The following is a 409,124-nucleotide window of genomic DNA, read 5'->3' on the forward strand; positions in this document are numbered from 1 at the left end:
CGTATTGATTTTTGGGTTTTGCTGCAAAAGCAGAAAGCATTGAAAATGTACAGATGAACAATAAAAATTTCTTCATTTAAATGGTGTTTGAGGCTAAATTAAGCTAAAAAATGAAATTCAATAAATAATGGGGTTTATTATTCGGTTTTTTTTAACATACATTTGTATTAATGAAGTTAAAACAAAAAATAGCACTTTCTTTGGCCGTATTCTATGCGGTTAGTGTTATGGGTTTGGCTTTAAGCTTGCATTTCTGCGGCGGTAAATTAGAGAACGTAAAACTGTTCAGCAATGAGATTTCTTGTAAATTCTGTAAGGATATCCCTGCTGAAAAGAAAAAAGATAATGGTTGCTGTAAAAACACACAGGTAACTGTTAAGGTTAAGGATAGTCATCAAACTGAGGCACAAATACAAATGCCGAAGTTATTTGCTATTCAACTTTTTCTTCATCCACCAGTTTTAGAGTTCCTATCGAATATCAGTCCAAAGTTTTATAGCAAAATCTCCAATAAAGCTCCCCCACTTTCATCAAGGGTAGCTTTGCATGTTTTCAATTGTATTTTTAGGAATTAGGATTAATCGTTTAGCCTATTAATGTTAGCAATAGCATTTTAACAGGCTCAATGTTACATTTTCTTAAATTCTAATTCAAAAAAATCATGAAAACGATTAAATTATTTAGCATCATTATGCTTCTTTTCGCCGTAAATGTTTCGGCACAACAAATATCAACTGCAGATTTACAGGTAACAGGTTTAACCTGTTCCATGTGTTCTAATGCCACACAAAAATCTTTAGAAACATTAAGCTTCATCACGTCAGTAAAACCTGATTTAAATAAAAATATCTTTGTACTTACTTTTAAAAAAGGTGCTGATATCAACTTGGATATGGTGCGTAAAAAAGTGCAGGATGCTGGCTTTTCTGTAGGTGGCTTAACTGCAGATTTTACCTTTAACCAAGTTAAGATAGACGATAAAGGTCAGGCCATTGTAGACGGAAATGTTTATCGTTTCGTAAATGCAAAAAGCAAAACCCTAAATGGAACGGTAAAGGCATCAATTGTAGATAAGAATTTTATTTCTGGTTCTGCATTTAAAAAGCAAGCCAATGCAGTATCATCTGATGCTTATGCAAGTGGAACAGCTGTTGTAAACGGAAAGAAAACGCGTGTTTATCACCTTATTCTTTCCTAAATGAGACGACTGATTATTATGGTGCTGGTCGTCATCAGCACGATGCAATTTGCTTTTAGTCAGGAATTATATGTGTTCACAGAGCCTGCAAGTAATATGCCTACCAAATCTATTGGTGTTCGTTTAACCAACGAGGGTATGTTTAATAATCCGGGTTTTGTGAGCAGGACAATTCCAGAAGTAATGTTTGGCTTTAATAAAAACCTGATGGCGCATGCGCAGGCTTTTCTTTCTGATATGGATGGAAAGTATCGTTTAGAAGGTGGCAGTTTATATGCGAAGTACCGCTTTCTTTCTATTGATGAAGCACATAGTCATTTCAGGGCTGCTGCCTTCGGAAGAATCAGCACCAGTAAACGGCCAACCTACACCAGAGATATTAATTTAGAAGGCGATAACAGTGGCGCCCAGGGTGGTTTCGTGTTTACGCAGTTGTTACACAAATTAGCCCTATCCGCAACATTAGGTTATGCTCATGCTTTTAAAGATAGCGACAAACAAATTACGGGAATGCCGAGACCAAATAATATGCTTTCATATAGTTTATCATCTGGTTACCTGGTTTTACCTTTCGTTTATAAAAACTATAAGGAACCTAATTTCAACGTATACTTTGAAATGTTGGGTAAAACGGACCCAAGCTCTGGTCAAAGCTATTTAGATTTAGCTCCAGCTATTCAGGTAATTCTAAATAGTACCACCAGAATTGATTTGGGCTACCGTTTTCAAGCTGCAGGAAATATGACTGACCGTTATACCAAAAACATGTATCTGGTAAGGGCAGAGTTTAACTTTTTTAACGTTTTAAAATAAAATTCACGATGAATCTTGACGGTGTTTAGCACTCGCATAAAATTCATTATCACTACATAATATAAATCACAATGAAAAAAACTATAATCCTAATGGCCATCATTGCCATAGCAACAACTAAACTAACCTTTGCACAAAGCAAAACAGATGTAGCTTTTAACCAATTATTAACAGCTTATTACGATGTAAAAAATGCTTTAGCAACTGATAAAAAAGACACGGCGACAGAAAAAGCCAAAGTTTTATTAACTAAGGTTGATGCCATTCCACACAAAGATTTACCCGCAGCACAACATGCACTTTGGATAGAACAAGCTAAAATTATCAAAGCAAAAGCGAGCGAATTAGCCGTTGCCAAAGACATTAAGTTACAGAGAAAATCTTTTGAAAGCCTCTCATCTGCCATGATTAAGACCATTAGAACGATCGGGTTTAATAATGCTACGGTTTATGTTCAGCATTGCCCGATGGCAAAAGCCAGTTGGTTAAATGAAAAAGAGAACATTGAGAATCCATATTATGGTAGTATGATGTTTGATTGCGGAGACATTTCTGAAACCATAAAACCCAAATAATGATTTTGCATATCAAAAATATGGTATGCGACCGTTGTAAAATGGTGGTTAAGGCCGAACTTGAAAAGCTTGGCCTTAACCCTGTTTCGGTTGAACTAGGCAAAGTTGTATTGGCTGAAAATATCCAGGCAGATGATCAACTTAAAATTGCTGAAAGTTTAAGCCATTTTGGTTTTGAATTATTAGCAGATAAAAAAACTCAACTCGCTGAACAGATCAAAACCTGCATCATTAATCTGATTCACTATTCAAAAGAACCACTTAAAGTTAATATGTCAACATATTTAAGTGAGCATATCCAACTTGAATACACACAGATTAGTACGATATTTTCTGAGGTTGAAAATCAAACCATCGAGAAATATTTTATCGCTCAGAAAATTGAGAAAGCTAAAGAAATGCTTACCTATGGCGAGTTAACATTAGGTGAAATTGCCTATCAGTTAAATTATAGTAGTGTGGCTCATCTTTCTGCTCAATTTAAAAAAGTGACAACATTAACGCCTACAGTATACAAAACTCTTACATCTGATCTGCGGAAAACGTTGGATGAAATATAATTTTATGCCTGAAACCTAGCCACTGGATATTCTATCTTGTGACAAGAAAACTTAACTCATTATAATAAAGCAGATTACAGATGATTTAATTTTTTCTTATCATACATCAACACTACAGCCTCAGCTGTAAGCATACCTTTGTAAGAAAAACAAGACATGAAAAAATTATTCTTATTCTTAGTAGCTGCTTCTATTAGCATCTCTTCATTTGCACAAACCAGCTGGAAAATAGATCCAATGCACTCATTTGTTAACTTTTCAGTTAAACATATGGGCATTTCATTCGTTGATGGATCATTCAAAAAATTTGATGGTACAGTTACTGCATCTAAACCAGATTTAACTGATGCTAAAATTGCATTTACAGTTGATGTAAACAGCATTACCACCGGTGTTGAAATGCGTGATGGCCATTTAAAAACAGATGATTTTTTTAATGCTGAAAAATTTCCGACTATGAAATTTGAAAGCACATCTTTCAAAAAATTAAGCGGTAACAATTATGAATTAAGCGGTAAATTAACCATTCGTGATGTAACCAAGGATGTGAAATTTGCAGTAGTATATGGCGGAACAGCAAAAGATCAGCAAGGAAATACCAAAGCTGGTTTTGGCGCTACCACCACAATCAACCGTTTAGATTATAACATTAAATATGATCCAACTGGTGCGGGTGTTGCTAAAGATGTAACCATCAAATTGAACTTAGAATTTGTTCAAGCAAAATAATGATTAGACCGTCATTTCGATTGAAAAATAATTGAGAAACAGTTTAAAAGATTTCTCCAATCAGTCGAAATGACGTTTTAAAAATATGTATCATGTCAGCTTTATCCCAATTTAGAAATTTCACTCAACGTTTGCCACAAACAGATCTTATGCCTACGATCTTTATCGGTCATGGTTCGCCTATGAATGGTATTGAGCACAATGAGTTTAGTGAAAGTTGGGTAGATCTGGCAAAAAACATCCCTGTACCTAAAGCTGTTCTGGTTGTTTCAGCACATTGGTATACACACGGAACTTTCGTTACGGCGATGGATTTCCCTTCAACTATCCATGATTTTGGTGGCTTTCCAAGCACTTTTTGATGTTCAATATCCGGCGCCTGGCGATACGAAATTAGCCAAAGAAATTTCTACCCTTATTCAGTCTGCGCCTGTGGGTATGGATCATGACTGGGGATTAGACCATGGCACCTGGACAATTGTAAGACATATGTACCCAGATGCAAATATTCCTGTTCTTCAGTTGAGTATTGACTATACCAAATCTCCTGCAACGCATTATGAAATTGCGAAAGAGATTTATGCACTTCGAAAAAAAGGTGTTTTAGTTATCGGTAGCGGAAACATGGTACACAATCTACGGATGATCAGCTGGGAAATGATCAATTGTGGCGGATACGATTGGGCAAATGAAATGAATGATAAGTTTAAAAACCTCATTGCGAATGGCGACCATAAGCCATTAATTAATTATCGTAATCTGGGGTCGGATGCGATGCTGGCCATTCCAACGCCAGAACATTATTTACCATTGATTTACACTTTAGGTTTAAAAAACGATGAGGAAGAGCTCTCTTTCTTTAATGATAAGGCCATTGGTGGTTCACTGACCATGACTTCTGTTTTAGTGGTATAATAGGGTTTAGGGTTTAGGGTTTAGATGAAACAAAGATTGTTTTAAGTATTTAACCAAGTTCAACCTTAACCTTCTTAATTCCTTAATGGTGAGAATCTAATAACCATTAAGGACGAAAAGAAACTTAAAATTTCCAACTCCAATCTACTGTTCTTATCCAGATCATATAATCTAAAATTTTATAAAACTTTATGATTATTCTGTAACGGTTCTCACCTGTACTATAGGTAAATTTGTGTAAACATTTTATCATGACACATACCTATCAACTCACGGGCATGACCTGTAGCGGTTGCGAAAATAAAGTAAAAAATAACCTTTTAATTTTACCTGAAGTTTCTTCTGTTGAAGTTTCGAAAGAGGCCAGTTCAGCAACGATAAGCATGGATAAACACATTAGTTTAAATGCTTTGCAACAAGCTTTGGGTGGCCAGGAGAGTAAATATCAAATTTCTGATGCGACACCTAATGAAGTGGTTGAAGAAACGAAATCCTGGGCAGCTACCTACAAACCTATTTTATTAATTTTTGGATATGTTACAGCTATCTCCCTAATAGTTTCATTGCAGAATAGCATGATAGACATTATGTTGTTTATGAGGGTTTTCATGGCTGGTTTCTTCCTTACCTTTTCGTTTTTTAAAATGCTAAACCTAAAAGCATTTGCTGAAAGTTATGCGATGTATGATATCGTTGCTAAAAAATTCAGTCCTTGGGGATATATTTATGCCTTCATTGAACTGGGATTGGGCTTAAGTTTCGCACTTAACTTATCCCCTGTTATTGTAAACTGGGTTACATTAATTGTGATGATAGTGAGTATTTTTGGTGTATTAGAAAGCGTTTTAAATAAGAGAAAGATTCAATGTGCTTGCCTTGGCGCTGTTTTTAATTTACCCATGAGTACAGTAACTATTGTTGAAGATGCCATTATGATTGCGATGAGCGCAATGATGTTGATATTGATGTAATAAAAATATTAAATTGATTATTTATTACTATTTATGATTCATTGTGCTTACATGGTAAAATCAAAGACTTGTTATACTCGAATTTTAACAGTAAAATAAGCTAACTATATTGATTTAACCATGCAAGGCATCTAAGATATCTATTGTATAGCTGTGTTCAAATTACCTTTCATTGTATGCTCAATATGAGCCAGGTGATGTTTTCCATGCCAGGCGTACATGCCTAACATATTTGCCAGGCTTATTTCTTTTCCTTGCGCAGGGTGGATATATTTTCTTTGATAATCTTCCAGTTTTAAAGTCTTTAAAAAGGATACCAACCGTTGGTGTAAAGCGGTTAATAAGGCGACTGACATTTCAATATCGCCATCCTTTGCCTCCTCCGTTTCTGCCCATCTTTCCTCGTCATATGGTCTGATGACTGGAACATCTTCAGTGATAGCCTGCTTAAAACGAATGTATGCATTCATGTGACTGTCTGGAAGATGATGTACAACCTGTCGCAATGTCCAGCAGCCAGGACGATAGCTTTGATTCAATTCTTCCTTACTTAAATGTGCTGTGGCTTGTTTAATTTGAGCCGGAAGCGCTTCAATTTCAGCAATCCAGATATTGGCCTGGTGTTTATCGAAAACTTCAGGCATTATGAATTGTCCGATAGGGTATTTAAGTTGTTCTAAATCCATAGCACCAAAATATGTTTTTTACTTTGCATTCTCCAGCTTATTTAAAATGAATACGCTTGATCATAAAAAATTCATGCTTTTAAAGCATATTGCAATGAATTTAAAATCCACAGATGAAGAAGTTATTTTTTGCTTTCGCATGTTTGATTCCTACACTCATTTTCGCACAAACTATTAAAACGGATGTATTAATATTAGGAAATGCTGATGCCGCCTATTCTTCAGGTCTACAGGTTTCACGTTCTAGTGCCAGTGTGGTAATTTTAACTCAAAGCAATCCTTTTAGTCTGGATAAAATTAAAGAGACAAAATCAGCAGAGATCTATAAAATTTATGAAAATGTACAGCTGAGGGGAATTGCATATATCAAGGATTTAGAAAAAAAATCAACCCAAACAAAAAAGAAAAACACAGGAAAAGATAAGGTAGATGGCATTAAATTGTTTAAAATTATAAATGACACGCCTATTGTCGCTATTGAACGTTCTGGTAGTGGATGGGAGGCCAAAATCAGTAAAAGTAAAAGCATAAAAGCTAAAGTCCTGGTTGTGGCAGACAACAATGATAAGCTTCTTTCTAATTTAAACATTACCAATTTAAAACCAGTGCGCCTAAGCGCTTTAAATTATACCGAAAACTTATACCGCACAACCATTTCCGGAATTACTGGTACTCCAAACTTTTTATCTTTATATCATCTATTAATTCCTGATCAGGAAAACTTATTATACATTAACCCCAATAGCATAGAGATTGGTCAGGCAGCTGGAGCTACCTCAGCCTATGCAGCCTTTTTTAAAACGAAAACCAGCTTATCTAATTTAAAAGCAATTCAAGGCGAACTCTTAACCTATAAACTACCATTGATGCCTTTTGTCGACGTAAAAGTCGCTGATTCGAACTGGCTAGCCATCCAGAAAATTGGGATTACTGGCATTCTAAAAGCAGAGATCAAAAATGAAAGGGCGTTTTTTAATCCAGAAAAGGAAGTTACTAATGAGGAAATTAAACAACCGATAAAAGATTACTATTATAAGGCACAAATATGGTTCGATGACCATAAAGATGTGCCAATTAATCTGGAAAATACCATCTTACTGGTTTCATATGTGGGCAATAAAGCTGTTGAGGCCACTAAAACAGAACTACAGAAAAAATGGAATAGCAGCTATAAATTTCCTTCAAAATATGATTTGAAAAGAGTTTTAACCCGAAGAGAATTTTCGGTAATTATTAATGAATATTTAAAGCCGTTTGATCAGGTAAATGTGGATAAAACCGGAAGAGTGATCAGATAAGTTACCTTTGAAGAACTTTGCCGCAGATGCCTAGATTAGTTATTTATGGACATTGAGCATTTAGTAAATTAATCTGCGAATCTGCGGCCAGCTAAATCAATATATCCTAAACCTGTGGTTGAATTTAGTTGTAACATTTCCATTTCCTTAATGAATTGGCTTATGCAATATCTAAATTGCAGCATCCAATCCAAATTCATGAAAAAATATTTATTTTTCCTTTTGCTCTGCACGGGCGAATATACTTTTGCACAACAAATTGCCCCCTTAACAGTCGAAAAAATTATGCGAGACCCTAAATGGATGGGAACTTCGCCAACTAATTTCCGCTGGACAGCCGATAGTAAAACACTTTACTTTAACTGGAATCCTGAAAATAAGGCTAAGGAAGAACTTTACAAAGTTACCACTTCATCCCCTAAACCTATTAAAGCTGCAGATAAAGAAGATGAAAAACTGTTAAGTTTAAACTATGTTTATAATCAAAATCGCTCACTTGGTTTAGTGGAGAAAAGCGGAGATATTTACCTTCTACAAACTAAATCCAATAAAGAAACCCGCCTAACGAATACATTGGAGCGTGAAAGTAATCCGATTTTCCTGGTTAATGGAAATGTCGTTTATCAACAGGGAGATAACCTCTTTGAAATCGATTTAAAGTCTGCGGAGACCACACAGCTTACTAATTTTGTTAAAGGTAAAAAAGCTGGGAAAGCAAAATCGCAGCCAGCAACGGAACAAGATCAATGGTTGAAGGCGGAACAAACAACATTATTCGATATCATCAAAAAAAGAAATTCAGAAACAAAGGGTAGCAACCGCTCAGTCAGAGGTCGTTTTGGCACTCCTCCTACCGATACAAAATCATTGAAAGAATTATATACTGAAGATCAATTTCTGAACGAAGTTGTGATCAGCCCCGATGGCCGTTATGTTACTTACAAACTCACCACGCCTGCACAAAATAACCATAACACCATCATCCCCAATTACGTTACTGCATCAGGATATACTGAAGATATTCCAGGGAGAACCAAAGTTGGTGAAAATGAAAATGTTTCTCATGGTTTTATTTATGATAGGGAAAGAGATTCTGTATATGCCTTTCAGCCATCAACCATTCCGGGGATAAAGGATCTGCCTGATTATTTAAAAGATTATCCGAAAGCGCTTGATACCCTGAAAAAGAAAAATGCTGACCGTCCTGTAAATTTGTTTGGTCCGTTATGGAATGAAAATGGAACTTCAGGGATTGTCATCGCTACATCTCAGGATAACAAAGACCGCTGGGTTTTAAAATTAGAAGCTTCTACAGGTAAGTTTTCTTTAATTGATCGTCAGCGCGACGAGGCTTGGATTGGCGGGCCGGGCATTAGCGGATTTTACCAGGGAAATACAGGCTGGGTAGATAATAATCACATCTATTACCAAAGTGAAGCAACAGGTTATTCACACCTTTATGTAGCCAACGTTTCAACTGGTGAGAAAAAGCAGCTTACATCAGGCAAATGGGAGGTTCAGTCTGTACAGCTTTCTAAAGATAAAAAAACCTTCTATTTTAAAGCCAATAAGGAACATCCCGGCATTACAAATTTCTTTAAAATCAGCGTTAGTGGCGGTCAGCCTATTCAAATCACAATGATGAAAGGCTTAAATGAAATTATCCTTTCACCTGATGAAAAATATGTGTCCATCAATTATTCGTACATGAATAAACCTGGTGAGTTATATATTCAACCCAATCAAGTTGGTGCAAAAGCTACAAAAGTGACAGAATCTACATCAGCTGAATTTAAGTCTTACCCATGGCGTGAACCAGATCTGGTAAGTTTCAAAAACCGTTATGGTGCTGATGTTTATGCCAGGGTTTATAAATCTGAAAAGCCACATCCCAATCATCCTGCAGTAGTTTTTGTACATGGTGCTGGTTATTTGCAAAATGTTCACTTTGGCTGGAGCACATACTTCCGGGAGTTTATGTTTAATAATTTACTGGCCGATAATGGTTACACTGTAATTGATATTGATTATACCGGAAGTTCTGGTTATGGTCGCGATCACCGCACAGGTATTTATCGCCACATGGGTGGAAAGGACTTAACTGATCAAGCAGATGGAGTAAAATTTCTGGTCGAGAAATATGGCGTAAATCCTAAACATGTAGGTTTATATGGTGGATCTTACGGTGGCTTTATTACCCTAATGGCGATGTTTAATGAAGCTGATGTTTTTACCAGCGGTGCAGCTTTACGTTCTGTTACCGATTGGGCACATTACAATCATGGTTATACCTCAAATATTTTAAATGAACCATTCAATGATCCGATTGCCTATAAAAGAAGTTCGCCAATTTACTTTGCGGACAAATTAAAAGGAAATTTACTCATGGCACATGGAATGGTAGATGTGAATGTTCATTTCCAGGATATTGTTCGTTTGACACAACGTTTTATTGAGCTTGGAAAAGACAATTGGGAGTTGGCGGCCTACCCGGTGGAAGATCATGGTTTTGTAGAACCAAGCAGCTGGACCGATGAATATAAACGCATATTCAAGTTATATGAGCGTACTTTGAAAAAGTAGTTAAAAGCAACTTCTATTAAAACCAGAAAAGGTTTTATTTGCAGCAACCTTGAATGTACTGTCATGCTGAGGCACGAAGCATCTGTAACCGATGAAACAGATGCTTCGTGCCTCAGCATGACAGAAGTTCTTTAAAAGATTGTAACGAATAGCAGGGCTTCTAAGCCTAAAAGCATCATCCATTTATTACCATAACAAAAACATAGAAAATTGCTATACATATTTATCATAATATAGTTTTCATCTATATCATTATCAATAAATACAATGAACTATTAATAAACATGGGTTGATTTGGATGAGTTTTAGCCGTACCTTTGTCGCATAAAATTAAAGACAAAATATTATGGCAATAGTAGGTAAAAAATTCCCAAGTGTTAGTATTGATGCAATGTCAGACATGGGTGATGACTTGAAAATCAATGTATTTGAAGAAGCTGTAAATAAAAATAGCAAAGTATTATTATTCTGGTATCCAAAAGATTTTACATTTGTTTGCCCTACAGAATTACATGCTTTCCAAGCGGCTTTACCTGAATTTGAACAAAGAAATACCATCGTAATCGGCGCATCTTGTGATACAAACGAAGTTCACTTTGCCTGGTTAAATACGCCAAAAGACAATGGTGGTATTGAAGGTGTTACTTACCCGATTTTGGCTGATACCCACAGACAATTATCTGGAATTTTAGATATTTTAGATCAAGAAGTTAACTATGACGAAGAAGGAAATGAATCTTTCTCTGGTTCAAACGTTACTTTCAGAGCCACCTATTTAATTGACGAAACGGGTAAAGTTTTCCACGAAAGTGTAAACGATATGCCATTGGGTAGAAATGTTAAAGAATATTTACGTTTAATTGATGCTTATACTCACGTTCAGAAACATGGCGAGGTTTGCCCTGCAAACTGGGAAGAAGGAAAAGAAGCAATGAACGCTAACAGAGATGGCGTTGCTGAATATTTAGCCGCTAACTAATAAAATAAACATTATGTTTTTAGAATTAACTGAGGATAATCTTCAACAATATTTAGCCGACAACTCCAAAGTAATGGTTCAGTATGCCGCATCATGGTGTGGTAACTGTAGAATCATGAAACCGAAATTTAAAAAGCTGGCTGCAGAAAATGAAGATGTAGCTTTCTTAATTGTGGATGCCGAAAAACTTCCAAACTCACGCAAATTTGCAAACGTTGATAATTTACCAACTTTCGCAGCTTTTGAAGGTGGTAATTTGGTTGATCAGGTGCAAACCAACAAAGCTGAAGGTTTGATTGAACTTTTTAACAAAATAAAATAATGAAGATTCCGGTTATAAGACAATTGTTTCAAAACACTACGCCTGCTCAATTGGAAACTACTTTAGAGGTTTTAGAGGCTTTCTGTGAATTCAGAGGTGTTAGTGAGCATGAGGTTGATGTTGCAGGCGAGATGATTACCAATATTTGTGGCGCTTTAGAAGTACACCAAATGGTAAGCGATGGTGCAGCTGAAAAAGACGCATTAAATGCCTTCGGCCAAAAAGTTATGGGCTCGATTGATCGATAGTCTAACTTAAACCCGTAAGGTTTTAAAAACCTTACGGGTTTGCAGACTTAAAAAAATAAACCCTTGTAGATAAAATCTGCAAGGGTTTATTTTTTAGGTATAACGTCATTGCGAGGCACGAAGCAATCCTACTACGTTCGCAACATATCGAATTAAGATTGCTTCGTGCCTCGCAATGACGATCTTTCTTATTTGACTAATTAAACTCTAAGCCAAATTCCTTCCGGCATTCACAATTCCAAATACTGTTCTCACCGCCAACTTTTCTAAAGCGGTTTGATCACTTTCATTTTGATTGTGCTGCAGTTTTTCAAGCGCAAAATGCTGAATTAAAACCAATGGTAAAATGATTCGCTCACGTGTTGCAATCGATCTTTTATCTACCGGATAATTAGCCATTAGTGTTTCCTGCCCTGAAAGCTTTAAGAGCATTTTCTTCGTTAATTCAAATTCTTCATGCAATTGTGTCCAAAAAGCACCAAACTCCTCGTCTGCGGCTAAATGAGCTGTTATAGCGAAGTCTGATTTGCTCATACTCATCATACAGTTATCCACGATTGTTCTTAGGTAATCAGAATCTTCGTAAACTTTAATGACTTTATCCCAGTTTCCGGCTTTCTCCTGATTACTTAATGCAGTTCCCATTCCATAAAAACCAGGAACATTTTGCTTTAACATGCTCCAGGCTGTTACAAAACTGATTGCCCTTAAATCTTCCAGTTTCATTTCGCCGCCACCATTTCTTTTTACCGGTCGGCTACTGATGTTTGCCTGAGACAATAATTTCAGTGGTGATAATTTTTCAAGATAGCTAACGAACAATGGATGTTCACGCAAATCAACAAAACCTTTGTAAGCATCATTAGCCATTTCATCAAGCAATGTTTTATTTTCAGGATCTAAAAGTACATTGTGTTTCTCTTTTAAACCAGATGAAATTCCGGCATTGATTAACTGTTCAATGTTAAACTCAGCACTTTCCACCGAGCCATATTGTGAACTGATGGTTTGTCCCTGAACAGTTAACTGCATATTCTTATTGGCGATTTCTTTCCCCATTGAGGCGTAGAAACGATGTGTTTTACCACCACCACGCGCCGGAGGCCCACCCCGTCCATCAAAAAATGCCAATTGGATATTATGCTTTTTAGCAACAGCGGTTAATGAAGTTTTTCCATTAAAAATAGACCAATTGGCCATTAAATAGCCCCCGTCTTTTGTACTGTCGGAATAGCCAAGCATAATATCTTGTTTATTACCTCTGCTTGCTAAATGTGCCTTGTAAAAAGGATTACTGTATAAGATATCCATAATATCAGCAGCGCCTTTTAAATCCGTTACCGTTTCAAAAAGCGGCACAAAATCTATGGTTAATGTATCCTTGCTCCAGCCGTTCCAAAGAAATAGTTCAATTAATTGAAGTATATCGGTTGCTCGCTGACAATTACTAATAATAAACCTATGACAGGCTTTTTCGCCATTGCGTTTCTGAATGCCTTTGATTTCTTTTATCGTTTGGATGGTATCTTTAATCAGATCATCTCCATCCGTGGCATAAACGGGTGTAGCTTCTTTAAAAGAAATGAGCTTAAGTTTTTCTCCTTCAGAAAGCTGATCATAATTTTCCGGATACAGTGAAGAAATAGGCTTGTTTTGACGGCAATATGCATGAACACTTCTCAACACGCGGCTGTCCTGGCGGATATCCAAGGATGCGAAGTAATTGCCGTACAAATCAATCTTTCTGATTAAATCATTAACCAGTTCAACAAACAAACCTTCATGCTCTGTAAGCAGTGTATCTTTAATTTTATTCAGGTTTTCTCTTAACTCGTCAGAAATATCATGTAACTCACAGGCCTGATCGAAAGCATTTTTATAAAGTACATCATGCAAAATAGCGATGTTTTCTTCAACTCCCCTAAAGGTGATCCGGCGTTTAATTACCCTGAAATCGCGATAGTAACAGCGGAATAAAATCTGACGCAACATTTTAGAAACTTCCAATGTGGTATCTGCATGGATATTTGGATTACCATCACGATCACCTCCCGGCCAAAAACCCAATTCTAAAATCTTCTTGGTTTCAAGATTATATTCATCCAGATTTTGATCAATCTCTGCCTGAATATTCGCCGCAGCAAAGTAAAAGGTATTTTCTAAAAACCAGGCTAAATTCAAAGCCTCATCTACAGGTGTTGGAGATTTCTTGTTAAAAAAAGGCGTTTTTCCAAGTTGCTGTAGCAGCGAATTCATTGAAGTGATGTTATTCTCACGAATGGCATGAGTTAAATCGGTAATGATCGCTAAAACATTGCCTGGATAAAACTGAGTAGGATGTGCCGTTAAAACTAAACGCAATGATAACTCATCAATCAACTTCTCAATTTTGGAAAGCATTGGTTTGTTATCAGCATTCTTTTTTAAAATGAAGGCAAGTGTACTTTGCTCATCAGTTGTATTCAACTTTGTAAATGAAGCATCTTCTACAGCATCAAAAAGTACGACCTGACGTTCAATATATTGTATAAAACGGAACAGTAAATCAATAATATCTTTCCGCTCTGTATAATGGGTATACTTGGTGAAAAATTCTTCAATCACCTGAGCCGGCTTCTGTCCGTTGGATATTCCTTCTTCACAACTTTTAAAAAATAAGGGCAGTAATGTTCCTGTATCTTTTATTTTATAAAATGGAAGGGTTAAGAAAAGACTGTTGAAGAGCTCAAATTTCGAGATGACCTCATTATTAAAGATAGATTCTCGCTGTGTAGTCAAACGGAGTTTTGGCATAGCTTAAGCAATAGTTTTGTATAGGGTAATACTACAAAAAATGCATAAGGTATTAAAATTCTAGCGCTTACAATTTGGATAATTGTAGAATAAATTTTAATTTTAAAATCTTATTTGGTTACTAGCTAGCGAAGTAAGAATATTTGCAATGTTTAAGGGCATTGCATTGATTGTTAATTTTTTGGGTTAAAACAGCCGATGTACAAAATACACCGGCTGTTTTGTTTAGTCCCACCTAAATCTTCCCCGGAAGGGAGGACTTTAAGGCAGAAGTATATGAATTTCTAGTATAACTTAAGCTTAGTGATTGCCTTTAACAGGGCAATACTTAATGCGCATCTGTAACAATATTAGCGTTTTTCTTAAATTTCTGAAGATATAAAAGTGGAATAGAGAACAACATAATTAGTCCTGCAACCCAGTAAGCATCACTATAAGTAAGCAACATGGTTTGTTTAATTACGGTACCTTCAATTGCTTTCATCGCCATTAATTTTGCATCTAAGAAAGAAGTTCCTTTAGCCATAAAGCCGCTGATTAAAGCATTAAACTTCTGCGTAAAAGCCGGGTTGTATTCATTGATGTTGGTTAACAGATTATTTCTATGGAAACCAGCACGAACGTGAATTAAAGTTGTTAATGCTGCAATTCCAAATGACCCTCCTAACTGCCTGCTCATGTTATTTAAACCTGATCCTTGACCAATCTCCGCCCCTGATAAATCTTGCATAGCCAGCGTGGTTAAAGGCACGAACAGTAAAGCCATACCAAAACCCCTAATCACTAGCGGCCAAAAGAAATCACCTGTTCCGGAAGCTAATGTTGAATTACTCAGCATCCAACAGAAAACGAAGAATAAAAACATTCCTCCGGTCGCCATAAATTGTGCAGGAACACCTTTTTTAAGCATAATACCAATAAACGGCATCATGGCAATGGTACAAATACCACCGGCAATAAATAGCTTTCCGGTTTGTAGAGGCGTAAAGCTTAACAAATTCTGCGCAAATACCGGGAAAACGAAAACCGAGCCGTAAAGTCCGAATCCTAAAATAAAAGAAGTAAACATTCCGATAGAAAAGCTTCTTTTTTTCATGATCCTAAGGTTTACAATAGGAAACTCAGTAGCAGTTTCCCTCCAGATGAAAAGCAGCAACCCAAAAACAGATATTACAGCTAATGCGGTAATGTATGGTGTTGAGAACCAGTCTTCGCTTTCTCCTTTTTCTAAAACGGTTTGTAAACTACCAACAGCTATTGCCAATAAAGCAATTCCCCACCAATCCACGGGCTTCCCTTTCCCATCTTTTGGCGTCTCTCGAATAAAGGTATAGGTACAATAGGCCGCGAGTATCCCGACGGGAATATTCACATAAAAAATCCATGGCCAATCTGCCACTTCTAAAATATAACCTCCAATGGTAGGACCAACAGTAGGACCAACAACGGCACCTAAACCAAATAAAGCTGTGGCGATACCCACATCTTCTCTAGGCCAGGTTTCAATTAGAATTGCCTGTGCAGTAGAAATCAATCCACCACCGGCTACTCCTTGTAGAATCCTAAACAGAATCAGTTCATTTAAAGATGTGGCATTACCACATAAAAATGAAACCAATGTAAAAACGATAATGGAGGTTAAGAAATAATTTTTACGCCCGAAACGACTACCTAACCACCCCGACATAGGCAGGATAATTACGTTCGCAACGGCATAACCAGTAGATAACCAGGCGATATCCTCAAGGGTAGCGCCCAGGTTTCCCTGTATTTGAGGGATTGCTACGTTTACAATGGTCGTATCAATCAACTCCAGTAAAGAAGCCGTGATTACCGTAAATGTAATAATCCATTTTTTTAAACCTACTTCGGCCATTTTAAATTTATTTAGTAGAAACTGAGGCCTTAACGCTCATTCCTGGGCGTAACTTGGCTAACATTTCTTTTGATGGATGAATTTTAATTTTTACAGGAATACGCTGAACAACTTTAACAAAGTTACCTGTAGCATTATCTGGAGGTAATAATGAACCTTTAGCACCAGTTATTGGTGAGAAGTTATATACTTCACCCTGAATTTTTTCATCAGGGTAGGCATCCACTTCAATTTCTACTTTAGAACCTGACTTAATTTTTTCTAACTGTGTTTCTTTAAAGTTCGCTGTTACGTAAATACTGCCATCGTTCACAATAGAGAATAAAGACTGACCAGGCTGAATCAATTGTCCTTTTTGAACATTCTTTTTAGAAACTAAACCTGTTGCAGGTGCTTTAATATCAGTGTATGATAATTGTAATTTAGCAAAATCGATATCACTTTGGCGCTGACTAATTACATTGCTACTTACCGCCAGTTGAGATTGAGTTGTTCCTACTTGTTTAACTGCAGCATTATATTGATCCTGAGCAGCCTGAAAAGCAGCTTCTGCTGATTCTTTCGATGCTTTTGCCTGATCAAATGCTTGTTGCGTGATGGAACCATCTTTTATTAAGTTTGCATAACGGGCATAATCTTTATTTGCCAGGTTTAGCTTTACTCTTGCAGCCGTTACATTTGCTTTTGCTGTACTGGTATTGGCCTGAGTAGCGGCAATTTGCGATTGTGCAACACCAACTCCTGCACTCGCCCCTTTTTGACCAGATTGCGCCTGCTCTAACTTTACTTTATAATCATTATCATCAAGTTTCACTAAAACCTGACCTTCGGTAACATGTGTATTTTCTTCGAAATTAATATCCTTAACATAGCCACCTACCCGTGCAACAACAGGACTGATATCTCCATCAATCTGCGCATCATCCGTATCTACGTGTTTGCTATAATAATTCCACTCTACGATACCAAAAACGATACCTATTACTAGTAAAACCCCTAAAATGATTGGTACTACTATATTCTTTTTTTTCTTTTCAGTTGTCATTGCTGTATTTATTGCGTTATTTTTCCAGTTGATTTTAATAATGTGTAGTAAGCCAAACCTGCATCAGCTTTTGCGATTTCTAAATTGATCTTCGCCTGATATAAAAGCGTTTCTGCATCAATTCTATCGGTAACAGAGGCTACGTTGTTTTTATATTTTGATGCAAGTAACTTGTCGTTTTCTGTAGCCTGAGCGATTGAAGTTTCCAGAACCTGAATCTTATTTACAGCAACCTGATAAGTTTGAAAGTTTTTGTTAATATCCGTTTTAACCTGATCTGTTAGAATATCCTTTTGAAAAGTGATGGCATTTTGCTCAATTTTAGCCTCACTCACTTTGTTTTTATTTGTCCAAAGGCTACCGATGTTCCAGGAAACAGTGGCACCAACGGTTACCGGCATTAAATATTGATTAACCGGAGGAATAAAGCTACCACTTGGATTAATATAATATAAGTTTGCGCCAACTGCTACAGTAGGTAAGGTATTGGCCTTAACCGTTTTAATGTTATAATCAGCCACCTTGTTTTGCACATCAAGTTGTTTCAACTCCTGGCGGTTCGTCATGGCCTGAGCAATATATTCATTTAAAGAACCAATAGATTTCAAACCCACGCTCGGATCGGCAATATTGATTTCAGTATCTTCTGGTAAGCCAAGAAGAATATCCAAATTATAATTAATGATTTTGCGATTGCTTTCTATATCCATTTGGTTAAGGGTTACGTTAGCCTGTTGCAATTGGAACCGCAATACATCATTTTTAGTTACGATACCTTGCTCAAAAAAACGTTGTGCCTGTTTAATCTGGGCGGCAATTGATTCTAAATTCTGATCAACAACTTTTTTACTTTGCGCTATCTTATATAAGGCATAATAGGTATTAATTACAGCATAAGTAATTTCTTCCTTATTTTTATCAGCATCTAACCGGGCTACATCAGCCAATAATTTTGTTGATTCCTTGGCGTATTTAAGTTTACCGCCTCCGTATACCAACTCCTGAACTGCCGCAGTTCCTACAAAGGCATCAGCCCTGTTGGGTAAGTGAAAAGAAGATCCACCTCCGGGTAAGGTAAAAGTGGTGGTCGGGATTTCGGCGTGATTGTAAATGAAGTTAGCATTCGCTGATGGTAGCGCATTATCTTTAACTACTTCAAGCTGTGCCATAGCCTGATCTATTTTATTTTGAGATAATTTTAAGTTTTTACTATTGGCTATGCCAAGTTCAATTGCCTGATTGATGTTTAATTCCTTTGTACTCTGTGCAAATAAAGCCATTGGAATTAATGATGCCACAAGCAGTAATTTAATGGATTTGGGTATCATTTTTTTGTTGTTAAATAAACGGTTAAGAGATCTTGTAAGTAAGTGATGGTACGTTCTTTAATATTTTTTTTATCCTTCGGATTGTTCAAATCAAAGGATGAGAATGGCATAACTTTGTGTGGGGAGATCACAATGTTTGTAATCGTACCCATAATGGTTGCAATAACCATTCTTGCGTCAACCTGATTAAAACTACCATCTTCGATTCCATCGGCGATAATGCGATCCATGATTTGCATATTCTGGCTCATGGCATCTTTAATTTTATCATACATTTCAGGTCGCTGTGTTAGTGACAGTTCTCTGTGCATCATTTTATGAAAGGCAGGATTACTTAAAATCCTATTTACATAACCCTCAATTATTTTATGCAATTTTTCAAGTGATGATATTTTATCTTCGTTAATGATTTTTAACTGAGATCCAAAACTGGCTATTCTGCCATTCATAATCTCAATAAAAACACCCTCTTTAGACCCGAAATAATAATTAATCATCGCCATATTGGCACCCGATTCCTTTGAAATCTGGCGGGTGGAAGTACCCTCGTAACCTGTTTCACAAAACAGCTTTTCGGCGGCATCCAGAATGGCCTGTTTTTTATCTATTTTTTCTGCTTTCATTTCTTATTCTGCCGCAAAATTAATCAATCGTTTGATTAATATCCAAATGTTTTCATACTTCTTTTACATTAGTCTGATAAAACATGATTTTTAAGCAAAAAGGGTATTGTACTCGTTGAGAAATTTATCATTCAAGATAGAAACTGGCAGCATATAAATTGTTAATGCTTAACACCAACACTTGAAAATTTCAACTTCGTGATTTAAAATAAGATATACCAATTTAAAATATTTCATAAATACTGCCTCCGAATGACAATTTCAATCCTTTATTAAAAAATTGAAAGCTAATCGCAAATTATAATTTAAAATAAATACTAACTTTGCCTCCAAATATTTAAAACATGAGCTTACAAGAAAACAGCAGCAATAATTTCAACTGGTTATATTACGCATTAGGTTTAATCTTCGGAGTTTTAACTGGTGCAATCATTACGCAGAATTACATCTTCGCATTATTAGGTGGCGTTTTAGGTTTATTAACCGCTGGATTATTTTTAAATGCCATTGTTAAAGGTAGAAAATACTAATAGCTAAATCTTCATAACCTTTTTGAATTAAAATGAACTCAAAGCAAATGAGAAATATTTTTGTTATTGTTTTCGCTTTGTTGTGCTTTAGTGCAAAAGCTCAGGAAGGTTTACCTGCAGAGGTAAAATTTCCTATCGCCGATCCAAGTCCGGCTGATATTCTTTATTTCCCCATCAATACGCCAAAAGCTAAAGAGGGTGAAAACTTAAAACCCGTCATTAAAATAATTTATTCACGCCCTCAGAAAAAGGGTCGTGATATTTTTGGTGTGCTGGAGCAATACGGTAAAGTTTGGCGTTTTGGTGCAAACGAGAGTACAGAAATTCGCTTTTATAAGAAAGTAACCGTTGGTGGCAAAAAAATTAAGGCTGGTACTTACAGTTTATTTGCCATACCCAATAAAGATAAATGGACTATCATCATCAATAAGCAAACCGATAAGTGGGGTGCTTTTACATATGATCAATCTATGGATATCGTTCGTGTTGATGTTCCGGTCAAAAACTTAAACAAGCCAATTGAATATTTCTCCTTAACATTTAGTCCGCTTCCGCAAGGCGCTGCATTAGTTGCTGCCTGGGATAGAACACAGGTTGAACTACCAATCGCTTTTTAATTCGCGAAAACTCCATTGCTGGGAGAACAAATTAGCGATTTTCACACTCTTTTTCTTAGCCCTTTCCCTTTCAGGGGGAAGGTGCCGATAGGCGGATAGAGGTTCTAATACCCTTCGTCGGCTAACAGAGCCTTCTCTCAATTAAACAATTACCCTTACACTACATTCCCCATAAAAGGATCAGTCGTGGTTACCTCTCCGGTTTCTATTTTGCCAGCATAACGGTGACTAAATATTTTATTTCCTGTATGGATAACACTGAAATCGTACCAGTTTGCATTTTTAGATAAATTCAATACCACACTATTGGCTGATTTTGGTTTCAACTGGAGATTTCTTGGTGCCGCTCCATATTTATGGTCAATAATTTGAATGGCCACAGCCATTATACCTTTATTTTCAATGGTGAAAATTAAATTTCCACTAAGCTTTTTACTCACTAAACCGATTTGTTCCGGCTTTGCCTGAATCATTAACTGTGGATTCTTTTTACTCCCCGCGAAATGCCTGTAAAAACCATTTGGTCCTGTAACCCTGAAATCGTAAACTTCATCATCAAAATCTTCAATGCTAATCTTTTCTGTAAGGGTATCGCCAGATTTTACAGCATATGCCCAGGTTTTTCCGGCGACACCTTTAAATTTAGCATTGGTACTCATATTGAAAGGTGCTCCTACCGTTTCGATCTCGCTTCCGAAAAGCGTTTTTGCAGATTGGAAAGTAAGTTGTATTTCATTATTAACCAAATGAGCATCAACCATTAAGTGATAAGGTAATGCGCAAGCTGGTTTGGTTCCGTTTTCCTGTTTTGGGGCGTGAACCGATGTTTGATGTGAGAAAGCTTCAAACTTATTAATTTTATCAACCTCCATTTTATTTAATGCTGTTGGCTCAGCCTGAGCAGGTTTGTTCTTCGCATTGTTGATATTGGTAACCACAGTTTCGCGATTTAAAGGCTCCGGGTTTTTAATTTCTTCTCCATGGAAAGGCCTGAAAGCAGATGACAGATCGCCACAAATATTTCTCCTCCAATCACTGATATTATTACTTTTGATGTTTTTGCCCTCTTTTTTACTCAACCATTTCTCCATGAACATCAATGATGAAGTATGGTCAAATACCTGCGAATTTACGAACCCGCCCTTGCTCCAGGGAGAGGCGATTACCATAGGCACACGGTAACCTAAGCCAATCGGACTTCCTTTTCTCGCTTCAAAATCCGTGGCATAATTTATTCCGGCAGATGCTTTTCCTGTTGACGCATCATTTGGGTTTGGCACCACAAAAGGTGGCTGATGATCAAAATATCCATCATTTTCATCGTAAGTTAAAACGAAGATAGTTTTCTTCCAGACTTCAGGGTTTTTAGTCAGAATATTTAAAGCCTCACTAACGTACCAGGTACCATAAAGTGGAGAACTGGTATGATCAGAAAAACGTTGAGGTGCAACTAGCCATGAAACGGTAGGTAATTTTCCCTGGTCTACATCCTGCCTGAACTGATGGAAAATATCGCCTTTTGGAATATTGATCGTTTCTGATTTTCCCTCATCATTGGTGAAGGTAAAAGGTGTCAGATCTAAATAATCTTTCTGACTGATGTTGGTCTGAAAAGCCTTATCAATCAGGTTCTTTTCCCTTTGGGATAATTGATCATATTTCGCCTGAACTTCTTTTGCACTTAAAGGAGGTTTAACGGTATGATCACCGTTCTTTCTGAAATATGCGGAAAGCTTAACATGGTGCCGGGAAACATATTCAACTGGATTATCGCCATAATTCCCCAACCAGTCATCAACTTCACCTTCAGGCAATTTTGATGTCCACAGTTCATTTTGATAAATGCGCCAATCGATACCATTATCTTCTAAAGTTTCCTGAAAAGTAGGCCAATCTACAAAAACGTTGTTCTGAGATTCTGCCTGGTCGTTATTGACCACGGCGATTTCGATTTCACTTTTCTCCCCACGCACGGTTCCTGTAAAAAAGAATAATCGGTTTGGCGTGGTTCCTGTTAATGATGAGCAAAAATGCTGATCACAAACGGTAAAAGCATCTGCTAAAGCATAATAAAAAGGAATATCATTCCGATCGTAATAAGCTAAGGAAATGGCTGATTTTACCAGAACCCATTTATCATATTTTCCACCATTTCTGGCAGCGACCTGATCATTCCAGGAGTGCGGCAATCCGCCCTGCCAGGTAATTTTGGTTTTGTTAATATCAACATGAAAAGGTGCATAAGTATAACCCTGACCATCCTTTTGAAGCCAAACCTTATTGCCATCTGGCTGAATATGCGGATGCGGATCATTGAAACCCCTAACGCCTTTCATTTTGCCAAACATGTGGTCGAAGGAACGGTTTTCCTGCATCAGGAATACGATGTGCTCCGCATCCTGAAAAGTAGTGCCTGGGTCTGGATCAATCGACATCGCTTTTAGCACCGTTGCCGGAAAAGTATGGGCTGCCCCTGTTGCGCCTGCAAACAGTGCTGCTTTTTTAAGAAATTCTCTACGTGAATCCATAATTTAGTTCACAATTTTCAGTTGATGACTTATGATTATTTCTGGTAAACCCTTACATAATCTACTTTCATCGTCGCAGGGAATATAGATTCATCCACTCCCATCTTTCCACCCCATCCGCCGCCAACGGCAACGTTTAAAATTAAATGAAAGTTCTGATCAAATGGCCATTCTGGCGTACCTTTTCCAGTGTTTTTGAAGCTCAGGTATTTTTGCTCATCCACAAAGAAATCGATACTATCTTTGTACCATTCAATGGCATAAACATGGTAAGCATCGTATGGATTGATTTTAACACCCTTCCCCACTTGCGTATGAATCGTATGGTTAAATTTCTCGGTATGTACGGTTCCATAAACACTATCAGGTTGATAACCGACATGCTCCATAATATCAATTTCTCCACTTTTAGGCCAACCTCCGTACTTTCCTTCAGTAGGCAATGCCCAAATTGCTGGCCATAAGCCCCGCCCCTTTGGTAACATCACCCTTACTTCTACCCTTCCGTATTTGAAATCGAATTTATTTTTGCTCACCAGCCTGGCAGAGGTGTAATGATTGCCTTCTTTATCAGCTTTAACAGCCGTGATATTCAGGTTTCCCTTTTTTACCTGTGCGTTTGCGGAGTCGGCTTCAGTATAATATTGCAACTCATTATTGCCCCAGCCTTTTCCGCCTACATCGTACGACCAGTTTTTACTAAGCGGAAGACCTGTTTCGTAAAATTCATCTGCCCATTTCAATTTCCATCCTAAAGCAGAAGGTGTTTTCTTCAATTCCTCAAAAGTTAATTCAGGTTCGTTTGTGGTAATGTAATCAACCTGATGGGCCAGTAACCATTGGATTTCAGGCGCCGTATTTACTGTCCATGCATTTACGGTTAAGCCTAGCTGATGGGCATTTTCAATCCATCCCTCTTTCTGGTAAATGCTGTAATAATAATCTACACCAGTTAAACGGTCTGCTTTCATTTGTGCTGCGCTGACATCCCCTTTCAGGTAGGCCACCTTCGCATTTGGCACTAGTTCTAAAATACGTTTGCAATAATCGTAATCAAAGCTGATGTATTCAGTCCATGCTACAGCACCAACTTTTTTAACCATTTCAACACATTTATTGGTTACATCGATACCGCGTTCTTTGCTAATTAAAGAAGGTTTTATCTCCAGGATCAATTTAGTACTGCGTTGTTTCATCCCTGCTTTCAAATAATCTTCAAGCGTTGGAATTTTCTCTCCATTGCTCATGGTTTTGGTGAGCAGTTCCTCATATTTAACTTTTTCAATGGTTAGGCCTTGAAATTCAGGGTCATGATTGATCACGAGAATATTATCAGCCGTCATCCATACATCAAACTCAGAACCATAACAACCAAGTTTAATGGCTTCATTTAAAGAGGCTATTGAATTTTGAGGAAAATTATTCTTTTTCCAGGCCCCACGATGAGCAATAACCTGGTTTTTATTCCAGTTAAACTTTTGAGCAAACGATGTGGTAAATACCAATACCATAACTGTTGAAATAATGATTCGCTTCATATTCAGGCTTAATATACAAAATCCAAAAGTAGATTTTTACCTGTACACTCATTTAAAATCTATGTAACCTTTGTATTAACTATCATAAGCAAAACCGGTATGGTCCTAAAAACCTTACAAGTTTATATTAAATTGATGGGAAACAATTTTTACATTTACGTTGATATGGTAAGCAATAACTACAGCGATTTACTGAGGAAGATAGAGGAGTTTATCCATAAATTTTATCTGAACAAGATTTTACGAGGAAGTATCTATGCCGCCGCCATACTTTTAGGCATGTATTTGTTGGTATTTTTGAGTTTGTATTACCTCCATCCTTCTGCCGGTTTTAAAACTTTCTTATTCTTCGCATACCTGTTTATCGGCATTACATTAGTTGGTTTTTTAATCATCCGCCCCTTACTTTCTATGCTTAAATTGGGCAGACACCTTTCTTTTGATGAAGCTTCTGTGATTATTGGTAACCATTTTTACGACATTAAAGATAAGCTTTTAAACACGTTACAACTCCACAAACTATCTGAGCAATTACCTGATAATCAACTGATCATTGCCAGTATAGACCAGAAGATCCTGGAATTAAAACCAGTTCCTTTTTATACCGCCGTGAGGATAAATGACAATCGTAAATACCTGAAATACCTTTTCATTCCCTTATCAATCATTCTGCTGATTGCACTTATTGCACCTGCAATTTTGCGTGAAGGCACCAACAGTTTCTTTAAATATGACGAATACAATGCCCCGAAAGCACCTTTTACCTTCACCGTTTTAAACCGCAATTTAACTGTTACCCAAGGGGGTGACGTTACCATCGATTTGAAATTAGCTGGCGATGAATTGCCTGCGGAAGTATATGTGGAAGATGGCAAGAATACCTATAAACTGGAGAAGGACAATATCAGTAAGTTCAAATACAACATCAAAAATATTCAAAGTGATAAAAAACTAATTTTCAAAGGTGGCGGCTTCAGTTCCTCTGCATTTACAGTTACTGTTAAACCCCGCCCAGAACTGCTCAATGCTACAGCCACATTAAGCTTCCCTTCCTATTTGGGAAAAAAAGCCGAGGTGGTTTCCAATGCCGGCGACTTGCTTTTATCTGAAGGCACCCGTGTAACCTGGGCATTTAAGACCGGACAAAGCAATTCCCTTATTTTTAAATTGAACGATAACGAAAGTGTTTTGCAAGTGGAAAATAACCAATCTACTTATCACGCAACCATTAGAAATAATGCCCGGTACAGCATCACGCCTAAAAATGATTTTGTCACTTTAAAAGACTCTCTTTCCCATCAAATTACGGTAGTGAAAGACCAGTCGCCTGCTATTCAGGTGGAAGAAAAACAGGATTCGATCAGTAACAAAGCTTTGTACTTCAGCGGACAAGTTACGGATGATTATGGCTTCAGCCGATTGAGTTTTAAATACAACATCAAAGAAAACAATAAAATAATCAGTACGGTGAGCAAAAATATTGCGATAAAAGCAAACACCACTGAAAATACTTTTTTCTATTTCTGGGATTTAAAAGCGGTTCCGGCAAAGCCAGGACAGCAAATTGAATATTATTTTGAAGTTGCCGATAATGATGGCGTGAATGGTGCGAAAACAACCCGTTCTGAAATCAAAACCATTAAACAAGCCACGAAAAGTGAAACCGCTGAGCAAATTAATGCAAGCAACCAGGCGTTGAAGCAAAAAATGCAATCGGCCATTCGTTTAGCCAATACCATTGAAAAAGAAAGCAAAAAAGTTGCTGAAAGCCTGATTGATAAGAAACAGATTTCCTTTGAAGATAAAAAGCAAATTGAGGCTTTACTGGATAAACAGAAACAACTGGATGAAGCAGTAAAAGAAATTAAAGAACAAAACGATAAAAATATTCAGCAGCAGGAAGATCAAAAACAAACGGATGAACTAGTAGAAAAGCAAAAACAAATTAAAGACTTGTTTGATCATGTGCTTGATGATAAAACCAAAGAACTTTTGCAGAAGCTGCAAAACCTGATGAATGAGAAAAATAAAGACCAAACGCAAAACGAACTCTCGAAAATGCAATTGGACAATAAAACCCTCAAAAATGAACTGGACAGAATCCTGGAATTGTACAAACAGCTGGAATTTGAACAAAATCTTCAAAATGATATTGACCGTTTAAACGAACTGGCTAAAGAACAAAAAGACTTAGCAAAACAAACTGCTGATAAAAAACAGGATCAGGAATCGCTTAAGCAAAAGCAAGAAGCTTTGAATAAGGAAATGAAGGATTTAAAGGATGACTTGAAAAAACTGGAAGAGAAAAATCAAGGTTTGGAAAAACCAAATCCTTTCGAAAACCCTGAAAAAGAGGTACAGGAAATTCAGAAAGAACAGCAGGACAGTAAAGATGCTTTAGACAAAAAGGATTCTAAAAGTGCCAGTCAGAAGCAGCAAAAAGCTGGCGAGCAAATGGAAAAACTTTCTAAGAAGATGAGTGATATGCAACAACAGGGAGAAGAACAAGAAAATAACCTGAATGCTAAAGAATTACGTCGTTTACTGGAAAATTTATTGAATACCTCATTCGAGCAGGAAAAAGTGATGCTCACGCTGAAAAAAATGACCGCAGCTGATCCATCCTACACAACCAATGTCCAGAAGCAACGGAACATAAAAGACAATCTCAAAACCATCGCAGATAGCTTATATGCCTTAAGCAAACGCGTTCCTCAAATTGAATCGACAGTAAACGAGGAAATGAACAAGATTAACTTTAACCTTGATAAGAGTTTAGAACGCCTGGGCGAACGAAGTACGCCTGAAGCGAACCGTTATCAGCAATTTACCATGACTTCTATCAATAATTTAAGTTTGATGTTAAGCGAAGCATTAAATCAGTTGCAGAATATGCAGAAAAATGCTAAAGGTGGAAGCGGTAAAAAGCAAAAGCAAGGCATGAAACAGCTTTCGCAGATGCAGGAACAGTTAAACAAGAGCATGCAGAAAGCCAAGGAACAAATGCAAAAGGCTGGCGGAAACCAGGGCACAGTTGGCAAAGGACAGATGAGTCAGGAATTTGGAAAGATGGCCCAACAACAACAGATGATCCGCCAGGCATTGGAAAAGATCAATCGTGAAGAAAATAAAGATGGATCTGGTAAAATGGGTAATCTGAATGAAGCCATTAAGGAAATGAAACAAACGGAAAGCGATCTGGTGAATAAACGCCTTCAACAGGAAACCCTGAACAGACAAAAAGAACTGTTAACCAAGCTTTTAAATGCGGAAAAAGCTGAACGTGATCAAGAGGAAGATTCCAAACGTGAAAGCAAAGCTGCAAAAGAATTTCCACCTTCCTACCAAAAAATGCTCGAGCAGTATAAAAAGCAGCAACAAAACGGAAATGATGTGTTACAGAAACTGCCGCCAAGTTTAAACTACTACTATAAAAATAAAATCGCTGAATATCTGAAATCATTAAATATGGAACGATAGGTTTAGCCGCAGATTCGCAGATTATATAGATCATTTCGTCATGCTGAATTCATTTCAGCATCTATTATGTATAAAGACCCTGAAATGAATTCAGGGTGACGACCGTTCATGCATTAGCCTACTTATCACTAAATTTTATTTCTTAAATTTGCAGCCTTAAACAACCGAAAATGCCTGCAATATCATTCTTTACAGAATCCATTCATTATAATTTACCACAAAAACTGAAGATCAAAAAATGGATTAAAGCCACTATTGAAAAGGAAGGATTTAAATTACAGGAGCTCAATTTCATTTTCTGTAGCGACGAATACTTATTAGGTATTAATCAGCAATATCTAAATCATGATACCTACACAGATATCATCACTTTTGATAATTCAGATCAGGAAAAGCAGATTGTGAGTGATATTTTTATCAGCATTGAGCGTGTTAAAGAAAATGCCAAAACTTTCAAAACAAATGATTTTGATGAAGTTTGCCGCATTATGATTCATGGAACATTACATTTACTAGGCTATAAAGATAAAGGCAAAGCGGCTAAAACCTTGATGACGCAAAAAGAAGATGAATACCTTAGTTACAGGAGCGAATCAGGAATTAAGCTTGATTAAATCTTCGCAAATACGATAGCCTCTTTAAATGCATCGTAAATCTTCTTATTATCTCTTCTTAACAAAGTTGGATTCATTTTTACCTTAAAAAACCCATCCTCACGAGGCTGACCAAAAATGATATTATGCTCAGCTCTTAACCTCGAACTAAGTTTATGAGCATCGATGGTTTTGTCTACTGCTACATTAAACTGGTTAGTTCCGTTTTCAAATGGAATAAATTTTAATCCTTTCAGTGGCTTCATCTGCTGCATAAATTCATTGGACTTAGCGATTACTTTAGCCATAACTTCATCAACATTGTTTAAATGATGTAATGCCATTGCCGCACTTGGCCAGTTGGTAAAAATGCCTCCCCCATGGATTTTAATCAGATGATGCATTTGATCAATAATCGCTTTATCACCACATAAAACTGCACCACCTGTGGCACCTAAATATTTATATAGACACATGTAAACGGTGTCAAAATAAGAAGCATATTCTTTAACAGTGGAATGGGTAAATGCAGTAGCCATATGCAACCGGGCGCCATCTAAATGCATCTTATAGCCTTGCTCTTTACACCATGCAGAGATTCTTTTAATTTCACTTAGTGGAACAGCTTGATTAAAGGTTCTTCTTACAGGCGTTTCTATAGACACTACACCAATGGCTCCAACAAAAGCCTCATTATCCTGATGATACTGAACTGATTCCTGTAATTCTTCTAACGTGAAATAAGTTTTGCCAGGAGCAAGCGGAATTAACCTTTTATTATACAATGTTTGTGCTGCATCACCTTCATCTCGATATACATGACTCGTTTCCTGAACGAAAGCCTTTGTCTTATCTCCACACAAAACACTTATGGCGAGTTGATTGGCTAAAGTTCCTGAAGGAAGATATACCGCAGACTCTTTGCCGGTAATTTCCTTGAACTTATTTAATAGCTTTTCTACAGTAGCACCTTCTCCGTAACTATCCCTTTCTATTGCATTTAACGTGTTTATTTCCTGAAGTTTCTGTATAAAATCTTCCGGACGATAGAAAATTCCATCATTAATAAAATATACCGCTTCACTATCTTTTGAAGGCTGCCTGGTTTCTACGCTAAAAGCGTGTAATGGCATAGTCGACGCTATTAATTGCAATGTAGAAAGGGTAGATAATTTTAGGAAATCCCGGCGCTTAAATTCAGACATACATCTTGATTTAGAATCTATCAATTTCTGCTTTTTCTTTTTAAAATCCAACAGTTAATCACATAATAATCATTTAAAGAAATTGTATTCTTTTTTGCCCGTTTGTCTATTACTTGATGGCGTTCGTCGATAATTAGTATAGGCTCGTATAATAGCTTTATCATCCCTGCAACTTTTCGGGCACTTGTTAGTCTTATTTATAGAAAACATCCTGATGATTTGAAAATAGAATTCTGTCATCATCAAAATATAGTTTAGTTTTAGTTAATGATAGAAGCAGCGGCGGAGCGAGTCCAGCCGCTGTTTTCGTTTACATTTTTTTTGCTGCAGATTTATTAATCTGCAAATCTTCGGCTCACTACGTATCAATATTTTGCCATTTTTAGCTGATACTTAGCGGCTTTGAAACATCTTTATACCCTACCAATTATTTTATACTTACTTTTGCACTAATTTTCCTTTATAAATCCGAAATACAAAAAAATTGAGCACACTAATTGCGGCAGAAGGCTTAGGTCATGGTTATCATGATGAATGGCTATTTAAAAATTTAACCTTAGGCATTAACTCAGGTCAGCGTGTAGCGTTGGTTGGAATTAACGGAGCAGGTAAGAGTACCCTTTTAAAATTATTAGCAGAAAGGTTCCCTCCGCTCGAAGGTAAAATTGTGAAAAATAAGGCTGTTAAAATTGGCTTCTTAGATCAGGAGCCTCAGTTTACAGAAGGTTATTCCATCAGTGATCATATTTTTTCTTTAGAGAATAAGCAGCAGCAGTTGATCAAAGAGTATGAGGAATTAATCGAAGATCCGAATCCAGATGAAAAAACATTGAATCGCTTATATGAAGAATTAAGCGAACATAATGCCTGGGAGTACGAGCATGAGATTAAGACCATTTTAAACAGAATGGGCATCACTCATCTACAGCAAAAAATCGCTACGCTTTCTGGTGGACAAAAGAAACGTTTGGCTTTAGCAAAACTGTTAATTGAAGATCCTGAAATTCTAGTGCTGGATGAGCCAACCAACCATTTGGATATTGATACCATTGAATGGTTAGAGAAACTTTTGACTACTGGTCAGAAAACAATTCTATTGGTAACTCACGATCGGTATTTTCTAGATAATGTCTGCAATACAATTATCGAATTAGATAGAGGTAAAATTTTCAATTACAATGGAAACTATGCCTACTTTCTGGAGAAGAAATCCGAAAGGGAAGCTTTAGATGCAACTGTTTTACATAAGAACCAACAGCTATTAAAGAAAGAATTGGAGTGGATGAGGCGCATGCCTCAAGCCCGTGGAACAAAATCTAATGCCAGAATCAATGCTTTTTATGATTTAGAAGAAAAATCTAAGAAAAAGTCTGATAATCAGAGTATTAACTTACAAATGAAGATGTCTCGCCAAGGTGGTAAGATAATCGAGGTGGATCACATCGCAAAATCATTTGATGGCAGACCAATCATTAATGATTTCAGCTATACCTTTAAAAAAGGTGATCGAATTGGCTTGGCTGGTAAAAACGGTACAGGAAAATCGACCCTCTTAAATATTATCACCAGCCAGTTAACTCCTGATGCAGGAAAAGTTGATACAGGTGAAACAACTGTTTTTGGTTATTATAAACAAGGAGGTTTAACCTTCGATCCTAAAGAAAGGGTAATTGATATTGTAAAATCTGATGCTGAATATATCAAGATGGCTGATGGTTCTGTAATAACTGCTTCTGCCCTACTAACGCTTTTTCTCTTTCCTCCAAAGAAACAACATGGCATGGTAGAGAAGTTAAGTGGTGGTGAAAAGAAACGTTTGAACCTGATGAAAGTGTTGATGCAAAATCCAAATTTTTTAATTCTGGATGAGCCGACAAATGATTTAGATATTGATACCTTAAATGTTCTTGAAGAATTTTTAGAAAATTTTCCAGGGATATTAATGTTGGTTTCACATGATAGATATCTATTGGATAAGATGAGCGATCAGCTATTTATTATGGAAGGTGAAGGTGTTGTTAAAATTTATAATGGCAATTATTCTGAATACCGATTAAGTCTCGATCAACCAAAAATTAAAGTAGAAACAAAAAAACCAGCCACACCCGCTATAGAACAAGCTCCAATTAAGGCCACTAAAAAGTTAAGCTTTAAAGAGCAAAAAGAACTTGATGATAGCGAAAAAGGCATGGCTGATACAGAACATAAAATAGCTCAGCTGACTGAAAGTTTATTAAAAATTGAATCAACTAATTATATAAAGATTCAGGAAGTTTCAGATGAAATTGAAAAACTAAAAGTAGTATTGGATGATTACACTATGCGTTGGTTAGAACTTTCTGAATAGTTACTGATCGTAATTATTTAAACTCTAAACAATATGTTTCACGTGGAACATTCAGTATTATTAATAGGTATTCATTCACCTATTAAAGTTTAAAATTAAATTGTTTCACGTGGAACAATTATAGAAATACAAATAAAATGTTTTCAAAATACGATTTGATTGTTGTTGGTGCAGGACATGCTGGCTGTGAAGCCGCTGCCGCTGCTGCTAATCTAGGATCATCTGTTTTATTAATTACAATGAATATGGGTACTATTGCCCAGATGAGTTGTAACCCGGCAATGGGTGGTGTAGCAAAGGGACAGATTGTTCGCGAGGTAGATGCTATGGGTGGGTATTCAGGAATTATATCTGATAAATCTACCATTCAATTTAGAATGCTAAATAAATCTAAAGGCCCTGCAATGTGGAGTCCAAGAGCGCAAATTGATAGAATGCGCTTTGCAGAGGAATGGAGACTAGCATTAGAAAGAACGCCAAACGTTGATATGTGGCAAGATAATGTGGTGGGTCTTTTAGTTAAGAATAATACGGTATACGGCATCAAGACATCATTAGGTATTGAAATAGAAAGTAAAGCTGTTGTATTAACTAATGGTACTTTTCTTAATGGCGTAATGCACATCGGAGAGAAAAAATTTGGAGGAGGTAGAACAGCAGAAAGAGCATCAACTGGAATTACTGAGCAATTGGTAGAATTGGGTATGGAAGCTGGAAGAATGAAAACTGGTACCCCCCCCCGTGTTGATGGAAGAAGTCTGGATTATTCCAAAATGGAAGAACAATGGGGCGATGAAAATCCAGGAAAATTTTCTTTCACAGAAACTGAAGTTTCGAAAGATCAAAGATGCTGCTGGATAACCTATACCAATAATGAGGTACACGAAACATTGAAAGAAGGCTTTGAAAAATCGCCAATGTTTACTGGTAGAATTAAAGGATTAGGTCCGAGATATTGTCCATCTATCGAAGATAAAATTAATCGTTTTGCTGAACGTGACAGACATCAAATTTTTGTAGAACCTGAAGGATGGAACACTTGCGAAATCTATGTAAATGGTTTTTCAACTTCACTACCTGAAGATGTTCAACAACGAGCACTTAGATTAATCCCTGGCTTTGAAAATGCTAAAATGTTCAGACCAGGTTATGCCATTGAGTATGATTTCTTCCCACCTACTCAATTATCTTTAACATTAGAAACAAAGCTAATTAGTAATTTATTTCTGGCTGGACAAATTAATGGAACAACAGGTTATGAAGAAGCCGCTTGCCAGGGTTTCATGGCTGGGATAAATGCGCATCAGAAAATTAATGATAAACATGAATTGATCATGAAAAGATCCGATAGTTATATTGGTGTTTTAATTGACGATTTAGTGACCAAAGGAACGGAAGAGCCTTATCGAATGTTTACGTCAAGAGCGGAACATCGCTTATTACTAAGACAGGATAACGCCGATATCCGCCTCTCTCCTATCGGGCACCAATTGGGATTAATTTCAGATGAACGCTTAGAAAAAGTAAATCACAAAATTGCTAATGCTGAAGCCCTCGTAAAATTTACAAAAGTTCAGGGTATAGAAATGATAGATGCCAATCCAATGCTTGAAAGCTTAGGTTCTAGTCAACTTAATCAAAATGTTAAAATACATAGCTTGGTTGGCAGGCCACACGTTGGCCTACAGGACATTATTAAAGTGAGTAAATCACTGGCTGAAAATACAAAGGATTTAGATAACGAAACCATTGAACAAGCTGAGATCAAAATTAAATATGAAAGTTATTTTGAGAAAGAAAATGAAATTGTAGCTAAAATGTTGAAGATGGAAGACAAAGAAATTAAGCCAGATTTCGACTATAATAAAATAGTTTCCATTTCAAAAGAGGCCCGTGAAAAATTATTTAAGATTAAACCACGTACTTTAGGTCAGGCATCTAGAATTTCTGGTGTTTCACCTTCAGATATCTCCGTTTTAATGGTTTACATAAATAAGTAATTGATTATCAGTATTTTATGTCAAAAATATTTAGACTTTAAATTAAACGATATAAGCCAATAAAAATCATTTTTAATGGTAATAATCCAAAATCATAGAAAATACGTTATATCGACTAAAATATGTCAAATTTAGAAGCTCAATATTTTAATGCAAAAAATATAGTACTCATATTCATGATGATGCTATTATTTGGATGTGCAAGTATTCAAACTCCTCAAGGTGGTCCAAAAGATACCAAACCTCCTAAAGTTTTAAATATGACGCCTAAAGATTTAACCAAAAATTTTAGTGCTAAAAAAATTGTCATTGAATTTGATGAATTTATTAAACTTAATAATGAGTTTAAAGAATTTTCCATTTCTCCAGATCAGGAACGTCCACCTATTTTAAAGGCCAGAAAGAAAATTCTTGAAATACAGCTGCAGGATTCATTAGAGAAAAATACGACCTATACTTTGAACTTCGGTAAGTCAGTAGCAGACATTAATGAAAATAACATCATTAAAAATCTATCTTATGTTTTTTCAACCGGCTCGCAAATTGATTCATTATCCATAAGTGGTAAAGTGAGTAATGCGTTAACTGGAGTATTGGAAAAAGAGGCTGTAGTTTTTATTTTACCTGTTGAACGGGACACATTATTTGGGAAAAAACGTGCATCCATTTATACACTTACTGATAGCTCAGGAAATTATAAATTGAATAATTTACGTAAAGGCACTTATAAAGTATATGCTTTAAAAGAGAGTGAAGGTGGTGGCGATAAGATCTATCAGCAGCTTTCTGATGAAGTGGGTTATATCAAAGAACCACTGCTTATTGATAAAAATATAGAAAATGTAAATCTCCAGGTATTTAAGGAACTTGCACCTGAATTTAGAATTTTAGACAGAAAATTAAATAATGATGGAAGTATATCCTTAATCTTTAATCAACAGTTAAAGGCTCCAAAAATAACGGTAATGGAACCAACTGCAGTTGATGTAGGAAAGAAAATATTGTTCAGCAAAATGAATGATACAGCTAAAATCTGGCTTACAGATCTAAGCTTTGATTCTGTTAAACTGGCTATTCAAGATCAGGGAAAAGTGCTCCAAATGGTTAATTTTAACCGCGGAAAGAAAGATAATTACACAAGGGATTTAACTATAACAGATAATATCACTTCAGGAAAACTCAACCCCTACCAACGCTATACATTAACCTTTAATTTCCCCGTAGATAGTGCAGACCCTTCTAAAATTACTTTATTGGAAGATTCAGTTAAACGGACAAATTTTGAACTTGTTAAAGATAGTGTAGACTTTCTAAAATACTATATAAAATACAGTTGGCGCAACAAAAAAAGCTACGATATTAAGTTTGCGCCAGGCGCTTTTACAGCAATATTTAATGCTAAAAATAAAGAGATTAATAAAAGCTTTAAATTAGAAACCATTGATAGTTATGGAACTTTAGCTTTAAATATTACTGTTCCAGATACCACAAAAAGTTATATTGTAGAATTTATCGATGAAAAGAAAAATGTAATAAAGGCTTATACCATCTCTAAAAATAGTACTATAAACTTTGCTAATTATCCAGCTGGAAAATACTTTATTCGTGTAGTTTATGACGAAAATAAAAATGGCATATGGGATACCGGAAATATAAAAGCAGGTACACAACCAGAGAAAATCTGGTATTCTCCTGATGAAAAATCACTCCGGGCAAACTGGGAAAGGGTAGATAAGTTAACGATCCCACCCCCTCCTAAAGAGTAATTATGGATTGGTAAACCAAGTAGAATACATGATATAATTATCAGGTAATTTATTTAATAAAGCCCTTTGCTCTTCGGTAATGGGCTTTATCTTTTTTGCAGGAGTTCCAGCGTAAAGGTAACCACTTTCGCAAATGGTGTTTTCTAAAACAACTGAACCAGCCGCTATAATGCAATACGATTCAACTACAGCATGATCCATTACAATAGCCCCCATGCCAATTAATACATGGTCCTGAATGGTACAACCATGTACAATGGCATTGTGCCCCACGGAAACGCGGTTACCAATATGTGTGGAAGCCTTTAAATAAGTCGCGTGAATAACAGCTCCATCCTGAATGTTTGATTCATTGCCTATTGTAATGGCATTTACATCACCTCTAATGACGGCATTAAACCAAACTGAACAATGATCACCAATCACAACATCACCAACAATAGTAGCATTTTCAGCTATGAAATTATTTTGTCCTATTGCTGGATATTTATCTTTTACTGGCAGAATTAAAGGCATAAGATTATTTTACGTCACCCTAAATTTATTTCAGGGTCTTTTAAGTATTATTTTATAATAGATGCTAAAATAAATTCAGCAGGACTACACTATTAAAAAACGGTATCCAATAATTTATCAGCATGGTTCGGATAGTCTGTTGTAAAGTGTAATCCCCTACTCTCTTTACGCTGCATAGCTGATTTAATAACGATATATGCGGTTTGAATTACATTTCTCAATTCGCACAGTTTAACAGAAACTTTATTCTTTTTGTAAAACTCTTCAGTTTCCTGATAGATTAAAAACAAACGGCGATGCGCACGTTCTAAACGAAAATCAGAACGTACAATACCCACATAATCACCCATAATTTTCTGCAGCTCTCTAAGGTTATGGGTAACCAGAATATCTTCATCTATTTGTGTAACACCTTTAGCATCCCATTCTGGAATATGCTCAGGAATAACATTATTTTTAAAATTTTCTATGGCATCCTGGTAAATCCGATGTGCAAATACTGTAGCCTCTAATAAAGAGTTTGAGGCCAATCTATTGGCACCATGTAAACCGGTTGAAGAGCATTCACCACAGGCATAAAGATTCTTAATAGATGAACGTCCGTATTCATCAACCAAAATACCTCCACACATGTAATGTGAAGCTGGTGTAACCGGAATATAATCTTTAGTCATATCTATTCCGATGGACAAACACTTGGCATATATATTAGGAAAATGTTTCAAAATATCAGCTTTATTACGCATGGTAATATCTAGATAAACAAAATCATCTCCAGACTTCTTCATTTCATTATCAACTGCTCTGGCTACAATATCACGCGGTGCCAATGATTTACGTTCATCATATTCGTGCATAAACTCTTCACCATTTTTACGACGAAGTACACCACCAAAACCACGAACGGCCTCGGAAATTAGAAAGGACGGATACTCTCCCGGATGGTATAAAGCCGTTGGATGGAACTGAATAAATTCCATATTCCGCACTTTTCCTTTCGCACGATAAACCATCGCCATTCCATCACCTGTTGCAATTACTGGATTTGTCGTGGCCGAATATACGTGACCAGCACCTCCGGAAGCCATTACCGTAACGTTTGCCACAATCTTTTCCACATCGTTAAGCTCTGTGTTAAAGGCATATACACCATAACAGTTAATATCTTCGGTACGTTTATCCACAAATTCACCTAGGTGATGCTGGGTAATTAACTCCAATGCAAAGTAATGTGTTAATATCTCTATGTTGGAATTGTCATGTATTTCATTTAGTAACACACGCTCTATCTCATATCCAGTGATGTCTTTATAGTGCAAAACACGATGTTCGGAGTGACCACCCTCTTTAGCTAAATCATAAAAACCTGAGTTATCTTTATCGAAGTTTATCCCATAGTCAATAATCTCCTGAATGCGCTGAGGTCCCTCTTTTACAACGATTTCCACAATTTTTTCATCACATAAACCATCCCCTGCAATGAGTGTATCTTGAATATGTTTATCAAAAGAATCACCTTTATCAACCACTACAGCTACCCCGCCTTGAGCGTATTTTGTATTGGACTCATCCTCATTTGATTTAGTTATAATTAAAACCTTACCAAATTTTGCAGCCTTAAGTGCAAAACTTAAACCCGCTATCCCTGAACCTATTACCAGAAAATCTACTTTTCTCATTTAAAAAACATTTACTTTATCAACGGTGTTGATAACTATAGAACAACTGTTAGCTTTATGTATAAATTATGCTAACAAATAAATTTGAATGTTTAAAGCTACTCTAAAAAGACAATTTGCCACAATCTTTTGCCCAATTTTTAAGCACATTTACCGAAGTAATTAACTTTCTCACACTTTTAAACAATTAACATTCCAATATTGATAACATTTAAGTTGTTTTTCGATAGTGCTGAAAATCAATCGCATCATATTATAAAAATGTAATCTAAATGTTAGTAAACGATTAACAACTTACATAAACGAATGAATTTTCTAAACTTGCCAACAATACTAACACACTAATAAACAAACAAGATTTATTTATTTAAAATAACTTATTAATTATTGAGACGTGGAAAGCTTTATCTTTGACCAACGTCAAAATTCAAAAAAGGAAAATTTAAAAATGAGCATAGATGTCTTAGAAGAAATCAACAAAAAAGGTTTTGTAGAAGAAGAAATTGATCCTACGCTAGATCTTTTTGTTGAAATTGAAAAATTGAAGAAAGAGAAAAATGCAATTATATTAGCGCATTATTATCAAGAACCTGATATACAGGATATTGCAGATTATATTGGCGATAGTTTGGGTTTATCTCAGGAAGCTGCAAAGACAGATGCAGAGGTGATTGTATTCGCTGGAGTACATTTTATGGCCGAAACAGCTAAAATATTATCTCCATCAAAAAAGGTTTTATTGCCAGATGTTAAAGCAGGATGCTCATTGGCTGACAGCTGCCCGCCACATTTGTTTAAGAAATTTAAGGAAAAATATCCTGATCATTTAGTGATCACCTACGTGAATTGTACAGCAGAATTAAAAGCGCTTAGTGATATCGTTTGTACGTCGACAAATGCTGTTCAAATTGTAGAAAGTTTACCAAAAGATCAAAAAATAATTTTTGGTCCTGATCGTAACCTGGGTGCTTATGTAGCAAAAAAAACAGGACGGGATTTAGTGCTTTGGAATGGAGCTTGTATGGTTCATGAAATTTTTTCACAAGAAAAAATTACTAAACTAAAAGAACGCCACCCAAATGCAAAATTTATTGCTCATCCAGAGTGTGAAGAACCTGTTTTAAGAATGGCCGATTATATTGGATCTACCACTGGTCTTTTAAAATATGCCATTGCTAATCCGGCAACGGAATTTATTGTGGCTACAGAAAGCGGCATTATTCACCAAATGGAAAAGGCTTGTCCGGATAAAACATTTATTCCGGCGCCACCCAATAACAGTTGTGCTTGTAATGATTGCCCATACATGAAGCGAAATACCTTAGAGAAACTTTATTTATGTTTAAAAAATGGTTCTCCGGAAGTAACTGTTCCAGAACACATTATAGAAAAAGCCCGTAAACCGATTCAAAGAATGTTGGATATTTCAGCAGAATTGGGATTGTAGTGATCAAACCTTACAGGTTTTTAAAACCTGCAAGGTTTACTAAATTTAATAATGAAAGTAAACAACATTCTTAAAAATTACGCTGACCTTTTATGGCTTTTGGCAGGAATAACTGTCGGAAGCATTGTCGGCTTAATTTTTGGAAAACAAGTTGAAAGTATAAAACCAATTGGTGATATATTTTTAAATCTATTGTTTACTGCCGTTATTCCGTTGGTATTTTTTGCAGTTTCATCGGCAATTGCCAATATAGACAGGAATAAAAAATTAGGTAGATTATTAACTATTATGGTGTTGGTTTTTCTTTCAACCATATTAATCTCTGCTGTTTTAACACTGGTAGCAACATGGATTTTTCCCATACACCAGGCCCTGGGAAATAGTACCTTAACTGTTGAAAACGAAAAAATTCAATCCTTTGGAGAACAAATGACGCAGCTGTTAACGGTGGGCGAATTTTTTGAAATCGGAAGCCGTAAAAATATGCTGGCGCTGATTATTTTTTCTGTTCTGGTGGGCTTTTCAACTTTATATTCTGGTAAAGAGGGAGATGGATTTAAAAATTTCCTGGTTTCCGGAAATGAAGTGATGAAGAAATTGATCATCCTGATTATGAAACTAGGTCCTGTAGGTTTAGGTGCATATTTTGCATACCAGGTGGGTGTTTTCGGACCTCAACTATTTGGTACTTATGCCAAAGCCTTAGGTTTATATTATGGTGTTGGGGCATTTTATTTCATCGTATTTTTCACGTTATATGCTTTTATAGCCGGTGGATTTAAAGCGATAAAAGTATTTTGGAAAAATAATATAGTGCCCTCTTTAACCGCTGTCGGAACCTGTAGTAGCATTGCAACTATTCCGGCAAATTTAGAAGGGACACTTAGAATGGGCGTTCCGGCCTACATAGCCAATGTGACGATTCCATTAGGTTCAACCTTGCATAAGGATGGGTCCAGTATCAGTTCAATTATTAAAATAGCAGTTGTTTTTGCTATTTTTGGAAAAGATTTGGTCCATGTTGATACCATTATTTTAGCATTAGGCATTACCGTTTTAGTCAGTATTGTAGAAGGTGGGATTCCAAACGGAGGTTATATTGGTGAGTTATTAATGATTTCTGCTTATCAATTGCCACCTGAAGCACTTCCACCAGCTATGATTATTGGGACTTTGGTAGATCCAATGGCTACATTGTTAAATGCCACTGGAGATAATGTTTCAGCGATGTTAATTGCCAGGTTTACAGAGGGAAAGAATTGGATGGAACAAAAGAATTTGTCATCCTGACGAAGGAAGGATCTGCAAGCGGTGAAATACTGGCTTTGCGTATTTAAAGATTCTTCGATACACTCAGAATGACAATTAATTTTAAAAATAAAATCGGGGTTTTTGCTCCTAACTATTGTATATGTTTGAAAATAAAGAGCGTACGGATATTAATGAATTGGGTGAATTTGGTTTAATCAAACACTTAACTAATAATTTCAAAATCAGAAATAATTATTCAGTAAAAGGTGTTGGTGATGATGCTGCCGTTTTAGATGCAAAAGGAAAACAAATTTTAGTTTCTACCGATTTACTTTTAGAAGGAATTCATTTTGATTTGGCTTATGTGCCTTTGATGCATTTAGGCTATAAAGCAGTTCAAGTGAACCTGAGCGATATTTATGCCATGAATGGTAAAGCAAGTCAGATTACAGTCTCTTTAGGTTTGTCTAGCAAATTTCCATTAGAAGCAGTAGAAGAAATTTATAAAGGAATTGAGCTGGCCTGCAATAAGTTTAATATTGATTTAATAGGTGGAGATACATCATCTAGTAAGCAAGGGTTGGTAATTAGTATCACCAGTATTGGTTATGCTGATGCAGATAAAGTAACATATAGAAATGGTGCTCAGGAACATGATTTACTTTGTGTTTCAGGCGATTTGGGTGGCGCTTATGTAGGTCTTCAAATTCTGGAAAGAGAAAAATTAATTTATCTGGAAAATCCACAGATTCAACCAGATTTAGAAGGAAAAGATTATATCATTGAAAGACAATTGAAACCTGAAGCCCGGATGGATATTGTTGCATTATTGGAAGATATGGATATAAAACCCACTTCTATGATCGATGTTTCTGATGGATTGGCCTCAGAAATTTTACACCTGGCTACAGAAAGTGATAAAGGCATCACCATTTACGAAGATAAAATACCTTTAGATCCAATGACTTATGAAACTGCCCGCGAACTGGGAATTGATCCAACTGTTTGTGCTTTAAGTGGTGGCGAAGATTATGAATTGCTTTTTACAATTAGTCAGGAAGATTATAAAAAATTGAAGCACGACGTTGATATTACCGTAATTGGACATGTAACAGATAAAAATTCGGGTTGTAAAATGGTTTCAAAATCAAATAATGTGCATGAGTTAAAAGCGCAAGGCTGGAATGCTTTTAAAAAATAAATAAGAATTTATTAAATTTAGTGGGATCTGCAGGAAAGGAAATACCTTTTTTGCAGATTTTTTTTTGAAATAGTGACTAAAAATTGTAAGCCGGATAATGAGAGAAGAAGAAAAACTAGATAATCCAGTTTGGTTTTCATTGACTGAAACACACCATAATTTTGCCTTAACATACGGAGATATAAAATTTTATCATCCTGATTATTGCCCCTTTGGAGGTTTTATAAGTCAGAAAGATATTTCTGATGGTACAGATCAATATGCAAATGAAACGGCCGACTTTTATATTGTTGGCGAAAAACCAGTTTTAACTGAAGGTTTGAGATTAAATAAAGAGTTGATTTGTAACCAAATGGTTTTAACAGATAAAATTCAAACAGAAATAACTGAAGAAATTGTACAACTTAATACAGATAAAAAAGCAGATTTAATAGAACTGGTGAATTTAGTACAGCCTGGTTATTTCAAAGAAAAAACACCATTACTAGGCAATTATTATGGCATTTATAAAAATAATAAATTGGTTGCGGTTACAGGTGAAAGGATGAAAATGAATGCTTATAGTGAAATAAGTGCAGTAGTTACCCATCCTGATTTTACCGGAAAAGGCTATGCTAAACAACTTATTGCATTTACTGCAAATCATATCTTTTCGGAAGGAAAAGTTCCTTATTTACATGTTGCTGAAACCAATATCGGAGCCATTAAATTATATGAGAAACTGGGTTTTGAAACCCGCAGAAAAATAAGTTTTTGGAATTTAGTGAAGATATAGAATTAACTTATTCATTTAAATATTTTTCATCGGTTGGTATCTTACCAACCGAACAAATTTTACTCCTGATCCAAATACTTCATATCAATCTGCTTAGTTGCTTTGGCACCTAATTTTTTTATTTTTTCTGAAGTATTCACTAAATTTCCTGATCCGTCAGAAAGTTTATTGAGCGCCTTATCGTAAGCATCCTGGCCATTTTTGATGTGTTTACCGATGTTTTCTAAATCATTAACGAAACCAACAAACTTATCATACATAGTACCGCTTAAACGTGCAATCTCCATTACATTTCGATTCTGTCTTTCCTGTTTCCAGATGCTGGCAATGGTGCGTAAAGTAGCCAATAATGTAGATGGACTCACAATGACCACCCGTCTGTCCCATGCAAAATTAAATAATTCAGCATCTTTTTGAACGGCAATACTGAAAGAAGACTCGATTGGAACAAAGAGCAATACAAAGTCTGGAGAATTGATTTTATATAAATCCTGATAATTTTTAGAAGATAATTCCTGAATGTGATTCTTAATTGAAACCAAATGCGCTTTTACATAGCCTTCACGCTCTTCATCTGTCTCTGCTGATACGGAACGCTCATAAGCTACTAAACTCACCTTAGCATCAATTATAAGATGTTTATCATCTGGAAGATCAATAACTACATCAGGTTGATAGCGACCGCCTTCGGCGGATATATGCGATGCCTGGATGCGATATTCCTGATCACGTACTAAACCAGAACGTTCTAGTACCTTTTCTAAAATAACTTCGCCCCAGTTTCCCTGCTTTTTATTATCACCTTTAAGTGCTTTAGTTAAGTTATTGGCATCTTCCTGAATCAGCTTACTCTGAATTTGCAATTCAGATATTACGCCTTTTAGAATGTTTCGCTCATCAGATTCAGCTTTATAAACCTTTTCTACTTTATCTTCAAAGGCCTTGATATTCTCTTTTAATGGATTGAGAATTAAATCTAAATTGGTTTTATTTTGCTCTACAAACCTGCTTGATTTCTCTTCCAGAATTTTATTAGCAATCAGCTCGAAATCTTTATTTAATTTTTGCTGAGATTGTTCATAACTCACTTTTTGTTCTGCTAATTTTTCTTTTTCTGCAATGTAAAATGATCGGGTACTTTCTAACTCCCTATTGGCATCAGCCAATCGATCGCGTTCACTTTGTAATTCATCAATTAAGCGCTGTTGTTCCTGTTTCAACAAATCGGTGATATGTTCCTTTTCTGAACCGATATTAGAAACCCGCTCCTCAGCTTTAGCTAAATTAATTTTCAATACATCATTCTCAGACTTTATTTTATCATAATCTTCAATAGAAATTAACGGAACAGATGATTGTGGTTTTTTTAAGAAAAGGGCAATCAAAACGATTAAAATAATGATAAGAAGGGCAATGGCAGCATATTCCATAATGATAAAAATTTTAGTAAAAATCGATATTAAAAACAGCTTTACCAAAATATTTCGCTAGAATGTTTAGGCACCTCGTACGAATAATCGTCACTGCGAAGCTAATTTTTCATTGGATGAAGCAATCTATTTAGGTGGGTTTCATCCTCTCAATAATGACACTTCTTGATTCGCAGATTATTTTCATGATATCTTTTTTAAAATAATAAGATTTAAGTCATACGTTTAAGAACCAAACTTTGTCAAGATCCTTTTTCTAAGCTTATAAAATATATAACGGCAGTTTTGACTTAATAAAAATTAGATTTAAATCTGCGAATGTGCTGCCAAATTTCTTATCATTGAGCTTTAAATATTACAGATGAAAAAATTGACAATTCTCATATCCTGTCCCGATCAAGTAGGTTTAGTAACCAATATTACCCGAGTATTGGCATCCCACCAACTTAATATTGTTGCCATGCGTGAATTTGTTGATGAAGAAAACAAAGCCTTTTTTACGCGTATAGCTTGTACAGGTGATTTAGAAGAAACTGAAAAGTTAAGAGTGAAACTGCTTGAAAACCTTCCAAATGCAGCTGATGTAAACTTAATTACCGAGCAGGAAAAGCAAGTTGCTGTTTTAGTGACTAAAGAATATCATTGCTTATCTGAAATTTTGATTAAAAATCAGTTTAAAACCCTTGGGGCAAATGTTCAATGTGTTATTGGTAATTATGAAATACTCAGAAATTTTACAGAAATGCTAGGTATTCCTTATTTTCATATCTCTCATGAGAATAAAGAAAAAGAGCAATTCGAATCTGAGATAAAGGAAATTATCAATCAATTCGACATTGATTATTTAGTATTAGCAAAATTCATGCGTATACTATCGGCAGATTTTGTAAAGGATTATGCAGGAAAAATAATTAATATTCATCATTCTTTTTTACCCGCTTTTATTGGTGCAAATCCATATAGGAGGGCTTTTGAACGAGGTGTAAAAATTATCGGTGCAACAGCTCATTTTGTGACCAATAATCTGGATGAAGGACCGATTATTACACAGCATACTACCCACATAGATCATAATTTCGGCGTAAAGGAAATGATTCGGGCCGGAAAAGAGATTGAGAAAAAAGTTCTTCTTGATGCTTTAGAATTAATCTTTGAGGATAGAGTATTTGTGAGTGGTAATAAAACAATAGTTTTTAAATAGTTTTAAAGGCTCTTTCAATTGCCTGATATCTTTGTCTTTCCCTTATTTTTATAATTTTTAATGTTCAATTTTTGATACACAAACTTTTAGGAGTAAATGAGCTAAAAAATTATATACTTTATTAGCAGGGAGATATTTGTCATCAACTTCATTTCGGTGGACTTCTATCGTTTTAAAACAGGCCATTTCAGAGGCTTTTTAAATTATATCAAAGTATTTTAAGCAAATAAAATTTATAATGCAATAAGCCTAAAATGCCTCATTCGATAAAATAAAGCACATTTTTATATGCTAGCTAGACAGAAAGCCTTCATTTTAAAAGAAGTTATTCGATTTTATAAATCTAATAATGGATAAATTAAAGCAATATATATCCATCATGTTCTGTTTAACATCATTCTCTTCAAACCTCCAAAATGCGCTTCATATTGCATTAAAATAAAATTTTACCGTACTGCTATCTCATTAGTATTTATTCCTTTAAATAAATGGGGAACGCTTTTTGATATAAGCTAAACGAAAAACATACATAAGAAAATGGGAGTTTATTTAATATTAATCATCCCGGTATTATTGCTGAGCATGTTTGTACAATGGCGATTTAGAAATAAGTTTTCTCAATATGCCGAAATGCAAATTAGCTCTGGTTTATCGGGCAAAGAGGTAGCTGAAAGAATGCTGCATGATAATGAAATTTACGATGTGAAAGTGATGAGTACCGAAGGACAATTAACGGATCATTATAATCCATCAGATAGAACAGTAAATTTAAGTACAGACGTGTATTACAGCCGAAGTGTTGCAGCGGCAGCCGTAGCTGCACATGAATGCGGACATGCGGTGCAGCATGCAAAATCATACTCATGGCTTAACTTAAGAAGTACTATGGTGCCATTGGTTAGCATATCTTCAAATTTACTGCAATGGGTTTTATTAATTGGTGTAATGTTATTGGTTGTTAATGTTACACCAATCGTTTTGGCCATCGCTGTTTTGGGCTTGGCTTTAGTTACAGTATTTAGTATTATAACCTTACCGGTAGAATTTGATGCAAGTAACCGCGCATTGGCCTGGTTAAAAAATAATCAAGGTGTAATGCAAACAGAGGAAGAAAACAGACAAGCTAAAGATGCACTTTGGTGGGCAGCTATGACCTATGTTGTTGCAGCCGTTGGTGCGCTGGCAAATCTACTCTATTACGCATCTATGTTATTTGGAAGAAGCAGAGATTAGATTAACTTTATTATAAACATTAAATGGCTAGGATTTATCCTGGCCATTTTTATTTAAGGGATAGATGATTTATACAATCACTATCTGGTATAGGAATTATTTGTAATTGAAAAGATTAATTCAATTTATAAGGAGCAACCAATTGAAATTCGGGAATATCAACTTCAAATTCTGAACCGTCAATATCACGCTTCATCAGATAAGTACCTTTCATGCTGCCCATTTCAGTTTTTAAATTACATCCTGAAACATATACATGAGTTTCACCAGGTTGAATCACTGGCTGCAAACCCACAACTCCTTCCCCTTCAACCTTTCTACGGCTGCTGTTGGAATCAAAGATAAACCACTGTCGGCGAAGTAATTGAACAGCGTAATCAGAAAGATTTGCAATTTCTACCCGATAAGCGAACATAAAATGTTCATTCACCGGATTTGAGTATTCTGGTTGATAAATCGTTTCTACTGAAACCTTAACTCCATCTGTAATTGCTGTAACCATGATAATATTGGATGTATTAAATACTTTTCAAAAATCAAGCCAGTACTTTGGTTGCGTCATAGCTGGCAAATTTTTCTGCCACTTCTTCTAAAATACTGTAAATGTTATTAATATCAGGCTCTGCCACCAAACGCATGCGGTAAGGTTTAAAATCTGGCAAGCCTTTAAAGTAATTGGCATAATGCCTGCGCATTTCAAAGATTCCTGTTTTAGGCCCTTTCCATTCCAGGGATTTATCCAGGTGTGTTCTGCAAACCTCTATTCGCTCTTCAATGGTTGGCCCTGGTAAATGAGTTCCGGTATTAAAGAAATGCTTAATCTCCCTAAAAATCCATGGATAACCAATAGCCGCTCTGCCAATCATGATGCCATCCACTTCATATTCCATGCGCCAGTTAGCAGCCTTTTCAGGACTATCTACATCGCCATTACCAAAAATAGGAATTTTAATTCTTGGATTGCGCTTAATTTCCCTGATCAATGACCAATCTGCTTCTCCTTTATAGAGTTGTGCTCTTGTTCTGCCATGAATGGTTAAGGCTTGAATACCGACATCCTGAAGTCGTTCCGCCACCTCATAAACATTTTTACTATTATCATCCCAGCCTAAACGTGTTTTTACTGTAACCGGTAAATGTGAAGCTTTAACTACAGCTTCAGTCATTTTTACCATTTTATCAATATCGCGAAGCAGACTGGAACCTGCGCCTTTGCATACCACATTTTTAACAGGGCAGCCATAATTAATATCAACCAGATCTGGCCCGGCGGCAGATGCAATTTCCGAAGCCTCACGCATGTGATCGATATCACCTCCAAAAATCTGGATGCCTATCGGCCTTTCATACTCAAAAATGTCCAGTTTCTGCCTGCTTTTTGCCGCATCACGAATTAAGCCTTCGGAAGAAATAAATTCAGTGTACATTAAATCCGCACCATTCTTTTTACATACATAACGAAATGGTGGATCACTTACATCCTCCATCGGAGCAAGCAATAATGGGAATTCACCTAAATCTATATTTCCTATCTTAACAGACATTTTCTATCTTCAACGATTAATAATACATACAAAAGTACAAATAATGAATTTTGTAACACCTAATAAGGAAGAAATCAATCCCTTTTTACAATTACTTTTACTTCTATTTTACGGAATTGCGGGCGGACTGGTTTTTGCACTAATTGGATTAGTGATTGCCTTTTTAATGTATGGTACAAATTTGATGAGTAATGTAGCTGGACTTTTAGCAGGTGAACCACCATATCTCAATGGGTTAAAAGTCATGCAAATCTTTTCTTCAATCGGAACCTTCATTGTGCCGGGAATAGCTTTGGCTTTAACTGAGAAACAAAAGGTGACTACATTTTATGGACTTAGTAAACCAAAATTTCCTTTAATTACTATGGTTTTCCTAATTATGATCGCTAGTATGCCACTGATGGAATGGACTGCAATCTGGAACCAAAAGATGATCTTGCCAGAATTTTTAAAAGGAATTGAACATTGGATGAAGGAGAAAGAAGATGCTGCAATGGAAACCACCATCAAACTGCTAACCATGCGCAATAATTTTGATTTCCTGGTTAATCTGGTGATGATTGCAGTGTTGCCTGCCGTTGGAGAAGAACTTATGTTTCGTGGAGGTGTACAAAGATCTTTAAACAGGGCTTTTAATAATCCGCATGTTGCAATATGGCTATCTGCGATCATTTTCAGCGCGATACATCTTCAGTTTTATGGGTTTATCCCTCGGATGCTTTTGGGTGCAGGATTTGGTTATTTATATTATTTTAGTGGAAGCCTCTGGTATGCCATATTAGCGCATTTTATTAATAATGCTTATGCCGTGTGCGCGGCATTTTATATGCAAAAACACAATATGCCATTAGATAAAGCAGATGAACCTATTGGATTTCCTTGGTATGGTTATTTAATTAGTGCGATAATTACCATAGCTTTGTTTAACTTTTTTAAAAACAAAGCAGAACGTGAGTGAAAACTGGATTAAGGTTTATACAACTTCTGATGCATTTGCAGCAGAGGTATTGAAGCAAGGATTAACTGAGGCTGGTATTCCGGCAGTAACCATAAATAAGCAATTATCTGCCTATCATTTAGGTGAAATCCATGTATTGGTAAGCAAAGGCGATTTCAATAAGGCGATTGAATACCTTGTTCAGAATGAAATTGAATAATAGCCTAATCACATCCACATTTTTCATTATCCAAATTAATTTTTCCGCATGAAAACAAGGGCAATAACAGCTTTCTTTTTTACCATTGTAATGTTAGGCTCTATCTTTTTAGGGAGTTATACTTTTACTGTTTTTTATCTAGTATTAAGTATTTTATCGCTTTTTGAATTTTATAAGCTCATCAAAAATTCAGGTATCCGTCCACACCGTAATATTGGCCTTATTGCCGGAGCATTAATATTTTTGATGGCAGCAGGTTTACACTACCTCAAATATGATGTTAAATACCTTTTACTCTGTATTCCGTTAATTTTTTCTGTTTTTATATCAGAACTTTATAAAAAGAATAAAATTCCTTTTGCCAACATCTCTTACACTTTCGTAGGATTTGTATATGTAACCATTCCTTTTTGTTTTTTCCACGCTTTAGGGTTTTTAAAAAACTGGAGTGAATACAATTTTCATTTTCCACTTGCTTTTTTACTGATGCTTTGGGCCAATGATACGGGAGCCTATCTTTTTGGTGTAAAATATGGTAAGCGCAAATTATTTGAGCGTCATTCTCCAAAGAAAAGCTGGGAAGGTTTTTTTGGTGGGATGTTTACCAGTGTTTTAGTGGCATATGGATTGTCGTTTTTATTTCTTGAAAATCCATCATGGGTTTGGGCCGGAATGGCCATATTAATAGCCAGCTTTGGTACGCTTGGGGATTTGGTAGAATCCATGTTAAAACGTAGTCTGGACACCAAAGATAGTGGTGGATTATTGCCAGGTCATGGTGGTTTGTTAGATCGTTTTGATGGATTGTTATTAGCTGCTCCAGTAGTTTATGCTTATCTGTACCTGATTTTGTATTAAGGCATTTGGATTCTTTAGAATATTAACCATATAAGCCATTTGAGGAGAATATAAGGTTTGTAGTTTTATAGTATAGATTTACTTTAGCGCTTATATATACCTTATATTTCTTATGTGATAAAAACATTATTTTGCCAAAATTACCATATAAGCCATTTAAGTGGAATATAAGGTTTGTAGTTTTATAGTATAGATTTACTTTAGCGCTTATACGGACCTTATATTTTTTATGTGGTAAAAACATTCATCTACCTAAATTACCATATAAGCCATTTAAGGAGAATATAAGGTTTGTAGTTTTATGGCATAGATTTACTTTAGCGCTTATACGGACCTTATATTTCTTATGTGGTTAAAAACATTTATTTTGCTAAAATACTATATAAGCCATTTAAGGAGGATATAGGTTTGTAGTTTTATAGCATAGATTTACTTTAGCGCTTATATAGACCTTATATTTATTATGTAGTAAAAAGTATTTATACATACTTAGTTTCTAAACAGGACTTACTGAATCTTAATGGTGAAAACCAAGCTTTATTTAATAACTTGAACTGGTTTTTTATTCTCATCAATAGCCACAAAGGTAAAATCGCCATGTACGGCAAGCTCTCTTCCTCTGGCATACATTTGCTCAATGTAAATTTCTACATTCACCTTTAAACTGGTATTGCCTACATGATTTACTTTTCCTACCAATTCAATAATGGTTCCTGCCGGAATAGGTTTCTTAAAGTCAATTCTGTCACTGCTTACGGTAACCATAATTTGCCTGCTGAATCTCGTAGCTGTAATAAACGCCACTTCATCCATCAAATGCATGGCGGTACCGCCAAAAAGGGTATCATAATGGTTTGTAGTATTTGGAAATACGGCTTTAAAAATGCTTGTTGTTGAGTTTTTGATTCTTTCTTCGAGGGTCATACCAAAATTTATATAAATGTAGCCACGGAAACATGGAAAAACACCAAACTTATTTCTGTATAAGATTGATGTTAACTGTGTATCCGTGGCAAAAATATTAATTAATTTGCGCCTCCTGGGTTAAAACAGCTTCATTTTTACGCATTTCTTTTGCAGCTTCCACCATTTCAATCAGGGCTTTTTTGGTTTCATCCCATCCACGGGTTTTTAATCCACAATCTGGGTTTACCCAAAGTTGATCGCCAGGAATAACCGCCTTTGCTTTTTTAAGCAAATGAACCATTTCTTCCTTTTTAGGCACACGTGGTGAGTGAATATCATACACACCCGGACCAATCTCATTTGGATATTTAAAGTCTGCAAAAGCATCCAAAAGCTCCATTTGAGATCTTGATGTTTCGATGGTAATTACATCAGCATCCATATCCGCAATGTTTTGAATAATGTCGTTAAATTCGGAGTAGCACATATGCGTATGAATTTGTGTTTCATCATCAACACCACTTGCAGAAATTTTAAAGGCATTTACAGCCCAGTTTAAATAAGTCTGCCAGTCTTTCTTCTTTAAAGGTAAGCCTTCTCTGATAGCAGGCTCATCAATCTGAATAATTTTAATTCCTGCATTTTCCAGGTCAACAACCTCGTCTCTTATGGCCAATGCAATTTGCGTACAAGTTTCTGACCGTGGCTGATCATTACGCACAAACGACCATTGTAAAATAGTTACTGGTCCGGTTAACATCCCTTTCATATATTTAGATGTTAAAGATTGCGCATACGAAGTCCATTTCACTGTCATAGGCTGCGGACGTGAAATATCACCATAAATGATGGGAGGCTTTACGCAACGAGAGCCATAACTCTGTACCCAACCATTTTTCGAGAAAGCAAAACCTTCCAGCTGCTCACCAAAATATTCAACCATATCATTGCGTTCAAATTCACCGTGCACCAGAACATCAAGATCTATTTCTTCCTGCCATTTTACCGCTTTGGCTGTCTCTTCGGCAATAAGCGTATTGTATTCATCTTCCGTAAAAGTTCCATTTTTGAACTTAGCCCTCCAGCTTCTTACTTCTGCTGTTTGCGGAAATGAACCAATTGTTGTAGTCGAATACTTTGGTAAATTAAGTTGTTGCTGTTTAATTTTTCTTAAAGAAAAGGGACTTTTACGTTCTGAATCTTCTGCTTTTAAATTGGCAACGCGTTCTTTTATTATTGTATTATGAATTGACTTTGATGTTTTTCTGTTGTTTAAAGCCTTCTTGTTTTCCTCTAGTTTTTGGAAGGTAGATGCAGGGCCTTCATTGGTGATTAACTTTTTGAGAGTAACAATTTCAGCTATTTTCTGTTTTGCAAAAGCAAGCCATTGTTTTACTTCAGCAGTCAGATTTTCTTCATTGGTTTCATTTTCCAAGTTAACAGGTGAATGGATTAAAGAGCAAGATGGAGCAATCCAAACACGTTCTGTACCTATTTTTTCTATAGCCTGATTGATCGTAGCAATGGAATGTTCGAAATCATTTTTCCAGATGTTTCTTCCGTCTACAATACCCAAAGAAAGTATGGTATTTTCTTTAAGCTGAGCCAATACTTCCGCTAACTGGCTTTCAGCCCGTACCAAATCAATGTGTAAAACATTTACCGGAAGTGATGTGGTTAACACCAGATTATTACCTAAACCTTCAAAGTATGTTGCAAGAACCAACTTAATTCTTGGAAAGGCTTTCCGAATTTCCTTATAGGCATATTCATAAGCTTTCTGTTCTTTTTCTGATAAGTCTAAAGCCAGAAATGGTTCGTCAAATTGCACGTATTCAACGCTTAAAGCGTCTAAACGAGTTAAAATTTCCAGGTAAACAGGAAGCAGGTTTTTGATCAGATCAATCTTTTCAAAACCACTCTCCTTCTCTTTCCCAAGTAAAAGGTAAGTTATTGGACCAATTAAAACTGGCTTTGTAGTAATACCCAATTGTTTAGCTTCATAAAACTCATCTATTATTTTAGTAGAGAAAAGCTTGAAAGGCTGGTCTTTTTGAAATTCAGGAACAATATAATGGTAATTGGTATCGAACCATTTGGTCATTTCCATAGCAACAACGTCCAGTCCATCTTTCTGATAACCTCTGGCCATGGCGAAATACAGATCTAGCTCTGTGTTTCCCTTTTTCAAAATCACTTCGTTATACCTCTTCGGAATGGCACCAAAAGTTAACGAATGATCCAGTACATGATCATAGAAAGAGAAATCATTCGAAGGAATGAGGTCGATTCCGGTTTCCTGCTGAAGTTTCCAGTTCTCGTGGCGAATGTTTTTTCCCACCTGAAGTACATTTTTGTAGCCTGTTTTACCTGCCCAGTAATTTTCGCAGATTTTCTTTAATTCCCGGTGACTACCTATTCGCGGATAGCCAAGATTTTGCGTTAGCATTTCTTTTAAAGATTAAGTAAATAAATCGTTTAAAAGCCCTTAATCAATATTTTGTAATGATTCCTGTAAAAATGAAAAGGAAAGGCAGGGGCATATAAAACCCACTCATCAGCCCAAAAGCTTAAAGCAAATTTTAATAAAACGGTTAATTTTATTGTGAACCTATCAGACCTGACCTGTTGCTTTTTTACGCGAAAGCACCGTCAATTCGATATACGGCAGGTCTCCTGACTTATTCCCGATTTTATCGCCTTCCCATCCCGAATAAACGGAACAGTGGCCTTATTGATAAAACCGTTGTCTTTTAATTTAAAAAGACAGAATTTACAGTTGCGCGACAGCTCGTGATTTACACACGATTCCCTTTTAATCTACAGCTAAGTAAAACCTATATCGGTTGATGAAAAATAAAGTTAAGAACTTACATCAAAAGCAAATGTATCGATTATGGAGCAGTAATTGTAGTGTGCGGAAAATTTTATTCTGTTTCGGTTGAATATTATTAATGAAACAGTTAAATATTTGGTGTAGGATATCATGTAACAAATTTACATCACGCAGTTTTTCCACTTGTTTCTCTATTATATTTGATTATCCAACAAACAATCCCGACTATGATAAAAAACTACTTAAAGAAGTTTTCTTTTGCTTTTTTAATGATCACTTCTACTGTGGTTAATGCACAAGAAATTCCATCCCCTAAATCACATTTTGGCTTTGATATTGGCGATAATTACCAGCTTGCTACGTATACACAAACCGAGGCTTATTTTAAAAAATTAGCCGAAACATCCAAGCGTGTGAAACTGGTTGATATCGGTAAAACTGAGGAAGGCAGAAGCCAGTATATGCTGATCGTATCTTCGCCAGAAAACCTTCAAAAACTAGAACGCTATAAAGAAATTTCGCAGCAGCTTGCACATGCAGAAATTACAGCTCAACAAGCAAAAGCCCTTTCTCAGGAAGGAAAAGCTGTGGTTTGGATTGATGGTGGTTTACACGCAACTGAAACAGTTGGTGCGCATCAGCTGATTCAAACTGCTTATGAATTTGCTTCAAAAACAGATCCTGAAACCACTAAAATTCTGGAAAATGTAATTATTTTATTTACCCATGCCAATCCCGACGGACAGGAATTAGTGAGTAACTGGTACATGCGAGAAAAAGATCCGGCAAAGAGAGCATTATCTGGCTTACCTGTTCTTTATGAGAAATATGCCGGACACGATAATAATCGGGATTTTTTTATGCTGAATTTAAAGGAAAGCCAAAATATAGGTCGACAGCTTTTTGTAGAATGGATCCCGCAGATTATGTATAACCATCATCAGGCTGGTCCTGCAGGAACTGTTGTAGCTGGCCCACCCTATCGTGATCCTTTCAACTATGTTTTCGATGCCACACTCTTAACTAGTTTAGATGCGGTGGGGGCGGCCATGCATACCAGATTAAATGTAGAAGGAAAGCCAGGTTATACCCAACGTGGAGGTTCTGTATTTTCAACCTGGTACAATGGAGGATTGCGAACAACCACTTATTTTCATAACATGGTTGGTTTACTAACCGAGATTGTGGGTAGCCCGACACCATCAGAAATCCCATTAGTGCCTTCCCGGTTGTTGCCAAACAGTGATTCGCCCAACCCGGTTACCCCGCGGAAATGGTTTTTTAAAAACTCAATTGACTATTCTGTTTCTCTAAACTACGCCGTATTAAATTATGCGCAGCGACATGCGGATGAATTGCTTTATAATATTTATCAAATGGGCAGAAATTCAATTGAAAAAGGTAAGAAGGATACCTGGTCCTTTTCTCCAAAAAAGATTGAAGCCATCAATGCGGCAGCAAAAAAAGGTGGATCAAATGCTGCAGATGGAGGTGATTATGATTTCGGCGCTAGGCAAATGATGAGTGTAAAATATTTTGATACAGTGATGAAGGCACCGGCAAACAGAGATGCCAGAGGCTATATCCTATCTGCTGATCAGGCTGATTTCAATACGGCGATCAAATTTCTAAATGCACTGATTAGAACTGGAATTATCGTGCAAAAAGCAACTGCTCCATTTACCATTGCCGGAAAAAAATATCCTGCAGGAAGTTATGTCGTAAAAACTGACCAGGCTTTTCGTCCACATGTTTTAGATATGTTTGAGCCACAAGATCACCCGAACGATTTTAAATATGAGGGAGGTGCACCCATTCCTCCATATGATGCTGCCGGATGGACATTAGCCTATTTGATGAATGTTAAGTTTGACCGCATTCAGGACGACTTTACCGGACCATTTGAAAAAAATCCATATGGCAAGTTACTGGTTCCTGAAAATAAACTGACTGGAAAGAATTATGTATTAAGTGCTGCACAAAATGATTCTTATACCGCTGTTAATGATCTACTGAAAAATAAAATAGAAGTTTACCGTTCAAAAGAAAATGGAGATTTTTATGTTTCTTCTGCCGGAAAATCTATTTTAGAAAAGGCGAATGTGAAATTAAAATCTGCTGCAATTCCGAAAGATAAAACTAAAATTTCAGCTTCCAGAGTTGCTTTATGGGATAATTACGGAGGCTCGATGGCTTCAGGTTGGATGCGTTTCATTATGGAACAGTATCATTACAATGCTACCGTTATTTACCCGCAGGATATTGATGCAGGCAGTTTAAAATCTAAATATGATGTAATTATTTTCGTTGGCGGAGCAATTCCGGCATTTCAGGGAGGTGGATTTGGGTCAAGAGCCTTCGGGCCTAAAGCGGAAGATATCCCGGCAAATTATAGAAACCGTTTAGGAAGAGTTACAGCAGATAAATCCGTACCTCAGCTAAAGAAGTTTTTAGAAGAAGGTGGCAATATTGTAACCATTGGAAGTAGTACCAATTTAGCCTATCATTTAAATTTACCAGTTCGCAATGCAATGACAGAGATTGTAAATGGTGAAGAAAAGAGATTACCGGCTGAGAAATATTACGTTCCGGGGAGTGTTTTACAAGTTGAGGTAGATCTTAAACAGCCAGCTAGCTGGGGAATGGAAAATAATGCAGATGTTTATTTTGATAATAGTCCGGTTTTTAAATTAACCGGAGATGCCATCACTGCTGGAAAAATTAAACCGTTGATGTGGTTTAAATCTGCTACACCTCTGCGAAGCGGTTGGGCTTGGGGTCAAGCTTATTTACAAGATGGAGTAACTGCTTTTGAGGCAAATGTAGGGAAAGGAAAGTTACTTGCTTTTGGTCCGGAAATTGCCTTCAGGGCACAAACCCATGGAACCTTTAAATTGATTTTTAATCAGCTATACCAGTAATTTTAAGGGAAAAAGCTAACCAATTGGGTTAGCTTTTCCTTTAAAATGTTTCTTTTATTTAGCGTAGGGAAAATTTCGGGATACTTTTCTCATCATGTGTTCTACCAAATCATCCGTAGAACTGGTGATACTGTCATTCATGGTTTTGAAGAATCTCCAAAGTAGATCGCCAGTAGTACCATTATTTAAGGTAAGCGTAAGGGTTCCGGTACCTGTTTTGCCGCCAAATCCGCCAAATAAAACCGCCGATGCAATAGCACCTGCTTCAGATTTTGTTTGTTCAGTTTCAAAATTTCCACCTAAAATAGCATCAACACCCAGAATTTTTGCCACTTCATCTTTTGTTACTTCATCCAGTTTATCTTGGATGCCTGCTTTCTTTAATAAAATGTTTGTTTTGTCCGGATCTTGAAATTCTACCGTATAGTCTGATGCCTTTCTTAACAGGAAAGTATACATACTGGATTGGATAGATTTAGACATCGTTTTTTCCTGATCTCTGTTGGCTTCTGCGTTAAAATTTCTTGGCTGTTTTTTGTAAGAGATTTTTGTAGCAAAAGGTAGAATGGCTACCAGCTTGTGGTTTCCTTTTTCTGTTTTCAGTTTCGGACTTTCAAAAATTTGTTTTGAACCTTCAAATTGAGCTTTCGCACTAATGCTGGCACCCACTACCAGAAGCATTAAAATAGTTTTTTTCATTTGGTTATTTTGTTTGGAAAACAAACATAAATAAATACTTCATAAAATGTCTGATAATTATGACAAATTAAACCTCTTTTTTTACTTTTTATTAACGACTTCTTTTTTTAAATCGGGTAGTTTTGCTTTATGAAAGTAGAAATTTGGTCGGATGTAATGTGTCCGTTTTGCTATATCGGTAAACGTCATTTTGAACAAGCCATAGAAAAATTGCCGTTTAAAGATGAGATCATAGTGGATTGGAAAAGTTATCAGCTAAATCCTGAATATCATAATACAAACAACGAAACAGTATACGATTATCTTTCGCGAAGTAAGGGAATGCCAATTGAGCAAGCCAGACAAATGACGAAACAAGTGGTAGAAATGGCTGCAAATGCAGGTTTATCTATTGATTTTGATACCAATATTCCTGCGAATACCTTTGATGCGCACCGGTTAATTCATTTGGCAGCCATACACGGTTTGCAAGATCAGGCTGAAGAAAAATTGTTTGAAGCTCATTTTGTAAACAGCAAAAATATTGGTGAAACCGATGTTTTGATCGATCTTGCTGAAGAAATCGGGTTAAATCGTGCTGAGGCAGAAGAAGTTTTAAAAGGAGATCAATTTAGTGAAGCTGTTCGTTACGATATTTATGAAAGTCAGAATTTGGGCATTCGTGGCGTTCCGTATTTTGTAATGGACAGAAAATATGGTGTGTCTGGTGCTCAGCCTGTGGAAGCTTTTACAGAAGCATTAACTCAAAGTTTTAGTGCCTGGAAAGAAACACAACCTAAAACTACGCTTACTTCATTAAATAAAAATGATGATGCCATTTGTGATGAAAATGGATGTGAAATATAGATTTATTTCCCGCAGATTACGCTGATCAATGCAGATTTTTCTGCGTAAATCATTTTTGATCTGCGGGAATATTATGAACCTCGTCATGCTGAATTTACTTCAGCATCTATTAATAAGTTAGATTACGCTCAGGATTACAATTAATTAGGGTAATTACACCTAATTTGATTTACCGCTGCTGATTCTTTAAAGGCGTTAACAGATATTCCAAACCATTCACCCGTATTTCAAACATGGTAGCCATTAAATCACCCAATTTACCTTTTGGAAAGCCCTTGTCTTTATACCAGAGCAGGTAGCTTTCAGGGATATTGCAGATTAGATAGCCTTTATATTTCCCGTAGGGCATTTGCATTTTGACTAAGTCGAGTAATAAAGTTGGATCCATTAAAGTATAAAATCTAAATAGTTTTCTTTGTTAATGATTGAAAATGAGGCGTGTGGATAGTTTTTGGCAAAAAAGCCAGGTATTTTCTTTTTTTGATTACTCCATTTAAAGTCGATTGCCACCATCTCTCCATTTTTAGTTTCGATTAAATCAATTTCCTGCTGGTCATATGTTCTCCAGAAATAATACTGCGCACCTTGTTGTTCGTAGTTGGTTTTTTTTATTCTTTCACTAAACCCATAATTTTCCCATAAAATACCCTGATCATTTCGAAGTGATAATAATCTAAAATCATTGATAATTGCATTCCGGATACCATTATCATAAAAATACCATTTCGAAGATTTGGTAACTTCTTTACGGAGGTTGTTGCTATATCCGCCAACCTTATAAATAATAAATACCTTCGAAAGCAAATCAAGATAACGATCAACGGTATTTTTGCTAATTCCTAATGAACGAGACAGCTCATCAATTGAAACCTCTGAACCAATTTGCAAGGCAATAAGCTTTAACAGATCAAATAGTTTGTTGCTATTTTGAATATTTTCGTAGATCAAAATATCCTTTAACAAATATGATTTTACCAATTCTGTTAGATATTGCGATTTCTCTGCCAACGTTTCCAATTGAAATAGCTCAGGATACGAACCAAAAATTAGTCTTTCTTCCAGATTTTGAGCAGTTTGTAATCCATTTTCATTTTGTGCTAATTCTAATTGTGCAATTGGATATAAATAGTAGGTTATGCTTCTGCCTGTAAGCGGTTCTCCAGTTTGATTGGAGAGGTCAAATGCTGATGAACCACTTGCTATAATCGTTAAATCTTTAAAGCTATCAATTAGCAACTTTAAAATTTTGCCAATTTCAGGAATCACCTGTGCTTCATCAATAACCAATAATTTACTATTACCTAATATTCTTTTGTAGTTAGCTGCAGTTCTGGTTGCAAGTAAGGTTTGAATATCCTGATCTTCTCCGTTTAAAAAAATATATTCAATATTTGCTTCAGCGATGATTTGTTCAATCAGCCATGTTTTGCCAACCCTCCTTGTTCCGAAAAGTAAAATCACTTTATTCTTCCCTATTTTATGGAGAATCGTTGATTTTAAATATCTTGAAATTTGACTTTGCATAAGTCAAAGATAGGCAAATTTAGTTAATTCAGTCAGTCGGCTGACTGAATTAACGTTAATTCAGTCAGTCGGCTGACTGAATTAACGTTTTTAATCAATTAACTCCAAAGTTTGAATGGCTTCTTCAACCGTACTTACATTATCAAAAGCAATGCGCAAAGTATTTTTAACTTCTTTTAAGTTGCACATTCTTGGATGATTCTGAGCAAAAGTTAAAATTCTGGTAAAAGTATTAGAGTCAAAATACTTCGATTGTTTATCACTTAAAAAATATCCTCGAAGGCTATTTTTCTTAAAACTGATCTTCTCAAACCCAAGTTTTTTCCCGAACCATTGCAAACGAACCACACTTAACATGGTTTTTACCTGTGGCGGAACCGGACCAAAACGATCGGCTAAATGTTTTTCAAAAATGGCCAATTCAGTTTCATTGCTTAATTTAGAAAGCTCTGTATACAAATTGTAACGTTCGGTAATATTGGTAATATAGGCATCAGGAATATACAGCTCCAGGTCGGTATCTACCTGCGTAAAGCCCACAAACGGCCGTTCTGGCTCATTCTCAAATAAACCTTTAAACTCGGCTTCTTTCAGTTCCTGAATGGCCTCATCTAAAATTTTATGGTACATTTCAAAACCTATTTCAGCAATAAAGCCACTTTGTTCGGCACCTAATAAATTTCCGCTACCGCGTATATCCAAATCTCGCATGGCTACGTTAAAGCCACTGCCCAAATCAGAAAATTCTTCAATTGCGCTTAAGCGTTTTCGTGCTTCAGAGGTTAAGGTAGAAAGTGGCGGTGATAACAAATAGCAGAAAGCTTTTTTATTGCTTCTACCCACACGTCCGCGCATCTGGTGCAAATCACTTAGCCCAAACATGTGCGCATGATTGATGATGATGGTGTTGGCATTCGGAATGTCCAGACCAGCCTCAATAATCGTTGTGGCAACTAAAACATCTTTTTCACCGTTGATAAAATCGAGCATTACATCTTCCAATGCATCGCCGTCTAATTTTCCGTGGGCAATTCCAATTCTGGCTTTTGGAACGAGCTTTTGAATCATTCCGCCTAATTGCATTAAATCATTTACACGGTTGTGAATGAAGAAAACCTGTCCGCCACGGTCTAATTCAAACTGGATAGCTTCCTGAATCAGTTTATCATTAAATACATGCAACTCGGTACTTACCGGTTGACGGTTTGGAGGTGGTGTGCTGATGATAGATAAATCCCGGGCACCCATTAATGAAAAGTGTAAGGTTCTTGGAATTGGTGTGGCCGTTAAGGTGAGCGTATCAACATTTACACGAACAGCTTTTAACCGTTCTTTTGCTGTTACGCCAAATTTTTGTTCCTCATCAATAATCATGATGCCCAAATCTTTGAACTTCACATCCTTACTGAGCAAACGATGGGTACCAATTAAAATATCAACCTTTCCGGCTGCGGCTTCTGCCAATGTATCTTTAATCTGCTTATTGGTTTTGAAACGATTAATGTAATCTACCGTAACCGGAAAATCTTTCAACCGTGAAGAAAAAGTTTTAAAATGCTGTAAGGCTAAAATGGTTGTTGGTACTAAAATAGCAGCTTGCTTACCTTCTGCAACAGCTTTAAAGGCTGCACGAACAGCTATTTCTGTTTTTCCAAAACCTACATCACCACAAACTAACCGATCCATTGGATGTGGAGCTTCCATATCTTTTTTCACATCCTGGGTAGCTTTGAGCTGATCAGGTGTATCTTCATAGATAAATGAAGCCTCTAATTCGGTTTGTAAATAACCATCAGGAGAGAAAGCAGTACCGGCCTGTGTTTTTCGCAGCGCATAAAGCTTAATCAAGTCACGGGCAATGTCTTTAACTTTTTTTTTTGTAGTTTTTTTGAGCTTATCCCATGCGTCAGTACCGAGTTTATTCATTTTCGGAACACCACTTTCTTTTCCGCTATACTTCGCAATGCGGTTAAGTGAGTTAATGTTTACATAAAGCAAATCGTTATCCGCATAAATTAAGCGAATCATTTCCTGTGTTTTGCCATTCACCTCTACTTTTTCCAATCCAGCATATTTTCCAATACCATGATCAATGTGCGTAACGTAATCACCGGATTTTAATTCCCGAAGATCTTTAAGTGTAATCGCCTGACTTTTCTGATAGCCCTTTTTAAGCTTGTATTTATAGTAACGATCAAAAATCTGGTGATCCGTATAAAAAGCTGTTTGAATTTGAGGATCAACAAAACCCTCACGTAGCATACTGTTAATTGGGGTAAATTTGGCCGATTTATCTATGTCATCTAAAATGGCATATAAACGCTCAATTTGTTTTGGAGAATCGGTAAAGATGAAATTTACAATTCCGGCTTTCTCATTTTCCTTTAAATTATGAATCAGCAGATTAAAATCTTTATTAAAAGATGGCTGTGGTTTGGTTTCAAACTCAAACCGATCATCTGTTTTATAGAAAAATTGCTTTCCAAACTCTATCAATGGAAAATCGTGTAAATGGTCACCGAGTAATTTCTCGTCGCTAAAAGCAAACTTTGGATCAATCCATTCCGGATTTTGCGCCTTATCTGCTAGTGAAAGGGCTTTCCATAATTCCACAGCCTTTTTATAACCTGCTTTAACGATATCCAAGGTAAATTCAACATCCTTTAACCAAAGTTGCGTATCCTGATCAATATAATCGAGAATACTGATGTTGCTTTCCGTTAAGAATTTGGCCTGTACATTTGGAACAATGGTAAGCGATTTAACACTATTTACCGAAAGCTGGCTTTCAATTTCAAAGCTGCGGATACTTTCTACCTCATCGCCAAAAAACTCAATCCGGAAAGGTAAATCCGAAGAGAAAGAAAAGATATCTACAATACCACCACGGATGGAAAACTGACCAGGTTCATAGACAAAGTCCCTTCGATCGAAATCATAATCAATTAAAAATTCATTAATAAAATCGATTCCCAGCTTAGCACCAAGGCTAATCTCCAATGTGTTTTTCTCTAACGCAGAGCGATCAATCACCTTTTCAGCGATGGCTTCAGGATACGAAACCACAATTTTTCCATACTCCGAATCGTGGTTAAGCTCATTAAGTACTTCTGCACGAGCCAATACATTAGCTGTATCTACCTGGGTAAAATCAAAAGATTTACGGTATGAGGAAGGAAATAGTAAAACCTGTTTATCCAAAACGCTCTCCAGGTCAGATTGAAAATAAGCTGCCTCTTCCCTATCTGGAAGAATGAAAAGCATCGGTTTATGAAGTAAGAAATAGGAAGAAAGCGCCACAATGGCATCGGCAGAACCCACCAATCCCTTTAATTGTATCTTCGGGCTTTTAGTGCTGTTTAACGCTTTGGTAAACTCGGTTACCCGATCGTCGGTTTTGTATCTGTTTATTAAATCACGAATGTTCAAGGCACAAAAATAAGCTTATCTTTAACATTAACCCACAATTTTGTTAAAGGTTTTTTAAGTTTGTGCTAAGTTTGTTCGGTGCAGGTACTGATTCGTCGGATTATATTTGCTGTTTGTCGAATAAGCGTCCATCCGTGTAACAAAGCAAGTCTCAAATCCTCTAAAATATATAAATTGAAAGCATGAAATACATTAAAAACTTCCCGTTAGAACTCACGTTCTGGGTGATGGCTTTAGTGTTACTGGCAACAGCAAATGGTCATGAGCATCATTTTACACTTTGTCCGCTAGCCAATTTAGGCTACGAGGGCTGGTGTCCGGGATGTGGATTAGGCAGGTCAATTAGCCATATTTTTCATGGTGAGTTTACCGAAAGCTTTTCCGAACATTGGTTTGGGTTTCCGGCACTTTTAATTATAGTTTATAGAATTTATACATTGATCAGAAATAAGAAAAAATTTAAAATACTAACCTTAAATACATAGAAACCATGGATATATTTCAATCGCCTCTAATGTCGTTACCAGGTATAACGCCAGAAGAATATGCCTACCTACAACAAGCAACAACAGGATTAAACGAGCAACAACTGCGTAACTTTTTAATGATTTACGGCAGCAGAAGAAAGCAGCCATCTGAAATTTTATTACTGGCCTTAATTGGTTTTGTAGGCTTCGCCGGGATACACAGATTTGTCATCGGACAAATAGGAATGGGTATTTTATACTTTTTTACTGGTGGTTTATGTATGATTGGAACCATTGTGGATGTAATTAACCATAAAAGCCTGGCTTTTGAATACAATCAAAAAGCAGTTTTCGAAAGTTTGCAAATGGTAAGAATGGGTGGTGGATTTCAGTAATCTATTTAGCTTATCCTTTCAAAAGAAACAGCTTAGCAGAATTTTCGCCAATACATGGCTCAAAATTTTAAAGTAGAGACAGAAACCTATTTTAGATTAGATTCAACATACGTTACAAGCCTGTTCTAAATTAAAATTTGGAGCGGGCTTTTTGTTGCTGTCAGGTTGAGAATGCGGCGTTCATACTGTTTTTAGATGTAAGGTTCTAAATCAGCCATCTTTTCAATTGGACTGCTGGCGATGTGTAGTTATTTTGATTGAAGCACAGCGGAACAGAGAAATCTTTGAATTATGCTATAATGGCTTTCAATAATGATTTCTTCACGACTCTCTGATAACAGTTTAGACAACATTCCTTTTAAACAAACCCCTAAATTTCTATATTTATACCATGAAATTAGCCGAAATTACCAATTACTTAGAAAGCATTGCGCCATTGAATTATCAGGAAGACTATGATAATTCAGGTTTAATTGTGGGCGATCCAAATATGGATGTTCGAGCAGCCCTGGTTGCTTTAGATTGCATTGAAGCCATTGTTGATGAAGCCATTTCTACAGGTTGTAATCTGATCATTACCCATCATCCGATTATTTTTAAGGGATTAAAAAAGCTAAATGGAAAAAATTACATAGAACGTGTGGTATTAAAAGCCATTAAAAATAATATCGCTTTATATGCCATTCATACCAATCTGGATAGTGTACATACTGGTGTAAATGCCCGCATTTGCGAACGCCTCGGCCTAAGTGGTACAAAGGTACTTTCGCCTAAGGCAGGATTATTAAAAAAGCTGGTTACTTATTGTCCAAATGCGCAGGCAGAACAATTGCGTTCAGCTTTATTTTATGCTGGTGGTGGAAGTATTGGAAACTACAGTGAATGCAGCTTCAATGCAGATGGTTTTGGAACATTTAAAGGCAATGAAGATTCTGATCCTTACGTTGGTGAAAAAGGCGTTCGTCACCACGAAGCAGAAACCAGAATTGAAATGGTTTATCCTGCCCAGGCCGAAAGAAAAATTCTGGTTGCGCTGTTTGAAAACCATCCTTATGAAGAAGTCGCTTACGATATCTATAAATTGGAGAATAAACATCAACAGGTTGGTTCTGGTATGTTGGGCTGGTTGGAATATGACATGGATGCTTATGACTTTTTACACCTGGTTAAGGATAGGATGCATGCAAAGGTGGTGAGGCATACTGCTTTAACTGGAAAAAGAATTAAAAAAGTAGCCATATGTGGAGGTTCAGGAAGTTTTCTATTAAAGGAAGCGATTGCAGCGGGCGCAGATGCTTTTATTACCGCTGATTTTAAATACCATGAGTTTTTTGATGCGGAGGAAAAAATCATCATTGCCGACATCGGACACTTTGAAACTGAACAATTTACCTCAAATTTATTGGTTGAAATTATTCAGAAAAAATTTACTAACTTTGCAATCCGTTTAACGGAGCAAAATACAAACCCCATAAATTACTTGTTTTAATGGAACAAACCGTAGAACAAAAGCTAAAAGCTTTATACGAATTACAGAATATCCACACCAAAATTGATAAAATCCGTCAGGTACGTGGCGAATTACCAATGGAAGTTGCCGACTTAGAAGATGATGTTTTAGGATTAGAAACCAGAATTTCAAAAATTAAGGCCGAACTTGATGATCTGGAAGATTCAATCGTAACGCGTAAAAACACCATAAAAGATGCGCAGTCTTCCATAAAAAAATATGATACTCAATTAAAAGAAGTTAAAAATAATCGTGAATACGATGCTTTAACCAAGGAGATTGAGATTCAAGGTTTGGATATCCAGGTTTCTGAGAAAAAAATTAAAGAGCATGGCTTTGAAATTACCTCAAAAACTGAAATCTATGAAGCTGCAAAAGCGGAATTAGAAGGAAGAAAAAAAGATTTAGAAATTAAAAAAGGTGAGCTTGATGTAATCACTGCTGAAACTGAAAAGGAAGAGCAGGATTTACAAAAGAAAGCAGATAAAGCAGAACCTCAAATTGAGGAGCGTTTATTAGTTGCTTATAAACGTCTGCGCAAAAATGCAGTGAATGGTTTAGCAGTAGTAACTATTGATCGTGATTCATGTTCAGGATGCTTTAACCAGATTCCACCTCAACGTCAGTTAGATATTCGTCAGCGTAAAAAAATTATTGTTTGCGAGCATTGCGGTCGTATTTTGGTTGATGAGGCTTTAACTCATGAAGTTGCAGAAGGTTAATCAGAACTCATAGAAATTTTTAAAAACGTCCCGACAAAATCGGGGCGTTTTTTATTTATGGATGAAACAAGAAAAACATTCTGACGTTAAAGTCTTATTCAGTTTATTGCTCAGGCCATCAATTAAACCAAAAGTATATTACCACAAATGACAAAAACACAGCGTTTCACTGTTCTTTCTGCGCTATTCATATTTCATACAACTTCCCTCTTTGCCAACTTTGATTTTAATAGCAATTGCCTGAAGGCGTATAAAAGTATCTTTGAGTTAAAGCTTGGTAATGCCAGAGCTTACATCTCAACGGAAAAGAAACAACATCCAAATAACGCTATTATCCCATTGCTGGAAAATTATGTGGACTATTTTACTTTATTAACCTCAGAGAGTAAGTCAGATTTTGATCGCTTGAAAGGCAATAAGTCTGCACGTTTAGATCAGATCAGTGATGACGATAAGAATTCACCTTACTATCTGTATGCACAAGCCGAAATCAATTTACAGTGGGCTTTAATTCGTGGCCGTTTTGGTGAGTATTTTAATGCGGCAATGGAGATTAAAAAAGCGAATAGTTTATTACAGGAGAACAGGAAAAAATTTCCAGATTTTCAACTTAATTTTAAAGGATTAGGCCTGATTAATGCTGTTCTGGGCAATCTTCCTGATGGGGCATTAAAAACAACACTCTCCACTTTTGGTATCAAAGGGAATCTTCAGAATGGTCTTGATATGTTTGAAAAATTGGCGGATTATTTGCCAAAATCATCTTATGATGCTTTTTATGATGAGGTAGTTTTTTATTATGCCTATGTATTAACAGATGTAGCCCACAGCCCATTAGCATATGCCAAAACGATGAAATACACAAAAAACATAGCTGATACCAGTCTTTTAAAAAGCTACTTACAAAGTTATGTTTGCTTAAAAAATGCACATAATGATGAAGCGATACAGATTCTAGCCAAGAAGCCAGAAGGGGGAATTTATCAACCCTTTCCTTATCTCGATTACTTAGAAGGCATTGCTCATTTAAATAAACTGGATCTTAATGCTGGTGTTTATTTTAACCGCTTTTTACAGGCGAACAAAGGCGTTAACTGGATTAAGGACGCCAATCTTCATCTGGCTTGGATAGCACTTTTAAAGGGCGATAAATCTGCATATAATGGCTATGTAAATAAAGCCATAAACAATGGCTACCTCTACAACGATAAGGATAAACAAGCTAAGAATGAAGCTTCTGCTCCTGCTCCTCCAGTAGATTTGTTAAAAACAAGATTGTTATTTGATGGTGGCTATTTAATAAAAGCATTACAGATTTTAGCGGATAAAAAAACAGCAGATTATTCAAGTGATAAAGATAGAGCCGAATTTAATTATCGCCTGGGTAGAATTTATGATGGTTTGAATAAAGATGATCAGGCTTTAGCCGCCTATCAGGAAACGATTAATCAAGGTAAAGGCTTAAAGTACTACTTTGCAGCAAATGCTGCGATGCAAATGGGTAAAGTATATGAAGGAAAAAAGAATGTTGCAAAAGCAAGAGAGGCTTTCAATACAGCCATTTCCATGAAAAACCATGAATATGAAAGCAGCATTGAAAGCCAGGCTAAAGCAGGACTAAAAAGGTTGGGTAATTAAAACCTATACACAAAGGCATTGATATGCATCCCCGCGCCTACTGATGCAAAAACAGCAACATCTCCTGCTTTAACCTTATAATCTTTAACTTCTCCTCTTAAAACTAAATCTAACAGTGTAGGTACTGTAGCAACAGAACTGTTGCCCAACCAGGAAATGGTCATTGGAACCAGATTCTCCGGAACCGTATCTTTGCCATAAAGCTTAAATAAACGTTTCATTATTGCCGTGTCCATCTTGCCATTGGCCTGGTGCACAAAAACAATATTTACATCTTCTACACTTAATCCGGCTTTATCAATAGCCTTTTTTATAACTTGAGGAACCTGAACCACGGCAAATTCATATAACTTTCGCCCGTTCATTTTCAAATAGAGATTACCATTTGTTTCTTCTGGGTGAGCACCTTTGCCCATCGTAAGTAAGTTACCATAGTTAACAGCGTGGGTTTCTGTTTTATGTGCGATGATTCCTTTCTTTTGTTCCTCTTCTTCTTGGCCTTCAAAGATTACTGCACCAGCACCATCTGAAAAAATCATGCTGTCACGATCATGTGCATCAATAATTCTACTTAAAGTTTCTGCACCAATCACCATAACCCTTTTGGCATCACCACTTTTAATAAAATAATCAGCCTGTATAGAACCCTGAACCCAACCCGGGCAGCCAAATATAATGTCATAAGCCACACAGTCTGGATTTAAAATACCCAATTGTTGCTTTACCTTTGCGGCTAGTGAAGGAAGAATATCCGTCCGGTTACTACCTAAAGGAATGTCTCCAAAATTATGACAAAAGATGATATAGTCTAATGTTTCTTTGTCAATCCCTGCGTTTTCAATAGCTTTTTCTGCTGCTTTAGCACCAATATGATTGCTTAATTGCTGCTCGCCAACGTATCTTCGTTCTACGATTTCAGTGATCTCAGAGAATTTGTGAATAATCTCAGCAGGATCTTTTTCGATGCGGTTTCCGTTTTCAAAAAAAGTCGAATTCAGAAATTCATTACCAGAAATTATATTTTCAGGAATGTAACTTCCTGTACCGGTTATTACCGTATTTATTGCTTTGCTCATAAATTATAATACCGCATACTAAAACGGTATGTAGTATAAAAATATCAATTATATTCGAATAACGAAAATAAATAAATTTTTAGAGATGTTTATATTCAATTGCAAACTTTAATAATCCGCTTTTACCTGTTACATTTAACTTCTGAGCCATGTTTTTACGATGGGTATCAACCGTATTTAAGCTGATAAATAATTTTTCGGCAATTTGCTGTGAAGTGTAATCATCACCTATTAGGGTTAGTATTTCCATTTCCCTTGAAGTTAGATTATGGCTTTTTTGAAAATGATCTTCAATATTATAATTTGCAGATGATTGAGGAACCGTTCTAACCGGGGTAAAATATTTTTCTCCACACTGAATACCTTCGATGATTTTAAACAGGTTCTCTGCGTCAGTATCTTTCTGAATAAATGCCTTTACCCCTATTTCTTCCAGCTTAACAGTCAGTTTCGTGGTATGATACATTGATAATACCATGATCTTAACATTAGGAAACAATTGTCTGATTTTCTCACAAGCCGTTTCCCCATCCAGTACTGGCATATTTAAATCGATGATCAAAATATCAGGTAAATGATGATTAAGCAGATGCAAAATTTCCTTTCCATTTGCTGCCATTCCGATGATTTTAAAATGAGGCTGCTTAGATAAAATGGCCGATAATCCCTCGGCAAAGAGTTTATGATCATCTGCGATCATTAATGTTATGGGTTTTTGTTCTATACACTCCATTATTTAAGAGGGATATCTATTGTAGTTGTGGTGCCATTTTGATTACTGTCTACCAGGATTTTTCCGTTTAAGTATTTTACCCGGGAAAGGATATTCTGAATGCCTATTCCCTTTTTATCTGTATCCGGATTATAACCAATGCCGTTATCTTCTGCCATAATACTGATATGTTCATCAAATGATAAAATTTGTATGGTAGCTTTTGAGGCATAAGAATGCCTGATGATATTATTAATCAATTCGTTCACCATGCGGTAAATGGTAACTTCCATTGTGCTTTCGATAGGGTGTCCTAATTGAAAAACGAAATCAAATTTAATTTTGCCGGATTCATTTAGTGTTCTGAAATTTTCCTTTAATATTTCAATTAAGCCAGATTGCTCAAAGTTTTTAGGCATGAGATTATGTGAAATCTCCCTCAAGTCTAAACAGGCTTTTTCAATCATACTGATTGTCTTATCATAAAAAACACGCTCATCATCTGTGAGTTGTAAAACCTTGTGTTGAAAGGCTGTAATGTTTAGTTTAATAATAGAAAGTGTTCCCCCCAGATCATCATGAAGATCGCGGGCCAAACGTGTTCGTTCATCTTCCTGTGCATTAAAAATGCCATCGGCTAAGTCTACCTGATGCTTACTTTTTTCTTCGAGCAGAATTTCTTTCTCTTTTTTAAGAAAATTGTAGCGTTGTGTAAGGGCGAACGATAGAAATATAATTTCAGCAGTTAAACCCACCACCAAGCCATTTGGCTTTAATAGATTGAAATTTGTGATTCCCAGCGTGTTAAAAATATAGTTGAATACACCAAGCAAGAGCATTACCGTTGCTATAAAATAATACCAGCCTAACTTGTATCCCGCTTTAATTCTTTCCACCACACAAATAATGATAACAATTACCGTAAGCAGCGCCAGGAAGTTATTGATGTAAAAAACAATTTTTTCGAGTATGATAAACGATTTGAAAAGCATTAATATGGGAATGATTGCCATGACCCAACAAAAGCGTTTATAGTAGTTTGTAAAACGGAACATGCGACTGTTTGATTCATTCTGATTTACAAAAAGCTGCATTACCTGAATCAACAAACCACAGCTCAGTGAGGCCATAATCAGCCGCATATAATCCTGAAGTCCTGGCAAATTAGGATAAATCCACTGGAATGCCAATCCCTCTTCCTCGAGGATAAAGATGAGCATACAAAAAATGTATATGGCATAATAGAGGTGAATATTATCCCTAACGGATGCAAACAGCAGCAAATTGAAGATCATGGCAAATACGAATACACCCGTATAGAATCCAAATAGGGTATGTTGCGGAATTTCTGCCTGAATAATGTCTACATCGCGGCCGATTGACATGGGCATATATAAATTTTGGCCGCGTTTATCAGCCCATAAAAAAAAGGTTGCTTTTTCATGGGCGGCAAGTACCATCGGGTAGATAAAGCTGCGGTTGCGATAAGGACGTTGTTTAAAAGGAAAATGGTCGCCGGTTAAGCCCAATGGATGAATTTTTCCAAGATCATCCAGTTTATATAATTGAAGCTGGTTAATACTGGAGCTGTGCTCTTTAAACATCAGATGAACCGATTGATTCAACGTGTTCTCCACATCGAAAGCAATCCAGTAATAAGATTGCGTATAGCCTTTGCTAAAGACTTTTCCTGGGGTTAACGGGAGCAATTTATTGGCTGCTTTATAACTGACAATAGAATCAATCGTCAGGTTTAAATGCTTGTCTTCATAGAAATATCCATGTTTACTGATGCTGAATTTTTTGGCAGTATCAATTAAAATAGGATTTCCGGTTTGGGCAGAACAAAGGCTGACAAAAAGGAATAAGAGTAGAATAGGGCTGAATAATATTTTATTCATCGGTGGAGCGTTTGCTAGTAAAAATATAGAATTTAAAATGTTTTTGCCAATTTTCTATTTCTCTTCATTTATTATTATCCAATATATAGTGGCGTTAATGCCATAAAAATAAGGTGTTTAGCTCAGGTTAAATATACCGGGTAACGGGTATATGAGGGAGGGATGGGTTGATCTTAATTTTACTGAATCTCAAACAATCTAAAAACGCAATTATGAAAAAGCTCTTAATTTTATTAGTTTATTGCTTATTTATTGGCCAGTCTTTCGGTCAATCAAACGGAAAAAGCAATGATATTATTGGACAATCCTTTGTAACCAAAACCAGCATTTCAGTAAAAGCTTATGATCCTACGATAAAAGAAGTAATTGATCTCTCTTTCTTGCTCAACGATGGAATTAAATTTTATATCTACGATGTTGTTGAGAAAGGTTATGTTCTTTCTGTTTGGAATTATAGCACCAATTTGGAAAAAGAATATTTCTATAAAAATTTACCGAATAGTAATGAAAATAAAATTTATGAACCATTTAATAAGGAGAAACCCAATTATTATAAAATACTAAAACCTGATGTTGGGATTAAATCGAAAGAGATTACTAAAGATAGTCTGAACGCTAGCAAATATAAATACAAAGACCTAGCTTATATTGATTCATGGGCAAATAACTCACATTTTTTTATTTCTCTTAAAGATTTTAATGATAAGTGCGAATCTATTTATCCGCATAAAAGAGGGTTTACCTGGGGTTTTTTGACGTTGCCCATCAAAGCAAGGTTTGGCAATTCAAAGGCTCCATTTACTTTCGAAGAAAAGATAAACTTCGGTATATCTGCTGGTGTAAAGTGGCAACATGTAAATACGGTATATTCTGCTAGCAATTTACTAGGAGGGGTATCAGTTGGTGGTGTTAAGATTGATAAAGATAACTCTGCTTCCGCCATTTCTTTATCTGGCGGCTATATGTATCAATATGATAAATTCCAGATTGGCATATTTACAGGGGTTGACTTTATTGATAAATCTGCTGGAGTTAGCTGGGGTTACCAAGGCAAACCTTGGGTAGGTTTTGCAATTGGTTTTAGTTTGTTTGGTGAAGGTAAAACAACCGTGGCGGGTGAGCAAACTCAGAAGTAAGCTATATTTATTACATATTGAAATTAATAACCTCTCTAGTGAAAAATACTTTATTTATTTTCCTTTTGGTAATTATGCCAATACTTCGCATAAGTGCTCAGGAATCTGGAACACAGATTCATCGAGCAGGTTTACTTCTTGATCAAGACTACTTTTTAAAGTTTATTCATCCTGATCTCAATCAAGATCGAAATTATACGATGGGTGCTGCTTTAATTTTTCAGTATGCCAAAATGGGAGAAAAAGGATGGGTCTATGCTCCACACAGATTTCTGGCCAATTCCATCTTAGGAAAATCAAATGTTGAGGGGATATCTGACGCTACAGTAATGCTGGCAAATACTACTTTTACACCAAGATATCTGGGAAATTCACATGATCCAGAAAGTGAATATAAACGGAATAATGACAGACCATTTGCTAGTTTGAATTTTATCGGAACAAGTTTAAGCGCACTTAGCAACTCTGGGAATGAATTAATAACCGTGGGCATTAATATTGGCGCAATAGGATTGAATGTATCAAAAGCTGTTCAAACCACGATCCATCGTGATCATTGGTTTGGTAATACATCTCCCATTCCATATGGATGGGAGGACCAGATTTCAGAAGGCGGAGAACCTACTTTACTGGTTTCAGGAAAGAAAGACTGGTTACTTATTGGTAAAGTGGATGACTCACCCAATAATCAGCAGCACTTTCAGCTTAGTGCTAATGCAGAATTTTGGTTAGGCTATTATGTAAGTACTGGTTTAGGCATTAATACCAGGCTAGGCTTGCTTGATGGCAAAAATTGGAGTGTAAACAGTCTTCCAATAGCTAATGCAACAAATTTGATTGAAACAAAAAATAATCGTTTTGAACTATTTCTTTTAGGCGGAATTAAGGGCAACGGCTGGCTTTACAATGCGCTACTAATGGGGCAATTTATGGATGGACCTTATCAATTGAGCTTAAATCAAATAAAAAAAGGGACACTTGATTGGAATTTAGGTATTGGAACAAAAATTCCGTTATGCAAGACGCGTGCACTTAAGGCATCTGTAATAGTTGTGGGGCGCTCGCCAGAATTAAATACCCAAATAGAATTTGAACGCTGGCATTCGTGGACAAGTTTTCAGCTCTATTACGAATGGTAATTAACTCAAATCATCAATCATGAATACAAAAAGCTCTTTCGGACCGTGGGCACCTAAAACCAATGTTTTTTCAATGTCTGCGGTTCTACTTGGTCCCGTAATGTTACTGATCATAGAAGGGATTTGATTACCATATTTGTTCTTCAACAATTGAAAGCCATCTTTAAGGTCTAATACCAGCTGACTGGTTTTGGCAATAACAATATGGTGATGCGGAAAAATACTCAGCCTTCTGCCGGCAGCTCCCTGATTACTTACCATAACACTTCCGTTCCGGGCAATTAGCGCTTCGCAAAGTGTAATTCCAACTTCAGCCTGCTCAAAATCTTTATCGGTTTGGTAAAAGGGAAATTCATATTTTGTTAAAAAGGCCTGAAGTTCCGGTTCCCAGCAATATATTTTGCGCCACCTGAACTTGTCTGCAAGCTGGAGCATATTTTCAAAGAAATCGATCCCATCTTCACAAAATATAAAGTTACCCGATATAGCAGTTAACTGTTCCGCAAATAGAATTTCGAGCTCATCTGTATTCTTTTTATACAACGGGCTTTCTTCCAGGTTTGGATAAGGATTTTCACGCTTCTCTAAGAGCGCTTTTCTTATCTTTTTTAAGATTTGCTCTTTCGCTGTTGTATTATCTTTCATTTGGGATAAAAAATGAACCCTTGAACTTTTTGGGTTCAAGGGTTCAAACATATGTATAATTGTGTTGATATGCAATTTAACGCATAACCACCATTACTCTTTTTCTGATGCCGGATTTAAACCGTTAACCTCTTTATTAATATCAGTATCGCTCACACCATCATGAATGAGTCCTTCAGCTGCAGGGCTTTGATCACCTGTTCCATTTACAAATTCATCATAAGTTGTACGTGTATCGAACGGACGTTTACCTAAAATTTCTTCTAAATCAGCTTGGAATAAAATTTCTTTTTCCAATAATTTTTGTGCTAATTTTTCTAAACCATCTTGTTTGTCTATCAATAATTGTTTGGTTTTGATGTAAACATCACCAATCAATTTACGAACTTCAACGTCGATCAATTCTGAAGTTTTTTCAGAATATGGTTTGTTAAAATTATATTCATTCTGAGGATCATGGAAAGAAACATTTCCTACTGCCTCATTCATTCCATAGATACTAACCATTGCATATGCAAGCTTAGTAATCCGCTCTAAATCATTCTGTGCACCAGTAGAGATTCTACCAAAGGTAATATCTTCTGCAACACGACCGCCCATTGTCATACACATACCGTCTGTTAATTGCTCGGTAGTATATAAGAACTGTTCTTTAGGCAAATATTGAGCATAACCTAATGCAGCTACTCCACGTGGAACAATGGAAACTTTAACCAATGGATCTGCATGCTCCAGAAACCAACCTGCAATTGCATGACCAGCTTCATGATAAGCAACTATTCGTTTTTCTTCTGGAGAGATAATTTTGTTTTTCTTTTCTAAACCACCAATTACACGGTCAATGGCATCTTGAAAATCCTGCATATCAACCTGCTCTTTGTTTTTACGTGCAGCGATTAATGCAGCCTCATTACAAACATTGGCAATTTCAGCACCGGCAAAGCCTGGTGTCTGTGCTGATAATTTTTTGGCATCTACTTCTTCTGATGTTTTGATAGGCTTTAAGTGAACATTGAAAATATGTTCACGGCCAACTAAATCTGGTTTATCAATAGAAATCTGTCTATCGAAACGACCTGGACGTAAAAGAGCTGAATCCAATACATCAGGACGGTTAGTTGCTGCCAGAATGATAATGCCCGAATCGGTTCCGAAACCATCCATCTCAACCAACAGTTGATTTAAGGTATTTTCACGCTCATCATTACCACCCATTACACTATTCTTTCCACGTGCACGGCCAATAGCATCAACCTCATCAATAAAGATGATACATGGTGCTTTATCCTTTGCTTGTTTAAACAAATCTCTAACACGTGATGCACCTACACCCACAAACATCTCTACGAAATCTGAACCAGATAAAGAGAAGAATGGTACCTGTGCCTCACCTGCTACAGCTTTTGCTAATAATGTTTTACCTGTACCAGGAGAACCAACCAAAAGTGCTCCTTTAGGAATTTTACCACCAAGGTTTGTGTATTTTTTAGGGTTTTTCAGGAAATCTACAATTTCCATTACCTCTTGTTTAGCTTCTTCTAAACCAGCAACATCATTAAAGGTAATATTAACCTGACTTTCTTTATCAAACAAGGTTGCTTTGGATTTACCAATACTGAAAATCTGACCTCCGCCAGCTCCACCACCGCCCATGCGGCGCATCATGAAAATCCAAAAACCAATTAAAAGCAATAATGGAAGGCCAATATTAACCAGTAATCCCATAAATGGATTGCTGCGGCTGTCTTTTTCTGCCAAAATTGGCTTTTGTCCGGCAGGAAGGTTTTTCTGTGATTCGGCCAATTGCTTGTCTAAGCCGTCCATCGTACCTGCGTTGAAATATACAGTAGGGCCTGTATTTACAGCAGAGAATGTTCCTGTACTTTTATACTTTTTATACTCAGGTTTGTTTTTTAGTGCTTCTGGTTTAATGTAAACCTCTACCTTAACCAGATCTTCTGATCGATAAGCAACCAGACGTTCTACATCTCCGGTTAGAAGCATTTTGCTTTCAAACTCCGGGTAATCTACTTTTTTACCACCATCACCCGAAAATAATAGCTGAGCTGCAATAACAGCAATAATGATGGCTGCATAAATCCAGAAAACATTAAACTTTGGCCCTTTTTGTGGTTTTTTAGGAATGTTAGGTATTTTTCTTCCTATTTTTTTATTGTCGTTTATATTCTGATTATCGTTCATTGTCTTGTTCAAAATGGTTCTAATAGGTTATGCGCTTTGGTAATTTGTACTTTCAGCATCTCCCCACAATTCTTCTATGCCATAAAAGTGGCGCTTTTCAGTTTTAAAAATGTGCACAACCACATCAAAATAATCGAGAATAATCCAATCAGCAGATTCTTGACCTTCTTTATGTCTTGGATCGGCCTGGGTGGCCTTATATATCTCTTTTTCTACACTATCTGCAATTGCTTTAACCTGAGTGCCAGAGTTGGCACTTGCAACAATAAAATAATCAGCTACTGAAGTGTGAATATTTCTAAGATCTAACCGCACGATATCTTCTCCTTTTTTTTCTTGTATGCCTTGTACGGCTAACTCAGAAAGGTAAGTAGAAAGGGCTACTATTTTCTTTTTTACCATTAAAATGCTTTAATTTGGGAATTACAATATTATAAATTCAACACTTGCAAAATAACACTTTTTCGACACTATTTGTTGGTCAAAATTTAATCAAATTAAAAGAGGTTGATTCTACTAATAACTTTTTAAAGGATTTACTGTCAAAATCCGAGCCATTAGCCGAGGGTACTGTTATTATGGCAGATAATCAATTTTCAGGAAGAGGACAACAGCAAAGTGTCTGGCAAACTGAAGCAGGTAAAAATATTAGCATGAGTATCTACCTGAAACCTTCGTTCTTGCCATTGCAGAAGCAGTTTTATTTAAATATGGCAGTTAGTTTGGCCGTAAGTGATGCTTTAGATACATATATTACAGAAGGCATAAAAATTAAATGGCCTAACGATATCTATTATTTCAATAGAAAAATAGGAGGAATACTCATTGAAAATACACTGACAGGTATTGCATTTAAATCTTCTGTTATTGGCATTGGTTTGAACATTAATCAGCTAAATTTCCCTGATCATATTAGCAATAAGGCAACTTCACTGGTGCAGATTTTACAAAAGGAAACTGATTTGATGGGCATTTTAGAGAAAATTTCCATCTTTATAGAAAAATATTACCTGATTTTAAAATCTGGAGGGTATGATATTTTACAGAAAAATTACCTTAAACGATTATACAATTTTAATGTTAAGGCATCTTACTTAGATCATGGAAAGGTTTTTGAAGGAATCATTACAGGAGTAGAAGACGGTGGTCGTTTGGTGATGCATACAGAACAGGGACCTCAAGCTTTCAATTTTAAAGAAATAGAATTTATACACACAAAATAAACACACAATGAAAAAAATCACACTAGCGCTATCTTTGGTATTATTTACCATTGCAGGGGCGTTTGCTCAAATTGAAAAACCTGTAACCTGGTCATATGCTGCAAAGAAGGTTAGCAAAACAGAAGCAATCCTTTATTTAAAGGCTACTATTGAGGACAGATGGCATATTTACTCACAAAATGTGAAAGACGGTGGCCCGGTTAAAACTACATTTACTTTTTCTCCCTCTAAAGATTTTTCTCTGGTAGGGAAAACTACAGAACCAAAGGCCATTACAAAATACGAAGACACCTTTAAAATGAATGTAAGCTACTTCGAGAAAACCGTAATTTTTCAACAGAAGATAAAGTTAAACAAGGCAGCCACAACAGCAAAGGGTAAAGTAGAGTTTATGGTTTGTAATGACAGACAGTGTCTTCCTCCTGAGGAAATCGAATTCAGTATTCCAGTTAAGTAATTGATTACAAAATATTTATAACAGTCCCGACAAAATCGGGACTGTTTCTTTTTAAAGTAAAATCTAAGTGTCTTAGTTCTTTAAAGATTAATCATTTATAAATAATGCTTAATTTCACGGCTTCAAACACACACGAAACACACAAATGAAAAAGGTTTTATTATTGTTATTAATGGCTGCAATGTTTTTAGCCTTGCCAGCCGTTAAAAGTTATGCCATAGTGGTACAAGATACCACAGCAACCGCTCCGCCAGATGATATGGCTTTTACAGAGGTTGGGTCTGCGCAAGATAGCGTGGCCAATGGAATTGTTAAAGATTCTATTAAAAAGGATACGGTTAAGGCGACCACGCCACTTAAAAAAGGCATTGATCAGGATAAACTAACACTTTGGCAAACTTTTATTAAAGGATTATTATTTGGCTTTGCTGCGATTTTAATGCCATGTATCTTCCCAATGCTTCCTTTAACGGTAAGTTTTTTCACTAAAAAAGCAGGTAGCAAAAGCAAGGCTGTTGGTCAAGCTATAATTTATGGTTTATCAATTATAGTGATATATGTGGCCCTAGGAATGTTAGTTACCATCGCTTTTGGTTCTGATGCACTCAATGCACTCTCTACTAACGGAATCTTTAATGCCTTTTTCTTTTTAATGCTGGTTGTTTTTGGTGCGTCTTTTTTAGGTGCGTTCGAAATCACTTTACCTAGTGCATTTGTAAATAAAATTGATGCAAAATCTGATAAAGGTGGGTTAATGGGGATATTTTTTATGGCCTTTAGTTTAGCTTTGGTTTCATTTTCTTGTACCGGACCACTGATTGGTACCTTATTAGTAGATGCAGCATCAAAGGGCGATAGATTGGGCCCGGCAGTCGGTATGTTTGGATTTTCATTCGCTTTAGCAATTCCATTTGCTTTGTTTGCCTTGTTTCCCTCATTGTTAAAGTCATTGCCTAAATCGGGCGGATGGTTAAACAGTGTTAAAGTAGTATTAGGATTTATTGAGTTGGCTTTTGCCTTCAAGTTTTTATCTAACGTAGATCTAGCTTACCATTGGAATTTATTAGATAGAGAAGTTTTCCTGGCCATCTGGATTGCGATATTTACTTTAATGGGAGTTTATTTATTAGGTAAGATTAAATTCTCTCATGATAGTGACTTGCCTTATTTATCTGTTCCACGTACATTTCTAGCCATCTTGGTATTTGCCTGGGTAGTTTATTTAGTGCCAGGAATGTGGGGTGCGCCATTAAAATCCATCAGCGCTTTTTTACCGCCTACAGCTACCCAGGATTTCGATTTAAATAATTTAACAGCCGCACAGCCCGTTACAAGTGCTAAAACATCTATAAAAGAAAAAAAATACGCTGAGCTGTTTCATCGTTTAACACCAAAAGGATTTGACCCTTATTATGATTTTGAACAAGCTAAACAGGCATCCAAAGAACTTGGTAAGCCAGTTTTAATTGATTTTACGGGCTGGAATTGTGTAAATTGCAGGAAAATGGAAAATAATGTCTGGTCAAATGCAGAAGTTGCAAAAAGATTAAAGAACGATTTTGTAATGGCTGAATTAGTTGTTGATGATAAAACAGAACTACCAGTAGAGGAACATTATATTTCTACATTCAGTAAAAAGAAGATAAATACAATTGGTAAAAAGTGGAGTGATTTTCAGGCGGCAACATTTAACAGCAATTCTCAGCCACAGTATGTGATTGTTGATGGAGATGGAAATGTTCTTGTACCGCCTCAGGGAGCTGATTATGAGCCTGAAAACTACATTAAATTTTTAGATAACGGGAAGGCAGCTTTCCAGAAAAAAACGAATGAGTAAGATAAAGAACATTGGTGTTTTAACCTCTGGCGGAGATTCGCCAGGCATGAATGCTGCAATCAGAGCCGTAATAAGGGCCTCAATTTATTACGATATAGAAGTAACGGGATTTATTCGTGGATATGAAGGATTAATCAATAATGATTTTATTCCCATGGATAGAAAATCTGTCGCGAACATTATACAACGTGGCGGAACCATTTTAAAAACAGCGAGAAGCGAATCTTTCAGAACAGTTGAAGGAAGAAAGGCAGCTTATCAAAACCTGAAAGAAAGAGGCATTGATGCTTTAGTTGTGATTGGCGGAGATGGAACATTTACTGGTGCAAATGTATTTGCAAAAGAATTTGATTTTCCAATCGTTGGCTTGCCCGGAACAATTGATAACGATTTAGCCGGAACGGATTTTACTATTGGTTACGATTCAGCTATAAATACTGTAATTGATGCCGTAGACCGAATCAGAGATACGGCAGAATCTCACGACAGACTTTTCATCGTTGAGGTGATGGGCAGAGATTCGGGTTTAATTGCCTTAAGAAGTGGCATTGGTGTAGGCGCCGAGGCCATTATGATTCCGGAAGCCAATATGAATGCCGATGATATTTTACATAAATTAGAACATAGCCGAAAAGATAAAGCTTCTAAAATTATTATTGTTGCAGAAGGCGATGAAAATGGAGGTGCATTTAAAGTAGGTGAAATTTTGCAGGAAAAGTACCCTCATTATGATACGAAAGTTTCCGTTTTAGGGCATATTCAACGTGGAGGAAAACCAACCTGTATGGATCGTGTATTGGCAAGCCAGTTAGGGGTTGCGGCAGTAGAAGGTTTAATAAGCGGGGAAAGAAGTGTAATGGTTGGACAAATGAACAGGGAGATTGTGTTTACACCTTTTGATCATGCGATTAAACATATTGATGCAGAAAAAGTGAGTTCGAAGTGGTTGAAACTAATTGATATCTTATCTTTTTAATGATCAGATCACTCTAAAAAAGAAAAGTCTTTCCCGCACCGGAAAGACTTTCTGTTTTTGCTTAGTTTCGCTATAAGCAATTTCTTAATCTTCTAAAATAACAGCTGTACCATTCGCACTCACCATTAACATACTTCCGCCGCTGCCCACTGTTTCGTAATCTAAATCTACACCAATAATGGCGTTTGCGCCCAAAGCGGCAGCATATTGTTGCATTTCATTCACGGCGGTATCTTTCCCTTCACGCAAAACCCGCTCATAAGAGCTTGATCTTCCTCCAACAATATCTGTAATACCTGCAAATAAATCTTTGAAAATATTTGCGCCGATTATGGTTTCACCTGTAACCAGACCAATATATTTAATAATTTTTCTGCCCTCAACTGTAGGCGTTGTAGTTACTAACATAACTTGATTTTTTAATATTAGAATATTTTACTGGTAAAATGTTACACATACTTACACGAATTCTGGTTATTCAGTTCCACAGTAAAAATTTTCTATTAAAGAAGTAGGCCCGCCACTTCTTCCCAAGTATTTACACGTTCATATTCAGTAATCAATAAATTATGTGGTGAAGTAAATAATAATGGCCGACCAGGAAAATTAACAAAGTTCTTAGTACGGTCATCAATGATGATATCAGCACTCACAATTTTATTTCCGCAGAACATAATGTGTTGCCAATCAATAAATGAAAAATGTTCTGTCAGCCAGTCATACTTATCTACTAGAGAATTTCTAAATTCCATAGCTGCAGAAACAATATAAACATCATATTTTTCTTGCAGTGCTTTGATTACACGCTGACTATCTTCAATCACCTCTAAATCACGAAAAAAGCCAGGTTCATTAATATACTCAAACCATTTCTGGTTCACCTCTTCAGGAACATGATGGAAAATTTCGTTTCCGGCATCGATTTTCAAATCCAGTGGAACATTATAATCCCGGTTATATAGTTTAATAAATTTGCCAACAGCATCAGCAATTACTTCATCCATGTCAATCGCAATTTTTTCCATATAGTATGTGCAAATATTTTGAGCCAAATCTCCTGAAAATAAAGATATTAAACTATGTTTTTAATTTACAGTATTTTAGTTATCTTTGCAGCCCCGCAGTATGTAGCTCCGGGAACTATGTTGAATACATAAATACGAAAAGAAATGGCAACTAAAATCAGATTGCAAAGATTCGGTAAAAAAGGAAAGCCTTTTTTCCATGTTGTGGTAGCAGATTCTCGCTCTCCACGTGATGGTAAATTCATTGAGCGTTTAGGTTCTTATAACCCAAACACCAATCCTGCTACTATCGAAATTAACTTCGAAAAAACTTTAGCTTGGGTTAACAGTGGTGCACAACCAACTGATACAGCTCGTGCTATTCTATCTTACAAAGGCGTTTTATACAAAAAACACTTAGAAGGTGGTGTTAAAAAAGGTGCTTTAACACAAGAACAAGCTGACGAAAAATTCACTGCTTGGGTTGATGCTAAAGCTGGTAAAATCTCTGGTAAAACAGAAGGTTTAGCTACTTCTAAAGCAGATGTGCGTAAAGCAGCATTAGCAGCAGAAGCTAAGAAAAAAGAAGACAGAGCAGCAGCAATTGCCGCTAAAAATGCACCAGTTGCAGAAGAAGTTGTTGAAGAAGAAGTTCCGGCTGTTGAAGCTGAAGCTACTGAAGAAGCACCTGCAGCAGAAGCAACTAAAGAAGAAGGAGCAGAATAATTTTAATTATTTTGATTCAAAAAATAGCGTTCCGAATTTCGGAACGCTATTTTTATATAAAAGAGACTTTAAATTATACAGCTCGTCATGCTGAATTTATTTCAGCATCTATTTATTGAGGTCCTGAATCAAGTTCAGGATGACGATGAGGATAGGCGATATGAAACACGAAGAAGCATTTTACGTAGGTTACGTAACAAAAACAAGAGGTTTAAAAGGAGAAGTACAAATATTTTTCGAATTTGATGAATACGAACAGCTTGAATTTGATATTGTTTTTGCCGATATGAATGGTAAGCTTGTGCCCTACTTTGTTGCGGAATCGAAATTGCAAGCGAATAAAACTGGTTATTTTAATTTTGATGATGTTGATCACATAGATAAAGCGCAGCCTTTATTAAAGAAAAAATTATACCTACCGTTAAGTCAAAAACCGGAGCGTGACGAGAGTGAGTTTTTCTATACCGACCTGAAAGGCTTCATGGCTATTGATGAAACAATGGGCAAACTTGGCGAAATTTTAGAAGTAAACGAATATCCACAGCAATTCGTAGCAACAGTTATGTATCAGGAAACTGAAATCCTTTTCCCTTTGAACGAAGATTTTATTTTTGAAATTGATGATGAAGGAAAAATTCTCAAATTGGATTTACCTGATGGCCTGCTGGATATTTATCTTGTAAATTAAATTTTAATTTTCTTAGACGCTTTAATTGTCGTTGGTTTTCTGCTTCCGTGTAAGGCATTTAAAACTTCGATCCGCTTCGGGGTAATTCTATAGATTATTAAATAGTTGCCGTGGATAATATTCCTGTAGATATGCGTTTTTGTCGGGAGAAAATTACATTCTGAATGTACAAAGTATTCTTCAGATAGCTTATAAATACGATTATATAATTCATCTATAAAAATCGTAGCGGCATTATATGCGAATGTTTCGATTCCATATTCATAAATTTTCTCTAAACTTTCAATCGCAATATTGCTAATTACAACTTCTCGTGTTTTAATTTCCATCCCAAAATCTTCTTTTTTAACTCTTCCATGGAATGAAAAGTGCCATTTTCAGCTTTCCTAATCACTTCTTCCATTTCTTGTTGAGTCATTGGATTTCCGGGGATGGCTAAATTTTTATTATCGGATTTCAATTTGCCCATAATCAAATATAAATAATTTTATTATTATTTGGATATTGCCCTACCTTTGCGCCATGCGTTTCGATATTATCACTGTTTTGCCAGCTCTATTAGAAAGTCCATTTGCTCATTCGATTTTACAACGGGCCCAGAAAAAAGGCATTGCCGAAATTGTTGTGCATAATTTGAGGGATTATTCTACCAGTAAACAAAAGAGTGTAGATGATTATCAATATGGTGGCGGAAGTGGGATGGTAATGAGTATCGAACCTTTTGCGGCCTGTATTGAAAAACTCAAAGCCGAACGGGAATATGATGAGATTATCTTCATGAGCCCAGATGGCGTGACACTTAATCAGAGCACGGCTAACGAACTTTCAATTAAAAAGAACATCATTATTCTTTGTGGTCATTATAAGGGGATAGATCAGCGCATTCGGGATATTTTCGTTACGCGTGAGATCTCTGTTGGCGATTACGTGTTGAGTGGTGGAGAATTACCAGCTGCTATTGTAGTAGATGCGGTTGTACGATTAATTCCGGGGGTTTTAAATGATGAAACCTCTGCCCTCTCCGATAGCTTTCAAGGCGAGCTTTTAGATGCACCCGTTTACACCCGTCCAGCAGATTGGCGGGGACATAAAGTGCCTGATGTTTTATTAAGCGGACATGAGGCCAAAGTGAATGAATGGCGGCATGAACAAGCGTTGGAGCGAACCAGACTACGTCGTCCTGACCTTTTGGAATAGAAGAGTTTACATAGGCTTAATGTGGATTCCTAAAAGATTGTGGAAAAAATAAAATTAGTTTTTTTAATTGAAAAAAAATCCCTAATATTGCAATCCGAATTTCACGGGTTGAAATATCGATTTAATAGCTTAAAATCATGGATTTAGTAAAATTTGTTGAAGAGCAGGCCATCGCGAAAAAAGATTTTCCTGCGTTCAAGTCTGGGGATACAGTGAGCGTACACTATAAAATTCGCGAAGGTAATAAAGAACGTATTCAAATTTACCAAGGTGTTGTAATTCAACGTAACAGTGCTGGTGCTAACGAAACTTTCACAGTTCGTAAAATGAGCAATAGTATTGGTGTAGAGCGTATTTTCCCTATCAATTCTCCTAATATTGAGAAGGTAGAAGTAAATAGCTATGGTAAGGTTCGTAGAGCGAAATTGTTCTATTTACGTGCTTTAACTGGTAAAGCTGCTCGTATCAAATCTTTGAGAAAATAATACTCTTTATTATAAGATATAGCCTTCACGATTAATTTCGTGGAGGTTTTTTTGTTTACGGTATTCTTTTAACAACAAGGTTAAATGAATAAAGATTAATGACCCTTGGATGGGTTAAATTTGTAAATATGTTAGATGCTGCCTTTTTCGATCAGGTGTTTTGGGGTAATACAGTAAAAGCTTATTGCCTTTTTGGTGCGATTCTTTTTTTTGGGATCATCTTAAAAAGAATCATTTCAAAGCTTTTAAGTAAGCTTTTGTTTATGCTCTTCAAGAATTTTTCACAGCAATCACATGATGATGCTTTTGTGGCGCTACTGATCAAACCCATTTCATTACTGATTCAATTAACTACACTTTATCTGGCCATTAACCAATTGAATCATCCACTTGAAGTGGCCATATTTCATTATAGAAAGCTCGTAGGAAAAGTTAAAATCGCTGTGCCAGTAAGTTTAGGTGACTGTATTGACCGGATTTTTCTTTTTCTGATTATTCTTTCCGTATTCTGGATTATTTTAAGGATTATCGATTTCATTAGCCATGTATTATTGTACAAAGCCTCATTAACCAGTAATAAATCAGATGATCAATTGGTTCCCTTTCTCAAAGAATTATTTAAAACACTGGTTATTTTTATTGGCTTTTTTACCCTTCTAGGTTTCGTTTTTGAAGTTAATGTATTAACGCTGATTACTGGTTTAGGAATTGGTGGTATAGCCATTGCCTTGGCTGCAAAAGAAAGTCTGGAAAACCTGATCGGATCGTTTACCATTTTTCTGGATAAGCCATTCGTGGTGGGTGATTTGGTCAAAGTTGATGGTGTAGAAGGAACGGTAGAAAAAGTTGGCTTCAGAAGTACCAGAATCCGCACATCTGAACGTACAATGGCAACCATCCCTAACCGAGGCATGATTGATGGTGTTTTGGAAAACCTTTCCCTCCGAAACTCCCGAAAGGTGTCTTTTATTATCGGTCTTACCTATGAAACCACTTCAGAGTCACTACGAAAAATCATTACAGAAATTGAAAGTTATATCAACAATCACATTGGTACAAGTGATGATGGTAATGCCTCATTCAAGAGCTTTGGTGATTCTGGTTTGAATATCGAAGTGAATTATTTTGTAACCGTATTAAACTATAGTGATTTCCTTAAAATAAGACAAGAAATTAACCTGGTTATTATGGATATCGTAATCAATAACAAATCTGATTTTGCATACCCTACCCAGCGTTTGATCAGTGATCGCCCTGTCGCTTCTGATGTAGAAAAGGAAGTTGGTAATGATGCTATAGATTAATTTGCTTGGGGCGATCGTCATGCTGAATTTATTTCAGCATCTTTTCTGTAGGCCAGACCCTGAAATGAATTCAGGGTGACGACAGAGAAATATAAACCACCGCTCAAATATTTTGTAATAAACAAAGAAGCCGACTTAGCATAAACTAAATCGGCTTTTCTTATATCTCTTATATGCCTTAACTTAATGTTGCTAAGGTGGTTATACCACCTTTTACTACCTGGTTAAGTTCAACATTCACTTTGGTTCCAACAGGTAAGAAAACATCCACTCTTGATCCGAATTTAATAAAACCGAATTGCTCCGTTTGTACCACCTGGTCTCCTTCTTTTACATACCAAACAATTCTACGGGCCAAAGCGCCTGCAATTTGGCGGAATAAAACAGAGGTGCCATTTTTATGTTCAACTACAGTAGTAGTGCGTTCGTTTTCTGTAGATGATTTGGGGTTCCAAGCCGCTAAGTATTTTCCTGGATGATATTTAAAAAACTTCACTACACCTGAAATAGGATTCCGGTTGATGTGTACGTTTACAGGCGACATAAAAATCGACACTTGTAGCCTTTTATCTTTAAAATATTCTCCTTCTTCAGTCTCTTCAATCACCACAACTTTTCCATCTGCAGGGCAAATCACCAGGTTTTCACCATTAGAAAAACTCCGGCTTGGGTTGCGGAAAAATTGAAGCACAATCAAAAATAATGCTGCTGAGAAAATATAGATAAACCATCGCAACAACGTGATGTTGTAGTATTTATAATCAACAACGGCATTGATCACGAAAATGAGTAAAATGGTTATGGCTATTGTGGTATAACCTTCCTTATGTATGGTCATCTTGTTAAAATTATTGGGCAAAGGTGCGAAAAATAAATTAATCCAATTTAAAAATTATGCCTCAGTTGCTCTATAGATGTCTATCAGGTTTCTTCCCAAGCCGTTATAATCTAATCCGTAACCTACAACAAATTCATTAGGAATTTCAAAACCAACATAGGCTAAATCCTCAATTTCATATTTTAAAGCGCTTGGTTTAAGTAAAAGAGAAGCCACTTTAACTGATGCAGGATTTTTCTCTTTTATCATTTTAAGAATGTGTGTAAGCGTTAAACCCGTATCTACAATATCTTCAACTACAATAATATCTCTGTCTTTAATATTGGCTGGTAAGCCAATTAATTCTTTTACCTGACCAGAACTGGAAGTACCTTCATAAGATGCTACACGCATAAATGCCACCTCACATGGGATATTAACTTCTTTGATAAGATCGGCCATAAATAAAAAACTTCCATTTAGTACTCCAATAAATAACGGACACTTGTTTTCATAATCCACATTCATTTGAATGCCCATTAAACGAATTCTTTTATTGATGGTATCATTCTCTAAAAAGATTTCGAATTCTTTATCCTCTACCTGTATTTTGTGCATTCTTTTGTTGTAATGTTTAATGTTGTAAAGTTGGACTATTCATTTGCCAACTGAGAACTATTTAAAGTTCATTTTCCTGTTCTTTCTCTCGCCTTCGCTGTTCTCTCCGCTCTTGCCTCAACTGTTTTTTGGTTTTTGTAGTGTCTGCTTGCTTCACCGTAGACGTGTCACTTTTACTGCCACCAAAAATACGATCGAAAAGGTTTTTGTTGTTATCCTGCATGATTACCGGCGGCATTCCTTCATCATCACCATCAAATGCTGAGGTATCCACAGCTGAAGTATCTGGCGCCAAATACTGACGTAAACCTTCTCTTAAACGAACATTATAAAATCCGTAACCAGAAGTATCCGCAGGCGTTAAACCTCGTCTGGCCATAATGTTTCCCATAAATCTAAAATAGTTAAACATATAAGGTTTCAGACCACCACCAGCCATAAATTTGTACATTGCTGCTTTTGGTTTAGGTACAATACTGGCTAGAAATAATCCATCACCAATGGTTAAATCGGCAGGTTGTTTTCCAAAATAATATCTTGATGCCTCCCCAATTCCGTAGATGTTTTTGCCTAACTCCATAATGTTGAAATATACTTCCAGCATCCTGTTTTTGCTCACCAGGTGATTGTGTTCAATTAACCAGACGATTAATATTTCTTCCGCTTTTCGGGCCAGTGTTTTCTGTCGGCTGAGGTAAACGTTTTTAACCAGCTGCATGCTGATGGTACTTCCGCCTCTCTTAAATTTCTTTTCCTTATAATTTACAGCAATTGACTTCCGGATTGATTCTTCAACAAAACCATTGTGGGTAAAGAAGGAAGGGTCTTCTGCTGTAAGCACAGCGTTGATAAAGTTTTTTGAAATCTGATTTAATGGCGTAAAATTATGGTTAGAAGGGCCGATTGTGATATCTCGCATCGGTTTACCATATTCATAAGGTGTATAAATAAAAGGGTTATTAATTTTTTGAAGATCGGTTTTTCCCCATTTCGTAATTTTAAAATCAACAGGTGTTAATGTTGAATTAAAGCGAACACTATCCGGGATTTTAGTGTCCAGATAAAAATTAAGACTGTATTTTACTTTCCCCTGAACTTTTAAGCCTTCAAGAGACTCAAATAAACCTTGAGGAAAAGCATTCAGAACAGCTTGTGCATCCTGTTCAGGAGCATTTAGTTTAAGTTCGTAAATTTTGTTTTTCCCTAGGGTGTATTTAATAAAGGGATGTATTTCTGCGTTTTTTAAATAAGCTGTAGAGCTGCTATCTAAAGCAACGTAGTTTGGGCCGACTAAAATATCAGCATCTAATTTTGCACTTTGAACGATAATATCATTGGAAGCAATTCTCGGCTGGTTGATCAGCATATTCTTAACAGACCATGAACCAGATATTTTGTAGTCATTACCACTGTATTTTGCATTTTTAAGCTCTGTTTGAAGGGTGTCAAAACTCAGCTTGGCATGAAGCTTATTGTTGAGGTAAGGCAATTCCAGCTTTTTTCCATCCGCATAAGCCGTGAAGCTTAATTCTTTACTGCCTGGGTTCACATAACCATCCACATGCCAGGTAGATTCTCCATTGTTAACATTAATTGTTGACTTTAAATCGCCACCATCAATTACTGCAACCGTGGCAAAACTAAGCTGAGCTGTATCGTGATCATTAAACTTAAAAATCATGTTTTTCACATCCATGTCATCAGGAATTTTATATAAAACCTGATTAAGAATGTTATTTGCAATTTCTGACAGATTGGATTTACCTTTATTCTCTGTACTGTCCTTTTTCTTCCTTTTTAAGATAAAATCGATGTTCGTAGTAGAATCTTTTAAGACTACGCTAACAAAGCCATCTCTCATTTCCACCTCAGATAGTTTAACATTTCCAAAGATTAGTGGAAACAGTTTCACGCCGATGCTCAGTTCTCCAATGTTGGAAAGGGTATCCCGTTCTTTGGGAACTACAGAAATAGCGGTCATTTTTACGGTGCTCAAACCTGTAAATCCGGCAGAGCCGATCTTCACTTCCAATCCGTAATCTTTATCGGCCTTAGCTATTGCTTTAGCCACCATTTTCTTTAACAAGGCCTCTCGCTTAGAATAGGCAACAGCACCCAATGAGATACAAACAATTAAAAAAACACCCAAAACCCAGGCTCCGATTTTTAAATATTTTTTGGGGATCTTGATTTTTGGTATTTGCATATAGTCGTAAAAATGGTTAATTTCTTAAACGTAACAATTAAATGTTTATTTCGTGTTAAAATTACAGTTTAAAAGCCTAAATAAAAGTATATGTAGCGATGTTTTGTTAATTTTGAATTTAAATTAATACAATGCAAATTAGCCCGCAACAAGTTTTAGATGCACTTAAGAATGTAGAAGATCCTGATCTTAAAAGAGATTTGGTAACCTTAAACATGATTAAGGATTTAAAAATAAGTGATCAGCATATAAGTTTTACCTTAGAGCTTACTACACCGGCCTGCCCGATGAAGGAAATGCTTAAAAACGCATGTAACAATGCCATTAAACACTTTGTGTCAGCAACTGCTGAAATAAGCATTAATGTCACTTCCAGGGTTACTCAGCCTGTAAATTCATCTTCATTGGATAACATCAAAAATATTATTTTGGTTTCGTCAGGTAAAGGTGGCGTAGGTAAGTCTACGGTATCAAGTAATCTTGCTGTGGTACTGGCTAGGGATGGTGCCAAAGTAGGTTTAATAGATGCTGATATTTATGGACCATCGGTGCCAACTATGTTTGATTTGGTTGATGCAAAACCTGGTGCAGAAGAAACGGCAGATGGAAAAACCAAAATTATTCCGATTGAAAAATATGGAATTAAAATCTTATCGTTGGGTTTCTTTGCAGATCCCGGTCAGCCGGTGCCGTGGCGCGGTCCGATGGCTTCAAATGCAGTAAAGCAATTGTTTAACGATACCAATTGGGGCGAACTAGACTATTTAATTGTGGATCTTCCACCGGGAACCGGAGATATTCACATTACCATTACGCAAAGTTTCCCAATATCTGGCGCTGTTGTGGTCACCACGCCTCAGCAAGTTGCGCTTGCAGATACACATAAGGGCCTTGCAATGTTTAAAATGCCTGGAATTAATATTCCAATATTAGGCGTAGTGGAAAACATGTCTTATTTTACGCCTGAAGAATTACCTGAAAATAAATATTACATCTTCGGTAAAGGTGGCGGAACTAAACTTGCAGAGCGATTTGATGTGCCATTTTTAGGCGAAATTCCAATTATCCAGAGCATTTCTGAAGCTGGAGATAATGGCAAACCAGTGGCGTTAAACCAAAATCCTTTGTTGGATGTGATATTTGGAAATATAGCAAGTAAAATTGCGCAGCAAATATCCATTAACAATGCACAAATGGTGAATTGCTAAAAAATTACTATTTTTATATTTTAAAAAACCAATAATGAATTTAACAGAACAAGTAGAACAGGCATTAGAAACTATCAGGCCATATTTAAAGGCTGATGGAGGGGATGTTTCTGTTGAAGAAATTACAGCTGATGGTACAGTAAAGCTTAAGTTATTAGGCAACTGTGGTTCTTGCCCAATGAGTTTCATGACCATGAAATCGGGTATTGAACAAGCCATTATGAAAGCTGTACCTCAAATCACTTCAGTAGTTGCCGTGAACATGGCAGAGCAAGCTTAGCTTTAACAATATTTAACAAGGAAGTTTTATTATTAAAATTACTTTTGTCTCAATGAGATATTGTGTTACCTTAATTTGCTTATTTTTTTCCTTTGCTACTTTTGCACAACAAAAGCCGGCCAGGGAAAAGCTTATCCAATTTTCAGGAATTATTACAGATATCGATAGCTCAAATGTAATCCCTTACGTAACCATTACTAACCTCTCTGCGAACAGCAAACGTGTTGCTGCAGATTACCGTGGTTATTTTACCTTTATTGTTAATCCTGGCGATACCATTTTATTTACGGCAATTGGCTACAAAAAATTCTCTACTGTAATACCAGAAGGTACGCCAGACAGTAAGTATACGATTATGGTTAAGTTGAAATCTAACGTAATTGATTTACCTTCTGTTCGGGTTTTTCCATGGGCAACAACAGAAGAGTTTACTCGTGAATTTTTATCCCTGAAATTGGCTGATGATGATATGGCAATTGCCAAAAAGAATCTTTCCCGTTCATCGATAGATGGTTTGATTCAGACTTTACCTCGTGATGGGCAAGAAATTGGCAGTCAGAATTACCGATATAACTTCGATAGGATGGTTAATAAAAATATGGTGCAAACCAATCCTTTATTAAATCCTTTTGCCTGGGGTAAATTAATGCAGCAGATTTTTGACGGCGATAAGAAGCGAAGTGAGAATTAAGTCTTTAGTCTGGAGTTAAGAGTCTTGAGTCCTTGGCGTCAAATCGAAAAATCGTCATTGCTTGGAAGCTTTTTCAGCTGACGAATCAATCTGTTTTGCGATTGAGATTACTTCGTGCCCCTCAATGACGAAATGAATAAAAAAAGGGAAAACGTTTCCATTTTCCCTCTAAAATTTCATTTAAAATCTATCTTTTTTTGCTCTTATTCAAAAACTTCATTTTATAATCTGTTTGAATGTTTCCTTTTGAAATGGCATCCAGCTTGCTTTTCAACATGGTTTTACGCAGCACACTTATTTTATCAGTAAATAGCTTGCCTTCAATGTGATCATATTCATGCTGAATGACACGCGCTGGCATGCCATCTACATCATCGGTATGCTCTACAAAGTTTTCATCCAGATAAGTAATCTTAATATTTGGTTTGCGTAAAACGTTTTCACGAATATCAGGAATGCTTAAACAGCCTTCATTAAACATCCAGGCTTCGCCGGTTTCTTCCAGAATTTTTGCATTGATGAATACCTTTTTATAACCTGGAGTTCCATCTTCTTCATCTTCACCGATATCAACAATAAATAAACGGATTGGTAAGCCAATTTGTGGTGCAGCCAAACCAACACCATTTGCATAATACATGGTGTCGAACATGTTACTGATCAACTTTTCTAATTCCGGATAATCTTTATCAATTTCGGTTCCAACCTTTTTTAAAACTGGGTCTCCGTAGGCAACTATAGGTAATTTCATTATGTAATATCTATTATTATGTCGCAATGACGAAAAAATCAAGCATTGCAAAGGCATTTTTTACAAAAATAACAATTATTCTGCTATTGGTGAGAAAGTAAAAATGTTAAGCTTTTCTATATTTAAAACCTCATCAACGATTTCTGCAACCTGCTTGGTACTTACCGCATTTATTTTCTTAAAAACCGTTTCAAGCGAATCAATTTTATCATGATCAATTAAGCTTTTTGCCATTGAGATTATTAATCCAATTCTGTTTTCTTCTCCTAAAGCAATCTGACCAATAAATTTGTTTTTAGCTTTTTGTATTTGAAGATCATTTAACGGCTTTTCTCTTAATTTTTTAATTTCTTTAAAAATCAGGGATAAAGCTTTTTCTTGTTTTTCTATATCAGTTCCGAAATAAATGGAAAAAATTCCTGTATCACTAAGTGGTGAAAAATTTGATTCAATGGTATAGGCAATGCCGTATTTCTCTCTGATTTGCAAATTTAATACAGAACTCATTCCATTACCACCAAAATAATTATTTAGCAGCATTAATCCGACCTTTTTTTCCTGGTAAGTTGAATAAGTTTGCGTTCCTAAAATGCAATGTGACTGCATAATGGGTTTGTAAATCGTTGTCGTTACTGGCTTTAAAATGGCTGGCTTTGCCCGGTGTTTAGCTGGTGTATTTTCTTCAACATCCGCAAAGTATTTAATCCCTTTTTTAACCACGCTGTTTAAGCTATAGTTTCCAATCACTGCCACTACGATTTCATTGGTGCGGTAATTAGCCTTTCTAAAAGCAATCACATCTTCTTTGGTAAAATTTTGAACGGAATCAGTGGTACCCAGGATATTATTACCTAGCGGATGCCCGGCAAAAAGCATATCTTCAAAATCATCATTGATTGCTTCTTCAGGTTGGTCTAAATAAGAGGCGATTTCATCTAAAATTACACTCTTCTCTTTATCCATTTCTTCTTCCGGGAAAGTAGAATGAAAAATAATATCATTAAAAAGATCTAATGTTCGGTCTAAATAAGGTTTTAAAAACGAAGCGTGAACGCAAGTGTACTCTTTAGTTGTATAGGCATTTAAATCAGCCCCTACGCTTTCCAGTCGATTTAAAATCTGATTGGTGCTGCGTTTCTTTGTACGTTTAAAAATTAAATGTTCAATAAAATGCGCTAAGCCAGCTTTATGTTCAGCTTCATCTCGGGAGCCAGTATTGATAATGATGCAGGCATGCGAAATGGCTGAAGCCGATGGTACGTGCAACAAGCGAATGCCATTGGGTAAGGTGTGAACATTGTATTCCATTGACCGGCAAAGATAGGGCTAATTGATTACAATGTTTCTGTATCAGGATATTGCAATTGTAAAGTGGATATCAATTTATCTTTGGTAGGCCGGTTGCGAATGAGGAAAATTAAGTTCACTGCAGCGAAAATTAAAAAGAAGGCATTTTGTGATACAAATGTACCTACAAGATTAAAAAGTGCACCTCCTTCTAATAATGCTGAACTTAAAATAAAAGCCGTTTGATATTGATTTATTTTTGAATCGACAGTGGCTGCCTGATCTATTTTTGTAATTAAGTTTTTGAACGCAATGATGCTCACCGAGAGCGAAATTAATCCTACAATTGGAAATATGGGGTTGAAAGGTGCAGTATTCGCTGGATTGGCATCAAAATACAATTGATTTCTGTTAATTAAAATAGTTATAATAGCAAACAGGAAGACAAAAAAGCATAAGACCAGGTGAATAATTTGAAGAGGTTTTAATTTAGAATTCATTAGGGAGTTTTTTACTATATATGAAAAGTATAAGTTGAGCGAGCGAAAGAACAATTCGTTTTCCAGCTCACTCAACATTGATATTATAATTACTTCGTAATCCCTTCTAATTTAAAGAAGAAAGCATATCCCAGCGCTTCTTCTTTTAAATAATCGAAACGGCCAGATGCACCACCATGTCCAAATTCCATATTGGTTTTAAGGAACAATACATTTTGATCTGTTTTCATTGTTCGCAATTTGGCCACCCATTTTGCGGGTTCAAAATACTGTACCTGGCTATCATGCAAGCCCGTAGTTACCAGCATATTTGGATAGGCCTTTTTCTCTACGTTTTCGTAAGGGGAATAACTTTTCATGTAATCATAAGCATCTTTTTTCTTTGGATTTCCCCATTCATCAAACTCATTCGTGGTTAATGGAATGCTTTCATCCAGCATCGTATTGACTACATCTACAAAAGGAACATCAGCAATTACACCATTCCATAAGTCTGGTGCCATATTTACAACAGCGCCCATCAATAAGCCTCCTGCACTTCCTCCATTGGCATACAAATGACCCTTTGAAGTATATTTTTGATCAATTAGATACTCACCTGCGGCAATAAAATCAGTAAAAGTGTTTTTCTTTTTCATTAATTTACCGTCCTCATACCATTGGCGACCCATTTCTTGTCCGCCGCGAATGTTCGCAATTGCGAAAACAAAACCACGATCTAAAAGGCTCAAGCGAACGGAAGAAAAATAGACATCAGAATTTGCGCCATATGAGCCATAGCCATAAAGCAGCAAAGGTGATTGACCATTCTTTTCGAAACCTTTTTTGTATACCAAAGCAACAGGAATTTTAGTGCCATCTTTTGCGGTTGCAAAAATGCGTTCTGTTACATAATCTTTAGGATTGTAACCACCCAGAACCTCTTGCTGTTTCATCAGTTTCTGATCCTTTTTCTCCAAATCATAATCATATACTGAACTTGGTGTAGTTAAAGAGGTGTAAGAATAACGTAGGGTTTTACTATTGTATTCAGGGTTAGCGCCAACGCCAGCATCATAAGCCGGTTCATCAAACTTAATGTAATAATCGCCACCATCTTTCTTCAAAATACGCAATTCTGTTAAACCATTTTTACGTTCAGATAGAACGGTATAATCTTTGAATTCTTCTGCACTTTCTAACAATACATCAGCACGATGTGGAATAACTTCCTTCCAGTTTTCTTTTTCTGTTTTATCCAACGGACATTCCATCAGTCTGAAGTTCTTAGCCTTCCAGTTTGTAAGGATTAAAAACTTTCCATCAACAGGCATTACATCATATAAAACATCTTTAGAGCGGGCAGCAAAAACTTTAAAATCAGCTTCTGGATGGTCAGCGTCAATCATTTTATATTCTGAGGTCAAGGTACCCTGTGAGGCTACAAAAATGTATTTGCCATTTTTAGACTTGCCTATACCAATATAATTGGTATTGTCTTTCTCATCATAAACTACCACATCCGCTTTTTCATCAGTACCGAGCGTGTGTTTTTTAATTTTTTCGCTTAATAAGGTGACAGGATTTTTCGAAGTATAAAACAACGTTTTATTGTCGTTTGCCCAAGCACCCGGACCTTCGGTATTGGTGATCGCATCTTTATAAATTTCGCCGGTTTCCAGATTTTTTACCTGAATGGTATATTGCCTGCGGGAAACCTTGTCTACTCCATAAGCCAGCAATTTATTATCCGGACTGATTTTAAAACCCGTTGCACTGAAATAAGCATGTCCTTTCGCCATTTCATCAACATCTAAAAGCACTTCTTCAGGAGCAGATAAACTCCCCTTTTTTCTGCAGTATTTAAAGTATTGTTTGCCATCTTCTGTACGTGAATAATAGAAATATCCATTCCTGAAAACGGGCACGGATTCATCTTTTTCCTTAATCCTCGCTTTCATTTCTTTAAACAAATCAGCCTGGAAGGCATCTGTACTTTTCATCATCTCATCCAGATATTGATTTTCGGCTTTTAGATAATTTACCACTTTCGTACTATCCGGTCCTTTTTTAAAGTAATCAATCATCCAGTAATAATTATCTACTACTGTATCGCCGTGAATTATTCTTTTGTGCGGAATAATTTCCGCCATAGGTGCCTTTACATCAGGCCATTTTATAGGTTCCATTTCTTTCTTTTGCGGGTGATTACATGCTGAAATTGCACTGAGCAAGATCAGGGATGGTAAAATACGTTTCATGTTTGGTTCAAGATTAGGTGAATGCAATTTAATGAAATAGTTTATAGTTTAATGGTCATTGCTTCATAAGTAGCGAGAAGGTTATTTGACACTCTTTAAACGGATTCAAGAAAACTGATAATTGCCATTTTAGCAAAAGTTGATCTTGCAGGGGTATAATTACCTGAATTAAAAAAAATGATATTAAATTGCCACCATAAACTGCTTTAAATCATCATGAAATTAGGGTATAAAAAAATAGTTGTCAAAGTAGGATCGAATGTAATTACACAAGCGAATGGATTACCCGATGAAGCGAGAATCAATCATCTTGTTAACCAACTGGCAGAAATCAAGCAGCAGGGTATAGAAGTTATTCTGGTTTCTTCAGGAGCTGTTGCAGCTGGCAGAAGTTTAATTAAAGTTTCAGAAAAGCAAGACGCGATTACTACAAGACAATTATTAGCTGCCATTGGTCAGGTAAAGTTGATTAATACTTATTCTAATTTCTTTGCTGCACATCAAATAAAGTGTGCTCAGGTTTTGGTAACGAAAGAAGATTTTCGCGATCGGGCGCATTACCTAAATATGAAAAACTGTATGCAAATTTTGCTGCAGAATGATGTTATTCCTGTTGTTAATGAAAATGATGTGGTTTCGGTAACCGAATTAATGTTTACAGATAATGATGAACTGGCGGGTTTAATTGCTTCAATGTTAAATGCGGATGCCTTGATTATCCTGTCGAATGTGGATGGGATTTATGATGGTGATCCTAAAATGGAAGGGTCACAGGTTATTGAAGAGATTTCTGGAACAGTTTCGAATCTGGCTTCCTTTATTCAAACCGGAAAATCACAATTTGGGAGAGGTGGAATGATTACCAAATCAACAATGGCACAAAAGGTAGCTAAGCTTGGGATTACCGTTCATATTGCCAATGGAACAAAAGATGATGTGCTTATTTCTTTGCTTGATCAGAAATTGATTCACACCAGATTCGTGCCTGAAAAAAGTAAATCGGGCAAGAAAAAGTGGATTGCACACTCAGAAACTGCTGCAACTGGAATTGTAAGATTAAACGATGGCGCAAAAACTGTTCTGACATCTGGCAAGGCGACAAGCTTATTACCTGTTGGAATTATAGAGATTCAAACTGACTTTTTAAAAGGAGATATTATTAAAATTGTAGATGAACAGAATCAGCTAATTGGTTTAGGGATTGCAGAATATGGTTCGGACAAAGCGAGAGAAAGAATCGGGCTTAAGAAGCAAAAAGCGCTGGTACATTATGATTATTTTTATTCGGTGATATAAAATTAACCGCAAAGAGAAGGCGCAAAGAAAGAAGAGTAAATACCTCTTGTGTAAAAATGAAGAAAAAGATTAACCGAGCGCACGGAGAAAGGCACCGAGCACCACAGAGCTTATAGTAAAACCTGTTTACCCTCTGTGAAAACTCAGTGTTCTCAGTGATAAAAAATACAAACTGATAAAATCTTAATGCGATCGCTATATTCTGCGCCCAGTCTTGATACTAAATACTTATTACTGAATACTCAAAACATGAACTACTCAACATACTTCGAAAACACCAAGAAAGCAACCAGAAACCTCATTAATCTGTCAAAAGAAAAAGTAAATGCGGTTCTTTCTGACTTAGCAGAGGCTTTGATCGAAAATACAGCAGGCATCCTCCATGAGAACGAAAAAGATTTGGCGAAAATGCCTGTTGATGATCCTAAATATGACCGACTTAAACTAACAGCACAACGGATTTTAGATATAGCCAGCGACATTAAAAGTGTGGCGAATCTGGTTAGTCCATTGAATGAAGTTTTGTCAGAGAAAACTTTAGATAACGGTTTAAATTTAAAAAAGATCCGTGTTCCACTAGGTGTTGTTGGCGTGATCTATGAAGCACGCCCGAACGTTACTGCTGATGTTTTCTCATTGTGCTTTAAAACTGGAAATGTTGCTGTTTTGAAAGGTGGAAGTGATGCTGAATATTCGAACCTATCTATTGTAAAAGTGATTCAGGAAGTGTTAAAAAAGCATGAAATTAACCCTGATGTGCTTACCTTACTGCCTGCAGAGAGGACTGCAACTGAGGCTTTGCTGAATGCCCGAGGTTTTGTGGATGTATTAATTCCGCGTGGTAGTCAGTCGCTAATTAATTATGTAAGAGAAAATAGTAAAATCCCAGTTATTGAAACGGGTGCTGGTATTGTACATACCTATTTTGATGAATCTGGAGATTTAGAAAAAGGCAAAGCGATTATTTTTAATGCTAAAACCAGAAGGGTGAGTGTTTGCAATGCACTGGATTGCGTGTTGATTCATCAAAGTAGATTGAATGATTTGACAGCACTTTTAATGCCATTGGCTGAAAGACAAGTGGAGCTTTTTGCAGATGAAATAGGTTATGAGATTCTAAAATCTTCTTATCCATCAAACTTGCTAAACCAGGCTACGGAAGATCATTTCGGAACAGAATTTCTTGCTTTAAAAATGGCTGTTAAAGTTGTGGAAGATTTTGATGAAGCGATCAATCACATTGCAGATTATAGTTCTAAACATAGCGAAGCTATTATTTCTGAAGATGCGGAAAATATTACAAATTTCTTAAATCTGGTGGATGCAGCTGCGGTTTATGCAAATGCTTCTACAGGCTTTACTGATGGCGCTCAATTCGGATTAGGGGCAGAAATTGGCATTAGTACTCAAAAACTACATGCTCGCGGCCCAATGGGTTTAGAAGAATTAACCAGTTATAAATGGGTGGTTAGAGGTGATGGACAGATAAGGGGATAAAGCCCCCACCCAACCCTCCCCGGAGGGGAGAGCTAATAGTATACAAAGTTTTAGCTAAAGAGGTAGGTATTAGGTTAACGACGACTAATTTTGAGTTACAGCAACGAACAAGTTTATATGCCCACTAAGAAACCTAAACTTTTGCCTTAAAGTCCTCCATTCAGGGGAGGATTTAGGAGGGGCTATTAAATTTCAAATACCTCTCCTCTTTCAGGTGCTACTACATCAAAACCATCTTCCTGCAAAGCAGCTGATAGGCTTTTCAAACTGTTATCTTCACCATGCACAAGAAAAACTTTTTTCGGCTGACCAGTTTGCTTCACTGTCCGCATGAGATCATCGTGGTCACCGTGTCCACTGAGCAAATCTGTTTGGCGAATAGTAGCATAAACCATCATTTCACGGTCTTTAATCCTCACAATGGGTGCGCCACTTAAGAGTTTATAACCAAGGGTACCTTTTGCGCAATAGCCAATAAAAAGAATGGTACAGTAATAATTCTGAATATTGTAATACAAGTGATCCTGAATACGCCCACCTTCTAACATCCCTGCGGATGAAATGATGATGCAAGGGTCAAAATAATTAGAAACATCCTTGCTTTCCTTCATGTTTTGAACGTAAGCTAAATGCTCAAATTCAAATTCATCACCCATGGTTTTATAAAAATCTTTTGCTTCCTGATTTACCAGGTTATGGTGTTTCCGGTAAACATCTGTTGCCAATATAGCCATGGGGCTATCAACAAAAATCTGAACTGGCGGCAATAATTTCTTAGTGAAAATTTGATTTAATGCAAATACAAGCGACTGTGTTCTTCCAATGCTAAATGCAGGAATAATTAATCTGCCTGGGGTTTTAATGCAAGCTTCTTCAATTTCTTTTATCAATCTTTCTTCCAGTGTTTGGTCTTTGGTATGATAACGGCCTCCATAGGTGGCTTCGCAAACAAAATAGTCTACAGCTGGTATAGGGTCTGGTTTTACTAAAACCGGATAATGTTCCCGGCCAATATCACCTGAAAATGCAATGCGCTTTTCTTCACCATGATCATTTATGGTTAAAACCGCAGCAGCTGCACCTAATAAGTGTCCCACAGGGATAAATGTTAGGCTGATATCACCATTAATTTTGAAAGGCTTATTAAAGGCAATGGTTACAAAACGGTCAATGGTATCCATCACATGTTTGTGCAAATACAATGGTTTCGGTCCACTAAAATTACCACGTTTAGTGCGTGGTTTTCTACTTTGTTTACGTAAAAAAAGCTCTACAGAATCAAACAATAATATCGAAGTTAAATCGGCTGTTGGAGGTGTACAAAGCACCTGGCCATCGAAACCCAGGCGTACAAGCGTTGGTAAATTACCAGAATGGTCAATGTGTGCATGGGTTAAAATAACAAGGTTGATACTGGCAGGGTCAAAAGGAAATTGTTGGTTTTCTTCCTGGTAAGTTTCCTTTTCATAATCCAATCCGCAATCTATCAATATTTTATAATGCCCAACTTCCAGCAGGTGCATACTTCCTGTTACCTGTTGCGCCGCGCCCCAAAACGTTAACTTCATCTTCTAATCTTTCGGTAAATTGTTTGTTGTAAAGTAATACAAATGACGGGATTTTTATGCAGTGAGATGTAATTTTTTAATTATTAGGAACATTCACATTCTCTTTCAATCGTTTTGAACACCTCTTTCCAAAAGAAAATAGACATTAACTACTCTTCCTCAGCATGGACTATACTATATTGGATTAGTTCGTTTCTCCGTACTAAATGTTCAAACTTTTCATTTAAAAATGATTATGCTTAAGCAGATTTATGATTTATCTTTATCGAAAATAATCAGCGATGCAAGAACCATTTGATATAGAAATAGGCCCAGTAAATTATTCTGTTTTTCCTGAAGGAAACGATTCATATACCATTTTTAAAGATGGAAGAGAATATATTCAGATTCAAAAAGATACCTCTTCCATTTGGTTGAAAATGGATTATAAAACGGAGCTTCCAATTTTTGAGGAAGATGAAGAGGTAAATGCAATTGGGCAGGCTATAGAAAAATATGTGCCGGAAGAAGATGATGAAGAAGAAGAATTATAAAAGCCTTTAATAACTCTACTGGTTTCTAAATCAGCAACCAGTAGAGTAGATATTTTAACTATTAAATCATTTTTAATAACTCTTCAGCTACTTTCTCTGATGAGGCTGGATTCTGCCCAGTTATCAATAAACCATCTACAACAGCATAAGGATTCCAGTCTCCTATTTTAGAATAAATTCCGCCGTTTTTAACCAACATATCTTCTACCAGGAATGGCACCACATTGGTTAATTCAACACCTTCTTCTTCAGTATTGGTAAAGCCAGTTACTTTTTTACCTTTAACCAAATATTCACCATTCACTTTTACATCTTTTAATACGCCAGGCGCATGACATACAAAAGCAACAGGTTTATTTGCGGTATAAAAATCAACAATTAACTTTTGAGAAGTTGCATTTTCTGCCAGATCCCAAAGCGGACCATGGCCACCCGGATAAAATACAGCATCGTAATCCTCCATTTTCACTTCATCTAATGGAATAGTGTTTTTTAATTTATCTAAAAGGACAGAATCATTATCCATTCTTTTAGTGTTATCAGTCTGAAAAGAAGGTTCTTCACTTTTAGGGTCAATTGGTGGCTGACCACCTTTTGTAGAAGCCAATACGATTTCTACATCCTTATCTGCCAATGCATAATATGGAGCAGCCAATTCTTCTGACCAAAAACCTGTTTTTTTACCTGTATTTCCTAATTCGTCGTGACTCGTAAGCACGAATAAAACTTTTTTATTCATATCATTAATGTTTAATGTTATTCAAATTTAGGGCTAAGTTTTTCACTGACATAGGACTTCAATCACAAAATTCTTGTGCGTTAAATCACACTTTTGATGAAAGTCTGCTTAGGCTTTCTCTTGAAATACCAAGGTAAGCCGCAATTATAGTTTTGGAGAGTCGCTGCCCCAAGTGTGGATATTGGCGGGTAAATTGTTCAAAGCGTTCTTTTGGATTGGTCGTAAGCAAAGAGAGAATTCTTTGTTGCAAGGCCACGTAACCAGAACTATTTTTTACCCTGAAAAAGTGTTCCATTTTATGACTCTCTCTGCATATCTTATCCAGGTCTTCTTTGGAGATATAAAGCAACTCTACATTTTCAAGACAACTGATACTCGTAATAGATTTAACATTATTGTAAAAAGCCTGAAAATCTGAAATCCACCAGTTTTCTGTTGCAAACTGAATGATGTATTCTTTGCCATTTAAATCATTAAATGTTGCTTTTAGAAGTCCACTGATCACAAAATAGATATTGTTTACCTGCTCGTCCTCCTGAATTAAATACTGATGTTTTTTAAGTTGTTTGAGCTTGAAGTGGCTGTTAATATATTCAAACTCCTCATCAGTAAGTGAGACAATCTCTTCAATATGTTTTCTTAATTCAAGGCTCATTCTATAAATCTAAATAAATTTAGAATCTGATTTGCTTTTAGATGGGGAGATTAAAATGTTAGGGCAAAGAAAAAGTCCCGATTTTTGTCGGGACTTAAATTTTTTCTTTAAATCTTATCGGGTACAGTTGGCTGTCCAGGTACCATTTGAATTGGAAACACCAATTTTTAGAGTACTGGCATCAATTGTAATTCCAATTACACCCGTACCAATACTTACGTAAGTATTACCACTTTCCTGAAATTTAACTCCTGTAATATCAGGAATGTTGTTTCCAAAAAAGAAGCTATACGTATCATTAACTTTTGTTACGGTAACTTTGCCGTCAGTGCTGGTGATTTGATTGCTCCCTTGTGTATAAGATACGCTTCCTCTGTAGGTACCTACAAAGAAATCTTTGTCTGCAGGGTCAGTATCTTTCTTACATGATACCATTACTGTTAATGCTATTAATAGCATGCTGAAAATTTGGATTGTCTTTTTCATAAATGTTTTCAATATGAATCTGAAGAAATAGTCTACAGAATCTGGTTAAATGTAACAGGCTGTTTACAACCACTATGCCAAAAGATTTTTTTAAGGGTTAGTATTGTATGCTAAGGCAATGAAATTAAATTCAACTTTTGTAGTTTAACTTGCTGTATAATAGTTTCTTAATGATTATTTTGGCTTCTTTTTTAATTTTTTTAAATGAAATTTTAACCATCATTAATAAATTTCTCTAATTGGGCAAACTGTTTAGTTTTGTAGAAAGAAAAGGTAAATTGAAAATCTGAAAAGATAGGCTGAGATTGAAAATCTTTATCTAAATGATCTCTGGCTTCCAAAATCTTGGTGTAGCTAAGTGATAAAACAAAATGATTAGGCGTATGGGCATATGAATTTAAAGAAACCAGATAAATACAGTGTATAGTAATTTCATCTTGACAGGCCTTTATATTCATAATGTCTTGTTTGATCATGACTGGCCAAGAATAAAAATACCCAACCCCATTGATTATTTAAACAATCTACCTGTAATGTATTGTTTTCACTTAATGCAAATTGAAACTGGTTGTTTTTAAATTTTCCGAATATAAATGGAATTGGTATAATGGTTCGTTTATGAATGGATACAAAGTAATTATTCATCAGCTTACCTTTTAAGATTAATTCCGATTTTTGTTCGCTGCCCAGGAATAAAATTGCCTTTATTTTGCTTTTACTTATAGCCTGGAGTTCAATTCTTTCTCCTTGGTCGCTAGATGTAGAAATTTGACCTAAACTTAACTGATTCCATAGGGAGGATAATGAATCAGGAGAATTTAATTTATTGTTATAGCTGCCGTTAAAGCTACTTAAATCAGTGATTTTTATAATGCCAGCTTGTTTTGTTTGCTTTAAAGAAACACAGCTAGAAAAAAGAATTATACATGATACATAGAGGCACCATTTCATAAGCGAGCGTTTATTTGCTTAAACTTAGCCATTAATGCCAATAGTTTGAAAAATATTATCTGTTATGGAATAAGTTTGATATTAAAAATGTTGTAACCGTATTATATATCGCTGAATTAATCTGTTAAGTTGCGGTAAAAATCATTAACAAAAGTTTTTTGTCCATCATTAAAAATATTGACACAATTGAAATTTATGATCAGTCCCTGAGGTGCTTCTAATAACTTCATATAGGTTAATATTTGGGCTTCAAAAATAGGTTCTATTGTTTTTGATGCTTTTATTTCAACTGCTAAGCAGCCTTCAATAAATAAATCTGATCTTAGATAAGTAGCAATTTCTATCTCTTTATAACATACTGGCATCGAAACTTCTGTCATAAAGTTTATATTTCTAAGCGTTAGTTCATGTTTCATACATTCATGATATACACTTTCTAAAAGACCTGGTCCAAGTGCTTTATGAATTTCTATTGCAGCACCAATAACGTTGTAAGTTATCTCTCGTAAGTATGTTTTAGTCATTGTTTTAAAGGTTTAACAGGATATGAAATTGATTTATTATTTTTTAGTAAATATTCTAATCGTATTTATTCTTGAACTATTGGCATTTAGTTCATGGAGATAATTAGTTTATAGATTTTTGCTATATGTTTAATCATTTTATTGTGGACCATATAGGCATTTAATTCATATAAATTATTTTGCTATATGTTCTATATTCCTATATGGTTTAAGCATATTCAGTTTGAATCATTTCATTTTGGGCCATATAGGCATTTAGTTCATATAGATTATCTTGCTATATGTTCTATATTCCTATATGGTTTAAGAATATTCAGATCATTTATCCAGCCCATCCATCCCGATCTAAACTTCTATAATTAATTGATTCTGCCAAATGCTCTAGTGCTACATTTTCGCTTCCATCTAAGTCTGCAATGGTTCTGGCTACTTTCAAAATTCGATCATAAGCCCTTGCGGATAAGCCCAAGCGTTCCATAGCGGATTTGAGTAATGTTGTGCCAGCTTCATTGATCTGACAGACTTTGCGCACCATTTTTGGACTCATTTGTGCGTTGTAATGTAAATCTTGCTTATCAGCAAAGCGAAGATCTTGAATTTCCCTTGCCCGAATAACGCGTTTCCGGATGTATTCACTTTTTTCCGCTTCGCGGGATGAAGCCAGTTCAGAAAAATTGACTGGTGTAACCTCAACATGTAAATCGATTCGATCTAATAATGGCCCGGATATTTTACTGAGGTATTTCTGTACTACACCAGGTGCACATACACATTCCTTTTCGGGGTGGTTGTAAAATCCGCACGGGCATGGATTCATAGAGGCCACCAGCATGAAACTTGCAGGATATTCAACGGAAAAGCGAGCTCTTGAAATAGCGACCTTGCGATCTTCCAAAGGCTGGCGCATTACTTCTAAAACCGTTCGTTTAAACTCTGGCAATTCATCCAAAAACAAAACGCCGTTATGAGCCAGAGAAATCTCTCCCGGTTGAGGATGTATTCCACCACCAACTAATGCCACATCCGAAATCGTATGGTGAGGAGATCGATAAGGTCGAATGGTCATCAATGCATCTGCAGCAGATAATTTCCCGGCTACAGAATGTATTTTAGTTGTTTCGAGTGCTTCATATAGATTTAATGGCGGTAAAATAGTAGGAAGACGTTTCGCCAGCATCGTTTTACCTGCCCCTGGAGGGCCAATCAAAATTACATTGTGTCCACCGGCGGCAGCAATTTCTAGTGCGCGTTTAATATTCTCCTGTCCTTTAACGTCAGAAAAATCATGTTCATAATTACCAATATTTTTAAGAAATTCCTCCTTGGTATTAATCTTTACTTGTTCAAGCTTTTCACTTTTATTGAAGAAAGCAATTACTTGTGCAAGCGTTTCCACACCATAGGCAATCAAGCCATCGACAATAGCGGCCTCACGAACATTTTGCTTTGGTAAGATAAAGCCCTTAAAGCCATCATTTTGAGCTTGAATGGCAATGGGTAATGCACCTTTAATTGGTTGGATAGCACCATCTAATGAAAGTTCACCCATGATAAAGTAGTTCTCCAACTCTTCTGATGGAATTTGCCCGGATGCGGCTAAAATGCCAATAGCAATTGGTAAATCATATGCTGAACCTTCTTTCCTGATGTCAGCAGGAGCAAGATTAACTACAATTTTTTGTCTGGGCATTCGAAAACCAGCAATGTTGATGGCGCTTTCTACCCGCTGCAGACTTTCTTTAACTGCATTATCAGGTAGGCCAACCATATAATATTTATTGCCGCCACTGATGCTGACCTCAATGGTGATTGTAAGCGCATTTACGCCAAAAACAGCACTCCCGTAAGTTTTTACAAGCATGAATTATACAAGAAATAATCGGGATGTTATATTATTCGGGGATGAATAATTGTTTTCTAATATATAAAGAAATATTTAATAGATCTATAAGGTTTTAAAACCTTATAGATCTAACAACAAAAATCCCAACCATTTCTGATTGGGATTTAAATATCTGCAACATGCTGTCTTCGCTTTAAGCTTTGGTCTTTCTCCTCTAAGCTTAAAAACTATCTTTTTCCAAATGGCATTTTCGGCATACCTTTCATCATTGCTGCTGCTGCTGCTGGATTTGAAAACTGCTTCATCATTTTACGCATATCTTCAAATTGCTTAATCAATTTGGTTACCTCTTCTACCTTGCTTCCAGAACCTTTGGCAATACGTATACGGCGGCTTTGCTGAATGGCATCAGGATTTTCTTTTTCAAATGGAGTCATTGAATTGATAATGGCTTCGATAGATTTAAATGCATCATCCTGGATATCCACATTCTTCATCATTTTACCCACACCCGGAATCATACCCATCAAATCTTTCATATTACCCATTTTCTTGATCTGCTGAATCTGGCTATAGAAATCGTTGAAATCGAATTTATTTTTACGAATTTTTTTCTGTAGTTCGGCAGCTTCCTTCTCGTCGAACTGCATCTGTGCACGTTCTACAAGGGAAACCACATCACCCATACCTAAAATACGAGATGCCATACGATCTGGATAAAACACATCAAGTGCTTCCATCTTTTCGCCGGTACCGATAAATTTAATTGGTTTATTTACAACCGATTTAATGGAAAGTGCAGCACCACCACGGGTATCTCCATCCAATTTGGTTAACACAACGCCGGTGAAGTCTAATCTATCGTTAAATATTTTTGCTGTATTTACTGCATCCTGACCCGTCATGGAATCCACAACGAATAAAATCTCATGTGGTTGTGTCTTCGCTTTTACTTCCGAGATCTCATTCATCAGAGACTCATCAATGGCTAAACGACCGGCCGTATCTATAATAATAACATTGTTGCCATTTTGCTTACCATGAGCAATACCCTCTAAAGCAATGGCTACAGGGTCATTAGATTGACGATTGGCATAAACAGATACACCGACAGAAGTTCCTAAAACTTCCAATTGATCTACCGCCGCAGGGCGATACATATCACCAGCAACCAATAAAGGTTTTTTGCCTTTGCCTTTTAAGTGCAATGCCAGTTTACCAGCGAAGGTGGTTTTACCCGCACCATTTAAACCTGCAATTAATATAACCGTTGGATTTGCTTTAGTATCTAACTCTGTAACCTCACCACCCATTAAGGCCGCAAGTTCATCGTTCATGATTTTGGTAAGCAACTGGCCTGGTGAAACCGCTGTAAGCACGTTCTGGCCTAATGCTTTTTGCCTCACATCATCGGTAAATGCTTTAGCTGTTTTATAGTTAACATCGGCATCCAATAATGCTTTACGAATCTCTTTCATGGTTTCTGCCACGTTGATCTCCGTAATGCTGCCTTGTCCCTTTAATACTTTAAATGCTCTGTCTAGCTTGTCCTGTAAATTATCAAACATCTTTTTATAAGCTAATAGCCCATTGCCTGAAAGCAGAGGCCACTTGTTTTTTAATGAAACGCAAATGTATCAAATTTTGATTGTAAATCTCTGCAACTCAAACTCAAAACTTTGACTGTGAAGTATTAATTTTACCTGTTGGTGCAACATTTTAATTAAAAGCCAGTCTTATGCATGACTAACCTAAATGAATGAAACGCTGGCTCACCTTTTTTCTCTTGTTAATTTATTCGATTTGTAGCGCACAGGATATTGCCAAACAAAGGCAATTGCCAGCATTAAGAACCATAACCTCACCTAAAATAGATGGCATATTAGATGATGCTTGTTGGATAGATGTACCTATAGCCAGCGATTTTATTCAGATCAGGCCAAATCCGGGAAAGATAGAAACTCAAGACAGACGTACCGAAATGAAGGTACTTTATGATGATGTTGCGATTTATGTTTACGCCCGGATGTACGATCATCCTGATAGTGTTTCACATGAACTGGTATCTCGGGATCAGATTGGAAATGCTGATTTTATTTCGATTATTTTAGATCCTTTTTACGATAAAATGAATGGAAATGGTTTTTTCGTTACTGCTGCAGGTGTTCAGTTTGATGCTAAATACTCGCAGGTGGGTGATGAAGATTCGAACTGGAATGCTGTGTGGGAAAGTGCAGTTAAATTAGATGATAAAGGCTGGACTTGTGAAATGAAAATCCCCTATTCAGCCCTGCGCTTTTCTGGCAAAGACATTCAAAATTGGGGAATAAATTTTAGTCGCCGCATTCAACGAACCAATGCACAATCTTTCTGGAATTTTGTAGATCCAAAAGTGAATGGATTTATCAATCAGGAAGGGCTATTTACAGGTTTAAAAGATCTAAAGCCACCCTTGCGGCTTTCTTTTTCTCCATATGTTTCAGGCTATATTAACCATTATCCAGCCAATTTGCCAGGGATTAAAAACACCACTTCACGCTTTAATGGTGGTATGGACGTTAAATATGGCATAAATAACAGTTTTACACTAGATATGACATTGGTTCCTGATTTTGGTCAGGTGCAGTCAGATAACCGCATATTAAACCTGACGCCCTTTGAAGTTAAATTTAATGAAAACAGGCAATTCTTTACCGAGGGAACTGAACTTTTCAACAAAGGTGATTTGTTTTATTCCAAACGGATTGGTTCTATTCCAGCTTATTATAATTACAGTGCAATTGGCGAAACCGATAAGGTGATAAAAGACCAAACTGAAGCCAAGGTTCTAAATGCTACTAAGATTTCTGGAAGAACGGCAAAAGGCTTAGGGATCGGGATTTTTAATGCAATCACCAACAGCATGCAAACGGAAGTAGAAGATGCGCAGGGCAATTTCCGTGAGGTAGAAACACAACCTTTAACCAATTATAATATTTTAGTTTTTGATCAGTCATTAAAAAACAATAGCTCTGCTACGTTTATCAATACCAATGTTTTACGTCAGGGCAGCGCATATGATGCAAATGTTACGGCACTACTACTCAACCTAAACAACAAAGGCAATAAATATTTTATCAATGGAAATGGTAAAATGAGTTATTTGCGTGGTGAAGAAACCAGTACTGGCTACAGTTATACCCTTCGTTTTGGAAAGCAAAGCGGAAATTTTACCTGGAGTTACAATCAGGTATACGCAGATGATCAGTTTGACCCATCGGATATGGGTTTCTTCACCAATAATAATTTTCTGGATCAGCGGGTAGGTTTAGGTTACAATATTTTTAAACCCGGCAAATGGTATAATGAATGGCAAAACTGGTTCAACATGACCTATTCGAGGCGGGCTACTCCAGGCGATTATCAAAGCCTTGGCATTGAAACCGGATCTTATGTGCGGTTTAAAAATTTATGGTCGGCAGAACTGGATGTAAACTATGATGCTAAAGCCAATAACTTTTACGAAGCCAGAAATGGCCAGATTTATAAAGCGCCAGAAAACTACACCATTGGTCTTTATATCAATCCCAATCGAGCGAAGGCTTACAATTTTGGGGGTAACATCCGTTATCAGGAACAACAGCTTTTTAAAGGAAAATCTTACAATTTTTATTTGTTTCAAAACTTTCGATTAAATGATAAAGTGGCATTTGGACTTGATTTAAGCTTCAATCCAAATTATGATTTTGTAAATTGGGTAACCACTCAGGGTAGTCAATCAATCTTTTCCAAATACGACAGAAGAACGGTAGAAAATTCTTTTGATGCCAAATATACCTTCACCAATTTAATGGGCGTTACTGTAGTGTTCAGACATTATTGGAGTGATAGAAGAAACAAAGATTTTTATCTTCTTAAACCTGATGGAAATTTAACAGATTATCAAGGACCGGCTTTAACCGCATTGGATCGGAATTACAATGTATTTAATATCGATTTGATTTACATCTGGCAATTTGCACCAGGGAGTACGCTTTCTGTTTCTTATAAAGATGCCGCAGAAACTTCTGATCCTTTCTACAGACAACGCTACAATAAAAACTTAAGTGGAATTTTAAATGCCCCACAGAATAATAGCCTTTCAGTTAAAGTGTTATATTTTGTTGATTATTTGGATTTAAAGAAAAAACGGAAGAAAGCTTAAACTTTTTTCGTCAGGCGTTTACTCAAAAACTAATGACTGTGGACTCCCAATTAATCTATCTCGCTTTCCCCGGACTCACACCAAATTTCTTATTAAATGCATGGCTAAAATGTTGAACGGACGAATAGCCTAGTTGTTCGGAAATATTTTTAATGTCCAACTGATGATCTGCTAAAAGTTCCTTGGCTTCCATCAATTTATAATCGCTTAAATAACCAAAAACAGTATTATTAAAGGTTTCTTTAAAGCCCTTTTTTAGTTTAAACTCATTAATTCCGGCAGCCTTGGCTAATTCAGTTAAAGATGGTGGATGATGAGCATGTTTCAGCAAATATTCTCTGGCGTAATAAATCCTTTCCTTATCGTAGTCTGATTTTAAGGTCTTAGGCGCTGATTTTTTATTGGCATATTCAAATGCCTGTGCCTGCAGGGCTAATAGCTCAACACATTTAGATTGGAGGAACAATAACTTCAGGCCGCCCGTAAAGGTGCAGTTCATAATATCATTGATGCATGCATACATGGCTATACTGATGGGCAGATTATCAGAAGAAATGGCCATAGGTCTATTGTTCATAATAGTGTCGCCAAATCTCTTTAAAAGGGAACTGCTATCGCTGGTTAAATCCACGAATTTCTCCCGCTGAAAATGAACCTCAAAAAATTTGTGTGATTTTTCAGTGTTAAATTTTGCAATACCATCAAAATATGGTGTATAAATAATATTATGCTGATTGCCTTTAATGGCTATCGTTTTTTTCGTTAGAAAATTCTCTAAAATTCCGTCTCCTTTAATCGAGAAATGAAGCTCAACCAATTCTGCATCGTCAAAAGATTTTATTCGCAACTGGTTTTCCTTTACAATAACATCACCATAAACAATAAAAATTCCTGAAAAAGCAATCTGCACAAGTTCTGCGTCGCCAAATGGAAAACTGAATTTTTCTCTTCGCTCTGTAACCAGTGGAAGGTTTATCTCAGCCTGATCAATCATATGGTCAACAACATATTGCTGGTTTGATTTATCGTAAATACTTAAAGCCATAAAATCCCTTTCATATAAGTTTTAATCCTTTTGGTGTAAAATGTACATGGCATTTGACAATTACTTTTGTTTAATGTTACTAAACAATTAATACGATGCCGAAATTACCATCATGGCTGGCTAATACAATGGAAAAAATGATCAGCAACAAAATATTTGACGTTGAAGTGGTTGATATTAGAATGCTGAGCAATAATATTAAAGAAGTTACGCTTAAAGGCGATTTTTTAAGTCTGGATTTTATACCAGGAAAAGAGGTTTTGTTCAGGATAAATTCAAACGAATATAGGCATTACACCCTCTCTGGTTTTGATCAGGAAGCAGGAACCTGCCAGATCATCTTTTTTTTAAACCGTAAAGGTACAGGGAGCAGCTGGGCGGCAAATATAGAAAAGGGCGACCAATTAAAACTTATTGCAGATCAGGCTAAAGTGAAATACAATTACGATTCGAACCAACATTTCTTTTTTGGTGATGAAACCAGTATCGGTTTGTATGCGTCATTCGGTAAAGTTGCTGAAGATTTACAACACGAATGCTTTGGAATTTTAGAAATGAATGAAGAAAATGATCAAGCTTTAGCCAACATCAGGTTATTGATTGATGTAGTACCCTCAGAAATAACTTCGCCGGCAGGAAATGCGATAGAATGGATGGAAAATATGCACCCCAAATGTTGGGAAATGTGGGAAGACGCAAGCTTTTATCTTACCGGAAGAGGTAAATCCGTACAAAAATTTAAAAAATACCTTAAAGATAGAGGGGTTAGCTATAAACAAATCCAAACTACCTGTTATTGGGAAAACGGTAAAACAGGTGGTTAGTTATCTTGGAAAAACGAAAGCAAAACCTAGCGCCAGGGTTTGACTGGCTTGAATTTTATTTGTGCCTGTATCTTCATCAAATAGCGCGATGCCAGTTATGCTTGTGTTCATAAAGCGGTTAATTTTTGCTGTTAAAGCAATATCAAGTCGATGATCAATTCTGTTCCATCCAAAATCTTCATAAGGAATAAGCATCGCATAACGAGCCTTTAGATTGGTATTGGTAAAAATATCCTTATCAAAAGCAGAAACAATTTGGAAGGCAAGGTCATTTCTAAACGTTTTGCCATAGTCAACGCCGTATACTGATTCCTTAGGTGGTTTTGTCGGATCAGGATCAATGAATAGCGCCTTATCAAGTACAAATGTTTGGCGGGCAGTACCTGTACCAAATCGGGTTGAAAAGTATTTTGATGGTTTATATTCAAAACCAATGGATTCTGTTAAATAACCCGGACCCATAAATTTTGAAATTAGTGTAGCCGTTTCAGCACCATCTACAGTAGCGTAAGAAAAACCTTTATCAAATTGTGATTCAAAGTTGATCGAACCGAAAAAATACCAGTTTTTAGATAATTGAAATGATGCTTTATTATCCCAGAAAATCCTGTCATTAGTTTTCTTTTGCAACTGGTCTTTATTTTTAATTTTACCGTATTGCAGAATAAGCTCACTTACATAGCTATAATTATTTTTGTTGTATTCTGCCTTCCAGTTTAACAAACCGCCAACAGCTACCGAGTTTACCCCACCACCTTTCCAGTTATCACTAAATTGTGCCTGATTTACATTAATGCCTATTGAAGTCTTGGTTTTCCAGTAATTTACCTTTGCATTAACGATATAAGGCGGGATTTTAACAGGTTCGAAGTTTAAAGGTCCCTGCCTGCTTGGTAAGGGGCTACGTTTTAACTTTATATTCAGGTCTTTCGTATTAATTGGAATTGTATCAATTTCCTGTGCATATAAATCTATAGAGCAGATACTTAGAATAAGGATTAGGATAGCTAAACAATTCTTCATGGGTTACAAAGAAAACGAAAAAAATTATAGATCAAAAGTTTTAAGAGAATGAATCTCTGGTTTGTGGCGAATTTGTTCTTAAAATCCAATGGTTAAATCATCCTGATCCATCCATACCAATTGCGTTTTATAAGGTATTCCATGTTCAATTCGTTATGGTATGCCTCTTTCTCAAAAACGATGTTTAAATAAGCTTTATGGTGCTCCTGGTATCGGATTAAATTGATAAAATAATTGATCAGGTATAAAATATAGAACGGTAAAATCAATAGCTCCAATTGTTGGCGGAGATGAATTTTTTCATGATTAATGATGCTTTGGTCTTGCTTAAGTTTTACATGTTTAAGCAAAATAAAGGGAAAGATAGCCATACCTGCCGCAGGTAAGTTTTTTACAATCAAAATAGGTGCTTTCACAGATTTTCAATTGTTATGTTAGGCAATTTTGGTAGTTGCAATGCCTTTGGATTAATGCGATAACTCCTGTATGCATTTTTGATAAATACATTGAAAGAATAGTCATCAGCATCAAGCACAAACTGGTAAGTTGGTCGGTATTGCTGCATGAAGTCAATTAGTTCCGCATCTTTTATTCCCAATACCTGATGCACTAAATTAGGGTTAAAACGATAATCAATTAAATCTTCATGATAATCTTTTTCCAGGATCTTCTGAAGGTGACGGGCATTTCTGCCTTGTTTGCTGAGTAAATTGTAAATGGCATCAATACCCAAACCAACACCTCCGTTCCCTAAGTTAATCAAATCTTTACTGCTGCCTTTTTTGGTTTGATAACGATATTCCTGTACAGATTTTTCATAAAGCTGTTGTGGCGTTAATCTTTTTTGCTGGATAACAACATCCCTTAACCTGATGCCTAAAGATTTCAATTGGAAATAGGCAGTCGGCTGACCGTGGAAAACCAATGTATCTACTCCGTAGCCTGAAAGTGCAGCAACTAGGGTATCTCCTGGAATGGCAGCAGTGCTAAACTCTCCTTTTGTATTGTTGTAAAGCCCATCGCCAGTGCGAAGATTATAAATATAAACTTTTGCTAAACGCTGTTTACTTTCCTTATCAATAACAAGGCCCTGCACAGGTTTGGTTTGTGCATGAACAAGCATCGAAAAGAAGCTAAGTGATAATAGTAAAGCTGCAAAAAGTTTCATTAGTCTACAAAACTACAAATATCCTATATGGAATGTTTAGGCTTAACATTATTTAACCTTAAGCACCTGGCCAAGTTTGATCCCGTCGCTTGTCATTTCATTCAGCATTTTCAACTCGTCAACACTCAGGTTAAATCTTTTTGCAATGTTGTATAAGGTGTCGCCCTTTACCACCGTGTAAGTTCCATCAGCTATAATGGGCTTTGCTCCTGGTGGAGGGGTTTCAACTGGTGCAAATTTTTCTTTTTCTTTCGGAATATTTTGATTGATCTCCGTAAAAACCCGGTCTTCTCTGGCAATTTTTTGTTTTTCGCTTTCCGGTTGATCGTATTGATAGAGTTGATATTTTTCAATCACGCCAATTAATAAATCAGGATATTTTGGGTTAGTAGCATAACCTGCCGTCTTTAAACCCTGGGCCCAGCTTTTGTAATCATTTCTATCCAGTTGAAATAAAAAGCTGTAGCGTTTCCGCTTTAGAAATTCGGAGTGATCTCTAAATGATTCTCGGGCATCTTTATACACCCTGAAGCAATCGTTTTTCTGATCGTCATCTCTGAAATAATTTTTACCCTTCCAGTCTGAGGTACATTTAATTCCGAAATGATTGTTGGCATATTTCGCTAAATCACTGTTGCCACTACCCGATTCCAGAATGCCCTGTGCCAGGGTTATACTTGCCGGGATTCCATCAGAATTCATTTCCTCAATGGCAACCGCTTTAAACTCGTCTATATAACTTAATGTATTGTAGCTCTTGTAAGTATTGTTGTTGGCCTTGTTTGCTGCCTTTTCAATTTGCTTATTGTTTTTTGAGTATTTACGTGTTCCGCAAGCACTTAAAAGCAGCACGGCAAAAGCAACATAGAAGAAGATGAATTTCATAATAATGATCAGATATTAATTGATTTTTTTAAGAACGATATAGAATAACTACAATCTAATTTTTTGTCCAGGTTTTAATTTCGAACTTTTCATGCCGTTTTTTCTCATAATGGCTTTAACTGTTGTGTGCTTTTTCTTGGCAATTAAATTTAAGTTATCGCCAGATTTTACGGTATATCTTGCAGAAACGTTATGCCTCTTTTTCGGGTGATAAACTGGTTTGGCAGGAATGGGTTCAACATAATCTGCAGGGCGATCATCATATTGATAAAGCTCATATTTTTTAACCAGATTAATTACCTGGCTTGCCCATGTGCGGCTTTGTGCATAACCTGATCTTTGAATTCCCTTTGCCCAGCCTTTATAATCATATTGATCATATTTTTCAAACAGATTATTAAAAGGAGCGCGTGTTTCCATGATTTCAACAAAATGATTGTATGAATCTTGATCGCTATTATAATCCCGGTAGGCAGAACGAATTTCAGTGTTATTGTTAGGCCCTTTTACACCAAAATGATTATTTAAATGTTGTGCAATTCTGCTGTTACCTGCTGCAGATTCGTGAATGGCGACCGCTAAAATAATGCTGGCAGGTATTTTATGGTCATGCATTAATTCTTGTGCACATTCCACATGTTCTGAAATATACTCATCTGTATCTTGTGCTTTAGTAATGATTACACTTAAAAGTAAAAGGCAAATAGTAAATATAATTTTCATTTTCTTTTTATTATTGTCATTGCTTCTTGCATAGCAAAGACGAAAGTTTATTTTTTCCTGATCACAAACAGCCCGTCTCTAACAGGTAAGATTAATTTTTCCACACGCTCGTCTGCAGCTATTTTATCATTAAAGTCGGTAATGTTTCTGGTGTCTTTGTCCTGCTGATCCTGAAGAACTTTACCGCTCCACAATACATTATCCACAATGATTATTCCGCCAGGGCGAACCTGATCAAAGATTAAATCATAGTAAGTACCATTATTCTTTTTGTCAGCATCTATGAAAACAATATCAAAGGTTTCATCTAAATCATGTATGGTTTTAGTGGCATCACCTAAGATATAGTTGATCTGATTATGGTGTTTAGATTGTGCGAAATGCTTCCTTACCATGTCCTCTAGTTCAACGTTAATGTCTAAAGTATAAATGATTCCGTCTTGCGTTAATCCCTCAGCGAGGCACAAGGTTGCATAACCAGTAAAGGTGCCAATCTCCAAGATGCGTTTTGGTGCCACCATCTTACTCAGCATACTTAAAACCCTACCCTGATAATGTCCGGAGAGCATCCGGGGCATCAAAACCTTTAAATTGGTTTCCCGATCTATTTGTTGCAGCAACTGGCTTTCAGGCTCGCAGTAATGAATTAGTAAATCTTGTAAGTTGTCGTTTATCAGGCTCATGTATTCGGTTATAAACGGTTAGTTTCCATGAAATATTGTAAAATGATGGTTGCAGCAATGGTATCCACCCGATCTTTATCTCGCCTATCCATTTTTTTTAAGCCACTTTGCATAATGGCCTGATGAGCCATTTTTGACGTAAAGCGTTCATCAACCCAGTGCTGCGGGATGGTGGGAAAGGCCTTTTTTAACAAGGTAGAAAAACCCTTTACATGTTGTTTGGAGTCTGAATCTGTTCCATCCATTTGTTTAGGATCGCCAAGTACAAAGGCTTCAACCTGTTCAGTAAGTAAATATTTTTTGATGTATTCAATTGCATCTTTTGGATGTACGGTATCCAATCCGGTTGCAATAATTTGCAAAGGATCGGTAACGGCAATGCCGATGCGTTTTGTTCCGTAATCAAAAGCCAAAATCCGGGCCATAGAAAAGTTTTTGTACGTAGCCTTTGCATTTAGCAGAAAGGCATATTAAATTAAAAATCCAAAGGTAAGGTTTTTGAAATAACCACTAAACTTTGCGTTTTTAAGTGTCTTTCCAATTTAAAAAACATCAATACAAAGCAAGTTCATCATGACAAATGTGTGAATCTCGCATCAATTTCTTATTTTGCACCAAATGCAATTTAAAGAAATCATTGGTCAGGAAAGAATAAAGCAGCAGCTGGTGCAAACGGTTAAAGAAAATCGGATGAGTCATGCGCAACTTTTTTTATCGCCTGTTGGTTCTGGAGCGGTGGCTTTGGCCGTGGCTTATGCGCAATATGTGAATTGCCTGAACAAAGGTGATCGCGATAGCTGCGGCGATTGTTCCAGTTGTAGAAAATACGAACGACTGATCCATCCGGATTTGCATTTCTCTTATCCATTTTTTGCATCCGCCAGTACAAAAGTTGCGGTAGATGTATTGGATGAATGGCGAAATATGTTTTTGCAGGATCCTTATTTCGATATGGATATCTGGCGTTCAAAGCTCGATGCTGCGAACAAGCAGGCTAATATTCCAATTGCAGAATGCCATGATATTATCAAAAAACTAAGTTATAAAGCCTTCGAAGCAGAAACGAAAGTTTTAATTATGTGGTTGCCAGAATATTTAGATAAAGCAGGTAATGCCTTGTTAAAACTAATAGAAGAACCACCTGCCAATACCCTGTTTATTTTAATTGCTCAAAGTCAGGATCAGATTTTAACAACCATTCTATCCCGGACTCAAATTGTTAAAATACCAAAATTAACTGGCGATGATATTTCAGGATATTTATCACAAAATAGTGGATTAACCTCGCATCAGTCCATTGATTATGCTTTCCTGGCGGATGGAAATTTAATAGAGGCAAAAGCATTAGCTGCGGATACGCAAAATGATAGCTCTGGTACTTTTACGTCCTGGTTAAGAATGGGTTTTGGAAACAAAGTACCCGATTTGATTGATTTTACAGATGTAGCTGCAAAATGGGGACGAGAGAATCAAAAGAATTTTTTAAGGTACGGCATTAATTATTTACGTGAATGCTGTTTAATCATTAGCGGTGCAGAAGAGTTGGTGAAATTACCACCACTCACCTTAGATACTGCTAAGAAATTAAGCACTCATGTACTCAGTTTACCAATGGCAGAGGCCATTATCAGTGAATTGGAAGCGGCGCACTACCATATTGAAAGGAACGCAAACCCAAAAATTCTCTTTTTAGATGTATCTTTACAATTGGTAAAAATTATCAAGTTTAAAACGCTCCCTGCGGGGACTCAATATATATACAATTAGTTATGGGATGTGGAAGTTGTTCAACAGGTGGTGGTTGCACCCCTAATGGATGCAAGAGTAATGGCTCATGCGGTACTGGTGGTTGCCAGACAATGGAAGTTCACGATTGGCTATCCAATTTGGATATGCCCTCAAATTATAAACCTTTTCAGGTTACAGAAGTAAAATTTAAAGGCTCACGTAAGGAGTTTTTCTTAAATCACGATAACATTTATCTGGAAATTGGAGAGCTTGTGGCTGTTGAAGGGCCAACTGGTGGTTTTGATGTGGGCCATGTTTCGCTTACTGGTGAATTGGTGCGTGTGCAAATGAAACGAAGAAAAGCACCTTTGGATCAGGTAGTGAAAAAGATTTATCGAAAGGCTACTGAAGCCGATGTAGAAAAATGGAATGCGGCGAAAGAAATGGAATGGGAAACGATGCATAAGGCCCGTAAACTGGCGCTAGACCTGCGTTTATCCATGAAAATAAGTGATGTGGATTACCAAGCCGATAAGACTAAAGCTACTTTCTTCTACACTGCCGACGGACGTGTGGATTTTCGTGAGCTGATTAAGAAAATGGCAGAAAGTTTCCGTATCCGGATCGAAATGCGCCAGATTGGAATGCGCCAGGAAGCTGGACGTTTAGGTGGAATTGGCTCCTGCGGGCGTGAATTATGTTGTTCTACCTGGCTTACCAATTTTAAAACAGTTTCTACAGCTGCGGCCCGCTATCAGAATTTATCTTTAAATACATTAAAACTTGCCGGCCAGTGTGGGAAATTAAAATGTTGTTTAAATTATGAGTTAGATACTTACTTAGATGCACTAAAAGATATTCCGGATCGCATTGAAAACCTGGATACCGAAGCGGGTTATGCCCGCCATCAAAAGACAGATATTTTTAAAAAAATTATGTGGTTTAGTTACCAGGGCGATGAAAACTGGATTCCGGTTAAAGCGTCACGGGTTAAAGAAATCATGGTGATGAACAAAGCGGGTAAAAAAGCACCTAATTTAAAAGAAGAAGCTGTTCAGATTGCTGCACCGGTTGTGGTTGAAAAATCATTTGATTACGAAAATGTGGTTGGTCAGGATAGTCTTACCCGTTTGGATGAACGTTCAAGAGGTAAAAACAACCAGAATCGTAACCCAAAAGGCAAAACGAATAATAATCAAAACAGAAGAGAGCGGATACCAGCAGGTGAGAAAAATGCGCAGGCTAATCCTAAGCCTCAACAGGCCAATCAGAAACCTCAGTCAAACGGAAAGTCGCCACAGAATGGACCAAAGCCTCAGCAACAAGCTGTTCCAAAACCACAACACGTTAATGGTCCTAAAACTCAGAATAATCAAAAACCTCAGCAGCAAGCGCAAAAACCAATAGTGAATGCAGAGGGTGAAACTGGTGTAGATGGAGCTAGGCCGGAACCAAGCAAAAATAAAAACAGAAATAACCGTAGAAAAAATAATAACCGCAGAAAAGAGAATGGTTCAGATCAAAAGCCAGCTGCTGAATAAAAAAAGAGCATTTTTATTGTTTTTCCTGATAGTTGCTTCGTTTTTAATGGGCTGTACTTCCAGCGTAATTGATTCTAATCATAAGGTTCCGGAGCGGAAATGGACTTATAGAAATCACATCGTTAACTCATTTGAGATCAAGGATAACACTAAAGCCTATAATATTTATTTCAAATTAAGGCATACGGCTGATTACAAGTATTCTAATATTTTTATCCTGGCTCATTTTGGCAACGGAAAAAATGTGATCACCAAGCGTTATCAATATAAACTGGCCAAAAATGATGGAGAATGGCTGGGAAGTGGTTCCGGAAATATTTTCAGTTATATACTTCCGATGCAGACCAATTACCATTTTCCGGGAAATGGAAAATTTAGCATCGAGATTGAGCAAAACATGCGTGATAATCCCTTATTAGAAGTGGTAGATTTGGGTGTTTTGATAGAAGAAACTCCAAATTAAACAAAATTATAATGTATCTAATCAGGTTCGTAAATCCACGAGCCTGATTAGATTCTTATAAAAACTGCAATAAACTTTCCAGCTTCATACCCCTTGAGCCTTTAAGTAATACTAGGCTATCTTTAATTTGCTTTTCCTGAAGGTATGTGGAGGCTTCAGCAGGTGTTTGAAAAAAGGTAGCCGTAATTTCATTTTTATAGGCGTAAAAATCCTTTCCAATCAATATAATTTCATCAATTCCACTTTCTGAAGCTTGTTTTACAATAAGTTCATGCTGTTTTGCAGATTCAGGTCCTAACTCAAACATGTCTCCTAATATTGCAATTTTGTGATCAGCCGTTAAAACAGATAGGTTGTTTAATGCAGCAGACATACTGCTTGGATTGGCATTGTAAAAATCGCAAATTACACTGTTGCTTTCTGTTTGAGTGAGTTGAGAACGATTGTTTTTAGGTTGATAACCAGATAAGCCAGCATTAATTTGTTCTGGAGTCAGATCAAAAAAGTCGCCAATGCAAATGGCCGCCAGGATATTCTCAAAATTGTAGCTGCCTGTTAAGTTCGTCTTTACTGTTGAAGCCACATCATGATTTGTCCAGTCAATCTCAATAAAAGGATCACTGCTTTTTAAGCTTCCTTTAATGGTATTGCCATTTTCAGTTCCATAATAGATGAGTTTGTCTAGACCAGCTTTTGTGCTCATTTCCATAAGGTAAGCATTGTCACGGTTAATAAAAGTGTATCCTCGATGCGCTTTCAGATAGGCATAAAGTTCAGCCTTGCCCTTTTTAACACCTTCAAATCCGCCAAAGCCATCTAAATGTGCCATGCCAACATTGGTAATAATGCCATGCGTAGGTTGAGCAATGGTACAAAGTAATTCTATTTCTTTCTGATGGTTGGCACCCATTTCAATCACAGCAATTTCTACATCTTTTGTAATGGATAAAATAGAAAGAGGTACACCAATATGGTTATTTAGGTTGCCGAAGGTGGCAAAAGTTTTGTATTGTTCTGATAATACCGCATTAACCAGTTCTTTACTGGTGGTTTTGCCATTACTGCCAGTCAGTCCAATGACTGGTATGTTTAATTGTTGGCGGTGATAACGTGCCAGATCTTGTAATGCTGAAAGCACATCATCTACTAATAAGCATTGATCAGACGCAAACTTTTCTTCATCAACTATCGCATAAGAGGCACCTTTTTCAATGGCTTGTTGTGCAAATTCATTTGCATTGAAGTTATCGCCTTTTAATGCAAAAAAGATACAGCCAGTTGAGATGTTTCTGGTGTCTGTAGAAATGATGGGGTTTTCTTGATAATGGCTATATAACTTTTCAGTGGTAATCATGCTTTTGCTAAAAATTTGCAGTAAAATTAAGCTTTCATCGCAACAAATAACAAAATTAGTACATTAGATAAATTTATAATCCTTATGAAGAAAAGCCTTACCTTCTTATTTTTTATTATCACATCGATTTTCTCCGTTAAAGCTCAAATTAAATCTCCGGATGAATTTTTGGGATATGCACTTGGAACACACTTCACGCCTCATTATAAGGTAGCGGAATACTTTCGTCAAGTGGCAGTTGCGGCGCCTAAAAGCATGAAGTTGATCGCATATGGTATGACGAATGAAGGCAGGCCTTTAATGGTTGCGGTGATTTCCTCAGCTACGAATATGGCTAGGATAGAAGAAATTCAAAAAACCAATTTAAAGCTGGCATCTGGTACAACTAATAATATTGATTTAAGCGCTCAGCCTGTAATTACCTGGCTCAGTTATAATGTTCATGGAAATGAAGCCAATTCAACTGAAACATCAATGAAAATGCTTTACACTTTGGTTTCTGGTACAAATCAACAGGCAAATGAATGGTTAAAGAACACAGTGGTAGTGATTGATCCCTGCCTAAATCCTGATGGACGAGACCGTTATGTAAATTATTTTAACAGTGTGGTGGGTAAAACGCCAAATTCGGATCCGGCTGCAAGAGAGCACATTGAGCCTTGGCCTGGGGGTAGACCAAATCATTATTATTTTGATTTAAATCGGGATTGGGCCTGGCAAACTCAAATAGAAAGCCAGCAAAGACTTGCTTTATATAACGAATGGATGCCTCAGGTACATGTTGATTTTCATGAGCAAAGTTATAATGAGCCTTATTATTTTGCTCCGGCTGCAGAGCCTGTGCATCAGGATATTACACCTTGGCAAAAAAGTTTTCAAGTCATTGTAGGAAAAAATAATGCAAAATATTTCGATCAGGAAGGTTGGCCTTATTTTACAAAGGAGCGTTTCGATTTACTGTATCCATCTTATGGTGATACTTACCCTTTATATAATGGATCAATTGGAATGACTTATGAGCAGGGTGGAATCAGGGCTGGTTTGTCTGTAGTGACGAATGATGGAGACACTTTAACACTGAAAGATAGGATTGCGCATCATTTTACCACAGGTATGTCTACGATAGAAGTTTCTTCACAAAATCATAATAGGTTACTGGAGGAATATAAAAAATACTTTCAGCAGGAAATGACAAGTTCGCCCGGCATTTATAAAACCTTTGTAATTAAGGCCGGTAACCTATCCCGCCAGAAGAAATTAGCTGAATTGCTAAAGAAGAATAAAATTGAGTTTGCTTATGGCGGAGAAAAATCTGGTAAGGCCTACGATTACGATACACAGAAGGAAGAAAATTTTAGCTTAACCCGGAATGATTTAATCGTCAATGTTCAACAGCCAAGAGCCGTTCTGGCTAACGTTTTATTGGAACCGCAAACACAGGTTACCGATTCTAATACCTATGATATTACTGCGTGGGCCTTGCCGTATGTTTATGGTTTAAAAAGTTATGCCAGTAAAGAAAGCTTCAAAGGTAAATATGCAGATTTAGCCATAGCTGAGGAAGCATCAAACGATATTGAAAAACCTTTAGCATGGCTATTCCCTTGGGGCTCGGCAGAGGATGCGCAGATTTTAAATGGGTTGCAGCGAGAAAATATAAAGGTACGGCAGGCCGATCAGCCATTTACTGTTTTAGGTAAAGAATATCCTGCAGGAACACTAATCGTATTTAGAAATGAAAATGAAAAATCTGTTAAAGATTTGAGGGCAAAAGTTGTGCGAATTGCAAATCAATTAAATAAACCTATAGTGGGGATTACCAGTGGTTTTGTCGAGAAAGGAAAAGATTTTGGATCGAACGTATATCCCATCCTGAAGCAGCCAAAAGTAGCTATCGTTTCTGGAAATGAAGTCTCTTCTTTAGCCTTTGGTGAAGTTTGGTTTTACCTGGAACATGATCTGAACCTTAGCGCATGTATTATTACTGCAAAAGACATCAATAATTTAGATATTAATAAAGTTAATACCCTAATTCTGCCCGATGGCAGTTACAGTACTTTTATTAATGAGGGCCTAACCGCATGGCTAAATAAGGGGGGACGACTCATTTTAATGGAAGATGCAATAGAAAGTGTATTGGATAAAAAAGGCTTCGAAATTAAAAAGAAAGAAGTGATTGCTAAAAAAGATGAAAAACCAATACCAAGCAAACTGCTTTTTAAAGATAAGGACAAAGATGATTATGAATTTGCTATACCAGGTGCTATATATAAAGTAAATCTTGACGCTTCTCATCCTTTTGCATACGGCTTGGGCAAAACCTATTATACCTTAAAAACCGATCGAAAAATATACGAACCATTCGCAGAAGGCTGGAATGTTGGCCTGGTAAATGACAAAAGCTTAATGGCTGGAGTAGTGGGTAAAAAAGTGCGTGAGGAGTTAAAATCAGGGTTACTAATTGGTGTGCAGAATTTCGGGCGTGGTCAGGTAGTTTATTTGGCTAACGATCCTCTTTTTAGAAATTTTTGGGAGGGTGGTAAGACACTCTTTTGTAATCTGGTATTTTGTAGGTATTAGTCTGGATTTCCCGTGTTTAGCGATTCGTAAATAGTCTTTACTAGGAATACCCTAGGTTTAATTCGTAAGGGCTTTAATTTTTTAGCACCATAGTGTAAATTTTACAATATGTTTGGTTGATTTTGATTTTTTTTAATCAAAAAAATAATTTATTCCGATTAAAATATTTTTTTATCTATAAATGTGTCACATTTTAACGTTTAATTACTTTTTTATTAGGTTCTTTTTGTAAGAACTAAAACGTTTAATGGAATTTTACTTTTTGTAAGTATTTGTTTTTCAGATTCTTATTGTATGCGTTGTGATTTTTTTAACAATGTTAAAAAATGTTAAAATAAATTTTCTTTAGTGATTTTCAATTCTTAGATTAGAAAAATCATTAATCATTAACTAACCTATTATTAAATTATGAAAAAACTTCTACAAAGTTTGTTCATTCTTATGCTTTTTGCTGTAACGGCAATAGCTCAAGATCGAACAATCAGTGGTACAGTTACTTCTGCGGACGACAAACTACCGCTTCCCGGAGTAAATGTGAAAATTAAAGGTGCAAAGGGTGGTACAGTTACTGGAGCAGACGGAAAATATTCTGTAAGAGTACCATCAGGCGTAACAGCACTAGAATTCAGTTCAATTGGATTTACAACTCAAACCAAGACGATTGGATCGGCTGGATCCATCAATGTTGCATTATTAGGTGATGCCAAATCATTAAGTGAAGTCGTAGTAACAGGACTTGGCGGTGCTAGAGATCAAAAGGCACTTGGTTATTCTGTCGCTAAAGTTGATGGGGATCGATTAAACAATGCAAGAATAACCGATGTTAACACTGCTTTGGCGGGTAAGGTTGCCGGTGTTCAATTAAACGGATCTCCTAGTTCGTCATTTGACAATGCTTCAATCATTATTCGCGGTATCAATGGTGTATCATTAGGAGCGCCATTATTTGTAATTGATGGTACGCCTACTACAGCAGACAATGTAAATATGGACAATGTTGAAAGTTTGACAGTTTTAAAAGGTGCAGCAGCAGCAGCGTTGTATGGTCAACGGGCCTATAATGGTGTAGTTGTAATTACTAATAAAAAAGGATCAAGAAGACCGGGAACTTCTGTTGAATTGAATACGGGTTATACAGCAGAGAAAGTTGCATTATTGCCAGATTATCAAAATGAATATGCTGGTGGTTATACAGCTGAATGGCCTATTTTTGAATACAATCCAGCTATACACCCTGCTTCATGGGCTGCATTCAATGGTCAAAAAATGTTAGAATATGGTGCGGATGCAAGTTTTGGACCAAAAATAGACGGTAGCCAATATAGACCATACTATAGTTGGTTACCTGGTGAAAATTTTGGTAAAACTACTGCAATAACTGCTCAGCCAGATAATATTAAAGATTTCCTTCAAACTGGTGGAAACTTCAATACCTCTCTTGCTTTTACAACTGGCGGAGATGCTTATAACTTGCGCGTAGGATACACGAACCAAACTAGAACACTTGTTCAGCAAAACTCAAATAGAAATATTAATATTTTCAATGTTAACGGGAGTTATGATATTAGCAAGAAATTAACAGTTTCTACTGACTTACAGTTCTCTAGAGAGGAAAGAAAAGGACAGCCCTATGAAGGTTATAGAAACGATGGTTTAAATATCGTTCAGGGTTTCAATCAGTGGTTTCAAAGGCAATTAGATATGAAGGAAATGGAGGGTAATCAGGTATTGGCTAACGGAAACCCAACATCCTGGAATATTGGCGATCCAAATGGAAGTGGTGATTTAGATGAAATAAATACACCTCAATATTGGGATAATCCATTTTGGGTAGCAAATAACAATTACCGTACCGCCAGAAGGAATAGGATATTTGGAAACTTAGGATTGAAATATAATATCACTAATGAGTTAGCATTGCAAGGTATAGTCCGTGCAGATGTAAATACACTTTTGGGTGATGAGCGTATGGCTACAGGTGGACTTCAGCAGGATTATTTCAAAACAACCTCAAACAATAACAATGAGTTTAATTATGAATTAAATGCAACTTATAAAAAATCATGGGGAGACTTTAGCTTCGATGCATTACTGGGTGGAAACATCAGACATGAAAGAAGAGAAGGGTTGAACATGGAAACGGCTGGCGGTTTAAGCTTCCGTAATTATTTTAACATTGCAGCTTCGGTTGCAAGACCGATTACCGCAAACACTTTTTATGAGAAAGAAGTAAGAAGTATTTATGGAAAAGCATCATTAGGCTATAAAGGCTTTCTATATCTGGATGTTACTGGAAGAAATGACTGGTCATCTGTTTTTGCGCCTGACTTAAACTCTTACTTTTATCCTTCTGTATCAGGATCGTTCATCGCATCTCAATTTTTCTCACAAGGTGTGAAGAATATAATTTCATTTGCAAAAGTTAGAGCTTCTTATGCGAGAGTTGGCTCTGATTTGGATCCTTTCCAGTTAATGTTGCAATATAATATTAGACAATCTTATGGCGATAATGCGGCCATAAACATTGGCGATCAATTAAGAGACGGTAGAATTAAGCCAGCCTTGTCTGGATCAATTGAAGTTGGTACAGAATTGAAGTTCTTAAACGACAGAATTGGAGTAGACTTCTCATATTATAAGAATAACAATAAAGACCAGATTATTTCGGTTACTGCAAATGGTGCTACAGGTTTCTCAAGCAATTTGATTAACGCAGGACAGCTGACTAACCGAGGTTTAGAATTAGCCTTAACAGGTACACCTGTAAAAACAAGAAATGTATCTTGGGACATATCAGTTAATTATAGCAGAAGCAGAACTATAGTTGATGAAATTACCCCAACTCAAGACAATGTTTTATATGAGAACTCTACTTTTTTTGGAAGCAGTTTGAATTTAACAAAAGGTGAAGAATGGGGAAGAGTATTAGGTAATAAATTTAATAGGGATGCTAATGGTAATATGATTATTGGCGCAAATGGTCAGCCAACTTTCAGTACCGCTCAGTTTATTGGTTTTGCCAGACCGAGGTATAATGGTGGTGCATTCAGTTCATTGAGAGTTTACAATTTTGATTTCTCGTTCTCTTTAGATTTTCAAAAGGGTGGTTTATTTAATTCAACTACGCGTGCATTTAATATGGGAAGTGGTTTATCTACAGAAACATTAGGTGTAAATGATAAAGGCATTGATTGGAGGTTACCTGTATCACAAGGCGGTGGTTATAAATTTGCAGGAGTATTAGCAAATGGGCAGCCAAATAACAGATACATTGAGGCAAGTTCAGCGTTCTATACCGGAATGCAAAACGGAGCTGGAGAGATGTTTATGATTGACGCTTCCTATTTAAAACTAAGAGAAGTAAGATTAGGTTATTCAGTGCCAACTCAATTCCTTAAAAGTAAGTTGGGTTTAGTTAAATCTGCAAACCTAGGTTTGATCGTAGGAAATGCCTGGTTAATATCTGCACCAGGTAAAAAATATGGAGTAGATCCTTCAGAATTAGAAAATTTCTGGCAGGAAGGTGGTCAATTGCCTCAAACTAGAACTTTCGGTTTTAATTTAAGAGTTGGCTTTTAATTGATAATAGAAGAAATCATGACTAAGATAAAACAATATATAGCACTCTCACTTGTTTTTACAAGTGTGGTGCTGAATGGCTGTAAGAAGCCTGGTGATTTTGGGGATATGAATATCGACCCAACGCAAGTGCCAAATCCTACAACAAAATCTCTATTTACAAATTCACTACAGGCACTTTCAGGATCTGTAACTACAACAACAGGTCAGGCACAAACTCTGCCTGCTTTGGTAATTGGCAATAATGTAGGCTTTATTTGGGCACAACACATGTCTGAAGGCCCATATTTAACCAGTTCCAATTACGCCGACGCCGCCGCAGGACAATCATATTGGGCATATTACACAGGAGCATTAATCAATCTTAAAAAAATAATTGATTCAAATAATGCAGGAGGACTCGAAGCCGAAGTAACGGCAAATGGATCTAAAAATAATCAGCTTGCAGCAGCTAGAATACTGAAAGCATTTGTTTTCTGGAAGCTTACTGACAGATGGGGGGATTTACCATATGAGGAAGCCCTTCAAGGGGCCACTATTCTGACACCGAAGTACCAAAAGCAAGAACTTATTTATGCAGATTTATTTAAAGAGCTTAAGGAAGCGGCAGCACAAATAGATGGTGGTTCTGGTATGCAAGGAGATATTCTACTAAATGGAGATATGGCAATGTGGAAAAAGTTTGCTGCTACTCAAAGATTATTTATGGCCTTGAGGTTATCCAAGTTATATCCTGCAGCTGGCGGTTTAGCTGCTACAGAGTTTAACGCTGCTCTTCCTGATGTTATTGGAGCAGGCGAAGATGTTGCATATACTTATTTATCTGGAGATCCAATTAATAATAATCCTTGGTATGTAAATTACTCTGTTTCAAATAGAAACGATTTTGCAATAAGTGAACCTTTAGTACGTTACATGAGGGCAAATGGATCTGGAACTGATCCTAGATTGCCAGTTTTTGCCGAAACACTTCCAAATGGAACAATCCGGGGTTTGGAATATGGTAGAACAACACAAGTAAATATTCCAAATGTTTATAGCCGTTTAGGTACTGCTTTTAGAAGTCAGGATTCCCCTGGTTATTGGTTAACCTATGCCCAAGTGTGTTTTGCAAAAGCAGAAGCAGCTAAACTTGGATGGATTTCTGGTGGTGATGCTTCGGCTAAAACATTTTATGATGAAGGTATAGATGCATCATTAGAACTTTATGGTGTGCCTAATGCAACATTTAAAAATCAAACTGGCGTTGCTTATGTACCAGCAACAGCTATTCAACAGATATCAACTCAAAGATGGATTCATCTGTTTCTTAATGGTTGGGAAGCATGGTCTGAATGGAGAAGGACAGGTTTTCCGGTATTAACCCCCGGTTCTGGAAATACAAATAGTGGCGGCGGTATTCCAAGAAGACAGGCTTATCCAGTAGCCGATAAAACTTCGAACAAAGCTAATTATGATGCAGTTCTTGTGCAGCAAGGACCTGATAATATTAACACCAGGATGTGGTGGGATAAACCAAATCCATAGTAAAAATCAATTAGAGGGAGCCACTAAAGCTCCCTTTTTTAATTTAAAAATAAATGAAAAACATATTATCCCTTATTATAACTCTTTTAAGCCTACAACATAGTTTTGCTCAACAGGATATTCTTCGTTTGAAAAATGTTGTTGGGAAAACACCTTTGAGGACACAACAATATAGTGAGTATGTTGGCAGTGCTTTCTTCAGTGATGTTTGGAGCAAAGGCATTGTTAAAGATGTTAACGGTACGTCAATTAAAGATATCGAACTTAAATATGATGAACTTACAGATGAACTTTTATTTCGTTCAAATGATGGACAGGAACTTGGTTTTGCCGTACAGGTTTCACAATTTGAAATCAATATAAACACATCTGGAAATTTAAAGAAACATTTTTTCAAGAACGGTTTTCCAGCGATAGCCAAGTCTAGTGAAAGATCTTTTTTTGAAATCCTTCACAATGGAAAAATAAACTTGCTGAAGAAGAATTATAAAAGGGTAGAAGAATCAAGAGCATTCAATACCGCTACTGTTACCAAGACAATTATTAATAGACTTAAGTATTTTACTTATGATGGGTTTAGGATAACGGAGTTCAAAAGAGATATTAAATCCTTACAAAAGGTTTTTGGAGAGACATCGTTAGTTGTTATAGAGTATATTAAGAACCAAAAACTAGATATAAAAAATGATGATGATTTAATAAAGGTATTGGAATTTTATTCAGGTTTATAAATAAATGGCAGAACTTATAAGTTTTGTTATTTGTTTATTATATGTATAATATCCCGTAATTGTCTGTTAAACAATAGATTACTTATGATGATTGCAATACAGCTACATATAGATATTAGTATAAATAAATATTTAATAGGTCATTTTTACCCATAAACAATCTATTCGGATAAGTTAATACAATGATATGATTTCAAATAAATGTTGGATTAAAATTTAATGGGTGTACAACAAGGAAGTTTAATTATATGTTTAACATATAAATGTCATTTGTTTCTATGAGTTGTTAAAATGTGTTAAATAATAGTTTTGCAATATTACATTTGCTACCCTAAAAATAATCACATCTAACTTCAAATTCATGAAAAAACTTCTACAAAGTTTGTTTGTCCTTATGTTTGTTGCATTTACTGCGATGGCTCAGGATAGAACAATTACTGGTACAGTTACTTCACAGGACGACAAATTGCCAGTTCCTGGGGTAACCGTAAAAGTCAAAGGTACTTCCGCCGGTGCAGTAACGGATTCCAATGGTAAGTATTCTGTAAGTATTCCTTCTGGATCTAATACTTTAGAATTCAGCTATATTGGGTATGTAACTAAAGAGCAGACTATTTCTACAAAAACTGTTTTAAATATTGTTTTAGTAGCAGATTCTAAGACATTAACTGATGTGGTTGTTGTTGGTTACGGTACGACTACAAAACAAGCTTTTACAGGTTCGGCAAAAACCATTAGTGCAGAACAATTGGGAAATAAGAGAGTGTCCAATTTATCTCAGGCATTAGCTGGTGAGGTTTCTGGTGTACGTGTAATAACGCAAAGTGGCCAGCCAGGTACTGAAGCAAAAGTTCGTATTAGGGGTATTGGCTCAGTGTCAGGTAACCGCGACCCTTTATATGTTGTTGATGGTGTTCCATTTTACGGAAGTTTAAATTCTGTTAATATCAACGATATCGAATCGACAACTGTGTTAAAAGATGCGGCTGCAACGGCTATTTATGGTTCACGAGGTTCAAACGGTGTAATTTTAATCACAACCAGATCAGGAAAAGGTAAAAGTTCCTTCATTGAAGGGGATGTAAATTTTGGAACAAACATGGCATTATTGCCACGTTATGATGTAATCAAATCTCCAGAAGAATTTATTGGTTTAGCATGGGAAGGTTTATATAATCAAGGTAGAGGTTTAGCAACTCCATTGAATGATGCAGCCGCAATTACATATGCTAACAATAGAATTTTTGGCCCAACGGCTGGCGGCTTACCAGCTGCATCTAACATTTGGAATTCTACGGGTGCTAATTTGATTGATCCAGCTACAAGACAAGTAAGATCTGGTGTAACTAGAAAATTTGATCCTGAAAACTGGGAAGATTATGCATTTCAAAACTCGGCCCGTACAGAAGTAAATGTGAGAATTGGTGGCAGCTCTGATAAAACCAGTTATTTTACATCTCTTGGCTATTTAGATGATATCGGTTACTCAATAAAATCTAACTATAAACGCCTGAATGCAAGGTTAAACTTAACGCATGAAGTTAAACCTTGGTTAATTGGTGGCATGAATTTAGGCTATACCAACTCAAAAAGAAACTTTGGTGGTCAAACTTCAGATTCTGGAAGCGTTTTCTGGTTTGTTGATAATATTCCTCCAATTTATCCACTTTTCTTAAGGGATGCAACTGGAGGTATCATTCAAGACCCGGTTTTTGGTGGTAATCAATACGATTATGGTAATGCAGGTAGAAGATTTGGTTCTTTAACCAATGCAATCGCTGACACTCAATATAACACAGATAGAGATGATAGAAACGAATTAAACGGAAATGTTTCTCTAACAGCTAAAATTATTCCAGGTTTGACTTTCGAAAATACTTTTGGTTTACAATACTATAACAATGAGAGTGTAACTAGAAATAATAAATATTATGGTTCTGCTGCTTCTCAAGGAGGTGCAATCTATTTAGAAAATACTAGCTTAATGTCTTATAATCTTTTGAATTTGTTAAGATATAAGAAAACATTCGGCGATAATAGTTTTGAGGCATTAGCTGCTCATGAAGTAACTGACTGGAAATTAAAAACCTTACAAGCTTCAAGATATAATTTAGTTTTAAATGATTCTGAAGATCTAAATAATGGCACAGTAACTAATCCAAGTAACTCTTATAGTGAGCAATATAAATTAGAAAGTTATTTTGGTCAGATTAACTATGATTATCAAAAGAAATATTTCTTATCAGGAAGTTTAAGAAGAGACGGTTCATCTAGATTTAAAACCAATAGATGGGGAACTTTTGGATCTGTAGGTGCAGGATGGTTGGTTTCTAGTGAAGAATTCATGAAGTCTCAAAATATCTTCAGCTCACTAAAGTTGAAGGCGAGTTATGGTTTAATTGGTGATCAAGGTGGTGTTGGATATTATCCAGGATACAATACGTTCAATATTGATAACGTAAATGACCAGCCAGGTCTTTCAATTGATTTGGTAGGTAACCCTGATTTAACCTGGGAAACTTCAAAAATGTTCCAAACAGGAGTTGAATTTAATTTAGGCACTTATTTAACAGGTTCCGTTGATTATTATTTGAAAAATACAGATGATTTAATTTTTGACAGAAGAATAGGTCCATCAAGTGGATATGCTATTGTTAAAGTTAACGGAGGTTCACTAAGAAATCAAGGGGTAGAGTTTGACCTAACTGGCCATATCTTTAAAAAGAAGGATTTTTATCTTGATTTAGGAATTAATGGTGAAATTTTCTCCAATAAAATGACTGCAATGCCAATTGATCCATCAACGGGATTACCAAAACCAATTGATGTTCAAGGCAACTACGCCTGGTCTGTTGGACATTCAATTTATGATTTCTATGTACGTAAGTATACAGGAGTTGACGCCGCAGATGGTAAATCTACTTGGGAAGCTTATTATCTTGATGCTAATAACAATGGTGTTCCAGATGGTGGTTTATTAGAAAATCAGGCAGGTGAGTATATTGGTTCGTTAAGTTCTTATTTAGCTGCTAATCCTGATAAAGAAGGTCAATTAAAGAAAACCACTACAAAAACCTATCAAAATGCTACCCAGCAATATGACGGTCGCTCTGCAATTCCTGATGTAAGAGGTGCAATTAATTTGAGTACTGGTTATAAAGGGTTTGATTTAAGCGTTCAAATGCTTTATAGTTTAGGTGGATATGTTTATGATGGTGCTTACGCAGGTTTAATGGGTAATGGATTAATTGCCAACAATAACTGGCATAAAGACATCTTAAACAGATGGCAATCTCCAAGTCAGCCAGGTGATGGAATTGTTCCTAGAATTTCTAACAACCAAGATGCAAACGTAAATTCAGCATCATCTCGTTTTATTACAAAGGCAGATTATTTTTCACTTAATAACGTACGTTTAGGGTACACTTTCACGAAAAAAATCACTGATAAATTAGGTTTGGCAGGTTTAAGTTTATGGGTTTCTGGAGACAATCTTTATTTAGGTACAGCTCGTGCGGGATTAAATCCAATGACTGCAGAGCCAGCTAACAGTACCGAAACTGGAGGTAGTGATACATACAGATATTCGCCATTATCTACTATTTCTGCAGGTTTAAGAGTTAAGCTTTAATAATAAACTAAAATGAAAAATACTAAATATATATATATCGCATTTGCACTCTTGGTATTGGCAAGTGGATGTAAAAAAAGTTTCCTGGACGAAAGACCAAGTGAAAAAGTTTCACCAGAACAAATTAGTGAAGAAGCTTTAAGAGATCCTACCGTATTAAATGCTTATACACGGGGACTGTATTCGAGCATGTATAATACCGGTACAGGTGGTACAACAGGTCATGATGATTTTGGCCAAAAAGGCTATGATATTTATTCTGATATGTTAGCATCAGACATGGCGCTAGGATCACTTAATTATGGCTGGTATAGCACTGTCGTTAGATATCAGGCTACAAAAGATTTCACTCAAAATGCCGCCTACATTCCTTGGCGTTATTATTATAAAATTATTTTTGGTGCTAACTCTTTAATAGATGTTTTAGGTGGTAACAACGCTACATTTACTAATAAAACTTTAGCATACAGTATGGGGCAGGCAAAAGCCATGAGGGCCTATGCCTATTTTTATCTTACTCAGTTTTATGCCCCCCAGGGTTATGGAACGGGATCTGAAAGAATTCTACCCCTTTACACCGATGCTAAAACAACCAATCAACCACTGGTTACATCTGCTGTTATTTTTGATCAAATGATCAAAGATTTGACTGACGCTTCAACATTGTTAGCAGATTACAGCAGAACTGGTAAGGGAGAAATTAACGCTGATGTAGCAAAAGGTCTACTGGCTTATGTTTATGCTGCTCGCGGTACTGCTGCAGATTTAGCTCAGGTGGTTACTTTAACTGATCAGATCATTCCAAAATTTCCGGTTTTAGCTAAAGCGAATGTGACTACCGATGGATTTAATAATCTGCCAAATAGCGCTAACTGGATGTGGGGAGCTGATCTTCAGATTTCCAGTAATTTAGATCTAATTTCTTGGTGGGGACAGATCGATATTTTTACCTATAGCTATGCATGGGCAGGAGATCCTAAATTTATAGATGATAAATTATATGCTTCTATTCCGGCTACAGATACCCGTAAAGCACAGTTTGATGATAATGCTGATTATGGTGGTCTTCTTCCAACTGGAAAATTCTTTGATCCTGCAAGGATTGAAGGGGGGCAAAGGACGGTTATTACTGATTATGTATATATGCGTGTTGAAGAAATGATCCTCTTAAATGCAGAAGCTAAAGCGAGATTAAATCAGGATGCACCAGCAAGAACGGAGCTCAAGAAACTTTTAATTGAGCGTGTTTCTAACCCTAATTTTATAGATGCATTAAGTGGTAACGATTTAAAAGAAGAAATTTATAAACAAACCAGAATTGAGCTTTGGGGAGAGGGCAAGGTTTATTTAGCAATGAAAAGAAATAAACACTCTATTACTAGAGGAACAAACCATTTGTTCTTTGCTGGCGACACATTTGCCTATGATGCTGATGAATTAACGTTCCCAATACCACAGGCAGAGGTTATTAATAATCCAAATCTTAACAAATAGCGTAATAATATAATTTATGCAAAACGCCAACTTTCGAAGAAAGTTGGCGTTTTGCATTTAAAAAAACTGATAGTGATTAAATTCTAACATTGGACAGGACTTTAGATACCAATCAAAAGGATTCAATATTTTATCATTTTAATGTAAATACCTTTTATATTGGCGTTAAATGTTTTTATTATTTTGGAAATGTTGCGTATTTTTTTTTGATATGTTATAAATTGCGATTTAATTCAATTAATCAAACAAACTAATTTAAATTCATGAAAAAACTTTTACAAAGTTTGTTCGTGCTTATGTTTTTTGCATTTAATGCAATGGCTCAAGACCGAACAATTAATGGAACAGTAACGTCAACAGAAGATGGTATTCCTCTACCCGGTGTTAGTGTTAAAGCTGTAGGTGCACAAACCGTTGCCGTAACCAATAGCGAGGGTAAGTATTCAATCAGAATTTCTTCCTCAGTTCAAAGCCTGCAGTTTTCTTATTTAGGCTTTACAACCAAAACCATTAATGTTACTTCCTCCAGTATAATTAATGTTGGTTTAGTGAATGATGCTCAGTCATTATCAGATGTGGTGGTAGTTGCTTACGGAACACAAAAGAAAGAGGCGTTAACAGGATCGGTAGCTCAGCTCAGTAAAGCCGATTTAGAAGACAGGCCACTCACCAATGTGAATAGCGCCTTGTCTGGAATGGCCCCAGGTATTCAGTCAACTGCTGGTAGCGGACAGCCTGGCTCGAGTGGTTCAATTAGAATTCGCGGTATTGGCTCCATTAATGCTTCAAGCGCACCATTATACGTGGTGGATGGTGTGCCATATGATGGTTCAATTGCAAATTTAAATATGAATGATGTGGAGAATGTTTCTGTATTGAAAGATGCATCATCTTCTGCACTTTATGGATCCAGGGCTGCAAATGGCGTAGTCATTATCACCACTTCAAAAGGTAAAAAGGGTAAAGAAAGCTTAAATTTAGCGCTTAGTCAGGGTTTTAGCACTCGCGGTATTCCTGAATATGATAGAGTTGACGCATTTGAATATTATCCACTGGCTTGGCAGGCTTACAGAAATAGTTTGGTTTATCCGGCATCTGGAACCGGACAAGCACCTGCAGCAGCTGGTGCAGCGGCAAGTAATGCAATCAAAGGATTATTGGGATATAACCCATTTAATGTAGCTGATAACGCGATTGTCGGTGCAGATGGATCGATTAATCCAAATGCAGCTTTAAAGTATAATGACTTCGATTGGACTGAGCCATTAGAGCGTTTAGGTAAAAGAACCGATGTAAATCTAAATTATAGTGGCGGGAACGAAAAATCTGATTATTTTGCCTCTTTTGGTTATCTAAATGATAAAGGATATGTCGTAAGATCAGATTTCAGCAGGTATACAGGTCGTGTAAATGTTAATACAACTCCGTTAAGCTGGTTTAAAACAGGGTTAAATTTATCGGCAAACATTACAAAATCTAATCAGGCAAGTACAGGAGCCAGTTCTTATAACAATATATTTTTCTTCGCAAGAAACATTGGTCCGATCTATCCAGTGTATGAACATAATGCTAGTGGAGATTTCGTATTAGATGCGAATGGAAACAAAGTTTATGATCTGGGTGCGGTAAGAGGTGCTGGTGGAAGTCCAGGTAGACATGTTATCCAGGAAACATTATTAAACTCTGATTTATTCCGTAGGAATGTAATTAGCGCACGTACTTATGGTGAGGTTCGTTTTTTAAAAGACTTTACTTTTACACCAACAATTAGTGTTGACGTAACCAATAATGATGCATCTACCTATGACAATAAAATTGTTGGAGATGGTGCACCAGGAGGTAGAGCAACTAAAAATGCTGCAACCCAAACCAGCTATACTTTTAACCAGATTTTAAAGTATGCAAAAACCTTCTCGAAAAATAATATTGAAGTGCTTGCTGGTCACGAAAACTATAATTTTAAATATGATTATTTGACTGGTTCTAGAAATACACAGGTTTTAGATGGAAATACCGAATTAGGAAATTTCACTACTACAAGTAATCTAAATTCATACCTGAATCGTTATACCATCGAATCTTACCTATCGCAGGTAAACTATAATTACGATGGTAAATATTTCTTGAACGGATCATTCAGGGCAGATGGATCTTCTAAATTCTCTACAGAAACCCGCTGGGGAAATTTCTTTTCAGTTGGAGGTGCATGGTTAATAACCGCTGAAAAGTTTATGGAAAACTTAAGTGCCATAAATTATTTAAAACTAAGGGCTTCATATGGATCTGTGGGTAATGATAGAATTTTAGATGCAGATGGCAATGAAACTTACTATAACTATCAGTCATTTTATAATTTAAACAACAATAATGCCGCTGAACCAGGTTTGTTATTAAATTCATTGCCAACTCCTAATTTGCAATGGGAAACAAACTATTCTTCTGATATTGCTTTGGAATTTGCCATGTTTAATAACAGATTAAGAGGTACTGTTGAAGCATTTGACAGGAGGTCTAGTAACTTATTGTTTAATGTTCCGCTTCCTGTATCTGCAGGTATAGCAACAATTTCAAGAAACGTAGGTACCATGTATAACAGGGGTTTTGAAATCCAACTTGGTGGAGATATTATTAAGAAAAAAGATTTCAACTGGGATGCAACTTTAAATTGGTCCTTAACCAGAAACAAGATTACGCAAATGCCACCTGAACAACCAGGTATTATTAGTGGAACAAAAAAGTTAGAAGTAGGCCATTCTATCTATGATTACTATACACGTATCTGGGCAGGTATAGATCCTACGGATGGATTGTCATTATATGTTCGAGATCCAAAAATTGCTGTTTCAAATCCATCACAAACAAGAGTAATTAATGGAGTAGATTATACAACTAATCAAAGCAATGCTTTGCTTGACTATACTGGTGATACAGCAATACCAGATTTTTATGGAAGTTTCAATAACAACATCAGATATAAGAATTTCCAATTCTCCTTTCTGATAAATTATTCGGTAGGTGGAAAAGTTTATGATTCTGCTTATGCCAGCTTAATGTCGTATTCTTCAAGTAACTATGGAAGTGCATTACATGTTGATGCACTAAATGCATGGAAAAATCCTGGAGACAATACCAATGTACCTCGGTTAGATGTTGTAGCATCAAATAACAATAATGTAACTTCAAGCAGATGGTTGATTGATGCTTCTTACTTAAGCTTACGTACAGCGACATTATCCTATACATTACCTAAAGAATGGGTGTCAAAGGTTGACATGAAAAATGCAAGGATATATGTTAGTGGTGAAAACTTATTTTTACTGTCAAAACGTAAAGGAATGGATCCAAGTTATGCTTATACAGGAGTTACTTCAAATAACTACTCACCAACACGTACAGTTAGTATTGGGTTAAATGTTGCATTCTAAAACTAGATAGAAATGAAAAAATTAAAATACATTATATTTCCATTGATGCTTTTAGTAATCGGAGCACAATCATGTAAAAAAGATTATTTAGAAACAACACCTACCAATCAGGTTGACGATTCTGCAATATTTACCACTACAACTAATGCACTGGCTGCATTAAATGGAATCCATAGATCATTATACAAACAATATGATAGCCAAGATCAGGGTGGTGAAGGCGGAGTAAAAATCAACTTAGATATGTTGGGCGAGGATCTTGTCCAAACAGCAGGAGGAAATGGCTGGTATAATAACATGTATAAGTGGATTAGCCATAGAACCTCAACTGATGGTTCTGTAAAGTTCGTATATAAGTTCTATTATCAGGTTATCGCAAATGCAAATTTGATTATTGAAAATATTGATAATGCAGAAGGCCCTCAGGCAGATAAAAATCTGATAAAAGGCGAAGCGCTGTGTTATAGAGCATGGGCACATTATGTTTTGGTACAATTATTTGGCAAAAGATATGACGCTGCTGTTAATAACACCCAATTAGGTGTTCCGCTTATTTTAACCAGTGGAACTGAAGGTCAGCCAAGATCTAGTGTAGAGCAGGTGTATGCTCAGGTAAATACTGATCTTGACAACGCAGTTACCCTGCTTGGGTCAGCATCGGGCAGACCTAATGCATCACATTTTAATGTGAATGTTGCAAAAGGCTTGCGGGCTAGAGTGGCTTTAACTCAAGGTGCCTGGACAAAAGCAGCTACAAATGCAGCTGAAGCGAGAGCGGGATTTAATCTAATGACAAATGCTCAGTATTTGCAGGGCTTCAACGATTATACCAATCCAGAATGGATGTGGGGAAGTCATCAGGTTGAAGACCAGACACAGTTTTTCTATTCATTTTTTGCATATATGTCAGCTAACTTTGCTTCCACTAATATCAGAAGTAATCCAAAGGCAATTAACTCTACCCTATATAGTCAAATTGCAAATGGCGACGTAAGAAGAGGTCTTTGGGATCCAACTGGAACAAATACTGCTTTTCCAATTCCTTCAAGTGGCCTTCGCAAGCCTTATATGAATAGGAAATTCTTAGTTGCAGGAACCACAAGTGTTGGCGATGTGCCGCACATGAGGGTTGCTGAAATGTATTTAATAGAAGCCGAAGCAAGAGCAAGAGTTGGTAATGCATCTGAAACAACGGCGGCGCAAAATGTATTGTTTACGCTCGCGAAAAATAGAAATTCTAGCTATATTTTGTCTACAAAAACAGGAAATGATCTAATCAATGAAATTTTAGTACAAAGGCGTGTGGAGCTTTGGGGTGAAGGTTTTAGATTTTTAGATTTAAAACGGTTAAATGCACCATTAAACAGAACACTTTCTAACCATACAGTGGCTTTGGCGCAAACTCTAAGCGAAACCCCTGGTGATGCAAGGTGGCAATGGCTTATTCCTCAAGATGAAATCAATGCAAATCCTGCTATTGGTTCTGGGGGACAAAACCCGTAATCGTATCATAATTAATAAATATCACAATCATAAAGGAGGCTGTTTTAAACAGCCTCCTTTTTTTTGAGCATATTTCTGCAATATGAGTTATAGAATTAATGATAAATGCTGAAATACTAAATTTAAATGAGCCTTTTTTAATTTAGCTTATATTTTATTACACGATGAATAACTAATAAATTATACAAAGAAAATTAGCTTGCTTACTAAAAGTAAATCACCATTATTTTATCTTACAGAACAGGTTTTGTAAGATTATATATAACCTAATTATTTAAATCATCGATTATTCTAATAATATTGCTTTTTAAATGAAATAAAATATTTTAATACCGCTTTAATGTATTTGTATCTTCTTCGATAAATAAAACATGCTCAAATAGATTTTTATACTCTTATTTAGTTAATAATTGCATTTATTTTAATGTATTCGGGTTTTTTTATAGAGTTATCTTTTTGTTGTAGCTAATAATGCATTTAATATTTGTTTTGTAAAATTTGCTTTACAAGTTGTTAAATTTTATATTGTGCTCTCATTAACTAAACTAAACTAAACTAATTTATGAAAAAACTTCTACAAAGTTTGTTCATATTGCTATTCGTTGCAAGCAGTGCAATGGCGCAAGAAAGAACAATTACTGGTACAGTTACAGGGAAGGAAGACGGTTTGCCGCTTCCTGGAGTAAGTGTAAAAATTAAAGGCGCATCAGGAGGAACCACAACTGGTGCTGATGGTAAATTCGTTATCAGAGCTACAACAGGTGCAAGTATTGAGTTTTCGTCTATTGGGTTTTCGCCTGTATCTCGCGTTGTTGCCAATTCAAATGTGCTCAATGTAATGTTAACTAATGATGCAAGATCTCTATCTGATGTTGTGGTTGTAGGTTACGGATCAGTAAATAGAAAAGATGTTACTGGTTCTCAAACTAGTGTATCTGCTCAGGAATTTACAGACAGGGCTATTCCTTCATTTGATAAAGCTTTAGCTGGTAAAGCTGCAGGTGTTCAGGTAATTACTGCTAATGGGTTATTAGGTCAGCCTGCGCAGGTCCGTATTCGTGGCACGAATACCATTACATCTGGTCAGGGACCACTTTATGTAGTAGATGGTGTGCCTATTTTCTCAGGAGATGTTGGTGGATTTACATCATCGAATGCTTTGGCAGATATTAACCCTAATGACATTGAATCTTTTGAAGTATTAAAAGATGGAGCCTCAACCGCAATTTATGGGTCAAGAGCAGCAGGTGGTGTTATCTTAATTACTACTAAAAAAGGTAAAGCCGGACAAGCTACTTTTACTTATGACGGCTACTACGCTGTTGGTAAAGTTTCTAAAAGATATGACCAGCTAAATGCAGCACAATTTATAGAAATTGCAAATGAGCGTTTAGTAGCTGCAGGTAATGCGCCACAGGCTTTTTCTATGCCTGATGGGCAAGGCGGTATAGTGGACACAGATTGGCAGGATTATTTGTTCAGAACTGCTCAACAGCAAAACCACAGTGTTTCTGCTTCTGGAGGTACTGAAAAAGCGAAGTATTATTTCTCATTGGGATATAGTGATCAGGAAGGTGTAATCATTTCTAATTCTTTAAAAAGATATTCCTTAAAAGCTAACTTTGATCAAAAGGTAAACAAAGTATTTAGCTTCGGTTTAACCTCTGGTTTTACTTATCAGGATAATACAGGTCCTCAAACAGGAAGCAATACCTTATCAGGTAATATCTTCGGAGGTTTAAGGATGTTGCCTAATGTACCGGTTTACGATGATGCAAATGTTACCGGTTACAATATTGCGCCGAATAAAACTGCATTGGGTAGGGGTAATAACTTAATCACGATCTCAGATAATATTGGTAACCAACGTTTCGTATTGGATAATAACATCAGAAGATCTCAAACCTATCGTTTACTCGCTACTGCATATGCAGAGGTTAACCTTTTCGATGGCTTAAAATTCCGTACCCAGGTAGGTGTTGATAATCAAAATGTAGATGACTTTATCTATACTGATCCTCGTGCAGGAGACGGGGTAAGTAGCAATGGTAGTATGTCTCAAGCATTTACTCCAAGTATTAGGTTGGATCTTCAAAACGTACTATCTTATAATAAAAGCTTTGCAGATGCACATAACTTAAGTGTAACATTGGTTCAAGAATTTCAAAATGATAGAACATCCTTCTATCAAGCCTCTGTTTCGAATTTAACAGATATCTACTGGAACCAAAATATCGTAACTGGTACTTTTGTTACGCCAACAGCGTCTGGAAGTTTAGCAAGAACGGCTTTAGAATCTTATCTTGCCCGTGTAAACTATAACTATAAAAATAAGTATTATATCGGCGGATCTATTCGTTCGGATAAAAACTCTAATCTACCAGCTGCAAATCGCGTAGGTTATTTCCCTGGTGTATCTGCAGCATATCGTGTATCTGAAGAATCTTTCTTTAAGAACTCTTCAGGCTTAAGCTTTATTTCTGATTTACGTCTTCGTGGATCATACGCAGAAGTAGGTAACGTAAGCATTGGTAATTTTAGGTATTTAGGCCAATACAATGCAGCTGTATATGGTGCACAACCTGGAATCGGCTTTAGTAATATTGGTAACTATAACCTTCAGTGGGAATCTCAAAAGAAAGTTGACGTTGGTTTAGAATTGGGTTTATTCGGTGGCAGACTTAATGTAACTGCTGATTATTTCAGGCAGAATACAGATGCTTTAGTTCAAAATGCACCTACAGCACCTTCTTTAGGTGTACCTAGTAATACCATCACCCAAAACGTAGGTAATATTCTAAATTCTGGATTTGAATTTTCAATAGGTGGTGATATTATTAAAAACGATAATTTCTCTTACAATGCAAATTTTACCTTCACCGCTCAAAAGAACATTGTAGAATCTTTAAGAGAAGGCCAAGATCAAATCAGTACATATAATATCATTCGTGTAGGTGAATCATTAAACGCTTTTTATGGATATGAGTATGCAGGTGTAAATCCAGCTAATGGTAATCCATTATATGTTAAAGGTAACGGACAAATTATTCAAGGTAATGTAACCAATCAAACATACAATGTATACGATCCAGCTAACCCAAGTGCAACTGGTGCTTCTGCTATATTATCCGCTTCAACAGATAAAAAGGTTTTAGGTAGTTCGTTGCCCAAATGGTTTGGTGGATTAAACAATACCTTCACTTATAAAGGTTTCGACCTGAATGTGTTTCTTAGATTTCAAGGTGGAAACAAAATCTATAATAGAACACGTGTTGATCAGTTAAATCAAAATTTCGTGAACAACGGAACTGAGATTTTAGGCAGATGGCAGAGTGTAGCTAATCCTGGTGATGGAGTAACACCAAGACAATGGTTTGGAAGATCTACATTTATCAACAGAGATGGTGATGCAACAACACGTTTCCTGGAAGATGGCAAATTTTTAAGATTGGATAATGTAGCCTTTGGATACAAATTGCCAGAGAGTGTAGTAAGTAAATTGAAAGTTAGTGGCATCAGGTTATATGCTTCAGCACAAAACTTATTTGTAATTACAGGTTATAAAGGTTTAGATCCAGAAACCAATACAGCAGCTTCGGCTACTGCAGGATACGGAACGGATTTCAATGGTAACCCTCAACAGCGTACCCTCACTTTTGGCGCTAACGTTAGATTTTAACTGACTAAAGAAATTAACAATGAAAAATAGATATTTCAAAAATAAAAAGGCTTGGGTATTGCCCTTATTAGGCTTAATGTTATTTGCAGGATCCTGCAAAAAGTACACCGAAATTGTTCCGGATAATACCTTCGCTGAAGATGATGCTTATTCTAATCCTCAACGGGCAGCTTTAGCCATTACAGGGGTATATAGTGCAGCCCAGTCAAGTCCATATACAGATAACTCCAACCGTGGGTATCCTTTTGGTGCTGCAAACACCATTCAAGGTGATATGAGAGGTGAAGATATGATGGCTATCCCTTCATTCTTCTTGGTAACATATGAAAACAGTTATGATGCTACGACAGCTAATAATACGGCATTGTGGACAAGCTTATATGCAACAATCAACAGAGCTAATATCGTAATAGCTAAATTAAAAGAAGCTGCTGCTGCTGGTACCATTACAGCTGATGTGGCAACAGCAGGTGAAGCAGAGTGCCGTTTTATAAGGGCGTTGAGCTATCATGAGTTATTAATTCAATTTGCTCGTCCATATAACGAAACTTCTGGTGCAACACATCAGGGTGTTGTAATTAGAACTGTTGGAATTAATACGCCGGAGTTAGTAGATCAATACAAAAATGAGGGACGCAGTACTGTTAAGCAAGGATATGATCTGATTCTTTCAGATCTAGATTTTGCTGAAGCTAATTTAGCTGCGCAATCATCCGCGTCTCTTAGAATTACTAGAGCCACTAAAGGTGCAGCTGTTGCTTTAAAAACACGAGTTAAGTTGCATATGGGTGATTATGCTGGTGTAATTACTGAAGGTACAAAGTTAGGGACATCTGCTGCTGGAACTACTTTCACTTCTCCAACTGCGCTTGGTGGGTATGCATTAACTGCTACACCTGATGGTCCATTTGCCAGTGTTGGTGCGAATTATGGAAATACTGAATCAATTTTCTCAATTGAAAATTCAACGATCCGTAATGCAGGAACCAATGGTTCGTTAAGTACGATGTATTCAAAAGCGCCTGGAAGAGCACTAGCAGTAATATCACCTATCATCTGGAATGATCCATCTTGGAAAGCAACAGATACACGAAGAACATTATTGACAACAACTGATGCTGCCACTGGAGTTGCAGCCAAATATTACTTTAGTGCTAAATACAAAGATCCGGCAACCTGGACTGATGCAAATCCGATAATTAGATATGCAGAAGTTTTATTAAACGTTTCTGAAGCATATGCCAGAACAGGAAATACTACTCAGGCTTTAGCTTTATTAAACGCCGTTAGAAATAGATCAGTATTAGCTGCAGACAGATATACTTCTGCCAGTTTTGCAACTGCTGCTGCATTAATTCAAGGTATTATCAATGAAAGAAGAATTGAGTTTTTAGGTGAAGGTAAACGATGGATGGATATCCATCGCCTGGCAAAAGAAAACCTATATGGTCCTAATGGTATTCCTGCAAAAACAAGTTCTACTGTACCTTTCTCTGCATATAATGCAGCGGCAGGATATACTGGCGTTAGATCTGTTGCTGCGATTCCTTATACAGGTGCCACAACAAGCTTTAGATTTATCTGGCCTATTCCAACTGTTGAAACTCAGGCAAACCCTGTTTTAGCCGGACAACAAAACCCAGGCTATTAACAACTGATTTATAATTAGATTACAGATAAAGTTTGTGACCTCCATTTAGATAGACTAGTAGCCTTTTAAAACGACAAAAGCCAGCAAATGCTGGCTTTTGTCGTTTTGGAAATTTTCCTCACTTCTTATCCACACTATACTTTCCAGGCCCAATAAAAATTAAGCTGAAAAACACAATGCCTAACTCTATGGCATGGCTGGCACCACCCAATCCATCACCTTTACCAAAGTGAACCAAGGCTGCAATAATCATGGTAAAAACCAGGGCTATGCATGCAGGGCGGAAAAATAGACCAACAATTAGTAAAAAGCCTCCAAAGGTTTCGGCAACAGCAGCCATAAAGCCCCAGAATACAGGTAAAAAATTTACCCCCACTACTTTCATACTGCCACCTAATTCTGCCCAACCCGCCGGGCCGCCTGCCAGCTTTGGAAAGCCGTGAACTATAAACATGATGCCAATGCCTATACGCATGATTAATAAACCAGTGTTCCGGTATTTACCTAAACTATCAAAAATTGCCATGTTATAAATATTTAAGTTGAACGTTATGTGTTTCTATTTTTAAAAATACCTCAGCTCCTAAAACCATGGTGAGGTTATGATCAATATGTCCGGTAGGGAAATCAAAGCAAACCGGATAATCGTATTCCTGTATAATATCCCAAATTACCTCGTTTGCAGTTTGTCCGAACGGAATTTTTTCAACTTCTATTTCATTAAATGCACCAATAATTAAGCTTTTTAAATGCTTCAGCTTGCCAGCCCTTTTGAGCATTCGCATCATCCTGTCGATACTGTATTCATGTTCGCCAACATCCTCCAGAAAAAGAATTTTATCATTAAAATCCATTTCCGAAACAGAACCTTGTAACATGGCAAGTAAGGTTAAATTTCCACCAATCAAAAGCCCTGTTGCTTCACCAGATCGATTAGGGAATCCACTTTCGTATTGATAAATCTGTTGCTCGCCAAATAAGGCTTTCTTTAAGGAGTCAAGCGCTTCCGGGGTACTTTCCTCAAATGTATAGGGCATCTGGCCATGAATGCATTGTACTTCGCTTTGCGAAATAATATGAGAAAGCAAAACGGTGATGTCACTAAAACCGACAAACCACTTAGGGTTTAAATTAAATTGAGTAAAATCCAGCTCATCAATAATCCGAATGGATCCATAGCCTCCCCTGCCTGCAATAATCGCTTTGATAGATGGATCATCGAGAAACTGCTGAATGTCTTTTGCCCTTAATTGATCTGTTCCGGCAAACTGATGATGGCTGGCATAAACACTTTCACCTATAATTACCTCCAGTCCCCAACGGCTTAAAAGTGCTATAGCCGTGTCAATAGACTTCGGTAATTTCTTCGCCGGACAAACAAGGGCAACCTTATCTCCTTTTTTTAAATATGGGGGCTGTTTAATCATCTTCAAAACACTTATCTTTGCCAAATTAATAAAAATTGTTTTGGATAATAGTAAAATAAAAAGATATACCGTAACGGCGGCACTTCCTTATACCAATGGACCCGTTCATATAGGGCACCTTGCCGGTGTTTATATTCCTGCTGATATTTATGCCCGTTACCTGAGATCGAATAAACGCGATGTCAAGTTTATTTGCGGATCTGATGAAAATGGTGTGCCGATTACCTTAAAAGCCAAACGTGAGGGGATCACACCACAAGAAGTAGTAGATAAATACCATAAAATTATTGGTGATTCATTTAAAGAGTTTGGTGTTTCTTTTGATATTTACCACCGTACCTCATCACAAACCCATCACCAAACGGCATCAGATTTTTTCAAAACCTTATATGATAAGGGTGTATTTACAGAAGAAGTTACCGAACAGTATTATGATCCTTCAGCCAAACAATTTCTGGCCGATCGATATATTACCGGTACATGTCCGAAATGCGGTAATGAAAATGCCTATGGGGACCAATGTGAAAACTGCGGATCAACATTAAATGCCACAGACCTGATTAATCCAAAATCTACACTTTCTGGTGATCAACCCATTTTAAAAGAGACTAAAAACTGGTTTCTACCGCTAGATCAATACGAAGAAAGGTTAAGAACTTATATAGAAAGTCATAAAGAATGGCGCCCAAATGTGTATGGCCAATGTCAAAGCTGGTTAAATGCGGGCTTGCAGCCACGTGCCATGACCAGAGATTTAGATTGGGGGGTTCGTGTACCACTTCGAGATGCAGAAGGAAAAGTTTTGTATGTTTGGTTTGATGCGCCAATCGGTTACATTTCTGCCACTAAAGAATTGTGTAATTATGCCAAATTGGATGTTTGGAATCCAAAGGCTGAAGAATATTACATCAATAATTTCGATAGCGATAAATGTGGATGGGAAGAGTATTGGAAAAGTGATGAAACCAAACTGGTTCATTTTATCGGGAAGGATAATATCGTTTTCCATTGCATTATTTTTCCGGCAATGCTCATGGCGCATGGTGATTACACCTTGGCTGATAATGTGCCAGCCAATGAGTTTTTAAACCTTGAGGGACAGAAAATTTCCACCTCTAAAAACTGGGCAGTTTGGCTAAATGAATATTTGCGTGAGTTTGAGGGCAAGCAAGATGTTTTACGCTATGTACTTACAGCAACTGCTCCTGAAACAAAAGACAATGACTTTACCTGGAAAGATTTCCAGGCGAGAAATAACAATGAACTGGTTGCTATACTAGGCAATTTTGTTAACCGTGTAATGGTACTTACTCATAAGTATTTCAATGGAAGTGTACCAACTTGTATGGAAATTACGCCGGTCGATCAGGCTGTAATTGATGAGTTGGCAAGCTATCCGGCGAAGATTTCTGCTTCAATAGAAAACTATCGCTTTAGAGAGGCTTTATCTGAAGTGATGAATGTTGCCCGTTTAGGAAATAAATACCTGGCTGAAACGGAGCCCTGGAAACTCATCAAAACAGATGAAGATCGGGTGCGGACCATTTTACACCTTTCCCTTCAAATTGCGGCTAACATTCAGGTGTTAATAGAGCCTTTTTTACCTTTTACAGCAGAGAAACTGATGAATATGCTAAAAAATGGTGGAAATGATTGGGAAGATGCAGGGTCTGTGAATTTAATCAAACGTGGACACGATATCGGCGAGGCTGTGTTATTGTTTGAAAAGATTGAGGATGCTGAGATCGATTTTCAAATTGCAAAACTCAACCAAAGTAAATCGACCAATGCAGCCAATAATGCTGTAGTTACCCCGGCTAAAGAGAACATTAATTTTGATGATTTTTCTGCCCTTGACATCCGCGTAGCAACAATTACTGCTGCAGAGAAAGTTGAAAAAACTAAAAAGCTATTAAAACTTACCGTAAATACGGGTTTAGATGAGCGCACGGTTGTATCTGGCATAGCAGAATATTATAAGCCTGAAGAAATTATAGGGCAGCAGGTGAGTTTGCTCGTAAACTTAGCCCCTCGTGAAATTAAAGGAATTTTATCACAAGGAATGATTTTAATGGCTGAAAATTCAGAAGGAAAACTTACTTTTGTATCACCTGCCGAAAAATTTGAAGTAGGTAGTGTAATCAGATAAGCGCATTAATAATTGCGATTTTAGGTTTTGTTCTCGGAAATCTAAAATCGTAATGCTGCAAATCTAAAATTACCTTTGGTCCCGTAGTTCAACGGATAGAATAGAAGTTTCCTAAACTTTAGATATGAGTTCGATTCTCGTCGGGACCACTTCCTTGGATTCAAACCAGAACATTGTCGCGCAAATCGTTGATTTTCAAGACTTTGTTTTGGTTTTTATAACACATTAAGACCCGTTTTTGACCATTCTGAATGATTAATTTTAGTGAGTCGAAAATTGACTATTTTTTGTAAAACACTGTAGGTCAGTGGATTGATTGAAACATCAAAACCAGAATTATTCCGAAATGTTCGGGTGTTGGATTGTTTTGTAAGATATTGATTTACAGCTCGTTCGACTGATGAACATCTTGATGACTCACTGGCTCAAATGTACATTTGTTTAATTTTAAATGTATCATTATGAGTTACAATTTTCATCTTTTATTCTATCTAAAAAGACCAAAAAATTTTATCAAGGGCGAGATGATGCCCATCTATTTACGGATTACCGTGAAAGGAAAACATTCGGAATATTCTGTTGGCAGGGAAATTATTCCCAGCTTCTGGTCTGCGCTTAAAGGAAAAGGCACTGGCCTGCGCGAGGAGATCCGGGAACTTAATGATTATCTAGATACGCTGGCGTCAAAAGTTCGACGGTTTCATACCACTCTTGTTGAAAAGGAAGATGAGGTGACAGCGGTAGTCTTGAGGGATCATCTTACCGGAAAGAATACGTCTAACCATAGCCTGCTGAGAGTTTATCAGAAGCACAATGACAATATGGAAAAACTGATTGGTAAAGGATACAGTTATGCTACGTTTCAAACCTATCAAAGTTCCATCAGACATGTTAAACAATTTCTTCAGCTCAAATATGAGGTTCAGGACATTAACATCAAAAAGGTGGATTTTAAATTTATCACCGATTATGAGCTATTTCTTAGAATAGATCGGGGAAATAATGCAATGTCTGCCCGGAAATACATTGTTCACCTGAAAAAAATCATGCTGTATTGCTTGGGTGCCGGGTGGATTGTTGGTAATCCATTTTTAAATTATCGAAATACTGCGAAAGCTAAGGCAAGGACTTTTCTAAATATGGAAGAGTTGGATCGGATCAAAAGCAGGGAATTTCCACTCGAACGCTTAAACATTGTTCGAGACATTTTTATATTCAGTTGCTATACAGGCCTTTCTTATATTGATGTAAAGCAGCTTCGGTTGGATCAGATTACGAGAGGCGATGACGGTAATTTATGGATATTCATCAAACGGCAGAAAACGGAAACTCCCTGTCACATCCCCTTGTTGGATGAGGCGAAAGTAATTCTTGACAGGTATAAAAATCACAGGATATGCAGATGGAGAAAAGTGGCGCTGCCAGTGCTCACTAATCAACGCATGAATGGTTACCTGAAAGAAATCGCTGATCTTTGTACCATCACTAAGGTACTCACTTATCATCTGGCTCGTCATACTTTCGCGACGACTATTACGCTTTCAAATGGTGTTCCGATTGAGACCGTATCCCAGATGCTTGGCCACAATAGCTTAAAAACAACACAGCATTATGCGAAGGTTATCGATACTAAAGTTAGTACTGAGATGTCTGCATTACAGGAGAAACTTTTAGACCGACATAAGGAAGAAGAAGATACTGGTGATATGAAAGTTATGAAGCTATTTAGATAAATTGCTTTCAATGTAAACGGAAATCGGTTGTAATTTGTCTTGTCAATCTTAATCTAATTGCCAGTATTTGTATCAACACTAGGCAGATAATTTTCACACAAGGGTTTAAAAAATAAATAATTATTATACTAATAGTATTACTTTTTATGTTTTTTTAAACTGGTATTAAGATGTCTGCATTACAGAAGAAACTTCTAGAAGGATAAAGAGGAGGAGGATGGTGATGTGGTTATGAAGCTTTTTAGCTAGATTGTTAGCTATGTAGCTGTTATAGGCTTTGAATATTGAAGCAATGTTAATTTAGATTCTTCTTAGTTGAGTAAAATCATTAAAATATAGTTATAAAAGGCACTTGCTGTATAGTCATGGCCCATCAAAGATGGGCCATGACTTATTCCTATACTTCAATCATTCTTCTTATGAGCCAAAAAAAGCTAGTATAAAGTGTCACAAATATTTCATAAATTTGTGGCAAAATAATTCATTTTAATATGAAATATTCAGCACATAATCAGATAGTTAACAAGATAATAAAGAATAAGCGCGGAAAGCTGTTTTTCCCAACCGACTTTTCGGATATTGGTAGTGCTGATGCGATCAGGAGCAGCCTGTACAGGCTTGAAAGGGATCATGTACTGGAACGGCTTGCGCATGGAATTTATTTGTATCCGAAGATAGATCCTGTTTTTGGTAGCCTCTACCCTTCTACTGAGGAGATAGCGGAAAGTATTGCTAAGCGTGATCATGCGAGGATTATTCCTACAGGATCTACTGCTTTACATAAACTGAGGCTGACTACACAGGTGCCGATGAATGTTACTTATCTGACTGATGGTGCGCCCAGGAAAATCAAGATCGGAAAGCAGCGGATTACTTTTAAGCCTACAACGGCAAAGAAGCTGGCTACTAAAGGAAAGATCAGTACGCTGGTGATACAGGCGCTTTCAGAACTGGGTCAGAAGAATGTGGATAGCCAGGTGCTAGACCGTTTGAAGTTGGTACTAAAGGATGAAGATAACAGGAACATTGAACATGACGCTAAATTAGCACCGGCATGGATTGCGGTAATATTGAATGAACTCTCTAAATCGTTAGAAAATGATAAACTGGCTTAAATCAACGGCTGAACGTCAGAAAGAATTATTGGGACTGGCCAGTAACAAGACTGGTCTTCCCGCTTATGCGATAGAAAAGGATTGGTGGGTAACTTTGGCGCTGTATGCGATATTCCGGACTCCCTGGTCGGATCATTTGGTATTCAAAGGCGGTACTTCTTTAAGTAAATCCTGGGACCTGATCGAGCGTTTTTCCGAAGATATCGATCTGGTTATTGACCGGTCGGTACTAGGTTTTGGGGAAGAGCTGAGTAACTCCAAGATTAAAGAATTGCGCAAGGCTTCCTGTGCCTTTATTTCAGGGGAATTTAGGGACGGGTTGGAAAAGGAGTTGCTCGATTTGGGCATCCCTGCAGATCTGTTTTCTTTAAAAGTGGCTGAAACGACAGAATCTGACCGAGATCCTCAGGTACTGGAGCTGTATTACGAGTCTGTACTAGAAAAAGGCAGTTATTTAAAAGAGGCTGTACTGATCGAGATTGGTGCCAGGTCGCTAAAAGAGCCTTCAGAACAAAGGGAAATTAGCCCGATTATTTCGCAGGCTTTGGGCGATTTTAACATAGCTGGGGAACCGTTCAGCGTGCTTACTGTTCTGCCAGCGCGTACATTTTTGGAAAAGGTTTTTCTCCTACATGAGGAATTTTGTAAGCCTGCTGAAAAGATAAGAACAGAAAGAATGTCGCGGCATCTATATGATCTGGATAGGATTATGGATACTGAGCATGGTAAACAGGCGCTGGAAGATAAGGATTTATACAAGGTAATAGTGGAACATCGGGCAAAATTCAATGTGATCCGAGGAATTGGTTACGAAAAACATGGGTATCAGGATATCAGCTTTATTCCACCGGTTGAGGTATTGGGAGCTTGGGAAAATGATTATAAGGCCATGCAGGAAAGTATGATCTATGGTGACTCGAAAACGTTTAAAAAGTTGGTCGGACGTATGGAGGAACTGACCAAAAGGTTCCGAGATGTAAAATAACTTCTTTATTTAAGGAGGATAAATTGCCTGCTTTTTTGTTTTAAGGTTTATTCATACCAGCTGGATTTTAGTTTACGAAAATGGGAGTTTTCAGTGATGATCGCCGCAATCCTCCGTTTCGGTAAACCGAATTTGCGTGTCAATGCACCGATTATACCTAATTACTTATAAGCCAATTGATTTTTTAGATAAACAGTGATTAGCTAAATGATTGTTATTTCAATCATTTATGTTGATTAAGTTTGAAATAACAATCATCATACATCGAAAATGCAGTCATCCTTTTTTGTAAAAACGTTAGGAACAATTTCTGTCTGAAAAACCATAATATATTCGAATGTTATCAACTAAAGAAATGAAAATAAAGATAATTAGCGACCTACATCAAGAATTTGGAATCTCAGATTTGGATTTTAGCAATGCTGATCTCATTATCCTGGCTGGAGATACAAACCTGGGGACAAAAGGAATAGAATGGGTAAAGCGAAACATCCCTGATAAACCGGTAATATATTTATTGGGTAATCACGAATATTACAAGGGATCATACCCGAAGACACTCAACAAAATACTTGAAGCATCCAAAAACTCAAATGTAAATGTCCTTGAAAATATTATGGTTGAGTTTGAGGGCATAAGGTTCCACGGTGCAACTATGTGGACGGATTTTTCCTTATATGGAAATCCTGTGGAGTCTGGCATTATTTGTCAAGCCAAAATGAACGATTATGTGCAGATACGCAGAGATCCAGCTTATTCAAAGTTAAGAACAATAGATACCTATCAGATTCACCAGAAATCAAAATCTTGGCTACAAAAAAGTCTTAAAGAATCACGCGGTTATAAGAATGTGGTAATTACCCATCATGCACCTAGCCTGCAATCAATACCCGAGCTTTATAGAGATGATATCTTGTCATCTGCCTATGCTTCAAACCTTGAAGATGTGATTTTGGAGCATCAGCCCTTGTATTGGATTCATGGCCATATCCACACGCCTACGAGATATACTATTGGTAACACTGAAATTATCTGTAATCCACATGGCTATTTGAATGAGAAGTATAATGGCTATGAGAAAGATTTGATCATCAGTATCTAAAATTCTTATACAACTTTCTCATTTATTAGCTTTAGATATTAAATGCTGATTATAATGTTGTTGTATGGTGACCTAGGATGGAGATGTTTCCCATTAGCAAGCGGATGTTTGATTGTATATCATAATGGTTAACGTATTTGAAATACCTCATCTTGCCTTAAGGTCTGTTTTCATAGTCCCCGGAGGAAACGAAGTCCTACACCAGCTTTGAATGCCAATTCCCTGTGTGAGAGTTTAACCAGTTTGCGTTTTATTTTTACAAATATTGATAACGGATTATTCATGATTATACCCTTACGCGTATAAGTGCTGTAAAAAAATAATTAATATACCTAATAGGGTATAATGGCCGTTCATTTTATTTAAATACTATATTGGGTATGGCTTCATGTGTTCAAAAAATCAAACTGTTCATGATACGTGAACAAACATATTAAATGAACATCACCGAGCATTGTTCATACTTAATAACCGAAGAATGAATAGTTAGCTTAAAGAGATTGCAGATGTTTGTGGCATTCGTCAAGGCGCTCACTTATCACCTTCAAATCTCAATTGTTAATCAAGTTCAGCTCACTAGCGATATCTAAATACAATTTTGAAAGAGGTCGGCGATGTAGTTCATGTTCATCTGTATAGTTCCCTACAATTAGCTTGTTGATGTCATGGTCCGTTAGCTCTAGACGTCGATATTCATATTTTAGATATTCCCTATACTCAGGGGAGTATTTCAGACTTGCTTTAACAACTAGGTCTGCAATGTGATCAGTATGTTTATTATATAATCCTTCGAGTTTAAATACTTCCAAATGCTTTTTAGGATGCTTTTCCACTATTACTGAAAAAGCATCCTTATTAAAACTATTTGAATAATCGATTGAATTTATGCCATAATTGAATTTGAAATCCCCGTTTTTAATCAAGTGTGGATTTATTAAGCGTGCCCCTGCTGACAAAGGATCTAAATCACTTTTGCATTCAGGACCGTTGCAAGTTTGGCAACTTGGAATCAAATTGTAAAAACTCATTCCCAGATAAGGATATTTCTTTTTTGGATAAAAATGATCAATCTGAGGTTTGACTTTTTCTGCTTTGGTCAGATAATAAATATAGTTCCTGTTACAATATACACAGGTGTCTACGTTAATCTGCTTTACGAATTCGAATTTGTCAAATTTGTTCAAATAAATATTATCAATGAAGATATAATATAAGATCGATGAACTGGTTGATGTAGAAACTAGTAATGATGGAACTGCCGTAATTACTTCTTTTATTGTTCTCTCTAAGTCCTCAGGCATTGCCGTGATCAAATTAATCAAATGATCTTTCCGTAGTAAGTATTGAAGGTAAGCCTTCAGATCATCTTCTAATATTTTAGCAGGTCTCTTTTTTAGTGCTGTAATGCCGTGGTTAAAGATAACTTTTCGAATTGCTTTTTGAACTTCATTTGTAATCGTATTATAATGCTCAATAGCTTTTGAATGGTCAATTATTAAACTTATCATTTTCTTAGTCGTTTAATTCTGTTTTGCAATTCTTCGATCTCCCTTTCTATAGGACTTCTATCATTGAATTTATGCTGAAACATGGAAAGTAATTTATCTTTTAGAAAAGGTTCGCCGATCATCTTAATTATAGCATTTATGTCCTCTTCCTTGAAAGGATTTGTTATTTCAATATCTTTCTGTAGGCTGTCGATCACGCGTTGTATAATAAGCTTTGCATTCTGCCCTATAAAACCGTGTTCAAAGTAAAAACTATTAGCTAATAGATCGTAAATATTTGCACCAAAAGATTCTTGCTCTATGCCCGCTGGCAATGATTCCCTATTTTCGTCAAGCTGAAGATATAGAACATTATTTTTTGGAATATCAGAAAGGATAAAAGGAGAGTGTGTAATGAAGTTAAAATTGATACTGTCAATTTCTGGGAGATGTGTTTTTCTTAATGTATCCAAAAGGTCATGCACATAGGTTCTTTGCATATCAGGATGGTAGTAGAGTTCTATCTCGTCAAGTATACAAGATACATGTCGGTACTTTCTCAAACCAGATCCGACTGAATTTAAATTGATCAAATGGTATACAATGGAATATGTGCCATATATTTTCTGTTTTTCTCCAGAGCTTAAATCACTGAAGGCACCATGATCAAAATATATGTCAAGCGTGAACAATGGTGGTGGTAGTAAATTTATTACTGGTATATTTTGCTCCTTGCTGTGGTAAAGTGTTAGTTCTGATAATTTTTCAAAAGAGATGTCTACATCCATTTTATTTTTACTGTAGAAATCGTAATTCAAGAAATTGATTGCTCTTCTTAACTTAAAGGTTATGTGGCTATCATCTAAATATAAATCATTTAAGAACCCACGAAATAATTGTTCCCGTTCTTCTCTTTTGCCATTCCAAAGATGCTTCTTAAATAACGACTGATATTTTTCCTTGTAGATGTCATAGTTTTCAGTGATAGACCTAAGCTTGTACATGACGTAGAACTGAGCGTAAAAATTCCAAAGATTTTCCTGGGGCTTAAAATTTCTTTTTCCTAAAAATCGATCATAAACATCTCTCATCCTATAACTGAACAAAAATTCAGATGATACTTTTTTGTGCTTAGGCAGTTTGGGCATACCTGCTTTACGAAATTTATCCTCATCCAAAATCAAGACTAGTTTTCTTGCTATTTTTCCCGGCGCCAGGTGAAGTAGGCTTTTTTCCACATTACCTCCGAAAGGTTGTAAGAGAATAAATAAAAGCCTACTCATTACCAATTCTTTCTCTCTATTAATATCAATATTGCCTTTTTTTCTCCAGGGGTTAATAACTACTGGGGTTTGATATCCATCGTTTTTATGAAATAGTAAGCCTAGCCATCCACCCATATCATTTGTGTTTAATGCATAGAAAGAATAATTGATAACAATTGAGTAGAAGAAGGTTATATCATTAAAAGGTAAACTGACTGTATTTCTTGGGAATTCGCGATAATCCGGGGCGATACCACTATATTTTCTATATGTTATATCCATATCTCGAAAAAAAACATGAAAAATATCATTATCCAATTTGTACAATAGATCGAAGAAAACATCGGTTGGAGGTATCTGCTCCTTAATATTTGTATCAGACTTTGGTTTAGTATCAAGAATCCCCTCCTTCACTGCTAGATTATAAAGGCCAGCAAAAAAAAGTTCGAAGAGTGCACTTTTCCCTGAACCATTTTTTCCAGCAATTGCTGAAATATTGATAGTCATATTGTTGACTTTGAATAAATCCTCAGGATAAGATGGTATATAAGAAATAGAAGAATCGCCAACAATAAAATCTTTACTGAATTGATAAGTTATACCTCCTTTTAGGGACTTCATTAATAAAGGATTGGCTCCAAGAGCTGGTTTGAGAGAAATTATCTTCAAGTCACTATTCATATTGAGCATATAGTTTATGCCCGAAGATAGTTTTTTAGAACAATAATTACCATTCTCTGTTTAAGTCATTGTTTTCCTATCTGTATTTCAAATCGAAAAATGAATTAGAATACTTGTGGCGTTATTGAATTAGGTTTGATCTCAGGTTCTCGGATCTTAAGAACGATAGGCATTGGAAAATCAACACCGGTCAACATTGCCTCCCCAGAACTTAATATTGGAAGAAAAGACAGTGCTGAACGATTTGCTTCAGAACACGCATACTCGATAGCTTCTCTATCCTGTTGATTAATTAGACGGTGAACAATAAATGTTCCCATTTGACTAAGAACTCCCTTTGGGATATCCCTAGGCATTTGAGTGGAAAGGATCAGAAATAGACCGTACTTGCGGCACTCTTTTGCTATACGATCATATGCATCTAGCTCAACTTCTATGGAGTACTCATCTTTTATGCGCTTATCCAAAAACAAATGTGCTTCATCTAAAAAAAGTAAAACACTTTTTTTATTTTTATCTTCTGCGGTAGATTTAAATTTTCCCTTCAATGCCTTTTCCAATAGGAATCTGCCAATTGCATTAACCAGTATCTCGCGCAATTTGTTTTCTGAAGGTATATTGGCAACTGAAATGATAAGAACATTCTTTTTTGCATCATGCTTTAAAAATCCATCGATCATTTCAGAAAGTTCGTTTTTTGCTAGATCGTCGGCTTTAAAACCAAACGTTTTTTTAAAAGCCTCATTGCCTAGTGTCACTAATATTCTGGAGATCATTGATTGACAAAAGCCTGCCGCTGCTGTATCAGATGCACCATAATTTTCACCACCACCAAAATCCCTAACACATTCGTTGAAAACCTGATATGGCAATGCATTGATATCAAAGTTACAACTAACATCAAATACCCCTATGTTTTCTTTATAGGCCTTGGTGATTCGTTGCCGAACATTACCCTCTTTTTTCAAAAGTTTAAATCCCCAAGATTCATTTTCAAGCAGAAAATTATTTCCCGAATCAACGATGTGAGCGTCATTTACTGTCTTTTCTACTTTGCTTTCTAACAAATTGACCAACCTGAGACTCCTCATTGCTTCTTGGAGTTTTGGGATTTGAGCCTGTCCGGTAGGCCTAAAAAGCGCATACAGATCAGTTTCTCGAAGCCGCCTATAGTCAAAATAAACCTCTGTATCGCCGAGGACATTGAATTCTAAGAAAGACACATTGGGATGAGCTCCCAACGTTTTATATTCTCCTGTTGCATCAATTAAGATAGCTTTCCCATTGTTTGCCAAAACTTCCTGAACAAGTTTGGCAACAGTCCAACTTTTTCCACCACCCGTCGTTCCGACTACAGCACAATGTCTTCCAAATAAAGCCTGTGCGGAAACGTTTATGATATGCTCTTCATCCTGAGGAAGATTCGCTAGTTGAATTAGCTTATCTGGCGAACTATTGGTACCACTATTTCCGAATTCAGTCAAAAGTGAACCCAGGAACTGATTTGAGCATAAGTAAACCTTTGCCCCAACGGGTGGCAGTTGGTCCAAACCCTTTTTTGCCTTTAGGTGATAATTATCAAAGCATAGTAAGATCTCAACTTTTCCTGTAGGGTGGAAAGACTCTCTGTCGTACCTAGATTCAGTTAAGCTCAATCTTTCACTTTCGGGCAGTGCAATCTCTATGATCTTTCCCAGAAATCCGTTACCGCTACCTTCAATAATCACATATTTACCTGTTAAGGCATGAAAACCTTCATCAGACTTATAGAATTTTTTAAGTAGTACTGATGAAGGAAAATGGACATTAGTAATACTTGGAGATACAAGGGTTACATATCCGACAAAACTATTATCGGAATACGGACTAATTTGAAGGTTAAACATTTTCTTTGGTCAGTTTTTTTAACTGAAAATTTAATTCCTCTAAAACATCAACCCTATTGTGAGCAATATTTTCAGGAAAGTTCTTAGAAAAATCAACAAAAGTTTCAGCCACAAAAGTTATCCTACTTTGAAGTTCTGCAATTCTATGAAGTTCAATCTGATAACTTTTCTCCGTATAAATAACTTCTGGATAAGTAAGGGCAATAAGATGCAAAGACGGATTTTGTTTTAACGTCTCCAAAATTACCGATGAGATGTGCTTATCCAAGAAACTAAACCCAATTGTGATCAATAACGTATTCTCAACACGAAGAGATTGCTGAAACCTAGCCATCATCTCAAAATAGGGTTGTTCGTAGGAATGCTCATATTTGCTATCCTGAGGAAAAACCATTACTCTTTTGGAAACATCTATTTCGCCGTCTGTTTGTTCAATGTCACCGTCTACATGCTTCCAGTTGAGAGATCCATGCATTTTGAACAAATAAAACAATTTAGGAATTGTACTATCCTTTTTATCTTGTCGATTGTGCCGAGTTTCTATAATGTCATAATCAAAATATTTTCCATTAAAAGTTCTGGGGCTAGAGAATGTGAATCCATCAATAACGGTAAATTTCTCCCTAGCAGCAGACTGCTCAAATAATGTGTCATAATTTAAAGTGAATATTTTTACTCTAGGAAATTTTTGAGGTCGTAAAACTGCCTTTGTTAAAAACTCAATATGCGGAGCATTATCTGGCAATTTTAAGTCACAGAATTCTGCAATTATTTTTCTCGCGGTTAAAATGTCATCGTCGAGCTGTTTTTCTGACTCAACTTTATTTTTCATGCCAGCGATTGATAAGAGCGCTTCTAAATCTTTAACAATATTATCTGAATCAAAACTGCCATCTTCTTCAAGTTTGGAATATTTAGTTGCTTTAATCAATCTAGTCAAACACGCTAAATCCACAGTTTCCATTTTCTGCCATAAACCCGCCATTGTCAAGCCGACATTTTCCTTACCTACACCAACTGACGAGCCGGCTCCAGACAAAACAACTAAATTCTCAATTTCATTATATTTACCTTTCAGAAGGGACTTGTAATAATCCCTTTTGATTTTATCTCCATAAGCGAGGAGACCAATACTCGGTTCAACGGGAACCATATCCGCTGAATTTATAGCTTTGCCGTTTGAATCTTCTTCAAATAATTCTATTTTGCCGTCGCTATATATCACCTGAAGGGTCTTTAAGGTATATTCTGCTTTGCCTTTAATTACTTCTTTTTCATAATTTAAGATTACTGTTTTATTCTGATTTTTCAGAATGGTCATTGGAGCATCAGATTTAGACATATATTTTGAGATTGTTTGGTCAAACTTAATTAATTCGGCTCAAATACCTTGTTAAATAAAATTTTATTTGGCGCAAACTTTATTATCGAAGAAAACCTACAATTGTTGTAATGATTTAAATAGTTTTTTAGAGCAGCTTTCCCATCAATTGAGGAACTTGATTCTATCAGATTTTACCCTATATACAGTTTTGTCTGGAAAAATAAATGTGAGCGTTGCGTTCATTCGAGAAAAGTCAATTTTTACAAAATTTTCAGGTAGTAAAAAGGAGAAAACGCCTTTTTTGCAGTTCGCCAAATTTAGCTTTAGGTAATTTTTGGAATTAGGTAATAATGTATAAAAATAAACAAAGTCACCATTCTTTACTTTTAGAGAATCAATTTTCTCTCCGCCCTTAAAAAAATAAGCTTCTTCACCAACAGCGAAAGTGCGCTCAAAGGTGACCTCATCTTTAAAAACTTTATCCATTGGAAATGTAAAAGACATGATCGCTTTTTCAAACTGCTCTGTTTTTTCAAAAGTATCGACTTTACCTTTTTCATTAACATTTAGTTCTTTTTTGCCTAATCTAGCTAAATTCGTAATAAGGAGGTGGTTTAAAGGCTCAGATTTTAGTCCTTCAAGATAACTTTTTCTGGCACTATCTAATAATCCAAGTCTAACAAAGCTATTTCCTTTGATGAGGCTGCAATATGCCAGAAGTTTGGAATTATGTATTGATAGCTTTCCAGATCGAATGTGATTCACTAGGTCAATGGCGGCTCGATGTTCACAATGGCTAGAAAAAATCAAAGACTGAACCAAATTACTGATAACATCAACTTGTTCTGGCGCTGTTTTAAACTCAATAATTTTAGGGTCTTCAACTCTTATTAATGAATCACCGATCCTAACAGAACTACATTGAGTCATTACATTGTGTAAATAGATATTACAAAAAAATATGCCATCAGTTACGTCCCGGGAACCATAAATAAGAATGGTTTTTTTATAGCATTTTGAAAATTTTGATATCGAATCCCTTAATTGGAATTCTGAAATTGTCGCGAGATGTTTATCCAGTTTATCAATAATAACACCCGTATCCAAGATTTTGGAATGTAAATCGTTCATCATTTGACCAACAAATCCTGGATCTTGTTTCTCTGAAAATTTTGCAACAAAAATCGCCAGCTTATCTTCGCTCTCTTGACAATCCCTCAGTATTTTGGAATGTAGTTGAAAGAATAGAAAAACGGCGATTAAAATCCCTGTTAGAGATATTCCACGAACAACCTTACAAAATATCCGTAATTGAGGGGGATATTTGTATCCTTGACCATTTCTATTAGTATTTCTGTTATTCCTTGCAGAAAGAATCGTACCAGTTATCCGAAAGGTCATAAAAAGAGCACAAATGTAAAGTGTAACTCCCTTAATAAATGAAATATATTCCGGTGGAGTATAAGCTGATATAAAAGAACTAAAAAAAGAAGAAACAACGCCTAAGGCAATACATAGGGCAATGATCAATTCTATAAAACTTGTCCATTGTTTGATTGGATCAAAAGACCCTAATAACTTTTTCCAAAACATATTTGAGAGCGGAATTTTTCTAAGTTGTAAAAGTACTTTACAAAGGCGGATTAGCAAATTGTTTTCTTTAAGTTTTCAGCAAAAGAGAGAATGTCAACCAGAAGTAGTATATTAAATTAGCAGTGCTTTTTTTTTAGACTAAAAAAATCAGTTTGGTTTATATCTCCTTGTATAGATTGCAAACCGTTGAGCTATGATATTAGACACTTTAATTTATTATGACAGAAGGTTTTTTTAAATTTAGATCGAGATTTAACTTTTCTCCACATCCTTATGAGATTGGCAACCCAATATTTTCCAATAGAAAATTAGAGGATAATTTCTTTGCCCTGAAACTTTATAGTCTGCCTGGTGGTAAATATAAAGCATTTTATGACTTTCACCTCGATCATTATCTGCTACGGAATCCAGATGGTCGTGAAGCATTCTTCCGAAAGGTAAACCGAAGTATTCAAAGAAGAATCATTTTTTATTCAGGAAAAAACCCATTCAAATCTGAATACGAAATTCACTCTACTAACTTGGATAAATTAGAAGCATTCCAAGAATTCTTAAATAGCATTGATGAGTGGAATGTAAATACTTCAACAGAAAAAATGCTCAGTCAAAAAGATGCAGAAATTGCGCTACTCAAAATTAACTTGGCAGACTTGCAGGATCGTTTTGATAAAGTCCTGGAGTATGAGGCGAGTGAGAAAATCGTAATCAACAGCGGAAGTATAGCAGCATTCATGGATTTGATGCGCCAGCTTCGAAAACAGGTTTTACCAAACGGCAAAAGGCTCGTGGTTACACAAGGCCACAGTCCATGGTATAAAATGGTCGCGAAGAACTTTGTTCATGGGGATAAACCAATATCATTGGCGACAGCTCAAAATTATTTTTCTCCCGAAAACTCCTCCAAGCATATTTTTATATCCGATGAAGATAAAGCATTTGATATTGTTTCCCATGTGCCTGATAAATAACATTGGGATAGTTGAGCGCATCTATGCCCAAACACCTCTATTGGGCATCTGATTACATGTTTCTGTTCTCACTTTTGATGTGAAATCTCCAAATAGATAGCTTTTTGCTATGGCTAGCTGGAGAGCATTGATCATTAAATTTTAAGAGACATGAATTTAGACCTGGTAACCAAAAGTGATCTGCTTGAACTAAAAAGCGAGCTGATCGAAGAGATCAAAAAAATTAATCCGCTCCAAACGGCAACGCCGGATGAGTACCTCAAAAGTTCTGAGGTTAGGAAGCTGATGAAAATTTCTGCCGGTACCCTGCTGCACTTACGGGTGAGCGGCAAACTGCCCTTTACCAAGATTGGCCGTATTGTATATTTTAGCCGTGAGGATATCAGGCGGATACTAGGTAACGGTACGCCTGAAAATGCGGTTGTTAAACGATTATTTCAGGGGGAGGCACATGGGGAGCATTGATAAAAACCTTGATTATCTCAAAGACCGGATTCAGGCGGATCAAAGGCTTTCAGCGTTTCATGTGAGTCTCCTAGCGGCGCTGATCTTTGCTTCGGAAAATTCCGGGTTGACTCACCCTTTTCAGGTCAGCCGGAGCAGGCTCATGCGGTCATCCAAGATCTACTCTACCTCAACCTATCACAAATGCATCAGTGAACTTCAGATTTTTGGGTACATCTTTTACAGCCCATCCTATAATCCTTTTCTTGGAAGCCAGGTATCCTGGAACCTGGAAGGCGAAGCTGTGTTGAGCTGCAATTTATCTTAAGGATGGTTAAGGATTTTGTGAGTATACTATAATAGTAGAAGCATTTAAAATGGAGCTTATTAAATATTTTTTATGGGAGATCTGTTGGGATGGGTCTCCCACTAAAAGCTTTGAGGGGGTTAAGGCAGAATACAAAAGGTCCTTTTTCATTTCCAGAAAAAGGAGCAAGCGGTGGTTGGGCAGAGCCTCACCATCTTAGCCTTACGCTAGCTTAAAGGCTGTTTGGAGAACCCTCCAGGGGTTCTCTGGCCGCTGGAAGCGGTGGGATTAATGAAAAAGGAACCCTGATGAGGGTTTGGGATATATAGATATGTAAACGCATAGATATCGGCATATCTATAGGGCAATATATACCGCGATGTACATAATAAGTTAATTAATGAACAACGAAGAACTAAAATGGAAACTTTAAGAACCATAAAATATAATATTCAGACCGCGCTCAAAATGGACAGGGTCGCGCAAAAGCTTGGCCGTCCGAACAGGCTGGTATTTGCGCAGATGGTGGATTACTTCTTTCGCAGTAAGAAAGATCCGCTGGATATCAATGATGAGCTGTTAAAGAATACAATGCTCAAACAGCACAAGGATTACATCGGTTTTATCAGGACCCAGGAAAACGACCTGCTAATTCCGATCAAAAGAGAGGTGGATAGGATGACGGGTAATCAACAGGACATCAATAACCTTTTAAGAGAATTGGAGAAAAGAAGCGTTAGCCTGGCCAGTGGCCAGAATGAACTTTTATCAGCCGGCAAAAATTACAGCAGCAAACTATCGAATACTGATGAGATACTCAAAGGCATCCTAATGAAACTATCGACGAGGGAGCAGCTTAAAAAACAGTTCCTGTACGTACTCGGCACTTATATCAAAAGCAGGGATGCCTTTAGTATGATGACTTCAGCTAAGGAGAAAGAGGAACTGATCAGGATAACCAAAAACCAGATTGATCTTTTATAGCCATGTATATCAATATTACGGATAATAAGGAAGCCAGCAACAAGGGTAGCAGCGGTGGTCTGGTAAATTACCTGGAAAAGGAGAACCGTACGGAGGATTTAAAGCAGCCGGAACTATGGTTCAATGGAAACCGTCAGGATGTGGAGCCGTATGAAGTACGCCGGGCATTGGATGGAAACAATGCAAAACTCGGGCGGCATGAGGCTAAGTTTTTCCTGATCAATATCAGCCCAAGCCAAAAGGAACTAGAGCATTTAAGGAAATCGGTTGGGGATCCTGATATGAAGAATGTGCTGAAAGTATATACAGAGAAAGTAATGGATGAATATGCAAAGAACTTCAGACGCCCTGGGATTGGTAGCAATAAGGATCTGCTCTGGTTTGGGAAAGTTGAACGCAACCGGTACTACAGCCATAAGGATGCAGCGGTTAAAGATGGTAGCCGGAAGCGTGGAGAAAAAAAGAGTGGAAACCAGCTGCATATACAGGTAATCGTCAGCCGCAGGGATATCACTAATAGAATCAAGCTCAGTCCTATGAACAGTTCGAAAGGCAGAAACGCTGAGCACTCAAAAAAAATGGGGCAGTTTGACCGGATGGCTTTTAAGCAATGTGGGGAGCGCTTGTTTGATAGTCAGTTCGGCTTTGAGCGTAACCTGAGAGATACGCTTGCTTATGCCAATATCTTAAAGAATGGCACTTTACAGCAGAGGGAGCAACTCGACATTTTGCAAGAGGCGTCTTTGAAAAATTACCAGAGCGGGTCTTTGGTTAATCAACTTGCTTTAGGTGTCGCTGAGGGAATTTTTTCTTCTGTTGGCAACATGCTCGAATCTACCGGTAAAACCGTAGGCGAATTTTTGGAAGTTTTGATGGAGCCATTATATATTCCGGATATCGCGTCTGATACTATTGAAGAAGCAGAAAAGCGAAGAAGGAGAAAAGCAAGGCAACAACAGCAGGGTATGCAGCGTTGAGAGGAATGACTATAGTTTTATAAGAAATCAAAAGGTATGAAAGAGAAATCCCGTCGCGCCTTGCGGCCTGCGAAACCCCGGTTGCACTATCCCAGCATGTTTCGCTTTAGCTTCTACAGGAAAAAAATAACGAAGATAAATAAAAATGAATTTATCTCGCACTAGCAAGCTTAGAGGTTATTCGGACATGATATCAGTTTATTCCTGCCAGATTACAATAACCTGTAGTTCCAGAGGACAGGACTTTCACCTTTACCCACTCTCCCTTTTTTGCAAGCAGTTTTACTTTTTGGTTGCGCTTAAGCGTTTCTATAACGGGATAGGATAATCCTGGCCCTGAGCGAAGACTGATTTCTTTAAGTTTTACCGCGGATAAAGATTCAGAAACGCAACTTTTCATATTGCTCTTTTCAGCACTGAATGAATGCTTTTTCTGCTGACCAGATGCAGATGATCTCGGACTGTAGCTAGATGCTTTTTTGCGGGGGCTAGAGAATACCGGGGTTTGCGATTCAACAGATGAGCATACCCCACAGGTGCCTCCACTCCCGCAGTGGGCACAGCGGGAACAGTTTTTACACGCCGAACAATAAGCCGAACCGGTGCATCTTCCTAGCTTGCTTTCATTGACTGTGCCAAGTGAAGATATCTTTTGGCAATTGCCAAGAAAATAACAGCAAATCAATGTTATTGAAAAAATAAATGCTTTCATGATTTTGTTTTAATATAACGATTTAAACGTTGCTAAAGTAAAATGTAATTGAAGATATATCCGGCAGTCTATTTATGCTGCCAGCATCTGCCGCCTCCGACAACCATCCGTTTGAAATAGCCTCCGGTCTTGTTTTTTGCCCCTCAAACTGAAGAGGTTGGAGCGGTGGTTCCACCTGAGCTGTTCCCGCCGGTTGACGTGGTGGAAACATAACTGCCAAAACTTGAGGTACCGTTTCCAGAAACGGTGTTATAGGAAAGATCCGCATGGTTATAACCGAGATTTCCGTATACCGCTTCCTCGTCCTTTAAGATATAAGCCTGGATGGTCTGATAACTTGAGATGATTGATGAAACGCTTAACTTCAGATCAAAGGAAACCTTTTTCTCAATTTTATAAGTCCATTTGCCTATGTTGCTCGTTACCGTTTTGGTCTGATTGCTTGCATCGATGTAGGAAATGTTACAGTAATCACAGATTACTTCATAAGAAAAAACTACCGGAACTTGCTCCTGCTCTATTACAGTTTCCTGCGCTGCTTTCTTGCAGGAGCTGTGCATCATCACCGCTAAAATAACTAGTGCGGTAGACATTACTGATTTTTTAAAAATTGTGCTCATATTTTTGATTTGAATTAACGTGAGCCAAGGTAGGAGAAACTAAAAAGACGTCATTACGGGTTTCCGTAAAGTTGTCATGAATCCCTCGCAAACTTTACTAAGAGTCTGTTTTTAACCAGTCTATAAATAGAGGGGCTTTTGAACGGCTGACATTTATAGGTTCTGGGGTTTCTGGTTGTAATCTTACTTTAAGGCCTTTGTGTGGAATCTTTACATAACCTTCTACTGCCGCAGATGAGACAATATAACTTCTTGTTGCTTTGAAAAAAGATGCTTCGTCTAGTTTTTTATAGATACTGTCTAAAGCTATAAAACACACATCAAGATCACTGTTATGATGCTGGATATAGGTTGTCCCATTTTCTACATAAATATAGGCAATAGCTGCGGTTGCAATTTTCTTCTCTCCCTTCCCATCAGGAATAAATAGATACAAAACTGGCGCTGGTTTTGGTTTTCCAGCCGTACTATTTAGCCATTCCGAAGATCTATACATATAGTAATAAACCACATGTAGGAGATTGATCATGATACAAATGAGTACAAGTAAGCTGGACATATTCCGGATATACCTTGTTGAGCTGATATTGACGTTGAGGAAATAAAAAGAAATCCAACTGAAAAAATAACAGATCAGTATAGGTGCCATAAATCCTAATAGAATCTGAAAAACAAGCCTTTTCCATAAATCTTTCTCCCAGAGCCACTTTGAATCCAGATAACTTGTGAAAATATTGGTAAAGGTTATCATGATGAAAACGGTTGCAAATGTATTTGCACATGCAATGTGATACCAATCTTGGGTGAAGGTATGCCAAAACCGTGAGTTCATAGTTGGCCAGTTTAAACAAAGCGTTATGCATAGCGAGATCAGCATCATCCAGCCAAAGCTGAAATAATCCGGAAGATTTTTGCCATCTGATTTCTTGCTATGCATAAACTGCCTTATTAGTTTCATAAAATTACAAAAAGACCTTTTTATTGGCCAGTCATTGGGGGCAATTCATCAAAGTGAGGGACAGTTCACCCCCGAAATTGGTGCAGTTGACGGAAAAACGTCCTTTTTGCCTCTATTTTTCTAAATGGATAGGCCTAAATTTATTCAAGTAATCCGATAGGCAATGAACAATGATTTCAATGAACAGCCGTCAGGCCCTGAAAAAAAAGAGTATAAATTTCTTTGGATGAGATTTAAAAAGCCGGAACGCGGAGAAGTTTATCGAAGCCTTTTTGGCATTATCGCAGTTGTCATTGGCGTTGGACTGGCTGTACTATTTCCTCAGAAAAATTGCACATGTGAGGATCAGATAACAGACCTGCGACTGGAAACACTGGCTCGCGAAGGTAATAAACAGGTCATGCACTATCAGCGGGAACGTGAGAGTGTCATTATTTGTGCCGCTAAGAGGGAAGAGCTCCTCAAAAAGCTTGAGCAAGAGAAAAGACGGCGTCCCAATAAAGAAAACAGGCCCGATTGATTTGGGAAAAAATATTGAAATATGGTGGGTAGCACCTGTTTTCAACCGCCCTTCCCGGGCGTTAAGTAGAAAGCGCTAAGATAATCTGCCCAGAAGTTGATTAGGTTATTGGTGCGGAAACCGGCAGGTGCTCGCAAGTTTTGACCGGACTTTATACAGGGGACGCAGGCGCAGCGATAAGCGCGTATATTTCAAAATGGGCATGCAACAGCCAGGTTGTTGTAAAAGGGTAAATGTTAGGCAAAAACAGGAATTATGAAAACTTTAAGGGTAACTATATGGATTGAACGGATACCGGAAATAATTTTCCGAACCGGCCTTTCTGTGCTTGCAACGCTAATCCTTAAAATGATTAAGAAACGTTTAGCTAATGTAGAAGTAAAATTAGGTTCGCCTGCATTAAGTGAGCCCAATAAATACCACGCCAAAAAGAGAGTAGTTGTTTATTTTCCACATGTTCGAAAATATGCGCTGTTCCCGGCGAGGCCGTGAGGCCCGATAAAAGGAAAAAGGCTGTCCAAAGCTGAACAGTCCTTTTCGGAATGCCCGCCACAAGGGCGACCATAATTAAATCATTTTAAATTTAAACAATATCGGTATGTATACCAAATCATTTAATACTAAAAAAACATGGCTTGGAGCTATGTTTTCTTTTGCACTAGTTGCAATTATGGGTTTAACTTTTGCATTTAAACCATCGGATAGTAGTGCCAATAACAAGAAAGTACAGCCAAATCTGTACTGGTATCAGATCAGTTCTTCGGGTACATTACAGACGCAGCTTAACAGCACCCCTCAGACAAAGGATGATTCTATGCCTGGTGGCAGCAATCCCCTTACCTCTTGTGAGGATCAGACTGCTGCTGATTGTATCAGAGGCTACGAAACTGTTCAGACGATTGATGATATCGCTCCCGCTCCAGCGGACAACGACCATCGCGTAGGGTTCAGTAATTAATGATTAAGGGGTGGTAATGGATGGTTATTCCTTCACCACCCCTTTTTCCCTTATTACCAGGACATCAATTGGCCTTTTCTGTTCAACAAGGTCGAGCCCATATTGCTTTAACTGTGCTCTGATTTTTCCCAGATTAAAACTATCAACAGCGTTTCCGTTCAATTCAATGTCTATATTTCCTGAATAACCGGTTTCGTCCACAAATGGCTTTTCTAACCTAAGCGCTACCCATGAGCCTAAAATATTTGAAAAAGTCTTAAAAGGACGGTTGATCAGTCTCCTAACCGAATCAATTTGACTGGTCCGGATATCAGACATCCTAAAATTTGAAGGCCCTGTTTTCTGAGACTTTAGCTTATCCATGTTTCCTACCTTTACTAAAATCATACTACTAATCAATTTTTTTTCTACTCTTGCATCAAATCCAAGATATCGCCTCAGATCTGAACGCATCATAATGAACCTTTCTTCGGCCATATTTTCCGGCAACAGCAGTGCATAGTTGTATAGATTTTTTCTCTTCCAATCGTGAGCCAGTTCTTCCTCTTTAGGTGAAATAAACCGTTGAGTATCGTTCACATCCAATACAATGTTCCATTTCTTGGAAAAATCGTATTTCCCCTGTTCCCCGAAAGCTTCCCTGTATAAATTCATGAGGTCATAGTTATGGAATGATAACCCATTCTTTCCTATCGATCCATTTAAATTCACCCCTGGAATCGCTTTTGAAAGATAGGAATAGCTAATTACGCTGGGCTCATATTCCCTGTCAAAAAGAGATGTCAAGTATTTACGCCTTTCCCGGTAATCCTCTAAATTCACCTTGTTTCCGGCAAGGAAGCGACGAATGGATGCTGCCGTGAGTTCATTGGTCATCTGGTGAAACTTCCCTTCTCCGTCTATCCATGCATATGCAGGATTGGCCCGATTCGGGAATAATTTGTTGATCGTGACGTCACTGGTTGCAAAAGGAATTTGTGGCCTGAAAAGAAATTTGCGGGTCTCAAAAAACCTTCTTGTTGAATCAAGACTTTCCTTGTTAACCAGCACAATTGTTACCTCATCTGCGAAGAGTCGCTGCAGGGAATCTATTTTTGGAAACGACTTTAAACAGGAAATACAGCTTGGGCTCCAAAAATCGAATATGATCAGCTTTCCTCTAATCTTATCAAGGTCAAACGATTTCTTAGGGTAGTTATAAATATTTTGAAGCACGATATCAGGAATCTGTTCGCCTTTTTTTAAAGCGGCCTGGGCCATACCTATCCGTGGAAAGAAAATCAGCATTAAAATTAGGAGAATTAAATGTTGGGTTTTAGCTATGTTAAATTGTCTAATTTGCATATCCTGGATTTTGGGTTAAAAAAATATTGGTCTGCGTTTCTGAAAAAGGAATGGGATATAATGCCATGAAAGGTTTCCAGTTTGGCTTAAGTCTAGTAAGTTTTTGGTCAACTCTGCCGCTTCTTTTCAAATCAAGCCACCGATGGCCCCACTCACAAAAAAGTTCATTCTGACGTTCATGAAATATTGCCTCAGTCAGCTCCGCTTTAGTCAGTATAGTAGAAAGGTTGGGGAGTGGATTTGTTATGGCAGGTGTTGCAGCTGCCCTAGCCCTGGTTCGAACCACATTCAGATCCGAGACCGCCCCACCAAGGTTGTTCTGGGCTAACCGCGCTTCCGCTCTAATCAGGTACTGCTCCGCCAGGCGCAGGACAATAAGACTTTCACTTACCGTGGAATTGGCCCTAACCTTATATTTGTACGGATAGCTATAACTTATACCATTGACAATATTGCTGGACAGCCACCTGCTTTTTCGAAGATCTCCTGCCTCAAATTCATTTAGCAGGTTATCCCTGATCACAAGAGGAGGAACAATAGTACCAGAAGACGGGAGGAAAACGGCTGCTTCTGCGGTATTAGCCGTTTCCCTTACCAATTGCCAGATGGTTTCATTTGAGGAGTTCAGAAAGGTTTTGTTTAGATCCGGCTCCATGTTATATAAACCGGAGGATATTACTGAAGATGCTTCAGCCTCTGCCTCAGCCCATCGCTGGCTGTAAAGATAAACCCTGGCCAAAAGTGCTCTGGCCGCGAATAGATTGGGCCTTGCTTTTGCGCTACTCGGGTAATTTGCAGTTAGGAGAACTTTAGCTTCCTCAAGGTCTTTAATAATCTGGGCGTAAACAATGGCTGATGACGTTCGTGGCATCACTGCGTTCTGCTCAAAGTCGCTTGTAAGCGTAAGAGGGATATCACCAAAAAGATTAACCAGGTAAAATAAATAAAATGCCCGAATGGTAAGGGTTTCACCGGTTAACTGTTTTTTTGTTGCTGTACTTAGTGAGTTTGAAGCATTCAGCCCTTCCAGAATGGCATTTGCGTGGTAAATGTTGCGGTATGCCGTGCTCCAGAAGTTATTGCTGATTATGCCGTTTGAAGAAAGCAGCATATTGGCCGAATATGGATCATAACTGCTGCTTGGCGCAGGATTGAACAGTTCATCTGCCGACAAGCCGAAATATACGCTCAGCCCGCCATTACTCATGCTCAGGTTTAGCGTCACCATCTTACTATAGAGCCCCATCACCGCTGATGTTGCGGTCTCATTCCCAGAGAATACATCTTTGCTCAGGATCAGATTTCCTGCCTTTGGCACCTCAATTAGTTTTTCACATGCACTCCATAAAAAAGCTGTTAATAGCAGACTCCCAAGAAGCAAGCGCCTAAGATGGGAAATAGGCCCTGGGTTTGTTTTAATTACTGTTGTTTTCATAATTATAGTGTTAATTGTAAACCAGCGGTTATTGTCCTTAAGGGTGGCAACACAAACAGATTCTGGCTTTCTGGGTCTGCTCCTTTATATCCTGTTATGGTTAGTAAATTCTGGCCATGAACGTATATACTCAGCTGTTGCAGTTTGAGCTTTTTCACCCATCGCTCCACAAAGGCATAGGTCAGGGATACATTTTTGAGCCTGATAAAAGATGCGTCACTAAACACAGCACTTGAAGCCGGTAAATAACTTCCCGCCGGCGCATAAGCAGCGCTGCTGCCAGAGGCTACGAAACGCTGAATATCTGCAAGGTCTCCAACAGCTTGCCACCGATCCAGTACAACAGTGGGCTGGTTGAAATAAAAGTAGCCTGGGATGAAGGTCGATTGGGTATATAAGTAGTTATATCCGGTCTGTTTTCTGAATTCCAGGAAAATGTCCAGCTTGATATTTTTATAGGAAAAACTGTTCTGAAAGCCTCCATAGAAATCAGGCTGAGTATTTCTTATCAGAATTCTATCAGAAGCGTCATATAAGCCATCGCCGTTTACATCACGAAAGGAGTAAATTCCTGTTGATGGATCTACCCCAAGGTATTCGAGCACTCTTTTTGTCGAAAGTGGTTCGCCGATGATATAGGTATTGGCATAGCTGGAGCGATCGAGGCCACTGAATTTAACAAGTTTGTTTTTTGGAATGCTAAGATTTGCATTAGAGGTCCATTTAAAAGCGCCACTCAGAAAGTTGGTACTTTCAAGACTGATTTCCAGGCCTGAATTCTGCACCACAGCATCGAAGTTTCTAAGAATCGAGGTAAAGCCTGTTTGTATGGGCAGCTGATAATTGATCAGCTGGTTTCCGCTACGGTTTACAAAGTATGCCGCGCTAAGCATGATCCGGTTTTTCAGCACCCCTAGCTCCAGTGCCACTTCAGCTTTATGGTTTGTCTCCCAGGAAAAATCCGCATTATACAGGCTTGAAGGCTGGAGCCCGGCATTTCCCTGGTAAGGCAGGCTGGAATTCGTCCAGGTATCCAGGAACTTATAGTTCCCAATCTGGTCATTACCTGTTGTGCCGTAGCTGGCCCTTATCTTTCCGAAACTAAGCCAGGATAGTTTTTCCCTTATATAACCCTCTCCTGTAAATATCCATGCCATTCCAAGGGCGCCAAAGTTTGCAAAACGCTTTCCCGGTCCGAACCTGCTCGATCCATCACGCCTTCCCGTCAGGTTGATGAGGTACTTATCCGCAAAATTATAATTGATTCTTCCATAAAAGGCCGTGTAGCGGTAAGCGTAATCACTATTGCTTGTGGTTACATTCCCGGCTGCGGCTATTGAGGAAAGCAGGATATCATTCCTGTAATTCTGTGCGGAAACGCTCAACGTATTGCTGTTTGTATTTTGTAAGGTCCCGCCGGCTAGAATGTTTAATTTGCCCTTACCTGAGGTATTGGTATATTCGAGCTGCGGCTCGACAATCCAACTGCCTAAAAATGATCGGCCAAAGTTGGAATAGGGAAGTGTTCCTGAGTTTGGATTTATGGAACTTGAGGGATTAAGCGCCTGGTCATTACCAGATAAGCTATTGTACCCCAGGCTTACCTTTCCTTTTAGTCCGGCTAAGATTTCATAGGCCATATTAACGCTTGTTGTCAGGTTGCTGAACTTTCCGGTATATTTTCTGTTGGCTGCGGCCAAAGGGTTGGTAATTGCCCCTCCAAAAAAAGTGCCGCCCTCTTGCCAGTTCAGGTTGCCTGCATCATCGTATAATCGCATATTTGGTGGCATATTGATATAGGCCGTAAGATCGCCCGAACTCATCTTATTGCGGTCATATAAAAGCCCGCCATTAAAATCGAGGCTAAAGCGGTCGTCCGTTGAGCGGTGATTCAGGTTAATCCGGCCTGATAGTTTATCGTCACGCTGTTCGCCAGGAAATACAGAAGTCTCTCCATGATAGCCTCCGGAAATCAGGAACCTGGTTTTCTCAGTCCCACCGCTTATCGATGACTGTACGTCGGTGGTTTTTGCATTTCCGCCAATCAGAAGATCCTTAAAATTGGTATATCTGGTCTGGTCCCATAACAGGAGATCGGGGGCGTTGGCACTGGTCATAGCAAGCCCGTCATTTTTAAAAGCCTCCCTTCGCATCTTAAGGTAATCTTCTGTTGCCAGCATATCCATTGTTCTGGTGATATGGCTATATCCGTTGTAGATATTCAGGTTTAATCTGCTCTTACCTGCTACACCTTTTTTTGTCGTGATCAGAATTACACCATTCGCTCCGCGGCTACCATATATTGATGTCGCATCAGCATCCTTTAAGATTTCAACACTTTCAATTTCCGAAGGGTTGATGGTACTGAATGGACTCACCCCGCTACTTCCTGTTGCATTGGTAACAGTGTTGATGGAATTGTTGCCTGGGGAAAAGGGAATTCCGTCGATAATAAATAACGGTTCAGAGCCTTGCATCAGCGATCCCTGGCCTCTGATTTGTACCTTCAGCCCAGCGCCATTGATGCCGCTATTTTGTGTGATGGCAAGTCCTGGTATCCTGCCTTGTAGTGCGCTTAGCGGATTTGACACAGGTTGAAGCGTGATTTCTGAAGCGCTTACCTTTCCGATAGCGCCGGTGTTCAGCTTTTTAGTCGTTGTACCATAGGCGATCACCACCACATCATCAAGGGATCCTGCTGTCTCATTCAGGATGATCTCAAACGTAAATTGTGGCCCGTAAGGAGTATTAACAGTCTGGTAAGCAATGCTGCTTATGGTAAGCATTCCATCTGGCTTGTCAACCGTAAGGCTGAACTTTCCTTCTTTATCTGTGAAAGTTATCCTTTCTTTTTCAGAGGTTTTTATGGTCGCACCAAGAATAGGTTTTCCGGCTCTATCCCTCACGGTGCCGGAGAGTTTTATCGGAACAGTCTGCGCATTAGCCCAAAAATTTAGGCATAGCGTAGCCATTACGACTATTTTTATCGTTTTTTTCATGAATTCGGTTAGTTGGTTTTAGAAGAGATAATCCTTGAAAGGAGCGAAAAATAAGACAGGGAGCATTATAAGAACCTATTCTATTTCTATCATTAACCATTGGGGTTCCCTGCCTTATTTTATAGAGCTATTCTGGGGCGCAGATCACCAAAGAAATAAGGTGATTAAAAAGATGTGTGGATTTAAAGTTCATACTCATATAGGTTTATACGAGTCTCAGATAAAAGCACTATAGCAGGCTCCATATATCATCTTGCTAGGCTTCTGACGGCCTTTTGAAACGATTACAATAGAGCCCATAACGCTATAGTGTAAGACGAAATTACACATAATATTGTCATGGGCATTAATCTATTGTCTCGTTCAATCGCAATTGTCAGAATTTAGCAAGCGAGACTCTTATTAATACCAAAAATTAAACAACTTATTAACAATAAGTTATTATGTTTTCAAATATAACAATAAAAGATAAAAAGGACAAATATGTCCTAACATTAATTCTTTTATATTTTGACTTTAGTTCTGTGGGAAAACAGTATAGAGATCAGCCGTATTTAGAAGCCGTTGGACGAAAATTAATTGAAATCAGGGAGAAACAAGGTATCACTCAGGAAAAGCTTGCCGAACTTACTAAATTTGATACTAGACAAATTGGACGAATAGAAAGGGCCGAAACAAATACCTCTATTAGTATGATTAAAGCAATAGCAGATAAGCTCAATATAGGTGTTGATGAAATGCTAAATATCAAGTAGTTAATAAGAAACCACCGAAAATGTCTGATAGTATTCATCTAGTGTAAAGTAAATGCTTTTGCAGAATTATCCCGCTTTTCAAAATTCACACCCTTTCCAGGAGGTCTTTAAGGAGAGCCTTTAGCGTTTAACTATTGACAATCGCAACCTCAGCCCTTTGAGTAGTTTTTCAATACCATTGCCCATGTGATTTGGAGGATTGTCTAGTTGGCTTGAAGAAAATAATACAAGCTTAATATTTGAATTTTTTTTTATTGTGGCCAGCTGAAAATCCTTATTAAATAGTTTATTAAAAATCGAAGTTCTGAGGTTTTATTTACAACATTTTATTGGTCGTGGTTTATATCATACGCAACCGGAAACTTTTAGGGCGTATGCATACTTTGATATCGTATCCAGTACCCTGCCCTGAATGCCAAAAAGATTTAAGGCAGAAAATAACAGAATAAAACAGATCAAAATTAGGAGAATAAAATGATTCTCGATAGCATTAAGAACGATAACCTTGCTGATTCCGGGTATAAGGTTCATTCAGTAAAAAAATCAATTTGCTGATAAATATAGCCTTGACCCTGATTTTTGGCTATATGAACCGTGTTTTCCTTTCTGTAAATAGGTATTAATAAAAGATCGGTGACTATAGCTAGGTGAACGCTGTCGCAAAGCAGGGCAAAAAATTCGGAATCGAAATGACCAAAGTCACATAAACCTCCATTAAATTTTAGACGGCTTCAGTGGCTGGTTTGCGCTTCCGCTTTCTGACCAGCACACCTGTTGAGTGAAGAAATTTTGCCATCGCTTCCGCCATCGCCCTCGCGAGCGGCACGGGGACACCATTGCCGATCATTTTGAATTTTTTGGTCATCGGCACTTCCGCTGAAAGCTGATATTCATCCGGCACACCCTGGATGCGCAGAGTCTCCCGGACTGAAAGCCGACGGTTCAAATACGGATGCAAGTGCACTTCATTATTGCCATAACAGGCCGTGGGACTGTAACGGTATCGATGGAGCCTTTTGAATGAAGGCCTAGTAGTTTCCCCCTCTTTAATAGCCATTAGCCGTTCTGGCGGGAGCCTAAAATTAAAATATTCATTTGCATTAGCAGTTATCGCTTCCTCTCCTTCCTTTACCAAGCAATCCTCCACGCATAGTTCTATGGGCAGCTTTTCAGGCTTAATCGGCTGCCCGCCAAAATCGCTGACTAGGGACCAAGGGAATTTAGTTTCTGCGCCATGGTATTTCTCGTTCAAAGGAAATGGGAACCACGGTCCGTCCAGCGCCTTAGCAATCATCTTGCTCGTTAAACCCTTTTTGCGTAGCCCTACAAAAAATACCCGTTCTCGGGACTGCGGTACCCCAAAATCCAGGGCATTGAGTACAGAATAATCGATAAGGTATTTCTTGCCGACTTTTTTAAGCAATTCAAACAGAAAGGCCTTGGACCCGACATTCCTGATAAGTCCGGTGACGTTCTCCATGATGAAAAAAGTTGGCTTGAGTTCTAGCACTTTCTCCAAATACACTGCGGTCAGCTTCCCTCTCTCGCCGGCAAAGCCTTCCATTTTTCCGTTTATCGTGAAATCCTGGCATGGCGGACCACCAATCATTCCGAAAATTTCAGGTACGCCTGATGGAAACCCATTTTGCAGGATCTCAGAGGTATTGATATCGGTTACCGACCGTGTATCAAAAGCATGGTGACCATCCTCAATTCCGTTTGCTTTTTTCCAGCTACCCATGCCCTGTTGGTTCATCTTCGCAAAGCTGCTGTCAAATTCGTTGCTCCACACCGGAACGAAACCCGCCTGTTGGAATCCCATATCCATAAATCCCCCACCGGAATAAAAAGAAAGTATAGGAATTTTATGTTCAGAGGCGATCATTATTATAATTATTATTCTTTTAGCAATGGCCTTTGCGCCGTTGTCTCACCAAGTGATTTTGTTGTGGGTATGTTTTAAAAGCATTTAGATATCTGGGCCATTTCAGTCCACATGAACATCCGGAACAGCGAGGTCAAATTACTTTTAAGCTGTGAAGTCCTTCATCTTTTCCGTTTTTTGTGCTGCCAAAAGTAGTGATATCGGCTTAAATTTCAATAACTATTTTCTTATGGCAGCTGTTTAAGATTAACATTTCGATTATCTACTGAGCAACTTCTCATAACACCAGCCAGGTCTTCTGTGCAAGTTAAAACTGTCAATGACCTCAAGCTTTCCGCCGCTACTTTCAGCCTCTGTACGCAATTCGGAAAGAATTTCCTGGAACCAATTTTCTGGCTGCTGAAATTGAAGTTTCCAAAACGGATGCACGACAAGTATTATATTTCCACTGTCGGCCCGTTGGGGTATGTATGGCAATCCTTGCCTTTCCAACGGTCCCGGCAATCCGAAGCTTCTGGCAAAGTCCTGGAGCATTTTCATTGCTTGGGATTTCCAGTTCATGAGTTCGGTGAAACTAAAATTTCCGTCCGCACCGCATCGGTAATCCGTACTGCTTAAAATGCGCATCATCGATACAGCCAATTTCCAATCCAGCAAACCATGGAAACTCATATTACGGTATACCTTCAGGCATTCGTAACAGGCGTCTTGGCAACCTGTGGCATGTCCCGGAGCATGAATGCCCCAGAGGTAACTGTCATGCGGACTCGGGTTTATGGCCGTTTGAAGTATTGATTCGAAATCATCATGCAAACGACGCACAAAACCCGACCCGTTGGGCAATTCATCGGTGAGGATGATCTCAGCTGCGAAACGGGCGGGTTCCTCCTGGATTTTCTTTCTTAAGATATCTGCGATTTCTATTTCCGCTGGATCAACATCCAATCGGTCGGCGATGATACGCTGAAGCAAAAAAGCGGCTGAATAGTATCCAGCCCTGACACCATAGCTTTGGGCAACACGTGCCCTGGCGTCCCCGGCTTCGCTGACCATATTCAAATCCAGTGACGAATTGGTCCACCCCGGAGCGATCCGGAGCACCTCAGTGGTTTTACTGCTGGCTATGGCAATGATCTCTTCTTCGCTTTGATCTACTGGAAAAACTTCCATTCTGTATCCATCCTTTAACACTGTGTTGGTAGCGTGTGCGCTGGAAAGCCATTGCTGGCTGAGGCGCTGAAGCGAATTGGCAAAGGGAAAAGTATTGCGGGTATTATACAGCCTTCCGCTGAAAAATCGGTCACCGTTGGTATTTATCCTCCAGGTCACATCTTTATCCCTGATGTCCAGTGTGGCATTGCCAATGGATACCGGGCCAGGGCCATCGCTCTGCCTGGATTCAGCAAATACAGGCGGTCGGGAAAGGATAATGCCCAAATCATCCTGGGAATCCTGCCCTTGGGACAAATCAGTACGGTAGGCCCTAGGGGACTTGAGCATCACTGGAGGCTGGTAAGCTGGACCGTCCTCAGCACATACCTGGCATCTGTTTTCTGCGGATGCGCTTGCTGCCTGGGTTCCATATGTCCGGAAATCGCCGCAGGTTTTGCATCTGGTCATCCACCTGTTTAGGTAAAATGGCCCTGTCTGGAAATTCTGTGCGCCCGTGCCGTTAAATTTTTCAGCGAACTCAGCGGTAAAACCGATAGCGGTATGGATGGCCTTGTCCTTGGTTTTCTGGGCACCGGGTGCGAATTCGTAAATGGCCATCGCTTGGTTTCGGTCGATGGCTTGCGGCTCCATTTCGCTGGTGAGGCCATGGTATAGGTTTTTAACGGTAGTGGGCATTCCGAACATGGGCAGCAACCCGCCTTCGGCAAGTTTTTGCGCAATGTCATCGGTTGAAATCTCCTCATTGCTGATAATGCGCTGGGCATGTGCAATCATTCCTTGCGTACTTTCCAGCTCACAGACCCACTCGACAAGCTCCGCGGAACTATCCCGGAGTTGCCTGCTCAAAAGTATTGATACCACCGTTTCCACAGTTTCCCGGTTGCCTGCTATCCAGCCAGAAAGCTGTTCCTTATACTGCTGCCATTGAACTTCGTCCGCTCCAATCGAACCAAACTGACCATGGATACCCGATTCTCCGCTGATACGGATACCTGCGGAGAGGTAAGCTCGCCTAAATATCTCTTTTGCCAAAAGCCTTTTAACGATCCTGGGCTGGTCCATAGTCAAAAACGGCGTAGGAGGGACATCATTTGTGATTTTTCCAGGATGCAAGAAATAAAATTCATCATGGCTTCGGCCACGGCAAAAGGTGAGAATGGCTGAATAAGCTTGCCCCCGGCGGCCGGCGCGTCCGACCCGTTGCTGGTAATTAAAACGCTGCGGAGGCATATTGGCCAGCATTACTGCCTGCAAGGATCCGATGTCTACACCAACTTCCAAAGTCGTGGTTACGCTCAGCAGGTCAATGGTTTTCACCTCGGCCATTCCCTCGGAAGGCAGGATAACATTCCTGAAGTGCCGCTGGCGTTCAAACTGGTCATCGGTCTGCCCTGTAAGTTCTTCGCAGTGCAGCCGTATGGGTTTGCGCTTCTTCACCAGTGCATGGTAAGCGAGGTAGTTTTTTTCCCAAAGATCCACGCAGGTATCTCCTCCGACAGTCAGCCTGGTCAATGCGGGACCGGATTTGACCGTACCTGCATAGGTGCATATCCCTCCGCATTCATGCAAATGCGGGCGTTTGATGAGCGGGCCGTAATACACTTGATCACCCGGTGAGGAGACGGTCAGGTAGAGCGACTCAATGACTAACCCTTTTACTGCATCCATCACACCCATCTCCGTCAGGCATTCATATAAGGCGTCACCGAGCAGGCCAAAATCTTTGGCATGGAGTTCTGCCACATTCTGTAGCCAGCGCCTCAGCGGCGCCGGAAAGTCCCGGAAGGCCCTGATGGGTTTCTGTTCATAGTTGGAATAATTATGCCTTGATTTATGCCCGAGGATTCTTATCACACCGTTCAAAATCCCAAGGAAACGCCCTTGGGTAAAACCAAGCCTCGCTGCACCTTGATGTACCTTCAGGTTTGAAGGATCGACAGACAGATAACCAAAGCCGGAAGACTCGAAGGAATAAAACAGCTGGCCAAAGAACATTTTGGTGAGCATCGAAAAGGTGTTTTGCCGCAAAGCGCCGATAAAGCCACTAAGTTCTGGATTGCTTTTCCATTCCCCTGATTCAAAATCAATGAGTTCATTCCATTCCCTCCAGATACCTTGCGCAGCCCGCTGCTTGCGCAATGCGATGTCCGGCCCGGCAGGGTTCACTCCTAAACGTGCCAAGGAGACCATTAAGGGGCTGAGAGCAAGGGAAGAGGGACGGTCAACAAGTTCACTTATTTTAAAAGACCCACTCCGGATTTTATCAAGCTCACGCAGCGCGGTAGCTTTTTTTATCGCGTTTGGATGCTGGGTAGCTTCAAAAGTCAGCTCGTAAATGCTTGCATAAATATCAGCTGATTGCCTTTGGAAGTTATTTTTTGTTTCCTCGTCATTTTCATCGAATGCCTGTAAAAGTGTCCTTTGGGCAGCGATGGTTCCATGCAGTTCAATGAGCAGGGCTTCACGCAGCAGGTCTGTAAAATGGTTCCGTTCAATGCCGTTTGCCACTTGGGCCGCATCTTCTCGGCTGTCTGAAAAGACGACGAGTTTACGCTCTTCTGCTTTATCAGGCAGTTGCAGCATCAGTTCTTTGGCGAAAATCTGGCTGGTTTTGGCAAAACCGGTCCTAAATCCCCTCACCGGTGAATTCCGGCTGCGCTTGAGTGTATAATCACTGGCACAACATGGGCAAACGGCCGGCAGTGCCAAATGGGTGTCATTCAGGTTTTGGCTTTCCAGCCATTCCTCCCTGGCCACATCAGAACTGTTATGTTCGATTTTAAAAATGTAGCCAGGTATCCAGTCTTCAGGGTGCTCCATTTCATCCGCAGGACCTGCATCGACATCTCCTGACCGTTTGTTGATTATCGCGCGCCGCCATCGGCATTCATAGCGTCGCTGGTCCCCTGGGTTGGTTAAAGGCTGGACGGTCCAGTGGTCGACGTCATTTCCAGCATTGCTTCCGATGATCTGCGTGCGATGAACAAACTGCTGCCGGCCTGCCGGCCAGAATATGCCATACTCCTGATAGGTCCGGGTTTCCAGGAGTTTTCCGGCTGTTTTCTCAGGAATACCTTCTATCTTGGGACTGGTTGGCAACAGTTCATGGATGCCATTGCGCCCGATGGACCGGCTGCCGCCGAAAAACGTTGTCCCGCAGCTATCGCAATAAAGCAGCTCTAAAACGCGGTTTCCTATCTCAGAGCTGATCCGCATGCTTGTATAGAGGGTTCCAGCGGTCCGTAACCCGTCTCGGTAGGTCGGCTTCCCACCTAATTCAGCCGGATCGACAGACGCCCAGAGACCTTCGATGTTCCGAAGGAAATAATGGAAACGGAACCTGGGAAGCTTGGCAGACAGGTTTACCCCATTGCCCGCCTCTTCAAAAAAGGAACGCGCAATAAGCAGGCCGCGCAAAGCGTTATGAAGCACCTGCGGGTTTGTGTCCGTGCTGAATACCTCGTCGGCATAAAAAGGACCTGGGGAAGCGTCACCTGAAATACGCACAGCTGCTACGGCCTTATAGTCCCCACATGGCGAAAATAAACGCTCCCGGAGCAATAGCCCGGGATGTGCGAGCACGCTACACAATCCTGTGGTACCGTTACCCTCAACAGGAATGGAAAATTGTTTTCCGATGGCCTGAGATAGCTGGTTGCAGGCCCCTATAAACGCTGTAGCGGAGGTGTTTCCTTCGCACTGACTAAATGCTTCAGCGAGCATAGCAAAAGGTTCAGGGCGGAGTTTTTCACTGTCTTGCGGAAGGGTATCCACCGGGGTATTCTCACCTTTGATAATCTTAAAGGGTGCTGTTTCCCAGTCTACACCGAAAAAATCTTCCAGGAATTGTTTACTTTTCTCGCCGTCCGGAGAATCGTCCGCTACGATTGACGCGCTTGAGGCGAGGATGCGCAGCTGGGGATCGCCGGGACGCAGGCCAAGCCTGTCCAGGACAAGGCGAATCAGGTAGGCTACTTCGGTTCCCTGGGTGCCCCTGTACAGGTGCAGCTCGTCAATAACCAGGTTAAAAATACGCTTTGGACGCTCAGCTTCCCTCTGGGATACATCAAGGTCCAAGCCCTGCAACCAATTTTTAGTCTCTTCAAAAATACCGGAATCCACTCCCCGCATCAGCATGATGCTGAGCATAGAATAGTTGGTAATCAAAATGTCCGGAGGGGCGAGCTGCATGTCGAAACGTGAGCGCATTTCCGAGCTGCCGGCCAAACGCTGGAAAAAAGCTTTTAGATCTTTTATCTTTTCGATCTGCTTGGCGGGACTTAACTTTATAAATTCCAGATCCTGGGGAAGCATACCTGATATGTACTCGTCCACCCTTCTTGCGGCCTCCTCAACTTTTTGGAGTTTTTGCTTCAGTTTGTTAACCTTGCGATCGTTACGCCCGCCACTACCGTTGAACAGTCCGCCTGCAATCGGCGTAGCGCCATTATAGCGGCCAAAGTAAATAGCATTACCATGGGCCTTTTGTGCAAACCATGCCCGGGCGTCATCTGAGTCGAGGGCTTTGCGGAGCCTGCTCATCTGGTCTTCCACCAAAGCATTCATCGGGTAGAGTATCAGTGCCCTTACGCCCGAGGGACGTACTTGGTGGGCACGCTGTGCCACCCGGCGGTCCAGGTTCTGGGACATCGGATCACAAATGTGCCTCGGGGTTAATCCGTGATTGCTGGTCCACCAGCTGTCCAGGTCCGGTGAAGGTTCACGTGCAGCGGACCAGTTGCCAAGCTCCGCGGCAAGCTGCGCAAAAAGGGGTAACAAAAAAGATTCGGTTTTACCCGATCCTGTCCCTGAAGTAATGATACAGTTGTGGCCTTCCATCGCTTCCCGCAGCATTTCTGCCTGGTGCTTGTGCAATTTACCCTCAGCTGGGAAAAGTCCTTTTTCAACCAGCCCTACAAAAAGGTTGCGCTGGCTGGCATCGAGTTTGCCTCCGAAATCTTCTTCAGCGAGTTCGCTGACTTTTTTTCCGCTGCTTACATAATCGGCAAGGGGTTCCATCCAGGGACTGCGATAGAGCACTTTGTCTTCATTTAGTTTATCTTCGCGTTCCTGCTCTATTCCTTCAAAAGCGGTCGCGAAGGCGGTTTTTACATAACGTATAAAATTGTCTTTAATGGTATCGAATGCACCTATAGGATCTTTCATAGTGGCTCGTTGATGTTTTGGATTTCTATATTCAGTTTAAATTTAAACAGGTTGTCAATTATTGAGCTCCTGATGTTGCGGTAAAGGTTGAAACTACCGCTTTTCCCTTGCAGCTTTAAGCTTGCAAAGTCCGGTGCGGTACCGGAAAGCTGGATTACAAAACGGGAGAAAAGTCTGGGCAGGGGAAGCTGGGCTGGCAAGGCAAGCGTGTCGGCATTCCGGAACAAACGGTTTGTTCCGGCCAAATTAATTGCCGGGTCGTAGGAATGTACCTTTGGTGAATAATGATGAAAAATCAGATACTTGCCCCAGTTTTTATCTACATGGTAGTAGTCTCCTTTGATCCAGATGCCATACTCGGGGAGGTAATAAGGCCTGCACTCGATTAAGGTAAATTCCCGGTTATGGGCAACTTCCGTGCTAAATAACAGGTTCTCAGGGTTGAAGCTTTTCTGCACAATGTCCACCCCGTCCCATGAAAGGGCAGTGGGGCCGCCAATCAACATCCTACGGTAATCGTCCAAGGAAGGCAGCAACGCTTTTAACTTCAGCAAGTACCATTCATCGAATTCTACCGAAACGCTTTTGGCTATCTTTTCAAGTGTCGAGACATGCCCGCAGTGGAAACTGATGCTAACAGGAATGAGCAGTTGCTGGTTTTTTTCAGAGGCTGGTTGAAACTCCATATTGATTTCATCAGGATACATCTTGCAATAGCCGATTAAGTCTTCCAGCAAGCCGTGTGTCCAGCAGCCGATGAGTTGCCCTTTACGTCCCTTTGAGGCGGGCAGGGTGATCAGCTTTGGTGGCAGCGGTGTGATTTTATCCTTCTGGTAATCGTAATCAATATAGCCCAGGTAATCCAGCAGGTTTACTGCTGATTTGCGCTTTTGCAAAAGCCCCTGTGGCTCGAGGCCGAAACGTTTTCTGTGTATATACTCGAAGGCACGGTTGAATCCCGCTGTATTTGTTTGTTCAATAGTGATGAGCCAATTGAGCAGTGCCTGTTCATCAGCGGGTAGATCCGCAGTATTGCCTCTTATCCACTTGTCGCTGGGAATAAAAGGGTTCCGGTCGGCAACACGCTCAAGGTTGGCTTCCATGAATATGGCATTACCCTGGTATCCCGGAATAGTCCCTTCATCGGGATTTCCAAAGGCATCTTTGAAAGGAACGTTTTCATTTTTCAGCGCCAGCAGGTGAGGCCTTATAATTTCGTAAGTTTTGGCCATCTCTTCCGTCGAACCAGCTAAATGCAGGCAAAACGGTGCTCCGATCCGCAAGGATTCAGGTAGCAGCCACACTCCTCCAAGCGAGGGATGCGAGATGAGGTTTGCTGTTGTTTGATCATCCTGGTATTTTAGCACCAGCTGTTCTTCACCCTGGGCATTGATCAGGATGAACTCAGGCATGTATTGGTTGAGGTATTGGTTATGGCTTACTTTCAGACCGGTTCCTTCCCGGACGAGAATCGATTTTTGCTGTTCAACTTTCAGCATTTCAATCTCTGGATGGCCAGCCCGCGGTTTGTTGAAGCGAAAAAGCGTATAGCCAGGGGGAATACCCTTCAAACCTGACTGGTCGCGGAAACTTCCGCATTCCGCTTCAGCCCAGTTTTTTATGTTTTCAGCCAATTTGTCTTTGCAAAGCACGAACATATCATCCACTCTGGAAAGTTTGGTTGTTTCGATCCAAAAACGGCTGCTTAAGTTAAAATGTGCCGCATTGATGAATAACCTGATGTCCTTAGAACGGGACTCTGCTTTCCATTTGTAGCGTTTGTCGTAGAGAGTGATCTTTTCTTGAAATCCTAGGGCAAGGGTTTTTGACCAATTTTCATCTTGGTACAAGTCCGCTAAATCACCCAGGCAAAGGTCTGTAGGTGGTTCACTGGCAAATGCCGCGCGGTAGGAAAAGTCGATATGTCCAGGGGTGTACTCTTTGAATTGCATCCATAGTGGCACAACAGTTCCACTTAGATAGCTTCGCTCCCCGTGTTCAGTAGTAAATTCGAACTGCTCGCCGGTCCAGCGAGAAAACTCGGACTCAACAAGTTCGGTCAGCGATTTTCCCAGGCCGCTGTCCCCTTGGATAAGGGTGATGGCATCCGCACGCAAGCCAAGCCATTGGACGCCTTTGTCAATTAAAAGATCCTTGAAGGCTCGTTGCGTATAAAAATTTCCTGGAATCAGGCCGGCTTTGGTAAAAAAAGAGGGAAGTTTTTTTATCGTTACCGGCGGAAAAATGCACTGGGAAAGCGGTTTGACGACGAACTTCCATCCCCTGTTCCCAGTATAACCAGCCTGGAAACTCCCCAACTGTCCGTCCATATGGATATTTGCCCATTGGGAGAGCTCGTCCCAAAGGTGGTCTATGTTGCGCAGTTTGTCCCTCAGGTTTTGAAGGCGTTTTGGTTTACTGGCGATTTCGTATAATCCGTTTTCGCTGATAAAATCCTCGAGCCTGTCGTAGTAGTTATTGGTGTTGTAACCGTCCTGGATTTCGATAAGCGGCAGGATGCTGAAAACCAGGTAGCTTAAGTAAGGGGGGAATTGCTGGTCATAACCGCTTAGTCGCTGGTGACGGCCTGCACGCCATTTTATCGCTACCTGCGCGGCCTTTTCAAAGATGTTATCTGCTCCATTAACACCTACAGGTCCTTTTTGCAGTCCTTCCAGGAAGTCCGACCATATTTCTTTGTCCTGGGTTTCTCCTGAAAAGTATATCCGGCCCATAGATATAATCTCTGTTTTGGAGATAAATAGCCTGACCTGGCGGCCGTATTGGCCGGGGTTAAAAAAGTGTTTGGCAAGCAGGTCATTCCACACTAGGAATCTCATGGCTTATTGGTTTGGCAGCTGTGCCGGCATAGCTTTTGCGATCCGGACCCAGTTGGTTTATTTAAATATTTTATAGGGGTAGCAAATCGAGCCCTGACTGGTTAAAGTTTCTATGGTCGGTGGGCCGGAATGTAATTTGATGGAGCGTCATTTGGCTAATATAATAAGTATTCATAGAAAAAGAAACCATTAGTGGAAATTTCCCAAGGTGAGTTGAGACTCCAAAGATATTGATGCATGTCTGCACAGAAATACGGTTTCCCGTAATCATGGCAATGAATTCTGGGTAAAGCATACCTTTGCCAAAGGTATTTACTAAATTCACTGGATGGAAAAATTAAACTGGCAAGAAGATAAAATCACCTTCACGCAGGCTTACTACACAGCAATCAATTCCTGTAATATTGAACTTTTCGGGCTCATCAAAGAAAATTATGATGCCTTGAGCGGGGTGTATCCCATGATAGAATACGTGATTGAGCGGATCAATGCCGTTACGGTCCTGATTAACGAAGAGGTGTTGTGGGATGCAGATATTATTGTCCGTTCGGCGTTGGAGACGTTGGTTAAGTTTGTGTTTCTTGCTGATGCCAGTGAGTCTGAACGTCCCGGTTTGCTCGATGAATTCTGGAATGGCCTATCGGAAGTTTACAGTGTTAAACTTCACGAACAGGCAAAAAAAAACCTGAGGCATACCGCAGAAAGCGAGGTTCACCGCCTGGCCTATTCCCCGCTTGTGCTATCCGAGGAGGAAGTGAGCCGACTGAGGACAAAATGGCCAAAGGCTGAGCGGACCAAACTTGAACAAAAATGGTCCTTCAGCGGGATCGTGAATTTCCTGTCGCAGAAAAATAAGGGTACCCCCATGGAGGTATTCGAATTCCTCACCCACTCTTACCGCATGTCCAGCCACCTGGCCCATGGCGATGAGATGGGGATTTCACTTATCCAGGAGCGAAGGTCCCGAACTGCGGAGGAAGAGTTGGCCGTACATGCAGCTCACTATGTGAGGCTGCTAAGCGACTGCTTTTCCTATTGCCTCTTGACTGCTATCTATACCACCCAGTACCTAAAGGTGTCTCCTGATTATTTCTTGGAACTCGGTTCTTCCCTTTCCGAACTTAACGAACTTATGGAGCAGTATCATAAAGTTCCCTTCGATGATAAGATGTATGATAAGTTCAGGTAAACCTACAAGGCAAATCGGTCATCGTCAGTCACAAGTTGGAAAATTTACTTGAGCTAAAAGTTGCATTGCGATAAAAATCTCTCCATACTCTTGCTGGCTGGGTTTGTATTTTTAGCGAAGCCAGCATTTGGCACTCCACATATTATAATGAAATGATGTAGGCGCCGGTGCGGTCTGGATGCATCCAATTGACAACAAATACTTTGCCCGAATCAAGGAAATTTTCAAAATCAGATTTTAATGCGTTATAGTTTTCGATCTTTATGTCCGAAATATCCAATTTGCTTTTTAGCTTTCCATCATAGGTTTTGATGCTTTTTCCTGAACCATTGAAGATAACCGCTATGTATTTCAGCGCAAAGTATTGGATAACACTGCTGTAGATGTAAGTCGTATGCACGAAGCTGTTTGCCCATGCATTTATTTTTGAAATGCTCGAAACCTTGAAGGGCAATGATATTCTTGAATCTGTTTTACGACATTCGTAAGCGATGAATTTCCAGGCGATTTGGCTGAATTTTTTGACCGGGTTTCCTACAGCATCCTCAATGTCATGATAGCCCAGCAGGTCTTTACCGAAAATCTCTAGGATTTGCCGGATTTGAAACATCACCACAGGTTTTAAGTCCCGTAAGTAAAGTTCCTCCGTTTTTACAGTTTCCTCAATGAAGAAAAGTTCCCGTGCCGCGGAATAGATATCGGTGGGACTCAAATCTGCCCTTCTGCCGCTAAGCAGGTATACTTTATCCACCTTGCGCCGGATGAGCCGTTCTATGTGGACAATAAGCCACTCCAAATCGACATTTAATTCTGATATCGCATGCTGATATCTGGGTATGCTGTCTTTGTTGATTTGCTTAAGCAGATAGGTTACATAATCTTTCGCTACGAATTGGTAACAGCGCAGGAATTGCTTAAATTCAGTTTGAGTCAATTTTCTGGTTACGAACAGTTGTTCAACAATGGTTTCATCTAAAAAGATCTTGCCTTTCAAAACAGCTTCGGCATAGCGCACAAACCAGGAAAGGTAATCTGTTGTTTTTTGGGCATACTCGGCTGACTTTTCAACTGGCATTCTGGGACTTCTCTCAAAATCCTTGAATGTGGCAAATACCGGTTCATCGAGATAGTAGCCTCCATTATCCGATGACAATGTAAATTTTACTTCCATGTCGCAAATTTCAGCCAAAATATTCGAAAAAATCCCATTATCTCAGATTTTTAGCATGAGAATAAAATCCTGCGAAATGCAGGTGGCAGGACCAAAATCTTTTTACTATTTTGCCATGGTGGTTTTGGAAACTAAACTATCCTTTTTGCTTATCCATTTTGATTCATTATCAGTTCTTCTCCAATTATTGATGGGAAGCGTCGATAAAATTCAAGCCGCCCATTATTTTTTTTAATTAGTAATTCGATTCCTGACCATTCAAACCATTATATGCTAAATCAAAAAATAGTGCTATCTTATTATGACTTTCACCGGAAAAGCTTTCAGGGAATGCCCACGGAACTTTTTAAAGGTGTTGACAAGGAGTTTGCATTCGGGTTAATTGATCTGCTAAACCGTGGAGAGAAAGAATATGGTTCAACAGCTGGGCTCCGCGCTTTTCTAGCAAGGTGGTTTTCAGCTTCCAATCTCAATGCCTTCCGGGGTTATGACGACAAAATTGAAGAAATTTCTTCGCGAAAGGTGTTTGAAGGAGCCGAACTTGTAGTTTTCAACCAGCATTCGACCTTGGCATTTATAGAATTCTTACTGCTTTACTTGAAAGATAATACTCCGGTAAGTCTGATTAAACCTACGAATGAGCAAATGGAAATTAATTTGTTGGATGCTTATCTGGTGATCAACCAGGGTTTAAACAGTTCGAAAAACGGCTTTGAGGATTTTCAAAAGAGCCATCCCCGGGAGGCCGTTTACTGGCTTTCAATGAACAAGGCATTCCAATATGCAGATTTGCTCGACAGAAATGCTCAGGAGCTCTTCATCACCGAAATCGGTAAAGCAACCATGCTTTTTGGACTCCTTGAAACGCATGTGCTAGCCAAGCCGATCCTGGATACCTTTTTGGCTAAATATGATTGTTTACATTGGACAGATTATCTTAAGGCAATCGCTGGCATGAGTGCCATTGGTTTTGACACAGCAAACCATTCAGGTAACACGCTGGTTGAAATTGACCCGCAGCTTCCTTTTTACCCCACTTGCCTGAAAATCCTGGACCAGGTTTCTGTTGACATTGAAATGGCCGTCATCAGTGAAGATTTTCTTTACTTGCGCAACCATCCCATCCATAGGCAATGTGAAAATAAATATCAGATTCTCGCCAGGCGCTTCTTTGTTGAAAAGATCTTCAGGGCACTTTATTTCGAGTTACGTGAGATCAATGCTACCCTTGGCATAATGAGTGATACCAAATTCAGGACGGTCTTCTACACTAGTAGTTTTTCTGAAAATACGCTATTTTATGCAGTGCTCGATAAAATCTTCGAGCAATCACCGTTCAAAAAGCAGGGTTTGGAAATGGAAATGATAGATCGTGGTTTCGGTGCTTCAGACTATATTGCTTTCCATAAACAAAGCGTTTTTATCTTCGAATCAAAAGATATTTTGATTAAAAAGGAGGTTAAAGCCAGGCTTTTTATTCCCGAAATGTATGATGAATTCCGGAAAAAATTTTATAAGGACGGAACTGCAGATAAAGCGGTACTTCAACTTGCCAGGAATGTAAAAAAAATGATTGAAGGAGGTTACGGAAAGTTCATGTTCAGTCCTTCAAAGTGCCGTTTTATCTATCCTGTGGTGGTTGTGCATTCAGAGGCTTTCAACATATTGGGACTCAATCAGATTTTAGCCCACTGGTTCAAGGAAGCTTGCATTGAAGTGGGCCTCAGTGCTAAGCAGCGCTACAAAATCAAGCCTGTCGTGATTATTGATGTGGGTACGTTGCTTTATTTCCAGGATAAGATCAACAAGAACAAAGTTGGTCTGGGGTCGATCATCAGCCACTATGCCCGCAGGACTAAAATGCCGCTGGATCCGGCGAGGTCGCCTAATCATATTACCATTTTCCAGGAACGTTACATGATCCCCTTTTCACTGTTTCTGGACAGGCGGATAAAACAGATCAAGCGGTCAGGCACGCCTTTGAGTATTCTGTCAAAGGTCAGGAAAATATTTCCTGGATTTTGATCGTTCGGGGATAGCTTCATTGGTCATTTCCTGGAAGATAGTTTGTTCTTAGCGGTGTGTGGCTTGAGCTATCGGCTGGCTGGGTCATTTTTTTTTGTCAGCACAAAATACAAATCGACGATGCTCCCGATGTTTGCCAGGATGATGTGTGTGAGCATAAATGTATCCAGGCTGAAAAAGATTTTTCCGGTCATGCTTCCGGCCTGGAAAACAAAGGGATAGATAAGATTGAACAATAGTAATATACTTTCGATCAGGATGATGTAAGCGGTCCTGATCAACAGCATTTTGAAAATACTGACTTGTTCGCTGTACAGCATAAAGTCGGTATTGAGTTTCTTGATTTCATCAATATTGGGGTTGGAGGCGGTAATGAGCAAAGTAAACATCGCCACAGTAAAGCCAACAAGCAGGCTCAGCACACTGATGGTATTGTTGACGAACTGGTCTATCAATTTTGGTAAATCCCCGCATGAGGGAAAATAGAGCAGCCCGGCACAGACCAGCAGTGAAAGCAAGAAATTAACCACCAGGGATGTCCTGCTGGTGGTTTTGAAATTTTCAATGAGAACCAATACCCACATAATCGGTTATAAATTTTTAGTAAACGCCTGTAGTGCCCGAAGCATTTCCTTTGACTCTACTTCCCCGGTAACACCATTGACGGAAACATCGATGCTGTCAACCATTTCCATAAAAGAGGTATCCAAGGCAACCTCAGTGTCATTTTCATCACGTCCCTCGATGCGGACTTTTGATATGGAGTCGTTTTTCTTGGAGGAGAAACTGTTCCAAAAATCAATTGCTGTTTCGCTAATATCTTCCCGCTGCTGCGCTTTGACGGTCAATTCCAGGTCTCTTTGAAGGTTAGTTGTACGATTGGAGAAATTTAGGCAGTTGCTACCCAATAACTTTTTATCAAAGAAAATACGTGCCGTTTTAATCCTTTTCATTGACTGTATCTGTGCCAGGAAATCCTTTCTTCCGAGTTTTAATAGCTTCACGCTGAACCCTTTCCGCTTGCCCTGGGCATTGAGGTGTTTTTTTGTGAAGGCGTTGATATACTCAATGATCTGATTCACTGTGAGACCATGGCCGTTGATTTCGACAACCAGAAACAGTTCAGCGGGAGTGAGTTTGAAGGCAAAATGTGTTTTTTCAACGTCACCCTCAGAAAGCCTTTTCGGGCTCAACCGCTCCTCGCCTGTCTCCTTGTCAATTAAATTCGGGCGGAAGGTATGGCGGGCACTTTTAAATAGCCCTGAGATAATCGCATGACCGTCATTATCTTTTTTGGTGGTGGCAGTTTGAAGTAGGCAAAATTTGTCTTCTTTCATTTCAAACTGTCTTTCTTTTTTGCTTAACTTTTTGACAAATGTGATGACTTCATCAATCTCGGAGAATACGCTATCCTCGGAGGTCAGCCATTTTCTTTTGTACACTGAACTGAATGATACTTTTCTGGTCTTTGACATGAGTGTTATTTAGATGAGCTACAAGGTAACGAAAATTTGTGAAATCATATTAATCGATTCCTTGGAAACGGGATAGTACCTTTCAGTTAGCCGGGGATACATGTTCTCTGCCTTATTTGAGCAAACGGGCCCATTAGTAAGAACTTATAGGCGGCCTAGAGTAAGAAGAGCATCTTTGCCGATGCGGATAGGGGGTTGAAGTAGCTCACGCGAATGTCGAGCTGGTTCATCAGAAAAGCGTAGATAAATAATCAGAGTGGCACCTAATGCTTTTGGTAGGCCATTCTTTCAAGTTTATACTTTTTTCCAAAAATTGATAAATATATCTTGTTGTAAAAATTCAATTCATTTCGTAAATTTGAATGAAAACATTTGAGCTCAAAAACGGTCATCTTTAAAGTTAGTGAGTCGAAATAGTGTTTTGCAAGTATTTGATAGTCAGAAAGTTATTTAGATAAAACTTGTTCTGGTTTCGTCGGGAACACTTCTTTTGTTCAATGGGGCTAGAAATAGGCGAGTAAAGTTGAGTTCGCTTTTTAGAATTAAGCCATTCAGCGAATTGTTGTTCATAGCTTGTTTCAGTTTCTTGCATGTGATGTAAAGATATTTTATAGCCTATTTAGGGTAATTGGCTAAAGTGTTGTTTTCGTATTGAAAGTAAATAATCAAATGCAAAAAAAGCGCTTTTAAATTAATAATTAATTAGGACCAGGAGGTTTGCAATTAATCGTATCGCCCGATAAATATTTTTAGCTCAAGTAAAGGATGAATAAAGCATAAAGCAGCATTTGGTTTTCTGTATTAGTGGCCATATCTTCCGCGAAACGTACAATTTGGTGAAGAAATTATCGAATTGAGATTGTAACAATAAATAAATTTTGCGAATACCTAAATAGTCTTTTACTTAAGGTGAAATTATGAATATTGTTTTTTTAAAACTCAGTATGAACTTATTGTTGGAGTAAATTGAGTCATCATATTAGAGAAAACTTTCATCTTTTGCGGTATCCGTGTTTTTCATGCCCGATGTATAATTTAGCAGTTGATGAATTAAAACTTTCGATCCTCCCTTCTCTTTATTATTAGACAAATGATCGATTGTCTTGTTTTGTAGATCAATTTTTCCTTGTTCAACAAGCTGGAGTATTAAAACTGCTTTAAAGGTTTTGATAAAGAGAAAACCTGGTATTTGGTATCATTGGTAATCGGCGAATTGAAATCACGTTCTGCCACACCAAAACTTTTGCGGTAAATCACCTTTGAGTCTTTTTGAATTAGGACTGATCCATTGAATTGGTATTCATTAGTATAATTTTCTACCAGTTTTTTGATAGAATAAGATTACGCTGAAGCATTATTTACAAGATGTTGTGTAACAAATAATTTAGAGATATGATTTTGGGTAATGGTCGTACTTAATTTCAGTCTTGCGAAACTTAGCCTAGCGGTTTTGATCATTCTTAATGGTCATTTAAAGATAATTAGCAGTATTCTGTGACATAGGATGTCACTTAAGTATTGTCATATAAAGTATAAATGATTATTATTTAAAACAGACATTACTTTGTTTTTTATAATTACATTTTCTACCTTCGCAAACCTCAAGTCAATCAACTTAAATGTTTAATACTTTATCAATTAAAATAATTTCACCTCAACCTATGTCGAAGAAGATAGCTTTATTCCTTATTTGATAGCTATGGATTACATAAATCCAGGCAGAAATATTCGTTCTATACACAGGCAATCTTTGTATTCTTCTAAATAATGCAGGCTGCATTAATCTTAATTTATAACGGCTTATTATACTTAAATATACATTATGAAACAAACTTTATTACGAAGCCTAATCGGGCTAACCACTATTATTTCATTACTTTTTAATTCGTGTTCAAAGTCTGAATTGGCTGACAACAAGAACAATACCGAAAATTTTGCCAATCCCAATAAGGTTATGGGGCTACCGTCGCCTAACCTGGCATTTGATCAACTGTCGGCATTTCCTTTTGGACCAACTGAAACTGTTCCTGCTCCATGGGCCGGAGGAACAGGAAGATCATTTCCCATTCAATATCTTGATGATTACAGAGGATCTGATGGGTGGGAATTATATTATAATACTTTTACTACGGCAAGGAAAGCAAATGATCCTTTTTTCATTATCTATAATCGATATAGGGGGCTTATGCGGTTATATTACTACATGGTTCCGAAATCTGGTGCCTCTACTGATGTGGTTACCTTTCAACTTGATTTAAGAGGCACCACCAATACCTCCAGTATTCTTAATTTTGAACAAGGTGAATTGGTCAATTTTGACCAACTTAATACCGTATCTACCAAGGTACAAAATGAAAAAATTGTTCAAAGTGGGACATGGTATGCGGAAGAGTTTGAATTGGCTTATGACCAAATGCTTTCCAGTACAAGCTACGTAGCAAATCAGTTGAGATGGAGCATGTACTCTACTTCTGTAAGCCAAATCACACTTAATGGCACTCAAAAAGGGTCGATTGATGGCACCATCCAGACTCCAAATCCAACAGGTAGTGGTCTTTTTGGAACACTTTTAAAAGGTGCGATATCTGTTGGTGTTGGCCAATTGGGTATTTTAGCTGTGGGTTCTAAGGCATTAGGGAATTTTTTCTCTAAAGATTTAGGGCCTTTCAAATTAGCAGATGTAAAAACAGGGGTAGAGGAAGCTGCTAAGGGAGAAAGTAAAAGTGGCGGTAAGAGTATTTTTAATGCCGTACTTGGCGCTATTAAAGGAGGAAGTAATGACCCTGGATTTAGTGAACAAAAAGTAAATTTAAAGCTGAATACGCAAATCAATCTCAATGGTAGTATCACTCAAAGCCCGGAGGGAATGTTTAACCCTGTGGTATTCATTTCAAATACTCAAGGTTTAGAAAATATAGCTCCAGATTATATCCCTAACTATCCGGCTTCGCTAGGTGTTTTTAATATCAGTAACACGCCTACTGTAAAAATTTATAAGGTTATCCCTCCGGTTGAGGAGCCATCAGATGTGCCCGGCAAAATGAATACTTACATATACAGTTACGGACTCGATCAAGCATCATTTAATGTTGTATTTAATCCCGCAGTTATCAATGGAAACGCTAATGGTGCAACTATTCAGAATTTAAAAAAAGAAGTGGTGTTACTAAGCCCAACCGGAAGCCGTCAACCATCTGAGGTTGTAGGTAATAAAGAATACCTGGATGAATCAACTATCGCTTATACAGATTTCTCTTATATTTCTTTTGTTACCTCACTTAAAACATTTGAAGCACCAGCTAATTTATACGTAAGGATATCATTTGATGTCGTTCCAAATAATAGTAGTGCTGCAAGAACAACAATTATTAAGACCTTTTTGGCGAAACCAGTCAAGCAATACTAGCTAAATATTCAATATTGTATTTTGAATAGCATTAAAGCTAAAATTAGCCCGTATCATCTATCAAAGTTGCTACGGGCTTTATTATTCAACTAATCCCTTTAAATTTGGATATGAAATTCACGATGCTAACGTGGATAAATTAGAGGCCTTCCGAGAAATCTCAAATACCATTAATGAATGGGACATAAATACTTCGAAAGAAGATATGTTGAGTTAAGGGATGTGGAATTGCGCTGTTCAAAGGTGATCTAGCGGATTTACAGGTTCAACTCAATGAAATGTTGCTAATTCTGTAAATATTATCCTATCTAAAATTTGGCAAACTTTAATTCAAAACTACATGTTGTCACAGAATTAGGGTGAATTTTCTTGGTATCTGTAATAGAATTAGGGTAAATGGTATGTGTTGTTGTTGCTAAACTGTTTGCAGAAGTTGTTTTTTAATTTTCTTAATATTTTGTAGCTGGTTGTACTTAGCTGATTTTTCATGTGTTAAACGAATTCATTTCATAAAGTAAATCTTTAGAGTATTTTAAAATGCCAGGCCATGCCCTGTTTAATCATTTCTTGATTGATTACCAGCTTTTATGTTTAATAACCACCGTAAGTATCTTCTGTAGCGGTTGTATTTTTGGTTCTGTATATCTGTCCGAAACTATAAATTGGACAGGCTTACTTGGCTTTTGCCAAATGGCTTTAAGCATCTTTTCTCAAGGCAATCAATAGGTGAGAACTGGATTTTAATGGGATGATCGTGATATAAAACCGCCAAAGTATCGCCATCTTAAATGTACAACAGCAACAGGTTCACTTTTCCCAGCCGCATAGTGTTTTGCCATCTTTTTTGGCTTTTTCGAGATCAATGGTAACCACCCTATAAGTACAATTACTTAAACCGCGGCATTTTGAGTTATTATGGTATTTCTTGGCCTTGGGACTGTTACAGATGTATACAGTTGTGGTTTCTTTGCAGGTAATATTGGCAAAGATGAAGATGAGCAGGGAGAGTGTTTTCATGTTGAGGGATGATTGATGAAAAGTTATGGGGGGTTAGTTTCTCTGTTAATGAAGAGCTTACTAAAATAATAAATAGTTATAAGTTAGCTCATTGTTTATGGCTTCCTTGAATAAAATCTTTAATTACAGGGTCCAAATTAGCAGCTAAATCAGTTGTCCTTAATTCGAATTTCTTTACCTTCATCGCTTTAAACCAATCTGTCCAATATTGTTTAATTACATCTTCTTCGTATGGGTTTTTAGCTGAAGGATTAATGCCTAACACTATAATTTCAAGTTCTTTTAAATTATAAGGGAAGGCAATAAAACCAAGATTCTTTTGCTTCATAATGCTTTGGTAGCTTGCAGTTGTGAGCTTTTGTAAATTCAGAAATTGCGAAGTGATGTAAGAACTTTTACCGGCTTCTTCAATTTTGCTGTCTTTATAGTACATATAGCCATCCGTTAATATCACTAAAATATTCCGATGCTGGGGTTTGATGCAATATTCGCGAACATTGTTTTTAAAAAACTTCCAAATATCGGAGCCAACATAATTATGGTCTTTAATGGCGCTCTGGTAGATTTTAGCAGAGTTATCGGTATAAATCTTATCTATAATCAGGAAATTCTTTTTACTGGTTTTGGGATTAAAATCTACTTTTAATTGTTCACTTAGCTCATTGATATTGGGGATATTGGGCAAGGGATTAAAGAAAACCTGCATCTGATCTTTTAAAAGAAGCATCTTTTTGCCCCTTACATGATTAACAAAGGCCTTTTGTACTGATTTAATATATTGAAGATCGCGTTGGTAAATTCCAGGATTCTTTTTAGGATCAATCCGATCTGACAAATCAAGTAAAAAGCTGATATTAAGGTTCTGGGTAACAGGTTGTGCCTTCGTTTCTTTTGCAAAAGCGGCTGTAATAAACAGCACCAATAAGGTTTGTAATAATTTCTGTTTCATGATCATGGATTTACAAAGTAGTTACATAAACAGAATTTTGCGAATCTTCGCTGGCCCCTACACTTTTAAGGTTTTCGTTGTAACAGGCAATACATTCAGTTTGAAGAACAATTTTTTCATGCATTGAGATATGGAGCTTTTCACTTACAAACGTAATCCAGCCTTTCATGTACTCAGAGGCATAAAGCACATACTCTTTAGTGGGAATAATCACCGCATCGATTATGCCTTGTAATGTGACTACACGTCCCTGTGCTTCAAGTGAGCTTTTCTTAATTTCATTAAGTTCTTCAATCAATTTCGCTTTTTGGATTTCAATATCGGTTATCCTATCCTGATGGATCTGGATGTCTTTTTTTCTCCGCAACTGTTCGTGTTTGACTTTGTCTTTCTCACGGTGTTCTTTCATGATAAAATCAAATACTACTCCCCAGATGAGGTATACCACAAAGCCAGCAAAGATGATTCCCCAAAATTGGATTTTGCCAAAGGCAATAGGGATATTAAATTCAGGTGTATCTAATGTTTTGGTTAGATCATAAATCTTTTCCTCGATCTGATAAGCCAGAATGGCATCGAAAATAAAAGTAATAATTAAGAGCAGGCCAATTTTAATGTAATTCCCAACACTTTTAACCTCTCCAAACATATGGATCAAATAACCCAGTCCTAAAAACACAAAAGGAATAAAAGTTACAAAAGCACCTTCAAGCGATCCATCGTGCCAGGCTTTTTCAAAAGCTTTCGAATCGAGTACATTCATGATGATGGTGCTATTGGCATCAAATGGTTTAAAAAAGGCAGAATAAGAGGTAGAAATATAAAAGGTAAATAGATATAAGCTTAAAGGGATAAGGATGATTAAACCGATCCAAAATTTGCTTGAAGCCCCTTTTGAAGCACTAATGTGGTGTTTTTCGGGATTTCTCGCTAGATCGTTAATTTCGAACTTTAGCTCTTCTATATGATCTTTAACGGCCCTGATATCGGTTTCTACCTTGATAATCTGCTGTTCTTTACTTTCTTTACTGATGACCAATGTTTTTATTTCAGTTTCTTTAGTTTTCTGTTCATTGATATAGGGCTCTTTTGCCAGTTGCTGTTTTTCTACCAGCTCCTCTTCTTCATTTTGAAACCTGGCATAAATGGCATTTAAACAGATCGAAAGTACCAGAGGGCTACCACTGTTTCGAGATCCGTCCCTAAAGCCGGCTTCGTGGTAAGTTCTTTTTCTTACTTCCTCCTCTGATTCGGTAGCCGGCTTTTTAACCTCTACATTTTCGTCCTGCGCCACGTTAGCCACTTTTGGTCGCAACAAATCTTCTATTTGGGAAATCATAACATTAAGTTTTGGGTTGATTTATGATGTGATTATTGTATTTTTTTTTGCCGAAATAATCCGATCTCGAGAGTATGTTTTTTGCTTAGCTAAAATCTCAGCCGCTTTTTCCTCTTTTTTTTCAGGTTCTTTTTGATGATAAAAGACAATAAGTAAAAACAGCAGTCCGGTGATGATATCAAGTGGAATCCAGATGCTTTTTCTATGCAGGTAAATGGGGAATAGGGGATTAAAAAGGATGAGTACGAGAACAAAAATGATGGCTAAGGAATAGTTTTTTTGCTTGATCCAGCTATAAATGAGCAGTGCCGCTCCTAATGAAACAATGGTTCTAAGGAAGGTATAATATTCGATGGGCAACTTCAATATAGCGATGAAACAGCAGATTGAGCAAAGGATTAGGAATGGTTTCATGGCGTAAAAATTTGGAGCCGTTAAGATCGCTGGTTCATTAATTGCTTTAACCTCTGTAAACAATCGCATCATTAAGTGCATTTACAATGCTCTGAACATACAATCTGTCTTTTGACATGATACTATTTACTTCGCCGGCATTTGTACTGATCCTTACCGTGAATTCATTTTTAATAAGGGCTAATATTAAAATACCTATTGCTATAGGAATAAGACCAAAAACCCTTAAATCCACGGTAAAGCATCAGGATACCTAATATGATCAATATAATAGGTGGAGTTTTACTTTTTATAATTTCAAAAATATGAACAGAAGATATGTTCCGCATTGCATATGTTTTTGAGTTGGTTACATACCTTGATTGTGTAACATTTACATCTTGATAAAATGTTACTTCTTTTTGTAATGTTGTTTCCATGTTTAGTTTATAAGAGGGTTTAAATTTATAGATCAAAAGTATACAAGGCCAAGCCCTAAACCTTACGGAAAACCGTAAAATGATAAACTATTTAAGAAAAGATACAGTTTGATTTATAGACAATTATGTCTTTTCATTTGGAATATAAACACTAAAAAAGGATTGCTCCATCTTCTTAAATGAATATGAAACAATCCTGCAATTTTTAAGCACTTAAAAGCTATATCAGTTTTACGTGGTGTGGCAGTCTATAGCACATGTTCTGCAACCGTTTGATTTGCTGTAAATTTTTTTCGCTTCTGTTACCGCACCCTTACATGAAGAAAATTCGCCCAAATACTTTCTGTTATCACTGGAAGGTAAGTAAGTACAATTTTCATCATGAACCTCATGATCGCCATTACTTTGGGCATTTTTGTTTACATAATATTTTTTCATTTTAAATTATTTTAGACTATAAACCTAAAGAGACGATAAGTCTTTTTCTAAAGGGAAACCGTAAAAGGAGAAACTACTAATAATGCGATTGAGAAAATGAGAATACCGGCGGCAGAACTAATAAAAGGAGTCGTCATCTCGACTGTAGCGCAGCGAAATGGAGAGATCTATCAATGCAGATTTGCTTCGCTGAGTACCTTGTGGTTCTCGACTGCGTTGCACTCCGCTCGAAATGAAGGTTACTCAAGCGGGGATTTTAAGCGCAGATCAATTGACTGATGACTATAGATTGAAGACTCAGGACTAATCAAATAATCCCCATGTCTTTACAATAAGCGATCAGTTGTTCATTTTTAGAAAAACCAAGCACTTCCTTCATCAGGTTAAGGCGTTTTTCGATGCTGCTGAGGCCAGATGGTTTAATATTGTTTTCCTGCAGGTAATAAGGAATGTTTTTTTGAGGGGTACCTTCCACCAGTTGAGAGATAATGGCAATATCCAGATCAGTAAAATCGTGTGAATTATTTTCTTTTCTGGCCAGTTTTAAATCGGGCGAAAGGTATTTTTTATGATTATTGATGGCATTGATGGCCAGCTTGAGGTATTGGCCATCGTGGCGGGCTTTTCGTACATAGCCATCAATATTCATTTCATTAAATAGCATATCGATAACTGCCGTTTTACTTTCTCCAGAAAATACCAGTGTCTTTAAATTGGGCTGAATCTCTTTTGCCGCCTTGATGAGTTCGGCACCCCCGGCAATTTTTTGCTGGTTATGATCTTCTTCAAAATAAAGATCGGTAATCAACAGATCGTAAGGTTGATCTGTTTTGACCGCATTTTTTATCCAGGTAAGCGCATCATCGCAATAATAAACATATTCGGGTTTTTCTGCGCCCAAATCCTTCAATGTTTTTTGCAGCGAAATATTTTGTGTTTCTTGATCTTCGGCAATAAGTATTCTTTTAAACATATTAATACAATTAGGAAACCGGAAAAGAGATTTGGATTTTAAGCCCCTTTTCAATTTTAGTATCAAAGGTAATTGTACCACCAATGGCATCAATACGGGAACCCGTATTTGTTAAGCCATTTTTTGGTTGTGGCTTACCTACAATGCCAATGCCGTTATCGGTATAATAAATGTTTATTTTTTGCTGCACCTGTTCAAATTTGATCACCACATCGCTGGCCTGGCTGTGCTTGCCCATGTTTACCATCAACTCCTGAAGGATGTGCGCTATTTCGTCTTTGGCCTGTTCGGAAACTTTTTCCCACAATGGAGCAGAATTCCCGACTAATATTACCTTTGTATTTTCGGAAGCAAAGGATTTTAATGTTTCAGATATTTTTTCGTTAAATGATTGATTTTTCAATCTAGGCCTTTCATAAGAAATATCACGCGATTGCTCGTATAGTTCCTCTATTTCGTTAATAATAGGGTTGTCTTTTAAGGCTTCTTGATTATCGAGTTTGTTCATAATCCGATATAAACCATTGGCAACCCCATCATGAACTTTTTTAACATATTTAAGTTCAGTTTTTTTAACCTCTATTTCTTTTTCCTGTCTTAAACTCTTTTGTCTTCTTTGGTAAAAAATATAGCCTAATATTAAACATATAACCAAAGTGAGAATACCTATATTTCTTAAAAGTATATCTTTTTGTTTTTCAATATTCTCTGCCTGGGCTTTTAGAAAATCGGCTTTGTTCTTTTCTGAATTATAGCGGATCACTGCAAATTGATTCTTGGCAGCGCTACGTACAGTTTGTATGCTATCGCTAAGATTTTGATAGCTTTGAAAATATTGTTTGGTTGCAGAAGGCGGACTAATCCTGATCAGTTTTTGCAAGCCCTCCAATCGATCGTCAACCCGGTTGATCACCTGAGCCACCTGATATCTCTTATTTGCATAGAATAAAGCAGAATCGGGTTTGCTATTCGTATAATAATCGGCAAGGTGGGCATAACTGGCATTAAGTTCTAATAGGAGATTATTTTTCTTTCTTATGGCCAATGCTTTTAATAATTCGGGGGCTGCATTGTAACCTGGATTTTGAAGCCATTTGCTTAGGGCAAGGTTGGATAGTACCTTTGCAAAGGTTTCACTATCGATTGATTGATTTAAAATATCTTGATAGATCACTATTGCTTTTTGATAAGCTTTTCTTTTTCTGTAGATATTGGCGATATTATTTTTGAGAATGGCTTCTGCATTAACACCTGTAGTGTAATTTAAAGCTTCCGTATAAAATACAATGGCCTGGTTATAGTCTTTTAAATTTTCGTAGGCAAGGCCGAGGTTATTAAGGTTCGCCTTGATAAAGATGTGCTGCTTTGGTATCCTTTTATCAAAATATGGGGAGGCATTGACTGATAGTTCTTGTCCACCAAAATAATCGCCATTATCGGTTGAGATCATGGCCATATTTAAAAGGCACTTGGCAACGCCCAAACTATCTTCCTGCTGAAGAAACAAATCTTTCGCTTTATCGAAATAGAAGAAAGCACTATCGGTTTTATGCTCTTCTGCGTATTGAAATGCCTTATCGTAAATCGGGTTATTTTCTTTCGTTTTGACTTTTACATTGGGGCTTTTCTCTGAGCAAGAGAACAGGAGCAGGATGGAGATGATGGTAATATTAAGGCGCTTCACTTTTTAGATTTTAATCTAAATTAAAGAAATTTACTCTGGAATGCACCTATTGCCGTGTTTTTAAAATTGTTAGCGCCAATTGTCTGAATATTTTAGCATATTAAAATTAAAAATAAGGCGGCACATTGCCGCCTTATTGTGCTGTTATTATTTTGGTATTTTGATCTGGCCACCTTCACCACCAGTATCGTCGCCTGGAGGCTGATCACCAGGATCCCCATCTTCACTATTAGTTACATTTACGGTAGTAGATGTTCCGCCGGTGCATGATGTATTTGAAGGACTTACAAATCCTAAGAAAAGAGCAATAAAATATGGTAAAAACATGATTCAAAAATTTAAAAAGTGATGTACACGTAGTTCCCCACGCCCCATGCGTGGGGGTTGCTACAAACTGTAAATCAGAAGGCCTTCTGAAATTTTTGGGAAGTGATGAGTGTCTGTCGCGGGAGCTAATAACTGCTTCCCAAACCGGCTAATAACGACCGCGATTTCTACTCTTTTATTAATCAGTTTTTTATTTTAGCTTTGATAATGAATCGCCACCTGTGCTGATCAACGATACAAATATGGGGGCTTCAAATCGCTAGTTATCAAAAGATTCCGTTCGTTCCTGTCATTCCGTTAGAATTCCGGTTAACCGTAAAAATTCCGGAAATTCCGTCTTATTTTTACGACTAAATTTTTGAAAAATGCCCGAAGAGTATAGAAAAGTTGTATTTGATGCCTATCAAAAGAAAAAGAGAGAAGGCAGTCTTTCGTCAAATTTATTGGATCCAACTCCTGGAAATGTACGCGAAGAATGTTTAATTATTTATCGAGAAAGAGAACGTAATCCTAAAGACGACGAGATCTTCAAACAATTTTTCAAAGGAGTAGATAAGGAAAAAGGATATCTTACTGTTATTGAGAATTCTTTAGCAGAAAAATTTAAACAAATGCCAAAAATTTTAAAAGGAAGTGTACCGAATTATGGGCTAAGGTATGCTGAACTTTTGGCATGGTTAATAGATTTCCAACCTAGACCAAGTACATCTTATTACACAAGTTTTTATAAGGAAAAGCCATTAGATATAGAAGAGGTTATCGATATAGCTGGTGTTAAAATAGATGAAACACTTACTACGATAACAGGAGGAAATGATGACGGAAAGCAGAATCCTAAAAATGAAAAACCAAATAAAGACAAAGGAGAAAATAAACAGGAGGACATAATTGAAGAAGTAAAACAACCCGTTGGAACAACTGATATAGGCGTTACGGAGCAACCTATTGAGATAATAGAAGAAGAAACCACTAAAGTCGATTATATTAAAACAGAATATGTCCGTCTCTTCTCCCCTCGCTATATCACCATTTCCTGTATCCTTTTACTATTTATTGGAACTACTTCTTTTGCGGTTTGGGAACGTAGCGCGACAACTGTTAAAATGCCAAGTAAAGGCGAGGGATGTATGTACTGGAATGAAGATCATTACGAGCCGGTAAAATGCGATACACAAATTGCAAATGCTACAATAATTCCATTAAATCTTAAAAAGTTACAGCGTCAAAGGAAGATTAACCTAACAGATACCCTAACCAGCTATTCGTTGGGTAAGGTGTGGTATAAAGGATTTGTAAAAAATCATGAATTTTTTACCGATAGCGGTGCGTATCCTCAAGATACGCAAAGAGTACTCAAACCACTTTCAAGCACCATCTTAACCAAGTACACTTCTAATTACAGGTATATGCTTACCCGTTTAGTATGGTTTGTGTGCGCCGCTTTTTTTATAGGCGTTTGCGGTTTTGCAGTGAGTAAGCTAGAGAAAGAAGTCATAACAAAAGATGAGTCTGAGCAGCAGGATTCGGAAGCAGTATTGCCATTAGAGGAAGAACCCATAATTGAACAAACCGAAGGCTCTTTGGCCATGTAATTAATTATAGAAATGGTTTAGCGCATTTTATATTGTGCTTATGCGACATGAATTTTACTATTTGAATTATGGCTAACAAGTTTGAGCAATAGCATGCGCTGGAATTAATTTGCCAAAGAAACCCAATTGGCATGCTGCTAGAGGAAAGGCAAAGGATTGCTTAGGTGCGTCATTTTTTAACTGCGAATATTTAAATTTGAGCAAATGCGGATGAAAAAACCACTTTTGATAACATCATAAACGACGATTTTCAACTTGGTTTATGAAAAATCAGCTTTAGTTTTCCAGGGTATAAAAAAATGATAGGAAATAAAGCATCAAGATTCTTGTAAAGAACTACCAGCCAAAAGCAAAGTATAGCTTATAGAGGAAAGAGGCATCAGTATACATAGTATAAAGTATATATTTTATGCTTATCAATACTACGATGTCGTAAATTAAATTAAATATCTATTGTATGAACATTTGTATTATAAATTTGATGATTTGTAGTATTGTTTCCGTGATAAATAGACTTTTTTTGCTTCTCTAACCAATATAATTTTATTATGAAAAAACAAAACTCACTAACAAGAGTAAGCCGGAAGGTTACTCTTGTCGCTGCTGCAACCTTTATGCTTGCCAGCACAGCATGGTTAACAGGCTGTAAAAAAGATGCAAAGATGGAACCCGAAGCCGTTGCAGTAACTGCTACCACACCTCCTTCTGATAAAGCAGTCACGGAATCTTACCAATCGGGTACACATAATGGTTTCTTTTGGTCGCTCTGGAAGAGTGATGGTGCTACAGGTACCGTTAACTATGCAAATGGTGCCGCTGGAAATTACAGCGTAAACTGGAACGGCTTTAATGGTAATTTTACCTGCGGTAAAGGTTATTCAGTAGGCTCAGCAAACTATAAGATCGGGTATAACCTTAGCGCTTATTCTAACTCTGGAGGTGGTACTTTTGGCTGGTATGGATGGAGCAGAAGCCCTTTTTATGAGTACTACGTGAATGAAACCTGGGGTGCAGTTTCACCTCACAGTGGTACTTTCCTGGGTACTTTTGATAGCGATGGTACAGCTTATAACGTATGGACCCGCTGGATGACAGGTAAAAATATTGATGGCGGTGACGGCTTCAGACAGATTTACAGTTCAAGGGTTACAAAAGCTGCTCCCGGACAAAATCGTGTGATTACTTTTGCCAACCACTACAACAAATGGAAAAGTTACGGCTATACACTTGGTCAGCTTAATATTCCAGCCATTATGGTTTCGGAAACATGGGGCACCAATACCAATGGCAATATTAACTGTACCATTTGGGCACAGTAACAGTATTTAATGCTATCACAACTACATCCTGCCTGGCAATAGCCGGGCAGGATGTACTTCAGGTGCTTTCTGATCAATTTACCTGGATTAAAAATCTTTTAATGTTATTTAACAATTAGTTATCATGAGATCCATACTTTATTTTTTAGCTTTTTTCATTTTTGCCCTTTCTGCCTGTAATTCATCAAAGCCTAAAAACATCGATGGAAATAAAAAATCACTCATCGGGAAATGGTATAGGTTTTCTATGGCAAACGGATATAGCGAATTTGATATCGATTCACAATATGTCGTTTTCTATAACCAGAAAGTTGGCCGGTTCAAGCTTGCTTATAAAATGGATAATGATTCCCTAAGGTATCTAACCAAACCATATGTAGCTATGATTACAAACTATGGTGACTCTGTACTGATGCGAGGCAATGACAGTACGGAAGCGGTTTTACACAGGTTTAAAGCACCGAATATTCCTTTTGAAACCATCCCTGAACAAAAGGATTCTTTAAAATTTGCCTCATACATTGCAGATTTTGATAAAAGATTAATCCGTGAGTTTGAGAAAGCAGGAATAAAAATTTCTGACGGTATGGAAAAGCCTGAGGGGCCTGCCTACGAAGAACTGTTAAAGAATAGATTAAATAAGTAAAAGATATTTAACGGTCTTGTATAACTTTCTGTTCGGCGGTATGAGTCGCATTCGTGCCTGTTCCATTGTCTTTGGAATTGCTATTTACATCTGCTACGTCCTGAATTAAAACAATCTTTTGATCCATCTTGTATCGGTGATTTATCCCATAGTTTTTGTTGAAGTTAACAGATGGTTTATCTCTTTCATTAAACCATTACATCATTTCTATTCAGCTTCTGCTCTTAGATCTTTAGATACCGGAAATACAATACCATATTGATGCTGAAGAATTGTGTTTAATTCTGTTCATCTATTGTAGTACTGCAGATCCGGTTTCTGTTTACGATTTGCTAACGCTTGTGCTTTCAACCGGAGGTAAACTATGTGCGATTCAATGTTATAGCCCATAGTAATCCAAACTGATGACCTAATTTGGTTCAGGGAAATAAAACAAAAAAGAATTAATGAACAGATTATAGCGCTCCTGTAGTCTGCTCCAATAACTCAATCAATGCTTTTGCCGCTGGTCCTGCAGATAGTGGGTTTTGACCCGTAATAAGCAGCCCATCGGTTTCTATATGAGAAAGGAAGGGTACCAGTGCCGTTTTTACGGTAGCACCAAGCGATTCCAGTTTACTTTGCAGCAGATAAGGCACATTACCACTCCGGCCTACCATAGTTTCTTCGGTGTCGCTAAAAGCAGCAATCGTTTTATCCTTTAAAAAACCTGGTCTTTGATGCTCCACGTTAAGTAACGCTGCGGGGCCATGGCATACGGCTGCCACCGGTTTGCCCGAATCAAGAAAATCAAGGATTAAAATTCCGCTATTGTTATCAACAGCTAAATCCCAGATTGGGCCGTGGCCACCAGGATAAAATACCGCATCATAATCAGCCGAATGGATCTGATTCAATACCGTAGTGTGCGAGAAAGCTGCTTTAGCCACCTCATCATCCTGGTACCTGCGGTTAGATCCGGTGACGTTTTCTGTTAGCTCACTCATGGGGTCAACAGGAGGTCTGCCACCTTTAGGGCTGGCCAGCGTTAGCTCATAACCGGCATCAATAAATTCATAGTAAGGATCAGTAAATTCACCAAGCCACACGCCTGTTTTATGATCTGTATTTTCCATCTCGCTGTGCGAGGTTAGTACCATCAATATTTTTTTCATAAAGCTGTTTTATTTAATATCCTCCGGATCAAGCTCATTGCCTTCCTCATCTATTTGCTGATGTTCATTCCAATTCGAGTCTTCATGAGGTTTCACTTCTGGATTAACATTTTCAGCTAGTGCTTTCTCCTCTTGTTCTTTGGGATCTTTCATGTTATGCATTTTAGTTTCAATCATAACACGGCTGATGGGGAATGGTTGCAGGAATATTAAAAAGATTAATTTTGCGGGTGATGGGTTTGTAGATAAGCTTGTGCACAATTAAAGGTTTTATGGCTGATGTTATCCATACGTATTTTTCCAGGCCAGCTTATGTTTTAGGTATAGGGGATCGGCTTCAGCCTTTTTCCAGCATTGGTAAAATATTGCTGCAGATGCTGCTTTTTGCGGATCGCCCGTGCCGCGGTCAAGCGGTGCATATTCTTTTTCCTTATCATATTTTCGTCCGCCTTTATAATTGGCATAACGTCTGGCCCTGGTGTATCCCATTTGAAGATATTTTCTAGCCATATCTGCACCAACAAATTCTCCATGTTTAAGGTAGGTATAGAAAAGCGCCATGATCTTTTCGCTGCTAGAGGTGGCGATTTCAGGTGTTTTGAAGCGCCAATGCTGACCGATTTCTGATTTATAAGGCTCACAAATCAGCACACCTTGTTCGCCTTTACCTACTTTGTACTTTTCAGGGTGTTTACGGTAATTGATGTCAGGCTTCCAGGGATAATGGTCTTGGTCAAAGTTAAGGTAAGATGGCTGGTCAGTTGTGCTCATATCTTGGAGGTTGGCAAAATGCAGATAAGCAGTTACAGATGGCTTATCACGCTGTATGATAACAGCCAGACAAGAAATAGGTTTGGAAAACGGGTGAAGGCTAACTAAAAGCGGATAAGGTTATTGATCATCCTGATGTCCCTGTTTTTCATGATCTGCCATTAACAGAAAAAAACTCAATCAGATGGCTTTAACATCCATCACCACCTGATCAAACTCCTCTCCGGATACCAGCGCTTTGGCCTTAATCCGCATTTTATAAATATAAATAGTGTTTACGGAGTATTCCAAAATAGTGGCAATGGCCTGTAAATCAGTGATGCCCAGTCTAATCAGGGCAAAAATTCTCAGCTCGGTATTCAGCAATTGCTGCTGTTTTGGCCAGATCTGGTCTTTGGGTGCAAGCATCGCATTCAACACCGCTACAAAATTAGGGAAAATACTAATGAACACTTGATCAAAAGTATTAAAAAGCACCTCCCTTTCCTTTTTGATATCAATCTCATTCAGCGAATGAAGTGCCTCCTGATACCGGCCAGTCATCAGTTTGCGCTCCATACTTTTTTTCTGTTTGTCTAGCTTCACAATATAGCCTGATATCAAATCAAAAAATTGACCGATATACTTTTCCTTAATTGTAGCATATTCTCTGAGCTTTTCATTAATGGCTTGCAGCTGTTCGTTAACTGCTTTCAATTCATTGTTTTTTTCTTCAATGATCTGTTCCTTAGCCTTGAGCTTCCTGAGCTGAATAAAAATCATAAATAATACCAGCGAAATAATAATGGCAATCAGGGAGATCATGAAGAAATAATTAATGAACTTGTCCTTTTGTTTCTGAGTAGCCAGGTTCACCTGAGTGGCCATTTCGGGCAATAATGATTCAATCTTTAATTTTCTGAGGCGGTTTCCATAAAATCCAGCATCATCACGGGAATGCTGAATAAACAGATAGGCATTGGGCAGGTCGCCATGGTAAAATAAATCTTCGGCCAGTAACAAGGTGGCCAGCGTTTCCTTGGTGGATGAACGGATATCGCAGATGGCAGATTCGGCCAGAACCTGTACCCTTTTTTCATGGTCTGCATCCTGCTGATAAAAAGCCGCCATGGCGGTCAATACCCGGGCACGGTCATGTTCATTAATTTGATCCCTTTCCAGGATCTCCAGAAAGTATAGGGGCGGCTGGCGGGTCTGTCCGGAAACCACTTGCCTGTTACCGAGCGTAAAGCGCAGTTCAAAGGAGTTGGGTGAGCACAGCTTAATGGCCGAATCCAGGTAATGAATGGCTTTCTGGTTATAGCCAGGCGTAAAATTTGCATCACTGTTGTAAATGGCCAGGTTAGAATAAGCACCCGATTTCAGTCCATAATACTCATACTTCATCCTGTTGTCCAGAACAGATACATCAATTTCCTTTAAATAGTCAAAGGTTTCCTTAAACAATCCGGCGTGAAGCAGGAGCGATGCCAGTTTAATCTTGCTAAAGTTAATCTTGACCAAATCTTTTTGCACTATGCTCCAATCAAGCATCTTTTTCCCGTATACAAAGGCAGAATCGAACTTATAATATTCATACGCATGAAACAAGTCTGTATAAACAGCATAATAATTTACAGGTTTGTGGTGTAGCCGGGCTTTGATGCTCTTGATTTGCTGAAGCTTGATCTGATCATAATCCTTCTTTTTCAAAAGCTCTTGTTTCAGCACATTCAGTATGCTATCTCGCGGAGCAGATAAGCTTATCATACAGCAGATGAAAATCAAAAAAAAGCAGAGGTAAAACGATTTCATGTTGAGCTATAGGGTTTATCAAAATTATATTAAAATGTGATAGCAGCATACCCGGCTGGGATAAAAATATAAATCTGCTTCGGCTACATCAACGGCCTTTCTAATTTCCGTTGGCTGATAGAATTATTCCAAACGTGCAATCATGCCGTTCTGCTACCCTAAAAAGAACGACAAAACACCTGCACACTTTTGAATCAGCACCAATATCCAATGATCATTTTGATGAAATCATTTATACATTTTTCAATCCTTTAAAACATAAGGTTCTGATTATTAATAATTTGAATTCCTGAGCGCCTGTGTTTTGGTTATATAAATCCCTCTTCACAGCTTGATCTGGAAGATTCGCAGCGACGATTGGCTATTTTTAGACTCTGAATTTAAAATCCAAATCAACAGGAAATTTATTTCATCAACTAACCAAATACTAACCACTCCAAAGAATGCTTTGTAGAACTGATCTGCAGCACATGTGCGGCTTTTCTTCCTCCATCCGATGGACAAAACCACCTCTCCTATGAGTCAAAACAAGTCACCTTGATTCCATTTTTCTCATCAGAAGGTTACAGAAAAGAAAGGTACTGATGCACAAATGGTGCAAAACAATCTTTTCACACCCCTGAAGAATCCATAACCAACTCACCAAAATTCATTCAAAAAGACCTTATATGTACAAGAATTTTATTCAAATGTTAAGCCTGTGTTGCTTTCTTTGCCTCTGCAATGTGGTTGCAAAAGCACAGAACAGAACCATTTCGGGCACAGTTACCGATCAAACCGACGGATCGCCATTAATCGGTGTCAACGTTACCGATAACCTGAAATCTGACGTTACCACAACCAATAACAAAGGCTCTTTTAGTATTTCAGTACCCGCAAATGCCAAGTCTCTATCCTTTTCCTATATCGGTTATGAGGCTAAAAACATTAACCTTACCCAGTCAAATACCATAAACATTACACTAGGCTCATCATCCAGCCAATTAAATGAGGTGGTAGTGGTGAGTGTCGGCTACGGAACGCTGAACAAAAAAGAAGTATCCAGTGCCATTACGCATGTTTCAGGAAAGGATTTATTAACGGTTTCGGCCAATAATCCCCTCATGTCGCTTCAGGGTAAGGTACCGGGATTAACCATCACCAATACGGCCAGTGCAGACCCAAACTCCAGTCCGGGCATCCAGCTTAGAGGTGTTTCCTCCCGAAGCGCAGGTTTAGGCCCTCTCTATGTCATTAACGGGGTGCCTGGAGGAAACATTGATAACATCAACCAGAATGATATTGAAAGTATAGACGTGTTGAAAGGCGGTGCAGCTTCAGCCATATATGGAACCAGGGGAAGCAATGGTGTGATTATCATCACCACAAAAAAAGGAACCTCACAATCGCAGATGTTTTATGATGGCTTTACCAGTTTTGATTATCTGAATAACCAGCTGGAAAACCTCAGTGCAGAAGAATTTATTGCCAACCGCGTGCAGAATAAGCAGGGGCAGGATTATGGTGCAAAAACAGACTGGTTAAAAGAAGTAACCAATGCACCTGCTTTTGCTCACAAACATACCGTTCAGTTTTCGGGAGGCTCTGCCAAAACCAATTATTTTGCTTCGGCAGATTACCGGAAGGCAGATGGAGTGGATCTCCGGGCCAGTAAAAGAGAGTATGGAGCAAGGTTAAATATTAACCACACCACTGATAATGGCCTTTTTGTGGCTACCTTAACTGCCGCACCCAGAATGATGAACACCAGCAATGCGGATCAAGGGAATTTTAACAACGCACTTACCCTGAATCCAACCTATCCGATTTTCAATAATGCCGGGAAGTATAATTTTATCAATACCGGATTCTTCTCCAATAATCCGGTAGAGAATGCGAACCTGATTAAATCACAGTCGGAGATTAAGGAACTGGATTTGAATGGTTCCCTTAAAATGAACATTCTTCCGAACCTGAATACCATGGTCACCATTTCTCAGATTAGCCGATCATCCAAAAATCTGAATTTCTCACCCTCTACGCTTTCATCAGTAGTAAACTCAAACAAGGTTACCCAAACCAACTTCGCCTCACAGGAACAGCAGGAAAATGATCAGAAAAATATCGAATGGACGGGTAATTATAATCTCGACCTGGGTAAAAATCATTTTAAACTGCTCGGCGGGTATTCTTATTCCCTTTACAATTACAAGCAGGTATATTCCCAGAATTACGATTTTCCTTTTGATACTTATTTATGGAACAACCTCGGTTCTGGCTTGTATAATGGCGGAGCTGCGGGGCAGGGTCAGTCTGCCGTTTCTTCTACCCAGAATGGATCTACTTTAATTGCTTTCTTTGGCAGGCTTAATTATGATTTCAATAATCGGTATATCGTCACTGCCAGCTTAAGAAGAGAAGGTTCCTCAAAATTTGGAGCCAACAACAAATGGGGAAATTTCCCTGCAGTATCTGCAGCATGGAGGATTTCGGAAGAAACGTTTTTCAAAGATAAACTTCCCTGGATGAATGAGCTAAAAATCAGGGCAGATTATGGCGTTACCGGAAATCAGGATTTTGGAAACTACCTTTCACTCCTGTTATATGGTGGTGCGGGTTATTTCCCATTTAATGGCCAGTATTACCAGGTTTACGGACCATCTTCCAATGTGAATCCATTTTTAAGCTGGGAAAAATCAGAAAACTTTAACGTAGGCATTGATTTCTCGCTACTTAAAGGTAGACTGAGTGGCTCTATTGATTATTATACCCGTAAAAATAAAGACCTGCTGGGGGACTACAATGTATCCGTTCCGCCAAATACGCAGGCCACCACCTTTACCAATGTCGGATCGATGAAAAATTCTGGTATTGAAGTGGCATTAAGCGGAGAAGTGATCAAGAGTCCAGATTTCGAGTATAACATCAACCTGGCATTTTCCTATAACCAAAATAAATTCATTTCATTTTCAAACGCATTATACAACGGTGGAACTTTTCAGGATGTAGCGGGCTTACCAGCTCCGGGTTCGCCAGGAAACATCCAGCGGATTCAGGAAGGATACAGCATAGGCGAGTTTTATACCCTGAAATCTGCAGGGGTTAACGATCAGGGCGCACTGTTGGTTTACAAAAAAGACGGATCAATTGTACCAGCCAACCAGGCGAATAATGATGATAAACAATTTGTTGGGAATGGTCTGCCAAAATTCATCGCCTCATTAGGAAACACGTTCAGGTATAAACAATTTGATCTGGGCATATTTTTCAGGGGAACTTTTGGTTATAAAATATTCAATACATCAGCATTTTATCTGGGTACACCCTCCAGCCAAACGGATGCAAATGTGCTGAAATCAGCTTATGATAGTAGTAGTAAATATTCATTACTGAAAAGTACATCCACCACTTCTATTGCATCAGATTATTTTCTTGAAAATGGCTCGTTTTTAAAAATAGATAACGTTTCATTGGGTTACAGGCAGAAATTGAACATTAAATACCTCAAGTCGATCAGGGTTTATAGTGCTGCCAGAAACCTGTACACTTTTACGAAATATACTGGTGGAGATCCGGAGAAGGTAGAAGTTAACGGCTTAACGCCAGGCGTAAACACCTCATTGAATTATTATCCTTCTACCCTGCAATTGATTTTAGGACTTCAGGTAAATTTTTAATACAGAATAAAATGAAAAATTATAAAATATTGATCGGTATGATCCTGTTGATGCTGGCCGGATGTACAAAACTGGATGAAGAAGTATACGACAAAGTCGATGCGGCAAACTTTCTTACCCGTCGGGATGATGTGATCAGGGATTTCTTACGCCCTTTTGAACACGCCTACTGGAGCATTCAGGGAAATGATGTATATGCGGTGGGTGAAAACAGCACCGATGAAATGGGGACATACAACCGCCAGGGTGATTGGCAAGATGGTGGTTACTACCAGCGGATGCATTACCATACCTGGACACCGCTTGATGGTTTTACCAACGGTGCGTGGAGAAACTTCTACCAGGGAATTGTTTTATCTACCAATTCATTACAGGATATGGAAGGTATTTCAGACCCTTCTAAACTCAATGTGACGGTTGCTGAACTGAACGATTTCAAAGCTGAACTTAGAACACTTCGTGCATGGTTTTACCTTCGTGCATTTGATTTTTACCGCAACATTGAAATTGTAACGGATGTAAAAAACACCACGCAAGGCGGCGTGCAAGCCACCCCGCAGGAAACATTTACTTATATCGAATCAGAACTGAGGGCAGCCATCCCTGATCTTCCGGTTAGAGATCAGCTGGGTGCTAATGGTATAGGTCGATGGACAAAAGCTGCGGCGGCAACATTATTAGCCAGACTTTATCTCAATGCTAAGGTTTATATCGGTACCGAGAAATATGCAGAATGTGAAATCCTTTGCCGCGATATCATCAGCGGAAAATATGGAAGCTACACGCTTGATACCCGTTGGGATGCGCCGTTCGATTATACCAACAGCTCATTAAACTCCGAAGTGATTTACGGATTTCCCGGAACGCTTGCCCGTACACACTGGCAATATGATAGCGGAATGTTCTTTTGGGGAATGACTTATGATGCTGCACCATTGTACTGTGGCTTTACTGATTTTGGCAAGTCTAACCCAAGGTTTGCACTGCAACCCGGCCGTGATGTAGACAGTGTGGAATACACGCATAGTTTAGGAAAACCCTTTATAAAGTTCCAGAAATACCCTGATGACGTTCGCCTGAAAAAGTATAAAAACCTGGGAAACAGCAAACGCGAGGGCATGTTTTTATACGGCTACCTGCCATATACAGCCACTACTAACGGCGTTTCAAGGCCAGATACCGTAAGGGGAAATAAAGGCCCGTATGCACTATTCATTCGTGATCAGGTTGGGTTTTTTCTTGGCGCAAAACCTGGCACTCGGATAGCAGATAAGGAATCGAACATGAACCATGCCGACCATAATTCTGGTGTGTTTCTGGTTAAATACCCGGTTTATCCAACACCTGATCCTAACCGGATTACTTCAGCTTATGCAGAGATCCGTCTTTCGGAAGTGTATTACATGCTAGCCGAATGCCGATACCGTGCCGGTGATAAGGCGGGTGCAGCTAACTTTTTGAACCAGGTAAGGCAACGGAATTATCCAGCCGGTTCAGCCAGTATCTATAACACCAGCGGTGCGCAGCTAACTGACCAGGAAATGCTTGATGAATGGGGAAGAGAATTTGTTGGCGAAAACCGACGTAGAACAGATCTTATCCGTTGGGGTGTATTTACATCCGGTACCTGGTGGGATAAAAAACCTGATGCAGACAACCATACCGAAATCTTTCCGATCGGCAGGGATATCCTGGGTTCTAATCCGAAGTTGAAACAAAATCCCGGATATTAATCACAAAGATTTTTGAATAATTTGGTTTAGTTGGGGGTGTTTTCGGTAAAACGGAACACCCTTTTTTGATAAAACATTAATGTGCGCTACCTGATTAAGATCAAGCCCGATCTAATGATGTGTTTATTTGGGGCAACAAGCCAGCAAACATGAACTTATAGTTGCTTATTCTTTCTAATGCCCCTGTCATTCACCTTTCCATACTGAAGCATTTCAAGTTTTGTACCTCCCTGTGCGGCCAAAGGAAAGATTATCGTTTCCGCCAGATAAATAAAGCCTCGTGTTTAAAGATAATAATAGAAAGACTTCATAAAATCCATCATCATGTTATTATGGATATTGCCATGTAGGGCCAGTACCTGTGGGTCTAACCTGAAAAACCCCTGCAAGGTGGCATTCCCATCAAGTGTCATCTTTTCAAAGCCCATCTCCCAGGATTCGAAATGTCGTGTTTCAATCTGCCCCCGTTTAATCAAGGTAACACCATTGTGCCGGCTATCTTTACTGATATTTTGGAAAAGATCATGCACCTCTTCTTCGGGGCCCTCCAACACCTGGATAAAGCGGCATTGATGCACTTTGTCCAGGTTACCTTCAATATAAGCCAGGCAGCCCGTAATATAATGGGCCTTATTCCAATCTCTGGAATATTTCAAAATTTCGATAAGTTCTGCGGGCTGCATCACAGCGGATGCAATACTGGTATAAATTAAGCGATACATATTCCGGGTTTAAATGATTCCATAGCCTGATACACCTCATAACATAAATGCTTTAGTTTAACAACAACAATAAAAGAGGCAGATGGTTTAAATAGCGGCAATATGCCAGGAGAAAGCCAATGGGAAAGGAAGAAGCCCTGGCAAAGAAGCGGGTTTATTTGCTACCCGGGATCCCATCCGGAAGCCCGGGTAAGCATTAAGATGTCCTATCTTCAGGCATCATTTTATAGTCTAAATCGTCCCGTTGATTTAATGCTAATTAAGTGACTTACGAAAATGGCTAAATTTTGGATCAGGAGAGTATGAGATAAGACATTCAAATGATATTTCAGAAATATAAAGATATAAACACTTCGCACTCCCTCTCCTCTGGGGAGGGCCGGGGTGGGGCTTTTTTTAAACGCTTTTACTTCCACTCCTTAGGCTGAGGCTTTTTAGTAATCTTCCGATAAATAAACATTCTTTCAGACTTAACATTAAGGATACATAGTGTTAAAAGTACACACCTAGCTTTGGCGCAATTAAAGCACTCGAAATAATTTTGTGATGTATTTAACTCAATGCCTATGTGAATCCGCTTCTACATGCCTTTGAATATCACGAGAAAAACAAACCAAACAAAAATCATTACTAACAACTAAGAGATGACATCATTTTCTTTTATTGCAGGTTTAAAACCTACCTGCAGGAAATTGCTTTTGCCTATTGGATTACTGGCCATCAGCAATTCGCCAATCATGGCCGCTAGCCTGTATAAAAGCGATCTGGCCATAGTGAAAACCCGGGCTGCTTTTACCATCACTGGTACAGTGACCGACGAACAACATCAGCCCTTGCCTGGCGTAAGTGTTTACGACAAGAAAAATAAAAAAACCACAGTAACGGATGGCAATGGTAAATATACCATTGCATTACAGGAAGAAACCACTTTGGTATTTAGCTTTATAGGATATACTTCTCAGGAAGTAGGCGTAAATGCTGCCCGTACCTTAGATGTAATTTTAAGAGAAAGCAACAATACCTTAGACGAAGTGGTGGCTATTGGCTACCAGAAAGTAAGGAAATCTGACCTTACCGGTGCCATCAGTAGTGTGAAGGCTTCAGAAATGAACCTCACCTCCCCAACAATAGGCCAGGCCTTAGTGGGCAAGGTAGCGGGGGTACAGGTTTCTCAAACCAGTGGGGCACCTTATTCAGGTACTAAAATCAGGGTGCGTGGCGTGGGTTCCATCAACGCCAGTTCTGATCCCTTATATGTAATTGATGGTTATCCCGCAGGAAATAATGTGTCGATCAATCCCGAAGACATCGAAACCATAGATATTTTAAAAGATGCCGCATCTGCAGCAATTTATGGATCAAGGGCCTCCGGCGGAGTAGTGTTAATCACCACCAAAAGAGGGAAAGACGGAAAAGGTCATTTTGAATACGATGTGCAGGGTGGAGTTTCGCAGCTGTCCAAAAAGATTGATCTCCTGGATGCCAATCAGTTTATCCAGTTACTGATCGATGGACGGAACAACGCCTATAAAGATTTATGGGTCAATTCTGGCAAGACATGGAATGATACCATGTTTGGCGACAGCAATGCTACCCGCATCACCAATGTAGGTAATGGAAGTAGCGTAAGTATCCCTGCCGATCTTTACAATTTCTCTACCCAGCAAGCCATCCCGGCACAATACAATACCGATTGGCAGGATGAATTGTATAGAACTGCGGCTTTCCAGCGTCATAACCTCTCTTTTAACGGGGGAAATAAAGATGTGAAATATTTCATGAGCGGAGGTTATCAAGATAACAATGGTATCGTAACCAATACCAATCAGAAAGTGATCAACTTCAGGGCCAATATCGATGGGAATGTGAGTGAGCGCCTGCGTGTAGGCGCAAATATCGCTTATACACAAAATAACAACCGCGAGGTACAGGAAGGACGATACAATTTAAGTCCGATGATGTCTGCACTGCTATACCTGCCTTATCTTCCGGCACGTGATGGCAATGGCAACCCGATTCAGTTTGGCATGGCTTCTCTGGCCTCCCAGTATGGAATTCAAAATCCCGAAAATCCTTTGGCTACTGTAGAACAGTTAAAAATTACCCGGAAAGGAAGCAGAAGCACCTATAATGCCAATGCCACCTATAAAATTTTAGATGGTCTTGATTTTAAAGCCAATCTGGGTACACAAACTTATAATGAGAAATATGATTATTACTTGCCAACCAGCCTGAGCAATGGCAATAACCCACCATATTCTACTGCATCAGTTACGGCCGCTAATGCTGTAGCAAGAACGCTGAGCCAGACCGATCAGCTGGCAGAATTTACGATGAACTACAGTAAAACTTTAGGCAAGCATAAATTAGATGTATTGGCTGGATATTCTGCACAGAAAACCACCAGTGATACCCTTCGAGTTTCGGCTAAAGGCTTCCAGAATGATTATATAGGAGAGATTTCAGATAAAGGCGCCGATCCAAGCTTTTTTACTTTGGATAATGCCGCAAAAGCAACCAACACCTTACTATCCTATTTCGGTAGGGTAAGTTACAATTATGCGGGCAAATATTTTTTAACTGGAACTTTCCGCCGTGATGGCTCCTCCAGGTTTGGCCCTTTAAACCAGTATGGTAACTTCCCTTCCGTTTCAGCAGGCTGGAACCTTTCTGATGAAGATTTTTACCACAACTTTTTGGGCGAACACTCTACCGTAAAAATCAGGGCGAGCTGGGGTTTAAGTGGTAACAACAACATTCCAAATTATAGAACCCAGCAGCAAATGAGTGCACCCGGCGGCGTGGTGATTGGCAATGCAATTGCAACAGCCATCTGGCCAAACGCCATTCAGGATAAAGGCTTGGGATGGGAATCTACTTCCCAGTATAACTTCGGTACAGACATAGGTTTATTCAAAAACCGCCTCTTTATCATTGCCAACTATTACCTCAGTAATTCTTATAACCTCTTGTTTAATCAACCCATTTCAGCAGTTTCAGGCAGCGCTTCCATCCTCACCAACCTGGCAGACAGTAAGGTGCGCAATACCGGTTTCGATGTTCAGTTAGATGGACGAATCATCCAGAACCATGATTTTACCTTAGGGCTAAGCGGAAACATTGCGTTAAACCGAAATAAAGTATTGGATATGGGTGGTGCGAGTACCATTCTAACCAACGGTGCCGAACGTTCTTACATGACCCACATTACCCAGGAAGGCCAGCCAATAGGCATGTTCTATGGTTTCAAAGTATTGGGCCGAATCACGGCAGACAATCTGGGTAAGGTAGCGCCTTCTGCATCAGCTACCAATCCGGCTAAAATTGGCGATTTGTATTTTCAGGATACCAATGGTGATGGAATTGTAAACGATGCGGATAAAACCATTATCGGTACCCCGTACCCTAAATTCACTTATGGTTTCGCCTTAAACGCCTCTTACAAAACGATTGATTTCAGGGCCTCATTTAATGGATCACAAGGCAACCAGGTATTAGATGGGCAGGATTATTACCTGTATAACTTTGAAGGTTCTGGTAACCAGTATGCCGAGGTGGCAGACCGCTACCGGAATGAAGCCAATCCCGGAAGTGGCTTAAACTATAGGGCTTCACGTGCCGGAACACAAAGTAACAATACTCGCTTATCATCTTTCTATCTTCAGGATGGATCCTATTTCAGGTGTACCAACATTACTTTAGGCTATAGTTTCCCTAAAGCCATTGCCAATACACTTAAAGTGAGCAATATTCGCGTGTATGCAAGTGTAGACAATGCCTTCACCATTACCGATTATAAAGGTTATAACCCTGAAGTAGACTATAATGGCGGTTCGAACTTAACGCCTGGTGTAGATTATGGAAATTATCCACTGGCAAGAAATTACAACCTTGGTATTAAACTGACCTTTTAGAATTTAACAAAATGAAAAAATATATTTTAATAGCTGCCCTGGGTACTACAATTTGCTTCAGTGCTTGTAAAAAAGAATTCTTGCAGCAAGATAATCCCAATGCCGTAACAGTAGATAATTATTTTAAAACAGAGAATGATGTATTGCTTGCCGTTAATGGTGCTTACCAGGCCATGAGGAGTAGCAATACCATAGGTGAGAACAGTGGTTTATTTACCGATGAACGCTCAGATGATACCGGAAGAAACGATAACCAGAGTAATGCCGGCGAACCCTTTCAGTTTAACGATTTTTCGCTGTTGCCAAGTAACTCTTACTTAAAAACACATTGGCTGGCCTTGTATAATTCCATCGCCAGAACCAACGTTATTTTATCCAATATTGATAAAGTTTCTTTTGCCAATCCGGCCACCAAAACCAATTATATAGCAGAAGCTAAATTTGTAAGGGCCATCATGTATTTTGAATTGGTGCGCAAGTGGGGGCCTGTTCCATTGGTGACCAAACAATTGGTAACCACCGATGAAGTAACCGCAGCTACCTTCAGGGTGCCGGAAGCAGACGTATACAATCAGATCGTAGCAGATTTAAAAGATGGTTTAAGCAGCACCCTACCCAACTTTCAGCCAACGGCTGGAATTGGCAGGGCCTCAAAAGCAGCCATCAATGCCTATTTAGGCAAAGTTTACCTCACCATGGCTGCTACGCTTGCAAACAACAAGGCTGAAAATCTCGGTAATGCCAATACCTACCTTTTGGCTGCTTACAACATGAAAACCTTCGGAAACTTATCTGAAATTCCATATGCCGATGTGTTTGATGTAAACAAAAAGACAACCTGTAAAGAGTTGATTTTCCAGATTGCCAATAAACAGGGTGATGTAAACTACAGTTCAAGCATTGCCGCAAATAACCAGGCCAAAGGCGAAACCATCAACTCTCTGAAAGTATCAACCGGTATTGGTGGAAACGTGACATTAGATTTAATTAATGAATACGAAGCTTCGGATCTTCGAAAAGATTTCTCGGTAAAATATGCCAATGATCCTATTGTGAAAGATTGGTTCATCACCAAATTCCGTGATGCAAGTTCACTGGCAACAGCAAACGGCTATGGTGGTAATGACTGGATCTTGATGCGCTATGCAGATGTGATTTTGATGTTGGCTGAAGTGAACATGTTACAAGGAAATGATGCCGCAGCCATCCAGTACCTGGATATGGTGAGAACCCGAGCCGGAATGCCAACTTATGCGGTTTCGAGAGCCAATGCTGCTTATGCAACAGCTTTCCCAACATTGAAACTGGCCCTTCTTCATGAGCGCAGGGTAGAATTTGCTTTTGAACACCAGCGCTGGTTTGATCTGATCAGAAATTTTACAGCCACCGAATTGGCCACTTATTTAAAGGCTAAGCCGCAATCTTCTTTCGGAATTGCCAAGCTGGCGAACGTAACCACTAAAGACAGATTCTTCCCGATTCCTTTCGATGAAGTAAAGCTAGATCCGGCTAAAATGTACCAGAACCCGGGCTATTAATTGTTTGTTTGACCTTTTTATTTACTAAATGGTGGCTGTGAAAACAGTCGCCATTTTATCCATTTCCATAGATTTAAAAAAGATGAAATATAAAACCTGTTTAAAGAAAGGAAGCTATCACCTGCTTTTATTAAGCGCACTGATGCTATCATCATGGGCTGCCTCGGCACAACACCCTGAAAAAAGGCTTGCTGTCCTATTTAGTAAAGACAATAAAGAAATTCTGGTTGCTGCCCACCGTGGCGATTGGAGAAATGCACCCGAAAATTCGATGAAGGCCCTTTTAAATAGTATAGAAAAAGGCTTCGACATCATGGAACTAGATGTTAAAATGACGAAGGATAGCCAGATGGTGGTCATGCATGATCAAACCATCGATCGAAGCACCAATGGAAAAGGCAAAGTGAGTGATTATTCCCTTGCTGAAATCCAGCAGTTTAAATTAAAAAATGGCCTGGGTAGAATTACCCCCCATCGTATTCCAACCTTAAAAGAAATGATGCTGGCTGCAAAAGGTAAAATCATCATCAATGTTGATAAAGGCAATGACCACTTGAAAGAAGTATTCCAGGTTCTTCAGGAAACGGAAACCCTCAATCAAACCATTGTAAATGTAGGTGATAACCTAACCTTTGAGTATTTGAAAAGCCATGAAGTAATTCCGGCACAGGCCTACCTGATGGTTGTGGTGAACATGAAAGGTACAGATGCCCTCCCGATTATTCAAAGTTACCTACCCAATAAAAAAAGCATTATTCAGCCCATTTTCGATACCGATACCCTGAAAAACCTTCAGATGCTGCCCGAAATTGCCAAACAACAGGTGCTTTGGTTAAATAGCTTATGGCCTTCATTAAATGGTGGTCATGATGATGACCTAGCTGTGGAAGAAAACAAAAAGAAGGAAAGCTGGGGCTGGCTAATTGAAAAGAAACCTGCTATTTTGCAAAGCGACCGTCCGGCAGAGTTGCTCCTCTATTTGAAAAAGGCTGGTTTACATTTTTAATATGTTCCTTCTGGCTTTAATGGTTAATAGGGTTTCATTTGCTTATGATCATTTTGCCAGAACAACAGATGGGCAAAAATAATATGGCCGGATCTAATGATGCTCAGGAACAGGCATTCGATGAAAAAGCATTCGAAGACCTTTATCGCCGAATGTACCCCACGTTAAAAAAATATGCGGTTTATTTGGTAAAGGATAGAGAAGAGGCGCAACTCCTATTAAATGACGTGTTCATATCCATCTGGAAAAACAAGGTTATACCCAGCAATGAAAAGGCCTATTTATTCCGTGCGGTTAAAAATGCCTCAACCAATTACCACAAAAAAGCCAGGGTAAAACTTTGGCACATAGACGGTGAGGAAGAAACACCTGAAATAACCGACCTCAAAGAAACACCGGCACAAATCTTCCAGAATAAAGACCGGAACCGCATGCTTTATGCCTTCATAGATCAGATGCCAGAAAGGCGGCGGCTGATCTTCTACCTGTACAGGATTGACGGATTCAGCTATAAAGAAATTGCCAATTTATTGGATATCTCCGTTAGAACAGTAGAAGACCACCTGGTAAAAGGTTTTCAGTTTCTTCAACAAAAAGTATTGAAAAACGAATCAGCGTTCAGATAGGTTACTGCTTAACAATTTATTGATGTAAAGTTAACAACTTGCGGCCCGTAGTGCGGCGCTCATTCTTGTCTTGTAGGTATAAAGGCATTAGAATGGATCAGGAAACCTGGAAATTAGTACTTGCATATGTGGCGGAAAAAGAGCGTGCTGGCGGGCGTAATTTAGAAGTTGAATTACTGGAGCAAAGCCTTAAAGATTGGGCAGGTAATGATCCTGATCGGCAAGATCAATTGGAGCAGGCGCTTAGCCTGTGGGAAGATACGGCGGCTATGCCTGAGGATGATTCATGGCAGGAAAGTTTTGCAGGCATTAAACATCAGCTAGAACCAGCAGAAACAGGAAAAATTAAAAGATTAAAATGGTGGACAATTGCAAGTGCTGCCGCAGTAATTGGCGCACTGGTATTTTTCGTTTTTACCAATCAAAAACAACAGTCTGTCTCAGAAAGCCCAATAACCTGGATAACCGAAAAGGCAGGTGCAGGCAAAATAATCAAAGTATTACTTCCCGACAGTTCAGAAATATGGCTGAATGCCGGCAGTAGCATCAGCTTCCCTAAAAACCTTAATCATGCCGCCATCAGAACCGTTAAGCTAAACGGAGAAGCATTCTTTAAAGTAAAGAGAGACCCCGCTCATCCTTTTGTTGTCAGAAGCCAGAATATTCAAACCAAAGTACTGGGTACCAGTTTCAATATCCGTGCATGGAAAAATGATGGGCCAGAAGTAACGGTACTGACGGGCAAGGTAGCGGTTTCGAAAGATTCTGCGGGTAAACAATCAGTGGCCGTTCATCTCTTGCCCAATCAAAAAGCGATTTATGACTTAAAATCCGATCGCTTGAGTTGTCAGAACGTAGAAGACGCACAGGCATCGATAGATTGGAGCATCGGGAAAATGCATTTCGATAAAACTCCAATGGAAGAGGTGTTCCAAACCATCTCTAGAAAATATGCGGTAAAGATCATTTCCGATCAGTCATTTGACAACTGTGAACTCACGGCAAAATTTAATAATGTAAGCATCAAAGAAGTGTTACGCACACTGGAACTCACATTTGATATCCATTACACCATCAACAAACAAACGATTTATATAAAAGGAGGTAAATGTAATTAAACACAAGCTAAAAGAAAGCTGCAGCATGTTGGCGCATGCCGCAGCTAAGAAATTTTAAATTTTATTTTAACCCATCAAGATTAAAACAAACAAAGTTATGAAAAAGTCAGCAGTGACTAGTCAATTAATTTTTAGCGTCATGCGTTTTTTTACCCTTATTTACATTATGCTCTCTGTCATGCTCTTTGTAGGGCAGGCATCACCGGTAAATGCACAACAACTAAACGTTAAAATAAGCATCAACCTTAAACAAGGAAGCCTAACCACACTTTTCAAAATCATCGAAAAGAAAACAGGGTTCTATTTTGTATACACCAATAAAGACGACATAGATCGGCTGTATATCAGTAATTTAAAGGTTGAAGATGAAACCGTAAGCAGTGTCCTCGGCAGGATATTGCCGCCATTGAAACTCACCTACCTGATCGAGAAAAACCAGATCATCATCAAAAAATCAGTACGGATAAAAGGTAAGGTAACCGATGAAAAAGGTTTGCCACTGCCTGGTGTAAATGTAATCGAAAAGGCAGGCAACAACTCTACCACCACTAATCTTAACGGTGATTATAGCCTGAATGTGACCGACCATTCGGCCACGCTGATCTTCCGGATGATGGGCTACCAAACCAAAGAAAGTTCGCTTCGTGGCGCAACCGAATTAAACATTAGCCTCCTTCCGGATGAAACCGCCCTTTCTGAAGTGGTGGTTACCGCCCTGGGCATTAAACGTGCCGAAAAAGCATTGGGTTATTCTATTGCTACAGTAAAAGGAAGCGACGTAAATACGGTAAAGGAAGTAAACGTAATCAATTCTTTGGCAGGAAAAGTGGCTGGTGTGAATGTGGTGAGTACAGGCTCAGATCCTGGATCAACGTCGTTCATCACCATTAGAGGGCAATCATCTATCGCAACAGATAACCAGCCGCTATTTGTGGTGGATGGTGTTCCTGTAGCACATTCACTCCGTGCCACAACAGAAGTTGGTCGTTCATCAGTTGATTATGGAAGTCCGATAGCAGACATTAGTCCGGATGATGTGGAAAGCATTACCATCCTTAAAGGCGCAAGTGCTGCGGCACTTTATGGCAGCAGGGCAGGAAGTGGCGTGGTGCTTATTACCACTAAAAATGGTTCGGCCAGTAAAAAAGGATTGGGCATCAACTTCAACTCCAATGCCATGTATGATCAGGCCTGGATGTTTCCTCACTTTCAGCACACATTTGGTGGTGGCGAATATACCGATGATCCTGCTTCTTCTACCACATCTGCCTGGGGCCCAAGGCTTGATGTGGGCACCAAACATGTGCAATGGAATAGCCCGCTTGATGCCAGCGGAAAACCAATCGCTACAGATTGGGTATCATATGCCAACAATCCTCAGGATTTTTATGAAACCGGAAGCACTTATACCAATAATATTGCCATCAGCGGAAAAAATGCAGATGGTAATTACCGCTTATCCTATACTAACCTCACCAATAAAGGCATAGTGCCCAACACTGATTTAACAAGAAATACCCTTAACCTTTCTGCAACTTATGTGCTGCATCCAAAGCTGAAAATCAGCACCAATGTAGGCTATGTAAATAACCAGAGTGATAACAGGCCATCAGCCTATCGGGAAAGTGTTACCCAGATGTTGTACTCGCTTCCTCCAAACATAAACATCAATGACCTGAAGAATTACTGGAAACCGGGAAGGGAAAATATCGAACAATTTTCAGCAGATGATTCTGATAACCCATACTTTGTAGCTTACGAACATACCAATGGCTATGATAGAAACCGTTTGACTGGAAATGTGCAGGCCGTTTACGATATCACTAAAGAACTGAGTTTAATGGTGCGTACCGGTTTGGATTTGTACAATGAAACGCATGAAACCAAACGTCCTTTTAGCTCAAAAAGATTTAAATATGGCGGATACGGTATAGACAATTCTTTTTTTAAGGAACAGAATACTGATTTTTTACTCAGCTATAAGAAACTGCTGAATCAGGATTGGTCATTTAGCCTTTCGGCCGGTGGCAACCAGATGAGCCAGACCAACAGAAGTACGGCACAGAAAACTGAAAGCCTGAGCATCCCGGGCGTGTATAACATCAGCAACGCACAGGCGGGTACCATTGTTAATTCACAATACAATTCAAGCAAACACATTAACAGTTTGTATGGCCTGGGTCAGGTGTCATTTAAGGATATGGTTTTTTTAGATTTAACAGGAAGAAACGATTGGTCGAGCACTTTGCCAGCCGAAAACAACTCCTATTTTTATCCATCCGCATCATTAAGTACCATCGTAACAGATGTGTTCAAAATCAAATCTGATGCAATTTCGTTTATTAAACTCAGGGCCAACTGGGCACAAGTAGGTAGTGATACCGATCCCTATCAGTTATACAATACCATTCCTTTTAACCAGGACTGGGGAGATGTAAAAAGGGCAACCATCGAGTTTAACCTGAAGAACAACTTTTTGAAACCCGAAATTGCGACCTCATATGAATTTGGTGGCGACCTGCGCTTTTTTAAAAGTCGCATAGGCATAGATGTAACCTGGTATAAAACCAATAAAAGAAACCAGATTATTAATATCCCAACAACCATTGCCTCCGGCGCTTCTAACCGCTTAATCAATGCCGGGAATATCCAGAACAGCGGCTGGGAAATTGGTTTAAATGCTGTCCCTTTTAATGGTGCCTTTAAGTGGGAAACCAATGTAAACTTTACGAAAAACGAAAATAAGGTGATCGAACTTTCAGAAGGTTTGAAGGAATATTCAATGGGCAGTGCCGATGGTGATAACATCCGTTACCTGATTAAGGAGGGAACTAAAATTGGCGACTTTTATACCCCAAGTTATACCAAAGTAACCAGCGGGCCAAATGCCGGGGCAGCCTTATTGGATAAAACAGGGCATTACATCCGCAACAATGCTGAATATATAAAAGTAGGCAACTATAATCCTGATTTTACCGTAGGCTTCAACAATACTTTTAGCTATAAAAACTTCACCTTAAACGTGTTGTTAGACTGGCGCAAGGGCGGTAATTTTTACTCGTACGTGGTTAAAAGTTTAATTAATGCAGGTTTAACCGATAATACCCTTGCAGGCAGAGATGCAGAAACAGGAGGCCTGGCGTGGACGGATTCGCAGGGCAGAAAACGCAATGACGGGATGATCATTCCAGGTTATATAGCAGATGCCAATGGCAACTTGACGGAGAACAAAATCATTATTGCCGCTGCCGATTTTTATAACAATACCTACAATAAATACTATGAAAGGTTAACCTATTCGGCTTCATTCCTCAAAATAAGGGAAGCCTCATTAACCTACGTATTTGATAAAAAGCTTATCCGCAAACTTCCCATCAGCAACCTTTCCCTTTCTCTGATCGGAAGGAACCTATACACCTGGACAGCCAATGGTTTAGGTTATGATCCGGAAACAACCATGAGTGTTACCGAAGGCTTTAAGCTGGGTGTGGGCCATTGGACTTTGCCTGGCACCCGCTCATTTGGATGTAAACTAAGTTGTAATTTTTAATCTGTATAAAAATGAAATTCAAATATATAACGCTTCTGTTTGCCATTGCAGTGCTATTGGCAAGCTGCACTAAAGACTTTGAAAAAATCAATACCAACCCCAATGCACCAGAAACCACCAATACGGAGTTTTTAATGTCTGATGTATTGGTTTCAACAGCCTACGCCTACCAGGAAAATGCAGTTGGCAGAAGACCAGCTTCGGCAGCGCGCTACCTTACACTGGTGCGCAATACTGGTTACGATTTGCTGGATTGGGGACCAGTTGACTGGGATGATATTTATGCCCGTTTAGCTGTGAACAAAACTTTTTTAGAAACCGCTCAAAAGCGATCAGAGAACCAGTATATCGCCATCAGTAAGATCATGAAAGCCTTTAATTTTGGCTATCTAACTGATTTATATGGAGATGTTCCCTATTCACAAGCGCTTAAATCTAAAGAATCCAATCTGATTTATCCGGAATATGATCAGCAACAAACCATCTATCCTGATTTGTTAAGAGAACTTAAAGAAGCCAACGATATCCTGAAAGGCAATTTACAGGAGATCAACGCCAAAGGAGATGTGATGTTCAAAGGGAAGGCACTCGCCTGGCGAAAGTTTGCCAATTCACTCCGTTTACGCATGTTGTTGCGCATCTCTAAAAACTATGCGCCAGCCTTTACTGAAATGCAGGAGATGGTGAATGATAAAACTGCGTTTCCCATTTTTGAAAGCAGTGCCGATAATGCCGAGATCGCATACCTGGGCAACATTGCCACTTACAGCTGGTCAGGTGGCCCTTTAGCCATGATTGATTTTGACTACTTAAAAACCAAAGTGAGTAAGGAACTGGTAGATCGGCTGATTCAGCGAAATGATCCAAGGTTGGCCATTTGGGTAGAGCCTGTAAAAAGTACGGTTGGATCGACTGTGGATTTTAATAAATATGTTGGCGTACCCAATGCTATTGATGCGCCATCAGCATATAACGGTGGAGAAGATCATGTTTCTGTTTTTTCCTCTTCATTCTTCAGGAAAAATGGAGGTACAACCAATCCCTTATTAAAAGCCAGCCTGGTAACTTATACCGAGCAGTGCTTTATTCTGGCAGAAGCCATGCAGAAAGGTAAAATTACGGTTAGTGGAGAAACAGCAGAATCCATGTACTATAAAGGCATCCAAGAATCGATGAGCAGTTATGCGGTATCAGCAGCTCAAACTTACTACAATCAGCCACTTGTAAAATATGATGGTACACTGGAACAATTAATTACGCAGAAATGGTTAGCCATGTTGTTTAAAGGTTCGGAAGGATGGTTTGATCAACGCCGAACGGGCTACCCGGCTTTTGTAACTGGTCCGCTTGCAGCCGGAAGGGGAATCCCTAAACGTTACATCTATCCAGACTCGGAAAGCGCAAAGAACAAAGCCAATTACCAGAAAGCCGTCTCAGTTTTTGGCGCAGACAATCAGTACACGCTCATGTGGTACCTCAAATAATTTAAATCCTCAATCAAAATTAACATGAAATTCTTTATAAAATCACTTTTAATCACATCAGTAATGGTTGGCGTATGGCTAACAAAACTATCTGCACAAAACTTTAGTCCAAGCCAGTACCCTGACCGCGTAATTTCAACCTGGGCAGGAGATCCTGCAACAAGTCAAACCGTTAACTGGCGTACCGATACGACCATAACGGCCTCGAAAGCACAGATTAAGGCTGAAGACGCTAACCCTGCCTTAGAAACAGCAATAACAAGTTACGACGCAAGTTCGACCTTGTTAAATGGCGGAAACAACTATGAAACAGCAAAGTATCACCATGTTACTTTTGCCAATTTAAAACCAGCAACCGTGTATGCTTATCGGGTGGGATCAGGTGAACACTGGAGCGAATGGTTTCAATTTACAACCGCCTCGGCTAAAAATGAACCATTTTCTTTTATTTACCTGGGTGATGCCCAGAATGATATCCGTTCGAAATGGTCGCGTGTTATCCGTAAGGCTTTTTCTCACCAGCCAGATGCACGTTTTATTATTCATACCGGAGATTTAATCAATCGCTCTAATAACGACAGAGAGTGGGGTGAGTGGCACTACGGTGGTGGTTTTATCAATGGCATGATTCCAAGTATTCCTTCGCCGGGAAACCACGAATATGTACGTGATGATCAGCGAAAGCTAATCTTAGATCCACACTGGGGCGTACAATATACTTTTGCTGGTAACGGACCAAAGGGGCTTGAAAAGTCTGTATATTATGTAGATTATCAGGACGTACGCATTATCTCTTTGGATTCACAAATGATCATTCTGGACGAAGCTTCAGCTAAAGCTGAATATGAATGGCTTGAAAAAGTACTGAAAGAAAATAAGAAGTTATGGACAGTGATTACCTTTCATCACCCCATTTTCTCTACGGCAAAAAGCAGGGATAATAAAGAGTTCAGAGAACGCTTCAAGCCACTGTTTGATCAATACCACATTGACCTGGTATTGCAAGGGCATGATCATACTTATAGCCGTGGGCAGAACTTACCCAGAGGTTTATCAGGCCGTGAAGTAAGTGGACCTGTGTATCTGGTTTCAGTTGCAGGCCCAAAAATGTATCAGGTAGATGGAGCCAAATGGATGGATGTATCTTTAGAGAATACCCAGCTTTTTCAGGTGATTCACGTAGATGGTGGAAAACTTAAATTCGAAGCCTATAAAACTTCCGGCGAACTCTTCGATGCCTTTTCATTACAAAAAACAAATAGAGATCATGCGGCAGCATTTACAGATCTGAACCCAGCTTTAAAGCAATAAAAATTATGGGCTTAAAAAAGAATCTGGCTTTATGCATCATCCTGTTGAGCAGTTTTTGTTTACCTGTTTTTTCACAACAGGTGGCAAAGCCCCTGCCAACATCAAAACATGGTTTCATTGTTATTGCACACCGTGGAAGTCACCTCACCAAGCCAGAAAATACCATCGCTGCTATCGAGGAGGCTATTGCATTGGGCGCAGACTACGTAGAACTAGATCTTCGCACCACCCGTGATGGGCAATTGGTCCTTTTGCACAATGACCGTGTAGACCAGGTGAGTAATGGGAAGGGCTTGATAAAAGATCTTGATTTTGAAGAAGTAAAAAAACTTACACTGAAGGGTACAGATGGCAGCATGCACCAGGTGGCCAGCTTTGCTGATGCATTAAAAACCTGCAAGGGCAGGATTAATATTTATCTGGATTTCAAAGCTGCGGATGTAAATCAGGCTTACAAGGCAATTGAAAAGGCAGGGATGGCAGATCAGGTGTTGGTTTATATCAATGAGCTGCAACAATACTATTCATGGAAGAAAGTTGCGCCGAATATGCCTTTAATGTCGAGTCTGGATAAAGCTATTGGTACAAAGGAAGAATTATTAAAGGCGCTGGATAAAATGCCTTTAGATGCTGTAGATAACATCCCGTCTGAAAATCTTTTACCTGTGATCAGATCTTTAGGAATGAGTGTCTTTCTGGATGTTCAAAAGAGAAATGAAACGCCTGATGATTGGATGAATGCGATGAAAAAAGGCATCCAAGGTATGCAGACCGATCATCCAGAAGAATTAATTAAATACCTGAAGCTGAATAAACTTAGAGACGGGCTGAAAATACCTTCCGGTAAGTAATAAAATTATGGCTACTTAAATTAAACTTCTGGATTTTCTGACGTTTGTAATTGTAGCAGAATAAAAGAATGAATGAAGTCATGGCGCATGTAATTTTTATATGACGCCATGACTTTATTTTTTATTGATATAGACAAAATCTATGCTTTTAAATTAATGTATAGTCTGTTTGTTTTGTTTGTCACACTCATTTTCTAATTACCTGAGCTTAATAATTATTTACTGCTTTTTACACCCCGGTTGGTTACGATTGCCATTTCCTTCCTTACTTTCATGCATTTGAAGAATTCAAGGTTGTCGGTCTCTCTATTTAATCTTAAATCGGAAGGTGCACAGTAAATACTGAACTTTGATCCCTTTGGCTTTCCAATAAAATTTTGCCGCCATGTCTGGATATAATATTATGTGCTAAAAACAATCCGATTCCAAAGCCACTAAAGTATTTTTCATTCTGTCCCTCCACTCTGAAAAAGCGCTCAAAAATTTTCTTTTGATCTTTTTCTTCAATGCCTATTCCATAATCTTTTATGGAAATTAATACCTCACTATCTATTGTTGTTTTCACAGAAATATCAACCCTGTTGCTTTTTGGAGAATATTTGATTGCATTTGCAATCAGGTTGATCAGTACCTGACTAATTCTATCCCGATCTGCGGTAATAAATACCTCCACCTCAGTTTCTAAGTTGAAGAAATATTGCTGGTGGCTTAAACGAAAATCTTCTACCACTTCTTTTACCATCGCATCAATTGCGAAATGATCAACTTTCAAGTCCATCCTTCCGGCATCAATCCGGCTAAGGTCAAGCATATCTCCAATAAGTCCTGTTAGTTGCAAAAGCAGTACATCAATACGGGTTAATGATGCGCTTAGTTTTTGTAGCGAGGGAGATAATGTTTCTCTGGACAATAATCTTAAGGCCAGTTGTACATGTCCTTTAATGGAAGTAACAGGAGTTTTGAGCTCATGACTTAACATACTCACGAAATCACTTTTGCGCTGTTCTTCTTCTTTAATCGTTTGAATGTCGGTTGTAGATCCAACCCACATCATCACCTTTCCTTCTTCATCCAAAATAGGTGATGAGATACTTAAATGCCATATATAGTTTCCGTTAGCATCTTTAAAACGCATTTCCGCAACATGCGGAGTGCCATTAACTGCTGCTACCTCCAGTCCTTTTTGAAAAGAAACAATCTCATCGGGGTGCATCATCTCGTAATAACCAAAATCACGAAGATCCTCAAAACTCATTCCTGTAAAATCCAGCCAGTGTTGATTAAAGAAAGTTCCCATTCCATTCGGCAATGCATTAGAGATCTTAGCAGGCACAAGATCGGCAAGCTTTCTGAAATGTTGCTCACTTTGTTCAATTGACCTGCGGGCATGAACTTGTTCTGTCACATCTGCCGCAACAATCAGGATATCAGATACGATTCCATTCTGTCCCACTACGGGTTGATAGACCACGTTAAAGAAGATTTCCTTTAATTCTCCACCATGATTTAACATGGCGCTGATCTCATTGGCGTAAAAAGGCTCGCCGCTCGTAAATACATCATCCAGTATGCCTAGAAAAGGTTGACCGCTTAATTCTGGTAATGCCTGGGAAAGCGGTAACCCGATGATTTCCGAACTTTTACCCCAAACTTCCAGTATCTTCTGGTTAGCGGTTTCAACAATTAATTCTCTGGCATGTAAAACCCCAATGGCCACAGGTGCCTCCTCGATAAAAAACTTAAATCGTGCCTCACTGGTTGCCAGTTTATTGTTGGCAATGGAAAGTGACTCATTTGCCTGGGTGAGCTCAGCCGTATATTTTTCCAGTAATCGCCTAGAAAGTACCCTTTCTGTAATTTCAAAAGACATCACTAAAACACCATTTCTGTTCCCATAGGCATCAGCAAGGGGTTGGTAGGTGTAGTCTACATAAGTTTCTCTGATAGAACCATCGGGCATGGTAAAAAGTACAGGGCTTTCTTTTACGTCGATTACTTCACCGGTTTCCATCACTTTCCGAAGCTGGCCGGCAAAAGGTTGATCCGCAAGGTCGGGCAAGATATCCAGAAACTTTTTCCCCAGAACCGCTTCTTTATTTTTGTTCCAGTATTTTAGGTTGCTTTCGTTAATCATCTCCACCACCAGGTCATAGCCACGAATCACCACAACGGAAGCAGGTAACATATTCAGGATTTGTTCCAGGTTTCTATTGGCTTCCCTGAGCTTTTCCTGAGAGGTTTGAAGTTCTTCATTAGCGGCATTGAGCTCTTCATTTGTGGCTTCGGCTGCTTCATTTAAAGTGGCAAGTTCTGCAGACAGCCTGAATTTTTCCTGTTCCTGCAATTTGCGATGGGTGACATCACGGGTAATTCCAGATATGGCTACAACCGCTCCATTGGAATCAAATACAGGAGAAAGGATATAGTCATAGGTCCTTTTCCCCAATACCGCATGGGGGAAATCTACCTCTCCGCGAATGGCTTTTCCCGTTGCAATAATTTCATCTATTTCTCGCTCATGCATCTCGGCGTGCCAGGGCTCGTATCCATTTTCGAGCAGGGTTTTACCGACTGAATCCTCCATCCGCTTTCCCCACATTTCAAGCAATGCCTTATTAACATAATTAAAGCGATAATCTAATCCGAATACATAAATGAGGTCTGGTGTATTGGATGTTACGGTTTCATACAACCGCTGTTGCTGTTCAGCCTGGTCTTTTGCCCTCTGAAGTTCAATTTCTATCTCTTTGCGAAAAGTAATGTTTTTGGCTGCCCCAAACCATTCTAAAATATCTCCTTTATCATCTAATATCGGCACTGCTCTTGAAATCGTCCAGCCTATGCCACCATCCGGTTGCAAAACGCGGTGCTCCAGCTCAAACATTGATTTCGTCGTAATTGCTTTTGCTATTGCGGCATTTACCAATTGCATATCATCTGGATGAACATTATGTTCTCTCCAGCCGGTAAGAGGTGCTGATGTACTCTTTAAAAATCCCCGGCCATCCAGTTCGTACATCACTTCCCAGTCTGGACTCACCCGATAAACCACGTCGGATGTTGCGGCTACAAGGGCCGCGAAACGGTCCTGATTCGCTGCGATATCGCTCATATATTTAAATGGTAATAATATTCAAAAAATAATGCAATTAAGCAAATATCATAAATCCATATTGCTTCCGAAATACTTCTTAATATAATTTAAAAAGCATAAACACTCAGTAAAAGGCAGATACGTTTTTATAACACCTAATACAGATTAAGTGTTGCAGTATGGTAAAATAATTTAAGGAATTTCCTCCAACTGCCATAAATTGAAGATTTGATCTGTTTAAATACGCCGCCTTATAAAGGCTAAAAAAGAAAACGGGAATCATCCCTAAGGACGACTCCCGTTTAATCTAAATTAACGCTCTCAGGTATAAGACGGTAATTTTAAAAGATTATTGTATGGACTGAAAATTATTTTAAAAATAAGATATTGATAATAACTTAATCATGTCAGAAATCAGGATATTTCTTTTGTGGTATCGCTATAAGGCCTCTTAGCGTATTATATTTAAATGCGGAGAATAACCTTGATAATCTCCGCATCATTTGCGGAGAATAGGTAAATTTTGTGCTAAAAAAGAAAACGGGAATCATCCCGAAGGACAACTCCCGTTTAATCTAAATTAACGCTCTCAGTATATAGACGGTAATTTTGAATCAATATTGTATTACACTAAAAATATTTTTATTTTTCTTTAAACATATCCTGATAAGGCCAGCCATTTAACTTTATAAAATGAATAAATTTAAATATAAAATCTGTATGCAACATTATTCAACATCCTGCGACTACAAGATAGAAACTGCTAAAACGCCGACTAACTAAACGCTCATTGCCACAAAAAGATAACATATCAGATCAGGAATTGATTTCCCTTTGCCTTCAGGGTAAAGATTTGGGCTATACCGGATTGTACAACCGTTATGCCCGTGGGATTTTTAACTCCATTAGCAGACTGATTACACATAGCGCAGAGGCAGAAGACATTTTACAGGAAACCTTTTTTACTGCTTTCAATGATCAGAAGCGACTAAAGGAAATTAATAATTTTGAAGCTTGGGTAAGGAGAATGGCCATTAACAAATCTATTTCTCACATCAGGCGAAAGAAACTGTTGTTTTCAGATCTTGGCGATCATGAATTCAGGGCGGAAGCTGAATACGACATCAGAGATGATGAAATTTTTGAAAGCCGTGTAGAAGATGTCCGCCGTTGTATTAACGAACTTTCAGATGGATACAGAACAATATTAAACTTGTATCTTTTTGAAAAAATGTCGCAGGATGAAATTGCGCTGATGTTAGGAGTTGCCTCATCAACGGTTAGAACGCAATATCACCGCGCAAAAAAGAAAATTTTAAGTTCACTTAAGGATAAAGCATATTATGAATGATCCGATAAAAGATTTTGTGGAAAAGCACCGGGGAGATTTCGATCATCTGGATGCCCCCCAACTAGACCTTGCCGGTTTAAAAGCAAGATTAGCCCAGGCAAATGATCAAAAACGACATAGGCTTTTAAGCGTAAAATCTACCTGGTGGATGGCTGCAGCCGCTATATTATTGGTTTGTGCTGTTGGTTTTTGGTTCTTTAGATTGGCAAATCAAACCGTAAATCCTGAACAGAATTTTGCTGGCACTCAAGATACCCTGCGTCAGCAAAGACCTCAAAAAACGAAAGCTCAGTCTATGCCTGATCAAAACCCTGCGGCAGTGAAATATGTGGCTGCACCAGTTAAAAAGAATAGGCATAGAAAAATGGTTGGGTCTACTGATCAGCTGAATCAATTGCTTAAGCAATTAAATGACAGCACTTCTTCAAGCTCCCGACTAGCGGCGATTTTAACCATTAAAAAAAAGGAATTGATTAGTTATGATATGCTTAACCGCCTGTCTGGTACCATCCAAAAAGATGGTAATAGCAATGTGCGTTTAGCGGCTTTAAGTGTGCTGGAAAAGTATAAGGAAGATGCCTATGTTTCTAATTTATTGGTATCCAGTTTTAATCATCAAGATGATCCCATGGTACAATTGGTGTTGGTTAACTTGCTGGGTAAAATGCCAAATATTCAGATTGATGAAAAGCTTTATGCGCTGGTGAATGATCCATCTACCTTAGAAGCCGTAAAAGACGAAGCCTATCATATCCTCCTCAAAGAAAATAAACTTTAATAAATATAAATATGAAATATCAACTAATCTTATTATTCACGCTGTTAACCATTGGCCTGTCGGCATCGGCACAAAAACAATACAAGGTTGCCAAGAGCAGCGGTAAAATTAACCTCAATATCAGTGGTGTTATTGTAGAGGGTTATAATGGCAATGAAATTATTTTTTCAATTCCTAAAAATGAAGACGAGGAAACAGATGAGCGGGCGAAAGGGCTGACTGTAATTAACAGTTCTGGTTTTAAAGATAACAGTGGCCTTGGTCTGGATGTAACCGTTAAGGGAGATGAGATTAATGTAAACCCGGTAAGTATAAGCAACCAGACTATGGTGACCATTAAATTACCTCAAGACATTAAACTCTCTTTTACCAACAACAGCAATATGTACCAGGATTCCGTAGTGCTAAAAAATCTGAAAGCTGAAATTAACGTGGCCGTGACTGGTAATGATATTGTGTTATTAAATAATGTTGGTCCGATGAATATCCGTACCCTGCACGGATCGGTAGATGCCACCTTCCCTGCTGAACCTAAAGGTCCAATCTCTATTGTCTCGCTAAACGGACATATAGATGTTGCTATTCCAACTACAGTAAAGGCAAATTTGGATGTTGTTACCAGGTCTGGAAAAGTATATGCGGCCGAAGGGTTAAAAATTGTGCTGAATCAGGTAGCTTCAGAAAGAACAAGTACAGGAACACTTGCTGTTACAAAAGCAGGAACCAACCCGCTATTGGCAAGGTCTTTAACTGGAAATGTACAAGTTAAAGTTACCACTAATGAAAATAATTATTCATATACAACGGGTAATGCTATAAGTGCAGACGGAGAAGTGCTTAATGGGAAAATAAATGGTGGAGGAATTGATTTGATTCTGAAATCAACCCACAACAATATTTACATCAGAGAAAAATAGCTGATCGTACTGTGTTTTTAATTATGATATTTACAAACAAGGGGCTTTTTCTGTGAAAAAAAGCCCCTTGTTTGATTCGGGAGGAGACATACGACTGAAATTTAGATTTCGGAAGAATTTAAAAGCATGTTAGCCAACTTAACCGGGTGCTTAGCTTTACATCACTACTGTAGCTTCCAACTCAACTTTTAACGTTTCGAAAAGACTTTTAACTTCCAACACGGTTGTAGCTTGTTTAATCCCATGTTTAATTACCCAGTCTTGTAGCAGGTGAAAACTTTCAAAGAATGCTGCAAAATCAGTATGGTAAACATTCAAGCGCACAATGTTTTTGCATTCGTAGCCTGATGTTATAATGAGTTGCTCCAGGTTTTGTATGGCTTGGGTTAATTGCGTTTTCATATCCGCGTCACTTGATAGGCCTTCAGCATTAATGGCTGTTTGCCCAGCACAATAAAGTGTACCGTTTACCTGCTTTACTTCCACTGCCTGAACATAATTTCTCTGGTCTTGCCATTTCCAGGGGTTGATGGTTTTGATTTCCATTTCAATTTGTGTTTTGATGCAGCAACCATTGCTACGCCACAAAATTGAAGAATGATGGTACAAATGCTGTTGCGTTACATCACCATTTTGAAGTGATGTTTGTCACACTATCCGGCCAGTCGGCTTAATGTTTCTCTGGAAACACCAAGATAAGCAGCCAGTAAAGATTTCGGCACCCGTTGAAATAATGATGGATACTGTTTAAGCAATTGCTCGTAACGTGCCTTTGCATTGGAAGTAAGCAAGGATAAAATGCGGCGTTGTGCCGCAATATTGCCAAAATGGGCCTTTTCCAGAAAAAAAGATGCGATCTTTTGTAGCTGTGAACAGATTGTTTTATAATCGGCAAGTGAAATATAAAGCACTTCAGTATCTTCAATGCATTCCAGGGAAAAGCTTGCAGGCTGTTGCGTAAGAAAGGCATTAAAATCACTCTCCCACCAATCTTCCATAGCGAAAGAAATGATGTGGCTTTTCCCGCTTTCTTCCTGATAAACAAGCTTGGTAAGGCCAGAAATGATGAAATAAGAATATTTAACCATTTCACCTTCCTGAATGATGAACTGGTGCCTTTTGTATTTCCTGCTTTTGAAATGGTGCTGTACAAAATCAAATTCTTCATCCGTTAAAGTGATTTGTTTTTCGATATGTTTGCGCAGGGTTTCGTACATGAAAAGCTTAATTTCTGAGTCGTCTAAGTTAAGAATTTGGAGTATAGAAATTTAAAAACACCAGGCCAGGCAGCCCATTAATTCATTTTTTTTAATGTAATGATGTTTAAAGCCAAAATTTAAACGTGAAGTTTTGGTTTTGGCTTTCGCCATTCCCAGGGCGCTATAGGGTGTTCATCGTGCCATAAGCCTATCCTGTTTTTTCTTGCCGTTATTTCGAGTTGTGCATAAATAACCTGCATCAGTAGAATATTTTTTATAATGCCAGGCCATTCCCTTTCTGATCATTTCCTGGTTGAGCACTTGCTTTTTCTGGTTAATAATCACCGCAATGAGCCTTTTATACCTGTCGTATTTCTGGCCATATATCATAACATTCTGCCCAAAGCATAAATCAGACAGCGCCTGCTTCGCATTCTTACCAAAGGGTTGTGAACGTCTTTTTTCAGGGCAATCAATATGTGCTAACCGGATTTTTATTGGGGTGTTTTTGTACAAAACTTCCATCGTATCACCATCCAAAATGCGAATCACCTTCGCACTGAAAGTTTGGTTTTTGAGATTTATATCTGGTATTTCTGTTCTTTTGAAAAAAGGCTGAAGGAATAGTAATAAAATTATTGTGGTTATTTTTCCCATTTACATAAGGTTTTACCCTGATCTCTTGCTTTATCTAAAGAGATTGAAATTAATTTATGACTGCAATTACTCAGGCCACGGCAATTGGAACTGAGGTGGTATTTTTTGCCTCCACCGCTGTTGCAAAGGTAAACAGTTGCAGGTTCTTTACAAGTGGCTACAATTTAAAAGAAAAGGCATAAGCAAAGGGTTTTCATGGGATGATGTATTACAAAAGGGATTCAAAATGTGGGGTTGCCAGTTCCGTGAAACCACAAAGCAACCACCACATCTTTTTGAGCACCAATTGTTAAGCTATTATTCTTTGAGTGATTTTCTGACTCAAAATTAATATCTAGCGCTAGGTATTTTATACGGGAAACCGTAAAGCGTAATTTTTTTATAGAAAATATTGGCGTAGTGTTTTCTGTTGTTTCTGACTTGGAAACAAGGATGGATGTATTTTAAGAATTGTTTTAGATGTTATTAAATAATGCCGAAATCTTTACAATTCGACAGACTTAGTATGACATTTCAACTTTATGATACAATCTTATTTCTATTTTAAATAGTTAATTCAGATAGGAATGGTGTGAAAACTACTTATTAAATCTGTCTTCGAGGATTAAAAATCCTCAGGAATACTGATCGGGATTATAAATCCCGACCAACTGTAAATCATTAGTTTATTTTTGGAGGTGGCATATGTCCATGCTCCCCACCCGTATCATCACTAGGGGGTTGATCACCAGGATCTTCACTTGTAGCATTAGTTGCATTTATAGTGGTTGTTGCACCATTTGTAGATGATGTGGTTGAAGGATTTACGAATCCTAATAGCATGGCAATAAATAGAGGGATAAACATTGTTTTAGAATTATAGATGAAATACTGTTAATCTTTCCAAACTGCTCGAAAAGATACAATAAGTGAATATAAATAAAATCCCAATTCAGCGAAGATGAATCGGGATTTAAAGTCGTTAAAACTAAAATATTATTTTGCCAGTCTAACCACAGATTGTGCCATTGTTGGTGTGGCAACAGCATCAAGATTCGGAACAGGCAGCTTTACCAAAAGCTTTGCAAATGATGCGGCATCATACTTCTTAGCCAGGCTTGCAAAATCATTTACTGTGGTAGATATTATTCTTAAGGTTAATAAATACCATTTATTCAGGTTTCTGATTTTTTGACTGTTTTCGTTTCCATTGCAGTAAGCCCGGTTAATTTTTTCATGATAATCAAATTGAACCTGATCTAAGAAACATAGTTTTTCTGTTATTTGGGATAAAGCATCATCAGATAAATTTAACCCTTTAACAGCCAATACGCAATTGTTCTGAACCAGGTAATCTAATCCATCAAAAGATATAACGGTTGGATTATCTCTGTTTAAAATATATTGTGGTGCTGAAAAATTTGCTGATATAGCACTTTTTGCATTGCGATTTTTATTAAGCTCATGCTTGGCTAAAATCATTTTTTTAATCAGCTCATTTCCGTTTACATGCTCATAAGTATCAAAAGCTGTACTTGTTGTTTTTACATTTTGAGCAAAAGTACTTACCGTCAAGATTACTAATGTTGCAGTAAGACAAGTGGTTCTTGAAAAAAAAGAAAATTGTTTCATGGTTTAATATCTGCTGCAAAGATAATTAAAATGCCAGCTACACGTAAGTCTTACGTATTTCTAATATTACAGTTTTGTTCCTAAATGTGATATTTATAATGACATAAATCAATTTTTTATTTTCTACATCGTTTTGCTTTGAATAGATCTCTTTTATATTGGTCTGTATTCAAGTGATTTGTAGATAAAAAAGAATAGTGATGCCCTGAAATTAGCATATCATGGCCAATTTTAATTTTCAAAGGCTTATAACCTGAATACATTCATTCGTAATCATGATCTTTTGATTTTGGTATGTAAACTTTATTTGACTTGATGTTACTGTATTCCAGAGTTTGTTTTTCTTAGATAAACTAATTGGCCACCCTAGGATTTTGATCGGTAAATGACGTATAGCAAGGCGCAAATGAATATATTTACGCTACAAAACAAAGGCATTTTTTGTCTGATAAGATTTAACTATATTTTATGAGTGATGATTTTTTTGGCTACCTGTTTAAAAAGCGGAGTAGTGATAAACATATGCCATCTAATGAAGTCATTGCGCATTGGGCCGCTAAAATTGTCGATTTATTATACCCTGAGCATAGTGTAACCTGGTTTGAAAGTGAAGCCGATTTAGTGGCGTACACTCAAGGGTTAAAATCAGAATTATTTGGCATTGCATCGGCTTGTAATACAGAAAATTCCGTTAATAGTCGTTTAATAACGGATCTTTTCTTTGCGCAGCTCCCAGCGCTTTATCAAACACTTAACACCGATATTTCGGCGATTTATAAAGGTGATCCTGCAGCCGTTAGCGAATTTGAAGTGATTAGAACATATCCCGGGTTTTATGCCATTTGCTTTTATCGCATTGCACACGCTCTACATACGCTTGGCCTTAGGCTCATTCCAAGAATTCTGACTGAACATGCGCATTCAAAAACCGGAATCGATATTCATCCTGCGGCAGAAATTGGCGAATACTTTTATATTGATCATGGAACTGGTATCGTTATTGGGGAAACCACTATTATTGGTGAACATGTAATGTTATATCAAGGCGTAACATTGGGCGCTATGAGTGTAAAGAAGGTGTTTGCCGGGAGTAGAAGGCACCCTACGGTAGAAGATCGGGTAGTTATTTATTCAGGAGCAACTATTTTGGGTGGAGATACCACCATCGGGCACGATAGCGTGATTGGCGGAAATGTATGGCTAACAGAAAGTGTAAACCCCTATTCATTGGTTTATCATTCACCAACCATTACTATTAGAAATATAAAGGAAAAGAATTAAGCAGTATGTCAGGAATTGTAGATTTAATCGGAAATACGCCAATGGTTGCGCTCAGTAAGCTCAACCCGAATCCAAAGGTGAAAATTTATGCCAAATTGGAAGGGAATAATCCAGGTGGAAGTGTAAAAGACAGGGCTTCCTTAAATATGATCCGCAGTGCGATAGAACGAGGCGAGATTAAACCAGGTACAAAACTAGTGGAAGCCACCAGTGGAAATACCGGAATTGCACTTGCCATGATTGCTAAACTTTATGATTTGGATATTGAACTGGTGATGCCTGAAAATTCTACCCGCGAGCGTAAAGTAACCATGGAAGCATTTGGTGCGCAGGTTACCTTACTTGAAAGCATCGAGGCTTGCAGGGATTATGCCGAAGAAAAAGGGGGATCAGATGGCTATTTTCTTCTTAATCAATTCGCTAACCCTGATAATTTCCTGGCACACTATAAAACTACCGCACCTGAAATGTGGAGGGATACGGACGGAAAGATTACGCATTTTATCAGCTCAATGGGTACAACAGGCACCATTATGGGTTGTTCCAGATACCTTAAAGAGCAAAATCAATCGGTTCAAATTGTGGGGTGCCAGCCGACAGAAGGATCTTCCATTCCTGGAATCCGCCGCTGGCCTAAAGAATACTTACCAAAGATTTTCGAACCGGAACGGGTAGACCGGGTAATGGATATTAGTCAGGAAGAAGCCGTTGAAATGTCGAGGCGGTTAGCCAAGGAAGAAGGCATTTTTGCAGGAATGAGTTCTGGCGGGGCATGTGCAGCTGCCATTCGTTTAGCTTCAGAACTGGAGTCTGGCTTATTGGTTTTTATTACTTGTGATCGAGGTGATCGATACCTCAGCAGTGACTTGTTTGGTTAATAAACATCAAGCACTAATGCTATTTTATTTTCCAATTCTTTTGCTGTTTAAATATTTTCTGAGTGGAATATCATATAATATCATGGTGAGGTAAGCGAATCCTAACAATAAAAGAATTCCCATTGTAATCACAAATGCTAATTCAATTCCTTGCGGTTTGAACGTATTATAATAGTTGCCGAACATCCAAATGGCGGCGTAATGTGTCATGTACAAAGGATAAGAGATTTTTCCTAGAAAGGCACAAAGTTTTTTTAAGCTTTCATGAATACTCGTGCCAGCCCCCAATGCAATTAATAATGGGAAATAGAAGAGCACCACTAAAAGTTCGGACAGCCAGTTATATTGAAAAAATGGCATTACTAATGTTAAACTTAAAAGGATAGAAAGGCCTATAAAACCCAGTTTGTTTTTGATGATCCATTTAAAACGGAAGATCAAAAGGCCAGCTAAAAACGAATATAAAATTCTTGCACCACCATCCCAAAAGTTTGATCCGGCCCAGCCGCCCATGAGTGATCCACTATTGTAGGCTACGGTACCAAGAACGAAAGCGCCCAGAATAGCCAAAACCAGCAAATACTTTTTACTCAACCTGTATAGTATAAAAGCATAAAATATATTGGCAACATATTCCCAAAATAATGACCACGCTGGCGCATTTAAACCAAATAAATTAAAGCCTCTTTCTTCTATAATCGGAAAAGGAATTAATAGTGCGGAACTCAAAAAAAGCAGTATAATTTTTCCAATGCTAAAAATTCCTGGATGGCCACCAAAGGGATCAAATAAAAAGGCAAGCAAGCCCAGGATAGATCCTAATAATACCAAAGGATGAAGCCTGATGATTCGTGATTTGAAAAACTCGACCATGCCTATTTTTTCCATTCGATCATCATAAGCATATCCAATTACAAAACCCGAAAGGCAGAAAAAGAAATCGACAGCAAGAAAGCCGTGGCCAATGATGTTCTTGGTGTAATCGGGATACACCATTTCCATAAAATGATAGGTTACAACACCTAATGCGGCTATTCCCCTCAAACCATCAAGCACGGTAAAATGTTGTTTGGTTTGGAGCGCTTGTGGCATTAAAACATTCATGTTCAGCTTTTGAGTATGATTAAACTTATGGGGCTTAATCACAAGAATAACCATTTATTCAGGCTTTTCAAACAAGAATGATTAAAAGCTTCCTATTTAAATTAGAATAAGGCCCTAAAATATTTTAAGACCTTATTCTAAATTGATGTTAAACGGAAACAGCGCCAAGCTGTTGCAATACACTTAATGCATCAACTAAAGACCAATGTTCCACTATTTTTTCATTGGTAAATTTCAGAATATAAATGACATCATATTTAACTTTAATGCCCGTAGCCGATACATTCATAAAAAGGTCTTTGTGGGTACCTTCCAATGTGAAATGGCAGGTTACCTTATCTCCATCACCTAATATGTGGTTGAAGCTAATTTTCAAATCCGGGAAGGCAAGGCCATAAATCTGACTGATGTCCCTATATCCGTCTGCACCCGTTCTTTGCCCTGGAAATGGATTTTGAATGGTTACGCCACTATCAACAAACTGATCAATGGCATCGATATTTTTTTGATTAAATAACTCATCAAAAAACACTTTACAAATTGCTTTATTTTTTTCTACCTGATTATCCATATTATTCTTTTGCTGAAACTTTTATTTACAACAGGATAGTTTTGTTGTTGTTTCCAGAAATTAAAAATCCTTATAAAAAGGTTATATGATCAGTGTAGACTTGACTTCTGCTATGCGCTCTTTATGGCAATGCATTCATTAGTCTTTATGCTAAAAACATTCTACTTCCCAATATCGCTCCCAGTTCTGGCCCTTTTCTAGTTTAATGATACCTTCCTTATGAGCAAGCTCCTGGTCATGCGCTACGCCATCTGCTACGCCACACCAAGGTTCTAAACAAACAAATGGTGCATCAGTTGCAGCCCAGATGCCAAAAAACGGAAAATCATCAAAATGGAAATGTAAACCATAATCATTCTTCGTGTTTAATAAGCTAATGCAATTACTTTGCATCGTTTTAAACACTAAAGCATCATTATAAAAAAGTTCATGTTTTAAATTTAGTTTATGTCCGTTAAGGTGAATGTTGCCCGTTTCTTTCGCAATTAAACCGTTATCCAGCTTCCAGTAGGTGAGCTTTTTGTCTGCGTTAAAGGCCAGGTAATAGTCGGTATAATCTGTATTTGGTGCATTTGGAACGGCAAAAGCAGGGTGTGCGCCAATTGAAAAAAGTAGTTCGCCCTCACCCGTATTGATTACTTTATACGTAAGATTTAGTTTCCTGTCGATGAGTTGATATTTCAATCTGAGCTCAAAATGAAACGGATAAACTTTAAGGCTCTCTTCAGACTGGGTTAAGGTGAAAACAGCTTCGGTATCACTTATTTTATGGTGATCAAAAACCTGATCTCTTGCAAAGCCATGACGGGGCAAATGATAAGTTTCGTTTTGATAAGTAAAGCTGTCGTTTTTTAAAGCGCCAACAATCGGGAATAAAACCGGGCTATGTTTGGCCCAATATTTATCATCCCCATTCCAAAGGTAGTCTAGTTTGGTTTCTTTACTAAATAAGCGTTGAAGTTCTGCACCTTTAGCCGCTAAGCTTACTTTTAAGTATTCGTTTTCAAGAGTTATCATGGTGTGCTAAAGTAACAAATATGATGCTTTAAAAAATATCTTTTTTACTAAATTTGAGCAATTCATGGTAGTAGCATCCTTTGCATTCCATCATTATTGATGATGATTCATTTTTAAGTCTGTTCTATCGCCATCACATCAGGAAAACGCTAACAGAAATTAGCTTATCAAATTAAAAAACAATTATGGCTGTAGATTTATCAAAATTATCAAACCCTAAAGTTAAAGCAGCAATTACAGCCTTGCAGAATGGTGATTTAAAGGGTTGGTTTGCTTTGTTTAGTGAAAACGTGGCATTTTATGATGATGGCAATCAAGTTCAGTTCAACAATTTCTTTAAAAAAGCTTTTGGCCATGAGCGTTTCATTAGCATTGATGCCGTAGAAGATAACGGACTCTCTGTATATGGAGATTTTCATTCCGATCAATGGGGCGATTTTAAAACGGTTTTCAAATTTCAAATCGATAAAAGCGGAAAGATCAGCAGGCTAGATATTGGACAAGCTTATGAGTCTGGAGTCTAAAGTCCTTAGTCATAAGTCTTGATTTACGACTAAGGACTCCATACTAAAGACTAACTTTTCTCTTCCCAGATGCAGGCAATATTAATAATGGTTTGCACGGCTTTTTCCATATCCTGTACACTTACCCATTCTTGTTTACTATGAAAAGCATGTTCCCCGGCAAATATATTTGGACATGGTAATCCCATAAAGGATAATCGTGAACCATCTGTGCCACCGCGAATGCTTTGTTTTTTAGCGGTAACGCCTGCTCGCTCAATGGCCTCAATTCCAAATTGAACTATTTGTGGGTATTGATCCAAAATTTGCTTCATGTTTCGATATTGTGCTTTAATGTCTAAACTGAAGGTAGCGTTTGGATATTTGGACATCACGTTTTTTACCGTATTTTCCAGTAATTGCCCATGTGCTGTTAATTTTTCGTCGGTAAAATCTCTAATGATAAAATGTGCTTCAGCTTGTTCTACCTGGCCAGATATGCTTACAGGATGAATAAAACCTTCTTTTTGATGCGTGGTTTCAGGAGTTAGGGTATCTTTTGGTAAAGCCGCAATAATTTCTGCAAGAATTTTTATAGCACTTTCCATTTTGCCTTTTGCAAAACCGGGATGCGTACTCACGCCATTAATGATCAATGTAGCACCGTCGGCAGAAAAGGTTTCATCTTCAATCGAGCCCAATGTTTCCCCATCTATAGTGTACCCAAAATCTGCACCTAATTTCTCCACATCCAGTTGATCAACCCCACGGCCAATTTCTTCATCAGGCGTAAACAGAATTTTAATTGTTCCGTGCTTTACCTCTGGGTGCTGGATCAAAAAGTTTGCAGCTTCCATAATTTCAGCAATTCCTGCCTTGTTGTCTGCACCCAATAAAGTTGTGCCGCTGGCCGTGATAATATCATGACCAATTTGGTGTTTTAAGTCTGTATGTTCAGACATTTTTAGCACAATATTGACGTCATCAGGCAGAATCAAATCTGCTCCTTGATAATTGTCATGAATAATCGGTTTTACACCATTGCCACTACAATCCGGAGAGGTATCCATATGAGAACAGAAAAAAATTACAGGGATTTTTTTATTTGTATTGGATGGAATTGTACCATATACATATCCATTTTTATCCATTTCTGCATCAGAAACGCCCATTTCTATTAATTCTTCAACCAATAGCGTACCTAAATTCTTTTGTTTTAAAGTGGAAGGGCAGGTAGTAGAACCGGGATCAGATTGGGTATCTATTGCTGCATATCGGATAAATCTTTGGGCTAAAGACTGGTCTAAATTAATGTACTTGCTCATAATTCAAAGGTAAAAGTTATAAATATTGAATAAACATATTATTTTTGTAAAAAAACACCATGACATCTAAGCGCCTCAGGTCTACGCTCCTTATTGTTTTATGCTCTCTAATTATTAACTCATCTTTTGCGCAATCTAATTATTTTAAATGGTCTGCCGGTTTTGGTGCCGGGCCTAATTTTTCTAAAACAGATGTGGCAAAAGGCAGTTGGGGCCATACAGCCTATGGAGAAGTTAATCATTACCTAACTCCTTTTGTATCTATGGGTGTTGAAGCACAATATGGTTTAGTACAGGGTGGAAATATTAGAACAGATCCGCATAACAGGCAATTTGTAAATGAATATTCCAGCATCAGCCTAAATTTTAAAATGGCTCTTGGTGAATTAATTGATTTTGAAAGCAGTAAATTTCTTGATAATATTAAAAGTGCTTATGTTGGTATTGGCGTTGGGGTAATTCGAAATAATATCACCGATATTGTACGTATTAAGCCACTTTGGGCAGCATATGACCCAGGGTTTGGTCCGTTTCCGGGAGAAAATAAAACCAATAACCTTTGGGTACCCTTAAATTTAGGATATAATTATTATCTGTACGATGGTTACGGTTACATACGCTATGCTATCAATCTTAATCTTCAGAGTAACTTTACTTTTGGTGAGGGATTAGATGGATACGACGATCCATCAACTAAGTTTAAAAATTACTCACCTGATTCGTACAATGCCTATAGCATCGGATTTAAATACTTTTTTGGAAACACCAGAGCTTATCGTAGAACTTTGTAGATTAGGGCCTTTATATCTACAATCTTTTCTATGAGAAATCTTTTTGTGTTTTACCTGATGTGCCTATCATCATTTGCTTCTGCTCAAAAAACGCCTTTCGAGCAAAGTAAAAAAACACAAACAGCAACCTATCCAGAAGCCATTGCTTATTATAAGCTGTTGGCAAAACAGTACCCACAGGTAAAACTTTTTAGCTATGGTAACACCGATTTTGGTCAGCCATTAGAGCTATTGGTTTTATCAAAGGATCAGATTTTTGATCCGTTAACAATCAAAAAAAGAAAGAAAACTGTTTTGCTCATTAACAATGGCATTCATCCGGGTGAACCTGAAGGGATAGATGCCTCCATGATGCTGAGCAGAGATTTGCTGAAAGGTAACAAGCTCCCAAAAGATGTGGTTATTTGTATTATTCCACTCTATAATATTGATGGTAGTTTTAACAGAACTTCAACCTCCAGGGCCAATCAAAATGGTCCAGTGTCTTATGGTTTTCGTGGCAATGCGAAGAATCTGGATTTAAACCGTGATTTCATTAAAACAGATTCTAAAAATTCAGCTGCATTTCAATTGATTTTTAATACCTGGAAGCCGGAAATTTTTGTGGATACGCATACCAGCAATGGCGCCGATTATCAATATGTCATGACCTTGATTCCGACTCAAAAAGATAAGCTAAATACCATTTTATCAGGATATTTAACCCATACTTTGGTTCCGGGTTTGTATGAAGCTATGGCAAAACAAGGTTATCCTATGATTCCATATGTAAATTCAATTGCCGAAACTCCTGAAAGTGGAATTACCGGATTCATAGAATCTCCAAGATATTCTACAGGATATGCCGCATTGCACAATGTGATTGGTTTTATGCCAGAAACACACATGTTAAAAGCATATGATCTTCGTGTTGATGCTACCTATAAATTACTGCAAAGTTATATCGATATTATTCAGCGTGACGCAAAACTGATTCTGGAAAATAAACAAAGGGCAGACGAGTTTGTAGCCAGGCAGACTGAATTTCCTTTAACCTGGCAGTTAAATAAAAATGAAGTTAACAAAATCACTTTTAAAGGTTTTGAAGCCGGGCAAAAACCAAGTGTAGTAAGTGGCTTAAATCGATTGTATTACGATAGAAGTAAACCATACACCAAAACAATTCAGGAATGGAATAAGTTTGAACCTGCAATTTCTGTTCAGAAACCATTGGCTTACATCATACCTAAAGCCTGGGACAAAATGATTGTACTTTTGAAACTGAACAACGTGAAAATGCAGGAGCTGAAAAGTGATACCAAAATCGAAGTAGAAAGTTATTATATTGAAGATGTGAAAACAGGTTCGAAGCCTTATGAAGGGCATTATCTGCATACGGGGGTGAAAGTAAATCCTAAGAAGCAAAAGCTTCAATATTATGCTGGTGATGTTATCATATATGTAAACCAAGAGAATAATCGGTACATTGTAGAAACCTTAGAACCACAGGCAACAGATTCTTTTTTTAACTGGAACTTTTTTGATTCTATTCTGGATATGAAAGAACATTATTCAGCTTATGTTTTTGAAGATACAGCAGAAGGGATCTTAAAAAGTAATCCTCTGTTAAGGGCTCAATTGGAGGAAAAGAAATCTTTAGATACTGCTTTTTCAAAAAACGCTGCGGCTCAGCTTGATTTTGTCTATAAAAATTCTGATTATTACGAGAAAACACATAATCGGTATCCGGTTGCCAGGTTAATGACAACGGTAAAACTAAATTTAAAATAATCCAAATGGAATACTTAAACGTGGCTCCTGTAGCCTCTATCATTTTCGTTTTTACACTGGTTACCAGTCTTTATGCTTTTTATGATCAAAGCTTGTATGGTAAGTTTATGCTGCACCCTTATAGTGTTTCTAAGGGGCATAAGGTTTTTACTTTAATTACAAGTGGCTTAATTCATGCAGATTGGATGCACTTGTTCTTCAATATGTTTACCTTTTATGCCTTTGCATTTACCCTTGAACAAATGATGGGCAGCTGGCAGTTTGGCTTACTTTATTTTTTAAGTTTAGTGTTGAGCGATTTACCGACAGTGTTTAAACATAAGGATGATTTTCACTACAATAGCTTGGGTGCATCCGGCGCTATTAGTGCGGTGCTTTTCAGTTATATTTTGTTTAATCCGATGTCTAAAATTTACATCATGTTTATCCCGATTGGAATACCTGCAGTGATTTTTGGCGGATTGTACCTGGTTTATTGCATGTATGCCTCTAAAAATTCAAGAGATAATATTAATCATGATGCGCACTTTTTTGGAGCTTTAACCGGATTAATTTTTACCGTGATTTTTGTACCCAACATCATTCAGCATTTTATTGCTGCTTTATCCGGCGGTAGGTAAACAGGGGTTTTCGAAAAAACTCATGGGATTATTTGGGTCTTTAATAATTTCAAATTGCACATAACCCCAGGGTTTCCAAAAGTTTTCCAATACCTGGGCATAAACCTTATGCTGCCAAACATCAAACAAAGGTTTACTCATGTTTCCACGAAGGGGCATGGCTTCAAAGTAGGTGGTGCCTTCAACCGGCATAATCGTGTATTCTGGTAAGCGATTGAACAGGTAAGCTGAATAATAAAACCGGGCAGTTAATTCTTCAAATTGTTCGGCTGTTAAAGACTTTCCGCTTATCTCATTAATAATCTCCTGATGAAACCTTTTGTTCGTGCCATTATCCTGCAGACAGGCTATAATGCCAAAATCTTTTAGTTTTAAGGAGAAGGTAAGGGTATTTATTTCATCGCGGAAGCTAAATGGCGTCTCCTCATTTTCAAGTTTAACGATAGTAATCGACCATGGAGAAAAATCTTCAAATTCGATGCTGGTGTACAAGTTTTGTAACATGAAATTCAGGTTGGCAAATTTCATCATCAGCGATTGCGACATATTTAAGCCGTCCGCCGTCATTTCCTTCCGCAGGGCTGAATGCATTTCGATGTACACAAAACCATATAAAAACTTACCAATCCAGTTAAATATTTCCAGTTCAGTTAGAGCAGTTACGCCCGCATAACCACTCGCAAAAGCATGCTCTATTTTATTTTCGAGCGGATTTAAAAATTGCTCATCCACTTCGCTGTTTACCGGGATTACAAGTGTGTTATATGACCGGATGCTTTCATCTAAAAATTGAATTTGCTCTTCGCCGGTTAATCCAGCTTGTGCCAGTAACCATTTTGGAATAAGCGGCACCTGAATGACAGGTGAATTAAATGTATTGCCGCTTAGAAAGCATTTTTTATATAGAAAATCGAAATTTTGAAAGGGATTGTATAAGCCAGTATTCATCGTTGCAATATTAGCCATTATATTTTTAGGGCTTACGGAAGATGTTTTATTTTAACGTTGCGATTACGAAATGAAACGATTCCCTGGTCGGTGGCGCACCACCAGACGCAAATTTGATGATTTGTAATTTGGTTGATGAGCCACCAACCAAGGGTTTGCGTTTTGAAAAGATCCTGAATCAAGTTCAGGAAGACGTACGAGCGGATAACTGATGTGATTCGCTGTCATGCGGAGGTACGAAGCATCTGCCTCCTACAGGAACCTGAACAATAATTATGAATACCTTAATAACTATTGTAAAAATAGCTGATATTCTCCACCAGTTGATTATAAATTGGTTTGGTAAACTCTAAAAATAAGGCTCCAGGCGGCGGAGGAAGAATCTCTTTTCTTCTGGTCATGGCCAATTGGTTTTTATTCAGTGCACGTTCATCGCCCTGATAACTCCCCCAACTGTCTCTCCATACAAAAGTGCCTGGAAATTTTTGTTGTTTAATAATTTTCCGGCTCTGCCAATCTGTAATGGTCATGTCCAATAAACCTGAAGAAGAAATACTTTTTTCAAAAATACTTAGTGTTGCTGTCACTGTTCCGTACACTGGTTTTTTATCCCTCGTTTCCCCTACCAGAATACTATCACGTTTAAGTTTTTCTACTCTTTCCTTTACATAAGTTTGGCCAACAACAAAATCATCAAAATTTAAGCTTAATACCTGATCAGGAATCACCTTATCGGTCGTTGCTTGATCTTCACTATAAAAAATCACAAATTTATTTCTGGCGTAATTGCTCACGAACTGGTCAATTTGCTGCTGAAAATAATCTCCGCTAAGCTTATATGGCCCCCTGTTAATGATAATCGGCTGAACAACTACACGGGTAACCGCAGCCCAGAAAGCATCATCCATTTTGGTTTTAACATCTTTATAGTCTGGTTGAAGGTTTTGTACCTTTTCAAACTCATAATAAGCTTTCTTAGCCGAAAGGCGATTGTTTTCATTGAGGTAAGCCATGCCCGAATTGTAACGGGCCACCGCAGCATTATAACGACTATCGGCTAATTCTTTAATGTATTTTATAGGATTAGGAACAATAACCAAACAGGCGGGACAGCTATTAATATCATCAGCCAGTTGATTAATTTTCTGATAATCGTACATAATTGATTCCCATCTGAATAAATCATTTGACAGTTTAGCCTCATTAATTTTTCGGAGGTGATCTTGTAATGCAAGCTCGTAGGCCATTTTTAATACCTGCATGGCTTCGGTGTTTTTTGGCGAATTTTGTAATCTGCCTACAGCTTTTGCAACTGAGGCATCATAATCACCTTTCTGCAATGCGTTTTTGCCTGTGGTACATCCGCCTAAAATTATGAGGGATAAATAAATAAAATAACGTAATCTTGGGAGGTTTTTCATAAACAGCGCATTTAGTAGTTATTGGATGAATATAGTTAATGTTTTATTCATCCGTGATTAGATTTTAATCAAATTTCTAATCCTTTATTAAGAAGACGATTGATCATGAAGATTAGTTACAAGCCATTTGAATTAGAGTTGAAACACCCTTTCTCCATCTCTAAATTTACACGCACCAGTACCCCCTTAATGCTATTGAAAATTCATTATGGTGATATTTTTGGATATGGCGAAGCCTCAATGGTGCCTTATATGGGCGAAAGTTATGAAACGGCACAAGCATTTTTAAAACAGGTTGATTTAAGTCAGTTTAAACATCCTTTTAATTTCGAAGAAATTATTGCCTATTTGGATGGTATAGCACCTGGTCAGCCAGCGATTAAAGCGGCCATTGATATTGCTTTAAATGATATTAATGGTAAGATTTTAAATAAACCCTGTTACGAAATTTATGGAGCTGACCCCCTAAAAATGCCGGTAACTTCTTATACCATCGGGATTGACACACCTGAAGTCATTCGTGAAAAGTTAAAAGACGCTGAGCAGTTTAAAGTAATTAAAGTGAAGCTGGGACGGGATAATGATCGGGAAATTATTCAAACCATTCGGAGCATGACCAATGTTCCTCTTTATGTAGATGCCAACCAGGGTTGGACTGACCGGATCCAAGCTATTGACTTGATTTATTGGCTTCATCAGCAGGGAGTTGTTTTAATTGAACAGCCGATGGATAAAAATGATCCCGATGGAAATGCATGGTTAACAGCGCGAAGCCCTATTCCACTACTGGCAGATGAAGCTGTACAGCGTTTAGGTGATATGGAAAAACTGAAAGGTGCCTATCACGGTATTAATGTAAAGCTGATGAAAAGTTGTGGGATGTATGAAGGCCATCAAATGATTTTGAAAGCACGCACCTTCGGTATGAAAGTATTGATTGGCTGCATGAGTGAAACCAGTTGTGCCACACTTGCCGCCGCTGCGCTGGCACCACTTTGTAACTGGGCAGATTTAGATGGTCCATGGTTAACCAAAAACAATCCATTTACAGATCCAAAATTTGAGGACGGAAGGTATACTTTAACGCAGTTGCCGGGTTTAGGTCTGCAAGGGATTACTTCGGGTCTTTTTCCTTAAAAGATTTTCGAATGTCTTTAGTTAACTGATATTTAAAATAAAATAAACAACACACTACACCTACTAAAAATCCGGCAGGGAGGTATTTTGCGTTATTGTAACACCATACTAAACCAAAAATAGAAAGAATGATGGCCAGGTTATAAAAGATATTTAGTGCGAATTTTTTGCCCACAATTTAATGATTGAATGAAAATGATTGGATGTTGGAGCGATTGATTGAGAAAATGATTGAATGGTTTGTAGAATACTCGTCATTGCGAAGCTGGGTGGAGCGAGCTGAAGCAATCTATTTTTTTAAGAGAGATTGCTTCGTGCCTCGCAATGACGATATTTTTAATATACAGGCATATTCGGATCAAACGCCTCTTGCCAAGCTAAAATCCCACCTTTTAAGTTGTAAAGATTTTCATATCCGTACTGTGCTTCTAATTGCATTACTGCGGCTGCACTTCTTTTTCCACTGCGGCATTGAATAATTACCGGTTTATCTTTTGAAACCTTATCAGCCTCAATTAAAATTCCGCCTAGTGGAATATTTTCTCCATCCAGGTTGGAAACTTCATATTCGAATGTTTCACGAACATCGATTAATTGAAAATCTTCTTTATTGTCAATTTTCTCTTTTAGTTCTTGTACCGATATTTCTTTCATTTTGATTTTTGTGTTTATGCAAATATAGGGAATTCAATTTTACGGTTAACATCAAAAAAATGCCATATAATCTTTTGTTATGCTGTAACAACTTTAGCCCTTAGGCGTTTAACTATAAAATAAAATGGACAAGCTGAATCGTTTCTTCTGGTTTTGTTCTGGCGCACATATCCCAACACTGGAAAAGTATCCATCAGAGCAAAATAAATATACAGGCATTGGTGCCACCATCTTTTTTACAGGATTATTTGCAGCATTATCGGGCGGATATGCCATGTATTTCGTTTTTAAGGGTGATGATTTAGCGGTTATTTTTGCTATCGTTTTTGGGTTTTTATGGGGTGCGGCTATCTTTAACATGGATAGGTACATTGTATCAAGTATCAACAAAAGTGCCAGTACTAATAAACAGCTTTTACAGGCAACCCCACGTATTTTATTGGCTATTATGATAGGGATGGTTATTTCCAGGCCAATTGAGCTTAAGATTTTTGATAAGGAAATTAAGGAACGTTTAAAGGTGAGTTACCTGAATGGGCAAAGATCCAAGATAGATACCTTAAATAAAGCTTTTGAAAATAAATATCAGGTAGAATTCGGCCGTTTAAATAAGCAAAAAGCCACACGTGATTCATTGGAGAAAGGAATTAAGGCTGACCGACAGAAATTAAACTTCGAAATTTTCGGCAATAAAACTGCAGAAACCTCTGGCGTAATGGGCTATGGGCCTTATGCTAAACGTAAAGAAGCTGAAATTAAACAGCGTGAGGTGGAGCTGGATTCGCTAAAAGCAAATATTAATAAATCAGAATCTTTTGTAGATAAGCGCAAGGAATTTGATGGTTTGTTTACCGAAAAACTGTACACTAAAAAACAACTCGATAGTTTGGCAGACCTCGCTGGCTTTGCTGATCGGAACTGGGCCCTGGGTCAGTTAAAGTTTAATGTTGATGGTTCTAGTGATAGCAATACGGCAACGGCAGTGACTTTTATTGGCTTGCTCTTTATTTTCTTCGAATGTTTGCCCGTATTTGTTAAGCTGATGAGTGCTCGCGGACCTTATGATTATGCCACATCTGATGGAGATGAAGTATTCATTTATCAATCTAAAAAGGATAAAGATTTCCATTTTGAAGTGGCCGATAACATTCATGAAACACGGGTAGATTCAGAATCATCGAAGCGAAAGGAAATTATTAAAGGGAAAGCGTATCGTGATTTAGAAAAACACGACTGGGATCAGGATTAACCGTCAGCTTAATAAGCTAAATCTATTATTTATCAATTATTTTACACCTTAGCTGCTGCATTCTTAGTAATTTAAGCCCATCAAACCTTTTTTATGAAGAAATTTTTAGGCACAACCCTATTCAGTGTGCTTTCGCTTTGCGTTTTTGCTCAAAAAGAAATTAGTTATACTGTTACGTTTCCAAATGCGATTCATCACGAAGCTGAAATCGCTATGAGTATTCCTAATGTTCCAACTGGAAATCTAATAGTGAGAATGAGTCGTTCTTCTCCAGGGCGATATGCCACGCATGAGTTTGGTAAAAACGTATATAACCTTAAGGCTTTTGATGCAAATGGTAAAGCTTTAAGCATTAAACAATCTGCAGGTGATGTTTATGAAATTCCATCGCATAGTAACCAAGTAAAAGTAACTTATACCCTATTTGGAAACTGGATTGATGGCACTTATGCTGGTTTCGATGAAACGCATGCCCATATGAATATTCCAGCAACTTTTGCTTTTCCGGTGGGAATGGATGATCGTCCGCGATTGGTAAAGTTTGATTATACGGGCAAACAACAATGGAAAGTAGCTACTCAGCTTAAACCTTTGACTAACGATACTTATTTTGCGCCAAATCTCCAGTATTTTATGGATAGCCCAATAGAAATAGCAGATTATAAAACAGCAAAATGGGAGGTTAAAAACAAGGATGGAAAAGTACAAACTATTCATTTGATTACGCATTCTAATGATAATCAGTCTACTATTGATCACTATGCAGAGATGCTGAAGAAAATGGTGGATGAGCATTTTGCAGTCTGGGGTGAATTTCCAACCTATGATTATGGTAATTATTACTTTCTTGATGATGTGTACCCGGATAATGCAGGTGATGGAATGGAGCATCGAAATTCTACATCTATTGTTCAGCGCACACCAAAAATTGAAGGTTATGAAGCCAATTTATTGGGCACTTTTTCTCATGAATATTTTCACAGCTGGAACGTAGAGCGCCTTCGTCCGAAAACGTTGGAGCCTTTCAATTTTGAACATTCAAACATCAGTAATGAACTTTGGCTGGCAGAAGGATTTACACAGTATTACGGTGGGTTACTATTAACCAGATCTGGATTAAAAACAGTTGATAATGCTGTTCAGGCTTTTAATGGAATGGTGAATGCTGTTTTAAATACTCCAGGTGCGAAAAATTTCTCTCCGGTACAAGCCAGCCGATATGCTGTATTTGCCGATGCAGGAGTCGCGATTGATCAAACCAATGCGGCTAATACTTTTCTTTCTTATTATACTTATGGTGCAGCTACGGCCTTAGCCTTAGATCTTCGTTTACGTGCTGAATTTAAACTCACGCTTGATGATTACATGCGTGCCCTCTGGAAAGCTTATGGAAAACCTGAAATCGCTTACACCATTCCTGATTTAGAGAAAACTTTAGGTGAACTGACCAAAAATCAAGCATTCTCTAAGGATTTTTTTAGTAAGTATGTTTACGGAACAGATAAAAACGATTATGCAAAGCTTTTGCTAAATGCAGGTTTCGTGTTGCGTAAAGCTAGCCCAGACAAGGCGTATGCTGGCTTTGGACGGTTAAATGCTGTAAATGGTAAAGTGGTTTTGCCGCAAACACTTATAGGCTCACCAGCTTACCGGGCAGGCTTAGATGTTGGGAATATTATTTTAACCATGGATGGAAAAACGATAACTGATATTTCAGAAATTGATGCCATTACTGCTGCACACCAACCTGGAGATACCATTTCAATCACTTATCTTTATCGAGGAGAACAAAAAACAACCCAATTAACTTTTGCAGAAAATCCGGCTTTGGAAATAATAGCGATAGAAAAAACCGGAGGAATATTAACTCCAGCCATGCAGCAGTTCAGAGATCATTGGTTAAACTCACAGGTAAAATCTAAATAACGTCAAAATATATAGTCTATGAAGAAAATATTCTTTTTAACGCTTGCTGGTATGGCCAGTTTACAGCTGAGTGCACAAAACATCGATAAAATCATCACCCGTGAATATACCGATCACCTGATCAAAACTTTAAGCAGCGATGAAATGCAAGGGCGTGCAACCTTTACACCTGGTATTGATAAAGCTGCTACTTTCATCGAATCTGAATTTAAAAAAATAGGTCTTCAACCCTTAACAGGAGAAAAAAAATTTAGACAGACATTTTATAAATATCAGGTGGCCAGCCAAGGCAAAACCATTAAAATTGATGGAAAAGATATTGCTGAAGAAAATGTAATTGTATCAGGCATTAATGCGGAAAATATCAACTTAGATAAGTCGAACACAACCATTGTAAAACTTGATCCAGAGAAGCCATTTGTAAACCAGTTCAGGGCAATGATGTCAGCAGGAAAAAACCAACTGGTTTTAGTTGATGCTAAATTTGCAGAAAATTTTAAGCGATATAAAGGCTTTTTTGATAAGCCTGTAACCATTGATGAAAAAGATATTAATAGCACATCGAATGTACAAGTTTTTGTATTGGGTGCTAATGAGGCTACAGATTTTAATGTGGAGCTGAAAAGTAAAGTTGCTAAAATGCCATTGTTTAATGTCGCGGGTATGATTCCTGGTAAATCAAAAGCTAAAGAACTGATTGTTTTTTCTGGTCATTACGATCATTTGGGTGTGATGAAAAGTGTAGAGGGCGATAGCATTGCGAATGGGGCTGATGATGATGCTTCAGGAACAACAGCTATGATTGCGCTGGCTAAGTATTATAAAGCACAAAAAAATAATGAACGTACCTTGATTTTTGTGGCTTTTACGGCTGAAGAAATTGGTGGTTTTGGTGCCAGATACTTTTCGGGCAAATTAAATCCTGATGATGTGGTGGCCATGTTTAATATTGAAATGATAGGAAAAGATTCTAAATTCGGAAAAAACACCGCATTTATTACGGGTTATGATAAGTCGGATTTTGGAAAGATTTTACAGAAAAATTTAGCTGGCACAGAATTTACTTTCCATCCAGACCCATATATTAAAGAAAACTTATTTTACAGAAGTGATAATGCCACTTTAGCCGCTTTGGGTGTGCCGGCACACACTATTAGTACGGATCAGATTGATGTAGACAAATTTTATCATACGGTAAAAGATGAATACGGCACATTGGATGTGGAAAATATTTTATCAACGATTAAGGCGATTGCCAAGAGTGCAACTTCTATTGTTAATGGCACAGATACACCCACCAGAATACCAAAATTAAAGTAATATACTAATCTGTGATCCTCACAAAGGTTAGATACAGATAAGCCGCAGATAAGCAGATTTTTGATCCATGAATATTGGTGTCATCTGCAATCTGCGGCTTTTTAATGAATGTTCTGAGTAATTAAAATCGGTACTCCATTACATAATCATCCATATAATAGCCTTCGCCGATATCTAGTTTCATCGATTCTTTGATGGTGAAGCCACCTTTCAAATAAAAATCTTTTGCGTTATTGTGCTTGTTTACATTTAGTTGCAAGGCTGATGCACCTGCGTTTTTAACCTGATTAAAAACCTCATTAATCAAAAGTTTGCCTACGCCTTTTCCATGGGCTGATGGTAGCACATAAAGCTTATGAAGTTTATAGATCTTTTCTTCCAGGTTAATGATAGAATAGCCTGCAAATCCATATTGGTTCTGGTTGTCTTCCGCGATCAGGAAAATATGCCCTTCCAGAAATTGCTTTAACAATTCTCCTTTATTGTACATTTTTTCCAGCATGTAATCAATTTGCGCTTGTCCAATAATGTCTAAATAGGTGGATGGCCATGTTGCTGCGGCAATGTCACGAATGATCTCAATATCTTGTTCTTTGGCTTTTCTTAATGTAATCATATTGGTTCACTGATAAAAATTGGTTGTCCGGAAAAAGTAAATTCTACAAAGCCATCCACAACCACTACAAAAATTTCTTCTTCGGTTTGCATCAGGTTGGTTACTTCAAGGTATCGGTTTCCATGGATTAAAAACTCACTACCGGCAGGCTTCCAAACTGAAAATCCAGATTTGATAGGGTAGTGTTTTGCCTTTTCAGTAAAAACCACGAGGTTAATCTGATCTTCGAAACCGGCAAATTTTTCCAGATCAAATTTACGGGCAATAACATTTACCGCCGGATATTTCTCTTCGTACAGATAATTTATGGCTACCATTAAAGCATCAACCGGGCCCTGAATAATCTTCGTATCCTCCTGAACATCTTCAGTGGTTCCGTTCACCAGCACATCAACTTTTAAACCAAGCGAAAAAATTTTATCATAATTTTCGCCATTTACCAAAAGTGTTGGGCTCCACTCTAAAAGCTGACCTAAAAGTTCTTCATTAAAATTGCCAAGCTCATCAATATATAAAGCTGGCTCTTGTTTTTCTTTTACAATGTGGTGTGATGACATAATGCGAATATAAAAAAAAGTATCAATTAGCAGGAATCACCCTTACTAACCTTTCACCGCATCATAAAAATCCTGATAAGCTTCAATGAAATCGTCTGCAGAATGGATTGCCTCAGAAATGGCAACACCATAAATTCCGGCTCGCATTAACGTTTCTACATCATAAATTTTGATTCCTCCAACAGCCAGAATAGGCATGGTAATGTGGAGAGATTCAAGTTGTGGCATAATTGTCGAGTAACCTTCGATACCTAAAAGCGGTAAATCATTGGGTTTGGTATTCGTGCTTGCAAAAGGACCAAGTCCAATATAATCTGCGCCTTCCTTAGCCAATCTGATCATATTTTCAATCGTATGCGCTGAACCTCCTAAAGTGATATCATTTCCAACCAACTTACGCAATGCTACAAAATCAGCATCCATATTTTCAATGTGAAATCCCTGAATATCTGCTTTGCCATTTAAATGAATATGGTCGGTTACGATTAAGGTTGTACCCCAATCATCACAAATTTCTGCAACGGTATGAATGTCGGTCAGGAGTTCTTCATCGGGTTTACTTAAACAGCGATATTGAATCCATTTTGCGCCGGCTTCGCAAGCCAATTGAGCCTGTTCAATATGTGTAAATTGAGGGATATCATGGGTGATGTATTGAAGCTTCTCGATGTATTTCATGATGATGCGATTCAGATGGGTGAAAATTTAAACCCGAAGGTATGAATATATCAGATTAACCAAATAATGGATGTAATATCAATACAAAATCTATCATCTAATGAATGTAAGGGCATTTAAGATGAGTAGTCCAATCTTATATTTTCTTACATTCCTTCTAGTAAAGAATTAAAAATATGATAATGATCTAAAACTTCACATTTAAATTCAGCAAAAAGTTAGTCCCAGCTTGTGGGTAATAAAAGTTTTCTGTAATCCGGTTTCCTCCTGAAAGATAACCATAAGTATAGCCGTTACTTTCATACTTCTTATCTAAAAGATTATTCACTAATAAACCCAGATTTATATTTTTCACACTAGCAAATTTGAAATTATATCCTAAACGTGCATTACTCACCCAATAGCCATTAATAGTTCTATCGTTATTTTGTGTGTTATCCAAATACTGTTTGCTTACATATTTACTTTGCAATGCAATGGCTAAGCCTTTTAACGGCTTATAAACAAATTCACCAAAAAGCACAGCAGCTGGTGAGAAAGAAATATCAGTTAAGGCATATTGATTAACCACTTGCCCACCGTTATCATAATCATCATAATATTCCGTAAAATTTTTGATTTTATTTCTGCTCAAAGCTGCATTTGCGTTCAGGGCGAAAAACTTATTGATGGTATATGAACCATCCAATTCAATACCTAAACGATAACTATTATCTACATTTTGACGAAAATTTCCACCTACATCATTAATTTTTCCTGTAACAACCAGCTGGTTCTTATAAAACATTCCATAAGCATTGGCGCCTAAGTTGAAGCGGCTATTTTTGAAACGATAACCTAACTCGACATCATTCAATCGCTCCGACTTTGGAAAAACACCAACTGCCGCATCTACATAATCATCACGGTTTGGCTCTTTATTGGCCACACTGAATGAGGCATAAACATTGCTTTTCGGGTTGATAAAATAAGTCGCACCGAATTTAGGATTGAAGAAATTCAACTGATCATTGATCGCAAGTGTATTTAACTTATTTTCCGTTCCCGAGATATCATAATAAACCCGGCGGTATTGCAAATCAGCAAATAAACTAAGTTGTTCAACCGGGCTGTAATTTACCTTTCCATAGAGGTTAAAGTCAGTTTTAAAGCCCTCATTATCATAATAGTGTCTGTCGATATTTCCGTTAGATGCATATTGCGCCCAGATAACCTGACCAAAGTGTGCTCCTTTATATTCGTTATAAGCACCTCCAAGCGTGAAGTTTAAATTCTTTTGTGGTACATAATTGAAGGCATAAGTAACCCCATAAAAATCATTATCAAGCCAACGGCGACGGATTAAATCTGTATTGGTAATGGTTGTTGCGCCAGCGATAACCGGGTTTAAGCCATAGTCACTTAGTTTATCATCTGCCCTAAATTCTTCATAATAACCTTCTCCCTGAGTATAATGCAGGGCGCCATTAAATGAAAATTGATCAGAAAGCTGTCTAGCATAAAGCAACTGATAATGATTTTGTTTGTAATTATCAGTTTGGTTATTGTACAAGAAGCTATTATAGGTTCTGCCAGCATTTAGCAAGTTTGCCGCATCTTCCGCATTTAAACCATTTCGTTCTATATAAGCCTGCATTCCAGCAACATCATTGTTTAGTCTTGATTCTGGTATTCCATTCCATGACTGATAAGTTTTTTCTGTACCGGCGAAAACATTTATTCTCAACAAATCCTTATTGCCATGGTATGCGCCAGACATAAAGTAAGATTTCAATAGAGACGCACCTCTGTCAACATATCCATCAGAACTAATTCTTGAAAGTCGGCCATCAAAACTGAAGCGATTATTGATTAATCCTGTTCCTACTTTGACCGTATTTTTCCAGGTATTAAAACTTCCGTAAGTATTATTTATTTCTGCATAAGGTTCTAATTCGCTGGCTGTGGTTTGGATATTTAAACTGGCACCAAAAGCACCGGCACCATTTGTAGAGGTACCTACACCACGCTGAATCTGAATATTATCCACTGAAGAAGCAAAGTCTGGCATGTTGACGTAAAACGTTCCCTGGCTTTCACTGTCATTAATGGGGATCCCGTTAACAGTGACATTGATCCGGCTGTTGTCGCTTCCACGAATCCTGATCCCCGTATAACCAACACCTGCGCCTGCATCAGAATTTACCACTACTCCAGGTGTATTTTGCAGAATGAAAGGTAAATCCTGTCCGAAATTATTTTCTTCGATCTCTGCTTTTGAAACATTTTTATAGGTAGTAGCCGATTTTTCATTTGCCCTTGTGGCCCGAACAATTACCTCATCTGCAAGAAAATTTTGCTGCACTAAACTGAAATTTAAAACTGCATTACCAGAAAGCGAAAAAGCTTTTTCCTGTGTTTTATAACCTACATAACTCACCACCAGGGTATAATTTCCATTGGATAAATTACCCAGTGTGAAATTTCCACTGGCATCACTAAGTACAGCAGTTTTGTGGTTTTTAACTTTAATGGTTGCACCAGGCAGGGCATTTTGATAGTTATCCGTTACTTGCCCGGTAATTGAATTTTGTGCCGATGCCAGGAAAGGTAGCATTGCTACAAGCGCTGCGAAAAGTAAATTTTTCAATGTTTTTGTTTTAGTTAAACCAATCGGAAATAGGGGTACTCCCGATTTCAGTTAAACTTCCATAACTCCAATCCCTACGCCGGCATTATCCGGATCAGGTGTATCTAAGGCTAATGGCTGTAGGGTTTAAGACTGTTGGTTTTACCTCTTGCCTTTTAACCTTCTGCTTTTCACTTCAGAATGGGTATGATCTCAGCCCGTTTTTGTGTTTATAACAAACAAGGCACCCCCAATGATGTCGCAAATGTATAAAAATATGTTAATGATTATTTAATAATGCATGAAATAACATCGTAAAATCACGCTTATTGTTTCTGTCAGCTAAAATTTAAACTATACATTTTGCATTAAATCAAATATTAACGTGGCATAAACTTTAACTTTCTTTGAGGTGGAACTCAGTAACAGGAGCTAATCTTTATATTTGTTGGCCTAATGGAGTGCCCATGAAAACCTTTAAACGAGCCTTAATTTATCTGCTCAGTCTTATTGTTTTATTCTTTGCCAGTTTATTCATCTGGCAACCTTATTTAGCTAGGGTATTATGGTACCGCACACCGGATGCGATGACCTATAAAGCTTTTCCACAGGCAATTATTCATAAAAGCGACACAGTATTTCATTTCTTTCGTGCAGAAAGAATGAGAAAAGATATTGATACCTTACATGTTCAGAATGGAAACCATCAATCCATTCCATTTGCTGAATATTTTAAGAAGGGTAAATTGAATGCCTTTATCATAATTAGAAATGATAGCATCCTATACGAGAAGTATAGCAAAGGATATAGTGATACCACTTTAACTACCGTTTTTTCTGGTGCAAAAAGTATGGTGTCTATTCTTTTAGGTCAGGCAGTGAAAGATGGGGCGATTAAGAGTTTATCTCAAAAGGTAACGGATTATATTCCTGAATTAAAAGTTAATCCGGCCTTTCAAAATATTACATTGAAAAATCTTCTGGATATGAAATCCGGCTTGGAATTTAAAGATGCATTTGGTGGCGTTATTAAAGCCTTCTTCTCTGATGAAGCAAAATACTATTATACACATGATATGAAAGCAGAGCTGATGAAAGTAAAGCTTGTAAATAAGCCTGGAACAGTATGGAAGTATAAAAGTATCGATCCCATTCTGCTGGGTTGGGTAATTGTACATGCAACAGGAAAAACCTTAGCCCAATACACTGAAGAAAAATTGTGGAAGAAAATAGGTGCAGAAAATAATGCTACCTGGGGCTTAGACCATGAGGAAGGCTTAGTTAATACAGCCAGTCGCTTTCAGGTTTCCGCTATTGACTGGGCCAAGGTTGGCCGCTTGTACCTCAATTTTGGGAAGTATAATCATTATCAGGTTGTGCCGGAAGATTGGGTAAAACAGTCGATCAATATAGGGAATGAAAAACCTGCATCAGCGAAAGGTTGGCAAAAATCAGCCCATCATTATTTGTGGTGGATTCCGCAAGCGGGTGAAAGTGGTGATTTCGCGGCGGAAGGAATGCGAGGACAAAGACTTTATGTTGATCCAAAAACCAATACCATTATTGTTCAGTTCGCAGCACAAGGGGCGGGTGATTATCCCTACCGAAAAATTAGTAGGTATTTGGCAGGTTTGACATTTAATTGCCCAGATCTCAACCGCAAAGTTCACGAAGGAAATACGCAAAGGAAAAGAAGCGGATTTTAAGTTAGTTTTATGAATAGTGAGATAAGCATTTTTACTTTGCTTTCTTTGCGTGTTACTTTAAATTCTTTGCGGTTAAATTTTTAAATAGTAGTACATTGCTTAACAATGGAAATCGACGACGTAAAAATCCTGAAAAAGAAACCAATTTTCCCTGTTACACCTGCTTTACAGAAGTATCTACGCAGTTATCAGCGGGAAGCTAAACTACCCATTGGTTATCATGATCTGATGCAGTTTAATGAAGCCTTCCCTTTAATGGATAAGTTTGGAAAAGACTCCCTTTGGGAAGGACCAATTTATGCGCAGGATTTGATTGAGTCTTTACACAATGGCTTGAAAGAAATTTATGCAAATCTTAAGGCATCTGGAAATCTTCGTATCGTAGAACATAAATACATTGATAAAATTGAATATTGTACCTTTGGAAATACCCATCCTTTTCGGATTAGAATTGTCAATCGGTTGAATGATGTTTATGATTATTTCTATATTAAAAAAGCTGATGCCTCCCGTATATATGGTCTGGAAATGGAAGAAATTCTATCACCAAATCAGGTCAATTATCTGGTTGACGGGGATACATTAGTGGAAGAGCATATCGCCGGAATTCCTGGAGATGTGTTTACCAAAGGACAGTTATATACGCCGGGATTTAACCCAACACGTATTGCAAAAGAATTTGTAAAGTTTAATGAACGGTGCTTAATTATGCTTCTTGGAGATATGAGGGCATATAATTTTGTGGTGCAGATTACACCAGATTTTGATGATATTCAGTTTAGAATCAGGGCAATAGATTTTGATCAGCAGTTTTATGAAGGCAATTTAAAAGTGTATTTGCCACAGTTTTTTAAGGAGAACTTACCTTATGTAAAAATGAGTATGGAACAGCTTACTGAAAAAACTGTATTGCAATATCAGCAGGAAGAACGTTCCTCAATTGTTCACCGGGTGAGAAGTGAGCGACACCGCTTAACTGATCTTCGGGATGTTTCGAACAAAGAAGAATTAACTACTCCTGAGAATATTGCCATTTTAAAACAAGGCATGAGTGATTATTTTAAGGATACCAACTATTTGAAATGTAAAAATATGACTGATATTATAGAATTAAATATCAAAAATATTATCAGGCAGGTAAAGCTATAAAACTAAAAACGGCTGGTAAATTTACCAACCGCTTTTGAGTGAATCTAGAAAGAGCGTCTAAAAAAAGTTTAGGCGTGCTGACCCTCATGTACTCCTTCTGCAAACTCTTCCACAATCTTATCATTAAAAGCAGGTAAATCTTTAGGTGTTCTGCTGGTTACCAAACCTTGATCTACAACAACTTCTTCATCGCTCCATAATGCGCCTGCATTAATTAAATCTTTTGAAATGTTTTTTACAGAAGTTAACTTTCTGCCTTCAACCACTTCTGCATTAATTAATGTTTGTGGACCATGGCAGATGGCTGCTACTGGTTTGCCAGCTGCAAAAAATGATTTTACAAAAGCGATAGCATCTTCGTTTACACGTAATTCGTCTGGATTAATCACTCCTCCAGGCAACAATAAGCCGTTATAGTCATCAGCATTTGCTTCTGTAATGGTTTTATCTACATCAACTTCTATTGACCAATGATCTTGATCCCAAGCCTTGATTTTTCCACTTTTTGAGGAGATGATGTGAACGGTTGCTCCCTCTTCTTTTAACCTTTTAACTGGTTCGGTTAATTCAACTTCTTCAAATCCGCTTTCTGAAAGTACAGCAATAGTGCGGTTACTTAATTGTCCCATAATCTTTTCTGTTTTAAATAAGTGATGTATTTAAGACAACAGTGAGGGAAATTTTGTTTTTAGAAATTTAAGATTAGATGCTTTTCGTATAGTGATGTGCTGAGGCTATTGAAGCGAATTTTTCTTTACCATGTAAGACATTGAAAAGAATGTAAGAAAAACCTATATTTTGATTGAATCTTAAAATTTGTTCATACACTTAGCTTATATGAGCCTTATATTTCTTACCTGGTCAATTACAAAAAGCGGAGCATTGTATTTTTACCATATAAGGCATTGAAGAGAATGTAAGGAAAACTTATATTTTGATTGAATCTTAAAATTTGTTCATACACTTAGCTTATATGAGCCTTATATTTCTTACCTGGTCAATTACAAAAAGCGGAGCATCGCATTTTTACTATGTAAGACATTGAAGAGAATATAAGTAAAACCTATATTTTGATTGAATCTTAAAATTTGTTCATACACTTAGCTTATATGAGCCTTATATTTCTTACCTGGTCAATTACAAAAAGCGGAGCATTGCATTTTTACCATGTAAGACATTGAAGAGAATGTAAGGAAATCTATTTTTTTAATTCCCTCCTATTGTTAAAAAAATATCAATAATAATTAATTTAAATATTTACTATATCGTAATAAAAGGCTAGTATTAGTCATTTGTTCGTCTGTGTTTTATAAAGTAAATTGCTAAATTCCCTGCGATGAAAATATGATTTAAAACGTTTGGAATTAATCCATAATATTTTGTAAAAATTTCAAATCGTTCCTTCAGGCTTTCACGATGTTTTTTCTTGCTCATGCCACCAACAAGGTATTTGGCCACATAACGGTGTACATTAACAATATTTGATGCCTTCTTTGCTGATTTAATGATCCAGTCGATATCAGAACTATACTTATATTTCAAATCATAAGGTTCAGTGATGCTTCTTCGCACATAAATGGCCTGATGACTGATATTCATTCCGAATTGAAAACTTTTCCAGTTAAAAATTTCTGGTGCTTCGTGACGTCTGCGTCCTAAACTTTCCCAGTTATCATTGAACATTTCGGTTTCACCATAATAAATATCGGCACCAGGAGATGAATCAAAAACATCTTCTACGGTTTGCTCGTCGTAAATTTCATCACCAGAATTCATAAATAAGATATAATCGCCAGTTGCAAGGGCTAAGCCTTTGTTCATGGCATCATAAATTCCTTTGTCTGGTTCTGATATAATTCTCGAAATCCGCTCTTTATATTTCGCTATAACCGCTAATGTACCATCTGTTGATTTTCCATCAACTATAATGTATTCAATGTTTTTATAGGTTTGCTTTAATACAGAATTGATGGTGCGTTCAATATCCCGCACGTTATTATATACAATGGTTATTACTGTTAATTTAGGCATGCTGATCCATTGATTTTAAGGGTTCGGGCATTGGGTAAAACATTTCGCATCTACAATGAACTGATAGCACTGAGCAAAATCTCTAATTTTAATGCTTTCATGTTATTGTGGTGGTTATTGGCTAGTTCCATAATTTACTTCGGTTGTAAATCTATCAGTGTTTCATACAAATGGATATGTTCAGCAGCAATAACCTCTTCCGAAAAATGAGTCAGGATACTAAGTCTGGCTGCTTTTTGAAGCTCTTCTTTATTTGGGCGATGATATAACCATTCCATTCCATTAGCTAAATCTTCAGCATCTTCATAAACAGCCAGGTAGCCATTTTGCATATGCTTTACCATATCTGGGATCCCACCTGTGGTAAAAGCAATTACGGGGGTGGCGCAGGCTAAACTTTCCATTACCGTATTAGGTAAATTATCTTCAAGCGAAGGGGTGATAAAAGCATCGGCAGCCGAATAACATTTAGCCAAATGATCATCATTATTGATCGTGCCTAAAAACGTGGTTTTAAAGGGGAACTCCGGGATTTCTGCATTGTCTTTATTCCCAAATATCACCAGCTCAAAGTTTTCTTTTTTGATGCCGGGGCGACGTGATAAAATCTCTAAGGCTTCTATTAAATAAGGCGTGCCTTTGTGTTTATCATTTTTTGAAGGCATGAAACCACTCATCAGGACAAATTTTTGCGGATTGATTTTTAAAATTTTCTTCGCTTCAGATTTGAGATAAGGTTTAAAAACATGTGTTTCTATCGTATTTGGAATAACGGCAATTTCTCTTGTGGCTAATAAACTGCTGAATTTTACTGATTTAGCCATCCAATTGCTTGGTGCTACGATATGGAAATTCAACTTCCTATAGGCGTTTTGTTTACGCAACCAGGTTTTGTGAGACAGATCATTCTGGTTGCTTATTTTCAAAATCGGACAATTGCCACATTGCTGGTGAAAGTTTTCGCATCCATATCGAACATGGCAGCCACCTGTAAATGCATTGCTATCATGAAAAGTCCATACTATGGGTTTCTCTAGTTCATCCAGTTCAGCTAGAAATTTGGGTGTAAGAAAACCATGATTAACCCAATGGAGGTGAATAATATCAGCGCTTTTCACCTTTGGATGATTTTTAATCGACCGACCAAACCATTGTAAGCTAAAGGGTGTTTTAACCGATTTGCTTAACCATTTTGCATAATATCTTTCAGAAATGATGTTATAAACTGCCTTGGCTTTTTGGATAGCAGAAACAGAAAATGTATTTATTTTCGGGTTCTGGCCAAATTTGTAATAGACTAAAACCTCCGAATCAATGCCGCTTGCTTGTAGTGCATCACTCAGACGTAAACAGGCTCTTCCTGCTCCGCCATTTCCATCGTAGGTATTTAGGTGTAGAACTTTCAAATCGATCAAAAATACATTTTATTGTTTATGAATATAAAATCTGTAAGCAATTTCATCTTTATATTTTTATTGCACTTTAATTGAAAGATAATGACTCTTTTAACGTGCTTGTGCAATTGTTTTTTTGCTGACTTGTCAGTTATATATACAAAATCAATTACATTGATTCATATCCTTTAACGCCTTATGTGCGAACAATAGTATTCAGGTAAAATAGCAATATCTGGAAAGTTGCGATAGAAATATCGAGGGATTTGAATAGATTAATATTATACTGCTGAATTGTTTTATTGCCTACAAATGTTAGATAACAATTAAGCAATAATCAACTTGGCAATACTAGCTATAGATTTTACTGTTCTTTTTCCGTTTCTTTGGCGTGGAATTATTTAAAATATGGCAAATTTATTAACTGACAGGGCTTTTTGGGTAAATTATTGGGAAAGTAAAAAAGGGCTTGCGGTACAGCTACCTGAAAATTATTTATTTCATCGCCAATTGACAGAAATTATTGAGGAAAACAAAGTGTCAACAGCCATTGAACTGGGAGGCTTTCCAGGTTATTATGCTGTATTTTTAAAGAAATATTTGAAATTGGAAGTTACGCTTTTAGATTATTTCGTTCATCCGCCTGTAGTTAATGAGCTGTTGAAAAAAAATGGTTTAGCAGAAAAGGATATTCAGGTTATTGAAACAGATTTATTTAGTTACCATCCCGAAAAACAATATGATCTGGTTTTAAGCTGCGGTTTAATTGAGCATTTCAATGATACGGCTGATATCATTAATCGTCATATCAATTTTGTTAAACCTGGCGGAACACTGTTTATTACTTTGCCAAACTTTAATGCCGTGAATGGCTGGTTCCAAAAAAACTTCGATAAGGAAAACTATGATAAACACAATATCAATAGTATGAACCCCCAGTTACTTAAATCGATTTGTGAAAAAGCGGGCTTAAAAGAAGTTGAATCAGGTTATTTCGGTCGTTTTAGTGTATGGCTTGAAAATGAAAATCAGAAACCAGCCACGGTAAGGTTGTTCAAAAAAGCAGTTTGGTTAACGGGTAAAATATTTACTAAGATTATTCCTTTCGAGAGCAAAAGTCTATCTCCCTATATTATTCTTCAAGCCAAAAAGGAACTATAAAGCCTTCTTATATAACCCTATTTCGCTTAAGGTAATACAGACTGGAGACTTCGTAATATTGATTCTCACTTTGTTTGTACTAACAGGTTGATCGAGTTTAATTAATCGCTTTGCGCCAATACTGGTGCCGTCAAAAATTTTCTTCCAGCGGTTGTTTTCAAAAATTTCAATATTGTAAGCTTCAATCCTTTGTCCTAGTGGAATAAATTCTTGCATACTAATGATGTCGAAAGTTTGTTTAGCTTTTAAGTCCAACGCTAAACTTGCCGTATGAATATTATCACTTGTAGCCCAATAACTTTGTTTATTTCCATCAATAAGAAGGGATTGGTTGAATTTTTTTCCGCGTACATTGCTTGCTTTAATACTTGCATTTTTAGCCAGATTAGTAGCAAATGTATTTCTAACCATATCTCCAAATTCTTTTAGAGCAGCAACATCGTCATCATGTAATTGGCCTCTGGGATCTGGCGCCAAGCCTAAATCTAAACCTGCACCACGGCCGACACTTTTCAAATATAAATCGAATAGCATTTCTGGTGTTTTTGGCTTTTCTTTAGGATGATAAAACCATCCCTGACGTAAGGGAACATCACATTCGGCAGGCATCCAGAACTTACCATTTCTAATTCCTTCCGGACTTTGTGGATAATTTGCTTGTCCTGGAACAGCTTCATTTTTTCCATCGGGTGCCATTGGCGTAAAAGTTGCCCAACTGGTTTCTGCGGCATGACCATCTTCATTTCCAACCCAACGAACATCTAAACCTATATCGCTGAAAATATTAGCCATAGGTTGCATTTTTCTGGTAATGCCCCAAGTATTTTTCCAGTCATAATAGGTGGTATTATCAATAGATCTTTTCTCTCGGGCGCCTCCATAAAAGCCATCGCCGCCGTTTGCGCCGTCATGCCAGCTCATAAAAATCTCTCCGTAATTAGCGTACAATTCTTTCAGCTGTGATTGATAAATAGCTAAATATTTGTCGGTTCCATATAGCGCATTATTCCTATCCCAAGGTGAACAGTAAACGCCAAATTTCAATCCGTTTTTACGCACAGCCTGCTCTATTTCTTTAACTAAATTTCCCTTGCCATTTCTAAACGGACTTTTAGTAATGTTGTAATCTGTTGTTTGTGTAGGCCAAAGTGCAAAGCCATCATGATGCTTTGCTACTAAAACAATACCCTTTAATCCACCGGCCTTTGCGGCTTTAATAATCTGCGTTGCATTAAAATCTGTTGGATTAAAAATTTTAGGATCGGCATCTCCATAGCCCCATTCCTTATTTTCAAAAGTAGTAGGCGTAAAATGCATTATGCCATAAATTTCTACATCATGCCACGCCAGTTGCCTTTGTGATGGTAAAGCGCCGTAAGGTTTTGGTGGATTTTGAGCGAAAGTATTTAACGAGACAAGTAAAAGTATGGATAAAAGTAACCTCATGATGTATAGTTTGATTCATCCAAAATACAAAGAAATATTTTGTTAACGGGAAAAATATTGAGCTAACTTCTCTTTCATAAATCGTTTTACCCTGATCATTAAATTTCCTTTTCTGTTCGCTAAAAAACTTTTAATGGTTTGGTAGGCTTTTTTATCTTCTTGAATAAGATCTGGAAATTCCGTTATGGGTTTAGGATTGATCACCACATTATAGATATCATTGATGCCTGAATGTACACCGGTACCATCATGCCCGATATTATTAACCAGTGATTGTGATGGGTTTAATGTTAAACCATTCTTTAAAAAAATGGAAGCATACCATCGAATGGCCCAACTGTTATTTTTGCCTTTTTTAAACTCCTGCATTTGCTTCCAAAAGTTCATTGTGTTATCAATAGAAAAAGCGGCTTTTTTTTGATGATCGAACTTACTGATAAGCGTATCAATGTCTGGTTCAAAATTTTTCCAGGCATGCTCCCAAGTGGCCCATCCCCAGCTGGTTGCTGCCCTGAAAAAAAAGGACTGTGGAAGGTCATTAGCTTTTAAAGGATACATGTAAGCCCCGATATGCATTACCTTTTCTACATTGCGGTAACGATTTAAGGCCTCATTGAAGTAGGTAAGTGTATGCGGAGAGGTTACTAAATCATCTTCAAAAACGATAACTTGTCCGTAATCGGTAATTAATTTAGTTACGCCTGCAATAACGGAGTTGGCTAAGCCTGAGTTTTCTTGTTTTTCAAAAATCTTAACCGATTTAAAGCCGTCAATCTTTTTTATAATAGACCGTACTTCTGCTACTTTTTCTCCATCTAGAGCATTTTTTGCTCCGTCTGAAAAGATGAATAATCTGCTCTCAATGGCAAGTTCATTTTGTTGCAAAAACTTTATTGTCCGTTCGGTATGCTGTGGACGATTGTAAACAAAAAGGGCTATTGGGGCGAGATTTTGCATGTTTCGATTTTATTCGTTACCAATATCAATCATTTCAACGGCAACCTTTATCCGATTTAAATATCTCATCGGCTGGATGCAAAAATATATTAATAAATTGATTCATATGTTTCATTTACATATGTTTTTTGTCCTTCACTAAAGATATGTGTACAATTGAAGTTTATCATCAGTCCGATTGGGGATGATAATAGTTTCATATAAGTTAAAAGTTGTGCTACATGAATGGGGGCTACATGGTCTACAGATTTGAGTTCAACAACTAAAACATTTTCAATAAGCAGATCGCATTTTAATTGCGCATCTATCTCAAATCCTTTGTAATCAATTGGAATAACCAATTCTGATTTAAAATTTATATTTCTTAATTTCAGTTCATGAATCATACATTTATGATAAGTACATTCCAATAAGCCTGGTCCTAATGTTTTGTGCACTTCAATGGCTGCTCCATTTACTTTGTAGACTAAATCCTTTAAATAGTTTCTGGTTAACAACATTCCTTTTTGATTAAATTAATAAGGGATGTACTTTTTAAAGAGATGATTTATAGTTCAATATATAGATTATTTTCTTATTGGATGAGATTTTAGAAAACATAAGTTTATGCTTTATGTAAAATATAATTCAGGTTAGTCGTTTTCCCAAACAGCTTATATTCTTACATTTCCTTCAATGCCTTATATAGCAAAAATGTGATGCTTTATTTTATTGACCATATATGGAATATAAAGTTCATGTAAGGAAAGTGTCCAAACAAATCTTAAGCTGGGATCAAAATAAAGTTATTCTTATATTCCTTCAATTTCTTATGTGGTAAACAAAATGCGATGCTCCACTTTGTGTTATTTACCATATAAAGAATATAAGGTTCATGTAAGGAAAGTGTCCAGAAAATCTTAAGTTAGGATCAAAACAAAGTATTCTTATATTTCCTTCAATGTCTTCTGTGGTAATGCAAAATGTGATGTTCCACTTATATTATCGACTATATAAGGAATATAAGGCTCATATAAGTTAAGCGTATGAACAAATTTAGCTGTAATCAGATTACGGGTATTATTATTTCTTCGATGCCTTATATGGTAAAAAAGGAATAATCCACATAAGATTTGAATTCTAAAATATATGCAAATTTAGATCTGACTTTTTTGTTAAAACAGTGTATGCATTGGCAAATTGTTCTTGCTTTTTCCTTCCAAACAAATTGCCTAATGTTTTTTTGATCCTGTATTCCAGTTCAATCTTCAGTTTTTTTGTAAACGTTTTTGGTGTTTTTCTATTGATGAATTCGTTAAATTTAACAGTTTCAGGTGCAGTCATGGAAACCTTATCTTCCAGGATTTCCAGCCCTTCACTTTGTAATAAAAACCTAAGAGATGTTGGTGTGTACATATTGATGTGGCCGTAATCCAGAAAGTGTTTCATTCTCATATCGACGCCAAAGCGATAATCTTTTGGCACTTCAACCACAATATACTTGGCTACCCGTTTTAACTCACGCAATAGTATCCTCTCATGCTCTACATGTTCTAAAACGTGAGCCAGGATAATCAGATCAAAAGTATCCTCTGCATAAGGGATTTTATAGCCATCGAAAGTTTGTGCTTCTTTAAGATTAACCAATTTTCGATTCTTAATAATATTGACACCACTTTGTGCAATCTCCAAAGCGTAAAGCTCGGGTGCGAAGTTCCATTCATTTAGAAAATGCAGAATACTTCCATCTCCAGCGCCCACTTCGAGTACTTTTTTTGGCTTGATGTTTTTACAAACATCCACAATATTTTGTGCCTTATATTTAGCACCAAGCATGCGCCAGGCGACATCACTATTGGTGTAAAAATTGTCGTAAGCTGTTTTAACTTCCTCGCTTAACATATATAATGATATTAGATACTTAAACAGTTACTTGCTTTGTAAAAAACTGAAGTTGCTTTTTCATAAAAAAGTCCGGGAGAAATTCCACTAAAACTAATTTCTTTAAAGCCATTTTCTTTCAGCAATACACGGGCTGGCTGGTAGACTTCGCGCTCGCTGTCATCCAGGATAATGACACCATCAGGTGATAATGCTTCCAAACTATATTTACAGCAATTCACACGGTCACGTCCATCAACAATAATGATGTCAAACTTATTATCCAGCAACGTTGCTTTTCTGGCATATTCTCCATCACGATGCAATTCGCAGAAAATCATTTCAGCATTAGCAGGGCTGGTGCCTTTCACTTTATCAAACCAACCTTTGTCATGCTCTACAGAAGTTACTTTTCCAGCTCTTTCTGCGTAAAAAATAGTTGAGCTTCCAGAGCCATATTCAAAAATATGTTGGGTTTTCGTTATTCTTTCCTTAATAAAATCGATGAATGAGTAGGTTACCCAGGGTAAGGCCTTGCCTCTGCCGTCAACGGCTTGTTTCTGATCAAAGGCCGTAAACCAGCCAGTGCTGTTTAAGTAACCTTTATGTCCGTATGATAGTAATGCTTTCAGCCTATTTGGCTTTGCAATTAGTGTTGCTAGTGCTTTTAAAGTGCTCAACGTTTAAATATTTTTTGAAATGCGGTGATCAAAAATAATGATTTTAACATCATTATACCCTGATGGCGGGTTTTAGGAATTAATATAATAAAAAAGGTTGCTGTAAAATAGGCTACTAATGTTGCTAGTGCAGCACCCATGATTCCGTATTTAGGAATCCATACGATATTTAATGCAATATTGATTAATGCACCCATACCAGTTCGAATCATTGATAATTTAGTATAACCTTCTGCAATAAGATACTGACCGCTTGCACTGCCTAGAAAAACGAATACGCCAGCCCAAACATGAACGGTTAATACATGAGCACCATCCCAAAACTCGGGTTTATATACTAAATGATAAATAATTGGAGAGGCAAATGTCATAAATATCGCTACACTTAAACTCAGCCAAACCATAATGTCATACATGTTTTGAAGACGTCTTTGATATCGTTGTGGATCATCTCTTTTGGCATTCATAATTGCTGGAAATACGGATGTAACAATAGCTACCGGAATAAAATACCAGCTTTCACTAAGTTGTACAACTGTTGAGTATATACCCAATGATCCTGTACCGAGATAATTTTCTACCATTAGCTGATCTATTTTCATATAAATAGAAACAAGAACAGCAGATAAGGCTAAAGGCCAAGAGTGTTTAAGTAAATATTTAGCTAAAGATGAATCAAAAACCCATTTAAAAATACTTCCCACCTTTATTTTATAAAAGTAGATATATCCGAAAGCAAGAATAATTGTATCTAATAAAAGCCCTAAAACAAACCATTCTATACTTAACTTAAGAAAGATAAATACTAATTTAATTAATGCAGAAAATATGTTTCCAAAAACCTGAACCCGCATTACATATTTTGCCTGAACTTTTGATTGGAAGTAACTATCAGTGATATAGAATGCCTGTGTAATTCCAGTTAAACCAACAATTAAAATAAAAGATAGTGGCGTTTCAATAGGCTTCTGTGCACTCCATAACTCATATGCAAAATAAATAAGTGGAATAATTGCAATACCACCAATGAGCTTAAGACAGAATGAGGTGCCAAGTAAACGATCTCTGTTTTCGGGTGTTCGTAGCAGCTCGCGGGTAGTAAAACCATCCAGACCTAATGCTGCTGCCGCAATAAAAAAAGTGGTGAAAGCCGTTGGATAATTTAATATTCCGTTTAATTCTTTTCCAAGATAATTAGTAATGGCAAAGCCGACCAGAATTTTAATAACTAAACTTCCAACTCGGGCTAACATTAACCAACCCGTATTTTTCAGATACTTGTTAAACGCCTCTTCATCAAAACCTTTTATGCTAGGTAATTTCATTAGCGCAAAGATGTAAAAAAAAGTGTTAACTAAGTAAGTGGTGCACCAACTGCGATATCACATCTGTGGCCGGGATCGCCATGTTTTGGATTAAGTTTGGCTTCACTCTGGCCAGCTTCCATGATTTTGCTTTCAATTGGTTGAACATCAGGAGTTTTTACATTTTTCGGAAGTTGAACTATTTTTGAATTTAAAGGTGCACCAACTGCAATATCACATCTGTGGTTGGGTTGCCCATGTGGAGGATTCATGCCTTTGGCTACTTTTACAGAGGCTGCCTGGCTTATTGCTGAAGGAGTACTTGCCGTTTTTGCAATTGCTGCAGGTTTAGAGTCTAATGGTGCGCCAACTGCAATATCGCATCGGTGACCTGGTTCACCATGTTTGGGATTTAATTTCTTACCAGATGTATTTACAGATATAGGTGTAGTTACAGATGATGCGTTGGTGATGTTTTTTTGAGGTTGGGTTGCTGCAGATTGTTGAAGAGGTGCACCTACGGCAAGGGCACAGGTATGGCCAGGTTTGCCATGAGCTGGATTGTAGATTAAATTAGTTTTGGCAGACTGCACCACAGGCGAAGAAACATTTTTTTGAAGGCCTTCCAGGCCACTAGGTGTTTGAACAATGGTTTGATTACTTTCTTTTTTCTTATTGCTGCATGAGCAAAAAACAATAATCACTGATAGATAAACAAAGTTCTTCATTGTGAGCGGTTTATGGTTTATCAAATATGCTAAAATATCCTAACCTTTAAAACTCTTTTCAATTCGTTCAAGTTGTTTGAGGTGATGTTTAAGGTGTATTTCTATAAACCTCAGCCATTGTTTGGCATTTAAGTAGCCCAAACGTGGATGTTTGGTTTTTAGCTGTAAATCTGCAGTGGCTATTTTGGGATAATATTTTTCCAAGGCAGTCTCAAATTCAATAATAAAATCCAAAGCCTCAGGTTTATTAATTTTCTTTACCCTACCTGCCAATCTTTTAGGTACTTTATATTTTTTTGCTGGCGGAAGTGAGCCTAGAAGCAGAATTAATTTTACTATAAAATGTGTAGGTTCCTTTTCTCCTTTTCCAGTGATGCTATCATCTAAAGAAATTAAAGAAAGCAGACTGGCATCAAAAATATGAGCATATACTTCACTATAACTCCAGCCGCCTATAGGTGGGGTAAGCTGAAAAATATCATCAGCATAAAAAGATAATTTAGATTTATAGGAGCCAATAATATGCTTTAAAGAAACCCTGACTTTTGCTGTATTCATATCTCAATATACGTATAATAGGCCTAAAATAGATTGATTAGATCTTTTAGATGCTTAATTTCTTTCTTTACATCTTCAGGCTTTTCCTTCGATAAAGGATTAAAAAAGATGGCTTCCATGCCAAAATTTAAGGCACCATAAATATCAGCTTCTATACTGTCGCCAATCATAATACTTTCCTCTTTTTGAGCTGTAGCCCTTTCCAAAGCATATTCGAAAATGCGTGGATTTGGTTTGTTTACGCCAACATCTTCAGAAATAATAACATTTTCGAAGTAAGGATTCAAGTTGGAAAGCTCCATCTTGGTCAGCGTCGTTTCTTTAAAGCCGTTCGATATGATATGTAGCGTATACTTCTCTTTTAGGTAAGTTAAAACGTCTGCTGCACCATCAAATAAATTGGTTTTTGTAGGTGAAATATTAACATAATCTTCTTCAAATTGATGAGGCACCACATCTGGGCTGATTCCCAACTGGATAAAAGTTTTATTAAAACGCTCGGCCCTTAGAAAATCTTTAGTGATTTTTCCCAAATGATAATCTGCCCAAAGTTTATGGTTGTTTTCGGTATAGGTAAGGATAAAATCAGCACAGGAACTTAGACCTAAACCCTTTAAATTGTAGGTATTGTAAAGTTCACTAAGTGTTTCTTCTGCATTGCGATCAAAATCCCAAATGGTGTGATCTAGGTCGAAAAAGATATGTTTTTTGTTATGAAGCATAATTATCGATAAAGGTAGGACTTATCAGCTGGTTTATAAGTATTCAGAAACTTTAGTATTCAGTTCTTCAATTAAATCTTCATCCATGTATTGATAATCATCTGGGATCCCTAAAGTGATTATTTCTTTTCCATCAACTTCTGCTGGAAAACGTTCGCTAATCCTTTGTCGATGCCTTTTTTCCATCACAAAAATCAGATCTGCCCAAATAATCATTTTTGCGTTGATTTTAATTCTGGCTGAAGGTTCAGTTCCAGCAGATTTTACCTGATGATCAGGATTATTTTTGAAAATGGTTTCTGCAGTTAAGCTTCGCCATTTATTTCGACTGCAAATAAATAAGATATTCAATTATAGTTTGATAATGATGGGAACAATTCCCTACAAAAACTAAACCTTTTCCCCATAAGCAAGGTCTCCTGCATCGCCCAGGCCAGGTACGATATAAGATTTGCTCGTCATTTCTTCATCAATTGCCCCCAGCCAAAGTTTTGCTTTTGGAAGATTGGCGCGAACATGCGTTACGCCTTCTGCACTGGCAATGGCAGCAACAATATGTAATTCGGAAATTTCGTATCGGCTCATCAATTCCTTACAACACATCACCATACTTTGTCCCGTTGCTAACATTGGGTCGGCCACAATTAAAACCCTTCCGTCAAGATCTGGCGTTGAAATGTAGTCCATTTGAATTACAAAATCTCCACTTTTCTTAACTTTCCTGAAAGCAGAAATAAAACAACATTCTGCCTGATCAAAAATGTTTAACAAGCCTTGCTGTAAAGGTAGCCCGGCTCTTAAAATAGTTGCCAATACAGGCTGCTGTGTCAATACTTCGCAGTTAGAAATACCAAGGGGTGTAGTTACTTCTTTGCTGATATAGGTGAGCGATTTACTAATCTCATATGCGAAAAATCCTCCTATACGTTCCAGGTTTTTCCGAAAACGCATCGAATCTTTCTGAATATTTTCATCCCTAAGTTCTGCAATAAAGGTATTGGCTATTGATTTGGTTTTGCTGAGATTAAAAATCATAAGGTTCTATCTGTTTTAGGCTGCTTTTAATTGATGGTTAAATCTACCACTTTCCTATGAAATTAATTGGAAATTGGTTTCCTGCGTATTCCAACATATGTTTAAAAAACGATTAAACACATATTTATTTAAAAAATTGATGATATATAATCAGATTTAATAGTGTTCTTGCAGAGATAAACTTCAGGTTAGCGAGATATTAAATATCAATTTAATATTAAGACAAAAAACACCTTTAAAAGTTTGTTGCGAATGTCTTGTCTGGGAAAAGAATTTTACTGCTTTTACGTACTTTCCCATTTACGAGATGAACGATGCTCATTTGATCGTCAAACTGATCATATAATATGGTGCTGGTCACTTCTGCGGCTTTAAAAGAGGAAGCTTTATCAACTTCCAGATAAATGTTTGTTGCCTCATGATCGATTTCAAAACCAATATATTTCAAAACCGTTGGTTTGCCGTTCACTTTGATTTGAAGGTGACTCATCAAGTATTTTTTCACAATCTCATCCATTTTAGCCTTCATTGCAGGTTCAGATAAATCTGTTTTTTGCTTATATAATTTAACCAAAATTGATTCGAAATCATCAGTAAATATCCTGCAGCTAACTTCCAATGATTTTTCTTTTGCATTAAAACTTACTTCTGTAGTACTTACGTGAAGTGGGTGTTTCAAACCTGCTCCCAGGTTGATATAAATAAAAAGTAATAATGGTAGAAGGTATTTAAGTTTAAACATAAAACTATGGGATTACGAAAGCAAAGTTACGATAAATGTGCTTATCATAAGGTGATTAGGGTCTTGATTGATGATTAAACTCCAAAACTCGTAACAAATTTGGTGTTTTGTTGCTCTTTTTTAATCTACATTAAATTTTATCCGGTAAAATAGATAATTTTATATCTTGAAATGCCCTCGCTTTCATAGTTAACTAATTTATTCATGCCTTTACAGGATTTTATTTTTTACTTTAAGTTAGGGTGGGAACACATTATAAGCCTTGATGCTTTGGATCATCAGCTTTTTATTTTAGCCCTAGTAGCCATTTACAGTTACACAAATATTAAACAAGTTTTAATTCTGGTTACTGCATTTACCATCGGTCATTCAGCCACCCTATTATTAAGTGTTTTAGATATCATCAGGTTTGAAAGCAAATGGGTAGAGTTTTTAATTCCCTGTACCATTGTGATCACTGCGCTAAGTAATTTATTCAGAAAGAATTTTAACATGGAATCTGTAAGAATAAACTATTTCCTGGCCCTGGGTTTTGGCCTTGTACATGGAATGGGTTTTGCAAATTCCATCAGGATGATGCTGGCAAAAGATCAAAATATTGGTTGGGGTTTGTTTGGCTTTAATGTAGGGTTAGAGGCTGGGCAGGTTTTTATGGTTTTAATCATTTTGATCGTTACTTTTATTATTTTCAATTACACCAAAATAAAAAGAATCAGCTGGGTTCTATTTATATCAGCAGCCGTGTTCAGCCTGGCTTTAAAAATGGCTTTAGAGAGAATCCCCTTTTAACTAAAAGAATGATAAATAAACTATTAACATTATCTGGCCTGCTGCTTTTTTCTGGAAGCTTAGCCATGGCTCAAAACATTCAGAATAATCCAGGTAGCAACCATGGAAATAAGTTTGAGCAATTGGGTACCATTTTACCAACACCAAATGAGCAGCGAACGGCAAGTGGTGCGCCTGGTGTAAAATATTGGCAGCAACGTGCTGATTATAACATTAAGTGCGAGCTTGATGAGAAAAATCTACTTCTAACAGGTGCTGAAACCATCACTTATACAAACAATTCTCCAGATCCTCTGACCTATATTTGGTTGCAATTGGATGAAAATGAGCACAGCACAACTAAAAGTGCCAATTATCAGGATGACACTAAAATGCCTGCAGTGGGGACAACAAAAAATTTAGATCAGTTAAGTGCTAAAGGAGATAATGGTGATGGAATTAATATTACCAAACTAACTGATGCAGTTGGTAAAGATTTAAAATACACGGTAAATAAAACCATGATGCGGGTAGATTTGCCAGTAGCTTTAAAAACGGGACAAAAGTTTATCTTCAATATCAACTGGAATTATAAAATAACAGATAGAATGAGTGTTGGCGGTCGTGGAGGTTATGAATATTTTCCGGCTGATGGAAACTATCTATTTACCATGACACAATGGTACCCACGTTTGTGTGTGTATAGCGATTTCCAGGGATGGCAGAATCACCAGTTTACAGGTAGAGGAGAATTTGCCTTAACATTTGGAGATTTTAAAGTACAAATGACGGTTCCTGCCGATCATTTGGTGGGTTCAACGGGTGAATGTATTAATTACAGTGCCGTTTTATCACCAACGCAGTTAAGCAGATATAATACAGCCAAAACGGCTACCGCTCCGGTAGAAATCCAAACGTTAGCAGAGGCTAAAACGGCTGAAACTAAAAAATCAACAACTAAAAAAACTTGGGTATTTAATGCCAATAATGTGCGTGATTTTGCCTGGACTTCATCACGTAAGTTTATCTGGGATGCTATGCCGCAAAAAATTCAAGCCAATAATAACACAGTGATGTGCATGAGTTTTTATGGCAAAGAAGCTTATAATTTATATAGCAAGTTTTCTACAAGAGCGGTAGCTCATACCATTAAAACCTATTCTGATTTTACTATTCCGTATCCATATCCAGTTGCACAAAGTATTGAGGCTGCGAACGGAATGGAATATCCAATGATTTGCTTCAACTACGGACGTACAGATGCGGATGGAACCTATAGTGAAAGCACAAAAAATGGCATGTTAGGCGTAATTATCCATGAGGTTGGGCACAACTTTTTTCCAATGATTGTAAATAGCGATGAGCGTCAGTGGACCTGGATGGATGAAGGCTTAAATTCTTTTGTTGAATATTTAACAGAAGAGCTTTGGGACAATAAATTTCCAAGCAAAAAAGGGCCGGCATATACCATTGTTGATTACATGAAATTGCCTAAAGATGAATTAGAGCCAATTATGACCAATTCAGAAAACATTGCTCGTTTCGGCCCGAATGCTTATTCTAAGCCAGCAACAGGCTTAAATATTTTGAGGGAAACCATTATGGGCAGAGAATTATTCGATTATGCTTTTAAAGAATACTCCAGAAGGTGGGCTTTCAAACATCCGGAACCTGCCGATTTATTTCGCACGATGGAAGATGCAAGTGGCGAGGATTTAGATTGGTTTTGGAGAGGCTGGTTTTATGGAACTGATCCTTGCGATATTGCGCTGGATAGTGTGAAATTTGCTAAAGCTGATTTTCCGAAGGAAGTACCTGCAGCAAGATCGCGGATGCTGAAAATTGATAAACCTGCTGTAAATGCTTTTGAAGATATTTCAAAAATTAGAAACAGAGAAGAGAAAAAAGGGAACTTCTACGTAGATAAAAATGTTGCAGCACAAGATTTTTATTACAAGTATGATAGAGGATTAGTGAATATTGATACCACACTAACCAATAAAGTAGAAACAGGAATGTCTTTAGAAACCGTACCGGAGTCAGAGCAGGATAAGTATAAAAATAAGTTTTTGTACGAATTGAGCTTTAGCAACAGAGGAGGTTTGGTAATGCCGGTTATTGTAGAATTCACCTATAAGGACGGAACTAAAGAAATAGATCGGATTCCTGCGCAAATCTGGAGGCATAATGAGTTGAAAACGTCTAAATTTTATGTGAAAGATAAAGAAGTTGAATCCATCTTGATCGATCCTTTAAGAGAAACTGCTGATATTGATACCACAAATAATACTTGGGGTGGGAAGGTTAAAGAAAGCAAGTTTAAAACATTTAAAGCTAAAGCTGGTGGTACAGTGAGGGGGCAGTCAGTTGGTTTAAACCCAATGAAAGTTGCTGCGGGGAAGTAAATATTGTCCAATTTCAATTTAACAATTAACTGTTAATGTCTCATAAAAAAAATCCTCGTTGAATAATTTCAGCGAGGATTTTTTGTGAACTGTTTATTTGTGTAAAGAAATATCTTTCCAGGATTGCACCTGATATTTACTTCTTTTTTGGTTTTGTTTTCCACCGTATATTAGTGTTTTCTTTACATCTTCCGGTGCGGCCAGTTCAGCGAATCGATCCATTTGCTTAAAGAGTTTAATAGAAATAGTTTCGGTCGCTTTTATTTCAAAAACGTCAAAACCGTTATAGTTTTTCAATAAAATATCAATTTCATTTCCATTACTGTCTTGCCAAAAATAATAGTCAAGATGTGTGTATTGATGATAGTTTTTTTTCTGTAATTCTGCCAATATTAAATTCTCAAATAAGCTTCCTTTAAGTCTGTTTAATATAATCTCATCAGCAGATCTGATTCCCAATAAATAACACAACAGGCCAGTGTCGTAAAAATATAACTTAGGACTTTTTACTAAACGCTTATTGAAATTCTGATGATACGGTTGTAAAAGGAAAATCAGGTAACTGCTTTCCAGTATTGAGAGCCAGGCTTTTGCCGTTGGTTGAGATATATTACAATCATTAGCCAAAGCACTAATATTTAGCAATTGTCCTGCCCGGCCAGCGCATAAACCTAAAAATGTTCGAAAAGCCTTTAAATCTTTTACATTTAAAAGTTCTGTTACATCCTTTTCTACATAGGTTTGAATGTAGTTCGTGTAAAATACTTTTGGATCTATATCCCGATCAAATATAGCGGGGTAAAAGCCTTTAAAAAGTGCTTGCGGGTAGTCATCTTCTAATAATTCTGCTGCTTTTAATTCCTCAAAATCTAAAGGAAGTAATTTAAACAAAGCTACCCTTCCAGCCAGGGTTTGTGTAATGCTATTTAATAGATGAAAATTTTGAGAGCCGGAAAGAATATATTGTCCCATTTTTTTACTTTCATCCACTTTGGTTTGGATATATGAAAATAGTGAAGGCACACGTTGTACTTCATCCAGAATTACATTCTCACTATATTCATTTAAAAAACCATTGGGGTCATCCGTTGCAAAAGCACGTATATCCGGATTTTCAAGAGAAATATATCTGTAATCTTTAAACAACTCTTTTAATAAAGTTGTCTTTCCCGACTGCCTCGGGCCAGTTAAAGCCAAGATAGGAAATTTAGATTGTTGCTTTTTAATTATATGCGTTATCTGTCTCTTAACAAACATCTCAAGTTGATTTAAAAACAAATATACTTCTTATTTTGAATTTACATAACTTTCATTTTGAATTTACATAGCTTTCATTTTGAATTTACATAACTTGTATTTTGAAAATACATAATTTTTAACATCCAATTGGTTCTCCTCATTTCATAAAAGAAACATTCCTGACTTTTGCCTGTTTAACTCTTAAGCCCTAAAATCGTACATTTGATTTACACATGAAATTTAAGATCACATCCGAATATCAGCCTACAGGAGATCAGCCAAGCGCTATTAAGCAGCTGGTTGATGGTGTAAATGCTAACGAACATTATCAAACTTTATTAGGTGTTACAGGCTCTGGAAAAACCTTTACCGTAGCCAACGTAATTGAGCAAACACAAAAGCCAACACTTATTTTAAGTCATAACAAAACCCTGGCAGCACAGCTTTATGGAGAATTTAAGAACTTCTTTCCAGAAAACTCTGTCAACTATTTTGTTTCATACTATGATTATTATCAGCCCGAAGCCTTTATCGCCTCAAGCAATACTTACATAGAAAAAGATTTAAGCATTAACGAAGAAATAGAAAAACTGCGTTTACGTACTACTTCCTCCTTAATGAGCGGTAGACGAGATGTTATTGTGGTTTCCTCTATTTCCTGCATTTACGGTATGGGAAACCCGGAAGATTTTTCCAGAATGGTTTTTCGTTTTGGCGTAGGCTTAAGAATTTCAAGGAATGCTTTTTTACATAGTTTGGTAGAGATTTTATATTCCAGAACCACTACAGAATTTAAACGAGGTACTTTTAGGGTTAAAGGCGATACGGTTGATATTTATCCAGCCTATCTTGATCACGCTTACCGCATCTCTTTCTTTGGTGATGACATTGAGGAACTTTCTGCCATTGATCCGGTTTCTGGCAAAACAATTGAAAAACTTGAAGATATGGCCATTTATCCGGCAAATCTTTTTGTTACACCCAAAGATCGGTTCAATCAGTCGATATGGGGCATACAGGAAGAACTGGAAATTAGAAAAAATCAGCTAATTGCAGATCGGCATTTACTGGAAGCAAAACGTTTGGAAGAACGGACCAACTTCGATATTGAAATGATGAAAGAGTTGGGCTATTGTTCCGGAATTGAAAACTACTCCCGTTTTTTTGATGGAAGAACACCAGGGATGCGCCCTTTCTGTCTTTTGGACTATTTTCCGGATGATTATTTGATGGTGATTGACGAAAGCCACGTAACGGTACCACAAATCAGGGCGATGTACGGTGGTGATAGATCGCGAAAATTATCTTTAGTAGAATATGGTTTCCGTTTACCTGCTGCGCTGGATAACCGCCCGCTCAACTTTAATGAATTTGAAGCCTTGGCTCCGCAAACCATTTATGTAAGTGCTACACCTGCAGAGTATGAACTCGAAAAATCAGAGGGCGTGGTAGTAGAACAGGTGATTCGCCCAACCGGCTTATTGGATCCGGTAATTGAGATCAGGCCAGCCATTAATCAGGTAGATGATCTTTTAGATGAAATCGACATCACCATTAAAGATGGCGGACGTATTTTAGTGACCACTTTAACTAAAAGAATGGCAGAAGAGCTAACGAAATACCTAGATCGACTGAATATTAAAACGAGATATATCCACTCTGAAATTAAAACATTAGAACGTGTCGAGATTCTTCGTGGTTTGCGTTTAGGAGAGTTTGATGTACTGGTTGGAATTAACTTGCTGCGTGAAGGACTGGATTTGCCTGAGGTTACTTTAGTTGCGATTCTGGATGCTGATAAAGAAGGTTTCCTTCGTTCAGAAAAATCTTTAATTCAAACCATTGGCCGTGCCGCACGTAATGATCGGGGGAGAGTAATTATGTATGCGGATGGAATAACCGATAGTATGGAAAAAACAATCTCCGAAACCAATCGCCGTCGGGATATCCAAATCGCCTATAACCTTAAGCATGGGATTACGCCAAGAACAGTAGGAAAATCTCGTGAAGCTATTCTGGAACAAACATCTGTTTTAGATTTCTCACAAAAAGCAAGTGATAATAAAGCCAGGGCTTATGTAGAAAATGCTGAAATCAGCATTGCTGCTGATCCTATTGTGCAATACATGGGCAAAAGTGAATTACAGAAGGCGATAGATAACACTAAAAAGGATATGCAGAAAGCAGCAAAAGATATGGACTTTTTACAGGCAGCAAAACTTCGTGATGAAATGTTTGCGCTGGAAAAAATGTTTGCAGAGAAGTTTGGGAAATAAAATAGTTTAAGATAAATTTCCAATTCCTGCCAAAATGTAGAAATTTGCCAAACACAAGCACAGTATAATGAACGGGCAAAACAGAAAAGATATTTACGCAGGATTAGAAGTTGGGATCATCTTAAAAAAGGATCAGCGATCTGGTAATATTACTTATGGTATAGTTAAAGATTTATTGACTTCATCTGCATTTCATTCACGTGGAATTAAGGTAAGATTAGATGATGGTCAGGTTGGCAGGGTAGCAGAGATTGTAGCAGAATAAAACTTTATTTGGCATAATTATGTTAACTATTGTAATGGAAATGCAATCAAAGACGTAAAAAGTAACAAAATAAATCTTCGTACGTCTATATTTGTAATAACAGTAAATTAAGGAATGGGATTAATAAAGTTCATTTTCATAGCCATATTAGTACTTTGGATCATCAGAATGTTGATTCGGCTAATATTACCTATGCTGTTTGGAAACCTGGCGAGCAAAATGCAACAACAGGCAAGTGGCCAGACACAACAGCAGCAAAGACGATCGAAACCCGAAGGTTCGATTTCTATAGATTACATGCCGCCAAAACAAACGGGTAAAACCGATAAACTTGGTGATTTTGTAGATTATGAAGAAGTTAAACAATAGTGTTAAACCCTGAACCTGCTTCAGGGTTTTTAGTTTATTGCCTTTCTGCTTCCATTTTTATCATTCTATTTCGTTCCAATAATAACTTCTGCATATATCTTTTCAGAAATAACCAATTCACAAATCTACCCAACAAACCAAAAGGTGAAACAAATTCGAAAACATCAGTCATCTCTGTTTTATTGCACAAAGATTTAAACTGATGGTGATGATGTAGTTTACTGAAAGGACCTGTAACCATCTCATCTGTAAAATGATTAGGATATTCCATCTCCGTTATTTTAATTGTCATTTTGAATGCAACTTTAAAATGTTTAGCCCTCCAGGTTACAGTTTCATTCAGGTCAATTAACCCCGAAGTTCTACCTGCTACAGCCTTTTCTTGTGTAGAATGCATCGACTGTATGTGCAAATCAATACTTCTGGCGAGATCAAAACATTTCTCCAGAGATGCAGCTATCTGTGTTTTAAGTCTAATGACTGACATATTTATTTTATACCCTTAAGCTTAAAATATCATGTACAGCTTCATCTATTTTGCCGTATTGAAATTCAAATCCGTGATCAAGTAAAATGGCAGGCTTAACCCATCTGCTTTTTAAAATGAGTTCTGTTTCTGTCCCGATAATTGCTGCACCAATGGATAGCAACCATGCGGGTGTGGGCAAACCGAATGGAATACCATAAGCTTTTCTAATTGCTTGCATCAGCTCATTATTGGTTACTGCATTTGGTGCTGTACAGTTCACTACGCCATTTATTTCATGTTGATTAATTAACCATTCAATGGTGTGAATTGCATCCTGCTCATGTACCCAGTTAACATACTGTTTCCCGTCGCCTTGTTTTCCACCTAATCCAAACTTAACCAAGTTTAATAACCTTGGGAAGGCACCATCAGTTCTGCCCAGTACTATGCCCATCCTTAAGGCTACTTTTCTAGTTTGAGGCAATTTATTTTCAAAAAAGCTGTTTTCCCAGGCTTTGCAAACATCAATAGAAAATCCATAGCCTATTTCTCCGGTATACTCATCTTGCGGATGATCTTCAGCATGTCTGTAAATGGTGGAGGATGTCACATTTATCCAAAGTTTAGGAGGCTTTATTAAATTTTTAATTGCATTACCTAATAAACGGGTGGGCACCACTCTTGAATTTATGATCTCCTCTTGGTTTTTTTTCGTGTAACGGCAGTTTACATTTTTCCCACATAAATTGATCAATAAGTCTGCACCTTCGAGTTCTTGAACCCATGTGCCTGCTGTTTTTCCATCCCAAAGAATGGTGCTGATATTTCCCTTTTGTACCTGAGGTTTTCTGGATAAGATAATTACTTCTTCAGCGATGCTACTGAAATGTTTGGCCAATAAGCCACCCAGATATCCATTTCCTCCTGCCAGAATAATTTTTTGATAACTCATGATTTTTAAATATTAAAGATTAATCCTAAAACAATTAGGCGATAAATGGCCCAGGTGATACTCATTAGCCAGCCTAGTTGCAGCAACTTGCTCCTTCTAATGTGTTCCAGAAACATTAATCCTGCAACCAACATAAAATAGAGTATATACATTACAGGATCAATGTCAAAGAAATGATTAACGATGAGTCCAGGTGTAAGCAAAATTGATCCTGCAAAAGATATCGTCATCATATTGCCCAGATAATCCCATAACTTTTCTTTTTTATAGACTAGAATAATTAGCCCTTGAAAAATTATCTGCCCGCCACAAATCAGGTACTCTCTATATTTTCCACCTAAAGGAACATAATCGGTAAGTAAATGCGCATAGGCAGTAAGAATATAAGAAGTAGTAAACCATGTTAATAACAAGTATGCAATACGGTAACTGATATGTTTCTGAAGTGTTTTCATTTCTTTTAATTTTAAAACTTTCGGTAAAAAATGAAAGTTATGATTGAAAAATAAAGCCGTATAATCATATAAGGCTTAGGTTTGTATTTATATACTTAGCTTTATTTAAAAACCTTTAATACTGATCCCCAAAACCAGCTTTCTTCGGCTTTTAACATAGTCTCTAATGTTTTGTCAACATTGCCGGCGAGTTTATTAATATCAGCGACTGATTTTTTAAACGTGATCAATTCCGGATCTTTTTCATCACCTGTAACAGCAGATAATTCATTTAATACTTTCAGTACTGGCTCCAACTCCCTTTTTTTACGTTCTTTAGCCACCTGGCGTGCAATGTTCCAAACATCTTTATCAGCAAAAAAATACTCTTTTCGCTCACCTGCTTTGTGTTGTTTTTCAATGAGACCCCAGCCTATCAAATCTCTTAAGGTCATATTGGCATTCCCTCTGGAGATGCTCAAATCTTCCATGATTTCTTCGGTGGTTAAAGCTTTTGGAGAGATCAGTAATAAAGCATGTACCTGAGCCATGGTGCGGTTAATTCCCCATTCGGAGCCTAATTTGCCCCAGGCTTCGATAAATTTTAATTTGGCTGCTGCTAATTCCATAAACAAAGATAATAATTTTATTAAACTTTCAAAAATTATTGAAAGTTTATTTGTTTTCTGTTTTTCTGTTTAATATGATCAATAATTTGATTCATATCTGATTGTCCGTTCAATAGCTGATTAAGCAAATTTTTGTATTCCTGATCAAAATAAATTCCTGATTTTAAAAGCGGTATGGCTAGTTTCGGTTCAAATAGTGTTCCGGATGCAAAACCTGGTTCATTATTCTTGGCTCGATCGTGATCAAACTTAACGGTTGTATTAACATATTCCTCATGCTTCTTTTCTCCCTTTATATACGGGATTAGCCAATCAACAGACTTTTTTATTGAAGAGCCATTTGGAGATAGATAAGTGTAAAAGTTGGTGCCTTCTCCCCGATTAATGATAATAGCAAGTTTTAACATGGGTTCCAAATCGTAAAGATGATAGTGCATGGCATCTCTTTGTTTAAAATCCAGACTGCTTCCATCAGCATATAGGTTGATATTGATATGGCTTTTTAAATGATCTATGGTCCAGTCAATAAATTCACGGTTATTTAAAGCATATCCAATTTCCCCAACTACTTTTAGCCGGTGTGCATTCCAATTATTAATGGCAGTAGCTTTTCCCGGTTTCATACGCTTACTGTTAATTTCTGCCTTTGCGGTTTCGCTTAACCAGTCGTCAATGGGTTTTTTATCAGCTAAAGGGATATCATTTTTAATCAGATCATATGCTTCAATGGCTTTATCCAGATTGGTGTCATCAATGGGATCTCCGCTAGAATGATTAATTTTAGCCCAGGCGCTTAAAAATGAAATACATTTATTTAAATAATTACGATCAGTTGTGAGTCGGTATTGGAATGCCAAGGCAAACATTTTATTCATATCCGGCAATGCCAATTTGGTTTTTTCCTTTTTTGGGTCGCCTCTTAATAAGCCTTCGGTTCGTATGGTATCAATTGGATTAGGCGGCTGATTTAAATAAAGCGCTGTAGATTTTTGAAAGCTTGCATATATTTTCTTTGCCTGCGGATTGTTTGTAATCTCGGCTTTTAAAGCACTAATCTCTTCCTTGCTTAAACTTACAATTTGAGCCTTAACGATCAAACAAGAGGTAAATATTAGCGTTGTGAGCACAAACTTTCTCATAATAAACGGATTGAATTAAAGTTTTGATTATGCAAAACTAATTTTTTATTCTACTCACATTTAATTTATTCCTTTTTTATACCGACCAATTTTTTATTTTTGACATTCCTTTAATTTAAACAAACCTTAATGAATAACTGGTTTAACAAAAATGGCATTCACTTAGCCATCATAGCAATTTTTGTAGTCATTACTTTTGCCTACTTCAGTCCTGTTTTACAGGGTAAGGCGCCAGCGCAGAGCGATGTGATCCAATCGCAGGCCATGCAAAAGGAAATTATGGATTTTAAGGAAAAGGATGGCAAAGCACCACTCTGGACTAACCAGATGTTTGGAGGAATGCCTGCATACCAAATCTGGGTACCTTACGCCTATAACGGCGCAACTTATGGAATTGCTTTAATCACGAAGGCACTGCCAAATCCAACGGGTACTGTATTGTTACTGCTTTTCGGGGCTTACTTCTTATTTATCGTATTAAAAGTTAATCCATGGCTGGCAGCAGCTGGTGCCATTGCATTTACATTTACAACATACAATTTTGTTTTAATTGCTAGTGGACACAGTAGTAAAGCGCTTGCAATTGGCTTTTTTGCGCCAATTATAGCCAGTATTCTTCTCACTATCAGAGGGAAGTATTGGTATGGCGCAAGTTTAACAGCACTTTTTCTGGCCTTGGAAATCAGGACCAACCACGTGCAGATGACCTATTATTTATTGTTGGCTATTTTGGTTTTCGTTTTGGTAGAGCTTTATCAGGCATATCGAAATAAAACGATTTCAAATTTGATTAAATCATTTGGCTTTCTTGCTTTATCAGTAGTGCTTGCCATAATGATTAATGCCAGTTTACTATGGTCAACAGCAGAATACGCAAAAGAAACCAATCGTGGTAAATCCAACCTTACAGCAGAAACTTCAAGTGATAAAGACTCTGGAATGTCAAAAGAGTATGCGTATCAATGGAGCCAGGGTGTTGGTGAAAGTTTTACTTTTTTAATACCGGATTTATATGGCGGTGCATCCGGTGTAGAAGAGCTGGTTAAGCCTGATGGAAATATGTACAAAGCCGTAGCTGAAATTACGGGCGGAGACCAGGCGCAAACCACTCAAGCCATTCAGCAATTGGGACAGCAGTTAAATATGCAGCAATACTGGGGTGAAAAACCTTTTACTCAAGGAGGTTATTACTTTGGTGCAATTATCTGTTTCTTATTCGTATTTGGATTATTCATCGTTCGCAATCCTTTAAAATGGTGGATTCTGTCCACAACAATATTATTTATATTATTATCATTCGGCCGCCACTTCCCACTGGTAAGTAATTTCTTCTTCGATTATTTCCCGCTTTATAATAAATTCAGGGCAGTAGAATCAATCTTGGCTGTAGTTGGATTGATGGTTCCAATATTAGCGCTTTTAGCAGTTAAGGAAGTGCAGGATGGCAATATTGATCAGAAAGTTTTAGTTAAGAAACTAACATGGTCTGCTGGGATAACTGGTGGTTTTGCGCTTATTGTAGCTATTGCGCCTACACTATTCTTTAGTTTTCAGGCTTCCAATCATGCACAAATTGTACAGGCTTTAACCCAGAGCTTGCAAAATAATGCAGGTGTTGCACAGAAAATTGCGAATGGTTTAGTGGAAGATAGAATTGCTATTGGTCGTGGAGATGCTTTCCGTTCCTTCCTTTTTATCTTAATAGGTTTTGGTATTATCTGGGCATTTATTACAAAAAAATTAAATGCACAATTGGCTTTCGGTTTATTAGCGCTTGCCATTTTAGTAGATATGTGGCAGGTAGATCGCCGCTATTTGAATAATAAAAACTTTGAGCCAAAAACGACTGTTTCAAACTATTTTCAGCCTAGAGATGTAGATAATTTTATATCAGCTGATAAGGATCCTAATTTCAGAGTTTTCGATGCCTCTATCAATACCTTTAATGATGCCAGTACCTCATCATTTCACAAAACAGTTGGCGGTTATCATGCGGCTAAATTAAAACGTTTTGATGAGCTTATTCAGCATCAGTTTACCAAAAGCATCAATCAGGATGTATTGGATATGCTTAACACAAAATACATCATTACACAGGATCAAAAAACCGGATCATACAAAATGCAGCGTAACCCTACAGCTGCGGGCAATGCCTGGTTTGTAGAAAGCATACAGTTTGTTAAAAATTCTGATGAGGAGATGAAAGCCATTAGCAGTTTTGATGCTAGAAAAGAGGCTATTGTAGATGAAAGCTTTAAAGGATTGGTAGATAGCAAAATTTTAGGTACAGGACAGGAAGGTTTTATAAAATTAACCAACTATAATCCTGATCATTTAACTTACGAATATTCGACAGCGAAGGAAGTTGTAGCAGTTTTCTCTGAAATTTATTACAATAAAGGATGGAAAATGTATATTGATGGTGTGGAGAAACCTTATTTCCGGGCAGATTACGTATTACGTGCGGCAAAACTGGAAGCAGGTAACCATAAGCTTGAGTTTATCTTCCACCCAACATCATACTATGCAGGAGAAAACATCTCTCTTGCGGGATCAATTCTGCTACTTGCTGCACTTGGTTTCGGTATTTATGCTGAAAACAAGAAAAAATCAATAGAAGTAAAGGCATAAAACTAAACGATAGTTATTCAAAACCCATGAGATTTATACTCATGGGTTTTTTTATGCCTAATCTTTTTAACCTAATTATGATTTAAAGAATAATTTAACAATCACGTAACATTTGGTTGATAGACAGTGTCTTACATTTGTAATGTAAATCAGATGATATGTTAGAATCATTTTTCGCCGTATGCCTGCTTATTATTATACTTTATTTCTTTAGCCCTTTCGAGGTAAAACTTGATGAGGAAGAAGACTGGTAAGGCAGTATTTTTATATCTGAACTGCTTTTTTGAAGCGGTAATAGCATTCGTCCCCCCAAATTTTAATTTATGAACAAAAGAAATGTTGATGTAGTCGTAATATCCGATGTGCATTTGGGCACTTATGGCTGCCATGCTAAAGAACTTTTAAAGTATCTGAAAAGCATTAAGCCTAAAACCCTTATCTTAAATGGAGATATTATAGATATCTGGCAATTCAGCAAACGTTACTGGCCAGAGTCGCATATGAAAGTGGTTCGCAAATTAATGAAATTTGTTTCTGAAGGAGTTCAGGTGCACTACCTTACAGGCAACCATGATGAAATGCTCCGTAAATTTGATGGCATGGAAATGGGAACATTTCATCTCCAGAATAAACTAATCATGGAATTGGATGGTAAGAAAGCCTGGTTTTTTCATGGTGATGTATTTGATGTAACCATGCAACATTCTAAATGGCTGGCCAAAATGGGTGCAGTTGGTTATGATAGTCTTATTCTCATCAATAGCTTTGTAAATTGGGTTCTTACGGCCCTAGGTAGAGAGAAAATGAGTTTTTCAAAAAAGATCAAGGCCAGATTTAAGGATGCCGTAAAGTTTATTAATAGTTTTGAGCAAACAGCTGCTGAGCTGGCTATAGAAAAAGGTTATGAATATGTAGTTTGTGGGCATATACACCAGGCAGAGAAGCGAGATATTGCCATGGAAAGCGGAAGCGTGACTTACCTGAATAGTGGTGATTGGGTAGAAAGTTTAACAGCATTAGAATATCAGGATCAAAATTGGACTATTTTTAAATATGACCATAAAGAGTTTGTGAAGGATGAAACAGATGATGGAATCCTTTCAGATTCAGAAGATTTAAAGAGCAAATTGGATGTAAATATTCTTTTACAGCATATAAAATATGAAATTGCTCAATAAATTTAAGATATTAGGGCTTAAATGAAGATACTTTATGCAATACAGGGAACCGGAAACGGTCATATAAGCAGAGCCCGTGAAATTATTCCGTTACTCCAGAAATATGGCGAACTTGATATTTTGGTTAGTGGAACACAAGCCGATGTAAAACTAAGTCAGCCAGTAAAATATCAGCTACATGGTTTCAGTTTTATCTTTGGAAAAAAGGGTGGTGTTGACCATTTCAAAACCTGGTTAAGCATGAATCTTTTCCGTTTCAGAAAAGATATGAAGCAGCTTCAGTTAAAGGATTATAACCTTATTGTTAATGATTTTGAGCCTGTAAGTGCCTGGGCCTGTAAGATTCAAGGGATTGATTGCGTTTCTTTAAGCCATCAGGCTGCATTTAAATCTAAAAAAGTTCCACGCCCTAAAACGTTAGACTGGGGTAAGTTAATCTTAAGTCGGTATGCACCGACCAAGCATCATATTGGTTTTCACTTCGATCGGTATGACAGTTTTATTCATACCCCAGTTATCCGATCTGAAATCAGGGCCATGCAAACCGAAAATCTTGGACATTACACCGTTTACTTACCTGCTATAGATGATAAGCGACTGGTGAAGCTTTTTACGCAATTGCCAGAGGTGAAATGGGAAGTCTTTTCAAAACACAGTAAAGTTGCTTATCAGGAAGGAAATGTAATTGTGGAACCGGTAAACAATGAAAAATTCAACAAGAGTTTGGCTACCTGTGAGGGTTTATTTACCGGAGGTGGTTTTGAAGGCCCATCAGAAGCACTTTATTTGAAGAAAAAATTACTCGTTGCGCCCATGCGCTTTCAGTTTGAGCAACAGTGTAATGCTTATGCTTTAAAGCAATTTGGTTTGCCTGTAATTTGGGGAAGCTCTGATAACTGGTTGCCTGTAATTAAAGATTGGGTAGCAAATCCTCAAAAACATGAGTTTGATTTTCCTGATGAGACGGCTCAGATCATTGATGATATGGTGAAAAAATACGCAAGGGTTTAATTTCAAATGAATCTCATGGTATCATATTTTGGACCATATAAGGTTGGTCATGGTCGGCTCACCAACCATCTTATTCATCGCAAGGTTGTTATTTATTGGTCGGTAAGTCAATAGGGACCAAGAATCTCATGGTTTTATGTTTTTGAACCATATAAGGCATAGAAGTTAATATAAGCTGAAGCGTTGTTTAATTGCAAAATATCTTTGATCAATTATATGGCCCATGGTTGGTGGCTCACCAACCATCTTATTCATCGCAAGGTTGTTATTTATTAGCCGGTAAGTCACCGCGACCAAGAATCTCATGGTGTCATGTTTTTGGACCATATAAGGCATAGAAGTTAATATAAGCTGGAGCGTTTGTTTAATTGCAAAATATCTTTGATCAATTATATGATGTTATATTTTTAAATCCTTTAAGAATATAAACTGGAGTATTATTTAGCTACAAAATAATGCTTAAGCTTTCTGCTTCGGTCTTTAAGCTTTAGTCTTTCCACCTTAATCTTTCTTAAATTATTTTCTTTACTTTGCATCTCTTTGAAAAAGGCATGATTAATCAGTTTAGAAAGCTAAATCCTATTAACCTCATTTTACTATTGGCTTACACGTTTTTTATGCGTATTGCCATATTTTATGAGTTGCCAGCTCAGCTGAATTTTGATTTTCTGGAGCCTTTTGCAAGGTTGCTGATTAACGTAGATTTAGACAATGCACTTTCTCCGTCAGCCAACATTTTCATTGCCTCAACATTGGTTTTTATTCAGGCTTTAATATTTAACCGTGTTGCGAATAATCACAATCTGCTTGCTAAGCCAAGTTTTTTACCAGCTTTGATGTATGTAACGGGCACTAGTTTATTTATGCCATTTATGGTCTTAAGTCCGGCATTAATTACAAATTTCCTGCTCATCTGGTTAATTGATAAATTTCTTAAATTAAATAAAAGTGCAAATTCCATCACAACCGTTTTTGATATCGGAATGATCATTGGTGTAGGTACACTTATTTACTTTCCGTTTATGGCCATGCTGTTGCTTATCTTTTTAGCCCTTTTGCTATTTAGGTCATTCAACTGGAGGGAATGGGTTGCCGGTCTTGTAGGCTTTCTCACCATCTTCTTTTTTCTGGCCGTGTTTTATTACTGGAATAATAATATTGTTTCTTTTTATCAGATTTGGAGGCCACTGGGAAGTAAATTTCCATCAGTTTTTAAAATCAATTATAACGATTACCTGGTGCTTATTCCGGTTACTGTCATTATTATTCTGGCATCACTTCAACTTCGTGAAAATTTCTTCAGAAGTTTTATCAGTACCCGCAAAGCCTTTCAGTTATTGTTCTTTATGTTCATTGTTGCAGGGGCAAGTTTCTATCTAAAACCCCACTTCCGCACCTGGCATTTTTTGCTGTGTGTGCCACCTGGTGCCGTGCTTTTAGCCTATTATTTTAGTAATGCCAAAATCCGGTGGTTCTATGAAATACTATTTGTTTTATTTGTTCTTTCTGTACAATACTTTCTTTTTGTTTAACCTTTTTTAACAAAAAACTAGAACAAAACTTAACAAAGATTAATAGCTTTGTGGCATGAAGTTTCGCATTAAAGCTTGTTTAGGTTTTAATCTGGTTGATAAAGGTATGGTTTCAGTTCGGGAGATAATCGCATAATAATGTATACATGCAAAGATTAACTATTGATATTGGAAACTCATCAGCAAAAATAGCAGTTTTTGCTGATCGTGAAATTATCCATCATCTTCGTTTGCTTAAAGTAGGTATTATTGATCTGGCATATCTGATTGATAGATTTTCGCCTCAAAAAGCAATTATCAGTAGTGTAAATCAGGAAATCACACCTTTAGAGGGATATTTAAAAAAGCATACAAACTATACCCGGTTTTCAACTTCACTAACAAATGGAGTAATTAACCGATACCAAACACCTAATACTTTAGGATTAGACCGATGGGCAGCCATGTTAGGTGCGAATGGTTTAGGTTTTGGTAAAGCTTGTTTGGTGATAGATGCCGGAACCTGCATCACATATGATCTGCTTACAGGAAAAAGTGAATATTTCGGAGGAAGTATTAGTCCGGGGATAAAAATGCGTTTCAAATCAATGCATGAATATACTGGAAGGTTGCCTGAAGTAAGTTGGGATGCAAATGAAGGGATTCCGGAAGGCTTTGACACTATTTCTGCGATGAAAAATGGTGTTTTACAAGGAATTATAAATGAAATTGAAGGTTATATAGCCTTAAATAATATAAAGGAAAGTACTTTAAAGGTGATTATAACAGGGGGCGATGCTAATTTTTTGTTTAAGCAATTACAAAACAGCATCTTTGCCCCTCAAATTATAAAAGATCCATACTTGGTTTTAAAAGGATTAAATGAAGCTATTGCAGATTAAAATGTACAAAAGAATAAATTATATTGCAGCCATACTCGTTCTAGTTTGTGGTTTAGGAGCTCAGGCGCAGGTTACCACATCATCACCATATTCGAGATTTGGCCTTGGAAATATTAAAGGTTCATTGCTTCCTCAGCTGAGGGCGATGGGTGGTATTTCTACTGCTGTGAACAAAGTAACCGGGTTTAATTATATCAACATGCAAAACCCGGCATCATATTCTGGCATTACTTTAACCACCATTGATATTGGAATGAGTGCCAATTTAACCAACTTGTCTAAAAATGATTTAACAGAATCAAGTTTTAACTCTACATTTAGTCATTTAGCCTTTGCTATCCCTGTAAGCAGAAGATCTGCCATCAGTTTTGGTGTTATGCCATATTCTGATCTTGGATATTCTTACAAAAACAGTGTTAAAATAGATACCCAATCTGTTAATCAGCTTTATGAAGGAGAAGGTGGCTTATCTAAAGCATACTTTGGTTACGGACACCGTTTTGGAGACCATTTAAGAATAGGTGGTAACGTTGAATATATTTTTGGAAATTTACTAACCAACAGGGCTACGGAGTATACCGCTGCAGGTGCGATTAATGCGAAGCTTCAAAATAAAAACAGCGTTGGTGGCCTAAACTATTCTTATGGAATTCAGTATGATTTTAATTTAGGTAGTAAAACACTGCTTACCTTAGGTTATTCGGGAAGCAGTTCTTCTAAAATTAATTCTCAGCAAAATTCTTATGCTATACAATATACCAGAGCAGCAGATGGAACTGAAAATGTTGCCACTGATACGCTAAACGCAGTTAATGGAGCAAAATCTTCTTTAACATTGCCGTTATCTCATAACTTCGGGATTTCGCTACAACAAAATGATAAATGGTTAATTGGCGCAGATTTTAGAATGAGTAAATGGTCAGCAACCAGTATCAATAATGTTAATTCCGGCTTACAAGATAGCTGGGGTGCATCATTGGGTGGACAATGGACGCCAGATTACACTTCATATAACAGCTATATGAAACGGATTGATTATCGTTTAGGTGTTAGCTATGATAAAACCTATATTAAAATTGGGAATCAGGATATTAAACAACTAGGCGCATCATTCGGTTTTGGTTTTCCACTTCCAACAGCTAATGCAGGCTCGGCTTTCTACAAAATCAATTTTACTACAGAGATAGGCCAGAGAGGCACACTAACCAATAACCTGGTTAAAGAACAATATATTAATTTTCACCTTGGCTTCACGCTTAACGATACCTGGTTCCGTAGATACAGGGTAGATTAATGAAACTGCAAACACTTTTTTATGGTTTGATGTTGGGACTGCCACTTCTTCTGGTAGCATGTGGAGAAGATGACCTAAAAAAAGCAAATGCCATATCTGAAAAAAAAATAACCTTCACCCGAGATCGTACAATTGGTGTCGAAATTATCTATAGTGATTCAGCAAGGGTTAAAGCGAGAGGTAAAGCACCAATCATGGATAAGGTTACGCCATCAACTGGTGTGCCTTATGAAGAAATGATTAAAGGTGTTAATATCGATTTCTTTAATCCTAAAGGAACTATTGATGGTAATCTGGTATGTGATTATGCCATCAGAAAGGATGAGATTAAGCAAACTATCTTCAGGAAAAACGTAGTAGTTAAAAATGATAAGGGTGATACCTTTTCTTCTGAAGAATTAATCTGGGATGAAGCAAAGAAGATTTTTTATTCTAACCAAAGGGTATATGTTAAAGGTGCTGATGGAAGTATTGGAGATGGAATAAATTTTAAGGCCCCTCAGGATTTCAGTACTTATGAGATGGAGACTGGCAGTGGGCAGTTAAATATGAAGGAAGGCGTTGCGCCATAAATGATGATCGAATACTGTTTTCGTTTAATTAAATTATACACAATTTTATCATTCTATCCATCCATCATTCCCTGATTAAGTAATTCTATTTGCTTAAAAATTAAACACTTGATAAATAAAATTTTGTGTTTTCTTTTTTAAGGCAAATTTGTATCTTGCGCCCTCTTAAAAAAAACTAAATAAATTTATAAAGTACAATATGGGATTAATGACATTTTTGCGTAACCGTGCGGGCTATATCCTGGTCTTCGCAATTGGTTTTGCAATTGTTGCATTTTTAGTAGGTGATGCAATTAACGTGGGTAAGCCTTTCTGGTCAGCAAACCAAAAGGTAGTAGGTTCTGTAGATGGAAATGACATCAGTATTGATGATTTTCAACCAAAAGTAGATCAAAGTTTAAATCAATTCAAACAACAATACGGCGGAAGCGTAAATTCACAAATGACTGCAATGGCTGTAGATCAGGCCTGGAATGCTGAATTGGGGAAAGTATTGTTAACCAAAGAATACGAACGTTTAGGACTTACGGTTTCTGAAGATGAGTTATTGGATTTGCTGCAAGGTCAAAACCCGAGCCCATTGGTAAAACAATATTTTGCCAATCCTCAAACCGGACAGCTGGATCGTGCAACCTTAATGAACTTCTTGAAATCTAAAGAACCACAGGCATTGCAACAATCAAATCTTTTACAACAAGAAATTACCAATCAGGCTTTGCAGACTAAATATTCCAATTTAATCCGCAATTCTGTTTATGTAACCTCACTTGAAGCAACAGATGAATATACTAACAGGAATAAACTGGCTAACTTTAAATATGTGAGCCTAGATTATACCAGTATTCCAGATGCATCTGTAAAATTAACTGATGGGGATTATACTGAGTATTACGATCAAAACAAAGCACGCTTCAATAATCCACAGGAAAGCCGTTCTTTTGAATATGTTTCCTTTAACATCAATCCAACCGCGGGTGATTCAGCAGCTGTTAAATCACAAATAGATAAAATTGCAGCAGATTTTAAAGTTGCTAAAAATGATTCTCTTTTTGCGGCGATCAATTCAGAAGTTAAAGTTCCGTATACTTATCTAACAAAAGGTAAATTAGATCCGGCTGTAGATTCAGCAGTTTTCGCACTACCTGCTGGAAGTTACTATGGTCCTGTTTTATCAAACAATTCTTATAAACTGGTGAAAGTTGTCGATATCCGTTTCTCTCCGGATTCAGTTAAAGCCAGCCACATTTTACTTGATCCGGCAAAAATGGGTGGCGAAGATAAAGCCATCAAATTAGCAGACTCTTTAAAAGGTTTGATCTTAAAAGGTGGAAACTTTGCTCAGTTGGCACAAACTTATAGTGTAGATGGCTCAAAAGATAAAGGTGGAGAACTGGGTACATTCGCACGTGGCGCAATGGTTCCTGAATTTGAAAACGCTGTATTTGAAGGAAAAGCAGGTGACATTAAAGTAGTTAAATCACAGTTTGGTGTACATATCATTAAAATTGAGAAACAAATTGGTTCATCAAAAGTGGCTAAACTAGCTTACATAGAGAAAGCTTTAGCTCCAAGTAGTAAAACACAGGCTGCATCTTATAAAGCGGCAAGTAGTTTCCTGAATGATGTTAAAGGAAAAGACTTCTCTAAATATGCAAAGGAAAAAGGACTGAAAGTGGCTGTTGCTGATAAAATTGCAGCTACCCAGGGTTTTGCACCTGGATTAGATAATCCACGTAAATTAATTCAAGATGCTTATGCTGCAGATCAAGGTGATGTATTGCCTCAAATCTACACCATGGCCAATGCTTACGTGATTGCTCATCTAACTGATGTTAAACCAAAAGGGATATTAACTTTAGATCAGGTTAAAAAAGAAATTGAGCCAATGGTTCGCAACGCTGTGAAGGCTAAAATGTTGAAGGAAAAATTTAATAGTGCTGGCAAAGCAAGCTTAGCTCAAATTGCTTCTAAGGTAGCTCGTCCAGTTAATCCAGTACAAAATATTGTTTTCGCAAACCCGATTCTTCCAGGTATTGCGCAAGAAAATAAATTAGTCGGTAGTGTGTTTGGTGCTCAGCCAGGTAAAGTTTCTGCTCCGGTAGATGGCGAACGTGGTGTTTATTTGTTTTCTGTTGATGGATTTACTAATCCAGCACCCATTGCAAACATGTTCAAACAAAAAGAGGGAATGTTAATGAGTTTAGGACAACGTTCTTTACAATCTGCTTTCCAGGCCTTACAAGATAATGCGAAGATAAAAGACAATCGTGTGAAATTCTATTAATTAGAAATTACGTAGTTTTGTAACCGTTCCGAAGTATATTCGGAACGGTTTTTTTTTTAGTGCCATGGAGATACAAGAAAACATCGTCAATAAAGTAGCCAATAGCGGATTAATAACCTTAAACTTAGAAGATTTTTATCACTCAGGTGAGCGGGTTATATACGATATTAAAGATAATCTCTTTCATGGATTAATGTTAAGGGAAAAGGATTTCAGGGCATTTATAAAAGACCATGACTGGTCACAATATCAAGATAAAAATGTCGGCATTATTTGTTCAGCCGATGCGATTGTTCCTACCTGGGCTTACATGTTGCTGGCTAATAAAATGAGTCCTTATGCACATCAAGTTGTTTTCGGTGGGATTGATACACTCGAAGCTGTACTGATTACGAAAGCATTATCAAAGATTAATGCTGCAGATTATGCCAACGAACGTGTAGTGGTAAAAGGTTGCGGTGATATTGATATTCCTGTGTCTGCATATGTTGAGATTACCAATTTATTAACGCCAATTGTAAAAAGTATCATGTTTGGTGAACCATGCTCAACAGTTCCTGTATTTAAAAGAAAAGATTAAATTGGTTTGCTTTTTGTATATCTTTCATCAGGATTAGATATTTTAGAGGTGATTATCGTTGAACTCACCTATAGACACATAAGCAAATGAGACATATATTTTTAACTTTTTTAGCCGTTACTTTAACGTTCACCATTCATGCACAACAATTACCCTTAAAGAAGGAAGCTGTTTTTCAGGATGGCGAGGTACTCCAATATCGACTTCGGTATGGGTTTATCACCGCTGCAGAAGCAACAATCAAAGTAACCAACTCTGACTTGAAGTTTGATAATAAGCCAACCTACAGGTTATCAGTTGATGCACAAACTTCCGGTACCTTTGATGTTTTTTACAAAATCAGGGATCGTTATGATTCCTATATTGATAAAACAGATCTGCTTCCCTATTTCTATCAGGAAAATATTAAGGAAGCAAGCTATAAAAGACAGGATAAGGCAAGATTTAATCAGGATGGAAAAAAGGTCGTTTCTAACAGAGGGACGTTTAACACGCCTACTAACCAGACATTTGATCTAGTATCAGCCTATTATTTCGCCCGAAGCCTGGATGTCAGTAAAATGAAAATAGGCGATACTTTTAAGCTTAATTACTTTTTGCAGGATGAAATCTCTGCACTTCAAGTAGAATATGTAGGTAAGGAAACCATTAAAAGTAAATTAGGAAATATACGATGCCTCAAATTTAGCCCATCTATTAAACCTGGACGTATTTTTAAAAAGGATAGTCGTCTATACCTGTGGGTAACAGACGATGGAAATCGTGTTCCGGTTAAAGCTCAGGTAGAAATATTGGTTGGTGCTGTAACCATGGAATTAAAATCAGCCGCAGGTTTAAAATATGCCTTGGCAAAAGAATAATGATGATAGAAGTTGAACAGGTGCTGGTGCACGAAGATGTATTAAAAGAGAATTTTGTTTGTAATTTAAGCAAATGTAAAGGGATTTGTTGTGTAGAAGGTGATTCTGGCGCTCCATTGGATCAGGAGGAAACCGTTATTCTAGCAGAAATATATCCGAAGATCAAACATCTTTTAAATGAAAAGGGCATCAGGGCTATTGAAGAACAAGGCACTTATGTAGTGGATGAAGACGGAGATCTGACTACACCTTGTGTAGATAAAAATAAAGAATGTGCCTATGTCCTTTTTGAGAATGGGATTACCAAGTGTGCCATTGAAAAAGCGTATGAGGAAGGTATTGTCGATTGGCAAAAACCAATATCCTGTCACCTTTACCCTATTCGCATTACTAAATATCCCGAATTTGATGTATTAAATTACGATCGCTGGCATATCTGTCATGATGCCTGTACTTTTGGAAGAGAACTAAAAATCCCGGTTTATAGTTTTTTGAAAGGACCACTGATCAGAAAATATGGAGAAGAGTGGTACAAAGAACTGGAGAGTTCTGTTGCTGCTATGTAACCCATTTTTCTATAGTCATACCTATTGAAAAAGCATGAAAATTTTATTGTAGTTTAAATTGTTATGCAGGCATAATACATGCCTTAACATGCAACTATCATGCAATAGGACAGCAATAGGATATGACTAGGCATGTAGGCTAAGTGCCATTTAATTGCTTCAGGAATTTGCCTATATGTTGGTGTGCTCGCCCTATCTAAATACATGTTTTGATGCAGTAATCACCCTCAGGTTTTAAGGTTATTTATCTTCAAAATCAAAATGCGCAACCACTTAAATTGTTTATTTGTAATAACTATGTTATTTTAGCCGATTGAAAACAAATATTAAACTGTGAAAAAAATTCTAATCACTGGTGGGGCAGGCTTTATAGGCTCTCATGTAGTACGTCGATTTGTTCAAAATTATCCAGATTATCAAATTGTAAATCTGGATAAACTTACCTACGCAGGTAACCTGGCCAATTTAACTGATATCGAAAATGCGCCTAATTATCGGTTTGTTAAAGAAGACATCACTGATGCCGTTGCGATGAGCGATTTATTCGGGAAGGAAAATTTTGACGCCGTTATTCACCTGGCAGCCGAAAGTCACGTAGATCGCTCTATTACCGATCCTACAGCTTTTGTGATGACCAATGTTATTGGAACAGTTAATTTACTTAACGCCGCACGTGAACACTGGAAAGGTGAGTACGATCAAAAACGCTTTTATCATGTAAGTACTGATGAGGTATATGGTGCATTGGGCGAAGAAGGGATGTTTACTGAAACCACTGCTTATGATCCACATAGTCCATATTCAGCCTCAAAGGCCAGCTCTGATCACTTTGTTCGGGCTTATCATGATACTTATGGAATGGATTGTGTGATTTCCAATTGCTCAAACAATTATGGTTCACACCACTTTCCAGAAAAGCTAATTCCGCTGGCCATCAATAATATTAAAAATAATAAACCTGTTCCTGTATATGGTAAGGGCGAAAATGTTCGTGACTGGCTTTGGGTGGAAGATCATGCCAGGGCTATTGATGTCATTTTTCATCAGTCTAAAACCGGTGATACTTATAATATAGGTGGCCATAACGAATGGAAAAATATTGATTTGATCCATTTGCTTTGCGAAATTATGGACGAGAAATTAGGTCGTGAAAAAGGAGAATCAGCGAAGCTGATTACTTATGTTACTGATCGTGCCGGCCATGATTTACGTTATGCTATTGATTCGACTAAACTTCAAAATCAGTTAGCTTGGGTGCCAAGCTTGCAATTTGAAGAAGGCTTAGCGAAAACGGTTGACTGGTACCTTCAAAATGAAGCGTGGTTAAATAATGTTACTTCCGGGAATTACCAGTCCTATTACGATAAGCAGTACAGCGAAAAATAATGGAAATTGAGCAAACAGGATTAAAAGACTGTATCATCATTAAACCCAGGGTTTTTGATGACCCGAGGGGATATTTCTTCGAAAGTTTTAATAAACAAACCTTTGAAGAGAAAACAGGTTTATCTGGCGACTTTGTTCAGGATAATCAATCTTATTCCTCTTATGGGGTTATTCGCGGTTTACATGCCCAAACAGGTGCATTTGCTCAAGCCAAATTGGTGAGGGTAACCAAAGGAGAAGTATTGGATGTAGCTGTTGATGCCCGTCCAGGTTCACCAACCTATGGCCATCATGTGGCGGTGCGTTTAAGTGCAGAAAATAAGTTACAATTGTATATTCCCAGGGGTTTTGTGCATGGTTTCTCCGTATTAAGTGAAACTGCAGAATTTCTTTATAAATGTGATAATTTCTTTAATAAAGCGTCAGAAACTGGCGTAATCTATAATGATGCTGATTTAAACATCGATTGGATGATTCCTCAGGATCAGCAGTCCGTGTCAGAGAAGGATCTTTTGTTAAAAACTTTTGCTGAACTGCATCATGGATAAAATATTAGTTATTGGTGCTGGAGGCCAACTGGGGCAATGCCTGAAAACAGTAGCTTCCAGACGCGGCATCACAGAAATCGTATTTCCATCAGAAACTGATGCGAATATCCTGAACCAGGCAGGTCTTCAGGATCTGTTGTCTAAAGAGCAGCCTGCTTTTGTGATTAATTGTGCGGCCTATACGGCTGTAGATAAAGCAGAAGATGAAGTGGAGTTGGCGAAAGCTGTAAATGAAACGGGTGCAGCTAACCTGGCGATCGCCTGTGCAGCTAATGGTTCAACCTTGATTCACGTCTCTACCGATTTCGTATTTGAAGGTAATGAGGTGAAATTGCTTCTGGAGGATGATATTGCCCATCCTATTAATGTTTACGGACAAACTAAACTTGATGGAGAAAAGGCTGTTATTGCTTTACTAAAATCACATTTTATTCTCCGTACCAGTTGGTTATATTCAGAATATGCCAATAACTTTGTTAAAACCATGTTGAAACTGGGTGCAGATCGTGATGAATTAAATATCATTGCAGATCAGGTAGGTACACCAACTTATGCCATAGATTTAGCAAACGCTATTTTTGATGTTATTGAATCCTGTTCTGATGCTTATGGAATTTACCATTATAGCAATGAAGGCGTCACATCCTGGTTTGATTTTGCAAAAGCGATTTTTGATATCAGTGAGACAGCTGTTAAAGTAAATCCTATTCCAGGATCGGCTTATCCAACTAAAGCCATCAGGCCTGCATTTTCAGTGATGGATAAAAGCAAAATTAAAAATACCTTTAACTTAACGATTCCTTATTGGAGAAATAGTTTGGTGGAATGTATTCAGAAATTAAAAGAAAATAATAATTAGCTATTGAGCGTTTCATAAGCAAATCAAAATTCAAATATGAAAGGTATAATTCTTGCTGGCGGAAGCGGTACTCGCTTACACCCACTTACACTTGCTTGCAGCAAACAAATGATGCCGGTTTATGATAAGCCCATGATTTATTACCCATTGTCAACCTTAATGTTGGCTGGGATTAAAGAAATTCTCATCATTTCTACACCGCATGATCTGCCTAATTTTGAAAAATTATTAGGCGATGGATCTGCTATTGGATGTAAACTGAGTTATGCGGTACAAGCCGAGCCTAACGGATTGGCGCAGGCTTTTGTGATTGGCGAAGAATTTATTGGTAAGGATAAGGTTGCACTTGTATTGGGCGATAATATCTTCCATGGCGATGGAATGGCTAAATTACTGCAAGCCAGTTCAGATCCTGATGGCGGTGTTGTTTTTGCTTATCAGGTTTCTGATCCGGAGCGTTACGGGGTAGTAGAATTTGATGCAGATAAAAAGGCAATTTCTATTGAAGAAAAACCCGTTTCTCCAAAATCTGATTATGCGGTTCCAGGTTTATACTTTTACGATAATGAGGTGGTTGAAATTGCTAAAAACATTAAACCTTCACCTCGTGGAGAATATGAAATTACCGATATTAACCGCATCTATCTGGAACGTGGAAAACTAAAAGTTGGCGTGTTAAGCCGTGGTACAGCCTGGTTAGATACGGGTACGTTTACTTCCTTAATGCAGGCGGGTCAGTTTGTACAGATCATCGAAGAACGCCAAGGTTTAAAGATTGGCTGTATTGAAGAAATTGCCTATCGCATGGGATTTATAGATGCTGAACAGTTAAAAACAATCGCAACACCATTGGTGAAAAGCGGATATGGTTCTTACCTGCTGAAACAAATTAAGTAAGTTAGATAGCAGAAAGCTGTCAAATTTTACAGCAATACTAAAATACCAAACGGGCCCGGATTTATCCGGGCTCGTTTGGTATAGGTTAAGCCCATCTGTATGGCATAAGATTTCAGAATCAGAAATTATGCCATATCTTTGGCCCGATCGTAAAATTTATGGATACCAAAAAAGATATTGCCATCATTGGCCTGGGTTATGTTGGCTTGCCTTTAGCTGTAGAGTTTGCCAAGCACTTTCGTGTAATTGGGTTTGATATCAATGAAAGCAGGGTGAAAAGTCTTGGTAATTTAGTCGATCTTACGCATGAGGCTAACCTTCCTGATCTTGCGCAGGTATTGGCGCTTAATGAGGCGGAAAAAGGTTTAAGATTAAGTTCTAATCTAGGCGATCTTGCCTCTTGCTGTATTTATATTGTCACTGTGCCAACACCAATAGATCACCTGAAAAGGCCGGATCTTCAACCCCTACTGAAAGCCAGCGAAATGATTGGCTCCATTTTAAAAAAGGGAGATCTGGTGATTTATGAATCAACTGTTTATCCGGGTTGTACAGAAGAAGACTGTGTACCGGAGCTTGAGCGGGTTTCGGGACTTCAATATAACCAGGATTTCTTTTGTGGCTATTCCCCTGAACGCATCAATCCAGGTGATAAAATTAATACCCTGACTAAAATTAAAAAGGTTACCTCTGGTTCTACACCGGAGATTGCAAATGAGGTTAACGCACTTTATGCCACCATCATTACTGCAGGCACCCATCTGGCACCCAGCATTAAAGTAGCAGAAGCATCCAAAGCCATTGAAAATGCACAACGTGATGTGAACATCTCCTTTGTTAATGAACTGGCACTGATTTTTGACCGGATGGAAATTGATACTTCTGATGTACTGGCCGCAGCAGCCACCAAATGGAATTTCCTGAACTACAAACCTGGGTTGGTTGGAGGGCATTGTATCGGTGTAGATCCCTATTATCTGGCTCATAAATCGGAGGCATTGGGTTATAAACCAGAAGTGATTTTATCAGGAAGGCGTGTAAATGATAATATGGGCATGTTTGTCGCGAATAAAATCATCAAAATGCTGGTGGCACGTAATAAGCATATACAGGGCGCCAAAGTCTTAATCCTGGGATTTACCTTTAAAGAAAACTGCCCTGATACCAGAAACACTAAAGTGATCGATATTCATAAGGAACTTCAATCATTCAGCATTCAGGCTGATGTTCATGATCCATGGGCCAACCGGGAAGAAGTAAAGTTAGAATATGGTATTGATCTGATTGCTGAAGATGATTTTATCCAGTATGATGCTGTAATTTTAGCGGTAGCACATCATGCCTTCCAAAAAATTAACTTCAAATTATGGAAAGATAAGGGCACTATTATTTTTGATACCAAATCTTTTATCAATCGCGAGGCTGTAGATGCAAGGTTGTAAAGATTTTTAATGAAAAAATATAACATTCTGTTTGATTTTTCGTTTTGAATTTAGTTTATCCCTTTATTATGATTACGAAAATTGAAATTCTTGGCATTGCTGCCGTAGTTTTTTCTAATTTAATCGCTTATCTCGCCCTTAGACGTTTAAAAGAAAATGAAAAACGTAAAAAGCGCAATAGGTTTAACAGGCAAAATTCACTCACTTAATTTTTTTCCTTGTCATTATACTTTTCTGAGAAAATTGGATTTAAATCCTTTGATAAGAAATCTTACCATGTGTTTGGCTCCTGTTTTCTAAAAGCAACAGGGTGTTATCAATCAAATGAATTATTCAGTATGTTTGCAATTTAATAATTAGATAAGTTATGAAAGTTGCTTTAATCACAGGTGTAACTGGACAGGATGGTGCGTATCTTGCGGAATTTTTGCTTAAAAAAGGATATTTTGTGCATGGCATAAAAAGACGTGCTTCATCCTTTAATACCGACCGCATTGATCACCTTTACCAGGATCAACATGAAAGTAATGTGCGTTTCAAACTGCATTATGGTGATTTAACTGACTCCACAAATCTAATTAGAATTGTACAGGAAGTGCAACCGGATGAAATTTATAATCTTGCGGCCATGAGTCATGTACAGGTGAGTTTTGAAATGCCTGAATATACGGCAAATGCAGATGGTCTTGGAACCTTGCGTTTGCTCGAGGCCGTTAGGATATTGGGTTTGACTGAAAAAACAAAAATCTATCAGGCCTCTACTTCTGAGCTTTATGGATTGGTGCAAGCCGTTCCGCAAAGCGAAACTACACCTTTCTATCCGCGTTCACCTTATGCTGCTGCGAAAATGTATGCCTATTGGATCACTGTAAATTATCGTGAAGCTTATCAGATGTTTGCCTGTAACGGTATTTTGTTTAATCATGAAAGTCCTTTACGTGGTGAAACTTTTGTCACCAGGAAAATTACCAGGGCGGCATGTAAAATTGCCTTAGGCTTACAGCACTGCTTATATTTAGGTAATCTTTCTGCACAAAGAGATTGGGGCCATGCGAAAGATTACATTGAAGCCATGTGGTTAATTCTGCAACAAGAGCAGGCAGAAGATTTTGTAATTGCCACTGGGGTAACCACCACGGTACGTGATTTCGTCAGAATGAGCTTTGCTGAATTGGGGATTGAAATCGAATTCTCCGGGAAAGATGAGCATGAAAAAGGAGTCATTATTGATATTGACGAAACGGTTATACGGAATTTGGGTTTAAATGGAGAATTTTTAAAACCAGGTCAAACCGTTGTTCGGGTAGATGCGAAGTATTTCAGGCCTACAGAAGTAGATCTTTTATTGGGCGATCCGACCAAATCAAAAACCAAATTGGGCTGGACACCTCGATATGATCTGCCATTATTGGTGAAAGATATGATCACATCTGATCTTAATTTAATGAAGAAGGATGAATACCTTAAACAAGGCGGTTATAAAACGCTTAATTATTTCGAATAATCAGATATAGAATAGGAATGATAGTGTGCCGTTTTCAAGGTGTTTTAGTGGTAAATGCTTGATTTAAAATAATATAAGGTAGTGAATTTATAGAATTAAGTTCTTTTTATGTATTTTTATTCGGAGAATTAAAAACTTAATCAATCTTTCTACAAAAGATTTTAAAGATTAGGGCGACTAAGCTTAAATATAGGGGGTATATCACTTCTCAAATTATAATTTTAACAACAATTTCAGTATTCTGATCATATGTTTAACTTTTTTAACAAAAAAAATAAAATTACTGATATTTCCTGGCTGGGAATAGACATGCATTCGCACATTCTTCCAGGAATTGATGATGGTTCACCTGATGTGGCCACTTCACTGAGATTTGTGAAAGCTTTAGAGGATCTTGGTTTCGATCAATTGATTGCGACCCCCCATATTTTTAAGGAATTGTATCCGAATACCAAACTCAGCATAGATCAGGCTCGATTTGCTTTACAACTGGCAATGGATCAGGCAAATGTTTCATTGAAATTAGACTCCGGAGCGGAATACATGATTGATCAGGATTTTGATCTGGAAGCAGAAATGTGTCCTATTCAACAAAAGTTTCTTTTAATTGAAATGTCCTATCTGAATGAAAGTCCGAATATCAGTCAGCGGGTTTTCGATGTGGAAATTAAAGGATACCGCCCTATTTTAGCCCATCCGGAACGCTATACCTTCTATTTCAAAGATAAAACGCGTTTAAATCGCTTCAGAGATAAAGGATGTTTGCTTCAACTTAATCTATTGTCCATTGTGGGGTATTATGGTAAAGAAGTGAAGCAACTGGCCGAATATCTGTTAAAAGAAAACATGTATGACCTTGCCGGAACAGACCTGCACCATGATAAACATTTAAATACTTTAACAGATGCTGTTCAAAGTGGAAAACTTTATGATTTATTAGGCCATTATGCGTTTAAAAACAAGGAATTGTTTGGCCAGGCGATGACACAAACCACTTAAATAAACTAACTCCTAAACGCTATCGGTTTCGCAATTGCATCAACAAGTGTTAATGTTGACGTGCTTTTCCTGTGCAATGAAATAATTTTGTATTTTTGGGGTAACATTGCATATCAATATGATGGAAACTTGTATCTGAATGATTAAAAAAAAACATTCGTACAGATTTGCATAAACAACCTACACATGAAGTTTAAAAATTTACTTAAGGCAACTTTAATTTTTATTGCCTTTCTCTTTTCCCCATCCTTATATGCTCAAACCAATTATGCCGATGTAAAGGTTGATGAACTGAGTGATGCTAAAATCAGGGAGTTGATGCAACGGGCAGAATCTATTGGATATAATGATTCCCAGTTGGAGCAGCTTGCATTGGCACAAGGCATGCCACAAACAGAAATTGAGAAGCTTCGTTTAAGAGTGGATAAAATCAGAAAGCAGGACGGAACAGGGACGACCAATACGAATACCACCACAGGTCAGGCTGTGGCTAAGCCTTTTGTTGATGTTGAACGGTCAAGGGTAAACAGTGCACAAAGTAAGATTGATTCTCTTAAAAAAATTAATTCTGCTTTATCTGCGCAGGCTATAGCCAATGCCGACGAGCTTAATAACCTTAAAATATTTGGTGAAGAGCTTTTTGGCTCAGGTACACAAACGTTTGAACCTAATTTAAGAATGGCTACCCCAAAGAGTTATGTGGTAGGGCCTGATGATGAATTATTGATTGATATTACTGGTGATAATGAAGTCAGTTATAAATCAAAAGTGAGTCCGGATGGAACTATAAAAGTTCAATACGTTGGGCTTATCTCTGTTGCAGGTTTAAACATTGAACAGGCTACTTCCAAAATAAAGTCCTCCCTTTCGAGCACTTATCCCGCCATCAAATCAGGCAGAACTTCTGTATCCATCACACTTGGAAATATCAAAAGCATCACCATTACCGTAGTGGGTGAAGCCGTTAAGCCTGGTTCGTACACGGTATCTTCCTTATCTTCCTTATTTAATATATTAAGTAGTGCTGGTGGCCCTAATAAAAACGGAACTTACCGGAATATTCAGGTTATCCGAAATAATAAAATAATCTATGCTGTCGATATTTACGACTTCCTGTTAAACGGCATTCAAAAAGGTAATATCCGTTTACAGGATCAGGATGTGATCAATATCCCGGTTTATCAAAAACGTATCGCCTTATCCGGCAAAGTAAAACGCCCGGCTTATTTTGAAATTAAAGACACTGAAACCCTGGCTGATGCCTTACGTTTTGCAGGTGGTTTTTCTAATGATGCCTATTCAGCTCAAATTAAAGTGCTCCAAAATACCAACAGGGAGCGCAAGATTATAGATGTTCCAGAATCTGACTTTAAAATTTATCAGCCTAAAAACGGAGATAAGTTTATCGTGGAAAAAATTCTTGACCGCTTTGCCAACCGGGTTGAGATTGAAGGCGCTGTTTTTCGACCTGGACAATACGAACTGGATGATCAGCTCACGCTCAAAAGCCTGATTCAAAAAGCAGATGGTATTAAGGAAGATGCATTCCTGAATAGAGGATATATCTCCAGATTAAATGCAGATAACAGTTTAGCATTGGTATCTTTTGATTTGGGTAAAATTTTAGCAGGTACAGATCCTGATATTAAATTGCAGCGAGAAGATAAGGTGAGTATCAAATCAATATTTGAACTGCGTGAAGAATTCAGGGTGACGATACAGGGTGAGGTAAGACAGCCTGGAACATTTACCTACGCAGACGGTATGAATCTCGAATCTTTAATTCAAATGGCTGGCGGTTTTAGAGAAAGTGCCACGCCGAACAGAATTGAGATCTCCAGAAGGATCAAAAATAGCGATGCTACTTCGGTATCCGCGCAAACGGCAGAAGTATTTACCGTTAAAGTAGATCCTGATTTAAAACTACAGGACCAGGATTTTACCCTGAAACCATTTGATATTGTTTCCATCAGAAGTTCGGAAAGTTATCATACTCAACGTCAGATTAAAATTGAAGGTGAAGTGTTATATCCAGGTATTTATACCATCACCAAAAAAGATGAAAGGATTTCGGACATTATTAAAAGAGCGGGAGGATTAAGTCCTCTGGCTTATGTGGAAGGTGCATCCTTAAGGCGTAATGGTAAAGGAGATTTGCGCATGGATAGTTTGGAAACGAGAAGAGAGGAAAGGGAGAAGCTATTAAATCTACAGCGCTTAAAGCAATCGGGTGCCAGAGATACCACCAGCCTGGATAAAGACCTTGAAATATTAAGAAGTGATCTGGTAGGAATCGACCTTAAAAAAATCATGAATAAGCCGTTATCAAGAAATGACTTAATTGTAGAAAATGGCGATGTAATCAGGGTACCTAAAGAACTTCAAACCGTTCGTGTAACGGGTGAAGTTTTGAAACCAAACAGCATTGTTTACACCAAAGGTAAAAGTTTTACAGGCTATATTAGTGGTTCCGGAGGCTTTAGCTATAATGCCTATAAAAAAGGCGCATTTATTGTGTACTCAAACGGATCAGTTGCGGCCAACCGGAAATTTCTATTCTTCAATAATTTCCCACAGGTAAAGCCAGGCTCCGAAATCTTTGTACCTAAAAGAGCAGAACGTGAAAAGCTTAACGCTGCCACATTCATTGGAATATCAACAGGTATAGCCTCACTGGCTGCCATTATTGTCAGTTTATTACGTTAAGCCATGTCTGAAACCAATCATAAAGAAGTTACACTGAAGGAGTTAGCCATCAAAACGAATGAGTGGTTATCTTATCTCCGGTCAAAATGGTTCATCATCCTGATCGGTTGCTTATGCGGCGTTGTATTGGGGTACCTCTATGCCACTTATAAAAAGCCCAAATATGTAGCAGCCAGTACTTTTGCACTGGAAGATGCCAATGGAGGTGGAAGCCTGGGGCAGATGGCCGGACTGGCCTCAATGGTTGGTATCGAGATCGGTTCCTCTGGCAATGGTGGGGTATTTCAGGGTGATAACTTAATTGAATTATACAAATCAAGAAATATGATTCAAAAGTCGCTTTTAACTGAAGCGGATTTTAACGGGAAAAAGCAGTTGTTAATCGATCGTTATCTTGAATTTAATAACCTGAAGGCAAAATGGGCTGAACATCCTATTTTGAAAAACATCAATTTTAAGGTTAATAAAGATGAAAAGTTAAACCGGGCTCAGGATAGTATTCTTGGTGAAGTGGTGAAAGAAATTGGTAAGAATAATTTGGTGGTAACCAAACCAGATAAAAAACTGAGTATTTTAAAGGTTCAGGTTACTTCTAAAGATGAGTTATTTTCGAAGGCATTTGATGATGAGATTGTCAAAAATGTAAATGAATTTTATGTGCAGACAAAAACTAAAAAATCATTGCAGAACGTTGCCATTCTTCAGCATCAAACAGATTCTGTTAAGCGTGAATTAAATGGTGCGCTGGCTGGTATGGCTTCCTTAACAGATGCCAATCCCAATCCTAACCCGGCCAGGCAGATCTTGAAAGTGCCTTCTCAGCGGAGACAGGTGGATGCACAAGCCAATACGGCAATTCTGACGGAACTGGTGAAAAACCTGGAGATGTCGAAAGTATCGCAACGCAAAGAAATGCCATTGATTCAAATGATAGATGCACCGGTTTTACCCTTAACCAGACTGGCTACCACAAAAACCCAGGGTATGGTTACCGGTTTTTTTCTGGCAGGATTTTTAATGTCGGTACTGTTATTGGTGAGACGGGGATTTTTATTGATGATTAAATAATGCATGTCGGGCTTAAAGAAAAATATTGTCTTTAATACACTCTTATCCGTTTCTCAAATTTTATTTCCGCTGGTTACCTTCCCTTATGCGTCCCGTATATTGGGGCCTGAAGGCATGGGTGCTGTAAACTTTGCCGATAACTTTATTACCTATTTTCTAATTTTCTCTGCACTCGGTATTCCATTATATGGGGTAAGGGAAATTGCGAAAGTAAAAAATGATTCCATTGCACTTGGAAAAGTGTATTCTGAACTTATTTTTATTCATTTGGTTACCTCGCTGATTTCTATTTTGATTTTACTGGGGATCAGCTTATCCAGCAATAAACTGTTTGCCAATTTTGAGCTTTATCAAATTGGAATGGCCATTTTATTGGGGAATGTTTTCATTGCAGAATGGTTTTTCCAGGGGATAGAAAAATTTAAATACATTGCTATCCGAACCGTAGTAATCCGTTTGTTTACCATTGTATTGCTATTTGCTTTAGTGCATTCGGTTGCTGATCGGAATACTTATTATGCCTTAAACTTGGTTGCTACAGTACTTGCGGCGGCAACCAATATGTATTCGGTAAGTAAGCTGGTTAAGATTTCTTTTAAAGACCTCAAGCTCAAACATCACCTGAAACCTCTTTTTATTATTTTCTCCAATAGCATCATTACCACCATCTACCTGGTTTTTGACACCATTATTCTTGGCTTTTTAACGAGTGATGTGTATGTAGGTTATTATTCAGCCTCTATGCGCATTAGTAAAATTTCTTTAGCGGTTATCGGTGTTTTATCGGCTGTATTGTTGCCCAGGCTTACTGTAGCTTTCAAAGAGGAAAACTGGATAACAGCCAGGTTGCTCTTGCATAAATCCATCAACTTCGTGGTGTTTTTAAGTATCCCCATTGCCATGGGTACTTATTGTTTATCAGCAGAAATTATCCGCTTATTTGCCGGTGAGAAGTATTTACCCGCAGTCAGCTCCTTGCAAATCTTGTGTTTCATTGTGGTATTTGTGGGCATGGCACAGGTTTTTGCCCATCAGATTTTGCTGCCCCTGCATCAGGAACGGAAGATTCTATATGCCTCCTTATTTGGTGTTTTTGTCAGTTTGGGTTTAAATTTCTTACTGATTCCAATCTACAAGCAAAACGGTGCAGCCATTAGTTCACTGGCTACTGAATTTAGTGTAACCCTGCTCTTATTCTTTTTCTCTTTTAAGCTGTTCCGCGTAAAATTTCCAATTTTAGAAACTTTACAGGCCTTGGTTACTTCCGCATCTTTTTTTCTCATCAAAATGCTGGTTTTAAAAATCAGTGGTGTGCCCATCGTGGTGGTTATCATTACCGTTTTGCTCTCTGGCCTGGTTTATCTTGCCATGCAGGTATGGGTATGGAAAAATAAAAATGTACTGGAAGTATTGGCAGGCTTTGGACCTTTAAAATTCCTGCAAAAAATTTAGTTATGAAAGCTTGTGTGGTTATTCCGGTGTATACAGATCAGATTCGTTTATTTGAACAGATTTCTATGGATCAGTGTTTCCGGATGCTGGGTCATCACGACATTTATTTTATCATACCTAAAAGGTTGGAAGGCTTTATTCAGAATCATGATTATGTTCTTAGCCACCAGGCCCGATACAAAACTTTTGAGGATCATTTTTTTGCCGATATTCCGGCATATAACCGTTTAATGAAATACGATGGTTTATATGCCAGCTTTTTAGCCTATGATTTTATGCTGATCCATCAACTGGATGCCTTTGTATTTAGAGATGAACTGATGGAATGGTGTAAAAAGGGATATGATAATATCGGGGCACCATTGTTTGAAGGACATGATTTTGCCAAACCTGATAGTCCCCTGGTGAGTTTAGGTAATGGAGGTTTTTGCCTTCGGAATGTGAAGAAATGTTATGAAGTGGTGCGCCGGTTCAGGAAACTGAAGTTTACCCGCACTTTTGATGATGCCAACCGGCCATTTTACATTAATGTATACCGTTACATTAAACACCAGATGGTTTATATTTATTCCGGTTATCCTTTTCAGCCCATCATTAATGAAGATCTTTTCTGGTCAGAAGTTATTCCTCATAATTTCCCTGATTTTAAATTACCGGAAATTAATGAAGCCATGAAATTCAGCTTTGAAGTTAACCCAGAAGTGTTATTTGAAATGAATCACCATGAATTGCCCTTTGGCTGTCATGCCTGGTGGAAGTATAATTTAAGTTTCTGGCAAAAACACATCAACACCTTCGGGTATCATATTAACGTAGACTAAAGTTTTATAAAAATTTGCACATTTGTACTCTATGGGAATAAAACTTCGCTTGTTGCAATCCAATGATGAGGAATACTTTCTTGATTGTATTGATGAATTATACCGTACAATAGAGCAGGCACCCTCCAACTTTGATACAGCGCGAATCATGGTTAAACATTCCCGGTTTAAATCTTTCCTGGTTAGAAAACTCACGTTATACCCCTCTTTATTTAAAATACGCTTAAAATTTGGTGATCAGGCTGCTGTTAATTTCGTTTCGATGATCAGTGGTGATTTCAGGTTACTGATACCATATGCTTTTACTACCAAGTTGAATTTCGTTTACATGTATGATGTATGGCCAAGGTTTCACCGCTGGATTTTTCCCCTTCTGGATTTTTTCAACGTGCGGTATGTATTCTTTTCGTCTAAACAGGTGCTCGAAAATTTCAATCAAAAATACCCTAAAGTGAGGTGTAAGGCACTCTGGCTTCCTGAAGCGTTATCTGTTCAGGATTATCATTTCAATGCTTTTAGTGACAAAGATATTGATGTGCTTGAATTTGGCAGAATGTATGATGCCTATCACGATCAGATTGTTGGGCCATTGGCGTTAAAAGGGAAGCATCATGTTTACCGAAAGCCAGAGATGAAATTGCTTTTTCCTGATAAGCCGAGTTTTTCAGCGGCATTGGCGGCTGCTAAAATTGTGATCTGTGTACCGTCTAATATCACCCATCCAAATCGTGCAGAATACATCTCCTCCATGACTTTAAGGTATCTCCAGGCCATGGCGGCTAAGTGTTTGATTGTAGGGGTTTTGCCATCCGATATGGAAGAATTATTTGGCTATTCTCCGATTGTAGAAATTGAAATGGATCGTGCAGGAGACCAGATCATTGATATTTTAGCCCGTTATGAAGATTATCATGACCTGATTGAACGGAATTATCATCATGTAATCCGCCACCATCAATGGGAAAATCGTTGGCAGGTAATTCAAGAAAAAATACAGGAAGCCTTATGATCAAACCTTTAGTGAGTATCATTATACCCACTTTCAATTATGGGCATCTGATTTTAGAAACGCTGGAAAGTGTAGTCAAACAACGCTATGCTCACTGGGAATGCATCGTAGTAGACGATGGCTCCAGTGACGATACTGCCGAAGTGGTGGAGCAGTTTATTACAGCACATCCACAGTACAGCATCATTTTTCATCCGGTGGATAATGGCGGCACATCAGCGGCCAAAAATATTGGGATTGGTCTCGCAAAAGGAGCTTACCTCCAGTTTTTAGATGCGGATGATTTATTGAGTGAGGATAAATTGAGTGTTCAGGTGGGCATAGCGCAGCAGCTTGATGCAGGTCTGGTCTTTTCTAAATCGGTGTTTTTTATGGAAGAGGCTATGGGTCGGAAAGAAGTTCAGAAATATCCTGATGGCTTTTTGGCTACCGAAACCTTACATGATTTCAATCTTTTTAAAAGGTTAATCACCAATAATGTATTAACCATAAACAGCCCTTTGGTGAAAAAGGAACTGATTGTAGCAGCAGGGCATTTTGATCAGCATTTGAAAAACAACGAAGACTGGATGTTGTGGTTTAAGGTTGCGATGCTTCATCCGCATTTTATTTTCGATGGTGATCATCGTTCTGTAGCATTGATCAGGGTGCATGGCAATAGTGCCATGAACAATAAAAGGAACATGTTTTTAGGCGAAGTAGTGGTTCGAACCTATATGGATCAGGCCCTTTCTGCTTTGCATCATCCCAAAGAAATGGCAGCACTTAAGCAACTCAATCTGGATTTACTGGCCCTTCATGAAGTCAGATCACTTGGTGTTTCTAAGGGGCTCCGTTATATTTTCAGTAGTTTTGCAAAAAATCCTGTTCAGGGATGGCCATTGTTAAAACAAGGAATTTTAAAATTGAGTATCAGGATCTATAAAACAATCAAATAAATGGGCATTAAACCTTACATATTGATCCTGATCATTGGTGCACTGCTGTTTGTAGATGTGTACCTGTTGGTGAGGTATGCTTCCTGGGGCTGTACACTTGAAGAACTCATTCCTTTTGGTGCATTCCTATTGATCGCAGAAGGATTATCGGTATTCTCCATCATCCGCTTCGGACAAATGATTAACCCCTTTACCATTTACAGCATTTTCGTGTATATCGCCGGGTTTTCCTTTCTGATTCTTTCAGACAGGCAAATGGGCTACGAATGGCAGTTTGTTCTAATGATGGTTTTTAGTGTGGCCTTCTTTATCATCGGCGGTTTGGTTTCGATGAAAACATTTGCCTTCAGTTTCAAAAACTATATTCCTCCTTTAAGTTCGAGGATAAGCCTTGCTTTTTTATTACTGGTTTTTGTTGCGGGTATTGGGGTATTTATCATGGAAGTTGGCCAGCTGGGTTATTTACCTGTGTTGAATTTAGGGAATGCTGCTGTTTACCAGGATATTAATGAAAATGACGTTACACCCCTGCATAACTTCATCGTACTCAATTCGGTATTGCCTGCCATGTTCTATATTCTATATAAGAAAAAGACCATTCATTTCTGGCAGTTTTTAGCACTGAGTTTCGTTTGTGTTTTTATCATCCTTAACTTTTTCAGCCGGCAGATTATTGTACTGTTTTTCTTTTCCATGTTAATTGCCTATAGCTATTATAAAACGATTCCGCTGTTAAAACTCTTTTCTATTGGTGCGGCTTGTATCGTCTTGTTTATTGTGTTGGGCCAGTTGCGGGGAAGCTCAGCAGATGAGGATAAAGAAATGTCTGTTAATGAATTTTTAAAAGATTACGGCGACATCACCAAGCCAACCAATATCATTGAAACCTATCTTTCCTTGTATGGGGCAGTTAATTTTTCTTCGGGTAATGAAATTGTCAGCACCGCCTTACGGGATGATTATGTGAGTTATGGTGCCTATTCGGCCAGACCCCTTATTACGGTGTTGCCCATTGATAAAAATGCCATTTATCCACCATTGTACAGTTCTTATACTAAAATAGGTACTTATATCGTCGATCCGTTCCTTGATTTCAGGTGGTTTGGCGTAGTCGCATTGAATTTTCTTTATGGATTCTTATCCATGAACTCTTTTAAGAATTACATTGCTAAAAACGGTGAATATTACATTGTAGAATGGTCACTGTTTATCTTTTGTATTTTCATGTGTTCCTTTACCAATTTCTTTCACATGTTTTTTGTGGCCTTCTTCTTTATTGTAAACCGTTTGGCCATTAAATAAGATGAAGAAGGAAACTACACTAACGATCCTGATGGCTACCTATAATGGGGCAGCATACCTGGAAAAACAGCTGGATAGTATTTTGAATCAGACTTATCCCCATTGGGAACTGATTATCCGTGATGATCAATCTACTGATGACACGCTAAATATCATTAAAGCCTATTGCGAAAAGGATGAGCGCATTCAATGCATCCAATATGGTTTGGCACATGGTACAGCCTGCCGTAATTTTTCGGCGCTTTTTGACTGGGCTTATGAAAACAATAAAGGATATATCTTATTTGCAGACCAGGATGATATCTGGCTGGATCATAAGCTGGAACGGTCTTTAGCCGGCTTATTAACAAATGAATCCATTCATGGTACTGATTTTCCATTGCTTTGTTATTCTAACCTGAGCTTTATTGATGAGGAAGATCGTCGGATAGCGGCGCACTTACCCTTGCCTCCCCAACTCCGTTTACAGGTATTGATCAATGAGAACTATGCCTGGGGCTGTACGATGATTTTAAATCGGGCAGCAGTGCAGAAAATCAAGCACATTCCAACCGAATCTGTTAATCACGACTATTATGTGGCCTTGGTGATTGCTGCTTTTGGCCAGAATATATTAATCGATGAAGACCTTATTCTATACCGTCAACACCAAAAAAATGTTAGTGGAAATGTAGACAAAATGACCTTTATGAGTCGTTTTAACCGGTATTTTAAGGATACTGATTATATGCTGAAGCCGCTGGTAAATAACTATAACCTGGTGCATTCTTTTTTTAACCGCTACCGCAATGAACTGCAGGAGGATCAGGTAAAAATGATTCATGCCTTTCTTCACGATTATCAGAAAAGCTTTCCAGCCTTGTTTTTAGCCATGTGGAAGCATAAAATTTTCAAAATAGGATTCGGTAAAAATGTGGTGTACTTTTACACTTTATATCTCCTGAGGAAAAAGGTGATGGCACATGTTAAAGCTGGTAGTGCCCTATGAAAATACATTTCGATAATATCATTTATAGTTTACAGCGGGCCGGGGGGATTTCTACCTACTGGACAGCGCTGATCTACAGGTTATTAAGGGATCAGCATGATGTTTCCTTTACTGAACTGCCCCATCAAAATATTTCACGTGCAAGTTTAAATATCCCTCAACAGAACCTGATGCTTAGGGATGGCAGGCATATTTTATTTGATCGTTTTAAGGTATTGCCCTTATCAGCGGAGAAAAACCCTTTTATTTTTCATTCCAGCTATAACCGTACTACCCGAAATCCCAATGCCCGCCAGGTGATTACAATTCATGATTTTGTACACGAAAAGTTTTACAGTGGCTTACGCCGATACCTGCATCTCCATCAGAAGAATAAAGCCATCCGTACTGCTGAAAAAATCATTGTAGTGTCTGAACATACCAAAAGCGATTTGCTCCATTTTCATCCCTATTTAAAGGAAGAAAATATAGCCGTTATTTATAATGGTGTTTCAGCAGATTTTTATCCCATGGATGTGGTGCCAAATGACAATGCAAGGCCCTACCTGCTTTTTATCGGTTCAAGAGCCTATTATAAAAACTTTACTTTTGCTGTAACGCTTTTAGCTGAACTCCCTGATTTTGATTTTTGCATCGTTGGTGCTGGATTGACGGCTGCAGAAATCAGTTTACTGAATCAAAAAGTTCCTGGCCGGTGGAAAATGTTGACCAACATAGACAATGTTCAATTGAATCAGGTATATAATGAAGCATATGCATTAATTTATCCTTCTTTATATGAGGGTTTTGGTATTCCTTTGCTTGAAGTGATGAAAACTGGAACTCCTTTTGTAGCTTTAAGCAAATCTTCTATTCCAGAAGTTGCGGGAAATGCCGGGATTTTGGTAGATGAGCTCAACCTTGAAGCTTTTAAACAAGCTATTCTTGGTGTTCGCGGGAATGAAGCGCTGCTTAAAGCAAAGGGGCAGCAACAAGCGAGTAAATTTTCCTGGGAAAAATGTTATCAGGAAACCGTACAGGTATACCACAAATTAGGACAATGAAGATTTCAATCATCACCGTAGTATACAATAACCATCATACCATTAAAGCAGCTATAGACTGTGTTTTGGGGCAGTATTACCAAGATATTGAATATATCATTATTGATGGGAAATCAACAGATGGAACCTTGGATATTATTCGCAGTTATGGGGATTCCATCAGCCATGTCGTTTCGGAAGCTGATCGGGGCATTTATGATGCCATGAATAAGGGCATCGCTTTATGTAGTGGTGAGGTGATTGGAATTTTGAATTCAGATGATGTTTATGCACACCGTAATGTTCTGGGTGAGGTGATGCATTTTTTTGCCAAAGATCCGGCATTAAGCATGATTTATGGAGATCTGGTTTATGTCAAACATCATGATCTGAACAAGGTGGTCCGGAAATGGACATCTGAAAGCTATTACCCTGCATTTTTTGAAGATGGTCATGTACCGCCTCATCCTTCGCTTTTTATTAAGAAGGCTGTTTATAACCGGGTGGGCTTGTTTAATGTAAACATGCGTTTGGCAGCTGATTATGAATTTATGTTGCGGCTTTTTAAGCTTTACGATTATAAAAGTTTATACATCAACACCATTTTAGTTAAAATGCGCCTGGGTGGGGCCACCAATGCCAGCATTAAAAATATTATTCAGGGTAACCTGGAAATTTTACGGGCCTGGAAAATCAATAACCTTAAAGCCCCTATTTTGCTGATGCCAAAGCGAATCGTTAAAAGACTAATTCAATTTGCTAAATGACCATCATATTAACAGGTGCCAACGGATTTCTGGGCAGGGCTATTCACCATCATTTTTCTGCTGAAACGATCATCAGGCTAGGCAGAACTCAGGGTGAGCTGATTGCTGATCTTGAACAAGAACTTCCAGCACTTCCCGTTGCAGACCTGGTTATTCATGCGGCAGGTAAGGCACATTCGGTGCCCAGAACAACTGAAGAAGGCGCAGCTTTTGAAAACGTGAATGTGGGTGGCACCCGTCGATTGCTTCAGGCCTTAAGTCGTGGAGTTCGTTTGCCCAAATATTTTGTATTCATCAGTTCCATTGCCGTATATGGCCTGGAACATGGGGTCTTAATTGATGAAAATCATCCTTTGGAAGCTACTGATCCCTATGGGAAAAGTAAAATAGCAGCTGAATTATTAGTGGAAGCGTGGTGTAAAAAAAATCAGGTTGTTTGTACCATCTTGCGGCTGCCTTTACTAGCAGGAGAAAATCCTCCGGGTAATTTACAGGCCATGATTAAAGGCATTAGCAAAGGTTATTACTTTGACATCAAAGTGGCTAATGTAAAAAAGAGCATGGTACTGATTGAGGACGTGGCTGTTTTTATTGAAAAAATTTACCAGGTGGGCGGCACCTTCCATTTAACCGATGGTTATCATCCAGGATTTAGTGAAATATCAAGCCTGATTGCCAAACAGCTTGGTAAAAGAAAGCCCAGGGCCATACCTTATGGTTTAATTAAGGCCATTGCTTACATCGGTAATTTTTTAGGCCCAAAATTTCCTGTCAATAGCCGGAAGCTGGATAAAATGACGAATACTTTAACTTTTACAGATCAAAAGGCAAGAACGATCACCAATTGGCAACCCAAATCTGTTCTTGACCATTTTAAAATATGATTGATTTTACGCTGATTTTATTTACGGTTGTACTGTTTGGTGTGATGCTGGTTTACCTGCGTATTGCAGATCAAAATAACATTATTGACCGCCCAAATGCCCGAAGTTCTCATTCCATTCATACCATCAGGGGTGGGGGAATCATTTTTCCATTGGCTTTGCTTCTGGAATTTGTATTTTCCGGATTTGAATATGGATGGTTCATATTGGGTTTAGTATTGATCAGTACCATTAGTTTTTTTGATGACCTCAAACCGCAGAAAGCCAGGTTGCGCTTCAGTATCCACCTGCTTGCCGTAGCGTTCATGTTTTACCAGTTACAGCTTTTCTATTTCCCCTGGTATGTTATTATGCTGGCCTTGTTTTTTGTCATCGGAAGTATTAATGCTGTCAATTTTATGGACGGCATTAACGGAATGACCGGAGGTTACGCTTTACTTACCCTGCTTACCTTTTATTATGTAAACTTCAATATCATTTTCTTTATTGATGACAGGCTGCTTCTGGTGGCCATCATTGCGGTAGTGGTGTTTAATTATTTTAATTTTCGTAAGGTAGCCAGGTGCTTTGCAGGTGACGTCGGCAGTGTGAGTATTGCTTTTATCATTCTCTTTTTTATGCTCCAGCTGATTTTGGTCACCCAAAACTTCAGCTACATTTTACTGATGCTGATTTATGGTTTGGATGTGGTCACCACCATGATGTTCCGAATCATCAGAAGGGAAAATGTTTTTGAAGCCCACCGAACCCATTTTTATCAATTCCTGGCCAATGAGAAAAAAATTCCCCATTTAGGGGTTGCCCTGGCTTATGTAATGGCACAATTGCTGGTGAACATCTGGGTAATTTACTGGTCTGTAAACAAAATATCTTATCTTGCGCTTGTTTTAGTGATAACAGGTACGTTTATTGTAGTGTGCCGATTGATGATTCAAGGCAAAAGGCAATTGATTGATCGCACCCCCGTAGAAAATAGTTAGAAAAGACTGGTGTTTAGCAAAGTTAATATAGTACCCCGCTGGCTCATATTCATCATTGACCTGATGATTTGCCTGATCTCCCTTGGAGTAGCCTATTTTATTAGGTATAATTTCGATATCACCGATCTAGATGTGATCTTCTTTAGCCGGAGTGCTTTAGTAACCATAGCCATTAATATTGTTGTTTTTCTGGCCGTTAAATCATACAGTGGGATCATCCGGTATACCAGTGCTCAAGACACTTTACGAATTTTATTTGCCGTTGTTATTAGTAGTGCCAGTTTATTCGTCCTGAATGTATCCATCCTGGCCTTCCTGAATAAAATGCTGATTTCCAACATCATCGTGGTGGTGTATGGTTTAGTCAGTTTTGTAATTCTGATTACTTACAGGGTACTGATTAAATATTTTTTCACTTATGTTAAAAACCTGAATCTGGATAAGATGAGGGTAGTCATTTATGGTGCCGGCGAAGCGGGTGTCGCTACGAAAAGAACATTTGATCACGATAACCGCATCAATAAAAATATTGTCGCTTTTGTAGATGACGACCTGAGAAAGGTGGGGAAAACCATCGATGGCGTTCGGATTCTGGATGCGAAGGATTTGAAATTGCTGATTTCGAACCGCGAGATAGATGAACTCATTTTTGCCTCTTTCAGCATTCCCATCGAAGTAAAAAATGAAATTGTAGATGCCTGCCTGGCCTACGATGTAGTGGTATTGAATATTCCACCGTCCAATGTATGGATAGATGGTAAACTGCAGTCGTCTCAGATTCAGAACCTGAATATTGAGGACTTACTGAACCGGAAAACGATCGAAATTGATGTAGAAGGCATCCGCAACCAGATCAGAAATAAGCGGATTATGATTACCGGGGCAGCTGGTTCTATTGGCAGCGAAATTGTGCGTCAATTGCTCAAATTTGAACCCAGCCTGATTATTCTAAATGATCAGTCGGAAACGGCCTTACACGAATTGTACCTGGAGCTGGAAGAATCCAGCCAAAATGCGAATTATCACGCCGCAGTGGGTGATGTACGTGACGTAAAGCGCATGGAATATTTGTTTGAAACCTACAAACCCCATTTTGTTTATCACGCAGCAGCTTATAAACATGTGCCCTTAATGGAAGATAACCCTTGCGAGGCCATTAAAACCAATGTAATGGGCACCAAGCTTTTGGCAGATCTTTCTGTAAAATATGGCGTCCGCAAATTTGTGATGATCTCTACAGATAAGGCCGTTAATCCGACCAATATCATGGGCGCATCGAAAAGGATTGCTGAAATTTATGTGCAGTCTTTAAATAATACATTGATTAATCAAAATCACATTTTCAGCAACGGATTAAGTTATATCAATGAGCTGAATGTAAAACCGATTACCAAATTCATCACCACCAGATTTGGCAATGTGCTTGGCTCCAATGGTTCTGTTATTCCCCGGTTTAAACAACAAATTGAAAAAGGTGGACCAGTTACCGTTACGCATCCAGAAATTACCCGTTATTTCATGACCATTCCCGAAGCGTGCCGCCTGGTGCTTGAAGCTGGAAATATGGGTGTAGGAGGTGAAATTTATATCTTTGATATGGGCAAATCGGTTAAAATTGTTGAGCTGGCCAAGAAAATGATCCGATTAGCAGGCTTAATTCCCAATCAAGATATTAAAATCCAATACAGCGGCTTGCGCCCGGGAGAAAAACTGTTCGAAGAGTTATTGAATGACAATGAAAATACCATGCCTACGCATCACCATAAAATTATGATTGGGAAGGTAAGGGAATATATCTTTAATGATGTAGAACAACATATTTATAAACTGATTAACTGTGCCCGATCAAATGATAACCGCCAGGTGGTGGTGATGATGAAGCAACTGGTGCAGGAATACAAAAGCAATAATTCCATTTACGAAGAACTTGATCATACGAATGAAAAAAACTAATACTCCACGCTTAATTTTATTGTTTGTCCTGCTTTTTACCATTGTTTTTAATAAGGGTACTTTTGCACAAACGCCCAATCAAAATATCCCATACTCGTACCAGTTCTATCAGAAGTTGAACACTTCTGTATATGACATCAATTCCAGTTTTCACAGTTCCATCAGGGGCTTTTATGGCGATGACAGCCTTTTGGTTGGTCAGTATCAATCTTTGATGAAATTAGGTACTGACAGTTTAAATAAAAGAAGCTGGGTAAGGCGAAAGCTGACCGAAGAGCATCTGGTTAATTTCAACGGTGACGACTATCATGTTTACCTTGATTTTTTACCTGATTTCCAGATCGGAAAAGAATTTAAGGAAAGCAAAACCACTTGGTTAAATACCCGGGGTTTTCAGGTTGGTGGTGATATTGGCAAACAATTCTCCTTTTATGCCAGTGCTTATGAGAACCAGGGTGTTTTCGCCAATTATGTAACCGACTTCATCAATACCAATCAAGTAGTACCCAGTGAGATGACAGGTAAACTGGACGGAAAAACCAAAGACTGGTCTTATGCTACGGCTTTACTGTCCTTTACGCCTAATAAACATTTAAATATTGCTTTAGGTTACGACAAGAATTTTATTGGCGATGGTTACCGTTCCATGTTGCTATCTGATGTGGCCGCCAATTATTCTTTTTTAAGATTAAGAACTTCATTGGGGAATGTTCAATATCAAACCATATTTGCCTATATGCTGGATCCGGGTGCAGAGCGCTTTACCGAAGACAGAAGATTAGGTGATCGGGGTAAGTGGATGGCCGCACATTACATAGACTGGAATATTACCAAACGTTTCTCTGCCGGCTTTTTTCAGGCGGTTACCTGGGCTGATGCCGAGAAAGAAGGCAAACGGGGATTTGACTTTAATTATGTGCATCCCTTTATCTTCCTGCGTTCTGTAGAGAGTGCCAATACCACCTCACCAGATAAAATGCGTTTGGGAATCAACCTGAAATATGAAATTTTGGAGAAAACAACGCTTTATGGTCAATTTATGTTTGATGAGTTTACAGCCAAAGAAGTTTTCGCCAATACGGGTTACTGGGCCAACAAACATGCCATTCAGGTCGGTTTCAGAGGTTCGGACCTATTTAAGGTTCCCCGCTTAAATTACCTGGCTGAATTTAACACCGCCAAACCTTATACCTATTCTCATTTTGACCGTGTTTCCAATTACGCGGCCATGAACCAGCCCTTAGCCCATCCTTTTGGTGCAAATTTTAGGGAGTTTTTAGGTTTACTGAACTACAGCTATAAACGATTTGATTTTCAGGGCCAGATGATTTATGCCAATTATGGTGAAGATCCGGAAGGCTTAAATTATGGTAAGAATATCTTTTTGAGCTATGATACCCGTGTGCAGGATTATGGTGTACATACCGGACAAGGGATTAAAACCAATCTTTTCTTTACGGAAGCTAAAGTTTCTTACCTGATTAATCCAAAATACAATTTGCGTGCAGAAGTTGGCGGCATCATCAGAAGAGAATCTTCAGCGGTGACTACACAGAATACAGGTTTAATTACCGTTGGGATCAGAAGTACCTTCAGAAATTTATACCGCGATTTTTAATCTATTGCACATCACCTAATATGTTGTTATACCCTATCTAAATTCATGCATCATGCTGCTCGTTGAAAAGACTTTTAATTATTTTAAACAAAGATTTCTGCGGAAGTTTTTATACCGGTATGGTTTCGGGAGTCCGGTAGGTAAAAACATCTGGGAAGCACAGTTTAAGGGTGGCAAATGGGATTATCTCTATTCTGATCAGGAAGCCCTGCACTATAAAAGCATTTCGAAGTTCTATACCCAGTATGTTAAAGGAAGTGTGTTGGATGTGGGCTGCGGGCAGGGCGTATTATACCATTACCTGAAACCGGAACTCCGCGATGCGGATGTATATTTAGGGATAGATATTTCTGATACCGCCATTACGCAAGCTAAAGTGAGTTTTCCAGAGCGCAGGTTCGAGCAAATGGATTATGATTATAGTAAGCTTATTGAACGCTTTGATGTGATCATTTTTAATGAATGTCTTTATTATTTTAAAAAACCTTTTGATAAACTGGCTTCCGGCATTACCGAAAACCTTAAGCCTGGCGGTTATGTGATTGTTTCTATTTTCTATTATGCAGAACATGCTGTTTTATGGAAACGCTTAAATGAGCAGTATCAGTTTCTGGCGGTGGATGAGGTTACCAATGATAAAGGGCAGATGTGGAAAGTAGGAATTTTTAAACCTTAAGTTCATCCATTTTTCGTCATTGCTTTACGCTTTTTCGCGCGTAAGGTGCGGTTATTAAAAGATAGCTTTACTCCTTTAATAAGGCATTCCTTCTGTTCGCAAAGACGCCGTATTATGGTAAGTAGCTTTTTTAGCTGGTAAGTTAATCTGTTTATAGGAATGATTTTAAATGGCAAACCTTTGGTTACGCATGATGTTTCTCTTTATTCGTCCTTGCGAGGCGGCTTTTCAGTCAATGAAGCAATCTATTTCATAAGAACAATCCTTTACGCTATTTCAAGGGCTTTCTCTTTGTTCGTAAAGGACGGAAATGGAGCTAATTGGCACTTGCTTAGCAGAACAATGTAAAAATGAAATAACATTTTTTCCAAATCTGATCGTAGAGGAAAGTATTTTTATTGTTGTGTTTCGACAGGCTCCTTTAGACAACAGCAGAAACGTATAGCGAGTCGGCTCGAGCCTAACCCAAGAATCCCTTATCAATTTTTAAAAGGTCTTTATTATCATCAAATCGACGCAATCATCCCGTGAAAAATCTATATTATTATTCCCCAGGAAATATCAAAGATAATACCTTACGTTATAGGCAAAAAACTTAAATTTGCGACAACAAAATCAAAAATATAATGAGTTTCAGAATAGAACACGATACCATGGGCGAGGTGCAGGTGCCAGCCGACAAATACTGGGGTGCACAAACCGAACGCTCACGCAATAACTTCAAAATCGGACCAGAAGGTTCGATGCCTAAAGAAATTATTCATGCTTTTGGCTATTTGAAAAAAGCTGCTGCTTTGGCTAATACCGAGTTGGGTGTGCTCACTGCAGAAAAAGCAACATTAATTGCTAAAGCCTGTGATGAAATTATTGCTGGTGATTTAGATGATCAGTTTCCATTGGTAATCTGGCAAACAGGTTCTGGTACGCAAAGTAACATGAACGGAAACGAAGTGATCGCTAACCGTGCACACGTGATAAATGGTGGCGCATTGGCTGATGATAAAAAAGTACTTCACCCGAATGATGATGTGAATAAGTCACAATCATCTAACGATACTTACCCAACTGCAATGCACATTGCAGCGTATAAATTGACGGTAGAAAATACCATTCCAGGTTTGGAGCATTTAAGAAATGCCCTGGCTAAAAAAGTAGAAGAATTTAATTCAATTGTTAAAACAGGCCGTACCCACTTTATGGATGCAACCCCGTTAACCTTGGGGCAAGAATTTTCTGGTTATGTACAACAAATTGATAACAGCATCAGGGCAATTAAAAATGCTTTGGTAATGGTTGCTGAGCTGGCTTTAGGTGGTACTGCGGTTGGTACAGGTTTAAATACACCAAAGGGATATGATGTTTTAGTTGCTCAAAAAATTGCTGAATTAACAGGCTTACCTTTTGTTACCGCACCAAATAAATTCGAAGCTTTAGCAGCTCATGATGCGATGGTTGAACTTTCAGGCGCTTTAAAACGTACGGCAGTAGCATTGATGAAGGTTGCAAATGATGTTCGTATGTTAAGTTCTGGCCCACGTTGCGGTATTGGAGAAATTGTAATTCCAGATAATGAACCAGGTTCTTCCATCATGCCTGGAAAAGTAAACCCAACACAACCAGAGGCTTTAACCATGGTTTGTGCACAGGTAATTGGCAATGATGTAGCCGTTTCTGTAGGCGGGATGTCTGGCCATTTTGAATTAAATGTTTTCAAACCTTTAATTGCAGCTAACGTATTACAATCCGCTCGTTTAATTGGCGATGCCTGCGTTTCTTTCACGGATAAATGTGCAGAAGGAATTACCGCAAACTTACCAGAGATTGAGAAACATTTGCAAAACTCACTGATGCTGGTAACTGCTTTAAATCCGCATGTAGGTTATGAGAATGCGGCGAAAATTGCTAAAAAGGCACACAAAGAAAACAAAACACTAAAAGCTGCGGCTGTAGAGTTAGGCCTGTTAACCAACGAACAATTCGATGAGTGGGTTCGTCCGGAAGATATGGTTGGAAGTTTAAAATAGCATATTCAGGCCTGGAAGATTTCAAAAGCTTTTAGGCCTGTTTTAGATAGAAAGCTTAAGCAATAAAAATATGGATAGTTCAATAAGTGGATTTATATTTATCTTGATCAATATCATTTCTCCATTTCTGGTTTTCATTGCCTGCTGTTATTATTTGTTTAAAAGGATAAGTGCTGATGCGATCTTACTTTTTGTAGGCTCGGGAATTAGCTTGCTGTTAACAGGCTTCTATAGCTTTTTAATGCCTTACTTGGCCAGGGTAAATTACCTGCCGGCTGCAGAAGTAAATACCTACTATTCTATTGCAGGGATCATAGGGCTCATTGCTGGGATTTGTTTCGGTATTGGGCTTTTTATACTGATTAACAGCTTATTAAATACCAATAAGATGCTTAATAAAAAGTCTTAACTCATAACTTTACCGATCACATTTAATTAATTTTGATAAATAACAATGCCAAAATATAAAGTTGGACTGAAGCGTCTGAGCATGGTTTTCGTCGTTGCTGGTTTGTTATACTCCTCGTGTTCCAGGTTACCAAACATCCAGGGTAAAGGTGAAGCATTTATGCAAGGAGTTTGGAATGAAGATTCAGTTGCCTTTAGCCATAAACTAAGTAACTACACCCAACATCGTTTTAAGGTTACCTGCGATTCCATTTATATAGATTTGGTAACGCATAGCAAAGTCAATTTTTACGAAGATTCCTGTTACCACAATGGTGTATGGAAAGAGTATGCAAAAGGCGTTTATGCGGTTCGGGGTGATACCTTAATTGTAGGTGCTACCTTTACACATGCCAACTATAAACAAAAAATATCTGGCTGTTATCGCATCGGCCGATATGATAAAAATTTTCTGATTAAAAAACATTCGAGTGATACCTTAATACTGGAAAGCTTAAATGATCAAAGTGAAATCAAATTAGTGCTCAAAGAAAAAATAAACTGTGTCCAAAAAGAATTATAAAATGATATTTAAATTTATTAATAAGAAGCTAGCTATTGTAGCGGCCATCGGTTTGCTCGCTTATATGCCACTTCAGGCCAATGCCTGGGGTATGATTGGCCATCGCATAGTTGGCGAAATTGCAGATGGCTATTTAAAGGGTAAAACCCGTAAAGCTATTCAGGCTATTTTAGGTACAGAATCATTGGCGATGTCTGCCAACTGGGGTGATTTCATTAAATCGGATTCTACTTATAATTATATGTACAACTGGCATTTTGTGAATCTTCCAGGTGGATTGGATAAACAAGGCGTTTATAATATTTTAGAAACTGAAAAGGCACCAAATCTTTACAATAAAATCATCGACCTAACAGCTGTTTTAAAAAATGCAAATAGTACTGCCTCTGAAAAAAAAATAGCCCTAAGGATGTTGGTACACATGGCAGGCGATTTGTGTCAGCCGATGCATGTGGCGCATAAGGAAGATTTAGGTGGTAACAGGGTTTCGGTGATGTGGTTCAATGAAAAATCTAACCTGCACCGGGTATGGGACGAGCAATTAATCGAATACCAGCAGCTGAGTTATACCGAATTTGCAAAAGCAATTAATCATCCTTCAGCTATTCAGCTCTATAACTGGCAAAATACCAGTCTAAAAGATTGTGTTTACGATGCCTATACCATTTGCAGCAAGATTTATGAGGGTACAAAACCTGATTCTAAATTAAGCTACCGTTATAATTTCGATTGGTCAGAAACCCTTAATCAGCAATTGTTAAAAGGTGGTGTTCGTTTGGCTAAGATGCTCAACGATATTTACGGATAATTTATTTCAACTTTAAATCCTCCAAAAATTGGGGGATTTTTCTTTATGTAGCAAATTCATTGTTATTTTCGTTTACCTTATACAAATCTAATCATATGAGAAAATTACTATTTGTGCTTTTAATTTGCACTGCAGTTGCCTGCACAAAGGATACCTATAAAACACTTATTTCAAAAAAATGGGTAATCGAGTCGGTAACAGTTACACCTGCAATGACTCTAGGCGGTAAGACTGACACCAATTATATAGCGCTATCAGGACCAGAAAATTGCGTAGCCAATTTATCACTCTCTTTTGCTGCAGATAGTACTTATGTGGCTGGGGCTAATGGAGCGCTTTGCGATATGATGGCTGATGCCAGTGTAAAGACCTGGAAAAAAGATGGCAATAAGATCGTTTTGTCTGCTTCTCCTTCCGCTCCGCTATCCTTCGACGGTAAAAAATTAACACAAACTACCACCACTCAACAAAACGGAACAACTTATACCTTTTTGTATACTTATAAATCTAAGTAAAATTGAAAATTTTAATGGTCTGCCTGGGTAATATTTGTCGTTCGCCTTTGGCTGAGGGCATCATGCGTCATCTGACAAAAGAACAAAACTTAGATTGGGAAATTGCATCAGCCGGAACAGGAAACTGGCACATCGGTCAGGCACCCGATCGTAGAAGCATAGCCGCAGCTCAAAGTTGTGGTTATGACATTAGTTTGCAAATAGCACAGCAATTTTCACCTGCTATGTTTTCGCAATACGATTGGATTTTGGTAATGGATAGAAAAAATTTATTAGATGTAAAGAATTTAGCAAAAACTAAAGAAGCGCTACAGAAAGTCAAACTTTTTTTAGATGATGATGAATTGATAGATCCGTATTGGGACGATACTTTATTTGCACCAGTTTGTAAACAAGTTGAAGAAAGATGTAAAGAGATTATCAAAGAACTTTCTTAGATTTAGGATTCGATCGTAATCGAACTGATAATAAGCTAACCAAATTTTTTTAAAATGAAAAAAATATTCGTACTGATGATTGCCCTGATCATCTGTCACAGTAATTTATTTGCTAAAATTAATTCTAGAGTTTTAGTCTTTTCTAAAACTACCGGTTATCGCCATGCTTCTATTGAAGAAGGTAAAAGAGCCATTATTCAGCTTGGTCAATTGCATCATTACGAGGTTGATACCACAGAAAATGCGGCACTATTTACCGAAGATAATTTAAAAAAATACGCAGCTGTTGTTTTTCTAAGCACAACTGGCGATGTGTTAAATAACGCACAGCAATCAGCCTTTCAACGCTATATTCAGGCTGGTGGTGGTTTTGTGGGTATTCACGCTGCTACGGATACCGAATATAACTGGCCCTGGTACGGAAAACTGGTGGGTGCCTATTTCATCAGTCACCCTGAAATACAGGAAGCAAGATTCATTATTAAAGATAAAAATCATCCTTCGACCAAGTTTTTAACAGATTCGATATGGATGCACAAGGATGAACTTTATAATTTCAAGGATATCAATCCTGATCTAAAAGTGTTGATCACGATTGATGAAACATCCTACAAGGGTGGAAAAAATGGCAACTTTCATCCATTTAGCTGGTATCATTCATTTGATGGTGGCAGGGCTTTTTATACGGCCATGGGACATACCAAAGAATGTTGGAGCGATCAAAAATTCTTGATGCATTTAAACGGAGGCATAACATATGCAATTGGGAAACATCAAAAATTAGATTACCATAAAGCAAAATCTAAACTCTTAAAATAAAATTTAAGCTGCCAATTTCTTTTTACATTAATCAGATAGATTATTTCAGCCTATAAAAGCTTTCTATAACACCAAATATTTGCTTCAGAAGGGTTAATTATATTAATATAACACTCGCAGGAATTAAAATTTGAAAATAATTATAAACTATTCCAGGTATAACATGTTCAGATAGTACATCAAAACTTATAAACATGAACACTGCAACAATAACAACAGAAGTATTAAACGATTTAGTTCAAATCAATAATGATCGTATTGCTGGTTATGAAAAAGCCCGTACAGAATTAAAAGATGAGGATGCAGATTTAAAATCGTTATTTCTAGATATGATTTCAGAAAGTCAGAAATATAAAATGGCTCTAGGGACTGAGATATCTGCCTTAGGAGAAGACATCGATACAGGTACCACTAATTCCGGAAAAATCTATAGAGCATGGATGGATGTTAAAGCATTATTTACAGGCCATGATAGAAAAACAGTATTAAATAATTGCGAAGGCGGAGAAGATGCTGCTCAAAATGCTTATAAAATGGCATTAGAGGTAGAAGATCTTCCAGCACATATTAGAACGCTGATTTCAGATCAAAAGGCTTCATTGAGAACTTCACATGATGAAGTTAAAAGATTACGTGATAGTCAAGCATAAGAATATTTAATCTAAAAAAAGGCCTCCTGATGTTTAATTAGGAGGCCTTTTTGTTTTTAAGATTCCAATTCTCGATCCAGATGTTCAGTTACCCGCTGGATAGTGTTATCTATCGTATTACTTAAAATGGTTAAGTATGATCCTTTTTTAGCGGAATCGATGGCAATTTGTAAACACTCCGTGCTTCTATTGTTAATGATGATTTCCTTATTTGGGTCAACCTCTTTAATACCCTTAATTAATAAATCTATCAACTCATCTTGCTTACGGCCACGCAGGTATTTCTCCTGACAGATATAAATTTTATCGAACATTTGAGCTGAAATGCGTGCAGTTTCAATAATATCTTCATCACGTCTATCTCCCGTTCCTGAAATAATGCCCACATGTTCTGTGGCTTCTACGCTTTGTAAATAAGCTTTAACACCATTAAACCCATCAGGATTGTGTGCAAAATCTACCAGCACTTTAAAATCTTTAAACCTAAAAACATTCATTCTACCTGGTGTATGTGCTGCAGATGGAATAAAGGTTTCAAGTGCTAAGCGAATGTCTTCAGGTTTGTAGCCCCACAAGTAGGTCGCTAAAGTTGCAGCGAGCACATTCTGAATCATAAAGTTTACTGCCCCACCAAAAGTTAGTGGAATATGTGTTGCTTTATCAACCCTGAGTTTCCAATCGCCGGTTTTGATGGTGATGTATCCATTTTCATATATTGCTGCAATACCACCTTTTTTGCAATGCTCTTTAATTACCGGATTGTTTTCATCCATACTAAAATAAGCAACATTACAGCGGGCATCTCTGGCAATCTTCACGCAATAACCATTGTCAGCATTTAATACTGCCCAACCTTTCCGGCGAACTGCTCCAATCACAACAGCCTTAACGCGGGTTAAGTCATCAAGGTTGTGAATGTCAGAAATGCCTAAATGATCTTCCTGAATATTCGTCACAACGCCAATATCACAGGCATTAAAGCCTAATCCAGCCCTTAAGATTCCACCACGTGCAGTCTCTAAAACTGCAAATTCAACGGTTGGATCTTTTAATATAAATTCAGCGCTTACCGGGCCCGTGGTATCGCCTTTCATCAACATGGTGTTGTGAACATATACCCCATCACTGGTGGTATAGCCCACACGTTTACCATTACTACGGATGATATGGGCAATTAAACGCGTAGTTGTTGTTTTACCATTGGTTCCGGTTACGGCAATAATTGGTATTTGTGATAACCTTCCTTGCGGATAAAGCATATCTACAACAGATGCGGCAACGTTTCTTGGTAAACCTTCGCTTGGTGCCAAATGCATTCTGAAACCTGGAGCAGCATTCACTTCCAATACTACGCCTCCGTTTTCTGTTAGTGGCTGCGTAAGGTTTTGCGCCATGATATCAATTCCGCAGATATCTAATCCAATTACTCTCGAAATTCTTTCGCAGATAAATATATTTTGTGGGTGTACAATATCGGTAACGTCGATAGAAGTACCACCAGTACTTAAATTAGCAGTTGATTTCAGGTAAACAATTTCTCCTTTTTCAGGAATGGTCTCCAGGGTATATTCTTTTTTGGCCAGCAAATCCAATGTATCACGATCTACAGCAATCTCTGTCAATACATTTTCATGCCCATAACCACGACGAGGATCTTCATTTTCCTTATCAATTAATTCCTGAATAGTATGAATGCCATTTCCTAAAACATGAGCCGGATCGCGTTGTGCTGCGGCAACTACCTTATGGTCAATAACCAGCACACGAAAGTCAAAACCAGTGATGAATTTTTCAATTATAACCCGGCGAGAATAGGTCTTAGCATATTCAAAGGCTTCTTTAGCCACTTCCATCGTTTTTATATTGATGGTAGCACCTTTTCCATGATTGCCGTCCAATGGTTTGAAAACCAAAGGAAAACCAACTTTTAGAACAGCTGCCTCCAGATCTTCTGGATTTGAAATGGTTACACCTGAAGCCACCGGAATTGCGGCTTCGGTTAATAAACGCTTGGTTTCTTCTTTATTACTGGCAATATCTACAGCAATGCTGCTGGTTTTTTCGGTCATGGTAGCCCTGAAGCGCACCTGATTCTTGCCGTAACCTAATTGAACCAATGAGCTTTTATTTAACCTGATCCAGGGGATATTTCTACTTACCGCTTCCTGAACAATTGATCCGGTACTTGGGCCAAGGGCTTCCAGTTCACGGATTTCCTTCATTCTCCTGATATCATGCTCTAAATCATATTCTTCATTATCAATCAGCGCCTGGGCTATTCTTACTGCAGCTTCAGCGGCGTAAACGCCCACTTTTTCTTCCAGGTAACTAAACACTACATTATAGATGCCTTCGGTTTTAGTCTGGCGGGTTCTACCAAAACCTGTTTCCATTCCGGCTATAGTTTGGATTTCCAGGGCAATGTGTTCAATCACATGTCCCATCCAGGTGCCTTCTTTCACACGTGTAAAGAAACCACCTTCAACCCCTTTAGAGCAACGGTGGGTAAACATACTTGGAAGTAACTTTTCTATTCGCTCACTAAACCCATCAATCAGGTTGGTTGGTCTTTGCTCCAGTTCTTCTAAATCCAGTCTCATCTGGATCAGTTTTTTGCGGTTTATCGACCATATATTTGGCCCTCTTAATACTTGGATGTTATATATCTTCATGTAATGTTTTGTCGTTTTTATTAAAAATCATGAAATTTTGGGCAGATCTTTTTTTCAATCCAGAGATGCTAAAATTGATGATTGTAAATTATGCATTTATTTTGAAAATTGGCAAATCAAATAGCTAAATGAATTTCTTAGGCTATTTGTTTTATTTTCAGACATAACTTTAACCCAAATTATTCATAATTATTTCAACCATTGTTAATAAATGCATATTTATTGACAAAAAAAGTCGTGTTTTTTATCTTAAGCTGATATATTTGGGTTTTTTGATAGAATATTAATACACACAAAATGGTTCCAAAAGGCAAACTCATCATTATTGGAGGCGCAATAAATACAGGCAGCTTTGCTGAAACGCAATTTGGATTGCCTGAAAACATGAATTTTTTCGAACGGGGAATTTTAAAGAGAATCACTACAGAATCAATTAAAGATCTTGATTCACGCTTCGAGATTATTACTACGGCGTCTTTAATGCCTGAGAAAGTTGGCGAAGAATATATTAAGGCTTATGCGCAGTTAGATGTGCATAATGTTGGTGTATTAAATATCACCAATCGGGAAGAGGCTAATGCCGATGACAATTGTGAGCGGATTAGAGCTGCTGAAGTCATCATTTTTACAGGCGGAGATCAGTTAAGGCTGTCATCAATTTTTGGAGGAACAAAAATTCATCAGATTTTGCTTGATAAATATAAAACAGAGCCTGTTGTTATTGCCGGAACATCGGCTGGTGCAGCAGCAAGTTCAAAAAATATGATTTATCAGGGCAGCAGTAAGGATGCCTTGCTTAAAGGTGAAGTAAAAATTACCGGTGGATTGGGATTTATTGATGATGTAATTGTAGATACACACTTTGTTCAGCGTGGGCGGATTGGACGTTTGCTTTATGCCGCAGCTAGTAATCCTGGAATTTTAGGCATTGGCTTGGGTGAAGATACTGGATTATTTATCTCAGATGGGCACATCATGGAAGCCATCGGTTCAGGTATGGTGATTCTGGTTGACGGTCGTCAGATGGCAGATACCAATTTAACTGATGTAGAAATGGGCCAGCCTGTATCGATCAAAAATATGGTTGTGCATGTAATGTGTGATGGCGATGTTTATGATCTAACAGACCATAGTTTAATTATTCATCACCCTAAGGTTATTCCTGTAGGATAGAGGCAGTTTTAGTTTGCAATTTTCAGTTAACAATTTACAGTTTGCAGATAACGCTTAACATTTTTTAGTTTATAGTTAACCATTACAAACCAGCCTTGATATTTGATACTCACATCTCGATACTAATAAAATGAAACTAATTATACATGGTGGCTTTTTCAGCGAGTCATCAACCAATCAGGAAACTAAAAAAGCTAAGCAAGACGCATTGGCAAATATTGTAAAGCTTGGTTATGCCTATCTGAAAAACCATTCTGCACTTGAAACAGTTGTTTACACGGTTGCTTTACTGGAAGACAATGAATTGTTTAATGCAGGAATTGGTTCACAAATTCAAAGTGATGGAAAAGTAAGGTTAAGTGCTTCCTTAATGGATGGGAAAACAGAAAAATTTAGCGGCGTAATCAATGTAGAGGATGTAAAAAATCCGATTCAGGTGACCCAAAGTTTATTGCCATACGATGACCGGGTGCTGAGTGGTGAAGGTGCGCAACATTTCGCACGTGAAAAAGGATTTGCATATTTCGATCCTATTACTGATCAAAGGCGATCTGAGTATGAAGCAAAACTTAATCAGCACAACAATAAAGGAACAGTTGGTTGTGTGGCTTTAGATGCTGAAGGAAATATTGCGGCGGCTACATCTACAGGCGGGAAAGGATTTGAAATTCCTTGCCGGGTGAGTGATTCAGCAACTGTAGCAGGTAACTATGCCAATCAGTTTGCGGGTATTTCATGTACTGGCGTTGGTGAAGACATCGTAAGTGGTTCGCTGGCCTCAAAAATAGTGACCAGGGTTACGGATGGATTCTCCTTAAAAGACGCCTGCGATAAATCTTTCCTGGAACTAAAATCATTTGATGGTTTTGCCGGTGTTATTGGTATCTCAAATACAGGTGAAATTTATCATTGTGATTCACACCCTTATATGGTTTGGGCGTCTTTCGATGTTAATTTACAGGTATTTAGCTAAAGTTAAATATAAAGTATTATTTTTGTTGCATGTCCAAAATTGTATTGGCTCTTGTAAGCCTTTTTGCCTCATTTCAACTACATGCTCAAGATCTTGATGCTCAGGAGCCAAATGCGGGAAATGCGATAACGATATCTGTTTCAAAATTCGATTTGGTAGATGGCAATTCTTTTTATGAAGAAGCGGAGAGTTTAGAGAAAAAAGGCGATTTTAATGAGGCACTAACCTTATTTGGTAAAGCAGCCTTCGAATACAATTCGGTTAAAAATTATAATAGATACGGTCAGGCTATTATTAAAATGAGCAACATGCATTATATGCTGGGCCGTTTTAGTGATGCAGAGCAGATTCTATTGAATGTTGCCCTTAAAAATTATTCAAAAATGGGCAGCAGAAATGGCCTGATGAATACCTATGGATTACTCGGTAAGGTATATTTGGCTAATAATAAATCTACACAATCAATGTGGTTTTATACCCAGCAGGGCATGTTGGCTAAACAGTTAAAAAGCAATAATGCCTATTTAGAATCCATTTTGGGAATCGTGCAGGTTAAGATCAAAAAGAAAGATTTTACACTTGCTTTGAGAGATCTTAAAACAGCAGAATGGTTTGCCAATTCAGTCAAAATAACACAATTTAAAAGCCAGATTCGTGATGCCAGAGAAGTGATTTCTAATAAAACCACTCCAAAAACAAGTCTCAAATAGGTCTTATTTCTTCTCTTTAATAAAATAAGTTGCGTTTAATCACTCTTCAACGTTCTATTAATAGGTAATTTCTGTTTTTTAGAAAAAATTAATCCTAAAAGTCTTACTGTCTAATATCTTAAAACAAATTAATTTTAATTACGTTAGCATTTAAGAATTGTTAAATAAGAAGCTTTTGGTTAGATTTGATTAGTTTTAACAAGAGACGGTAATAATGCTGTCTCTTTTTTGTTTTTTTGTTAAAATGGTATCATATTGGCTATATAGAATTAGAAATGGATTTTAAATCATTTAAAGAGATGTTGAAGAGAGTATTTTTTATAATTTTTACTGCCGCAGTGATTGCATGTCATGCCGCTCCGAAGCCTCAGCCAATAGTTGATGGTGTTACCAATGTTATGCCTGATCAGCAGCAACAACTCGTGATTAAAGAAGTAGTGAACCTGATTGAAAGTTATAACTATAAGAAAGTTCAAGTTAATGATTCCATTTCTTCACTCATTTTAGATAAGTATATCAAAGCCTTAGATCAGGGTAAAAATTATTTCTTAGCTTCTGATATTAAAGAGTTTGAGAAATACAGATATAGCCTGGATGACGATTTTAAAAATGGAGATTTAAGTGGTCCATTTTACATTTACAACGTTTATGCAAAACGATTAAATGAATATTTTACGTACTCTTTAGCGCAGATCAAAAACAAGTATGACTTTAATCAGAACGATACTTATGTTTATGATCGTGAAAAAATGCCTTGGGCCGTATCTACAACAGCTTTAAATGATACCTGGAAAAAACGGGTTAAATACGAACTGGTTAATTTAAATCTTGCAGGTTCTGCAGAAGCAAAAAATGTAGAAACACTAACCAAGCGTTATCAGAATCTTAAATCTCAGATCGCTAAAAATAATAATCAGGATGTTTTTCAAATCTTGATGGATGCTTTTACTGAATCAATCGACCCACACACCAACTATTTCGTTCCAGCAAGGGCAACTGAATTTAATGAAGAAATGTCTCGTTCATTCGAAGGGATTGGTGCCCGTTTACAATTGGAAAATGAAGTGGTTAAAATCGCAGAAATTATTCCTGGCGGACCAGCGTTCAAAGGAAAGCAATTAACTGCAGGTGATAGAGTTATTGCTGTTGCACAAGGAAATGAAGATTTTGTGGATATTGTTGGCTGGAGATTAGATGCAACAGTGAGCAAAATTAAAGGCCCTAAAGGAACTAAGGTTCGTTTAAAAGTTATTCCGGTTGGAAAAGAAATGTCATCAAAACCTGTGATCATTGAGATGATGAGAGAAAAGGTTATTCTGGAAGATCAATCTGCCAAGAAAAAAGTAAAAACCATCAATTCAAACGGGAAGGATTATAAAGTTGGTATCATTTCATTACCTGCATTTTATGCCGATTTTAAAGCAGCAAATGCTGGAGATAAAAATTATAAAAGTACCACCCGTGATGTTAGAAAACTTATTGATTCGTTAAAAAATATTGATAAAGTTGATGCCATATTAATGGATTTACGAGGAAACGGTGGTGGTTCATTAGTAGAAGCCATTTCGTTAACAGGTTTATTTATTGATAAAGGACCTGTGGTACAGGTAAAAGATTTACGTGGCAAGATAGAAGTAGACGAAGATGAGAATACTGGTGTAGCATGGGATGGGCCATTTGGTGTAATGGTTGACCGTTTAAGTGCCTCAGCATCTGAAATTTTTGCTGGTGCAATTCAGGATTATGGTCGTGGAATTATCATGGGCAGTCAAACTTATGGTAAAGGAACGGTTCAATCATCTATTGATTTAAATAAATTAGTTAATCCAGGCATGTTACAGAAAATTGCTGGCTTGGTTACCAGAGATAAAACACTTGGTACTTCTCCTAATGCAACCAGTGCTGCAGATATTAACTTAGGTCAGATTAACCTGACTATGGCCAAATTTTACCGTGTGGCTGGTAGCAGCACTCAACATAAAGGGGTAATGCCAGATGTTGTTTTCCCGTCGGTATATCCAATGGATAAAATAGGAGAGGATACTGAACCATCTGCTTTACCTTGGGATGTTATTCCAAGTTCTAGCTTTACTGCCGTTGCAAATCTTTCAACTGTAAAGGCAGGATTAATGAAAAATAGTGAGCAGCGAGTTGCAAACTCTTTAGATTTTAAATATCTAAAAGAAGATATTGTGGAATTGAAAAAAAGAGATAAAGAAGTATCTGTTCCATTAAATGAGGCTAAGCTAAAGGCTGAACGTGATGCTCAGGAAGCAAAATCTTTAGCCAGACAAAATGATTTAAGGGCGTTAAGAGGTTTGCCGGCAATTAAAAAAGGAGAGAAAGTAACTAAACAAGATTCTTTTGATTTTATTGAAGATGAATCTTTAAAAGTAATGGGCGATTTTATGCAGCAATCTGGTAACTATGTAATGAACTTAGGTACAGCCGCACAGAAGTTATAAATAATTATTAAGATTAAAAGCGGGCTGTCTGGAATCAGGTAGCCCGCTTTTTTGTATTAAAAGTTTAGCTTCAGATATTAATTACTAATGGGTGCCTAGTTAAAAGATTGCCTGAATGCTGAAGGAGTAAGGTTAGTTTTAGTTTTGAATAATTTGGTGAAAGACTGCAAATGTCCGAAACCGAGCGCATAAGCAATTTCACTAACGGATAAATCTGTCGTTGAAAGCTTTTCTTTAGCCAAATCAATCAGTTTCTGATGAAGATATTGTTGCATATTTTGGCCAATGAGTGTTTTTAATAATCCTGAAAGATAGCCCGCAGAAATATTTAGTTTTTCGGCGATGTAAGTTACTGTTGGTAAGCCTTTGCTGGCGAGATCTTCATTTAGATAGCTATTGACAACGTTTTCCAATCGATTGAGTATTTCATGATTGCTCACTTTACGTGTAATAAATTGGCGTTGATAAAAACGTTGTGCATAATTTAGTAGTAGTGCTATTTGTGCTATAATAACATTTTGGGTAAAGCTATCTATATTGCTATTCATTTCCCATTTCAATTGTTGGATAACGTTGTTTAAAGTTATTTCTTCATTTTCAGCTACATGCAGGGCTTCAAATAATGTATAATCAAAAAAGTCGTAATCTTTTATTGTCTTAGCCAAAGGTGTGTTCCAAAGTAAATCTTGGTGGAAGAGGATCATCCACCCGGTTGGTCGATGGATTTTATCTTCATGAACCTCAACCGTAAAAACCTGCCCTGGGGCCATAAAGAATAATACACCATCATCAAAATCACTCATTTGTTGGCCATACTTAATTTTAGCATCAGGAACACGCTTCAACGCAATGGAATAAAAGTCAAAGATCATGGTATTTGAACGACCATTTACAGGCATTCTTACTTCCTCCAGATTCACCACACTCACCAGCGGATGCCCTGGCTTGGGCAATCCGGCAAGTTTATGGTATTCTGAGATTGTTTTAAATCGGTACCTGTTCGAATCTTTCATGACTACAATTTACTTAAAATAAATGTCTTGTTTCAAATCCTGAATTAAGGTTTGATGCTTTGTTTCCCAACCCAATCGCTCACGAGTTAAGCTTGATGAAGCAGGACCATCGATGCTTACAAAATGTTCAAACCAGGTAAAATGGGCTGCTGATTCTGGTTTCGATATACAACTAACTGGTAAGCCAAGCTGCTCGCCAATAGTTTCAGCAATTGTTTTAATTTCTATCGATTCCTCTGCTACACCATGAAAACGTGCGCCAGGGCTGGCTTGTTCTAAAGCCAATCTAAAAAGGACGGCGGCATCAAGACGATGAACCGCAGTCCACCGATTTTTCCCTTCGCCAATATAAGCAGATGAACCTGTTTTACGGGCAATTTCAATCAGTATAGGTACGAAGCCATGAAAATCGCCTTCGCCATGAACAGATGGCGAAAGGCGAACAACAGATATGCGGACATTTTTCGCTGCAAGTACATCAACTGCTTTTTCGGATGCAATTCTTGGGTTTTGGCCGTCATAATCTGGAAGTGTATCTTCTGTAGCCAGTTGCCCAGGACTAACCATCAGGGTGCCTGAAGTAACGATAAAGGGACGATTGGTTCCTACAAGTGTATTCCCAATGGTTTCTATAGCTATGCGATCAATTTCACAAACAGCTTTAAAACGGGTAAAATCATGAATAAAGCCCATGTGTATAATCCCATCGGCAGCATTTGCGCCCTGGCGTAAACTTTCCAGATCTTCCAGATCACCTTTATGCACTTCGGCTCCAGCCAACAATAGTGCTTTTTCTGCGGCTTCATTGCGAGCCAGGCCCAAAACCTGATGACCGGCATGAATTAATTCTTTAACCACGGCCGAGCCAACAAAGCCAGTTGCTCCTGTTACAAAAACTTTCATAGTGAATTGCTTTAATTTCTTAAATAATGTTGAATGAATTTTAGATTGAGTTACGCTATAAATCGCTCCTGAATCACTATACAAAACTCCATCATTTTTAAGTCTACAATTTAGCCGAATCCATTTTTGATTTAGCTATAACACATCTGATGATTACGCATAAAAAAAGCTGATGCGTTTTATGCATCAGCCTATTTTAGAAATTAAATTTGCTTAACTTTTCTTAACATCATTCTGACTCAATTGCATGGCCATCATTTCCTTCATGGTTTTATTCATGCCTTCGGTACTTCCATCTAAGAAAATAATGTTACCCTCGCCATATTCGGCAAACTGTTTAATGGCTTCAGTCCACATGGTGAATAAAATTACCGAAGTGTCAAGGTTGGCCTGTTGCATTTCATGAGCTGCATTGGTCATACCCTTTGCCACTTCTTCCCGGAATAATGCAATTCCTTGTCCGCGGAGTTGAGCAGCTTCACGCTCTGCTGTTGCAGCAATTTTAATCGCATTACCATCAGCTTCTGCACCTTTGGTTTTGGTAATTAATAAAGCCTGACCTTCATTCTCAGCGGCTGCCTTTAAATTATTAGAAGCCACTACGCGGCTCATGGAGCGCATAATTTCTTCATCAAAAGTGATATCATTTAATTGCAAATCTTGTAAGTGATAACCCCAGCCATCTAAAACCTGATCTATTTGTTCTTTAACGTGCAATACAATTTCATTGCGTTGTGCCAGCACGTTAGCTTGCTTTTGAGTAGCTACGTAAGCACGAATCGAACCTTCTATCGTTCTGATTAGCGCTTGCATTAAATTGGTTGCATCAACAAACTTAAAGGCTACATTCTTAATGGTTTCCTCATCCTGGTTAATCACTGAATAAAGCAACATGGCTTTGAAATATACATTTGCCTGATCTTGTGTTACAGCCTGAAATGATAGCTCAACTGACCTGTTTTGAATGGAAATCCGTGAATAAATTTGCTCAATTAGAGGGATTTTAAAATTTAGCCCAGGCCTTAATAAGCGTTGATATTTTCCAAAAATGGTTACAACGGCTATAGTGCCTTGCTTTACCGTAACAAATGAGCTAAACAGAATTACAATTCCAAGAAAGATGACGATGTAAATGATGTATTGCATAATTAGATTTTTTTTGAAGTTAAAAAAAAATCATACAAATTACATGATGCTTTTTGTAGCTTTATTTTTTCCTAACTTATATATTACATGAAAAAGAATTTATTTCTTCCTGCGGCGGCAATATTGTTATTTGCGGCCTGTCAGAATGATAAAAACCATCAGGCTACAGAAACAGATCAGAGAACTGTATTTTTTGATACTGCCGGAATGGATTCGACAGTAAAACCGGGCGATAACTTTTTCCTTTATGCCAATGGAAAATGGATGAAAAATGCGAAAATCCCACAAACAGAAACTGGATGGGGCTCTTTCTATACCTTATATAATGATAATCTTAAAAATTTAAGAACTATTCTAGAAAATGCTGCTAAAAGCAATGTTGCCAAAGGAAGTAATGAACAAAAGGTTGGTGATTTTTATGCCAGTGGAATGGATTCTTTAACCATTGAAAAGCTTGGTGTAATGCCAGTAAAGCCATTATTGGCAAAAATTGATGGCATTAAAAATGATGAGGATCTCATTAATTTTGTATCCGAAGGTTTTAAAAACGGTCAGGGAGATTTATTTGGTTTTGGTGTTGATCCGGATGATAAAATGAGTTCCAAAAACGTGCTTATTTTTACCCAAACAGGACTGAATTTGCCAGAACGTAGTTATTATCTTGATCAGGATGATAAGGCTAAAAAAATCAGATCAGAATATTTAAAGTACATCACCAAAGTATTTAGCCTTGCCGGAGATTCTGCTCAAGCTTCAACCTATGCCGATCATATTCTAAAGTTAGAAACCATGCTGGCAAAATCACACTCAACACCTGTTGAACTGCGTGATCCTCAGAAAAATTATAATAAGCTGGCAGTAGCAGATTTTCAGAAACAAATTCCAAATATCAACTTTAATACGGTTCTGAAAAATCTTGGAGCATCGACAGATAGCATCATTGTCAGACAGCCTAAATATTACCAGACATTATCTGCCTTAATAAAAAGTCAGCCCATTGAAAGCTGGAAAGAAAAGTTAAAGTTTGATGCACTTAATAATGCTGCAAATGCACTTACTAAAGCATTTAGAACGGCAAAGTTTGAATTCTTTAGTAAAACATTGTACGGACAGCTTGCACAAACTGAAAGGTGGAAAACAATGGTTAACAACACAGATAATAATCTTGGTGATTTATTAGGACAGCTTTATGCAGAACAATATTTTAAGCCTGAAGCCAAAAAACGTATGCTTGAATTGGTAAATAACTTGCAGAAGGTATATGAAGAACGAATCAAAAAAGTAGATTGGATGTCTGCCGAAACCAAGAAAAAAGCAATCGAAAAGTTAAATGCCTTTATTAAAAAGATAGGATATCCTGATCAATGGAAAAAGTATGATGATGTAGAAATTTCACGAAGTACATATTTCGCTAACCTTCAATCGGCCAGAAAACACAGTTATAAAGAAATGATGGCTAAGCTGGGTAAAACGGTTGATAAAACGGAGTGGTTTATGACACCTCCAACAGTGAATGCTTATTATAATCCGGCCTATAATGAAATTGTTTTTCCAGCTGGAATTTTGCAATTTCCATTCTTCGCTTTTAATGCAGATGATGCCATTAACTATGGCGCTATTGGTGCAGTTATCGGTCATGAGATGACGCACGGATTCGACGATCAGGGCAGGCAATACGATGCTGCGGGTAATTTAAAAGAGTGGTGGACAAAAGAAGATGCAGCAAAATTTAAAACCAAAGCCGATAAAGTGGTTGCGTTATATAATAAGTTTACACTTTTAGATAATCAGCATGTGAATGGCGCATTAACCTTAGGCGAAAACCTTGCCGATATTGGCGGTTTAAATATTGCATATGATGCCTTTAAATTAACAGATCAAGCCAAGAGCGATAAAAAGATTGATGGCTTTACACCAGATCAGCGTTTCTTTTTAGGTTTCGCACAGGTTTGGAGAATGAAAACCAGAGATGAATCCATGCGTGTTCGCATTAAAACAGATCCACACAGTCCGGAAATGTTTAGGGTAAATGGTACAGTTTATAATATGGAGGCTTTTTATAAGGCATTTAATATACCCACCACAGCAAAAATGTATTTAGCGCCAGAAAATAGATTAGGTGTTTGGTAATTGATCAAAAACTGAAAAAAAGCCGCGTTTCTAAAAAGATCGTGGCTTTTTTCTATACTTTAAAACAAAAGTTTAAATCTATTGTATTTAATCTATTAATCTAAAATCAATGAATGTAAAACGCACTTTTGGAACAGTATTAACAATTTTAGGTATTATCGGGCTAATCTATGCAGGATATGGCTTTGTAAACCAAAGTACAGCTACAAGGGGATTATTGGTGTATGGAATTATAGGACTGATATTTTTCGTATCGGGAATTGGGCTCGTTAAAAACACGAAAGACGAGAGTTAGGCAAATGCTGAGCAGAACCTCAGATGGTCTTCTTTTAGTATAATGTTACTTTAGATAATATTGGTGGTGATAATGATTGCGGTCATTATCACCATTTGTAATAATAGTGCTTATCGCATTTTATTCTCCATATTTAAAATCCATTATAAAATATATTGAGATAGCGAGGCTTATCAATATAATTGAAGCCAATTTATTGGATGGAGCAAATGCCATGAAAATCTGTAAAATGATTAAGGGAAAAAGAAGTACATTACCCTTATGCTTTATCCATTTATCTTTCATATTATGATTGTTTTCTTTTATGCTTGATAATCAGATATTGACTAAATGCCACTATAGATCCCGCTAATATAATAATTCCTGCTGATAATAGGTTTTTAGGATTTTGGTTGATGTAATATGCTGCAGCCAAGACCAAAATTGCAGCAGCAATTCCAATAGTATAGTGAAGTATCAATCCTTTTTTCATAAACAAAGATTCGTAAATAAACTGTAACTGATGTAACAGGAAGTTAATTTTTTAAGGTTATCTTATTATTTTCAAAGTTGAGCTGGTGACCTACAAAATCAATATCTGTTAAGGATTTCATACGTTTAAATGCACCTTGATTTTCATCTAATGTTAAACGATTGATTTTGTCCTGTTTAATAGAAGTTACATCAGCAAATAAGAAATCGCCTTTGGCATTTATCTTTAACTGAAGCAATGGAGCAATTCCATTATTACCTTTAAGACTAAACATGCCATAAGTACAAAAATTACCCAAACTATAAGCGATAAATTTATTCTTGTAAACTTCAACAGCACGGGTAACATGTGGGCCATGACCTAGGACTACATCGGCACCAGCATCAATCACTGCATGTGCAAAGGCATATACATTTCCCCGGTTTTCATTATAAAAAATTTCATTTTTACGGGGCACGTGTTCAAAACGTGCTCCTTCACCGCCACCATGAAAAGACACAATAACGATGTCTGCCATGGTTTTGAGGCGGGTAACCAAAGCTTTGGCATCAGCTACTTTATTAATAGAAACGGTATTCTCATTTGGGGCAAAGGCGCAAAAAGCATATTTAATACTATCCTTTTCAAAAATTTCGAAAGGTTTATTAAGTTGACCTGCATAATGAATTTGTAAAGAATCTAAAATCCGGGCCGTGTTTTTTCTACCCCTTGTATCAAAATCTCCAACATGATTATTGGCAATACTCAATACATTAAAGCCAGCCTCTTTGTAAATACTTGCATAACGTTCTGGCATCCTGAAAGCATAACAATTGTTTGGATTAATCCCATTACATTTTGTAGAGCTTCCGGAATTTAAAAAGCAACCCTCCAGGTTTCCAAATACAATATCACCTTTTAATAAGCTATCTATAGCCTGAAAACTATTTACCGCATCATCAGGGGGGAGGTTTTCTTTAGAGGGAAAAGCTGAACCAAGCATAATATCACCTACTGCAGTGATGGAGATAGTGTCTTTAATTTTTCTGATCAGGGTATCATGCTTTTCTTTCGGAACCGTAACCTGCGCATTATTGCTTGTACAGCTAATGAAAATAACGATAGCAATAAAAGAAAATAAGAGTGTGTTAAAAAACTTCATTATGATTAGTCATGTAAAAAAAAATCCTCCAAAATTGCTTTAGGAGGATTATATCTATTAATCTAAGATCGTAAGGCTACAATCTTAAATCGTATTTATTCTACTGTAAATTCTTTTTTGAATGATTCCAATACTCGGCCACCTTTGTAAAAATAGCGGCTGTAATATGGCTCATTTAAATTACTGATTACCACACCTCTTGAACTGGATGCATGAGCAAATCTGTTATCGCCAAGATAAATACCAACATGAGAAATACTTCTGCTTTTTATCTTGAAAAAAACCAAGTCACCCTCTTTTAAATCTTCTTTAGATAATGGATCTACCATGCTGAAGATATCACGTGAATTTCTTCTGATCGTGGTGTTGAAAACTTTGTCGTATATCGCTTTGGTAAAAGCAGAACAATCAATCCCTTTTTTGCTTGAACCACCATAACTGTAAGGTGTTCCAATCCATTCGTAAATAAATTTATATAATTTTAAGTTCGAAGTCGCATCTACCGCTACACCCATTACTTGAGAAAAGTACTGTGAAGCTAAGTTGTCAGGATCATTTAAGTCTTTACCAGATTCTTTCGTTTTTGTTTGCGCAAATGCGGCAGAGAACGTGCAAATAGCGATTAGGGATGAAAACAAAAATTTTTTAATCATGTTATACAGTTATGTTTGGGTATTCACTTACACAGTAACGTAAACCATTTTGGCTTATTGTTGATTGTCAAAGATATCAATTATACAAATGTCATCCAAATGTTTGTGTTAAAAAGCAAAAGTTATTAACATCTCAAAGTTGTGACATGTTAGTTAACGGTGTTTTACGGCCTAAATTATCTGTAGCATAAAACAATTTTAAAGGAATATTAAATCATTTTGAGTTAATTTAAATAGCTCCACATCAAAGTTATTTTAATAGGATTGACTTTTTAAGGCAGAGAATCTTAGAATAAAGGGCGAATTGAATCTGTGTTTATTATGTTAAGATTTATTTTTTTAAAAAGAAAGCTCAAAGTTTGAGATTTTAGGACTTGGAATTTTCTATTTGAAGTGATTAAGCAAGGATTGGTTAATTGTGGTGAGATAAAGTTTAGCAGAATAAAATTTCATAATAATTAGAATAAGGAATTTGTTAAATTGTGAAGTCAACCATCTGTGAAATTGCCTTTTTAGGAGAATAAGTAGATATAAAGGCCAAATGATTAAGTAACAAAAGTTAAATGTAATTTCATAGCTGATATTATGATGTTTTTACATTAGAAAGTGCCAAAAATTATAATAAAAAAATTAGATTTGCTGTCGCAAAAAAACAAATACCCTAAAATGAGTGCAGTAGAAATAAATAAAGATACCTGGTTAAAGTGGTTTGAGTCGATGTTGCTAATGCGCAAATTCGAAGAGAAAACTGGCCAGTTATACGGACAACAAAAAATACGTGGCTTTTGTCATTTATACATTGGACAAGAAGCTGTGGTTGCAGGAGCAATATCTGCAATGCAAAAAGGTGATTCGATGATTACTACCTATCGCGATCACGCTCATGCTTTAGCTTTAGGTGTAAGTGCCGATAGCATCATGGCAGAAATGTACGGTAAGGCTACAGGTTGCTCTAAAGGTAAAGGTGGTTCGATGCACATGTTTAGCAAAGAACATAATTTTTATGGTGGTCATGCAATTGTTGGAGGTCAGATTCCATTAGGTGCTGGTGTTGCTTTTGCAGAAAAATACAAAGGAACAGATAATGTTAATATTTGTTATATGGGCGATGGCGCAGTACGTCAGGGTGCATTAAACGAAACCTTTAACATGGCGATGTTGTGGAAATTGCCAGTAATTTTTGTTTGTGAAAACAATGGTTATGCAATGGGTACTTCGGTACAACGTACCACTAACATGACTGATATTTATAAAATTGGTTTAGGTTTTGATATGCCATGTGCGCCTGTAGATGGTATGGATCCGGTTGCAGTTCATAATGCAATGGATGAAGCTATTCAACGTGCACGTAAAGGTGAAGGGCCAACTTTCTTAGAAATGAGAACTTATCGTTACCGTGGTCACTCGATGTCAGATCCAGCTAAATATCGTACTAAAGAAGAATTAGAAGATTATAAAGCTAAAGATCCGGTTGAACTTGCAAGAGAAACGATCTTAAAAGAAAAATATGCAGATGAGGCATGGATCGAAGAAGTAGAAACGAAAGTTAAAGCGATAGTAGATCAGGCAGTAAAATTTGCTGAAGAATCTCCATGGCCGGAAGTTACCGAATTATACAAAGATGTATACATGACGGAAAACTATCCTTATGTAATGGACTAATATTTTAAAGATTTCAATTAATTAGATATAATGGCTGAGGTAATTAAAATGCCCAAAATGAGCGACACCATGACCGAAGGGGTTTTGGCGAAGTGGCATAAAAAAGTGGGCGATAAAGTGAAAAGCGGCGATGTTTTGGCAGAAGTAGAAACTGACAAAGCAACAATGGATATGGAATCTTACTGGGATGGTACCCTTTTATACATTGGTGTAGAAGAAGGAACCGCTGTTCCTGTTGATGCGGTTATGGCCGTTATTGGTAAAGAAGGTGAAGATTACAAAGCGGCTTTAGAAGCGGAAAAAGGTGGTGCAGAAGCTGAAAGCGAAAAGCCAAAAGCTGAAAGTACTGATGCGCCTAAAACTGAAGATAAAAAAGAAGAAGCTGCTCCTGCACAAGGTGGTGGTTTAGGTGAAGAAGAATTGGCAGAGAAAGGTGTTACAGTGATTCGGATGCCTTTGCTAAGTGATACCATGACAGAAGGCGTAATTGCTGAATGGCATAAAAAAGTTGGTGATAAAGTAAAAGATGATGATGTTTTAGCTGATGTAGAAACCGATAAGGCGACTATGGAAGTGATGGGTTATGCAACGGGTACTTTACTACACATTGGTGTTGAAAAAGGTTCAGCTGCTAAAGTAAATGGTATTATTGCCATTGTTGGTCCGGAAGGAACAGACGTTAGCGGAATCTTAGCTGGCGGTTCAGCTCCTGCTGCCAAAGCTGAAACCAAAGAAGAAGCTCCGAAAGAAGAAAAACAAACTACAACTGCTGATGCTGGTTCATCTGCCCCTGTTGCAGAAGGTTCTTCAGATAGCCGTGTGAAAGCATCGCCTTTGGCTAAAAAGATTGCTAAGGATAAAGGAATTGATTTATCGCAGGTTGCTGGTAGTGCAGAGGGTGGTCGAATCATTAAAAAAGATATCGAAAATTATAAGCCAGCGGCACAAGCTGAAAGCGGAAATACTAAAGCTGAAAGTGCACCAGCAGTGAAAGCTCAGGCAGCTGCTCCGGTAATTCCTACTTTTGTTGGTGAGGTTAAATTTACTGAGCAACCTGTTTCGCAAATGCGTAAAGTAATTGCCAAACGTTTAGCTGAAAGCTTATTTACTGCACCACACTTCTACTTAACAGTAAGTATTGATATGGATAACGCAATGGCTGCCCGTACGGCAATCAATGAAGTTGCTCCTGTTAAAGTATCTTTTAACGATATCGTAATTAAAGCAGTTGCAGTGGCATTGAAGAAACACCCTGCAGTTAACTCATCATGGGGTGGTGATAAAATCCGTTTCAATGAACATACCAACATTGGCGTAGCGATGGCTGTGGAAGATGGTTTATTAGTTCCTGTAGTGCGTTTCGCTGATGGTAAATCTTTATCTCACATTTCTGCAGAAGTGAAAGACTTTGGTGGTAAAGCAAAAGCTAAAAAATTACAGCCTGCAGATTGGGAAGGTTCTACCTTCACTGTATCTAATCTAGGTATGTTTGGTATCGATGAATTTACTTCAATTATCAACTCTCCAGATGGTGCAATTTTATCGGTAGGTGCGATTCAGCAAGTTCCGGTAGTGAAAAATGGAGCTGTTGTTCCTGGTAATGTAATGAAATTAACTTTAGGTTGTGATCACCGTGTGGTTGATGGTGCAACCGGGGCACAATTCTTACAAACATTAAAAGGTTTATTAGAAGAGCCAATCAGATTATTGGCCTAGTGTCAATTGTCATCCTGAGCTTGTCGAAGGATCTCATAAATAATTAAAGCCATCCCCAAAAAGGATGGCTTTTTTGCGTTCAATACCATTTCTATATTTAGGTGATAATTTTGCTATTTTTGAAGAGACCTTAACTCAGATTAAATGAATAAAATAACTCTTTTTGCACTTTGTGCTATTGCGTTACTATCCTGCAAGCAAAAAAGCAAACAGGATAATGCAGTTAATAACCCACAATTTGCGGCAATGTGTGAGCAATATTATCAGGAAGGTTTAAAGCTTAACCCTATTGGCGCAACCTATATTGGAGATGAGCGTTATAATGATCTTTTGCCGAATGATGGTTCTCAGGCTTTCATTAAAGCATATAGGGACTATAATCAGCGTTATCTTGATAGTTTGGGTAAGTACAACCGCGAAGAATTATCTTCAGAAAATGATAAACTTTCCTACGATTATCTAAAAGATCAGTTAAATATCAATTTGGAAGGATTAAAATACCATTCTGAATATCTTCCCTTTAACCAGATGTTTGCTTTGCCACTAACCATTGGTCAGCTGGGATCCGGTACTGGTGCACAGCCCTTCAAAACCGTGAAGAATTATGAAGACTGGCTGAAACGTGTAACTGCATTTTCAATTTGGGCAGATACGGCAATTGCCAATTTTAAGAAGGGCGAAGCAGTAGGTATTGTGTTACCTAAAGCGCTTGTTGTTAAAATGATTCCTCAAATGCAAAGCATGGTGGTTTCTAACCCAGAAAAGAGTCTTTTTTATGGTCCGATAAGTACATTGCCTGAAAGTTTTTCAGCTGCTGATAAACAAAAACTTACCACAGAATATCGCGATGCGATTACTAATATCATTGTTCCAACTTATAAAAAGTTAGGTGATTTTCTTCAGCAGGAATATTTACCTAAAGCGAGAACAACTTCTGGATATTCGGCCATGCCAGGCGGTTTAGCGTGGTATACTTACCTGGTAAAACAACAAACCACTACCAATAAAACGCCTGAAGAAATTTATCAAACGGGATTAAAAGAGGTGGCACTGATTAAGGGGCAAATGGATAGTATCAAAAATCTGGTTGGTTTTAAGGGTGATTTGAAAGCATTTTTCGAATACATGAAAACGGATAAGAAATTTATGCCTTATCAAACGCCAAAAGAAGTTTTAGCAGCATTTGAAAGTATCCATCAAAGGATGAAACCGAACCTGAAAAAGATGTTTGATGTGGAACCAAAAACGCCGTTCGAGATCCGTCAGACGGAAGCTTTCAGGGCAGCCTCGGCAAGTGCAGAATATAATCAGGGATCGGCGGATGGCAAGCGCCCCGGGATATTCTATGTGCCCATTCTGGATGCTAAGACATTTAATACGACTTCAGGAATGGAGTCTTTATTTTTACATGAAGCTATTCCGGGCCACCATTATCAGATTTCTTTAACTCAGGAGAATAAGTTGCTTCCAAACTTCCGTCGTTTTGGTGGTCATAATGCTTATGTTGAGGGTTGGGCACTTTATTGCGAATCTTTAGGGAAAGAACTTGGTTTATACCAGGATCCTTATCAGCACATGGGTGCTTTAGGTGATGAAATGCACCGGGCGATTCGTTTGGTTGTTGATGTTGCCATTCACACAAAAAATATGAGCAGGGAACAAGCTATTAAATATATGACGGATAATGAAGCAATCAGCACTGAAGGTGCTACAGCTGAAATTGAGCGTTATATGGGGATTCCTGCACAAGCCTTGGGTTATAAGACTGGGGCAATGAAAATCCGCGAACTGAGAAGTAAATATGAGAAACAACTAGGGGCGAAGTTTAAGTTAGCGGCCTTCCACACGGCAGTTTTAAAGGATGGTTCTTTCCCGCTTTCGGTATTTGAATCTAAAATGGATGCATGGGCGGAAAGTCAGAGATAATTTTTAGTAGGTTGTATCATAAATCAATTGATGCTTGGAAATGTTGAGCTTGTCGAGTGTTTTTGGAAAAATCCAACATGAATGTTTTTCTGGGAGTATAAATAAGTTTTCCCGCTGATTTCGCTAATCTCGCAGATTGGATCTTGATTATTGGTTCTGCGGAAATCACTTTAATCTGCGGGAGAAAATAGGCGTTTGGTTTAGCTATTAATATTTTCCCGCTGATTTCGCAGATTGGGTCTTGATTATTGGTTCTGCGGAAATTATCTTGATCGTCCAGTTATCTCGACTAAATTTAAACCCTTTCCATCTTGCTTTGTTAGTAAATAAACATCATAATTATGAACAAAGAAAAATTAATACAGGAAGCTTACCTTGTATCACATACAATAGCGGAAAATGGAGACTTTCCCAATAATCCAAAATTACCTTTAATGATTTATAAAGGAGCTTTTCTGATTCATCCTGATGAGACCGAAGAAGCGATTAAAAAAGTCTTCGCCCAGAACGGATATACAAATGCTTGGGTAGATGGAATTTTTGATTACCAACATTATCATAGCAACACTCACGAAGTGATGGGCGTTTACTGCGGTAAAGCAGAAGTTCAGTTTGGTGGGGAACATGGCGTATGCATTGAACTTGATAAAGGTGATGTTGTGATGATCCCGGCAGGTGTAGCACACATGAAATTACATGCTAGTGAAGACTTTACAGTTGTTGGTGCTTATCCAAATGGAGCAGAGTATAACATGAAATACGGTAAGCCTGAAGAGCGCCCCGAAGCAGATGAAGACATTGCTAATGTGAAAAATCCAGATAATGATCCTGTTTATGGTAGTAAAGGTCATTTATTCGAATGCTGGTACAACCAAAAATGCGCAAATGTTTAAAACTCTTTCCGATTAACCGTCTAAAATTCTTTAATTTTCGGGTTTTAAATCCCTACTTTTTAATATAAATGAATTTTAGATATATATGTTCAGCATTAGCCCTCTCGATAACTTTATTAACAGCTTGTAATAGTAAAAAAGCTGAAGAGAAAAAGGCAGCTGATGCAAAAATCCGCGTGAAAGAAGATGATAAAGCGGACAGTATTTTAATTGCATACGATCCTGCAAAAGGTGATAAGTGGATCGCTGATTTTGTACAGAACCTGCATAAAAAATATGGATTTAATGGAAATATGCTGGTTGCGAAGGATGGTAAAATATTATACGAAAAAGCAATTGGCTGGGCAGATTATTTACATCGCGATAGCTTAAAGATAAATTCTGAGTTTGAACTGGCTTCGATTACCAAAACTTTTACCGGAACGGCAATTATGCAATTGGTAGAAGCAGGTAAATTATCATTGAATGATAATGTAAAGAAATTTTTTCCAAACTTTCCTTACGATGGCATTACGGTAAAACTGCTGCTGAGCCACCGGAGCGGAATGATGAATTATGTTTATTTCATTGATGATATCTGGAGGAAAGAAAAACGCCCTATGAAAAAAGGCGTTACCAATCAGCAAGTAATGGATGTAATTGCCGAACGCAAACCAAATCCTTATACTAAACCAGATAATCGCTTCCATTATAATAACTCCAATTTTATGGTCTTAGGAGCGATTATTGAAAAGGTTACAGGCCAGCGCTATTCACAATATATGATGGAACATATTTTTAAACCTGCAGGGCTGAAGCATACGCACGTGTACAGCACTACAGAATATGAAAAAATTCCCGTTGATGTTGTTGGGCATGATCGTACCTGGAAGTATTCTGTTGCACAGAATTTTTTAGATGGGCCAGTTGGAGATAAAGGAATTTACAGTACGTTACATGATTTGGTTCTATTTGATAAGTATTTGAAAAATGGACGACTAATTACTAAAAAAAGTAGTGATTCATCATACGTTGGGCGTAACAAGCCTGTAAATGGTCACTTTAATTATGGCTATGGCTGGAGAATGTTTGATGGTGAAAAGATGGATAAAGTAGTATATCATACGGGATGGTGGCATGGTTTCAGGCACATCTATGTGCGTGATCTGGATAAAAACATCATCGTAATATTTTTAGGAAATTTAACTAACGGAAGTTTAATGCACCTGGATGATTTGTACAAACACTTGAATATGCCAATCATCCGTAAAGGTGCTTATCATGGAAACGGGAGCTTACCAGGCTCTGATGAAGATTAATTTTTATGGCAAAGACAAAATGGATTATTGAGACAAATACGCTCACCATTTATCCGAAACGCAATTTACGGATAGTTGGATTGGTTTTTTTTATTCTATTTCTAGGGTTTATCTATTTTCTTTCCAGTCAGATGGGCAGTTATTCCCTGGTTACTAAGTTAAGTTACTCTGGTATCCTGTTGATGATTCCATTGCTTATCGTATTGATGGCCGAATCGAAATTAATCTTTAACGGTACAGACAGAAAATTGTACAAGAAAATTGGTTTCTTGCCCGTTGGATCAATCCCGTTTGATAATATTGCTGCCGTTACCCCTTATGAGGTATTTGGAGGTGGTTATAGTTATAGCTTATTTAAAAAGAGTAACCGGCATGGAAAAGGATTAGCGGTATCAAGTGGGTATAGTAAAGTAACAGATCCTAATCTTATTCAGTTTCAGAATGAAGTGCTGCCTAAAATTGATGAACTTGTTTTTGCCAATGCACCGGTGATTCCGAAGCAAACCATTTATGATTTTGAATTTTTTAAAGAAGAAGGAGGCGTTTACCAATTAAAACAACAGAAAATTGGTGGCGTTATTGTTGGTTTAATCATGATAGGCATTACTGTTGCCATTTTACTTAATCCAAGTTTTATGGCTGATGAAAATGCCTTTAAAAGGATCTTGGTGACCTACTTTCCCCTTATAATTGGCCTGGCATTTTTCTACATGATTTTTTCAAGTGTTAAATTTGATAAAAACCAACAAAAGTTAATCCACTCTACTTTTGGTGGCCGAAGGGTTAAGGAATATGCTTTTGAAGATATTATTCGCTTTCAGATTGTAAGAAAAACAACTAACCTTATTTATTCAGGTACAGAAGTTAATGCTGAAATTTATTTACCAAGTAAAGATAAAATGCATGTAATGTCTTTAAAGAGTTTTATAGGTACTAAAAAGATTGATCGCTTTCTTGATGAACTCAATACTATCCTTGGAAGAATTTAATGAGTTAGAGAGATTATCTTAACTATATACTCATCAGTAGCAAAATTATTGCTGCTATGCTTTTCTTTTAAAAACCAATTCAACTTAGTTTCGTTTAATATAAAAACAACAAATATGTTCGATAAATTATTTGCAGCACAACAAAAAGCTGAAGAAATTAAAAAACGTTTAGATACCATTTCTGTATTTGGTGAAGTTGAAAACGGTGCCATTAAGATTACAGCAACAGCTAATAAAGCCATCACTGGTGTTGCTATTGATGAAGAATTTTTAAAAAATGCAGATAAAGAGGAGTTAGAGGAATTACTTTTAACTGCAATCAATAAAGCACTTGCCAATGCAGAAGAAGTAAGTGCTACAGAAATGCAGGCATCAGCACAAGATATGCTTGGCGGTTTAGGTGGCATGTTTGGACAATAAATAAGTTCAAAGCCTTGGTGTACTAAATTGTGTTCATTTGAGGTTTATAATAATTAAATCCCCTATAATATGAAATATACTTATTATGGTCAGTCATGCTTTTTGATCGAAGCTGATGGCAAAAAATTTCTATTTGATCCATTTATAAAATCTAATCAACTGGCAAAGGATGTTGATATATCTAAAATTGAAGCAGATTATATTTTGGTAAGTCACGGGCATGGTGACCATGTAGCTGATTTAGTAGAATTGGCTAAGCAAACTGATGCACAGGTTATCGCGGTGGTCGAGGTAGCTAAATGGATAAAAGCTCAGGGTGTTGATAAAGTTATTGACATTAATTTTGGAACGCAAACCTTGCCTTTTGGTAAATTGCGTACGGTGTGGGCAGTTCACAGTAGTTCAAATCCTGATGGAAGTTATGGTGGAAATCCGGCTGGTTTTGTATTGGAGCTGGAAGGTAAGCAAATCTATTTTGCTGGTGATACAGCTTTAACTTTAGAAATGAAATTATTGGCTGAATTGTATCATCTTGATTATGCCATCTTACCAATCGGCGGTCATTACACTATGGATGTAGATGATGCTGTTATTGCTGCCAAGTATGTTGATTGTGATCAGGTAATTGGCGTACATTACAATACTTTTCCTCCAATTAGTATCAATCAGGAAGATGCAGTAGCTAAATTTAAACGTGAAGGCAAAACGTTACTACTTCCGGAAATTGGTGAAACAATCACCTTATAAATTTATTCCGAATAGTTTGTTCTGATTGGTGATAATACCAACCAGCGGTAAAATAAAAAAGGGTTCTAACTTTCGTCGGAACCCTTTTCAATTATAAACTAAACCTAATTTTTTTTAGCAGCAGTTTTATTTGCTTTATAGCGCATATCTGGTGTACCGTCTTTTTTGGTTTCAACCTTAGTTACTGCTTTAGTTTTATTTTCTTTAAAACGTTTATCTGGAGTACCATCAGCTTTAACTTTAGAAGTTGCCGTAGTTGTTTTTGTTTCTACCTTTTTAGCTTCTTTTTTTGCGTCTGCTTTTGCAGGAGCAGTTGTAGTTTTTACTTCTTTTTTAACAACAGTTTTAGCTTTTGCTGGAGTTGTTGTTGCAGGAGTTTGAGCAAATGCTGTAGATAAACCAAATGCTGCGATTGCGATTAAACTTAATAACTTTTTCATGTCTTTAAAATTTTTTGTTTTACTCGTTAATTTGTTGATGTAAAATTCATCAATCGTAATGAAGTTTTAATGAAGATAAGTATTTATTTTTAATGTGCAGCCAGCCAGTTATCTCCTTCGCCAATCTCTACTACAATTGGAACGGTTAATTTAATGGCATTGGCCATTTTATCCTGGATAATGGATTTCATCACTTCTTTTTCCGATTTTACCACATCGAAAACAAGCTCATCATGTACCTGCATGGTCATGGTTGACTGCAGATTTTGCGCCTTCATTTCTTTATGAATATTAATCATTGCAATTTTAATCATATCCGCTGCCGAACCTTGAATAGGCGCATTAATAGCATTTCGTTCAGCAAAACCACGTACCGTTTGATTGGCAGAGTTAATGTCTCTTAAATAGCGTCTCCTGCCCATAATTGTCTCTACGAAACCATTTTCCCTGGCAAAGTTCATCGTATCACTCATATAACGTTTAATCCCTGGATACTGAGCAAAATACTGTTCGATAATGTCGGCAGCTTCTTTGCGGGGTATACCCAGGTTTTGCGATAAACCAAAAGCTGATTGACCATAAATAATCCCGAAGTTAACTGCCTTTGCGTTTCTTCTTTGCGTACTATCTACATCTTCAATGCTTACGCCATATACTTTCGCTGCGGTGGCGGTATGAATATCAATACCATTGTTAAAGGCATCCAGCATATTTTCTTCTTTACTGATTTCGGCAATTATCCTCAATTCAATTTGTGAATAATCAGCGGATAGCAAGATATGGTTTTCATCTCTGGCGATAAATGCCTTACGCACTTCCCTTCCTCTTTCCGTGCGTATCGGGATGTTCTGAAGGTTAGGGTTGTTGGAACTTAATCGGCCTGTTGCAGCAACAGCTTGGTTATATGAGGTATGAACGCGACCAGTTTTTGGATTAACCATTAAAGGTAGCGCATCAACATACGTAGATTTTAGTTTTTGCAGCTGCCTGAAATCTAAAATATCTTTCACAATATCACTTTTACTTGCGAGTGCCATAAGCACATCCTCGCCAGTTTGATACTGTCCGGTTTTTGTTTTCTTGGCTTTAGGGTCAAGCTGAAGTTTATCAAATAAAACTTCGCCCAATTGCTTAGGAGAAGCTAAATTGAAGGTTAAGCCAGCCTTTTCATAAACGCTTTGTTCTGCTTTACGGATTTCGATTTCCAATTCAGCGGAATAAGCTTTAAGTGTATCCATATCAATGCGAACACCTTCCTTTTCTATGTCTGCAAGAACATATACCAAAGGGTTTTCTATTTCTTCTGCAAGTTTAGCCGCATTAAGCTCTACCAATTTTGGTTCAAAGATATGGGCCAGTTGTAAGGTTACATCAGCATCTTCAGCAGCATAATCTACTACGTCTTCCACCGGAACATCACGCATGGTGCCTTGATTTTTTCCTTTTGGCCCAATAAGTTTGGTGATTGAGATTGGTGAATAACCCAGGTAATTTTCAGACAAAATATCCATCCCATGTCGTGTATCCGGATCAATCAGATAGTGCGCCAGCATGGTGTCGAAAATTTTCCCCTGAACTTCTACACCGTACCATTTCAGAACCAAAATATCATATTTCGTATTCTGTCCGATTTTCTCGATTTCCGGATTTTCTAAAACTACCCTAAACTCATCAACAATAGCCTGCGCTTCGTCTCTAACTGCCGAAAGTGGAATATAATATCCGGTTCCAGGTTTAACAGAAAATGATAACCCTACGAGATCAGCTATGTTGGCATCCGTTCCAGTTGTTTCGGTATCAAAAGAGATTTTAGGTTCTGCTAATAAAAGTTTGATTAAATCTGCTCGTTTTTCAGCCGTATCAACCAGCTGATAATCATGGTCAGTGTTTTCTATTGTTTTAGCTGGCAGCTTTTCTGCTGGTTCTTCTTCTAATGTATTGGTATACTGGATAGATTCTCCTGATTGATTACCAAATAAATCTGTCTGTGTACCTTCTCCAAACCTGGCTGTGGTAACAGAGAATTCATCACCAAAAACACGGCGACCTAAAGTTCTAAATTCAAGTTCTGTAAAAAGTGGTTCGAGTAAATCACGGCTAGGGTCACAGATCTCTAAACTTTCCTCATCTAATTCAACCGGAACATCCAGGATAATGGTAGCCAACTTTTTCGAAATTAACCCCTGTTCGGCAAAGTTTTCTACGTTTTCACGTTGCTTACCTTTAAGCTCATGTGAGTGGGCAATGATATTTTCTACAGATCCATAGGTCTTAATTAAAGCCTTCGCGGTTTTTTCCCCAATTCCTGGGATTCCTGGAATGTTATCCACTGCATCTCCCCATAAACCAAGAATGTCAATCACCTGAAGTACATTCTCAATTTCCCACTTCGCTAATACCTCTTTAACACCTAAAATTTCCATGTCGTTACCCATACGGGCAGGCTTGTAAATAAATATATTTTCAGATACCAGTTGAGCAAAATCTTTATCAGGCGTCATACAGAAAACCTGGTAGCCCTTTTGCTCAGCTTTTTTAGCCAGGGTACCAATAATATCATCAGCTTCATAACCATCCGAGGTAATTACAGGAATGTTAAAGCCGGTAATGAGTTTAATGACATAGGGCATTGCGGCAGCTAAATCTTCTGGCATTGCCTGGCGCTGTGCTTTATAGGCTTCAAAAGATATGTGTCTTTCTGTTGGTGCTTCCGTATCAAAAACCACCGCCATATGGGTTGGCTTTTCTTTCTTTAAAACATCGAGCAGCGTATTGGTAAATCCCATAACAGCAGATGTATTAATTCCGGAGGAAGTGAAACGGGGATTTTTACTTAATGCAAAATGCGCCCGATACATCAGTGCCATTCCATCTAAAAGAAAGAGTTTTTTCATAAAATATTGATTACACAGATAAAAAGGATTACTCCAGTTTATTGTTTGCTTATTCGAGTAAAAGTAACCAAAGTTAACCAAAACGTTAAAATGCTTTTTCAACAAAATCTGCTAAGTGGAATGAATAAAAAAATGCAACTTTATGGTTTAAATGATAAGATTTAGCTTTGAGTTCACGTTATTTGTACAAAGGCTATTCACATGATGAAGTTTCTATTCGCTGTATCTCTTTTTTTATTTTCAATAATCCATCTTTCAGCTCAGGATTTTATTGTTAAAAATAATGACGACGTGATTCGTGGTACTATAAAAGGAACAGATTATTTCTCTGTTTTAATCAGTTCCAATGATGAAAGTGATGTTGTTTTGCCGGCGAAGGACGTTAAGAATTTTTTCTGGAATGGCAATGCTTTCCTAAGTAAAGGCTTTGCTAATGGTAAAAATTTTGAATATCGGTTTGTTAAAGTAATCGAGTTAGGTGCAGTAAATTTATATTCGTTTGGCGGAGGTGATTTGGTACCTGCAGCAAAAGATAGAAAAGTACGGTTTCGTCCTTCGGTGGGTATTGGTGCAGGAACCGGGGGCTTCGGCGGTATGGGTATGGGTGGAGGAATTAGCATAGGAGGGGGCGGTAGTGCCAGGCGAGAAAAACCAGCTGGTGCACCTGCAGTGCGATACTTTATTGAAAAGGCGGGTTCGGGCCCATTACAGGAAGTTCTGATGAAGGCCGTAACCGATGAAGATAAAAAACCTGCTGTTAAAGCTGTTTTACTTCAAAAGCTGGGTGATCAACCTGCGCTAAAATCAAAGATAGAAATGGCTACAAATTTGAATAGCAAGGATGTAGTGGAATGGGTTAAAGAATATAATACTACTGGCTCGGGTTTATAATATTTGAATTTCCGGAAGCGATAAGAACATTCGGATTAGATAAAATCAATAAGCATTTAGCTTCGCATAAATTTCTAAACTAATAAATTGATTATCTTTTATTTCGCTGTCTTTCATCAATCCTTCATAGCTGAAAGACAGCTGAGTTAATAATTTTTTGCTGTTTTGATTTTCAGATTCTACAAAAGCTTCGATTCTATGAACAGACATGGTGTTAAAAGCATAATTGCAAGCAGCTTCTCCAGCTTCTTTCATGATGCCTTTATTCCAATATTGAGGAAGTAACCAATAGCCCATTTCAATCCTTCGATGCGTTTTATTCCAGTTGTTAAATCCTACTGCACCAAAAAACGTGGGCTTCTGCCGGTCGCAAATTGCCCACCATATCCCTTCTTCTTTAACTTCTATCAGCTTAAACCAGTCGATTTGCTCTTGAGTAGCAATTAAGCTATCATAATTCACACCATAATATTTGATTACCCTTGGATCAGATAGCCCATAATAAACAGATTCAAGATCATCTTGCTGAAATTGTCTTAAAGTTAGTCTTGGCGTGGAAAGGGTAGGGAAGATTTTCATTACCTTGCGCAGCAATTCATTAAATGATCATTTACCATTCCGGTCGCCTGCATAAATGCATAACAAATGGTAGTACCGAAAAACTTAAAGCCACGTTTTTTCATGTCTTTGCTAATCCGATCAGAGATTTCCGTGCTAGCGGGCACATCGCTCATTTTCAAGATATTGTTTTCAATAGGTTTTTGATTCGGAATATAGTCCCAGATATAACTAGAGAAACTTCCGAATTCTTTTTGAATTTCGATAAACAGTCTGGCATTTATAATTGCTGCATTTACCTTCAGTTTATTTCTGATAATACCTGCATCATTTAGAAGGCGTTCAACATCCTGCTCATTAAAGGCTGCCACTTTTTGTACGTCAAAATGTGCAAAGGCCCTTCGGTAATTTTCTCTTCTACGAAGAATGGTAATCCAGCTTAACCCTGCTTGTGCCCCTTCTAGAATCAGAAATTCGAATAAAGTTCGGTCATCATAAACAGGCTTACCCCATTCTTCATCATGATATTTAATGTATAGCGGATCGGTGCCTGCCCAGGTGCAACGAATCGGTGAATTTGGAGTTATTGGTTTGGAGTTTGGAGTCTGCATGGTGTATAACCTACTTAAGGAGTTTTTTTAATTAAAAATTTCTCAGCATTGTTCATCATGTAAACTAATAATTTGCTAATTTCTTCCGCTTGGTTGTTTAGCTTCTGAAATTCTTCTAAAGATATGTATTTACATGCGTATGCAAACTCCAGCCAGGTTTGGGTTTCTCCATTTTCCATATCAGCATCAGAAAGTTTGCTCACAAAATGGTTTATATATTTTCGTTTTCTGTAAGCTTCAGCTAAATTGGCACATACACTTCGGGATGACCTCCTAATCTGATCGGTCAAACTGTATTTTTCATCTGAAGGAAAAATTTTGGTAAGTTGGAAAATCTGCATGGCCAGGTCAAATCCTTTTTGATAAGCTAATAAATCCTTTAATGTTCCCATAAATAAATATACATACATTATCGAAATTTGAAAGGCCACCCAAAACTCCAAACTAAAGACTTATGACTCCAAACTACCTTGCAATTCATCCCAATACTCCACAGCTCTTCTATAATGCGGAATAACGATGCTTCCACCAACGAGGTTGGCGATCATGAAAATTTCATTCATTTCTTCGCTGTTTACACCAGCATCATGGCATTTTCCTAAATGATATTTAATGCAATCATCGCAACGCAAAACCATTGAAGCAACTAAGCCGAGCATTTCTTTTGTTTTGACATTTAAAGCGCCATCTGCATATGAAGTCGTATCCAAAGCAAAAAAACGCTTGATGTTTGTATTGGCAGTTTCCATGATTCTATCGTTCATTTTTTCGCGATAGCCATTAAATTCTTCTATTAACTTTCCCATATGGTAAAATTTAAATCTTTTTTAAAAGACGATTGTTTTATTTATTAAATAACTGAATATGAAAATTATATCCCCTAAGTTTCATGCCGTTTTAGATTATATGTTGGTAATGTTGCTCCTGATTTCTCCAGATCTTTTTGGTCTTTCTGAAACTGCTTCAACATTATCTTATGCACTCGGAATTGTTCAATTTCTTTTAACCATCTGCACCAATTTTAGCGGCGGTATTTTCAAAATCATCAGTCTGAAACTTCACGGTTTAATTGAACTTGTCGTAAGTATTATTTTAATTATTTTGGCCTTTACTGTTTTTAAAGGTAACGTAGTTGATGAAATGTTTTATGCCTGTTTGGGGCTTATGATTTTAATTATTTTCACCATAACTGATTACAAGCGGAGCTTACCTGTTATTCTGTAATCTCTTCCATCGGATTCCAAAAAATCTGTCTGAAATTTAAGACTTTATCATCCTTAACTTTTACTCCTTCTTTGGCAAGTAATTCTTCCATTAATTCTGGCGGACTAAAATGAAATTTCCCGGTGAGTAAGCCACTGCTGTTTACCACACGGTGCGCCGGAACAACTGGATGTGCAGTACCTGCATAACTCATCGCATGGCCGACCATTCTTGATGATTTTGCTGCACCCAAACTTTTTGCAATGGCCCCATAAGAAGTAACCCTACCTTTCGGAATCAGTCGCACAATTTCATAAACCTGCTCGTAAAAGTTAGTGTTCATCACTCAAATGAAAATTGGATGTAATTGATGTTTTTATCGTGAAGCAGGTATTTTTTCTCGTAATACGTTTTAATTGATAAAACGTCATCAACGAGTTCAGAAGTATATAAATGATCTGTATTTTTATGTACGATTAAGTTTAATTCTGTTGTTTTTTCGACGGTATAAGCATAAAGCTGGTCATTGTCAGTTTTTAGGTTCACACACCCACCAGGCTTCAAAACAAGTTTATATCGATTCAAAAATGCAGGGAAGGTAAGTCGTTTCTTTTCCCGGCTATCCTGTGGCTGAGGATCAGGAAAGGTAATCCAGATTTCATCGATTTCGCCTTCAGCAAAGTAATCCAAAATATTCTCAATCTGGATTCTTAAAAAAGCAACATTATTGATGTCTTCTTCAATAGCCGTTTTGGCACCCCGCCAGATACGGTTTCCTTTGTAATCGATGCCAATAAAGTTTTTATCAGGAAATAATCTGGCCAGATTTACAGAATATTCACCCTTTCCGCAAGCCAGTTCCAATACAATAGGATTACTGTTTTTAAAGTGATTATTTGCCCAGTTCCCTTTTAATGCTTGCCCTTCTTCTAATTGATATACGTTTGCAAATGTTTCGATCTCTGCAAATCGCCTTAATTTATCTTTGCCCAAATTTATTTTTTTCTGCAAAAATACAATTAAATCAATATCGTAGATGTTTTGACATAAAGATTAATGCCATTCTTATTGAGGAATTGTATTTTTACAACCTATAAAAATTACTGTGGAAAAAAACGCTAAGATATATGTGGCTGGGCATCGTGGAATGGTTGGATCAGCTATTCACCGGAAACTGCTTAAAGAAGGTTATACAAACATCATCACCAGAACTTCTGCTGAACTGGATCTCCGGAACCAGGAAGCGGTAACCGATTTTTTTGCTGCAGAAAAACCTGATTACGTTTTTCTGGCTGCGGCCAAGGTTGGTGGCATTGTGGCCAATAATACTTATCGGGCTGATTTTCTTTATGAAAACCTAGCGATTCAAAATAACGTGATTCATAATGCCTACCTCAATGAGGTTAAAAAACTAATGTTTTTAGGCTCGAGTTGTATTTATCCGAAACTGGCACCTCAACCTTTGAAAGAAGATTATTTATTAACCGGAACTTTAGAGGAAACCAATGAGCCTTATGCCATTGCGAAGATTGCTGGCATTAAAATGTGCGATGCTTACCGTGATCAGTATAACTGCAATTTTATTTCTGTAATGCCCACTAACCTTTATGGTTACAATGATAATTATCACCCACAGAATTCACATGTTTTACCTGCATTAATCCGTAAAATTCACGAGGCTAAAACTAATAATGTAAAAGAGATTGTAGTATGGGGATCAGGGTCGCCGATGCGTGAATTTTTATTTGCTGATGATCTGGCTGATGCTTGTTTTTTTCTGATGCAAACGTACAATGAGCCTCATTTGATCAATATTGGTACGGGCCATGATTTAACCATTAAAGATTTAGCGCTTTTAATTAAAAATGTTTTAGGTTATGATGGTGAGCTTGTATTTGATACCACAAAGCCTGATGGAACGCCAAGGAAATTGATGGACGTAAGTAAACTTCACAGCTTAGGATGGAAACATCAGGTTGAATTGCAGGAAGGAATCGCATTGGCCTATCAGGATTTTGAAAGCAGGTACTAAGAAATTAGAGAATAATTGAATGAATGAATTTTGAATGAGAGAATGTTAAAGGTATTGAGTATAGCTATATGTCATACACCAATCGGTTAAATATTTCTTCATTCTATCATTTGCTCATTCCATCACTCAATCATTCATTTCTTGTTATAGTTAAAATTTATATCTTTGGATAAATAAATCAATTTCTATTATATGACTTTAGTTCAGCTTGAATATATTGTTGCTGTTGATACTTACAGAAGTTTTGTAACTGCTGCTGAAAAGTGTTTTGTTACACAACCCACCTTAAGTATGCAGGTTCAAAAGCTGGAGGAAATGCTGAGTGTTAAAATATTTGATCGCAGTAAGCAGCCTGTTTTTCCAACGGAAATCGGAGCTCAGGTAATTGCACAAGCCAGGGTGATTTTGCAGGAAAGCGGTAAAGTAAAAGAACTGATCAGCAGTCAGCAGCAAGATGTTATAGGAGAACTTAAAATTGGCGTTATCCCTACTGTTGCCCCTTATTTATTACCTGAAGTCATTTCAGCCATGCTGGAGAAATACCCTGATCTTAAATTATTGATTTGGGAATATACTACCGAGGATATCATTCATCACCTTAAAACTGGTGTGTTAGATTGTGGTATTTTGGCCACGCCATTAACTGATACGAATATTTCAGAGACACCTCTTTACTATGAGAACTTTGTAAGTTATGTCAGCAAAAATAGTAAGTTGTATAAAAAGAAAGCTGTTGATGCTGATGACCTGAACGAGGAAAATATATGGCTGCTGAACGAAGGGCATTGCATGCGCAATCAGGTTTTAAATATTTGTCGATCTACTAAAAATAACAGACTTCAGGGTTTAGAGTATAACACAGGAAGTGTAGAAACGCTGATTAGAATGGTTGACTTAAATGGTGGTGCAACTTTACTGCCGGAGTTGGCCATTGCTGAATTAAGTGTTAAACAAACTGCAAAAATACGTCATTTCAAATCGCCTGAACCAGTGAGAGAAATCAGTCTGGTTACGCATAGAAATTTTATCAAAAAGCGAATGCTGAATGCTTTAAAGGAAGAAATTTTAGAAATTATTCCTAAAACAATGAAGCAGAAGAAAAAGAAGGATATCGTTGGGATTTAATGATTCACTCTTATTAAGAACATTTAGGTGTTATTGATAGTGTATGAAGAATCTATATAGCGGTGATTGCGAATAGGAAAGATTGCTTCGTCGTTCCTCCTCGCAATGACGATTTTTCTAGAAGAATCGTCTTCCTGAACTTGATTCAGGATCTTATCTAAATAGATGCTGAACTAAATTTACTGCGTAGCTTTCCGCTGCGCTACAGGTCAGCATGGCGATTCGTTTAGTGCATCCCACAAAAAACCATCTTTGCGAAGCCAATTTTCTTTGATAAATTAATCTATATAGTAGGCTTGCTAATAGGAAAGATTGCTTCGTCGTTCCTCCTCGCAATGACGATTTTGCTAGAAAAATCGTTTTCCTGAACTTGATTCAGGATCTCAGCATGACGATTCGTTTAATGCATCCCCACCAAAAACCATCTTTGCGAAGCCAATTTTTCATTGGATGAAGCAATCTATCTAGAACGGCTTCAATCTCGAAAGGACAATCTTTCTTATTAGAATTATTGCTTTTGCTGTTCAAGTGGAGGTGCAGAAAGCAAGCCTTTGATATCACCTTCTACTTCTTCCTCTTCACCCTTTTTCTTTTTCTTGTTTTTTCCTTTGGCTGATTTACCGCTCAAACGTTCTTCAATAACTTTATCATATTCGCTTTGCTGTTCGCCTTTTAATACATTACGAATGTTTTTAGAGGTTTCGTTCTGTAATTTATAGAATTTATCTACATCTTCTTCACGAGAATTTCCAGCTTGTTGTCTCTTAATTAAATCAGCCTGTTCTTTAGCCTGGTTAAAAGTAAAACGGTAAATAACGCTTTTCTGCGTATCATTTAGTTTTAATCTTTTATCTAAATCATCTACATTTTTTTTAGCAATCTCATCTGGTGTAGGAACCTTGTTTTGTTGTGCATTTGCCAACCCGCTGATTCCAACTAATATAAAGAGTAAAAATATAACCTGCTTCATTTTGAATGTTTTAATAGCTGTAAAGTTAGGCAATTATCTTAAAACAAGAAAGTCCCGATTTTGATACCGGGACTTTCTCAATTATTTAAATGGATTGCTTACAATGCTTTTTTGTAAAGTTCTGCAACAGCATCCCAGTTTACAGCATTCCAGATTGCAGCTAAGTAATCCGGGCGTTTATTTTGATATTTTAAGTAATATGCATGTTCCCAAACATCAATACCGAAAATAGGTGTTCCTTTTACTTCAGCAATATCCATTAAAGGATTATCCTGATTTGGAGTAGATGAAACCTGAAGTTTTTTATCAGCACCAACAGATAACCAAGCCCAGCCTGATCCAAAACGTGTTGCACCAGCTTCCTGTAATTTAGTTTTTAATTCAGCAAATGAACCAAAAGTTTCAGTAATTGCTTTAGCTAAATCGCCTGTAGGTTCGCCACCTTTATTTGGACCTAAAACGTTCCAGAATAAAGAGTGATTATAGTGACCGCCACCATTGTTTCTTACAGCAGCAGGATATTTAGAAATATTTTTAACGATTTCCTCAATGCTTAAATTTGCTTCAGGTTTGCCTTCAACAGCTTTATTTAAGTTAGTTACGTAAGCCTGGTGATGTTTATCATGGTGAATTTCCATGGTAGTTTTATCAATATGCGGTTCTAATGCGTCTGTAGCGTAATGTAACGCTGGTAATTCAAAAGCCATAGTTTTTATGTTTTAAATTTAAAAATGTTTGTTGAGCAAATATAACATTCGTAGGTTAAGATTTGTTCATGTTATTATCATCAAATGGTATTTCGTTCTTAACATAGAGTAGACTTGCTTATTCAAATGAAGAGACTGGATAAAAGAAATTCAAAACCATAAGTTAGGTATAGGGGGTATTTTTATTGAAAACATTAAGGGATTAAGGATTATCAAGTTAGGGTGTGCATATCGATCTTTTTTCTTTTCGCGTTAAAATATTAAGGATTATTAAGGTGTTTAGCATTTAGTCTTGATACATGATACTAGCTACTTACTACTAATATATATCAGTTCTTAATTCTTACTTTAGCGCCTATTCTTGATACCTGATACTCGCTACTTGATACTAATTACTACTCCCTCATCTTCTCTTCGCAAAAAAGCTTTTCATCATTGCAGCACATTCTTCGGCCATTACGCCACCTTTCAGTACTGTTTTTGGATGTAGCAAATTTGATCCTTTAGAAATAAAGCCTCGCTTTTCTTCTCTTGCTCCATAAACAATTCTGCTGATTTGCGTCCAGTAGCTTGCTCCGGCACACATTACACAAGGTTCAATGGTTACATATAAAGTACAATCTTTGAGGTACTTTCCGCCAATGGTTTGTGTCGCAGAGGTAAAAGCCTGCATTTCTGCATGTGCGGTTACATCATTAAAGCGTTCTGTTAAATTGTAGCCTCGGCCAATAATTCGGTTTTTACTTACCACAATGGCGCCAATTGGAATTTCATCTTCAGCTAATGCTTTTTTAGCCTCTTCTAAAGCCAGCTTCATGTAATGGATATCTTGTTCACCCGAATCGGTGTCTTCGAAATTGTAAAAACTCATGTAGCAAATATAGGCAATCTTTAATGCTGACTTAAGTTGATTTATGACATAATGCCATTTCAGTGGTTCAGCTTTAAGTAATATATAATATATAAATTCTTCCCGCTAATCTTGCCGATTAAAGAAGATATTAATATATTTCAGGTAAACTAAAAATCTGGATGAATTACTTTGATCTGCGGGATTTATAAATTGTAAAATAGTTCCCGTTGATTTTCGATAATCTCGCAGATGAAAATAAGCCGTTAGTAGATAAATCTGAATGGCCAAACTATACCAATTTGCTCCCATTAGGAACCTTGCGTTCTACAGCCGATAATACAATATCACCATTTTCATCCGCAAACCCTGTAACTAAAAATTCAGACATAAATTTCCCAATTTGTTTCTTCGGAAAATTAATTACACCTATAATTTGCCTGCCAATTAATCCAGATAAGGTATAGTGTTTGGTAATTTGGGCGCTACTGGTTTTTATGCCTAATTCACCGAAATCTACCTTTAATTTATACGCAGGTCTTCTGGCATCAGGAAATTTCATGGCATCTACAATGGTTCCAATTCTGAGCTCTACCTTTTCAAAATCATCCCAGGATATTTGTTGCATCATTTTCATTTTACTTGTGCCTAAAGTAATAAATTATCAATCAATACTACCTTCATTAAGGCATAATTAACCTTTTCAACTCTAATAATTCAATCACAAGTTTCATATTTAAGCCGCTTATTTCATAAAAAAGAATTAATAAAAGTTAAAAAATTTGCGATTAAGAATTTTAGAATTAACTTTATGCAACCGTTTGCATAACCAAGTATTAAAAATTAATTATAAACGAATGTATTTATTAGGTATTGATGTTGGTACATCATCCATAAAGGTTGCAGTTGTAGATGTTAATACGCAACAATGCGTTGCAACAGCCCAATATCCAGATCAGGAAACAGAAATAAAATCCATTAAAAACGGTTGGGCAGAACAATCTCCAATGGAGTGGTGGCAAAATGTACAACAAGCTATACTTAAAGCTAACACAAACACTAATTTTGATCCTAAGGAAATTAAAGCAATTGGTATCGCTTACCAGATGCATGGTTTAGTCATAGTAGACAAAACGCAACAAGTTTTGAGAGACAGCATCATCTGGTGTGATAGTAGGGCTGTAGAGATAGGTGAAAGTGCTTTCGAAGCTATTGGTCATGAAAAATCATTATCACATTTATTAAATTCTCCGGGAAATTTTACGGCTTCCAAACTTGCGTGGGTAAAAGAAAATGAGCCAGAAGTTTTTGCACAAATTGATAAAATCATGTTGCCGGGCGATTTTATTTCCATGAAATTAACAGGAAGCATTACCACCAGTATTCCGGCTTTGTCTGAGGGTATTTTCTGGGATTTTCAAAATGATGAAATCTCTGGGGATCTGATGGATCATTACGGATTTGATGAAAATCTGATCCCGGAGATAAAACCATTATTTTCATCGCATGGAAAACTGCTTGAAGAAATAGCCATATTGCTTGGACTTACAGCAGGAATTCCGGTTTCTTACAAATCTGGCGATCAGCCCAATAATGCTTTATCTCTAAATGTTTTTAAACCTGGTGAAGTGGCTGCAACCGCAGGTACATCGGGTGTAATTTATGGTGTAAGCGATGAGTTGACATATGACCAGGAATCAAGGGTAAATACTTTTGCTCACGTAACCTACACGAAAGAAAAGAAGCATACAGGTGTGTTGCTTTGCATTAATGGTACGGGTAGCATGTATCGGTGGGCTAAACATAATTTTGCTCCACAGGCGAGTTATCCTGAATTAAACAAACTTGCTGCAACATCACCTATTGGTAGCAAAGGTTTAAAAGTACTTCCTTTTGGAAATGGTGCTGAACGCATGTTAAACAATAAATATACCGGCGGACAAGTGCTGGGTATCGACCTTAACCTTCATCAACAGGCTGATATTTTCCGTGCTGTACAAGAAGGAATTGCCTTTTCTTTTAGATATGGTTTGGATATCCTGCGTGAAAATGGGATGCAGCCAAAGGTAATTCGGGCGGGCCGGGCGAACTTATTTCTGAGCGAGGTATTTGCACAAACATTTGTTGATGTAACGGGAATTCCTGTGGAATTATATGAAAATGATGGAAGTGTTGGGGCGGCATTGGGTGCCGGCATTGGTGCGGGAATTTTTAAGAATGCAGAAGATGCCTTTACCCAACACCAGGTTATCAAAACCTTAAATCCTCAACATTCTGAACAATACGAATCGATTTATCAGGAATGGAAAGAAATTTTAATCAAATTATTATAAATAGAACCGCAAATTAAGAGTACAATGAAAAACGTAGTAACAGGAGAAAAAGAATTTTTTAAAGGTATAGATCAGGTTAAATTTGAAGGTTTAGAGAGCGATAATCCGCTTGCTTTCAGATGGTATGATGCCGATAGAGTAGTGGCCGGAAAAACAATGAATGAGCATTTTAAATTTGCTTGTGCTTATTGGCATTCCTTTAATGCAAATGGTGCAGATCCTTTTGGTGGTGCCACGCATGTTTTCCCATGGGATGAAAAGAAAGATGCCGTTGAAAGAGCTAAAGATAAAATGGACGCTGCCTTCGAGTTTATCACCAAAATGCAAATGCCTTACTATTGTTTCCATGATGTGGATGTAGTTGATTACGGAAATAATATTGCTGAAAACGAAAACAGGTTACAGGCATTGGTTGAATATGCCAAACAAAAGCAAGCGGATAGTAGTGTAAAATTACTTTGGGGAACAGCAAATTTATTCAGCCATGAACGTTACATGAATGGTGCTTCTACTAATCCTGATTTTAAAGTTTTAGCACATGGTGCTGCCCAGGTTAAAGCTGCACTTGATGCAACCATAGCCCTGGGTGGTGAAAATTATGTTTTCTGGGGTGGTAGAGAAGGTTATATGAGCCTATTAAATACCAATATGAAACGTGAGCAGGAGCATTTAGCACAGTTTCTACATACGGCTAAAGATTATGCCCGTAAACAAGGTTTTAAAGGTACTTTCTTTATTGAACCTAAGCCATGTGAGCCATCAAAACATCAGTATGACTACGATGCAGCTACGGTAAAAGGCTTTTTACAGCAATACGATTTATTAAATGATTTCAAATTAAATCTCGAAGTTAACCATGCTACTTTAGCGGGTCATACCTTTCAACATGAATTACAGGTTGCAGTGGATAGTGGTTTGTTAGGATCTATTGATGCCAATCGTGGCGATTACCAAAATGGCTGGGATACCGATCAGTTTCCAAATGATATTAACGAATTAACTGAATCCATGCTGATTATTTTAGAAGGCGGTGGTCTTCAGGGTGGTGGTGTGAATTTCGATGCTAAAATTCGCCGTAATTCTACAGATCCGAAAGATTTATTTTATGCTCATGTTGGTGGTATGGACATTTTTGCCCGTGCGTTAATTACAGCTGATGCCATTCTTCAAAAATCTGATTACAAAAAAATAAGAACAGATCGATATGCCTCTTTTGATAGTGGTAAAGGAGCTGATTTTGAGCAAGGAAAATTGAGTTTAGAAGATTTAAGAAACTATGCCGCTGAAAATGGAGAGCCTGAAGTGAGAAGTGGCAGACAAGAATATTTAGAAAATCTAATCAACAGATACATCTAAAATTTAGTACTTAGTTAAGATCATAAATTAATAAACGTCTTTTTAACGTTTTTTTCTTAAAAAAATGTCATTATTAATTTATGATTTTACTACATTTAGATTTCTAAACCAAATAACCTTTATATCATTCAATGAAACAAAACTTACTGGACACGAAGGATTACATTGTATTTGCAGTCTACTTCGTTATTGTAGCCGCCTATGGTCTCTACATCTACAATAAGAAAAAATCTGCCTCAACAGGTTCTAAAGATTACTTTTTAGCAGAAGGCTCGCTTACCTGGTGGGCAATCGGTGCATCATTAATTGCCTCCAATATTTCTGCTGAGCAGTTTATCGGGATGAGTGGATCTGGCTTTAAAATGGGGCTCGCCATTGCTACTTACGAGTGGATGGGTTCTTTAACGCTGGTTATTGTTGCTGTTTTCTTTATCCCTGTTTACCTTAAGAATAAAATTGCAACGATGCCTCAATTCCTGCACCAGCGCTACAATGGTACTGTTGCCATGATTATGGCCGTGTTCTGGTTATTGTTATATGTAGTCGTTAATTTAACTTCTATCTTATATCTAGGTGCGTTAGCCGTAAGCAGTATCTCTGGTTTCGATTTAACATTCTGTATGTATGCCATAGCCGCATTTGCCATCTTAATTACGCTTGGTGGTATGAAGGTGATTGGCTATACTGATGTAATCCAGGTTTTTTTCTTAATTCTGGGTGGTTTGGCTACTACTTATCTGGCACTTAATTTAGTATCTACTCATTATGGTACAACAGGTGTTCTAGAAGGCTACAGCCTGATGAGCAGCAAGGCATCAGAACATTTTCATATGATTTTGAAACCTGATAATGAAAATTATATAGATTTACCTGGTTTAAGTGTTTTGATCGGTGGTATGTGGATTGTGAATTTAAACTATTGGGGCTGTAATCAATACATCACACAAAGGGCTTTAGGAGCAGATTTAAAAACAGCTCGTGGTGGATTGTTATTCGCCGCATTCTTAAAATTGTTAATGCCTATCATCGTGGTGCTTCCAGGTATTGCAGCATATGTACTTTATAAAGATGGCGCATTCCAGGCTGAGATGTTGCAAGATGGTTCTGTTAACCCTGATCGTGCTTATCCGGTATTGTTAAACTTATTACCCGCCGGACTTAAAGGCTTATCATTTGCTGCTTTAACGGCTGCCGTTGTAGCTTCGTTAGCTGGTAAGGCCAATAGTATTGCTACCATCTTTACCCTGGATATTTATAAAAAGGTTTTGAAAACAAATGCATCAGAGAAAGATCTCGTATTTACGGGTAAAATCGCTGTTGTAGTAGCCATGGTTTTAGGGGTTTTAATTGCACCTCACTTAGGGATCGATAAAAAAGGCGGTTTCCAATACATTCAGGAATATACAGGTTTCGTATCTCCAGGTATTTTCGCCATGTTTATTTTAGGATTCTTCTGGAAAAGATCAACTTCAAATGCAGCATTATTCGCCACAATTGGTGGTTTTGGATTGTCTCTACTCTTAAAATTCTTACCTGGAATGATGGATCTTTCTTTCTTATCTGGAATAGGTTTTTCTGTTAAAACAGCGGCCGGTATATATGAAATTCCTTTCTTAGATAGAATGGGTATTGTATTTGTGTTCTGTATTTTAGGAATGGTGCTGATCAGTTTAACTGAGTTTAGAAAAGGAGTGGCTAATCCAAAAGGACTAGAAATTGATTCTAGCATGTTTAAAACAACAACAGGTTTTGCGGTTGGTGCTTTAATTATTGTTGGTTTATTAGTTGCTTTGTATGGTGTTTACTGGTAGTAGATATGATATATGAAAAAGAAGCCCGAATCATTTTATTTTGATTCGGGCTTCTTTTTATAAACTAAATTTGATGTCTGGTTAGTCTGGATTTATAATCCAGACTGATGTTCCTGAGGATTTTTAATCCTCTATACATGATATCATTATAGGGTTGAACGTTAGCCCAATACCGTAAAATAAGCTATATAAACAAAGTCGTTGAGGGTAGATTATAAATCCACAGGTATAAAGGTCAGGAAAGAATTTTCACACTAACGAACGAAAGTTAGTCAATTATTGAGCGCAAGGTCCATCGGGAATTTCCTTACTAATTTTTAAAACTTTTGTAACCACCAGTGTTGAATCAAAATCAGCGGAAACTACTGATGTGTCAGATTTTGCAAAATAGCCTTCCAACTCAACATAAACAGGCTCATAGGGCTTTTCGAAATTAAGATTGCTGTATGACAGTTCCAGATTTTTAACGCTATCTGCCACCCAGTATTCGCGGCCATCATCGCACATGGTAAATGATTTCATTTCCGGACCAAAGCTGTATAATCCTTTTACGATTTTGACGTTACTTTCTTCTTCCTGACCGGCTTTCCCTTTTCGGTTACAAGCTGTAACGGCTACTCCAAGGAGTACAACAAATACAAATGCCTGTTTAACTAACTTCATCCCTTTATATCGTTTGATTAATTTGGTCTATCTTTTTAACACTTAAATTTGATGACAAAGCTGATGCCAAAAATGAAAAAAATCCTACCGTTACGAAGACCAGAATATAGTCCTTCCATTTAAGACCGATAGGATATGATTCCATCAGTAGATTTGCTTCGCCCATTTTAATAATTCCATATTTGTGCTGAATGAAATAGAAAATCAGCCCAATTATTAAGCCCAGTATACAACCCGACATCGTAATCATCATGCCTTCAAATAAGAAGATGCGCTTAATCAGTTTTTTACTTGCGCCCAAACTGCTTAAAATGGCAATGTCTTTTACCTTATCAATCACCAACATCGTCAGTGAGCCAATAATATTAAAAATGGCAATGATCAGTATGAAGGTAAGAATAATATAAACTGCCCATTTTTCTGTATTTAAGATGTGATAGAGCGATTGGTTTTGTTCTGCCCGGTTACGGACTTCAAAATCCTTACCGAGCTTCTCTGCCACTTCTTCCTGAAAATGATCCACATCGGTTCCGGCTTGCAGATTTATTTCTATTGTTGATACATTTTTTTCCTCTCCAAGCAATTCTCTTGCAAAAGCCAGAGGCACAATAATACCATTATCAAATTCTTGCTGAACCTCAAAAACGCCACTTACCCTAATGCTCTTATTCACAAAATCATCAGTAGGATTTAAGGTATTCACCGCAATCGTTTTTTTAGGTGAAAAAATTTCCATTTCGGTAAACGGATCGAGGGTATTTACAGTTAGCTGGCTTTGTAGTGTAGAACCTATCACAGCATTGTATCCATTTTTATCCTGTAAAATGAAGTGGCCTTCTTTTATGGAACTATCCAGTTTACTGTTTTTTAAATAAGCCAAACTTACGCCTTTCACCATGCCTACAGCTTGCTTTTGGTTGTATTTTAATAATGCATTCTCTTGCAATACCTCTGTGTAGGAGAAAACGGCTTTATTTTTTTTAAGCGATGAAAAGTACTTGGTATCTGGGTCAAATGTTTTACCCTTTGCCGGAACGATAACGAGTTCTGGTGTCATGGTATCAAATAGCCCCAGCACAACTGTTTCCAAGCCATTAAATACAGAAAGGATAATAATCAGTGCTGCACTTCCCACCATTACGCCAACCATTGATATGCCGGATATCAGGTTAATGGCATTGGTAGACTTCTTTGCAAACAAATAACGTTTTGCAATATATAGGGGCGTATTCACAGCGGTAAAGATAATTAAAAGGTCAAGGTTTAAAGGCTGAAGCCTGTAAATCCCTTTACAATAAATTGTTTATTATCATCCAATTTATTTGAAAAAGGGATTATGTTGTTTTTCATAACCAATAGTTGTTGCCGGACCATGGCCAGGATAGACTTTTGTTTCATTAGGTAAAACGAAAAGCTTCTGTGAAATGTTTTGAATTAATTGCTGATGATTTCCTCCCGGAAGATCTGTACGGCCAATACTCCCCTGGAATAATACATCACCACCCATTAAAGTATGATCTGCCGCGCTGTAAAAGCATAAATGTGCAGGCGAGTGGCCTGGAGCAAAAATGATAGAAAGTGAACTGTTCCCAAATATAATCGTATCCTGATCTGTTAAATACCGCTCTGGCAGTGGGGAAACCTGATACTTGGTAAAGCCCATAGATGGTGCGTAGCTTGGCACTGCATTTAAAACAGGAAGCTCGCCTTCGTGAAATTGAGGCTTTAAACCATAAGTGTCATCAACAAACTTATTGCCAAAAACATGGTCCAGGTGGCAATGTGTATTTAACAATAATACCGGTTTAAGTCCATTATCCTTAATATAGGTAACCAATTCATTTTGCTCATAGCCTTCATACATTCCCGGATCAATAATCACACATTCCTTTGTTTCATCAAATAAAATATATGTATTCTCGCTATAGGCGTTAAAAGTCAGGGTTTTTACGGTAATCATAAGGCTTTTAGTTTTTCCACCTGAAGGTGGATATTAATGTGTCGATGTCTTTTTTGATAAAATTAATTACTGGAGCAATTGAGTCATAATGAGGGCGTTCATTAAAATATAAGGCACCTCTAAAATAATTTTTTGTGCTATCGGTTAAAAAAAATTGAACAGAAGATGCTGTATTTCCTTCAATAGAATAGTAAATACCATAAACTTTTCTATCCGGATAGTTAATTAGTTTCTGATCGATGGCACTTGCTTTTATGGTGTGTTTAAAAGCCAGTTTACGGGCATCTTCAACCATTTCATCGTATTCTTTTTTACCTGTGAAATCATAATAGGTGAGGTGCAGGAATCCATTAAATTGTTTAAAGTGTAAATTATACCAGTATTTTTGAGCGTCGCGACTTACGTCTTTTTCTAAAGTAGCATATTTTGGATAGGCGAAACTAAAAGGAACGGGCGCTGAAAGGGATTGATATGATTTCTCAGGATATTCAATCCGGTAATAAGCTCTTGGTTTCGGGCTGTAATCATTGTTTTGACAAGCCGAAAAACTTAAAAGCAGAACAAACTGAAAAAGGATACAGTATATTAATTTCATTGTTCTATCGTCATTATTAAGGCCAATTAAGCGACACTTAAATTATGTATTCCATATTGCCCAGGCTTTTTCGGCTTGCTGATGTAACATTTCCAGTCCGTTTTTAGTTACCGCTCCCTGAGCTGCAGCCTTAGAAAGAAAGGCTGTTTCTAATGGATTATAAACTAAGTCGTATGCCAAATGCTGATCTCCAATTTTTGAATAATCTATTTCTGGAAAAGTATCTACATTCGGAGACATGCCCAATGGCGTGGTATTGATCAGTAATTTATAGTTGGCTAAAATATCTGGCGTTACTTCCGAATATAAAATTGCGTTTTCTGCTGCTTTGCGAACCACCACTTTATACTCTATGCCCAATTTTTCCAATACATATTTAACAGCTTTGGCTGCTCCGCCATCTCCAAAAACCAATGCTTTTGTATGCTGCTGTTGTAATAAGGGTGATAAAGATTTTTCGAAACCAAAAGCATCTGTATTAAAGCCTTTTAAGTGGACTTCACCTTCAAGCCGATTAACACAAATGCAGTTTACGGCACCTATTTTTTCAGCAGCTTCGTCAATTTCATTTAAAAAAGGTAACACACCTACTTTATGAGGAATGGTCACATTTAAGCCGGATATTGTGGTCTCGGCACTTAATAGCTCGGGGAGTGATTGAATATCTTCAATTGAATAAAGTTCATATTGATGATCAACGATGCCTTCATTTAAGAATTTCTCCGTAAAATACTTCTTAGAGAAAGAATGAGATAGTGGAAATCCGATAAGGCCGTAAGTTTTCATATTCAAATTTACTCCGTAGCAAATCAGGAAGCAATCTTAAAACGGTAGAAATTAACTTCCGTGATAGATTGCTTCTTGCCTTGCAATAATAATATGGGTTATTTAGTCTGGTTCAGAAAGAAATCAAAAGTATCACCTCTCAATCCTAAACGTATAGTTTCTAAAGGAATTACTTCTGCTGGTGCAATGTTGCCCAGGTTTACATTCGATCCGATCAGTTTTATAAACCAAACCTGTTGTTCTTTTTGTGGAGCTTCCCAGATAATGGTTTCTTCAGGGATTTGTGTTAAAATTTCATCCACCAAGCCTTCGCGTACTTCACCGCTTCCACGATAAATACCTACGTTTCCACCTTCGCGTGCTTCTGCAATAACTTTCCAAGAGCCTGCCTCAAGTTCAGCCTGCATTAATTTGATCCATTTGTATGGTGCAAAGATTTTAGCTGCATCTTTACTACCCACTTCAGAAATTACGGTAACCTGTTTCGCTAACTCCTTGATGTAATTGCATTTCAAATCATGCTCAATTTCAATTGAACCATCTGATACTTCGGCATATTCCATTCCATATTGATCTAGAATGCGCTGATAATCGGAAAACTGGTTGCGGATGATAAAGGCCTCAAATAGTGTTCCTCCAAAATAAGTAGGAATACCGGCACTTTTATATAAAGCTAATTTCTCTTTAAGGTTTGGTGTAACGTGAGATGTAGCCCAACCTAATTTTACGATATCTGTATGTACGCCGGCAACTTCGATAAAATCTTCCACCTGGCGAAGGCTTAATCCTTTATCCATAACCATCGTAAGGCCACTCTGGCGTGGTTTAGCAGGACGTTCAGGAACGTTTAATAATGGGTAATTCATATGCATACAAAAGTGAAAAAAATTTTGAGATTTATTTGTTAAATTTTTCTCAAAAGGTTTTTACCGGATATATCGGTTTATAACATTGATAATGGCACTATTATCCTGCAATTGTGGTAAATATTCAAACAAAATATAATGCTTATCTGGATCAGTTGTTAAGGCTGTTTCCAGGAATCCCAGGGCATCAGCATAATTTCCCAAAGCAAATAAATAGGCTACCATGCGGTAATATAGTTCTGCTGCCTCGGGATTATTCTTAATAGCTTCAGCCATCGTTTCTGATGCTTCCAATAATTTACCCTGTTCATAAAGAACGGTACTAAAATCTAACCAGGCTTCAATATCCAGTGGATTATATTCTAAAACCTTTTCATATGCGGTAATGGATTCTTCAATCTGACCAAGTTTATAATAAGCATCAGCCATTGCAAACCAGAAATCTGGGTTTTCAGCCTCTAAATCAATTGCTTTTTTATAGAAATGTAATGACTCAAAGTAGCGCTCTTCATGGTTAAGCGTTACGCCAATTCCGAACCAGGCGTCAGCCATTTTCGGATCCATTTTAACCGATTTTTTGTAATAAGACCGAGCCTCATCCATCTTCTCTAACTTCTCATAACACTCCCCAATGGCACAATAAGTATCGGCATTGGGTTGCTCATATTCGAAAGTTTGCTTATACACCTCAATGGCCTCCTCATATTTATCTAACTGTACTAAAGCGTTGCCTTTGTTAAAATATGCAGAGCTGAAATCTTCCTTAATTAAAATGGCATAATCGTAAGCATCTATTGCCTTTTCGAAAAGATTTAATTTATGAAAACTGTTGCCCAGATTATACCATGCAGCATATGAATAAGGATCGGTATCAATGTATTGCTGATAAAATTTGATGCTTTCTTCTTGTTTATCCAAAACATCATAACAGAAAGCCAGTTCATACAATCCATCCTGGTTTTCCATATTTTGTTCTAAACTCAGTTTGATGTAGGTAATGGCGCTTTCGTAATCGCTCATACTTTGATACACATACGCCATCTGCAATAGAATTTCGTCTGTACTCTCTGCTAAACCAAGTGCCTTTTCATAATTTTCCAAAGCCTCACTAAAACGTTCTGTGTTTTGGAAAATATTTCCCCGTAATAAATAAATATCCGGTTCTGATGGTTCCAGCAATTCTGCTTTTTGCAGGGCTAGAAAAGCCTGATCATGATTATTGGTTAAAATATAAAGATGTGCCTGTTTAATTAAAAAAACGGTTGCGTAAGGATGTTGATTAACGGCATAATCTACTACCTGCAAAGCCTTAACCGGATCATTTTTTTCAATGTAAAAATCTACAATATACTCAAAAGCGCCAGCATCAAAAAAGTACTGATCCTGATTACGAATCATCTCTTCGTAGCGCTCTACAGAACGCTGTGCGTCTTCATTGGATTCAAAAAAGAATTCTTCTTCCATATACAATTAAATTAAAGAACCGTGCCAATTGGCAGAAAGATACACTATAAGTTTACCAATTAAAATTATTCAATTCAGAAATAATTATTAACATCAGTTGTTAAAAACAAGGTAAACAACTGAAAATAAAGCTTAATGGTCTGATTATGAAGTGTGGATAATCAAAATATTTTTTCAACATCGCGGTTCCTTTTCTCTTCTCCAACAAAAATAGTATTAATTTAATTGACTAAGGTAATGACGGGGTCATGAAAAGAAAAGGCTGGTTCTTCATCAATAAAGCATGGAATTTTGTTCTTTTGTATGAAATTACGAGCAGTAAGTTGAGGGATTTTAGATTTGTTTTTGTGATCACTGTTTTAGTGTGTTATAGAAATTAAATATCCTGATCAGATCATCTTCTTGTTTTGGATTTAGCTGCTCATTTTTAATGAATTTCATTACCTGGTTTTTGTTGTCTGCCAAAACTGCATTTATACTTTTAATGGAAGGGATAAAGTTTTTAATTATTCCATCCTGATTTGTAAAGTATACCTGGTGCTGAACATTTTTAGTCCCTGTCTTTTTTGTATACCAATCTTGATTTTCTTCTTTTCTAACGGTGTATTTTTTCAATAACGCTATTTTGCCGTCAGCAATAATTTTGTAAAAGCCAGTTGCGTTTTCTGAATTTAATTTAAAAAATACGTTTTCCTTCCCTAGCGAATCTACCAAAGTAAATGACTGTACCGAATCCTGAATCGCATAAATCTGATCATTTTCTGCGTATTCCAGTTGCTGCGTTTCTAAGTTGTATTTCAGGTTATTTATGGTGAATTCTTTCTGGCTAGCTGTTTTTATTTTACCGCTGGTATATCTTTCATTGAAATAGGGGCTTCCCTGAACCGAAGTTTTAACAACTGATTTTAAAAGTGGTTTCGCACTGGGCCCTACGGTTACATTTTGTGCAAAAGAATAGTATGCGGCTAGCGCGAACAAAAAACAAAGAATAAATTTTTTCATATGTAGTTTTTGGATTTAAATGCACCTTTCGTTTAGTTTCTTCTGTCTGAACGTGTTTCTAAAATCAAAATTAAAACAAACAGAAATTAAAGCTAAAATAAGTGGTTTTTAGTGTGTGTTTTGTGGTTAAATATCAAATTGCTAAAACATTTTAGTGATATTTTAAATGCAATTTAAATTATTTTAAAGATAAGTGTTAATTATTTTGATTTAATGGAAGAAAAAACTGTAATTCGGGGATTATTAACTAAAACAAACTAAAGAACAATGAAAAAACTCGTACTGTGTTTATTCATATTTTTATTTTATGGCATTATACAAGCAGATGCACAAAGTAGAAATATAACCGGGAAAGTGGTTGCATCTAATGATGGACTGCCTCTCCCAGGAGTTAGTGTCCGTGTGAAGGATTCTAAGAAAGCCGCTTCGACCGGATCGGATGGAAAGTTTACCATTAACGTTAACCCAAACGAAGTGTTACAATTTACCTATATCGGGTTTGTAGCCAAAGAAATTTCAGTGGGTTCAGAATCAAATGTTAACATTAGCCTTGAACCAGATTCCAAGAGTTTAAGCGAGGTTACGATTTCTACCGCTTTGGGTATTAAACGTAAGCCAAAAGAAATTGGTTATGCCACCCAACAGGTAACAGGTAAATCCTTAACCTCAAGCAAGCCAACAAACCTTGCAACCGGTTTATCAGGTAAGGTAGCCGGGTTACAGATTAATCAGGCAAACAATCAAATCGATGCTGGTGATCAGGTAAGAGTAGTGTTGCGGGGAAACCGATCTTTTACCGGAAACAATCAGGCACTTTTGGTATTGGATGGGATCATTGTGCCGTTAAGTCAGTTGAACTCAATTAACCCGAATGATATTGATAATGTGAATATTCTAAAAGGTGCAAATGCTGCAGCACTTTATGGATCAGACGCTTCCAACGGTGTAATTATTGTAAGTACAAAACGGGGATCTTCTGACGGCGGCAGCATCAGTTATACTAATACCACTTTACTAAATCGTTTAAGTTATTTCCCTAAAGAGCAAACCGAATTTGGTGGTGGTACAACTCAGGATGATTTTGGATTTGGATTATATACGCCTTTTGAAAATCAAACCTTCGGCGAACGTTTTGATGGAAGTATCAGGCCATTGGGGCGCATATTGGAAGATGGTACCTATCAAATGGTTCCTTATACTTACAAAGAAGGAGAAAAGGAAAGTTTTTTTGAAACCGGTATCGATGAACAAAACGATCTTACCTATTCAGGAGGGAGTGAGAATGGTACCACCTATATTAACCTGCAACGCGTAAATAGCAAGGGATATGTACCAGGTGATAAATCAAACAGAACAGCGATCCGTATTAACGGTACACGCAAACTTGATAAATTCTTTGCTGATTATTCATTTAACTACACACAAAGGAACTATGATAAAAGTACCAATCAAGTGTATAACAATGTAATCAATACGCCAGGTAATGTTCCTTTAACTGAATATAGCGATGTAACATCGAAATATGGTAACCCTAACGATTACTATAATGATTATTACAGCAGCCCTTATTTCGGCCTGCAGCAAAACCGTAATAATGAGCGCAGAGACGATTTATTAGGAAATCTATCTTTTACTTATAAGCCAGTTGATTGGGTAAGTTTAATGGCAAGGGGTGGTTTTAGTAGTAAAAATACCCAGGGTAAAAACAAAAACTATGCTTACACCTATTCGGATTTTGCTCATGACTCTGGTAAAGCAGCTGCGGCTACGCAATACACCAGATCATCAGTAGGCGATTATAATGAATTTGAAAGCAGATATACAGGAGATTTTCTTGCTACTGCCACTAAAACGTTTAATCAATTTAAATTTACGCTTATTGGTGGTGCACAGGTGATACAAAAAAACTATAAATACATGTCTCAATCGGGCTCAAATTTAGTGGTTGATAATCTGTTTAACATTAATAACCGTACAGGTGAAATAGTAGGTTCAGAAACTGAGCGTAACTCTCGTCAATTGGGTGTGTTTGGAGATATCACAGCCACATACAATGATTACTTAACCATCCACATCTCCGGAAGAAATGACTGGGATTCGAGATTGGCCAAAAGCAACCGATCTTTCTTTTATCCTGCGATTGATGCAGCATTAACGCTTACCGATGCCATTCCGGCATTAAAAGAAAGTAAGGTCATCAGTAATTTAAAAATCCGTGGGGGGATTTCAAAAGTATATGCAGTGCAGATTGATCCTTATAAATTGGTTTCAACAATAAATCCGGCAGGTAACTTTCCTTATGGCAGTACCGCAGGTTACTCAATTGATAACGTTGTATACGATCCAAACCTAAAACCTGAGCAAACCATTTCAAAAGAAATTGGCTTTGACATTGGTTTCCTGAATAATCGCATCACATTAGAAACTTCTGCTTATTTGCAAAATACCAAAGACCAGGAAATTATCAACGGGATAGATTTATCAGGCACAACAGGCTATACCAGTGCCATTATCAACACGGGTGAAGGTGAAAACAAAGGAATTGAGTTTAGCTTGAACGCCGCACCGGTAATTGGTTTATCAAATGGATTTAGATGGAATGTAGGGATAAATTATTCTTACAATACCAATAAAGTACTGTCATTATATCAGGGACAGAATCAATTGGGTATTGGCGATAATAACTATATTGTTGTGGGACAGAGTTTCCCTTCGTTACAAGTGAGCACTTATCAAACAGATCCAGATGGCCGTGTTATTGTAGATGCAAATACCGGATTACCACTTTCTAACCCGATTAATAAAGATTTCGGACAAACCAATCCAAGTCATGTTTTAGGAGTTAACACCAGTTTCACCTTTAAAAACTTCACTTTATCTGGTGTAGCTGAATACCGGAGTGGTAATGTTTTTTACAATAGTTTCGCCAGCACACTTGATTTTGCAGGGATTAGTTATACTTCTGCTCAGGCCGGACGTGAGCGTTTTATTTATCCTAATTCAGTTATCCAAACTTCACCAGGTGTATTTGTGCCAAACACCAACACCACTACCATAAATGGAAATGGTTCATTTTGGGCTGATGGTATTCGTACCAATACCGCTTCTAACTACGTGATGAGTGCTGCATTCTGGAAAATCAGAGAGTTATCCCTTGCCTATCAGGTGCCAGCACAATGGCTACAAAGCAGAGCTAAATTCATTAAAAATGCAAGCATTGCACTGATTGGAAGAAACCTTTTTATGTTCAGACCAAGCGATAATATATACACCGACCCGGAAATTAACGTAGGAACCGGAAATGCACAGGGTGTGAACAACCTAAATCAAACACCACCTACTCGCATTTATGGTTTCACTGCAACCATTGGCTTTTAACTATTAATGAATAAAACATGAAAAAGAAATTAATATATGTGTTTACGGTATCCGCAATATTATTGTTTGGTGCCTGTAAAAAAGGTTTTTTAGATATTAACGATAACCCCAATAATGCTACAGTGGTAAAACCAGCATTGGTTTTAACCGGAGCCTTAAACAATACGGCAGCGTACACCACAGGTGGATCTATTTTCTACAGTTTTGCAGCCTTGTGGATGAACTACTGGATGACACCCGGTGGTGTTTCGGGTTGGTATGAAGAACGCTCTTATAACTTTACCACCAACTGGAGTGGCTCTACTACACTTTGGGCTAATCTTTATGATAATTTAAATGATTATGCTTATTTGGAAACGCAAAGTAAAGCTTCTGGTCAAAACTTTTTTATAGCGGTTGCCAAAACCATGAAAGCCTGGGACTATCAGTACCTGGTAGATTTTTATGGTAATGTGCCTTATACTCAGGCATCAAAATCGGTGGTTTTCCTGAATCCAAAATATGATAAAGCACAGGATATTTATGAAGATTTAGCTAAACAGCTTGATACTGCAGCTAATTTATTTAAAACGGCAACAGTTAGTCCTGCCGATGCTGGTGCCGATATATATGCAAAAGGAGATGTTCAAAAGTGGGGTAAATTTGCCAATACTTTAAAGCTGAGAATTCTTTTGCGTCAGTCTGAAATGCCAGGCAGAGCACAATACATTAAAGATGAAATTGCTAAAATCACTGCTAATGGATTTGGTTACATTGGAACTGGTGAAGGAATCTTTAACAATCCAGGTTATCTGAATACGGCAGGGAAGCAAAATCCTTTCTGGGCAGTTTACGGTTATGGTGTTGACGGAACAAGAACAGCATCACATGGTTATATGTTGGCGAGTTCTTATGGTATGAATTTCCTACAGGATAATGATGACCCAAGATTAGGTAAATTGTACAATACCGTTAATGATGGCGCCGGAAGTACCTATGTGAGTTTAATCTGGGGACAAGATGTGAACTTCGATCAAACCATTGTAACCGTATCCAGTATCGGAAAAGGCGTGTTAAAATCATACGATCAGTCTCAACCGATGATTACAGATTTTGAAAGTTTGTTTTTACAGGCTGAAGCTGCGCAAAGAGGATACCTGACCAGCAGTGCTCAAAGTAACTACGAAGCAGCAGTAAAAGCGAACTTTGTATACCTGGGTTTAACAGAAGCTGAAGCAACCACTTATCTAACAGATCAGGATGTAGCAAACTGGACCAGCAATAGTGATAAAATTGCTTTAATAATTAAGCAAAAATGGGCTGCAATGAATGGTACCAATGCCATAGAACCCTGGACAGATTACAGACGTTTAGAGTTACCTGCAGATATGCCGATTTCTATTGCCTCTACGGTAACCACCAAAAAGATTCCGGTGAGGATGCTATATCCGCAAAGGGAATATAACACTAATGCTGCAAATGTTATAGCAGAAGGTACAATTAACCAGTTTACTTCCAGAATTTTTTGGGATGTTAAGTAAATCAAGCAAAATGATGAAAAATAAAAATATTTTTAGTGGGCTTATTGCAATGCTATGCATGTTAAGTCTATCCTCATGTTTAAAAAACAAAAATGAACAACCAGATTTTTCTGCCACAACGCCTGTTGTAGAAATTCCTGTGGGCTCACCAGTTGGTGATGGTAGTGTAAATTCATTAACCACTTCATTGATTCAGCAGGATACACCAAGTGAATACATGTTTTATATTAATTATGCTGCGGCAAATACAAAATCTACGGACATCACGGTGACGTTATCTGTTGATCCGGCTATACTTGCCACTTATAATGCAGCACATGCTTCAGATCCAGCCTTAACGATAGTTCCAGCCAGTGCTTTTACGATGCCGGTAACCATTACCATTCCGGCCAATCAACGCCGCGTACAGGTTCCTGTAAAATTTATCAGTAATGTGTTAGATCCGGCGATAGGCTACGGCCTTCCAGTTACCATAAAGGATGCATCAGGAGAAGTAATCAGTAAGAATTTTGGTTCAGTAGTTATAAAGGTTGCTGTTAGAAACAGATATGATGGTAAATACAGTTTTAAAGGCTATGTATTTAGAGAAGGTGATCCTGTTTTGAGTGGTAATTTTAAAGGTTTAACCAAAGATTTACCTAGCAATGGTGCTGCTGCTGTAGATTTCGGTCAGGTATGGTCTAATGGAACAGGCGTTGGTGGCATTGATGGTTTAACCATTAATGTAAACCCTACTACCAATAAAGTAACCATGAAAAGTACTGCAAATGCAACTTTGGTGAACGATCCGGCTTATGATAGCCGTTATGATCCGGCAACCAAAACTTTTTATATCTCTTTTAAATGGGGAGCAAGCCCTGCAAGTCGAGCTGCTACGGATACCCTAACTTATGTATCGCCGCGATAGGAAATCATAATAAAGCTTTTACCAAAAGCCTCAAGGATTAGTTTCTTTGGGGCTTTTTATTGAAATAGAATCGTGTTTTTGTTGAGGGAAGCAATGCTTGTAGTTATAGTCTCGCTTATATATCCAGGTCTGCTACTATTCATGGTTTCTATTTGCCTAAATGCGCAGTGGTGATTATGTTTCATAAGAAAAGTCGTCATTGCTTCGTCGGCTGAAAAGCCTTCTCGCAATGACGACTTCTTAATTCTTATTCCTTTCCTAAATCTGCTGCTGCATTTTTGAATATTTCAGCCTGTTTCATCAGATTTTTTTTCTCTTCTCCACTTGCTGAACTGGCTTGTTTTGATTTGCCCTGAGCGGTGGCTTCATATGCCGATGAAAGTTGCTTGTTTAGGTAAGACTGCAACTTTAGTCTTTCAATGGCTTCTTTAATATTTTTGACGCCCTTTTCCGTCACAGCCGGATTGGTGTTAGCCCTTAGGTATTGAAAGTATTGACCTATCACTGCAAAAACTTTGTTTCGGTCTCCCTTATCCATAATGTTGGTGTAAAATTCCTGGTGTTCATCTTTCGGATCGCTAATGTAAAGTTCGGCAATCGATGGTGCAATATGATCTTTCGTATCTTGATCCAGTGTTGATAATGCACTTAAACTTTCCTGCGGAGCGAGTTTCGCCAATCCGCTTACTCCCGCTGCAATAACACGATATGATCTATCTTTAAGACTTTCAGACATTAAATTTTTATAAGCCTGATCGCCAGTTTCTGCTAGTTTGGAAATTGCAGCTGATCTCACTTCAGTATCCCGGTCTGTTTTGGCCAGCTGTAATAAAATCGGAAGCGCAGCAGCTTTAATTTGTGCATCTTCTAGATTTAAACCAGCAATACTCAAGGCACGTAAATCTCCTGATGGATCTTTTAAGCCCGCTAACAAAATCTGCTGACCGCTTTTTGCCTTGCTTTGCATGATGAATTGCAGTGCTTCGATCCTGTTGGCATAACTTGGTGCATTTTTATATTGAAAGTAATAATCTTCAGCTACTTTATTGTCGTTCATTTCGCCAACAATAATTTTATCTGCATCAAAATCAATTAAATCTGGTTTGGCACTTACATCAAAAGAAAAAGTCTGTTCCCGCTTGTCGATGATGATTTCCTTTCTGATCTTTTTACCACTTACATAAATATCAACTTTAATTGGTAAAGTAAAAGTTTGTACGCTTGAATCCTGTGTTTGCTTCACTTTAATGGTAGCCTTTCCATTTTGATAACCATAATCTACAGCTAAAATAGGGTGACCGCCATTGTAATACCATTGATTAAAATAAGGACTCCAGTCTTTGCCGGTAATATCTTCCATCGCCAAACGCAGTTGATGGGTTTCGCCATTTTTGAAAGCATTTGTGGTTAAATATTTATTCAGTGATTGGTAAAAAGCAGCATCACCCATCTGATTTTTTAATGCATATAAAATTACTGATCCTTTTGCATAACTGATGTTATCAAACATATCTTCCTTATCTGCATAATGAAAGCGGGCTAAAACGGGGCTTTCTCCATTTTTGGTGGAGCTGATATAAGATTGAAGTTTTTCGTATCGTGATTTATCTTCTGCGTCTTTACCAGCATCATGTCCGTGCCAGATTACCTCACCAAAAGTGGCAAAAGATTCGTTCATGGTTAAGTTAGACCATGATTCTGCCGTTACATAATCTCCAAACCACTGGTGAAAAAGTTCGTGTGCAATGGTGCCTTCTTCATTGCCATCCAGTAATTCACGATCTGTTTTCTGGATTTGTTCTCCATGTAAGGTTGCAGTCGTATTTTCCATCGCACCCGATACATAATCTCTGGCCACCACTTGTGCATATTTATTCCAGGGATAATCCAGGCCTAAAGTTTCACTATAAAACTTCATCATTTCAGGGGTTTTTCCAAAAATCTGTTTGGCATAAGGCGCAAACTTAGGTTCCAGGTAATAGTTAACTTCTTTGCCTTTATAAGTGTCTTTTGTGATTTTAAAATCGCCAATAGCCATCATAAACAGGTAGGGCGAATGTGGCAGATCCATTTTCCAGGTATCCGTTCTGGTGCCATCTGTGTTGGGTTTCTGGCTCACTAATTTCCCGTTAGATAGTGTAGTGTATTTCGATTTAACCGTCATTGAAATTTCCTGTGTGGTCTTCTGGTCTGGCTTATCAATAGTAGGAAACCATGCTGAAGAAGATTCAGTTTCGCCCTGTGTCCAGATTTGGGTGGGCTTATCTTTATCTGTTCCTTCTGGGTTTATAAAGTATAATCCTTTTGCATCTGTTATGGCAGCACTACCTTTTACCTTTAATTCATCCGGCTTAGCCGTATAAGCAATGTAGATGGTATATTTTTCTTGTTTTGTATATTTTTTATTAAGTGTGATGAACAACTTATTGTCGTTATATACATATTTTAAAGGAGTGTTTCCTTTAGCATCCACCAATGCAACGGTTTTGATATCCATTCCCTGTGCATCAAGCGTTAGGGAATCTGTCGGGTAAAAATGAGGCTTTAAGGTTACCCATTCTTTTCCGTTTAAATAGCGTTTTGCATAATCAAAGGAAACGTCTAATTTGGTATGGACCAAATCATTAATCTTAGTGGGGGTAACACGGTAGACAGATAAATTTTCAGGCTTTTCTGTAGATTTTTCCTGAGCTGAAAGATTACCTGCCACAAAAAAGCTAAGCAACAGTGTGCTGCAGGTGAGAAATTTACTATTCATTTTTTATGATTTTATGGGTCAGTTATCTTTAAAACAACATCTAAATTATTGTGATAAAGTAAAGACTCAAATGTACCCGCTTTCTGTTAATTTTTTGTTTTTTTGTGTAAATCGTTAGATATATGAAGACAGATATTCAATCCATTTTGGATCAGTTAGGTGTAAAAGCCGATAATGCTGCTTTTAGTACAGGAAGTAATTGGGGTGGCGTTTCAAATATAGAATCGCTGGAAAGTTTTTCTCCTGTTGATGGAAAATTAATTGCTTCTGCAAAGGTTGCAACTGCTGAAGACTATAACCAGGTGGTGGAAAAGGCCCAGACTGCATTTTTAGATTGGCGAACCGTTCCGGCGCCAAAACGTGGCGATATCATACGTCAGTTTGGAGATGCCTTAAGGACAAATAAAGATGCATTGGGAACACTTGTTTCTTATGAAATGGGTAAAAGTTTGCAGGAAGGTTTCGGTGAAGTGCAGGAAATGATTGATATATGTGATTTTGCGGTAGGCTTATCGCGCCAGTTATATGGCTTAACCATGCATAGCGAACGCCCAAATCACCGCATGTATGAGCAATGGCATCCATTGGGGATTGTTGGCATTATTTCAGCATTTAATTTTCCAGTTGCGGTTTGGAGCTGGAATGCCGCTTTAGCTTTAGTTTGTGGCAATGTGTGCATCTGGAAACCTTCAGAAAAAACACCTTTAACAGCAATAGCTTGTCAGCATATTATTGCTAAAGTTTTTAAAGCCAATGATATTGCAGAAGGAGTTTGTAATCTGGTTTTGGGTGATAGGGCAGTGGGAGAGGTGATGACCAATGATGGCCGCGTGGCTTTAATTTCTGCAACAGGTTCTACCCGAATGGGAAAGGAAGTTGCTGCAGCGGTAGGTGCACGCCTGGGCAAAACTTTATTGGAATTGGGGGGTAATAATGCCATTATTATTTCAGAACATGCTGATTTAGATATGAGTTTAATCGGTGCTGTTTTTGGTGCGGTTGGTACAGCTGGTCAGCGTTGCACCTCTACCAGAAGATTAATTATTCAGGAAAATGTTTACGATGGCTTTAAAGAAAAATTAGTGAAGGCTTATGATCAGTTGCGCATTGGTAATCCACTGGATCAAAGCAATCACGTAGGTCCGTTGATTGATCAGGATGCTGTGGCTGCATATTTGGATTCGATTCAGAAATGTAAAGCCGAAGGCGGTAAATTTATTGTGGAAGGCGGTGTGTTAACCGGCGATCATTACAGTAGTGGGTGTTATGTAAAGCCATGTATTGCCGAAGTGAAAAATGATTATAAAATTGTGCAGCATGAAACATTTGCGCCAATTTTATACCTGATTAAATATAAAACTTTAGAAGAAGCAATTGCTTTACAAAATGGTGTTCCGCAAGGTTTATCCTCGGCAATCATGACCTTGAATTTAAGAGAAGCTGAACTGTTTCTGTCATCAAAAGGATCTGATTGTGGGATTGCAAATGTGAATATTGGTACATCTGGAGCTGAAATTGGTGGTGCATTTGGTGGTGAAAAGGAAACTGGTGGCGGAAGAGAAAGCGGATCTGATGCCTGGAGGGCTTATATGCGCAGGCAAACTAATACCATTAATTATTCTAATACTTTGCCATTAGCGCAGGGGATTAAGTTTGATTTGTAAGGGAATGATTTGGATAGCGTTACCAACTTTTCAAAAGTTAGTAACGCTATATTAATAAGATAACCATGGAAAATATATCAGGAAAAAATGCAATCATTACCGGTGCAGGTAAAGGTATTGGAAAAGCTATCGCAACGGCTTTAGCACAGGAAGGCGTAAATGTAGCCTTGGTTGGCAGAACAAAAAAACATTTAGATGAACTGGCTGAAGAGTTAAAACAGTATAACGTAAAAATAGCTGTTGCAACCATGGATGTCAGTGATATCCATTCAGTAAACAATGCGATAGAACTGGTTAAAGGGGAATTGGGTTTTATTGAAATTTTGATCAATAATGCAGGTGTGGGTAAGTTTGGTAAATTCTTAGAGATGGAAATAGCAGACTGGGAACAGATTATTCAAACTAACTTAATGGGCACTTATTATGTAACCCGAGCAGTTGTTCCAGAAATGATTGAAAAGCAAACGGGTGACATTATTAGCATTTCGAGCTCTTCAGCATTTAGCCCGGCGGCAGTAACTAGTGCATATTCGGCCTCTAAAGCGGCGGTTAATGCTTTTTCTGTTTCATTGATGCAGGAAATGAGAAAACACAACATCAGGGTAACGGCCTTATCGCCTAGTACCACAGCAACGGATATGGCTATTGATTTAAAACTTACCGATGGGAATCCTGATAGGGTGATGCAACCAGAAGATTTAGCAGAATTGATTATTGCCCAGTTGAAACTTAACAGACGGGTATTTGTAAAAGATGCTGCCGTTTGGTCTACCAATCCATAAAAAGAAGGGGCTGTTCATTTTTATTATGAAACAGCCCCTTCCAAAATAGTTTTGTTATAATTTTTTAATCAATAAATGAGCTTCAATATCAAACCAGCTATTTTGTAAACTATTGCCAGTTTTATAACCTCTGATTTTACCAATTACATAAGTAAACTGATAGTTCCTCACTATTTTAGAAAAGATAAGCTTGTTAGCAGGAATGAAAAATTCATTATAATCTTTAGTCGATTTTAATTTTTTAGCTTTTGCCAGCGCTACAGATTCCTCAAAAATTTTAGGCAGATTAATAGCTAATTTGGCTGTATCGCCCAGGTTAATCATGATGTCTTTGTTATTAGTACGATTTATTTTTATTTTTATGCCATTAAAAACCTTTTCAGTGTTTTCATAGCTACTGATATCCAAAAGGTAATCAAATCCACTGATTGTAAGAAATTGATTATCAGCATTCACAAAAGTATATTCAATGCTGGAGGAAGAAATGTCTTTATCGCTTATTTTTAAAATGGAAAAGGCAGAATCCACTTTCATTTCATCCTTAATATATTGATAATCATCTTTACTGTCGATCGCATTTTCGATATTAGATAGGTTTTTCGAAGTAAAGCGCTGCAACGTACTTAAGCCATGTTTGGATATGAGATACCTCACCATAGATGGTTTTTCATTCAGATCTTCTAACTTTTTAGAATATAATATCTTCTTCAGCCTCGCAATTTGCGAGTATTTAGAAACAGCAGATGCACTTTGAGGGCCATAAACAGCGAGCATGGTTAAAATAGCTAAGCTGATCGGGATGAGTTTAATATTTTGCCTTTTACTAAAAAGGAAGTAAGTTGTTATGCAAGTCAGCCACAGGGCAATCAGAATTAATATGTACCTGCTTTCTGTTATTCCGTAAGGTTCAACACGTTTCCAAACCGCCAATAAAAGGAGTAAGATGAGTGGAATGAGCATGCTATAAAAGAAACGGGAAAAAAGTTTTATCCAGCTGTTTCCTTCCTGTTCTTTCATGGGGTAAATGAGGAGCAGCGATAGGATACCAAAAACAGCATAACCAATAATCAGGCTCGAAACCAATCCCTTAGGCAGTGACCAACTCACCATGATTTTGATTTCATAAAATAACAAAATCGCCAGATAAATAGTCATTAGTGGAATGAGCACAAATTGCGTGAATATCTTCAACCCTTTAGGATAAGAAGACTCTACTTCCAGTTGTTCAAAGTTTGTGGGAATGCCCGCTAAAAAGAATACCGGACTAAAACCAGCGGCTATTATTGCAAAAACACTCATGTAGGTTTTCCAATTCATAGCGACATTAAATAAACCATCTACAGCCACTAAGGCTATTGCCAAACCACCATACAGCACAATAGAATAAAGTGCTGCTGTTAAAAAGCGCAGGAACAATACTTTATTAAATTGCCAGAAACCATTAATCTGGCCTTTATCCATAAACGGAGAAAAGGCGACAAACAAGTGAAAAGCGAATGCCATCAGTGCAATTCTCAACTGATCAGCAAAGTTATCTACAGGATTTAATAAGAAAAAAAGTGCCAGGCAACTCAAAACCGCTAGGATTCTGATCAGCCACTTTTTGCCCGACTTGTATGCCTTTTTTTCTGCCAATAAATCTAAAGCGAGTGTAAGTGTAAGACCAAGGTTGCTAATTAATATCGCCTTTACTAAAATCTTTTGGAGATATTCATTGTGCATTGAACCTGTACCGTAACGGTCTAGATTAATATAGTTTGTCCAGCACACCGTAGCTATAATAATAAACACGAACTGCACAGGGAAACGTTTAACCACAGTTAATAAGCCCTGATAGAGGTGTTGTATAGATGGAAGTTTCATCATTTTTAAATTTGGTTAAATATAATTTTTTTAATGATTTAAATATGGTGTGATCATATTGTTAAAAAAAGTTAAAGCCTTTTTTAACTAACTAATTAGTTTTATATTGGAGCACCAAACTAATCAATTATCTTATGAAACGAACGCTACTCTGCTTATGCTTTCTGGTTTTTGTTACTTCCTACCTGAAGGCGCAAATTGTTCACCAGATTAAAGGCCGTACTATTGACACTGCATCAACTACTTTACTTTCCGGATCTACCATTGCCGTATTAAATGCTAAAGATTCTACGCTGGTGAAATTTACCAGATCTGCCGAAAATGGTTCATTTGAAATCAACGGTGTTAAGAATGGTAAATTTATTCTACTGGTTTCCTATCCTAAATACGCTGATTTTGTTGATCACTTTACCCTGGACTCAACCAAAAAAGATATTGATTATGGTAAGATTAATTTAACCGGAATGGCGAAGCTTTTAGCCGATGTAATTATTAAAGGCGAAAAGGCGGCTATTAAAATTAAGGGCGATACCACAGAGTTTAACGCATCAAGTTATAGTATACAACCAAATGATAAGGTTGAAGATTTATTGAAAAAACTGCCCGGAATACAGGTGGATAAGGATGGGAAAATTACGGCCCAGGGGAAAACCGTACCTAAAGTGTTGGTGGATGGGGAGGAGTTTTTTGGTGATGACCCAACCTTGGTAACTAAAAATCTTCGGGCCGATATGGTGGATAAAGTTCAGCTTTATGAAAAATCCAGCGATCAGGCAGCATTTACAGGCGTTGATGATGGGCAAAAAACACAAACTATAAACATCAAACTTAAAGAGGATAAGAAAAGCGGTTACTTCGGGAAGATTGATGCCGGTTATGGTACAAAAGATTTTTATCAGGGACAGGCATTGTTCAACCGCTTCAAGGCCAAACAAAAGTTTTCTGTTTATGGTACGGCTGCAAATAACGGCACTACAGGTTTGAGTTGGGAAGACGGCAATAAATTAGGTGCAGGTAATAATAATATGCAAATGGGTGATGATGGAAGTATGTGGTTTAGCTATGGTGGTGGAGATGATTTAGAAAACGGAAATTATTATGGCGAAGGGATACCACAGGCACTAACTGGTGGCGCACATTATGATAATAAATGGAATAGTGATAAGGAGAGTATCAATACAAATTATAAGTTAGGTGCCTTAGGTATAAAAACAACTAAAAATACCCTCAGTCAAAATAACTTACCTGATGGAATTATTAATACGAATACTGACGAAACTTCTGATCGAAATGTTTTCAGGCAGAAAATTGATGCCGTATATACCATTACACTGGATACGACAAGTAACCTTAAAGTATCAGTTGATGGCATGCTTAAAAACAGTGATAATACCTCTAGTTTAAATAGTATTGGGTTAAGAGGAGATAACTCCAAATTGAATGAAAATAGGCAGTCGAATAGTAACAATGGTAAAGAACAAAATTTTAATATCTCAGCCTTTTATACCAAAAAGCTAAAAAAAGTCGGACGTAATTATTCAGTAAATATTAGTCAGAATCTCAATGATATCAATTCAGATGGTTTTTTGAACTCAGTTGTAGAATATTATGATGAATCCAGTTCGCCTTTAAGAAAGGAAGTGACTGATCAGCTAAAGAAAAATAATACGCAGAATTCTATTTTTAGTACCAATATAACGTACAATGAGCCACTCACAAAATCATTGGCTTTAGTATTAAATTATGGTTTCGGTATCAATGAAAGTCGTTCTGATCGTAAATCTTTCAATCAATCAACCCCAGGAAATTATGATATTCTGGATAAAGAATTCAGTAACGATTTTAAAGCTAGTCAATACATTAATCAGGGTGGAGCTGTTTTTAACTATAAAAAGCCTAAAACAACTATCAGTTTTGGTAGTAAGGTAAGTGCCGTAAAATTTGATCAATTGGAGCAACTCTCTAATCAAAGTTATAATAGAAGTTTTATAAATTGGTTGCCTCAGGCCAGTTATATGTATAAATTCTCCGCCCAAAAGGCTTTCCGCTTCAGTTATAATGGAAGTACAAATCAACCTACTGTTAACCAGTTACAGCCGGTAAGGGTAAATGATAATCCATTATATCAACCTCTTGGTAATCCAGATCTGGCTCCATCCTTTAATAGTCGATTTAACGCAAGTTATAATGCTTATAAAGTTTTAAGTCAGCAATCAATATACATTAATGGCAGTTTTAGCTTTGTTAACAAAGCAATAGTTAGTAGCACAGAAACAGATGCTTTAGGAAAGACGATAGCTAAATCTGTTAATTTATCAGACAAAACACCAATTAATTATAATGTATATAGCGGTTTTAGTAGAAAGGTTAAGTTTTTATTTGATACTAATGTTGGTTTCAATTTTAATGCAAGTGGCAATACAAATTATAGCTATGTTAAAAGTCAGTTAAGTGATGTTGTAGAATTAAATCAAATTGTGAGTACTAGTTTTACTCCTTCCCTACAAATTAACAGGTACAAGGATAAGAGTGAAATCTATCTTAGCTTTGGCCCGAGTTATAACGCACAGGTAGCCTCTCTTCAAAAAGACCGTGCAAATAAAGGTTGGGGGATGCAAGGTTGGGGAGGATTTGGCTTTACATTACCGAAAAAAATCAAAATTCGTACAGATGGCGAATATACTTATACACCTAAATCGCCAGCTTTTGATACCAGTTTCGAACAGGTGATTATCAATGCATCTGTAACAAAAGGTTTCTTTAAAAATGAAGATTTGAAACTTACCATTCGTGGTAATGATTTATTCAATCAGAACCGGGGATTTAGACGATCATCCTATTCCAATATGATCACGCAAACGAGCTATAATAATATCAGTCGTTATTTTATGTTCTCCTTAGTTTGGGATTTTAATAAAATGGGTGGTGGCGCTCCTCAAAAATAAAATATGATTTGAATGGTAATGATTCAAAATTCGTTAAAAACATTATAAGATTGACCTTAGAAATATTATAAATGAAATTAAAATATACTTTACTAATGCTGGTTTGCACAATGAATTATGCAATGGCACAAAATGCTAGGTTTGTAAACCAGGGCATTATCGAATTTGAGAAGAAGATCAATGTTTACGCATTGATTCAAGATCAGGCAAAAAAATATCCTGATAACTTTTGGAGTGCACAAGCGCTGGAGCAGTATCAAAAAAACAATCCGCAATTTAAAACTTTAAAGAGTGAACTCACTTTTAAAAATAACCAAACATTTTTTAATCCGCTGGCGGATGAAAGCGTATCTAACAGTTGGCTAGGAAATTTTGCAACGGCTAAGCAGAATAACATTATTTTAACTAATCTTAAATCCGAAACTAGCATCATTCAAAAATCGGTTTATGAAGAAACTTACCTGGTTAAAGATTCCGTCCGTAAAATAAACTGGAAAATAACTGACGAATTCAGAAACATTGCAGGCTATGATTGTAGACGGGCAAATGCTTTAATTATGGATTCTATTTATGTTGTTGCCTTTTATGCTGATGCAATTCCGGTATCTGGCGGTCCGGAAACCTTTAGTGGATTGCCAGGTATGATATTAGGCGTAGCCTTGCCACGTGAACATATAACCTGGTTTGCAACGAAAGTAAAAGATATAGAGGTTACAGATGCACAGCTGAAAGTACCTTCAAAAGGGAAACCTGTAAATAAAAAACAATTGAGTGATATTTTAAAGAGTGCATTGAAAGACTGGGGCAATTATGCCAGTGATATTTTAAAATCTGCTGATATGTAATGGTTAATTTGCACACTTTATTCTTATGTTATCCTAATAAAAATGTATAGTCAACTATATAATCATATTCATAAGTTTGTGAAATTAAGTAGGGATGAAGAAGAAATTCTAGCCACTTTACTTAAAAAGATATCTGTTAAAAAGAAAGTATTTTTATTGGAGCAAGGGCAGATATGTAAGGCAAATTATTTTGTTGTAAAGGGATGCGTCAGGTTATATTTCATTGATATTAAAGGTGCAGAACAAACTACACAGTTCGCTATAGAAAACTGGTGGCTCTCAGACTTGACCAGCTTTCTGTTTCAAAAGCCATCTGAGTTTTTTATTCAGGCTGCAGAAACTACAGAAGTTATTGCCATTGAATATCATCATTACGAAGAAATGTTTACTCAATTGCCTAAACTAGAAAGGTATTTTAGGTTGGTGCTACAGAAATCTCACCAGGCTTCCCAAATGCGAATCAGGTATTTGTACAGCATGACTGCCGAAGAAAGATATCATCATTTTAATGCGTCATTTCCAGAATTTGTTCAACGGATTCCACAATATATGCTGGCTTCTTACTTGGGTTTTACACCTGAGTTTTTAAGTAAAATTAGGGCAAAGCGATAATGTTTAACCATTGAGTTTATAGTTGGTTGCTACAAAAATTAGCTTATATGTTTCTTATATTCCTTACATAGTCAAAATAAAATATTATTTTCTACCATTTAAGACATGTAAGGAAATATGAGATCACAAAGTAAAGTTTAAAGCATATAATTAGTGTCTAATAACATTGAAAATTAAACTTATATGTTTCTTATATTCCTTACATGATCGAAATAAAATATTATTTTCTACCATTTAAGACATGTAAGGAAATATGAAATCACAAAGTAAAGTTTAAAGCATATAATTAGTGTCTAATAACATTGAAAATTAAACTTATATGTTTCTTATATTCCTTACATGATCGAAATAAAA

The 409,124-nt window shown here is 37.6% G+C and carries 350 protein-coding genes, 1 tRNA gene, 1 pseudogene and 1 riboswitch (1 of these 353 only partly in view); of the genes and pseudogenes, 194 read left to right on the forward strand and 158 right to left on the reverse strand.

The window, feature by feature from the left end; all coding sequences use genetic code 11:
- Positions 1-76: the beginning of a peptidylprolyl isomerase gene (locus EV200_RS08660; protein WP_132531160.1), read on the reverse strand. Its footprint begins 635 nt before the window's first position; the window shows 76 of its 711 coding nt (coding positions 1-76); the start codon lies at positions 74-76; its stop codon lies off the left edge, out of view.
- Positions 77-170: 94 nt separating this feature from the next.
- Here EV200_RS08660 and EV200_RS08665 point away from each other — a divergent pair, with 94 nt between their 5' ends.
- The 9 genes from EV200_RS08665 (at position 171) to EV200_RS08700 (ending at position 5,761) form a co-directional block, all read left to right on the forward strand.
- Positions 171-575, forward strand: a complete 405-nt coding sequence (locus tag EV200_RS08665; RefSeq protein WP_132531162.1) for an HYC_CC_PP family protein — start codon at positions 171-173, stop codon at positions 573-575.
- An 86-nt stretch (positions 576-661) separates the two neighbouring features.
- Entirely contained in the window at positions 662-1,198 is a 537-nt protein-coding gene (locus tag EV200_RS08670; RefSeq protein ID WP_132531164.1) for a heavy-metal-associated domain-containing protein, read from the forward strand.
- Positions 1,199-2,011: a hypothetical protein gene (locus EV200_RS08675; protein WP_132531166.1), complete on the forward strand. Its 813-nt coding sequence runs from the start codon at positions 1,199-1,201 to the stop codon at positions 2,009-2,011. It abuts the gene before it with no gap.
- Between the two features lie 71 nt (positions 2,012-2,082).
- Positions 2,083-2,586, forward strand: a complete 504-nt coding sequence (locus EV200_RS08680) for a DUF3347 domain-containing protein (protein WP_132531168.1) — start codon at positions 2,083-2,085, stop codon at positions 2,584-2,586.
- Positions 2,586-3,146: a helix-turn-helix domain-containing protein gene (locus tag EV200_RS08685; protein WP_132531170.1), complete on the forward strand. Its 561-nt coding sequence runs from the start codon at positions 2,586-2,588 to the stop codon at positions 3,144-3,146. Before EV200_RS08680 ends, EV200_RS08685 begins: the two co-directional genes overlap by 1 nt.
- Positions 3,147-3,302: 156 nt before the next feature.
- The gene (locus EV200_RS08690; RefSeq protein WP_132531172.1) at positions 3,303-3,875 is read left to right on the forward strand and encodes a YceI family protein; all 573 of its coding nucleotides are present in this window, start codon (positions 3,303-3,305) and stop codon (positions 3,873-3,875) included.
- A gap of 92 nt (positions 3,876-3,967) precedes the next feature.
- Positions 3,968-4,237: a dioxygenase family protein gene (locus EV200_RS22165; RefSeq protein WP_308424143.1), complete on the forward strand. Its 270-nt coding sequence runs from the start codon at positions 3,968-3,970 to the stop codon at positions 4,235-4,237.
- Entirely contained in the window at positions 4,215-4,790 is a 576-nt protein-coding gene (locus tag EV200_RS08695) for a dioxygenase family protein (protein WP_308424144.1), read from the forward strand. The genes EV200_RS22165 and EV200_RS08695 overlap by 23 nt, the downstream gene beginning before the upstream one ends.
- Positions 4,791-5,041: 251 nt before the next feature.
- Positions 5,042-5,761, forward strand: a complete 720-nt coding sequence (locus EV200_RS08700) for a heavy-metal-associated domain-containing protein (RefSeq protein WP_132531174.1) — start codon at positions 5,042-5,044, stop codon at positions 5,759-5,761.
- A 140-nt stretch (positions 5,762-5,901) separates the two neighbouring features.
- On the opposite strand, the gene EV200_RS08705 is transcribed toward EV200_RS08700, so the two are convergent.
- Positions 5,902-6,447 (reverse strand): YfiT family bacillithiol transferase, encoded by a 546-nt coding sequence (locus EV200_RS08705; RefSeq protein ID WP_132531176.1) that lies wholly within the window; start codon positions 6,445-6,447, stop codon positions 5,902-5,904.
- Positions 6,448-6,560: 113 nt separating this feature from the next.
- Here EV200_RS08705 and EV200_RS08710 point away from each other — a divergent pair, with 113 nt between their 5' ends.
- The 5 genes from EV200_RS08710 (at position 6,561) to EV200_RS08730 (ending at position 11,877) form a co-directional block, all read left to right on the forward strand.
- Positions 6,561-7,745 (forward strand): hypothetical protein, encoded by a 1,185-nt coding sequence (locus tag EV200_RS08710; RefSeq protein WP_132531178.1) that lies wholly within the window; start codon positions 6,561-6,563, stop codon positions 7,743-7,745.
- 198 nt (positions 7,746-7,943) lie between these two features.
- Positions 7,944-10,328, forward strand: a complete 2,385-nt coding sequence (locus EV200_RS08715) for a S9 family peptidase (protein ID WP_165877897.1) — start codon at positions 7,944-7,946, stop codon at positions 10,326-10,328.
- A gap of 346 nt (positions 10,329-10,674) precedes the next feature.
- Positions 10,675-11,307 (forward strand): peroxiredoxin, encoded by a 633-nt coding sequence (locus tag EV200_RS08720; RefSeq protein ID WP_029281637.1) that lies wholly within the window; start codon positions 10,675-10,677, stop codon positions 11,305-11,307.
- A 13-nt stretch (positions 11,308-11,320) separates the two neighbouring features.
- Positions 11,321-11,629 (forward strand): thioredoxin family protein, encoded by a 309-nt coding sequence (locus tag EV200_RS08725; RefSeq protein WP_010599335.1) that lies wholly within the window; start codon positions 11,321-11,323, stop codon positions 11,627-11,629.
- Entirely contained in the window at positions 11,629-11,877 is a 249-nt protein-coding gene (locus EV200_RS08730; protein ID WP_029281635.1) for a DUF6952 family protein, read from the forward strand. Before EV200_RS08725 ends, EV200_RS08730 begins: the two co-directional genes overlap by 1 nt.
- Before the next feature lie 207 nt (positions 11,878-12,084).
- On the opposite strand, the gene EV200_RS08735 is transcribed toward EV200_RS08730, so the two are convergent.
- From EV200_RS08735 to EV200_RS08755, 5 genes are all read right to left on the reverse strand, one after another.
- Positions 12,085-14,670: a phosphoenolpyruvate carboxylase gene (locus EV200_RS08735; RefSeq protein ID WP_132531180.1), complete on the reverse strand. Its 2,586-nt coding sequence runs from the start codon at positions 14,668-14,670 to the stop codon at positions 12,085-12,087.
- Positions 14,671-14,998: 328 nt separating this feature from the next.
- Positions 14,999-16,546, reverse strand: a complete 1,548-nt coding sequence (locus EV200_RS08740) for a DHA2 family efflux MFS transporter permease subunit (RefSeq protein WP_132531183.1) — start codon at positions 16,544-16,546, stop codon at positions 14,999-15,001.
- 7 nt (positions 16,547-16,553) lie between these two features.
- Positions 16,554-17,591, reverse strand: a complete 1,038-nt coding sequence (locus tag EV200_RS08745) for an HlyD family secretion protein (protein ID WP_132531186.1) — start codon at positions 17,589-17,591, stop codon at positions 16,554-16,556.
- An 8-nt stretch (positions 17,592-17,599) separates the two neighbouring features.
- Complete coding sequence (locus EV200_RS08750; RefSeq protein WP_132531189.1) at positions 17,600-18,919, reverse strand: TolC family protein; 1,320 nt, start codon at positions 18,917-18,919, stop codon at positions 17,600-17,602.
- Positions 18,916-19,542 carry a TetR/AcrR family transcriptional regulator gene (locus EV200_RS08755; RefSeq protein WP_132531193.1) on the reverse strand — a complete coding sequence of 209 codons (627 nt, stop codon included), beginning with the start codon at positions 19,540-19,542 and terminating at the stop codon, positions 18,916-18,918. Before EV200_RS08755 ends, EV200_RS08750 begins: the two co-directional genes overlap by 4 nt.
- A 344-nt stretch (positions 19,543-19,886) precedes the next feature.
- Here EV200_RS08755 and EV200_RS08760 point away from each other — a divergent pair, with 344 nt between their 5' ends.
- Together EV200_RS08760 and EV200_RS08765 are read left to right on the forward strand one after the other, a co-directional pair.
- On the forward strand, positions 19,887-20,072 hold the full coding sequence (locus EV200_RS08760) for a hypothetical protein (protein ID WP_029281623.1): 186 nt from the start codon (positions 19,887-19,889) through the stop codon (positions 20,070-20,072).
- A gap of 47 nt (positions 20,073-20,119) precedes the next feature.
- Entirely contained in the window at positions 20,120-20,689 is a 570-nt protein-coding gene (locus EV200_RS08765; RefSeq protein WP_132531196.1) for a DUF2911 domain-containing protein, read from the forward strand.
- Positions 20,690-20,844: 155 nt separating this feature from the next.
- Here the strand turns inward: EV200_RS08765 and EV200_RS08770 are convergent, their stop codons facing one another.
- Together EV200_RS08770 and EV200_RS08775 are read right to left on the reverse strand one after the other, a co-directional pair.
- Complete coding sequence (locus EV200_RS08770) at positions 20,845-23,217, reverse strand: phosphocholine-specific phospholipase C (protein ID WP_132531199.1); 2,373 nt, start codon at positions 23,215-23,217, stop codon at positions 20,845-20,847.
- A 35-nt stretch (positions 23,218-23,252) separates the two neighbouring features.
- Positions 23,253-24,755: a glycerophosphodiester phosphodiesterase family protein gene (locus tag EV200_RS08775; RefSeq protein ID WP_132531202.1), complete on the reverse strand. Its 1,503-nt coding sequence runs from the start codon at positions 24,753-24,755 to the stop codon at positions 23,253-23,255.
- 135 nt (positions 24,756-24,890) lie between these two features.
- Between EV200_RS08775 and EV200_RS08780 the strand changes: the two genes are divergently transcribed.
- A complete protein-coding gene (locus EV200_RS08780) occupies positions 24,891-28,235 on the forward strand; it encodes a DUF4175 family protein (RefSeq protein WP_229676812.1) in 3,345 nt (1,114 codons plus the stop codon).
- 170 nt (positions 28,236-28,405) lie between these two features.
- Entirely contained in the window at positions 28,406-28,849 is a 444-nt protein-coding gene (gene ybeY, locus EV200_RS08785) for an rRNA maturation RNase YbeY (RefSeq protein WP_132531205.1), read from the forward strand.
- Here the strand turns inward: ybeY and EV200_RS08790 are convergent.
- On the reverse strand, positions 28,846-29,961 hold the full coding sequence (locus EV200_RS08790) for a threonine aldolase family protein (protein WP_229676813.1): 1,116 nt from the start codon (positions 29,959-29,961) through the stop codon (positions 28,846-28,848). The two genes, ybeY and EV200_RS08790, sit on opposite strands and share 4 nt — an antisense overlap.
- A gap of 556 nt (positions 29,962-30,517) precedes the next feature.
- Here EV200_RS08790 and EV200_RS08795 point away from each other — a divergent pair.
- From EV200_RS08795 to EV200_RS08805, 3 genes are all read left to right on the forward strand, one after another.
- Positions 30,518-32,380, forward strand: a complete 1,863-nt coding sequence (locus EV200_RS08795; protein ID WP_132531211.1) for an ABC-F family ATP-binding cassette domain-containing protein — start codon at positions 30,518-30,520, stop codon at positions 32,378-32,380.
- A 137-nt stretch (positions 32,381-32,517) separates the two neighbouring features.
- Positions 32,518-34,380 (forward strand): tRNA uridine-5-carboxymethylaminomethyl(34) synthesis enzyme MnmG, encoded by a 1,863-nt coding sequence (mnmG, locus tag EV200_RS08800; RefSeq protein ID WP_132531214.1) that lies wholly within the window; start codon positions 32,518-32,520, stop codon positions 34,378-34,380.
- A gap of 122 nt (positions 34,381-34,502) precedes the next feature.
- Positions 34,503-36,146 (forward strand): Ig-like domain-containing protein, encoded by a 1,644-nt coding sequence (locus tag EV200_RS08805; RefSeq protein WP_132531217.1) that lies wholly within the window; start codon positions 34,503-34,505, stop codon positions 36,144-36,146.
- Here EV200_RS08805 and EV200_RS08810 read toward each other — a convergent pair whose 3' ends face one another.
- Together EV200_RS08810 and nadB are read right to left on the reverse strand one after the other, a co-directional pair.
- Entirely contained in the window at positions 36,147-36,662 is a 516-nt protein-coding gene (locus tag EV200_RS08810; protein WP_132531220.1) for a gamma carbonic anhydrase family protein, read from the reverse strand.
- Positions 36,663-36,754: 92 nt separating this feature from the next.
- Complete coding sequence (gene nadB / locus EV200_RS08815) at positions 36,755-38,341, reverse strand: L-aspartate oxidase (RefSeq protein ID WP_132531223.1); 1,587 nt, start codon at positions 38,339-38,341, stop codon at positions 36,755-36,757.
- Positions 38,342-38,747: 406 nt separating this feature from the next.
- Between nadB and nadA the strand changes: the two genes are divergently transcribed.
- The 4 genes from nadA to EV200_RS08835 all read left to right on the forward strand — a co-directional run bounded on the left by nadA (position 38,748) and on the right by EV200_RS08835 (position 43,015).
- The gene (nadA, locus tag EV200_RS08820) at positions 38,748-39,788 is read left to right on the forward strand and encodes a quinolinate synthase NadA (RefSeq protein ID WP_373287853.1); all 1,041 of its coding nucleotides are present in this window, start codon (positions 38,748-38,750) and stop codon (positions 39,786-39,788) included.
- Positions 39,789-39,839: 51 nt separating this feature from the next.
- Positions 39,840-41,078 (forward strand): dicarboxylate/amino acid:cation symporter, encoded by a 1,239-nt coding sequence (locus tag EV200_RS08825; RefSeq protein WP_132531229.1) that lies wholly within the window; start codon positions 39,840-39,842, stop codon positions 41,076-41,078.
- Between the two features lie 121 nt (positions 41,079-41,199).
- On the forward strand, positions 41,200-42,240 hold the full coding sequence (gene thiL / locus EV200_RS08830) for a thiamine-phosphate kinase (protein ID WP_132531232.1): 1,041 nt from the start codon (positions 41,200-41,202) through the stop codon (positions 42,238-42,240).
- A gap of 97 nt (positions 42,241-42,337) precedes the next feature.
- Positions 42,338-43,015, forward strand: a complete 678-nt coding sequence (locus tag EV200_RS08835; protein WP_132531235.1) for a GNAT family N-acetyltransferase — start codon at positions 42,338-42,340, stop codon at positions 43,013-43,015.
- A gap of 59 nt (positions 43,016-43,074) precedes the next feature.
- On the opposite strand, the gene rmuC is transcribed toward EV200_RS08835, so the two are convergent.
- The gene (gene rmuC / locus EV200_RS08840) at positions 43,075-44,445 is read right to left on the reverse strand and encodes a DNA recombination protein RmuC (protein ID WP_132531238.1); all 1,371 of its coding nucleotides are present in this window, start codon (positions 44,443-44,445) and stop codon (positions 43,075-43,077) included.
- Between the two features lie 361 nt (positions 44,446-44,806).
- Between rmuC and purU the strand changes: the two genes are divergently transcribed.
- Positions 44,807-45,646 carry a formyltetrahydrofolate deformylase gene (gene purU, locus EV200_RS08845; protein WP_132531241.1) on the forward strand — a complete coding sequence of 280 codons (840 nt, stop codon included), beginning with the start codon at positions 44,807-44,809 and terminating at the stop codon, positions 45,644-45,646.
- Positions 45,647-46,183: 537 nt separating this feature from the next.
- Positions 46,184-46,879 carry a zinc metallopeptidase gene (locus EV200_RS08850; RefSeq protein ID WP_132531244.1) on the forward strand — a complete coding sequence of 232 codons (696 nt, stop codon included), beginning with the start codon at positions 46,184-46,186 and terminating at the stop codon, positions 46,877-46,879.
- Positions 46,880-46,994: 115 nt separating this feature from the next.
- Here EV200_RS08850 and apaG read toward each other — a convergent pair whose 3' ends face one another.
- Entirely contained in the window at positions 46,995-47,381 is a 387-nt protein-coding gene (gene apaG / locus EV200_RS08855; protein WP_132531247.1) for a Co2+/Mg2+ efflux protein ApaG, read from the reverse strand.
- 34 nt (positions 47,382-47,415) lie between these two features.
- Complete coding sequence (gene dusB, locus EV200_RS08860; RefSeq protein WP_132531250.1) at positions 47,416-48,423, reverse strand: tRNA dihydrouridine synthase DusB; 1,008 nt, start codon at positions 48,421-48,423, stop codon at positions 47,416-47,418.
- A gap of 43 nt (positions 48,424-48,466) precedes the next feature.
- Between dusB and EV200_RS08865 the strand changes: the two genes are divergently transcribed.
- From EV200_RS08865 to EV200_RS08875, 3 genes are read left to right on the forward strand one after another with little or no spacing between them, the layout of a single operon-like run.
- Entirely contained in the window at positions 48,467-49,381 is a 915-nt protein-coding gene (locus tag EV200_RS08865; protein WP_132531253.1) for a CPBP family intramembrane glutamic endopeptidase, read from the forward strand.
- Positions 49,374-49,580, forward strand: coding sequence for a putative signal transducing protein (locus EV200_RS08870; protein ID WP_029281574.1), 207 nt, complete (start codon positions 49,374-49,376; stop codon positions 49,578-49,580). Before EV200_RS08865 ends, EV200_RS08870 begins: the two co-directional genes overlap by 8 nt.
- Positions 49,581-49,628: 48 nt before the next feature.
- The gene (locus EV200_RS08875; RefSeq protein ID WP_029281573.1) at positions 49,629-50,438 is read left to right on the forward strand and encodes a phosphatidate cytidylyltransferase; all 810 of its coding nucleotides are present in this window, start codon (positions 49,629-49,631) and stop codon (positions 50,436-50,438) included.
- A gap of 537 nt (positions 50,439-50,975) precedes the next feature.
- Here EV200_RS08875 and EV200_RS08880 read toward each other — a convergent pair.
- Positions 50,976-51,362, reverse strand: coding sequence for an acyl-CoA thioesterase (locus tag EV200_RS08880; protein WP_132531256.1), 387 nt, complete (start codon positions 51,360-51,362; stop codon positions 50,976-50,978).
- A 97-nt stretch (positions 51,363-51,459) separates the two neighbouring features.
- Entirely contained in the window at positions 51,460-53,793 is a 2,334-nt protein-coding gene (gene metE / locus EV200_RS08885) for a 5-methyltetrahydropteroyltriglutamate--homocysteine S-methyltransferase (protein ID WP_132531259.1), read from the reverse strand.
- Between the two features lie 199 nt (positions 53,794-53,992).
- Positions 53,993-54,200: riboswitch (cobalamin riboswitch) on the reverse strand.
- A 207-nt stretch (positions 54,201-54,407) separates the two neighbouring features.
- On the opposite strand from metE, the gene EV200_RS08890 reads away from it, so the two are divergent.
- A complete protein-coding gene (locus EV200_RS08890; protein ID WP_132531262.1) occupies positions 54,408-57,101 on the forward strand; it encodes a M14 family metallopeptidase in 2,694 nt (897 codons plus the stop codon).
- Positions 57,102-57,155: 54 nt separating this feature from the next.
- On the opposite strand, the gene EV200_RS08895 is transcribed toward EV200_RS08890, so the two are convergent.
- Positions 57,156-57,800: a hypothetical protein gene (locus tag EV200_RS08895; RefSeq protein WP_132531265.1), complete on the reverse strand. Its 645-nt coding sequence runs from the start codon at positions 57,798-57,800 to the stop codon at positions 57,156-57,158.
- A 129-nt stretch (positions 57,801-57,929) separates the two neighbouring features.
- Here EV200_RS08895 and EV200_RS08900 point away from each other — a divergent pair, with 129 nt between their 5' ends.
- Entirely contained in the window at positions 57,930-58,646 is a 717-nt protein-coding gene (locus EV200_RS08900) for a DsbA family oxidoreductase (RefSeq protein ID WP_132531268.1), read from the forward strand.
- A 169-nt stretch (positions 58,647-58,815) separates the two neighbouring features.
- Here the strand turns inward: EV200_RS08900 and EV200_RS08905 are convergent, their stop codons facing one another.
- The 3 genes from EV200_RS08905 to mfd all read right to left on the reverse strand — a co-directional run bounded on the left by EV200_RS08905 (position 58,816) and on the right by mfd (position 63,599).
- Positions 58,816-59,034, reverse strand: a complete 219-nt coding sequence (locus tag EV200_RS08905; RefSeq protein ID WP_131538210.1) for a DUF3820 family protein — start codon at positions 59,032-59,034, stop codon at positions 58,816-58,818.
- A complete protein-coding gene (locus EV200_RS08910; RefSeq protein ID WP_132531271.1) occupies positions 59,034-60,170 on the reverse strand; it encodes an ATP-binding protein in 1,137 nt (378 codons plus the stop codon). Before EV200_RS08910 ends, EV200_RS08905 begins: the two co-directional genes overlap by 1 nt.
- 90 nt (positions 60,171-60,260) lie before the next feature.
- Positions 60,261-63,599 carry a transcription-repair coupling factor gene (mfd, locus tag EV200_RS08915; protein ID WP_132531274.1) on the reverse strand — a complete coding sequence of 1,113 codons (3,339 nt, stop codon included), beginning with the start codon at positions 63,597-63,599 and terminating at the stop codon, positions 60,261-60,263.
- 182 nt (positions 63,600-63,781) lie between these two features.
- On the opposite strand from mfd, the gene EV200_RS08920 reads away from it, so the two are divergent.
- The 5 genes from EV200_RS08920 (at position 63,782) to EV200_RS08940 (ending at position 68,331) form a co-directional block, all read left to right on the forward strand.
- The gene (locus EV200_RS08920; RefSeq protein WP_132531277.1) at positions 63,782-64,084 is read left to right on the forward strand and encodes a DUF2752 domain-containing protein; all 303 of its coding nucleotides are present in this window, start codon (positions 63,782-63,784) and stop codon (positions 64,082-64,084) included.
- Between the two features lie 5 nt (positions 64,085-64,089).
- Positions 64,090-64,461 (forward strand): TM2 domain-containing protein, encoded by a 372-nt coding sequence (locus EV200_RS08925; RefSeq protein ID WP_029281553.1) that lies wholly within the window; start codon positions 64,090-64,092, stop codon positions 64,459-64,461.
- A 391-nt stretch (positions 64,462-64,852) separates the two neighbouring features.
- Positions 64,853-65,950, forward strand: coding sequence for a Nif3-like dinuclear metal center hexameric protein (locus EV200_RS08930; protein ID WP_132531280.1), 1,098 nt, complete (start codon positions 64,853-64,855; stop codon positions 65,948-65,950).
- Entirely contained in the window at positions 65,950-66,693 is a 744-nt protein-coding gene (locus EV200_RS08935) for a zinc ribbon domain-containing protein (RefSeq protein ID WP_132531283.1), read from the forward strand. Before EV200_RS08930 ends, EV200_RS08935 begins: the two co-directional genes overlap by 1 nt.
- A 147-nt stretch (positions 66,694-66,840) precedes the next feature.
- Positions 66,841-68,331, forward strand: a complete 1,491-nt coding sequence (locus tag EV200_RS08940) for a tetratricopeptide repeat protein (protein ID WP_132531286.1) — start codon at positions 66,841-66,843, stop codon at positions 68,329-68,331.
- On the opposite strand, the gene EV200_RS08945 is transcribed toward EV200_RS08940, so the two are convergent.
- The 3 genes from EV200_RS08945 to EV200_RS08955 all read right to left on the reverse strand — a co-directional run bounded on the left by EV200_RS08945 (position 68,328) and on the right by EV200_RS08955 (position 72,020).
- Positions 68,328-69,407, reverse strand: coding sequence for a 3-oxoacyl-ACP synthase III family protein (locus EV200_RS08945; RefSeq protein ID WP_132531289.1), 1,080 nt, complete (start codon positions 69,405-69,407; stop codon positions 68,328-68,330). The genes EV200_RS08940 and EV200_RS08945 overlap by 4 nt on opposite strands.
- A 79-nt stretch (positions 69,408-69,486) precedes the next feature.
- On the reverse strand, positions 69,487-70,140 hold the full coding sequence (locus EV200_RS08950; protein ID WP_132531292.1) for a response regulator: 654 nt from the start codon (positions 70,138-70,140) through the stop codon (positions 69,487-69,489).
- Positions 70,140-72,020: a sensor histidine kinase gene (locus tag EV200_RS08955; RefSeq protein WP_132531295.1), complete on the reverse strand. Its 1,881-nt coding sequence runs from the start codon at positions 72,018-72,020 to the stop codon at positions 70,140-70,142. The genes EV200_RS08950 and EV200_RS08955 overlap by 1 nt, the downstream gene beginning before the upstream one ends.
- A 167-nt stretch (positions 72,021-72,187) precedes the next feature.
- Between EV200_RS08955 and EV200_RS08960 the strand changes: the two genes are divergently transcribed.
- Both EV200_RS08960 and EV200_RS08965 read left to right on the forward strand, forming a co-directional pair.
- Complete coding sequence (locus EV200_RS08960) at positions 72,188-73,156, forward strand: hypothetical protein (protein WP_132531298.1); 969 nt, start codon at positions 72,188-72,190, stop codon at positions 73,154-73,156.
- 38 nt (positions 73,157-73,194) lie between these two features.
- Positions 73,195-74,295 carry a lipid A-modifier LpxR family protein gene (locus EV200_RS08965; protein WP_132531301.1) on the forward strand — a complete coding sequence of 367 codons (1,101 nt, stop codon included), beginning with the start codon at positions 73,195-73,197 and terminating at the stop codon, positions 74,293-74,295.
- Here the strand turns inward: EV200_RS08965 and EV200_RS08970 are convergent, their stop codons facing one another.
- The 3 genes from EV200_RS08970 to rsfS form a co-directional block, all read right to left on the reverse strand.
- On the reverse strand, positions 74,296-74,940 hold the full coding sequence (locus EV200_RS08970) for a LutC/YkgG family protein (protein ID WP_132531304.1): 645 nt from the start codon (positions 74,938-74,940) through the stop codon (positions 74,296-74,298).
- A 93-nt stretch (positions 74,941-75,033) separates the two neighbouring features.
- Complete coding sequence (gene ftsH, locus EV200_RS08975) at positions 75,034-77,142, reverse strand: ATP-dependent zinc metalloprotease FtsH (RefSeq protein WP_132531307.1); 2,109 nt, start codon at positions 77,140-77,142, stop codon at positions 75,034-75,036.
- Positions 77,143-77,169: 27 nt separating this feature from the next.
- Positions 77,170-77,544 carry a ribosome silencing factor gene (gene rsfS, locus EV200_RS08980; RefSeq protein WP_029281534.1) on the reverse strand — a complete coding sequence of 125 codons (375 nt, stop codon included), beginning with the start codon at positions 77,542-77,544 and terminating at the stop codon, positions 77,170-77,172.
- Positions 77,545-77,588: 44 nt separating this feature from the next.
- Here rsfS and EV200_RS08985 point away from each other — a divergent pair, with 44 nt between their 5' ends.
- The 4 genes from EV200_RS08985 (at position 77,589) to pfkA (ending at position 81,635) form a co-directional block, all read left to right on the forward strand.
- Positions 77,589-78,365, forward strand: coding sequence for a biotin--[acetyl-CoA-carboxylase] ligase (locus EV200_RS08985; protein WP_132531310.1), 777 nt, complete (start codon positions 77,589-77,591; stop codon positions 78,363-78,365).
- Positions 78,366-78,372: 7 nt separating this feature from the next.
- A complete protein-coding gene (locus EV200_RS08990) occupies positions 78,373-78,822 on the forward strand; it encodes a protein-disulfide reductase DsbD domain-containing protein (RefSeq protein ID WP_132531313.1) in 450 nt (149 codons plus the stop codon).
- A gap of 145 nt (positions 78,823-78,967) precedes the next feature.
- Positions 78,968-80,659 carry a protein-disulfide reductase DsbD family protein gene (locus EV200_RS08995; protein ID WP_132531316.1) on the forward strand — a complete coding sequence of 564 codons (1,692 nt, stop codon included), beginning with the start codon at positions 78,968-78,970 and terminating at the stop codon, positions 80,657-80,659.
- A complete protein-coding gene (gene pfkA / locus EV200_RS09000; protein WP_132531319.1) occupies positions 80,652-81,635 on the forward strand; it encodes a 6-phosphofructokinase in 984 nt (327 codons plus the stop codon). Before EV200_RS08995 ends, pfkA begins: the two co-directional genes overlap by 8 nt.
- A gap of 84 nt (positions 81,636-81,719) precedes the next feature.
- Here pfkA and EV200_RS09005 read toward each other — a convergent pair whose 3' ends face one another.
- Positions 81,720-82,043, reverse strand: a complete 324-nt coding sequence (locus tag EV200_RS09005; protein ID WP_132531322.1) for a heavy metal-binding domain-containing protein — start codon at positions 82,041-82,043, stop codon at positions 81,720-81,722.
- A gap of 95 nt (positions 82,044-82,138) precedes the next feature.
- Positions 82,139-82,660 carry a 5' nucleotidase, NT5C type gene (locus EV200_RS09010; protein WP_165877898.1) on the reverse strand — a complete coding sequence of 174 codons (522 nt, stop codon included), beginning with the start codon at positions 82,658-82,660 and terminating at the stop codon, positions 82,139-82,141.
- 144 nt (positions 82,661-82,804) lie between these two features.
- Here EV200_RS09010 and EV200_RS09015 point away from each other — a divergent pair, with 144 nt between their 5' ends.
- Complete coding sequence (locus EV200_RS09015) at positions 82,805-83,365, forward strand: 30S ribosomal protein S16 (RefSeq protein ID WP_132531325.1); 561 nt, start codon at positions 82,805-82,807, stop codon at positions 83,363-83,365.
- 160 nt (positions 83,366-83,525) lie between these two features.
- Positions 83,526-84,053, forward strand: coding sequence for a ribosome maturation factor RimM (rimM, locus tag EV200_RS09020; protein WP_132531328.1), 528 nt, complete (start codon positions 83,526-83,528; stop codon positions 84,051-84,053).
- Here rimM and EV200_RS22190 read toward each other — a convergent pair.
- Together EV200_RS22190 and EV200_RS21750 are read right to left on the reverse strand one after the other, a co-directional pair.
- Positions 84,050-84,382 (reverse strand): type II toxin-antitoxin system RelE/ParE family toxin, encoded by a 333-nt coding sequence (locus EV200_RS22190; protein WP_132531331.1) that lies wholly within the window; start codon positions 84,380-84,382, stop codon positions 84,050-84,052. The two genes, rimM and EV200_RS22190, sit on opposite strands and share 4 nt — an antisense overlap.
- Positions 84,355-84,522, reverse strand: coding sequence for a hypothetical protein (locus tag EV200_RS21750; protein ID WP_165877899.1), 168 nt, complete (start codon positions 84,520-84,522; stop codon positions 84,355-84,357). Before EV200_RS21750 ends, EV200_RS22190 begins: the two co-directional genes overlap by 28 nt.
- A gap of 53 nt (positions 84,523-84,575) precedes the next feature.
- Here EV200_RS21750 and trmD point away from each other — a divergent pair, with 53 nt between their 5' ends.
- The 3 genes from trmD (at position 84,576) to EV200_RS09040 (ending at position 87,039) form a co-directional block, all read left to right on the forward strand.
- Entirely contained in the window at positions 84,576-85,250 is a 675-nt protein-coding gene (gene trmD, locus EV200_RS09030) for a tRNA (guanosine(37)-N1)-methyltransferase TrmD (RefSeq protein WP_132531334.1), read from the forward strand.
- A gap of 137 nt (positions 85,251-85,387) precedes the next feature.
- The gene (gene rplS, locus EV200_RS09035) at positions 85,388-85,735 is read left to right on the forward strand and encodes a 50S ribosomal protein L19 (protein ID WP_025141628.1); all 348 of its coding nucleotides are present in this window, start codon (positions 85,388-85,390) and stop codon (positions 85,733-85,735) included.
- 128 nt (positions 85,736-85,863) lie between these two features.
- Positions 85,864-87,039, forward strand: a complete 1,176-nt coding sequence (locus EV200_RS09040; RefSeq protein ID WP_132531337.1) for a mechanosensitive ion channel family protein — start codon at positions 85,864-85,866, stop codon at positions 87,037-87,039.
- Between the two features lie 178 nt (positions 87,040-87,217).
- Here EV200_RS09040 and EV200_RS09045 read toward each other — a convergent pair whose 3' ends face one another.
- From EV200_RS09045 to EV200_RS09055, 3 genes are all read right to left on the reverse strand, one after another.
- The gene (locus tag EV200_RS09045) at positions 87,218-87,877 is read right to left on the reverse strand and encodes a phosphatidylserine decarboxylase family protein (RefSeq protein ID WP_132531340.1); all 660 of its coding nucleotides are present in this window, start codon (positions 87,875-87,877) and stop codon (positions 87,218-87,220) included.
- A 54-nt stretch (positions 87,878-87,931) separates the two neighbouring features.
- Positions 87,932-88,474: a hypoxanthine phosphoribosyltransferase gene (gene hpt, locus EV200_RS09050; protein ID WP_132531343.1), complete on the reverse strand. Its 543-nt coding sequence runs from the start codon at positions 88,472-88,474 to the stop codon at positions 87,932-87,934.
- A 61-nt stretch (positions 88,475-88,535) separates the two neighbouring features.
- On the reverse strand, positions 88,536-90,680 hold the full coding sequence (locus EV200_RS09055) for a transglycosylase domain-containing protein (protein ID WP_132531346.1): 2,145 nt from the start codon (positions 90,678-90,680) through the stop codon (positions 88,536-88,538).
- 131 nt (positions 90,681-90,811) lie between these two features.
- Here EV200_RS09055 and EV200_RS09060 point away from each other — a divergent pair, with 131 nt between their 5' ends.
- From EV200_RS09060 to EV200_RS09070, 3 genes are read left to right on the forward strand one after another with little or no spacing between them, the layout of a single operon-like run.
- Complete coding sequence (locus tag EV200_RS09060; RefSeq protein WP_132531349.1) at positions 90,812-91,888, forward strand: Mrp/NBP35 family ATP-binding protein; 1,077 nt, start codon at positions 90,812-90,814, stop codon at positions 91,886-91,888.
- Positions 91,889-91,922: 34 nt separating this feature from the next.
- Positions 91,923-92,168, forward strand: a complete 246-nt coding sequence (locus tag EV200_RS09065) for a NifU family protein (protein ID WP_132531352.1) — start codon at positions 91,923-91,925, stop codon at positions 92,166-92,168.
- Between the two features lie 52 nt (positions 92,169-92,220).
- Positions 92,221-92,859: a peptidase associated/transthyretin-like domain-containing protein gene (locus tag EV200_RS09070; protein WP_132531355.1), complete on the forward strand. Its 639-nt coding sequence runs from the start codon at positions 92,221-92,223 to the stop codon at positions 92,857-92,859.
- A gap of 187 nt (positions 92,860-93,046) precedes the next feature.
- On the opposite strand, the gene def is transcribed toward EV200_RS09070, so the two are convergent.
- The 4 genes from def to EV200_RS09090 all read right to left on the reverse strand — a co-directional run bounded on the left by def (position 93,047) and on the right by EV200_RS09090 (position 97,637).
- Positions 93,047-93,610, reverse strand: coding sequence for a peptide deformylase (def, locus tag EV200_RS09075; protein ID WP_132531358.1), 564 nt, complete (start codon positions 93,608-93,610; stop codon positions 93,047-93,049).
- 75 nt (positions 93,611-93,685) lie between these two features.
- Positions 93,686-94,918 (reverse strand): M16 family metallopeptidase, encoded by a 1,233-nt coding sequence (locus EV200_RS09080; RefSeq protein ID WP_132531361.1) that lies wholly within the window; start codon positions 94,916-94,918, stop codon positions 93,686-93,688.
- Between the two features lie 26 nt (positions 94,919-94,944).
- Positions 94,945-95,397 carry a hypothetical protein gene (locus EV200_RS09085; protein ID WP_132531364.1) on the reverse strand — a complete coding sequence of 151 codons (453 nt, stop codon included), beginning with the start codon at positions 95,395-95,397 and terminating at the stop codon, positions 94,945-94,947.
- 89 nt (positions 95,398-95,486) lie between these two features.
- The gene (locus EV200_RS09090) at positions 95,487-97,637 is read right to left on the reverse strand and encodes a S9 family peptidase (protein ID WP_132531367.1); all 2,151 of its coding nucleotides are present in this window, start codon (positions 97,635-97,637) and stop codon (positions 95,487-95,489) included.
- Positions 97,638-97,853: 216 nt separating this feature from the next.
- Between EV200_RS09090 and proB the strand changes: the two genes are divergently transcribed.
- Together proB and EV200_RS09100 are read left to right on the forward strand one after the other, a co-directional pair.
- On the forward strand, positions 97,854-98,933 hold the full coding sequence (gene proB, locus EV200_RS09095; RefSeq protein ID WP_132531370.1) for a glutamate 5-kinase: 1,080 nt from the start codon (positions 97,854-97,856) through the stop codon (positions 98,931-98,933).
- 249 nt (positions 98,934-99,182) lie between these two features.
- On the forward strand, positions 99,183-100,430 hold the full coding sequence (locus tag EV200_RS09100) for a glutamate-5-semialdehyde dehydrogenase (protein WP_132531373.1): 1,248 nt from the start codon (positions 99,183-99,185) through the stop codon (positions 100,428-100,430).
- Positions 100,431-100,615: 185 nt separating this feature from the next.
- On the opposite strand, the gene EV200_RS09105 is transcribed toward EV200_RS09100, so the two are convergent.
- Positions 100,616-101,998, reverse strand: coding sequence for an MBL fold metallo-hydrolase RNA specificity domain-containing protein (locus EV200_RS09105; protein ID WP_132531376.1), 1,383 nt, complete (start codon positions 101,996-101,998; stop codon positions 100,616-100,618).
- A gap of 281 nt (positions 101,999-102,279) precedes the next feature.
- Between EV200_RS09105 and EV200_RS09110 the strand changes: the two genes are divergently transcribed.
- Positions 102,280-102,531 carry a hypothetical protein gene (locus EV200_RS09110; protein ID WP_029281497.1) on the forward strand — a complete coding sequence of 84 codons (252 nt, stop codon included), beginning with the start codon at positions 102,280-102,282 and terminating at the stop codon, positions 102,529-102,531.
- Between the two features lie 61 nt (positions 102,532-102,592).
- Here EV200_RS09110 and EV200_RS09115 read toward each other — a convergent pair whose 3' ends face one another.
- The 8 genes from EV200_RS09115 to ffh all read right to left on the reverse strand — a co-directional run bounded on the left by EV200_RS09115 (position 102,593) and on the right by ffh (position 109,297).
- The gene (locus EV200_RS09115; protein WP_132531379.1) at positions 102,593-103,270 is read right to left on the reverse strand and encodes a type 1 glutamine amidotransferase domain-containing protein; all 678 of its coding nucleotides are present in this window, start codon (positions 103,268-103,270) and stop codon (positions 102,593-102,595) included.
- Positions 103,271-103,355: 85 nt separating this feature from the next.
- Positions 103,356-103,925, reverse strand: coding sequence for a Crp/Fnr family transcriptional regulator (locus tag EV200_RS09120; RefSeq protein ID WP_132531382.1), 570 nt, complete (start codon positions 103,923-103,925; stop codon positions 103,356-103,358).
- A gap of 114 nt (positions 103,926-104,039) precedes the next feature.
- On the reverse strand, positions 104,040-104,411 hold the full coding sequence (locus EV200_RS09125) for a hypothetical protein (RefSeq protein ID WP_029281494.1): 372 nt from the start codon (positions 104,409-104,411) through the stop codon (positions 104,040-104,042).
- A gap of 212 nt (positions 104,412-104,623) precedes the next feature.
- Entirely contained in the window at positions 104,624-104,869 is a 246-nt protein-coding gene (locus EV200_RS09130; RefSeq protein ID WP_132531386.1) for a hypothetical protein, read from the reverse strand.
- Positions 104,844-105,362, reverse strand: a complete 519-nt coding sequence (locus tag EV200_RS09135) for a hypothetical protein (RefSeq protein WP_132531389.1) — start codon at positions 105,360-105,362, stop codon at positions 104,844-104,846. Before EV200_RS09135 ends, EV200_RS09130 begins: the two co-directional genes overlap by 26 nt.
- Positions 105,363-105,478: 116 nt before the next feature.
- Entirely contained in the window at positions 105,479-105,886 is a 408-nt protein-coding gene (locus tag EV200_RS09140) for a GxxExxY protein (RefSeq protein WP_132531392.1), read from the reverse strand.
- Between the two features lie 322 nt (positions 105,887-106,208).
- Positions 106,209-107,747 (reverse strand): YifB family Mg chelatase-like AAA ATPase, encoded by a 1,539-nt coding sequence (locus tag EV200_RS09145; protein WP_132531395.1) that lies wholly within the window; start codon positions 107,745-107,747, stop codon positions 106,209-106,211.
- Positions 107,748-107,956: 209 nt separating this feature from the next.
- Positions 107,957-109,297: a signal recognition particle protein gene (gene ffh / locus EV200_RS09150; RefSeq protein ID WP_132531398.1), complete on the reverse strand. Its 1,341-nt coding sequence runs from the start codon at positions 109,295-109,297 to the stop codon at positions 107,957-107,959.
- Positions 109,298-109,488: 191 nt separating this feature from the next.
- On the opposite strand from ffh, the gene EV200_RS09155 reads away from it, so the two are divergent.
- A complete protein-coding gene (locus EV200_RS09155) occupies positions 109,489-111,912 on the forward strand; it encodes a DUF5916 domain-containing protein (protein WP_132531401.1) in 2,424 nt (807 codons plus the stop codon).
- A gap of 55 nt (positions 111,913-111,967) precedes the next feature.
- On the opposite strand, the gene EV200_RS09160 is transcribed toward EV200_RS09155, so the two are convergent.
- Positions 111,968-112,957, reverse strand: a complete 990-nt coding sequence (locus tag EV200_RS09160) for a helix-turn-helix transcriptional regulator (protein WP_132531404.1) — start codon at positions 112,955-112,957, stop codon at positions 111,968-111,970.
- Positions 112,958-113,052: 95 nt separating this feature from the next.
- Between EV200_RS09160 and EV200_RS09165 the strand changes: the two genes are divergently transcribed.
- Positions 113,053-113,781, forward strand: coding sequence for a siderophore-interacting protein (locus EV200_RS09165; RefSeq protein ID WP_132531407.1), 729 nt, complete (start codon positions 113,053-113,055; stop codon positions 113,779-113,781).
- On the opposite strand, the gene EV200_RS09170 is transcribed toward EV200_RS09165, so the two are convergent.
- The 7 genes from EV200_RS09170 to ruvX form a co-directional block, all read right to left on the reverse strand.
- Complete coding sequence (locus EV200_RS09170) at positions 113,782-114,804, reverse strand: DUF3078 domain-containing protein (RefSeq protein ID WP_132531410.1); 1,023 nt, start codon at positions 114,802-114,804, stop codon at positions 113,782-113,784.
- Positions 114,805-114,896: 92 nt separating this feature from the next.
- Positions 114,897-115,220 carry a hypothetical protein gene (locus EV200_RS09175; protein ID WP_229676814.1) on the reverse strand — a complete coding sequence of 108 codons (324 nt, stop codon included), beginning with the start codon at positions 115,218-115,220 and terminating at the stop codon, positions 114,897-114,899.
- Positions 115,217-115,972 carry a hypothetical protein gene (locus EV200_RS09180; protein ID WP_132531413.1) on the reverse strand — a complete coding sequence of 252 codons (756 nt, stop codon included), beginning with the start codon at positions 115,970-115,972 and terminating at the stop codon, positions 115,217-115,219. Before EV200_RS09180 ends, EV200_RS09175 begins: the two co-directional genes overlap by 4 nt.
- A 48-nt stretch (positions 115,973-116,020) precedes the next feature.
- On the reverse strand, positions 116,021-116,857 hold the full coding sequence (locus EV200_RS09185) for a glucosaminidase domain-containing protein (RefSeq protein ID WP_132531416.1): 837 nt from the start codon (positions 116,855-116,857) through the stop codon (positions 116,021-116,023).
- Between the two features lie 48 nt (positions 116,858-116,905).
- On the reverse strand, positions 116,906-117,580 hold the full coding sequence (locus tag EV200_RS09190; RefSeq protein WP_132531419.1) for a glucosaminidase domain-containing protein: 675 nt from the start codon (positions 117,578-117,580) through the stop codon (positions 116,906-116,908).
- 47 nt (positions 117,581-117,627) lie between these two features.
- A complete protein-coding gene (locus EV200_RS09195; RefSeq protein WP_132531422.1) occupies positions 117,628-118,263 on the reverse strand; it encodes an O-methyltransferase in 636 nt (211 codons plus the stop codon).
- Between the two features lie 8 nt (positions 118,264-118,271).
- Complete coding sequence (gene ruvX / locus EV200_RS09200; RefSeq protein ID WP_132531425.1) at positions 118,272-118,688, reverse strand: Holliday junction resolvase RuvX; 417 nt, start codon at positions 118,686-118,688, stop codon at positions 118,272-118,274.
- A gap of 193 nt (positions 118,689-118,881) precedes the next feature.
- On the opposite strand from ruvX, the gene EV200_RS09205 reads away from it, so the two are divergent.
- The 3 genes from EV200_RS09205 to EV200_RS09215 are packed head-to-tail and all read left to right on the forward strand — an operon-like array spanning position 118,882 to position 121,995.
- Positions 118,882-120,030, forward strand: a complete 1,149-nt coding sequence (locus EV200_RS09205) for a DNA polymerase III subunit (RefSeq protein WP_132531428.1) — start codon at positions 118,882-118,884, stop codon at positions 120,028-120,030.
- A 2-nt stretch (positions 120,031-120,032) separates the two neighbouring features.
- Positions 120,033-121,532: a regulatory iron-sulfur-containing complex subunit RicT gene (gene ricT, locus EV200_RS09210; protein WP_132531431.1), complete on the forward strand. Its 1,500-nt coding sequence runs from the start codon at positions 120,033-120,035 to the stop codon at positions 121,530-121,532.
- Entirely contained in the window at positions 121,501-121,995 is a 495-nt protein-coding gene (locus EV200_RS09215; RefSeq protein ID WP_132531434.1) for a gliding motility lipoprotein GldH, read from the forward strand. Before ricT ends, EV200_RS09215 begins: the two co-directional genes overlap by 32 nt.
- Positions 121,996-122,050: 55 nt before the next feature.
- Here EV200_RS09215 and EV200_RS09220 read toward each other — a convergent pair whose 3' ends face one another.
- Positions 122,051-123,349, reverse strand: a complete 1,299-nt coding sequence (locus tag EV200_RS09220; protein ID WP_188754113.1) for a UDP-N-acetylmuramoyl-tripeptide--D-alanyl-D-alanine ligase — start codon at positions 123,347-123,349, stop codon at positions 122,051-122,053.
- Positions 123,350-123,433: 84 nt separating this feature from the next.
- Here EV200_RS09220 and EV200_RS09225 point away from each other — a divergent pair, with 84 nt between their 5' ends.
- The 10 genes from EV200_RS09225 (at position 123,434) to EV200_RS09270 (ending at position 147,149) form a co-directional block, all read left to right on the forward strand.
- On the forward strand, positions 123,434-125,929 hold the full coding sequence (locus EV200_RS09225; RefSeq protein WP_132531437.1) for a M14 metallopeptidase family protein: 2,496 nt from the start codon (positions 123,434-123,436) through the stop codon (positions 125,927-125,929).
- A 408-nt stretch (positions 125,930-126,337) separates the two neighbouring features.
- The gene (locus tag EV200_RS09230; RefSeq protein ID WP_132531440.1) at positions 126,338-129,508 is read left to right on the forward strand and encodes a SusC/RagA family TonB-linked outer membrane protein; all 3,171 of its coding nucleotides are present in this window, start codon (positions 126,338-126,340) and stop codon (positions 129,506-129,508) included.
- A gap of 18 nt (positions 129,509-129,526) precedes the next feature.
- The gene (locus tag EV200_RS09235; RefSeq protein WP_132531443.1) at positions 129,527-131,035 is read left to right on the forward strand and encodes a SusD/RagB family nutrient-binding outer membrane lipoprotein; all 1,509 of its coding nucleotides are present in this window, start codon (positions 129,527-129,529) and stop codon (positions 131,033-131,035) included.
- A gap of 53 nt (positions 131,036-131,088) precedes the next feature.
- Positions 131,089-131,766 (forward strand): hypothetical protein, encoded by a 678-nt coding sequence (locus EV200_RS09240; protein WP_132531446.1) that lies wholly within the window; start codon positions 131,089-131,091, stop codon positions 131,764-131,766.
- A 361-nt stretch (positions 131,767-132,127) separates the two neighbouring features.
- A complete protein-coding gene (locus tag EV200_RS09245; protein ID WP_132531449.1) occupies positions 132,128-135,397 on the forward strand; it encodes a SusC/RagA family TonB-linked outer membrane protein in 3,270 nt (1,089 codons plus the stop codon).
- A gap of 12 nt (positions 135,398-135,409) precedes the next feature.
- Positions 135,410-136,891: a RagB/SusD family nutrient uptake outer membrane protein gene (locus tag EV200_RS09250; RefSeq protein ID WP_132531452.1), complete on the forward strand. Its 1,482-nt coding sequence runs from the start codon at positions 135,410-135,412 to the stop codon at positions 136,889-136,891.
- Positions 136,892-137,154: 263 nt separating this feature from the next.
- Positions 137,155-140,316, forward strand: a complete 3,162-nt coding sequence (locus tag EV200_RS09255) for a SusC/RagA family TonB-linked outer membrane protein (RefSeq protein ID WP_132531455.1) — start codon at positions 137,155-137,157, stop codon at positions 140,314-140,316.
- Between the two features lie 12 nt (positions 140,317-140,328).
- Positions 140,329-141,819, forward strand: a complete 1,491-nt coding sequence (locus EV200_RS09260; protein WP_132531458.1) for a RagB/SusD family nutrient uptake outer membrane protein — start codon at positions 140,329-140,331, stop codon at positions 141,817-141,819.
- 562 nt (positions 141,820-142,381) lie between these two features.
- On the forward strand, positions 142,382-145,498 hold the full coding sequence (locus EV200_RS09265) for a SusC/RagA family TonB-linked outer membrane protein (protein WP_132531461.1): 3,117 nt from the start codon (positions 142,382-142,384) through the stop codon (positions 145,496-145,498).
- 19 nt (positions 145,499-145,517) lie between these two features.
- Positions 145,518-147,149 carry a RagB/SusD family nutrient uptake outer membrane protein gene (locus tag EV200_RS09270; protein ID WP_208864529.1) on the forward strand — a complete coding sequence of 544 codons (1,632 nt, stop codon included), beginning with the start codon at positions 145,518-145,520 and terminating at the stop codon, positions 147,147-147,149.
- Positions 147,150-147,267: 118 nt separating this feature from the next.
- Here the strand turns inward: EV200_RS09270 and EV200_RS09275 are convergent, their stop codons facing one another.
- Both EV200_RS09275 and EV200_RS09280 read right to left on the reverse strand, forming a co-directional pair.
- Positions 147,268-147,675, reverse strand: coding sequence for a DoxX family protein (locus tag EV200_RS09275; RefSeq protein ID WP_132531464.1), 408 nt, complete (start codon positions 147,673-147,675; stop codon positions 147,268-147,270).
- A 1-nt stretch (position 147,676) separates the two neighbouring features.
- The gene (locus EV200_RS09280; protein ID WP_132531467.1) at positions 147,677-148,576 is read right to left on the reverse strand and encodes a S66 peptidase family protein; all 900 of its coding nucleotides are present in this window, start codon (positions 148,574-148,576) and stop codon (positions 147,677-147,679) included.
- A 40-nt stretch (positions 148,577-148,616) separates the two neighbouring features.
- Here EV200_RS09280 and metG point away from each other — a divergent pair, with 40 nt between their 5' ends.
- The 6 genes from metG (at position 148,617) to EV200_RS09310 (ending at position 155,660) form a co-directional block, all read left to right on the forward strand.
- Positions 148,617-150,725, forward strand: a complete 2,109-nt coding sequence (metG, locus tag EV200_RS09285; RefSeq protein WP_132531470.1) for a methionine--tRNA ligase — start codon at positions 148,617-148,619, stop codon at positions 150,723-150,725.
- Positions 150,726-150,802: 77 nt separating this feature from the next.
- A tRNA-Arg gene (locus EV200_RS09290) sits at positions 150,803-150,874 on the forward strand.
- 312 nt (positions 150,875-151,186) lie between these two features.
- Entirely contained in the window at positions 151,187-152,458 is a 1,272-nt protein-coding gene (locus tag EV200_RS09295) for a site-specific integrase (RefSeq protein WP_132531473.1), read from the forward strand.
- A 491-nt stretch (positions 152,459-152,949) separates the two neighbouring features.
- On the forward strand, positions 152,950-153,573 hold the full coding sequence (locus EV200_RS09300) for a DUF6088 family protein (RefSeq protein ID WP_132531476.1): 624 nt from the start codon (positions 152,950-152,952) through the stop codon (positions 153,571-153,573).
- Positions 153,557-154,558, forward strand: coding sequence for a nucleotidyl transferase AbiEii/AbiGii toxin family protein (locus EV200_RS09305; protein ID WP_132531479.1), 1,002 nt, complete (start codon positions 153,557-153,559; stop codon positions 154,556-154,558). The genes EV200_RS09300 and EV200_RS09305 overlap by 17 nt, the downstream gene beginning before the upstream one ends.
- A gap of 355 nt (positions 154,559-154,913) precedes the next feature.
- A complete protein-coding gene (locus EV200_RS09310; RefSeq protein WP_132531482.1) occupies positions 154,914-155,660 on the forward strand; it encodes a metallophosphoesterase in 747 nt (248 codons plus the stop codon).
- Positions 155,661-156,211: 551 nt separating this feature from the next.
- On the opposite strand, the gene EV200_RS09315 is transcribed toward EV200_RS09310, so the two are convergent.
- The 5 genes from EV200_RS09315 to EV200_RS09335 all read right to left on the reverse strand — a co-directional run bounded on the left by EV200_RS09315 (position 156,212) and on the right by EV200_RS09335 (position 163,896).
- A complete protein-coding gene (locus tag EV200_RS09315; RefSeq protein ID WP_132531485.1) occupies positions 156,212-157,168 on the reverse strand; it encodes a hypothetical protein in 957 nt (318 codons plus the stop codon).
- Positions 157,165-159,093, reverse strand: a complete 1,929-nt coding sequence (locus tag EV200_RS09320) for a hypothetical protein (RefSeq protein WP_132531488.1) — start codon at positions 159,091-159,093, stop codon at positions 157,165-157,167. The genes EV200_RS09315 and EV200_RS09320 overlap by 4 nt, the downstream gene beginning before the upstream one ends.
- Before the next feature lie 104 nt (positions 159,094-159,197).
- Positions 159,198-160,979 carry an ATP-binding protein gene (locus tag EV200_RS09325; RefSeq protein WP_132531491.1) on the reverse strand — a complete coding sequence of 594 codons (1,782 nt, stop codon included), beginning with the start codon at positions 160,977-160,979 and terminating at the stop codon, positions 159,198-159,200.
- The gene (locus EV200_RS09330; RefSeq protein ID WP_132531494.1) at positions 160,972-162,321 is read right to left on the reverse strand and encodes an SIR2 family protein; all 1,350 of its coding nucleotides are present in this window, start codon (positions 162,319-162,321) and stop codon (positions 160,972-160,974) included. Before EV200_RS09330 ends, EV200_RS09325 begins: the two co-directional genes overlap by 8 nt.
- A 144-nt stretch (positions 162,322-162,465) precedes the next feature.
- Positions 162,466-163,896: a hypothetical protein gene (locus tag EV200_RS09335; protein WP_132531496.1), complete on the reverse strand. Its 1,431-nt coding sequence runs from the start codon at positions 163,894-163,896 to the stop codon at positions 162,466-162,468.
- A gap of 218 nt (positions 163,897-164,114) precedes the next feature.
- Here EV200_RS09335 and EV200_RS09340 point away from each other — a divergent pair, with 218 nt between their 5' ends.
- The 4 genes from EV200_RS09340 (at position 164,115) to EV200_RS09360 (ending at position 167,576) form a co-directional block, all read left to right on the forward strand.
- On the forward strand, positions 164,115-164,864 hold the full coding sequence (locus EV200_RS09340) for a hypothetical protein (protein WP_132531499.1): 750 nt from the start codon (positions 164,115-164,117) through the stop codon (positions 164,862-164,864).
- A 150-nt stretch (positions 164,865-165,014) separates the two neighbouring features.
- Entirely contained in the window at positions 165,015-165,329 is a 315-nt protein-coding gene (locus tag EV200_RS09345; protein WP_132531502.1) for a helix-turn-helix domain-containing protein, read from the forward strand.
- A gap of 706 nt (positions 165,330-166,035) precedes the next feature.
- Positions 166,036-166,599: a BfmA/BtgA family mobilization protein gene (locus EV200_RS09355; RefSeq protein ID WP_132531508.1), complete on the forward strand. Its 564-nt coding sequence runs from the start codon at positions 166,036-166,038 to the stop codon at positions 166,597-166,599.
- A gap of 2 nt (positions 166,600-166,601) precedes the next feature.
- Positions 166,602-167,576, forward strand: a complete 975-nt coding sequence (locus EV200_RS09360) for a DUF5712 family protein (protein ID WP_132531511.1) — start codon at positions 166,602-166,604, stop codon at positions 167,574-167,576.
- 193 nt (positions 167,577-167,769) lie between these two features.
- Here EV200_RS09360 and EV200_RS09365 read toward each other — a convergent pair whose 3' ends face one another.
- The 3 genes from EV200_RS09365 to EV200_RS09375 form a co-directional block, all read right to left on the reverse strand.
- The gene (locus tag EV200_RS09365; protein WP_132531514.1) at positions 167,770-168,288 is read right to left on the reverse strand and encodes an SH3 domain-containing protein; all 519 of its coding nucleotides are present in this window, start codon (positions 168,286-168,288) and stop codon (positions 167,770-167,772) included.
- Between the two features lie 143 nt (positions 168,289-168,431).
- A complete protein-coding gene (locus EV200_RS09370) occupies positions 168,432-168,881 on the reverse strand; it encodes a hypothetical protein (protein WP_132531517.1) in 450 nt (149 codons plus the stop codon).
- A 124-nt stretch (positions 168,882-169,005) separates the two neighbouring features.
- Complete coding sequence (locus EV200_RS09375) at positions 169,006-169,845, reverse strand: LytTR family DNA-binding domain-containing protein (protein WP_165877901.1); 840 nt, start codon at positions 169,843-169,845, stop codon at positions 169,006-169,008.
- 184 nt (positions 169,846-170,029) lie between these two features.
- On the opposite strand from EV200_RS09375, the gene EV200_RS09380 reads away from it, so the two are divergent.
- From EV200_RS09380 to EV200_RS09390, 3 genes are all read left to right on the forward strand, one after another.
- Positions 170,030-170,386 carry a hypothetical protein gene (locus tag EV200_RS09380; protein ID WP_132531523.1) on the forward strand — a complete coding sequence of 119 codons (357 nt, stop codon included), beginning with the start codon at positions 170,030-170,032 and terminating at the stop codon, positions 170,384-170,386.
- Positions 170,387-170,641: 255 nt separating this feature from the next.
- Complete coding sequence (locus tag EV200_RS09385; protein ID WP_132531526.1) at positions 170,642-170,878, forward strand: hypothetical protein; 237 nt, start codon at positions 170,642-170,644, stop codon at positions 170,876-170,878.
- Between the two features lie 106 nt (positions 170,879-170,984).
- On the forward strand, positions 170,985-171,344 hold the full coding sequence (locus tag EV200_RS09390; protein WP_132531529.1) for a hypothetical protein: 360 nt from the start codon (positions 170,985-170,987) through the stop codon (positions 171,342-171,344).
- Between the two features lie 24 nt (positions 171,345-171,368).
- Here the strand turns inward: EV200_RS09390 and EV200_RS09395 are convergent, their stop codons facing one another.
- The 3 genes from EV200_RS09395 to EV200_RS09405 are packed head-to-tail and all read right to left on the reverse strand — an operon-like array spanning position 171,369 to position 177,122.
- Complete coding sequence (locus tag EV200_RS09395) at positions 171,369-172,688, reverse strand: DUF3738 domain-containing protein (RefSeq protein ID WP_132531532.1); 1,320 nt, start codon at positions 172,686-172,688, stop codon at positions 171,369-171,371.
- Positions 172,678-174,123 (reverse strand): RagB/SusD family nutrient uptake outer membrane protein, encoded by a 1,446-nt coding sequence (locus EV200_RS09400; RefSeq protein ID WP_132531535.1) that lies wholly within the window; start codon positions 174,121-174,123, stop codon positions 172,678-172,680. Before EV200_RS09400 ends, EV200_RS09395 begins: the two co-directional genes overlap by 11 nt.
- 2 nt (positions 174,124-174,125) lie before the next feature.
- Entirely contained in the window at positions 174,126-177,122 is a 2,997-nt protein-coding gene (locus EV200_RS09405) for a SusC/RagA family TonB-linked outer membrane protein (RefSeq protein WP_132531538.1), read from the reverse strand.
- 443 nt (positions 177,123-177,565) lie between these two features.
- On the opposite strand from EV200_RS09405, the gene EV200_RS09410 reads away from it, so the two are divergent.
- A complete protein-coding gene (locus EV200_RS09410; protein ID WP_229676815.1) occupies positions 177,566-177,877 on the forward strand; it encodes a helix-turn-helix domain-containing protein in 312 nt (103 codons plus the stop codon).
- Between the two features lie 721 nt (positions 177,878-178,598).
- On the opposite strand, the gene EV200_RS09415 is transcribed toward EV200_RS09410, so the two are convergent.
- The 3 genes from EV200_RS09415 to EV200_RS09425 all read right to left on the reverse strand — a co-directional run bounded on the left by EV200_RS09415 (position 178,599) and on the right by EV200_RS09425 (position 188,941).
- Positions 178,599-179,762 (reverse strand): DNA cytosine methyltransferase, encoded by a 1,164-nt coding sequence (locus EV200_RS09415; protein ID WP_229676816.1) that lies wholly within the window; start codon positions 179,760-179,762, stop codon positions 178,599-178,601.
- A gap of 258 nt (positions 179,763-180,020) precedes the next feature.
- Positions 180,021-186,101: a DEAD/DEAH box helicase gene (locus EV200_RS09420; RefSeq protein ID WP_132531544.1), complete on the reverse strand. Its 6,081-nt coding sequence runs from the start codon at positions 186,099-186,101 to the stop codon at positions 180,021-180,023.
- On the reverse strand, positions 186,098-188,941 hold the full coding sequence (locus EV200_RS09425) for a hypothetical protein (RefSeq protein WP_132531547.1): 2,844 nt from the start codon (positions 188,939-188,941) through the stop codon (positions 186,098-186,100). Before EV200_RS09425 ends, EV200_RS09420 begins: the two co-directional genes overlap by 4 nt.
- Before the next feature lie 328 nt (positions 188,942-189,269).
- On the opposite strand from EV200_RS09425, the gene EV200_RS09430 reads away from it, so the two are divergent.
- On the forward strand, positions 189,270-190,130 hold the full coding sequence (locus tag EV200_RS09430) for a DUF5677 domain-containing protein (RefSeq protein WP_132531550.1): 861 nt from the start codon (positions 189,270-189,272) through the stop codon (positions 190,128-190,130).
- A gap of 142 nt (positions 190,131-190,272) precedes the next feature.
- Here the strand turns inward: EV200_RS09430 and EV200_RS09435 are convergent, their stop codons facing one another.
- Positions 190,273-191,301, reverse strand: a complete 1,029-nt coding sequence (locus EV200_RS09435; protein ID WP_132531553.1) for a hypothetical protein — start codon at positions 191,299-191,301, stop codon at positions 190,273-190,275.
- Between the two features lie 270 nt (positions 191,302-191,571).
- Between EV200_RS09435 and EV200_RS09440 the strand changes: the two genes are divergently transcribed.
- Complete coding sequence (locus tag EV200_RS09440) at positions 191,572-193,326, forward strand: hypothetical protein (protein WP_132531556.1); 1,755 nt, start codon at positions 191,572-191,574, stop codon at positions 193,324-193,326.
- Positions 193,327-193,394: 68 nt separating this feature from the next.
- Here EV200_RS09440 and EV200_RS09445 read toward each other — a convergent pair whose 3' ends face one another.
- From EV200_RS09445 to EV200_RS22195, 3 genes and pseudogenes are all read right to left on the reverse strand, one after another.
- The gene (locus EV200_RS09445) at positions 193,395-193,910 is read right to left on the reverse strand and encodes a hypothetical protein (RefSeq protein ID WP_132531559.1); all 516 of its coding nucleotides are present in this window, start codon (positions 193,908-193,910) and stop codon (positions 193,395-193,397) included.
- A gap of 6 nt (positions 193,911-193,916) precedes the next feature.
- On the reverse strand, positions 193,917-194,801 hold the full coding sequence (locus EV200_RS09450; RefSeq protein ID WP_132531562.1) for a hypothetical protein: 885 nt from the start codon (positions 194,799-194,801) through the stop codon (positions 193,917-193,919).
- Positions 194,802-195,780: 979 nt separating this feature from the next.
- Positions 195,781-196,133, reverse strand: a pseudogene (locus EV200_RS22195) (serine hydrolase domain-containing protein).
- 490 nt (positions 196,134-196,623) lie between these two features.
- Here EV200_RS22195 and EV200_RS09465 point away from each other — a divergent pair.
- Positions 196,624-198,207: a hypothetical protein gene (locus tag EV200_RS09465; protein ID WP_132531568.1), complete on the forward strand. Its 1,584-nt coding sequence runs from the start codon at positions 196,624-196,626 to the stop codon at positions 198,205-198,207.
- Positions 198,208-199,014: 807 nt separating this feature from the next.
- On the opposite strand, the gene EV200_RS09470 is transcribed toward EV200_RS09465, so the two are convergent.
- The 9 genes from EV200_RS09470 to EV200_RS09505 all read right to left on the reverse strand — a co-directional run bounded on the left by EV200_RS09470 (position 199,015) and on the right by EV200_RS09505 (position 205,767).
- Positions 199,015-199,224 (reverse strand): hypothetical protein, encoded by a 210-nt coding sequence (locus EV200_RS09470; protein ID WP_132531571.1) that lies wholly within the window; start codon positions 199,222-199,224, stop codon positions 199,015-199,017.
- Between the two features lie 88 nt (positions 199,225-199,312).
- Positions 199,313-200,173, reverse strand: coding sequence for a hypothetical protein (locus tag EV200_RS09475; RefSeq protein ID WP_132531574.1), 861 nt, complete (start codon positions 200,171-200,173; stop codon positions 199,313-199,315).
- Positions 200,174-200,183: 10 nt separating this feature from the next.
- Positions 200,184-201,512: a beta-carotene 15,15'-monooxygenase gene (locus EV200_RS09480; protein ID WP_132531577.1), complete on the reverse strand. Its 1,329-nt coding sequence runs from the start codon at positions 201,510-201,512 to the stop codon at positions 200,184-200,186.
- A gap of 21 nt (positions 201,513-201,533) precedes the next feature.
- Positions 201,534-201,926 carry a DUF6804 family protein gene (locus EV200_RS09485; RefSeq protein ID WP_132531580.1) on the reverse strand — a complete coding sequence of 131 codons (393 nt, stop codon included), beginning with the start codon at positions 201,924-201,926 and terminating at the stop codon, positions 201,534-201,536.
- A gap of 46 nt (positions 201,927-201,972) precedes the next feature.
- Positions 201,973-202,161 carry a DUF6232 family protein gene (locus EV200_RS22200; protein ID WP_373287850.1) on the reverse strand — a complete coding sequence of 63 codons (189 nt, stop codon included), beginning with the start codon at positions 202,159-202,161 and terminating at the stop codon, positions 201,973-201,975.
- Positions 202,162-202,576: 415 nt separating this feature from the next.
- Positions 202,577-202,783 (reverse strand): hypothetical protein, encoded by a 207-nt coding sequence (locus tag EV200_RS09490; protein WP_132531583.1) that lies wholly within the window; start codon positions 202,781-202,783, stop codon positions 202,577-202,579.
- Between the two features lie 307 nt (positions 202,784-203,090).
- On the reverse strand, positions 203,091-203,756 hold the full coding sequence (locus EV200_RS09495; protein WP_132531586.1) for a DNA-binding transcriptional response regulator: 666 nt from the start codon (positions 203,754-203,756) through the stop codon (positions 203,091-203,093).
- A 10-nt stretch (positions 203,757-203,766) separates the two neighbouring features.
- On the reverse strand, positions 203,767-205,440 hold the full coding sequence (locus tag EV200_RS09500; RefSeq protein ID WP_229676817.1) for a tetratricopeptide repeat-containing sensor histidine kinase: 1,674 nt from the start codon (positions 205,438-205,440) through the stop codon (positions 203,767-203,769).
- A 147-nt stretch (positions 205,441-205,587) separates the two neighbouring features.
- Positions 205,588-205,767: a hypothetical protein gene (locus EV200_RS09505; RefSeq protein WP_132531589.1), complete on the reverse strand. Its 180-nt coding sequence runs from the start codon at positions 205,765-205,767 to the stop codon at positions 205,588-205,590.
- Positions 205,768-206,132: 365 nt separating this feature from the next.
- Between EV200_RS09505 and EV200_RS09510 the strand changes: the two genes are divergently transcribed.
- The 4 genes from EV200_RS09510 to EV200_RS09520 all read left to right on the forward strand — a co-directional run bounded on the left by EV200_RS09510 (position 206,133) and on the right by EV200_RS09520 (position 209,324).
- A complete protein-coding gene (locus EV200_RS09510; protein ID WP_132531592.1) occupies positions 206,133-207,359 on the forward strand; it encodes a hypothetical protein in 1,227 nt (408 codons plus the stop codon).
- Between the two features lie 548 nt (positions 207,360-207,907).
- Positions 207,908-208,678: a glycoside hydrolase family 11 protein gene (locus EV200_RS09515; RefSeq protein ID WP_132531595.1), complete on the forward strand. Its 771-nt coding sequence runs from the start codon at positions 207,908-207,910 to the stop codon at positions 208,676-208,678.
- Entirely contained in the window at positions 208,666-208,797 is a 132-nt protein-coding gene (locus tag EV200_RS22085) for a hypothetical protein (RefSeq protein WP_262707927.1), read from the forward strand. Before EV200_RS09515 ends, EV200_RS22085 begins: the two co-directional genes overlap by 13 nt.
- A 5-nt stretch (positions 208,798-208,802) precedes the next feature.
- The gene (locus EV200_RS09520) at positions 208,803-209,324 is read left to right on the forward strand and encodes a hypothetical protein (protein ID WP_132531598.1); all 522 of its coding nucleotides are present in this window, start codon (positions 208,803-208,805) and stop codon (positions 209,322-209,324) included.
- Positions 209,325-209,779: 455 nt separating this feature from the next.
- Here the strand turns inward: EV200_RS09520 and EV200_RS09525 are convergent, their stop codons facing one another.
- From EV200_RS09525 to EV200_RS09535, 4 genes are all read right to left on the reverse strand, one after another.
- Complete coding sequence (locus EV200_RS09525; protein WP_165877902.1) at positions 209,780-210,478, reverse strand: type 1 glutamine amidotransferase domain-containing protein; 699 nt, start codon at positions 210,476-210,478, stop codon at positions 209,780-209,782.
- 9 nt (positions 210,479-210,487) lie between these two features.
- Entirely contained in the window at positions 210,488-210,631 is a 144-nt protein-coding gene (locus EV200_RS21755) for a hypothetical protein (RefSeq protein WP_165877903.1), read from the reverse strand.
- 129 nt (positions 210,632-210,760) lie between these two features.
- Positions 210,761-211,249, reverse strand: a complete 489-nt coding sequence (locus tag EV200_RS09530; RefSeq protein ID WP_132531601.1) for a DUF4385 domain-containing protein — start codon at positions 211,247-211,249, stop codon at positions 210,761-210,763.
- Between the two features lie 180 nt (positions 211,250-211,429).
- Entirely contained in the window at positions 211,430-212,998 is a 1,569-nt protein-coding gene (locus tag EV200_RS09535) for a DUF6377 domain-containing protein (protein ID WP_132531604.1), read from the reverse strand.
- A 713-nt stretch (positions 212,999-213,711) separates the two neighbouring features.
- Here EV200_RS09535 and EV200_RS09540 point away from each other — a divergent pair.
- The gene (locus tag EV200_RS09540; protein ID WP_132531607.1) at positions 213,712-216,699 is read left to right on the forward strand and encodes a SusC/RagA family TonB-linked outer membrane protein; all 2,988 of its coding nucleotides are present in this window, start codon (positions 213,712-213,714) and stop codon (positions 216,697-216,699) included.
- Positions 216,700-216,710: 11 nt separating this feature from the next.
- Positions 216,711-218,432, forward strand: coding sequence for a RagB/SusD family nutrient uptake outer membrane protein (locus tag EV200_RS09545; protein WP_208864530.1), 1,722 nt, complete (start codon positions 216,711-216,713; stop codon positions 218,430-218,432).
- Between the two features lie 284 nt (positions 218,433-218,716).
- Here EV200_RS09545 and EV200_RS09550 read toward each other — a convergent pair whose 3' ends face one another.
- Complete coding sequence (locus EV200_RS09550; protein WP_132531610.1) at positions 218,717-219,154, reverse strand: BLUF domain-containing protein; 438 nt, start codon at positions 219,152-219,154, stop codon at positions 218,717-218,719.
- 644 nt (positions 219,155-219,798) lie between these two features.
- Between EV200_RS09550 and EV200_RS09555 the strand changes: the two genes are divergently transcribed.
- The 9 genes from EV200_RS09555 (at position 219,799) to EV200_RS09595 (ending at position 234,552) form a co-directional block, all read left to right on the forward strand.
- Positions 219,799-223,068 (forward strand): SusC/RagA family TonB-linked outer membrane protein, encoded by a 3,270-nt coding sequence (locus EV200_RS09555; RefSeq protein ID WP_132531613.1) that lies wholly within the window; start codon positions 219,799-219,801, stop codon positions 223,066-223,068.
- Between the two features lie 11 nt (positions 223,069-223,079).
- Positions 223,080-224,606 (forward strand): RagB/SusD family nutrient uptake outer membrane protein, encoded by a 1,527-nt coding sequence (locus tag EV200_RS09560; RefSeq protein ID WP_132531616.1) that lies wholly within the window; start codon positions 223,080-223,082, stop codon positions 224,604-224,606.
- Positions 224,607-224,688: 82 nt separating this feature from the next.
- A complete protein-coding gene (locus EV200_RS09565; protein WP_188754114.1) occupies positions 224,689-225,612 on the forward strand; it encodes a glycerophosphodiester phosphodiesterase family protein in 924 nt (307 codons plus the stop codon).
- 44 nt (positions 225,613-225,656) lie between these two features.
- On the forward strand, positions 225,657-226,238 hold the full coding sequence (locus EV200_RS09570) for an RNA polymerase sigma-70 factor (protein ID WP_229676826.1): 582 nt from the start codon (positions 225,657-225,659) through the stop codon (positions 226,236-226,238).
- 92 nt (positions 226,239-226,330) lie between these two features.
- Positions 226,331-227,356, forward strand: coding sequence for a FecR family protein (locus EV200_RS09575; RefSeq protein WP_132531625.1), 1,026 nt, complete (start codon positions 226,331-226,333; stop codon positions 227,354-227,356).
- Between the two features lie 97 nt (positions 227,357-227,453).
- The gene (locus EV200_RS09580) at positions 227,454-230,906 is read left to right on the forward strand and encodes a SusC/RagA family TonB-linked outer membrane protein (protein ID WP_188754115.1); all 3,453 of its coding nucleotides are present in this window, start codon (positions 227,454-227,456) and stop codon (positions 230,904-230,906) included.
- 11 nt (positions 230,907-230,917) lie between these two features.
- On the forward strand, positions 230,918-232,390 hold the full coding sequence (locus EV200_RS09585) for a SusD/RagB family nutrient-binding outer membrane lipoprotein (protein WP_132531628.1): 1,473 nt from the start codon (positions 230,918-230,920) through the stop codon (positions 232,388-232,390).
- A 24-nt stretch (positions 232,391-232,414) separates the two neighbouring features.
- Positions 232,415-233,701, forward strand: coding sequence for a purple acid phosphatase family protein (locus tag EV200_RS09590; RefSeq protein WP_132531631.1), 1,287 nt, complete (start codon positions 232,415-232,417; stop codon positions 233,699-233,701).
- A 5-nt stretch (positions 233,702-233,706) separates the two neighbouring features.
- Positions 233,707-234,552 carry a glycerophosphodiester phosphodiesterase family protein gene (locus tag EV200_RS09595; protein ID WP_132531634.1) on the forward strand — a complete coding sequence of 282 codons (846 nt, stop codon included), beginning with the start codon at positions 233,707-233,709 and terminating at the stop codon, positions 234,550-234,552.
- A 316-nt stretch (positions 234,553-234,868) separates the two neighbouring features.
- On the opposite strand, the gene EV200_RS09600 is transcribed toward EV200_RS09595, so the two are convergent.
- Complete coding sequence (locus EV200_RS09600; RefSeq protein ID WP_132531637.1) at positions 234,869-237,664, reverse strand: PAS domain-containing protein; 2,796 nt, start codon at positions 237,662-237,664, stop codon at positions 234,869-234,871.
- A 772-nt stretch (positions 237,665-238,436) separates the two neighbouring features.
- Here EV200_RS09600 and EV200_RS09605 point away from each other — a divergent pair.
- From EV200_RS09605 to EV200_RS09615, 3 genes are read left to right on the forward strand one after another with little or no spacing between them, the layout of a single operon-like run.
- Positions 238,437-238,997 carry an RNA polymerase sigma factor gene (locus tag EV200_RS09605; protein WP_165877905.1) on the forward strand — a complete coding sequence of 187 codons (561 nt, stop codon included), beginning with the start codon at positions 238,437-238,439 and terminating at the stop codon, positions 238,995-238,997.
- Positions 238,990-239,775: a hypothetical protein gene (locus EV200_RS09610; RefSeq protein WP_132531643.1), complete on the forward strand. Its 786-nt coding sequence runs from the start codon at positions 238,990-238,992 to the stop codon at positions 239,773-239,775. The genes EV200_RS09605 and EV200_RS09610 overlap by 8 nt, the downstream gene beginning before the upstream one ends.
- Positions 239,776-239,786: 11 nt before the next feature.
- The gene (locus tag EV200_RS09615) at positions 239,787-240,692 is read left to right on the forward strand and encodes a DUF4097 family beta strand repeat-containing protein (RefSeq protein WP_132531646.1); all 906 of its coding nucleotides are present in this window, start codon (positions 239,787-239,789) and stop codon (positions 240,690-240,692) included.
- 156 nt (positions 240,693-240,848) lie between these two features.
- On the opposite strand, the gene EV200_RS09620 is transcribed toward EV200_RS09615, so the two are convergent.
- The 3 genes from EV200_RS09620 to EV200_RS09630 form a co-directional block, all read right to left on the reverse strand.
- The gene (locus EV200_RS09620) at positions 240,849-241,238 is read right to left on the reverse strand and encodes a RidA family protein (RefSeq protein WP_132531649.1); all 390 of its coding nucleotides are present in this window, start codon (positions 241,236-241,238) and stop codon (positions 240,849-240,851) included.
- A gap of 107 nt (positions 241,239-241,345) precedes the next feature.
- A complete protein-coding gene (locus EV200_RS09625) occupies positions 241,346-241,909 on the reverse strand; it encodes a Crp/Fnr family transcriptional regulator (protein ID WP_132531654.1) in 564 nt (187 codons plus the stop codon).
- A gap of 174 nt (positions 241,910-242,083) precedes the next feature.
- Entirely contained in the window at positions 242,084-242,548 is a 465-nt protein-coding gene (locus EV200_RS09630) for a thermonuclease family protein (protein ID WP_229676818.1), read from the reverse strand.
- Between the two features lie 56 nt (positions 242,549-242,604).
- On the opposite strand from EV200_RS09630, the gene EV200_RS22090 reads away from it, so the two are divergent.
- Positions 242,605-242,730: a hypothetical protein gene (locus EV200_RS22090; RefSeq protein ID WP_262707929.1), complete on the forward strand. Its 126-nt coding sequence runs from the start codon at positions 242,605-242,607 to the stop codon at positions 242,728-242,730.
- 478 nt (positions 242,731-243,208) lie between these two features.
- Here EV200_RS22090 and EV200_RS09635 read toward each other — a convergent pair whose 3' ends face one another.
- Entirely contained in the window at positions 243,209-243,394 is a 186-nt protein-coding gene (locus tag EV200_RS09635; protein ID WP_132531657.1) for a hypothetical protein, read from the reverse strand.
- A 129-nt stretch (positions 243,395-243,523) separates the two neighbouring features.
- Complete coding sequence (locus tag EV200_RS09640) at positions 243,524-244,159, reverse strand: hypothetical protein (RefSeq protein WP_132531660.1); 636 nt, start codon at positions 244,157-244,159, stop codon at positions 243,524-243,526.
- Positions 244,160-244,627: 468 nt separating this feature from the next.
- On the opposite strand from EV200_RS09640, the gene epsC reads away from it, so the two are divergent.
- Positions 244,628-245,440 (forward strand): serine O-acetyltransferase EpsC, encoded by an 813-nt coding sequence (gene epsC / locus EV200_RS09645; RefSeq protein WP_132531663.1) that lies wholly within the window; start codon positions 244,628-244,630, stop codon positions 245,438-245,440.
- Positions 245,441-245,445: 5 nt separating this feature from the next.
- Entirely contained in the window at positions 245,446-246,318 is an 873-nt protein-coding gene (gene cysM / locus EV200_RS09650; protein WP_132531666.1) for a cysteine synthase CysM, read from the forward strand.
- Between the two features lie 24 nt (positions 246,319-246,342).
- Here cysM and EV200_RS09655 read toward each other — a convergent pair whose 3' ends face one another.
- The 3 genes from EV200_RS09655 to EV200_RS09665 form a co-directional block, all read right to left on the reverse strand.
- Positions 246,343-247,422, reverse strand: a complete 1,080-nt coding sequence (locus tag EV200_RS09655) for an acyltransferase family protein (RefSeq protein ID WP_132531669.1) — start codon at positions 247,420-247,422, stop codon at positions 246,343-246,345.
- A 148-nt stretch (positions 247,423-247,570) separates the two neighbouring features.
- A complete protein-coding gene (locus tag EV200_RS09660; RefSeq protein WP_132531672.1) occupies positions 247,571-247,993 on the reverse strand; it encodes an ester cyclase in 423 nt (140 codons plus the stop codon).
- A gap of 150 nt (positions 247,994-248,143) precedes the next feature.
- A complete protein-coding gene (locus tag EV200_RS09665) occupies positions 248,144-249,010 on the reverse strand; it encodes an aldose 1-epimerase family protein (RefSeq protein ID WP_132531675.1) in 867 nt (288 codons plus the stop codon).
- Between the two features lie 185 nt (positions 249,011-249,195).
- Between EV200_RS09665 and EV200_RS09670 the strand changes: the two genes are divergently transcribed.
- Positions 249,196-249,534, forward strand: coding sequence for a nuclear transport factor 2-like protein (locus EV200_RS09670; RefSeq protein ID WP_132531678.1), 339 nt, complete (start codon positions 249,196-249,198; stop codon positions 249,532-249,534).
- 50 nt (positions 249,535-249,584) lie between these two features.
- On the opposite strand, the gene pepT is transcribed toward EV200_RS09670, so the two are convergent.
- On the reverse strand, positions 249,585-250,838 hold the full coding sequence (gene pepT, locus EV200_RS09675; RefSeq protein WP_132531681.1) for a peptidase T: 1,254 nt from the start codon (positions 250,836-250,838) through the stop codon (positions 249,585-249,587).
- Between the two features lie 59 nt (positions 250,839-250,897).
- On the opposite strand from pepT, the gene EV200_RS09680 reads away from it, so the two are divergent.
- From EV200_RS09680 to EV200_RS09690, 3 genes are read left to right on the forward strand one after another with little or no spacing between them, the layout of a single operon-like run.
- Entirely contained in the window at positions 250,898-251,629 is a 732-nt protein-coding gene (locus EV200_RS09680; RefSeq protein ID WP_132531684.1) for a hypothetical protein, read from the forward strand.
- 30 nt (positions 251,630-251,659) lie between these two features.
- Positions 251,660-253,399 (forward strand): M14 family zinc carboxypeptidase, encoded by a 1,740-nt coding sequence (locus EV200_RS09685; protein ID WP_132531687.1) that lies wholly within the window; start codon positions 251,660-251,662, stop codon positions 253,397-253,399.
- Positions 253,400-253,404: 5 nt separating this feature from the next.
- A complete protein-coding gene (locus EV200_RS09690) occupies positions 253,405-254,019 on the forward strand; it encodes a rhomboid family intramembrane serine protease (protein WP_132531690.1) in 615 nt (204 codons plus the stop codon).
- On the opposite strand, the gene EV200_RS09695 is transcribed toward EV200_RS09690, so the two are convergent.
- Entirely contained in the window at positions 254,002-254,985 is a 984-nt protein-coding gene (locus EV200_RS09695) for a hypothetical protein (protein ID WP_132531693.1), read from the reverse strand. The two genes, EV200_RS09690 and EV200_RS09695, sit on opposite strands and share 18 nt — an antisense overlap.
- 266 nt (positions 254,986-255,251) lie before the next feature.
- Entirely contained in the window at positions 255,252-256,388 is a 1,137-nt protein-coding gene (locus EV200_RS09700) for a hypothetical protein (protein WP_132531696.1), read from the reverse strand.
- A gap of 105 nt (positions 256,389-256,493) precedes the next feature.
- Here EV200_RS09700 and EV200_RS09705 point away from each other — a divergent pair, with 105 nt between their 5' ends.
- Complete coding sequence (locus tag EV200_RS09705; RefSeq protein ID WP_132531699.1) at positions 256,494-257,525, forward strand: dipeptide epimerase; 1,032 nt, start codon at positions 256,494-256,496, stop codon at positions 257,523-257,525.
- Here the strand turns inward: EV200_RS09705 and EV200_RS09710 are convergent.
- Together EV200_RS09710 and EV200_RS09715 are read right to left on the reverse strand one after the other, a co-directional pair.
- The gene (locus EV200_RS09710; protein WP_029281176.1) at positions 257,503-257,700 is read right to left on the reverse strand and encodes a DUF6358 family protein; all 198 of its coding nucleotides are present in this window, start codon (positions 257,698-257,700) and stop codon (positions 257,503-257,505) included. The genes EV200_RS09705 and EV200_RS09710 overlap by 23 nt on opposite strands.
- A 161-nt stretch (positions 257,701-257,861) precedes the next feature.
- Positions 257,862-258,179, reverse strand: coding sequence for a rhodanese-like domain-containing protein (locus tag EV200_RS09715; protein ID WP_088301097.1), 318 nt, complete (start codon positions 258,177-258,179; stop codon positions 257,862-257,864).
- A 124-nt stretch (positions 258,180-258,303) separates the two neighbouring features.
- On the opposite strand from EV200_RS09715, the gene EV200_RS09720 reads away from it, so the two are divergent.
- The 3 genes from EV200_RS09720 to EV200_RS09730 all read left to right on the forward strand — a co-directional run bounded on the left by EV200_RS09720 (position 258,304) and on the right by EV200_RS09730 (position 262,674).
- Complete coding sequence (locus EV200_RS09720) at positions 258,304-259,428, forward strand: DUF4407 domain-containing protein (protein ID WP_132531702.1); 1,125 nt, start codon at positions 258,304-258,306, stop codon at positions 259,426-259,428.
- Positions 259,429-259,521: 93 nt separating this feature from the next.
- Entirely contained in the window at positions 259,522-261,354 is a 1,833-nt protein-coding gene (locus EV200_RS09725) for a M61 family metallopeptidase (RefSeq protein ID WP_132531705.1), read from the forward strand.
- Positions 261,355-261,372: 18 nt separating this feature from the next.
- A complete protein-coding gene (locus tag EV200_RS09730) occupies positions 261,373-262,674 on the forward strand; it encodes a M20/M25/M40 family metallo-hydrolase (protein WP_132531708.1) in 1,302 nt (433 codons plus the stop codon).
- A gap of 121 nt (positions 262,675-262,795) precedes the next feature.
- Here the strand turns inward: EV200_RS09730 and EV200_RS09735 are convergent, their stop codons facing one another.
- The 4 genes from EV200_RS09735 to EV200_RS09750 form a co-directional block, all read right to left on the reverse strand.
- Positions 262,796-263,290, reverse strand: a complete 495-nt coding sequence (locus EV200_RS09735) for a GNAT family N-acetyltransferase (RefSeq protein ID WP_132531711.1) — start codon at positions 263,288-263,290, stop codon at positions 262,796-262,798.
- On the reverse strand, positions 263,287-263,847 hold the full coding sequence (locus EV200_RS09740) for a thiamine pyrophosphokinase (RefSeq protein WP_132531714.1): 561 nt from the start codon (positions 263,845-263,847) through the stop codon (positions 263,287-263,289). Before EV200_RS09740 ends, EV200_RS09735 begins: the two co-directional genes overlap by 4 nt.
- A gap of 45 nt (positions 263,848-263,892) precedes the next feature.
- Positions 263,893-264,525 (reverse strand): thiamine phosphate synthase, encoded by a 633-nt coding sequence (locus tag EV200_RS09745; RefSeq protein WP_132531717.1) that lies wholly within the window; start codon positions 264,523-264,525, stop codon positions 263,893-263,895.
- A 187-nt stretch (positions 264,526-264,712) separates the two neighbouring features.
- Positions 264,713-267,154: a TonB-dependent receptor gene (locus EV200_RS09750; protein WP_308424147.1), complete on the reverse strand. Its 2,442-nt coding sequence runs from the start codon at positions 267,152-267,154 to the stop codon at positions 264,713-264,715.
- Positions 267,155-267,600: 446 nt separating this feature from the next.
- On the opposite strand from EV200_RS09750, the gene EV200_RS09755 reads away from it, so the two are divergent.
- Together EV200_RS09755 and EV200_RS09760 are read left to right on the forward strand one after the other, a co-directional pair.
- Positions 267,601-268,839 (forward strand): serine hydrolase domain-containing protein, encoded by a 1,239-nt coding sequence (locus EV200_RS09755; protein WP_132531720.1) that lies wholly within the window; start codon positions 267,601-267,603, stop codon positions 268,837-268,839.
- Between the two features lie 105 nt (positions 268,840-268,944).
- Positions 268,945-269,988 carry a hypothetical protein gene (locus EV200_RS09760; protein ID WP_132531723.1) on the forward strand — a complete coding sequence of 348 codons (1,044 nt, stop codon included), beginning with the start codon at positions 268,945-268,947 and terminating at the stop codon, positions 269,986-269,988.
- 68 nt (positions 269,989-270,056) lie between these two features.
- Here EV200_RS09760 and EV200_RS09765 read toward each other — a convergent pair whose 3' ends face one another.
- The 3 genes from EV200_RS09765 to EV200_RS09775 form a co-directional block, all read right to left on the reverse strand.
- The gene (locus tag EV200_RS09765; protein WP_132531726.1) at positions 270,057-270,617 is read right to left on the reverse strand and encodes a type 1 glutamine amidotransferase domain-containing protein; all 561 of its coding nucleotides are present in this window, start codon (positions 270,615-270,617) and stop codon (positions 270,057-270,059) included.
- A 655-nt stretch (positions 270,618-271,272) separates the two neighbouring features.
- Complete coding sequence (locus EV200_RS09770) at positions 271,273-272,019, reverse strand: glycosyltransferase family 2 protein (protein WP_132531729.1); 747 nt, start codon at positions 272,017-272,019, stop codon at positions 271,273-271,275.
- 134 nt (positions 272,020-272,153) lie between these two features.
- Positions 272,154-273,425 carry a glycosyltransferase family 4 protein gene (locus tag EV200_RS09775; RefSeq protein ID WP_229676819.1) on the reverse strand — a complete coding sequence of 424 codons (1,272 nt, stop codon included), beginning with the start codon at positions 273,423-273,425 and terminating at the stop codon, positions 272,154-272,156.
- A gap of 396 nt (positions 273,426-273,821) precedes the next feature.
- Between EV200_RS09775 and EV200_RS09780 the strand changes: the two genes are divergently transcribed.
- Positions 273,822-274,574 (forward strand): class I SAM-dependent methyltransferase, encoded by a 753-nt coding sequence (locus EV200_RS09780; protein ID WP_132531735.1) that lies wholly within the window; start codon positions 273,822-273,824, stop codon positions 274,572-274,574.
- On the opposite strand, the gene EV200_RS09785 is transcribed toward EV200_RS09780, so the two are convergent.
- From EV200_RS09785 to EV200_RS09840, 12 genes are all read right to left on the reverse strand, one after another.
- The gene (locus EV200_RS09785) at positions 274,569-276,020 is read right to left on the reverse strand and encodes an alpha-L-fucosidase (protein ID WP_132531738.1); all 1,452 of its coding nucleotides are present in this window, start codon (positions 276,018-276,020) and stop codon (positions 274,569-274,571) included. The genes EV200_RS09780 and EV200_RS09785 overlap by 6 nt on opposite strands.
- Positions 276,021-276,062: 42 nt before the next feature.
- Positions 276,063-276,977 (reverse strand): glycosyltransferase family protein, encoded by a 915-nt coding sequence (locus EV200_RS09790; RefSeq protein ID WP_132531741.1) that lies wholly within the window; start codon positions 276,975-276,977, stop codon positions 276,063-276,065.
- 89 nt (positions 276,978-277,066) lie between these two features.
- The gene (locus EV200_RS09795; RefSeq protein WP_132531744.1) at positions 277,067-277,477 is read right to left on the reverse strand and encodes a GxxExxY protein; all 411 of its coding nucleotides are present in this window, start codon (positions 277,475-277,477) and stop codon (positions 277,067-277,069) included.
- Positions 277,478-278,096: 619 nt separating this feature from the next.
- A complete protein-coding gene (locus EV200_RS09800; protein ID WP_132531747.1) occupies positions 278,097-278,858 on the reverse strand; it encodes a class I SAM-dependent methyltransferase in 762 nt (253 codons plus the stop codon).
- Positions 278,859-278,869: 11 nt separating this feature from the next.
- On the reverse strand, positions 278,870-279,517 hold the full coding sequence (locus tag EV200_RS09805) for an O-methyltransferase (protein ID WP_132531750.1): 648 nt from the start codon (positions 279,515-279,517) through the stop codon (positions 278,870-278,872).
- A complete protein-coding gene (locus EV200_RS09810) occupies positions 279,514-280,842 on the reverse strand; it encodes a flippase (protein WP_132531753.1) in 1,329 nt (442 codons plus the stop codon). The genes EV200_RS09805 and EV200_RS09810 overlap by 4 nt, the downstream gene beginning before the upstream one ends.
- 29 nt (positions 280,843-280,871) lie before the next feature.
- Positions 280,872-281,549: a hypothetical protein gene (locus EV200_RS09815; protein WP_132531756.1), complete on the reverse strand. Its 678-nt coding sequence runs from the start codon at positions 281,547-281,549 to the stop codon at positions 280,872-280,874.
- 39 nt (positions 281,550-281,588) lie between these two features.
- Positions 281,589-282,107, reverse strand: a complete 519-nt coding sequence (locus tag EV200_RS09820; protein WP_132531759.1) for a DinB family protein — start codon at positions 282,105-282,107, stop codon at positions 281,589-281,591.
- 23 nt (positions 282,108-282,130) lie between these two features.
- Positions 282,131-282,829 (reverse strand): YjjG family noncanonical pyrimidine nucleotidase, encoded by a 699-nt coding sequence (locus EV200_RS09825; protein ID WP_132531762.1) that lies wholly within the window; start codon positions 282,827-282,829, stop codon positions 282,131-282,133.
- A gap of 33 nt (positions 282,830-282,862) precedes the next feature.
- Positions 282,863-283,180 (reverse strand): low molecular weight protein tyrosine phosphatase family protein, encoded by a 318-nt coding sequence (locus EV200_RS09830; protein ID WP_132531765.1) that lies wholly within the window; start codon positions 283,178-283,180, stop codon positions 282,863-282,865.
- Between the two features lie 39 nt (positions 283,181-283,219).
- Positions 283,220-283,864 carry a uracil phosphoribosyltransferase gene (upp, locus tag EV200_RS09835; RefSeq protein WP_132531768.1) on the reverse strand — a complete coding sequence of 215 codons (645 nt, stop codon included), beginning with the start codon at positions 283,862-283,864 and terminating at the stop codon, positions 283,220-283,222.
- 235 nt (positions 283,865-284,099) lie between these two features.
- The gene (locus EV200_RS09840) at positions 284,100-284,606 is read right to left on the reverse strand and encodes a DUF6702 family protein (RefSeq protein WP_132531771.1); all 507 of its coding nucleotides are present in this window, start codon (positions 284,604-284,606) and stop codon (positions 284,100-284,102) included.
- 204 nt (positions 284,607-284,810) lie between these two features.
- On the opposite strand from EV200_RS09840, the gene EV200_RS09845 reads away from it, so the two are divergent.
- Together EV200_RS09845 and EV200_RS09850 are read left to right on the forward strand one after the other, a co-directional pair.
- Positions 284,811-285,395, forward strand: coding sequence for a HupE/UreJ family protein (locus EV200_RS09845; protein ID WP_132531774.1), 585 nt, complete (start codon positions 284,811-284,813; stop codon positions 285,393-285,395).
- A gap of 8 nt (positions 285,396-285,403) precedes the next feature.
- Positions 285,404-287,779 carry a M1 family metallopeptidase gene (locus tag EV200_RS09850; RefSeq protein ID WP_132531777.1) on the forward strand — a complete coding sequence of 792 codons (2,376 nt, stop codon included), beginning with the start codon at positions 285,404-285,406 and terminating at the stop codon, positions 287,777-287,779.
- A 93-nt stretch (positions 287,780-287,872) separates the two neighbouring features.
- Here EV200_RS09850 and EV200_RS09855 read toward each other — a convergent pair whose 3' ends face one another.
- Complete coding sequence (locus EV200_RS09855; protein WP_132531780.1) at positions 287,873-289,036, reverse strand: ATP-binding protein; 1,164 nt, start codon at positions 289,034-289,036, stop codon at positions 287,873-287,875.
- Positions 289,037-289,251: 215 nt separating this feature from the next.
- On the opposite strand from EV200_RS09855, the gene uvrB reads away from it, so the two are divergent.
- The 3 genes from uvrB (at position 289,252) to EV200_RS09870 (ending at position 291,928) form a co-directional block, all read left to right on the forward strand.
- On the forward strand, positions 289,252-291,294 hold the full coding sequence (gene uvrB, locus EV200_RS09860) for an excinuclease ABC subunit UvrB (RefSeq protein WP_132531783.1): 2,043 nt from the start codon (positions 289,252-289,254) through the stop codon (positions 291,292-291,294).
- A gap of 67 nt (positions 291,295-291,361) precedes the next feature.
- Positions 291,362-291,559, forward strand: a complete 198-nt coding sequence (locus EV200_RS09865) for a YwbE family protein (RefSeq protein WP_029281115.1) — start codon at positions 291,362-291,364, stop codon at positions 291,557-291,559.
- A 114-nt stretch (positions 291,560-291,673) separates the two neighbouring features.
- A complete protein-coding gene (locus tag EV200_RS09870) occupies positions 291,674-291,928 on the forward strand; it encodes a DUF4834 family protein (RefSeq protein ID WP_132531786.1) in 255 nt (84 codons plus the stop codon).
- Between the two features lie 34 nt (positions 291,929-291,962).
- On the opposite strand, the gene EV200_RS09875 is transcribed toward EV200_RS09870, so the two are convergent.
- From EV200_RS09875 to EV200_RS09895, 5 genes are all read right to left on the reverse strand, one after another.
- A complete protein-coding gene (locus tag EV200_RS09875) occupies positions 291,963-292,415 on the reverse strand; it encodes an SRPBCC family protein (protein ID WP_132531789.1) in 453 nt (150 codons plus the stop codon).
- A 7-nt stretch (positions 292,416-292,422) separates the two neighbouring features.
- A complete protein-coding gene (locus tag EV200_RS09880; protein WP_132531792.1) occupies positions 292,423-293,349 on the reverse strand; it encodes a TIGR01777 family oxidoreductase in 927 nt (308 codons plus the stop codon).
- Positions 293,350-293,354: 5 nt separating this feature from the next.
- Positions 293,355-293,804 carry a hypothetical protein gene (locus EV200_RS09885; RefSeq protein ID WP_132531795.1) on the reverse strand — a complete coding sequence of 150 codons (450 nt, stop codon included), beginning with the start codon at positions 293,802-293,804 and terminating at the stop codon, positions 293,355-293,357.
- A gap of 101 nt (positions 293,805-293,905) precedes the next feature.
- Positions 293,906-294,412, reverse strand: a complete 507-nt coding sequence (locus tag EV200_RS09890; protein ID WP_132531798.1) for a GbsR/MarR family transcriptional regulator — start codon at positions 294,410-294,412, stop codon at positions 293,906-293,908.
- 35 nt (positions 294,413-294,447) lie between these two features.
- Positions 294,448-295,551, reverse strand: coding sequence for an alginate lyase family protein (locus EV200_RS09895; protein ID WP_132531801.1), 1,104 nt, complete (start codon positions 295,549-295,551; stop codon positions 294,448-294,450).
- Between the two features lie 129 nt (positions 295,552-295,680).
- Between EV200_RS09895 and EV200_RS09900 the strand changes: the two genes are divergently transcribed.
- The 42 genes from EV200_RS09900 to EV200_RS10100 all read left to right on the forward strand — a co-directional run bounded on the left by EV200_RS09900 (position 295,681) and on the right by EV200_RS10100 (position 340,982).
- Entirely contained in the window at positions 295,681-298,182 is a 2,502-nt protein-coding gene (locus EV200_RS09900; protein ID WP_132531804.1) for a YfhO family protein, read from the forward strand.
- Positions 298,183-298,505: 323 nt separating this feature from the next.
- Entirely contained in the window at positions 298,506-299,360 is an 855-nt protein-coding gene (locus EV200_RS09905) for a UDP-2,3-diacylglucosamine diphosphatase (protein ID WP_132531807.1), read from the forward strand.
- Positions 299,361-299,381: 21 nt separating this feature from the next.
- Positions 299,382-300,371 carry a glycosyltransferase family protein gene (locus EV200_RS09910; protein WP_132531810.1) on the forward strand — a complete coding sequence of 330 codons (990 nt, stop codon included), beginning with the start codon at positions 299,382-299,384 and terminating at the stop codon, positions 300,369-300,371.
- A 551-nt stretch (positions 300,372-300,922) separates the two neighbouring features.
- Positions 300,923-301,903: a DUF6427 family protein gene (locus EV200_RS09915; RefSeq protein WP_132531813.1), complete on the forward strand. Its 981-nt coding sequence runs from the start codon at positions 300,923-300,925 to the stop codon at positions 301,901-301,903.
- A 146-nt stretch (positions 301,904-302,049) separates the two neighbouring features.
- Positions 302,050-302,784, forward strand: a complete 735-nt coding sequence (locus EV200_RS09920) for a type III pantothenate kinase (RefSeq protein WP_132531816.1) — start codon at positions 302,050-302,052, stop codon at positions 302,782-302,784.
- Positions 302,765-304,078: a porin family protein gene (locus EV200_RS09925; RefSeq protein WP_132531819.1), complete on the forward strand. Its 1,314-nt coding sequence runs from the start codon at positions 302,765-302,767 to the stop codon at positions 304,076-304,078. Before EV200_RS09920 ends, EV200_RS09925 begins: the two co-directional genes overlap by 20 nt.
- Entirely contained in the window at positions 304,078-304,650 is a 573-nt protein-coding gene (locus EV200_RS09930; protein ID WP_132531822.1) for an LptA/OstA family protein, read from the forward strand. The genes EV200_RS09925 and EV200_RS09930 overlap by 1 nt, the downstream gene beginning before the upstream one ends.
- Before the next feature lie 199 nt (positions 304,651-304,849).
- Entirely contained in the window at positions 304,850-306,934 is a 2,085-nt protein-coding gene (locus tag EV200_RS09935) for a peptidylprolyl isomerase (protein ID WP_132531825.1), read from the forward strand.
- A 64-nt stretch (positions 306,935-306,998) separates the two neighbouring features.
- Positions 306,999-307,514, forward strand: a complete 516-nt coding sequence (locus EV200_RS09940; protein ID WP_132531828.1) for a DUF2480 family protein — start codon at positions 306,999-307,001, stop codon at positions 307,512-307,514.
- Between the two features lie 86 nt (positions 307,515-307,600).
- The gene (locus tag EV200_RS09945) at positions 307,601-308,374 is read left to right on the forward strand and encodes a DUF3108 domain-containing protein (protein WP_132531831.1); all 774 of its coding nucleotides are present in this window, start codon (positions 307,601-307,603) and stop codon (positions 308,372-308,374) included.
- Between the two features lie 2 nt (positions 308,375-308,376).
- Positions 308,377-308,940, forward strand: a complete 564-nt coding sequence (locus EV200_RS09950) for a DUF3109 family protein (RefSeq protein ID WP_132532242.1) — start codon at positions 308,377-308,379, stop codon at positions 308,938-308,940.
- Positions 308,941-309,273: 333 nt separating this feature from the next.
- Positions 309,274-310,326, forward strand: a complete 1,053-nt coding sequence (rfbB, locus tag EV200_RS09955) for a dTDP-glucose 4,6-dehydratase (RefSeq protein ID WP_132531834.1) — start codon at positions 309,274-309,276, stop codon at positions 310,324-310,326.
- Positions 310,326-310,874, forward strand: coding sequence for a dTDP-4-dehydrorhamnose 3,5-epimerase (gene rfbC / locus EV200_RS09960; RefSeq protein ID WP_132531837.1), 549 nt, complete (start codon positions 310,326-310,328; stop codon positions 310,872-310,874). The genes rfbB and rfbC overlap by 1 nt, the downstream gene beginning before the upstream one ends.
- Positions 310,867-311,733, forward strand: a complete 867-nt coding sequence (gene rfbD, locus EV200_RS09965) for a dTDP-4-dehydrorhamnose reductase (RefSeq protein WP_132531840.1) — start codon at positions 310,867-310,869, stop codon at positions 311,731-311,733. The genes rfbC and rfbD overlap by 8 nt, the downstream gene beginning before the upstream one ends.
- 36 nt (positions 311,734-311,769) lie before the next feature.
- Positions 311,770-312,630, forward strand: a complete 861-nt coding sequence (gene rfbA / locus EV200_RS09970) for a glucose-1-phosphate thymidylyltransferase RfbA (protein WP_132531843.1) — start codon at positions 311,770-311,772, stop codon at positions 312,628-312,630.
- Positions 312,631-312,788: 158 nt separating this feature from the next.
- Entirely contained in the window at positions 312,789-314,072 is a 1,284-nt protein-coding gene (locus EV200_RS09975) for a nucleotide sugar dehydrogenase (protein ID WP_132531846.1), read from the forward strand.
- A gap of 68 nt (positions 314,073-314,140) precedes the next feature.
- The gene (locus EV200_RS21760; RefSeq protein ID WP_157263139.1) at positions 314,141-314,281 is read left to right on the forward strand and encodes a hypothetical protein; all 141 of its coding nucleotides are present in this window, start codon (positions 314,141-314,143) and stop codon (positions 314,279-314,281) included.
- 158 nt (positions 314,282-314,439) lie between these two features.
- Positions 314,440-315,576: a GDP-mannose 4,6-dehydratase gene (gene gmd / locus EV200_RS09980; RefSeq protein WP_132531849.1), complete on the forward strand. Its 1,137-nt coding sequence runs from the start codon at positions 314,440-314,442 to the stop codon at positions 315,574-315,576.
- A 249-nt stretch (positions 315,577-315,825) separates the two neighbouring features.
- The gene (locus EV200_RS09985; RefSeq protein ID WP_132531852.1) at positions 315,826-316,575 is read left to right on the forward strand and encodes a tyrosine-protein phosphatase; all 750 of its coding nucleotides are present in this window, start codon (positions 315,826-315,828) and stop codon (positions 316,573-316,575) included.
- Between the two features lie 186 nt (positions 316,576-316,761).
- Positions 316,762-319,281, forward strand: a complete 2,520-nt coding sequence (locus EV200_RS09990; protein WP_132531855.1) for an SLBB domain-containing protein — start codon at positions 316,762-316,764, stop codon at positions 319,279-319,281.
- A gap of 3 nt (positions 319,282-319,284) precedes the next feature.
- On the forward strand, positions 319,285-320,349 hold the full coding sequence (locus tag EV200_RS09995; protein ID WP_132531858.1) for a GumC domain-containing protein: 1,065 nt from the start codon (positions 319,285-319,287) through the stop codon (positions 320,347-320,349).
- A 3-nt stretch (positions 320,350-320,352) separates the two neighbouring features.
- Entirely contained in the window at positions 320,353-321,801 is a 1,449-nt protein-coding gene (locus EV200_RS10000) for a flippase (protein ID WP_132531861.1), read from the forward strand.
- A 2-nt stretch (positions 321,802-321,803) separates the two neighbouring features.
- Positions 321,804-322,622, forward strand: a complete 819-nt coding sequence (locus tag EV200_RS10005) for a DUF5672 family protein (RefSeq protein ID WP_132531864.1) — start codon at positions 321,804-321,806, stop codon at positions 322,620-322,622.
- A gap of 31 nt (positions 322,623-322,653) precedes the next feature.
- On the forward strand, positions 322,654-323,631 hold the full coding sequence (locus EV200_RS10010) for a glycosyltransferase family protein (protein ID WP_132531867.1): 978 nt from the start codon (positions 322,654-322,656) through the stop codon (positions 323,629-323,631).
- Positions 323,628-324,569 carry a glycosyltransferase family 2 protein gene (locus EV200_RS10015; protein WP_165877906.1) on the forward strand — a complete coding sequence of 314 codons (942 nt, stop codon included), beginning with the start codon at positions 323,628-323,630 and terminating at the stop codon, positions 324,567-324,569. Before EV200_RS10010 ends, EV200_RS10015 begins: the two co-directional genes overlap by 4 nt.
- A complete protein-coding gene (locus EV200_RS10020; protein ID WP_132531873.1) occupies positions 324,570-325,871 on the forward strand; it encodes an O-antigen polymerase in 1,302 nt (433 codons plus the stop codon).
- A gap of 1 nt (position 325,872) precedes the next feature.
- Positions 325,873-326,859, forward strand: coding sequence for a glycosyltransferase family 2 protein (locus tag EV200_RS10025; protein WP_132531876.1), 987 nt, complete (start codon positions 325,873-325,875; stop codon positions 326,857-326,859).
- Complete coding sequence (locus tag EV200_RS10030) at positions 326,856-327,902, forward strand: glycosyltransferase family 4 protein (protein WP_132531879.1); 1,047 nt, start codon at positions 326,856-326,858, stop codon at positions 327,900-327,902. Before EV200_RS10025 ends, EV200_RS10030 begins: the two co-directional genes overlap by 4 nt.
- The gene (locus tag EV200_RS10035) at positions 327,899-328,648 is read left to right on the forward strand and encodes a glycosyltransferase family 2 protein (RefSeq protein WP_132531882.1); all 750 of its coding nucleotides are present in this window, start codon (positions 327,899-327,901) and stop codon (positions 328,646-328,648) included. Before EV200_RS10030 ends, EV200_RS10035 begins: the two co-directional genes overlap by 4 nt.
- Positions 328,645-329,532, forward strand: coding sequence for an NAD-dependent epimerase/dehydratase family protein (locus tag EV200_RS10040; protein WP_132531885.1), 888 nt, complete (start codon positions 328,645-328,647; stop codon positions 329,530-329,532). The genes EV200_RS10035 and EV200_RS10040 overlap by 4 nt, the downstream gene beginning before the upstream one ends.
- On the forward strand, positions 329,529-330,512 hold the full coding sequence (locus EV200_RS10045) for an MraY family glycosyltransferase (RefSeq protein ID WP_132531888.1): 984 nt from the start codon (positions 329,529-329,531) through the stop codon (positions 330,510-330,512). The genes EV200_RS10040 and EV200_RS10045 overlap by 4 nt, the downstream gene beginning before the upstream one ends.
- A 9-nt stretch (positions 330,513-330,521) precedes the next feature.
- Entirely contained in the window at positions 330,522-332,465 is a 1,944-nt protein-coding gene (locus tag EV200_RS10050) for a polysaccharide biosynthesis protein (RefSeq protein WP_132531891.1), read from the forward strand.
- A complete protein-coding gene (locus EV200_RS10055) occupies positions 332,452-334,083 on the forward strand; it encodes a gliding motility protein RemB (RefSeq protein ID WP_132531894.1) in 1,632 nt (543 codons plus the stop codon). Before EV200_RS10050 ends, EV200_RS10055 begins: the two co-directional genes overlap by 14 nt.
- A gap of 52 nt (positions 334,084-334,135) precedes the next feature.
- The gene (locus EV200_RS10060; RefSeq protein WP_132531897.1) at positions 334,136-334,759 is read left to right on the forward strand and encodes a class I SAM-dependent methyltransferase; all 624 of its coding nucleotides are present in this window, start codon (positions 334,136-334,138) and stop codon (positions 334,757-334,759) included.
- Between the two features lie 626 nt (positions 334,760-335,385).
- Positions 335,386-336,783, forward strand: coding sequence for a class II fumarate hydratase (fumC, locus tag EV200_RS10065; protein WP_029282165.1), 1,398 nt, complete (start codon positions 335,386-335,388; stop codon positions 336,781-336,783).
- Between the two features lie 70 nt (positions 336,784-336,853).
- On the forward strand, positions 336,854-337,192 hold the full coding sequence (locus EV200_RS10070; RefSeq protein WP_132531900.1) for a hypothetical protein: 339 nt from the start codon (positions 336,854-336,856) through the stop codon (positions 337,190-337,192).
- Between the two features lie 45 nt (positions 337,193-337,237).
- Entirely contained in the window at positions 337,238-337,753 is a 516-nt protein-coding gene (locus EV200_RS10075; RefSeq protein WP_165877907.1) for a fumarate hydratase, read from the forward strand.
- 1 nt (position 337,754) lies between these two features.
- Positions 337,755-338,561: a S1/P1 nuclease gene (locus EV200_RS10080; RefSeq protein WP_132531903.1), complete on the forward strand. Its 807-nt coding sequence runs from the start codon at positions 337,755-337,757 to the stop codon at positions 338,559-338,561.
- A gap of 95 nt (positions 338,562-338,656) precedes the next feature.
- Positions 338,657-339,076, forward strand: a complete 420-nt coding sequence (locus EV200_RS10085; RefSeq protein ID WP_132531906.1) for a hypothetical protein — start codon at positions 338,657-338,659, stop codon at positions 339,074-339,076.
- A 2-nt stretch (positions 339,077-339,078) separates the two neighbouring features.
- The gene (locus EV200_RS10090; RefSeq protein ID WP_132531909.1) at positions 339,079-339,513 is read left to right on the forward strand and encodes a low molecular weight protein-tyrosine-phosphatase; all 435 of its coding nucleotides are present in this window, start codon (positions 339,079-339,081) and stop codon (positions 339,511-339,513) included.
- A gap of 54 nt (positions 339,514-339,567) precedes the next feature.
- Entirely contained in the window at positions 339,568-340,332 is a 765-nt protein-coding gene (locus EV200_RS10095) for a ThuA domain-containing protein (RefSeq protein WP_132531912.1), read from the forward strand.
- Between the two features lie 194 nt (positions 340,333-340,526).
- Entirely contained in the window at positions 340,527-340,982 is a 456-nt protein-coding gene (locus EV200_RS10100; RefSeq protein WP_132531915.1) for a ferritin-like domain-containing protein, read from the forward strand.
- A 56-nt stretch (positions 340,983-341,038) separates the two neighbouring features.
- Here the strand turns inward: EV200_RS10100 and cphA are convergent, their stop codons facing one another.
- On the reverse strand, positions 341,039-343,654 hold the full coding sequence (gene cphA / locus EV200_RS10105) for a cyanophycin synthetase (RefSeq protein WP_132531918.1): 2,616 nt from the start codon (positions 343,652-343,654) through the stop codon (positions 341,039-341,041).
- A 297-nt stretch (positions 343,655-343,951) separates the two neighbouring features.
- Here cphA and EV200_RS10110 point away from each other — a divergent pair, with 297 nt between their 5' ends.
- The 4 genes from EV200_RS10110 (at position 343,952) to EV200_RS10125 (ending at position 348,975) form a co-directional block, all read left to right on the forward strand.
- Complete coding sequence (locus EV200_RS10110) at positions 343,952-344,827, forward strand: cyanophycinase (RefSeq protein WP_132531921.1); 876 nt, start codon at positions 343,952-343,954, stop codon at positions 344,825-344,827.
- 130 nt (positions 344,828-344,957) lie between these two features.
- Entirely contained in the window at positions 344,958-345,800 is an 843-nt protein-coding gene (locus EV200_RS10115) for an isoaspartyl peptidase/L-asparaginase (protein ID WP_132531925.1), read from the forward strand.
- Between the two features lie 29 nt (positions 345,801-345,829).
- Complete coding sequence (locus EV200_RS10120; protein WP_132531928.1) at positions 345,830-346,510, forward strand: tetratricopeptide repeat protein; 681 nt, start codon at positions 345,830-345,832, stop codon at positions 346,508-346,510.
- Between the two features lie 275 nt (positions 346,511-346,785).
- Complete coding sequence (locus tag EV200_RS10125; protein ID WP_132531931.1) at positions 346,786-348,975, forward strand: carboxy terminal-processing peptidase; 2,190 nt, start codon at positions 346,786-346,788, stop codon at positions 348,973-348,975.
- A gap of 95 nt (positions 348,976-349,070) precedes the next feature.
- Here the strand turns inward: EV200_RS10125 and EV200_RS10130 are convergent, their stop codons facing one another.
- From EV200_RS10130 to EV200_RS10140, 3 genes are all read right to left on the reverse strand, one after another.
- The gene (locus tag EV200_RS10130) at positions 349,071-349,988 is read right to left on the reverse strand and encodes a helix-turn-helix domain-containing protein (protein WP_132531934.1); all 918 of its coding nucleotides are present in this window, start codon (positions 349,986-349,988) and stop codon (positions 349,071-349,073) included.
- A gap of 9 nt (positions 349,989-349,997) precedes the next feature.
- Positions 349,998-350,891 carry an SDR family oxidoreductase gene (locus EV200_RS10135; RefSeq protein WP_132531937.1) on the reverse strand — a complete coding sequence of 298 codons (894 nt, stop codon included), beginning with the start codon at positions 350,889-350,891 and terminating at the stop codon, positions 349,998-350,000.
- A gap of 213 nt (positions 350,892-351,104) precedes the next feature.
- The gene (locus EV200_RS10140) at positions 351,105-352,037 is read right to left on the reverse strand and encodes an SPFH domain-containing protein (protein ID WP_132531940.1); all 933 of its coding nucleotides are present in this window, start codon (positions 352,035-352,037) and stop codon (positions 351,105-351,107) included.
- A gap of 87 nt (positions 352,038-352,124) precedes the next feature.
- Between EV200_RS10140 and EV200_RS10145 the strand changes: the two genes are divergently transcribed.
- Both EV200_RS10145 and EV200_RS10150 read left to right on the forward strand, forming a co-directional pair.
- Positions 352,125-354,167 (forward strand): M13 family metallopeptidase, encoded by a 2,043-nt coding sequence (locus EV200_RS10145; protein ID WP_132531943.1) that lies wholly within the window; start codon positions 352,125-352,127, stop codon positions 354,165-354,167.
- A 109-nt stretch (positions 354,168-354,276) separates the two neighbouring features.
- Positions 354,277-354,462 carry a hypothetical protein gene (locus tag EV200_RS10150; protein ID WP_132531946.1) on the forward strand — a complete coding sequence of 62 codons (186 nt, stop codon included), beginning with the start codon at positions 354,277-354,279 and terminating at the stop codon, positions 354,460-354,462.
- Between the two features lie 286 nt (positions 354,463-354,748).
- On the opposite strand, the gene EV200_RS10155 is transcribed toward EV200_RS10150, so the two are convergent.
- The 3 genes from EV200_RS10155 to EV200_RS10165 all read right to left on the reverse strand — a co-directional run bounded on the left by EV200_RS10155 (position 354,749) and on the right by EV200_RS10165 (position 356,728).
- Positions 354,749-354,934: a hypothetical protein gene (locus EV200_RS10155; protein ID WP_132531949.1), complete on the reverse strand. Its 186-nt coding sequence runs from the start codon at positions 354,932-354,934 to the stop codon at positions 354,749-354,751.
- 43 nt (positions 354,935-354,977) lie between these two features.
- A complete protein-coding gene (locus tag EV200_RS10160) occupies positions 354,978-356,075 on the reverse strand; it encodes a CapA family protein (protein ID WP_132531952.1) in 1,098 nt (365 codons plus the stop codon).
- A 95-nt stretch (positions 356,076-356,170) separates the two neighbouring features.
- Positions 356,171-356,728, reverse strand: a complete 558-nt coding sequence (locus EV200_RS10165; protein ID WP_132531955.1) for a C40 family peptidase — start codon at positions 356,726-356,728, stop codon at positions 356,171-356,173.
- A 666-nt stretch (positions 356,729-357,394) separates the two neighbouring features.
- Between EV200_RS10165 and pdhA the strand changes: the two genes are divergently transcribed.
- From pdhA to EV200_RS10205, 8 genes are all read left to right on the forward strand, one after another.
- The gene (gene pdhA / locus EV200_RS10170; protein WP_132531958.1) at positions 357,395-358,390 is read left to right on the forward strand and encodes a pyruvate dehydrogenase (acetyl-transferring) E1 component subunit alpha; all 996 of its coding nucleotides are present in this window, start codon (positions 357,395-357,397) and stop codon (positions 358,388-358,390) included.
- A gap of 30 nt (positions 358,391-358,420) precedes the next feature.
- The gene (locus EV200_RS10175) at positions 358,421-360,106 is read left to right on the forward strand and encodes a pyruvate dehydrogenase complex dihydrolipoamide acetyltransferase (protein WP_132531961.1); all 1,686 of its coding nucleotides are present in this window, start codon (positions 358,421-358,423) and stop codon (positions 360,104-360,106) included.
- Between the two features lie 144 nt (positions 360,107-360,250).
- The gene (locus EV200_RS10180; RefSeq protein WP_132531964.1) at positions 360,251-362,032 is read left to right on the forward strand and encodes a DUF885 domain-containing protein; all 1,782 of its coding nucleotides are present in this window, start codon (positions 360,251-360,253) and stop codon (positions 362,030-362,032) included.
- 341 nt (positions 362,033-362,373) lie between these two features.
- Positions 362,374-362,925: a cupin domain-containing protein gene (locus EV200_RS10185; RefSeq protein WP_132531967.1), complete on the forward strand. Its 552-nt coding sequence runs from the start codon at positions 362,374-362,376 to the stop codon at positions 362,923-362,925.
- A gap of 68 nt (positions 362,926-362,993) precedes the next feature.
- Positions 362,994-364,223, forward strand: coding sequence for a serine hydrolase domain-containing protein (locus EV200_RS10190; RefSeq protein ID WP_132531970.1), 1,230 nt, complete (start codon positions 362,994-362,996; stop codon positions 364,221-364,223).
- A gap of 5 nt (positions 364,224-364,228) precedes the next feature.
- Positions 364,229-365,212, forward strand: a complete 984-nt coding sequence (locus EV200_RS10195) for a hypothetical protein (protein ID WP_132531973.1) — start codon at positions 364,229-364,231, stop codon at positions 365,210-365,212.
- A gap of 114 nt (positions 365,213-365,326) precedes the next feature.
- Entirely contained in the window at positions 365,327-365,632 is a 306-nt protein-coding gene (locus EV200_RS10200) for a YbaB/EbfC family nucleoid-associated protein (protein WP_132531976.1), read from the forward strand.
- A gap of 69 nt (positions 365,633-365,701) precedes the next feature.
- Positions 365,702-366,379 carry a metal-dependent hydrolase gene (locus EV200_RS10205; protein WP_132531979.1) on the forward strand — a complete coding sequence of 226 codons (678 nt, stop codon included), beginning with the start codon at positions 365,702-365,704 and terminating at the stop codon, positions 366,377-366,379.
- A 104-nt stretch (positions 366,380-366,483) separates the two neighbouring features.
- On the opposite strand, the gene EV200_RS10210 is transcribed toward EV200_RS10205, so the two are convergent.
- Complete coding sequence (locus tag EV200_RS10210) at positions 366,484-366,819, reverse strand: hypothetical protein (RefSeq protein ID WP_132531982.1); 336 nt, start codon at positions 366,817-366,819, stop codon at positions 366,484-366,486.
- Between the two features lie 89 nt (positions 366,820-366,908).
- Complete coding sequence (polA, locus tag EV200_RS10215) at positions 366,909-369,713, reverse strand: DNA polymerase I (RefSeq protein ID WP_132531985.1); 2,805 nt, start codon at positions 369,711-369,713, stop codon at positions 366,909-366,911.
- A gap of 201 nt (positions 369,714-369,914) precedes the next feature.
- Between polA and EV200_RS10220 the strand changes: the two genes are divergently transcribed.
- Entirely contained in the window at positions 369,915-370,604 is a 690-nt protein-coding gene (locus tag EV200_RS10220; protein ID WP_132531988.1) for a hypothetical protein, read from the forward strand.
- 45 nt (positions 370,605-370,649) lie between these two features.
- On the opposite strand, the gene EV200_RS10225 is transcribed toward EV200_RS10220, so the two are convergent.
- The 4 genes from EV200_RS10225 to EV200_RS10240 are packed head-to-tail and all read right to left on the reverse strand — an operon-like array spanning position 370,650 to position 372,579.
- Positions 370,650-371,183, reverse strand: coding sequence for a GNAT family N-acetyltransferase (locus EV200_RS10225; RefSeq protein ID WP_132531991.1), 534 nt, complete (start codon positions 371,181-371,183; stop codon positions 370,650-370,652).
- The gene (locus EV200_RS10230) at positions 371,183-371,773 is read right to left on the reverse strand and encodes a DNA-3-methyladenine glycosylase I (protein ID WP_132531994.1); all 591 of its coding nucleotides are present in this window, start codon (positions 371,771-371,773) and stop codon (positions 371,183-371,185) included. Before EV200_RS10230 ends, EV200_RS10225 begins: the two co-directional genes overlap by 1 nt.
- 14 nt (positions 371,774-371,787) lie before the next feature.
- Positions 371,788-372,183, reverse strand: a complete 396-nt coding sequence (locus EV200_RS10235; RefSeq protein ID WP_229676822.1) for a four helix bundle protein — start codon at positions 372,181-372,183, stop codon at positions 371,788-371,790.
- A gap of 42 nt (positions 372,184-372,225) precedes the next feature.
- A complete protein-coding gene (locus EV200_RS10240) occupies positions 372,226-372,579 on the reverse strand; it encodes a carboxymuconolactone decarboxylase family protein (RefSeq protein ID WP_132531997.1) in 354 nt (117 codons plus the stop codon).
- Positions 372,580-372,637: 58 nt separating this feature from the next.
- Here EV200_RS10240 and EV200_RS10245 point away from each other — a divergent pair, with 58 nt between their 5' ends.
- The gene (locus EV200_RS10245; RefSeq protein WP_132532000.1) at positions 372,638-372,997 is read left to right on the forward strand and encodes a hypothetical protein; all 360 of its coding nucleotides are present in this window, start codon (positions 372,638-372,640) and stop codon (positions 372,995-372,997) included.
- On the opposite strand, the gene EV200_RS10250 is transcribed toward EV200_RS10245, so the two are convergent.
- Both EV200_RS10250 and trmB read right to left on the reverse strand, forming a co-directional pair.
- Entirely contained in the window at positions 372,987-373,319 is a 333-nt protein-coding gene (locus EV200_RS10250) for an MGMT family protein (RefSeq protein WP_132532003.1), read from the reverse strand. The genes EV200_RS10245 and EV200_RS10250 overlap by 11 nt on opposite strands.
- Positions 373,319-373,969 (reverse strand): tRNA (guanosine(46)-N7)-methyltransferase TrmB, encoded by a 651-nt coding sequence (trmB, locus tag EV200_RS10255; protein ID WP_132532251.1) that lies wholly within the window; start codon positions 373,967-373,969, stop codon positions 373,319-373,321. Before trmB ends, EV200_RS10250 begins: the two co-directional genes overlap by 1 nt.
- A gap of 112 nt (positions 373,970-374,081) precedes the next feature.
- On the opposite strand from trmB, the gene fcl reads away from it, so the two are divergent.
- Together fcl and EV200_RS10265 are read left to right on the forward strand one after the other, a co-directional pair.
- Complete coding sequence (fcl, locus tag EV200_RS10260; protein WP_132532006.1) at positions 374,082-375,008, forward strand: GDP-L-fucose synthase; 927 nt, start codon at positions 374,082-374,084, stop codon at positions 375,006-375,008.
- Between the two features lie 192 nt (positions 375,009-375,200).
- A complete protein-coding gene (locus EV200_RS10265) occupies positions 375,201-376,133 on the forward strand; it encodes a hydrogen peroxide-inducible genes activator (protein ID WP_132532009.1) in 933 nt (310 codons plus the stop codon).
- Positions 376,134-376,641: 508 nt separating this feature from the next.
- On the opposite strand, the gene EV200_RS10270 is transcribed toward EV200_RS10265, so the two are convergent.
- From EV200_RS10270 to EV200_RS10285, 4 genes are all read right to left on the reverse strand, one after another.
- Positions 376,642-377,103: a hypothetical protein gene (locus tag EV200_RS10270; RefSeq protein ID WP_132532013.1), complete on the reverse strand. Its 462-nt coding sequence runs from the start codon at positions 377,101-377,103 to the stop codon at positions 376,642-376,644.
- Positions 377,104-377,201: 98 nt separating this feature from the next.
- The gene (locus EV200_RS10275) at positions 377,202-377,810 is read right to left on the reverse strand and encodes a superoxide dismutase (RefSeq protein WP_132532016.1); all 609 of its coding nucleotides are present in this window, start codon (positions 377,808-377,810) and stop codon (positions 377,202-377,204) included.
- Positions 377,811-378,213: 403 nt separating this feature from the next.
- Positions 378,214-378,681: a nucleoside deaminase gene (locus tag EV200_RS10280; protein ID WP_132532019.1), complete on the reverse strand. Its 468-nt coding sequence runs from the start codon at positions 378,679-378,681 to the stop codon at positions 378,214-378,216.
- Between the two features lie 271 nt (positions 378,682-378,952).
- Positions 378,953-379,288 (reverse strand): tRNA-binding protein, encoded by a 336-nt coding sequence (locus EV200_RS10285; RefSeq protein ID WP_132532254.1) that lies wholly within the window; start codon positions 379,286-379,288, stop codon positions 378,953-378,955.
- Between the two features lie 229 nt (positions 379,289-379,517).
- Here EV200_RS10285 and EV200_RS10290 point away from each other — a divergent pair, with 229 nt between their 5' ends.
- The 3 genes from EV200_RS10290 (at position 379,518) to EV200_RS10300 (ending at position 384,160) form a co-directional block, all read left to right on the forward strand.
- On the forward strand, positions 379,518-380,993 hold the full coding sequence (locus EV200_RS10290; protein WP_132532022.1) for a xylulokinase: 1,476 nt from the start codon (positions 379,518-379,520) through the stop codon (positions 380,991-380,993).
- Between the two features lie 24 nt (positions 380,994-381,017).
- Complete coding sequence (xylA, locus tag EV200_RS10295; protein ID WP_132532025.1) at positions 381,018-382,349, forward strand: xylose isomerase; 1,332 nt, start codon at positions 381,018-381,020, stop codon at positions 382,347-382,349.
- 131 nt (positions 382,350-382,480) lie between these two features.
- Positions 382,481-384,160 carry a sodium/sugar symporter gene (locus EV200_RS10300; RefSeq protein ID WP_132532028.1) on the forward strand — a complete coding sequence of 560 codons (1,680 nt, stop codon included), beginning with the start codon at positions 382,481-382,483 and terminating at the stop codon, positions 384,158-384,160.
- A gap of 276 nt (positions 384,161-384,436) precedes the next feature.
- Here the strand turns inward: EV200_RS10300 and EV200_RS10305 are convergent, their stop codons facing one another.
- The 8 genes from EV200_RS10305 to EV200_RS10340 all read right to left on the reverse strand — a co-directional run bounded on the left by EV200_RS10305 (position 384,437) and on the right by EV200_RS10340 (position 391,496).
- Positions 384,437-384,823: a hypothetical protein gene (locus EV200_RS10305; protein WP_132532031.1), complete on the reverse strand. Its 387-nt coding sequence runs from the start codon at positions 384,821-384,823 to the stop codon at positions 384,437-384,439.
- A gap of 4 nt (positions 384,824-384,827) precedes the next feature.
- Positions 384,828-386,057, reverse strand: a complete 1,230-nt coding sequence (locus EV200_RS10310; protein ID WP_165877908.1) for an ABC transporter permease — start codon at positions 386,055-386,057, stop codon at positions 384,828-384,830.
- Between the two features lie 84 nt (positions 386,058-386,141).
- Entirely contained in the window at positions 386,142-386,783 is a 642-nt protein-coding gene (locus EV200_RS10315; protein WP_132532034.1) for an MBL fold metallo-hydrolase, read from the reverse strand.
- A gap of 7 nt (positions 386,784-386,790) precedes the next feature.
- Positions 386,791-387,378: a gliding motility lipoprotein GldD gene (gene gldD / locus EV200_RS10320; protein ID WP_132532037.1), complete on the reverse strand. Its 588-nt coding sequence runs from the start codon at positions 387,376-387,378 to the stop codon at positions 386,791-386,793.
- Between the two features lie 42 nt (positions 387,379-387,420).
- The gene (locus EV200_RS10325; protein WP_132532041.1) at positions 387,421-388,164 is read right to left on the reverse strand and encodes a shikimate dehydrogenase family protein; all 744 of its coding nucleotides are present in this window, start codon (positions 388,162-388,164) and stop codon (positions 387,421-387,423) included.
- A 98-nt stretch (positions 388,165-388,262) separates the two neighbouring features.
- Positions 388,263-389,030 carry a phosphosulfolactate synthase gene (locus tag EV200_RS10330; protein ID WP_132532044.1) on the reverse strand — a complete coding sequence of 256 codons (768 nt, stop codon included), beginning with the start codon at positions 389,028-389,030 and terminating at the stop codon, positions 388,263-388,265.
- Between the two features lie 60 nt (positions 389,031-389,090).
- On the reverse strand, positions 389,091-390,494 hold the full coding sequence (locus EV200_RS10335; protein WP_132532047.1) for a tetratricopeptide repeat protein: 1,404 nt from the start codon (positions 390,492-390,494) through the stop codon (positions 389,091-389,093).
- A 351-nt stretch (positions 390,495-390,845) separates the two neighbouring features.
- Entirely contained in the window at positions 390,846-391,496 is a 651-nt protein-coding gene (locus EV200_RS10340) for a hypothetical protein (protein ID WP_132532050.1), read from the reverse strand.
- A 267-nt stretch (positions 391,497-391,763) separates the two neighbouring features.
- Here EV200_RS10340 and EV200_RS10345 point away from each other — a divergent pair, with 267 nt between their 5' ends.
- From EV200_RS10345 to EV200_RS10355, 3 genes are read left to right on the forward strand one after another with little or no spacing between them, the layout of a single operon-like run.
- Positions 391,764-394,874 (forward strand): SusC/RagA family TonB-linked outer membrane protein, encoded by a 3,111-nt coding sequence (locus EV200_RS10345; RefSeq protein ID WP_132532053.1) that lies wholly within the window; start codon positions 391,764-391,766, stop codon positions 394,872-394,874.
- 17 nt (positions 394,875-394,891) lie between these two features.
- Entirely contained in the window at positions 394,892-396,394 is a 1,503-nt protein-coding gene (locus EV200_RS10350) for a SusD/RagB family nutrient-binding outer membrane lipoprotein (RefSeq protein WP_132532056.1), read from the forward strand.
- Between the two features lie 10 nt (positions 396,395-396,404).
- On the forward strand, positions 396,405-397,301 hold the full coding sequence (locus tag EV200_RS10355) for a DUF1735 domain-containing protein (protein WP_165877909.1): 897 nt from the start codon (positions 396,405-396,407) through the stop codon (positions 397,299-397,301).
- Positions 397,302-397,548: 247 nt separating this feature from the next.
- Here EV200_RS10355 and EV200_RS10360 read toward each other — a convergent pair whose 3' ends face one another.
- On the reverse strand, positions 397,549-400,059 hold the full coding sequence (locus EV200_RS10360) for a M1 family metallopeptidase (protein WP_132532062.1): 2,511 nt from the start codon (positions 400,057-400,059) through the stop codon (positions 397,549-397,551).
- A 122-nt stretch (positions 400,060-400,181) separates the two neighbouring features.
- Between EV200_RS10360 and amaB the strand changes: the two genes are divergently transcribed.
- Both amaB and EV200_RS10370 read left to right on the forward strand, forming a co-directional pair.
- The gene (gene amaB, locus EV200_RS10365) at positions 400,182-401,723 is read left to right on the forward strand and encodes an L-piperidine-6-carboxylate dehydrogenase (protein ID WP_132532065.1); all 1,542 of its coding nucleotides are present in this window, start codon (positions 400,182-400,184) and stop codon (positions 401,721-401,723) included.
- 65 nt (positions 401,724-401,788) lie between these two features.
- The gene (locus EV200_RS10370) at positions 401,789-402,505 is read left to right on the forward strand and encodes a 3-ketoacyl-ACP reductase (RefSeq protein WP_132532068.1); all 717 of its coding nucleotides are present in this window, start codon (positions 401,789-401,791) and stop codon (positions 402,503-402,505) included.
- 54 nt (positions 402,506-402,559) lie between these two features.
- On the opposite strand, the gene EV200_RS10375 is transcribed toward EV200_RS10370, so the two are convergent.
- Positions 402,560-404,371 carry a DUF4153 domain-containing protein gene (locus tag EV200_RS10375; RefSeq protein WP_132532071.1) on the reverse strand — a complete coding sequence of 604 codons (1,812 nt, stop codon included), beginning with the start codon at positions 404,369-404,371 and terminating at the stop codon, positions 402,560-402,562.
- 131 nt (positions 404,372-404,502) lie between these two features.
- On the opposite strand from EV200_RS10375, the gene EV200_RS10380 reads away from it, so the two are divergent.
- From EV200_RS10380 to EV200_RS10390, 3 genes are all read left to right on the forward strand, one after another.
- A complete protein-coding gene (locus EV200_RS10380) occupies positions 404,503-407,313 on the forward strand; it encodes a TonB-dependent receptor (RefSeq protein WP_132532074.1) in 2,811 nt (936 codons plus the stop codon).
- A 71-nt stretch (positions 407,314-407,384) separates the two neighbouring features.
- Positions 407,385-408,158: a GLPGLI family protein gene (locus EV200_RS10385; protein ID WP_132532077.1), complete on the forward strand. Its 774-nt coding sequence runs from the start codon at positions 407,385-407,387 to the stop codon at positions 408,156-408,158.
- A gap of 42 nt (positions 408,159-408,200) precedes the next feature.
- Entirely contained in the window at positions 408,201-408,770 is a 570-nt protein-coding gene (locus EV200_RS10390) for a Crp/Fnr family transcriptional regulator (RefSeq protein ID WP_132532080.1), read from the forward strand.
- The last annotated feature ends 354 nt before the right edge of the window (positions 408,771-409,124 follow it).

The sequence above is a fragment of the Pedobacter psychrotolerans genome (assembly GCF_004340665.1).
Lineage (GTDB): Bacteria > Bacteroidota > Bacteroidia > Sphingobacteriales > Sphingobacteriaceae > Pedobacter > Pedobacter psychrotolerans.

What these genes read in the sequence shown, in the direction of transcription:
- EV200_RS08665 (WP_132531162.1), top strand. Translation starts at nt 171, where the DNA reads ATGAAGTTAAAACAAAAAATAGCACTTTCTTTGGCCGTATTCTATGCG.
- EV200_RS08670 (WP_132531164.1), top strand. Translation starts at nt 662, where the DNA reads ATGAAAACGATTAAATTATTTAGCATCATTATGCTTCTTTTCGCCGTA.
- EV200_RS08675 (WP_132531166.1), top strand. Translation starts at nt 1,199, where the DNA reads ATGAGACGACTGATTATTATGGTGCTGGTCGTCATCAGCACGATGCAA.
- EV200_RS08680 (WP_132531168.1), top strand. Translation starts at nt 2,083, where the DNA reads ATGAAAAAAACTATAATCCTAATGGCCATCATTGCCATAGCAACAACT.
- EV200_RS08685 (WP_132531170.1), top strand. Translation starts at nt 2,586, where the DNA reads ATGATTTTGCATATCAAAAATATGGTATGCGACCGTTGTAAAATGGTG.
- EV200_RS08690 (WP_132531172.1), top strand. Translation starts at nt 3,303, where the DNA reads ATGAAAAAATTATTCTTATTCTTAGTAGCTGCTTCTATTAGCATCTCT.
- EV200_RS22165 (WP_308424143.1), top strand. Translation starts at nt 3,968, where the DNA reads ATGTCAGCTTTATCCCAATTTAGAAATTTCACTCAACGTTTGCCACAA.
- EV200_RS08700 (WP_132531174.1), top strand. Translation starts at nt 5,042, where the DNA reads ATGACACATACCTATCAACTCACGGGCATGACCTGTAGCGGTTGCGAA.
- EV200_RS08705 (WP_132531176.1), bottom strand. Translation starts at nt 6,447, where the DNA reads ATGGATTTAGAACAACTTAAATACCCTATCGGACAATTCATAATGCCT.
- EV200_RS08710 (WP_132531178.1), top strand. Translation starts at nt 6,561, where the DNA reads ATGAAGAAGTTATTTTTTGCTTTCGCATGTTTGATTCCTACACTCATT.
- EV200_RS08715 (WP_165877897.1), top strand. Translation starts at nt 7,944, where the DNA reads ATGAAAAAATATTTATTTTTCCTTTTGCTCTGCACGGGCGAATATACT.
- EV200_RS08720 (WP_029281637.1), top strand. Translation starts at nt 10,675, where the DNA reads ATGGCAATAGTAGGTAAAAAATTCCCAAGTGTTAGTATTGATGCAATG.
- EV200_RS08725 (WP_010599335.1), top strand. Translation starts at nt 11,321, where the DNA reads ATGTTTTTAGAATTAACTGAGGATAATCTTCAACAATATTTAGCCGAC.
- EV200_RS08730 (WP_029281635.1), top strand. Translation starts at nt 11,629, where the DNA reads ATGAAGATTCCGGTTATAAGACAATTGTTTCAAAACACTACGCCTGCT.
- EV200_RS08735 (WP_132531180.1), bottom strand. Translation starts at nt 14,670, where the DNA reads ATGCCAAAACTCCGTTTGACTACACAGCGAGAATCTATCTTTAATAAT.
- EV200_RS08740 (WP_132531183.1), bottom strand. Translation starts at nt 16,546, where the DNA reads ATGGCCGAAGTAGGTTTAAAAAAATGGATTATTACATTTACGGTAATC.
- EV200_RS08745 (WP_132531186.1), bottom strand. Translation starts at nt 17,591, where the DNA reads ATGACAACTGAAAAGAAAAAAAAGAATATAGTAGTACCAATCATTTTA.
- EV200_RS08750 (WP_132531189.1), bottom strand. Translation starts at nt 18,919, where the DNA reads ATGATACCCAAATCCATTAAATTACTGCTTGTGGCATCATTAATTCCA.
- EV200_RS08755 (WP_132531193.1), bottom strand. Translation starts at nt 19,542, where the DNA reads ATGAAAGCAGAAAAAATAGATAAAAAACAGGCCATTCTGGATGCCGCC.
- EV200_RS08760 (WP_029281623.1), top strand. Translation starts at nt 19,887, where the DNA reads ATGAGCTTACAAGAAAACAGCAGCAATAATTTCAACTGGTTATATTAC.
- EV200_RS08765 (WP_132531196.1), top strand. Translation starts at nt 20,120, where the DNA reads ATGAGAAATATTTTTGTTATTGTTTTCGCTTTGTTGTGCTTTAGTGCA.
- EV200_RS08770 (WP_132531199.1), bottom strand. Translation starts at nt 23,217, where the DNA reads ATGGATTCACGTAGAGAATTTCTTAAAAAAGCAGCACTGTTTGCAGGC.
- EV200_RS08775 (WP_132531202.1), bottom strand. Translation starts at nt 24,755, where the DNA reads ATGAAGCGAATCATTATTTCAACAGTTATGGTATTGGTATTTACCACA.
- EV200_RS08780 (WP_229676812.1), top strand. Translation starts at nt 24,891, where the DNA reads ATGGGAAACAATTTTTACATTTACGTTGATATGGTAAGCAATAACTAC.
- ybeY (WP_132531205.1), top strand. Translation starts at nt 28,406, where the DNA reads ATGCCTGCAATATCATTCTTTACAGAATCCATTCATTATAATTTACCA.
- EV200_RS08790 (WP_229676813.1), bottom strand. Translation starts at nt 29,961, where the DNA reads ATGCCATTACACGCTTTTAGCGTAGAAACCAGGCAGCCTTCAAAAGAT.
- mnmG (WP_132531214.1), top strand. Translation starts at nt 32,518, where the DNA reads ATGTTTTCAAAATACGATTTGATTGTTGTTGGTGCAGGACATGCTGGC.
- EV200_RS08805 (WP_132531217.1), top strand. Translation starts at nt 34,503, where the DNA reads ATGTCAAATTTAGAAGCTCAATATTTTAATGCAAAAAATATAGTACTC.
- EV200_RS08810 (WP_132531220.1), bottom strand. Translation starts at nt 36,662, where the DNA reads ATGCCTTTAATTCTGCCAGTAAAAGATAAATATCCAGCAATAGGACAA.
- nadB (WP_132531223.1), bottom strand. Translation starts at nt 38,341, where the DNA reads ATGAGAAAAGTAGATTTTCTGGTAATAGGTTCAGGGATAGCGGGTTTA.
- EV200_RS08825 (WP_132531229.1), top strand. Translation starts at nt 39,840, where the DNA reads ATGAAAGTAAACAACATTCTTAAAAATTACGCTGACCTTTTATGGCTT.
- thiL (WP_132531232.1), top strand. Translation starts at nt 41,200, where the DNA reads ATGTTTGAAAATAAAGAGCGTACGGATATTAATGAATTGGGTGAATTT.
- EV200_RS08835 (WP_132531235.1), top strand. Translation starts at nt 42,338, where the DNA reads ATGAGAGAAGAAGAAAAACTAGATAATCCAGTTTGGTTTTCATTGACT.
- rmuC (WP_132531238.1), bottom strand. Translation starts at nt 44,445, where the DNA reads ATGGAATATGCTGCCATTGCCCTTCTTATCATTATTTTAATCGTTTTG.
- purU (WP_132531241.1), top strand. Translation starts at nt 44,807, where the DNA reads ATGAAAAAATTGACAATTCTCATATCCTGTCCCGATCAAGTAGGTTTA.
- EV200_RS08850 (WP_132531244.1), top strand. Translation starts at nt 46,184, where the DNA reads ATGGGAGTTTATTTAATATTAATCATCCCGGTATTATTGCTGAGCATG.
- apaG (WP_132531247.1), bottom strand. Translation starts at nt 47,381, where the DNA reads ATGGTTACAGCAATTACAGATGGAGTTAAGGTTTCAGTAGAAACGATT.
- dusB (WP_132531250.1), bottom strand. Translation starts at nt 48,423, where the DNA reads ATGTCTGTTAAGATAGGAAATATAGATTTAGGTGAATTCCCATTATTG.
- EV200_RS08865 (WP_132531253.1), top strand. Translation starts at nt 48,467, where the DNA reads ATGAATTTTGTAACACCTAATAAGGAAGAAATCAATCCCTTTTTACAA.
- EV200_RS08875 (WP_029281573.1), top strand. Translation starts at nt 49,629, where the DNA reads ATGAAAACAAGGGCAATAACAGCTTTCTTTTTTACCATTGTAATGTTA.
- EV200_RS08880 (WP_132531256.1), bottom strand. Translation starts at nt 51,362, where the DNA reads ATGACCCTCGAAGAAAGAATCAAAAACTCAACAACAAGCATTTTTAAA.
- metE (WP_132531259.1), bottom strand. Translation starts at nt 53,793, where the DNA reads ATGCTAACGCAAAATCTTGGCTATCCGCGAATAGGTAGTCACCGGGAA.
- EV200_RS08890 (WP_132531262.1), top strand. Translation starts at nt 54,408, where the DNA reads ATGATAAAAAACTACTTAAAGAAGTTTTCTTTTGCTTTTTTAATGATC.
- EV200_RS08895 (WP_132531265.1), bottom strand. Translation starts at nt 57,800, where the DNA reads ATGAAAAAAACTATTTTAATGCTTCTGGTAGTGGGTGCCAGCATTAGT.
- EV200_RS08900 (WP_132531268.1), top strand. Translation starts at nt 57,930, where the DNA reads ATGAAAGTAGAAATTTGGTCGGATGTAATGTGTCCGTTTTGCTATATC.
- EV200_RS08905 (WP_131538210.1), bottom strand. Translation starts at nt 59,034, where the DNA reads ATGGATCCAACTTTATTACTCGACTTAGTCAAAATGCAAATGCCCTAC.
- EV200_RS08910 (WP_132531271.1), bottom strand. Translation starts at nt 60,170, where the DNA reads ATGCAAAGTCAAATTTCAAGATATTTAAAATCAACGATTCTCCATAAA.
- EV200_RS08920 (WP_132531277.1), top strand. Translation starts at nt 63,782, where the DNA reads ATGAAATACATTAAAAACTTCCCGTTAGAACTCACGTTCTGGGTGATG.
- EV200_RS08925 (WP_029281553.1), top strand. Translation starts at nt 64,090, where the DNA reads ATGGATATATTTCAATCGCCTCTAATGTCGTTACCAGGTATAACGCCA.
- EV200_RS08930 (WP_132531280.1), top strand. Translation starts at nt 64,853, where the DNA reads ATGAAATTAGCCGAAATTACCAATTACTTAGAAAGCATTGCGCCATTG.
- EV200_RS08935 (WP_132531283.1), top strand. Translation starts at nt 65,950, where the DNA reads ATGGAACAAACCGTAGAACAAAAGCTAAAAGCTTTATACGAATTACAG.
- EV200_RS08940 (WP_132531286.1), top strand. Translation starts at nt 66,841, where the DNA reads ATGACAAAAACACAGCGTTTCACTGTTCTTTCTGCGCTATTCATATTT.
- EV200_RS08945 (WP_132531289.1), bottom strand. Translation starts at nt 69,407, where the DNA reads ATGAGCAAAGCAATAAATACGGTAATAACCGGTACAGGAAGTTACATT.
- EV200_RS08950 (WP_132531292.1), bottom strand. Translation starts at nt 70,140, where the DNA reads ATGGAGTGTATAGAACAAAAACCCATAACATTAATGATCGCAGATGAT.
- EV200_RS08955 (WP_132531295.1), bottom strand. Translation starts at nt 72,020, where the DNA reads ATGAATAAAATATTATTCAGCCCTATTCTACTCTTATTCCTTTTTGTC.
- EV200_RS08970 (WP_132531304.1), bottom strand. Translation starts at nt 74,940, where the DNA reads ATGAAAGATAATACAACAGCGAAAGAGCAAATCTTAAAAAAGATAAGA.
- ftsH (WP_132531307.1), bottom strand. Translation starts at nt 77,142, where the DNA reads ATGAACGATAATCAGAATATAAACGACAATAAAAAAATAGGAAGAAAA.
- rsfS (WP_029281534.1), bottom strand. Translation starts at nt 77,544, where the DNA reads ATGGTAAAAAAGAAAATAGTAGCCCTTTCTACTTACCTTTCTGAGTTA.
- EV200_RS08990 (WP_132531313.1), top strand. Translation starts at nt 78,373, where the DNA reads ATGAAAAAAATCACACTAGCGCTATCTTTGGTATTATTTACCATTGCA.
- EV200_RS08995 (WP_132531316.1), top strand. Translation starts at nt 78,968, where the DNA reads ATGAAAAAGGTTTTATTATTGTTATTAATGGCTGCAATGTTTTTAGCC.
- pfkA (WP_132531319.1), top strand. Translation starts at nt 80,652, where the DNA reads ATGAGTAAGATAAAGAACATTGGTGTTTTAACCTCTGGCGGAGATTCG.
- EV200_RS09005 (WP_132531322.1), bottom strand. Translation starts at nt 82,043, where the DNA reads ATGTTAGTAACTACAACGCCTACAGTTGAGGGCAGAAAAATTATTAAA.
- EV200_RS09010 (WP_165877898.1), bottom strand. Translation starts at nt 82,660, where the DNA reads ATGGAAAAAATTGCGATTGACATGGATGAAGTAATTGCTGATGCTGTT.
- EV200_RS09015 (WP_132531325.1), top strand. Translation starts at nt 82,805, where the DNA reads ATGGCAACTAAAATCAGATTGCAAAGATTCGGTAAAAAAGGAAAGCCT.
- rimM (WP_132531328.1), top strand. Translation starts at nt 83,526, where the DNA reads ATGAAACACGAAGAAGCATTTTACGTAGGTTACGTAACAAAAACAAGA.
- EV200_RS22190 (WP_132531331.1), bottom strand. Translation starts at nt 84,382, where the DNA reads ATGGAAATTAAAACACGAGAAGTTGTAATTAGCAATATTGCGATTGAA.
- EV200_RS21750 (WP_165877899.1), bottom strand. Translation starts at nt 84,522, where the DNA reads ATGGGCAAATTGAAATCCGATAATAAAAATTTAGCCATCCCCGGAAAT.
- trmD (WP_132531334.1), top strand. Translation starts at nt 84,576, where the DNA reads ATGCGTTTCGATATTATCACTGTTTTGCCAGCTCTATTAGAAAGTCCA.
- rplS (WP_025141628.1), top strand. Translation starts at nt 85,388, where the DNA reads ATGGATTTAGTAAAATTTGTTGAAGAGCAGGCCATCGCGAAAAAAGAT.
- EV200_RS09040 (WP_132531337.1), top strand. Translation starts at nt 85,864, where the DNA reads ATGTTAGATGCTGCCTTTTTCGATCAGGTGTTTTGGGGTAATACAGTA.
- EV200_RS09045 (WP_132531340.1), bottom strand. Translation starts at nt 87,877, where the DNA reads ATGACCATACATAAGGAAGGTTATACCACAATAGCCATAACCATTTTA.
- hpt (WP_132531343.1), bottom strand. Translation starts at nt 88,474, where the DNA reads ATGCACAAAATACAGGTAGAGGATAAAGAATTCGAAATCTTTTTAGAG.
- EV200_RS09055 (WP_132531346.1), bottom strand. Translation starts at nt 90,680, where the DNA reads ATGCAAATACCAAAAATCAAGATCCCCAAAAAATATTTAAAAATCGGA.
- EV200_RS09060 (WP_132531349.1), top strand. Translation starts at nt 90,812, where the DNA reads ATGCAAATTAGCCCGCAACAAGTTTTAGATGCACTTAAGAATGTAGAA.
- EV200_RS09065 (WP_132531352.1), top strand. Translation starts at nt 91,923, where the DNA reads ATGAATTTAACAGAACAAGTAGAACAGGCATTAGAAACTATCAGGCCA.
- EV200_RS09070 (WP_132531355.1), top strand. Translation starts at nt 92,221, where the DNA reads ATGAGATATTGTGTTACCTTAATTTGCTTATTTTTTTCCTTTGCTACT.
- def (WP_132531358.1), bottom strand. Translation starts at nt 93,610, where the DNA reads ATGAAATTACCTATAGTTGCCTACGGAGACCCAGTTTTAAAAAAGGTT.
- EV200_RS09080 (WP_132531361.1), bottom strand. Translation starts at nt 94,918, where the DNA reads ATGGAATACAATGTTCACACCTTACCCAATGGCATTCGCTTGTTGCAC.
- EV200_RS09085 (WP_132531364.1), bottom strand. Translation starts at nt 95,397, where the DNA reads ATGAATTCTAAATTAAAACCTCTTCAAATTATTCACCTGGTCTTATGC.
- EV200_RS09090 (WP_132531367.1), bottom strand. Translation starts at nt 97,637, where the DNA reads ATGAAACGTATTTTACCATCCCTGATCTTGCTCAGTGCAATTTCAGCA.
- proB (WP_132531370.1), top strand. Translation starts at nt 97,854, where the DNA reads ATGAAATTAGGGTATAAAAAAATAGTTGTCAAAGTAGGATCGAATGTA.
- EV200_RS09100 (WP_132531373.1), top strand. Translation starts at nt 99,183, where the DNA reads ATGAACTACTCAACATACTTCGAAAACACCAAGAAAGCAACCAGAAAC.
- EV200_RS09105 (WP_132531376.1), bottom strand. Translation starts at nt 101,998, where the DNA reads ATGAAGTTAACGTTTTGGGGCGCGGCGCAACAGGTAACAGGAAGTATG.
- EV200_RS09110 (WP_029281497.1), top strand. Translation starts at nt 102,280, where the DNA reads ATGCAAGAACCATTTGATATAGAAATAGGCCCAGTAAATTATTCTGTT.
- EV200_RS09115 (WP_132531379.1), bottom strand. Translation starts at nt 103,270, where the DNA reads ATGAATAAAAAAGTTTTATTCGTGCTTACGAGTCACGACGAATTAGGA.
- EV200_RS09120 (WP_132531382.1), bottom strand. Translation starts at nt 103,925, where the DNA reads ATGAGCCTTGAATTAAGAAAACATATTGAAGAGATTGTCTCACTTACT.
- EV200_RS09125 (WP_029281494.1), bottom strand. Translation starts at nt 104,411, where the DNA reads ATGAAAAAGACAATCCAAATTTTCAGCATGCTATTAATAGCATTAACA.
- EV200_RS09130 (WP_132531386.1), bottom strand. Translation starts at nt 104,869, where the DNA reads ATGAATATAAAGGCCTGTCAAGATGAAATTACTATACACTGTATTTAT.
- EV200_RS09135 (WP_132531389.1), bottom strand. Translation starts at nt 105,362, where the DNA reads ATGAAATGGTGCCTCTATGTATCATGTATAATTCTTTTTTCTAGCTGT.
- EV200_RS09140 (WP_132531392.1), bottom strand. Translation starts at nt 105,886, where the DNA reads ATGACTAAAACATACTTACGAGAGATAACTTACAACGTTATTGGTGCT.
- EV200_RS09145 (WP_132531395.1), bottom strand. Translation starts at nt 107,747, where the DNA reads ATGCTTGTAAAAACTTACGGGAGTGCTGTTTTTGGCGTAAATGCGCTT.
- ffh (WP_132531398.1), bottom strand. Translation starts at nt 109,297, where the DNA reads ATGTTTGATAATTTACAGGACAAGCTAGACAGAGCATTTAAAGTATTA.
- EV200_RS09155 (WP_132531401.1), top strand. Translation starts at nt 109,489, where the DNA reads ATGAAACGCTGGCTCACCTTTTTTCTCTTGTTAATTTATTCGATTTGT.
- EV200_RS09160 (WP_132531404.1), bottom strand. Translation starts at nt 112,957, where the DNA reads ATGGCTTTAAGTATTTACGATAAATCAAACCAGCAATATGTTGTTGAC.
- EV200_RS09165 (WP_132531407.1), top strand. Translation starts at nt 113,053, where the DNA reads ATGCCGAAATTACCATCATGGCTGGCTAATACAATGGAAAAAATGATC.
- EV200_RS09170 (WP_132531410.1), bottom strand. Translation starts at nt 114,804, where the DNA reads ATGAAGAATTGTTTAGCTATCCTAATCCTTATTCTAAGTATCTGCTCT.
- EV200_RS09180 (WP_132531413.1), bottom strand. Translation starts at nt 115,972, where the DNA reads ATGAAACTTTTTGCAGCTTTACTATTATCACTTAGCTTCTTTTCGATG.
- EV200_RS09185 (WP_132531416.1), bottom strand. Translation starts at nt 116,857, where the DNA reads ATGAAATTCATCTTCTTCTATGTTGCTTTTGCCGTGCTGCTTTTAAGT.
- EV200_RS09190 (WP_132531419.1), bottom strand. Translation starts at nt 117,580, where the DNA reads ATGAAAATTATATTTACTATTTGCCTTTTACTTTTAAGTGTAATCATT.
- EV200_RS09195 (WP_132531422.1), bottom strand. Translation starts at nt 118,263, where the DNA reads ATGAGCCTGATAAACGACAACTTACAAGATTTACTAATTCATTACTGC.
- ruvX (WP_132531425.1), bottom strand. Translation starts at nt 118,688, where the DNA reads ATGGCCCGGATTTTGGCTTTTGATTACGGAACAAAACGCATCGGCATT.
- EV200_RS09205 (WP_132531428.1), top strand. Translation starts at nt 118,882, where the DNA reads ATGCAATTTAAAGAAATCATTGGTCAGGAAAGAATAAAGCAGCAGCTG.
- ricT (WP_132531431.1), top strand. Translation starts at nt 120,033, where the DNA reads ATGGGATGTGGAAGTTGTTCAACAGGTGGTGGTTGCACCCCTAATGGA.
- EV200_RS09215 (WP_132531434.1), top strand. Translation starts at nt 121,501, where the DNA reads ATGGTTCAGATCAAAAGCCAGCTGCTGAATAAAAAAAGAGCATTTTTA.
- EV200_RS09220 (WP_188754113.1), bottom strand. Translation starts at nt 123,349, where the DNA reads ATGATTACCACTGAAAAGTTATATAGCCATTATCAAGAAAACCCCATC.
- EV200_RS09225 (WP_132531437.1), top strand. Translation starts at nt 123,434, where the DNA reads ATGAAGAAAAGCCTTACCTTCTTATTTTTTATTATCACATCGATTTTC.
- EV200_RS09230 (WP_132531440.1), top strand. Translation starts at nt 126,338, where the DNA reads ATGAAAAAACTTCTACAAAGTTTGTTCATTCTTATGCTTTTTGCTGTA.
- EV200_RS09235 (WP_132531443.1), top strand. Translation starts at nt 129,527, where the DNA reads ATGACTAAGATAAAACAATATATAGCACTCTCACTTGTTTTTACAAGT.
- EV200_RS09240 (WP_132531446.1), top strand. Translation starts at nt 131,089, where the DNA reads ATGAAAAACATATTATCCCTTATTATAACTCTTTTAAGCCTACAACAT.
- EV200_RS09245 (WP_132531449.1), top strand. Translation starts at nt 132,128, where the DNA reads ATGAAAAAACTTCTACAAAGTTTGTTTGTCCTTATGTTTGTTGCATTT.
- EV200_RS09250 (WP_132531452.1), top strand. Translation starts at nt 135,410, where the DNA reads ATGAAAAATACTAAATATATATATATCGCATTTGCACTCTTGGTATTG.
- EV200_RS09255 (WP_132531455.1), top strand. Translation starts at nt 137,155, where the DNA reads ATGAAAAAACTTTTACAAAGTTTGTTCGTGCTTATGTTTTTTGCATTT.
- EV200_RS09260 (WP_132531458.1), top strand. Translation starts at nt 140,329, where the DNA reads ATGAAAAAATTAAAATACATTATATTTCCATTGATGCTTTTAGTAATC.
- EV200_RS09265 (WP_132531461.1), top strand. Translation starts at nt 142,382, where the DNA reads ATGAAAAAACTTCTACAAAGTTTGTTCATATTGCTATTCGTTGCAAGC.
- EV200_RS09270 (WP_208864529.1), top strand. Translation starts at nt 145,518, where the DNA reads ATGAAAAATAGATATTTCAAAAATAAAAAGGCTTGGGTATTGCCCTTA.
- EV200_RS09275 (WP_132531464.1), bottom strand. Translation starts at nt 147,675, where the DNA reads ATGGCAATTTTTGATAGTTTAGGTAAATACCGGAACACTGGTTTATTA.
- EV200_RS09280 (WP_132531467.1), bottom strand. Translation starts at nt 148,576, where the DNA reads ATGATTAAACAGCCCCCATATTTAAAAAAAGGAGATAAGGTTGCCCTT.
- EV200_RS09295 (WP_132531473.1), top strand. Translation starts at nt 151,187, where the DNA reads ATGAGTTACAATTTTCATCTTTTATTCTATCTAAAAAGACCAAAAAAT.
- EV200_RS09300 (WP_132531476.1), top strand. Translation starts at nt 152,950, where the DNA reads ATGAAATATTCAGCACATAATCAGATAGTTAACAAGATAATAAAGAAT.
- EV200_RS09305 (WP_132531479.1), top strand. Translation starts at nt 153,557, where the DNA reads ATGATAAACTGGCTTAAATCAACGGCTGAACGTCAGAAAGAATTATTG.
- EV200_RS09310 (WP_132531482.1), top strand. Translation starts at nt 154,914, where the DNA reads ATGAAAATAAAGATAATTAGCGACCTACATCAAGAATTTGGAATCTCA.
- EV200_RS09315 (WP_132531485.1), bottom strand. Translation starts at nt 157,168, where the DNA reads ATGATAAGTTTAATAATTGACCATTCAAAAGCTATTGAGCATTATAAT.
- EV200_RS09320 (WP_132531488.1), bottom strand. Translation starts at nt 159,093, where the DNA reads ATGAATAGTGACTTGAAGATAATTTCTCTCAAACCAGCTCTTGGAGCC.
- EV200_RS09325 (WP_132531491.1), bottom strand. Translation starts at nt 160,979, where the DNA reads ATGTTTAACCTTCAAATTAGTCCGTATTCCGATAATAGTTTTGTCGGA.
- EV200_RS09330 (WP_132531494.1), bottom strand. Translation starts at nt 162,321, where the DNA reads ATGTCTAAATCTGATGCTCCAATGACCATTCTGAAAAATCAGAATAAA.
- EV200_RS09335 (WP_132531496.1), bottom strand. Translation starts at nt 163,896, where the DNA reads ATGTTTTGGAAAAAGTTATTAGGGTCTTTTGATCCAATCAAACAATGG.
- EV200_RS09340 (WP_132531499.1), top strand. Translation starts at nt 164,115, where the DNA reads ATGACAGAAGGTTTTTTTAAATTTAGATCGAGATTTAACTTTTCTCCA.
- EV200_RS09345 (WP_132531502.1), top strand. Translation starts at nt 165,015, where the DNA reads ATGAATTTAGACCTGGTAACCAAAAGTGATCTGCTTGAACTAAAAAGC.
- EV200_RS09355 (WP_132531508.1), top strand. Translation starts at nt 166,036, where the DNA reads ATGGAAACTTTAAGAACCATAAAATATAATATTCAGACCGCGCTCAAA.
- EV200_RS09360 (WP_132531511.1), top strand. Translation starts at nt 166,602, where the DNA reads ATGTATATCAATATTACGGATAATAAGGAAGCCAGCAACAAGGGTAGC.
- EV200_RS09365 (WP_132531514.1), bottom strand. Translation starts at nt 168,288, where the DNA reads ATGAAAGCATTTATTTTTTCAATAACATTGATTTGCTGTTATTTTCTT.
- EV200_RS09370 (WP_132531517.1), bottom strand. Translation starts at nt 168,881, where the DNA reads ATGTCTACCGCACTAGTTATTTTAGCGGTGATGATGCACAGCTCCTGC.
- EV200_RS09375 (WP_165877901.1), bottom strand. Translation starts at nt 169,845, where the DNA reads ATGCATAGCAAGAAATCAGATGGCAAAAATCTTCCGGATTATTTCAGC.
- EV200_RS09380 (WP_132531523.1), top strand. Translation starts at nt 170,030, where the DNA reads ATGAACAATGATTTCAATGAACAGCCGTCAGGCCCTGAAAAAAAAGAG.
- EV200_RS09385 (WP_132531526.1), top strand. Translation starts at nt 170,642, where the DNA reads ATGAAAACTTTAAGGGTAACTATATGGATTGAACGGATACCGGAAATA.
- EV200_RS09390 (WP_132531529.1), top strand. Translation starts at nt 170,985, where the DNA reads ATGTATACCAAATCATTTAATACTAAAAAAACATGGCTTGGAGCTATG.
- EV200_RS09395 (WP_132531532.1), bottom strand. Translation starts at nt 172,688, where the DNA reads ATGCAAATTAGACAATTTAACATAGCTAAAACCCAACATTTAATTCTC.
- EV200_RS09400 (WP_132531535.1), bottom strand. Translation starts at nt 174,123, where the DNA reads ATGAAAACAACAGTAATTAAAACAAACCCAGGGCCTATTTCCCATCTT.
- EV200_RS09405 (WP_132531538.1), bottom strand. Translation starts at nt 177,122, where the DNA reads ATGAAAAAAACGATAAAAATAGTCGTAATGGCTACGCTATGCCTAAAT.
- EV200_RS09410 (WP_229676815.1), top strand. Translation starts at nt 177,566, where the DNA reads ATGTTTTCAAATATAACAATAAAAGATAAAAAGGACAAATATGTCCTA.
- EV200_RS09415 (WP_229676816.1), bottom strand. Translation starts at nt 179,762, where the DNA reads ATGATCGCCTCTGAACATAAAATTCCTATACTTTCTTTTTATTCCGGT.
- EV200_RS09420 (WP_132531544.1), bottom strand. Translation starts at nt 186,101, where the DNA reads ATGAAAGATCCTATAGGTGCATTCGATACCATTAAAGACAATTTTATA.
- EV200_RS09425 (WP_132531547.1), bottom strand. Translation starts at nt 188,941, where the DNA reads ATGAGATTCCTAGTGTGGAATGACCTGCTTGCCAAACACTTTTTTAAC.
- EV200_RS09430 (WP_132531550.1), top strand. Translation starts at nt 189,270, where the DNA reads ATGGAAAAATTAAACTGGCAAGAAGATAAAATCACCTTCACGCAGGCT.
- EV200_RS09435 (WP_132531553.1), bottom strand. Translation starts at nt 191,301, where the DNA reads ATGGAAGTAAAATTTACATTGTCATCGGATAATGGAGGCTACTATCTC.
- EV200_RS09440 (WP_132531556.1), top strand. Translation starts at nt 191,572, where the DNA reads ATGCTAAATCAAAAAATAGTGCTATCTTATTATGACTTTCACCGGAAA.
- EV200_RS09445 (WP_132531559.1), bottom strand. Translation starts at nt 193,910, where the DNA reads ATGTGGGTATTGGTTCTCATTGAAAATTTCAAAACCACCAGCAGGACA.
- EV200_RS09450 (WP_132531562.1), bottom strand. Translation starts at nt 194,801, where the DNA reads ATGTCAAAGACCAGAAAAGTATCATTCAGTTCAGTGTACAAAAGAAAA.
- EV200_RS09465 (WP_132531568.1), top strand. Translation starts at nt 196,624, where the DNA reads ATGAAACAAACTTTATTACGAAGCCTAATCGGGCTAACCACTATTATT.
- EV200_RS09470 (WP_132531571.1), bottom strand. Translation starts at nt 199,224, where the DNA reads ATGAAAACACTCTCCCTGCTCATCTTCATCTTTGCCAATATTACCTGC.
- EV200_RS09475 (WP_132531574.1), bottom strand. Translation starts at nt 200,173, where the DNA reads ATGAAACAGAAATTATTACAAACCTTATTGGTGCTGTTTATTACAGCC.
- EV200_RS09480 (WP_132531577.1), bottom strand. Translation starts at nt 201,512, where the DNA reads ATGATTTCCCAAATAGAAGATTTGTTGCGACCAAAAGTGGCTAACGTG.
- EV200_RS09485 (WP_132531580.1), bottom strand. Translation starts at nt 201,926, where the DNA reads ATGAAACCATTCCTAATCCTTTGCTCAATCTGCTGTTTCATCGCTATA.
- EV200_RS09490 (WP_132531583.1), bottom strand. Translation starts at nt 202,783, where the DNA reads ATGAAAAAATATTATGTAAACAAAAATGCCCAAAGTAATGGCGATCAT.
- EV200_RS09495 (WP_132531586.1), bottom strand. Translation starts at nt 203,756, where the DNA reads ATGTTTAAAAGAATACTTATTGCCGAAGATCAAGAAACACAAAATATT.
- EV200_RS09505 (WP_132531589.1), bottom strand. Translation starts at nt 205,767, where the DNA reads ATGTTTTTACCATATTTTATTGCTCTTTTCTTAGGATTTGTAAGTCCT.
- EV200_RS09510 (WP_132531592.1), top strand. Translation starts at nt 206,133, where the DNA reads ATGCCCGAAGAGTATAGAAAAGTTGTATTTGATGCCTATCAAAAGAAA.
- EV200_RS09515 (WP_132531595.1), top strand. Translation starts at nt 207,908, where the DNA reads ATGAAAAAACAAAACTCACTAACAAGAGTAAGCCGGAAGGTTACTCTT.
- EV200_RS09520 (WP_132531598.1), top strand. Translation starts at nt 208,803, where the DNA reads ATGAGATCCATACTTTATTTTTTAGCTTTTTTCATTTTTGCCCTTTCT.
- EV200_RS09525 (WP_165877902.1), bottom strand. Translation starts at nt 210,478, where the DNA reads ATGAAAAAAATATTGATGGTACTAACCTCGCACAGCGAGATGGAAAAT.
- EV200_RS21755 (WP_165877903.1), bottom strand. Translation starts at nt 210,631, where the DNA reads ATGAAAGATCCCAAAGAACAAGAGGAGAAAGCACTAGCTGAAAATGTT.
- EV200_RS09530 (WP_132531601.1), bottom strand. Translation starts at nt 211,249, where the DNA reads ATGAGCACAACTGACCAGCCATCTTACCTTAACTTTGACCAAGACCAT.
- EV200_RS09535 (WP_132531604.1), bottom strand. Translation starts at nt 212,998, where the DNA reads ATGATAAGCTTATCTGCTCCGCGAGATAGCATACTGAATGTGCTGAAA.
- EV200_RS09540 (WP_132531607.1), top strand. Translation starts at nt 213,712, where the DNA reads ATGTACAAGAATTTTATTCAAATGTTAAGCCTGTGTTGCTTTCTTTGC.
- EV200_RS09545 (WP_208864530.1), top strand. Translation starts at nt 216,711, where the DNA reads ATGAAAAATTATAAAATATTGATCGGTATGATCCTGTTGATGCTGGCC.
- EV200_RS09550 (WP_132531610.1), bottom strand. Translation starts at nt 219,154, where the DNA reads ATGTATCGCTTAATTTATACCAGTATTGCATCCGCTGTGATGCAGCCC.
- EV200_RS09555 (WP_132531613.1), top strand. Translation starts at nt 219,799, where the DNA reads ATGACATCATTTTCTTTTATTGCAGGTTTAAAACCTACCTGCAGGAAA.
- EV200_RS09560 (WP_132531616.1), top strand. Translation starts at nt 223,080, where the DNA reads ATGAAAAAATATATTTTAATAGCTGCCCTGGGTACTACAATTTGCTTC.
- EV200_RS09565 (WP_188754114.1), top strand. Translation starts at nt 224,689, where the DNA reads ATGAAATATAAAACCTGTTTAAAGAAAGGAAGCTATCACCTGCTTTTA.
- EV200_RS09570 (WP_229676826.1), top strand. Translation starts at nt 225,657, where the DNA reads ATGATCATTTTGCCAGAACAACAGATGGGCAAAAATAATATGGCCGGA.
- EV200_RS09575 (WP_132531625.1), top strand. Translation starts at nt 226,331, where the DNA reads ATGGATCAGGAAACCTGGAAATTAGTACTTGCATATGTGGCGGAAAAA.
- EV200_RS09580 (WP_188754115.1), top strand. Translation starts at nt 227,454, where the DNA reads ATGAAAAAGTCAGCAGTGACTAGTCAATTAATTTTTAGCGTCATGCGT.
- EV200_RS09585 (WP_132531628.1), top strand. Translation starts at nt 230,918, where the DNA reads ATGAAATTCAAATATATAACGCTTCTGTTTGCCATTGCAGTGCTATTG.
- EV200_RS09590 (WP_132531631.1), top strand. Translation starts at nt 232,415, where the DNA reads ATGAAATTCTTTATAAAATCACTTTTAATCACATCAGTAATGGTTGGC.
- EV200_RS09595 (WP_132531634.1), top strand. Translation starts at nt 233,707, where the DNA reads ATGGGCTTAAAAAAGAATCTGGCTTTATGCATCATCCTGTTGAGCAGT.
- EV200_RS09600 (WP_132531637.1), bottom strand. Translation starts at nt 237,664, where the DNA reads ATGAGCGATATCGCAGCGAATCAGGACCGTTTCGCGGCCCTTGTAGCC.
- EV200_RS09610 (WP_132531643.1), top strand. Translation starts at nt 238,990, where the DNA reads ATGAATGATCCGATAAAAGATTTTGTGGAAAAGCACCGGGGAGATTTC.
- EV200_RS09615 (WP_132531646.1), top strand. Translation starts at nt 239,787, where the DNA reads ATGAAATATCAACTAATCTTATTATTCACGCTGTTAACCATTGGCCTG.
- EV200_RS09620 (WP_132531649.1), bottom strand. Translation starts at nt 241,238, where the DNA reads ATGGAAATCAAAACCATCAACCCCTGGAAATGGCAAGACCAGAGAAAT.
- EV200_RS09625 (WP_132531654.1), bottom strand. Translation starts at nt 241,909, where the DNA reads ATGTACGAAACCCTGCGCAAACATATCGAAAAACAAATCACTTTAACG.
- EV200_RS09630 (WP_229676818.1), bottom strand. Translation starts at nt 242,548, where the DNA reads ATGGGAAAAATAACCACAATAATTTTATTACTATTCCTTCAGCCTTTT.
- EV200_RS22090 (WP_262707929.1), top strand. Translation starts at nt 242,605, where the DNA reads ATGACTGCAATTACTCAGGCCACGGCAATTGGAACTGAGGTGGTATTT.
- EV200_RS09635 (WP_132531657.1), bottom strand. Translation starts at nt 243,394, where the DNA reads ATGTTTATCCCTCTATTTATTGCCATGCTATTAGGATTCGTAAATCCT.
- EV200_RS09640 (WP_132531660.1), bottom strand. Translation starts at nt 244,159, where the DNA reads ATGAAACAATTTTCTTTTTTTTCAAGAACCACTTGTCTTACTGCAACA.
- epsC (WP_132531663.1), top strand. Translation starts at nt 244,628, where the DNA reads ATGAGTGATGATTTTTTTGGCTACCTGTTTAAAAAGCGGAGTAGTGAT.
- cysM (WP_132531666.1), top strand. Translation starts at nt 245,446, where the DNA reads ATGTCAGGAATTGTAGATTTAATCGGAAATACGCCAATGGTTGCGCTC.
- EV200_RS09655 (WP_132531669.1), bottom strand. Translation starts at nt 247,422, where the DNA reads ATGAATGTTTTAATGCCACAAGCGCTCCAAACCAAACAACATTTTACC.
- EV200_RS09660 (WP_132531672.1), bottom strand. Translation starts at nt 247,993, where the DNA reads ATGGATAATCAGGTAGAAAAAAATAAAGCAATTTGTAAAGTGTTTTTT.
- EV200_RS09665 (WP_132531675.1), bottom strand. Translation starts at nt 249,010, where the DNA reads ATGATAACTCTTGAAAACGAATACTTAAAAGTAAGCTTAGCGGCTAAA.
- EV200_RS09670 (WP_132531678.1), top strand. Translation starts at nt 249,196, where the DNA reads ATGGCTGTAGATTTATCAAAATTATCAAACCCTAAAGTTAAAGCAGCA.
- pepT (WP_132531681.1), bottom strand. Translation starts at nt 250,838, where the DNA reads ATGAGCAAGTACATTAATTTAGACCAGTCTTTAGCCCAAAGATTTATC.
- EV200_RS09680 (WP_132531684.1), top strand. Translation starts at nt 250,898, where the DNA reads ATGACATCTAAGCGCCTCAGGTCTACGCTCCTTATTGTTTTATGCTCT.
- EV200_RS09685 (WP_132531687.1), top strand. Translation starts at nt 251,660, where the DNA reads ATGAGAAATCTTTTTGTGTTTTACCTGATGTGCCTATCATCATTTGCT.
- EV200_RS09690 (WP_132531690.1), top strand. Translation starts at nt 253,405, where the DNA reads ATGGAATACTTAAACGTGGCTCCTGTAGCCTCTATCATTTTCGTTTTT.
- EV200_RS09695 (WP_132531693.1), bottom strand. Translation starts at nt 254,985, where the DNA reads ATGGCTAATATTGCAACGATGAATACTGGCTTATACAATCCCTTTCAA.
- EV200_RS09700 (WP_132531696.1), bottom strand. Translation starts at nt 256,388, where the DNA reads ATGAAAAACCTCCCAAGATTACGTTATTTTATTTATTTATCCCTCATA.
- EV200_RS09705 (WP_132531699.1), top strand. Translation starts at nt 256,494, where the DNA reads ATGAAGATTAGTTACAAGCCATTTGAATTAGAGTTGAAACACCCTTTC.
- EV200_RS09715 (WP_088301097.1), bottom strand. Translation starts at nt 258,179, where the DNA reads ATGAAAGAAATATCGGTACAAGAACTAAAAGAGAAAATTGACAATAAA.
- EV200_RS09720 (WP_132531702.1), top strand. Translation starts at nt 258,304, where the DNA reads ATGGACAAGCTGAATCGTTTCTTCTGGTTTTGTTCTGGCGCACATATC.
- EV200_RS09725 (WP_132531705.1), top strand. Translation starts at nt 259,522, where the DNA reads ATGAAGAAATTTTTAGGCACAACCCTATTCAGTGTGCTTTCGCTTTGC.
- EV200_RS09730 (WP_132531708.1), top strand. Translation starts at nt 261,373, where the DNA reads ATGAAGAAAATATTCTTTTTAACGCTTGCTGGTATGGCCAGTTTACAG.
- EV200_RS09735 (WP_132531711.1), bottom strand. Translation starts at nt 263,290, where the DNA reads ATGATTACATTAAGAAAAGCCAAAGAACAAGATATTGAGATCATTCGT.
- EV200_RS09740 (WP_132531714.1), bottom strand. Translation starts at nt 263,847, where the DNA reads ATGTCATCACACCACATTGTAAAAGAAAAACAAGAGCCAGCTTTATAT.
- EV200_RS09745 (WP_132531717.1), bottom strand. Translation starts at nt 264,525, where the DNA reads ATGAAATACATCGAGAAGCTTCAATACATCACCCATGATATCCCTCAA.
- EV200_RS09755 (WP_132531720.1), top strand. Translation starts at nt 267,601, where the DNA reads ATGAAAACCTTTAAACGAGCCTTAATTTATCTGCTCAGTCTTATTGTT.
- EV200_RS09760 (WP_132531723.1), top strand. Translation starts at nt 268,945, where the DNA reads ATGGAAATCGACGACGTAAAAATCCTGAAAAAGAAACCAATTTTCCCT.
- EV200_RS09765 (WP_132531726.1), bottom strand. Translation starts at nt 270,617, where the DNA reads ATGGGACAATTAAGTAACCGCACTATTGCTGTACTTTCAGAAAGCGGA.
- EV200_RS09770 (WP_132531729.1), bottom strand. Translation starts at nt 272,019, where the DNA reads ATGCCTAAATTAACAGTAATAACCATTGTATATAATAACGTGCGGGAT.
- EV200_RS09780 (WP_132531735.1), top strand. Translation starts at nt 273,822, where the DNA reads ATGGCAAATTTATTAACTGACAGGGCTTTTTGGGTAAATTATTGGGAA.
- EV200_RS09785 (WP_132531738.1), bottom strand. Translation starts at nt 276,020, where the DNA reads ATGAGGTTACTTTTATCCATACTTTTACTTGTCTCGTTAAATACTTTC.
- EV200_RS09790 (WP_132531741.1), bottom strand. Translation starts at nt 276,977, where the DNA reads ATGCAAAATCTCGCCCCAATAGCCCTTTTTGTTTACAATCGTCCACAG.
- EV200_RS09795 (WP_132531744.1), bottom strand. Translation starts at nt 277,477, where the DNA reads ATGTTGTTAACCAGAAACTATTTAAAGGATTTAGTCTACAAAGTAAAT.
- EV200_RS09800 (WP_132531747.1), bottom strand. Translation starts at nt 278,858, where the DNA reads ATGTTAAGCGAGGAAGTTAAAACAGCTTACGACAATTTTTACACCAAT.
- EV200_RS09810 (WP_132531753.1), bottom strand. Translation starts at nt 280,842, where the DNA reads ATGAAATTACCTAGCATAAAAGGTTTTGATGAAGAGGCGTTTAACAAG.
- EV200_RS09815 (WP_132531756.1), bottom strand. Translation starts at nt 281,549, where the DNA reads ATGAAGAACTTTGTTTATCTATCAGTGATTATTGTTTTTTGCTCATGC.
- EV200_RS09820 (WP_132531759.1), bottom strand. Translation starts at nt 282,107, where the DNA reads ATGAATACAGCAAAAGTCAGGGTTTCTTTAAAGCATATTATTGGCTCC.
- EV200_RS09825 (WP_132531762.1), bottom strand. Translation starts at nt 282,829, where the DNA reads ATGCTTCATAACAAAAAACATATCTTTTTCGACCTAGATCACACCATT.
- upp (WP_132531768.1), bottom strand. Translation starts at nt 283,864, where the DNA reads ATGATTTTTAATCTCAGCAAAACCAAATCAATAGCCAATACCTTTATT.
- EV200_RS09840 (WP_132531771.1), bottom strand. Translation starts at nt 284,606, where the DNA reads ATGTTTAAACTTAAATACCTTCTACCATTATTACTTTTTATTTATATC.
- EV200_RS09845 (WP_132531774.1), top strand. Translation starts at nt 284,811, where the DNA reads ATGCCTTTACAGGATTTTATTTTTTACTTTAAGTTAGGGTGGGAACAC.
- EV200_RS09850 (WP_132531777.1), top strand. Translation starts at nt 285,404, where the DNA reads ATGATAAATAAACTATTAACATTATCTGGCCTGCTGCTTTTTTCTGGA.
- EV200_RS09855 (WP_132531780.1), bottom strand. Translation starts at nt 289,036, where the DNA reads ATGTTTGTTAAGAGACAGATAACGCATATAATTAAAAAGCAACAATCT.
- uvrB (WP_132531783.1), top strand. Translation starts at nt 289,252, where the DNA reads ATGAAATTTAAGATCACATCCGAATATCAGCCTACAGGAGATCAGCCA.
- EV200_RS09865 (WP_029281115.1), top strand. Translation starts at nt 291,362, where the DNA reads ATGAACGGGCAAAACAGAAAAGATATTTACGCAGGATTAGAAGTTGGG.
- EV200_RS09870 (WP_132531786.1), top strand. Translation starts at nt 291,674, where the DNA reads ATGGGATTAATAAAGTTCATTTTCATAGCCATATTAGTACTTTGGATC.
- EV200_RS09875 (WP_132531789.1), bottom strand. Translation starts at nt 292,415, where the DNA reads ATGTCAGTCATTAGACTTAAAACACAGATAGCTGCATCTCTGGAGAAA.
- EV200_RS09880 (WP_132531792.1), bottom strand. Translation starts at nt 293,349, where the DNA reads ATGAGTTATCAAAAAATTATTCTGGCAGGAGGAAATGGATATCTGGGT.
- EV200_RS09885 (WP_132531795.1), bottom strand. Translation starts at nt 293,804, where the DNA reads ATGAAAACACTTCAGAAACATATCAGTTACCGTATTGCATACTTGTTA.
- EV200_RS09890 (WP_132531798.1), bottom strand. Translation starts at nt 294,412, where the DNA reads ATGGAATTAGCAGCAGCCAAATTAAAATTTATCGAAGCCTGGGGCAAA.
- EV200_RS09895 (WP_132531801.1), bottom strand. Translation starts at nt 295,551, where the DNA reads ATGAGAAAGTTTGTGCTCACAACGCTAATATTTACCTCTTGTTTGATC.
- EV200_RS09900 (WP_132531804.1), top strand. Translation starts at nt 295,681, where the DNA reads ATGAATAACTGGTTTAACAAAAATGGCATTCACTTAGCCATCATAGCA.
- EV200_RS09905 (WP_132531807.1), top strand. Translation starts at nt 298,506, where the DNA reads ATGAACAAAAGAAATGTTGATGTAGTCGTAATATCCGATGTGCATTTG.
- EV200_RS09910 (WP_132531810.1), top strand. Translation starts at nt 299,382, where the DNA reads ATGAAGATACTTTATGCAATACAGGGAACCGGAAACGGTCATATAAGC.
- EV200_RS09915 (WP_132531813.1), top strand. Translation starts at nt 300,923, where the DNA reads ATGATTAATCAGTTTAGAAAGCTAAATCCTATTAACCTCATTTTACTA.
- EV200_RS09920 (WP_132531816.1), top strand. Translation starts at nt 302,050, where the DNA reads ATGCAAAGATTAACTATTGATATTGGAAACTCATCAGCAAAAATAGCA.
- EV200_RS09925 (WP_132531819.1), top strand. Translation starts at nt 302,765, where the DNA reads ATGAAGCTATTGCAGATTAAAATGTACAAAAGAATAAATTATATTGCA.
- EV200_RS09930 (WP_132531822.1), top strand. Translation starts at nt 304,078, where the DNA reads ATGAAACTGCAAACACTTTTTTATGGTTTGATGTTGGGACTGCCACTT.
- EV200_RS09935 (WP_132531825.1), top strand. Translation starts at nt 304,850, where the DNA reads ATGGGATTAATGACATTTTTGCGTAACCGTGCGGGCTATATCCTGGTC.
- EV200_RS09940 (WP_132531828.1), top strand. Translation starts at nt 306,999, where the DNA reads ATGGAGATACAAGAAAACATCGTCAATAAAGTAGCCAATAGCGGATTA.
- EV200_RS09945 (WP_132531831.1), top strand. Translation starts at nt 307,601, where the DNA reads ATGAGACATATATTTTTAACTTTTTTAGCCGTTACTTTAACGTTCACC.
- EV200_RS09950 (WP_132532242.1), top strand. Translation starts at nt 308,377, where the DNA reads ATGATAGAAGTTGAACAGGTGCTGGTGCACGAAGATGTATTAAAAGAG.
- rfbC (WP_132531837.1), top strand. Translation starts at nt 310,326, where the DNA reads ATGGAAATTGAGCAAACAGGATTAAAAGACTGTATCATCATTAAACCC.
- rfbD (WP_132531840.1), top strand. Translation starts at nt 310,867, where the DNA reads ATGGATAAAATATTAGTTATTGGTGCTGGAGGCCAACTGGGGCAATGC.
- rfbA (WP_132531843.1), top strand. Translation starts at nt 311,770, where the DNA reads ATGAAAGGTATAATTCTTGCTGGCGGAAGCGGTACTCGCTTACACCCA.
- EV200_RS09975 (WP_132531846.1), top strand. Translation starts at nt 312,789, where the DNA reads ATGGATACCAAAAAAGATATTGCCATCATTGGCCTGGGTTATGTTGGC.
- EV200_RS21760 (WP_157263139.1), top strand. Translation starts at nt 314,141, where the DNA reads ATGATTACGAAAATTGAAATTCTTGGCATTGCTGCCGTAGTTTTTTCT.
- gmd (WP_132531849.1), top strand. Translation starts at nt 314,440, where the DNA reads ATGAAAGTTGCTTTAATCACAGGTGTAACTGGACAGGATGGTGCGTAT.
- EV200_RS09985 (WP_132531852.1), top strand. Translation starts at nt 315,826, where the DNA reads ATGTTTAACTTTTTTAACAAAAAAAATAAAATTACTGATATTTCCTGG.
- EV200_RS09990 (WP_132531855.1), top strand. Translation starts at nt 316,762, where the DNA reads ATGAAGTTTAAAAATTTACTTAAGGCAACTTTAATTTTTATTGCCTTT.
- EV200_RS09995 (WP_132531858.1), top strand. Translation starts at nt 319,285, where the DNA reads ATGTCTGAAACCAATCATAAAGAAGTTACACTGAAGGAGTTAGCCATC.
- EV200_RS10000 (WP_132531861.1), top strand. Translation starts at nt 320,353, where the DNA reads ATGTCGGGCTTAAAGAAAAATATTGTCTTTAATACACTCTTATCCGTT.
- EV200_RS10005 (WP_132531864.1), top strand. Translation starts at nt 321,804, where the DNA reads ATGAAAGCTTGTGTGGTTATTCCGGTGTATACAGATCAGATTCGTTTA.
- EV200_RS10010 (WP_132531867.1), top strand. Translation starts at nt 322,654, where the DNA reads ATGGGAATAAAACTTCGCTTGTTGCAATCCAATGATGAGGAATACTTT.
- EV200_RS10015 (WP_165877906.1), top strand. Translation starts at nt 323,628, where the DNA reads ATGATCAAACCTTTAGTGAGTATCATTATACCCACTTTCAATTATGGG.
- EV200_RS10020 (WP_132531873.1), top strand. Translation starts at nt 324,570, where the DNA reads ATGGGCATTAAACCTTACATATTGATCCTGATCATTGGTGCACTGCTG.
- EV200_RS10025 (WP_132531876.1), top strand. Translation starts at nt 325,873, where the DNA reads ATGAAGAAGGAAACTACACTAACGATCCTGATGGCTACCTATAATGGG.
- EV200_RS10030 (WP_132531879.1), top strand. Translation starts at nt 326,856, where the DNA reads ATGAAAATACATTTCGATAATATCATTTATAGTTTACAGCGGGCCGGG.
- EV200_RS10035 (WP_132531882.1), top strand. Translation starts at nt 327,899, where the DNA reads ATGAAGATTTCAATCATCACCGTAGTATACAATAACCATCATACCATT.
- EV200_RS10040 (WP_132531885.1), top strand. Translation starts at nt 328,645, where the DNA reads ATGACCATCATATTAACAGGTGCCAACGGATTTCTGGGCAGGGCTATT.
- EV200_RS10045 (WP_132531888.1), top strand. Translation starts at nt 329,529, where the DNA reads ATGATTGATTTTACGCTGATTTTATTTACGGTTGTACTGTTTGGTGTG.
- EV200_RS10055 (WP_132531894.1), top strand. Translation starts at nt 332,452, where the DNA reads ATGAAAAAAACTAATACTCCACGCTTAATTTTATTGTTTGTCCTGCTT.
- EV200_RS10060 (WP_132531897.1), top strand. Translation starts at nt 334,136, where the DNA reads ATGCTGCTCGTTGAAAAGACTTTTAATTATTTTAAACAAAGATTTCTG.
- fumC (WP_029282165.1), top strand. Translation starts at nt 335,386, where the DNA reads ATGAGTTTCAGAATAGAACACGATACCATGGGCGAGGTGCAGGTGCCA.
- EV200_RS10070 (WP_132531900.1), top strand. Translation starts at nt 336,854, where the DNA reads ATGGATAGTTCAATAAGTGGATTTATATTTATCTTGATCAATATCATT.
- EV200_RS10075 (WP_165877907.1), top strand. Translation starts at nt 337,238, where the DNA reads ATGCCAAAATATAAAGTTGGACTGAAGCGTCTGAGCATGGTTTTCGTC.
- EV200_RS10080 (WP_132531903.1), top strand. Translation starts at nt 337,755, where the DNA reads ATGATATTTAAATTTATTAATAAGAAGCTAGCTATTGTAGCGGCCATC.
- EV200_RS10085 (WP_132531906.1), top strand. Translation starts at nt 338,657, where the DNA reads ATGAGAAAATTACTATTTGTGCTTTTAATTTGCACTGCAGTTGCCTGC.
- EV200_RS10095 (WP_132531912.1), top strand. Translation starts at nt 339,568, where the DNA reads ATGAAAAAAATATTCGTACTGATGATTGCCCTGATCATCTGTCACAGT.
- EV200_RS10100 (WP_132531915.1), top strand. Translation starts at nt 340,527, where the DNA reads ATGAACACTGCAACAATAACAACAGAAGTATTAAACGATTTAGTTCAA.
- cphA (WP_132531918.1), bottom strand. Translation starts at nt 343,654, where the DNA reads ATGAAGATATATAACATCCAAGTATTAAGAGGGCCAAATATATGGTCG.
- EV200_RS10110 (WP_132531921.1), top strand. Translation starts at nt 343,952, where the DNA reads ATGGTTCCAAAAGGCAAACTCATCATTATTGGAGGCGCAATAAATACA.
- EV200_RS10115 (WP_132531925.1), top strand. Translation starts at nt 344,958, where the DNA reads ATGAAACTAATTATACATGGTGGCTTTTTCAGCGAGTCATCAACCAAT.
- EV200_RS10120 (WP_132531928.1), top strand. Translation starts at nt 345,830, where the DNA reads ATGTCCAAAATTGTATTGGCTCTTGTAAGCCTTTTTGCCTCATTTCAA.
- EV200_RS10125 (WP_132531931.1), top strand. Translation starts at nt 346,786, where the DNA reads ATGGATTTTAAATCATTTAAAGAGATGTTGAAGAGAGTATTTTTTATA.
- EV200_RS10130 (WP_132531934.1), bottom strand. Translation starts at nt 349,988, where the DNA reads ATGAAAGATTCGAACAGGTACCGATTTAAAACAATCTCAGAATACCAT.
- EV200_RS10135 (WP_132531937.1), bottom strand. Translation starts at nt 350,891, where the DNA reads ATGAAAGTTTTTGTAACAGGAGCAACTGGCTTTGTTGGCTCGGCCGTG.
- EV200_RS10140 (WP_132531940.1), bottom strand. Translation starts at nt 352,037, where the DNA reads ATGCAATACATCATTTACATCGTCATCTTTCTTGGAATTGTAATTCTG.
- EV200_RS10145 (WP_132531943.1), top strand. Translation starts at nt 352,125, where the DNA reads ATGAAAAAGAATTTATTTCTTCCTGCGGCGGCAATATTGTTATTTGCG.
- EV200_RS10150 (WP_132531946.1), top strand. Translation starts at nt 354,277, where the DNA reads ATGAATGTAAAACGCACTTTTGGAACAGTATTAACAATTTTAGGTATT.
- EV200_RS10155 (WP_132531949.1), bottom strand. Translation starts at nt 354,934, where the DNA reads ATGAAAAAAGGATTGATACTTCACTATACTATTGGAATTGCTGCTGCA.
- EV200_RS10160 (WP_132531952.1), bottom strand. Translation starts at nt 356,075, where the DNA reads ATGAAGTTTTTTAACACACTCTTATTTTCTTTTATTGCTATCGTTATT.
- EV200_RS10165 (WP_132531955.1), bottom strand. Translation starts at nt 356,728, where the DNA reads ATGATTAAAAAATTTTTGTTTTCATCCCTAATCGCTATTTGCACGTTC.
- pdhA (WP_132531958.1), top strand. Translation starts at nt 357,395, where the DNA reads ATGAGTGCAGTAGAAATAAATAAAGATACCTGGTTAAAGTGGTTTGAG.
- EV200_RS10175 (WP_132531961.1), top strand. Translation starts at nt 358,421, where the DNA reads ATGGCTGAGGTAATTAAAATGCCCAAAATGAGCGACACCATGACCGAA.
- EV200_RS10180 (WP_132531964.1), top strand. Translation starts at nt 360,251, where the DNA reads ATGAATAAAATAACTCTTTTTGCACTTTGTGCTATTGCGTTACTATCC.
- EV200_RS10185 (WP_132531967.1), top strand. Translation starts at nt 362,374, where the DNA reads ATGAACAAAGAAAAATTAATACAGGAAGCTTACCTTGTATCACATACA.
- EV200_RS10190 (WP_132531970.1), top strand. Translation starts at nt 362,994, where the DNA reads ATGAATTTTAGATATATATGTTCAGCATTAGCCCTCTCGATAACTTTA.
- EV200_RS10195 (WP_132531973.1), top strand. Translation starts at nt 364,229, where the DNA reads ATGGCAAAGACAAAATGGATTATTGAGACAAATACGCTCACCATTTAT.
- EV200_RS10200 (WP_132531976.1), top strand. Translation starts at nt 365,327, where the DNA reads ATGTTCGATAAATTATTTGCAGCACAACAAAAAGCTGAAGAAATTAAA.
- EV200_RS10205 (WP_132531979.1), top strand. Translation starts at nt 365,702, where the DNA reads ATGAAATATACTTATTATGGTCAGTCATGCTTTTTGATCGAAGCTGAT.
- EV200_RS10210 (WP_132531982.1), bottom strand. Translation starts at nt 366,819, where the DNA reads ATGAAAAAGTTATTAAGTTTAATCGCAATCGCAGCATTTGGTTTATCT.
- polA (WP_132531985.1), bottom strand. Translation starts at nt 369,713, where the DNA reads ATGAAAAAACTCTTTCTTTTAGATGGAATGGCACTGATGTATCGGGCG.
- EV200_RS10220 (WP_132531988.1), top strand. Translation starts at nt 369,915, where the DNA reads ATGATGAAGTTTCTATTCGCTGTATCTCTTTTTTTATTTTCAATAATC.
- EV200_RS10225 (WP_132531991.1), bottom strand. Translation starts at nt 371,183, where the DNA reads ATGAAAATCTTCCCTACCCTTTCCACGCCAAGACTAACTTTAAGACAA.
- EV200_RS10230 (WP_132531994.1), bottom strand. Translation starts at nt 371,773, where the DNA reads ATGCAGACTCCAAACTCCAAACCAATAACTCCAAATTCACCGATTCGT.
- EV200_RS10235 (WP_229676822.1), bottom strand. Translation starts at nt 372,183, where the DNA reads ATGTATGTATATTTATTTATGGGAACATTAAAGGATTTATTAGCTTAT.
- EV200_RS10240 (WP_132531997.1), bottom strand. Translation starts at nt 372,579, where the DNA reads ATGGGAAAGTTAATAGAAGAATTTAATGGCTATCGCGAAAAAATGAAC.
- EV200_RS10245 (WP_132532000.1), top strand. Translation starts at nt 372,638, where the DNA reads ATGAAAATTATATCCCCTAAGTTTCATGCCGTTTTAGATTATATGTTG.
- EV200_RS10250 (WP_132532003.1), bottom strand. Translation starts at nt 373,319, where the DNA reads ATGAACACTAACTTTTACGAGCAGGTTTATGAAATTGTGCGACTGATT.
- EV200_RS10265 (WP_132532009.1), top strand. Translation starts at nt 375,201, where the DNA reads ATGACTTTAGTTCAGCTTGAATATATTGTTGCTGTTGATACTTACAGA.
- EV200_RS10270 (WP_132532013.1), bottom strand. Translation starts at nt 377,103, where the DNA reads ATGAAGCAGGTTATATTTTTACTCTTTATATTAGTTGGAATCAGCGGG.
- EV200_RS10275 (WP_132532016.1), bottom strand. Translation starts at nt 377,810, where the DNA reads ATGGCTTTTGAATTACCAGCGTTACATTACGCTACAGACGCATTAGAA.
- EV200_RS10280 (WP_132532019.1), bottom strand. Translation starts at nt 378,681, where the DNA reads ATGAGTTTTTACAATTTCGAAGACACCGATTCGGGTGAACAAGATATC.
- EV200_RS10285 (WP_132532254.1), bottom strand. Translation starts at nt 379,288, where the DNA reads ATGCAACAAATATCCTGGGATGATTTTGAAAAGGTAGAGCTCAGAATT.
- EV200_RS10290 (WP_132532022.1), top strand. Translation starts at nt 379,518, where the DNA reads ATGTATTTATTAGGTATTGATGTTGGTACATCATCCATAAAGGTTGCA.
- xylA (WP_132532025.1), top strand. Translation starts at nt 381,018, where the DNA reads ATGAAAAACGTAGTAACAGGAGAAAAAGAATTTTTTAAAGGTATAGAT.
- EV200_RS10300 (WP_132532028.1), top strand. Translation starts at nt 382,481, where the DNA reads ATGAAACAAAACTTACTGGACACGAAGGATTACATTGTATTTGCAGTC.
- EV200_RS10305 (WP_132532031.1), bottom strand. Translation starts at nt 384,823, where the DNA reads ATGAAGTTAGTTAAACAGGCATTTGTATTTGTTGTACTCCTTGGAGTA.
- EV200_RS10315 (WP_132532034.1), bottom strand. Translation starts at nt 386,783, where the DNA reads ATGATTACCGTAAAAACCCTGACTTTTAACGCCTATAGCGAGAATACA.
- gldD (WP_132532037.1), bottom strand. Translation starts at nt 387,378, where the DNA reads ATGAAATTAATATACTGTATCCTTTTTCAGTTTGTTCTGCTTTTAAGT.
- EV200_RS10325 (WP_132532041.1), bottom strand. Translation starts at nt 388,164, where the DNA reads ATGAAAACTTACGGCCTTATCGGATTTCCACTATCTCATTCTTTCTCT.
- EV200_RS10330 (WP_132532044.1), bottom strand. Translation starts at nt 389,030, where the DNA reads ATGAATTACCCATTATTAAACGTTCCTGAACGTCCTGCTAAACCACGC.
- EV200_RS10335 (WP_132532047.1), bottom strand. Translation starts at nt 390,494, where the DNA reads ATGGAAGAAGAATTCTTTTTTGAATCCAATGAAGACGCACAGCGTTCT.
- EV200_RS10340 (WP_132532050.1), bottom strand. Translation starts at nt 391,496, where the DNA reads ATGAAAAAATTTATTCTTTGTTTTTTGTTCGCGCTAGCCGCATACTAT.
- EV200_RS10345 (WP_132532053.1), top strand. Translation starts at nt 391,764, where the DNA reads ATGAAAAAACTCGTACTGTGTTTATTCATATTTTTATTTTATGGCATT.
- EV200_RS10350 (WP_132532056.1), top strand. Translation starts at nt 394,892, where the DNA reads ATGAAAAAGAAATTAATATATGTGTTTACGGTATCCGCAATATTATTG.
- EV200_RS10355 (WP_165877909.1), top strand. Translation starts at nt 396,405, where the DNA reads ATGATGAAAAATAAAAATATTTTTAGTGGGCTTATTGCAATGCTATGC.
- EV200_RS10360 (WP_132532062.1), bottom strand. Translation starts at nt 400,059, where the DNA reads ATGAATAGTAAATTTCTCACCTGCAGCACACTGTTGCTTAGCTTTTTT.
- amaB (WP_132532065.1), top strand. Translation starts at nt 400,182, where the DNA reads ATGAAGACAGATATTCAATCCATTTTGGATCAGTTAGGTGTAAAAGCC.
- EV200_RS10370 (WP_132532068.1), top strand. Translation starts at nt 401,789, where the DNA reads ATGGAAAATATATCAGGAAAAAATGCAATCATTACCGGTGCAGGTAAA.
- EV200_RS10375 (WP_132532071.1), bottom strand. Translation starts at nt 404,371, where the DNA reads ATGATGAAACTTCCATCTATACAACACCTCTATCAGGGCTTATTAACT.
- EV200_RS10380 (WP_132532074.1), top strand. Translation starts at nt 404,503, where the DNA reads ATGAAACGAACGCTACTCTGCTTATGCTTTCTGGTTTTTGTTACTTCC.
- EV200_RS10385 (WP_132532077.1), top strand. Translation starts at nt 407,385, where the DNA reads ATGAAATTAAAATATACTTTACTAATGCTGGTTTGCACAATGAATTAT.
- EV200_RS10390 (WP_132532080.1), top strand. Translation starts at nt 408,201, where the DNA reads ATGTATAGTCAACTATATAATCATATTCATAAGTTTGTGAAATTAAGT.